This window comes from Pseudomonas sp. W17 (assembly GCF_040268305.1).
GTDB classification, from domain to species: domain Bacteria; phylum Pseudomonadota; class Gammaproteobacteria; order Pseudomonadales; family Pseudomonadaceae; genus Aquipseudomonas; species Aquipseudomonas protegens.
The window spans coordinates 867,027-1,318,105 of record NZ_CP158490.1; the positions used below are offsets into that span (position 1 = coordinate 867,027).

Below are 451,079 nucleotides of genomic sequence, written 5' to 3' on the forward strand. Positions count from 1 at the left end.
TTGCGCCGGGCCAAGAGCGTGGTCAAGGTGTTGACCCAGGTTGGCATGCGTGAAGAAAACATCCAGCTGCGCGGCCTGGGCAGCAGCGAGCCGGTGGCCTCCAACAGCACCGTGGCCGGGCGTACCGAGAACCGTCGGGTGTCGATCGTGGTGATCGCCGACTGATCGGCATTGCCCGGCTGGCGGCTACCCCCGGCAGCCGCTAGCGCCCTTTGGCCGGCTGGTCGCCGATGCAATCCGGCGCGTTGGGGCCGATGTCGATCATGGCCGCGGACACCCGCGGGTCTCCTTTCATGCCCCACTGCAAGGGGCCCCCGTCGACGACCAGGTCATAGATCTGGCTGTCGCCAAGCCATTGGTCATTGCGCTGGTCATACAAACGGAAAAACGCCGGCAGCTCCCAGTGCGGGTTCTCGTTGGGAGCCTGCTCCGGGTCCGGGTGGTACTGGGTGTGGAATCTGCCGGGCAGGACCCAGAACGGCCTGAATACCTGAACCCTGTAGCACCCGTTGGGGCTGATGCGGGGGGCGCCGCGGGCCGTCGCCAGGCCCTTTTCCCACCATTGCGAAGCGGGCCACAGCGAGGCGCCGAGAACCACTGCGCCAAGGGTGAGCGAGCCGCGCCGGCTGAGTTTTTTCATCTTCGGGTATCCAGTTCGATCCATGAGCAGGTAAAGCGTCAGGGGGCGGCGAACAGCATGCTGCGGCTGTCCCCCATGAGCAGAGGGCGATTCTGCTCGGTCACCTCGCGGATGTAATCCCATAACAGGGTGATCCGCTTCAACTTCCTGAGATCCTCCCGGCAGTACATCCAGAATTGCCGGGTCAGGTTGATTTCCTTGGGCAGCACTGGCAGCAGGCGCGGGTCCTGGGCCGCCAGGAAGCACGGCAGGATCGCCAGCGAGCGGCCCTGCTGCGCTGCCACGTACTGGGCAATCACGCTGGTGCTGCGCAGGTTGGCGCTGGCACCGGGCACCACATTGGCCAGGTACAGCAGCTCGGAACTGAAGGCCAGGTCATCCACATAGCTGATGAATTGATGCTCGCTCAGGTCGCCGGGGCGGCGGATCGGCGGGTGGCGGTCGAGGTATTCCTGGGTGGCGTACAGCTGCAGGCGGTAGTCGCACAGCTTGCAGCACACATAGGGGCCGTGCTCCGGGCGTTCCAGGGCGATGACGATATCCGCCTCGCGCTTGGACAGGCTGATGAAGTGCGGCAGCGGCAGGATATCCACCGAGATCGCCGGGTAGGCGTCGAGGAAATGGCTGAGTTGCGGGGTGACGAAGAAGCTGCCGAAGCCCTCGGTGCAGCCCATGCGCACATGGCCGGACAACGCCACTCCGGAGCCCGAGACCTGCTCGCACGCCATGTGCAGGGTGCTTTCGATGGACTCCGCATAACCCAGCAGGCGCTGACCCTCGGCGGTGAGGACAAAGCCGTTGGTGCGGGATTTTTCGAACAGCAAGGTGCCCAGTGCGGTTTCCAGGGACCCGATGCGCCGCGATACCGTGGTGTAGTCCACCGCCAGGCGCTTGGCCGCGCTGCTGGCCTTGCGAGTGCGCGCCACTTCGAGGAAAAACTTCAGGTCGTCCCAGTTCAGGGTGCTTAGCGAGGTGATGTTTTTTTGCATGATGGACCGGATTTTATGTGCGTTCTTATTAGAAGTTTGCACATCTATACTCCAAAAACCGTCCGATACCAACTCGCGACAGCCCCTCTTTCAAGGCGCTTGCCCGCCTTGGTTTCCCTGCATAAGAACTCAAGAAGTCAGGAGACCCCATGAACGCATCCCTCAAGCCCGACGGCACCACCCTGCAACAGGTCAAACTGCTGATCGACGGTGAATGGGTCCAGTCCCAGAGCCAGGAATGGCATGACATCGTCAACCCGGCGACCCAGGAAGTACTGGCCAAGGTGCCCTTTGCCACTGCCGCTGAAGTCGACGCCGCGATCGCCGCTGCCCAGCGCGCCTTCCAGACCTGGAAACTGACCCCGATCGGCGCGCGGATGCGCATCATGCTCAAGCTCCAGGCCCTGATCCGCGAGCACTCCAAACGCATTGCCCTGGTCCTCAGCGCTGAGCAGGGCAAGACCATCGCCGACGCCGAGGGCGACATCTTCCGCGGCCTGGAAGTGGTGGAGCATGCCTGCTCCATCGGCACCCTGCAGATGGGCGAATTCGCCGAAAACGTTGCCGGCGGCGTGGACACTTACACCCTGCGCCAGCCGATCGGCGTGTGCGCCGGGATCACCCCCTTCAACTTCCCGGCAATGATTCCGCTGTGGATGTTCCCGATGGCCATCGCCTGCGGCAACACCTTCGTCCTCAAGCCTTCCGAGCAGGACCCGCTGTCCACCATGCTGCTGGTGGAGCTGGCGGTGGAAGCCGGGGTGCCGGCCGGTGTGCTCAACGTGGTGCACGGCGGCAAGGACGTGGTGGATGCGCTATGCACCCACAAGGACATCAAGGCGGTGTCCTTCGTCGGTTCGACTGCGGTCGGCACCCACGTCTATGACCTGGCGGGCAAGCACGGCAAGCGCGTGCAATCGATGATGGGCGCAAAAAACCACGCCGTGGTGCTGCCCGACGCCAACCGCGAACAGACCCTCAATGCCCTGGTGGGCGCCGGCTTCGGCGCTGCCGGCCAGCGGTGCATGGCCACCTCGGTGGTGGTGCTGGTGGGCGCTTCGAAACAATGGCTGCCAGACCTCAAGGCCCTGGCGCAGAAGCTCAAGGTCAACGCCGGCAGCGAGCCGGGCACCGATGTGGGCCCGGTCGTGTCCAAGCGCGCCAAGGCGCGGATTCTGGAGCTGATCGAAAGCGGCGTGAAAGAAGGCGCCAAGCTGGAGCTCGATGGCCGCGACATCAAGGTTCCGGGCTACGAGCAGGGCAACTTCATCGGCCCGACCCTGTTCTCCGGGGTAACCACCGATATGCAGATCTACACCCAGGAAATCTTCGGCCCGGTGCTGGTGGTGCTGGAGGTCGACACCCTGGATCAGGCCATTGCCCTGGTCAATGCCAACCCCTTCGGCAACGGCACCGGCCTGTTCACCCAGAGCGGGGCGGCGGCGCGCAAGTTCCAGAGCGAAATCGACGTCGGCCAGGTGGGCATCAACATCCCGATTCCGGTGCCGGTGCCGTTCTTCAGCTTCACCGGTTCCCGTGGTTCCAAGCTCGGCGACCTGGGCCCCTACGGCAAGCAAGTGGTGCAGTTCTACACTCAGACCAAGACCGTCACCAGCCGCTGGTTCGACGATGACAGCGTCAATGACGGTGTGAACACCACCATCAGCCTGCGTTGAGGAGCCTGACATGAACATTGCATTTATCGGTCTGGGCAACATGGGCGCGCCCATGGCCCGCAACCTGATCAAGGCCGGCCATCAGTTGAACCTGTTCGATCTCAACCAGAGCGTGCTGGCAGAGCTGGCGCAACTGGGCGGGCGCGTCGCTGCTTCGCCCAAGGCCGCTGCCGAAGGCGCCGAACTGGTGATCACCATGCTCCCCGCGGCGGCCCATGTGCGCAGCGTCTGGCTGGGCGAGGATGGGGTGCTGGCGGGTATTGGCCGCGGCATTCCGGCGGTGGATTGCAGCACCATCGACCCACAGACCGCCCGTGAAGTGGCCGCAGCCGCCGCCAAGCAGGGCGTGGCCATGGCCGATGCACCGGTATCCGGTGGCACCGGCGGCGCCCAGGCCGGGACCCTGACCTTCATGGTCGGCGCCAGCGCCGAACTGTTCGCCACCCTGCAACCGGTGCTGGCGCAGATGGGCCGCAACATCGTGCACTGCGGTGAAGTGGGCACCGGGCAGATCGCCAAGATCTGCAACAACTTGCTGCTGGGGATTTCGATGATCGGCGTCAGCGAGGCCATGGCCCTGGGGGATGCCCTGGGCATCGACACCCAAGTGCTGGCGGGGATCATCAACAGCTCCACCGGTCGGTGCTGGAGTTCCGACACCTACAACCCGTGGCCGGGCGTGATTGAAACCGCCCCGGCGTCCCGCGGCTACACCGGCGGCTTTGGTGCCGAGCTGATGCTCAAGGACCTGGGGCTGGCCACCGAAGCTGCGCGCCAGGCCCACCAGCCGGTAGTGCTCGGTGCCGTGGCCCAGCAGCTGTACCAGGCCATGAGCCAGCGTGGGGAAGGTGGCAAGGATTTCTCGGCCATCGTCAACAGCTACCGCAAGCCGCAGTAAGGCGTCGCTTGTAGGGAGGGGGCACTGGCGGGTTTGCGCGTCATTGAATGCAGCCCCTTCAGCCGGGGCATTTGCGGGAACCTGCGTCGGGCAGGTTCCCGCTTTTTTTTGCCCGGCTCAGTTCGGCCGGCTGGCAACGGTGCCGGAGGGAGGGTTGAGGCGGGTGTCGAGGCCGAAGCGTTCCTGGATCACCACCTGGTACAGCCCCTTGGCCAGCAGCGGATTGATCAGGATATTCCAGCTGTGCCGGGAAACCGACGAGGGCACCAGCACGAAAGGGTGGTCCGCCAGCAACTGATCGGCGAACTTCTGCTGGCCGGCGCTGGGAATCCCCGGCACCAGCCAGTTGGGGTTGGGAATATGGTTTTCATCGACTCGGTAGATGGCGGTCGGGTCCTGGATCAGGGCGCCGGTGAGTACATGGGGCACGCTGTCCAGGGCGGCAAAACCCTTGTGCACCGCCACTTCCAGAATCGCCGTGGCCGGGTCGGCGCTGGCGTACACCGCCTTCACGCCCTTGGAGTTCCAGCGGCCGCCACACAGCTCGGCACCAATGCCGCTGTCCCAGCTGTCGGCGTGCCGGGCGGCGTCCAGCCGCCAGAAGTGAAGGGTGCTGCTGCCCGGCACACTGATCACTGATAGACCCCGTATTCCAGGCGGGTGAGGAACTCGTCCACCAGTTCGAAACCGATGGGGTTGGTCAGCAGGTCCACCGGTTTGTGGCCGTCCAGGCCCATCACCGGCTTGGCCATCCACTCCTGGGCCTCTTCACTGCTGCCGAAGATGTCCTCGGCCTTGGCCAGCACCTGGGCGAAGCGCACTGCACGGGCGCTCTGTTCCGGGTTCAGCGGCTCGTCCGGGGTTTTCAGGCGCCGGTGCAGGGTGCGTTCGGAAAGGCCGATGATCTTGGCCAGGACCTGTTCGTCCTTGAGCATGGGCACCGAGGAGACGAACTTGATGATCGCCGCCAGCGGGATGCCCTCCTCGGTCAGGCGATAGATCGAGATACGATCGTCAAAGCGTGCCCGGCCACCCAGAAGGATGTCCGAGGACTGCTCTTTCAATACCAGTTTGCCTCGCCGCTTGGGAACGAGGCCGGTGCCTGTCAGCGCGACCATGAGTGCTGCTCCTGCCTTTTGCCATTTGGCAGTGATTATATAGACATTTGGCAAAAGACGCTGGCTTGAATCGCAACACGGCCAGGGGAGCCCGGCTGGCGCGGGCTCCCGGTATCGAGGGAGGGCTCAGGCGAAGACGAAGTACTTGCGCACGGTTTCCACCACTTCCCAGGTGCCTTTCATCCCGGGCTCCACCACGAAGATATCGCCGGCGCGCAGGTGGATGGGGTCGCGGCCGTCCGGGGTGATCACGCAGTAGCCTTCCTGGAAATGGCAGTACTCCCACTTTTCATAGGCCACCCGCCATTTGCCCGGGGTGCAGATCCAGGTGCCCATGATCTTGCTGCCATCCTCGCTGGTGTAGGCGTTGAGGTTGACGGTGTGCGGATCGCCCTGGAGTTTTTCCCACTTGCAGGCGTCGAGCACCGGCAGCGGATGAGTGTCGCGAAGAACGGTGATGGGTTGGGACATGCTGTGCTCCTAGCAGGCAGAGAACTGAAGCCGCACCCTATAGCGCCTGGCGGGCAGGGGGTTGTCTGTACTCGACCTCGGGGTATCCAGAAGCGCAGCGCCTGCCCCGAGTCGAGGTGGCTGGGCGCAGGGCCGGGAAGAGGCGTGGCGGTTGCAAGATTCATTCGGCAAACAGGGCTTTGTTAGCAGTAATTGCGAAATATCCGCGGCTGCCCGAGTTATTTCGCAAGAATCTTTACCGGTTTCGCTCGTATCATTCAGCTCGGAGTGACCTAAGAGCCGCACGAATGGAAAATACACCACGCTGGTGGGATATCAGCCCGCCGTTGAGTACCGCAACCCCGACCTGGCCGGGAGATACGCCGTTCCAGGAGGAGCGCGTCTGGCAGTTCGGCCCCGAGTGCCCGGTGAATGTCGGGCGGGTGATCCTGTCGCCCCACACCGGTGCCCATGTCGATGCGCCCCTGCATTACCGGCCGGACGGCCTGCCCATCGGTGAAGTGCCGCTGGATGTCTACATGGGCCCGTGCCGGGTCCTGCACTGCCTGGACAGCGGTGCTCTGGTGCAGCCCGAGGCGTTGCTCGGGCGCCTCGAAAACTTGCCTGCGCGAGTGTTGCTGCGTACTTACCCACAGGCTCCGCTGAGTGCCTGGGACCCGGACTTTACTGCCGTTGCTCCAGCCACTGTCGAGCTGCTGGCCAGCCTCGGCGTGCGCCTGATCGGCATCGACACCCCGTCCCTCGACCCCCAGCAGTCCAAGACCATGGACGCCCACAACACCGTGGCCCGCCATGGCATGGCGATCCTCGAAGGCGTGGTTCTCGATGAGGTTGCCGAAGGCGACTACGAACTGATTGCCCTGCCACTGCGCTTCGCTCACCTGGACGCCAGTCCGGTGCGGGCGATCCTGCGCCCCCTGGCCGATTCATTCCTACAATAAATACACAGCTGGCCCTTCGCGCCGTTGTGCATCCCGATCCGGGCTGCGCAGCCAGCGATGGGCAACCGCTGCCTGAGGCGAGGAGCCCACGCGATGAGCCAATGTCCCTTTTCAAGCAATCCGCCGGCTGAGTGGCATAACGCCGAGCTGAATTTTTCCGACTCCATGAGCTACGGCGACTACCTGGACCTGGGGCGCATCCTCAGCGCCCAGCATCCCCTGTCGCCGGACCACAACGAGATGCTCTTCATCATCCAGCACCAGACCTCGGAGCTATGGATGAAGCTGATGCTGCACGAGCTCAAGGCGGCCCGCGAGCATGTGCGCCAGGGCCAGTTGCCGCCGGCGTTCAAGATGCTGGCGCGGGTTTCGCGGATTTTCGATCAACTGGTGCACGCCTGGGCGGTGCTGGCCACCATGACGCCGTCCGAGTACAAGTCGATCCGGCCTTACCTGGGCCAGTCCTCGGGCTTCCAGTCGTTCCAGTATCGGGAGATCGAATTCATCCTCGGCAACAAGAGCGCGGCCCTGCTGCGGCCCCATGCCCATCGTCCCGAACTGTTGCAATCGCTGGAAGCGTCGATTGCCACCCCGTCCATGTATGACGAGGCGATTGCCCTGATGGCCCGCAGCGGCTTGAGCATCGACCCTGCGCGCCTGGCACTGGATAGCACCACCACGACTCAGCATGACCCGTCGGTGGAAGCGGCCTGGCGCGAGGTCTACGCCAACCCTTCGGCCTATTGGGACCTGTACCAGTTGGCGGAGAAGTTCATCGACCTGGAAGACTCCTTCCGCCAGTGGCGCTTTCGCCATGTGACCACGGTGGAGCGCATCATCGGCTTCCAGCCCGGCACCGGCGGCACCGAAGGCGTGGGCTACCTGCGCAAGATGCTCGACACCGTGCTGTTTCCCGAACTGTGGCGAGTGCGCTCCTCGCTCTGACCCGAAAACGCCCCGCCTGCCGGGGCGTTTTCATGTGCCTGCCGGCGTCTGACTCCCTGAGACCCTGGTGCGGCCGCTGCCGCAGACTGCGATCGGCAGCGCAGCAGACGCGCTCTTGAGGTCTGGAAGGTCCTCCGGACCTTATCGCAGCCTGCGGCAGCGGCTACAGAGGTCGTTAGAGAGCCGCGGGCGCTGGCGGCAGTTGCGCTCTGGGGATAAGGTGGCCGCCTTCGGTGCACCATTTTTACTCTCTAAGGCAGACCACATGTCCCGGACCTTCGAGCTTGAAACCCTCAAGATGCGGCTCAGCGATCCTGAGTTCCTCCCTCTGGACCTGCACCAGCGCATCCAGCGCGCCTTGCGCGGGCTGATCCTCGACGGCGCCCTGGGCCCTGGCATGAAGCTGCCGGCGACCCGAGCCCTGGCCAAGTCGCTGGCGGTATCGCGCGACACCGTGGAAAACGCCTATGTGCAGTTGCAGCGCGACGGTTTTGTCCTGCGGCGCAAAGGCTCGGGGAGCTATGTCTGCGAAACCATCGGTGCCCAATTGCGTGGCCCGTCCCGCCGGCGCCAGCTCCAGCAAGGGTTGCCGGCCAACAGCCCGGAACCGGGAGCGGGCCTGAGCCGGCGCGGCGCGGCACTGTTGGCGCGGGGTGGGGTCAGCGATCAGCAGGCGGTCACGGCCTTCGCTACCGGTTTGCCGGAAACCCGCAGCTTCCCGCTGGAGGTCTGGGAGCGCCTGCAACGCCAGGCATTGAAGGATTACCGTGCCAGCGTGCTGCTGCATGGCGATCCCCAGGGCGCGCTGCCCCTGCGCAAGGCGATTGCCGCCTACCTCAACCTGGAACGCGGGGCCAAGGTGCAGCCCGAGCAGATCCTGGTGCTGAGCAGCACTCGCCAGGCGCTGTTCCTGTGCGCGCAACTGCTGGTGGACGCCGGCAAGCCGATCCTGATGGAGAACCCGGGCTACTTCGGCGCGCGCAAGGCCTTCGAGGCGGCCGAGGCGCGGATCGTGCCCATTGATGTGGATGGCCAGGGCATCCGCACCGACCTGTTGCGAGCCGACCGCAGCGGCGCCCGCTGTGTCTATGTGACGCCCTCGCACCAGTACCCCACGGGTGCCACCCTGTCCCTGGAGCGCCGCCTGGAGCTGACCCGCTGGGCCGCCGAGCAGGACCGATGGATCATCGAGGACGACTACGACAGCGAGTTTCACTACGAGGGCCTGCCCACCGCCTGCGTCCAGGGCCTGGACCCGTTTCGGCGCACCCTGTACATCGGCACCTTCAGCAAGACTCTCTATCCGGGCCTGCGCATGGGCTACATGATCCTGCCTGCCGAACTGGTGGGGTCCTTCAGCAGTGCCCGCAGCATCATGGACGGGCACACGCCGCAGATCCTCCAGCTGACCCTGGCGCGGTTCATGGAGGAGGGGCACTACAACGCCCATGTACGGGCCATGCGCAAGCTCTACGCCGGGCGCCGGCAGGCCATGCTCGAGGCCATAGGCCGGCACTTGCCGGGCATTGCCAGGGCCTTGCCGCCACCCGGCGGATTGCAGGTCCCGTGTCTTCTGGAACCCGGCTGGAGCGAGGAGCTGACCCAGCAACGTGCGGCCAGGGCTGGCATCCAGTTGCCGGGGCTCAGCCGGCTTTATGCGGGCGAGCAGAAGCAGCAGGGCTGGCTATTGGGCTATGCGTCCCTGAGCGCCCATGAGATCGAGGCGGCGATGGCGCGTCTGGCCCAGGCCCTGGGAAAGCCCTAGCCAGCGGCCTTTTTCCAGCGCCGGCGGTCAGGGTTTGGCGCGTTCCAGTGCCAGGGCGCTGCGCGGGCCCAGGATCAACAGGTGCACGGTCAGCCCGGCAACCAGCCCCCAGAAGGCACCCCCGATCCCCAGCAGAGTGACGTTGGCGGCAGTGGCAAGGAAGGTGATCAGCGCGGTTTCCCGGGTGGCCGTATCGGCCATGGCGTTGGCCAGGCTGCCGCCGATTGCCCCCAGCAATGCCAGGCCGGCCAGGGTGGTGATAAAGGCCTTGGGCAAGACCATGAACAGGGTCGCCAGGGTGACCCCGAAGGTTCCCACCAGGATGTAGAAAACGCCGCAGGCGATACCGGCGATATAGCGTTTGCCCGGGTCCGGGTGGGCATCCTCGCCGGTACAGATCGCCGCGGTGATCGCCGCCACGTTGAATGCGTGAGCGCCGAACGGCGCCATGATCAGCGAGCCCAAACCGGTGACCGTGAGCAGCGGGTTGGCGCTGGTCTGGAAGCCGTCATTGCGCAGCACCAGCATGCCCGGCATGTACTGGCCGGTCAGGGTGATGACGAACAGTGGCAGGGCCACGCCGAGCAAGGCCGACACGGAGAACTGTGGTGCAGTGAACAGGGGAGCGGCGAAGCTCAGGTGCACGGTGGCGAAGTCGACCCGCTCCTGGACGATCAGCAACGCCAGGCCGATGAACAGGATGCCCACCACGGCAAAGCGTGAAGTGAAGCGCCGCAGCACCGCATAGGACAGTACCAGCACGATCACCAGCAGTGGATCGGCACTCGCGCCGCCAAAGGCGTTGATCCCGAACTGCAGCAGGATGCCTGCCAGCAGGCCAGCCGCGATGCCCTTGGGAATCAGGCGCACCAGCTTGTCGAAAGCCCCGGACCCGCCCAGGACGATGAACCCCAGGGCGCAAACCAGGTAGGCGCCGATCACCTCGGCATAGGGCGTGAAGGGCATCACCGTGGCCAAGAAGGCCGCCCCGGGGGTGGACCAGGCGGTGATGATCGGCGCCTTGTAGCGCAGGCTCAGCCACATGCCGGAGAGGCCCACGCCCAGGGACACGGCCCAGACCCAGGAGGTGGTCTGGGCGGGTGTCAGCCGGGCCAGTTCAGCGGCCTGGAACACCAGGATGAAAGTCCCGCCATAGTTCACCAGCACTGAGATCAGTGCCGCCACGGTGGGAGAGAAGATATCGGCCGGTCTAAGGCCTGTCGCGGTTCTGTTCATAAGCCACTCTCCGTCGAGGAACAGGCTCCCTGGCCCAAGCGCCGGGAGAGGCCCGATTCTAGGTAACGGATGGACTATCGTTTCGAGCCACATTCTTGTTTGCTGGCAGACCACTTTGGCGGCGCCGACAAAAAAGCCCGGCCTTGGATAAGGCCGGGCTCGGGTGTGTGGCGTGAACCTGTGGGCTTAGCGCAGGGCGGGTTGCGAAGCTTTCTTCGCCCGGCTCAGCAGGTAGAAGCCCCAGATCACCAGGACCCACACCGGGATCGCGTACACCGAGGCACGGATGCTGGGGATCATCCACATCACGCCGACGATCATCACCATAAAGGCCAGGCACAGGTAGTTGCTCAGCGGTGACCAGAAGGCCTTGAACGAAGGCACCACGCCCTGCTCGGCCATGGCCTTGCGAAAGCGCAGGTGGGTCAGGCTGATCAGCGCCCAGTTGATCATCAATGCGGCCACCACCAGGGCGAACAGCAACTCCAGCGCTTCATGGGGCGCCAGGTAGTTGACCAGCACGCAGAGCAGGGTGATCAGCGCGGAGATGCCCAGGGCCAGGATCGGCACGCCCTGCTTGTTGAGCTTCATCAGCGCCTTGGGTGCATCGCCCTGTTCGGCCAGGCCGTAGAGCATGCGGCTGTTGCAGTACACGCCGCTGTTGTACACCGACAGCGCCGCGGTCAGGACCACGAAGTTGAGGATCTGCGCTGCGGCATCACTGCCGATCAGCGAGAAGATCTTCACGAACGGGCTGCTGCTGTAGGCGTCGCCGCCAGCGTTGAGGCTCACCAGCAGTTCGTCCCACGGGTACAGCGACAGCAGCACGGCCAGGGCGCCGACGTAGAAGATCAGCACCCGGTAGACCACCTGGTTGATGGCCTTGGGAATGACCTTGCGCGGTTCGGCGGCTTCGGCGGCAGTGATGCCTACCAGTTCCAGGCCGCCGAAGGAGAACATGATGAAGGCCATGGCCATCAGCAGGCCGGTTCCGCCGTTGGGGAAGAAACCGCCGTGGGACCACAGGTTGCTCACCGACGCCTGGCTACCGCCGCTGCCGCTGAACAGCATGTAGCAGCCCAGGACGATCATGCCGACGATGGCCACCACCTTGATGATGGCGAACCAGAACTCGGCTTCACCGAAGAACTTCACGTTCATCATGTTGATCAGGTTGACCAGCACGAAGAACACCGCGGCGCTGACCCAGGTGGGGATTTCCGGCCACCAGAACTGCACGTACTTGCCCACTGCGGTGAGCTCGGCCATGCCCACCAGGACATACAGCACCCAGTAGTTCCAGCCGGCGAGAAAGCCGAAGTAGCCGCCCCAGTACTTGTGCGCGAAGTGGCTGAAGGAACCGGCCACCGGCTCCTCGACGATCATTTCCCCCAACTGGCGCATGATCAGGAAGGCAATGAACCCGGCAATCGCATAGCCGAGGATCATCGAAGGTCCGGCGGACTTGAGCACCCCGGCCGAGCCGAGGAAGAGTCCGGTGCCGATCGCCCCGCCCAGGGCGATCAACTGAATATGGCGGTTCTTCAAGCCACGCTTGAGTTCACCTTGCTTCAAGGTCTGATCCACTAAATTGCGCTCTCTTCTAGTTGTTATCAGGACCGATCCCAGGCTGAACAGGACCGATCGCGGCTGAATGCTGACGGAATCAGATATTACTCTCGGTAAACCGCTCGTAATACAGCTGAACGCGGTTAAGTTGCTGTTCTTGCAGCCAGATTCGGATCGAATCGACCATTGGCGGCGGCCCGCAGACATACATGTCGGTGTCCTGGTCGCGCAGTTCGCTGCTGTCGAAGTGTTCGCTGATGTAGCCGCGCTTGCCCGACCAATCCGGGTCGGTGTCGCTGATTACCGGGGTGAAGCGAAACGCTGGCAAGCGCTCGCCCAGTGCCTGGATACGCTCCAGTTCGCACAGATCGGCACTGTGGCGCACGCCGTAGTACAGATGCAGTGGTTGCTGGCAGCCCTGCTCGACGATCTGTTCGAGCATTGCCAATAGCGCCGACAGTCCGGTGCCGCCGGCCACCAGGATCAGCGGACGGCTGATCTGACGCAGGTAGAAGGCCCCCAGCGGCGCCTCCAGCTGGAGGGTGTCGCCCACCAGGCAGCGCTCGCGGATGTAGTTGCTCATCACCCCGTCGGGCAGCAGGCGGATCAGGAACTGCAACTGGTTGTCCGCCGCCGGCCGGTTGGCGAAGGAGTAGGCCCGGCTAGTGCCGGTACCGGGGATGCTCAGGCGCGCGTACTGGCCCGGGAGGAAATCCAGTGGCGCTTGATGGCCGCCCAGGTCCAGGTGGAGGATGGCGGTGCTTTCGGACACCTGGCGCACGTCGATCACCGAGCCCTGCAACTGCACCGGGTCGGCGCTGTGGCACAGGCTGGAGTCGAAATCGAAATAGAACGCTGCGTCGGACTGCACCCGGGTCTGGCAACTGAGCATCTTGCGCTGTTCCAGGTCCTGGGCGCTGAGGGCTTCTTCGTCCACATAGTCCTGGCTGTACTGGCCGGACTCACAACGGCCCTGGCAGGTGCCGCACACCCCTTCGCGGCAGTCCAGGGGGATCTTGATGCCGTTGCGCAGGGCGGCGTCGAGCAGGATTTCATTGGCCTTGACCGGGAAGAACAGGGTCTTGCCGTCGGCAAAGCTGAACGCGACCTTGTGCGTCATGGGAGAACTTCCGTGGGTCAGAGGTGATAGAAATCGAGCACCGAGTTGATCGTGTCGTTGAGCAGCAGCACGTGCTTGCGCTGGATCAGCCAACTGTCGCCCTGGGGCTTGAGGTCGTAGGTGGCATGGCCGTAGAACTCCTCGGCGGTGGCCAGGCGATAGAACAGCGTGTGCCAGTTCAGGCGTACCCGCAACAGGCCGTTGTCGCCCTCGGCAATGCGCAGGTTGCTGACCATGTGCAGGGTGCGCGGCATGGGGATGGTCGAGGCCGCCTTGCCGGTGCGCAGGCGAAACACCCGGTCCTCCAGGCCCGAACGGTTGGCGTAGTAGATCAGCGACATCTCGCGTTTCGGGTCCTGGGTGTAGACGTGTTCCGAGTCCCACTGGGGCAGGTGGAACTCGCTGTCCACGGCAAACAGTTGCAGGTAGGCGTCCCAGTCCTGGGCATCGCAAAGCTCGGACTTGCGGTAGAAGAATTGCTCGATCTGGTACTGCAATTGCGCATTCATGATCACACCTCACGCAGTTTCAGGGGCCGGCGCTGCAGGCCGTCGAGGAGGAATTTCTGCCAGTTGCGGTGCTGGTTGACGTACAGCCCCTCATGGGTGATCTCGGTGCCGGTCATGGCCGGCTGGATGCCCAGGTTCTCGCTGTTGGCGGTGGGCCCGCTGACCCAATGCTGGCGCCCGCGGGAGATGTCGCTCCAGCGCTCCAGGCGCCCCTGGAAGCCGCGCTGGGCCTCGCGGAACTCCACCAGGTCGTCCGGCGTGCCCATGCCCGAGACGTTGAAGAAATCCTCGAATTGGCGGATGCGGTTTTCCCGGTCGGCGTCGCTCTCGCCCTTGACCCCGATGCACTGGCTGATGATCTCGGTCTTGTTCCAGGCAATGGGGCGGATGATCCGCAACTGGGAACTGATCTGGTCGAGGAAGAACAGGCTGGGGTAGATGTTCAGGTTGCGCAGGCGGTGCATCATCCACTCGGCCTTGGCCTGGCCGTGCTCGGCCACCAGGCGCGGCATGATGCTGGCGTAGCCGGAGCGCACCGCCGGGTTGGGCATTTCGCTGAACAGCACGCTGTGGCCGTTCTCGAAGGCGAACCAGCCATCGTCGGTGCTGGCGTCGCCGGCGCCGAGCTTGCTGTAGTCCAGGGTGGCGCTGCTGCCGGCGCCGCTGTCGGCGTTGACCTGCTGGCGGTGCTGCACCGTGGCCACGTAGTTGTAGTGCACGGTGCTGACGTGATAACCGTCCAGGCCGTTCTCGTTCTGCAGCTTCCAGTTGCCGTCGTAGGTGTAGGCGGACTTGCCCGGCAGCACCTCCAGCTCACCGTCGGGGGACTGGGCGACCATCATGTCGAAGAAGATCCTGGCGTCGCCGAGGAAGTCTTCCAGGGAATTGTCGGCGGCCACGTCCAGGCTGATGAAGACGAAGCCCTTGTAGCTCTCGATGCGGGCCTTCTTCAGGCCGCGGGTGGCCTTGTCGAAGCCCTCGTCGTATTCCCCTGGCGCCTTGACCTTCACCAGGCGCCCGTCGCTCTTGTAGCACCAGGCATGGAAGGGGCAGGTGAAGGTGGACTGGTTGCCCTTGCCAACCCGGGTCAGGGTGGTGCCGCGGTGCTGGCAGGCGTTGACCAGGGCATTGAGTCTGCCCTCGCCGTCGCGGGTGATGATCATCGGCTGGCGCCCGGCGCGCATCGTGATGAAGTCGTGGTTGTTGGGCAGCTCGCTTTCGTGACAGGCGTAGATCCAGTTCTTCTCGAAGATCAGCTCCATCTCCAGGTCGAACAGCTCGGGTTCGGTGAACATGTCCCGGGCGATACGGAACACCCCGTCCGCGGGACGAAAATCCAGGCAGCTGTGGATGAAGTCTTGCCACTGCTCGACGTTTCTTGCACCACTCATGAGTCGGTACCTTTTTTATTCAGGCCAATCGGGTGCCGTCATTAGAGAGAGGGGAGGGGGCCTGCGGCTATCCGCTTAGTCGGCCAAGGTCATCCACAAAATTGCCCGTTCCCGGCAAGGCATGGAGCAGCAGGCCCCTGGGTAGCATCTACCCAGCATCGTGCAGGCAAGCGATGGATGGCTGCCTGTTGGTGCGCTGATCGGCTACTGTGAGCGCAGCCAATGAGAGTGATGGGGCCCGGTTATCCACTTAGTCGACGATTGCTATCCACTGGGTTGGCAGCGCCGTCGGCTGGCGCAAAACTTGCCCTGTCATACAAGACGCGCCGTCAGAGCGCGCTGAATAAAAATTGCCGTGGGTGCGCCGTGATGAATAGCAAGGCTGATGGGCAGTTTCGCGAGATTCGTATCGATCGCTTTGACCTTGAAGGGGCCAGGAACTGGATGGCGGGAATCTGTGGGCCTCACCGCCTGGAAACCGCCAACCCCGAACGCATTCGTTTCCACCACAATGCCAACGTGCTCAGGTCCCGTTCCACGACCCTGGGCATCATCGAATACGGCACCGATGTGGTGGTGGATATCCAGGACACCGAGCGCTTCAGCAGCTACAGCCTGAGCCTGCCGTTGTGCGGCGAGCAGGAACTGAGCAAGGACGGGCGCCTCTTGCGCTCGGACCGCGGCCAGGGGGTGATCATCGCCCCCAACGAAAGCCAGGTGCTGGCCATCTCCGGAGACTGTCGCAAGCTGCAGGTGGTGATTTCCCGGCCGGCCATGAGCGAGGCCCTGGAGGGCCTGTTGCAGCGCCCGGTGCTGGAGCCGCTGCGTTTCGAGCCCGGCATGGATGCGCTGCACGGTGCCGCCGCGGCATGGTGGCGCATGGCGCAGCATTTCATCGGCGAACTGGCCCAGGGCAACGAGCTCTATGAACAGCTGGCCTTCACCCGGGAAATCGAAAGCTCATTGATCAAGGGCCTGATCCTGGCCCAGCCCAACAACTACTCCAGCGAGTTGCGGGCGATGCTCGGGGTCAAGCTGCCCCACTATCTGGTACGGGCCCGCCAGCACTTGCATGAACATGCCCGCGAGACCGTGCACCTGGAAGACCTGGAGGCCGCCGCCGGTGTCTCGCGCTTCAAGCTGTTCGAGGCCTTTCGCAAGTACTTCGCCCTGTCGCCCATGGCCTACCTCAAGCGCCACCGGCTCAATGGCGTGCGCCAGGAAATTCTCGAGCACGGCTCGGCGCGCAACATCTCGGAGATTGCCCTGGGCTGGGGCTTCACCCACCTGGGGCGGTTCTCCGCCGAGTACCGCAAGCTGTTCGACGAAACCCCGAGCGTCACTGCCCAGCGTCACCCCGCGCGGCGCCCGGCCGGGTTCTAGGACGCCTTACTTGCGCTGCACCAGGTCCAGCAGGCTGTTCTGTTCCTTGATCTTCTGCAGGACGATTTCCGAGCGGATATCGGTCACGCCCGAGGCGCGGTTCAGATGGTTGACGATGAAATCCGAGAAGTGCTTGAGGTTGCGCGCCTGGATGCGCAGCACGTAGTTGCTGGCGCCGGTGATCACGTAGGCGGCCACCACTTCCGGCCACTGCTGGACCTTGCCGATAAAGGTCTCGTGCCAGCCTTCCACGTCCTGGCGCAGGGATACGTGGACGATCGCCTCCAGCTCGATGCCCAGGCGCTCGGCATTGAGCTGGGCGCGATAGCCGCTGATGATCCCCTCCGTTTCCAGCAGGCGCAGGCGGCGCAGGCAGGCCGAGGGCGAGAGGGCGACTTTCTCCGCCAGTTCCTGATTGCTGATACGCCCGTCCTGTTGCAGGAAGTAGAGGATGCGCAGGTCCGTGGAGTCGAGGGTCATGGTTGGCATAAATCCGCGTTTTTTATTGGAGGATTAGAATTTTATTCGAGATTAGTACGACAGCGCGCTGCACTTTGCACGAAAATTCTCCCGGTCTTCGTCCATTATTTCTCAAGTTTTCGGGTTTCCAGGACCCCGTGCCCGGCCCCTTCCGGTGGGCATGACATTGACCAAGACAGGACTGCCAATGATCGATAAAAACCACTGCCTGCGTCTCGATGAACAGGACCCCCTGGCGCCGCTGCGCCAACAGTTCAGCCTGCCCGAAGGGGTGATCTACCTCGATGGCAACTCCCTTGGTGCCCGCCCCGTGGCGGCTGCCGAGCGGGCCCGGCAGGTGATCGAGCAAGAGTGGGGCGAGGGCCTGATCCGCAGCTGGAACACGGCCGGCTGGCGTGACCTGTCCCAGCGCCTGGGGGATCGGCTGGCGCCGCTGATCGGTGCGGGTGCTGGTGAGGTGGTCATCACCGATACCACTTCCATCAACCTGTTCAAGGTCCTCAGTGCCGCCCTGCAGGTCCAGGCCGGACGTGCGCCCCAGCGGCGGGTGATCGTCTCCGAAAGCAGCAACTTTCCTACCGACCTGTACATAGTCGAAGGCCTGACGCAGCTGCTGCAGCAGGGGTACTCCCTGCGCCTGGTGGACAGCCCGGAACAACTGCCGGCGGCCATCGACCAGGACACCGCGGTGGTGCTGCTGACCCACGTCAACTACAAGACCGGCTACATGCACGACATGCAGGCGACCACCGGGCTGATCCACGAGGCGGGCGCCCTGAGCATCTGGGACCTGGCCCACTCGGCCGGCGCGGTGCCGGTGGACCTGGGCCGCAGCGGCGCCGACTACGCCATCGGCTGCACCTACAAGTACCTCAATGGCGGCCCCGGCTCCCAGGCCTTCGCCTGGGTCGCTCCGGCGCTCTGCGACCTGGTTACCCAGCCGCTGTCCGGCTGGTTCGGCCATGCCCGGCAGTTCGACATGGCTACCCGCTACGAGCCTTCCAGCGGCATTGCCCGCTACCTGTGCGGCACCCAGCCGATTACCTCTCTGGCCATGGTCGAATGCGGCCTGGAAGTCTTCGAACGGACCGACATGCAGAGCCTGCGGCGCAAGTCCCTGGCGCTGACCGACCTGTTCATCGAACTGGTGGAGCAGCGCTGCGTCGGTCACGAGCTGAAGCTGGTGACCCCGCGTGAGCATGCCAAGCGTGGCAGCCACGTGAGCTTCGAGCACCCCGAAGGCTACGCGGTGATCCAGGCCCTGATCGCCCGGGGCGTGATCGGCGATTACCGCGAGCCGCGGATCATGCGTTTCGGCTTCACTCCGCTGTACACCCGCTTCAGCGAGGTATGGGACGCGGTGCAGATCCTCGGTGAAATCCTCGACCAGAAAACCTGGGCCCAGGCGCAATTCCAGGTACGCCACAGCGTGACCTGAGACGTGTTTCACCCCCTGGTTGCCGCCCTGTGCGGCGACCAGGCCAGCGGCACAAGGACGGGCCGTCACAACGATTTATATGTGCACACAACAATAAAGAGGCACTCAAAGTGACCACCTCCAACAAGGGTTTCGAAGCGATATCCAATCGCGAGCACGGCCTCAGGCGGCAGTTGACCGCCGGCCAGATGAGCATGATCGCCATCGGCGGGGCCATTGGCACCGGGCTCTTCATGGGCAGCGCCTACGCCATCGGTTATGCCGGCCCCAGCGTGCTGCTGAGCTACGCCATCGGCGCGTTGATCACCCTGATCCTGATGGGCTGCCTGGCGGAAATGACCGTGGCCCATTCCACCTCCGGCTCCTTCGGTGCCTACGCCGAGTTCTACGTCAGCCCGCTGGCCGGCTTCCTGGTGCGCTATGCCTACTGGGCGGCCATCGTGCTGGCGGTGGGGGCCGAAGTCACGGCCATCGCCATGTACATGAAGTACTGGTTCGCCAACGTTCCGGAGTGGGTGTGGATCATCTCCTTCTCCAGCGTGCTGATCGTGCTCAACGGCATCAGCGTGAAGACCTTCGGCAACTTCGAATACTGGTTTTCCACCATCAAGATCGCCGCCATCGTCGGCTTCATCATCCTGGCGGTGTACGTGGTGTTCGGCTCTGGCAACCCCGACTACGGGCTGCACAACTACAGCGCTCACGGCGGCTTCTTTCCCAACGGTTTCGAAGGCATGTGGATTGCCGTGATCGTGTCGATCTTCAGCTACCTGAGCGTGGAGATGATCGCGGTGGCGGCGGGCGAGGCCAAGGACCCGCAACGCGCGGTGAAACAGGCCTTTCGCGCCACTATCGTGCGCCTGGTGGTGTTCTATCTGCTGACCCTGGCGCTGATGCTGGCCATCGTGCCCTGGGCCCAGGCCGGCAAGGCCCAGAGCCCGTTCGTCACGGTGATGCAGACCATCGGTATTCCCGGGGCCACCGGGGTGATGAATTTCGTGATCCTGATCGCCGCGCTATCGGCGATGAACAGCCAGCTCTACATCACCACGCGGATGATGTTCAGCCTGTCCCGCGCCGGCTATGCGCCCAAGTCCATGGGGGCCCTGAGCAAGAACGGGATTCCGCTCAATGCCCTGCTGCTGTCCAGCTCCGGCATCGCCCTGGCGACCCTGGTCAACGTGCTGTACCCCGAGAGTTCGTTCACCCTGATGATGGCGATCTCGATGTTCGGCGCGATCTTCACCTGGTTCATGATCTTCCTCACCCATTACTGCTTCCGCCGCTATCACCAGCGCCACGGCGAGCAGCAGTTGTCGTTCCGCATGCGCCTGTTTCCCTACAGCACCCTGCTGGGGCTGGTGCTGATGGGGGCGGTGATGATCACCACCTTCTTCACCGAGGCGTTCAAGATGACCCTGGTGTTCGGGGTGCCGTTCCTGCTGTTGCTGACCCTGGTCTATTACCTGTGCTTTCGTAAGCCGCGGGTGGTCGCCGGCTTGTCGGAGGTCTGAAGCAAGGCCGCCCGGGCGGTCCTAGCGGCTGCCCAGGGGGCATTCCTCTCGCGCCTGTTGCAGGCTGGTCTCGAACAGCTCGAGCCGGCCCTGCAACTGCTGCAAATCCTCGATCTGCTGTTGCAGCTCGCGCTTTTTCTGCGCCAGGGCCGCCTGGGCCCGGTCCCAGGGGAAGGCCTGCCCCTGGTGGGTGGCGAATACCTGCTGCAGTTCCTTGAGCTTGAAGCCCAACTGCTGGGCGCACTTGATGAATATCAGTTGCTCGACGCTCTGCGCGTCATACAGGCGGTAGCGGCCCTGGCGCGCCGGCTCGGGCAAGAGGCCGATGGCTTCGTAATGGCGGATGCTCTTGATCGTGGTTCCGGACAGTTGCGCGGCTTGGCCGATGTACATGCAGGTTCCTTTTCACTTCCGGATTCCAGGGCCAGCCAATGGGCGCTGGTGTCGCGCATTATCGGGCAGATTCACTGCCTGGCAAGGTGCTCCACTTGCAGCAGCCAGTCGGCCCGGCGTTCCTGGCTGGCGTCCAGCACCGGGCCGAAGGTCAGGGTGCGCAAGGGCTTGATGCCGCAGAAGGCCAGGGTGGTGCGGCGCATCTGCTGCAAGCCGGGCATGCGGTAGAACCAGCGGAAGTACCAGGGCGGTGTATCCATGGTCACCAGCAGGTGGGCGCTGCGGCCCTTTAGCAGCTGCTCCGGAAAGGCTTTGCCGGGGCGGTACTTGAAGGCGAAGCCCGGCAGCAGCACGCGATCGAGAAAGCCCTTCATCAGCGCCGGAATGCCGCCCCACCAGATGGGGAAGACCCAGGTCAGGTGCTCGGCCCAGAGGATGTCGGCCTGGGCCTGCTGCAGGTCTTCTTCCAAGGGCTGGATCTGGCGATAACCTTCGCGCAGCACGGGGTCGAAATGCAGGTCGCCGAGCCTGAGCTGGCGCACTTCATGGCCGGCTTCCTGCGCCGCTTTCACGTAGCGCTCGCTCAATGCCGCGCACAGGCTGTGGCGCGAAGGGTGGCCGAGAATCACCAGGATGCGTTTGCTCATTGCCGTGGTCCTTGAGGAATAAACCCCAAGGCTAAAGTCTGCCCCTAAGGGGAGAGTCAAGGCTCTAGCAGCGCACGGCACAAGCCCTGGGCATACAGGGGCAGGGCGTCGAAGTCGCGGGCGCACAGCAGCAAGCGGCGGCGTGCCCAGGCCTCGTTCAAGGGGCGGCTTTGCAGAGCCAGGTGCAGGTTGCGTTGCAGGGCCGCCAGGGGCACCAGGGCCAGTCCGGCGCCGCGGGCCACCATGCGCAGCACGGCGTCGAAGCCTTCGGCGCGGATGCGCAACTGCATGCGCCGGCCCAGGTGCAGGGCCTGTTCCTCCAGGTACACCGCCAGGGCGCTGTGGCTGGCCAGGCCGACATAGTCGTGGGCCAGGCTGTCGCTGAAGCTGGGGGCCGCCAGGGCACCCAAGGGGTGGTGCGGGGGCATCACCAGCACCAGTGGGTCGTCGCGAAAGGCCCGGGTCATCAGGCCCTGAGTGTCCACCGCATCGGAGACGATCCCCAGGTCCGCCGCGCCCTGGCGCAGGGCGTGGGTGATGCGCTGGCTGGGCAGCTCCTGCAGCTCGATATCGACATGGGGCTGGCTGTGCAGGAAGTCTGCCAGCAGCTCTGGCAGGTACTCGCTGAGTGCGGTGGTGTTGCACAACAGGCGCACCTGGCCCTTGACCCCCCTGGCGTATTCGCCAAGGTCCTGTTGCAGGTGCTCGGCGTACAGCAGCAGCGTTCGCGCATGCTGGGCCAGGGCCTTGCCGGCGGCTGTCGGGCGGATGCCACGACGCCCGCGTTCGAGAAACTCGATGCCCAGCGAGGCCTCCATGGCGCGGATTCGAGCGCTGGCGGCGGCCAGCGACAAGTGGCTGCGAGCGGCACCGGCGGTGATGTTGCCAGCCTCCAGAATGTTCAGGTACAGGCGCAGGTCGATCAGGTCGAAGTGCATGAATGATTCCCCAACCAGCAATTTCTTATGTAGGAGCCGGCTTGCCGGCGAAGAGGCCTTCGGATTTTGCATCGGGCTTGAGTGCGCCTTCGCTGGCAAGCCAGCTCCTACGGAGGTACGGGCCATAGGTTTTTGTATGTGCCTATTGCCGGGCAAGAGGCTGGCTCAGTATATGGCAGATTTTCAGCAGGGCGAGCAGGGCGCAGGATAGGCCCATGAACAGCTCGCTCGCGTTTTATCAGAATCTCGGAGTGGCCCTTTCCCTGTTGGTGATCGGCACTTTTGTGCTGGCCGGCATGGTCAAGGGGGTGATCGGTCTTGGCCTGCCCACCGTGGCCATGGGCCTCTTGGGGTTGGCTATGGCGCCGGCGCAGGCTGCGGCCCTGCTGATCATTCCGGCGACCCTGACCAATCTCTGGCAACTGGCCTTTGGCGGGCATCTGCCGGCCTTGCTCAAGCGCCTGTGGCCGATGCTGCTGGCGATCTTTGCCGGCACCGCCGCCGGCTCCCTGTGGCTGGGAATCGACGCCGGGCATTGGGTGGTGCGGGGCTTGGGGGCGGCGCTACTGCTATATGCCCTGAGCGGCTTGCTGTTGCCGACCCTGCGAGTGTCGGCGGCCCAGGAACGCTGGCTGGGGCCGCTGTGCGGGCTGGTCACCGGGGTCATCACCTCGGCCACCGGGGTGTTCGTGATTCCGGCGGTGCCCTACCTGCAAGCCCTGGGGCTGAACAAGGATCAGCTGGTGCAGGCCCTGGGCCTGTCGTTCACCGTCTCGACCCTGGCCCTGGCCGGCGGCCTGCTGTGGCGCGGCGCCCTGGGCGGCGCCGAGCTGGGGGCCTCGCTGCTGACCCTGGCCCCGGCGCTGCTGGGCATGTGGCTGGGGCAGTGGTTGCGCCAGCGCATCAGCGCCCAGTTGTTCAAGCGGGTGTTCTTTGTCGGCATGGGCCTCTTGGGCGGGCACTTGCTGATCAGCGGCTAGACCTTTTGCTCAGCGGCCAGCCGCGGCCGGGCTGAGCATGTCGATGGCGCGGATCTCGAAGTCCTGCTCCAGGTAGTCCATGCGCGCGTCGAGGAACTGCTGCATGTGCGGCAGGCTGGAGTGGCTATCCAGCGCCTCCTGGGAAGCCCAGACCTCGTAGAAAATGAACAGGCTCGGGTCCTGTCGGTCCCGCAGCATGTGGTATTCGATGCAGCCGGCTTCAGCGCGGCTGGCGGCTACATGGCCGAGAAAGAACGCCTCGAAGGCATCAGCCCGTTCCGGGCGGGTCTTGGCGTGAAGGATGAAGGCCTGGGGTGTGGGCATAAGGAGCACTCTTGCTGATGGGGAGGTCGGCAAAAATTCTAAGGCAACAATCCACCGCTGATTCGTGCGTTTGAGTCAAATGTATTTTGAACAACCCGGGCTTATTCTCCGGCCCTGGCCTGATTAACCTGCCGCCATCGTTTTCAATCTTTACAGCCCGCCGCCATCGATGCGCAACGGGTTGTTCCCGATGAGGCTGGATCATGAAAAAAGTACTGCTGCTCAATGGCGCCAAGCAATTCGCCCACTCCGATGGGCGCTACAACGCCACCCTGCACGACACCGCCCTGGCGGTACTGGATCGTGGCGGCCTGGAGGTCAAGGTCACCCACATCGACGAGGGCTACGACATCCAGGAAGAAGTGGCGAAGTTTCTCTGGGCCGACGTGATCGTCTACCAGATGCCCGGCTGGTGGATGGGCGCGCCGTGGATCGTCAAGAAATACATCGACGAAGTCTTCACCGAAGGCCACGGCAGCCTCTACGCCAGCGACGGCCGGACCCGCTCCGATGCTTCGCAGAAGTACGGTAGCGGCGGCCTGATCCAGGGCAAGCAGTACATGCTTTCGCTGACCTGGAACGCCCCGCAGCAAGCCTTCGACGATCCCACCGACTTCTTCGAGGCCAAGGGCGTGGACGCGGTCTACTTCCCGTTCCACAAGGCCAACCAGTTCCTGGGCATGAGCGCCCTGCCAACCTTCCTCTGCGTGGACGTGATGAAACGCCCGAACATCGAAGGCGATGTGCAGCGTTACGAGGAACACCTCAAGGCAGTGTTCAATCTGCCGGGCTGAATCCGGCTACTATTGAGTGCCTTGAAATTCAGGGGCGATGTTGCCCCGCTGCCGCCAGAGGACTCATGTGAAAGCCCGATCCGACGAGTTGCAAGTCTTCGTCTGTGTCATCGAGTGCGGCTCGATTTCCGCCGCCGCCGAGCAGTTGGCCCAGACCCCTTCGGCGGTCAGCCGCAGCTTGTCGCGGCTGGAGGCCAAGCTCGACACCACGCTGATCAACCGCACCACGCGACGCATGGACCTGACCGAGGAAGGGCGCTACTTCTTCGAACAGGCCAAGCTGATCCTCGATCAGATGGACGAGCTCGAAGAGCGCCTGTCCTCGCGCCAGCGCAACCCGTCCGGGCGCTTGCGGATCAACGCCGCATCGCCCTTCATGCTGCATGCCATCGTTCCCTACGTGGCCGAGTTCCGCAGCCTGTACCCGGATATCCAGCTGGAGCTCAACAGCAACGACCTGATCATCGACCTGCTGGAGCAGAGCACCGACATCGCCATCCGCATCGGCGTGCTGGCGGATTCCACCCTGCATGCCCGCTCCCTGGGCTGCAGCCCGCTGCACATCCTCGCCAGCCCTGACTACCTGGCCCGCCACGGTACGCCGCAGAGCGTGGCCGAACTGGCCGGGCACACCCTGCTGGGCTTCACCCAGACCGAGACCCTCAACCACTGGCCGCTGCGCCATGTGCATGGCGACCGCTGGCAGATCCAGCCGGGCATCAGCGCCTCCAGTGGCGAGACCCTGCGCCACCTGGCGCTGGAAGGGCAGGGCATTGCCTGCCTGTCGCACTTCATGACCATCGACGACATCCGCGCCGGGCGCCTGCAACCGGTGCTGGCCTCGTTCAACAGCGGCTATCGCCAGCCGATCAACGCCGTGTACTACCGCAACTCGCAACTGGCCCTGCGCATCCAGTGCTTCCTGGATTTCATCCAGGGCAAGCTGGCCGATTACGCCAACCCCGAGTTCCAGGGCTGAAGGCTCCCCCCATTCCCCGCCTATCCCCCGTAGGAGCCGGCTTGCCGGCGAAGGGGCCCCCGGGTTTTGCGCAACTCTTGAAGTTGCATTCGCTGGCAAGCCAGCTCCTACGGTTATCCATGGCTGAGGCTTGGGACGTTCGTGCCACGATTGGCGATTGCTCAACCCCCCGTCTCGGGCCTAAGGTTCTTGCCGTTCAATAACAAGAAAAGGAAGGACCTATGCGCATTCTGTTGTTCAAGACCCTGGCCCTGACGGCCGCCATCGCCGCCAGCAGCTCGGCCTTCGCCGTGACCCTGGAAGGCGGCGCGGTGGCCGCGCCCAACCAGTACGGCGCCGATGTCGCGGCGCAGATCCTCAAGAAGGGCGGCAACGCGGTGGATGCCGCGGTGGCCACGGCCTTCGCCCTGGCCGTGACCTACCCCGAGGCCGGCAACATCGGGGGCGGCGGGTTCATGACGATGTACATCGACGGCAAGCCGTACTTCCTCGACTACCGGGAAACCGCGCCCAAGGCCGCGACCCGGAACATGTACCTGAATGAAAAGGGCGAGGTGATCGAGAACCTGAGCCTGGTGGGCGCCCGCGCCGCCGGGGTGCCGGGCACGGTGATGGGCCTGTGGGAAGCTCACCAGAAGTTCGGCAAGTTGCCGTGGAGCGAGCTGATCACTCCGGCCGTGGGTTATGCGAAGAACGGCTTCAAGGTGGCGGACAAGCAGTACCAGTACCGCGAGGATGCGTTGAAGCTGTTCAACGGCACCACCAACTTCGGCGACTACTTCGGCAGCATGAAACCGGGCGAGACCTTCCGTCAGCCGGAACTGGCCGCGACCCTGGAGCGCATCGCCGACCAGGGCGCCAAGGAGTTCTACAGCGGCAAGACCGCCGACTTGCTGGTGGCGCAGATGCAGGCCGACAAGGGCCTGATCACCAAGCAGGACCTGCAGGACTACAAGGTCCAGTGGCGCCAGCCGCTGCAGGTGACCTTCCGTGGCAACACCCTGTACACCGCGCCGCCGCCCAGCTCTGGCGGGGTGGCCCTGGCGCAGCTGATCAGCATCAAGGAAGAGCGCGCGGCGGACTTCAAGGGTGTGGAGCTCAATTCAGCCAAGTACATTCACCTGCTGGCGGAAATCGAAAAGCGGGTGTTCGCCGACCGCGCCGACTACCTGGGCGACCCGGCGTTTTCCGATGTTCCGGTCAAGCAACTGACCGACCCGGCGTATCTGAAAAAACGCGCCGCCGAGGTCAACCCCAACGCCATCTCGGCCACCGAGAAAGTGCGCCCCGGGCTTGAGCCGCACCAGACCACCCACTTCTCCATCGTCGATGCCCAGGGCAACGCGGTGAGCAACACCTACACCCTGAACTGGGACTATGGCAGCGGCGTGGTGGTCAAGGGCGCGGGCTTTTTGCTCAACGACGAAATGGACGACTTCAGCGCCAAGCCGGGCGTGGCCAACGCCTTCGGCGTAGTGGGCGGCGACGCCAACGCCATCGCCCCGGGCAAGCGCATGCTGTCCTCCATGAGCCCGAGCCTGGTGACCCGCGATGGCAAGGTCACCCTGGTGCTGGGCACCCCCGGTGGTTCGCGGATCTTCACCTCGATCTTCCAGGTGCTGAACAACCTCTACGACTACCACCTGCCCCTGGAAAAGGCCGTGGCCGCGCAGCGCGTGCATCACCAGCTGCTGCCCAAGGACACGATCTACTACGACGCCTATGCGCCGCTCACCGGCAAGGTGGCCGACGAGCTCAAGGCCATGGGCTACACCCTGGAAGACCAGGGTTGGGAGATGGGCGATATCCAGGCGATCCGGGTCAATGGCACTGCGCTTGAAACCGCTTCCGACCCACGTGGCCGCGGTGTCGGCAAGGTCGTCAAATAACCGCTGAACCCCTGTAGGAGCTGGCCGGGCGGCGTTCCGCTTGCCGGCGAAAGGGCACGCAAGCCTGGCGCCAGGTCGAGCGGCCTCTTCGCTGGCAAGCCAGCTCCTACCTTCGTTGTGCAGGCGCCGACGGCCGGCTGGTCGGAGGCGGCTCAATTCCGTAACATTCCCCGCCTTCTTTCCGCACTTCCCAGGGCCGCGCCTGCCGGTCCGTCTATCAGGTCAATCATGAAAGCAAAACGTCTGCGTGCCGATGTCCTGGCCGGACTCACCACCTCCTTTGCCTTGCTGCCCGAGTGCATCGCCTTCGCCCTGGTGGCCCACCTCAACCCGTTGATGGGTCTGTATGGCGCCTTCTTCATCTGCACCCTGACGGCGCTGTTCGGCGGGCGGCCGGGCATGGTCTCCGGCGCGGCCGGCTCCATGGCGGTGGTGATCGTCGCCCTGGTAGTGCAGCACGGTGTGCAGTACCTGTTGGCCACGGTGCTGCTGGGCGGGCTGGTGATGGTCGCCTTCGGCCTGCTGCGCCTGGGCAAGCTGGTGCGCATGGTGCCGCACCCGGTGATGCTGGGCTTCGTCAACGGCTTGGCGATCGTCATCGCCCTGGCCCAGCTGGAACATTTCAAGAGCGGCGAACACTGGCTCAGCGGCCAGCCGCTGTACCTGATGGCCGGGCTGGTGGCATTGACCATGGCCATCGTCTACCTGCTGCCGCGCCTGACCCGGGCGGTGCCACCGGCCCTGGTGGCGATCCTCGGGGTCGGCGCGTTGGTGTACCTGCTGGGCCTGCCGACCCGCACCCTGGGAGACATGGCCCACATCGCCGGCGGCCTGCCGAGCCTGGCGCTGCCCCAGGTGCCGTGGAACCTGGAGACCCTGGGCATCATCGCCCCCTATGCGTTCCTGATGGCCATGGTTGGCCTGCTGGAAACCCTGCTGACCCTCAACCTCACCGACGAAATCACCGAGAGCCGCGGCTACCCGGACCGTGAATGCGTGGCCCTGGGCGCGGCCAATGTGGTCTCGGGAATGTTCGGCGGCATGGGTGGCTGCGCGATGATCGGCCAGACCGTGATCAACCTCAGTTCCGGTGGCCGCGGGCGTTTGTCGGGCGTGGTGGCGGGCGCTCTGATCCTGCTGTTCGTGCTGTTTCTCTCACCGCTGATCGAGCGCATCCCCCTGGCGGCGCTGGTGGGGGTGATGTTCGTGGTGTCGCAGCAGACCTTCGCCTGGGCGTCCCTGCGGGTGATCAACAAGGTGCCGCTCAACGATGTGCTGGTGATCCTCGCGGTGACCGTGATCACCGTGTTCACCGACCTGGCCATGGCGGTGTTCTGCGGCATCGTCATTGCCGCCCTCAACTTCGCCTGGCAGCAGGCCCGCGAGCTGTACGCCGACAGCCACCTGGAAGCCGACGGCAGCAAGCACTACCAACTGCACGGCACCCTGTTCTTCGCCTCCACCACGGCGTTTCTCAACCAGTTCGATCCGGCGGGCGATCCTCGGCACGTGACTGTCGACTGTCGCCACCTGAGTTTTGTCGACTACTCGGCCATCGCCGCACTGAAAACCCTGCGCGAGCGTTATGCCAAGGCCGGCAAGCAGTTGCGGGTGCTGCACCTGTCCGAGCGCTGCAAGAAGCTGCTCAAGCGTGCCCGAGAGCATCACGACTGAGATCGGCCACCGCGGCAGTGGATGAAAATACCCACTGCCGATTTTCATAAGCCGGCCTTTCACTTAGCTGTTCGCGACAAAGCCTGCCTCTTTACGAAAATAAGTTTCACTCGGTTTGAAGTTCACCTTTCTAAGTGATTAATGAATTTCACAACCATTCGAAAGTGACGCTGTTTTCAAGGAGGACGCCATGGCTCCCGCTACGGGTTCTTGGCTGCTGGGCTACGCCGCAGTCGCCATCATTGCGCTGATCGTGTTGATCGCCCGCTACCGACTCAACCCCTTTATCGTCATCACCCTGGTGTCGGTGGGCCTGGCGCTGATGGCCGGCATGCCGCCTTCCGGAGTGGTGAGCGCCTACGAGGCCGGGGTTGGCAAGACCCTGGGGCATATCGCCCTGGTGGTGGCACTGGGCACCATGCTCGGCAAGCTGATGGCCGAATCCGGTGGTGCCGAGCAGGTGGCGCGCACCCTGATCGACCGCTTCGGCGAACGCAACGCCCACTGGGCCATGGTCTGCATCGCCTTCCTGGTGGGGCTGCCGCTGTTCTTCGAAGTGGGTTTCGTACTGCTGGTGCCAATTGCCTTCACCGTGGCGCGGCGGGTCGGGGTGTCGCTGCTGATGGTGGGCTTGCCCATGGTCGCCGGGCTCTCGGTGGTGCACGCCCTGGTGCCGCCGCACCCGGGAGCGATGCTGGCGGTGCAGGCCTATCAGGCGTCGGTGGGGCAGACCCTGGTGTATGCGCTGCTGATCGGTGTGCCCACGGCGATCATCGCCGGGCCGCTGTACGCGCGGTTCATCGTGCCGCACATCCACCTGCCGGCGCAGAACCCCCTGGAGCGCCAGTTCATCGCCCGCGAGCCGCGCCTGCGCCTGCCGAGTTTCCGCCTGACCTTGGCCACCATCCTGCTGCCGGTGGTGCTGATGCTTCTCGGCGGCTGGGCCAACCTGCTGGCCGAGCCCGGCACCGGCCTCAACCAGTTCCTGCTGTTTATCGGTAACTCGGTGATCGCCCTGCTGGTGGCCACCCTGGTGAGTTTCTGGACCCTGGGGCTGGCCCAGGGCATGAACCGCGAATCGATCCTCAAGTTCACCAACGAATGCCTGGCGCCCACCGCCAGCATCACCCTGTTGGTGGGGGCCGGCGGCGGCCTCAACCGCATTCTCATCGACTCCGGGGTGACCGAGCAGATCGTCGGCCTGGCCCATGAGTTCCAGCTCTCGCCGCTGTGGATGGGCTGGCTGTTCGCGGTGCTGATGCGGGTCGCCACCGGTTCGGCCACCGTGGCCCTGACCACCGCTTCCGGGGTGGTGGCGCCGGTGGCCGTCGGCCTGGGCTACCCGCACCCGGAGCTGCTGGTGATCGCCACCGGCGCCGGCTCGGTGATTCTTTCCCACGTCAACGACGGCGGCTTCTGGCTGGTGAAGGAATACTTCAATATGACCGTCATCCAGACCTTCAAGACCTGGACCGTGCTGGAGACCCTGATCTCGGTGATCGCCTTCGGCCTGACCCTGGTCCTCGCGGAGTTTTTGTAGATGGACATCCTTTACCAGATCCGCTCGCGCCTGGATTTTCTCAGCGCCGGGGAAGGGCGGATCGCCCGGCTGATGCTCGACGATGTGGGCTTTGCCGCCTCTGCCAGCCTCGACGAACTGGCCCGCCGCGCTGAAGTCAGCGCCGCCACCCTGTCGCGCTTTGCCCGCAGCGTCGGCTGCCGCGACTTGCGCCAGTTGCGCCTGCAGTTGGCCCAGGCCAGTGGGGTGGGCAGCCGCTTCCTGGACCCTGCTGGCACCCCGGAACAGTCCGGGTTCTACCGGCAGATCGTTGGCGATATCGAAGCTGCGCTGCACCAGCATCTGGCCGGTTTCGAGGAGGCCCAATTCGCCGATGCGGTGCGCCTGCTGGGGCGCGCGCGGATGATCCACGCCTTCGGCATGGGCGGCTGCTCGACCCTGTGCAGCAGCGAGTTGCAAGTGCGCCTGGTACGCCTGGGCTACCCCATTGCCGCCTGCCACGACCCGGTGATGATGCGCGTCACCGCCGCCGCCCTGGGGCCGCAGCACGCGGTGATCGCCTGTTCGCTGACCGGCATCACCCCCGAGCTGCTGGAGGCGGTGGCCCTGGCCCGTACCTACGGCGCCGGGATCCTGGCCATTACCTTGCCCGACTCGCCCCTGGCGCAATTGGCGGATGTGCTGCTGCCGCTGCACAGCGCCGAGACCTCGTTCATCTACAAACCCACCGCGGCCCGCTACGGCATGCTGTTGGCCATTGATGTGCTGGCCACCGAGCTGGCCCTGGCCCTGCCCGACGACAACCAGGAACGCCTGCGACGGATCAAGCTGGCCCTGGACCATTACCGTGGCGGCGACGATTGCCTGCCCCTGGGAGACTGACATGCGCTACCACACGCTGATCCGCAACGCCCTGATCATCGACGGCAGCGACCGTCCCGGTTACCCCGCCGACCTGGCCATCCTCGACGGGCGCATCGCACGCATCGGCGATCTGTCCGCGGCCAGCGCCGAGCAAGAGATCGACGCCGCCGGGCGGGTGCTGGCCCCGGGTTTCATCGATGTGCACACCCATGACGACACGGTGGTGATCCGCCAGCCGCAGATGCTGCCCAAGCTCAGCCAGGGGGTGACCACGGTGATCGTCGGCAACTGCGGGATCAGCGCCGCGCCGGTGACCCTCAAGGGCGACCCGCCGGACCCGATGAACCTGCTGGGCGAGCGCTCGATGTTCGTCTACCCGCGTTTTCGTGACTACCGCGCAGCGGTGGATGCCGCGCGCCCGGCGATCAACGTGGCGGCGCTGGTGGGGCATACCGCGCTGCGCAGCAACCACCTGCCGGACCTGTTTCGCACGGCCACGGCCGATGAAATCAGCGCCATGCGCGGGCAACTGCGCGAAAGCCTGGAGAGCGGCGCCCTGGGCCTGTCCAGCGGGCTGGCCTACGCCAGCGCGTTTTGCGCCGAGACCGATGAAGTGCTGCAACTGGCCCAGGAATTGACGGCGTTCGGCGCGGTGTACACCACCCATTTGCGCAGCGAGTTCGAGCCGGTGCTGGAGGCCATGGACGAAGCTTTTCTGATTGGTCGCGCGGCCCGGGCACCGGTAATCGTCTCGCACCTCAAGTGCGCCGGCGCCGGCAACTGGGGGCGCAGCCCGCAACTGCTGGCAGCCCTGGAAAACGCCGCCCGGGAACACCCGGTGGGCTGCGACTGCTATCCCTACGCCGCCAGTTCCTCGACCCTGGACCTCAAGCAGGTCACCGATGCCTACCGCATCACCATCACCTGGTCCACACCGCACCCTGAGCAGGGCGGTCGCGACTTGAGCGAGATCGCCGCCGACTGGGGCGTCAGCCTGCTGGCCGCCGCCGAGCGCCTGCAACCGGCGGGGGCGGTGTACTACGGCATGGATGAAAACGATGTGCGGCGCATCCTCGCCCATCCGCTGTCGATGATCGGCTCCGATGGCCTGCCGGAAGATCCTTTCCCCCATCCAAGATTGTGGGGCGCCTTCCCCCGGGTACTGGGGTACTTCAGCCGCGACCTGGGCCTGTTCCCGCTGCACACTGCGGTGCACAAGATGACCGGGCTGTCCGCGGCGCGCTTCGGCCTGCACCAGCGTGGCGAGATCCGCGAAGGGCACTGGGCCGATCTGGTGCTGTTCGACCCGGCGCGGGTGCGCGACGTGGCGGATTTCAAGGAGCCGCAGCGCGCCGCGCAAGGCATCGATGGGGTCTGGGTCAATGGCGTGCGCAGTTTTGCCCAGGGCCGGGCCAACGGCGAACGCCACGGGCGCTTCCTGCCCCGGGAAGGTGACCTGCGCCCGGGATTTGCATTCGCTGGCTGATTTGTTGACCTCCGTCACAATGATGGCGCTGTGCTATTAAAGAATCCCCGAGCGGCGCCGAACTGCTGATAATCGCCGTCTGTATAGTCGGCTCATTTCAGTCAGGGAGTCGCGCAATGAGCTTTGGCAAAACCACCCCCATCCTGCGGATCTTCGATGAAGCCAAGGCCCGGGAGTTTTACCTCGATTTCCTGGGTTTCTCCCTGGATTGGGAACACCGCTTCGAAGCCGATTTTCCGCTGTACATGCAGGTCTCGCGGGGCGAGTGCGTGCTGCACCTTACCGAGCACCATGGCGACTGCTCGCCGGGTGCGGCCCTGCGGATCGAGACCGATGAACTGGAAACCTTCCAGCAGCAGTTGCTGGCCAAGCAGTACCGCTTCTCCCATCCGCAGATCCAGGCCATGCCCTGGGGCAGCCAGGACATGACCATCAGCGACCCGTTCGGCAATCGCCTGGTGTTCACCAACGCCATCAGCGTGTAACGGGTTTCAGGCCTTGCCGGAGCTCTGCGCGCTCAGGCGGAACTGCCCTGGGGTCAGCCCGGTGCGGGTCTTGAAACTGCGGTGGAACGAGCGCGGTTCGGTGAACCCCAGACAATCGGAGATGCCCTGGATCGACAGCTCGCTGTGGCGCAGATAGTGCTCGGCCAGCTCCTGGCGCAGGTCGTCGAGAATCTGCTGGTATGAAGTGCCAGCCTGTTGCAGTTGGCGCTGCAGGGTGCGTACCGACAGGTGCAGGTGCTGCGCCACCTGCTCCTTGCGCGGCAGGCCGTCCTTGAGCAACTGGCGCAGCACGTTGTGCACCTGCAAGGCCAGGGGCGCATCGCCCAGGGAAGCCATCATCGCCTGGGCATGTTCTTCCAGGGTCTTGAGCAGGCGCGCGTCGGCCTGGCGCAGGGGCATCTGCAGGTACTCCAGCGGCGCCACCAGCGCCGAGCAGGGTTGCTGGAACAGCACCGGGCAGCCGAACAACGCCTCGTACTGCGCCGCCTCGGCGGGTTCCGGCAGGGCGTGTTCGAACCACACCGCGCTGGGCGACAACTGCGAATCGGCGATCCAGCGCGCATACAACAGCCAGGACGCCAGGACGTTTTCCACCAGGTGGCGGCGGATGTCCGGGCGCTGATGGCGGCAACTCCAGATCAGCCGTACCTGGTTGCCAGCGACTTCGGCGCGGCTGGTGCCCATGTCTCCCACCAGTTTTTCGAACGGCATGATGCGGCCCATGGCTTCGCCGAGGGTCGCGCAGTTCATGGTGATGTAGCCCAGCACATTCCACGAGCTGGGTTTGACGAAGCGCGCCGAATTGAGCCCGAACAGCGGATCGCCCGAGTGCTGGCAGAAATAGTCCAGCAGCCGCTCATGCACCTCCATGGGCAGGCGCAGGCTGGTGTCGTTCAACTGCGCGGCGCTAAGCCCGGCTGCCGCTAGAGCCGGCTCGGTGGCAATACCCAATTGCTCCGCATAGAGCAGGTATTTCAGCAGGGGCGGGACCGAAGTAAAACCGAGGCTGGGCATGAACGGGTTCCTGGTGACTAATCCCTAGGACAGCAGGACGAAGACCGGGAAAGGTAAGGGCAAACCCTGATGGGTGTAAATGCTCGGGTCCGGGGATTGGCGCCTTTCGCTGGCAAGCCAGCTCCTACGGAGGGTGTAGGAGCCGGCTTTCCGGCGAAGGGGCCGCGGCGAATCAGACGCGGAAGTGGCTGACCATCATCTGCAACTGGCCGCCCAGGCGCGCCAGTTCAACACTTGCGGCTGCGGTTTCATCGCTGGCGGCGGCGGTCTGTTCGGAGACGTCGCGCACGTTGATGATGCTGCGGCTGATCTCTTCAGCCACGGCGCTCTGTTGCTCGGCAGCGGCGGCGATCTGCTGGTTCATCGACTGGATGTTGGAAACGGTGCGGGTGATGCTTTCCAGCGAGGCGCCGGCCTTGCGGGTCAGTTCGACGCTGCTGTCGGTCAGGCTGCGGCTGTTGTTCATCACCGTGGCCACTTGCTGGGTGCCGTTCTGCAGGCCGGCCACCAGTTCCTCGATCTCTTCGGTGGACTTCTGGGTGCGCTGGGCCAGGGCCCGCACTTCGTCGGCGACCACGGCGAAACCACGCCCGGCTTCACCGGCACGAGCGGCTTCAATGGCGGCGTTCAGTGCCAGCAGGTTGGTCTGTTCGGCCACGGCCTTGATCACGTCCATGACGCTGCCGATCTTGTCGCTTTCCTGCTGCAGCACGGTCATGGCGTCGGTGGAGCGCACCACTTCACTGGCCAGGCGCTCGATCTGCTCGATGGCCTGGGCCACCACCTTGTCGCCCTGGCGGGCTTCGCCGTCGGCGGCGGCCGCGGCCTGGGAGGCTTCTTCGGCATTGCGCGCGACTTCCTGCACGGTGGCGGTCATCTCGTGCATGGCGGTGGCCACCTGGTCGGTCTCGACTTTCTGGCTGTTGACCCCAGCGCTGGTTTCTTCGGTCACCGCGGACAGTTCTTCCGCGGCGCTGGCGATCTGGGTCACGCCGTCGCGGATGCCGCTGATCAGCTCGCGCAGGGTCACGCCCATGCGCACGATGCCTTGTTGCAGCACGCCCAGTTCGTCGCGGCGGGTGACCCGCAGGTTCTCGGTCAGGTCGCCGGAGGCGATGCGCTCGACCACGGCCAGGGTTTCCTGCAGTGGGCGGGTGATCTGCCGGGTGATGATCACGGCGGCCAGTACACCGACCAGCAGCGCCAGCAGGGTGCTGATCAGCTGCAGGCTGCGGGCCTGGGCGCTCTCGATGTCGCGGCGGTCCAGCTGGATCTGGTACAGGGCGTCACTGCGGCTGACGATGTCGGCGCCCTGGTCGGTCATTTCCTTGCGCGCCTCTACGGCGTTGGTGAAGGCGACCTTGAAGGCCTGCAGCGAGCTGCGGTAGCCACTCAGGGCGGTTTCGAGCTGTTGCAGGGCATCGCGCTGGGTGCTGCTGAAATGGGACTTGAGCTGATCCATTTCGGCAATCGCAGCGTTGAGCTGGGTGACGGCTTTCTGTTCGGTGTCCGGGTTGTTGGTGGTGACGTAGCCGCGCACTTCATAGCGCGCCAGCTGGAAGGCTTCCTTGGCCTGGGTGATGGCCTGGAACTGCTCGAAGCGCTCATCGCTCAGGGGCAACTGCTTGACCCAGGAGTTGATCCCGTTGATCAGGTCATTGGCGCGTTCGGCGTTCTGGTTCATCGCCAGGCGCGCAGCGTCGCCGCTGCGGTAGGCATTGCGCATCTTGTTCAGCGAGTCCTGATAGGCACTGATGGTCGCGCCCAGGCCTTGCAGGAGCTTGATGTTTTCCGGGCTCTGGAACGAGGCCAGGAGTTTTTTCTGCTGGGCGCTGAAATCGTCCAGGGTGTTCTGCACGCCTTGGGCGGCGGTTTCGTCGCCGTTGGCCAGCATGTACTGCAGGCGGGTGACCCGCAGCTTGGTCAGGCCGCTGTTGAGCTGAGTGATGTCGCTCATCCAGTTGCTGCGGTCGATCAGGCTGCCCAGGCTGGTCCAGCCGGTCAGTGCAAGGACGGTGGTCAGGGCCAGGACCAGGCCGAAACCCAGGCCCAGCTTAAGGTTGACGCTGATGTTGGCAAACCAACTACTCATTGAATTCCTCCAGGAACGTAGCTCTTCTTGATCTTGAGTTGGCTGGAAGATTGTTGTTGTTGGTGACCAGCAAGGTGTTTTGTAGGGGGTGTATCGGCGGGATGTGCCATAGCTGAAACGATTTCGTCGGCATTGTCCCAAGACAATGTTTTAGGCGATGGACGGCTATTTTGCGGGATGTGCCGCCGGTCCGTTGAGCTTTTTTTCACATTGATTTCACTCGGGCCCCACGCCCGGCGCTCTAGAGTCTGGGCGGTCGATGCCACGGGCATCGGCCAGCGTTCAATTGTCATCAGGCTTTCGTAGCCTTGCTGTGCGCTGCTCAACACATCGGAACATTCTCGTAAGGGCGGCTGGGAATTGACTACAAGACTGGTGTTGCCGGCGAGCAAGCGGCCCTTCCTGGGGCGCTTCCTGGTCCGTTACAAGAACCTGCTGGCGCTGCTGCTGGGCGCTTGCCTGGTGATTCCCCTGGGGCTGCTCCTGCTCCGGCCGGCCTCGGTGCCCGACCTGAGCCACGGCAACGGGGCCGGGCTCCAGGCCCTGACGGCCGCCTGGGACAAGGGCGAAATGATTGTGCTGGTGCGGCACATGGAGCGCTGCGACCGCTCCAATGCCGCGTGCCTGGGCCCGGCCGATGGCATTACCGACCGGGCCCGCGAGGTGGCGGTGGGGCTCGGCGCGCAGTTCGAGCACCTGGGCCTGGAGCGTACCGATATCTACAACAGCCCGTTGACGCGCACCGCGCAGACCGCGAGCTACATGTTCAGCAAGGTCAGCAGTGGCGATGGCTGGCTGTTCAACTGCAAGAACACCATGTTGCGTGATGTCATGGCGCACAAGGTCGCCGGGCGCAACCTGGTGCTGGTGACCCACAGCGAATGCATGGCGCAGATGGAGCAGGACCTGAAACGGGCGACCCCGACCCTGGGGTACGGCGCTTCCCTGTTCGTCTCCACCGATACCCTCAATGGCGCGCCGAAGATGCTCGGCCTGATCGAGGCCAGTGACTGGCGCTCGGTGAACCTCAAGCCCTGACCGCAGGCGGCCGCTCCGTGTAGCTGGCCTTCAGGGGCATAGGAAGCGGCTCAAGGTGGCAGCAGGTCCGGCTCGGCCGGTGGCGTGCCAGCCGCTGGCGGGGTGGCTGCCGGGCCGTCGTTGATGCGCTGCGGGCTGATCAGGTTGGTGAACTCCTCGATCAGGCGCTGGATCGCTTCCGGCGGCTGGCAGTCGCGAAACTCCATGCTGATCTGTACCTCGTCCGGGTCGCGTTCCTGGCCGTCACGCTTGCCGCTGCCGAAGGTGACGAAAAACTTCTCGCTCTGCAGCTCGCCGTTCTCCAGATCGTGGCTGGCCTTCTGCAGCTCGGTGGCCTGCATGCGCACCGACAGGTCGACAGTCATCTTGTGCAGGGCCAGGCCCTTGGGCGAAACCAGCGCAATCAGCGGCACATTGATGATGTGGTCTTCGTTGAGCGCCACCTCGACCATCTTGGCCTTCATCGGCGTGCCCAGGTCGTCGACGTTGTAGTCGAAGAACTGGTCGAACAACTTGATGTACTGCTGGGCGATCAGGTTGTGGGTGGCGGCTGCAGCCTGATGCATGCCGCGGGTGATATGGCTCAGGTCGCTGGCGGACATGGGCTCCTTGCTGCGAGAAAAAAACGCCATGGATCACGCTCCTTGTTCGGTGGCTGAAGTGCCCCGCCATGAAGGCGGGGCGGGTTACTGGGGCGAAGGCGCGGTGTGGATCAACCGCCGGTACCGGTTTTCTTCTCGTCCGCGGCATCGGGCATTTTCAGCGCGTTGGCGGTCGGGAGCTTGTCGGTGTCGGTCGGTTGAGTGCTAGGCAGCCGCACAGGCTTGGTGGCTGCGTCGGTGAGGAAGTCGATGACCCGCATCAGGGCTTCCGGTGGGTCCTGGCGGACGATCTTGGTGCTGATGGCGTAGCGGGCGCGGGTGTCGGTCTTGCGGGTCTGGGTCGATTTGTGGCTCGCCGCGCCCTTGACCGAAACGCTGAACGGGCCCCAGCCCATCTTCGCCTCGAAACTGCCGGAGGCTTCGGTGCTGCTGGTGTCCTCGGCCATCTGGCTGATGGTCAGCTCGAACTCGATGGAGCCTTCCTCGATGGTGATGTTGGGGTGACTGATGGCCGCCAGCAACGGGATGCGCATCGACTTCTTCACGGTGCCCTTGTACACCCCCTGCTCATCCACCAGGGTTTCGTCGTAGTCGAACTGCACCGAAACCGCCTGGCCGTTCTGAATGCACACGCCCATCAGGAAGTCCGCATAGGCTTTGCTCGCGGCGACCTGCGCCTGAATCATCGCCATCAGTGGACCGGTGATCATCTTGTCCAGGGGCAGGGCGGCGATCACGCCGCCAATCAGGCCCTTATCGATATCTGCCATGGTCTAGCTCCTTGTTCTTTGTTGCGCGAAATGCGCCCTTGCAGGTTAAGAAAGCCGTGAAGGCCGATTCAGCAGGAATCGATTACCGGTGAGTGTTGGCATCCAGGCGGCGGATGTTGCCGATCTGCCGCAGGCTCAGGCCGTACTTGTCCGCCAGCACACTGCGGGAAATACCGCCCAGGCTTTCCAGTTGAATGTGCTGGTTGCGGATCTGCCGGCAGAAGTGGTCGGCCTTGGGGATCTCCAGGGCCAGGCCGGCGAAACGCTCGATCAGCGCGTTGAGGGCGTCGGGCGGCAGGATCAAAGCCAGGGAGGTACGTTCGGCATGCTTGGGGATGTACTTGGGGCGGCCGCCGTATTCACGGGTCAGGCGGTAGGCATTTTCCAGTCCGATGCAGTCGATGAGGGCCTGGAGCGAGTGAGGGAGCTGGCGAACATCGATGAGTACGAGGTCTTTCACGTCCATTTGGTACCTCCTTGGAATTATGGATAAGGCTGGTTTGATCCTAAGGAGGTGTCTCGTCCTCTGTTCAGTGGGAAATTTCCCCCCTATTAAGGGGAACTATTACATTCTGATGTTGTATCGGTCGCTGGTGGTGCACTGGATTTTCCTAAACTGGATGAGGAAAAATCCATGTCACGCTACGCGATTGATTTCAGTTTTATCGCCGCTCTGGAGGGAGCTGCCATTACCCGCGGTTATGTGCCCGATCCGGACAAGAGCAAGAGTGGCGTCACGGTGGGCACAGGCTTCGATCTGGGGCAACGGAACGTAGAGGACCTGCAGGCGCTCAATCTGCCGGCGGACCTGATCCGGCGACTGACCCCCTACCTGGGGCTGAAGGGGCTCAAGGCCAAGGCGTTTCTCGACGGCCAGCCCTTGAACATCAGCAGTGACGAGGCGCTTTTGGTGGACGAGGCATTCAAGGCGCCCTTCGTCGATCTTCTGGCAGCGAACTACACCAAGGCCAGCGGAGTGGACTTCGCTCAACTGCCGGCACCGATGCAGACCGTTATCGCCTCGGTGGCCTTTCAGTACGGCAACCTGGCCAGTCGCACACCGAACTTCTGGGCCCAGGTGGTGGCCCGCGACTGGAAGAGTGCCCTGGCCAACCTGCGCAACTTTGGCGACAGCTACGGCACTCGCCGGCGCAAGGAGGCTGATCTGCTGGGCTCGCAGCTAACCTCGTAAGTGCTCGCCGCCCAGGCTCAAGGCCTGGGCGGCTTGCCGGTTTCAAGGGCAGGGGTAGGTTTGCAGCAGGCTGGCGTTGCCCATGTGGCTGGTGTCGTCGGGTTGTGTGCCGCTGGGCAGCGAGCGCCAGTCCACCAACAGGCACATGGCCTTGAGGGAAATGCCCTTGGCCTGGCCGATGGGGTTGGAAAACTCATAGCGGTACAGCGCCTGGGTGGTGTTCTGCGGGGTTACGCTGCTGGCATTGATCAAGGTGCTGCGAGCCATGTCCGGCAGTTTGTCCTGGCTGACGGTAAAGCGCGGTTGCTCGCCCTGGTGGACGAACACGCCCTGGTCACGAGAGCGTTTCCACAGTTGCTGCCACTGGCTGCTGCCGGCGACGGTGCTCAGGGTGGCGGCGTAGGCCTTGAGGGTGGCGGGCGGCACCTGGGCGGTTTCCAGGGCGTGGGCAGCGCTGGCCAAGAGGCTCAGGCCGATGATCAGTGAACGCAGAATCAACATGGGAATAACTCCTTTTCCAGGCCGCAACGGCCCGACACGAACACGGGGGAAGTCTCCGCGGCGACAGGCTGTCGCCGGGGAGCAAGGCTTAGCGGGCGTCGAGGTAATCCCAGCGCAGGCCTTCCTTGTTGTTTTTAGCAGTCAATTCCTTGGCCACGGTGTTCTCGATGGCGTTGACGTTGATGTTTTCCACTTCGAGGATGTTTTTGTTCGCCAGTTGCTGGCGGAACTCGGCCTTGTTGGTGAGGAACTGGCAGGCGTGTCCCAGCTCGTGCATCAGCACCAGGGCGGGGGACAGGCGCTCGACCCGGTCGCTGCTGAATAGCGCGAGGAATTTCTGGAAATTGCTCAGGTCCGGCTGCTTGTATTTTTTCTCGATGGCGTACACCTGGGACTTGAGGTTCCACACCACGCGCCCGGCGGAAGTGGTGGAGGTGGCAGCCGGAGGAATCCAGCGGTCGGTCTTGTCCGCTGCCGACGAGTTGGTGACTTCCACGATCAGCTCTTCCTTGACGGCGATCAGTTCGTCGATCAGGAAGCTGGCCAGGTCGGATTGGCGCAGATAGTGGCAGGCATCGTCGAAACGCTTCTGGGCGACGGCCTGGTCCAGGGTCGTGGTTGTAACGGTGATGGTCATGACTGACTCCTTTGAGGAAATGCCCGTCAATGGGCAGGAGTCATGGTTTCAAGGGCGGTGAGCGGGTATCAGCGGGAAAGGATTCAAGGGGTGGCGTTCAAGGGGGCGGGGGCAAGGGGCGGGGCCACGGGGATGGGCATTTCAATGTCGCGCGAGTAAAGTGCCGCGCCCGGGAAATGAATCCCGGACGCTTTTTCCATGGAGTTGCGTCGTGAAGCACATCAGCAAAGTCGTTGCCTCTGCCTGCCTCGGTCTGGTTCTTGCGGGCTGCACCGGCACCCCGATGAAAACCCAGCAGTTGGACAGCAGCCAGTACACCGTGATCGGTCACAGTGAAGCGACCGCCACCGGCATCATGTTGTTCGGGGTGATCCCGATCCAGCAGAACAGCCGTTTCGTCCGCGCGCAGACTGCGGCGATCAAGGCCAAGGGCGGCGACGCCCTGATCAACACCCAGGTCCAGGAAAACTGGTTCTGGGCCTGGGTCCTGAGCGGCTACACCACCAAGGTCTCCGGTGATGTGGTCAAGCTGAAGAACCCTCAGTAAGCCTCGCCCGGATAGACAAACGGCACCTGATTCAGGTGCCGTTTTCGTTGCTGGGTCAGTGGCCCGGCGCGAGGCTGACGAAGTGGTAGGCCTGGCGGCTGACCATGAGGGTCTTGAGGATCTGCAATGGCGGCTTGGGCGTCTGGTCGCCGCCGATGACGGCGACATGCTGCGGCGACTCGGCGAGAAAGGCCTGCAACTGCGCTTCGGTCTGCAGGTCCTTGAGCAGGCTCTGGGTGTAGAACACGCTGGCGCCGGCGATGCGTTCGTTGGCCTGGTACAGCGCCAGCTGGTGCCCGCTACCCTGCAACGCCATGATCCGGTCGGTCACTGGAACGAACGACAGTTCGCGGTCGGCCCTGGGCGCGGCCCATTGGGCGTTGGCCAGATAGCCGCCGATCACCAGGGCCATGAGCGTTATCAGCAAGCCCTTGCGCTGGCGCCCCACGGCACTCCAGAAACCCGTGCCCGGGGCCCGCTTGGCCAGGCGCTGGTAGAGCACTGCGCCATATTCCGCCGCCAGCACCGCCGCGGCCGGGGTCAGGGACATCAGGTACACCGTGCGCTTGCTCGAAGCCAGGCACAGCAAGGCGAACTGCGCCAGCAGCCAGAGGCTGAAAAACAGCAGGTAGCGGTTCTGCACCAGGGTTTTACGGAAATGCCACAGGCCCAGGTAAACCAGGATGTTCCACGGCAGGAAGGCCTGGGGCAGCTTGGCCAGGTAGTAGTAGAAGGGCTCGTAGTGTCCGGCCTCCTCGAAGGAGCCGTCGAAGCGCCCGACGCTGTTGGTCCACAGCACTTCCCCCAGGGCCTGCAGGCCGCCGCGCTGGTAGAGCATGTACAGCCAGATCATCAGCGGCACCAGCCCCAGCAGGGTCAGCAGGCCCGGGCGCAGCCAGTGGCTGAAGGTGAAGCGCTTGTCGATCAGGCTGTCGGCCAGCAAGTAGGCGAAGATCACCACCCCGGGCATGGCCAGGCCGAGCACGCCCTTGCTCAGGGTGGCGATGGCGATCCCGCCGGCGAACGCCAGCCAGGAGAGCCGCGCCGGCTGCTGCGCGGCCTGGCGTCGATGGGCCTGGAAAAACGCCAGCAGGGCCAGGGTTACCCCGAGGCTGAGCAGGGCATCCTCGCCCACGCCGCGCACGTTGCTCCAGTAACTGGCCATGGTCGCCAGCATCAGCCCGGCCATGGCCGCCAGGGCTGCCGGCCGGCCAAAGCGGCGCAGCATGGCGTACAGCAGCATCACGCTGAACAGCCCGGCGAAGGCCGAGGCCAGGCGCACCGCCAGGGGCGTGCCGCCGAAGGCGCGGATGGCCCCGGCATCGAGCCACAGGCTCAGCGGCGGTTTTTCCAGGAATGGCGTGCCGAACAGGCGCGGTGTGACCCAGTCATCGTCCAGGTGCATCTCCATGGCGATCCCGGCCACCCGGGCTTCGGTGGAACCTTGCAACTGGTGGTTGCCCAGGGCGAAGAAGAACAGCAGGCAGGCCAGCAGAAACAGTAGCGGAGCGGGTCGTGACATGAGTTGTGCGCCGGCAGGTCGAGGGGCGCAGCCGGAAGGCCGCGGGCAAGCCCGAAAGTATACGTAGGCAAGTCTTAACGAATTGTGAACAAGTAGGGGTAAAACGTGCGGATGTTCGCCGGCTGTGCGCGGGTTAGCCCATGGCCTGCTGGTAGGCGGCCACGGCTCGCGGGAACAGCTGTTCGTAGAGGGGGTAGGCGATGCCCAGCACGGTGATCTCGATGGCATCGGCGCCACATTCGGCGGAGTAGTCCTGAATGCTCACGCCCAGGGCAGGCACGGGTTGGTCGAGGTGGTGTACTACCAGGTGCAGCCCGCTCTGGCTCGCTCCTGCCAGTGCACGAACCTGCTGCTGGAGGCCGGCATAGGCCGGGGCGGCGATGAATTGGCCGAAGGCCACACCCATGGGCGGGTCGGCCGACTCCAGGGCCGACCAGCCGAGCAGGGTCGAGCCCTGGTAGACCTTGAACCTTGCTGGAGTATCCGGGTGGGCGGGCATGGGGGGCTCTGGTGAGGGATCAGGTGAGGGCGCTTTCCTGCTGTTGCCGGCTGATGCGCCCGCGGCCCCAGGCCGACAGCGCCTCGACCACCGGCTGCAGCGATTGCCCCTCTTCGGTCAGGCGGTATTCCACCCGCGGCGGCACCTCGGCGTACACCGTGCGCGCCACCAGGCCGGCGGCTTCCAGGTCCCGCAACTGCTTGGTCAAAAGACGTTGGGAGATCCCCGGCAGGCGCCGTTGCAGTTCATTGAAACGCAGGAACTCGTTGGCCAGCAATTGATGCAGGACCACACCTTTCCAGCGGCCGTCGATCAGGTCCAGGGTGACCTCCACCGGGCAGCCTGGAATGTCCTGGTAGTGTTTGTTTTTCATCGCCTGACGGTCCTTTTGCGTAGCAGGTACGCAAAAGTACCCTACTTGTGCGGGCAGGGCATGAGGGATTTAAGTGTGCGCTTTCAACCGCCAAGGAAGCTCTGCAATGAAGGCCATCGCCTACCTCAAAGGCTCGCACCTGTCTGACCCCCACGCGTTCTGCGAGGTGCAACTGGCCCCGCCGCCACTGGAACCTCATGACCTGCTGGTGGCGGTCGAGGCGGTATCGGTCAACCCTTTGGACACTAAGGTCCGCGCCGGCCAGGTGGCGGTGCCCGACGAGGTGCGCACCCTGGGCTGGGACGCCAGTGGCGTGGTCCGCGCGGTGGGTAGCGCGGTGACCCTGTTCGCCCCTGGAGATGCGGTGTTCTATGCCGGCACCTTCACCCGCGAGGGGGCCAATGCCGAGCTGCACCGGGTCGATGAACGCCTGGTGGGGCACAAGCCCAAGCGCCTGTCCTTTGCCCAGGCGGCGGCCATGCCGTTGACCGCGCTGACCGCCTGGCAATTGCTCTTCGAACGCCTGGGCCGGGTGCCCGGCGACCTGTCCCGGCAGGGCACGCTGCTGATTGTCGGTGGCGCCGGTGGCGTGGGTTCGGTGCTGATCCAGCTGGTGCGCCAGCTGACCGGGATGACGGTGATCGCCACCGCCTCGCGGCCGGACAGCCGCCAGTGGTGCCTGGACCGGGGGGCCCATCAGGTGTTGGATCATTCCCGCTCGCTGGTGCCGCAAGTGGCCGCCCTCGACCTGCCGCCACCGAGCCATATCGCCGCCCTGACCCACACCGCCCGGCACTATGCCGAGCTGAGCGAAATCATCGCGCCCCACGGCCATCTCGCGCTGATCGACGATCACGACTTCTTCGATGCGCTGCCGCTCAAGGCCAAGAGCGTGTCCTTGCACTGGGAGATGGTTTTCACCCGGGCGCTGTTTCAGACCCCGGACATGATCGAGCAGCACCACATCCTCAACCGGCTGGGGCAACTGCTGGACCAGGGCGTGATACGCAGCACCTTGAATGAAGTCATTCACCCCTTCAGCGCCGACAGCCTGCGCCGGGCCCATGCCCGGGTGGAGCAGGGCGGCCTGCTGGGCAAAGTGGTAGTGGCCCGCGAGGCCGAGCCCGGCGCCTCGTTGTAGAGGCTGTCGCGGTCAGCGCAGGTGGCGCCCGCTGCGCCACCAGAAGACGCCGCCGAGGAAGGCCCCCGCACAACCGAACAGCGGCGCCAGTGGCAGGTAGCGCGGCAAGCCCTCGGGTAGCGGTTCCTCTTCGGCCGGGTCGGAATAGAAGGTGGAAGGGGCCAGGCTCGCGACCACGGGGATGGTCGGCATGGCGGCCACCGCGCCGCTGAACAGGTAGATCAGCACGTTGCGCCAGGCAAAGCGCTGGGCCAGCCAGAAGAACAGCGCGCAAGGCAACGCCGTGAGAATGCCGGTCAGCACGCCACTGACGACCAGGGTCAGCAGGCCCACGAACAGCGTCTGCAGAATGATGTTGCCGTTCAACGAACCGGCGCTGGCCAGCATCGTCAGCATCAGCAGCAAGGCCAGCACCGTGGCCAGGGCCGTGACGCCGATGAAGTAAGCGGCGAACCAGTCTTCCGGCTGCACGCTGCGTCGGGGTGGAGTTGTTGTGGACATGGAAAGGATCGCTATAGGGGTGGCTGTTTTGGCCCTGCTCCAGGGGTGGGTTGCCTGGCGTCGGGCCGGTGGTGAAAAAAGGCTCGGTTCAGCGCAAGTGACGCCCGCTGCGCCACCAGAACAGCCCCCCCATGAACACCCCACAGCCGCCGAACATCGATACCAGCTGTAAATAGTGCAGCGCAGCGCTGACGCCGTGCGGGAGGTTGAAGAGTTCGGGGAGCAGTTGGGTCATCACGGGAATGGCGAACTGCGCCGCCAGGGCTCCGCTCACTAGGTAGATCCACAGGCGACGCCAGTTAAAGCGCTGGGCCAGCCAGAAGAACAGGATGCACGGCAAGGCGGCGATCAGGGTAATCAGCACCAGGCTCACCATCAGCACCGCCACGCTGAACGACAGGGAGTCCAGCAGCGCCTTCCACGGGGTCTCGCTGGAAGTCAGCAGTATCAGGTTGAGCACCAGCATCAGGGCCAGGGACAGCCCGGCGACGCCGATGAAGTAGGTGGCGATCCAGTGACCGCGGTTCAGGGTGCGAACGGATTGGGGCGCTTGGGACATGGTGGGCACGGGCCTCAGGCTGAGAATGACCGGAGCAAGGCTATCGGCAGCGAGCCTGTCTGTTTGTGGAGTTTGCGTGTTTTTTTCGCGGTCGACGCGCTCTGGTGGATGACTCCGGGGCAGAAAATCCCTTATACAGGCAGTGGCCCGTCGGTCGTGCATGGGCCCGGTTTGCACCCCCCCACCCAGAAGGAGATGGACATGTTCAAGTTCCTGGATATTACCGAGTTGCCCCGTACCCCTGCGCATCGTGATTCAGGCTCCGTCAGCGGAGCGATCAATGCCTGGGAGCTGAAAAATCGGGCTCTCAATACGAAGGGGTTTGTTACATGTCCAAAGAATTACTCGGAGTTTCTGCTGTAGGGCTGATGGTGCTGGGCGAGTTCTGCGCCATCTACAGTGAAGTGGTGGTGGCGCGGCTGGCCCATTCCGGCAACACCTCCGGTGCCGAACTGGCGTTGCCAGTGCTGATCATGTGCCTGGGCGGTATCTGCCTGCTGGCGGCCTACTGGCTGGGTTACGTGGCGGTGGGCGACATCTGGATCATCACCGTGGTCTCGGTAACGTCGCTGCTGCTCCTGGAGCCGCTGGTGATCTGGGCCCTGTTCCAGCAGGCGCCCGGGCGCGGTGCCTTGATCGGCTTCTGCCTCGGCGCGCTGGGGATGTTGTCCGCCGTGTTCCTCTAGCACGGCCTCGCTCCGGCTCGGGTCCTTCAGGCCCGGGCCCGGGCAAAATAGCGGCTGGGCGTCTCGCCCAATACCTTGCGAAACACACCGCTGAACGCACTCGGGCTGCTGTAGCCCAGGTCGCTGGCGACCCGGGTCACGGCCTCGCCCTGGCCCAGGCGCACCACGGCAGCCAGCAGGCAGGCCTGCTGGCGCCACTCGACGAAGCTGATGCCGGTGTGCTGGCGGAACAGCCGGGTGAAGGTGCGGCGGCTCATGCCGGCGCGCTCGGCCATTTCATCGATCCCCAACTCCAGCGAAGGTTGCTCCAGCGCCTCGCGGCAGGCCCTGGCCAGCCGTGGCTCGCGGGGAAGCGGAGCATTGAGGGCAAGGGCCGGCATGGCCGCGACTTCATGCAGCAGCAGGTTCATCACCTGGCCCTGCACGCTGCCCACGGCGTAGCGCGGGGGAATGGCCGTGGCCCGCAGCAGCAACTGGCGCAGCAGCTCGGACACCTCCCGCACCTGGCATTGTTCCGGCAGGCCCAGGCGCTTGGCTGCCCGGGGCCGTACATAGGTGTTGAGCATGGTCACCGGCCCGCTCATGTGCATGGCGTGGGGCACGCCGGCCGGCACCCAGATGGCCCGCTGCGGCGGCACCACCCAGTTGCCCTGGTCGCTGAAGACGCTGATCACCCCCGTGGCCGCATAGGCGAACTGCCCGCGCCGATGCTGGTGCTCGGCGAAGTACAGGCCGTCGGGGTAGTCGATGGCGGTGACCACCACATCCCGCGGGGTATTTTCGTAAGGATCGATATCGATGGGTTGCATGGCCCGAATCTACTGATAATTGACCTAATACTGCAAGCGGGCCATGGCGCGCCGGGGCGATAGTTCGGCCCCGGCCGGGGAATGACCCGCGGCCGCCTGTCCTGGACCGCGCGACATGCAGAAAAAACACCTGTTCCTGGCCCTGTTGGTGACGGCCTTGTGGGGCCTGAACTTTCCCATCACCAAACTGGGCCTGGCCAGTATCGATCCGTTGCTGCTCACCGCCCTGCGTTTCACCCTGGCGGCGCTGCCCTGGGTGTTCCTGGTGCCGCGCCCGCCGGTGGCATTCGCCTGGCTGGCGGCCTACGGGCTGATTTTCGGCGTCGCCATGTGGGCGCTGATCAACCTGGGGATCGATCACGGCGTGGCGCCGGGCACGGCTGCACTGTTGATCCAGTTCAGTGCCTTTTTCTCCCTGGGCTGGGGCGTGCTGCTGTTCGGCGAGCGCCTGCGCCTGCAACAGGTGCTGGCCACGGCCATTGCCCTGTGGGGGCTGCTGCGGATCATTGGCGACAGCCCCGGGCATGCCACCAGCCTGGGTTATGCCCTGCTGCTGGTGAGTGCATTCAGCTGGAGCGTGGGCAACGTCATCATCAAGCGCTGCGGGGTGCGTGAGGTGTTCGCTTTCGTGGTCTGGGCGAGCCTGTTTGCGCCATTGCCGCTGCTGGCATTGACCTGGGTAAGCCACGGGAGTGCGCCGTTTCTGCAACTGGCCGGGCAGGTGTCCGTCAGTGCGCTGCTGTCGCTGATGTTTCAGGTCTATGCGGCGACGCACTTCTGTTACTGGGGCTGGAACCTGTTGCTGCGGGAGTATCCGGTCTCTCGGGTGGCGCCCTTGTCGTTGCTGATCCCGGTGTTCGGCATGGCCGGGTCGGTGTTGATCCTGGGGCAGCGGGTCGGGGTCGATGAGGCTGTATCCATGGGCCTGATCCTGCTGGCGCTGGCAGTGGGGCAGTTCGACTGGCGCCGGCTTATCACCCTGGGTCGCCGTTCCCTGTAGCCGCTGCCGCAGGCTGCGAACGCTCTGGGGGCACTGTCGCAGGAAGCGCAGGGACCCTGAGGCCGCCAGAGGTTTGCCTGAAGATCGCCAGGCAAGGCCCTGCGGGCCTTTTCGCAGCCTCGCGGGCTCGGCAGCGGCTACAGTCGGCTGTGCGGAGCGGGTTTTTTATCCTTGTTCAGGCACCGTTCAGGGGCTGCGCGAGCAACATGTCCAGCCTTATGCCTCGCTTTGGGTGCGGCGCTTTCTGGTGGGGCGAAGATGGTTCGAGAAACGCGTTTGAGTATTGAGGTCTGGGGTATTTACCTGGTGGCCCTGCTGCTGTTCACCTTTGGCATCTGGGACCAGCAGCCCCAGGGTTTCGACGGCCGTTGGGCGCTGTTCCTGCAGGAAATGTTCCGCCACGGCGCCAGCCTGTTCCCCACTACCTACGGCCAGCCATACCCGGACTACCCGGGCACCGCGACCTTCTTCAGCTACCTGTTCGCCCAGGCTTTCGGCGCCCCCAACCACCTGGCCAATATCCTGCCCACCGCGCTGGCCTCGGCCGGGGTGCTGGCGCTGCTGTATCGCTTGCTGGCGCCTTCGGGGCGCACCTGGGCACTGCTCGCGGTGCTGCTCACGGCGCTGACCAGCCAGCTGTTGGACAAGTCCCGCTCGGTGTGCCTGGACCAGATGGTTTCCCTGCTGTGCCTGGGCACCTTCTACCTGCTGCACAGCGGCGAGCAACTGGGCTCCCGGCTGCGGTTGTGGGCGGTGCTGCCGCTGCTGGTGCTGGCCTTTGCCATTCGCGGGCCCCTGGGGCTGGTGGAAGTCTGCGGGGTGGCCTGCACCTACTGGCTGCTGGGGGACAGCCGCACCCGCGAGGCGCGGCTGACGCTGATCAAACGGGTGCTCGCCTATGGCGTCAGTGGCCTCCTGTTGCTGGCCGGCTGCTGGTGGCTGCTGATGCAACTGGCCTATCTCGCTGGTGGCGAAGATTTCGTCCGTCAGGTCTACAACATGCAGGTGGTCGGGCGCCTGGATGAAAGCGGCGAGCCGTTCTACTTCTACTTCCAGCTGGCGCTGTACCGCTACTTCCCGGTGGTGCCCCTGGCCCTGGCGACGCTCTGGGTATTGCGCCGGCAATGGTCGCAGCGCCATGTGAACCCGCAGCTGCGCCTGGTACTTCGGCTGGGGGCCTGTGGCCTGATGATCCTGCTGGGCCTGTCGGTGCCGCACTTCAAGCGCGCCTATTACATCCTGCCCATGGTGCCGATGTTCGCTGCGGTGGCGGCCTACGGCCTGCTCACGGCCCGGGGCTGGCTGGGCAAGGTGCGCAGCGGCTACCTGTGGCTGGTGGGTTTGTTGCCGGGGTTGTGCATCCTGGTGCTGTTCGTCCTGCGCCACAGCTGGCACAAGCACGGTTACTGGCCGCCGGTGTCCATGCCGTTGCTGATCGCGATCTTCGTCGTGTTGCAGCTGCTGGCGCTGTATGGCTGGCGCAAGACCCTGGGCAGTTTCGGGCGGCGTCTGGTGCTGCTCAGCGGCTTGGCCCTGGCGGCGCAATGGACGCTGCTGGTGGCGGTGGTGGACCCGGCCAAGGATCTGCAGTTCGACACTAAGGCCTTCGTTTCCCAGGTGGAGCAGTTGCGCCAGGTCAGCCCCGGGCCGCTGGTGTTCTTCAACCTGGGCCAGGACACCTGGGCGGTGCGCTACATGATGAACCTGGACCACGACGAACAGCCGCTGTTCGTCAGCGGCGACGACCCCGGGCACTTGGACTCGCTGCCCCATGACTCCTGGGTGATGATCGCGCGCAAGGACCGGGGGCTGCTGGATAACACCTCCCTGGAGAATCAGTTGCCGGTGTTCGAGGGGCGGCTCAACGACAACCCCTGCCTGGTGTTCCAGTTGCAATAAGTGCTTGGCAGGGCCTGGGGCGGGCCGTATTTTGGCCACTGTCATCCGCGGGATAACCAGGGAGTGGTCATGCAATATCAGGTTCGTCCGGCCGTACCGGCCGATGCTCCACAGGTCAGCCAGGTGATCCTGGCGGCCTTGCTCGCCAGCAATGCCCAGGACTACCCCGCCAGTGTGATCGAGCGGGTCCAGGCCAGCTTCACCCCCGATGCAGTGCGCCAACTGATGCAGCGCCGGCAGATGTTTGTCGCCCTGGTGCACGGGGAATTGCGGGGCACCGCCAGCCTCGACGGGCGTGCGGTGCGTTCGGTGTTTGTCGACCCGGCCTACCACGGCCAGGGCCTGGGGCGGCAACTGATGGCCGCGGTCGAGCAGGCGGCGCTGGATTCGGGCCAGACCTCGCTGGTGGTGCCCTCGTCGGTCACCGCTGAAGGCTTTTATGCCCGCCTGGGCTTTGTCCGGGTACGCGAGCATTACGAGGGCGAGGAGCTGACGCTGATCATGGAGCGGGCCCTGGTGGCCACTGAGACCGGGCCAGGGCTGGGCTGATTCAGGCCGGTTGCGCAGCAATCACCAACACTTCGATGCGGTAGTGCGGCTTGGCCATGGGCGCCTGCACGCAAGCCCGCACCGGTGCCTGGACACCTTCGAGCCAGGCATCCCAGAGCAGGTTCATGGCCGGGTAGTCAGCCATGTCCTTGAGCCAGATCTGCGCGCTGAGCAGGTGGCCCTTGTCGGTGCCGGCCCTGGCCAGCAGGGCGTCGATCTGTTGCAGCACATCCTGCGTCTGGGCGCGGATGTCCCCTTCGGTCAATTGCGAAACCTGGCCTGCCAGGTAGACGGTCCGGTTGTGGATCACGGCCTGGCTGAAGCGCGCGGTGGTGCCGATTCGCTGGAGGGATGAGGTCATGTCGAGGTCCATTGGTTCGTCCATTGGTTCAAGGGTGGAAAGGTCAGTTGTTGTCGCTCAGGCCGGCCCCGGCGCCCAGCAGGCGCGAGGCTTCGGAGGCCGGCACGTAGGTGCGGGCGGCCAGGTGATCGAGGTCGTGCTGGGGGCTGTCGCCCAGGTCCGGAATGCTGCCCGCCAGAGGCTTGCCGAGGGTGCCGGCAGGATCGGTGCAAGCGCAGCGCACCTGGGCGGCTGTGGCGGCGCCGAGGTTCTGCGCACGTACCAGCCAGGCTTCGCCCGAGGGGGAAAACTTCAGGCAGCAGCCGTTCCAGGACAGCTCCAGCCACAGGCCGAGCTGGCGCGCGGTGGCGCTGGCAAAGGGCAGCAGCAGTTGCGGGTGCGCCACCTGCCGGAGCTCGATGCGGCCGTTGCTGCGCAGCAGGTAGGCGTGGTCGCTCAGGGTCGCCCCGGCAATCAGCGGGCACAGGGCATGCCCTGGCACCTGCCAGGGCTCGGCGCTGACATCCGGGGCCAGTTGCTGGTAGGCACAGCCGTCATTCTGTCGCAGCTGCGTGGCCAGCACGCCGGGCCCGTCGAGGCCGTGGGCCGAGAGCCAGCGCGCGGCCTTGCCGGCTTCCTCCGCCAGGCCCCAGGACAGCCCGGCACCGCGGGCGGCTTTCTTGCACAGGCTTTCGATTTCATTCAACGAGGCATGCACGGCGCTGCTCCTGGCTGTCGAGGTTGGGGTAGGACCAGTCGTCCGCGGCCATCTGCCCCAGCTCATGGGGGAAGGGCGCGTTCTGGTAGAGGGTGATGCGTACCCAGCGATCCGAGCGCGGGTCGAAGTGGGTGGCGCCGAAGAACGACAGCTTGCAGCGCAGCAGGTCGATGGGCAGCAGCGCCTGGTCGATCAGGTTGTCCTGGATGTCGGCGTAGGGGAACGCTGGCGCCAGTTGCACCCGGCGCAGGCTGTGGCGATGTTCCGGGTGCCGCAGCAGGAAGCTGGCGACGCTTTGCGCGTCGCTCCAGCCGGGCAGGGCGGCTTGCAACTGGGCGATGTCCCGGGCCACTGCCAGGGGCTGCTCCAGGTCTTGCCCGGGCTCGGCAAAGCGCTGGCCGATCCGCGGTTCGAGTTTTTCCTCGGAGACGTACCAGAACAGCGCGCGGCTGGCTTGGCTGGAAAAGTCGATGGCCGCGACCCAGGAATAATGCTCGTCGAGTATCTGCCGCAGGCGGCCGATGCTCATGCTGCCGTCGACGCTGAAGCTGGCCTGCTCATCGGCCTGCATACCGGCGCCCAGCTCATCCACCAGGTGGCCGTAGGGCTCCAGCAGCAGCGACACCAGGCATTCCTGGGCTTCCAGCGACAGCGCGCCTTCGGCCCAGCGATAGAGTTCGTCCCAGGGGGAATCCTGCTCCAGGATGCCGCTGGCGAGATGGTGCTCCAGGCGCTGCAGGTCACCTTGCAGTTGCAGGATGCGGCCGTGTTGCAGTTCGTGCTCGGAGTGCCAGTGGCCGATGCCGGCCTGGGCCCGGGTGAGGAATTCGACGAACCGCTGGCGCTCCGCAGCCGATGGCTGGCGCACGGCGCGTACCCGTTGCAGGGCGGTTTCACGGGCCTGTACCCAGTTGTTCAAGAGCACCGGATGGTTCAGCAGGAACGGCGCCATGCCCAGCCCCGTGGAGTTGCCGATGCCCAGACGCCGGCGCAGTTGCGGCTCCAGGGTCACCGCCTGCCGGGGCGCCCGGGCCTGGGCCAGGTGTTCCACCAGGTCCAGGGTGAAGGCGCGGATCAGGAACACGGTGAGCATTTCCGCCTGGAAGGGTGCCGCCAGCTCCGGCCGCTGGGCGATGCTTTCACGGTCGGCCGCGCCGAACTTGCCGCTGCCGTAGACCGCGGTGGTGCGCATCAGGTAGCCGACTTCATCGATGAACTCGCGCTGCGGCTGGCGGCCGGCAGCCAGGGCCTCGATCACATGGTCGAACAGCCGCACCGAACGGTTGGCCCGGGCCATGCACAGCTCGCGGGAGGAAATGCGCCCGGCTTCCTGCTTCGGCACATTGGCCTCCAGGCGGTCCAGGTCGGCGGCATCGGGGATGCCGTCGAACAGGGCGAAGGTGGCATCCCAGGCGGTGGCGATGACCCGGTCCGAGCGCAGTGCCGGGTCCAGGTCATGGGCGAAGGCCACCAGGCTGTAGCTGCGCTGCGGGCCGGTGGCGGTGTACACCGCACGGCCCACGCCCTGGCTGTCGAGGGTCCACAGCGGGCGCTGGAACTGCCAGTTTTCAGCCTTGAGGCGGCGCAGCAACTGGCGCATGAACGACAGCCGGGATTGGTGGAAGGCCCCCAGGCGCGCCGCCTTCATGACGCTGGCGGGTGGTCGCAGGTTCATTCAGAGCACCCCCTGTTCACAGGCCATTTGCCGGGCAATGCGGATCGCGTCCCAGACCGCCGGGAGGATCAGCAGCGACACCGGCACCGCAGTGATCACGATGAACGACTGCAAGGCACTGATGCCGCCCTCACCGAGGGTGATCAGGGTAGCCCCCACCAGGCCCATGCCGGCGCCCCAGAACACCCGCAGCCAGGCCGGGGATTCGGCGTGGTTGCTGCTGATGGCCATGGCCACGGTATAGGACATGGAGCCGGCGCTGGTGACCACCGAGAAGAAACTGAGGAACAGGAACAGCGCCGAAATCAGGTTGGGCAGCGGCATCGACTGGGCCACCCCGAGCAGCAGCGCCTCAGGTTGCACGCCGTGGCTGATCACGCGGCCCGGCGACTGCAGTTCGATACCGATCCCGGTGCCACCCACCAGGGTGAACCAGAGCATGGTGATCAGCGGGGCGGCCACCGACATCAGGGTGATCACCTCACGAATGCTGCGCCCGCGGGAGACCTTGGCCACGTAGATACCCATCATCGGCGCGTAGCCGATGAACCAGCCCCAGTAGAACAGGGTCCAGCTGTTGAGCCAGGCGTTGTCATCGCGGTACAGGGCGGTCTGGAAGAAGCTGGTGACGTGCACCGCCAGGCTCTGGGCCAGGGTTTCGCTGAGGAACAGGGTGGGGCCGAAGATGAACAGGAACGCCGCCAGGCCCAGCATCAGCCACACGTGGACCTTGCTCACCAGCCGCAGGCCGCCCAGGCCCACCACACAGGACAGGGTGTAGATCACCGTCACCGAGAGAATCACCATGGCCTGGACCATGATGGTGTTCGGCACGCCCCACACCGAGTGCAGGACAAAGGCGATCTGCAGGCCGAGAAAGCCCACCGGGCCAATGGTGCCGGCCACCACCGCGATGATTGCCGAGGCATCGGCGAACACGGCGATCGGGCCCTTCAGGGCACGCTCGCCCAGCAGTGGATAGAGCAGGGTGCGCGGCATCAGCGGCAGGTTCTTTTCGTGGTGCAGGTACATGTAGACCACGGTCAGCAGGCTGCCGAGCACCGCCCAGGCCATGAAACCCCAGTGCAGGAACGACTGGGAGAGCGCGGCCACGCCGGCGGCGTCGCTCTTGGCCACGGCGCCGAAGTACGGCGGTGGGGCGATGAAATGCATCATGGGTTCGGCAGCGGCCCAGAAGGCGCCGCCGCCGGCCAGCAGGGCGCACATGATCATCGATACCCAGTTGAAGGTGCTGATGCTGGGCTTGTGCCCGACGCCGCCCAGGCGCACCCGGCCCAGGCGGGTGAAGCCGATGTACAGGCTGGCGCCGAAGGTCGCCAGCATCAGCACCTGCCAGTACAGGCCGAAGTAGTGGGTGCTCCAGGTGAAGGCGTGGCCGATCAGGCTGGAAAGGGTGTTCAGGTCTATCAGGGCAATGACCAGGAACAGCAGGAAGAAACCTCCGCTGATCCAGAAAATCGACCAGTCGAGGGTTCCAGCGGCGCGGCTGTGCAGCGAGCGGGTGTCGATCCCCGCTTTGATTTCGCCTGGAATTTCCATGGTGCCTCCGTGTTGCGTTGTCGATCGCTAATAATTGTTATGGGCGCATTTGTTGTTGTTAGTGCTTGGCGATGACCCTGTTCAGGCCGGACGTCAGGACAATCGGGAAACAGTCGGGGGCCTCAGACCGCGATCTCGTGAGGGTGGACGGCGGCACCTGCCTGGGCCTTGGCCGGAACAAAATTGTTCTCGAAGAAGCGCAGCCAGTTGCCGCCCATGATCGCGGCGACCTCCTGGGCGCTGAAACCCACGCCTTGCAGGCCCGCTTCGATGTTGTGGAAGTCGCGGTTGTCGCGGAACCAGGCCGGCTGGTCGGGGAAGCCCGGTTGCGCCTTGGAGCCTTCGCCGTAGTCGACATCCAGGGTCCAGCGGCCGACGCGCATCCAGTCCACCACGCTGTTGGGCTGGTCCTGGCACAGGTCGGAACCCAGGCCCAGGTGCTCGACGTCCATCAGCTCGGCGGTGCGCGCGATCATTTCGCAGAAGCTCTGCACGCTGCAGGCGCTCTTGTCCTTGAGGTGGTGCGGGTACAGCGAGAAACCGAACATGCCACCGCTCTGGCCCAGGGCCTTGAGCACGGTGTCGGACTTGTTGCGCAGCGCCGCGTGCCAGAACGCCGGGTTGGCGTGGGTGATGGCGATCGGGCGCTCGGAGTGCTCGATGGCTTGCAGGGTCGAGCGTTCGGCGGAGTGGGACATGTCCACCACCAGGCCGACCCGGTTCATCTCCCGTACCACCTGCTTGCCCATGCGGGTCAGCCCCGGGTCTTCCTGTTCATAGCAACCGGTGGCCAGCAGCGACTGGTTGTTGTAGGTCAGCTGCATGAAGCGTGCGCCGAGGCTGTGCACCACTTCCACCAGGCCGATGTCGTCCTCGATGGGCGAGGGGTTCTGGAAACCGAAGAAGATCGCCGTGCGCCCGGTCTGCCGTGCCAGGGCAATGTCGCTGGCCCACTTGCCGTGCAGGATCAGGTGCGAGTAGCGCTGGAACCTGCGGTTCCAGGCTTCGATATTGGCCACCATTTCGCGGAAGGTCTCGTGGTAGGCGATGGTCACGTGGACCGCATCGACGCCGCCTTCGCGCATCTGCTGGAAGATCTTTTCCGACCAGTTGTCGTACTGCATGGCATCGATGCGCGGGCCGCGGCTGGCGAAGGTCTGGGGCAGGCTCATAGTGGCGCCCCCGCGGCGATGTAGCCGGTCTTCACGTGGGTGTAGAATTCCACCGCCGAGCGCCCCTGCTCGCGCGGGCCGTAGCTGGACTCGCCACGGCCGCCGAAAGGCACGTGGTAGTCGGTGCCGGCGGTGGGCAGGTTGACCATCACGCAGCCGACCCGGGCATTGCGGCGAAAGTGGCTGGCGCGGGCCAGGGAGCGGGTCATGATGCCGGCGGTGAGGCCGAAGCGGGTGTCGTTGACCAGGCTCAGGGCCTCTTCGTAGCTGCCGGCCTTGATCACGCAGGCGATGGGCGCGAACAGCTCTTCGCGGTTGATGCGCATGGCATTGCTGCCGCCAATGAACAGCGCCGGTGCCTGGTAGTAACCGGGGCTTTCCAGCTCCAGGCGCTGGCCGCCGGTGAGCAGTTCGGCGCCTTCCTGCTGGCCCAGTTGCAGGTTCGCCAGGTTGGCCTCCAGCTGTGCGGCGCTGGCCACCGGGCCGATCTGGGTGCCGGCTTCCAGGGCGTGGCCGACCTTGAGCGCCTGGGTTGCCGCTAGCAGTTTTTCCACGAAGGCATCGTGGATGCCTTCATGCACGATCAACCGCGAGGAGGCGGTGCACTTCTGCCCGGTACCGCCAAAGGCGCCATTCATCGCGCAGCTCACCGCCAGGTCGAGGTCGGCGTCGTCCATCACTGCCAGGGCGTTTTTCGAGCCCATTTCCAGTTGCACCTTGGTCAGGTTGGCGGCGGCCGAGGCGGCGATGCCCTTGCCCACGTCCACCGAGCCGGTGAAGGAAATGGCGTTGATGCCCCGGTGCTCGATCAGCGCCTGGCCGATCTCGGAACCGGCGCCCATCACCAGGTTGAACAGGCCCGCGGGCAAGTCCTGGCGGGCGATGATCTCGCTGAGAATCACCGCGCTGGCCGGGGTCAGGTTGGCCGGCTTCCACACCACGGCGTTGCCGAAGGCCAGGGCCGGGGCGATCTTCCAGCAGGCGGTGGCCATGGGGAAATTCCATGGCGAAATGATCGCCACCACGCCGATGGGTTCACGGCGGATATCGATCTCGATGCCGTCGCGCACCGAGTCGGCGGTCTGGCCCAACTGGCGCAGGGTTTCCGCAGCGTAGTAGGTGAAGAACTGCCCGGCGCGGTACACCTCTCCAGCACCTTCGGCCATGGGCTTGCCTTCTTCCCGGGACAGGGTCCTGCCGATTTCCGCAGAACGCTGCATCAGCTCCTGACCGATGGCCATCAGCACCTTGTAGCGTTGCTCGAGGCCGCTGCGGGCCCAGATTCGCTGGGCCTCGCTGGCGGCGGCAATGGCACTGTCCAACTGCGCCCGGGAGGCCTGGGCGTAGAGGCCGATCAGGTCGCGGGTGTCGGACGGGTTGCGGTTCTCGATCTCGCTGGCGCCCTTGAGCCATTGGCCGGCGATGTAGTTGTGATGGTTGTCGCTCATGAAATCCTCCAGGGCGGCACGCCAGGCGGGGCGTTGCCTTTGTGCGGTTCTGGGAGGATTATGAGTCGGCCTTGTATTAAGTAAATCTAATAAATTTTAAGGTTGTTTAAGTAAAATTTAAGCTATGCCTTTGCCAGCAGGACGCGCCGCCATGAGCATCAAGATCTCCAATTTGCAGTTTTTCGTCGCGGTGGCCACCAGCCAGAGCCTGACCCAGGCTGCCCAGCGCCTGCACCGCACACCGGCAGCGGTGTCGCTCTCGCTCAAGCAACTGGAAGAGGAACTGGGCGGCGCCTTGTTCGAAGGCGAGCGCAAGAACCAGCTCAGCCCCCTGGGGCGTTTCGTGCTGCTGGAAGCCCAGCGCGAACTGGCGCATTTCGACCGCACCATCAGCACCATCAAGACCTACGCCAAGGCCGAGACCGGCCTGGTGCGGGTGGCGGCGGTGCCGTCCTTCGCCATCACCCTGCTGCCGCCGCTGCTCAAGCAATTCCATGAACAGCACCCGCAGTTCCACCTGGATATCCGCGACATGGATTCCGAGCGAGTGGTGCAAGCGGTGCTCAGCGGCGACGTGGATATCGGCATCGGCACCGTACCGGCGAGCATCCCCAACATCGACCAGGACTTCCTGCTCTCCGACGCCTTCTGCGTGGTCTGCGCCAGCGACAACCCCCTCAACCGCCTGGCGCGCCCGCTGCGCTGGAGCGACCTGGACGGGCAGAACTTCATCAACAGTGGCTTAGGCGCCGAGATCAACGCCGCCGAGTTCCGGCACATCCGCGAGCACTCGACCCTCAGCGTGAGAAACACCACCTCACTGCTGGCCCTGGTGGCCCAAGGCATGGGCGTGACCTTGCTACCGGAACTGCTCAGCCGCTCGGCAGCGGGGGACCAGCTGAATTTCCTGCGCCTGGAAGACCAGCGCATCGTACGCTCGGTGAGCGTGATCACCGCCCCGCGAGAGACGTTGAACCATGCGTCCTATACCTTCTTGAAGGCGCTCAGGGCGGGGCGGTTTGTTTGAAGAGACAGCGCAGCAGATCATGCTGCTGCGCTGTGTTCTTACGATTGATACTTCCGCTAGGTTGTGAGGGTGGTGGTCGCTCTCGAATGCGCTACTGACTAGACCAGGCCATGCAACGATGCTGCTTTTTCACGCGATAATTTCATTGGAAGCTTTCTCCGTACTTCTCAACAGCTAAGGGCGGCAAGTCAGAATTCTTTAGGCGCTATGGTTTTTCTACATCAAAACAAAAAAGCTATTGGCTATGTGAACGCAGTCGGCATACTCGTCGGTCTGAAATGCTTACTTAGACCGAGAGGCCAGGAGGGCCTATGTTTCCTGATGACACCAACTTTACTGGTTATCTCAAATTCAGGGTGCTGACCGGAGATATCAATTTTTCGGCTCTAGTGGATGCGCTGAGCAAGAAAGGCTACATCACCGAAGTTAATTTCCCCGAAGGTGCTGGGCTGTGCTCCAGTCATATGGAGGCGCTCAAGCAAGAGGAGTTTGATGCACTTTTTGCGTTCTTTTATCCCGGTACGTTGAACACCATCAGCCTCAGTTGCATCGCCACGAACAAGGGGGGAGCGTGTCCTACTGGGGCTCATGCCTATGCGTTGATCAATACTAATGTGCTCTCGCTGCAGGAGGGGCACGATGTTTTGGAACGCGAGAACTATGTGAGCGAGTTTTCTGATTTTGACCTGATGAAGGCCAAGGAAAGGCTCCTCGAATACCTCGAGAAGTCGATAGGGCGGTTGGCTGAGAAAGGTGTTCAGGATGAGTTGAAACAACTCCAAGACGACGTGCAGCTAATAGAGGGACGATTGAAGTCTCTTGGCTTGCTGCCTCTAACGGAAGATGAAAAGGTTTGGCAGACGCTGGATGAAAAATTTCCCAGCGCCCGCAGCCGGGATGAGGTTGAACTGGACGGCGTGCGTTATATCAGAGTCTTCCACCCAGCTGAAAAGAACAGTGAAGGGAAGGTGATTAAGTGGGACAAGAGCTGGCGAAAGCTTGTTGAGCAAAGCAACATCTGATACGCCTACGACTCTGTCGAAAAGCCTGGCATTGAGCCAGGCTTTTTCGCCAGTTTGAGTCAGGATCGTTTCGCTTCTGCTTGCGCCATGATGAGGTTCTGCTGCTTTGTCGCCTCGCTCAGAACTTCGGTATAGACGCGCTTCTTCTGCTCGGACTTTGCGTTGCGAATGAAGTCGGCAAAAGGGCTTTTCGCACCTTTGGACCTACCTGGCTTGATCAAAGTCATGGATGCGCTCCTGATGGCATTCCGAGCTTGGCCTCCAGATCGGCCCGTGTGTATCGCTCGGGAATATGGTAGTCAATTCTATCGACCCCCGCTTTGTACAGCCGCCCCGAGTTGTCGATGTGCTTGAGCAGCAGATCCACGTGGACGTCGCTGGCGAACTCTAGCTTAAGCCGGTTTACAACGTCACGCGCTGCGAAGTAGTGATCGATGAAATGCTCTTTGCGAATCCGGCGGCCTTCGGCCTCTTCCCGTGCTTTGACAAACTCCCAGGCCAGGAAAGGGTTTTGGTAGACATACAGGATTTGAACAAAGCGTTTCTTGTTCAAGGAGCGTTGCACATTTCTTCTGGCGACCTCGATATTTGAAAAGGTGCCATCCAAGATAAAGGACTGCCTTTGCGAGATTGCCAGATCGAGTATTTTTTCTACCAGAATCGAGACAGCTCCTTGAAACAGCCATGAGTTGGCTCCGGTGTAGGCTGAGAACTCATGGCGAAGATCATCAGGGTCGATTCTAAGGATCGCGGTATCGGCAAAGAGGTTCACAAGAGCGATGGACGCCTCGGTTTTTCCCGCGCCAGGCGAGCCGGCCATAAAAACTGAAACCGGTGACTCTTCAGTAAGATACTGGTCCCTACTGGCAAGGCGTTTTGCGATTCTTTTCTTATGCGCGCGAGCAAAGTGCAACGCCTCATCAGCGGTTGCCTGCTCCGCCGGCGTCATCGCATGCTTTTCAAGAGCTAAGTCGTTGGTCACGAAAAATACCTTTCTGAGGGCAGCCTTCCAACGCTAGCCCAGCCTTTGCGCAGTACGAGGCCAAAGCTGTAGCAAAAGCTTTCGTAGGGGCGATCGAATTTATCGCTCTCGCTGAATACAAAAAGGCACCCGCGCTAAATGCAGGGTGCCTGATTGATGGGGGGCGAGGGTTCTGAGCGCCTTGCTGAGCTACGCCACCACCACCCGCCGTGGTCGCAGCCAGCCGATCACCACCGCGGCAATCAGCAGGAACCCCAGGTAGCCGAAGAACGGATACACCTGCCCCACCAGGCTGATAAAGCCCACCAGGCTGCCGACAAACGCCAGGGCGCCGGCGGTTATCGAACCGAGGCGGAACTGTCGGGTGCCGGCCGGCAACAGCCGCGCGGAGAAGGAGTACAGGGTGCCCACGGCGGTGTTGAGGATCATGCAGAAGATGATCAGCGCCATCAGCAGCCCCAGGGCCGGAGAGACTTCGCTGGCAATCGACAGCATGGGCATCGGCAGGTCCGCCACGCTGTCCAGGCGCGATAGCAGGCCGAGGCTCATCACCAGCATCAGCACGCCCAGCAGCGCGCCGCCGAGGATGCCGCCCCACATCGCCTGTTTCTCGCCCTTGGCCGCGCCGCCCATGATCGCCAGGATCGGCACCCCGGCAACGATGTTGTAGGACACGTAGAGCAAGGCGCCCAGCAACCAGTGGCTGGCGCCGGCTTCTTGCTTGGCCGCCAGTTGATTGAGTTCACCGAAGCTCAGGTCACGGGTCGCGGCGCCATACAGTGCGACGCCGACCGCGGTGATGATCAGGAAGGGCGTCACCGCGCCGATCATGCCGATGACCTTGTGCACGTCCAGGCACACGATGGCGACCACGATCAGGGTCACCAGCACGCTGCCGGCGATGGCGGGAATGCCGAATTGCTGTTCCAGCAGGGCACCGCCGCCGGCCAGCATCACCACGGTCACGGCGAACATGAAGAAGGTGATCATCAGGTCCACCAGGGCCCCCAGGTGCTTGCCGCACAGGGCCTGCACCACGTCCTTGTGCGACGCCGCTCGCAGGCGGCTGCCCATGCTGGCCAGGGCCATGCCGAGGAAGGTGAACAGCGCGGCGCTGACCACCGCACCTGCCAGCCCCCAGACGCCGAAGTCGACGAACATCAACAGCAGTTCACGACCGGAGGCGAACCCCGCGCCGACAATCACACCGACGAAGGCGCCGGCGATCTTCAGACTTTCTTTCATGACGATTAGCCTCGATTTGTTGTTGTTATGTGGGGTGGACGGCCGCGTCATCTATTGGCGTGGCGGTCCTGGGCATCGCACTTGAGGGCTGCGGCGGGTGACTCAGTTTTCGCCGACCCAGGCCTGGACTTCGATCTCGACATCGACCCCCAGCGCCAGTTGGGCGCTGACGGTGGAACGCACCGGGAAACCGTTCTTGAAGTGGCGCTGGTAGACCTCGTTGAAACCGGCGAAGTGCTGCATGTCGGTGAGCCAAACGGTGCTTTTCACCACCTGATCGAAGCTGGCGCCGCATTCGGCCAGGGTCTCGCCGATGCGCGCCAGGGCGGCTTCGGTCTGCACGCGGATGTCGCCGTGCACCACTTCGCCTTCGGCGCTCATGGGCACCTGGCCGGAGAGGAACAGAAAGCCGCCGACCCGGATCGCCCGGGAAAAGGGGTAGGGCAGGTGGCTGGGATAACGCTGGATGTCATTGGACATGGCAAGGGCCTCGTGGGCAGGGTGGGTTAACGCAAGCGAGCGGGGGCCAGGGCCTGGGCATCGACGCCCTGGCTCAGCAGTTCTTCGGGGACCAGTTGCCCCAGCAGCAGGGCGCAGGCCAGTTGCGAGACGCCGGCCGCCGACTGGATGCCGTAGCCGCCTTGGGCGGCGAGCCAGAAAAAGCCTTCGCAACTGTCATCCCAGCCCACCACCAGATCGCCGTCGGCGACGAAGGAGCGCAGGCCGGCCCAGCTGTGGCGCGGGCGGCGGATGCTCAGGGAGGTGACGTTCTCGATGTGGTAGATGCCGGTGGCGATGTCCAGCTCTTCGGGCATCACGTCCTGGGGCGGCACCGGGTCGGCATTGGCCGGGGAGCCGAGCAACTGGCCGGCGTCGGGCTTGAAGTAGAAGCTTTCGTCGATGCCGATCACCGCCGGCCAGCGGCTGAAGTCTTCATCCGACGGGCCGTCGAAGGTGAAGGCGCTGCGCCGGCAGGGTTGCAGGCCGATGGGGGCCACGCCGCACAGCTGGGCCACTTCATCGACCCAGGCACCGGCAGCGTTCACCAGATTGCGCGCCTGCAGTGCGCGGCCATCACTGAGTGTGAGGTTCCAGTGGCGGTCTTCGCGGCTGGCTTCGACAATGTGCGTGTCGCACTCCAGCAGCCCACCGGCCCGGCGCATGGCCCGCAGGAAGCCCTGGTGCAGGGCGTGCACGTCCAGGTCCTGGGCGGCGGTTTCCAGCATCGCCCCGGCGACGGCGTCGGGGCGCAGGCAGGGCACCAGGGCCCGGGCCTGCTCGGCCGTGATCAGGCGCACATTGGCGGAGCGGGCGCGGGTTTCATCGTAGGTTTGCTGCAATTGGTCCAGCTGTTCCTCGCTGGCGACGTACAGACAGCCACGGGGTTCCATCAGCGGGTGTTCGCAGAAACCTTGCGGCGGCCGCTGGTAGAAAGCCCGGCTGGCGCGGGTCAGGGCCTGGATCTGCGGGGTGCCGTAAGCCTCCATAAACATCGCCGCCGAGCGCCCGGTGGCGTGATAGCCCGGCTGCGATTCACGTTCCAGCACCAGCACGCTGGCCTGCCCGGCCAGGCGATAGGCCAGGGAAGCACCGGCAATACCGGCGCCGATGATGACGAAGTCGAAGCATTGGGTGTCGTGCATGCCGGGGTTCCTGGATCGCTGGGAAATAACAGGGGTCAAAATTCTCACATACGAGAAATGTAAGATATGAGAATTTTCCAGTCAACCCGGGGTCATGGGTTAATATTTCGCCACGTGCCCCGGCCAGCGTCGCGGTTGCCCTTATTTGCCTGACAGAGAGCCCCAATGAGTTCCGACCGAGCCCAGCCCGCCTCGAGCTCCCACGCCCATCCACTGATCGACCGAACCCAGGTCGGCGCACGCCTGCGGACCATCCGCAAAAACCAGAAGCTGACCCTCAAACAGCTCTCGGAACGCTCCGGCGTCGCGCTGTCGACCCTGTCGAAAATGGAGCTGGCCCAGGTTTCGGTCAGCTACGAGAAACTCGCCGCGGCGGCCCGCGCCCTGGGCGTCGACATCGCCCAGCTCTTCACCCCCGCGCCGAACCTGACCCAGACCCGCAGCGCCCAGGTGCAACCGACCGTGGTCAGCACCACCATCGCCGACGCCCCCGGCTACAGCACCGGCAATTACGACTACCACCCCATGGCCGGAGATTTTCCCGGGCGTAGCATGACCCCCATGTACGCGCGAATCTTTGCCCGCGAGCTGCAGCAGTTCGAGGATTACATCCGCCACCCCGGGCAGGAATTCGCCCTGGTGCTCTCCGGCCGCGTGCGGATTCAGTTCGAGACCGGGGAAGCCGTGAGCATCGGCCCGCAGGAGACCGCCTACTTCAACAGCAGCATTGGCCATATCTACCTGGCGGAAGGGGATGAGGATGCGGAGGTGATGGTGGTGATGTCGGAGCGTTGAGGCCCCTCACCATCGAGCAAGGCGTTCACAACTCCCGGTACAAGTGGTTAAGTTCAACCAGGCCGTTTCGCACAATAGAAACAGACTCTGCGCCCACCTGAGCCATAAGCGGTTGGAGTTGAAGGTCATCAGAACTGTTGTGCAAAGCTCGGATTGTATTTGGCGTAGTTCAAATCCTGATCCTCGCCAGCATATCTTCGCCGTCTGCATCCATACCAACCTCGACAAACCCGAAACTGGAGTAAAACCCTTTAGCTACGATGTTGTTGGGGTTGTAGCAAATTTCAATTTCTTTCAAATCTGCGATCTGTTTTATTTCATGTAGGGCCAGGCCCAGCGCTACTCTACCGATGGATTTCTGCTGATGTTGTTTGTCCACCATAAAGCGCCAGATAGAAACTTTGCCTTTTGACTCTTGTACCCACATAAAGAAGCCTACAGGCTCTCCATCCGCGATGATGGCGCGTGTGAAGTAACCTGGGTTGTACGCAGCCTCAACGAGCGACCAGGTATTACTTGCCACGTAGTCTTCCTGCTCTTCAGTGACCTCCAGTTCACAAATCGCTTCATAGTTTTTTTGCGTTACTTGGGTAAGTGAGATTTTCATAAAGTCTCCTGAACTGGGGTGTTGATAAGGCTCAATTAACTTTCACGGGCATTCAGTTCCTCCTGCGCCTTCGCCAGCAGCGTGGCGAAAAGTGCGGCGCTGTCCTGCGGCAGGCTTCGCACTCTAGCTGTTGCAGTTCACGGCAGTGCTGGGGCGGCGGGGGATTCCGGTTAGCTCTCCGTGCAGTTCCAAGTAAGGTTTGCACTCCTCTGCGGCGTTCGTGCGGTATACGTCGTCACCAGACTGCGTCCGTCGGTCGTTGCCGCCGTACACCGGTACCTTTGGTTTGTGTCCTTACTCTTTCGTATGGTCCAGCCATTCTTGGTAGGTGATACGGCTAATGTGTTCTGTCCGATAGTCTTGGAGGAACTGGTTGTATTTGTTTTCTTCCGTGTGATGAAAGCGAAAGCCACACTTGGATTGAGCAGCATAGGACTGGATGTTGTTGGCGAAGTAACCACACCAAAGTGCTTTGAGATTCAGGTTTTCAAAGGCGTGTCGCATCACTTCACGCACGGCTTCCGGAGTCAGGCCTTTGCCCCAGTACGGCACACCGATCCAGTAGGCGATTTCACCTTCCTGCTCACTGATTTCAAAATTGCTGTTGCTGCCTATGAGAATGCCCACACAACCAACAGCACGGCGATTTTCCTTCAATTCGACCGCGTACACCTCGGGGTGATTGAAGACCGTACGGATGATGTCGGCACTGTTCTCCACACTGGTGTGTGGGGGCCAGCCAGCGATAGGGCCGACTCGGGCGTCTTTGGCATATTCGTATAGATCGGCGGCGTCTGTGGCCTGCCAGGGGCGAAGCAAGAGTCGTTCTGTTTCAAGTGTCATGTCCTGTACCCGAATGGATTGGTTCGTTCGGGACAGAGTATTGGGAGACAGATCATCGGTACACGTCAGTACCTCGGCGTTTTCGGTACTTTTAGAAACAGCTGCGTCAAGCGGTGATAGGATTTTGGCTCTTGTTTGTTGTAGCGCTGGGGCACTATGCATCACATTCCGAAACTTTCCGCTCCTGACGACTCGATGCGGATGGGAGAAACCACGCTAGCGGAAGGGCTCGGTTTACCGCTCTCCTTCGGTCACGCTTACTTGACGCTGCTGGTATGCCTCTGCGGTAGTGCCCACTTCACTCTTAACTTCAAAGAGCATGCGGTTAGGCGCGGTGCTGTGATGCTGCTGGCTGAGGACACTATTGCCTTGCTCAAACGTCGCTCGCGCCGTTTCAAGGTATTTTTCTGCCTTATGCCGAAAAGTTTTGCCGCGGAGGTTGCCTACCCGCTACCCAATACCTTGTTCGTATTTCTGCATGACCATCCTCATTGCGTTCCATCCAAGGACGACATGCCGCTGATAGAGGGCTGGGTGACACAGATGCGGAACATTGCGCAGACCTGTCCCACCTACCAACGCATCATGTTGCGCAATCAGCTGCAGAACCTCTTTTTGAAAATAGCCGAGCAACTTCCAGCCAACCAGATAGAAAACAGGGGATTCAGCCGGAAGGAAATGCTCAGTTGGCGTTTCTGGGAATTGATAGGCAAACATTGTGTGCGGCACAGAGATGTGAAGTTCTACGCCGACGCACTGAATATCACGCCGTTCTACCTGTCGCAGTTGACCAAAGCGTTTTTCAATGACACACCCAAGGGCTTGATTGATCGGCAGGTAACCTTGGAGATCAAGGCGCTTCTTTCATACAGTGACTTGGCTATTGGCCGTGTGGCCGACGAACTGAACTTCGTCGACGCGTCTTACTTGTGTCGCTACTTCAAGCGCCAAACGGGAATTTCGCTCTCCCGTTATCGTAAGCACAAGAGAGAGGAGGGGGAGCAGGACTGACTTGCGGTCGAAATGGAGGAGGGAAGGCGCACTATGGAAAAGGTTTCCCTCCTGGATATAACACTGATTCCAGCGCGCGATCGGTTGTCCACAGGACGAGCTGACCCTAAAACAGCTCTCGGAACGCTCCGGCGTCGCACTGTCGACCCTGTCGAAAATGGAGCTGGCCCAGGTCTCGGTCAGCTACGAAAAACTCCCCGCTGCGGCCCGCGCCCTGGGCGTCGACATCGCCCAACTGTTCACCCCGGCGCCGAACCTGATCCAGACCCGCAGCGCCCAGGTGTAACCGACCGTGGTCAGCACCACCATCGCCGGCGCCCCCGGCTACAGCACCGGCAATTACGACTACCACCCCATGGCCGGCGATTTTCCCGGGCGCAGCATGACCCCTATGTACACGCGAATCTTTGCCCGCGAGTTGCAGCAGTTCGAGGATTACATCCGCCCCCCCGGGCAGGAATTTGCCCTGGTGCTGTCGGGGCGTGTGCGAATCCAGTTCGAGACCGGGAAGCGGTGAGCATTGGCCGGCAGGAGATCGCCTACTTCAACAGCAGCATCGGCCATCTCCACCGAGTGCACCAGGGACCAGATCAGACCGCGCTCGATGCCGCTGCCGCGTTCGGTGATTTCATCGGAAACTTCTTCGGCGCTTTTCAGCAATAGAGAGAGGTGGAGCAGGGCTTTTTCAGCGTTGATGCCCTCTCGGATGGAAAACAATGAGTCGCGGCTAACCGGGAGGCCTGAGGTGTGTTTGATGGACTTAGCCAGAGGCGCACCGGACGGTCGGATTGCCAGTTTCTGAAGGATCTGTTTGTTGGCCTGGTCTAGTTCAGGGTTTCTGCCGTTGCGCTGGGGGGCTTTGGGCTGATCGGGAACGAGCTTTTGCATGGCGTAACTCCGTGCGCCTAGTCAACATCGAGCTGCTAAACCCGGCCATCGAATGTTTGGTGACAGGTCGAGGCTAGTTAGCAGGAACTCCCGATTCAAGTGGTTCGGCGCAACTAGGACGTTTCGCACAAAAGAAAGAGACTCTGTACCTCTTCAAGTCACAAGCGGTGGGGCATGGGCTTTAGTGTTGTCGCCAGTGACATCGGCGATTGACGTGTCGCTGCCCAACCGCTTGCGTACTCTGCACCGACCACCGTTTAGACACCGGCGTAGTGATACACCGACGCACTCCAATAGCGGCTGCCACTACGCTGTTGGCGAGTCCACCCGCTTGCCAGCAGTTGCTTGGCAATCATCCGATTCATGACGCCATGACCGAGCAGTAGCACCGGCTCTTCGCCAGCGAGGGCCTGCAGCCGCTGAGCGGCGGCACTGGCACGCTGCTTCGCCGCACCGAAGGATTCGACGCCGCTCGAATAGCCGCACAGCCACAGGACGCGAAAGATGAAGGCCCCGGTAAACGGCGATAACCGGGGAAATCGCCAGCCACCATGGGGCAGTTGGGCTTCGCAGAACGTCGCGTCGACGACGGCAGGTTTCAGCCCGAGCACCTCGACGGAGGTCAGGGCCCGAGGCGCGCTGCTTGAAACAATGGTGGCGGCGGTGGCGGCGAGTTGCAGGCTGGCCTGCGGCGCGGGATCGCGGATGATTTCGGATCGGTTGTATTGCGCGATCCAGTCCTTCATCTCGAGCATTGAGATCTTGTCGGTTGTGGCCATCCTTGGCTGGCCGTGACGCATCAGGATGATTGTCTTGCTCACCGTTGGTTGTCGTCCTTGGTTTTCGTGAACCCGCCATTTTGCCGATACCACGCCACCGTGTCAGAAATAGTCTGCTCCAGTTTTCGAAAATTCACGCCAAGCTCTTGTTCACTCTTGCGGTGGTTAAAGCTGGTCCGGTTTTCCTCGCGTACCAGCAGGCGCACCGTTGCCATGCTCAGCAAAATGGGCTTGCCGGTCAGGCGCGCGTAGACCTCCTGCACCGCCGCCAACAGGTACAGCGCGGGCAGTGGCAGTTGCCGAACAGGGGTTTTGACGCCCGCGATGCGCCCTAGGAGCGGCACCAACTGGCGCATGGTCAAGCTCTGGCCGGCCGCGAGGTAGCGCTCCCCACGCCGGCCGTTTTTGGCGGCAGAGATCTGCGCCCAGGCCACATCTCGGGCATCGACCACGGAGAAGGTGCCGGGGATCAGCCCGGGCAGCTTGCCGTTGATCACATCCTTGACCAATTGTCCCGAGGAGGTCGGCCCCCTGTCGCCCGGGCCCCACATCCAGCCGGGCAGCACCATGCAGGCATGCATCTGCGGGTGGGTGTCGAGGAAGCTCAAGACCTCGCGGTCGGCGAGGATCTTGCTGCGGTAGTAGTCATCCGCATCGGCTTCGGCGCGCAGGCAGCTCTCATCGATGGAGGTGCCAGGGGCGCCGTCGAGCAGGGCAATCGAAGAGGTGTGGACAAACCGGCGTATGCCCGCGTGGTAGGCGTGGTGCAGCAGCTCTCGCGTACCGGTGACATTGATCTTTTCCAGGGCTGCCCAGTGGCTGCCGCCCTTGTAGTTATCGCGAAAGAACGCCGCGGTATGAAACACCGTATCGCAGCCTTGCAGCGAAGGTGCGAAGGCATCGATGTCGGCCATGTCGCCTACGACCAGTTCCACACTTGGCAGATCGTTGAACTGCTCTTCACCTTTGGCTCTTGAGCGCACCAGGGCTTTGACGCCGTAGCCACGGGCGACCAGCTCGCGTACTAGGTTGTTTCCCAGCAAGCCGGTGGCGCCTGTCACGAATACTGTGCCCATGGCTTAACCCTTCTGCTGTTCGACGGGGAGCATCAACGCCGAGCTGTCGAAGAACACTTCTTCGCGGCAGGCCAAGCCGTTTCTGAAGGTGAAGTGCGCGCTGTAGTGCACGGCAATCGGGCGTCCATGAGCCGGGATCACCTTGCCCGGCAGCACCAGAGGGGCGGTGAAGGTGCCGGTGAGTAGGGCGGTCAGCGCCAACCGGTCGTCAGCGACGATAAAGGGCGTGAAGGCCATGTGGGCATCAGGGAACGCCTCGAACAGGGCGGTCTCCCGTTTGCGCATGGATTCACGGCCGCTTTGCATGCCCATGCCATCGAGGTAGATGAAGTCTTCGCACACCAACGCGAGCAGCGACTCCAGGTCACGGTGGTTGAAGGCACGAGCGGCGCGTTCTGCGTAGTCGTGGGGGCCCGTCGTCATACAGTGCATTCCAGTGGTTTCGAAGGCCTGTAGATATACCGGCGAGACCGTGCTTGAAAAACAGCGACTGCTGCATAATGGCTTTGCATTTATGCAAACCAGGGAGGATGGGGGTATGGCGTTGCAGGCAAATTGGGACGATCTTCGGCTGCTGCTGGCCGTTTCGCGGCGTGGCAGTTTTCTTCAGGCGGGCCAGTTGCTGGGTATCGCGGCGTCTACCGTGTCCCGCCGCCTGACCCAACTGGAAGTGGCCCTGGGTGAGCCGCTCGTTGAACGAGGTGTTGAAGGTTGTTGGCTGACCGCGCGGGGCCAGTCCCTGGTGGAAGTGGCCTTGGCGGCGGAAACCGGCTTGCGGCGCCAAACGGCGACGGGTCTGTCCGGGGTGCAGACGGAGCTGTGTGGCAGTGTCCTGGTGAGTGCCGGAGAGGGGTTTTCTCCTTGTGTACTGGAGGCCGCGAGTCGTTTTACGGCCCTGCATCCGCGTTGCTCCGTGGAGTTGCTGGTCACCGCCGACTTTCACAAGATCGTCCGCGGCGTAGCCGATATTGCAGTGCGCACCGCGCACCTGGGCGAGCCCTCGCTGATCTATCGACCCCTAGGCAAGCTCGCCTACGGCGTCTTCGCCCAGGCAGGCTACCTGAAGCGGTTCCCGGAGGTGACCCTGGCGACGGCGGCCAACATCGCCTTGCTTCCGCCGCTGGATATGTTGCCGCAAATGCGTGCCGCCAAGGCGGCGGGCCTGGACCGTGGGCAAATCAGCGTGGACTCGTTCGCCGTGCAACTGGAGTCGGTGCGGCGAGGCCTGGGCGTGGCGGTACTGCCGCGCATTCTGGCCAAGGACCTGACCGAGGTGTTTCCGGATCTTGAACTTCCAGCGATGGAGGTCTATCTGGTTACCCGGCCTCTGGCATTGAAGCAGGCGCACATCCGAGGTTTCTTTGAGATCTTGGAGCAGGTCATGCTCGACGCTCTGGAGGTTGAAAGCGGCAACGATTGAATCCTAGGCGCATTTTTCAACGGAATTGGCCAATTGCAGCCTGGCGCGAAGGCCGCACTGGCCCTGAATGACCAGTCATCAACGTCATTTCAAGGGCGAAAGGTGCTTGCTCTGCAAGCGCGGGAAGTTCCTCCTGAGCGACAGGGGCGCAACTCACTGACTTTCCCGATGGCAGGCGCTAATGACCCGTGCCAAGGGGAGTATTACTTTGCCACAGCCGACATCAGCAACTTGCGAATTTCCCCGGTAATTGCACTTTTGGTGCCTTGTTCCAGGATTCCCACCCGGCGTACCGCCAGGTCCCCCGGCAACGGCAGCACCCGCAGGCTTGGGTCTTTGTGCCAGTCGAAATTTTTCAGCAGCGGCACAATCGCCACCCCGACTTGTTGGCGTACCAGGTCAGCGATGCCGATGATCGAGTTCAGTTCCAAGATCTCCAGCGGTTCGACCGATTCACTCTTGATGATCGACTGCACCTTGCGGCCCACCGCTGTGGACCTGTCGTAGCGAATAAACGGCTGGGTTCTCAGCAACTCCACAGCGTCGTTGATGCCGGCGGTCTGTGTGGCATTGGCGAGCATGACGATCGGTTCGTTATAGAGCAGGGTCCAACTCAAGCCATTGAAGTTTTGCCGCGCCGTCTCGATCAGTAGCGCGGCGTCGAGTTTGGCGGCCTGCACTAGGTTGACCACTTCGTCGGAACGGGCGGTCATCAGGTTGACCGATATCCTGGGGTGCAGCTTTTTCAGTTGTACCAGGCAATTGGCGAGCAGGCCCATGCCAGAGGTAATGCCGCCGATCGAGACTTCGCCCTCCATGGCCTCGCCGTCGGGGGCTTCAGCGATCATTTGTTCGTAGTCCGCCAGCAGCCGCTTGGCCTTGGGCAGCAATAACACACCATCGCGGCTCAGCTTGATCTGCCGCTGACTGCGGTCGAACAGCGGGCGGCGCATTTCCTCTTCGAGTGCGCGCATTTGTTGGCCGACGGCGGCGTTGGTCAGTGCCACGCGGTCGGCAGCAGCAGCAAAGCTGCCGTACTCGGCGACGGCGATAAACGTCTTGAAAAAGCGAATGTTGCTCATGAATCAACTCGCGGCCATGGGTAGGGCTTGATCATAAAGGTTTTGTTTTCCCTGGCTAAAGTTTAATTAGTTTTTCTTTTTATAGCGCCCGACCAATACTCAAGCCCGAACTGACTCGGCGAACTTTCCATGAGCAATCCAGATACCCATCCAGACACCAACCCCATCGACGCAGCCTTGCGTGCCGCCAAAAACGTGTATCACCTCGGCGTTACCACGGTGTACTCGCATCACCAGGACAGCCGTTTTGCCTACACCCTCTATGTGCCTGAAACCATCGAAGACAGCTCCCGGCCAGTGGACCTGGTGGTGTCGCTGCACGGCTCGACCCGTGCGATGGAGATTTATCGCAATGGCTTCGCGGAGTTTGGCCGCTGGAACGACTGTGTGATCTTGTCGCCACTATTTCCGGTCGGCGTGCTGGGTGACAGCAATGGCGATGGCTACAAGCAACTGGTCGAGGGCGATATCCGTTACGACCAGGTGTTGCTCGACATGATTGCCAGCGTCGGCAAGCGCTACGGGCGCCGCTTCGATACCTTTGCGCTGTTCGGCTATTCCGGCGGCGGGCAATTCACCCACCGGTTCTGCTACCTGCACCCCGAGAAACTCTGGGCGGCGTCCATCGGTGCGCCGGGCTCGGTGACCCTGCTGGACGCCGAGCAGGACTGGTGGGTCGGCGTGCGGGACTTCGCGACGCGCTTTGGCAAACCGTTGAACCTGCAAGCCTTGCAGCAACTGCCGGTGCACATGGTGGTCGGCGATTCGGACCTCGAAACCTGGGAAATCACCCACCGCGAAGGGGGCAAACACTACATGGCCGGTGCCAACGCTGCCGGGCGCACGCGCCCGGAGCGCCTGGCCAGCTTGAAGGCGAGTTTCGAAGCCGCCGGCGTGCAGGTGCATTTCGACCTGTTGCCCAACGTTGCGCACCAGGGGGTCAAGGCTATGCCGGCTGCCCAGGACTTCTTCGCCAAGGTGTTGCGCCGCAAGCGCAGCCTTGGCTGATACACCGCTGGTAGATGCACTCAGAACAGGCCGTATAACAATAACCAAGGATTCACTCATTCTGATGCCGGTCCTGCCCTGGCCCTCGCCACTGACCGGAAAATTACTTCAAGGAGTCTTTCTCCCGTGAATAGCTACGTAAAGACGGCACTGGCCGTCGCGATGTCGGCGTGCACCTTTTCCATGGCCGTCGCGCAAGACAAGGTCATCAGCGTGGGTCTCAATGGTGACATCCGCAGCACCGATCCGGGCGTCAACCGCGACGACAATACCGATGCGGTGATGATGCATATCGTCGAGGGTCTGGTGGCGTATCGCGAAGACACCAGCATTGCGCCGATGCTGGCCAGCGCCGTCGCTGTCTCGCCAGATGGCCTGCGCTACACCTTCAGCCTGCGAGACGGTGTGCACTTCCAGAATGGCCAGCTGTTGACGGCCAAGGATGTGCAATGGACCTGGCAGCGCTACCTGGACCCCAGGACCCAATGGCGTTGCCTGGCGGAGTTCGACGGGCGTGGCGCAGCCAGGATTGTCGATGTTGCCACTCCTGATCCGAAAACCGTGGTGTTCACGCTGGACCAGGCCAACGGCTTGTTCCTCGCCGCGATGGCTCGCCCGGATTGTGCCGGCAGCGGCATCCTGCACCCGGACTCTCTGGCCGCCGATGGCAGTTGGCGTGCACCGATTGGCACCGGGCCGTTCACCCTGGGCAAATGGCAGAAGGGCCAGTACGTCGAACTGGATCGCTTCAAGGAATACACACCGCGTGCCGAGGCCGAGGCGGACGGGTATACCGGCAACAAGCAGGCGTTTGTCGACAAGGTGCGTTTCGAGGTGATCCCCGATTCTGCCTCGGCCAAGGCCGCCCTGCTCTCGGGTGGTGTCGACCTGCTGCCGGATGTGACGGCGATGGACGCTGCACAACTCAAGCAGGTCAAGAATCTGCAGATCCAGGTCAGCCCCATCATGACCATCAGCGGCCTGCTGTTCCAGATCCGTGATCCGTTGCTCAAGGACGTGCGCATTCGTCGCGCGGTGGCGCTGTCCCTGGATTACGCACAGATGGTGGCGGCCTTGTCCGATGGCTTATCGGTGGTCAACAACTCAGTCATCCCCACCGCCAGCCCCTACTACGACGACACCGCGCACCAGGGCTACACCTACAACCTCGACGAGGCCCGGCGCCTGTTGAAAGAGGCCGGTTACGGCGGCGAAAAAATCCGCATGCTGGTCAACAAGCGCTACCCGCAGATGTTCGACATGGGTTTGCTCAGCCAGGCCATGACTCAGGCGGCGGGGCTGAACATCGAGATGGAAACCCTGGAGTGGGGGACGCAGCTGGAGCGCTACCAGACCGGCAGCTACCAGATGATGTCGTTCTCCTACTCGGGGCGTTTCGATGCGGCGCAGAGCTATGAATCAGTGATTGGCGACAAGCAGAAGGAGCCGCGCAAGGTCTGGGACAACCCCGAAGCCTTGGCGATATTGCGCGAGGCCCAGCGTGAGGTTGACCCCGCCAAGCGCCAGCCACTGTTCGACAAGCTGCACACCTTGATGCTCAAGGATGTACCGATGGTGGTCATCTACAACGGCACCGCCATCGGCGCCATGGGCAAGCGCGTTGAAGGTTATCGCTCCTGGCCTGTTGCCAAACCGCGCCTCTGGGGCGTGAAGCTGGCCGACACTTCCAAGTAAGGCGTACCGCTATGTTTCGATTCATATTGCACAGGCTCGGCATGGCGGTGCCGACCCTGCTGTTGATCTCGGTGATTGTATTTGCCTTGATTCGCCTGATCCCCGGCGATCCGGCGCTGCTGATGCTGGGCGACATGGCCGATCCGCAAAGTCTCGCCGACATGCGCAGCAGCCTGGGGTTGGACCACTCGGTGGTGACCCAGTACCTGATCTGGATCAAGTCAGTGCTCAGTGGCGATCTCGGGATGTCCATCAGCAGCCGCCAGCCGGTATTGGCGCTGCTGATCGAGCGATTCAGCGTCAGCGCCTCAGTGGTGCTTGTCGCGGTGTCACTGGCGACCCTGCTCGCGGTGCCAGTGGGCTTGCTCGCGGCCTGGAAGCAAAACAGTGCGCTGGACTTGGGGCTGGTGGCTACGGCGACGTTGCTGCTGTCGGTGCCGAGTTTCTGGTTGGGCTTGCTGTTGCTTTATGTGTTTGGCATTCAGCTTGGCTGGTTGCCGGTGATCGGTTACGTCGGTTTTGCCAGCGACCCGATAAAAGCCGTGACTTATGTGGTGCTGCCGATCATCACCCTGACCCTGGTGGAGTTCGGCGCGATTGCGCGGATGGCGCGGGCCAGCACCATCGAAGTGCTGCGCCTGGAGTACATCGCCCATGCGCGGGCCAAGGGGTTGTCGGAGGGGGCGGTGCTGTGGAAACACGCTCTGCGCAATGCCTTTGCGCCCACCTGGACCTTGATTGGCCTGATTCTCGGCAATTTGCTCGGCGGCATTGCGGTACTGGAAACCGTATTCACCTTGCCCGGTATTGGTCGCTTGATGGTCGATTCGATCTTCTCTCGTGACTACCCGGTGCTGCAGGGTTGCCTGCTGCTGGTCACCTGCATCTACGTGTTGGTCAACCTGTTGGTGGATCTGTTGTATCCGCTGTTCGATCCAAGGGTGAAGCTATGAACCTCAAGACTCCCGCCTTGCCGACAGGGCTGGATGCCCAGCCTCGACGGGCCTGGCGTTACCCGCCGTTGAATGCGTTGATCGGCGGCGGCCTGCTCGTGGCACTGGTGTTGCTGGCGTTGCTCGGCGTGGTGTGGACGCCTTATGACCCGCTCAAGCTAGACCTGTTGTCGCGCCTGCACGCGCCCGATGCTGCGCACTGGCTGGGCACCGATGAATTCGGCCGTGACGTGTTCAGTCGCTTGATCATTGGTGCGCGTACGAGCCTGTGGATCAGCCTACTCTCGGTGAGCGTGGCGGTTATCTGCGGCACGGTAATCGGTATGCTTGCCGGCTACCTGCGCGGCTGGACCGATCGGGTGCTGATGATGCTCAACGATGCACTGCTGGCGTTCCCGGGCATTCTCATGGCCCTGGGCATCATGGCAATCGTTGGTGCCAGCCAGTACGGCATCGTGCTCGCCCTGGGCATTGCCTATACCCCGTCAGTGGTGCGTGTGGTGCGAGGCAGTGTGTTGTCGTTGCGTGAATTGGAGTTCATCGAGGCGTCTCGGGTGATCGGCAACTCCGAGCTGTACACCATGTTCCGCCATATCACCCCCAACTGCCTGGCGCCGCTGTGTGTGCTGGGCACCAGCATGTTCGGATGGGCGTTGCTCTCGGAGAGTGCGCTGAGCTTCCTTGGCCTGGGTGTTCCGCCGCCGGCCGCGACCTGGGGCAGCATGCTCTCGGCGAGCCGCACCTACATCTCGACAGCACCGTGGCTGGGGATCTTCCCGGGCATTTTTATCAGCCTGACGTTGCTGGCTATCAATCTGTTCGGCGACGCCTTGCGTGATCGTCTCGACCCGCGCATGAGGAAATGAGCATGAGCGCTCCAGTGCCATTACTGGCCGTTGAAAATCTACAGATTCGCGTCGGTGCGGACGGCCCCCTGGCCGTCGATGATTTCAGCTTCACCATGGCTCCTGGCGAGATCGTCGCGCTGGTAGGCGAATCGGGAAGCGGCAAGACCATGGCCGCGCGCGCTGCCATTGGCTTGCTGCCGGCACCGATGCAGGTGTGTGGTGGGCGCATTATGTTCCAGGGCGAACCGCTGGACAGCGGCAATGCCAAGGCGATGCGTGAAGTGCGCGGTGCGCGGATCGGCATGGTGTTCCAGGAACCAATGGTCTCGCTCAACCCCGCGCTGACGATTGGCCGGCAGATGAGCGAGGCGCTCAAACTGCATACCACGCTGGATGCGGCGACGATCCGCGAACGCTGCAGCGCCATGCTGCAACGCATCGGTATCAAGGATGCCGAGAAATGCCTGGGGTCCTACCCGCACCAGTTCTCCGGCGGTATGCGCCAACGCATCATGCTGGCCTCGGTGATGTTGCTGCGTCCGGCGCTGCTGATCGCTGACGAGCCAACCACAGCGCTCGATTGCCTGGCTCAACTGGACGTGATCGAGTTGATGCTGGAGCTGACGCGCGAACAAGGCACTGCGATTTTGTTCATCAGCCACGACCTGTCCCTGGTGGCGCGTTATGCCCACAAGGTGGTGGTGATGCGTGCGGGCAAGGCGGTGGAGCAGGGCCGTATCGAAGACATCCTGTTCGCGCCGAAGGCCGACTACACCCGGCAGCTACTTGAAGCGCTGCCACGGCGAGGCGAGCTGGTGCCGTTGCCGGCGGCCGATCATGCGCTGTTGCAGGTCCGGGATGTATGCATCGAACACCCGGGGCCGCGCAGTTTCTGGGGGCGCAGCGTGCCCAAGCGCGTGGTGCATTCGGTCAATCTGAGCATCGCACCGGGTGAGACCTTGGCCTTGGTCGGTGGCAGCGGCTCGGGCAAAACCACCCTTGGGCGGGCCGTGGTCGGGTTGGTCACGCCATGCGCCGGGGCCATCCTGTTCCAGGGCGTGGATATCCTCAAGGCCGCCAACCGCGCACACCGCCTGCAATGCCAGATGATTTTCCAGGACCCGTACTCTTCCCTCGACCCACGCATGACCGTCGGCCAGATCATTGCCGAGCCGCTGCGCCATGAGCCGGGGCTGACGGCCACGCAAAAACGCCAACGGGTCACCGAGACCCTGATTGACGTCGGCTTGCCCGAGCAGTTCCGTGAGCGCTTTGCCCATCAACTCTCCGGTGGCCAGCGCCAGCGCGTGGCGATTGGCCGGGCGCTGGTGAGGCGGCCCAAGCTGGTGATTGCCGACGAGCCGATTTCGGCGTTGGACATGACCATTCAAAAGCAGATTCTTGAGTTGTTCGAGCGCTTGCAACGCCAATACGGGTTCGCCTGCCTGTTCATCTCCCACGACCTGTCGGCAGTGGAACGCATCGCTCATCGCGTGGCGGTGATGAACCAGGGGGAAGTGGTCGAAATGGGGCCGCGCGACACCCTTTTCGACACCCCGCAACATCCCTATACCCGCCGGCTGCTCGCAGCGGCCAGCCCCTTGGAGAAACGTGCGGATGGCAGTTACCGCCTCCGCGCCGGTGTGATTTAGGTACTGCTGCACCCCAGGCCACGTGTTGAGACCAAACCTTTGTCAATCGGTGATTGGCGAAGCGGGCGAAGCCATGGCCGAAGAAAACAAAAACAACCCTACTCAACCTGTCTGCCAGGAACCTACGCATGAATAACCGCATCAACAAAGTTGTCACCAGTGCCAGCGCCATGGGCGTCGGTTTCATGCCCTTGTTTGCCCAGGCCGACTTTGTCGCCGACAGCAAGGCCTCGCTTGAATTGAAGAACTATTACTTCAACCGCGACTACCGCGAGTCCAGCGGGCAGAACAAGCGCGCCGAATGGGCGCAGGGGTTTATTCTCGATCTCAAATCGGGCTTTACCGACGGCACGCTGGGTTTTGGCCTGGACGCGGTCGGCATGCTGGGCGTGAAGCTCGATTCGAGCCCGGATAACTCCGGCACCGGGCTGCTGGCGCGCTCAAGTTCGGCCGAGCCTGGCTCTCCCAGCTATGCACGCCGTGCCCATGACAATTACTCCAAACTCGGCATCACCGGTAAGGCGCGCATGGCCAAAAGCGAGTTGCGAGTGGGCTACATGGTGCCGGACCTGCCCACCCTGCAACCCAACCTCAGCCGGCTGTTTCCGCAGAGTTTCAGTGGCACAGCATTCACCTCCAAGGACATCGACAATCTGACCCTGAGCGTGGGCCAGCTGGACCAGGTCAAGCAACGCGACTCGACCCACTACGAGGACATGGGCCTTACCAGCCAATACGGCGCCTACAAAAGCAGCGCCAAAAGTGATGAGTTTCGCTACGCCGGCGGCGAGTACAAGCTCACGCCAACCACGGTCGTGACCTATCAGTACGCGCAACTGGAAAGCCTCTACCAACAGCACTACCTGGGTTTGAAAAATAGCTTCAAGTGGGGCCCCGGTACGATCAAGACCGACATTCGTTACTTCAATGCCAGTGAAGACGCCGCGGCCCTGGCCGGCAAGGTGGATAACCGTGCGTTGAGTACGCGCATCGGCTACAGCCTCTATGGCCACAACTTCAGCGGCGGTTACCAGGAACAGTACGGCTCGACGCCGTTCACCTACGTGGACGGCACGAACACCTACCTGTTCACCGAGTACCAACTGGCTAACTTCTCCCAGACCGGCGAGCGCGTGTGGCATGCCCGCTATGACTATGACTTCGCCTCGCTGGGCCTGCCGGGCCTGCTGTTCTCGACGCGTTATGCCAAGGGCGACAACGCCAAGGTCATCGGCTTCAAGGGCGAAGGGCGTGAGTGGGAGCGCGATTTCACCCTTGGCTACGTGGTGCAAAGCGGCATGTTCAAGGATGTGTCGCTGCGTTGGCAGAACGCCAGCGCCACCAGCAACTTCACCCGTGACACCAACGAAAACCGAGTGATCCTGGGTTACACCGTAGCGCTCTGGTAGCAGTAACGGCTTGCAACAGAGTCAGCCTGTTGCACGCCAAGGCAGTTGAAATGAGGGGATAGATCAGATGACAAGTTTGCCGTTGCGACGGGCACTGCCCAGCCAACAACGCGTATCGGCGCGTGGCGTGAGTGATTTCATTGGTGCGGTGAACGCTGCAGGCCTGGAGTTGCACAGTTTCATGCTGTACCGCGACGGTGCGGTGGTGGCCGAAGCGTTTTGGGCGCCTTATCGCGCCGAGCGCTTGCATGTTCAACATTCGGTCACCAAAAGCTGGGTATCCATGGCCATCGGGCTGTTGGTGGATGACGGCGTGCTGTCGCTGGACGCCAAGGTGGTGGACTTTTTTGCTGCAGATTGCCCGTCACCCATCAGCGCCAATCTGGCAGCCATGACCGTGGGCGATTTGCTGACCATGCGCACCGGCCATCGCCAGGGCATTTCCGGCGGCGCCTGGCGTGGGCGCAGTGAAAGCTGGGTCAAGCTGTTTCTCGATGAACCGGTTGAAGACCCACCAGGGCAGCAGTTTATCTACAGCAGCGCCTCGAGTTTCATGCTCTCGGCGATTGTCAGCGTGGTCAGCGGCCAGACGGCCTTTGAGTTGTGCAACGCACGTATTTTCCAACCCATGGCAATGGGTACCATCGAATGGGACCTTGCACCTGGCGGCTTCAACACTGGCGGCAATGGCCTGAGTTGCAGCACCGAGGACTTGCTCAAGTTCGGTGTGCTGCACTTGCAACAAGGCAACTGGGAAGGACAGCAGTTGCTGTCCCGGGAGTGGGTGGCCGAAGCCACCCGCGGGCATGTCGATGATGTATGGATGGGGGCCTTCGACGGCAAGCGCTACCAGGGTCGCGACTCGAGTGAGGCAGGTGCCACGCGCCGCGAAGGCTATGGCTACCAGTGGTGGATGACCCTGCACGGTGGCTACTACGCCTCCGGGGTATTTGGCCAGCAATGCATCGTCTTGCCACGCCATAACGCGGTGATTGCGTTTACCGCCGGGCTGCCCCTGGGCGAGCGGCGCTTGCACAGCCTGCTCTGGGAGCATCTTTTGCCGGCGCTGGGCGTGCCCGCCGACGGCGCGGCGGATGCCGAATTGGCGGCGCTGTTGGCAAGCCAGCGGCTACCGCTCCTCTCAGGGGCGTCGACATCGCCGCGCCACGCTGAGTTCAACGGCACGTTTGTGATGGAGGCCAACGACGATCAAGTCAGCGAAATACGCTTGGTGCTTGGCGCTGACCATTGCGACTTCTACCTCACCGACCCCCGTGGCACCCACTGCATTCGCGCCGGGCTGGCCGACGGCATTGAAAGCCGGACCAGCATGACCGGCCATTATCTGCACCACCAATACCAGCCGGAACTCACTCCGGTGGTGGCACAGGCGCGCTGGACCGACGACGGGGCATTAAGCATGACCTGGCAGTTTGTCGAGATGGCGTTTTGTGACCGTGTCAGCTGCCGCATTGAACGCGGCATGTTGTACCTGGACCGCAGCGTCAACGTTAACGCAGGCCCGTTGCAGCGCCCGACGCTGACCGGCCATCGAAGAACAGTTTTGCAGGAGTCGCTATGAACGATAGTTCCCACCCTACAGGTTCCGAGTGCGGCGCGTTCTGGGCGCCGTTTACCCCTATGCGCCAGTTTCAGCAGCAACCGATGATGTTCGCCAGTGCTGACGGCATGTACTACACCACCACCGATGGGCGTCGTGTACTCGATGCAATGGCGGGCCTCTGGTGTGTCAATGCCGGGCATGGCCAGCCGAAAATCGTCGAGGCCATTCGCGAGGCGGCAGGACGCCTGGACTTTGTCTCGTCATTCAAGATGAGCCACCCCCATGCTCTGGAGATGGCCGAGCGCCTGATCGACATCAGCCCGGCCGGTATGGAGCAGGTGTTCTTTACCAACTCAGGTTCCGAGGCCGTCGACACCGCATTGAAGATTGCCCGGGCGTATCACCAGGCCCGCGGCGACAGCCGCCGTACCAAGTTTATCGGGCGTGCCAAGGGCTATCACGGCATGGGTTTCGGTGGGCTGTCGGTGTCGGGTATCGGCCGGCAGAAGCGTGACTTCGGTCCGCTGTTGGGCGAGGTGTCTCACCTGCCGCTGCCTTACGACGCGGGTATGCGTTTCAGTGCTGGGCAACCGCAGCAGGGTGAACGGTACGCCGAAGCGCTGACACAACTGCTGGACATTCAGGATCCGAGCACCGTGGCGGCAGTGATCGTGGAGCCGGTGACAGGCTCCGGAGGGGTTTACCCGCCGCCCCGGGGATATCTGCAACGCTTGCGCGAACTCTGCACCCGACACGGCGTGCTGCTGATTTTCGACGAAGTGATCACAGGATTTGGCCGTGTTGGCGAAAGCTTCGCCGCCCAGGCGTTTGGCGTAACGCCAGACCTGATCACCACCGCTAAAGGTCTGACCAACGGCGCCGTGCCCATGGGCGGCGTACTGGTTAGCGGTGCGGTATACGAAGCGTTCATGGCCGGGCCGGCGAACGTTATCGAGCTGATGCACGGCTATACCTATTCGGCGCATCCGCTGGCGTGTGCAGCCGGGCTGGCGACCATCGAGGTGCATCGTGAACTGGGCATCAATCAACACGTCAACGCGGTCAGTGGGCCCTGGCAGTCGGCCGCGCTGGCGCTGCGGGGTGTGGGGCCGGTGCTGGACGTACGCACCATCGGTTTGCTTGGCGCCGTCGAACTCGAGCCGCGCCCTGGCGCCGCCGGCGCGCGTGGCAGTGAGGTGGCGCAGTGGTGCTTTGAGCACGGGGTACTGGTGCGCGGTTCGGGCGACACCATCGTGATTTCACCGCCGTTGGTGATCAGCCAGCAGGAGATCGCCCAGGTGTTCGACACCTTGGCGCGAGCCTTGAGTCAGGTGACCTGAAGGGAGTCGAGGGTATGTCCGATTTGTTTGAGTTCTACATTGACGGCGGCTGGGTCAAACCCCACGGCGAAACCGTCGAGACAGTGGTCAATCCGTCCACCGAGCAGGGGATCGCGCGCATCATTCTGGGCGACACTCATGATGTAGACCGTGCGCTCGACGCGGCCCGACGGGCCTTTCCGGCGTTCGCTGCGAGTTCGCTCGAGGCACGTATCGACTTGCTGCAGCGCATCATCGAAGCCTACAAACGCCATAGCGAGGCGTTGATCGAGGCGGTTCATCTGGAGATGGGGGCGCCACTGTCCCTGGCCCGGAGCGCTCATGTCCCGGCAGGCCTGGGCCATCTGGCGCAGGCGCTGGAAGTGCTGCGCGAGTACCGCTTCGAACGGCGCCTGGGCCAGTCGCTGGTGGTGCGTGAGCCTATCGGCGTGTGCGCGCTGATCACCCCCTGGAACTGGCCACTCAATCAACTCATCTGCAAGCTCGCACCCGCCCTGGCGGTGGGCTGCACCGTCGTACTCAAGCCCAGTGAGTGTGCGCCGTTGTCGGCGCATATCGTCGCGCAGATCCTGCATGAGGCCCGGGTGCCGAAGGGGGTGTTCAACCTGGTCAACGGTAATGGGCCCGTTGTTGGGGCTGCGCTGGCCAGCCATGTCGAGGTGGATATGGTGTCGTTTACCGGCTCGACCCGCGCCGGCATCGCAGTGGCCAAGGCGGCAGCCGATACAGTGAAGCGTGTGTCCCAGGAACTGGGCGGCAAATCCGCGAATATCCTGCTCGACGATGCCTGCCTGCCTAGCGCGGTGCGCCACGGGGTGCAGGCCTGTATTCGCAATAGCGGCCAGTCGTGCAATGCGCCGACACGCCTGCTAGTACCGCGCGAGCAGCAACTGGCGGTGATTGATATCGTTCGGGAAGTCCTGGCGCAGGTGTGCTTCGACGACAGTAACCCCACCTCTGCCATCGGTCCCGTGGCCAATGCCCTGCAATTCGAACGGGTACAGACCATGATCGCCCAGGCCATCGCCGAGGGTTCGCGCTTGATCGCCGGAGGGCTGGGACGACCACAAGGGATTGAGCGCGGCTACTACGTGCAACCTACGGTATTTGCCGACGTCACCCCGGACATGCTCGTGGCGCGGGAAGAGATCTTCGGTCCGGTCCTGGCGATCATGCCGTACGACAGCGAAGCCGAAGCGATAGCTATTGCCAACGATAGCCCTTATGGCTTGTCAGGTTACGTCACCTCGGCCAGCCTCGAACGCAGCCGCGGGGTTGCGCGGCAATTGCGTACCGGCATGGTCCATCTCAATGGCGCGCGGGCCGACCAGGCCGCGCCGTTTGGCGGCTATAAACAGTCGGGTAATGGGCGTGAGTGGGGGGAGTTGGGGTTTGAGGAGTACCTGGAGAGCAAGTCGCTGTTTGGGTACTAACGGCTTCAGAGGTGCGCCATGGGGCGACAGATAAATCAATGGCCGCTTTGCCGCGCTGGTTGGTGTCCACAGGTGAACAAAGTCGGCCGCGCCGGCGGCAAAGCCGAAGGTTTTGTTCTCGGTCTGGAATCCGCCAATTGGTTATGGCGTCTTTCTTCAGCACGAACCAGGCCGTGGCCACCTTCTCGAAAGTGTGTTCAGTCTCAGCCAGTCTGGCTTGCCTTATCTCATCTCGCCAGGTTTTGGGATCAGTGCCCAAAGCGAGCAACTCACGCGCCTCTGCGGCTTTCTTCCGGGCGTTGGCCCGCGAGAGGTCGAGGTATGGACCAAGCGCCATGTTGATACGGCTTCTGATCAACGGCTCGCGGTAATTGAAATTCCACATCATCGAGCCGCTGGCGCGTACTCGAACCTGCAAGCCATTGCCGTCGCTGAGGACGAAGTCTTTACCCGTTGCCTTGAGCTGGCGATCGCAGAGGCGGGTTGCGCCAGCAGGCATGTGGGCTGCTTTGAGCAGCATTTTGGGATCCTGGAAATGGCATTTGATATTCCGGGATACCGCCCGGGATATCCAAGCGCCTGGAAGTCAGAAATCCTCAAAAGCCCCAAGAAACGCTGAGACTTCGGTATTCACTGGATTTCAGGCACAAAAAAAGACGTCCGTGGACGTCTTTTCTTGTTGAGTTGGTGGAGCCGGGGGGATTTGAACCCCCGTCCGCCAGTACTCCGCTGTCGGTACTACATGCTTAGCCGTGTCTATTGAGTTAACCCTCAGCGACCCGACGGGCAGGGTGCTTTGGGCGAGTTGTGTAAGTTTTAGCCGCTTCGTCCACAACGTACTGCACGGCGATTCTGTTCTATATGACAATCATTTTGGGTTTACAGACATCCCCTGATGATTGCTGGACCCGAAGGTACCAGGGGGGAAGGGCTAAGGCTGCTTACGCAGCGAGAGCGTAATCCCCGTAGGTTTCGTCATTGGCAACTATAGGAAGTTGCAACAGTGGATTTACGAGTTCTGTTACCAACTCGGCATGCACCTAAAGTTTCGCAACCGGCGTCGAATCCTAAACGGCCCCGAACCTGTTGTGCATTACCAACAGGTGGGCGGAGTTTACGCTAACCGAGGCCAGAAGGCCAACCCGAAGGTTGGCCCAATGCATTGGCCTACTGATCGCCCTTGGTGTTGTTCTGCAATTGCTGGATCGCCTGGGTGGTCAGGGAGATGCAGTTCTTGGTGCCTTCCTCGGTGCCTTTGGCGTGTTCGGCGGTGGCTTGCTGGACCTTGGCGTCGATGTCGCTGCTCAGGTCCGAGCTCATGACTTCGGTGCTGACTTTGGCATCCTTGATCTTTTGCAGGTTGATCTGGCACAGGTCCTCTTGCCCGGCGGCAAAAACCGGGGAGGCCAGCATCGCGGCGGTGATGAACAGTCCAGCCAGTGCAGAACGCTTCATGGTTATCTCCTTGATCGCAGGGGCTCGGTGCCTCCGGTCAACGGGGCAGGCTGCCGAGTGGGGCTAAGCCCTTTGTTGCGGGCCTAGAAAATGGACTCTAGCCGCGCGCCGGGGTTCTGTTTTTTTTTGCGATGAAATGGAAAAGCCATGGGCGCCTTGCGCCAGGCACAAAAAAAGGGGCGAAAACGCCCCTTGATTGCCCGGTTCGATGGCTCAGACCGCCTTGGCCCGGGTGACTCGATCCACCAGGTAAACCAGCCCGTGATAGTCGATCCCGCCATGCTGGCTGAGGCCGATTTCACAGGTGCGGCTGGTGGAGATGCCTTCGCTGCAATACTGCACCGCGTCCTTCAGGCTGCGCAGGGAGTGGGCATTGAGTTCCGGGGTGGTGAAACCCTTGTCGCCGGCGAAACCACAGCAATGGATGCCTTCGGGGATCACCACGTTGTTGCTGCAACGCCGGGCCAGTTCGATCAGCGCCTGGCTCTCGCCCAGGTGCTGGGTGCTGCAGGTGACGTGCACCGCGATCGGCGCTTCCTGCGGCGTGAACTCCAGGCGCTCCAGCAGGTGGGTGCGGATGAAGCGCACCGGGTCGTAGAGGTCCAGGCGTACATCCCCCAGGTCCTGTACCAGGCGCAGGGTGCAGGGGCTGGTGTCGCAGTAGATCGGGTCGAGGCCGCCCCGGCTGGCGTGGAGCAGGGCGCCGATCAGTTCCTGGCGCTTGTCCTCGGCCTGGGTGGCGTAGCCCTTGGAGGCAAATGGCTGGCCGCAGCAGAGGTTGTCCAGGTTGTCCGGCAGCACTACTTGATAACCGGCCTTCTCCAGCAGGCCGCGGGTTTTCTCGTAGAGCGAGCTTTGCTCCTTGTCGCCCGCCGCTGGCCCCATGACCCGGGACACACAGGCCGCCAGGTACACCACCCGCGGGCGCGAATCGCTCACAGCCGGGCTGAAGCGGATGGCCTTTTCCGGCTGGGGCATGGCGCTGCTCCACTGCGGCACCTGGCCTTTGGACAGGCGCGTCAGGCTCGCCGACAGCTTGCTCAGGCGCGGAGCGCCCAGGAGCATGCGCGCGCCGTTGGCCACGTGCAGGGTGAAGCGGGCGCCCTGCAAGGTGGTGGCGAAGTGCGAGCCGAGCCAGTCGGCGGTGCCGTTATGGGTGGCGTGTTCACTGCGCAGTTTCTTCACCAGCTCGCCGGTGTTGATGCCCACCGGGCAGCGCTGGGCGCACAGGCCGGTGGCGGCGCAGGTGTCGATGCCCTGGTACTGATAGGCCGCTTCCAGTTCTGTGGTGTCGATGCCGGCCCGTTTGCGTGCCTGGATATCACGCCAGATGACGATGCGCTGGCGCGGGCTCAGGGTCAGCCCCTTGGACGGGCACACCGGCTCGCAGAAGCCGCACTCGATGCACTTATCCACAATCTCGTCGGCCGCCGGCAGTGGCTTGAGGTGCTTGAGGTGGATCTGCGGGTCTTCGCTGAGCACCACGTCCGGGTTGAGGATGTTGCTGGGGTCCAGCAGGCGCTTGAGCTGCCACATCAGCTGGTAGGCATCGCTGCCCCATTCCAGCTCGACGAAGGGTGCCATGTTGCGCCCAGTGCCGTGCTCGGCCTTCAGCGAACCGCCGAATTCCACCGCCACCAGTTGCGCCACGTCGTCCATGAACGCCTGGTAGCGGTTCACTTCCTCGCTGCTGTTGAAGCCCTGGGTGAAGACGAAGTGCAGGTTGCCCTCCAGGGCGTGGCCGAACAGGATCGCTTCGTCGTAGTGGTGCTTGTCGAACAGCTCGATCAGGCGGTTGACGCCGATGGCCAGCTGTTCCACGGGGAAGGTCACGTCTTCGATGATCACCGTGGTGCCGGTCTTGCGCACCGCGCCTACCGCCGGGAAGGTGTCCTTGCGGATCGCCCAGAGCTTGGCGTTTTCCTGCGGGTCTTCAGTGAAGTCGACCTGCTTTTCCACCGGGAAGGCGGCCAGGGAACTCATGATCTGCGCCAGTTGCTCTTGCAGCAGTGATGAGGACGCGGCGCGGGACTCGATCAGCAGCGCGCAGGCATTGGCCGAGAGCTGCTGGACGAACGCTGGCATGCCGGGCTTGTCCTGCACCGAGCGCAGGCTGCGGCGATCCAGCAGTTCCACCGCCGACACCGGCTGGCTCTTGAGCACGGTCACCGCGTTGCAGCAGGTGTCCACATCGGGAAAGACGATCAGCGCCGACGCCTTGTTCGGGTGGTCGATCACCGTGTCGTAGGTCACCGCGCTGATAAAGCCCAGGGTGCCCTCGGAGCCCACCAGCAGGTGGCTGAGGATATCCAGCGGCTCGTCGAAGTCCACCAGGGCATTGAGGGACAGGCCGGTGGTGTTTTTCAGCCGATATTTGTGGCGGATCTTCGCCGCCAGTTCGCTGTTGGCGCGGGTGCTGCGGCCCAGCTCGGCCAGGCGCTCCAGCAACGGACCATGGCTGGCGCGGAAGGCCGCGACGCTGGCCTCATCCTCGGTATCCAGACGTGTGCCATCGGCCAGTACCAGGCGGATGCCGGCCAGGGTGTGGTAGGTGTTCTGCGCGGTACCGCAGCACATGCCGCTGGCATTGTTGGCGACGATGCCACCGATCTTGCAGGCGTTGATCGAGGCCGGATCGGGGCCGATCTTGCGCCCGAAAGGTGCCAGCCAGGCATTGGCCTGGGCGCCGATCACACCAGGCTGCAGGCGGATCTGCGAACCCTGGTGGCGAATCTCCTTGCCGTTCCAGTTATCCCCCAGAACGATCAGCACCGAGTCACTGATGGCCTGCCCGGAAAGGCTGGTGCCCGCCGCACGGAAGGTCACCGGCACCCGGTCGCGCTGGGCCAGCTGGAGCAGGGCGACCACTTCGTCTTCGGACTCGACGCGGATTACCAGCTTGGGGATCAGCCGGTAGAAGCTGGCGTCGGTGCCGAAGGCCAGGGTCGAGAGCGGGTCGTCGAAGCGCCGCTCCTGGGGGATCAGTTGCTGGGCATCACGCAGAAAAGCGGCCGGTAGGCTCATTGGTCCTCCAGGATCAGCACCACTAGGTCTTTCGGGCCGTGGGCGCCGTAAGCCAGGACTTGCTCGATATCAGCGGTCTTCGATGGGCCGGACACCAGCAGCGCGTTGGTCGGCATGCCGGCGGCCCAGTTCATCTGTTGCTGCACCTGATAGAAGTTGTCGCGGATCTCGCTGGCCTTGAGCAGGGCGAAATGCACCGGCGGCACCAGGCTCATCAGCCGCGGCTCTTCCCGGGTCGGCCAGAGGATCAGGCTGCCGGTGGCGGCGATGGCGCCCAGGGTGGTCGTGAGGCTGGCCGGGGTGTCGTTGAACAGCTCGGCTTTCCATTCTTCCACCGGGCGGTCGTAGGCCTTGAGCGCCGGCAGTTGCGGATGCTCGGCCCAGTACTGGGTGACCCGCTGGCCGTGGGGCGTGTTCGGGGCGATCAGCAGGCTGGGCAACTGGCGTTCCTGCAGCAGGCGGGCCAGCAGTTCAGGCCAACCGGCGCCGGTGCTCAGGTGGATTTCGGTGTGCACCGCTTCCATCTGTTTGCGCAGTTGCGGGATGCGTTGTTCCGCGCTGTAGCTGTAAGGTTCGGTGACCAGCGCCTCGTCGAAGTTATCCACAATCGGCGTGGTGCCGCGCAGGCTGTTGCGCAGCTTGGCGAGGATGTTGTGTTTCGCGCTCATCAGCGGTCTCCCTGCTTGTCCAGGTGCTCACGGGCCAGATCATGCAGCGACCGGGCGGCGGGTTTTGGCGCACTGTGGTTCTGCGTCCAGGGGCCGACCTTGCTCGGGGTGAGGGCGCGCAGCCGGGTGGCGGCCAGGGTGAACAGGCGATACAGGCGCGGTGAGCTGTTGAGTCGGGCCCAGGCGTTCCAGATGAACCGCTCCTTGCGCGAATACTTGCTGCCCTGGCCACGCATCACTTGATGTGGGCTGTCCGGGGCCTTGACGTTCTCTTCCCGCAGGCGCCGCAGCAGCGCCGGGATCGGGATCTTCACCGGGCAGACTTCGCCACAGGCACCGCACAGCGACGAGGCGCTGGGGTGATCCGGCACCTTGGCCAGGCCCACCATGTGCGGGGTGATGATCTTGCCGATGGGGCCCGGGTAGACCTCACCGTAGGTGTGGCCGCCGACCCGGGTGTAGACCGGGCAGTGGTTCATGCAGGCGCCGCAGCGGATGCAGTTCAGGGTCTGGCGCAGTTCGCTGTCGGCAAACGCCTGGCTGCGGCCGTTGTCCAGCAGCACCAAGTGCACTTCCTGGGGGCCGTCCAGCTCATGCTCTTTGCGCGGGCCGGAGATCATGTTGACGTAGGTGGTGATGGGCTGGCCCAGGGCCGAACGGGTCAGTAGCGAGAGCAGCGGCACCACGTCCCGCAGGTTCTCGACGACTTTCTCGATCCCGGTGACGGCGATGTGCACTGGCGGCACGGTGGTGGACATGCGCCCGTTGCCTTCGTTTTCCACCAGCAGCAGGGTGCCGGTCTCGGCCACGGCGAAATTGACGCCGGAGACGCCGATATCGGCTTCGAAGAATTTCTGCCGCAAGACCTTGCGACCGATCTGAATGAGTTGGTCAACGTCCTTGGTGTACTCCACGCCGAGTTTGTCGTGGAACAAGGACGCGACCTGACCGGCATTCTTGTGGATCGCCGGCATAATGATGTGTGAAGGCTTCTCGTGGTCGAGCTGGACGATGAACTCGCCCATGTCCGACTCAAGGCATTCAATGCCTTGTTCAGCGAGGACATGGTTCATTTCCATCTCTTCGCTGACCATCGATTTGCCCTTGATCACTTGCCGCGCCTCGTGAGCGCGGATGATCGAGAGGACGATGCCATTGGCTTCGTCCACCGTTTCCGCCCAGTGCACTGTCACACCGTTGCGGGTCAGGTTCTGTTCCAGGCGCTCGAGCAGGTCGGGCAGCTTGGATAACGCCCGGGCTCGAATCGCGTTGCCCAGGGCGCGCAGGTGTTCTCTTTCGTGGGCATCGCTGAACGAAGCCGCACGCTTGGCCATGAGTGAATCCATGGCACTGCGAAAGTTGTTTCGCAGTTGTTGGTCACCCAGGGCCTGGTGGGCCCGGGTGCGAAAATCGTCCGCCAGCGTCGTGGTCGGAATCAGCTCTGGGGTGCTCATTGTGCACCTCCAGTACGTTGCCAGAGGAAGCTCGCCAGGTGCTGGCCGCGCAATGCCTCTTGCTGTTTCTCCAGCGCGCCGTTGATGTTCATCAAGCAGCCGCAGTCGGCACTCAGCACCTGATGTGCGCCGGATTCCTTCAGCGCCCGGGTCTTGTCCGCGACCATGGCGCCGGAGATGTCCGGCATTCGGACGCTGAAAGTCCCGCCAAAGCCACAGCATTCGCTTTCGTGGCTGTGTTCTACCCGTTCCACATTGCTCAGCTGTGACAGCAACTCACGGCCGTGCAGGTGGGTGTTCATTTCCCGGCGTGCCGAGCACGAGGTGTGCAAGGCCACCTTGACCGGAGCGCCACTGTCCTTGAGCTGCACCTTGCACACGTGCAGGAGGAACTCGGCCAGTTCATAGGTGCGGGCGGCCAGGGCCTGCACTTGTTGCAACGTCTCGGGCTCGTCCTTGAACAAGTCCGCGTAATGCTCGCGCAGCATGCCCGCGCAGGAACCCGACGGCACCACCACCGGATAGTCGCCGGCAAACAGCGCCAGTTGCGAGCGGGCCACGGTGCGCGCCTGCTCGGTGTAACCCGAGGTGTAGGCCGGTTGTCCGCAGCAGCTTTGCCCTTGCGGGTACTCCACGCGAATGCCTTCGCGCTCCAGCAGGTGAATCGCGTCCATCCCGGCTTCGGGATAGAACAGGTCGACCACACAAGTGCCGAACAGGTAGACCCGCGACGGTTTCGCGCTGGGGTACTGCCGGGGTTCGGCCAGCGGCGGTGCGACACGGGTCGCATTGGGCACGGCGTTGTAGAAAAGCTCGCTCATCAGGCGTGTCTCCGGGTGGTCCCGGTTATTCGTCCGTCGAGGCGGCTGAAAGATAAACCAGCAAGCTTTCAGCAGCCTTGCAGACCGGGTGGTGAATGACTGACGCCGCGGGTGAGGGCGGCGTCGGTTCCATCGGTGTCGCAGGTGTTGCTTAGTGCACCAGCATGCCGGTGAACCAGTAGGCCTGGGCCAGGGTGATCAGACCGACAATAGTGGCAAAGAACAGACTGTGCTTGAGGGTGAAGCGGAACAGGTCCGATTCCTTGCCCACCAGGCCGGTGGCGGCGCAGGCCACGGCGATCGATTGCGGCGAGATCATTTTGCCGGTCACGCCGCCGCTGGTGTTGGCCGCGACCAGCAGGGTGTCATTGACCCCGATCTGGTGCGCGGTGGTGGCTTGCAGCGAGCTGAACAGAGCGTTGGACGAGGTATCGGAACCGGTGAGGAACACCCCGAGCCAGCCCAGGAACGGCGAGAAGAACGGGAATGCTGCCCCCGTCGCCGCCAGGACCAGGGCCATGGTCGAAGACATGCCCGAGTAGTTGGTGACGAAGGCGAACGCCAGCACCATGCCGATGGATAGGATCGGCCAGCGCAGCTCGTAGAAGGTCTCTTTCAAAGTGGTCAGACCAGTTTTGAAGTTGATCTTCAGCACCAGCATGGAGATCAGCGCGGAGAAGAAAATCGCCGTGCCAGTGGCGGAGATCGGGTCGAGCTTGAACACCGCCGGGATGGCCGTTGGCGTGGTCACGATCGGCGCCATCTTGATCACCAGCTGATCCAGATGCGGGATGGCGAAGTTGAACACCCAGCCGTACATCGAGCCGCCGGCGGCGAACATCGCCTTGAAGGGCTTGAGGGTCCAGATGGTCACCAGCACGGTGAGGATCAGGAACGGCGACCAGGCCTTGAAGATCTGGCCCAGGCTGTAGGGCGAGGCCTGGGTTTGGCGTGGCTGGCCGAAGCCACCGGCACTGGCGGTGATGGCCGCGCTGGAGGTGGCACCGGCGATCTGTGCACCGGCGGTGCGCTTGGGTTGCCAGATTTTCAGGAACAGGGTCAGGGAGATCAGGCTGGCCAGGGCCGAGGTGATGTCCGGCAGTTCCGGGCCGATGAAGTTCGAGGTGAAGTACTGGGTAATGGCAAAGCTCAGGCCAGCCACCAGGGCGGCGGGCCAGGTCTCTTTGACGCCGCGCATACCGTCCATCATGAACACCAGCCAGAACGGCACGAACAGCGACAGCAGCGGCAGTTGGCGGCCGGTCATGGCGCCGATCTTGAAGGCGTCGATGCCCGTCACCTGGCCGGCGACGATGATCGGAATCCCCAGGGCGCCGAAGGCCACGGGCGCGGTGTTGGCGATCAGGCACAGGCCGGCGGCGTACAGCGGGTTGAAGCCCAGGCCCACCAGCAGGGCGGCGGTGATCGCCACTGGCGCGCCAAAGCCGGCAGCCCCTTCAAGGAAGGCGCCGAAGCAGAAACCGATCAGCAGCACCTGCAGGCGCTGGTCGTCGGTGATCGACAGCACCGAGCTGCGGATGATTTCGAACTGGCCGCTCTTCACGGTCAGCTTGTAGAGGAAAACGGCGGCGACAATGATCCAGGCGATGGGCCACAGACCGTAGGCAAATCCATAGCCAGCGGCAGCGAGGGCCATGTCGGCGGGCATCTGGAAGGCGAAGATCGCCACCAGGATCGACAAGGCCAGGGTGATACTCCCGGCGACGTGTCCTTTGAGACGGAACACGGCCAGAGCCAGGAAGAAAAACACGATCGGGATGACGGCGGCGAGGGCGGACAGGCCGAGGCTGCCAAGCGGGCTATAGAGCTGTTGCCAGGTTTGCATAATGGGGTGGCCCCTAATTGTTGTTGGTCAGGCACTGCTAGCGTCTTGGTTAATTGGTAAGACCAATTTACAATCGCTGTTGGCTAGGGTAAAAGCCTTGTGCTCGGTGTGTCAATTTGCCGCCCTAAAACTTTTGTCGAATGCGCTATGGCGCGGGCATCTGATCGGTGCAAATGGCCGTGTTCTGACAGGTGTTGGCGCGCCATGAATAGGCCAGAATAGAGCCCCCCGGCGAAGGGTCGGGAGGGTGGAGAGTGAGTTATGGGGTTTGATCAGATACGCCAGCGCCGTTTGTCCGACGATATCGTCGAGCGTCTGGAAGGGATGATTCTTGAAGGCACCTTGACGGCCGGCGAGCGGCTGCCGGCCGAGCGGGCACTGGCCGAGCAGTTCGGTGTCTCTCGGCCCTCACTGCGCGAGGCGATCCAGAAACTCACGGCCAAGGGGTTGCTGATCAGTCGTCAGGGCGGTGGCAACTATGTGGTGGAATCCCTGGGCTCGACCTTCAGCGATCCACTGCTGCACCTGCTGGAAAACAACACCGATGCCCAGCGCGACCTGCTGGAGTTCCGGCATACGCTGGAAGCGTCCTGCGCCTATTACGCGGCGCTGCGGGCGACGGCAGTGGATCGTGAGCGACTGACTCAAGCCTTCGAGGAGTTGCAGGATTGTTATTCCCGTTCCGACGATGTCAGTCGTATCGAGGAAGGTGCGGCGGATGCCAAGTTCCACTTGGCGATTGCCGAGGCCAGCCACAACGCCGTGCTGCTGCACACCATCCGCGGGCTGTTCGACCTGCTCAAACGCAACGTGGTGACCAACATCGGTGGCATGTACAAGCAGCGCACGGAAACCCGCGACATGCTGATCAGCCAGCACCGCGACCTGTACCAGGCAATTATCGAAGGGCGGGCCGAAGAGGCGCGGGAAATCTCCAGCCGTCACATTCTCTATGTGCAGGAAGTGCTCGAAGAAGTGCGTCAGGAAGTGCAGCGAGTGGCCCGGGCCGAACGGCGCAAGGGCATGTAATGCAAATCGCCGGCAAGCCGGCTCCTACCTGGGTGTTGTAGGAGCCGGCTTACCGGCGAAAGCGACCTCAAGGCAGGAAGATCAGTCTTCCTTGCCCTTGGTCCGCACCGCGCGCTGCAGCTCGCGATCGGAATCGCGCTCGCGTTCGGTATGTCGCTTGTCGTATTCCTTCTTGCCCTTGCCCAGTGCGATTTCACACTTGATCAGGTGCTTGCTCCAGTAGAGCGAAAGGCACACGCAGGCGTAACCCTTCTGCTGCACGGCGGCAAACAGCTTTTCCAGCTCGCGCTGGTTGAGCAGCAGCTTGCGCGAGCGCGTCGGGTCGGCGATGACGTGGGTGCTGGCGGTGGTCAATGGTGTGAAGTGGCTGCCGAGCAACCAGGCTTCACCATCCTTGAGCAGCACATAACTGTCCACCAGCTGTGCCTTGCCTGCACGCAGACTCTTTACTTCCCAGCCGGCCAGGACCATGCCAGCCTCGAACCGATGTTCGATGAAGTAATCGTGACGCGCCTTTTTATTTTGCGCGATGGTCCCTGTTGGGTGTTTCTTCTGTTTAGCCATAGGGGCGGCATTATAGGGAGTTGCGCGCGCGTCGGCTACGGTGACGCAGCGTGCTTGAGCAGGTTGATTGAATCCCGGACAATGCGGCCTCTTTTTTTTCGGTTGGGCGCGTTAACGATGTCGACAGACAGGGTCTCTGTCCACGGCGGCTGGGCAAGCCGCTGGGTCTTTATACTCGCTGCAACTGGTTCGGCCGTGGGCCTGGGGAGCATCTGGAAATTCCCCTACATGGTCGGCGTCTATGGTGGTGGTGCCTTTGTTCTGGTGTTTCTGGCGTGTATTGCGCTGATCGGGTTGCCGGTGATGCTGGCGGAAACCCTGATTGGCCGTCGTGCGCGACAAAGCCCGGCGAATGCCCTGAAGGTGCTGGCCCTGGAGGCCGGGCATTCGGCCAACTGGTCCTGGGGCGCCTTTGCCGGAATGATCACGGCGTTGCTGATTCTCTCCTTCTACAGCGTGGTGGGTGGTTGGTCCCTGGACTACATCATCGATATGGGGCGTGGCGATTTTCAGGGTGTCACGGCGGATCAGGTCGGCGCCTATTTTTCCGCGGTGACGGCTGACCCCTGGCGCCTGACCCTGTGGCACACGCTGTTCATGCTGCTGTCGGCGCTGGTGATTGCCAAGGGTGTGGTGGCCGGGCTTGAGCGCAGCCTGCGGGTCATGATGCCGCTGCTGTTCGTGATGTTGCTGGTGCTGCTGGGCTACAGCATGACCACCGGGCATTTCATGCAGGGCCTGCATTTCATGTTCGACTTCAGTCTGGACCGGCTATTGGATGGGCTGTTGCCGGCCATGGGGCATGCGTTCTTTTCCCTCAGCGTGGGGGTCGGCTCGATCATGATCTATGGCGCCTACATGCCCAAGCATTCGTCCCTGTCCGGCACTGTGGTCGGGGTGGCGCTGCTGGATACCTTCGTTTCCCTGGTGGCGGGCATGGCGTTGTTCCCCATCGTGTTCGCTGCGGGGCTGAACCCCAGTGAAGGGCCGGGGCTGATGTTCATCAGCCTGCCGTTCGCCTTCGGCAATGTGGCGTTCGGCCAGCTTATGGGCGTAGTGTTCTTTATCCTGGTGGCGATTGCGGCCTGGAGTTCGGCCATTTCCTTGTTGGAGCCGATGGTGGCTTATCTCGTCGAGAGGACTAAAATCCGCCGCGGCTGGGTGACATTCTGGCTGGCGTTCAGTTGCTGGTTTGTGGGATTGGGAACGGTGTTCTCTTTCAACATCTGGCAACAGGCCAAATTTTTCGTGAACGAAGGCGGCGTTTTTCATCTCTACCAGTGGGGCGCGGCCGGCGGTCTGGACTTCTTTGGTGTGATCGACTTTTTCACCTCGCGGATCATGTTGCCTCTTGGCGGTTTGTGCTTCGTGGTATTTGCAGGTTGGGTGATGGGCCGTGAGGCAGTTCGTGATGAGCTGTCGTTACGTAGCCCGCTGTTGTTCGCTCTGGCCTTGTTTTTGATGCGCTATGTGGCGCCCGTCGGCATTCTTGTGGTGTTTGCCGCCCAGTTGTGGAAATGAAGCTCACATGACGACCCATATTCAACGTTCGGCCCTTCTGCCCTATCCGGCGCAGTTCCTTTACGATCTGGTCAATGACGTGGCCCGGTACCCGGAGTTTCTGCCCTGGTGCTCGTCGGCCGAGGTGCTGGAAAGCAGCGAAGAGCGGATGCGCGCGAGCCTGGCGGTGGCCAAGGGCGGCATGAGTCAGCGCTTCGTGACCTGCAACAATCTGGTGCCGGGGCAGTCGATCGAGATGAATCTGGAGGAGGGGCCATTCAATCAGTTGCATGGCGTGTGGGTGTTCAAGCCGCTGGGCGAGAAGGCCTGCAAGATCAGCCTTGATCTGTCTTTCGATTATGCGGGGCCCTTGGTTCGAGCGACCTTGGGGCCGCTGTTCAACCAGGCGGCGAATACTCTGGTGGACGCTTTCTGCCAGCGGGCTAAGCAGTTGCATGGCTGAGTCGATGATTTCGATTGAGGTGGCCTACGCGGCTGTCGATCGCCAGGCGTTGATCAGTGTGCAGGTGCCCCAGGGGTCGACGCTGCGTGCAGCCTTGCAGGCTTCAGCCATCGGGCAGCAGTTTCCCGAACTGGATCTGGCGGCTTGTCCGGTGGGGATCTTCGGCAAGCAGGTCAGTGACCCTGAACATCATGTGATTCAGGCGGGGGATCGGATCGAGGTCTATCGCCCATTGCTGGCCGATCCGAAAGAGGTTCGGCGTCTGCGGGCGGCGAAAGCGGCCGAGGCACGCAAGCGCGAATCGTGATTGATGGTGACAGGCAATAAAAAGCCCGGGCATGCCCGGGCTATTTTATTTCGCCAAAAATTATTCCGGCGAAGTATCCAGTGGTTCAGGCGTAGGAACTGGCACGGTTTTCACGCCATCCACGTCCTTCTGGATCTGGTCGAGCAGCGAGCCAGGCTTGGCTGGTTTCTCGGCTTTTGGTTTCTCGACGTTCTCGGCAGGCGCTGTCACGGTGTTGGCGCTGTCCTTGCCCAGCAGGGCTTCGTCGCGGCTTACACCCGGCATGAAGTCACCGGCCAAGCTGACCAACTGGTCGTTGCCGTTGAAGATCAGGCTCACGCGTTCCTGTTGGCGTTCACCACCACCAGGCTGCAGGCTGTAGAGATAATCCCAGCGATCGGCATGGAACGTGTCGGTCAACAGAGGGTTGCCCATGATAAACCGTACTTGCCGTCGGGTCATTCCGGGGCGCAACTGGTCTATCATGTCCTGCGTGACGACATTGCCCTGCTGGATGTCGATTTTGTAAACCCCGGGGAATGAACAACCGGCGAGTGCGAGCAGTCCCACGAAGGTGAAACTGGTTAGCAAGAGCTTGGTGTTTTGCATCGGTGGGCGACTTCCACTATCTTGGCTGGGACAACGTAAACCCCGATCATACCCGCATTAAGAGAAGCTGCGAAGCAGCATCGGCGAGAAAGCTGACCATGGTTGAAAATAGCGAACTACGTAAAGCCGGCCTCAAAGTGACTCTGCCACGAGTCAAAATTCTACAAATGCTCGATTCCACCGAGCAGCGGCACATGAGCGCTGAGGATGTCTACAAGGCGCTGATGGAAGCTGGTGAGGATGTGGGTCTGGCCACGGTTTACCGTGTACTGACTCAATTCGAAGCAGCCGGACTGGTGGTACGCCATAATTTTGATGGCGGTCACGCTGTATTCGAGCTGGCGGATGGCGGTCACCACGACCATATGGTCAACGTGGAGTCTGGTGAAGTGATCGAATTCTTCGACGAAGAAATCGAAAAGCTTCAGAAGGCGATTGTCGAAAAGCACGGTTTCGAGTTGGTGGATCACAATCTTGTGCTGTACGTGCGCAAGAAGAAGTAAGCCCCTCACGCGGCGTTTATCGTCGTGAAACGATCGAAGGCGACCCTAGGGTCGCCTTCGTGTTTTGTGCCTATATAAAAGAAGCGCTGAAGGTTCAGGCCTTGGCGGTCACCACCATTTTCTTGGCGTGGGCCAGAGACTCCTTGGTCAGGTCGATGCCGCCGAGCATCCGCGCCACCTCCTCGACCCTCTCATTCTTGCCCAGCTTGGATACTGCGGTATGAGTGGCATCGCTGCCGCGCACCTTGTGCACGAACAGATGCTGATGCCCCTGGGCGGCGACTTGCGGCAGGTGTGTAACGGTCAATACCTGGCCGCGTTCGCCGAGGCGGCGCAGCAGCTGGCCGACGATCTCGGCTGTCGGGCCACCAATCCCCACATCGACTTCGTCGAATACCAATGTGGGAACCCGCGAGGTCTGCGCGGTGATGACCTGGATCGCCAGGCTGATACGTGACAGCTCACCGCCGGACGCGACTTTCGCCAGGGCCTTGAGGGGTTGCCCGGGGTTGGCACTGACCAGCAGTTCCACCTGCTCCAGGCCGTTGGGCAGCAGTTCATCGCTGCTGTTGGCGCGCAGTTCGATGGTGAAGCGCCCTCCGGGCATACCCAGGCGCTGGATCTCCTGCTCCACTGCGCTGGCCAGGCTGGTCGCGGCCTGCTGGCGCAACTGGCTCAGTTCCAGGGCTTTCTCCTGATAATGACGAGCGAAGGATTGCAGCTCTTCGCCCAGCCGTTCGATGGATTCGTCATTGGCGTCCAGAGTCTCTATTTCATCTAGCAGGGTTTGCTGCATGGCAGCGAGTTCGAAGGGCTGGATGCGATGCTTGCGCGCCAGGGTATAGATGGCGTCGAGGCGTTCTTCGAGTTGTTGCAGGCGTGCCGGATCAGCGTCGAAGTGGTCAAGGAAACGATTCAACTCGCCCACGGCTTCTTCGACCTGGATCTGCGCGCTGGCCAGCAGGTTGGTGGCCTCGCCCAGGGAACCCGAGGAGTTGCCGATGCTCGACAGGCGGTTGAGGCTGACAGTCAGGGCGTTCAGGACATTGCCTGAATCACTTTCGCTGCATTGCTCCACCACCTGGCGGCAGATGCCCAGCAGGGTTTCGGCATTGGTCAGGTTCTTGTGCTCCTGCTCCAGTTGTTCGAGTTCATTTTCCCCGAGCCCCAGGTTTTCCAGTTCTTCGAGCTGGTAACTGAGCAGTTGATGGCGAGCGCGCTGCTCGTCGCCGGAGTTGGACAGGCGCTCCAGCTCCAGGCGGGTCTGGCGCCAGCGCTGCGCAGCCAGTTGCACCTGGCGCGCCAGGTCGGTTGCGCCGGCGTACTCATCCAGTAGGCGCCTATGGGTATCGGTCTTGAGCAGCGACTGGTGTTCATGCTGGCTGTGGATATCGATCAGCAGTTCGCCCAGGGCTTTCAAGTCTCCGAGCGGGCAGGGCGTACCGTTGATATAGCCGCGGGAACGTCCTTCTGCCGTGATGACCCGACGCAGGATGCACGGGCCGTCGGTGTCCAGGTCACGCTCGGCCAGCCAGGCGTGGGCCTCGGGGATATCCGCCAGATCGAAGGTGGCGAGGATATCGGCCTTGTCGGCTCCGGGGCGTACCACGCCGCTGTCGGCACGATCACCCAGGGTCAGGCCGAGCGCGTCGAGCATGATCGACTTGCCGGCACCGGTCTCGCCGGTAATGACGCTCATCCCGCGATCGAGTTCCAGATCCAGGTGTTCGACGATGGCGTAATTGTGTACGGACAGGTGCACCAGCATTAAGGCCGCTCCCAAACTAGATGTCTGGTTATTTATACAGTGTTTTGTTTCGAGCTGACAATGCTTTCCCTTAGCTCGATTTGCTTGGTCGTTCTGGCTTTTTAGTGCGCTCGGTAATGTCCACATACAGGATTTATCGGGTCGGAACGACTTTTGCTGTGGCTGCGGACTTGAACCTTGAAAATGCGACCCCATATAGCTGGGCAGAAGAGTGAGCCCGGCTCACAGACGATATTGAAAGGAGAATTTCATGGCTGACGAACAGACGCTGGATACGCAAAATCTAGACGCCAATCAGGCTCCCGAGGCATCGGGTGATGACCTGGCGGCTCGTGTACAAGTGCTCGAAGAGCAACTGGCTGGCGCGCAGGATCAGGCTTTGCGTGTTGCTGCCGATCTGCAGAACGTCCGCCGCCGCGCCGAGCAGGACGTGGAGAAAGCTCACAAATTCGCGCTGGAGAAGTTTGCCGGCGACCTGCTGCCGGTGATCGACAGCCTGGAGCGTGGCCTGGAGCTGTCCAACCCGGACGACGAAAGCATCCGCCCGATGCGTGAAGGCATCGAGCTGACCTTGAAGATGTTCCACGACACCCTCAAGCGTTATCAGCTGGAAGCCATCGATCCACACGGCGAACCCTTCAACGCTGAACAGCATCAGGCCATGGCCATGCAGGAAAGCGCGGATGTCGAGCCGAACAGTGTTCTGAAAGTGTTCCAGAAGGGCTACCAGCTCAACGGTCGCCTGCTGCGCCCGGCCATGGTCGTGGTCAGCAAGGCTCCTGCACCGGTTTCGCCTTCGATTGACGAAAAGGCTTGAAAACGGCTGTAGAGCCCCCATTTATCAGTCAAGCGTTTAAGTGCTACCGCAGTTTGCCACCACAGCTGCGGCATCCAAATCCAAAGTTTCGGGAGAGTTAACATGGGCAAGATTATCGGTATTGACTTGGGGACCACCAACTCGTGCGTCTCCATTCTTGAAAACGGCAACGTAAAAGTTATCGAAAACGCTGAAGGCGCGCGTACCACGCCGTCGATCATCGCGTACGCCAACGATGGCGAAATCCTGGTAGGTCAGTCGGCCAAGCGTCAGGCTGTCACCAACCCGCACAACACCCTGTACGCAGTAAAGCGTCTGATCGGTCGTCGCTTCGACGAAGAAGTTGTGCAGAAAGACATCCAGATGGTCCCTTACAAGATCGTCAAGGCTGACAACAACGACGCCTGGGTTGAAGTGAACGGCCAGAAAATGGCTCCGCCACAAATCTCGGCTGAAATCCTCAAGAAAATGAAGAAGACCGCCGAAGACTACCTCGGCGAAGCCGTGACCGAAGCGGTCATCACTGTTCCGGCCTACTTCAACGACAGTCAGCGCCAGGCGACCAAAGACGCCGGCCGCATCGCAGGCCTGGACGTCAAACGTATCATCAACGAACCAACCGCAGCCGCTCTGGCCTACGGTATGGACAAGGCCAAGGGCGATCACACCGTGATCGTTTACGACCTGGGCGGTGGTACTTTCGACGTTTCGGTGATCGAAATCGCTGAAGTCGATGGCGAGCACCAGTTCGAAGTGCTGGCCACCAACGGTGACACCTTCCTCGGTGGTGAAGACTTCGACATCCGCTTGATCGACTACCTGGTTGATGAGTTCAAGAAAGAAAGCGGCATGAACCTCAAAGGTGACCCGCTGGCCATGCAGCGCCTGAAAGAAGCTGCCGAGAAAGCCAAGATCGAGCTGTCCTCGAGCCAGCAGACCGACGTCAACCTGCCGTACATCACTGCAGATGCCACCGGTCCTAAGCACCTGAACGTGAAGATTTCCCGCGCCAAGCTGGAGTCGCTGGTTGAAGACCTGGTTCAGCGCACCATCGAGCCTTGCCGTATCGCGCTCAAAGACGCCGGTATCGACGTGGGTTCGATCAACGACGTGATCCTGGTCGGCGGCCAGACCCGTATGCCGCTGGTACAGAAGACCGTAACCGACTTCTTCGGTAAGGAAGCTCGCAAGGACGTCAACCCGGACGAAGCTGTTGCCATGGGTGCTGCCATCCAGGGTGCGGTACTGGCCGGCGACGTGAAAGACGTACTGCTGCTGGACGTCAGCCCGCTGACCCTGGGTATCGAAACCATGGGTGGCGTGATGACCGCGCTGATCGAGAAAAACACCACGATTCCTACCAAGAAATCCCAAGTGTTCTCGACTGCCGACGACAACCAGGGTGCAGTGACCATTCACGTACTGCAGGGCGAGCGCAAGCAAGCCGCGCAGAACAAGTCCCTGGGCAAGTTCGACCTGGCCGACATTCCACCAGCTCCACGTGGCGTGCCGCAGATTGAAGTGACCTTCGACATCGACGCCAACGGCATCCTGCACGTAGGTGCGAAGGACAAGGCTACCGGCAAGACTCAGTCGATCGTGATCAAGGCCAACTCGGGTCTGTCGGATGAAGAGATCCAGCAGATGATCCGTGACGCTGAAGCCAACTCGGAAGAGGATCGCAAGTTCGAAGAACTGGCCACCGCCCGTAACCAGGGTGATGCGCTGGTGCACTCGACTCGCAAGATGGTGGCTGACGCCGGTGACAAAGTGACCGCGGAAGAGAAAACCGCAATCGAAGCCGCCGTGGTTGCACTGGAAGCTGCCGTCAAGGGCGACGACAAGGCTGCCATCGACGCCAAGGTCGAAGAGCTGTCGAAAGTCTCGGCCCCGGTTGCCCAGAAGATGTACGCCGAACAGGCCCAGCCTGCAGAAGGCGCGGCACCGCACGCCGAGTCCGCTGAAAAAGCCGACGATGTCGTCGACGCCGAGTTCGAAGAAGTAAAAGACCACAAGTAATGGCTTGTTGGTCGGCCGGTTGACTGCCTTTGGGCGGTGACTGGTAGGATGTCGCCGCGCGGGAGCTTGCTCCCGCGTTGGCGTGTCTGGAGTCAGCGAAATTTTGACGGCGTACAAGCTCCGTTTGTGCGCTGGCGGTCGGGTCGGAGAAGCTCCTGCTTTCCGGCTGTGATGACCGCAATGGTCGGCCCGCAACCGGGTTGGCTTTCCAAGACCAGGATCGTTGAATTGACGTGAGTTGGGTCCGGGCCTGTATTGGGGCTCAGCGAGTTTGGCAGAGCTCAGGAGGGTTTGCCGGACGTCCTTAAGAGTGCAAAGACTTATGGCAAAGCGTGACTATTACGAAGTGTTGGGTGTGGAGCGTGGTTCCAGCGATGCGGAGCTGAAAAAGGCTTACCGTCGCTTGGCGATGAAGCATCACCCGGACCGTAATCCCGGCGACAAAGCGTCGGAAGACATGTTCAAGGAGGCCAACGAGGCCTACGAAGTACTGTCCGATTCCAGCAAGCGTGCCGCGTATGACCAGTACGGCCACGCTGGTGTCGACCCGAGCATGGGTGGCGGGGGGGCCGGCTTCGGCGGGCAGAACTTCTCCGATATCTTCGGTGACGTGTTCAGTGATTTCTTCGGTGGCGGTCGCGGCGGTTCCCGTGGCGGTGCGCAACGCGGCAGCGACCTGCGTTACACCCTGGAGTTGAACCTGGAAGAGGCGGTGCGTGGCACCACGGTGAATATCCGTGTGCCGACACTGGTCAACTGCAAGCCATGCGATGGTTCGGGCGCCAAGAAGGGGTCTTCCCCTGTCACTTGTCCGACCTGTGGCGGTATTGGTCAGGTGCGCATGCAGCAGGGTTTCTTCTCGGTGCAGCAGACCTGCCCGCGCTGCCATGGCCAGGGCAAGATCATTTCCGATCCGTGCGATTCGTGCCACGGCGAAGGTCGGGTCGAAGAGTACAAGACGCTGTCGGTGAAAGTGCCGGCAGGTGTCGATACCGGCGACCGTATTCGCCTGTCCGGCGAAGGCGAGGCGGGGACCCAGGGTGGCCCGACTGGCGACCTGTATGTGGTGATCAATGTGCGTGAGCACGCGATCTTCCAGCGCGACGGCAAGCACCTGTTCTGTGAAGTGCCCATCAGCTTCGTAGATGCGGCGTTGGGTGGCGAGCTGGAGATTCCGACCCTGGACGGTCGGGTCAAGCTGAAGATCCCAGAGGGAACACAGACCGGCAAGCAGTTCCGGATTCGTGGCAAGGGCGTTGCTCCCGTGCGTGGCGGCGGTGCCGGCGACCTGATGTGCCGGGTTGCGGTGGAGACGCCAGTGAACCTGAGTCGTCGTCAGCGCGAGCTGCTGGAAGAGTTGCGTGGTTCGCTGGACGACGACAATTCTCACTCGCCGAAAACTACCGGCTGGTTCGAGGGCGTCAAGCGCTTCTTCGGCGACCTGTAAGGAGTAACGCATGCGACGTATAGCAGTGATGGGCGCCGCCGGGCGCATGGGCAAGACCCTGGTCGAGGCTGTGCAGCTGCGCTCGCCGCTCTCCGGGCTGACGGCAGCCATCGTTCGGCCTGGCAGTTCGCTGGTGGGCGCGGATGCAGGTGAGCTGGCATCCCTGGGGCGTCTTGGCGTGTCGATGTCCGATAGCCTGGAGAAGGTTGTCGATGAGTTTGATGTGCTGATCGATTTCACCTTGCCGGAAGTGATGCTCAAGAACCTGGCCTTCTGCCGTAAGGCGGGCAAGGCCATGGTGATTGGTACTACGGGTTTGGGTGCCAAGGAAAAGCAATTGCTGGCCGAGGCGGGCAAGGAGATTCCGATCGTCTTCGCTGCCAACTTCAGTGTTGGGGTCAACCTGTCGCTGAAGCTGCTGGATATGGCGGCTCGGGTGCTGGGTGATGATGCGGATATCGAGATCATCGAGGCGCATCACCGACACAAGATCGATGCGCCATCGGGCACCGCCCTGCGCATGGGTGAGGTGATCGCCAGCGCTCTGGGGCGCGATCTGCAGCAGGTCGCGGTGTATGGTCGTGAAGGCCATACCGGCGCCCGTGAGCGTGAAACCATCGGCTTCGCCACGGTTCGTGGTGGCGATGTGGTGGGGGATCACACCGTGCTGTTTGCCACTGAGGGCGAGCGCCTGGAGATTACCCACAAGGCCTCCAGTCGCATGACCTTCGCCAAGGGCGCGGTGCGTGCCGCGCTGTGGCTGGACGGGCGCGAGGCCGGCCTATACGACATGCAGGATGTGCTGGATCTGCGTTGAGATGCATCTGAAGTGGGGTTGAGGCTGTCCTTCAACCCCACTTCGTACCGCTAGGCGATGTTCTGTCGCATTCCTCTGCCTTTAGGGCTCATTAGCGGTGGACCGAAAAAGCCTTTTTCTGTAAGCTACAGCTTTAGTGTGTCCACTAAAAGCGCGCAGATAATTCGACGAAGAAGCGGGGTGACGTGTCTATACGTCATTCCGCTTTTTTGCAACCTGCGATCGCCCTTTCAGGCTCTATTTACGGGAGGTCTTCTTGACTAAGCCAGCCATACTCGCCCTTGCTGATGGCAGCATTTTTCGTGGCGAAGCCATTGGAGCCGACGGTCAAACCGTTGGTGAGGTGGTGTTCAACACCGCAATGACCGGCTATCAGGAAATCCTTACCGATCCTTCCTACGCCCAACAGATCGTTACCCTGACTTACCCTCACATCGGCAACACCGGCACCACGCCGGAAGATGCCGAGTCCGACCGCGTCTGGTCGGCCGGCCTGGTCATCCGTGACCTGCCGCTGGTAGCCAGCAACTGGCGTAACACTCTGTCCCTGTCCGATTACCTGAAAGCCAACAACGTGGTGGCGATCGCTGGTATCGACACCCGTCGCCTGACCCGCATCCTGCGTGAGAAAGGTGCACAGAACGGCTGCATCATGGCCGGTGACAACATTTCCGAAGAAGCGGCGATCGCTGCAGCGCGCGGCTTCCCGGGCCTGAAAGGCATGGACCTGGCGAAAGTCGTCAGCACCAAGGAAAGCTACGAGTGGCGTTCGACTGTCTGGGATCTGAAGACCGACAGCCACGCCACCATCGAGGCTTCCGAGCTGCCGTATCACGTGGTTGCCTACGACTACGGGGTCAAGCTGAATATCCTGCGCATGCTGGTGGAGCGCGGTTGCCGCGTCACCGTGGTGCCTGCCCAGACCCCAGCGAGCGATGTGCTGGCTCTCAAGCCTGACGGTGTGTTCCTGTCCAACGGCCCAGGTGACCCCGAGCCTTGCGACTACGCCATCAAGGCGATCAAGGAAATCCTCGAAACCGAGATTCCGGTGTTCGGCATCTGCCTGGGTCACCAACTGCTGGCCCTGGCCTCTGGTGCCAAGACCCTGAAAATGGGCCACGGCCACCACGGTGCCAACCACCCGGTGCAGGATCTGGACAGCGGCGTGGTCATGATCACCAGCCAGAACCACGGTTTTGCGGTGGATGAAGCCACGCTGCCGGGCAACGTCCGGGCGATCCACAAGTCGCTGTTCGACGGCACCCTGCAGGGTATCGAGCGTACCGACAAGAGCGCGTTCAGCTTCCAGGGCCACCCGGAAGCCAGCCCGGGCCCGAACGATGTGGCGCCGCTGTTCGACCGCTTCATCAACGAGATGGCCAAGCGACGCTAAGCGCTCGCCTTGAAAGTGTAGCGAGCAGCGCTTGAGGGCGGCCCCGGCAAATCCGGCGGAACCCCTCGGGCGCCTCAGAGAATGTTCAAGACGGCTTGCCGACTGACCTGCGGATTTGAGTGACAACCCATGCCAAAACGTACAGACATTAAAAGCATCCTGATTCTTGGCGCTGGCCCGATCGTGATCGGCCAGGCCTGCGAATTCGACTACTCCGGCGCCCAGGCTTGCAAGGCCCTGCGCGAAGAGGGTTACCGGGTCATCCTGGTGAACTCCAACCCGGCCACCATCATGACCGACCCGGCCATGGCCGACGCCACCTACATCGAGCCGATCAAGTGGCAGACCGTTGCCAAGATCATCGAGAAAGAGCGTCCGGACGCGCTGCTGCCGACCATGGGCGGCCAGACTGCGCTGAACTGCGCCCTGGACCTGGAGCGTGAAGGCGTCCTGGAGAAGTTCGGCGTAGAGATGATCGGCGCCAACGCCGACACCATCGACAAGGCTGAAGACCGTTCGCGCTTCGACGCTGCCATGAAGTCCATCGGCCTGGCGTGCCCGCGTTCCGGTATTGCCCACAGCATGGAAGAGGCCAATGCGGTCCTCGACAAGCTGGGCTTCCCTTGCATCATCCGTCCATCCTTCACCATGGGGGGCACCGGTGGTGGCATCGCCTACAACCGCGAAGAGTTCGAAGAAATCTGCGCCCGCGGTCTGGACCTGTCGCCGACCAAGGAACTGCTGATCGACGAATCCCTGATCGGCTGGAAAGAGTACGAGATGGAGGTGGTCCGCGATAAGAAGGACAACTGCATCATCGTCTGCTCCATCGAGAACTTCGACCCGATGGGCGTGCACACCGGTGACTCCATCACCGTGGCTCCGGCACAGACCCTGACCGACAAGGAATACCAGATCCTGCGTAACGCCTCTCTGGCGGTGCTGCGCGAGATCGGTGTGGAAACTGGCGGTTCCAACGTGCAGTTCGGTATCTGCCCGAACACAGGCCGCATGGTCGTGATCGAGATGAACCCGCGGGTATCCCGTTCCTCGGCGCTGGCTTCGAAAGCCACCGGTTTCCCGATCGCCAAGGTCGCGGCCAAGCTGGCTGTCGGCTACACCCTGGACGAGCTGTCCAACGATATTACCGGCGGCAAGACCCCGGCGTCCTTCGAGCCGTCCATCGACTACGTCGTGACCAAGCTGCCACGCTTCGCCTTCGAGAAGTTCTCCAAGGCCGACGCGCGCCTGACCACCCAGATGAAGTCGGTGGGTGAGGTCATGGCCATCGGTCGGACCTTCCAGGAATCCCTGCAGAAAGCCCTGCGCGGTCTGGAAGTGGGCGTTTGCGGCCTGGATCCCAAGCTCGACCTGAGCAATCCGGAAAGCATGAACGTGCTCAAGCGCGAGCTGACCGTGCCCGGCGCCGAGCGTATCTGGTACGTGGCTGATGCCTTCCGTGCCGGCATGACCGTCGAGCAGATCTTCGGCATGAACATGATCGATCCTTGGTTCCTGGTGCAGATCGAAGACCTGATCAAGGAAGAAGAGAAGGTCAAGACCCTGGGCCTGTCGGCCATCGACCGCGACCTGATGTTCCGCCTCAAGCGCAAAGGCTTCTCCGACCAGCGTCTGGCCAAGCTGCTGGGCGTGACCGAGAAGAACCTGCGCACACATCGTCAGAAGCTGGAAGTGTTCCCGGTCTACAAGCGCGTCGACACCTGCGCCGCCGAGTTCGCCACCGACACCGCGTACCTGTACTCGACTTATGAAGAAGAGTGCGAAGCCGCACCTTCGACCCGTGACAAGATCATGATCCTGGGTGGTGGTCCAAACCGTATCGGCCAGGGCATCGAGTTCGACTACTGCTGCGTACACGCCGCCCTGGCGCTGCGCGACGATGGTTACGAAACCATCATGGTCAACTGCAACCCGGAAACCGTTTCCACCGACTACGACACTTCGGATCGCCTGTACTTCGAGCCAGTGACGCTGGAAGACGTGCTGGAAATCGTCCGTGTCGAGAAGCCAAAAGGCGTGATCGTGCAGTACGGCGGCCAGACTCCGCTGAAACTGGCTCGTGCCCTGGAAGCCGCCGGCGTGCCGATCATCGGCACCAGCCCAGACGCTATCGACCGTGCCGAAGACCGTGAGCGCTTCCAGCAGATGGTCGAACGCCTGAACCTGCGTCAGCCACCAAACGCTACCGTGCGCAGCGAAGACGAAGCGATTCGTGCCGCCGCCAAGATCGGTTACCCTCTGGTGGTGCGTCCGTCCTACGTGCTGGGCGGCCGGGCGATGGAAATCGTCTACGAGGAAGATGAACTCAAGCGCTACCTGCGGGAAGCGGTGCAAGTGTCCAACGACAGCCCGGTGCTGCTGGACCACTTCCTCAACTGCGCCATTGAAATGGACGTGGATGCGGTCTGCGACGGCACCGACGTAGTGATCGGCGCCATCATGCAGCACATCGAGCAGGCTGGCGTTCACTCCGGTGACTCTGCGTGCTCGCTGCCGCCGTACTCGCTGCCGGCGCACATCCAGGACGAGATGCGCGAGCAGGTCAAGAAAATGGCCCTGGAACTGGGTGTGGTTGGCCTGATGAACGTGCAGCTGGCCCTGCAAGGCGATCAGATCTACGTCATCGAAGTGAACCCGCGCGCTTCCCGGACCGTGCCGTTCGTTTCCAAGTGCATCGGTGTCTCCCTGGCGATGATCGCTGCTCGTGTGATGGCCGGTAAGACCCTGAAAGAGCTGGGCTTCACCAAGGAAATCATTCCGAACTTCTACAGCGTCAAGGAAGCGGTATTCCCGTTTGCCAAGTTCCCGGGTGTCGACCCGATCCTCGGCCCAGAGATGAAGTCCACCGGTGAAGTGATGGGCGTGGGCGACACCTTCGGCGAAGCCTTTGCCAAGGCCCAGATGGGTGCCAGCGAAGTGCTGCCGACCGGCGGTACTGCGTTCATCAGCGTGCGCGACGATGACAAACCTCTGGTTGCAGGCGTGGCCCGTGATCTGATCAACTTGGGCTTCGAAGTGGTCGCTACTGCGGGCACCGCCAAGCTGATCGAGGCGGCCGGTCTGAAAGTGCGTCGTGTGAACAAGGTGACTGAAGGTCGTCCGCATGTGGTCGATATGATCAAGAACGACGAAGTCACTCTAATCATCAACACCACTGAAGGCCGTCAGTCGATTGCTGACTCTTATTCCATTCGTCGTAACGCCTTGCAGCACAAGATCTACTGCACCACCACCATTGCTGCTGGCGAAGCTATCTGTGAAGCGTTGAAGTTCGGTCCGGAAAAGACCGTGCGTCGCTTGCAGGATCTACACGCAGGATTGAAGGCATGAATAAATACCCAATGACCGTCCAGGGCGCGCGCGCCCTGGAAGAAGAGCATGCTCACCTGACCAAGGTCGTGCGTCCGAAGCTCAGCCAGGACATCGGTACGGCCCGCGAGTTGGGTGACCTGAAGGAAAACGCCGAATACCATGCCGCTCGCGAACAGCAGGGCATGGTAGAAGCGCGGATCCGCGATATTGAAGGCCGCCTGCAGAACTCGGTGGTCATCGATGTCACGACCATTCCCCATACCGGCAAGGTGATCTTTGGCACCACGGTCGAAATCGCCAACGTCGAAACTGACGAAAGCGTCACCTACCAGATAGTGGGTGAGGACGAGGCTGACATCAAACTCGGTAAAATTTCCGTCGGCTCGCCGATCGCTCGCGCCTTGATTGCCAAGGAAGAGGGTGATGTGGTGGCGGTCAAAACGCCTGGTGGCGTTATCGAGTACGAGATTGTCGAAGTCCGTCACATTTGAAAGAAGGCGCCCGCTGCACGCGGGCGCCATGCTTTGGCAGCTGGCCCAGATGTTATGGGTCGGCGGCTTGTGGTTGTTGCATCTCGGCTTGCTGCCCGCCCTGGGGCAGATTGGCCTTGCCCCCTTGCTGATCGAAGAAATCTCGTCGCTGCTCAGTGCGTTGCTGGTAGGTTTTTCGGCGGCGTGCCTGGTCCTGCAGATACTGGTATTGATCCAGTCCGAAGGGCTGAGGAGCTTGTGGCGGGATATTCGGGGGCAACTGCTATTGATGGCGATGTATGCGTGTGCGATGTATTTCGTCGTACGCATCTTGTTGCCGGAAGCTCAGCGCTGGCAGTTGTTCAGCTATCTGGTCCTGGGTTTTTCCGGGCTGGTACTGGTGTTGCAGCCAGTGCCGGGATGGGGTGGCAGGGTGCGCCAGGCACACCCTTGACCCGAGTCGACGTCAGTGGAAACGATGGACGTTCGACAATTGCTTGTTTACCTTGGCGTTCTTGCGGTAGATCAGCGCCATCTTGCCGATGACCTGCACCAGATCCGCTTTGCCGGCCTTGCACAATTCGGCAATGGCTTCCAGGCGCGACTCGCGCTCGAGGATGTTGAGCTTGATCTTGATCAGCTCGTGATCGCTCAAGGCGCGTTCAAGTTCGGCTAATACACCTTCGGTCAAACCGTTGTCAGCCACAGTCAATACTGGTTTCAGATGGTGGCCAATGGATTTGTACTGTTTCTTCTGCTCTTGAGTGAGCGGCATAATCTGACCCCTGCGTCTGATCTTGTAAAAAGCGGCGGCCAGTTTACCCGAGCGAGTCCGGGACCGCCCAGTTAATCACGACCCGTTTTATTTTGAGGTGGCCCGTGGCCCGTTCCAAAACTAGCCATAACTGGCTGAAAGAGCACTTCAACGACCCATTCGTCAAAATGGCGCAAAAAGATGGGTACCGTTCCCGTGCCAGCTACAAACTGCTGGAGATCCAGGAAAAGGACCGCCTTATCCGTCCTGGCATGAGTGTTATCGACCTGGGGGCCGCCCCTGGTGGCTGGTCGCAGGTGACCAGTCGTCTGATTGGTGGCCAGGGGCGCCTGATTGCCTCGGACATCCTGGAAATGGACAGCATTCCCGATGTGACCTTTATTCAAGGGGACTTCACTGAGGATGCAGTACTGGCGCAGATCCTCGAGGCGGTTGGAAATTCTGAAGTTGACCTTGTGATTTCCGATATGGCCCCCAATATGAGTGGGTTAGCAGCCGTGGATATGCCGCGAGCGATGTTCCTGTGCGAGTTGGCGCTGGATCTTGCTGGTCGGGTCTTGCGTCCAGGTGGTGATTTTCTGATCAAGATCTTCCAGGGTGAAGGCTTCGATGAGTACCACAAGAGCGTGCGGCAGATGTTCGAGAAAGTGCAGATGCGCAAACCGTCATCATCTCGTGACCGTTCTCGGGAGCAATACTTGCTGGGGCGCGGCTTCCGTGGTCGTAGTGAGTAAGTAAGAGTTTTGACTGGGGTGATAGGATTTTCGTATTTCGCCCCGTCAGATTAAGCGCATATTGTGTAGTCTAAGTTTCACATAGGGTTACAGACAGCGCCTGCCAGAGCTGTAGGTAATGTAGTAAGTTAGGCCGGTGAATATCATGCGAAGCGCGCGCCAGTAGCGGAGCTTGCTTCAGAGGGTAGTTAATTGAACGACATGGCAAAGAATCTGATCCTGTGGTTGATCATCGCCGCCGTCTTGGTGACGGTGATGAACAACTTCTCCAGCCCTAACGAGCCGCAGACCCTCAACTATTCCGACTTCATCCAGCAAGTTAAGGATGGCAAGGTCGAGCGCGTAGCGGTTGATGGCTACGTGATTACCGGCAAGCGCAACGATGGCGACAGCTTCAAGACCATTCGTCCTGCCATTCAGGACAATGGCCTGATCGGCGACCTGGTGGACAACCACGTGGTGGTCGAAGGCAAGCAGCCTGAACAGCAAAGCATCTGGACCCAACTGCTGGTGGCCAGCTTCCCGATCCTGGTGATCATCGCGGTGTTCATGTTCTTCATGCGCCAGATGCAGGGTGGCGCCGGAGGCAAGGGCGGGCCGATGAGTTTTGGCAAGAGCAAGGCGCGCTTGCTGTCTGAAGATCAGGTGAAAACCACCTTGGCTGACGTTGCCGGTTGCGACGAGGCCAAGGAAGAAGTAGGTGAGTTGGTTGAATTCCTCCGTGACCCAGGCAAGTTCCAGCGTCTGGGCGGTCGTATTCCTCGCGGCGTGTTGATGGTGGGCCCACCAGGTACCGGTAAGACGTTGCTGGCCAAAGCCATCGCTGGTGAAGCCAAAGTGCCTTTCTTCACCATTTCCGGTTCCGACTTCGTCGAGATGTTCGTCGGTGTGGGTGCCAGCCGCGTCCGTGACATGTTCGAGCAAGCCAAGAAGCATGCTCCTTGCATCATCTTCATCGACGAGATCGACGCCGTCGGTCGTCACCGTGGCGCCGGCATGGGCGGCGGTCATGATGAGCGTGAGCAGACCCTCAACCAGTTGCTGGTTGAGATGGATGGTTTCGAAATGAACGACGGCATCATCGTGATCGCCGCGACCAACCGTCCTGACGTACTGGACCCGGCCTTGCTGCGTCCTGGCCGTTTCGACCGTCAGGTCGTGGTTGGCCTGCCGGACATTCGTGGTCGCGAACAGATTCTCAAGGTGCACATGCGTAAAGTGCCAATGGGCGACGACGTCGCACCTGCGGTAATCGCCCGCGGTACCCCGGGTTTCTCCGGTGCCGACCTGGCGAATCTGGTCAACGAGGCCTCGCTGTTTGCGGCGCGTACCGGCAAGCGCATCGTTGAAATGAAGGAATTCGAACTGGCCAAGGACAAGATCATGATGGGCGCGGAGCGCAAATCCATGGTCATGTCCGAAAAAGAGAAGCAGAACACGGCTTATCACGAAGCAGGCCACGCCATTGTTGGTCGTGTCGTGCCGGAGCACGACCCGGTCTACAAGGTGTCGATCATTCCTCGCGGCCGTGCCTTGGGTGTCACCATGTTCCTGCCGGAAGAAGATCGCTACAGTCTCTCCAAGCGTGCCTTGATCAGCCAGATCTGCTCGCTCTACGGCGGTCGTATCGCCGAAGAAATGACCCTTGGCTTCGACGGCGTGACCACCGGCGCCTCCAACGACATCATGCGTGCCAGCCAGATCGCGCGGAACATGGTGACCAAATGGGGTCTTTCCGAGAAGCTTGGTCCGCTGATGTATGCCGAAGAAGAGGGTGAGGTGTTCCTGGGGCGCAGCGCGGGTAGCCAGCATGCGAGCCTGTCTGCGGAAACGGCGAAACTGATCGACTCCGAGGTGCGCAGCATCATCGATCAGTGCTACGGCACCGCCAAGCAGATCCTGACGGACAACCGCGACAAGCTGGATGCCATGGCAGACGCCCTGATGAAGTACGAAACCATCGACGCCGATCAGATCGACGACATCATGGCAGGGCGTACTCCACGCGAACCTCGTGATTGGGAGGGCGGCTCGGGTACTCCTCCTCCAGTAGTGCAGAATGAGCGTCCGGAAACACCCATTGGCGGCCCAGCAGCCGACCACTAAGGTTTTAAATGACTTCTGTTCCTTCCTCCACCCGGTTGCCTTGCGGCAACCGGGTTCTTGATTTGGCCCGTGCGCATGTCATGGGCATCTTGAATGTAACTCCCGACTCCTTCTCTGATGGTGGCCGCTTCAGCCAGCTTGATCTGGCTTTGCAGCATGCCGAGGCCATGGTTGCGGCCGGTGCTACGCTGATTGATGTCGGTGGCGAATCCACTCGCCCGGGTGCCCGTGCGGTATCGCCGCTGGAGGAGTTGGAGCGAGTCGCGCCTGTGGTCGAGCGCATCCACCGTGAGTTGGATGTGATCATTTCTGTTGATACCTCGACACCGGCGGTGATGCGTGAAACCGCTCGCCTCGGCGCAGGGCTGATCAATGACGTTCGTTCATTGCGCCGGGAGGGTGCCCTGGATGCGGCGGCGGCCACTGGCTTGCCGGTGTGTCTGATGCACATGCTGGGTGAGCCCGGTGATATGCAGGACAACCCGCATTATCAGGACGTGACCCGAGAGGTTGCCGAGTTCCTGGTTGAGCGCATGGCCCAGTGTGCGTCAGTGGGCATCGGTCCAGAGCGGATTGTGCTCGATCCGGGCTTTGGCTTTGCCAAGACCCTGCAACACAACCTGAGCCTGTTCAAGCATATGGATGCCTTGCATGCCCTTGGGCGCCCGTTGTTGGTTGGGGTGTCGCGCAAGAGCATGATTGGCCAGGCCTTGAATCGCCCCGTAGGTGAGCGATTGCACGGCAGTCTGGCGCTAGCGGCCCTGGCAGTGTCCAAGGGCGCGAAAATTATCCGTGTCCATGATGTCGCCGAGACCGTGGATGTGGTGCGAATGATTGCGGCAGTGGAATCCGCCGAATAAGAATGATGGAGTACTTATGACTAAAAAATACTTTGGCACCGACGGCATCCGTGGCCGTGTAGGCCAATTCCCTATCACTCCTGATTTCATGCTCAAGCTCGGCTGGGCCGCCGGCATGGCATTTCGCAGCATGGGCGCCTGCCGCGTGCTGGTGGGCAAGGATACGCGTATCTCCGGGTACATGTTCGAGTCTGCACTGGAGGCCGGGTTGTCTGCAGCTGGTGCTGATGTGATGCTCCTGGGGCCGATGCCGACTCCGGCCATTGCTTACCTGACGCGTACTTTCCATGCGGAGGCGGGCATCGTTATCAGTGCCTCGCACAATCCTCATGATGACAACGGCATCAAGTTTTTCTCGGGCGAAGGCACCAAACTGCCTGACGAGGTCGAGCTGATGATCGAGGAGTTGCTGGATGCGCCGATGACCGTGGTGGAGTCGAGCAAGCTCGGCAAGGTTTCGCGGATCAACGACGCTTCAGGGCGTTATATCGAATTCTGCAAAAGCAGCGTGCCTTCCAGCACCAGCTTCGCTGGTTTGAAAGTTGTTCTCGACTGCGCTCATGGCGCGACCTACAAGGTGGCGCCAAGCGTGTTCCGCGAGTTGGGGGCGCAGGTCACTGTGCTGTCCGCGCAACCCAATGGCTTGAACATCAACGAAAACTGCGGCTCGACCCACATGGGCCAATTGCAGGCGGCTGTCCTGGCCGAGCATGCGGACCTGGGGATCGCCTTTGATGGCGATGGTGACCGGGTGCTGATGGTCGATCAGACTGGTGCGATCGTGGATGGTGATGAGCTGCTGTTCATCATCGCTCGCGACCTGCATGAGCGTGACAAGCTGCAAGGCGGTGTGGTCGGAACGCTCATGAGCAACCTGGGGCTGGAACTGGCCCTGGCGGACTTGGGCATCCCCTTTGTGCGGGCCAACGTCGGTGACCGTTATGTGATCGCCGAGCTGCTGGAGCGCAATTGGCTGGTAGGTGGCGAAAACTCCGGGCACATCGTGTGCTTCCGTCATGCTACTACCGGGGATGCGATCATCGCCGCGCTGCAGGTGCTGATGGCGCTCAAGGCTCGTGGTGAAAGCCTGGCCCAGTCCCGTCAGGGGCTGCGCAAGTGTCCTCAGGTGCTGGTCAATGTGCGCTTTGGCGGCGGTGAGAACCCGGTCGAGCATCCTGCGGTGAAAGAGGCTTGCGAGCGTGTCACGGCCGCTATGGCTGGGCGTGGTCGGGTTCTGTTGCGCAAGTCGGGTACTGAGCCTCTGGTGCGCGTGATGGTTGAAGGCGACGACGAAGCTCAGGTTCGCGCTTACGCCGAAGAGCTGGCGAAACTGGTTGCTGAAGTTTCTGCCTGATTTCGGCTTGCCAGTGTTGTTTTGGTTGGGTAACATCTGCGCCCACTTTGACCGACGAGGTACAGCATGCGTCGCCCTATGGTAGCTGGTAACTGGAAGATGCACGGTACCCGCGCCAGCGTCGCTGAGCTGATCAACGGCCTTCGTCATCTGGCCTTGCCAAGCGGTGTTGATGTCGCGGTATTCCCGCCTTGCTTGCATATCAATCAAGTGATTGATGGCTTGAAGGGTAAGTCGATTCAGGTCGGCGCGCAGAACTCTGCGGTGGAATCCATGCAAGGTGCATTGACGGGCGAGATCGCCCCGAGTCAGTTGGTGGATGCAGGTTGTTCCCTGGTGCTGGTTGGGCACTCCGAGCGCCGCCTGATCATGGGTGAGCGTGACGCGACTCTCAATCGCAAGTTCGCAGCGGCGCAGGCCTGTGGCTTGAAGCCGGTTCTGTGTGTAGGGGAGACCCTCGAGCAGCGCGAAGCCGGGAAGACTCTAGAGGTTGTCGGGCGTCAGCTGGGCAGCATCATCGAAGAGTTGGGTGTTGGTGCGTTCGCCAATGCTGTTATCGCTTACGAGCCGGTCTGGGCCATTGGTACCGGGCTGACTGCGACACCGCAGCAGGCGCAGGATGTGCACGCAGCTATCCGCGCGCAGTTGGCGGCAGAAAATTCTGAAGTGGCACGAGGTGTGCGGCTTCTATACGGCGGCAGCGTGAAGGCGGCCAATGCGGTCGAACTGTTCGGCATGCCGGATATCGATGGGGGGCTCATTGGTGGAGCTTCCCTGAATGCAGATGAGTTCGGTGCGATCTGTCGCGCCGCGGGAAACTGAAAAAATGCTGGAAACAGTCGTAGTCGTTTTTCATCTGCTGGGTGCCCTGGGCGTAGTTGCTCTGGTTTTGCTGCAGCAGGGTAAAGGTGCGGATGCTGGCGCGTCTTTCGGTGCAGGTGCTTCAAATACTGTGTTCGGAAGCCAAGGTTCCTCTACCTTTCTTAGTAAGTTTACTGCTATACTTGCCGCCGGTTTCTTCATAACCAGCTTGGGGTTAGGTTACTTTGCTAAAGAGAAAGCTCACCAGCTGACTCAAGTAGGTTTGCCAGATCCAGCAGTGCTTGAAGTACCGAAGCAAAAACCGGCTTCTGATGATGTCCCGGTGCTCCAAGAGCAAAAGTCGGCCAACAGCGCGACTGACGTACCTCCAGCTCCAGAGCAGAAGTAAGAAGAGTTTCACGCAGTAACGTAGTCTATGCCGAGGTGGTGGAATTGGTAGACACGCAACCTTGAGGTGGTTGTGCCCATAGGGTGTAGGGGTTCGAGTCCCCTTCTCGGTACCAATTATCAGGAGAGCCCGCTGTTGCGGGCTTTCTTGTAGGTGGAAGGTTACATTGACCCAAAAAGGGATCAGTCGTATACTTCCGCCCCAGCTTTGTCGCGGGGTGGAGCAGTCTGGTAGCTCGTCGGGCTCATAACCCGAAGGTCGTCGGTTCAAATCCGGCCCCCGCAACCAGTTTTAGCGGAGCCCCTTTTCAGGGGCTTTTTGTTAGCTGGACACTTTACAACGCCGCTATTCAACGGCGTTTCCGGGATGGGCGCTTCGCCCATTTTTTATTTGCACAAGCATGCACGAGGGGGTTCAGGTGTCGAGCAAGCTAGAACAGTTGCAGGCCTTGTTGGCCCCGGTGGTCGTGGCCCTTGGCTATGAATGCTGGGGTATTGAGTTTTCGGCTCAGGGTCGCCACTCATTGTTGCGCGTTTATATCGATAAAGAAGGCGGCGTGCTGGTGGACGATTGCGCCATCGTCAGCCGTCAGATCAGTGGTGTTCTCGACGTAGAAGATCCGATCTCCGTTGAATACACCCTTGAAGTTTCCTCTCCTGGCATGGAACGCCCACTGTTCACTCTTGAACAGTTTGCCAAGTATGTCGGTGAGCAAGTGAAGATCAAACTGCGCTCGCCCTTCGAAGGTCGGCGTAATTTTCAGGGCCTTCTCCGCGGGGTGGAGGAACAGGATGTCGTGGTGCAAGTGGATGACCATGAGTTCCTGTTGCCGATCGATATGATCGACAAGGCCAACATAATTCCCAGTTTTGACTGAGACGCGGATCCCGCGGATCCAATGGCTTGCGAAAGGCGAGGCGTACGATGAGCAAAGAAGTACTGCTGGTTGTTGAGTCGGTATCCAATGAAAAGGGTGTACCGGCAAGCGTAATTTTTGAAGCGCTGGAGCTGGCTCTGGCCACTGCTACCAAGAAGCGTTTTGAGGACGAAGTAGACCTGCGTGTGGAAATCAATCGCCACACCGGTTCCTACGAAACTTTCCGTCGCTGGACGGTGGTCGAAGAAGCCGACCTGGATGATCCAGCGGTCGAGACCTGGTTGAGCAAGGCTCGCGAAACCCATCCCGACGCCAAAGTCGGTGATGTGATCGAAGAAAAGATCGAATCCATCGAGTTCGGCCGCATCGCTGCCCAGACCGCCAAGCAGGTCATCGTGCAGAAGGTTCGCGAAGCCGAGCGCGCACAGGTAGTTGATGCCTATCGCGAGCGCCTGGGGGAAATCATCTCCGGCACCGTGAAAAAAGTGACACGTGACAACGTGATCGTCGACCTGGGTAACAACGCCGAGGCGTTGCTGGCCCGTGAAGACATCATCTCCCGTGAGACTTTCCGGGTTGGCGTGCGCCTGCGCGCGCTGCTCAAGGAAATCCGCACCGAGAACCGCGGCCCGCAGCTGATCCTGTCGCGTACCGCGCCGGAAATGCTGATCGAGCTGTTCCGTATCGAAGTGCCGGAAATTGCCGAAGGCCTGATCGAAGTAATGGCCGCCTCCCGTGATCCGGGTTCGCGGGCCAAGATCGCAGTTCGCTCCAAGGACAAGCGCATCGACCCGCAGGGCGCGTGCATTGGTATGCGCGGTTCGCGCGTCCAGGCCGTTTCCGGTGAGTTGGGTGGCGAGCGTGTGGATATCGTCCTGTGGGATGAGAACCCGGCGCAGTTCGTGATCAACGCCATGTCGCCGGCCGAAGTCGCGGCAATTATCGTCGACGAAGATGCCCATGCCATGGACATCGCCGTTGGCGCAGACAATCTGGCTCAAGCCATCGGTCGTGGTGGTCAGAACGTGCGTCTGGCCAGCCAACTGACTGGCTGGACCCTGAACGTGATGACCGAATCGGACATCCAGGCCAAGCAGCAAGCAGAAACCGGCGACATCCTGCGCAATTTCATCGACGAGCTGGAAGTCGATGAAGAACTGGCACAGGTTCTGGTTGATGAAGGCTTCACCAGCCTGGAAGAGATTGCCTACGTACCGCTGGAAGAAATGCTCAACATCGACGGCTTTGACGAAGATATCGTCAACGAGCTTCGCGCTCGGGCCAAGGATCGCTTGTTGACTAAAGCCATCGCTACTGAGGAAAAGCTGGCAGACGCCCATCCGGCCGAAGACCTGCTCTCGCTTGAGGGTATGGACAAGGATTTGGCGATGGAACTGGCGGTGCGCGGCGTAATTACCCGCGAAGACCTGGCCGAGCAGTCTATTGACGACCTGCTCGACATCGACGGCATTGACGATGATCGTGCCGGCAAGTTGATCATGGCCGCCCGAGCCCACTGGTTCGAGTAATTAGGCGCGGCCTGAGGAGAGAAGTGCATGACGCAAGTCACGGTGAAACAACTGGCCGATGAGGTCAAAACACCGGTAGAGCGCCTGCTGCAGCAGATGCGTGAGGCAGGTCTGCCGCACACCGCCGCCGAGGAACATGTGAGCGACAGTGAGAAGCAGTCGTTGCTGACTCACCTGAAAAGCAGCCACAAGGCGAAAGTGGAAGAACCACGCAAAATTACTTTGCAGCGCAAGACCACCAGCACCCTGCGGGTTGCTGGCAGCAAGAGCATCAGCGTTGAAGTGCGCAAGAAGAAAGTCTTCGTACAGCGCAGCCCGGAAGAAATCGAAGCCGAGCGTCAACGCGAACTGGAAGAACGTCGTGCAGTAGAAAATGCTGCTCGTCAGAAGGCTGAAGAAGAAACCAAGCGTCGCGCCGAAGAAGAAGCGCGTCGCCAGCCTGCTCCGGTTGCCGAGCCGGTTGCTGCGCAATCAGCAGCTCCTGCTCCAGCGCCTGTAGTCGAGCCTGTGCAGGAAGCTCCGGTGGCCGCTGCGGCTCCAGCAGCTGACGCGCGCAAGAAAGACGAACAGCGCCGTCCGGACAAGACCCGCAACGACGACAACCGTCGTGGCGGCGATGGCGAGCGCAAAAATGCTCCGCATCGTGCTTCGGTCAAGGAAAAGGCCCCAGCTCCGCGCGTTGCCCCACGTACCACCGACGAAGAAAGCGATGGCTTCCGTCGTGGTGGTCGCGGCAAGGCCAAGCTGAAGAAGCGCAATGCTCACGGTTTCCAGAGCCCAACCGGGCCAGTGGTACGTGACGTGCAGATCGGCGAGACCATCACTGTGGGCGAACTGGCCCAGCAGATGTCGGTCAAGGCTGCCGAAGTCATCAAGTTCATGTTCAAGCTGGGTACTCCAGCCACCATCAACCAGGTTCTGGACCAGGAAACTGCCCAGCTGGTTGCTGAAGAACTGGGCCACAAAGTGACCCTGGTCAGCGACACCGCCCTGGAAGATTCCCTGGCCGAGTCCCTGAAGTTCGAAGGTGAAGCAGTTGCCCGTGCGCCGGTCGTGACCGTAATGGGCCACGTTGACCACGGTAAGACTTCGTTGCTGGACTACATCCGTCGCGCCAAAGTGGCCGCGGGCGAGGCCGGCGGCATCACCCAGCACATCGGTGCCTACCACGTAGAAACCGAGCGCGGCATGGTCACTTTCCTCGACACCCCTGGTCACGCCGCGTTTACCGCCATGCGTGCCCGTGGTGCCAAGGCCACCGACATTGTGATCCTGGTGGTTGCAGCGGACGACGGCGTGATGCCGCAGACCGTTGAAGCCGTTCAGCACGCACAAGCTGCCGGCGTTCCGCTGGTGGTTGCGGTGAACAAGATCGACAAGCCGGGCGCCGACCTGGACCGTATCCGCAGTGAGCTTTCGGTTCACGGCGTGACGTCGGAAGACTGGGGTGGTGATACTCCATTCGTACCGGTCTCCGCGAAAATGGGTACCGGTGTCGACGACCTGCTGGAAGCTGTTCTGCTGCAGGCCGAAGTTCTGGAACTCAAGGCGACTCCTTCGGCCCCGGGCCGCGGTGTCGTGGTCGAGTCCCGCCTCGACAAGGGCCGCGGCCCGGTAGCTACCGTGCTGGTTCAGGACGGTACGCTGCGTCAAGGCGACATGGTGCTGGTCGGTTCGAACTATGGCCGCGTGCGCGCCATGCTCGATGAGAACGGCAAGCCAATCAAGGAAGCCGGTCCTTCCATTCCGGTCGAGATCCTCGGCCTGGACGGTACTCCGGACGCTGGCGACGAGATGAGCGTGGTTGCCGACGAGAAGAAAGCCCGTGAAGTGGCTTTGTTCCGTCAAGGCAAGTTTCGCGAGGTCAAGCTGGCCCGTGCTCACGCCGGCAAGCTGGAAAACATCTTCGAAAGCATGGGCCAGGAAGAGAAGAAGACGCTCAACATCGTCCTCAAATCCGACGTCCGTGGTTCGCTGGAAGCTCTGCAAGGCGCTCTGAACGGCCTGGGCAACGACGAAGTGCAAGTGCGCGTAGTGGGCGGCGGCGTCGGTGGTATCACCGAAAGCGACGCCAACCTGGCACTGGCCTCCAACGCTGTACTGTTCGGCTTCAACGTGCGCGCCGATGCCGGCGCACGGAAGATCGTCGAGCAGGAAGGTCTGGATATGCGTTACTACAACGTGATCTACGACATCATCGAAGACGTCAAGAAAGCCCTGACCGGTATGCTGGGCAGCGACGTTCGGGAGAACATCCTGGGTGTTGCCGAAGTTCGCGACGTGTTCCGCTCGCCGAAGTTTGGTGCGATCGCCGGTTGCATGGTCATCGAAGGTGTCGTGCACCGTAACCGTCCAATCCGCGTACTGCGTGAAGACATCGTTATCTTCGAAGGCGAGCTTGAATCCCTGCGCCGCTTCAAGGATGACGCCTCTGAAGTACGTGCCGGCATGGAATGCGGTATCGGCGTGAAGAGCTACAACGACGTCAAAGTCGGCGACAAGATCGAAGTCTTCGAGAAGGTCCAGGTTGCTCGCAGCCTCTAACTCGCGCACTTCAAGAGCCCTGATGGCCGCTCGCATGCAAATGCACGGCGCCCTCGGCGGCCTCTAAACGCAACGCCCGGTCTGGCTTCTGCCAGGCCGGGCGTTTGCCGCTTTCAGACCACACGGGTTTCACCGTGAGGCAGTAACAGGTAACAAGACATGGCAAAAGAATACAGCCGTACCCAACGTATCGGTGATCAGATGCAGCGCGAACTGGCGCAACTGATCCGTCGTGAAGTCAAGGATCCACGCGTCGGCCTGGTGACCATCACCGCCGTGGAAGTCAGCCGCGACGTCGGCCACGCGAAGATCTTCATCACCGTGATGGGCCAGGAAAACGCCGAACAAATCGCCCAGAGCATCAAGGTGCTGAACTCGGCGGCAGGTTTCCTGCGCATGCAATTGGCCAAGGAAATGAAGCTGCGCAGCGTGCCGCAACTGCACTTCCATTACGACGAGAGCGTGGCCCGCGGGGCGCACCTGTCGGCCCTGATCGAGCGTGCCGTGGCTGAAGACAGCCAGCATGGCGACGCGCCTGCCCCTGAAGACGCCAAGGAGTAAGCGGTGGCTCAGGTCAAGCGTATCCGTCGTAACGTCAGCGGCATCATCCTCCTGGACAAGCCGCTGGGCTTCACCTCCAACGCGGCGCTGCAGAAGGTCCGTTGGCTGCTCAATGCCGAGAAGGCCGGCCACACCGGTAGCCTCGACCCCCTGGCCACCGGCGTTTTGCCGCTGTGCTTTGGCGAGGCCACCAAGTTCTCGCAATACCTGCTCGATTCCGACAAGGGTTACGAAACCCTGGCTCAGTTGGGCAAGACCACCACCACCGCGGACGCTGAAGGCGAAGTTTTGCAGACCCGCGAAGTGACCGTTGGTCGTGCCGATATCGAGGCGGTATTGCCGGAATTTCGTGGCGAAATCAAGCAGATACCGCCGATGTACTCGGCCCTCAAACGCGATGGCCAGCCACTCTACAAACTGGCTCGTGCAGGGGAAGTGGTGGAGCGCGAACCGCGTTCTGTTACTATTGCGCGCTTGGAATTGCTCGCCTTCGAAGGTGACACTGCTCGCCTGGCGGTGGACTGCAGCAAAGGCACCTATATCCGCACCCTGGTGGAAGATATCGGTGAAAAGCTCGGCTGTGGTGCCTACGTTGCAGAACTGCGACGGACCCAGGCCGGACCTTTCAGCCTGGCCCAGACGGTCACCCTGGAAGAGCTTGAAGCGGTGCACGCCGAAGGCGGCAACGAAGCGGTAGACCGCTTCCTGATGCCATCGGACAGCGGTCTGCTGGATTGGCCGCTGCTGCAGTTCTCGGAGCACAGCGCGTTCTACTGGCTCAACGGCCAGCCGGTACGTGCCCCGGATGCACCGAAGTTCGGCATGGTGCGGGTACAGGATCACAACGGTCGCTTCATCGGTATCGGTGAAGTGAGCGAAGACGGGCGCATCGCGCCGCGTCGACTGATTCGGTCAGAATGACCGGACGAGGGTGGCTGTTAACAGGCACGGTCACTACTCATTTATAGATACAGGGATTTGTCCCTGGCCTGTTGAAACTGTTCTTGAACAGTTTCCTGATATAAGGATTGCCCACATGGCACTCAGCGTTGAAGAAAAAGCTCAGATCGTAACCGACTACCAGCAAGCTGTTGGTGACACTGGTTCGCCAGAAGTGCAAGTTGCACTGCTGACCGCCAACATCAACAAACTGCAAGGTCACTTCAAAGCCAACGGTAAAGACCACCACTCCCGTCGTGGCCTGATCCGCATGGTAAACCAGCGTCGTAAGCTGCTGGACTACCTGAAAGGCAAGGACCTGAGCCGTTACAGCACCCTGATCGGTCGTCTGGGTCTGCGTCGCTAATCAGCGATTGCGCTATGAGGTTGGTTGTTTGCCATGCGTCAGCGGTTTTTCCGCCGGCGTATGGCAGGCTTCCAGCCTCAAGTTTTATCTGCTGCACTGTTTTACCTGGACAATAAAGGCTGGGCCGATTCCCCGCATTGCCCAAGAATTTCGCAAGAAGCAAGTTTCCCCAAGAGCCACAAAGAAGGTAGGACACCGTGAACCCGGTAATCAAAAAATTCCAGTTCGGTCAGTCGACCGTAACCCTCGAGACTGGCCGTATCGCCCGTCAGGCCTCCGGCGCAGTATTGGTCACCGTTGACGACGACGTCAGCGTATTGGTGACCGTGGTTGGCGCCAAGCAAGCCGATCCAGGCAAGGGCTTCTTCCCTCTGTCTGTTCACTACCAGGAAAAGACTTACGCTGCCGGTAAGATCCCTGGCGGTTTCTTCAAGCGCGAAGGCCGTCCTTCCGAGAAAGAAACCCTGACCTCGCGTCTGATCGACCGTCCGATCCGCCCTCTGTTCCCAGAAGGCTTCATGAACGAAGTGCAGGTAGTCTGCACCGTGGTTTCCACCAGCAAGAAGACCGATCCGGACATCGCTGCGATGATCGGTACCTCGGCTGCCCTGGCCATTTCCGGCATTCCTTTCGACGGCCCGATCGGCGCCGCTCGCGTGGCATTCCACGAAAGCACCGGCTACCTGCTGAACCCGACCTACGAGCAACTGGCTGCTTCGAGCCTGGACATGGTCGTGGCCGGTACCGAAGAAGCCGTACTGATGGTTGAATCGGAAGCCAAAGAGCTGACCGAAGACCAGATGCTGGGCGCTGTACTGTTCGCCCACGACGAATTCCAGTCGGTGATCAAGGCTGTCAAAGAGCTGGCCGCCGAAGCTGCCAAACCTACCTGGGATTGGGCTGCTGCCCCAGAAGCCACCGAACTGCTGGGCGCTATCCGTGCCGAGTTCGGCGAAGCCATCTCCCAGGCTTACACCATCACCGTCAAGGCCGACCGTTACGCTCGCCTGGGCGAGCTGAAAGACCAGGTGGTCGCCAAGCTCTCCGGTGAAGAAGGCCAGCCTTCGGCTGCCGACGTCAAAGCCGCTTTCGGCGAGATCGAATACCGCACCGTTCGCGAAAACATCGTCAACGGCAAGCCACGTATCGACGGCCGCGACACTCGCACTGTACGTCCGCTGAACATCGAAGTCGGCGTACTGCCCAAGACTCACGGTTCGGCCCTGTTCACCCGTGGCGAAACCCAGGCCCTGGTGGTTGCGACCCTGGGTACTGCCCGTGACGCACAGCTGCTGGACACCCTGGAAGGCGAGAAGAAAGACCCCTTCATGCTGCACTACAACTTCCCTCCGTTCTCGGTGGGCGAGTGTGGTCGCATGGGCGGCGCTGGTCGTCGTGAAATCGGTCACGGCCGTCTGGCCCGTCGCTCGGTCCAGGCCATGCTGCCAGCCGCCGACGTGTTCCCTTACACCATCCGCGTAGTATCGGAAATCACCGAGTCCAACGGTTCCAGCTCCATGGCTTCCGTGTGCGGTGCTTCCCTGGCGCTGATGGACGCTGGCGTGCCGATGAAGGCGCCGGTTGCCGGTATCGCCATGGGCCTGGTCAAGGAAGGCGAGAAGTTCGCCGTTCTGACCGACATCCTGGGTGACGAAGACCACCTGGGCGACATGGACTTCAAGGTAGCCGGTACCGCCAAAGGCGTCACCGCGCTGCAGATGGACATCAAGATCAAAGGCATCACCGAAGAAATCATGGAGATCGCCCTGGGCCAGGCCCTGGAAGCTCGCCTGAACATCCTCGGTCAGATGAACCAGATCATCGGTCAGTCCCGTACCGAGCTGTCGGCCAACGCTCCGACCATGATCGCGATGAAGATCGACACCGACAAGATCCGTGACGTCATCGGTAAAGGCGGCGCCACCATCCGCGCGATCTGTGAAGAAACCAAGGCTTCGATCGACATCGAAGACGACGGCTCGATCAAGATCTTCGGCGAAACCAAGGAAGCTGCAGAGGCCGCGCGTCAGCGCGTTCTGGGCATCACCGCGGAAGCCGAGATCGGCAAGATCTACGTCGGCAAGGTTGAGCGCATCGTCGACTTCGGTGCCTTCGTCAACATCCTGCCGGGCAAGGATGGTCTGGTGCACATCTCCATGCTGAGCGACGCTCGCGTTGAGAAAGTCACCGACATCCTGAAAGAAGGTCAGGAAGTGGAAGTGCTGGTACTGGACGTGGACAACCGCGGCCGTATCAAGCTGTCCATCAAAGACGTGGCAGCAGCCAAGGCTTCGGGCGTTTAATCACCCTTTAGCCTTACGCTGAACAAGCAGACGCCCCGACTGGTTCGGGGCGTTTTGCTATCTGCGATAAAAGCCGCTCGGTTGCCGGCCCGGGACGCTGGTGCTAGGTTTTAGCCCACGCCGGTGTAGCTCAGTCGGTAGAGCAGCGCACTCGTAACGCGAAGGTCGCAGGTTCGATTCCTGTCACCGGCACCAGATATCGAGAGTGGGGCAGTTTCTGAATCTACCCCCTCCAGCAAACTCCGTCTGACGCTGAATGAGCTCCCTCAAAAGACACTCTCTACGAACTTCCGCCAGGCAGGTTTAACCCGTGTTGAAGGTATCGGTTGTATCCATAACACATGGTTGACAGGTGCCATGGTTCGCTCTGGAAGTTTCATGGGGTGTTGCTCTATTCAACTGCGCACTTTTATCGTTACTTTTGCGTGATGTTTTATAGGCGTTCATGTATTTGAAGTAATAGTGGTAACTAAGGCTTTGCTTCTCTGTGCCCGTCATGGATGGGCCCATGCTTAGTTGCTCATGCGAGTACTTGATGCTGGTCATGAATCAGGTGGTGCCAGCGAACAGCATTCCCCATAATGGCGCCTGGGAATCATGGAGCGTCCAGTTGTGAAGAAGTGGAAGTTGGCGTTAATCGGTGCAGTGTCGCTGGCCCTTGCAGCCTGTGAGAAACCCCCTTCGTATGAGTTCGAGGGGCGGTATTTTGCAACGGAGGGCGAAGAGTGCACGACTCCCGCGAATGTGAAAGATCGTGAGCAATATTATTTGGAGATAACCCAAGAGGTACGCGGCGCAAGCGTGTTGTACTCGGCTAATTTTCCAACTGCTTCGAAGGCTGGACTGCCTGTTGTCAGTGCGCAAAGTGTCTCGCCCAATGATAATAACGAACTGACGTTTAATTTTTATGAGCCTAAGGCATCCGGGAAAGCTCCTGAGGCTACAAAATTTAATATCGTGCTCTCCGTTATTCCTAATCAAAGAAAGGAAGGGCACTTGTGGGTGACCAAAGCTGAAATGAATATTGCCAGTGATGGGGCAGTTAAGAAGTACGACATCCTTGAAAATCTCAGAAGATTTTTCGAACTTGGCAAGGCAGGAGTCTGCTTGAGAAAAGGAACCGCAACGGGCTGAGCAGCCTTGTTTCCTGAGGTTTCTGGTGAGGCGGTGTCTGGTGATGGCCCGCAAATCCGCCGATTTCTCTCTCAGGGGTGCATCAGGTCATATAAATCGTCGCCCAAAGGTCCTATATTCGGTCCCTGTCTGAGTACCAGCATGCTGTTTTCAGATGATCCAGAATGGTTCTGAAGGCCAGATAAATCGAAGTTCACAACGGTTTTTTGCGGCAGAGAGATCCCAACGATCCAGATCCATCTTCCATTCCCACGATCAGAGAGAACGAGATGATTCCTAAAGAGGCAAGAATCGACGTAGCGCTTGAAAGGTACCTGGCTGCCACGCCTTCCTTGCAAGAGGAAATCAGCGCCCTGAGCCCGGAAGAGCAGAAGCAGCAGGCGCAATGGGCGTTCGAGGACGAGGCGGAATCCCGCGGCATAGAGCCATGGGAACTGGTGCTCGATCTGGTGGCAGAAACACCGGAGGAACTGAAGGCCATGCGCCTGGAGGTGCATCAGGAAGTTGCTGAAGCGCTGGGCATGGACCTGGAGGACTATCTGCAGCTCAACGAGATCGACGGTTGAGCACGACGCCAGCCTGAACCAGGCTGGCGTTTTTCATGGCTCAGAGGCTCAAGCGCATGGACAGGTCCAGCGCTTTCACGTCCTTGGTCATGGCACCGATGGAAATGTAATCCACCCCGGTCTCGGCGATCGGGCGCAAGGTGCTTTCGTTGATCCCGCCACTGGCTTCCAGCTTGGCCTTGCCGGCGTTCAGGCGCACGGCCTCGCGCATGTCGTCCAGGCTCAGTTCGTCGAGCATGATGATGTCGGCCCCGGCGGCCAGGGCCTCCTTCAGTTCCTCCAGGCTTTCCACTTCCACTTCCACCGGCTTGCCCGGGGCGATCCTGTGGGCGGTGCTGATGGCCTGGGCGATACCGCCGCAGGCAGCGATATGGTTTTCCTTGATCAGGAAGGCGTCATACAGGCCGATGCGGTGGTTGTGGCAACCGCCGCAGGTGACCGCGTACTTCTGTGCCAGGCGCAGCCCCGGCAGGGTCTTGCGGGTATCCAGCAGCTTGACCTGGGTATCGGCGACAAAGTCCGCCAGGTACCGCGCGCGGGTGGCCACGCCGGACAGCAGTTGCAGAAAGTTCAGGGCACTGCGCTCGCCGGTGAGCAGCGAGCGGGCTGGGCCTTCGAGGTGGAAAAGCACCTGGTTGGGCACCACCCGCTCACCGTCGGCCACTTGCCAGTGCACAGCGACCCGCGGGTCCAGCTGGCGAAAGACCGCATCGACCCAGGCGGTGCCGGCGACTACTGCGGCTTCGCGGGTAATGATGGTGGCCTTGGCCAGACGTTCGGCCGGGATCAGTTGCGCGGTGATGTCGCCGCTGCCGATGTCTTCCAGCAACGCACGGCGCACGTTGGCTTCGATTTCGGCGGTCAGGTCGGCGAGGCGTAGATTCGGCATAACGGGCTCCACAAACAAAGTGCGCCGATTATAGGGCCAGGGGATCAGCGAACCCAAGGTGGCAAATGCCTGCAAGGCATTGGCGAACCTGTCCTGGATGGCTTTGTCTGATGAATAGGAGTGACTTTTCTTGAGTCGCTAGGGGTTATTTCGGAGGAGGCCACAGAGTCTGCTGGCGCAAGAGGGGACTTTTACAAGATAATATGACTTGTAATTGACGTCATAGCTTTGACGTGTCTTTGGCTTCCCCCTAAATGAAGTGCAGTGGAGTGCATGCGCCTCCGCTGAGAGCCGGCTGTGAGCGTCGTCGGCTTGACTGAATCTTGATCTCGAACCGAAGAAACACCTTTCCAGGAGGCTTGGATGCACAACGACGGGAATGTAGTGCCTTTGCACAAGGCCGCTACAGATCAGGCGACCGCTTCGCCGCTTGCCCGCCTGCCTGTGATTCTGCTTCAGGTCCGAGACAAGGCCGCCCAGCAATTGCGCCACGGCTTGCAGGAACTGTTCGATAACGCTGATGACACCCTGTTCGAAATGGCCGATCGGGCCCGCAACAACGTCGAGCAAAACACCCTCTTCGAAGCCATGCGCGACCTGCGGCTGAAGCGCAAGAGCATCGAGCGCGGTTTCCTGGAGGCGTTCTTCCAGGCTTTTGCCTGCCTGGTGCAGTATGACCCGGCCCTGGCCATTCCCCATGCCGTGGTCTACGACCCATCACTGGATCCGTCCCACGATGACCTGGAAAAGACCGTCGCGGTGGATGCCATGGTAGCCAAGGTGCTCAACCGTGATGGCTTCGCCCTGGGGCAGTTGACGGAGCGCCTGAGTGTGCTGCTGGGACGGCGCCTGGTGGATGGGGACAACCCCCTGGGGCCGGCGCTGCTCTGCGAGTATTTCCTCCAGGCCGGGCGCAGCCTGGGGGTGGAAATCAAGGTCAAGCTGATCATCCTCAAGTTGTTCGAGCGTTATGTGCTCAGCGATGCCGAACAACTCTATGCCGAAGCCAACCAGCTGCTGATCGCCACCGGGATCCTGCCGGAACTGATGCCTGCTCCGGCCCGCCGGGCGGCCGATCGAGCCCAGGCCGAGGCCCGTGCGTCAGCGACCGAGGGGGGCACGGCGAAATCCAGCCAGTCGCAGCTCGACGAGAGCGTGCAGGAAGTTTTCGCCGCCCTGCAGACCCTGCTGTTTCATGTGCGTGGCAGCGTGGCGCCGACCCTGGAAGCCAGCGCCGAAACCCAGCCGATTTCCACCCGCGACCTCATGCGCCTGCTGTCGCATCTGCAGCAATACGTGCCGGCGCCCAGCGCCCAGGACGATTTCGACCTGCGCAACCAGTTGGAACAATTGCTGACCCGGGTCAGCGTCAAGAGCGGCAAATCCCGGGTGGTGGATGTGGCCGATGAAGACGTGATCAACCTGATCGCCATGCTCTTCGAATGCATTCTCGATGACCGCAACCTGCCGGACTCGCTCAAGGCGCTGATTGGCCGCCTGCAGATTCCCATGCTCAAGGTGGCGGTGCTGGACAAGAGTTTCTTCAGCCGCGGTAATCACCCGGCCCGGCGCCTGCTCAATGAGATCGCCGCTGCCGCCATGGGCTGGGGCGGTTGCGATGACCACCAGCGCGACAGTCTGTACCTGCGGATCGAGCAAGTGGTGCAACGCCTGCTCAGCGAGTTCAGCGATGACCCGGCGATCTTCTCCGAGCTGCTGGCGGACTTCCTGGCCTTCACTGCCGATGAACGGCGTCGCGCCGAGTTGCTGGAGCAGCGTACCCGTGACGCCGAGGAAGGGCGGGCCAGGGCCGAGCTGGCCCGGCGCCGGGTAGAGCAGGCCCTGAATGACGCCCTGCTGGGCAAGGTGTTGCCGCAGAAGGTGGTGGATTTTGTCCGCGAAGCCTGGAGCCAGGTGATGCTGCTCAGTTGCCTCAAGCACGGCGACGACTCGCCAGAGTGGCAAACTGCGGAGCAGACCCTGCTGGAGCTGATCTGGAGCGTGCAGCGCCATGAACAGCCGGATACTGCCATGCGTCTGCTGGCGCTGGTGCCGGGGTTGCTCAAGGGCCTGCGCGAGGGTTTGAGCGCGGCGGCTTTCGATCCTTTCGCTACCAGTGAGTTCTTCAGCCAGCTGGAGCTCCTGCACTTGCAGGCATTCGAGCGCGAGGCTCAGGCCCCGCAACTGCAGGGTGCCGTACTGGAAGCAGACCCTGCACACATGATCGTGGTGGCCGAAGAGATTGTCCTGCCCAGTGCTGAAGAGGGCCCGCTGGAAGTCGCGCCGCTGGCGTTGCCGGCCAGCGACCCCAGCGTGCAATGGGTGGACCAACTGCGGCTTGGGGCCTGGGTCGAATTCCAGGAGGACGAGGACAACACCCTGCGCTGCAAACTGGCGGCGATTGTTCCCCATCCGGTGGCCAAATACGTGTTCGTCAACCGCACCGGCATGAAGGTGCTGGAGCGTACGCGCATGGGCCTGGCCCTGGAGTTCCAGCGTGGCGCAGTGCGCGCCCTGGATGACACCCTGCTGTTCGACCGCGCCCTGGAATCGGTGATCGGCAACCTGCAGCGACTCAATCACGGCAAGTGATCGCAACCCGAGGGGATAACGCGGCATACTGGGCCACCCAAGGCTTTAGTTGAAGGAATCGGTATGCGGCTGGACCCTGCCACGGGGTGGTGTCATGGCGTACGGCATTGCCCGTCACCCAATTTCAATGAACGTCCCGCGGGCGAGATTTCCCTGCTGGTGATTCACAACATCAGCCTGCCGCCGGGGCAGTTCGGCACCGGCAAGGTGCAGGAATTCTTCCAGAATCGCCTTGATGTCACAGAGCATCCCTATTTTGCCGGGATCGCCGATCTGCGTGTTTCTGCGCATTTTCTGATCGAGCGTGACGGCGCCGTCACCCAATTCGTTTCCTGCCTGGATCGGGCCTGGCATGCCGGTGTCTCGAGTTTCCAGGGGCGTGAGACGTGCAACGACTTTTCCCTGGGCATCGAACTGGAAGGCACCGATGATCAGCCTTTCAGCGATGCTCAATATCACTCGTTGATCAGCCTGAGCAGGCAACTGCGGCGGGCCTTCAGCGACATCACGCCACAACGGATCTGCGGGCATAGCGACATCGCGCCCGGGCGCAAGACCGACCCGGGCCCGGGATTCGACTGGGCACGCTTTCGTGCCGCCTTGGAGAAGGGGGAAGAACAATGAGTTTTCTGGTGTTGCTGTTGGCGGTGTGGATCGAGAAGTTCTCGGCCCTGCGCCAGCGGGTGCAGCGTGATGGCTGGTGGCTGGGGGAACTGGCGCGGCTGGAGTCGAGCCCGCGTATGGCCGGGCATCCGTGGTGGCTGCTGATCGTCATGGTGTTGCTGCCGGTGGCGCTGCTCGGGCTGTTGCTGCTGGTGCTGGAGCCCATCGCCTATGGCTTGCTGGCGCTGCCGGTGCACCTGCTGGTGGTGATCTACGCCCTGGGGCGCGGCGACTTGCTGGGTGAACTGGGCCCTTTCCGTGACGCCTGGCGGCGTGAGGATCTGCAAGCGGCAGCCCATGTCGCAGAACGTGACCTGGGCATCTGCGCCGAAAATGGCGAACAACTGCTGGAGCGAGTGCAGGGCCACCTGCTGTGGCAGGCCTTCCAGAGTTTCTTCGCGGTGATCTTCTGGTACTTTCTGCTGGGGCCGGTAGCGGCCCTGAGCTATCGCCTGTTGGCTCTCGCCGCCGAACATGGCAGGAACCCCGCCCTGGTCGAACGCGCGGGGCAGTTGCGACATGCCTTCGACTGGTTGCCGGTGCGCCTGCTGGCGGCGAGTTTTGCTCTGGTGGGTAACTTTGTCGCAGTCGGCCGGGTGATGCTCCACGAGTTGCTCAACTGGCATATCGGTGCCGCGCAGTTGGTGGAAAAGGTCGGCCTGGTGGCCGCGGAAATCCCGCCGCCGGAAGTCGGGCCCGAAGGTATCAGCAGCCTGGATCGTATCTGGGAGCTGTTGTTGCGGGCGGCGGTGCTCTGGTACGCCGGCTTTGCCCTGTGGACCGTCCTGGCCTGAGGTGACCAAGGGCTGGCCCCAACCGCCCACCGAGGGTTTTCTGGCGCAGCGCATCGCAGAGAGTGCGACGGCTGCGCCGTCGATCGGCAGCAAGCTCCCTCGCCACAGCCCGCGAGCGTCCCCTGGATGTCGGGCTGGCGGTTAACTTTAAGTTACAAAACCTCCCACGAAATTGAGCTATACAGACGGAGCGCCGAATAGTGGCTATCTGCTGCCTTCGCCTGCCTGCCAATAACAATAAAAGAAAAGGGAGACTTCTTTGTGAAGAGCTTGCTCTATCCCGCTGTCGCGCTGATGAACCGCCTGAGCTTCGGCATGAAGTTCAGCCTGATCAGCGTGCTGTTCTTTCTACCCATGCTGGTGACCAACTTCTATCTGGTGCGCGACTCCTACCGCGAGTTCCAGGGCACCCGGGTCGAACTGCAAAGCCTCGACCTGCTGGGCAGCAGCCTGGCCCTGCGCCGAGACCTGGAAACCCTCAATAACCTGGTGCAGATCAACGCCAGCCTCGGTCAGTCCGGCAAGGCAGGGGACCTGGAAGGCAAGATCGCGGCCCTGGAGAAATCCGTGCTGGAGCGCCTGCAGGCCTTGCAGGCGGTGACCACGGACCCACAGCAGGTGGAGGTCTTCAACGCCAAGCGCGATGAACTGATTGCCGCTTTCAAGACCCAGCAAGTGGAAAGCTCGCTGCTGAACAAAAGCGGCCTGATCGGCAAATTGCTGGGCAGCGCGCAGTTGTTCAGCCAGATCATCGCCAGCCAGTCGGGCCTGAGCCGCGATGGCCAGGGTGACATTCGCCAGCTCAGCGAGCTGATCACCAGCGTCACCCCGCAGGTTACCCAGCTCCTCGGTGAAGGCCGGGCCATGGGCGCCTACTCCTTGGGCCAGGGGTTCCTCAATTCCTCGTCCAGCACGCGTTTCGACGAATTGCTGGTGCAGATCGAAAAGCTCCAGGCCGAATACGGGCTCAAGTTGCAGGATGCCCTGGGTTCCAGCCGCGCTGCCCACGATGCTCTCGACACGCTGGCCACGACCAGCAAGGGCAGCCTCAAGCAGGCCAGCGAGCTGTTCGAGGAGCAGGTGGTGATGGCCGATACCCTGGATGCGCCCTGGCAGGCCTTCTACGACCAGGTCAGCGGGCTGATGGCGCAGACCTACCAGCTCAATGAAGGCACCTTGAAATTCCTGGATGTCGAGTTGCAAAAGCGCCTGGAGCAGAACCGTCGCCACATGGTACTGCTGGTGGCGGCCCTGGCCCTGGTGTTTCTCTCCATCGTCTACCTGTACGGCGGTTTCTACGCTTCCACCCGCACCACTCTGCGGCGCCTGGGGGCGATGATGGACAAGGTAGCGGCGGGGGACATGACCGTCAGCTTCACCGCCCACAGCCGCGACGAACTGGGGGAACTGGGCAGTGTGTTCAACGGCACCGTGCTGAAAATCCACGACCTGATCGAGCGGGTTGGCCACACCGTCAGTGAGGTGGAGCGCCAGGCCGGGCAAGTGCAGAGTGTATCGGCCCAGAGCAATCAGGCCGTGGCCGGCCAGCGCACCCAGATCGAGCAAGTGGCCACGGCGATGAACCAGATGTCCGCCACCTCCCAGGAAGTGGCTCGCAGCGCCGCGGCGGCGGTCAGCAGCGCCCACAGCGTGAATGACGAAACCATCAGTGGCCGCGGGCTGGTGGAATCCCAGCAGGGCAGCATCGCCCGGCTGGCCAGCGAGATCGACCAGTCGGTGCTGGTGATCAACCAGCTGGCCAGCGACAGCCAGTCCATCAGCCGGGTCCTGGAGGTGATCAAGAGCATCGCCGAGCAGACCAACCTGCTGGCCCTCAACGCGGCCATCGAGGCGGCGCGCGCCGGTGAGCAGGGCCGGGGCTTTGCGGTGGTGGCCGATGAAGTGCGGACCCTGGCCAAACGCACCCAGCAGTCCACCGAGGAGATTGAGGACATGATCGGCAAGCTCCACGGTGGCGTCAGCGCGGCGGTCAAGGCCATGGGCAGCAGCCACGCCATGGCCAACGGTACGGTGGACCAGTCGGAAAAGGTCCAGCAGGCACTGGAAAATATCCTTGGTGCAGTAGGCATGATCGTCGACCAGAACCAGCAAATCGCCGCGGCCGTGGAGCAGCAGACCGCGGTGGCCCACGACATCGACCAGAACATCGTCGAGATCAATCGTGCCGGTGAGCGCACTGCCGAGGGGGCGCACCAGACCGAGGATGCCAGCCGGCAGTTGTCGGCCCAGGTGGTGCAACTGAAGCAATTGATCGGCGCTTTCCGCGTCTGAGCAACGTGCACCGGCTCTCGGCGAGGCCCCGGAAACCAGGGGCTTCGCTGCTTTGCATACAATCGGTAGTAAATGAATGCTTTGTTTGTCGCGTGTTTCCTGTTTTCCTGCGCGTCTGATTTTTCAGCCCCGGTGATCCCGCAGGCTGTTCGACCAGTTGGCCATGTGCCTTGCATGGCCCTGAGGAAATACGTTGATGACTGCCACTTCTGGAATCCAGGGCCGTTGCGCCCATTGCCAGACCCTCCTTGAACTCGAACCCTGGCAACTCAATGCCATGGCGTTGCAGGAAGCCTTCAACTGCAACCATTGCCACAAACCGCTGAAGCTCAGTTGCCCCGAACAGATCAAGCGCCTCAGGTCCCTGGGCTCGCTGGCCACCCTGCGCGCGACCATGATCGTGCTGTGTGCCACGGTGATATTGGTGACACTGGTGCTGGAGTGGGTCGGGCTGGTAAGCCTGGCTCAGCAACTGAGCGTTTCGGCATTGATGCTGGTGAGTTACCTGTTGGTGATGATGGCTGCCCGTCGGCGTCAGCGCCGACCGTTGCAGCTACAGGCCGGCTGAAGGCCAGCCGAACAGCTCGCAGGCGTTGCGGGTGCTGGCGCTGGCCAGTTGCTCGGGCGTGATGCCGATGATCTGCGCCAGGGCGGCGCAGATGGCCGGCAGGTGCTGCGGGCTGTTGCGCTGGCCGGGAAACATGGCAGGCGCCATGTCCGGCGAGTCGGTTTCCAGCACCAGGGCGTGCAGCGGCAGCTCGGCGATCACCTTGCGCAGGCGCAGGGCCTGGGGCCAGGTCGCGGCGCCCCCCAGACCCAGCTTGAACCCCAGCTTGAGGTATTCCCGGGCTTCCTCGCGGCTGCCGGCGAAGGCGTGGATAATGCCGCCACGCTTGAGCTTGAAGCGCTTCAGGCTGGCGATCACCGCCGCGTGGCTGCGCCGGACATGAAGCAGGGCGGGCAACTGGAAATCTGCCGCCAGCTGCAATTGCGCTTCGAAGAGTGCCTGTTGGCGCTCGCGATCCAGGTGCGCAAGAAAGTAGTCCAGGCCGATCTCGCCCACCGCGCACACTTGCGGGTGCCCTGCCAGCCGGGTCAGCCAGTCACCCAGTTGCTGGAGATGTTCCGGGCGGTGATCGTCCAGGTACACCGGGTGCAGGCCAAAGGCCGCGTACAGCTGCGAGTCGCTTTGCACCAGATCCCAGAGCCGCTGCCAATTGGCCTGATAGACCCCCAGCACCACCATTCGCGAGACGCCCAGGGCGCGGCTGTCTGCCAGCAGCGCCCCGCGATCGGCATCGAAATCCGCGAAATCCAGGTGGGTGTGGCTGTCGATCAGCTCCACGGTTCAGCCCTGTTGGATGCGCTGTTTGAAGGTCCGCGCGATGGCCTGCACGCCGGGCTGGTAATGCGCCTCTTCAATGGCGGCCAGGGCCAGTTGCAGGGCTTTTTCGGCGATCAGTTGATGCTGCTGGGCCATGGCATTGACCGGCAGCGGCAGGAAATCCAGCAACTGGGTATCACCAAAGGTGCCCAGGCGCAGCGGCCGGGATTTCAGCGGGAAGTCGTGCAAGGCATCGAATACCCCTTGCAGCAGTACATAGGAGGTGGTCACCAGGGCGTCTGGCAGATGACCCAGGCGCTGCAGCAGTTCTTCCATCAGCTGGCGGCCGCAATCACGACTGAAGGCTTCGCCGTGCTCGATCAGCACTTCGCCACCGAAGCCTTGCAGGGCCTGGCGGAATCCGGCGGCCCGTTCCTGGCTGATGCTCAGTTCCGGGCGCGCGCCGATCAGCACGATCTGCTTGGGCTCAGGCTCAAGCAGGCTCTGGGTCAGGTGCAGGCTGGCTTGCAGGTCGTCGCTGATCACCGAGCAGAACAGCTCGGGCGGCATCACCCGGTCGATGGCGATGATCGGCAGGCCCTGGGCCTGCAGCTGCTGGTAGCTGTCGTCTTCCGGCGGCAGGCAGCTGGCGACGAACAGCGCGTCGCAACGCCGGGCGCGGAACAGCTGGAGCAATTGCCGCTCGCTGTCCGGAGCGTCGTCGGAACTGGCGATCAGCAGCTGATACCCTCGGGCCCGGGCGCCTTGCTCCAGCAGCTTGGCGATGCGTGCGTAGCTGGGGTTCTCCAGGTCCGGGAGAATGAAACCCAAGGTACGGGTGTGCCGACTGCGCAAGCCGGCCGCCTGGGGGTTGGGAGTAAAGCCGTGTTCTTCCACCACCGCTCGCACCCGTTCCACGGTGGCGTTGCTGATGCGTTGTTGTTCGGCCTTGCCGTTGATGACGTAACTGGCGGTGGTCACAGACACACCGGCCAGGCGAGCGATATCACTGAGTTTCAACCCGGGATTTCCTTGTTTTTGGTGCTTGCCCCGATATTTTCGCCAATCCTACCTGATCTGGGCAGGCGACCAACGTCGGAACCGGCAATCGACCAGAAGGACTTCAAGCGCTCGAGATTATGGAGTAACGTACCAAACTTGCTAGATTAAACGTTTCAGCAAGCGTATTTTCTAGGCCCAAGCCCGAACGGAAAACGCCCCTGCCAGGCACCGAGTCCCGTTTGTGGCAGTAAAGACGCCTACGCTGCTTACTTAAAACAATACCTAGCGCCGCCCCCTGCCGCGCTAAATAGGAGAAGCCATGCTCGAGCTCACTGTAGAGCAGATATCCATGGGCCAGTCGGCTGTGGATAAGTCCGCGGCGCTGCACTTGCTGGCCGACAAACTGGTGGCGGACGGCCTGGTGGCCGAGGGTTACCTGGCTGGCCTCCAGGCCCGCGAAACCCAGGGCTCGACCTTTCTTGGCCAAGGCATCGCCATTCCCCACGGCACCCCGGAAACCCGCGATCAGGTCTTTGCCACCGGCGTGCGCCTGCTGCAGTTTCCCGACGGCGTGGATTGGGGCGATGGGCAGATCGTTTACCTGGCCATCGGCATCGCGGCCAAATCCGACGAGCATTTGCGACTCCTGCAACTCCTGACCCGCGCCCTGGGTGAAACCGACCTGGGCCAGGCCCTGCGTCGCGCCAGTTCCCCGGAGGCCCTGCTCAAGCTATTGCAGGGTGCGCCCCAGGAACTGGCGCTGGATGCGCAGATGATCGGCCTCGGGGTGGCGGCGGAAGACTTCGAAGAACTGGTCTGGCGTGGCGCCCGTCTGCTGCGCCAGGCCGAGTGCGTGAGCAACGGCTTTGCCGCGGTGCTGCAACAGGTCGATGCGTTGCCCCTGGGCGACGGCCTGTGGTGGTTGCACAGCGAGCAGACCGTGCTGCGCCCGGGGCTGGCCTTTGTCACCCCGGACAAACCCATCCGCTACCTGGGCCAGCCCCTGAGCGGCCTGTTCTGCCTGGCCAGCCTGGGGGAGGCCCACCAAGCGTTGTTGGAACGCCTGTGTGCGCTGCTGATCGAAGGCCGAGGCCAGGAACTGGGCCGTGCCACCAGCCGCCGTGCGGTGCTGGAAGTGCTCGGCGGCGAGTTGCCGGCGGACTGGCCCAGCGCCCGTATCGCCCTGGCCAATGCCCACGGCCTGCATGCCCGCCCGGCCAAGGTGCTGGCGCAATTGGCGAAAAATTTCGAGGGCGAGATCCGCATCCGCATCGCCGACGGCAAGGATTCGGCCGTCTCGGTAAAAAGCCTGAGCAAGCTGCTGAGTCTCGGTGCCCGACGCGGCCAGGTGCTGGAACTGATCGCTGAACCGAGCATTGCCGCCGACGCTTTGCCTGCTTTGTTGGCGGCCATCGAAGAGGGGCTGGGCGAAGAGGTTGAGCCACTGCCGGCCGTCAGCGCCCCTCGGGAAGAACAGCAGGAAGTCGTGGTCCCGCTCAGCGCGCCGGCCTCCGGCAGCCTGATCCAGGCCATCGCCGCCGCTCCCGGCATCGCCATCGGCCCGGCCCATATCCAGGTTCAGCAAGCCATCGACTACCCGCTGCGGGGCGAGTCCACCGCCATCGAGCGTCAGCGCCTGCAGCAGGCCCTGGCCGAAGTGCGCCAGGACATCGACGGCTTGATCCAGCGCAGCCAGGCCAAGGCCATTCGCGAAATCTTCATCACCCACCAGGAAATGCTCGACGACCCCGAGTTGACCGACGAAGTGGACACCCGCCTCAAGCAGGGCGAAAGCGCTGAAGCGGCGTGGATGACCGTGATCGAAATCGCCGCCAAGCAGCAGGAAGCCCTGCAGGATGCCTTGCTCGCCGAGCGTGCCGCCGACCTGCGGGACATTGGCCGCCGGGTGCTGGCGCAATTGTGCGGCATCGAAACCCCGGCCGAGCCGGACCAGCCCTACATCCTGGTGATGGACGAAGTCGGTCCCTCGGACGTCGCGCGCCTCGATCCGACCCGGGTCGCCGGCATTCTCACCGCCCGCGGCGGCGCTACCGCACACAGCGCCATCGTCGCCCGGGCCCTGGGGATTCCGGCCCTGGTGGGCGCGGGGGCCAGCGTGTTGCTGATCAAGTCCGGTACGCCCTTGTTGCTGGACGGCCAACGCGGGCGCCTGCATGTCGACGCTGATAGCACGACCTTGCAACGGGCCGCCGAAGAGCGCGACAACCGCGAGCAACGGCTCAAGGCGGCCGCCGAGCAACGTCATCAGGCGGCCCATACCACCGATGGTCACGCGGTCGAGGTGTTCGCCAATATCGGTGAAAGCGCCGGTGTCGCCGCCGCCGTGGAAAACGGCGCCGAGGGCATCGGCCTGCTGCGCACCGAACTGATCTTCATGGCCCATCCCCAGGCCCCGGACGAAGCCACCCAGGAAGCCGAATACCGCCGCGTACTCGACGGCCTTGCCGGGCGTCCGCTGGTGGTGCGCACCCTGGATGTGGGCGGCGACAAACCGCTTCCTTACTGGCCGATCGCCAAGGAAGAAAACCCCTTCCTCGGCGTGCGCGGCATCCGCCTGACCCTGCAGCGGCCACTGATCATGGAAGCGCAATTGCGCGCTCTGCTGCGCTCGGCGGACAACCGTCCACTGCGGATCATGTTCCCCATGGTCGGCAGCGTCGAAGAGTGGCGCCAGGCCCGGGACATGACCGAGCGCCTGCGCCGGGAAATCCCCGTGGCCGACCTGCAACTGGGGATCATGATCGAAGTGCCGTCCGCCGCCCTGCTGGCGCCGGTGCTGGCCAAGGAAGTGGACTTCTTCAGCATCGGCACCAACGACCTGACCCAGTACACCCTGGCCATCGATCGTGGCCACCCGACCCTTTCCGCCCAGGCCGATGGCCTGCACCCGGCAGTGTTGCAACTGATCGACATCACCGTGCGTGCCGCCCATGCCCACGGCAAGTGGGTCGGGGTCTGCGGCGAGCTGGCGGCCGACCCGCTGGCGGTGCCGGTGCTGGTGGGCCTGGGGGTGGATGAACTCAGTGTTTCCGGACGCAGCATCGCCGAGGTCAAGGCGCGGATCCGCGAACTGCGCCTGACCCAGGCACAAACCCTTGCTCAACAGGCCCTGGCCGTCGGCAGCGCCAACGAAGTGCGCGCCCTAGTGGAGGCCATGTAATGGCGAAGATTCTTACCCTGACCCTCAACCCGGCGCTGGACCTGACGGTGCAGCTGGCGCGCCTGGACGCAGGGCAGGTCAACCGCAGCGACGCCATGTACACCCACGCCGCCGGCAAGGGCGTGAACGTGGCCCAGGTGCTGGCCGACCTCGGCCATCAACTGACCGTCAGCGGTTTTCTCGGGGAAAACAATCCACAGGCGTTTGACGCGTTGTTTGCCCAGCGCGGGTTTGTCGACGCCTTTATCCGTGTGCCCGGGGACACTCGCAGCAACATCAAGCTGGCCGAAAGTGACGGGCGCATTACCGACATCAACGGCCCTGGGCCCGAGGTTAGCGAAGCTGCGCAACAGGCCCTGCTTGAACGCCTGGAACAGATCGCTCCCGGGCATGACGCGGTGGTGGTGGCCGGCAGCCTGCCGCGTGGGGTCAGCCCCGAATGGTTCCAGGCCCTGCTGCTGCGTTTGAAAAACCTCGGTCTTAAAGTCGCCCTCGACACCAGCGGCGCTGCCTTGCGCGCCGGCCTGGCGGCAGGCCCCTGGCTGGTCAAGCCCAACACCGAAGAGCTGGCGGACGCCTTGGGCAGCCCGGTGGTTTCAGTGGCCGGGCAGGCCGAGGCTGCGCGCCAGTTGCGCGCCCAGGGCGTCGAGCATGTGGTGGTGTCCCACGGCGCCGAGGGGGTCAACTGGTTCAGTGCTGCACCGTCCTTGCAGGCCCTGCCGCCCAAGGTCAGCGTGGTCAGCACCGTGGGCGCCGGCGACTCGCTGCTGGCGGGCATGCTCCACGGCCTGCTTGGCGCCCAGCCGTTCGAACAGACCCTGCGCACCGCCACGGCGATTGCCGCCATGGCCGTGACCCAGATCGGTTTCGGCATCAGCGACAGGGCGCAACTGGCCCGGCTGGAGCAGGGGGTGCGCGTGCATCCCCTCATAGAACAATAAGAGGGTTGCGTATGAAGTTAGCCATTATTACCGCCTGCCCCAACGGCATGGTCACCAGCGTACTCTGCGCCCGCCTGCTGGACGCCGCGGCCCAGCGCCAGGGCTGGAGCACCAGCGTCGAAGTGCACGATGAAGCGCACCCCGAACGTCAACTGTCGGCCACGACCATCGAGGCTGCCGAGTGGGTACTGGTGGTCAGCACCGGGCCTGTGGACCTGTCGCGTTTTGTCGGCAAGCGGGTGTACCGCAGCAGCCCGTCCCAGGCCCTGCAGGATGTCGATGCAGTGCTGCGTCGCGGCGCCGAAGAGGCCCAGGTCCATGTGGCCACCGAGGTCAGTGCCGAGCCAGTGGTCGAAACAGGCAAGCGCGCCCCGCGGCTGGTGGCGATCACTGCTTGCCCGACTGGCGTGGCGCACACCTTCATGGCCGCCGAGGCCCTGCAGCAGACCGCCAAGCGCCTGGGCTACGACCTGCAAGTGGAAACCCAGGGCTCGGTGGGCGCGCGCAATCCGCTGAGCGCCCAAGCCATTGCCGAGGCCGACGTGGTGCTGCTGGCGGCGGACATCGAAGTGGCCACCGAGCGTTTTGCCGGCAAGCGCATTTATCGCTGCGGCACCGGCGTGGCCCTGAAACAGTCCGAAGCGATCCTGAACAAGGCCCTGGCCGAGGGCCAGCTGGAGTCCTCCGCGTCAGGCGCCCAGGCACCGGCCAAACAGGAAAAGACCGGGGTCTACAAACACCTGCTGACCGGGGTGTCGTTCATGCTGCCGATGGTGGTGGCGGGCGGCTTGATGATTGCCCTGTCCTTCGTCTTCGGCATCACCGCCTTCAAGGAGGAGGGCACCCTGGCCGCGGCCTTGATGCAGATCGGCGGCGAGACCGCCTTCAAGTTGATGGTGCCGCTGCTGGCGGGTTACATCGCCTACTCCATCGCCGACCGCCCAGGCCTGGCGCCGGGAATGATCGGCGGCATGCTCGCCAGCACCCTGGGCGCGGGTTTTATCGGCGGCATCGTCGCCGGCTTCCTCGCCGGTTATGCGGCCAAGGCGATCAATAAATATGCGCGTTTGCCGCAAAGCCTGGAGGCGTTGAAACCGATCCTGATCATCCCGCTGCTGGCCAGCCTGTTCACCGGGCTGGTGATGATCTACGTGGTGGGTAAACCCGTGGCGGGCATGCTCGAAGCCCTGACCCACTTCCTCGACAGCATGGGCACCACCAACGCCATTCTGCTCGGGGTACTGCTGGGCGGCATGATGTGCGTCGACCTGGGTGGGCCGATCAACAAGGCGGCCTATGCGTTCTCGGTAGGGCTGCTGGCCTCCCAGAGCTATGCACCGATGGCCGCGACCATGGCGGCGGGCATGGTACCGCCGATTGGCTTAGGGATTGCCACCTTCATTGCCCGACGCAAATTTGCCCAGACCGAACGCGAAGCCGGCAAAGCCGCCCTGGTATTGGGCCTGTGCTTTATCTCCGAAGGGGCGATTCCGTTTGCCGCCAAAGACCCGTTGCGAGTGATCCCGGCGAGCATTGCCGGCGGCGCCCTGACCGGGGCCTTGTCGATGTACTTCGGCTGCAAACTGATGGCGCCCCACGGCGGCCTGTTCGTCATGCTGATCCCGAATGCCATCAACCACGCCCTGCTGTACCTGCTGGCGATTGTCGCGGGCAGCCTGCTGACGGCGGTTGTCTATGCGCTGGTGAAACGGCCGGAAACCGTGGAACTGGCCCTGCAACCGGCCTCCTCGTAGGAGCCGGCTTGCCGGCGAAGCGGCCCCTGAACCTTGCGCTGTTCGGGCCGATGCCTTCGCTGGCAAGCCAGCTCCTACGGTGGCAGGGGGCACAGCAGCCTCGCTGTCACACCCCCTTCATCCCCACTGACTAAGGTTGGCTTTTGACCATTGTCAGGGAGTCACCATGAGCGAGTTCAACCTCGGCCGTCGTCGGATCATGCAAATCGCTGGGGCGGGGCTGTTGCTGCCGAGCCTGGCGCCGGCGGTGATTGCTTCGGTCAAGGATCGGCCGCAGCTCACCGATGGGGTGCAGTCCGGGGACCTGCTGGGGGATCGGGCGATGATCTGGAGCCGCAGCGACCGCCCGGCGCGGATGGTGGTGGAGTGGGATACGCGCAGCATGTTCAGCAACCCCCGGCGTTTCATCTCGCCCCTGGCCGATGCGCGGACCGACTTCACGGCGCGGGTGGAGTTGACCGGGTTGCCGGCCGATCAGGCGATCTTCTATCGGGTGACCTTCGAGGACGCCCAGAGCGGTGTGGCCAGTGAGCCGTGGTTCGGCCATTTGCGCAGTGCGCCGACGCAACGCCGGGACATCCGTTTTGTCTGGAGCGGTGACACGGTGGGCCAGGGCTTTGGCATCAACCCGGACATCGGTGGCATGCGTATCTATGAGGCCATGCGCCTGCGCTTGCCGGACTTCTTTATCCACAGCGGCGATACCATCTACGCCGACGGCCCGGTGCCGGCGCAGTTGACCGTGGAAGACGGGCGGATCTGGCGCAATATCACCACCGAGGCCAAGAGCAAAGTGGCCGAGACCCTCGACGAATACCGGGGCAACTACCGCTACAACCTGATGGACGAAAACCTGCGCCGCTTCAACGCCGAGGTGCCGCAGATCTGGCAGTGGGACGACCACGAGGTGGTCAATAACTGGTCGCCGAGCAAGCAGCTGGACGAACGTTACGTGGTCAAGGACATCCAGACCCTGGTGGGCCGCGCGCGCCAGGCCTGGCTGGAGTATTCGCCCATGCGCCGGCAGAGCGCCGATGGCGGCGGGCGCATCTACCGCAAGCTCAGCTATGGGCCGTTGCTGGATGTGTTCGTGCTGGACATGCGCAGCTATCGCGGCCCCAACGATGACAACCTCGGCGGCGAGAAACCTTTCCTCGGCCGCGAGCAACTCGATTGGCTGAAGCGTGAGCTCAAGGACTCCTCGGCTCAGTGGAAAGTGGTGGCGGCGGACATGCCCATTGGCCTGGGCGTGCCCGATGGCGAAGTCAGCCCCGGGGTGGCGCGCTGGGAGGCGATCGCCAACGGCGACCCGGGCCCGGCCCAGGGCCGCGAGCTGGAGATTGCCGAGCTGCTGGCGTATTTGCGCAAGCATCAGGTACGCAACCATGTGTGGCTGACGGCCGATGTGCATTACTGCGCGGCCCACCATTACCACCCGGATCGCGCGGCGTTCCAGGATTTCGAGCCGTTCTGGGAGTTTGTTGCCGGCCCCCTGAATGCCGGGAGTTTCGGGCCCAATGCGCTGGACAAGACCTTCGGCCCGGAAGTGGTGTTCCAGAAGGCGCCGCCAGCGCAGAACACTTCGCCCTTTGCCGGCTTCCAGTTCTTTGGCGAAGTGCAGATCGATGGGCAAACGGCGGAGCTGAAAGTGATCCTGCGGGACCTGGACGGCGTGGCGGTGTACGAACACAACCTGCAACCGGCGTAACCATCCCCACCAGCGCCCCGTCCCGTAGGAGCCGGCTTGCCGGCGAATAGGGCCCGTGAGCCTTGCGCTGTTCAGACGGGCGCCTTCGCTGGCAAGCCAGCTCCTACGGAGGGGGCTGCAGGATTGGTGCAGGAGCCGGCTTGCCGGCGAAGCGTCTGAGGCCTCAGTAAACGTCGCGGCGGTAGCGGCCCTCTTCGATCAGGCGCTCCACGTGCTCTGCTCCCAGCAGTTCGTTAAGTACCTGATCCACTCCCGACGCCATGCCCTGCAAGCTGCCGCAGATGTAGAGCGCGGCGCCATCGTCCAGCCATTTTTTCAGCTCGTCCGCCGCCTGGAGCAGGCGGTCCTGGACGTAGACCTTCTCGGCCTGGTCCCGGGAGAACGCCAGATCCAGGCGGCTCAGGTCGCCCCGGGTGCGCCATTCCTGCAGTTCATCCTTGAAGTAGAAATCATGCTCGGCATTGCGCTCGCCAAAGATCAGCCAGTTGCGTTGCTGGCCCTCGGCGATCCGCGCCTTGAGCAGGCTGCGCAAGCCCGCCAGCCCGGTGCCGTTGCCCAGCAGAATCAGTGGGCAAGGTTCGGTCGGCAGGTGGAAGCCGCTGTTGCGCCGTACCCGCAGGCTGATGCTCGAACCCACCGCAGCATGCTCGGTGAGCCAGCCGGAACCGATCCCCAAGCTGCCATCGGGGTGGCGTTCCTGGCGCACCAGCAGCTCCAGGCAACCGTCGGCGGCAATCGAGGCGATGGAGTATTCGCGCATGCTCAGGGGTACCAGGGCATCCACCAGGGCCTGGGCGTGCAGGCCCACCAGGTGGGTGCGGTTTTCCGGTAGCTGGCGGCTGCCCAGAGCCTGTTCCAGGCTCTCTTCCAGGCCGTCGAGCTGGACCCTGGCCTCGCCGGAAAGCCCCAGGCCGTCGAGGAAGTATTCCACCATCCACGGGCTGTTGCGCGGCATGACTTCCACCAGGTCGCCAGCCAGCCAGCTGCTGGCGCTGGGGGCCAGCAGTTGCAGCAGGTAGACCCCGGAGCCGCTGCTGTCGGGGTTGAGCAGGGTGCGGCTCTTCAGGGTCCAGTTGTCGAAGGCCGGGGCCTGCCACAGGTCTACCGGGGCATGGCCGGTGAGCTGGCCCAGTTGCTGCTGCCAGTGGCGCAGGGCGTAGCTGTCGCCGCTGTCCACTTCGATGGGGGCGAACAGGGTGCTGCCGCCCTGGTTCGACAGCCAGTCGTGCAGGCGTCGGGCAAAGCCGCAGAAGTGCTGGTACTGGCGGTCGCCCAGGCCGAGCACGGCGTATTGCAGGCCTTGCAGCGACAGCTCGCGGCCCAGTAGCTTGCGCTCGAAGCCGCGGGCGCTGTCCGGTGCTTCGCCGTCGCCAAAGGTGCTGACCACGAACAGCGCGCGCTGGGCGTCACGCAGATCCTGTTCGCTGAGACTGCTCAGCGGCTGGACCTTGGTCGCCACCCCGGCAGCCTGCAATTGCCCGGCGGTCTGCCAGGCCAGTTGCTCGGCGAAACCGCTCTGGCTGGCGAAACCGATCAGCCACGCCGAGCCGTCGGGGGCGGTACTTTCCAGGCCTTGGCGGGCCTGCTTGATCTGGCGCTTCTTGCGTCGGCGATCCAGGTACAGCAGCCAGCCGGTGACGAAGAACAGCGGCATGGTCAAGGAGGCCAGGGTCAGCAGGATGCGCCCCACCAGGCCGAAGTAGCTGCCCACGTGCAGCGCGTAGACGCTAGTGAGCAACTGCGACTTGAGGCTCTTGTCGGCGTAGCGGTCATGACGGCTGATCACCCCGGTGGCCGGGTCGAGGGTCAGTTGGTTCAGCGCCCGTTCGTGGGGGGAGGTCTTGAGCAGGTAGAACACAGTCGCCGGCTGCCCGGCCACGGCAGGCATACGGATGTTGTAGGCATTGAGGTCCTTGCCGGCGGCGCTGTAGACGCTGCTCCACATGGCGTTGTAGTCCGCCACCGGGGCCGGGCCCTTGGGCGGTGGGCCACCGCGGCCGCCACGCTGGCGTTCGCTGTGTGGCGCATCGGAGAGCAGCTTGGTCAGGCCCTCCCGGTACCAATCGTAGGACCAGTACAGGCCGGTGAGGGCGAACAGCAGGTAGAACAGCAGGCACCAGGTGCCGAACACCGCGTGCAGGTCCCAGTTGAAGCCGCGGCCTTTCTTGGCCCAGTCCAGGGTCAGCCACACCCGCCAGTTGCCGACCTGGCGCGGCCAGCGCAGGTACAGCCCGGACAGGCAGAAGAAGATCAGGATCAGGGTGCAGGCGCCGGTGATCTGCCGGCCGGTGTCGCCGACGGCCAGGAAGCGGTGCAGTTGCAGCATGAAGCCGAAGAAGTCCTGGCCGACGGCGTCGCCCATGAACTCGCCGGTATAGGGGTCGAAGTAGCGCATCTGGCCACGGCGTTCCCCTGGCGGCGGGGTGAAGAACACCCGCGCGGCGTTGCCGCTGTCGGTTTCGACCCAGAGCATGGACACCGTCTTGCCTTTGGCGGCCTGGATCTTGTCCACCAGTTCGGCGGGCGGCAGCACCCCGGCGGGGAGCTTGTCGACTTGCAGCACCGATGGATTGAGGGCGCGCAGGATTTCGTCCTGGAACGACACGGTCGCCCCGGTGATGCCCATCAGGGCCAGGACCAGCCCCGCGCTGATGCCGAAGAACCAGTGCAGCTGGAACAGGGTTTTCTTCAACACGTCACTCGCCTTGTTCGTCCAGAGAGAGGAAACACGGCGCGCATTATGCCGTGTGTTGTCGAGAAGCATTCGTTTTTACATGCAAAAGCCCCAGGCATTGAAATGCGTGGGGCTTGGGCGCCTGTGGCCGTGGCCACAGGAAGGTCTTGCGCTGGATCAGAAGTGGAAGTTGGCACTCATCAGCGCGGTACGACCGGCCGCCTGGTTGGCGAAGTGCGCCGCGTAGGCCTTGTCGTAGTAGGTCTTGTCGGTCAGGTTCTGCACGTTCAACTGCAGGTCGACGTTCTTGGTCAGCTTGTAGCTGGCCATGGCGTCGTAGCGGGTGTAGGACGGTACGTACAGGCTGTTGTTGTTATCGCCCCAGACCTTGTCGACGTAGAAGGCGCCACCGCCGATGGTCAGCTTCTGGGTCAGGTTATAGGTGGTCCACAGGCTGAAGCTGTTTTTCGGCGTATTTGGCAATTCATTGCCCTTGGCCGGGTTGGTCAGGCTGGTGACTTTGCCACTGCGATCACCGCTGGCGCCCGGATCGACGATGGTGCTGTCCAAGTAGCTGTAGCCGGCGAACACTTGCCACTTGTCGGTCAGCTTGCCGCTTGCGGTCAGCTCAAGGCCGTCAACTCGGGTCTTGCCGGCATTTTCGTAGGTGTAGTTGCTGCTCAGGACCCGGGTGTTTTCCTTTTCGGTACGGAAGATCGCACCCGTCAGTGCCAGACGGTCGTTGAACAGGTCCCACTTGGTGCCGATCTCGTAGTTGACGGTTTCCTCGGGTTTCATGTCGCTGACGATGCTGGTCGGCGTGCCGGAAGTGGTGGCAAACGGGTTGGTCTCGGCGCCGTTGTCCAGGGTGCTGCCGACCGGTGTAGCCGAGGTGGCATAGGAGATATAGACGCTGCCGTTGTCCTGCGGCTTCCATACCAGGCCCAGTTGGCCAGTCACGAATTCGCTGGTGTCCTCGGCCTTGAAGGTGGTGGTGCGCGCGGTGTTCTTGGTCTTGGCCTGGGTTTCGAAGTGGTCGTAGCGCAGGCCCATGTTGACCAGCCACTGCGGGGTCAGCTCCAGAGTGTCGGCAAAGTAGATGGCCCGGGTGGTGCCTTCGGTGTCGGTGCCCGCGTAGTTGCGGCTGATGGTGCCGGCATAGGCGTCATCCGGAGTCGGGTTCGACAGCGAGGTACAAACGCCAGCAGGCTGCGGCACGTTGCACTTGATATTGGCGTTGTTGGAAACGGTGTAGCCACTTTTGCTCGAGGACTCGTCGGACAGTTCGATGCCGGCGGAGAAGTTGTTCTTGAAGCCGCCCAGCACGAACTCACCGTACAGATCGGTCTGGTTGGTGGTGGTGTCGGTGTTCGACACCCGGGTGTTGGCCCGACGCCAGACGGTGCCACTGCGTACGTTGCCCTGGCTGTCGTCCGGCTGGGTCAGGATGTAGTCCTGCATGCTGGTGCCGTGACGGAAGGTGTTCTTCAGGGTCAACGAGTCGTTCAGGTCGTGCTCGATGGCGAAGGTCGCGGTGTCCACGCGGGACTTGCGGAAGTCGCGGTCGGTCAGGCCATAGAAGTTGCTGCTGTCGCCGCCGTTGACCGGTTTGTCCGGATGGGCCGCGGTGTGGGCGGTGCCCATGGAATAGCCGTAGGGAATGCCCGAGTCCGGCAGGTCATCGCTTTCCAGGTGGTAGTAATCGAGGAATACCCGGGTGTCGGTGCCTAGGCCGAAGGCCAGGGACGGGGCGATGCCCCAGCGGTCGTAGTTGACCTTGTCTCGTCCGGCGACGTTGCTTTCATGGCTCATCAGGTTCAGACGGCCAGCGGCGGTATCGCTGAACTGGTAGTTGCCATCCAGGGTGTAGCGCTGGGTCTGATCGGAGCCCCAGGTGAAGCCACCGTCCAGGGAGTTACCCAGGTGCGCCTTCTTGCTCACCAGGTTGATGCTGCCGCCAGCGGCGCCACGGCCGCCCATGGCCGAGTTAGGGCCTTTGCTGACTTCGATGTTTTCAACTGCGAAGACTTCGCGGCTTTGGGCACCTGTGTCGCGGACGCCGTCCAGGTAGGTGTCACTTTGGGCGTCGAACCCCCGGATGAACGGACGGTCGCCTTGGGGGTTGCCGCCCTCACCGGCACCGAAGGTGATACCGGGCACGGTACGCAGGGCGTCCTGCAGCGAGGTGGCCGCGGTGTCCTTGAGTACTTGCTGTGGCACCACGGTCACCGAGCGTGGGGTGTTCACCAGCGGCGCGGTGTACTTTTTCGAGGAGGAGTTTTCGACCTTGTAGGACGTTTGGTCCTGGGCCTCACCGGTAATGCTGGTGGCTTCCAGGGCAATGGCTTTGCCCGAAGTCTTCTGCTGAGTCTCTTCAGCCGCCTGGACCATATGGCCTGCGGAGCCGGCGGTGATCGCCACGCCAATTGCAGACGCCAGCAGGCGTGGTGAACTGACAGCGGATGGTGGTTGTTGGCGTGACATGTTTTTCCCCTCCCCAAGGATTTGAGGCGGCGGAATATAGGGGAAAGAAACATTTGTTATCAATTGCGAAATATTGCTATTCGCACTTAATTTACATTCTTTACAATTTGCCTTTACGGTTTTTACGTTCTCATGCGTCCCGGGGTTTTACACAGTCAATAAGAATCAATATCATTGACGGCCTTTCGCTCTGCAGGTACCTGGCCATGTTGCTGCACATCCCTGGCGTGTTCACCCGTGACGAGGTCGGGCGCATCCGTGAAGCCCTGGAACAGGCGGACTGGGCGGACGGCAAGATCACCGCCGGTTACCAGTCGGCCAAGGCCAAGCACAACCTGCAACTGCCGGAAGGCCACCCGCTGGCCCAGGAGATCGGCGCGGCGATGCTCGATCGCCTGTGGCAGAACCCGCTGTTCATGTCCGCCGCCTTGCCGCACAAGGTGTTTCCGCCGCTGATCAACTGCTACACCGCCGGCGGCAGTTTCGATTTTCATATCGACAACGCGGTGCGCCAGCCCAAGGGCAGCCCGGAGCGGGTGCGTACGGATCTGTCGTCGACCCTGTTCTTCAGCGACCCCGAGGATTACGACGGCGGCGAGCTGGAGATCCAGGACACCTTCGGCCTGCAGCGGGTCAAGCTGCCGGCGGGGGACATGGTGCTGTATCCAGGCACCAGCCTGCACAAGGTCAACCCGGTGACCCGGGGCGCTCGCTACGCCTCATTCTTCTGGACCCAGAGCCTGGTGCGCGAAGACAGCCAGCGCGCCTTGCTGTTCGAGATGGACGGCGCGATCCAGGAGCTGACCCGGGACGCGCCCGACCATCCTTCCCTGATCCGCCTGACCGGCACCTACCACAACCTTCTGCGTCGCTGGGTCGAGGTGTAAGTCGTGACTTTTCAACTTCGTCGCGAGGAGCTCCTCGACGGCGCGCAACTGAGCGCCATGCTTGAGGAGAGCCCGGCCCGCGCCGCCCAGGCGGTGCTGGCCGCTGCTTCCGAGGGCCTGCTGGATGCCCAGGCGCTGCTGGGGCAGATCCTCCTCGACGGTCGCGGCATCCAGCAGGATCAACCCCTGGCGGTGCGCTGGTTCGAGATCGCCGCACAACGCGGGCACCTGATGGCGCGCAACATGCTCGGCCGCTGCCATGAGCACGGCTGGGGTTGCCCGGCGGATGCCGCCAGCGCGGCCGGGCACTATCGCCTGGCGGCCGAAGCGGGGCTGGACTGGGGGCTGTACAACTACGCCAACCTGTTGGCCACCGGTCGCGGCGTGGTGCAGAACCATGCCTTGGCCCTGGCCTGCTACCGTCGAGCGGCGGACCTTGGCCATGCCAAGTCGATGAACCTGCTGGGGCGTTACCTGGAAGAAGGGCTGGTGTGCCAGGCCGACCTCGAAGCAGCTCGGGACTGGTACCGGCGCTCGGCCGAAGGCGGGGATTTTCGCGGGCAGTTCAGCCATGCGGCAGTGCTGGCCGATGCCGGGCGTATCGACGAAGCCGTGGAGTGGCTGAAGCGCGCCCTGGCCGGCGGCAATCTGAACTTCCTCCGGGTGGCATGCGCCGCGCTGCTCAATGCCACGCATCCCGAGATTCGCGAGCTGGCCCAGGCCTATCAGCGGCGGGCGGTGGAACTGGGCGACGCACCGCAATGACCTGTAGGAGCTGGCTTGCCAGCGAAGGGGCTAGACCCGGGCAATGAGTCGTCTGCGTTTCGCGAGCAAGCTCGCTCCTACAAGGAAGGATGTGTGATTCAGGTACAAAAAAGCCCATGACAGGTCATGGGCTTTTTCTTGCAGCTAAGCGCAGTCTTTAAACGTAGAAGGCCTTCAGCGGCGGGAAACCGTTGAATTCCACCGCGCTGTAGCTGGTGGTGTAGGCGCCGGTGGACAGCCAGTACAGGCGGTCGCCGATGGCCAGGTTCAGTGGTAGGCCGTACTTGTAGTTCTCGTACATGATGTCGGCGCTGTCGCAGGTCGGGCCGGCGATCACCACTTCTTCCACTTCACCTTTCTTCTCGGTCCAGATCGGGAACTTGATGGACTCGTCCATGGTTTCGATCAGGCCGGAGAACTTGCCCACGTCGGTGTACACCCAGCGCTCGACGGCGGTGCGGGATTTGCGCGCCACCAGCACTACTTCGCTGACCAGGATGCCGGCGTTGGCGATCAGCGAACGGCCTGGTTCGAGGATGATTTCCGGCAGGTCGTCGCCGAAGTCTTCCTTGAGGAAGCGGATGATTTCCTCGGCATAGGTTTCCAGGCTGTTGGTGCGGGTGATGTAGTTGGCCGGGAAGCCGCCACCCATGTTGATCAGCTTCAGCTCGATGCCGTCTTCTTCCTTGAGGCGCTCGAAGATCACCTTGACCTTGGCAATGGCGGCGTCCCATACGCTGATGTCGCGCTGTTGCGAACCCACGTGGAACGACACGCCGTAAGGCACCAGGCCCAGGTCGCGAGCGAGGATCAGCAGGTCCATGGCCATGTCGGTCTGGCAGCCGAACTTGCGCGACAGCGGCCAGTCGGCGGTGGTGGAGCCTTCGGTGAGAATGCGCACGTAGACTTTCGAGCCCGGTGCGGCCTTGGCGATGTTGCGCAGGTCGGCCTCGGAGTCGGTGGCGTACAGGCGCACGCCCTTGTCATAGAAGTAGCGGATGTCCTTGGACTTCTTGATGGTGTTGCCGTAGCTGATGTTGGCCGGGTTGACGCCGCGGCCCAGCACCTTGTCCAGCTCGTAGATCGAAGCGATGTCGAAGCTGGAGCCTTTTTCGTGCAGCAGGTCGATGATCTCGACGGCCGGGTTGGCCTTGACCGCGTAGTAGACCTTGGCGAATTCGAAACCGGCGCGCAGGTCGTCGTAGGCCTGGGAGATCATCTGGGTGTCGATGACCACGAACGGGGTTTCTTGCTGGTCGGCGAACGCCTTCATTTTTTGAAAGGTTTCGCGCGCAAAATAGTCTTCGACGTTAATCGACATGCGTTGGGAGCTCCTACTGGCAAACGTTAGAAATCAATGGGTGCAAATGAACGTCCTCCGTATCCCCACTTTGGTTCGCCTACTTCCCAAGGCATGTCGCCGAAAGCAAAAAGGCCATGGGCAATCTGCCCTTGGCCTTGCTGTCTCGTCGTCAGTACTTGAGCCGGATGGATCGTTTCCAGCATGGACGTTCGGCGCGAACTTTAGGCGGTGAAGGGGTTGAGATCAACAAAAAATGTCGCGTTTTTGCACTTGTCTGACGTGCGTTATCGACACCTCTCTTTGTAGCCGACACAGATGACGGACAGATGTTCCCGAAGAATTCTCGAGTGTTAAAAATACCTGCACGTTCGACGCTTTTGTGTGCCAAGTAGCTGGGAAGTATGAAAGCGCCAACATCGGCGACGTTAGCGGCGAGAGGGCGGTGTGAGGAGGATTTTGGTTATTTCGGAGGGGGGCGCCGGACAGCTCTGACTGGGGCGGCTGTTGATATTTTTTTCCGGCGTGTGGGTGGGCCAAAAACACATGCTGGCGAGGGCGCTTGCTCGCGCCGGATGCGCAGCAGCCCCATTCTTTTTGCAAAGAGGGGCCGCTTCACAGTCCCGAGGGAGCAAGCTCCCTCGCCACAGGTTGGTTATTGGCTATTTATTGATCAGCCAACCACCGCTTCAGCCGGCGAGACGATATTGGTCTTCATCCCCCGCGAACGCCCGGAGCTCAGGTAGGCGGCGATGGATTCCTGAGTCACCTCGCCCAAGAACACTCGCTCGGCATCCATCACCGGCAGCCACGAGCGGTTGAACTCGTACATGCGCGACAGAAGAATCCGCAGGTGTTCGTCGTAGGCGGCTGTAGCGTTGAACTCTCGCAGGAACTGGGCGCAGGTGCCGGTCTGGCGGTGCAGGTCGCGACGACGTACATAACCCAGAGCCTTGTTCTCGGCACAGGTCACCACCACGTAGCGCCGGTCGTGTTCGTCCATCAGTTCCAGGGCGTCGGCTACCGGGGTTTCCGGGCTGACCGACGGGGCGTTGTCCGCGGCGTCTTCGGCCTTGACCAGCAACAGGCGTTTCAAGGTGCTGTCCTGGCCGACGAAGTTGCTGACGAAGTCGTCCGCCGGGTGCGCCAGCAGGGTGTCGGGGTGATCGATCTGCAGCAGCTTGCCGGCACGGAAGATGGCGATCTTGTCCCCCAGCTTGATGGCTTCGTCGATGTCATGGCTGACCATGATCACGGTCTTGTTCAGCGCCCGCTGCATCTCGAAGAATTCGTTCTGGATCATCTCGCGGTTGATCGGGTCCACCGCGCCGAAGGGCTCGTCCATCAGCAGCAGCGGAGCGTCCGCCGCCAGGGCGCGGATCACCCCGATGCGCTGTTGCTGGCCACCGGACAGTTCCCGTGGGTAGCGATGCAGGTACTGCTTGGGTTCGAGCTTGATCATGTTCATCAGCTCGCGGGCCCGGTCGTGGCATTTCTGCTTGTCCCAGCCCAGCAGGCGTGGCACCACCACGATGTTTTCCTCGATGGTCATGTTGGGGAACAGGCCGATCTGCTGGATCACGTAGCCGATGTTGCGGCGCAGGGTCACTTCGTCGAGATCGGTGGTGTCTTCGCCATTGATCAGCACCTTGCCCGAGGTGGGCATGATCAGGCGGTTGATCATTTTTAGCGTGGTGCTCTTGCCGCAGCCGGAGGGCCCGAGGAACACGCAGATCTCGCCTTCATTGACGGTCAGGCTTACCGAGTCGACGGCTTTGACATCCTTGCCGTTGCTGCGAAAGGTCTTGGTCAGGTTTTGAAGTTCGATCATTTCAGGAGTCCTTTTGGAGTCAGCGAGCGTTGCAGCCATTGCAGAAGCAGGTCGGCGAAGATGGCCAGGAGGCTGACCAGCACGGCGCCGACGATCAGCATCGACATGTCGCTGCGGCTGATGGAAGCAAGAATGAGTACGCCCAGGCCGCCGGCGCCGATGGTGGCGGCGATGGTCATGACGCCGATGTTCATCACCACGGCGGTGCGTACCCCGGCGAGGATCACCGGCACCGCGATCGGCAACTCGACCATGCGCAGGCGCTGGCCGAAGGTCATGCCGATGCCGCGGGCGGCTTCACGAATGCCCGGTTCGACGCCGGTCAGCGCCAGGTAGGTGTTGCGCATGATCGGCAGCAGGGAATAGAGGAACACCGCGGTGATAGCCGGTAGCGGGCCCAGGCCCTGGCCGAACTTGGAGTAGAACGGCAGCAGCAGGCCGAACAGGGCGATGGACGGAATGGTCAGCAGCACGGTGGCGCTGGCCTGCAGTGGGCCGGCAAGGGTCGGGAAGCGGGTCATCAGCACGCCCAGGGGCACGCCGAAGACGATGGCCAGGGTCACGGCGATGCCCACCAGGGTGATGTGCTGCCAGGTCAGGTGCAGGACCTGGGCCCAATCGAGATGGGAAAAGGCGTTCAGGAATTCCATGTCTTCTCCTCTTTAGTTGATCGGGTGCTGGCGCAGGAAATCTGCGGCCACGGCGGATGGGCTTTCATGGTCGACGTCGACCCGCGCGTTTAGCTGGCGCATGGTTTCGTCGTCGAACAGCGCCGCCAGCGGCTTGAGCTCGGCGGCCAGTTGCGGGTGCGCGTCGAGGTAGGCCTGGCGTACCACCGGCGCGGCGGTGTAGTCCGGGAAGTAGTGCTTGTCGTCTTCCAGCAGTTTGAGCTTGAAGGCATTGAGGCGCCCGTCGGTGGTGTACACCAGGCCGGCGAACACCTGGCCGTTGCGCAGGGCTGTGTAGACCAGGCCGGCGTCCATCTGCCGGCTGTTCTTGCGGGTCAGGGCCATGTCATAGAGCTTGACCATCCCGGCCATGCCGTCGGAGCGGTTGGCGAACTCGGTGTCCAGGGCCACCAGGCGGTTTTCCTTGGTGTTTTCGGCCAGGGCCTGGGTCAGGTCGCTGATGCTATTGATCTGCGGATGTTCCTTGGCCACGTTCTCTGGCAGCGCCAGGGCGTAGGTATTGCTGAACTTGGACGGTGACAGCCAGACCAGGCCTTTTTTCGCGTCGAGTTCTTTCACCCGGGCGTAGGACTGTTCGCTGTCGAGTTTCTCGTCGATGTGGTTGTAGGCCACCAGCGAGACTCCGGTGTATTCCCAGATCAGGTCCAACTGCCCACTTTCCTGGGCACTGCGGGCCAGGTTGCTGCCCAGGCCCCCGGTGACGCGGGTGTCGTAGCCCTTGCTGCGCAAGTACTGGGAGGTGATCTCCGCCAGCAGAGTCTGTTCGGTGAAGACCCGGGCGCCGATGCGGATCAGCGGTTTTTCCGCGGCGTGGGCCAGTGTGCTGAAAAGCAGGACGCAGCCGAGTATCAGGCTTAATTTCTTCATGTCGGTTCCTTGGCTCTGACGGGCTTAAGACGGGCGCAGACCACGTTCCAGCCAAAGTCGGCTGGCCAGGGTCACCAGGCCATCGAGGAGCAAGGCCAGCAGCGCGGTACAGGCCGCGCCGAGCAGTAATTGCGGCTGATTGTTCAGGGCGATGCCGGGGAAAATCAGGCTGCCCAGGCTGTTGGCGCCGATCAGGAAGGCCAGGGGCGCGGTGCCGACGTTGATCGCCAGGGCCACCCGCACACCGCCGATGATGATTGGCACGGCATTGGGCAATTCGACTTTCCACAGCACCTGGCGTGGCGTCATGCCGATGCCGACCGCGGCTTCCTTGAGAGAGCCCTGGACGTTCTTCAGGCCTTCGTAGGTGTTGCGCACGATGGGCAGCAGGGAGGCGAGGAACAGCGCGAAAATGGCCGGGCCACTGCCGATGCCGAGGATCCCCAGAGCGATGGCCAGGACGGCCAGGGGAGGGACGGTGTTACCGATGTTGAACACTTGCATGAAGCGTTCGGCGCGTCCGACCATGCTCGGGCGGCTGAGGACGATGCCGGCGGGGATCCCCACCACCAGCGCGGCTAGCATTGAAGCCAGGACCAGGAACAGATGAGCTTGCAGGTAGAACAACAGATCGTCGCGGTAGTGTTCGATCGTAGTGATGCCGATCCAGTGGACCAGCAGGGCCAGGAGGGCGATTACCGCAGCGCCTCCTATCAGCCCTTTGCCATAGCGAATAGCCACAGGCGGACTCCTTTTTGTCGGTCGGCGGGCACTTTCCCGTGTGGCAGGGCCATTCCTGGCTGCCGGGAAAGTACGCGCGAAAAGCAGCTCGTCGAGCGCCGGCAGAGCGGCGGGTGAACGGGCCATGAGCGCAGCTTCGTCAAGCTAACTTGCTGATATTTCAGCCCCTGACGACAGTGCGTGACAGGGGAGTGGACGTCTCCACGTTTTAAAAGGTTCCATAATTGGCAGCATTTAGCCACCGTTAATCTGCCGTCCGGTCGCCCGGGCGACGGGGGGAGCTGTGGCCCGCAAGGCTATGTCTGGGCTATAATCTGCGCCCTTTTTTGATCACCGCCAGGCGATTTCCCATGACCCAACAGGCCGCCGAAGTCGCGAAACGCCGCACTTTCGCCATTATTTCCCACCCGGATGCGGGTAAGACCACCATCACCGAGAAGCTGTTGCTGATGGGCAAGGCCATTGCGGTGGCGGGTACCGTCAAATCGCGTAAGTCCGACCGCCACGCCACTTCCGACTGGATGGAGATGGAGAAGCAGCGGGGTATTTCCATTACCACGTCGGTCATGCAGTTCCCCTATCGCGAACACATGATCAACCTGCTGGACACCCCCGGCCACGAAGACTTCTCGGAAGACACCTACCGCACCCTGACCGCGGTGGACTCGGCGCTGATGGTGCTCGACGGCGGTAAGGGCGTCGAGCCACGGACCATCGCCCTGATGGACGTCTGCCGCCTGCGCGACACGCCCATCGTCAGTTTCATCAACAAACTCGACCGGGACATTCGCGACCCGATCGAACTGCTGGACGAAATCGAAGCGGTCCTGAAGATCAAGGCTGCCCCCATCACCTGGCCGATCGGTTGCTACCGCGACTTCAAGGGCGTGTACCACCTGGCCGGCGACTACATCATCGTCTACACCCCAGGCCATGGCCACGAGCGCACCGAAACCAAAATCATCGAAAAGCTCGACTCCGCCGAAGCCCGGGCCCACCTGGGTGACGAGTACGAGCGCTTCATCGAGCAGCTGGAACTGGTGCAGGGCGCCTGCCACGAGTTCAACCAGCAGGAGTTCCTCGACGGCCAGCTGACGCCGGTGTTCTTCGGGACCGCGCTGGGCAACTTCGGTGTCGACCACGTGCTCGACGCCGTGGTGGACTGGGCGCCGCTGCCGCTGGCCCGCGTTGCCAACGAGCGCAGCGTGGCCCCCCAGGAAGAGAAGTTCTCGGGCTTCATCTTCAAGATCCAGGCGAACATGGACCCCAAGCACCGCGACCGCATCGCCTTCATGCGCATCTGCTCGGGCAAGTACGAGAAAGGCATGAAGATGCGCCACGTGCGCACTGGCAAGGACGTGCGCATCGGCGATGCCCTGACCTTCTTCTCCTCCGAGCGTGAGCAACTGGAAGAGGCCTATGCCGGCGACATCATCGGCCTGCACAACCACGGCACCATCCAGATCGGCGACACCTTCACCGAAGGCGAGGCGCTGGGCTTCACCGGTATTCCGCACTTCGCCCCGGAGCTGTTCCGCCGTGTGCGTCTGAAGGACCCGCTCAAGTCCAAGCAACTGCGCCAGGGCCTGCAACAGCTGGCCGAAGAAGGCGCGACCCAGGTGTTCTTCCCCGAGCGCAGCAACGACATCATCCTCGGCGCCGTGGGTGTGCTGCAGTTCGACGTGGTGGCCAGCCGCCTGAAGGAGGAATACAAGGTGGAGTGCTCCTACGAGCCGATCACCGTGTGGTCCGCCCGCTGGATCGAATGCAGCGACAAGAAGAAGCTCGAAGAGTTTTCCAACAAGGCGGTGGAAAACCTGGCCCTGGATGGCGGCGGCCACCTGACCTACCTGGCGCCGACCCGGGTCAACCTGGCGCTGATGGAAGAGCGCTGGCCGGACGTGAAATTCCGCGCCACCCGCGAACACCACTAAGTTCGTCGGTCACCCCCGAGCCCCGCTGTGCAGACAGCGGGGCTTTTTTTGCGCGCTGGATTGGCCTGCCGCCGCCCCGTAGGCGCTGGCTTGCCAGCTAAGGCGGCGGACGCTGTTGTGCCTGGCTTGCGGGTTTCTTCGCCGGCAAGCCGGCTCCTGCGGGTTGTGGTGTTCTTAAGGGAGTGCCGTTAATCGGAAGGGCTTTGGCGGCTCGGGAATCGATAGGGAGCTATCTGGAAAAGCCGGGATATCACGACTAGGTTTCAGACAGTGCTGTGGCCGCCGTAAGGCTGGCGCGCAGCCTTCGATGATTCACCTATGAAAGGATGGAATCGGCTATGAGAATTTTCCAACGCGTTGTGCTGTTGATCAAAGTGCTGGTGATGCTGTCGCTCGGAACCTCGGCGGCCTGGGCCCACAACCTGATGCAGGTGAGCGAGCCGGGTTACTCCTCGAGCCAGAGCGCACCGGTGCAGATGCTTGCCAAGTCCGAATCGGAGCCGGGCGATGAAGGTCAGGGTGGCAGTTCCGGCGATGACGACCAGACCACCGACGAGGATGACGGCGACAGCCAGGGCTAAAAGAAACCCCCGACGACGGACTGATGCGCAATCCGTCGCCGGGGGCGGGTCGAACAAGGTTCAGGCGCTCCCGGAGCCTTCCGGGAGCGCCTTTTTCATGGCCGCTACAGCACGAATTGCTCGGCGTAGTGGCAGGCCACCTGGCGGCTGTCGAGCTGGCGCAGGGCCGGCTCTTCAGTGCTGCAACGCTTGGTGGCATAAGGGCAGCGCTTGTGGAAGGCGCAGCCCGGTGGTGGGTTCAGCGGGTTGGGCAGCTCGCCGACGATCTTGATCTTCGGCTTGTCCGGGTCCGGGTGGATGGTTGGAGTCGCCGACAGCAGGGCCTGGGTGTAGGGGTGCAGGGGGCGGGTGTAGATGTCCTCCTTGGGGCCCATTTCCACCGGCCGGCCGAGGTACATCACCAGCACCTGGTCGGCCACGTGGCGCACCACTGCCAGGTTGTGGGAAATGAACACATAGGCGGTGTTGAATTCCTGCTGCAGGTCCATGAACAGGTTCAATACCTGGGCCTGGATCGATACGTCCAGGGCCGAGGTCGGTTCGTCCGCCACCAGCACCTTGGGCTGCAGCATCATTGCCCGGGCCAGGGCGATACGCTGGCGCTGCCCCCCGGAGAACATGTGCGGGTAGCGCTGGTAATGTTCGGGGCGCAGGCCTACCTGCTTCATCATCGCCTGGACTTTTTCCCGGCGTTCGGCGGCCGACAGCTTGGTGTTGATCAGCAGCGGCTCGGCCAGCTGGTCACCGATCTTCTGCCGCGGGTTGAGCGAGGCATAAGGGCTCTGGAACACCATCTGCACGTCTTTGCGCAGTTGCTTGCGCTGGGCCTTGTCGGCGCCGGCGACTTCCTGGCCGGCGATCTTCAGCGAGCCGGAAGACGGTTCCTCGATCAGGGTCAGGGCCCGCGCCAGGGTGGATTTGCCACAGCCGGATTCACCCACCACAGCCAGGGTCTTGCCGGCTTCCAGCTCGAAGGACACGCCGTTGAGTGCGCGCACGGTGGCGTGGCCCTTGAACAGGCCACGGGACACTTCGTAGTGACGGGTGAGGTCGCGGGCGGTAAGAACGACGGCCATTACGCCACCTCCTGATTCAGCGGGTAGAAGCAGCGCACCAGGCTGGCGGCTTTCGGGTCGAGGCTGGGGCGCTGGGCGCGGCAGTTGTCTTGCACGTAGGGGCAGCGTGGCGATAGCAGGCAGCCTTGAGGCCGGTCGTAGCGCCCGGGGACGATGCCCGGCAGGGTCGACAAGCGAGTGGCGCCGAGGCTGTGCTCGGGAATCGCCGCCAGCAGCGCTTCGCTGTAGGGGTGCGCGGGGATATCGAACAGCTCCGGTACCTGGCCCACCTCAACCGCCTGGCCGGCGTACATCACGCACACCCGCTGGGCGGTTTCGGCGACCACGGCGAGGTCGTGGGTGATCAGCACCAGGCCCATGTTCTGTTCTTTCTGCAGGTTGAGCAGCAGGTCCATGATTTGCGCCTGGATGGTCACGTCGAGGGCGGTGGTGGGTTCGTCGGCGATCAGTAGCTTGGGCTCGCCGGCGATCGCCATGGCGATTGCCACCCGCTGGCTCATGCCGCCGGACAGTTGGTGCGGGTAGGCGTCCATGCGGCTGGCGGCGCCGGGGATCTCGACCTTTTCCAGCAGTTCGATGGCGCGCTTGCGTGCGGCCTTGCTGGACATCTTCAGGTGCAGGCGCAGCACTTCCTCGATCTGGAAGCCCACGGTATAGCTGGGGTTCAACGCGGTCATCGGGTCCTGGAAGACCATGGCCAGGTCCTTGCCGACGATCTGCCGGCGCTGGCGCGGGCTGAGCTTGAGCATGTCGCGGCCGTCGAAGCTTAGGGCATCGGCGGTGACGATGCCGGGGGGCTCGATCAGGCCCATCAAGGCCATCATGGTCACCGATTTGCCGGAGCCGGACTCGCCGACGATGGCCAGCACTTCGCCCTTGTCGACCTTGAGGTCGAGGCCGTCGACCACCGGCACCGCAGTGGCGTCGCCGAAGCGGACATTGAGATTCTTGATTTCTAGCAGTGACATGGGAATCTCCTCAGGCGGCGTTCTTGAGTTTCGGATCCAGCGCATCGCGCAGGCCGTCGCCCATCAGGTTGATTGCCAGCACGCTGAGCAAAATGGTCAGGCCCGGCAGGCTCACGACCCACCAGGCGCGTTCGATGTAGTCCCGGGCCGAGGCCAGCATGGTGCCCCACTCCGGAGTCGGCGGTTGCACGCCCAGGCCGAGGAAGCCCAGGGCGGCGGCGTCGAGGATCGCCGAGGAGAAGCTCAGGGTGGCCTGGACGATCAGCGGTGCCATGCAGTTGGGCAGCACGGTGATGAACATCAGGCGTGGCAGGCCGGCACCGGCCAGGCGCGCGGCGGTCACGTAGTCGCGGTTGAGTTCGCCCATCACTGCGGCGCGGGTCAGGCGTACATAGGACGGCAGGGACACCACGGCAATGGCGATCACGGTATTGATCAGGCCTGGGCCGAGGATGGCGACGATGGCCACGGCCAGCAGCAGCGAGGGCAGGGCCAGCATGATGTCCATCAGGCGCATGATGGTCGGGCCCAGCAAACGCGGAAAGAAGCCGGCGAACAGCCCGAGGAGGATCCCCGGGATCAGCGACATCACCACCGACGACAGGCCGATCAGCAGCGACAGGCGCGAACCCTGGATCAGGCGCGAGAGCAGGTCGCGGCCCAGTTCATCGGTGCCCAGCAGGAACTGCATCTGGCCACCTTCGAGCCAGGCCGGAGGGGTCAGCAGGAAGTCGCGGTACTGCTCGCTGGGGTTGTGCGGCGCCACCCAGGGCGCGAACAGTGCGCAGAACACGATCAGCAGCATGAACAGCAGGCCGGCCACCGCGCCCTTGTTGCGGGAGAAGTGCTGCCAGAATTCTTTGTAGACGGACGGATAGAGCAGGCTTTGATCGACTGCTACTGAGGAAGTTGGAGTGCTCATTAGTCTTGATCTCAGCGCTGATGACGGATGCGTGGGTTGGCAAAGCCGTAGAGGATGTCCACCACGAAGTTGACCATGATCACCAGGCAGGCGATCAGCAGGATGCCGTTCTGCACCACGGGATAGTCCCGGGCGCCGATGGCTTCGATCAGCCACTTGCCGATGCCCGGCCAGGAAAAGATGGTTTCGGTCAGGACCGCACCGGCCAGCAGGGTGCCGACTTGCAGGCCGACCACGGTCAGCACCGGAATCAACGCGTTGCGCAGGCCGTGGACGAACACCACCCGAGCCGGCGACAGGCCCTTGGCCTTGGCGGTACGGATGTAGTCCTCACGCAGTACTTCGAGCATCGAGGAGCGGGTCATCCGCGCGATCACCGCCAGCGGAATGGTGCCCAGCACGATGGCGGGCAGGATCAGGTGTTGCAGCGCGTCGAAGAAGGCGTCGGTGTCTTTGGCCAGCAGGGTGTCGATGAGCATGAAGCCGGTTTTCGGCTCGATGTCGTAGAGCAGGTCGATACGCCCGGAAACCGGGGTCCAGCCCAGGCTTACCGAGAAGAACATGATCAGGATCAGGCCCCACCAGAAGATCGGCATCGAATACCCCGCCAGCGAGATCCCCATTACCCCATGGTCGAACAGCGACCCTCGCTTCAAGGCGGCGATCACCCCGGCCAGCAGGCCGAGCACACCGGCGAACAGCAGGGCGGCCATGGACAGTTCCAGGGTCGCGGGGAACAGCGAGGTGAATTCGCTCCAGACGCTGGTGCGGGTGCGCAGGGACTCGCCCAGGTCGCCGTGGGCCAGCTTGCCGATGTAGTCTAGGTACTGGGCGTACAGCGGCTTGTTCAATCCAAGGCGTTCCATTGCCTGGGCATGCATCTCAGGGTCGACCCGACGCTCGCCCATCATGACTTCCACGGGGTCGCCGGGAATCATGCGTATCAAGGCGAAGGTCAGCAAGGTGATGCCGAAGAATGTGGGTATCAGCAACCCCACACGGCGGGCAATAAAACTAAACATCTTCTGAAGTACCTCAATCAGCCGGTTAGGCGTTCCCGCCATCCTTGGGGTCAAGGACGGCGGGCGTTTCTTATTACTTCACTTGGGTGGTAGCGAAGTTGTTAGTGGTCAGGGGGCTAATGTGATAACCCTCGACGTTCTTGCGCATGGCGGTGAACATTTTCGGATAGGCCATGGGGATCCACGGTTGATCCTGTTCGAAAACCAGCATGGCCTTTTCATAGAGCTCGGCGCGTTTGGCGGGTTCAGCGTCGGAGCGTGCTTCGTCGATCAGATCCTGGAACGTCTTGTTGCACCAGCGGGCGTAGTTTTCGCCGTTTTTCGCCGCGTCACAACTCAGGTTCGGGGTCAGGAAGTTGTCCGGATCGCCGTTGTCCCCGGCCCAGCCCGCCGACACCATATCGTGTTCGCCGTTTTTCGCACGTTTGAGCATCTCGCCCCACTCCATCACGCGGATGTCGAGCTTGAGGCCCACCTTGGCCAGGTCGGCCTGCATCATCTGTGCGCCGAGCATCGGGTTGGGGTTGGTCGGGCCGCCGCCGTTGCGGGTGAACAGGGTGATAACCGTACCCTCCGGTACACCGGCTTCCTTGAGCAGCGCGCGGGCCTTGTCCAGATCCCGGGGCGGGTTCTTCAGGCTGTTGTTGAAGCCCAGCAGGGTCGGTGGATACGGGCCGGTGGCCACCAGGGCGTTGCCCTTGCCGTACAGGCTGTTGACGTAGGCTTCCTTGTCGAAGGCGATGTCGATGGCCTTGCGCACTCGCACGTCGCTCATGTACTTGCGCGTGGTGTTCATGGCGATGTAGCCGGTGGTCATGGCGGCCAGCTCGTCGACCTTGAGGTTGGCGTCGGCCTTGATGCTGGGAATGTCATCGGGCTTGGGGTACAGGGCGATCTGGCACTCGTTGGCCTTGAGCTTCTGCAGGCGCACGTTGTTATCGGTGGTGATCGCCAGCACCAGCGGGTCGGCCGGCGGCTTGCCGCGGAAGTACTCCGGGTTGGCCTTGAAGCGTACCTGGGCGTCCTTGGCATAGCGGGTGAAGATGAACGGGCCGGTGCCTATGGGCTTGCTGTTGAGCTCAGAGGTCTTGCCTTCCTTGAGCAGCTTGTCGGCGTATTCGGCCGGGAAGATCGACGAGAAGGCCATGGCCACGTCGGCGAGGAAAGGGGCTTCGCGGCGGGTCAGGGTGAAGACCACGGTGTGGTCGTCGATCTTCTCGACGCTTTTCAGCAGTTCCTTGAAGCCCATGCTTTCGAAATAGGGGAAGCCCACGCTGGACTTGTCATGCCAGGGGTGCTTCGGGTCCAACTGGCGCTGGAAGCTCCAGAGCACGTCGTCGGCGTTCATCTCGCGCGTGGGGGTGAAGTAGTCGGTGCTGTGGAATTTGACGCCCTTGCGCAGATGGAAGGTGTATTGCAGGCCGTCGGGGCTGATGTCCCAGGATTCGGCCAGGGCCGGCTCGATGTCAGTGGTGCCGGGCTTGAAGTCCACCAGGCGGTTGAAGATGGTTTCTGCCACTGCGTCGGCCGTGACTGCAGTCGTGTACTGGACCATATCGAAGCCTTCCGGGCTGGCTTCGGTACAGACCACCAAGGGTTTGGCTGTGGCGCCCAGGGCGACGCTCAGCAGGGCGGCGCCAACGGCCGCTTTCAGGGGAAGCATTTTCATCAGGAACCCTCTGCAATCGATTGAACCAGATTAGCTTGAATGGCGGATTCGTCATGAATCCGCCCTTCAACTGGTGGGTTAGAGAATATTGAACGGGATGGTGGTAACCAGTCGGAATTCATTGATGTTGCCGTCGGCCTGGTTCTCGCTGGCGCGGTGCGTGGTGTAGGTGGCACGGATCGCGGTGGCTTTCAGCGGGCCGCTCTGTACGGCGTAGGAAGCACCGATGCCGTATTCGTAGTGGTGCTCGCCGTCCATGGTGCGTACGCCATAGACCGTACCGTCTGCCTTGACGCCGCTGTAGGCGGTGCCGTTGTAGTGGGTACCGTCGATGCCCCAGCCACGGGCCTGGTAGATGTTGAACTTGAGGCCGGGCACGCCGTACTCGGCCATGTTCAGGCCGTAGGCGATCTGGAAGGACTTCTCGTTCGGGCCGTTGAAGTCCGAGAGCAGGGAGTTGGCCAGGTAGATGCCGTTGGTTTCGTGCAGGTAGTCGAAGTACTCGTTACCGTTAATTTCCTGGTACGAGAAGGTCAGGCTGTGGGCCTGGTGGGTCAGGCCGAGCGACAGCGAGTAGGTGTCGTTGTCGATCTCGCCCATCTTCTTCTTGCCGGTATCGACGGTCTTGTAATAGTTCAGGCCGGTGGTCAGGCTCAGCACCGAGCTGTCGCCCAGCTCGTGGGTGGCGCCGAAGTAGTACTGGTTCCAGAAGTCTTCCACCTTGGAGGCGTAGAGGCTGGTCTTCAGGCTTTTCAGCGGCTGGTAGTTGGCGCCGACCAGGCTTACGCGATCGGTCTCGGCACCGTTGCTGTTGTACTCGGAGCTGAACTTGGACAGGCTCTGTTCGGTCCGTGGCGATACCCGGTCGAAGCTGCCGGCGTCGAACGACAGGTTGTTGAACTCTTCGCTGTGGATGCTCACCCCTTCAAAGCTCGAAGGCAGCGGACGGTTGCCGATGACGTCGACGATCGGCGTGCTGAAGTTCTGCCGGCCGGCGGTCAGGGTGGTGTTGGACACGCGGAACTTGACGTTGGCCAGGCCCAGCTTGCTCCACTGGCCCACGGCGTCGCCGTCGGAGTGGGTCAGGGTGCGGTTGTTCTTGCCGGCGATGTCCTTGCGGTCACGATCCAGAGCAATAGCGTTGTAGGCGGCGACTTCAGTGCTGACGCCAACGGTGCCTTCAGTGAAACCCGAGGTGTAGTTGAGGATGGTGCCCTGGACCCAGTTGATACGGCGCGGGGTCGAGGTCTCTACACCATTGTGGTTGTACGAAAAACGGTCGTTACGACGTTTCAGCTCGTTGGCGTACCAGTTGCGCGTGGTACCCGACAGGCTCTGCCCTTCGATAAAACCCTTGGTCTCAGCCTGGGCACTGGTGGCGTTCAGTTCAGTCGGGACGAAGTCCTGGCTGACGTTCTCCGCATAGGCCGAGGCGGTGATGCTACTGATAGCCAAGGCTAACAATGCGCTGCTGCTCAGTTTCATGGGTGAAGCTCCTTTGTTTTCTTTTTTAAATGCCGGTTTTTTTGGGCCGGCTGGTTTTTGGAACTCATTCAAGGCATCGCAAACGTTTGCATAAGGCTTGATCGCCGAATTCAGGCAAAGCGTCTGCGTGAGGGCGAAAATCGCCCCCAGGGTTTTGGCTCATCGGTTATGGGGCTAGGCTGACACCCGAAAAGGCGTTGCGGCCGAAAGGACTGACCTTGAAACCTTCGACTTTCGCGCTCAGCGGCTGGTTGATCGTCGAGTGGGCCACGGGTGTGATTGGGACCTGTTGCTTGAGCAGTTGCTGAGCCTGTTTGTACAGCAGGCTGCGCTGTTCACGGTCGGTGACGACCTTGGCCTGCTTGATCAGCTTGTCGTACTGCGGGTTGCACCACATGGAGTAGTTGTTGCCGCCAATGGCGTCGCAGCTGTACAGCGTGCCCAGCCAGTTGTCCGGGTCACCGTTGTCGCCGGTCCAGCCGATCAGGCTGATGTCGTGTTCGCCGTTCTTGGTGCGCTTGATGTACTCGCCCCACTCGTAGCTGACGATCTTCACTTTCAGGCCGATCTTCGCCCAGTCGGACTGCAGCATCTCGGCCATCAGCTTGGCGTTGGGGTTGTAGGGGCGTTGTACCGGCATGGCCCAGAGGGTGATTTGCGTGCCTTCCTTGACCCCGGCGGCCTTGAGCAGCTCCCGGGCTTTTTCCGGGTTGTAGGCGGCGTCCTTGATGGTTTCGTCGTAGGACCACTGGGTCGGTGGCATGGCGTTAACTGCCAGTTGCCCGGCACCCTGGTACACGGCGTTGAGGATGCTTGGCTTGTTCACCGCCATGTCCAGCGCCTGGCGCACTTCGAGCTGGTCGAAGGGTTTGTGCTGCACGTTGTAGGCGATGTAGCCCAGATTGAACCCGGGCTTTTCGATGACTTGCAGTTTCGGGTCGTTTTTCAGCGTGTCGATATCGGCGGGGCGCGGGTGCAGGGTCACCTGGCATTCGCCGGCCCGCAGCTTTTGTACCCGTACCGAGGCGTCGGTGTTGATGGCGAAGATCAGCCGGTCGAGCTTGACCCGGCTTGGGTCCCAGTAGTGCGGGTTGGCGCTGTAGCGGATCTGCGAGTCTTTCTGATAACGCTGGAACACGAAGGGCCCGGTGCCGATGGGTTTCTGGTTGATCTGGCTCGGGGTGCCGGCCTGGAGCAGTTGCTCGGCGTATTCGGCGGAAAGGATCGCGGCGAAGCTCATGGCCAGGTTCTGGATGAAGGCCGCGTCCACGGTATTGAGGGTCATGACTACGGTCAGCGGGTCGGTCTTTTCGACCCGGGCGATGTTCTTGTTCAGGCTCATGCCGTTGAAGTAGGGAAACTCCGTCGGGTAAGCCTTGCGGAACGGATGTTCGGCGTCGAGCATGCGGTTGAAGGTGAACAGTACGTCGTCGGCGTTGAGGTCTCGGCTCGGCTTGAAATAGGGCGTGCTATGGAACTTCACCCCTTCGCGCAGGTGAAAGCTGTAGGTGAGACCGTCCTCGGAAATGTCCCAGCTCTTGGCCAGCGCTGGCAGCACGTTGGTGGCACCTCTTTCGAACTCCACCAGGCGGTTGTACAGCGGCTCGGCGGCATCGTTGTCGGTAGCAGTGGTGTATTGGGCGGTGTCAAAGCCCGCCGGGCTGCCTTCGGAACAGAACACCAGGCTGCGTTCGGCGGCGGTGCCGAACGAACTGGTGGCCAACAGGCCGCTGCCCAGCAGGGCCGGGAAAATCCAGGAATGACGCATGACCGTACTTCTCCATTTTTGTTGTGATGAACAATGGGCCATGACTCCTTCCTGGAGCCTGTACAGGCCATTGATGCCAAACCACTACGTGCGGCAGGTGCCCGTTGGCAGACGCGGCTTCGCCTTGCACCGACCTTGAGGGTCGAGGGCCGGGCGGTAACTGCGTCGAACCTGAAATGCCTGTAGGAATCGGCTCTGAATTCGCAAGACAGTGCGCCAGTGGCGGGTCGTTGCGCAGTAGAGACCGAGCTCCAGCGGGCCGGGCTGGTAAAGCAACGGCGACGTCATGGACGTCGCCGTTGCAGAACCTTATTTGCCGATGCTGACGCCGTAGAAGGAGTTCAAGCCAAAGGGGCTGATTTTGAAATCCTGCACGTTGGCGCGCATGGGTTGGAACACCGTCGAGTGAGCGATAGGTGTCATCGGTACTGCATCTTTGAGGATGTGTTGCGCCTGCTTGTACAGCTCGGTGCGCTTGGCTACATCAGAGGTAGCCTTGGCTTGCTTGATCAGGGCGTCGTAAGGCTTGTCGCACCATTTCGAGAAGTTGTTGCCGTTCATTGCATCGCAACCGAACAGGGTGCCGAGCCAGTTGTCGGGGTCACCATTGTCGCCGCTCCAGCCGATGATCATCGCCTGGTTCTCGCCGCCCTTGGAGCGCTTGATGTACTCGCCCCACTCGTAGCTGACGATGTTCACTTTCAGGCCGATCTTCGCCCAGTCCGACTGCAGCATTTCGGCCATCAGCTTGGCGTTGGGGTTGTAGGGACGCTGTACCGGCATGGCCCACAGGGTGATCTGGGTGCCTTCCTTGATGCCGGCTTCCTTGAGCAGCTCCTTGGCTTTCTCGGGGTCGTACTTGGCGTCCTTGATGGTGGTGTCATAGGACCACTGGGTTGGAGGCATGGCGTTGACCGCCAGCTGGCCGGCGCCCTGGTACACCGAATCGATGATCTGCGGCTTGTTCACCGCCATGTCCAGCGCCTGGCGCACCTTGAGGTCGGCCAGCGGGTTGGCATCGGTACGGCCCTTGAGGACCGGCATCACGTTGTAGGCGATGTAGCCGAGGTTGAAGCCTGCCTGTTCAGGCATCTTCAGGGTCTTGTCTTCCTTGAGGGCCTTGAGGTCGGCCGGACGCGGGAAGAGGGTGACCTGGCATTCGTTCTTCTTCAGCTTCTGGATACGCACCGAGGGGTCGGTGGTGATGGCGAAGATCAGGTTGTCGATCTTCACGTCTTCAGGCTTCCAGTAGTCCTTGTTGCCGGTGTAGCGGATGTTCGAGTCTTTCTGGTAGCTCTTGAACACGAAGGGGCCAGTGCCGATCGGCTTCTGGTTGATGTCGCTGGCCTTGCCTTCCTTGAGCAGCTTGTCGGCGTATTCGGCGGACTGGATCGAGGCGAAGCTCATGGCCAGGTTCTGGATGAAGGCTGCGTCCACGGTCTTGAGGGTGAACTTGACGGTCTTGTCGTCGACTTTCTCGACCTTGGTGATGTTGGTGTCCATCCCCATGTCGGTGAAATACGGGAATTCGGTGGGGTAGGCCTTACGGAACGGCATGTCCTTGTCGATCATGCGGTTGAAGGTGAACAGCACGTCGTCGGCGTTGAAAGTACGGGTCGGGGTGAAGTACGGCGTGGTGTGGAACTTGACGCCTTCGCGCAGGTGGAAGGTGTAGGTCAGACCGTCGTCCGAGATGTCCCAACTGGTGGCCAGGCCCGGAATGACCGCGGTGCCGCCGCGTTCGAACTGGCTGAGGCGGTTGTAGAGGGTTTCGGCTGAGGCGTCGAAGTCGGTTCCGGTGGTGTACTGGCCAGGGTCGAAACCGGCCGGGCTCCCTTCAGAGCAGAACACCAGGTTAGTCGCCGCTTGGGCGAAGGGTGCGCTGGCGAGCAAGCCGGCGCTGACTAATAACGGAAGGACTGCTTTCTTGAACATGGTGGCCTCATGATTTGTTGTCATTTTTGGTGTAGAGGGCGACCTTGTGAGTCGACCCGCCGATACTTATGCAGCCCTCATACCCAATGCAAGATGCAGGGCTGCCACAAGTCTCAAAGAGTGGAACGAACGTACAGGAATGACGCATTTGTATAAATCTTGACGCATTTGATCGTTTGCGCCGGTGTTTTGTGGTGCATGCGCTGCCTTTTCACGGGGCAATCGAAGCCCATCGCGCCCACTCTTGGTGCGGTGCTGGCTGGTGTGCCGGGTGATGCTTGGCCCAGGCGCCCGGCCTTGCCTGACTGGATGGAGGTGGGCGGCTGGGTGAGGGAGGCCGTGGAGAACGGATGCCCGCAATTTTGCTGGCGATGGCGCGTGCTTGGCACATCGTCGCAGGTGCTGAATTCGGGGCTCGCAGTGAGGTTGTCACTGTGGAGGTCGCTGCGGGTTTGTGACGGCGTAGTGCCGCGGATCAGACCCGTTGTCTGCCAAACCTGGAGCGGAAAGGTCTTATCCATGCAAACCTCATTTTTTCTTTTTCTAGGGCATATCTGAGGATTGGCCTTGTGGGCCATGGAAACTCGCCTTCTTATGGGGAGTGGATGCAGCCCCATGGACCCTGTGCGGCGACGGCGATCGCTTTGTTGTGTTGTTGATAGTCGATTCGCCGATGCCGAAATTAAGTCATGCTGAAATCGTGGTCAACGAAAATTAAGCGTGACTAACATTTCTCCCTGTGCACAGGTTTGTCCCAGGGGTTCGACTGACGGCCGTGCGCTGGGCTCAGGCCGCGGAATGGTCGTCGAACAGGCCCATGGTGGTGACGGTCAGGACTTCTGCCGGGCCATTGCCGACGTTGGCCAGGCAATGAGTCTTGGTGGCGTCGAAGTGCACCGAGTCACCGGCACTCAGGGGATATTGACTGCCCTCGATGGTGTAGACGATCTGTCCTGAAAGCACGTAGGAGAACTCCGAGCCGTCATGGGAAATCAGCTCGGACTGGTAGCCCACCGGTATGTTCATCTTGACCGCGTTGATCAGGTTTCCGGGAAAGGAGCTGGACAGGCGCTCGTAGGCCAGTGGCTGGCCTTCGATGGTGTAGCGCACCCGCTTGCCGTCGTGGGAGTCGGGTTGCGCCTGGATCGGCTGGTCGAACAGGGCGTTCAGCGGAACGTTCAGAGACTTGGCGATATTGACTAGGGAAGAGATCGATACACCCGTGAGATTACGCTCTGCCTGGGAGAGGAAGCTGGCGGTCAGACCGGATTCGCTGGCGATCTGGCGCAGGGTTTTCTTGGCGGCGCGGCGATAGCGACGCAGGCGTTCGCCGATGCGATCTGCGGTCATTGAAGAGACTCTTATAGGAAAGAAGCAGTATACCCGGCGGACGTCAGCGACATCTGAGCCGCTGCGCACCGAGGGGCCTAACTCTAACACCACAAAGCCGGGTTCCCCCGGGTCCGGGTTGAAATAGCCGGTAACGAAAAACGGCGATAACCTTGATGCCGAAGGTTATCGCCGTTGGAAGACGCAGGGAAAAGGTCAGGGCATCAGCACTTCGATGGCGCCGTCGGCGGTCATGCTGACCTGGCTGGTGCCGGCCTCGACTTCTGGTGTCACTGGGGCCGAATCCATGCTGGCGGCCTTCATCATCATCGGCGCGCGCATGTAAGGCTGTGGATAGCCATTGCTGTTGAGGTTCAGGTTGACGATCTTGTAGCCCTTGCCGCCCAGGGCCTCGGTGGCCAGTTGCGCACGGGCCTTGAAGGCGTTGACCGCATCCTTGAGCAACGCGTCTTCGCTGGCTTTGCGGGTCGGGGCGGCGATGGCGAAGTCCATGCCACCCATCTTCAGGTCGCCCAGCAGTTCACCGGTGAGCTTGGACAGCGCGGCGAAGTCGGAGCTTTCCAGGCGCAGTTCGGCGCGCTCACGCCAGCCTGTGATCTTCTGGCCCTTGCCGTCGTAGATCGGGTAGCTGTTGCGGCTGCCCTGGCGCAGGGTCACGTCCTTGACCTGGCGCGCCTGGTCCAGGGCCTTGTTCATGGTGGTGGTGATTTCTGCGGCGAGCTTGGCCGGGTCGGTATTCTGCGATTCGCTGTAGAGGGTCACGATCATCAGATCCCGAGCCACTTCCTGGCTGACTTCGGCGCGCAGGGAAATCTGGTTGTAGTGCAGTTCATCGGCGGCCAGGGCGGGCAGGCTGGTGAGGGTGCCGGCGCTGAGTGCGAGAAGGGCGACGCTGCGACTGAAATGCTGCATGAAAACTCCTTGAGTGCGGTCCGCAGGATAAGGTCAGAGCCTGGGTGAAACCTTCAGACTGTGGTTTTTATTCCTCGTTGCAGCCAATTACAACTTTGATACACATGATCGCCGTGGATCGTCCGCGGCCGCTCAAGGCAGTGTGGCGCTTTGCCGCAGTTTTGCCTGTGCCGGGGGCTGCTTGGTTATACTCCCGGCGATTGCCCTGGAGCGCTCATCAGGAGAGCTCATGCTCGCCCCCGTAAAATTGCTGTCCGCAACCCGTCAGAACCTCTGGCGCCTGACCTTTATCCGTACCCTGGTGCTGGCCGCTCAGGCCGGTTCGGTGGGGCTCGCCTACTGGCTGGACCTGCTGCCGCTGCCCTGGTTGCAACTGGGCGTGACCCTGATGTTTTCCATGGTGTTGTGCGCTTTCACCGCGATCCGCCTGCGCACCTCGTGGCCGGTGACGGAGCTGGAATACGCCCTGCAACTGGCCTGTGACCTGTTTATCCACAGTGTCCTGCTGTACTTCTCCGGTGGTTCCACCAACCCCTTCGTCTCCTATTACCTGGTGCCCCTGACCATCGCCGCGGTGACCTTGCCGTGGCGCTACTCGGTGGTCCTGTCAGGTATCGCCCTGACGCTCTATACCCTGTTGCTGGCGCGTTTCTACCCGTTGCAGACTTTCCCCATTGCCCGGGAGAACTTGCAGGTCTACGGCATGTGGCTGAGCTTTGCCCTGGCTGCGGCGGTGATCACCTTCTTCGCTGCACGCATGGCGGAAGAGCTGCGCCGCCAGGAAGAACTGCGGGCGATCCGGCGCGAAGAGGGGCTGCGCGACCAGCAATTGCTGGCAGTGGCGACCCAGGCCGCCGGTGCCGCCCACGAATTGGGCACGCCCCTGGCGACCATGAGCGTGCTGCTCAAGGAAATGCGCCAGGACCATTCCGACCCGCTGCTTCAGGATGACCTCGGCGTGCTCCAGGACCAGGTCAAGCTGTGCAAGGAAACCCTGCAGCAACTGGTGCGCGCGGCCGAGGCCAATCGCCGCCTGGCGGTGGACATGCAGGAAGTCACCCAGTGGCTGGACGAAGCCTTGAACCGTTGGCACCTGATGCGCCCGGAAGCCAGCTACCGTTTCCATCTGTTGGGCGAGGGGCCGGTGCCGCGCCTGGCGCCGCCGCCGGACCTGACCCAGGCCCTGCTCAACCTGCTGAACAATGCCGCCGATGCCTGCCCCGAAGGCCTGGAAGTACGCCTGGACTGGGACGCGGAAAACCTCACCATCAGTATTCGTGACCACGGTGCCGGAGTACCCTTGGCCATCGCCGAACAGATCGGCAAACCGTTTTTTACCACCAAGGGCAAAGGCTTCGGCCTGGGCCTGTTTTTGAGCAAGGCCAGCGTGACCCGCGCTGGAGGCTCAGTGAAACTCTACAGTCATGAGGAAGGCGGAACGCTCACTGAGCTGCGCCTGCCCCGTGCCGCCCGAGGAGACGACCATGAGTGAAGAGATCCAAGTCGAAGGCGAGGAACTGCCGCACCTGTTGCTGGTGGATGATGACGCCACCTTTACCCGCGTGATGGCCCGCGCCATGAGCCGCCGCGGTTTCCGCGTGAGCACCGCCGGTTCCGCCGAGGAGGGCCTGGTCATTGCCCAGCAGGACCTGCCGGACTACGCCGCGCTGGACTTGAAGATGGATGGCGACTCCGGGCTGGTGCTGTTGCCCAAGCTGCTGGAGCTGGACCCGGAGATGCGGGTGCTGATTCTCACCGGCTATTCGAGCATCGCCACCGCGGTGGAAGCGATCAAGCGTGGCGCCTGCAACTACCTGTGCAAGCCGGCGGATGCCGACGATGTACTGGCCGCGCTGCTCTCCGAACACGCCGATCTCGACACCCTGGTGCCGGAAAACCCGATGTCGGTGGACCGCCTGCAGTGGGAACACATTCAGCGTGTGTTGACCGAACACGAAGGCAACATCTCCGCCACTGCCCGGGCCCTGGGCATGCACCGCCGTACCTTGCAGCGCAAATTGCAGAAGCGTCCCGTGCGTCGCTGAACCGCGACTGAACGAATGTCCGCTGGGCGTCGTGAAAAAGCGAGCCGATCTACTATGATCGGCTCAACGCTTGCCCTTCTTCCTATCGAGCCTCAACGATGAATCAGAACGCTGAATACTCCGCGGTCAACGATGCCGTGCGCGGGCAATTCTTTCGCCGGGTCTGGGCCATGATCACGCCGTACTGGTGCAGTGAGGAAAAGGGCAAGGCCTGGCTGTTGCTGGTTGCGGTGATCGGCCTGTCGCTGTTCAGCGTGGCCATCTCGGTGTGGATCAACAGCTGGTACAAGGACTTCTACAACGCCTTGCAGAAAAAGGACGAAGCGGCATTCTGGCACTTGATCCTGTATTTCTGCGGGATTGCCGCGGTGGCGATCCTGGGGGCGGTGTACCGTCTGTACCTGACCCAGATGCTGACCATCCGCTGGCGGGCCTGGCTCACCGAGAAGCACTTTGCCCGCTGGCTGGGCCACAAGAACTACTACCAGCTGGAGCAGGGCGGCTACACCGACAACCCGGACCAGCGGATTTCCGAAGACCTCAACAGCTTTACCAGCAATACGCTGTCCCTGGGCCTGGGGCTGATCCGCAACATTGTCAGCCTGGTGTCCTTCTCGATCATCCTGTGGGGGGTGTCCGGCAGTATCGAGGTGTTCGACTACACCATTCCCGGCTACATGTTCTGGTGCGCGCTGGTCTATGCCGCTGTCGGCAGCTGGCTGACCCACTTGATCGGGCGCCGCCTGATCGGCCTCAACAACCAGCAACAGCGCTTCGAAGCCGACCTGCGTTTTTCAATGGTGCGGGTACGGGAGAATGCCGAGAGCATTGCCCTGTATGACGGCGAGAAGAACGAGAACCAGCGTCTGAGCAGCCGTTTCGGCAAGGTCTGGCACAACTTCTGGAACATCATGAAGGTCTCCAAGCGCCTGACCTTCTTCACCGCCGGGTATGGCCAGATTGCGATCATCTTCCCCTTTATCGTGGCAGCCCCGCGGTACTTTTCCGGCAAGATCGAGCTGGGTGAGCTGATGCAGATCAACTCGGCGTTCGGGAACGTTCAGGAGAACTTCAGCTGGTTCATCAGTGCGTATTCGGACCTGGCGGCCTGGCGCGCCACCTGTGATCGTCTGCTGAGTTTCCGCCAGGCCATGAGTGATAACGAAGAACGGACCCCGGCTATCGACGTGCAGCATCAGGGCGAACAATTGTGCGTACGTGACTTGGGCCTGGACCTGGCCGATGGTCGGCATCTGCTGGCCGGCGCCGAAATGACCGTGAACCCAGGTGAGCGGCTCATGCTCAGCGGCCGTTCCGGCAGTGGCAAGAGTACCTTGCTGCGGGCCATGGGCCGGCTGTGGCCGGCCGGGCACGGGAGCATCCTGCTGCCGAACCGGCGTTACCTGTTCCTGCCGCAGAAGCCCTACCTGCCCATTGGCAGCCTGCGGGAAGCCTTGAGTTATCCACAGTCGGGCGACAGCTACCCCCAGGAGCGTTATGCACAGGTCCTGGAAACTTGCCGCCTGCCCCATCTGGTGGCGCGTCTGGACGAGAGCAATCACTGGCAGCGCATGTTGTCGCCGGGGGAGCAGCAGCGCCTGGCCTTTGCCCGGGCCCTGCTCTATGCACCGCAGTGGCTGTACATGGATGAGGCCACCTCGGCCATGGACGAAGAGGACGAAGCCACCTTGTATCAGGCGCTGATCGATCAGTTGCCGGGCCTGAGCATTGTCAGCGTCGGCCATCGCAGCAGCCTCAAGCGCTTCCATCCACGGCTCGTTCGTATCGAGCAGGGGCATCTGCAAGAGCAGACCCTCACGGCCTGACGGAGGGCCGTTTCGCGAGCGAGCCGTTCCTACAGGCCGCGATTAGGCCTGGTGCAGGATCGAACGGTCCACACGTACGGCCAACTGGCCGCTGCCCGGCTTCGCGTTGAAGGCCACGTTGCCGTGTTCATCCACGCTGGCTCGGGCGATCGGGGCGCCGTTGAGCAGCAGCTCCAGTGGAGCATCCTTGAGAGACTGGCCGGAAGCCAGTTGCAGTTTCAGGTTGATAGCCATGGTGATCTCCTTATCAGGCGTTGCTGTCGATGAAGTGGCTGGCGTTCTTGTCGATGGAGCCGACCAGCTCCGGTGAACCACCACGGAACTGGCGGAACACATTGCGCCCGGTGGCGCTGCTGTTGCTGGTGCCGGCCGGAATGCTCAGGGTTGGCTGGAAGCTGTCGCTCAGTTCCACATAGGCCGACCAGGGGCCGATGTAGGACTCGTTCAACCCGTTGGTTTCGCTGAGGGCGTAGCGCACCGCGTGGCCTGGCAGCCAGTTGGGTTCGCTGGGGCTGTGGCTCTGCCAGCCATCGGCGAGGATCACCGGAACCGCGCTGGGGGTTTCCAGGTAGCCGGCCGGCTTGTTCGGGCTGTAGTTCTGCAGCAGCAGGTAGGTGCTCCAGCCCCACCAGTTGTCGATGGTCTTGCTGTCATTGAGGTTGTTGACGTCGCTGCGGCGCAGGACCTTGTCGCCACTCATCACGAACAGTGGCGAGAAGTTGCCGGTTTTCGCGGCATTCAGGTCCGGCAGGGTTTTAAGGGCTGCGTAGCTGGCGGGAGCGGGGAGGTTGCCGCTGAGGTAGCTGGCGAAGATTTCGTCTGCCGAACTCTGCACTGCCATCTTCACTTGCTGGCGATTGCGATGGTCGACGCTGTCGAAGTAGCGCTTGTCGCCATAGGCGTGCCAGCGATCGCCCTGGGCGTTGCTGACATTCAGGCCGAACTTGCTGTCCTCGTCATGCATGAAGCGGGTAATCAGCGAACCCAGGTCGCTGGGGGTGACGACCGCCGCCACCTGTTTGCGCGGCACCCGTACGTGGCCGGAGGAAAACAGATCGGTGAGGAAATGGTCGGCGAAGGCGTTCATTGCGTAAGCCAGTTCCAGTTGCTTGTCGTCCGCGCTCTTGCCCGCCAGTACCGCTTGCTGCAGCGCAGCGGTATGCCCTGCGGTGTAGGCAGCCAGGGCCCACTCGCCGAAGTGATCGGCGTTGTTGGCCGCCAGCTTCAGGTAGCGCCCCAGGGGGAACAGGGCGGATACCAAGCTGCCGCCCCCGGTTATCTTGTTCCACTCCTCGGACAGGGTGTCGCCCAGGGCGTCATAGGCTTCATGGGGCTGCTTGCCGTCGCGGATCGCCTGGTTGGCGGCGACGATTTCCTTTTGCATCACTGCAAGGATCTGCCGGGCTTCGTCTTTCGCCGCCGGCAGTACCGCAAGGGAGTTGAACGCCGCGATAAAGCGCTGCACTCGATCACTGGGGGTTGCGCCTTCGCAGATCGGCTGCTCGGGAATGCCATAGAAGTCGCCTCCCAGGGCCACCACCTGGCCGTAGGTTAGCGCCAGGCCGTTAGGCAGGTGCAGTTCGACCTGCCACGCCGGGATGGCCGGTGCATCCTTGACGAAGCGCAGCAGGGTGCTGTCGCCGATGGCTGTGTGTTCGCCGCCCTCGAAACGCAGCTGTGGCTGGCCCTTGGTGGTTTTTTGTGCAGAACGAGGCAGGTCTTCCGGGCGGTGGTACTTAATGGTGTGGTGGCCATCGGCGACCAGTACCAGGGTGTCGCCATCGCCGGAAATGGCGATGCCTTGTTCACTGAACAGGCGGTCCAGGTCGGCGACGATCTTGCCCGCGTGTTGTGGCTGTTGCTGCTTCTGTGCAGAGAGTCCTGACATTTCTAGCTCCTTGATATGTCATGGGGGTATTTCCTTATTTAACTGTATGTATATACAGTTGAATCGAGCATAGAGGAAAACGTTTTCCCGTCAAGAAGCGAATGCACCGCTGCAGCATTTTTTCTTCCGCCCCGCAATGGAGCCGTAGGCTGGGTACTGCGTGGGGCAGGCAGATCCGATGGAAGCGAGGCTCCAGACGCCAGCGTGCGGATTGAATTATTATTAGCGCCCTAACGACAGGCTCAAGGTCCACCCGCCCATGCTGGCTATTTTTCTCGAAACCCTGACGATCACGGCGCCGGTCTTTGCCATGTTGCTGCTCGGCCTGTTGCTCAAACGGGTGGAATGGATCGACGACAACTTCATTCATACGGCCTCGGCCCTGGTGTTCAACGTCACCATGCCGGCGCTGCTGTTTCTCGGCATTGTCCATGCCGACCTGCATTCATCGTTGAAACCCGGGGTGCTGATCTATTTCTCCTTGGCCACCCTGGCGTGCTTTGGGCTGGCCTGGGGCTGGGCGATCTGGCGTTGCCCCAAGGCCGACCGCGGGATCTATACCCAGGGCGCGTTTCGCGGCAATAACGCGATCATCGGCCTGGCCCTGGCTGCCAGCCTGTACGGCGATTACGGAATTTCCCTGGGGGCAGTGCTCGCAGCCCTGGTGATCCTGTTCTACAACACCCTCTCGACCATCGTCCTGGCGGTCTACAGCCCGGTGATCAAGTCCGATCCCTGGAGCATCTTCAAGAGCGTTGTCAGCAACCCGCTGATTGTCAGTGTGCTGGTGGCCGCACCGTTCGCCTACTGGCAGATCGGCATTCCCAACTGGCTGGAAACTTCGGGGCGCTACCTGGCGCAGATGAGCCTGCCCCTGGCGCTGATCTGCATTGGCGGCACCTTGTCCCTGGCAGCCTTGCGCAACAGCGGCGAGCTGGCGATGAGTTCCAGTTTGCTGAAGATGGTCAGCCTGCCTGCCCTGGCGACCCTGGGGGCCTGGCTGTGCGGGTTTCGCGGAGCGGAGTTGGGGATCCTGTTCCTGTACTTTGGCAGCCCCACCGCAGCGGCCAGTTTTGTCATGGCCCGGGCGGCCAATGGCAACCACGAACTGGCGGCGGCGATCATCGTCATCACCACGGTGATGGCGGCGGTGACCACCAATATCGGGATTTTCCTGTTGCAGTGGGGTGGGTGGATCTAGGCTTTGCCGCGAGCCGGCTCCTGCACGGCTATCGCGTAGGAGCCGGCAGCAGGTTCACTGCGGTTGCTGATAGGTGTCTATCACTTCCTGGGCCGCGCGAAACGCATCGATGGCCGCCGGCACTCCGGCATACACCGCGCAATGCAGCAGCGCTTCACGAATCTCTTCGACACTGCAGCCGTTGTTCAGTGCGCCGCGCACGTGGCCCTTGAGTTCCTGTGGGCACTTGAGTGCGGTCAGGGTCGCCAGGGTGATCAGGCTGCGGGTCTTGAGCGGCAGGCCCTCACGGTTCCACACACCGCCCCAGGCATGCTCGTTGACGAAGTCCTGCAAGGGCTGGGTGAATTCGGTGGCGTTGCCCAGGGCGCGATCGACGAACGCATCGCCCATGACCTGGCGACGCATCTGCAACCCGCTTTTCTTGTTCTCGCTCATGGTGCTTCCTTCTTGTGTTGGCGGCGCCAGGCTCGCAGCGAACTGAACAGCAGGAACGCCACCAGCGCTGGCAGGACGAAAAACAGCATCAGGTGTTCCAGCTTGCCGGCCAGAGGCATGCCGGTGGTGAAGGACACCACATGCAGCCCGTAAGCCAGGTACAAGCCCAGAAACAGCAGGCCTTCGGCCCGGGTCACGCGGTATCCGGAATAGAACACCGGCAGGCACAGCACGGCCACGCCGAGCATGACCGGCAGGTCGAAGTCCAGGGCATTGGGCGAGACCGAAAGAGGTGTCGGTGCCACCAGGGCGGTGAAGCCCAGCACTCCCAGCAGGTTGAACAGGTTGCTGCCGATGATGTTGCCCACGGCAATCTCGCGCTGGCCGCGCAGGGCCGCCAGCAGCGAAGTGGCGAGTTGGGGCAGGGAGGTGCTGACGGCGATCACGGTCAGGCCCATGACCCGCTCGGAAAGCCCCAGGTCGTCGGCCACGGAGACGGCGGCGCCCAGCAGCAAGTGCCCGGCGAAGACCAGCAGGCCGAGGCCGAGCAGGACCATCAGCAGGCTGCTGATGCGCGGTGCCCAACTGCGCTGGCCGGCCGGTGCGGGTGAGTGGGGGCGGTGCGAATGGCGGGACTGGCGCAACAGCAGGCCCAGGTACAGCACCAGGGCTGCCAGCAGGATCAGGCCGTCGCTGGGGCTGAGTTGTTCGTTGTAGGCCAGCACGAACACCAGCAGGCTGGCGCCGATCATCAGCGGGATGTCCAGGCGCACCAGTTGCCGCGAGACCCGCAGCGGGATGATCAGCGCGGACAGGCCCAGGGTCACCAGGATGTTGAAAATGCTGCTGCCGATCACGCTGCCCACGGCAATGTCGGTGTTGTCGGCCAGGGTCGCCTGCAGGCTGATGGCCATTTGTGGCGCGCTGCTGCTGAAGGCGACGATGCTCAGGCCAATGATCAGTGGACGCATGTGCAGGCGTGCAGCCAGGCGGATGGCCGCGCGCACCAGCAGTTCGGCGCCGGCGATCAGCATCACCAGGCCGCTGATGAGCTGGATCAGGCTGAGCAGGGGCAGTTCGGCAAAAGCGGTAATGGCGTGGGCTCCCGGGGTCAGTCGCTGAGGGCTTGGACGCGGACTTTGGCAGTTCCGCTGCGCAGCATGTCCAGTTGTTGGGCGGCGGCGCGGGACAGGTCGATCAGGCGGCCTCGGGTGTGCGGGCCTCGGTCGTTGATACGTACCACGACGCTCTTGTCGTTGCCCAGGTTGGTGACCTGTACCCGGGTGCCGAATGGCAGTTCGCGGTGGGCGGCGGTCAGGCCGTTCTGGTCGAAGGGCTCGCCACTGGCAGTGCGATTGCCGTGGTGCCGAGCGCCGTAATAGGAGGCGGTGCCGGTTGCGTCATAACCCCGGGGGTCGATGACGTGGCTGGTGGCGCAGCCAGTGAGCAGAGCGAGCAGGGCGCTAGTGGCAACCAGACGCTTCATTCGGGAGCTCCGATGGTTGATGTGGCGAGGGAGCGTACTCCCGCTGGTCTGTCTGGCAGACCGCAAGCCGACGGCGATGTTCCTTGCTGGAGCGGCGCCGGCCGGTTTGCAGTCGCTGTCGGACCGAGCGGGAGCACGCTCCCTCGTCACGCGCAAGCGGCCGGGGCCGCTTGCGGTTAAACCGCGATCAGCCCTCGAGCTTGCTCTTGAGCAGCTCGTTGACCTGTTGCGGGTTGGCCTTGCCTTTGGATGCTTTCATCGCCTGGCCGACGAAGAAGCCGAACATCTTGCCGCGCTTGGCCTCATCGGCGGCACGGTACTGTTCGACCTGTTCGGCGTTGGCTGCGAGCATCTCATCGAGCACCGCAGAGATCGCGCCGCTGTCGGTGACTTGCTTGAGGCCACGCTTGTCGATGATCTCGTCGGCATTGCCTTCGCCATTGGCCATGGCTTCGAACACGGTCTTGGCGATCTTGCCGGAGATGGTGTTGTCCTTGATCCGCAACAGCATGCCGCCCAGTTGTTCAGCCGAGACCGGGGCTTCGTCGATTTCCAGGCCCTGCTTGTTCAGCAGGCTGCCCAACTCGACCATGACCCAGTTGGCGGCGAGCTTGGCGTCACCGGCGATGCTGGCGACCTTCTCGAAGTAGTCCGCCTGCTCACGGCTGGTGGCCAGTACGCTGGCGTCGTAGACCGACAGGCCGAACTGCTCCTGGAAGCGTTCGCGTTTCTGTGGTGGCAGTTCCGGCAGGGTGGCACGTACCTGATCGAGGAAGGAATCCTCGATGACCACGGGCAGCAGGTCCGGATCGGGGAAGTAACGGTAGTCGTTGGCTTCTTCCTTGCTGCGCATCGGACGGGTCTCGTCCTTGTTCGGGTCGTACAGGCGGGTCTGCTGGATCACTTTACCGCCGTCTTCGATCAGCTCGATCTGGCGACGGATCTCGCTGTTGATCGCCTTCTCGATGAAGCGGAACGAGTTGACGTTCTTGATCTCGCAGCGGGTGCCGAACTCGACCTGGCCCTTGGGGCGGACCGAGACGTTGCAGTCGCAACGCAGGGAGCCTTCGGCCATGTTGCCATCGCAGATACCCAGGTAGCGCACCAGGGCGTGGATCGACTTGACGTAGGCCACGGCTTCCTTGGCGCTGCGCATGTCAGGCTCGGAAACGATTTCCAGCAGCGGCGTGCCAGCACGGTTCAGGTCGATACCGGTGGCGCCGTTGAATTCTTCGTGCAGGCTCTTGCCGGCGTCTTCTTCCAGGTGCGCGCGGGTGATCCCGACGCGTTTCATGGTGCCGTCTTCCAGAGGGATGTCCAGGTGGCCCTTGCCGACAATAGGCAGTTCCATCTGGCTGATCTGGTAGCCCTTGGGCAGGTCGGGGTAGAAGTAGTTCTTGCGGGCGAACACGTTGTGCTGGCCGATCTCGGCGTCTACCGCCAGACCGAACATCACCGCCATGCGCACCGCTTCCTGGTTCAGCACTGGCAGCACGCCGGGCATGCCCAGGTCGATCAGGCTGGCCTGGGTGTTGGGCTCGGCACCGAAGGCGGTGGAGCTACCGGAGAAAATCTTCGATTGAGTGGTGAGCTGGGTATGAATCTCCAGCCCGATCACGACTTCCCATTGCATGTGTGTCTCCTCAGAAGCCGGTTGGGGTGCGGGTGTGCCAGTCAGTGTTCAACTGATACTGGTGCGCAACGTTGAGCAAGCGGCCTTCCTGGAAATACGGGGCGAGCAGTTGCACGCCGACCGGCAAGCCGTCGACGAAGCCGGCCGGCATCGACAGGCCCGGCAGGCCCGCGAGGTTGGCGGTGATGGTGTAGACGTCTTCCAGGTATGCAGCGACCGGGTCGCTGCTTTTGGCGCCGAGCTTCCAGGCCGGGTTGGGCGTGGTCGGGCCGAGGATGATGTCGACTTCGTTGAACGCGCTCATGAAGTCGTTCTTCACCAGGCGGCGGATTTTCTGCGCCTTGAGGTAGTAGGCATCGTAGTAGCCGGCGGACAGTGCGTAGGCACCGACCATGATCCGGCGCTGCACTTCGCTGCCGAAGCCTTCGCCGCGGGAGCGCTTGTACAGGTCTTCCAGGTTTTCCGGGTTCTCGCAACGGTAGCCGAAACGCACGCCGTCGAACCGCGACAGGTTGGAAGAGGCTTCCGCCGGGGCGATCACGTAGTACGCGGGGATGGCGTGCTGCATGTTCGGCAGGCTGATTTCCTTGATCACCGCACCGAGCTTTTCCAGCTCCTTGATGCTGTTGTGGATCAGCTCGGCGATGCGTGGGTCCAGGCCGGCGCTGAAGTATTCCTTCGGCACGCCGATGCGCAGGCCCTGCAGCGAGCCGCTGAGGCCGGCGCTGTAGTCCGGTACCGGTTCATCGATGCTGGTGGAGTCGTTCGGGTCGAAGCCGGCCATGCCTTGCAGCAGGATCGCGCAGTCTTCGGCGGTGCGTGCCAGCGGGCCACCCTGATCGAGGCTGGAAGCGTAGGCGATCATGCCCCAACGGGAAACGCGACCGTAGGTCGGCTTCAGGCCGGTGAGGTTGGTGAAGGCGGCGGGCTGGCGGATCGAGCCGCCGGTGTCGGTGGCTGTAGCGGCTGGCAGCAGGCGCGCAGCGACCGCCGCAGCGGAACCGCCGGACGAGCCGCCGGGTACGTGTTCCAGGTTCCACGGGTTTTTCACCGCGCCGTACCAGCTCGACTCGTTGGCCGAGCCCATGGCGAATTCGTCCATGTTGGTCTTGCCCAGGGTCACGGCCCCGGCAGCGGCCAGCTTGGCGACCACGGTGGCGTCGTAGGGCGCCTTGAAGTTGTCAAGCATCTTCGAGCCGCAGCTGGTGCGGATGCCCTGGGTGCAGAACAGATCCTTGTGGGCGATCGGCGCGCCCAGCAGAGCACCGCTCTCACCATTGGCGCGACGCTCGTCGGCGGCCTTGGCCTGGGACAGTGCCAGGTCCTGTGTGAGGCTGATGAAGCTGTTGATCTGCGGATCCAGCTGGGCGATGCGCGCCAGCAGGGTCTGGGTCAGTTCTACAGAGGAGAATTTCTTGTCGGCGAGGCCGCGGGCGATCTCGGCCAGAGTCATGTGATGCATTGCAGGCTCTTTCCCTTTAGTCGATGACTTTCGGAACCAGGTACAGGCCGCTTTCGACCGCTGGTGCGATGGACTGATAGGCCTCGCGATGATTGGACTCGGTCACAACGTCTGCGCGCAGGCGCTGGCTGGCTTCCAGGGGGTGGGCCAGGGGCTCGATACCGTCGGTATCGACTGCCTGCATTTCATCCACCAGCCCGAGAATGCTGTTCAGGGCCAAGGTGATGTGTGGAAGATCGCCTTCATTGAGCTTGATGCTGGCCAAATGAGCGATTTTTTCCACGTCGGAGCGTTCAAGCGCCATGGGATTCTCCAGTGGAAAACAAAAACGGATTTCGTCCGCGTGTTAGATTGTCGGAACACTACCGCATTTCTACGGTCTTATGGCCGCGATTGTGGGGGTTGGTGCACAGAAAAGCGGCCAATTTAACATATTGGCGCCTTGCCCAAAATCCCTGTCGTTGTTAGAGTTTGCCGCACTTTTTTACCCACGCGTTGCCTAGGGTCCCTTTCCCATGTTCAAGAAACTGCGTGGCATGTTTTCCAGCGATCTTTCCATTGACCTGGGCACTGCCAACACCCTTATTTACGTGCGCGAGCGCGGTATTGTCCTGAATGAACCATCGGTTGTGGCCATTCGGACCCACGGTAATCAGAAAAGTGTTGTCGCGGTTGGTACTGAGGCCAAGCGCATGCTCGGTCGTACCCCGGGCAACATCGCAGCCATTCGTCCGATGAAAGACGGCGTGATCGCCGACTTCAGCGTTTGCGAAAAGATGCTGCAGTACTTCATCAACAAGGTTCACGAAAACAGCTTTCTGCAGCCCAGCCCACGTGTGCTGATCTGCGTTCCATGCAAGTCCACCCAGGTTGAGCGTCGCGCCATCCGTGAATCGGCCCTTGGCGCCGGTGCCCGTGAAGTGTTCCTGATCGAAGAGCCGATGGCCGCTGCGATCGGTGCCGGCCTGCCGGTTGAAGAGGCCCGCGGTTCGATGGTCGTGGACATCGGTGGTGGTACCACTGAAATCGCCCTGATCTCCCTGAACGGTGTGGTCTACGCCGAATCCGTACGGGTTGGCGGCGACCGTTTCGACGAAGCGATTATCACCTACGTGCGTCGCAACTACGGCAGCCTGATCGGTGAATCCACCGCCGAGCGCATCAAGCAGGAAATCGGTACCGCCTACCCGGGCGGTGAAGTGCGTGAAGTCGACGTCCGCGGCCGTAACCTGGCCGAAGGCGTGCCACGTGCCTTCACCTTGAACTCCAATGAAGTGCTGGAGGCTCTGCAAGAGTCTCTGGCAACCATCGTTCAGGCGGTGAAAAGCGCCCTGGAGCAATCGCCTCCGGAACTGGCCTCGGACATCGCCGAGCGCGGCCTGGTGCTGACCGGTGGTGGCGCGCTGCTGCGTGATCTGGACAAGCTGCTGGCCCAGGAAACCGGCCTGCCGGTGATCGTTGCCGAAGACCCGCTGACCTGTGTCGCTCGCGGCGGTGGCCGTGCATTGGAAATGATGGACAAACACACCATGGACCTGCTCTCCAGCGAGTAACTTCGCCGGTTGCATCTATGCTGTTGCGCTCACAGGCAGCACTTTGCAGTGCTGCCTGTGGCGTTTATCTTCTGTCAATCTGCATCCAGGCCGGTTTGATGCCGTATGAATAAACACAACATTTGCCTGGGAGGAGCGGCCTATTAAACCGCTTTTCGCCAAAGGCCCCTCATTAGGCGTGCGCCTCCTGGTGCTGGTCGTTCTCTCGGTCGCACTGATGGTGGTCGATGCCCGCTTCACACTGCTCAAGCCAGTGCGTAGCCAAATGTCGCTGGTGTTGATGCAGTCCTACTGGATCACCGACCTGCCGCAGCGGCTATGGCAAGGCGTGGCCAGTCAGTTCGGCAGCCGTACCGAACTGGTCGCTGAAAACGAAAAACTCAAGACCGAAAACCTGCTGCTGCAGGGGCGCATGCAAAAGCTCGCGGCCCTGACCGAGCAGAACGTGCGCCTGCGCGAGTTGCTTAATTCCTCGGCACTGGTCAACGAGAAGGTTGAAGTGGCCGAGTTGATCGGCATGGACCCGAACCCCTTTACCCACCGCATCATCATCAACAAGGGTGAGCGCGATGGCGTGTTCCTCGGCCAGCCGGTGCTCGATGCCCGTGGCCTGATGGGCCAGGTGGTGGAGTTGATGCCCTACACCTCCCGCGTACTGCTGCTCACTGACACCACCCACAGCATTCCGGTGCAGGTCAACCGCAACGGCCTGCGCGCCATCGCCAGCGGCACCGGCAATCCGGAGCGCCTGGAGTTGCGCCATGTGGCCGACACCGCGGATATAAAGGAAGGCGATCTGCTGGTCAGCTCCGGTCTGGGCCAGCGTTTCCCCGCCGGCTACCCGGTGGCCACGGTCAAGGAAGTGATCCACGACTCCGGCCAGCCGTTCGCCATTGTGCGGGCGGTACCCACCGCTGCGCTGAACCGCAGCCGCTACCTGCTGCTGGTATTCAGCGATCCGCGTACCGCCGAAGAGCGTGCCAACGATGCCGCCCAGGCCCAGGAAGCCCAGGACCAGCAGGGCGCCGGCGCCGCGCCAGTGGTCCCGGCCACCGTGCCCAAGCCGGCCGCGGCGGCAAACGCCGGGGCTGCGCCCGCCACTGCGACTCCTGCTGCGCCGGCGACCCCGGCCAAACCCGCGGCTCACGCTCCGGCCAAGCCGGTCCATAAACCTGTGGTGAAACCGGCCGCTGCCAAACCACCGGCAGCAGCACCGGCTACCACCGGAGGAAGAGAATAATGGCGGGTAGCACCTATTCGCGAAATGGCTGGATCGTCTGGTTGACCTTTCTTATCGGGCTGCTGCTGAGCGTCTCGCCCTTGCCGCAGTTCATGGAGATCCTGCGTCCGCTGTGGCTGGCGCTGTTGCTGGCGTTCTGGGCCCTGGCCCTGCCGCACAAGGTCGGCATGGTCACTGCCTGGTGCCTGGGGCTGGCAGAGGATGTGCTCTACGGCACCCTGCTGGGGCAGAATGCCCTGATCCTGACGCTGATCACCTTCCTTGTACTGTCTCTGCAACAGCGCCTGCGGATGTTTCCGATGTGGCAGCAGAGCCTGGTGATCCTGGTGATCTTCGGCCTGGCGCAGTTGGTTCAACTCTGGCTCAGCGCACTGACCGGCAACCGCCAGCCGACCCTGGCCCTGGTGCTGCCGGCCCTGGTCAGTGCCTTGTTGTGGCCCTGGGTCAGCTTCGGCCTGCGCGGCTTGCGTCGACGTTTCAAAATCAATTAATTCGGTCAGGCATTGGCCCGCACCTCGACAGGGAGATGTCTTGATGAATCCGCTTTACCTCGCTTCCGGTTCGCCTCGTCGGCGTGAGTTGCTGACGCAGATCGGCGTGCCGTTCACCGCCATCAGTGCGGACATCGATGAAACCCCGCTGGCCGATGAGTCACCTGCCGCCTACGTCGAGCGCCTGGCCCGAGGCAAGGCTGCGGCGGGGCGCGGGCTGATCACCAGCAGTGAATCCCAGGCCCCGGCCTGTGTGCTGGGGGCCGACACCGCGGTGGTGCTCGATGGGCGGATTCTCGGCAAACCACTGGATCAGGCTGATGCGTTGCAGATGCTCATGGCGCTTTCGGGGCGTGAGCATGAAGTGTTCACCGCCATTGCCCTGCTTGACGGTGAACGCTGCGAGTCGCGAGTGGTGCGCAGCCTGGTACGTTTTCGCCCGATCTCACCTGCAGAGGCCGCGCTCTACTGGGCCAGCGGCGAGCCCTGCGACAAAGCCGGTGGCTATGCTATCCAGGGACTGGCAGCGGTGTTTGTCGCCGGCCTCAATGGCAGTTATTCCGCGGTGGTTGGGTTGCCGGTGTGCGAAACCGCAGAACTGCTCGGGCATTTCGGCATACCCTGTTGGCAAAACCTTCCAGTGCGCTAAAGCGCCGTACCCGATTGCTGCTGCCCTCTATGAACACGCCTGAACGAGACACTGCCATGAGTGAAGAGATTCTGATCAACATCACGCCGATGGAATCACGCGTGGCGGTGGTCGAAAACGGAGTGCTGCAAGAAGTTCACGTCGAGCGCACCCAGCGCCGGGGGATCGTCGGCAACATCTACAAGGGCAAGGTGGTGCGGGTCTTGCCGGGCATGCAGGCGGCCTTCGTCGACATCGGCCTGGACCGGGCGGCGTTTATCCACGCCTCGGAAATTTCCACCCGCGAAGGCACTGCGGTAGAGAGCATCAGTGCTCTGGTGCACGAAGGGCAGAGCCTGGTGGTGCAAGTCACCAAGGACCCCATCGGTTCCAAGGGCGCGCGCCTGACCACTCAGTTGTCGATCCCTTCCCGCTATCTGGTGTACATGCCGCGTACCGCCCATGTCGGTATCTCGCTGAAGATCGAGGACGAAGCCGAGCGTGAGCGCCTGAAGCAGGTCGTCAGTGATTGCGTGGCCCAGGAAGGCATCAAGGAGGCCGGTGGTTTTATCCTGCGCACCGCCGCCGAAGGCGCCGGGGCCGATGAGATTATGATGGACATCCGTTACCTGCGCCGGCTCTGGGACCAGATCGGCGCGCAGATCAAGACCATCGGCGCGCCCAATGTGATCTACGAGGATCTGGGCCTGGCGCTGCGCACCCTGCGCGACCTGGTGAGCCCGAAGATCGAGAAGATCCGCATCGACTCCCGGGAAACCTTCCAGAAGACCACGGTGTTCGTGGCCGAGCTGATGCCGGAAATCGCCGATCGCCTGGAGCACTACCCCGGCGAGAGGCCGATCTTCGATCTGTACGGCGTCGAGGACGAAATCCAGAAAGCCCTGGAGCGCAAGGTGCCGCTCAAGTCCGGAGGCTACCTGGTGGTAGACCCGGCGGAAGCCATGACCACCATCGACGTCAACACCGGGGCCTTCGTCGGTCATCGCAACCTTGAGGAAACCATCTTCAAGACCAACCTCGAGGCGGCCACCGCCATTGCCCGGCAACTGCGCCTGCGCAACCTGGGCGGGATCATCATCATCGACTTCATCGACATGGAAGATGAAGAGCACCAGCGCCAGGTATTGCGCACCCTGGAAAAGCAGCTGGAGCGTGACCACGCCAAGACCAACATCATCGGCATCACCGAGCTGGGCCTGGTGCAGATGACTCGCAAGCGCACCCGCGAAAGCCTGGAGCAAGTGCTGTGCGAGCCTTGCAGCAGTTGCCAGGGTCGGGGCAAGTTGAAAACCCCGGAAACCGTCTGTTACGAAATATTCCGAGAAATCCTCCGCGAGGCCCGGGCTTATCAGGCAGAAGGGTATCGGGTGCTGGCCAATCAGAAGGTGGTCGACCGGCTGCTGGACGAAGAGTCGGGCAACGTGGCGGAGCTGGAGGGTTTTATCGGCCGGACCATCAGGTTCCAGGTCGAAACCATGTATTCCCAGGAACAATACGACGTGGTGCTGCTCTGATTCCGCGTGTTCTACATCCGTGGAAATGGCTGGCTTCAGCTTTTTGCATGACTTTTACCCTGGGAGCCAACTGAAATGGAGCGGCTGATGCGCCTGTTCACCACGCTGATTCGCTGGGGGCTTGGCTTCTGTGCGCTGGCGCTGGTGGCGACTGCCTTGTATGTCAGTCTGGGCCGGGAACTGACCCCGCTGGTGGCCGAATACCAGCCCGAGGTCGAGGCCAAGGTGCAGCAGGCCGTGGGCTTGCCGGTGCATATCGGTAGCCTGGAGGGGCGCTGGAGCGGCTTGTCGCCGATCCTGCTGGCCCACGACGTGCAGGTGGGCGAGGGCGCCAATGCGCTGCGCCTGGATCAGGTGAGCGTGGCGCCGGATATGCTCGGCAGCCTGCTGGCCCGTGACCTGCGGATCGGCCGCCTGGAGCTCAGCGGCCTGAGCCTGAGCCTGAAAGAGGGCACGGACGGCCAGTGGCAGCTTGAAGGCCTGCCGGTGCAACAGGACCAGCCGATGGACCCCCAGCAGTTGCTGGGCCGCCTGCAACAAGTTGCCGAGCTGTCGCTGCTGGACAGCCAGGTCACCTTGCAGCCTCTGGACCACCAGCCCGTGGCCCTGACCTACGTCGGGCTCAATCTGCGTAGCGGTACCAGCCGCCAGCGCCTGGAGCTGCGCCTGACGCTGCCGGACGGCCAGCCCCTGGCAATGAACCTGCGGACCAGGATGCGGGCCGAGGCCTGGCGCGATGCCCAGGCCGACTTGTACCTGAGCTTGCCGCAAAGCGACTGGTCGCGTTGGGTGCCGGCTCGGCTGACCCGGGAGTGGAAACTCTCCGAGCTCAAAGCGGGGGGCGAGCTGTGGCTGAAGTGGGCCAAGGGTGGGGTGCAAAACGCCACGCTGCGCTTGAATGCCCCGCAATTTACCGGGGCCTATGCCGAGCGCACGCCGGTGTCCCTAAGCAACCTGGCATTGAATGCCTACTTCCAGCGTGACGAGCAGGGCCTGCAGGTGCAGCTTGACTCCCTGGCGCTGAACCTCGGCGAGACCCGCTGGGAATCCCGTGTGCAGGTGCAGCAGCGCAACGCGACCGAGCAGCAGGAAGAACTCTGGCATGTGCAGGCCGACCGCCTGGACCTGAAGCCGATCACCCCGATCCTCGATGCCCTGGCCCCCTTGCCGGAAGGCCTGGCCACGGCCATCGACCGACTGAAAGTCACTGGCGGCCTGCGCAACGTGCTGCTCGACTATCGTCCCCAGAACACTGGCGACCAGCGCCTGAGCTTCGCCGCGAACCTCGACCGGGTTGGCTTCGATGCCTATCACGGTGCTCCGGCAGCACGAAATGTCAGCGGCAGCATCAGCGGCGACCTGGGCAAGGGCGAGCTGCGCATGGACAGCAAGGATTTCTCCCTGCACCTGTACCCGATCTTCGCCAAGCCCTGGCAGTACATCCAGGCCAACGCCACCCTGACCTGGAAGCTCGACAAGGAAGGTTTCACCCTGATTGCCCCCTACCTGAAGGTGCTGGGCGAAGAGGGCAAGATCGCCGGCGACTTCCTGATCCGCCTGCATTTCGACCACAGCCAGGAAGACTACATGGACCTGCGAGTCGGCCTGGTGGACGGCGATGGGCGCTACACCGCCAAGTACCTGCCCCAGGTGCTCAACGCCGGTGTGGATGAATGGCTGCGCACGGCGATCCTCAAGGGCGCGGTGGACCAGGGCTTCTTCCAGTACCAGGGTTCGCTGAACCATGACGCCGTCGAGGCCGCCCGCAGCATCAGCCTGTTCTTCAAGGTGCATGATACCGAGCTGGCATTCCAGCCGGGCTGGCCGCACCTGACCAAGGTCAGCGGCGATGTGTTCATCGAAGACAGCGGCGTGCGCATCGTCGCCAGCAAAGGCCAGTTGCTGGACACCAAGGTGCGGGATGTCTTCGTCAACATTCCCCATGCTGCCAGCGGACAGGACAGCCACATGTACATCGATGGCGCCTTTGCCGGTGGCCTGGGCGATGGCGTGAAAATTCTCCAGGAAGCGCCGATCGGCACCGGCTCGACCTTTGCCGGCTGGCATGGCGAGGGCGAGCTGCAAGGCAAGCTGGATCTGGATATTCCCCTGGTCAAGGGCCAGGAGCCGAAGATCGTGGTGGCGTTCAAGACCGACAAGGCGCGCCTCAAGCTCAGTGAGCCTGAACTGGAACTGACCCAGCTCAAGGGCGATTTCCGCTTCGATAGTGCCAAGGGCTTGAGTGGCGAGGGCATCAGTGCCCAGGCGTTCGAGCGGCCGGTCACGGCGCAGATCTTCGCCGATGGCAAGCCGGGCAAACCCAACACTCGAGTGGTTGCCAAGGGCCAGGTTGCGGTCAAGAAGCTTACCGAGTGGTTGCAAGTCGGCCAGCCGTTGCCGGTGTCCGGCGAGGTGCCCTACCAGTTGCAACTGAACCTGGACGGAGCCGACAGCCAGTTGATGGTCAGTTCCAGTCTCAAGGGCGTAGCGGTGGACCTGCCGGCGCCGTTCGGCATGGCGGCCAGCACCGGGCGCAACAGTGTATTTCGCATGACTCTGCAAGGGGCCGAGAGGCGCTACTGGTTCAACTACGGCGAACTGGCCGACTTCACCTTTGCGGCGCCCAGCGGCAAGCTCGCCGAGGGTCGGGGCGAGCTGTTCCTCGGCGATGGCGCGGCCTTGCTGCCGCCGGGTAAAGGGCTGCGGATACGAGGGATTCTCTCCGAGCTGGATGTGGAACCCTGGAAAGCCCTGGTGGATCGCTACGCCGGGCAGGACCCGGGAGGCAGCGCCAAACAGTTGCTCAGCAGTGCGGACTTCAAGGTTGGCAAGCTCAGTGCCTTCGGCACCACCCTGGACCAGGTCAACCTGTTGCTGGCGCGCAAGCCCGCTGCCTGGGAGTTGCAGATCGACAGCCAGCAGGCCAAAGGCAAGGTCGGGATTCCCGATGCCAAGGCGGCGCCGATGGCCATCGACATGGCGTACGTGCGCCTGCCGGCTGCCGATCCGGCAGCGCAGGCCGATGAAAATGCGCCCGACCCCCTGGCCTCGGTGGATCCGAAGAGCGTTCCGCCCCTGGATATTTCCATTGCCCAGCTGTTCCAGGGCCAGGACCTGATCGGCCGCTGGGCGCTCAAGGTACGGCCGACGTCCAGGGGCATGGTCTTCAATGGCCTGGACCTGGGCCTCAAGGGCATGCAGTTGCAGGGCGAGGGCGGCTGGGAAGGCCAGGCCGGTGCCAGCAACAGTTGGTACCGGGGCCGCATTGGCGGCAAGAACCTGGCGGACGTGCTCAAGGGCTGGGGCTTCGCCCCGACCGTGACCAGTGAAGATTTTCACCTGGACGTCGATGGCCGTTGGCCGGGCTCGCCGGCCTGGGTGGGCTTGAAGCGCTTCTCCGGCAGCCTGGACGCTACCCTGCGCAAGGGCCAGTTCGTCGAAGTCGAGGGCGGGGCCCAGGCCTTGCGGGTATTCGGCCTGCTCAACTTCAACTCCATCGGTCGCCGCCTGCGCCTGGACTTCTCCGACCTGTTCGGCAAGGGCCTGAGCTATGACCGGGTCCGGGGCGTGCTGGCGGCGAGCAATGGCGTTTACGTCACTCGCGAGCCGATCACCCTGACCGGGCCGTCGAGCAACCTGGAGCTCAATGGCACCCTGGACATGGTGGCCGACCAGGTCGACGCCAAGCTGCTGGTGACCCTGCCGGTGACCAACAACCTGCCGATTGCCGCGCTGATTGTCGGTGCGCCGGCGGTGGGCGGGGCGTTGTTCCTGATCGACAAGCTGATCGGTGACCGCGTGGCGCGCTTCGCCAGCGTCAAATACAACGTCAAAGGCCCATGGAAAGAGCCGAAAATCACCTTCGACAAACCGTTTTGAGAATCCTCGATTCGCGCCTATGGAGTAGCATGGCCGCCTACCCTACAAGGAGTTCGCCATGTCTCTTGCGGTGATTCAAATGGTCAGCCAGAGCGATGTCCTGGCCAATCTGCAGCAGGCTCGGAGCCTGCTCGAACAGGCTGCTGCCGGCGGTGCAAAGCTGGCCGTCCTGCCGGAAAACTTCGCCGCCATGGGGCGCCGCGACATGGCCGCCATCGGTCGCGCCGAAGCGCTGGGCGAAGGTCCGATCCTGCCATGGTTGAAACAGGCCGCCCGCGACCTCAGGTTATGGATAGTGGCCGGCACCTTGCCGTTGCCCCCCGTCGATCAGCCCGAGGCCAAGTCCAATGCCTGTTCGTTGCTGGTGGATGACCAGGGGCAGTTCGTGGCGCGCTACGACAAGCTGCACCTGTTCGATGTCGATGTGGCGGACAATCGCGGGCGCTACCGTGAATCCGATGACTATGCTCATGGAAACCGGGTGGTGGTGGCGGATACGCCGGTGGGAAGGGTCGGCCTTACAGTCTGTTATGACCTGCGCTTTCCCGAGCTGTACAGCGAGTTGCGCGCCGCTGGCGCCGAGTTAATCACCGCGCCTTCGGCGTTTACCGCGGTCACCGGTGCGGCCCATTGGGAGGTGCTGATTCGCGCCCGTGCCATCGAGACCCAGTGCTATGTGCTGGCGGCGGCCCAGGGCGGCGTGCATCCCGGCCCGCGGGAAACCTACGGCCATGCGGCGATCGTCGACCCCTGGGGGCGGATAGTGGCGCAACAGGATCAAGGTCAAGGCGTGCTGCTGGCCGAGCGCGACAGCAGCGAACAGGCGTCCATCCGGGCGCGGATGCCGGTGTTCAGTCACCGGCGCATTTTCTCGCAAGGCGTGCAACGGCTTGCATAAGTACGACGAATTTAAGGCCAAAACATATGAGCGGGTTGTTGTCCTCTGTCAGTGAACATCTACTAGCCCCGGGCGGCGTGACCATCGAAAGCTTGCAAGGCGTGCTGGGCGATCTGGCCGGCCCGGGCATCGATGCCGCCGATCTGTATTTCCAGGGGCAGATTTCCGAGTCCTGGTCCCTGGAAGACGGAATCGTCAAGGAAGGCAGTTTCAACCTCGACCAGGGGGTTGGGGTGCGTGCGCAATCTGGTGAGAAGACCGGCTTCGCCTACAGCAATGCCATCACCCTGGAGGCCCTGGGCCTCGCCGCCCGGGCGGCGCGCTCGATTTCCCGGGCTGGGCAAAACGGCACCGTGCAGGCGTTCTCGACCCAGGACGTGGCGCAGCTGTATGCGCCGGACAACCCCCTGGAAGTCATCAGCCGGGCCGAGAAGGTCGAGCTGCTCAAGCGCGTTGACGCCGCAACCCGCGCCCTGGATCCGCGCATCCAGCAGGTCAGCGTGAGCATGGCCGGGGTCTGGGAGCGGATCCTGGTGGCCTCTACCGATGGCGGCCTGGCGGCGGACGTGCGGCCGCTGGTGCGTTTCAACGTCAGCGTCATCGTCGAGCAGAACGGTCGCCGCGAGCGCGGTGGCCATGGCGGCGGCGGGCGTACCGACTACCGCTATTTCCTCAGCGAAGATCGGGCCATGGGCTATGCCCGTGAAGCCCTGCGCCAGGCGCTGGTCAATCTGGAAGCCATTCCGGCGCCGGCCGGAACCCTGCCGGTGGTGCTGGGCTCCGGCTGGTCCGGAGTGCTGCTGCACGAAGCTGTGGGCCACGGCCTGGAGGGTGACTTCAACCGCAAGGGCAGTTCGGCCTACAGCGGTCGCATGGGCGAAATGGTGGCTTCCAAGCTCTGCACCATCGTCGACGACGGCACCCTGGCCGGGCGCCGTGGTTCCCTGAGCGTGGACGACGAAGGCACCCCCACCGAATGCACCACGCTGATCGAGAACGGCGTGCTCAAGGGCTACATGCAGGACAAGCTCAATGCCCGGCTGATGGGCGTGGCCCGCACCGGCAACGGTCGCCGCGAGTCTTATGCGCACCTGCCGATGCCGCGCATGACCAACACCTACCTGCTGGGTGGCGAAAGCGATCCGGCGGAAATCATCGCTTCGGTGAAGAAGGGCATCTATTGCGCCAACCTCGGCGGCGGCCAGGTGGATATCACCAGCGGCAAGTTCGTGTTCTCCACCAGTGAGGCCTACCTGATCGAGGACGGCAAGATCACCGCCCCGGTCAAGGGCGCGACCTTGATCGGCAACGGTCCGGAAGCCATGAGCCGGGTATCGATGGTGGGTAATGACCTGTCCCTGGACAGTGGCGTCGGCACCTGCGGCAAGGATGGGCAATCGGTGCCAGTGGGCGTTGGCCAGCCGACCCTGAAGATCGATGCAATCACCGTGGGTGGCACTGGGGCATAAGGAGGGAGGGCGTCGGGTGAGCTGCAGGGCAGCTCACCCGTGGCAAGGCTCAGCGCAGGCCGCGTTGAGTCTCGTCCAGCTCGCGGATGTACTTGAAGATTTTACGGCTTGAGGCCGGTGCCTTGTTATGCGCCAGCTCATGCTGGGCCTGACGGATCAGGGAGCGCAGTTGCTGGCGATCGGCGTCCGGGTATTCGCCGACGAACTTTTCCAGCACGTCATCGCCGCCGCCGATCAGGCGGTCGCGCCAACGCTCCAGGTTATGGAAGCGTTCGTTGTACTGCCGGGTGGAGGCATCGAGTTGGTCAAGCAGTTGCAGAATCGCGTCGGTGTCCTGGTCCCGCATCAGCTTGCCGATGAACTGCAGGTGGCGCTTTCGGGCGATATGGGCGACGTGCTTGGGTGCATCCGCCAGGGCCCGGCGCAAGGCGTCGGTCAGGGGCAGTTTGTTCAGCAAGTCGGGCTTGAGAGTGGTAAGGCGCTCGCCGAGATCAACCAGAGCATGCAGCTCGCGTTTGACCTGGGATTTGCTTTTCTCCCCATCGAGGGAGTCGTCGTAAGAATCAACCATGGTGGCAGTCCGCAAAGAAACGCCGCCATGATAACCAGTCGAGGGCCGCTTGTCCGGCCCGGTCGCTCGCCGGCCTTAATCGAAAGCAGAATTTGAGTGGAGAACAGCATGAGTGCAGCACAAAGCGTCGGCCCACAGGCTTTGCCGGCCCTGCAGGAGCAAGTCGAGCAGATCATCGCCGAGGCCAAGCGCCAGGGGGCCAGCGCCTGTGAAGTGGCGGTGTCCCTGGAGCAGGGGCTGTCGACTTCGGTGCGCCAGCGGGAAGTGGAAACCGTCGAATTCAACCGCGACCAGGGCTTTGGTATCACCCTCTACCTGGGCCAGCGCAAGGGTTCGGCCAGTACGTCTGCCAGCGGCCCCGAGGCCATTCGCGAAACCGTGGCGGCGGCCCTGGCGATTGCCAAGCACACCTCCGAAGACGAAGCCTCGGGCCTTGCCGACGCGGCCTTGATGGCCAAGGACCTGCAGGACTTCGACCTGTTCCACGCCTGGGACATCACCCCCGAACAAGCCATCGAGCAGGCCCTGACCTGTGAGGCAGCGGCCTTTGCTGCCGACAGCCGGATCAAGAATGCCGACGGTACCACCCTCAGCACCCACCAGGGCTGTCGGGTGTATGGCAACAGCCACGGCTTCATTGGTGGTTATGCGTCCACCCGCCACAGCCTGAGCTGCGTGATGATTGCCGAGGCGGATGGCCAGATGCAGCGCGACTACTGGTACGACGTCAATCGCCAGGGCCAGTTGCTGGCCGACCCGGCGAGCATTGGCCAGCGTGCCGCCCAGCGCGCCGCCAGCCGGCTAGGTGCCCGTCCAGTGCCGACCTGTGAGGTGCCGGTGCTGTTTTCCGCAGAACTGGCCGGTGGCCTGTTCGGCAGTTTTCTCGGGGCGATTTCCGGTGGCAACCTGTACCGCAAGTCGTCCTTCCTCGAAGGCGCCCTGGGTCAACAACTGTTTCCGCAGTGGATGACCATCGATGAGCGCCCGCACCTGATGCGCGCCATGGGCAGTTCGGCTTTCGACGGCGATGGCCTGGCCACCTACGCCAAGCCGTTCATCCAGGACGGTGAGCTGGTGTCCTATGTACTGGGCACCTATTCCGGGCGCAAGCTGGGCATGCCGAGCACCGCCAACGCCGGTGGCGTGCACAACCTGTTCGTCACCCATGGCGACGAAGACCAGGCCGCGCTGCTGCGGCGCATGGGCCGTGGCCTGCTGGTGACCGAGCTGATGGGCCATGGCCTGAACATGGTCACCGGGGACTACTCCCGCGGTGCGGCGGGTTTCTGGGTCGAGAACGGCGAGATTCAGTTCGCGGTGCAGGAAGTGACCATTGCCGGCAACCTGCGGGACATGTTCAAGCAGATCCTCGCAGTGGGTAACGACCTGGAGCTGCGTAGCAACATCCGCACCGGCTCGGTGCTGATCGAACGCATGACCGTCGCCGGCAGCTGACCGCGCCCAGCTTCAGCCCCAACGCGCCACCTCCCCGAGGTGGCGCGTTTTTTATGGCCGCCATTTTTGTAGGAGCTGGCTTGCCAGCGAAAGCGTCCTGACATCCGGCACCAGGCTCAAGGGCTCATTCGCCGGCAAGGCGGGCCCTATAAGAGTTGGACAAAAATCATACAAGCCAGATTGATTTGATTCTCAATATCATTTAATAATGAAAATCATTATTCAATGAGCCCAGGTCATGAGTTCTGCCTTGCACGAGCAGCCTTACCTCGAAAGCTGGCGCTGGATGAGCCGCCAGATCCGTTGCGCACTGGAACCGGACGAACCCCGTCTGATCGAGCATTACCTCGCCGAAGGCCGTTACCTGGCCTGCTGTACCGCGATGTCGGCCTGGACCGTCGCTGAAACTTCCTTCCGTTTATTGATCGATACCGCAACCGATACAGCGCTGCCCTGGCATTGGCGCAGCCTGTGCCTGGACCAGGCCTGGCGGCCGTTGCGCGACATGGAGCGGTTGTCTTTGTGCAATTGCCGGCTCAAGCGCTGGCAGAGCCACGCCTGGCAGTTGGCGACCTGCTCGCTGCTGCCTTCCATTCCCCTGATAGAACTGGTGCAAGGATTTCCCGATGAGTAATACCCGTATCGAACGCGACAGCATGGGCGAATTGCAGGTACCGGAACTGGCCCTGTACGGCGCCCAGACCCAGCGTGCGGTGGACAACTTCCCCATCAGCGGCCAACGCATGCCGGCGGCCTTCATCCGTGCGCTGATCCTGGCCAAGGCGGCTGCGGCCAAGGCCAACGTCGAACTGGGGCAGATCAGCGAAGCCCAGGGCAAGGCCATCGTCGATGCCGCCCAGGGTCTGCTGGAAGGTGATTTCATGCCGCACTTCCCGGTGGACATTTTCCAGACCGGCTCTGGCACCAGTTCCAACATGAACGCCAATGAAGTACTGGCAACCCTGGCCAGCCGCCTGCTGGGTGAACCGGTCAACCCCAATGACCATGTCAACTGCGGCCAGAGCAGCAACGACATCATCCCTACCACCATTCATGTCAGCGCCGCGCTGACCCTGCATGAGCAACTGCTGCCGGCCCTGGTGCATCTGGTGGAGGTCATCGAGCGCAAGGCGGTACAGGTGCACCCCTTCATCAAGACCGGCCGCACTCACCTGATGGACGCGATGCCGGTGCGCATGAGCCAGGTGCTGGAGGGCTGGGCGCAGCAACTCAAGGCCAATATCAGCCACCTGCAGGATCTGCTGCCGAGCCTGCAATCCCTGGCTCAGGGCGGTACCGCTGTGGGTACCGGAATCAATGCGCATCCCGAGTTCGCTGCGCGTTTCAGCCAGCAGTTGAGCAAGCTGACCCAGGTGCAATTCACCCCGGGCAAGAACCTCTTCGCCCTGATCGGCTCCCAGGACACTGCGGTGACGGTATCCGGCCAGCTCAAGGCTACCGCGGTGTCGTTGATGAAGATCGCCAACGACTTGCGCTGGATGAACTCCGGCCCGCTGGCCGGGCTCGGCGAGATCGAGCTGGAAGGTTTGCAGCCCGGTTCGTCGATCATGCCCGGCAAGGTCAACCCGGTGATTCCTGAAGCCACCGCGATGGTCGCCGCCCAGGTCATCGGCAACGACAGCACCATCACTGTGGCCGGGCAATCGGGCAACTTCGAGCTCAACGTGATGCTGCCGATCATTGCCCAGAACCTGCTGAGCAGCATCGAGTTGCTGGCCAACTCCAGCCGCCTGCTGGCAGACAAGGCCATCGCCAGCTTCAAGGTCAACGAGCCCAAGCTCAAGGAAGCGCTGTCGCGCAACCCGATCCTGGTCACGGCGCTGAACCCGATCATCGGCTATCAGAAGGCTGCGGAGATCGCCAAGACCGCCTACAAGCAGGGGCGCCCGGTGATCGACGTGGCCCTTGAACATACCGATCTGCCACGCAGCCAGCTGGAGGTCCTGCTGGACCCGGAAAAGCTCACTGCCGGCGGCGTGTAACCCACCGACACCGCTTTGGAGGCTCACCATGGAGCACTGGAAACGCACGATCGAAAGGGCCAATCGCCTCTTTATGCAGGGCGAGCTGGTGGATGCTCGCGAGTTCTACCTGCAGGCGCTGGCCCTGGCCCAGGTGCTGTTCGAGCGCTGGTCGGATGCCGACGAAGCGGTAGCGGCCTGTGTGATTTCCCATCACAACCTGGCAGACCTGCACCTGCGCCTCAATCAGCCGGAGGAGAGCGCGGAATACCTCTGCGCCATCCATCAGCGGTTGCTGCAGACCATGCAGGACAGCCGCTTGCCCACAGCCCTGCGGGAAGCGGCCTTGCGCCAAAGCAGCAAGACCTACGTCGAACTGCTGAATTTCATCGGTGATCACGGCGAATACCCGCGCACTCACCGTTTGCTGGACAGCAACGTCGCGGGCCTGTCAGCCGACAGCCCGCAACCAGACAGCCCCTCTTACGGAGCCCATTGATATGTCCTTTACCTTGCCTGCACTGCCTTACGCCTACGACGCCCTGGAACCGCACATCGATGCGCAAACCATGGAAATCCACTACACCAAGCATCACCAGACCTACATCAACAACCTCAACGCCGCCGTCGAGGGGACCGAATGGGCAGGGTGGGAGGTGGAAAAGCTGGTAGCCAGCGTTCAGCAACTGCCGGAAAAACTGCGTGCTGCGGTGATCAACCAGGGTGGCGGGCATGCCAACCATTCGCTGTTCTGGGCGGTGATGACGCCCGCCGGTGGCGGTCATCCCCAAGGCGCCCTGGGGCAAGCCATCGAGCAGCAACTGGGTGGTTTCGAGAGCTTCAAGGAAGCCTTCACCAAGGCCGCACTCACCCGTTTCGGCAGTGGCTGGGCCTGGCTCAGCGTGACACCGGAGAAGAAACTGGTGGTGGAAAGCAGCGGTAACCAGGACAGCCCGCTGATGAACGGCAATACGCCGATCCTCGGTCTGGATGTGTGGGAGCACGCCTACTACCTGCGCTACCAGAACCGCCGCCCGGAATACATCAACGCCTTCTACAACGTCATCAACTGGCCGGAAGTCGCTCAGCGCTACCAGGCCGCGATGGCTTGATACCTTTCCATCAAAACAAGATCTAAGGCCGACTATGGGCACTGAAACACTGGCAATCAGCAGCGGGCGAATGTTTCGTTATGCCTTCGGTTCGCTGTTGCTGTTGGCGGGCACGGCGTTGCTGGTGGCTCAAGGGTTGAGCTGGCTGAACCTGGAGCCGCGTTTGCTGCGCGCCTTGCAGGGCGGTTCGATCTGCGCACTGGGCACGGCGCTGGGGGCGGTCCCGGTGCTGGTGATCCGGCGGATGCCGGTGGCGGTGAGCGACACCCTGCTGGGCTTTGGTGCCGGAGTGATGCTGGCGGCCACGGCATTTTCGCTGATCGTCCCCGGCATCGCTGCGGCCCAGGACCTGGGCTTGTCTGCCTGGGGCTCCAGCGGCCTGATCTGCGCCGGCATCATGCTCGGGGCCTTTGGCCTGTTCCTGGTGGATCTCAAGGTCTCGGGGGGCAGCCCGGAGGTGCTGGTGGGCACGCCAGAGCATCCGGTGATTGCCCCGCGTATCTGGCTGTTCGTCTTCGCCATCATTGCTCACAACGTTCCTGAAGGGATGGCGGTGGGGGTGTCGGCCGGAGGCGGCATGCCGGATGCGGACAGCCTGGCCATGGGCATTGCCCTGCAGGATGTACCGGAAGGCCTGGTGATTGCCCTGGTATTGGCGGGGGCGGGGATGTCGCGGGTCAAGGCATTCCTGATTGGTGCGGCTTCAGGTCTGGTGGAGCCGGTCTTTGCCTTGCTCTGCGCCTGGCTGGTGAGCCTGGCGCAGGTATTGCTGCCCTTGGGCCTGGCCCTGGCGGCGGGGGCGATGCTGCTGGTGGTCACTCATGAAGTGATTCCGGAGTCGCGTCGCAATGGCCATGACAAGCTTGCCAGCCTTGGCCTGTGTATCGGTTTCTGCCTGATGATGGTCATGGATACGGCACTCGCCTGAGGGCCGTATGGTGAGGGGCCCGCCCGGGCCTACTCGCCTTCGTCGAAGAAGTTGTTGATCAGTGCCACCAGCGCATCCATCGCTTCCTGTTCCTGCTCGCCTTCGGTCTTCAGGTGGATCCTGGTGCCCTTGCCGGCGGCCAGCATCATCATGGCCATGATGCTTTTGCCGTCGACCATGGAGTCCGGGGTCCTGCCGGCGCGGATCTGGCAGGGAAACTGCCCGGCCACGCCGACGAACTTGGCCGAGGCACGGGCATGCAGGCCCAGTTTATTGATGATCTCGATTTCCAGAGCTGGCATCGCGGGGTAGATCCTTTCAGCTAAGGTCGCGGTGGCGAACCTGGACGTTCTTCAGGGATTTTTGCAGGACCTGGCCCAGGCGCTCGGTCAGGTACACGGAGCGGTGGTGCCCGCCGGTGCAGCCGATGGCGATGGTCACATAGGCGCGGTTGCTGGCGGCAAAGCGTGGCAGCCATTTGAGCAGGTAGCTGGAGATGTCCTGGAACATTTCCTCGACATCGGGTTGCGCCGCCAGATACTCGGCCACGGGCGCATCCAGGCCTGATTGGGCGCGCAACTCGGGCTTCCAATACGGGTTGGGCAGGCAGCGCACGTCGAACACCAGGTCTGCATCCACCGGCATGCCGCGCTTGAAGCCGAAGGACTCCACCAGGAATGCGGTACCGGGTTCCGGCTGGTTCAACAGTCGCAGCTTGATGGTGTCGCGCAGTTGGTAAAGGTTCAGGTTGGTGGTGTTGACCTTGAGATCGGCCAGGTCGACGATCGGCCCCAGCAGTTGGGTTTCATCGTGGATGGCTTCGGCCAGGGAGCGGTTGGCGCTGCTCAGCGGGTGGCGCCGACGGGTCTCGGAGAAGCGCTTGAGCAGGGTCTCTTCGTCGGCATCCAGGTACAGCACGTCGCACTGGATATGCCGGCTGCGTACTTCTTCCAGCAATTCGGGGAAGCGCGACAGATGACTGGGCAGGTTGCGGGCATCGATGGACACCGCCACCAAAGGTTGCGCCAGTTCGGTGTGGATCAACGCACGTTCAGCCAGTTCCGGCAGCAAGCCGGCTGGCAGGTTGTCGATGCAGTAGTAGCCGTGGTCCTCGAGAACATCGAGGGCGGTGCTTTTACCTGAGCCGGAGCGGCCGCTGACGATGATCAAACGCATGATTACTGACCGTTTTGCTCGTCCAGAACGACCTGATACAAGGCTTCGTTGCTGGTGGCGCTGCGCAGTCGGTCACGGACTTCCTTGCGATCGAGCATGCTGGCGATCTGCCGGAGCAGTTCCAGGTGTGCATCGGTCGCGGCTTCCGGAACCAGCAGGACGAACAGCAGGTCGACCGGTGCGCCATCGATGGCGTCGAAATCGATCGGAGCGTCCAGGTGCATCAGCGCACTGATGGGCGACTCGCAGCCTTTGAGGCGGCAGTGGGGAATGGCGATGCCGTTGCCAAAACCGGTGGAACCGAGTTTTTCACGGGCAATCAGGCTCTCGAAGACATCCTGCATCTCCAGATCAGGCACTTCACGGCTGATCAGGTTGGCAATTTGTTCGAGGGCGCGTTTTTTACTGCCGCCCGGCACGTTCACCAGGGAACGGCCGGGGGTCAGGATGCTTTCAAGTCGGATCATGGGAGGGGAGTGTTAGCGACCCGTGCCTTGGAGAAGGTGGAGTTGCTTTTCCTTATGCTTTTTCAGTTGGCGGTCAAGCTTGTCCGTGAGCAGGTCGATGGCGGCATACATATCGTCATGTTCTGCGTTGGCAACGACCTCCCCACCGTGGATGTGCAGGGTGGCTTCGATTTTCTGCTTCAGCTTCTCGACAGCCATGGTGACCTGTACATTGGTAATCTTGTCGAAGTGCCTCTCCAGCCGGTCGAGTTTTTCGCCGATGTAGACGCGCAGGGGTTCAGTCACTTCGAGTTGGTGTCCACTGATGTTGACTTGCATACAGCTTCTCCTTCGTTGCCAGTGCATAACGCGGCAGGCTGGGTTGCCTGCCACCTAGACTAGGTTTGAAAACGGCACCGGGCCCTTTTCAAACACACTCTGAAACGCTGTGGCCAGCCCTGCGGCTACATCAACCGCTTACGTTCGCTGGAAGGCGCGATCCCAAGGGATTCGCGGTACTTGGCGACGGTACGACGGGCTACCTGAATGCCTTGTGCCTCCAGTAAACCAGCGATCTTGCTGTCACTCAACGGCTTTTTCTGATTTTCCGCGGCCACCAATTTTTTGATGATCGCGCGGATCGCCGTGGACGAGCATTCACCGCCTTCCGAAGTGCTGACGTGGCTGGAGAAAAAGTATTTCAGTTCATATATGCCCCGTGGGGTATGCATGAATTTTTGCGTGGTCACCCGGGAAATCGTCGATTCGTGCATGCCCACCGCCTCGGCGATATCGTGCAGAACCAGCGGCTTCATCGCTTCATCGCCATATTCGAGAAAGCCGCGCTGATGCTCGACGATCTGGGTGGCGACCTTCATCAGGGTTTCATTGCGGCTTTGCAGGCTCTTGATGAACCAGCGGGCTTCCTGCAACTGGTTGCGCATGAAGGTGTTGTCGGCGCTGGTGTCGGCGCGGCGTACAAAACCGGCGTACTGGGCGTTGACCCGCAGGCGCGGCACGGACTCCTGATTCAGTTCCACCAGCCAGCGGTCGTTGTCCTTGCGCACTATGACGTCCGGGACCACGTATTCGGCTTCGCTGGATTCGATCTGCGATCCGGGGCGGGGGTTGAGGCTCTGCACCAGCTCGATGACCTGGCGCAGCTCATCTTCCTTGAGCTTCATGCGTCGCATCAGCTGGCTGTAGTCGCGGCTGCCCAGGAGGTCGATGTAGTCACTGACCAGGCGCTGGGCCTCGCCCAGCCAGGGCGTTTTCGCCGGCAACTGGCGCAGTTGCAGCAACAGGCACTCGCCCAGGTTGCGGGCGCCGATACCTGCGGGTTCGAATTGCTGGATGCGGTGCAGGACGGCTTCTATCTCGTCCAGTTCGATATCCAGTTCCGGATCGAAGGCTTCGAGGATCTCCTCGAGGGTTTCGTCCAGGTAGCCCTGATTGTTGATGCAGTCGATCAGGGTCACGGCAATCAGGCGGTCGGTGTCCGACATCGGCGCCAGGTTCAGTTGCCAGAGCAGGTGGCTCTGCAGGCTCTCGCCCGCGGAAGTGCGGGTGGTGAAGTCCCACTCGTCGTCATCGCTGCTGGGCAGGCTGCTGGCGCTGGTCTGGTAGACGTCTTCCCAGGCGGTGTCGACCGGCAGTTCGTTGGGGATGCGCTCGTTCCACTCACCGTCCTCGAGGTTGTCCACCGTGGGGGCGGTTTCCTGGTAGGAGGGCTCCTGGATCTCGGTATTGGGTTTGGACTCGGTGTTGTCGGCCAGGGGGTCGCTGTTGTCGAAGTCGTCGCCTTCTTCCTGGCGCTCGAGCATCGGGTTGGACTCCAGGGCTTCCTGGATTTCCTGTTGCAGGTCCAGGGTCGACAATTGGAGCAGGCGGATGGCCTGTTGCAGCTGCGGTGTCATCGTCAGCTGCTGGCCCATTCTAAGGACTAGCGATGGTTTCATGGCAGGGGCTTAACACCTTATTTGCCGGCGCACATGCGCCATCCACTACAGGGCGCCGGAGCGCCAAACATAAGCAAATTATATGCCTGAAACTGAAGTGTTTGCCTAGAGCGCTGTAACAATAAAGTTTGTAGGGTTTTATTGTTCCCGGCGCCCTGGCGTCCAGCCCAACACATCAGCCCTTACAGGCGGAACTCATGGCCCAGATAGACTTCCTTGACCAGTTCGTTGGCCAGGATGGTCTCGGAGTCGCCTTCGGCGATCAGTTGCCCGTCGTTGACGATGTAGGCGGTCTCACAGATGTCCAGGGTTTCGCGGACGTTGTGGTCGGTGATCAGCACCCCGATGCCCTTGGCCTTGAGGTGGTGGATGATCTGCTTGATATCGCCCACCGAGATCGGGTCGACACCGGCGAAGGGTTCGTCCAGCAGGATGAACTTGGGCGCAGTGGCCAGGGCCCGGGCGATCTCCACGCGGCGCCGCTCACCACCGGACAGGCTCATGCCGAGGTTGTCGCGGATGTGGTTGATGTGGAATTCCTGCAGCAGGCTTTCCAGTTCCTGGCGACGGCCGGCCTTGTCGAGCTCCTTGCGGGTCTCGAGGATGGCCATGATGTTGTCGGCCACCGACAGCTTGCGAAAGATCGAGGCTTCCTGGGGCAGGTAGCCGATACCGGCGCGTGCTCGGCCGTGCATCGGTTGGTGGCTGACATCCAGGTCGTCGATCAGGACGCGGCCCTGATCGGCCTGGACCAGGCCGACGATCATGTAGAAGCAGGTGGTCTTGCCGGCGCCGTTGGGGCCGAGCAGGCCGACGATCTGACCGCTGTCGATGGACAGGCTGACATCACGCACGACCTGGCGGCTCTTGTAGCTCTTGGCCAGGTGCTGAGCTTTCAGAGTTGCCATTACTGGGCCTTTTGCTCGTCGGTTTTCTTTTTCGGCTGGATGACCATGTCGATCCGCGGACGCGGCGCGGTAACCGAGCTGCCATTGGCGCGACCGGCGTTGGCAACCTGCTTGACGGTGTCGTAGACGATCTTCTCGCCTTCGGTGGTATTACCGTCGTTGATGACCTTGGCCTTGTCGATCAGCACGATGCGGTTCTGCTGGGCATGGTACTGGATGGTCACGGCGTAGGCCTGGACCGGTTTCGGGTCGGTCTGCTTCTGCAGTTGCTCGAAGTAGGCGAGGTTGCCCACCGAGGTCACCACGTCGATTTCACCGGTCTTGGACCGGGTGATGGTCACGGTGTTACCGGTGATCTTCATCGAGCCCTGGGTGATGATGACATCGCCCTTGTAGGTGGCCACGCCGTTCTTGTCGTCCAGCTGGGCGTCGTCGGCCTGGATGCGGATCGGCTGTTGGCTATCGTTCGGCAGAGCCCAGGCGCTCACGCTTCCCAGTGCTGCGCCCAGACTGAGCAAAATAGGGAGGGTTTTAACGAGCCTCATACTGTCCTCTTACGTTCGATAGCAGGTTCATCCTGCCGTCTTTCAAATACGCTTTCATTCCCTTGGCCGTAGTCACGCCGCCGGCGCCGTCGATTCTAACGGCTTGCTCGGTCTGCGCATATTGCTTCTGCGGGAATACTGTCATGCGGGTTGTGGTGATCAGCAGGTTGCGGTTGTGCTCGTCGGTGCGGGAAACCCGTACCGAATCGATCAGCTCGACCTCGGTGCCGTCCGGGTTGACCTCGCCGCGTTCGCTCTGGACATGCCAGGGGAGCGTGGTGCCACGGTACATCTGCAGGTCCGGCTTGGTCAGCAGGGTCACTTCGCTGGCCTTGACGTGCTCGACCTTGTCCGAGGTCATTTCGTACTGCAGTTTGCCGTCGGGCAGGTACTGCACGCTGCGGGCGTTGATCACGTAGTAGTCAATGGCGCTTTCGTCGACCTGGGCCACCGGCTTGTCGAGGAAGCGTTCCGGGCTGATGTTCCAGTAACCGACCGCTGCGAACAGCAGGGCGATGGTCCCGAAGATCAGGATGTTGCGAATCTTTTTGCTCAGCATGGGAAGGCTCTATAAGTAAGCGGCATTGGCTGCTTCAAGGCGGTCCTGGGCACGCAGGATCAGTTCGCAGAACTCGCGGGCGGCACCTTCGCCGCCGCGGGCCACCGTGACGCCGTGGGCGTGTTCGCGGACAAACGCTGCGGCATTGGCCACCGCCATGCCCAGCCCCACGCGGCGGATCACCGGCAGGTCGGGCAAATCGTCGCCCAGATAGGCGACCTGTTCATAGCTTAGGCCCAGTTGGCCAAGAAGCTCGTCCAGTACCACCAGCTTGTCTTCGCGGCCCTGGTACAGGTGGGGAATCCCCAGGTTCTTGGCCCGGCGCTCTACCACCGGGGTCTTGCGCCCGCTGATGATCGCCGTCTGCACGCCGGCCGCCATGAGCATCTTGATGCCCTGGCCGTCCAGGGTGTTGAAGGTCTTGAACTCGCTGCCGTCTTCGAGGAAGTAGAGGCGCCCGTCAGTCAGCACGCCGTCGACATCGAATACCGCCAGCTTGATGTTTTTACCGCGTTGCAGCAGGTCGGCACTCATCACATCACTCCCGCGCGCAGCAGGTCGTGCATGTTCAAGGCGCCGATCGGCCGGTCTTCCTTGTCCACCACCACCAGGGCGCTGATCTTATGGTCTTCCATGATTTTCAGGGCTTCGGCGGCCAGCATGTCGGCACGTGCGGTCTTGCCATGAGGGGTCATCACCGAATCGATGGTGGCATGGTGTATATCGATGGCCCGATCCAGGGTGCGACGCAGGTCGCCGTCGGTGAAGATCCCGGCCAGGCGGCCGTCGGCCTCCAGGATCACGGTCATGCCCAGGCCCTTGCGGGTCATTTCCATGAGCGCATCCTTGAGCAGGGTGCCGCGTTGCACCTGGGGCAGATCGCTGCCTTCGTGCATGACGTTCTCCACCTTGAGCAGCAGGCGACGGCCCAGGGCACCACCCGGGTGGGAGAAGGCAAAGTCCTCGGCAGTGAAGCCGCGGGCTTCCAGCAGCGCCACGGCCAGGGCGTCGCCCATGACCAGGGCGGCGGTAGTCGAGGAGGTCGGTGCCAGGTTCAGCGGGCAGGCTTCGTGCTCGACGTGGACGTTGAGGTTGACGTCAGCCGCCTTGGCCAGCGGCGACTCGGGGTTGCCGGTGAGGCTGATCAACTGGATGCCCAGACGCTTGATTAGGGGCAGCAGGGTGACGATTTCGTTGGTGGAGCCGGAGTTGGAGAGGGCCAGGATCACGTCATCGCGGGTAATCATGCCCATGTCGCCATGGCTGGCTTCGGCAGGATGGACGAAGAAAGCCGTGGTCCCGGTGCTGGCCAGGGTAGCGGCAATCTTGTTGCCGACGTGCCCGGACTTGCCCATGCCGACCACTACTACGCGGCCTTTGCTGGCCAGAATCATCTCGCAAGCGCGTACGAAATCTGCGTCGATATGGGGCAGCAGGCCTTCTACTGCCTGTAGTTCGAGGCGGATGGTGCGTTGTGCTGATTGAATCAGGTCGCTGGATTGGCTCATGTCTGAAATCGTATAGCCCGATGAAAAGGCGGCGATTATAGCGGTAATGAACAAATCCCTCACGCAAGTTCGTCAGGCTTTGTCTACCGGGCGCGAGGAAAGTCTGGTTTTTGCCTGTCGTCGACCTGAACGGGGGTGGCGTCGGCCTTGGGGGCTCCGTATCAGCAGTGATATAGTTCGCCGCCAGTTCGGCCTGCCCAGGGGCATGTACTCCCGGCAGGGAGCCAAGCGTCCGAGTGATAGGCTGCATCGCAAGGAGTTTAGATGAGTGCCGATAACGCCTACGCGGTCGAGCTGAAGGGACTGTCCTTCAAGCGCGGTACGCGCAGCATTTTCAATAACGTGGATATCCGTATTCCGCGGGGCAAGGTCACCGGCATCATGGGGCCTTCCGGCTGTGGGAAGACCACCCTGTTGCGCTTGATGGGCATGCAGTTGCGGCCCAGCAGCGGCGAAGTGTGGGTCAATGGCCAGAATCTGCCGAGCCTATCGCGCAGCGATCTGTTCGACGCGCGCAAGCAGATGGGCGTGCTGTTCCAGAGCGGCGCACTGTTCACCGACCTGGACGTGTTCGAGAACGTGGCCTTTCCGCTGCGGGTGCACACCCAACTGCCGGACGAAATGATTCGTGACATCGTCCTGCTCAAGTTACAGGCGGTGGGCTTGCGCGGCGCGGTCGATCTGATGCCAGACGAGCTGTCCGGCGGCATGAAGCGCCGGGTCGCCCTGGCCCGGGCGATTGCGCTGGATCCGCAGATCCTCATGTACGACGAGCCTTTCGTGGGCCAGGACCCCATTGCCATGGGCGTTTTGGTGCGCCTGATCCGGCTGCTCAACGATGCCCTGGGCATCACCAGCATCCTGGTTTCCCACGACCTGGCGGAAACCGCGAGCATTGCCGACTACCTATATGTAGTGGGCGATGGCCAGGTGTTGGGCCAGGGAACTCCCGAAGAGCTGATGGACTCCGATAATCCGCGTATCCGTCAGTTCATGAAGGGCGATCCCGACGGCCCGGTGCCGTTCCACTTTCCAGCGACGGACTACCGCGCAGATCTTCTGGGGAAGCGCTGATGCGCAAAATATCGCTAATCGAGAGGGTTCGCCTCTTCGGTCGCTCAGGCATCGATGTCCTGGCGGTACTGGGGCGTTCCACGCTGTTCCTGTTCCATGCGTTGCTGGGCCGCGGTGGCATAGGCGGCAGCTTTGGCCTGCTGGTCAAGCAACTGCACTCAGTGGGCGTGATGTCCCTGGTGATCATTGTCGTGTCCGGGATCTTCATCGGCATGGTGCTGGCGCTGCAGGGCTTCAATATCCTTTCCAGCTACGGTTCGGAGCAGGCGGTGGGGCAGATGGTGGCCCTGACCCTGTTGCGGGAGCTGGGGCCGGTAGTGACTGCGCTGCTGTTCGCCGGGCGTGCCGGTTCGGCGCTGACCGCGGAAATCGGCAACATGAAGTCCACCGAGCAGCTCTCCAGCCTGGAGATGATCGGTGTCGACCCGCTCAAGTACATCATTGCGCCGCGCCTGTGGGCCGGCTTCATTTCCCTGCCGTTGCTGGCGATGATTTTCAGCGTGGTGGGCATCTGGGGCGGTTCGTGGGTCGCTGTCGACTGGCTGGGAGTCTACGACGGCTCCTACTGGGCGAACATGCAGAACAGCGTGACCTTCAGTGGTGACGTGCTCAACGGTGTGATCAAAAGTATTGTTTTTGCGTTTGTAGTGACCTGGATCGCCGTTTTCCAAGGCTATGACTGTGAGCCCACTTCAGAGGGGATCAGCCGTGCCACTACCAAGACCGTGGTGTATGCCTCGTTGGCCGTACTCGGCTTGGACTTTATTCTGACCGCCTTGATGTTTGGAGATTTCTGATGCAAAACCGCACCCTGGAAATCGGTGTCGGCCTTTTCCTGCTGGCCGGCATCCTGGCTTTGCTGTTGCTTGCCCTGCGAGTCAGTGGCTTGTCTCCAACCGCGAGCACCGATACTTATAAACTTTACGCCTACTTCGACAATATCGCCGGTTTGACGGTCAGAGCCAAAGTGACCATGGCCGGCGTGACCATTGGCAAGGTCACGGCGATCGATCTGGACCGTGACAGCTTCACTGGCCGGGTAACGATGCAATTGGAAAAGCGCGTGGATAATCTGCCGACTGACTCCACTGCATCTATTCTGACTGCTGGCCTGTTGGGTGAGAAATACATCGGTATCAGCGTGGGCGGGGAAGAAGCCTTGCTCAAGGATGGTGGAACCATCCACGACACCCAGTCGTCGCTGGTACTGGAGGACCTGATCGGTAAATTCCTGCTCAATACCGTTAGCAAAGACGCCAAATGAGGAGTTTTTCGATGATTTCTATCTTGCGACGTGGCCTGTTGGTGCTGCTCGCTGCCCTGCCGTTGCTGGCAAATGCGGCGAGCCCCACGTCCGCCCATGACCTGGTGCAGGACACTACCAATCGGTTGTTGGCCGATCTGGCAGCCAATAAAGAGAAGTACAAGCAAAGCCCATCCGACTTCTATAACGCCCTGAACGGCATTGTCGGCCCGGCGGTGGATGCCGACGGGATTTCCCGCAGCATCATGACAGTGAAGTATTCGCGCAAGGCCACCCCGGAGCAGATGTCGCGCTTCCAGGAGAACTTCAAGCGCAGCCTGATCCAGTTCTATGGCAATGCGTTGCTGGAGTACAACAACCAGGGCATCACCATTTCTCCTCCCAAGGATGAAAGCGGCACCCGTACCAGCGTCGACATGCAGGTGAAAGGCAATAACGGGGCGATCTACCCGGTGTCCTACACCTTGGAGAAGATCAACGACGAATGGAAGATTCGTAACGTGATCATCAATGGCATCAATATCGGCAAGCTGTTCCGCGATCAGTTCGCCGATGCGATGCAGCGCAACGGCAACAACCTGGACAAGACCATCGACGGCTGGGCCGGTGAGGTGGCCAAGGCCAAGGAAGTGACCGAAGACGCTGCACAAAAGGCTGCGCAATGAGTGAATCGGCCGTGCGCCTCGGTGACGCCGGGGAACTGTTGATCAGTGGCGTGCTGGATTACCGCAGCGGCCCGGGCCTGCGCAAGCAGGGCCAGGCACTGATCAAGTCGAGCCAGGCACCGGCGCTGGTGCTCGATTGCTCGGCGGTGGAGAAGTCCTCCAGCGTCGGCCTCGCGCTGCTACTGGCCTTTATGCGTGATGGCCAGGCACTGGGCAAGGCGGTGAGCGTTCGTGCGCTGCCCGAGGACATGCGCGAGATCGCCGAGGTCTCCGGAGTCACCGAAATCTTCGCCCATCCCCAATAACCCACATCTCTATATAGAAGCCCCCCGTCAGAGTCCTGCTATGCGGGGTTCGCAGGCGCGGGGCTTTTTTGTATGATGTCCGACCCGCGCGCACAGGGCGCCGATTGAGGTTGAGCATGCAGGCCAACGAAGTGAAGAGCTTTCTTGAGGGAAAGCTGCCCGGAGCTCAGGTAGAAGTTGAGGGCGAAGGCTGCAACTTTCAGCTGAACGTGATTAGCGACGAACTGTCGGCCTTGAGCCCGGTGAAGCGTCAGCAGAGCATCTATGCCCATTTGAATCCATGGATTGCCGATGGCAGCATCCACGCGATCACCATGAAATTTTTCAGCCGCGCGGCCTGGGCCGAGCGCACCTGAGCCCAAGGGCGTCGAGACTGTTATGGATAAATTGATTATTACCGGCGGCGTTCGCCTTGATGGCGAGATCCGCATTTCCGGGGCCAAGAACTCCGCGCTGCCGATTCTGGCGGCAACCCTGCTGTGCGATGGCCCGGTCACCGTGGCCAACCTGCCGCACCTGCACGACATCACCACCATGATCGAGCTGTTCGGTCGCATGGGCATCGAGCCGGTGATCGACGAGAAGCTCAGCGTCGAAATCGACCCGCGTACCATCAAGACCCTGGTGGCACCCTACGAGCTGGTGAAAACCATGCGCGCCTCGATCCTGGTACTGGGCCCGATGGTTGCCCGTTTCGGCGAAGCCGAAGTGGCCCTGCCTGGCGGTTGCGCCATCGGCTCGCGTCCGGTAGACCTGCACATCCGCGGCCTGGAAGCCATGGGCGCGGTGATCGACGTCGAAGGCGGCTACATCAAGGCCAAGGCGCCTGAGGGTGGCCTGCGCGGCGCGAATTTCTTCTTCGATACCGTGAGCGTGACCGGTACCGAGAACATCATGATGGCTGCAGCCCTGGCCCGTGGCCGCAGCGTGCTGCAGAACGCCGCTCGCGAACCAGAAGTCGTGGACCTGGCGAACTTCCTGATCGCCATGGGCGCGAAGATTTCCGGCGCTGGCACCGACACCATCACCATCGATGGCGTCGAGCGTCTGCATTCGGCGATCTACAAAGTGATGCCTGACCGTATCGAAACCGGCACCTACCTGGTGGCTGCAGCCGTCACCGGCGGCCGCGTCAAGGTCAAGGACACCGATCCGACCATCCTTGAAGCCGTTCTGGAAAAGCTCAAGGAAGCCGGCGCTGAAGTCACCACCGGCAGCGACTGGATCGAACTCAACATGCACGGCAAGCGCCCCAAGGCGGTCAACGTGCGTACCGCTCCGTACCCGGCGTTCCCCACCGACATGCAGGCGCAGTTCATTTCCCTGAACGCGATTGCCGAAGGTACTGGCGCGGTGATCGAGACCATCTTCGAAAACCGCTTCATGCACGTCTATGAGCTGCACCGCATGGGCGCCAAGATCCAGGTCGAAGGCAACACCGCCATCGTTACCGGTACCGAAATCCTCAAGGGCGCGCCTGTCATGGCTACCGACCTGCGGGCTTCGGCCAGCCTGGTGATCTCGGCCCTGATGGCCGAAGGCGACACCCTGATCGATCGCATCTACCACATCGACCGTGGTTACGAGTGCATCGAAGAGAAGCTGCAGATGCTCGGCGCCAAGATCCGCCGCGTACCGGGCTAGTTGCATGACGGGCACAGGGAGGTGCCCACAGTCGAATCTGTTTCACGTCGAGCCTGTCTTCAGGCTCGACGCATGTCTGGCGCCGTTTGCGTCCGGGCATCAGTCGCCGCATAAGGACTTACGTTACTCATGTTGACCATCGCACTGTCCAAGGGCCGTATCCTCGACGACACGCTGCCGCTTCTGGCTGAAGCGGGCATCGTGCCAACCGAGAATCCGGACAAGAGCCGCAAACTGATCATCCCCACGACCCAGGACGATGTCCGCCTGCTGATCGTGCGTGCCACTGACGTGCCGACTTATGTCGAGCATGGCGCTGCCGACCTCGGGGTGGCCGGCAAGGACGTCCTGATGGAGTACACCGGCCAGGGCCTGTATGAGCCACTGGACCTGCAGATTGCCCAGTGCAAGCTGATGACTGCCGGTGCCATTGGCGCCGCAGAACCCAAGGGCCGCCTGCGCGTGGCCACCAAGTTCGTCAACGTAGCCAAGCGCTACTACGCCGAGCAGGGTCGTCAGGTGGACATCATCAAGCTCTACGGTTCCATGGAGCTGGCGCCGCTGATCGGCCTGGCCGACAAGATCATCGACGTGGTCGACACTGGCAATACCCTGCGGGCCAACGGCCTGGAACCCCAGGAACTGATTGCTACCATCAGCTCCCGCCTGGTGGTCAACAAGGCATCGATGAAGATGCAGCACGCCCGTATCCAGGCGTTGATCGATACCCTGCGCAAGGCAGTGGAATCGCGACACCGCGGCTGATTCACATGCGTGGCCTTGAGCCGCGCCCATCTATCCGCGTCATAGCCAGAATGCTCAGGTGCCCACGCGGATGGCTTGGTAGTCTTGCGGCGCCTGAGCTTTGCAAATCCAAGCTTGCCCTTTTGTGCATTCGCCAATCATTGAGGCCTTCGCTATGACCGCTCCGACTGCAATTCGCCGACTCAACGCTGCCGACCCGGATTTCGCCCGTCATCTGGATCATCTGCTGAGCTGGGAAAGTGTCTCTGACGATTCGGTCAATCAGCGGGTGCTGGACATCATCAAGGCCGTGCGCGAGCGCGGCGATGCGGCGCTGGTGGAGTTCACCCAGCGTTTTGACGGCTTGCAAGTGGCCTCCATGGCAGACCTGATCCTGCCGCGCGAGCGCCTGGAGCTGGCCCTGACCCGGATCACCGTGGCCCAGCGCGAAGCCCTGGAAAAGGCCGCGGCGCGGGTGCGCAGCTACCACGAGAAGCAGAAACAGGACTCCTGGACCTACACCGAGGCCGACGGCACGGTGCTGGGCCAGAAGGTCACGCCGCTGGACCGCGCCGGCCTGTACGTACCGGGGGGCAAGGCGTCCTACCCGTCGTCGGTGTTGATGAACGCGATTCCGGCCAAGGTGGCGGGCGTTACCGAGGTGGTGATGGTGGTGCCGACCCCGCGTGGCGAGGTCAACGAACTGGTACTGGCTGCCGCCTGCATCGCCGGGGTCGATCGGGTGTTCACCATCGGCGGCGCCCAGGCCGTGGCCGCGCTGGCCTACGGCACCGAAAGCGTGCCCCAGGTGGACAAGGTTGTTGGCCCGGGCAACATCTATGTGGCCACCGCCAAGCGCCATGTGTTCGGCCAGGTCGGCATCGACATGATCGCCGGCCCGTCGGAAATCCTGGTGGTCTGCGACGGCCAGACCGACCCGGACTGGATCGCCATGGACCTGTTCTCCCAGGCCGAGCACGACGAAGACGCCCAGGCGATCCTGGTCAGCCCGGATGCCGAGTTCCTGGATAAAGTCGCGGCAAGCATCGCCAAGCTGCTGCCAACCATGGAGCGCGCACAAATCATCAACACCTCGATCAACGGCCGTGGAGCCCTGATCAAGGTCCGCGACATGCAGCAAGCCATTGAAGTGGCCAACCGCATTGCCCCCGAGCACCTGGAGCTGTCCGTGGCCGACCCGCAAGCCTGGCTGCCGCAGATCCGCCACGCCGGGGCGATCTTTATGGGCCGCCACACCAGCGAAGCGCTGGGGGATTACTGCGCCGGGCCGAACCACGTGCTGCCGACTTCCGGCACCGCGCGTTTCTCGTCGCCGCTGGGGGTGTATGACTTCCAGAAACGTTCGTCGATCATCTTCTGCTCCGAGCAGGGCGCCTCTGAACTGGGCCGCACCGCCTCGGTGCTGGCCCGTGGCGAGTCGCTGACCGCCCACGCCCGCAGCGCCGAATACCGCATCGTCGACGACCAAGATCAGGGGCAATGAACATGAGCAAATTCTGGAGTCCGTTCGTCAAGAACCTGGTGCCCTACGTGCCGGGCGAACAACCCAAGCTGACCAAGCTGGTCAAGCTCAACACCAATGAAAACCCCTATGGCCCGTCGCCCAGGGCCCTGGCGGCGATGCAGGCCGAACTCAACGACAACCTGCGTCTGTACCCGGACCCCAACAGTGACCTGCTCAAGCAGGCGGTAGCCAGTTACTACGGGGTGCAGGGTAACCAGGTGTTCCTCGGCAACGGTTCCGACGAAGTCCTGGCGCACATTTTTCACGGCCTGCTGCAGCAGGAAAAACCGCTGCTGTTCCCGGACATCAGCTACAGCTTCTACCCGGTGTATTGCGGCCTGTACGGCATCGAGCACGAAGCGGTGCCGCTGGACGAGCAGTTCCAGATCCGCGTGGCCGACTACGCCAGGCCCAACGGCGGGATCATCTTCCCCAACCCGAATGCGCCCACCGGCTGCCTGTTGGCCCTGGATGCGGTGGAGCAGATCCTCAAGGCCAGCCCGGATTCCGTGGTGGTGGTGGATGAGGCCTACATCGACTTCGGCGGCCAGACCGCCATCAGCCTGGTGGATCGCTACCCGAACCTGCTGGTGACCCAGACCCTGTCCAAGTCGCGCTCCCTGGCCGGCTTGCGAGTGGGCCTGGCGGTAGGGCACCCGGATCTGATCGAGGCCCTGGAGCGGGTCAAGAACAGCTTCAACTCCTACCCGCTGGATCGCCTGGCGATCGTCGGAGCGGCGGCGGCTTTCGAGGACCGCGAGTACTTCGCCAAGACCTGCCAGCAAGTGATCGACAGTCGCGAATGGGTGGTGGCGCAGTTGCAGGCCAAAGGCTTCGAAGTGCTGCCGTCGGCGGCCAACTTCATCTTTGCCCGCCACCCGCGGCACGACGCAGCCGGCCTGGCGGCCAAGCTGCGCGAGCAAGGGGTGATAGTGCGCCACTTCAAGCAGCAGCGGATCGCTCAGTTCCTGCGGATCAGCATCGGCACACAGGAACAGAACCAGGCGCTGATCGACGGCCTGGGCGAGCTGTAGTCCAGGCGCCTGGCTTCCGAGGTGGCCGTACCTTTATTCGTGGTGCGGCTCGCCGAGGAAGGTCAGGGAGCTGAACAGGCCGCGTGAGGCCACATCCGGGTTGTCCTTGAGCGCTACCTCCAGCTCTGCGGCAATCACGTTCAAGCCTTCGTTCCTCACCAGCACTTGGGCGCGTCCCTGGGCATCGGTCTCGGTGCTCAGGGTGCTCGGTGCATTGCGGTAATCGCCAATCAACTTCACCCCGGCCACCGGCTGCCCATCCAGCAGCACCCGCACCGGCAGGTTTTTGCCCGGGCCGACGGTCAGCGGGTCGACTTCCGGCAGGATCACCAGCTTGAGCTGTTCCAGCTTGGGCAGCTTCGCTCCCGGTTGATAGATCGCCAGGCTGTACTTGTAGGTGTGAGTCGAGGCGATGGCCCCCGGGACCTTGCTGCGACCCTGGTTGACCCAGCGCTTGTCCGCGGTTTGCGACCAGGGGCCGTTGTCCAGTGCCACGGCCAGTACCGCCGGCGGTTTGAGCGGTTGCAGGCGTGCGTGGTCCGCCAGGCGTTGCACGGTCACCGGAATCATTCTGGCCGCGCCGTCATAGGCCCAGGCACCGCTGATTTTCTTGGCCTTGAAGGCGTCGTCTTCGGCGCCGTGGCCGTAGATCACTTCGACATTGCCGCGTCGTTGTTCGGTCCACAGGCCGTGGGCCGAGGCCTGGGTGGCGCCCAGTGTGGCGAGCAGGCCCAGCAGGGCGATGGATTTGAGGCTGTGCATGGCGGCTCTCTTCTACAGGTTGAGTGTGAGGCTGAGGGTGAAATTGCGCGGTTCGCCGGGATTGACCCAGTAGTTGCTGTAGGAGCGTTCGTAGTACTTCTCGTCGAACAGGTTGTTCAGGTTCAGGCCCAGGGTCAGGTTGTCGCTGGCCTTGTAGTGGGCCAGCAGGTCCAGGGTGCGGTAGGCGGGCAGCTCGAAGCGGCCTCCGGCCTCGCCCGAGCGGTCGCCGACATAGGTCATGGCTGCGCCGATGTCCGAGCCCTTGAGCCGGCCGTCCTGGAATTCATAGACCCCCAGCAGGCTGGCGCTGTGCCTGGCCACGCCGAGAATGCGGCTGCCGGCGGGGATTGCCGGGTCGCCCTTGGTGACTTGCGCATCAATCAGCGCATAGGCGCCTATCACGCGCACCGCGTCGGTCAACTGGCCGCTGAACTGCAGGTCGAAGCCCTGGCTGCGGGCCTTGCCCATGGCGCGGCTGGAGTCGGTGCCGGGGTCCAGGGCCAGGACGTTTTCCTTGTCGATATGGAAGGCGGCGAGGGTGGCGCTCAAGCGCTCGTCGAACAGCTCGCTCTTGATCCCCACTTCATAGCCGACGCCTTCCTCGGGCTTGAAGGTCTTGCCGCCCGCATCCAGCCCATTGTTGGGCTTGAACGAGGTGGAGGCGTTGGCGAACAGCCCCACCTGCGGGGTCAGTTGGTAGAGCAGGCCGGCGCGCTGGGTCAGGGCATCGTGGTTCTGGCGGCTGCGCTTGCCGGTGGTGTGGTCGTCGATCTTTTGCTCGAAGTGTTCAAAGCGGGCGCCGACCATGCCTCGCAGGCGGTCAGTGAAGATGATCTGGTCCTGCAGGTTGAGGGCCTGGCTTTCGACATGCTCGAAAAAGTCCGTGCCAGAGCGTTTGCCGTTGGGCTTGGCCTGACCGTAGATCGGGTCGTAGATATCGATGGCATAGGCGCCGCCGGCAATGCTGGTGACCCGCTCGTTCTTGCGGTAGTTCTCGTATTCGCTGCCGATCAGCAGTTCATGCTGCCAACTGCCGAGGTCGAACAGGCCGCGCAGTTCCAGCTGGGTGATGCTGTCATGCCAGTTGTTGTCCCGCTCGCGGTAGCGCCGGTTGACCGTGTGCCGGTCGGCGTTCAGCGGTCGGGTTTCGGAGGCGAAGCCCCAGAGCTTGCCCTCCTTGTAGTGGCTGGCCAGAAGCAGTTTCCAGCTGTCATTGAGGTGGTGTTCCAGGGTGGCCTGGAGCATGTTGTTATGGTTGTCGATGTTGCCGTCATCGGGTTCGCCGAGGAAGGTCGAGCGGGAGACGCCGCTCCAGCGATTGTTCGGGGCCACGATGCCGCGGTCGAAGGTCGAGCTGTGGCGCACCCATTCGCTTTCCAGCAGCAGGCTGGTGTCCGGGTTCAACTGCCAGCTGAAGGAGGGCGCGACGAACACCCGGCGGCTGTCCACGTGGTCGCGAAAGCTGTGGTTGTCCTCCACGGCCAGGTTGACCCGGGACAGCAGGTTGCCCTGGGCATCCAGCGGGGTGTTGAGGTCCAGGGCGGTGCGGTAGCGGTCCCAGCTGCCAGCGCTGGTCTGCAAGGTCGCGAAGGTTTCGGGCTGGGGTTTCTTGGTGACGATATTCACCGTGCCGCCGGGATCGCCACGGCCATAGAGGCTGGCGGCCGGCCCCTTGAGCACTTCGATGCGCTCGACAGTGGCGGCGTCCGGGGTGCTGGGGTAGCCGCGGTTGGCGCTGAAGCCGTCCTTGTAGAACTCCGAGGTGGTGAAGCCGCGCACGCTGTATTCATACAGGGTCAGCCCGCCGAAGTTGTTCTGCTTGGAAACCCCGCCGGCAAACTCCAGGGCGCGTTCGACGTTGTTGCTGCCCAGGTCCTTGAGCACGCTGGCGGGGATCACGCTGATGGATTGGGGAATGTCGCGGATCGCCGTATCGGTCTTCGTCGCGCTGGCCGAGCGTGTGGCCCGGTAGCCCTTGACCGGGCCCGTGGCGGATTCGTATTCAGTGCTGATACGGGTGGTTTCAAGTTCCAGCGGCTCAGGTTCTTTGGCCAGCAGCGGATCTGCCAGCAGGCCCAGGGTCAGGCCTGCCAAGGGGAGGATTCTTCGGGACGTCATGGGGCTGTTCCAATAGCGATATTGAAACAATATAACATGACTAATGAGAATGTATGCTGTTAGCCCGGCATGGCCGGGCCCAGCTTCACTCTTCTTCTTTGACGGGCGCGGGCGGTGGTCGCAGGCCGATTTCTGCCGTCAGCTTGAGTTCCTTGCCGTTGCGCATGACCAGGATCGAGACTTTGTCCGTCGGTTTGATCCGCGCCACCTGGTTCATCGAACGCCGGCCGTCGCCGGCAGGTTCGCCATCGATACTGAGGATCACGTCACCCAGTTGCATCCCGGCTTTCTGCGCCGGGCCGTCGCGGAAGATCCCCGCCACCACGATTCCCGGGCGCCCGGCCAGGCCGAAGGACTCTGCCAGCTCCTGGGTCAAGGGTTGCACTTCGATCCCCAGCCAGCCGCGGATGACCTGGCCGTGCTCGATGATCGACTTCATCACTTCCATGGCCAGCTTGATCGGGATCGCAAAACCGATGCCCTGGGAGCCACCGGACTTGGAGAAGATCGCGGTGTTGATCCCGGTCAGGTTGCCGTTGGCGTCCACCAGGGCGCCACCGGAGTTGCCCGGGTTGATGGCGGCGTCGGTCTGGATGAAGTCTTCGTAGTTGTTCAGGCCCAGCTGGTTGCGCCCGGTGGCACTGATGATGCCCATGGTCACGGTCTGGCCGACCCCGAACGGGTTGCCGATGGCCAGCGCGACGTCGCCGACGCGGACGTTTTCCGAACGGCCGACGGTGATCGAAGGCAGGTTCTTCAAGTCGATCTTGAGCACCGCCAGGTCGGTTTCCGGATCGCTGCCGATCACCCGGGCCAGGGTCTCGCGGCCGTCCTTGAGGGCCACCACTATTTGCTCGGCACCGGAGGTCACATGGTTGTTGGTCAGCAGGTAGCCCTCGGGGCTCATGATCACCCCCGAGCCCAGGCTCGATTCCATGCGCTGCTGCTTGGGCAGGTTGTCGCCGAAGAAGCGCCGGAACTGCGGGTCTTCAAAGAGCGGGTGAGCCGGCTTGTTGATGACCTTGGTGGTGTACAGGTTGACCACCGCGGGCGCGGCGATCACCACGGCGTCGGCGTAGGACACCGGCCCCTGTTGCGTGCTGGTGGTTTGCGGGGCTTGCTGCAGATTGACGTCGAGGCTGGGCAGGCCCACCCATTGCGGGTAGCGCTGGATAATCAACAACGCGATAAGCACGCCGGCCAGTAGCGGCCAGCCAAAAAAACGCAGAGCCTTGAGCATTGAGCAAGTCCTGGGTGGTTACGAAGGGCTGCGCACGGCCCATAATGTCGCGCATTATACGAGGCCGCGCGTGCCTCTGAACGGGATATTTAGGAGTCTTTTATGGCCGTTGCCCTGAGCACACTGGTGGAAGAAGCGGACCGTTACCTGGGCAGTTCACGTATTGCCGATTACTGCCCCAATGGCCTGCAGGTCGAAGGGCGCCCGCAGGTGATGCGCATCGTCAGTGGCGTGACCGCTAGCCAGGCGTTGCTGGACGCTGCGGTGGAGGCCAAGGCCGACCTGGTGCTGGTGCATCACGGCTACTTCTGGAAGGGCGAGAACCCCTGCATCACCGGCATGAAGCAGCGTAGGCTGAAAACCCTGCTCAAGCACGACATCAGCCTGCTGGCCTATCACCTGCCCCTGGACCTGCACCCGGAAGTGGGCAACAACGTGCAACTGGCCCGTCAGCTAGACATCACCGTGGAAGGCCCGCTGGACCCGGAAAACCCCAAGGTCGTCGGCCTGGTGGGTTCCCTCGGCGAGCCGATGACCGCGCGGGACTTTGCCCGCCGGGTGCAAGAGGCAATGGGGCGAGAGCCGCTGCTGATCGAAGGCAGCGAGATGATCCGTCGGGTCGGCTGGTGCACCGGTGGCGGCCAGGGCTACATCGACCAGGCGGTGCAGGCCGGCGTCGACCTGTACCTCAGTGGCGAAGCCTCGGAGCAGACCTTCCACAGTGCCCGGGAAAACGACATCAGCTTCATTGCCGCCGGCCATCACGCCACCGAGCGTTATGGCGTCCAGGCCCTGGGTGACTACCTGGCCCGGCGCTTTGCCCTCGAACACCTGTTCATCGATTGCCCCAACCCCATCTGACCCCCGGCAGGAGCCGGCTTGCCGGTCAGCCCGAAGGTGCGCCCGAAAGCGCCTGTGCTGGCAAGCCAGCTCCCGCAGAGTGGCGCTTGGGGCCTAACGGAGCGGTATATTCATATACCGTTTCGTTCTAGTTGGCTCCCTGATTAGAAGCAGGTCGCTGTGCTAGCATGCCCCGCTCGAACACGGCCCGATGGCCGTCCATAAGAAAGCTTTCGTGAGTAGCCATGGTCGACAAACTGACGCATCTGAAACAGCTGGAGGCGGAAAGCATCCACATCATCCGCGAGGTGGCCGCCGAGTTCGACAACCCGGTGATGCTGTACTCCATCGGTAAAGACTCCGCCGTGATGTTGCATCTGGCTCGCAAGGCGTTCTTCCCCGGCAAGCTGCCGTTCCCGGTGATGCACGTCGATACCCAGTGGAAATTCCAGGAAATGTACAAGTTCCGCGACCGCATGGTCGAAGAGCTGGGCCTGGACCTGATCACCCACGTCAACCCGGATGGCGTGGCCCAGGGCATCAACCCTTTCACCCACGGCAGTGCCAAGCACACCGACATCATGAAGACCGAGGGCCTCAAGCAGGCTCTGGACAAACATGGTTTCGACGCCGCGTTCGGCGGTGCCCGCCGCGATGAAGAGAAGTCCCGCGCCAAGGAGCGCGTCTACTCGTTCCGCGACAGCAAGCACCGCTGGGACCCGAAGAACCAGCGCCCCGAGCTGTGGAACGTCTACAACGGCAAGGTCAACAAGGGCGAGTCGATCCGTGTGTTCCCGCTGTCCAACTGGACCGAGCTGGACATCTGGCAGTACATCTACCTCGAAGGCATCCCGATCGTGCCGCTGTACTTCGCCGCCGAGCGTGAAGTGATCGAGAAGAACGGCACCCTGATCATGATCGATGACGAGCGCATCCTCGAGCATCTGTCCGATGAAGAGAAAGCCCGCATCGTCAAAAAGAAAGTACGTTTCCGTACCCTTGGCTGCTACCCGTTGACGGGCGCGGTGGAGTCCGAGGCCGAGAGCCTGACGGACATCATCCAGGAAATGCTCCTGACGCGAACTTCCGAGCGCCAGGGCCGGGTCATCGACCACGATGGCGCCGGCTCAATGGAAGACAAGAAACGTCAAGGTTATTTCTAAGGGGCTGTCATGTCGCATCAATCTGATTTGATCAGCGAGGACATCCTCGCGTACCTGGGCCAGCACGAACGCAAGGAGCTGCTGCGCTTTTTGACCTGCGGTAACGTCGACGACGGCAAGAGCACCCTGATCGGGCGCCTGCTGCACGACTCGAAGATGATCTACGAAGACCATCTGGAAGCCATCACCCGGGACTCGAAGAAGGTCGGCACCACCGGTGACGACATCGACCTGGCGTTGCTGGTCGACGGCCTGCAGGCCGAGCGGGAGCAGGGCATCACCATCGATGTCGCCTACCGCTATTTCTCCACCGCCAAGCGCAAGTTCATCATCGCCGACACCCCCGGCCATGAGCAGTACACCCGCAACATGGCCACCGGTGCATCCACCTGTGACCTGGCGATCATCCTGGTGGACGCCCGCTACGGCGTGCAGACCCAGACCCGTCGCCACAGCTTCATCGCCTCCCTGCTGGGCATCAAGCACATCGTCGTGGCCATCAACAAGATGGACCTCAAGGACTTCGATGAAGGCGTGTTCGAATCGATCAAGGCCGACTACCTGAAGTTCGCCAAGGGCCTGAAGCTGCAGCCCACCAGCCTGCACTTCGTGCCGATGTCGGCGCTCAAGGGCGACAACGTGGTGAACAAGAGCGAGCGCTCGCCCTGGTACACCGGCCAGTCGCTGATGGAAATCCTCGAGACCGTGGAAGTGGCCGGCGACCGCAACTTCACCGACCTGCGTTTCCCGGTGCAGTACGTCAACCGTCCGAACCTGAACTTCCGTGGTTTTGCCGGCACCCTGGCCAGCGGCATCGTGCACAAGGGCGACGAGATCGTCGTATTGCCGTCGGGCAAGAGCAGCCGGGTCAAGTCCATCGTCACCTTCGAAGGTGAACTGGAGCAGGCCGGCCCGGGCCAGGCCGTGACCCTGACCATGGAAGATGAAATCGATATCTCCCGCGGCGACCTGCTGGTGCATGCCGACAACGTGCCGCCGGTCACCGACAGCTTCGAAGCCATGCTGGTATGGATGGCCGAAGAGCCGATGCTGCCGGGCAAGAAGTACGACATCAAGCGCGCCACCAGCTATGTGCCGGGCTCGATTGCCAGCATCCATCACAAGGTCGATGTGAACACCCTGGAAGAGGGCGCGGCCAGCGCACTGCAACTGAACGAGATCGGCAAGGTCAAGATCAGCCTCGACGCGCCGATTGCCCTGGATGGTTACGAAAGCAACCGCACCACCGGCGCTTTCATCGTCATCGACCGCTTGACCAACGGCACCGTCGGCGCCGGCATGATCATCGCCCAGCCGGTGGCCCATGGCAGCGCCACCCAACACGGCAAGCTGGCTCATGTAGCCACCGAAGAGCGTGCCCAGCGTTTCGGCCAGCAACCGGCTACCGTGCTGTTCAGCGGCCTGTCGGGTGCGGGCAAGAGCACCCTGGCCTACGCGGTCGAGCGCAAGCTGTTCGACATGGGGCGCGCGGTGTATGTGCTCGATGGCCAGAACCTGCGGCATGACCTGAACAAGGGCCTGCCCCAGGACCGTGCCGGGCGTACCGAGAACTGGCGCCGTGCGGCCCACGTCGCCCGTCAGTTCAACGAAGCCGGCCTGCTGACCCTGGCCGCGTTCGTGGCACCGAGTGCCGAAGGGCGCGAGCAGGCCAAGGACCTGATCGGCAAGGAGCGTCTGCTGACGGTCTACGTCCAGGCATCGCCTGCGGTGTGCGCCGAGCGTGATCCGCAGGGCCTGTACGCGGCCGGCGGGGATAACATCCCGGGCGAGTCCTTCCCCTATGACGTGCCGCTCAATGCCGATCTGGTGATCGACACCCAGTCGCTGTCGCTGGAAGAAAGCGTCAAGCAGGTGCTGGACCTGTTGCGCAGCCGCGGCGCGATCTAAGCCGTAGCAAAAAGCCCGCAGCCGAGTGATCGGCTGCGGGCTTTTTTGTGCGCTTCAGATAGCGTTCGCCGGTAAGTAGGGTGCAGGACCGCAGGAGCTGGCTTGCCAGCGAAAAGGCCCTCAGGGTTTGGCCGGATACTCGCGATGCAGCACTTCCAGCAGCGCATCCTTGTCCAGCCACTGCTGGTTGATCCAGCCCTGGAATTCCTGGCGATAGGCCGTGTCCTGCTCGTAGTTCTTGCCAAGGAACTGCGCCGGGATCTGCACCTCTTCGAAACGCACCACCACATCCTTGACCCTGCCGCACAGCAGGTCCCAGAAACCGGGGCGGCCCGCTGGGTAGTGGATGGTCACATCGATGATCGACTGCAGTTGCTCGCCCATGGCATCCAGGACAAAGGCGATGCCGCCGGCCTTGGGCTTGAGCAGGTAGCGGAACGGCGATTGTTGCTGGGCGTGCTTGGCGTCGGTAAAGCGCGTGCCCTCGACGAAGTTGAAGATGCCCACCGGGTTGTTGCGAAACTTCGCACAGGTCTTGCGCGTGGTTTCCAGGTCCTTGCCTTTCTTTTCCGGGTGCTTCTCCAGGTACGCCTTGGAGTAGCGCTTCATGAACGGAAAGCCCAGGGCCCACCAAGCCAGGCCAATCACTGGCACCCAGATCAGCTCCTGCTTGAGGAAGAACTTCAGGGGGCGGATACGCCGGTTGAGCACGTACTGCAGGACCATGATGTCGACCCAGCTCTGGTGGTTGCTGGTGACCAGGTAGGAGTGCTGGTAATCCAGGCCTTCCAGGCCCTGCACGTGCCAACGGGTACGGCATACCAACTGCATCCAGGCCTTGTTGTTGCTGATCCAGGCTTCGTGGGTGTGGTTCATCAGCCACAGGCTCAAGCGCTGGGTGAGGGCGAAGGGCAGGGCCTTGACCAACGCCACGCAGAACAGGAACGAGCACAGCAGGATGGTGTTCAGCGCCAACAGGAGCGAGGCGATGACTCCGCGCACCACGGCAGGTAGGAATTCCAGCATTTAGACATCCATAGGTCGGTTGGCGGCTTGAATCGCGGTCAGGGCGATGGTGTAGACGATGTCGTCCACCTGGGCGCCCCGGGGCAGGTCGTTCACCGGTTTGCGCAGGCCTTGCAGCATCGGCCCCAGGCTCACGCAATCGGCGCTGCGTTGCACCGCCTTGTGGGTGGTGTTGCCGGTGTTGAGGTCAGGGAACACGAAGACCGTGGCCTTGCCCGCGACCTGGCTGTTGGGGGCCAGTTGCCGGGCGACGTTTTCGTTGGCCGCGGCGTCGTATTGCAACGGCCCGTCGATCAGCAGCGAACGCTGGGCTTCGTGAGCCAGCAGAGTGGCTTCGCGAACTTTCTCCACTTCCTCGCCGCTGGCCGAGTCGCCGCTGGAGTAGCTGATCATCGCCACGCGCGGGGTGATACCGAAGGCGGCTGCCGAGTCGGCGCTCTGCAGGGCGATTTCCGCCAGCTCGCTGGCGCTGGGGTGCGGGTTCATCACGCAGTCGCCATACACCAGCACTTCCTCGGGGAACAGCATGAAGAACACCGAGGACACCAGGCTGCAGCCCGGCGCGGTCTTGATCAACTGCAGGGCTGGGCGGATGGTGTTGGCAGTGGAGTGGATGACCCCGGAAACCAGGCCATCGACTTCATCCAGGGCCAGCATCACCGTGCCGATCACCACCGGATCTTCCAGCTGCTGCTCGGCCATGGGAGCGTTGAGGCTCTTGCTCTTGCGCAGGGCCACCATGGGTTCCACATAGCGTTGGCGAATCAGGTCCGGATCGAGAATCTCCAGGCCTTCGGGCAGTTCGATGCCCTGGGCCCGGGCCACCGCGTGCACGTCCTCGGGCTTGGCCAGCAGCACGCAACGGGCGATGCCCCGGGCCTGGCAGATGGCGGCGGCCTGCACGGTCAGTGGCTCGCTGCCTTCGGGCAGGACGATACGCTTGTTGGCCTGCTGGGCGCGCTGGATCAACTGGTAGCGGAACACCGCAGGTGACAGGCGCATTTCCCGTGGGGTGCCGCAGCGCTGGTGCAGCCAGTTAGCGTCCAGGTGACTGGCGACGAAGTCGGTGATGATTTCCGCGCGCTCGCGGTCATCGATGGGAATTTCCTTGTTCAGGCCATTGAGCTGGTTGGCGGTGTCGTAGGACCCGGTGCTCACCGAAAGCACTGGCAGGCCGGCGTTCAGGGCGCCCCGGCAGAGCTCCATGATCCGCGGGTCGGGCAGGGTGTCGCTGGTCAGCAGCAGGCCGGCCAGGGGCACGCCGTTGATGGCCGCCAGGCTCACGGCGAGGATGATGTCGTCACGGTCGCCCGGGGTCACCACCAGCACGCCGGGCTTGAGCAGTTCCACGGTGTTGCGCATGGTGCGGGCGCAAATGATGATCTTGGTCATGCGCCGGCTTTCGTAGTCGCCGGCGTTGAGCACCTGGGCGCCCATCAGGTCGGCCACGTCCCGGGTACGCGGGGCATTGAGCTCCGGCTGGAAGGGGATGCACCCCAGCAGGCGGAAGTCGCCGCTGCGCAGCAAGGGCGAATGTTCCTTCAAGCGCGCGGAAAACGCCTCCATGCTTTCGTCGGTGCGCACCTTGTTGAGGATCACCCCCAGTACTTTCGGGTCCCGCGGGCCGCCGAACAGCTGGGCCTGCAACTCGACCCGGCCGGACAGCTCGGTGAGTACTTCGTTTTCCGGGGCGGATACCAGGATCACCTCGGCATCCAGGCTTTTTGCCAGGTGCAGGTTGACCCGGGCGGCGTAGCTGGCACTGCGGGTCGGCACCATGCCTTCGACGATCAATACATCCTTGCCGATGGCCGCCTGCTGGTAGAGGGTGATGATTTCTTCCAGCAACTCATCCAGCTGGCCGTCGCCGAGCATCCGCTCCACATGGGCCAGGCCCAGGGGTTGTGGCGGTTTCAGGCCATGGGTGCGCGCCACCAGTTCGGTGGAACGCTCGGGGCCGGTGTCACCGGGGTGAGGTTGGGCTATGGGTTTGAAGAAGCCGACCTTGAGGCCAGCCCGTTCCAGCGTACGCACCAGCCCGAGGCTGATGGAGGTCAGACCCACTCCAAAATCGGTGGGCGCGATGAAAAAAGTTTGCATGCGAATTCTCAGAAGGTGCATGGCAAAGGCGACGGTCTTTGGCCGTCTGCCTGAAGTCAGGCGCTAAGGTTATCGTTATCCGGGGCTTGAGCGCACCAGCCGCAGGCAAAGCACTGGCCTATTTTTTCCGCCCGCAACTGCGGCTCCAGGACCCAGGCCCGGGACTGCCAGGGCGGTTGGTGGCGCAGGTGCTGGGTATGCCCGCAGGACAGTTCAGCCACCCAATGGCCCTCTTCATCCTGATGAAAACCGCAGATTGTCGAGTGATTTTTCACGTTCCGTTGGTCCGGGTTCCGTTCGCTTTCGAGCGATTGCTTCGCTAAACTTGGACGTTCTTCATTCTTATGCAAAAGGTCCCGCCCCATGCTGATCGCCGCCAATAAGGCTGTCTCCATCGACTATACCCTCACCAACGACGCTGGTGAGGTCATCGACAGCTCTGCCGGCGGCGCCCCGCTGGTTTACCTGCAAGGCGCAGGTAACATCATTCCTGGTCTGGAAAAGGCCCTGGAAGGCAAGCAAGTTGGTGACGAACTGAAAGTCTCCGTAGAACCTGAAGATGCCTACGGCGAATACGCTGCCGAACTGGTCAGCACCCTGAGCCGCAGCATGTTCGAAGGCGTCGACGAACTGGAAGTGGGCATGCAGTTCCACGCTTCCGCTCCGGACGGCCAGATGCAGATCGTGACCATCCGTGACCTGGACGGCGACGACGTTACCGTCGACGGCAACCACCCGCTGGCCGGTCAGCGCCTGAACTTCCAGGTTAAGATCGTTGCCATCCGTGACGCCAGCCAGGAAGAAATCGCTCATGGTCACGTCCATGGCGAAGGTGGCCATCACCACTGATTTTCTGCGCTAAGCTCAAGCTTACTGGAGAGGCGCCCGAGGGCGCCTTTTTAGTCCGCGGCTTTTGGCTGTACTGTCGAGAGGCTGTTTTCTGTAAGAACACAGGAATTTGGAGTTCGTCATGAGTGCTTTTCACGACCTTAAATTGAAAGCCCTGGATGGTCAGGAGCTGCCGCTCGCGCCCTTCAAGGGGCACGTCGTGCTGGTGGTCAACGTCGCCTCCAAATGTGGTCTGACACCACAATATGCGGCGCTGGAGAATCTCTACCAGCAATACAAGGCCCAGGGATTCAGCGTGCTGGGGTTGCCTTGCAACCAGTTCGCCGGGCAGGAACCGGGCACTGAGCAGGAGATCCAGGAGTTTTGCAGCCTCAACTACGGGGTGACCTTTCCCTTGAGCAGCAAACTGGACGTGAACGGTCCCGAGCGCCATCAGCTGTACCGCCTGCTGGCGGGCGAAGGCGCCGAGTTTCCCGGGGACATCACCTGGAACTTCGAGAAATTCCTATTGGGCAAGGACGGCCGGGTACTGGCGCGTTTCTCGCCGCGTACCGCTCCCGATGATCCGACAGTGATCCAGGCCATCGAAAAGGCCCTGAGCTAACCACTGACGGGCACCTCTTTCACGCCGCTGCAATGCGGCGTTTTTGCATCTAAATCACTCAAATCAATAATGCTGGGCAGCGCATTGAGGGGGGAATATTATCCTCATCATAAGTGCGCCGGGGCCGGTACCCGGCGCAGTCTTGTGCGTCGAATATCGACTCAAGCCTTTTTCTCGGAGCGCAGCATGCCTGTTCAAGCCTTGTTCAAACCCTTTCAACTCGGCGCGCTGGAACTGCCGACCCGCGTGGTGATGGCACCAATGACCCGGTCGTTTTCCCCCGGTGGCGTGCCCAACTCCAAGGTCATTGAGTATTACCGCCGCCGCGCTGCTGCGGGTGTCGGCCTGATCATTACCGAGGGCACCACGGTGGGTCACCAGGCTGCCAATGGTTACCCCAATGTGCCGCAGTTCCATGGCGAGGCGGCCCTGGCCGGCTGGAAGAAGGTGGTGGATGCGGTCCACGCCGAAGGCGGCAAGATCGTCCCGCAACTCTGGCATGTGGGCAATGTGCGGCGCCTGGGCACCGAGCCGGACGCCAGCGTGCCCGGCTACGGCCCGACCGAGAAGCTCAAGGACGGCAAGGTGCTGGTGCACGGCATGACCCACCAGGACATCCAGGAGGTGATCGCTGCCTTTGCCCAGGCCGCCAAGGATGCCCAGAGCATCGGCATGGACGGCGTGGAGATCCATGGCGCCCATGGTTACCTGGTGGACCAGTTCTTCTGGGAAGGCACCAACCAGCGTACCGATGAATACGGTGGCGACCTGGCCCAGCGCTCGCGCTTCGCCATTGAGCTGATCCAGGCCGTGCGGGCTGCCGTCGGTCCGGATTTCCCGATCATCCTGCGTTTTTCCCAGTGGAAGCAGCAGGACTACAGCGCGCGCCTGGTGCAGACCCCGGAAGCTCTGGAGGCCTTCCTCAAGCCGCTGGCGGATGCCGGTGTGGATATCTTCCACTGCTCGACCCGCCGCTTCTGGGAGCCGGAGTTCGAAGGTTCCGACCTCAACCTGGCGGGCTGGACTCGCAAACTCACCGGCAAGCCCACCATCACCGTGGGCAGCGTCGGCCTGGACGGCGAGTTCCTGCAGTTCATGGTCAACACCGACAAGGTGGCGCAGCCGGCCAGCCTGGAAAACCTGCTGCAGCGTCTGAACAACGACGAGTTCGATCTGGTGGCCGTGGGCCGTGCACTGCTGGTGGATCCGGATTGGGCGCAGAAAGTCCGTGAAGGTCGCGAGCAGGACATCCTGCCATTCAGCCGTGACGCGCTGATGACCCTGGTTTAACTGCCTGCTCCGGGCGGCGAGGGGGGCAGCCCCCTTGCCGTGCCGAGTGTCTCCACGGCGCTGCGGGGTTTGACCGTCGCTTCGATAAGCCCTTCGTAATCCTCGGCCGGCCCGTGCTCGCAGGCACTGCGCAGGCGATCTTCAAACTGCTCGATAACCGCGGCCCAGCCCTGGCGGCTGGCATGCTGGCGGGCGTTGAGGCGTACCCGGCGCAAGGTTTCCGGTTCTTCCAGCAGCCAGCTGGCAGCGTCGCAGAAGGCGCTTTCGTCGCCGGGCATGGCCAGCACACCGTTGTAGCCATGGCGGATATGCTGTGCTGCGGCAGCCTGATCGTAGGCCACCACCGCGAGCCCCGAGGCCAGAGCCTCCAGCACCACGTTGCCGAAGGTTTCGGTGAGGCTGGGAAACAGGAACAGATCCCCGCAGGCGTAGTGGGCGGCCAGGGCTTCGCCCCGCTGGCTGCCACAGAACAGGGCCTCGGGCAGGCTTTTTTCCAGAGCCCCACGTTGCGGGCCGTCACCCACCACGATCAGCTTCATCCTGCGCTGTGGATAAGTCGCCTGCAGGCGTTCGAAGCAGCGCTTGAGCAAGCCCAGGTTCTTCTCCTGCGCCAGGCGCCCAACGTGGATCACCGCCAGGTCATCGGCGCCCAGGCCCCAGTCGGCCCGCAGCGTATCGAGCCGCTTGGCCGGGTGGAACAGCTGGCTGTCGACGCCCCGGGACAGCAGGGCCAGGCGTTCGAAATGCCGGCGCTCCAGCTCCAGGTGCTGGCTGGCGCTGGGTACCAGGGTCAGTTGCGAGCGGTTGTGGAACCAGCGCAGATAGTGGGTCAGCAAGCGGGTCAGCAAACCCAGGCCATATTGGCTGGAGTACTGCTGGAAGTTGGTGTGAAAGCCGCTGACCACGGAGATTCCCAGGCGCTTGGCGGCCCGCAGCGCAGACAGCCCCAGCGGCCCCTCGGTGGCGATATAGAGCACGTCCGGGCGCTGGCGTTTCCAGCGTCGCAGCAGCTTGTGCATCGACGACTGGCCCCATTGCAGCCCCGGGTAGCCCGGCAGCGGCCAGCCCCGGCACAGCAGCAGGGCTTCGTCGCTGGCCCGGCTCTGGTCGCAACCCTGGCGCGGGCGCACCAGCTCAACCTGATGCCCACGGGCACGCAGGCCCTCGCAGAGGCGGCCAAGGGTATTGGCCACGCCATTGATTTCCGGTGGGAAGGTTTCAGTGATGAGGGTGATATGCAGAGCTGTCGTCATGGCCTCAGTGTCGGCTGAGGCCATGTCGCCATTGTGACCTTGCGATGATGGATTTATGACCCCCCGGCCTTATTTGGCCGGCAGGTTCTCCACCCCGCGTTCACGCACCCAGAACAGCGTGGCACCGGCCACGGCGGCCGGCATCATCAGGATATTGACCAGCGGGATCAGCAGCGCCAGGTAGACGATGCCGCCAAAGCCCAGGCTCTGCCAGCGCTTCTGGCGCAGCCAGGCGAGCATGTCCTGCCAGCTCATCTTGTGGTTGTCCGCCGGGTAGTCGATGTACTGGATAGCCATCATCCAGATACCGAACAGCAGCCACAGCGGCGCGGCAATCAGGTTGACCACCGGAATCAGCGAGAGGATGAACAGGCCGATGGCCCGGGGCAGGAAGTAGCCGAGCTTGCGCATTTCCCGCGCCAGGGTGCGGGGGATCATGGCAATCAGCTCACCCCAGCTGAAGGGCGGGAAATCATCGGTGCCGCGCACCACGGTTTCGACTTTTTCCGAGAGGAAACCGTTGAAGGGGGCGGCGATGATGTTGGCCAGCATGGTGAAGCTGAAAAACACCATGAAGGCCACCAGCACCACGAACAGCGGCCAGATGACATAGCTGAGGAAACTCAGCCAACTGGGCAGGGACGGCATCAGCGCATCGACCCAGAGGCTGAATTGATGGCCGGCGAAATAGATCAATCCGACGAACAGCACCAGGTTGATTGCCAGGGGCAGGAGCACGAACAGGCGCAGGCCGGGGCTGAGGACCAGCTTCAGGCCTTCACGCAGGTATTGCGGGCCGGACAGGACAGGGGCGGGCATAGAGCGCTCCGAGCAGAATGAAAACGCGCCGACCTTACCGGCTTTGTCCTGGGGGCGAAAGCACGGCGAAGCGGTCGACATCAACGGTAACAAAGACCCTTTCAAATAGGCCTCCTGAGGATAGAGACCGCCTATGAGCTGGATTGTTAAACCGTATTTCCTTAATCTTCGCCCCCTCTATACGCTTCACCCATTATTTTTTGGACGGACGAGTTCAAGCCTTCCCCAAGGTTTCGCCGTCCTTTTTTATTCCAGCCGGCAATCCGGCGTTCCGCGCCAGGCTAGCCGGGCCGGTCGATAGGAGTGAGTCATGTCTGAAGTACGCCATTCGCGTGTGATTATTCTCGGTTCCGGCCCTGCCGGTTACAGCGCCGCCGTCTATGCCGCCCGTGCCAACCTGAAGCCGCTGCTGATCACCGGCATGCAGGCCGGTGGCCAGCTGACCACCACTACCGAAGTCGACAACTGGCCCGGTGACGTGCATGGCCTGACCGGCCCGGCCCTGATGGAGCGGATGCGCGAGCACGCCGAGCGTTTCGAGACTGAAATCGTCTTCGATCACATCAATGCCGTGGACTTCGCAGCCAAGCCCTACACCCTGACCGGTGACAGCGCGACCTACACCTGCGACGCCCTGATCATCGCCACCGGTGCCAGCGCTCGCTACCTGGGCCTGCCTTCGGAAGAAGCGTTCATGGGCAAGGGTGTTTCCGCCTGTGCCACCTGCGACGGCTTCTTCTATCGCAACAAGCCGGTGGCAGTGGTCGGTGGCGGTAACACCGCTGTTGAAGAAGCGCTGTACCTGGCCAACATCGCCAGCACCGTGACCCTGATCCACCGTCGCGAAACCTTCCGCGCCGAGAAGATCCTGATCGACAAGCTCAACGCCCGGGTGGCCGAAGGCAAGATCATCCTCAAGCTCAATGCCAACCTGGACGAAGTCCTGGGTGACAACATGGGCGTGACCGGTGCCCGCCTGAAGAACAACGACGGCAGCTTCGACGAGTTGAAGGTCGACGGCGTGTTCATCGCCATCGGCCACACCCCGAACACCTCGCTGTTCGAAGGCCAGCTGACCCTCAAGGACGGTTACCTGGTCGTGCAGGGCGGCCGTGACGGCAATGCCACCGCCACCAGCGTCGAGGGCATCTTTGCTGCCGGCGACGTGGCCGACCACGTTTACCGCCAGGCCATCACCTCGGCCGGCGCCGGTTGCATGGCGGCACTGGATACCGAGCGTTACCTGGACGGCCTGCAGAACGCTTCGTTCTGATTTGCCACCCATAAAAAAAACCGGCGCAAGCCGGTTTTTTTATGGGGGTTGCACGGTAGCAGCCGGCTTGCCGGCGAACAGGCCCTTGAGCCTTGCGCCGCTGTGCTGACGCCTTCGCTGGCGAGCCAGCTCCTACAGAATGCGGATCAGCGGCGGGTCAGCGGCGGGTCAGCGGCTGGGCGGAGAACTTGACCCCGGCCAGGCCGTGAACGATCAGGGCGCGGATATTGCCGTGGTCAGTGCCTTCGGGGGTGGCCAGTACCGAGCGGTAGTGTTCGCCGAAAGCCAGCAGGGCCTCTTCGTCGCTCAGGCCTTCCAGCAGGGCCAGGCCCAAGGTCTTGCACGAACCTTCGTTCTGCCCGGCGGCGTTTTCCACGCCGCCGTTGTTGAAGGCCTGGGGCTGGTAGTCATAGCCGGCGGCGACAAAGGCCAGGGTGTCGGCAAAAGCGTGTTCACCGCTGTTCAGGCTGGCGCGCAGGGTGTTCAGGTCAGTCATTGGGGTTTTCCTTTGGCGAACGCCGCTTGCTGCTCGGCGCTGGCTTCTTTCTGGTAGAGATTTTTCCATTCGGCGTAGGGCATGCCATACACCACTTCACGAGCGTCATCGAGGCTGACCTCGATCTGGCGTTCGTCGGCCTCGGCCTTGTACCACTTGGACAGGCAGTTGCGGCAGAACCCGGCGAGGTTCATCAGGTCGATGTTCTGCACGTCCTTGCGGCTGTCCAGGTGGGCCACCAGGCGGCGAAAGGCCGCGGCTTCCAGTTCCAGGCGTTGTTGTTCAGTCATGGGGTTTCTCCGGGACAGGGGCAAGCGCCCAGGCGGGCACTTGCCACTTGTGGCAGTTTTCTAGGCGCTGGCGCGGCTGGCCGCGAGGGTGATCGACACCGACTCGGCAAAACGCAGGGCGTGGGGTTTGTCGACTTCGACTTCGGCGTACTGCACCGAGGCGTTGCTCATCACCAGGTCCAGCAGCTCCTGGGTCAGGCGCTCCAGCAGGGCAAAGCGGTTGCCCTCGACATGGGCAATGATCGCCTTGGTGATGGTGCGGTAGTTCAGTGCGTGGTCGATGTCGTTGTCCCGCACCGCGTCCTGGGCCGCGTAGAGGATGGTCAGGTTGATCAGCACATCCTGCTTGTTGAGGATCTCTTCCTCGTTGATTCCGATGTAGGTCCGCAGGAGCAGGTCCTTGACTCGGATACGAGCCATTCCTGGCTGAAGTTGTGGCATTGCTACTTGCTCCGTCCAATCAATTGCAGGAATTCCTGGCGAGTGGTGCTCGAATCGCGGAAGGCGCCGAGCATCACCGAGGTGTGCATGGTGGAATTCTGTTTCTCGACGCCGCGCATCATCATGCACATGTGCTTGGCCTCGATCACCACCGCGACGCCGGCGGCCTGAGTCACGCTCTGTACCGCGTCGGCGATTTCCCGAGTGAGATTTTCCTGGATCTGCAGGCGCCTGGCGAACATGTCGACGATCCGCGCGATCTTCGACAGCCCCAGGACCTTGCCGGTAGGAATATAAGCCACATGGGCCTTGCCGATGAAGGGCAGCAGGTGATGTTCGCACAGGGAATACAGCTCGATGTCGGCGACTATCACCATTTCATCGCTTTCGGAAGCAAACAGTGCGCCGTTGACGATTTCCTCCAGCGACTGGCCGTAGCCGTGACACAGGTATTGCATGGCCTTGGCCGCGCGCTTGGGGGTATCGAGCAGGCCTTCGCGCTCGGGGTCTTCGCCCAGGTCCTTGAGGATCTCGCGATAGTGCTGGGGCAGGGAAAGGGTCATGCAAGGTCCTCACAGGGGCCGGCTTACTTGAGGTGCCGCCCGCCGTTGACGGTCAGGGTGGTGCCGGTGACATAGGGGTTGTCCAGCAGATAGCGCAGGCTCTGGTAAATCACTTCGCTGCCGGGTTCGATGCCCAGCGCAGATTTGGCCAGGGTCTTGGCGCGGTACGCCGCGTCGTCGTCGGGATTGAACAATAGCAGGGCCGGGGCAATGCCGTTGACCTTGATTGTCGGGGCGTATTTCGCTGCGAAGGACAGGGTCAGGCTGTCCAGTCCGGCTTTGCTGGCGCAGTAGGCGATGTGCTTGCTGCTGCCCTTGCGAGTCACGTCGTCGCTGATGTGGATGATGTCTGCCGGGCTCGAGCGCTGCAGCAACTCGGCGCAATGCAGGTTGATCAGGTAGGGCGCCAGCATGTGCACGCCGAACATCCGGGCAAAGGCCGCTGCTTCGTCGCCAGGGCTCTCCTGCAGCCATTCCGAGGCGTTGTGGACGATGGCCCGCAGGCTCTGGGTACGGTTTTTCAGCTCGGTGATCAGGGCCAGGATTCCGGCTTCGCTGGAGAGATCGGCGAACAGTAGGGTCGCGCCCTTTTCCCGCAGGGCCTCAAGGCCCGGGCGCTGGCTGCGGTAGGTGACGATCACCGGCTGCCCGTCTTGGAGCAGGCGCAGGGCGCAATGCAGGCCGACTCGCTGGCTGGCGCCGGTGATCAGGATCGGGGCAGGAGAGGTGTTCATGAAGGGCTCGCGTCGCGGGTAGTGGGAAAACTATACCAGCGAGGGAAGGCCCTGTGCCTGCAGGCAACGGGCTTGCCGGCGAATGCGATCTTGCGGGTTTTTTTCGCTGGCAAGCCAGCTCCTACGGTAGGCGCGAATGTCGCGCGAGGTGTGGTAGGAGCCGGCTTGCCGGCGAATCACGGATTCTGCGTCGAGGGGGTGGCCGGTAGCGGTCGGGCCGGTGTGCTGTTGAGCCAGTTGGCCAGCAGCCGGGTGGACAGCGGAATGAAGAAATAGACCATCAGCGGGGTCAGGGCCAGGGTGCTGACAAATACCCGAGGCAGCAGGCTCAGGTCGCCGAGCAACGGGCCCAGGACAAAGTTGAACAGCAGCGACACCGGGAAGAATGCCAGCCAGATGGCCACGGCCTGCTTCCAGCGCGGCGGGCGATGGCCGGTGGCGCCGAACCAGCCGTCGATACCGCTGACCCGGTGCTCCGAAGGGTGGGCGAACAGGTCGCTGCCCCGGGCCAGCCAGGCCGTACGCGAGGCGGAGTGTTCCCAGGTATGCAGGGTGGATTCGTCGGCGAAGCGGAAGATGATCTGGAATTCGTCATCGTTGGGTGGCGGCGCAAGAACGCCGGAACCCAGGTAACCGGGAAAGTCGGTGGCCAGTTGTTCGCCTTCGCGCAGCCAGGCGATCAGGTCCTGGTAACGGCCGTCGGCAACGCGCCGGGCAACCATCAGGGTGACGGGTGAGGTAGACATTATGTATCTCCGTAAAACCAATGCGCTGCCTGGGTAAGGCAGTCGCTTGACGAGGCACCGGGGTGGCGGGCCGCGCCTGAAGCAAGCAAGGATTATTCCTGATTGCTGCTCAGGCACCAATGACGGCGGTCGGTTTTTCTCGTGCTTGAAGCATCGCCACCTGAGGGGAGTAGAATGATCGCCACTTTGTTTCCCGGTGTTTTCTTCCCAGATGCCCGTCATGACTGAACTTGCCCCCGCCCCTCACGCCCCCGAAGCCGTTCGTCAGGACGAGTTGTTTCCGATCCGTGAGGTGGCGCGCCTGACCGGAATCAACCCGGTGACCCTGAGGGCCTGGGAACGACGCTACGGTCTGATTCAGCCGACACGCACCGAAAGTGGGCATCGTCTGTACTCCATGCACGATGTTGAGGCTGTGCGCGAGATTCTCGGCTGGATCGAACGCGGTGTGGCGGTGAGCAAAGTGGGCAAGATCCTGGCCAAGGGCCGGGCTGCCCAGGCCCAGCTCAAGGCTCCGGTGGATGGCGGCTTGCAGGGCGAATACGGCCAGTGGCGCGATCAATTGAAGCTGGCGGTCAGCGCGTTCGATGAGGAGCAGCTTGAGCGCCTCTACGGGCAGATCTTCTCCAGCTATGCCTTGCCGGTGGTGTTCCAGGACATCTTCCTGCCGTTCTGGAAGCAGTTACTGCTGGCGCGCGAGGCTTTTGGCCAGACCAGCGAATGGCTGTTCCTGGATGGCTTCCTGCGGGCGCGGATTACCCAGCGCCTGCTGTTGCAACGCGCCACCCAGAGCCGCTATCTGCTGCTGACGGCGCTCAATGAGCAATGCCGCGAACTGGAGCTACTGGTGGCGGCGCTGATGCTCGGGCAAGACCCGATCGGTGTGCGCCTGCTGGGCCCGGGTGTGCCGCTGGAGGAACTGACCCTGGTCTGCGAAAAGGTCGCGCCGGTAGCCCTGGTGGTGTTTTCCAATCACGCACCCTCGGCCGAGTTGCCCAAGCGCCTCAAGCGCCTGGCACTGACCCTGGATTGCCCATTGCTGCTGGCCGGGGACGCGGCGGACCTGGTCCAGGACAGCCTGGTCGGTTCGCCGGTGGCTTGCCTGGGTAACGAGGGGCGCTTGATGCAGCAGCGCCTGCGCGGGTTTCTTTGAGGCGCTAGCCTTCAGGCGTGCAGTGCCGGATGGCTGTGGCGGTGCTGCTGGAGGATGAACTGGCGCAGGCGCTCGGTTTCTTCCAGGTCGCTCTGATCCAGGCGGTAGGCGTAGAAACCGGCTTCGGTCTGGCGCTCGAAGCGCCCGTGCAGGGCAATCCGTTCATAGCCCGAGGGGCTGAACCACTGGGCGAACTGCCGCGGTGGCCGGGTACCGTTGCGGATCTCCACCAATATTCCCTTGAACGAGACCTCCCGAACCCACAGGCGGCCAGGCTGGCCCCTGGCATTTTCCAGGGCCACCGGCTGCTCCAGGGCCAGGCGCCAGGGGCGCACCATGGGCCCATCCTCGAAGATGCTCGGCACCCCCAGCCGCAGGTGCAGGGCATGGAATTCGTCTTCCACCAGCTGCAGCGGGAAGGTCATCTGCTGATTGTCGAAACGGGCCTGGATGGTGACCTTTTCATTGGCCGCCAGGCGCGTCAGCAGGTCACGGATCTGCGCGCCGCCATTGACCATCAGGCTCGAGGTGGTATCACGCACATTGAGCTGCGGGTTGTGCTGCATGGTCTGGATGAAGTCCAGTTCATCCTGGGTGAGGAGGGCGTCACGCTGCATGATGTTGCTCGGAGGGTGGAGGACAGATCGGCGGGGAATATCCCTACGACCACGAATTCCGCGATTTATTAGTGGCCGCTGGTCGCCTTGAGGGCGGCCAGTTCAGCTTGCACTTCGGCCAGTTGCTGCTCCAGCTGGAGCAAGCGTTGCTGGGCCTTGACCTGGACGCTGACGTCTTTCTGCACGCCGATGAAATAGGTCAGCTGATCACTGTCATTGAATACCGGGGTGATCGACAGCTCATTCCAGAAGTGACTGCCGTCCTTGCGGTAGTTGCGCAGCACCTCGCGGCACGGCCGGCCTTGTCGCAGGGCCTGGCGGATCACTTCCAGGCCTGGCTGGTCACGGTCCCCGGATTGCAGGAAGCGGCAATCCTGGTACAGCACTTCGTCGGCGCTGTAGCCGGTCAGCCGCTCGAAGGCCGGGTTCACGTAAATCACGATGTTGTCTTCGCCTTCCTGTTCCGCGACCACAATCCCGTCGTTGGAGGCGTTGATCATCTTTTGCAGCAGATGAGCGTTGATCATCCCGAAGTTCCGCTTTCGATCAGCAAGTGCTGGAGTCTAAGAGAGGGTGGCCCGCTGTCCACCAGCGCTTTTCAGCAGAGGTGGCGGCACAGGCGGGATTTTACTCCGTAGCTGTTAATATCCCAGCCTTTTAGTCAGCTTCAGGATCAGATTGATGAAAGTCGCCATCCTTTCCGGCTCGGTGTACGGCACGGCTGAAGAAGTCGCCCGGCATGCCGCCAAACTCCTCAACGCCGCAGGTTTCGAGGCCTGGCACAACCCGCGCGCCACTCTGGCCGAGCTTCAGGCCTTCGCCCCGCAGGCGTTTCTGGCCGTGACCTCCACCACCGGCATGGGCGAGTTGCCGGACAACCTGCTCCCGCTGTATTCGAGTATTCGCGATCAGTTGCCTGCCGCCTGGCGCGGGTTGCCCGGAGCGGTCATCGGCCTGGGGGATTCCAGCTACGGCGATACCTTCTGTGGCGGTGGCGAGCAGATGCGCGAGCTGTTCGCCGAGCTGGGCGTGCAGGAAGTGCTGCCCATGCTGCGCCTGGACGCCAGCGAGAGCGTGACCCCGGAAACCGACGCCGAGCCCTGGCTGGCCGAGCTGATCAGCGCCCTGCGGGGCTGACCGGCTGTTCCCGCAGCAGCGCCAGCCAGGCTTGCGCTGCCTTGGACAGATAAGCGCCCTGGCGCCAGATGAAGGCGATATCCCATCGCAGGTAGTCCGGCGCCTTCAAGGTCAGGCGCACTACCCCAGGCCGCACCAGGCCACGGGCTACCACACTGGGCAACAGCACCACGCCCTGGCCGGCCGCCACCAGCGCCGCCAGGAAATCCGCCTGGCCGCTGCGCCCGCCTTCCCTGGGGGTGAAACCTACCTGCTGGCAGGCCTGCAACAGCCGGTCGTTGAGCACGAAACTGCGCTGGTACAGGAGGAACGGCGTGTCCGCCAGTTCTTCCAGGCGTACCTGGGCGTTCATCGCCAAGGGGTGATCGGCGGGCAGCAAGGCATCCAGCGGTTCATCGCAGAAGGGCTGGTAGGCGAACGCCGGGTCCTTGGGGGTCAGGCTGCCCCCCAGTTCCAGTTCGCCGTTGCGCACCGCCTGTTCGACATTCAGGCTGCCGCCTTCGAGCAACTGCACCTGGATATTCGGATAGCGCCGGCGGTATTCGGCAAAACGGCTGGCGAACAGCGCGTCACTGCCTAGCAGCGGCAGCCCCAGGCGCAGTTCACCCCGTGCCAGCTGGCTCAGGTCGTCCAGTTCGCTGAGCAGTTCGTGGCGCAGGCGCAACATGCCTTCGGCCCGTTGCAGCACCACGTTGCCGGCGGCGGTGAGGTGGATGTGCGAACCCTGGCGCTCCAGCAAGGGCGTGCCGAGGCTCTGTTCCAGCTGGGCGATCTGCTTGCTGACCGCCGACTGGCTGATGTGCAGGGTCCTGGCCGCCTGGGTGAAGCCGCCCTGGCGGATCACCTCGACAAAGCTGCGCAGTTGTTTGAAATCCATGACGTTGATTCCAGATTGGAATGGCTTCCAGTCTAACAATTCGCTTCGGTAATGATGGGGCTTTTCATAAAATAAGCCCCTGAGAGGACCGAACCACCATGAACATTTCCAACTGCAAACGCCTGGGCCGCCTGATTCTTGAACTGGCGGTGCTGCTGGCCATCTATTTTCTCGGCTGCCAACTGGCCAGCTGGCTGCCCTGGCCGATTCCTGGCGGGGTCATGGGCCTTGCGCTGTTGCTGCTGGCCTTCGCCCTGGGCTGGGTCAAGCCGGCGGCCCTGCAGCTGGGGGCCGGCCTGTTGATGGCCGAGATGCTGCTGTTCTTCATTCCCGCACTGATGAGCCTGCTGGACTACGGCGGCCTGCTGCGCCAGGACGGCTGGCGGATTCTGCTGGTAATAGGCGTCAGCACCCTGCTGGTGATGCTGGTGACAGCCTTGACCGTGGAACTGGTGTGCCGCTGGAGGATGCGCCATGAAGCTTGAAGCCATGCCGGTGTTCTGGCTGGCCCTGACCCTGGGCGCCTACCTGTTCAGCCGCTGGATCTATCGGCGCACCGGGCGCTACCTGCTGTCGCCGCTGATTCTGGTGCCGGCCCTGCTGCTGGCGGTCGCCGTGCCGCTGCACACCGCCTACGCCGAATATGCCGCCAACACCCACTGGCTGATGCTCGTACTAGGGCCGGTGACCGTGGCCTTCGCCATTCCCATCTGGCAGCAGCGGCAACTGCTGATGCGCCACTGGTCGGCATTGCTGCTGGGCATGCTGGCGGGCAGCGCGGCTTCCATTGGCAGCTCGTTCGGCCTGGCCAAGGCCCTGGCCCTGGACAGCTCGGTGACCCTGTCCCTGGTGCCGCGCTCCATCACCACGCCGTTCGCCATGCCCCTGGCCCATGACCTGGGCGGCGTACCCGAGCTGACCGCGGTATTCGTGATGTTCACCGGGGTATTCGGGGCCATGCTCGGCGGTGTGCTGCTGCGCTGGCTGCCGCTGCGCAGCGCCCTGGCCCGCGGCGCCCTGTTTGGCGTCGGGGCCCATGGTGCAGGGGTCAGCCGGGCCCATGAAGTGGGGGGCGAAGAAGGTTCGGTGGCAGGGCTGGTGATGGTCCTGACCGGGCTTCTGAACCTGTTCGCCGCCCCTTTGCTGGCGTCGTTGCTTTGACGCGCAAGCCCCGGGCCAGGGCCTGATTCCCGGCTGACCCGCACGGCCATCAAGCTGGCTGCCAATGCAACTCCGCCAGCGGCGTGGGCTGTCTAGACTCTGGAGGTCTTCTTCCTATAAGAACCACCACCGAGGTCCTTGCCTTGAGCCTAGCCCCCGTTCAATCGACACCGAGTGTAAAAAACCAGGTCAGCGCCATCGAGTGGCAAACCCGCGTGGACCTGGCCGCCTGCTATCGCCTGGTGGCGATGCATGGCTGGGACGACCTGATTTTCACCCACATCTCCGCCAAGGTACCGGGCACCGAAGATTTCCTGATCAACCCGTTTGGCCTGATGTTCCACGAGATCACCGCGTCGAGCCTGGTGAAGGTCGACCAGGCCGGCAACAAGCTGATGGACAGCCCCTACGAGATCAACCCGGCGGGCTACACCATTCACAGCGCGGTGCATGCGGTGCGTCACGATGTGGTTTGCGTGCTGCACACCCATACCGCGGCCGGGGTTGCGGTGTCGGCGCAGAAGCAGGGCGTGTTGCCCATCAGCCAGCAGTCGCTGTTCGTGTTGTCGAGCCTGGGTTACCACCCCTATGAAGGTGTGGCCCTGAACCCCGAGGAGAAGGTCCGGCTGCAGGCCGACCTGGGGGACAACAGTTTCCTGATGCTGCACAACCATGGCCTGCTCACCTGCGGCGCGACCATCGCCGACACCTTCCTGATGATGTTCACCTTCCAGCGCGCCTGCGAGATCCAGGTGCTGGCGCAGAACGGCGGCGCCGAGCTGATTGCCATCCCTGCGCCGATCCTGGCCGGGGCCAGGGCGATGATCGCTGGTGTCACCCGCAGCGCTCAGGGCATGGGCGGCGCTCTGGCCTGGCCGGCCCTGCTGCGCAAACTCGATCAACTCGACCCGGGTTACACACTCTGATGCCTATTGCCGAGATCCCGCTGTGCGTGTGGCGTACACGCGGACATGACCTGCTCTTTCGCGGCCAGCGCATCCGTTACTGGGTAGCCGGGCAGGGCGAGCCGCTGCTGCTGATCCATGGCTTTCCCACCGCCAGTTGGGACTGGCACTACCTGTGGCAGCCCCTGGCCCGGCATCATCAGGTGATCGCCTGCGACATGCTGGGCTTCGGCGATTCGGCCAAGCCCCTGGAGCATGACTACAGCCTGCTGGAGCAGGCTGACCTGCAGCAGGCGCTGCTGGCCCATCTGGGTATCGCCGAGCCGGTGCATCTGCTGGCCCACGACTACGGCGACAGCGTTGCCCAGGAGTTGCTGGCCCGGCACTACGAAGAGCGGATCGATATCGCCAGTTGCGTGTTTCTCAACGGCGGCCTGTTTCCGGAAACCCATCGCCCGGTGCTGACCCAGAAGCTGCTGCTCAGCCCGCTGGGCTGGATGCTCGGGCGCACGTTCAGCCGCCAGGGCCTGGCCAAGAGTTTTCGGCAGATATTCGGCCCCCAGAACCGCCCCAGCGAGTCGGTGCTGGATGATTTCTGGAGCCTGGTGCAGAGCAACGATGGCCCGCGAATCCTGCACAAGCTGATCGGCTACATCCCTGAACGCCGGGCCCGGCGTGAACGTTGGGTCAGTGCCATGCAGCGCGGCGAGGTGCCCCTGCGGGTGATCGATGGTGCCCTGGACCCGATTTCCGGGGCACACATGGTGGAGCGCTATCGGCAATTGATCCCACGGGCCGACACGGTGCTGCTGCCGAACATCGGGCATTACCCGCAGATCGAAGCGCCCCTGGCGGTGCTCAAGCATTACCTGGAGTTTCGCGACAATCTGCTGTCGCCATCATCACGGTTGGCGTGTTCCTGAACCCCGCGGCCTTGAGCGGGCAAGGCGATTATCCCGCTGCCTTATTGCGCACCATTCAGGTCAAAACGTTTTTATTGTGACCAAAGGCTGGCTGCCTGACACTCGAAGCATTGTCCATTGGCCCTGCTGGAGTTCGGTATGAGTGAGTCTGTGCGCTTGGAAGATAAAGTGGTGATCGTCACCGGGGCCGGCGGTGGCCTGGGCCGGGCCCATGCACTGCTGTTCGCCCGGCACGGCGCCAAGGTGCTGGTCAACGACCTCGGCGGCTCGGCCCAGGGCGAAGGCGCCAGCGCTTCGGCCGCCGACCGCGTGGTGGCGCAGATCCGCGAGGCCGGCGGTATCGCCGAAGCCAGCCATGACTCGGTCACCGACGGTGAAAAGATCGTGCAGAACGCCCTGGATGTGTTTGGTCGGGTCGATGTGGTGGTCAACAACGCGGGGATCCTGCGGGACAAGACCTTCCACAAGATGGAGGACGCCGATTGGGACCTGGTGTATCGGGTGCATGTTGAGGGGGCCTACAAGGTCACCCGCGCCGCCTGGCCACACCTGCGCGACCAGGGGTATGGGCGGGTGATCTTCACCGCTTCCACCTCGGGCATCTATGGCAACTTCGGCCAGTCCAACTACGGCATGGCCAAGCTCGGCCTGTACGGCCTGACCCGGACCCTGGCCATCGAAGGGCGCAAGAACAACATCCTGGTCAACGCCATCGCGCCCACCGGCGGCACGCGGATGACCGAGGGGCTGATTCCGCCCCAGGTGTTCGAGCAGCTCAAGCCCGAACTGGTCAGCCCGCTGGTGGTGTACCTGGGCAGCGAGCAGTGCCAGGAAACCTCCGGCCTGTTCGAAGTGGGCGGGGGCTGGATCGGCAAGGTGCGCTGGGAGCGCAGCCTGGGCGCCGGCTTCGATCCTCGCCAGGGATTTTCCCCGGAAGACGTGGCGGCCCACTGGCAGCAGATCTGCGACTTCGAGGGCGCGGCTCACCCCAAGGACAATATCGAGGCGTTGAAGGAGATGATGCAGAATCTGCAAAAGTACGCCCTCTGAAGCGCCCCTTTGTCCATCCCCTATCGCCTGTGCCTGGGTGATAGGGGCCGGCTTCTGGCGCTAAGTGCGCCGGGTTTTCAGCACTGGATGCATCACCCCGCCGGGCCCTGGCCCCGGCGGTTTTACTCCTGCAGCGTTCGTCACTATGCTCGACGGTCCGCGAACGAACAGGGAGTGCTGCATATGTATGAGTCAAAGGATCAGCCGGTATTGTCGCGGCTGCTGTTCATCCGCCGTTTATGCATGCATGGGCTGGTGGTGCTGGCGCTGATCATCTTCTCGGTGCTGCTGGGTATCAGCGGCCTGCTGTACTTCGAACAAGACATTTCCTTCCATGACGCCTTGTATGACGCGGCCATGATCCTCGGCGGCATCGGCCCCATCAACATGCCGCAAACCCCTGGTGGCAAACTGTTTTTTGCCAGCTACGGGCTTTATACCAACCTGGTCTTCGCTGCCACCCTGGGCTTGATCCTGTCCCCAGTGGCGCACCGTCTGCTGCACAAGTTTCATTACGACGAGAGCGAGGATGACGCGGCGTAGTTGCCACTTTCCTCTGGTGTTCCAGGCATAAAAAAGGCCGCTGCAAGAGCAGCGGCCGAAGCAAGACGTTAGATCAAGGAGCTACAAAATCAACGTCGGTGAACCAGGGGCAGCAGCTTGAATCACACGCCTTCAAGCGGCTGGAAATCATTCCCGGGAACAGTTCGTGCCCGGTACTTGCAAGGTCAGTGGCAAGCGGTTGTTTGCCGTGACTGCGAGTGAAGAATAAGCCCTGGCCGGGTACGGAAAAATAGCGATTCAGGACAAGGACTGTTACAGCCTGAGCAACAGTCTAAGCGTTTTTTCGCCCCGGTCATCCCCCTGCATCGACGCCCCTGATAAGCCTGCATCCAGCCGCTGGATAACCCCTTGAACGGCCCTGATGGCAAGGGCACTAATCCCTTCGAGTGACAGCGCGAATACCTCCTTGGTGCGCTTATCGACCGTGCTACCCCGGCAGTAGGGTGAGGCCTCCTGTCACTCACCGGGGAAGACGCATGACAAGAATAACAATGCGCGCCATCTTCAAACCGCAGGCGCTGGCCGTCGCGGTGGCGCTGGGCTGCTGCGCCCAGGCGCAGGCGGTGTCGTTCAACATCGGGGAAATCGAAGGGCAGTTCGACTCGTCGCTATCGGTTGGTGCCAGCTGGGGCATGCGCAATGCCGACCGCGCCTTCGTCGGAACGGTCAATGGCGGTACCGCCCAGTCGTCCACCGGCGACGATGGCCGCCTGAACTTCAAGAAGGGCGAAACCTTCTCGAAGATCTTCAAGGGCCTGCATGACCTGGAGCTCAAGTACGGCGACACCGGGGTCTTCGTTCGCGGCAAGTACTGGTACGACTTCGAGCTCAAGGACGAAGACCGCGAGTTCAAGCCCATCAGCGACCACAACCGCAAGGAGGGCGCCAAGTCATCGGGGGCGCAGATCCTCGATGCCTTCGTCTACCACAACTATTCCATTGCCGACCTGCCGGGTACCGTGCGTGCCGGCAAGCAGGTGGTCAGCTGGGGCGAGAGCACCTTCATAGGCAACTCCATCAACAGCATCAACCCTGTGGATGTCTCGGCCTTTCGCCGCCCCGGCGCCGAAATCAAGGAAGGCCTGGTGCCGGTGAACATGCTGTTCGCGTCCCAGGGCCTGACCAATCAGCTGACCGTGGAAGGCTTCTATCAGCTGGAGTGGGACCAGACCGTGGTGGACAACTGCGGCACCTTCTTCGGCAACGACGTGGTGGCCGATGGCTGCACCACCGGCTACACCGTCGGCAGCCCGGCCATCGCGCCGTTGCAGCCGGTGGCGGCGGCCTTCGGCCAGGGCTTCCAGGTGACCCGCGAAGGGGTGATCCTGCCCCGCGGCGGTGATCGTGATGCCCGCGACTCCGGGCAGTGGGGCGCCGCCCTGCGCTGGCTCGGCGATGACACCGAGTACGGCCTGTACTTCATGAACTACCACTCCCGCAGCCCGGTGGTGAGTACCACCACGGCCAATGTCAGCGCGGCGACCCTGGGCGCCATTGCCGGCGTCGCCAACGGCATCGTTCCGGGTTCTGGCAGTGGCCTGGTGCAAAGCGTGATGCTTGGCCGTGGCCAGTACTACCTCGAATACCCGGAAGACATCCGCCTGTATGGCGCCAGTTTCTCCACCACCCTGCCCACCGGCACCGCCTGGACCGGCGAGATCAGCTATCGGCCCAACGCGCCGGTGCAGGTCAACACCAACGACCTGACCCTGGCCCTGCTCAACCCTATTTCCGGGGGCGCGGCGTCGCCGATCAAGACCGCCATGGGGGCTGACAACACCGGCTACCGGCGCAAGGAAATCACTCAGATCCAGAGTTCCATGACCCAGTTCTTCGATCAGGTGCTGGGGGCCGACCGCCTGACCCTGGTGGGCGAGGCGGCAGTGGTCCACGTCGGAGGCCTGGAAGACAAGAGCAAGCTGCGCTACGGCCGGGACTCGGTGTACGGCCAATACGGCTATGGGGGCGACACCGACGGTTTCGTCACGGCCACCTCCTGGGGCTATCGCGCCCGGGCCATCCTCGACTACAGCAACGTGATCGCCGGCATCAACTTCAAGCCCAACCTTTCCTGGTCCCATGACGTCAACGGCTACGGGCCCAACGGCCTGTTCAACCAGGGCGCCAAGGCCCTGAGCGTTGGCGTGGATGCCGACTACCGCAACACCTACACCGCCAGCCTCAGCTACACCGACTTTTTTGGCGGGCGCTACAACACCCTGACCGACCGGGACTTCCTCGCGTTGAGCTTTGGCGTGAACTTCTGAACCGGCACAAGAAGGAGCATTTGAATGCGCAAGATGATTCTGCAATGCAGCGCCCTGGCACTGGGGTTGTGGGCGGCCAACCTGTTGGCCGCCGTGAGCCCGGAAGAAGCCGCCAAGCTGGGAACCAGCCTGACCCCGGTAGGTGCGGAAAAAGCCGGTAATGCCGACGGCTCGATCCCGGCCTGGACCGGAGGCATTCCCAAGAATGCCGGGGCGGTGGACAGCAAGGGCTTTCTCGCCGACCCGTTCGCCAATGAAAAACCGCTGTTCATCATCACCGCGGCGACGGTGGACAAATACAAGGACAAGCTTTCGGACGGCCAGGTGGCGATGTTCAAGCGCTACCCGGACAGCTACCGGATCCCGGTCTACCCCACTCACCGCAGCGTCGGCCTGCCACCCGAGATCTACGAGTCGGCCAAGCGCAGCGCCTTGAGCGTGACCACTACCAACGACGGCAACGGCCTGGCCAACTTTACCGGCAACCGTTACTACGCCTTCCCGATTCCGAAGAACGGCATCGAGGTGCTGTGGAACCACCTGACCCGTTATCACGGCGGCAACCAGAAGCGCATCGTCACCCAGGTCACCCCGCAGACCAACGGCAGCTACACCTCGATCCGTTTCGAGGAAGAGGTGGCGGCGCCGCAACTGATCCCGGACCTGGACCCGGCCAAGGCGGCCAACGTGCAGAACTTCTTCAAGCAGTCGGTGACCGCCCCGGCGCGGCTGGCGGGCAACGTGCTGCTGGTCCACGAGACCCTGGACCAGGTCAAGGAACCGCGTTCGGCATGGATCTACAACGCGGGCCAGCGTCGCGTGCGCCGCGCCCCGCAAGTGGCCTACGACGGCCCGGGCACCGCCGCCGACGGCCTGCGCACCTCGGACAACTTCGACATGTTCTCCGGTGCTCCCGACCGTTACGACTGGAAGCTGGTGGGCAAGAAGGAGATGTACATCCCCTACAACAGCTACAAGCTGGATTCCCCGAGCCTCAAGTACGACGACATCGTCAAGGCCGGGCACATCAACCAGGACCTGACCCGCTATGAACTGCACCGGGTGTGGGAAGTGGTGGGCACGGTCAAGCCCAACCAGCGGCACATCTACGCCACTCGGCACATGTACATCGACGAGGACAGCTGGCAGGTGGCCCTGGTGGACCACTATGACGGGCGTGGCCAACTGTGGCGGGTAGCCGAAGGTCATGCGCAGTACTACTACGACCACCAGGTACCGGCCTACACCCTGGAGGCCCTGTATGACCTGAACGCCGGCCGTTATCTGGCCCTGGGCATGAAGAACGAAGAGAAGCACAGCCTGGAGTTCGGCTTTGCCGCCAAGGCGGCCGACTATACCCCGGCGGCCCTGCGCGCCAGCGGAGTGCGCTAGGCGCCTCTTGGGTTGCAGTGGAGCAATGGTCGAGCCGCACGCTCTTGGGGCGTGCGGCTTTTTATGGTGGCCAGTCCTGGCAAGCGAGCTTGCTCGCCACAGTCGCGGCAATACTGCCTTCCTCTTGACTGGCAGTTATCCGACTGCCTGGTCGGTTTTTTATGGGGGCTGATCAGCCTGCTGAATACTTCTTCAACTGGCCAGGAGGTCGGGGCTAGGGTGGGGCTACGCTGGCTAAAACTATAAAAAGGCACGCCGCAATGACCGCCATGACTCGTTGTCCAGAGCGTCCCGGGTTCATGCCCCGTTTGTCCTCCCATCATTTTTCCCGCAGCCGCCTGAGCGCGCCGTTGCTGGCCTCCGGTGCGCGGGTCAAACTGCTTTGCGCGCCTGCCGGCAGCGGCAAGACGGCGCTGCTGGCTGAGTGCCTGCAACAGGCACCGCAGACCTGCCGGGTGAGCTGGTTACCGTTGTCCGGCGGGCGGCATAGCCCGCAGGGGCTGTGCGCTGCCCTGGCCCAGGCCCTGGGGCTGGAGCGCGATGACGAAGCCACGGTGCTGCAGCACCTGGCGCACCTGCAGGCGCCGGCCTGGATCTTCATCGATGACTATTGCCGGGTCGCGGCTGCGGACCTGGACCTGCTGCTCGATCGCCTGCTGAGCCTGGACAACCCGCAGTTGACCTGGTGGCTGGGTTGCCGTCGCCGGCCCCTGTGCAACTGGCCACGCCTGCTGCTGGACGATCAGTTGTTCGAGCTGGACGGCCCGGCACTGGCATTCAGCCAGATCGAGATCGAGCAACTGCTGCAACGGCTGCCGCAACCCCTGTGCGCGCAGACCGCCAGTCGCATTCTGCAACGCAGTGGCGGCTGGTGCGCCGGGGTGCGCATCGCCTTGCTGGAAGGCAGCGAGCTGACGATTCAGCCCTGCAAGCCGGGGCGCCCCAATACCTTGCTGGAGTACCTGGAGCACGAGCTGTTCAGCGTGCTGCCGGCGGAGCTGGCGCAAGTCTGGCAAGTACTGGCGCACCTGCCACGTTTCAACGCCGAGCTGTGCGAGCATCTGTTCGGCGTCGGGGAGGGTGCCCAGTACCTGCGGACCCTGCAGGACATGGCCTGCTTCATTGAACCCTGGGACGGTGGCGGCGACTGGCTCCAGGTGTTTCCGCCGCTGGCCCGGCTAATGCGCGACGAGGCCTGGCCGGGCGGGCGCTCCTGGCATCGCCGGGCCTGCCAGTGGTTCATTGCCCAGGAGGATTGGCAGTCGGCCTTTGAGCAGGCGCTGCGGGCCGAAGAGTATGAAGTCGCGGTCAGCCTGCTGGAGCATTTCAGTTTCGAGTTCCTGTTCCAGCAGGACAATGCGCTGCTGTTGCTGCAACTGCATGAGCGCCACGGTGGCGAACTCTTGCTGGTGTCGCCGCACCTGGTGGGGCTGCTGGTTGCGGCCATGCTGTTTGCCGGGCGCTTCGAGCAGGCCGGGCAGTGCATGGCGCAGATGGCCCGGTTCGCCCCCCAGCCCTCGGCAGCGCAGCAGCGTCAGTTGCTGGCCCGCTGGCAGGCACAGCAGGGCTGGCTGCTGCACCTGAGCGGGCGGATGGTGGCGGCGCGGCAGCATTTTATCGAGGCCCTGGATGAGCTGGCGGACAGCGCCTGGACCACCCGCCTGCTGTGCCTGTCGGGGCTGACCCAGCAGGCCCTGCTGGGTGCGGAGCTGGATGTGGCCCAGGCCCTCAATCGTGAAGCCCTGTGCCTGGCCCGGGCCCAGGATGCCCAGCTGTTCGAAGGCCTGCTGGAACTGGACCATGCCCAGTTGCTGGAGCAAAGGGGCGCGCCGCATCGGGCCCAGAGCCTGCTGGAGCAGGTCTGTGAGCGCTTGTCGATGCAGGCGCTGCGGGCGACCCCGCTGCTCGGTCGCATCGCCCTGCGACTCGGTCGCCTGGCCTTGCGCCAGGGGCATGCAGAGCAGGCGGCCGGCTACTTTCGCAGCGGCCTCGAGGATTGCCTGCTGAGCCACGACAAGCGTGCCTTGTATGGTTTTCTCGGCCAGGCCCAACTGGCGGCCAACCAGGGTGATTATGCCCAGGCCTTCGTGCGCCTGCGGGATGCGGAGCGGCTGATGCAGCAGCGGCAGATTCCCGACACGGTGTACCGGGGCGTGCTGTTGCAGGTCAGCAGCCAGCTCTGGCTGCAACAGGGGCGACCGGAGCTGGCTCAGGAGGCCTTGAGCCGCTTGCTCCGGCACTTTCGCGGCCCGCAGGCGCTACAGGCGCCACCGGCCACCCTGGAGTTGATTCCGGGGATCGAATACCTGCTGGTGCTGGCCGAGGTTCACCTGGGGCGGGCCCAGGCGCCGATCGCTACCTTGCAGGGGCTGCTGGCCCGGGCCCAACGCCACGGCATGCAGGGGTTGGAGGCTGAGGTGCAACTGGCCCTGGCCGAGGTCGCCCACCTGCAAGGCAACCAGGCGCTGGCGCAGGAGGCATTGCAGGCCGGGCAGGCACTGGTGCAGCGATGCAACCTGCCGCAGGCACTGCACGAACTGCGCCTGCGGCAACCACTCTTGCTGCCTGCGGGGGAAACGCTGCAGACGCCGTCATCGGCAGGCCCCCTGGAAAATCGCGAAAGCCTGCTCAGCCTGCGGGAACTGCAAGTGCTGCAACTGATCGCCCAGGGCTGTTCAAACCAGCAGATCGCCGAGAAATTGTTCATTTCCCTGCATACCGTGAAGACCCACGGGCGCCGGATTCACAGCAAACTGGGGGTGGAGCGGCGTACCCAGGCGGTAGCCAAGGCCCAGGCCCTGGGGCTGATGAGTTGAGCGCTAGCGGTTATTGCGGCTGATAACCCATGCGCCAGCTCACTGCAGAGCTGGCCGCCAGCAGACGTTGGGCTGCGGGCCCATGTTCATCGGCGTGGAACAGCGATGTCGGCCCTACCACGGTCAGCACCGCGGCGATCTTGCCGGTGGCATCGAACACCGGCGCCGACAGGGCATCGACACCGGGCATCAGCAAACCGTGGACATGGTGCAGCCCGCGCTGGCGAATCTGCTCGGCCAGGGCATCGTGCACCTGCTCGTCGGCCAGGGCGTGGGGGCTGCCGGTTGTCAGTTCCTGCTGGCGCAGGTCGAGGGTTTCGCGCTGTGGCAGGTAGGCGTTGAACACCAGCCCGGTGGATGAACTGAGCAGTGGCAGCACCGAGCCCAGTTGAGTGACCACGGTCACCGCCCGCACCGCCGGTTCGATATGCACCACTGTCGCGCCCTGGTTGCCCCACACCGCGAGGAAGCAGGTTTCGTTCAATTCGTCCCGTAGTTCCGCCAGGGGCAGGGTCGCGACTTTCAGTACGTCCATGCTGCCCAGGGCAGCCAGGCCTACCCGCAGTGCTTCGCGGCCCAGGCCGTAGTGATTGGTGGCGCTGTTCTGTTCGGCAAAGCCGCTGGCAATCAAGGCCTGCAGGTAGCGATGCACCTTGCTTGCCGGCATCTGCACATGTTCGGCCAGGCGCGAAAGGGAAGTGGCTGGCGACAGTTCGGCCAGGGCCTTGAGGATGTCGGTACCGACCTCGGCCGAGCGGACTTTCTGTTTACCGGTGCTGTCGCTGATGCTGCGCGGCTTTTCCATGGAGGCATTGGGGTCCCGTGACAAGTGGCGGTCTTTATAGCTTGACGCTCCTGGGCAATCAAATTACGTTATGCGTAATTGGATTACGATAAAAATAACCCAGGCGTGCCGATAGCTCTTGTAAGGGAGTGGTGGCCCCTGCCTATTCCAACTTCCAGGAGGCTCCATGAACCTCGATTCTTCGGCGTCGGCCCTCAGCTACCAATCGGGCTTTGGCAACGAATTTGCCAGCGAGGCCCTGCCAGGGGCGCTTCCCGTCGGCCAGAACTCCCCGCAAAAAGCCCCTTACGGCCTGTACGCCGAACTGTTTTCCGGCACCGCCTTCACCATGACCCGCAGCGAAGCCCGGCGTACCTGGATGTACCGCATCCAGCCCTCGGCCAAGCACCCGGCTTTCGCCAAGCTTGCGCGCCAGCTGGCAGGCGGCCCCCTGGGTGAGGTCACCCCCAACCGCCTGCGCTGGAGCCCCCTGCAGATTCCTGGTGAAGCCACCGATTTCATCGACGGCCTGGTGGCCATGGTGGCCAACTCGGCGGCGCAGAAGCCGGCGGGTATCAGCGTCTATCACTACCGTGCCAACCGCTCGATGGAGCGGGTGTTCTTCAATGCCGATGGCGAGCTGCTGCTGGTGCCGGAGCTGGGCCGCCTGCGCATCGTCACCGAACTGGGCATGCTGGACCTGGAGCCATTGGAAATCGCCGTGCTGCCTCGCGGGCTGAAATTCCGCATCGAACTGCTGGACCCGCAAGCCCGCGGCTACGTCGCCGAGAACCACGGCGCGCCGCTGCGCCTGCCGGACCTTGGGCCGATTGGCAGCAACGGCCTGGCCAACCCCCGGGATTTCCTGGCCCCGGTGGCTCATTACGAAGACCTGCGCCAGCCCACCACGCTCGTCCAGAAGTACCTCGGCGAGCTCTGGGGCTGCGAGCTCGACCATTCGCCACTGAACGTGGTGGCCTGGCACGGCAACAACGTGCCGTACAAATACGACCTGCGTCGTTTCAACACCATTGGCACCGTCAGCTTCGACCACCCGGACCCGTCGATCTTCACCGTATTGACCTCGCCCACCAGCGTGCCGGGCCTGGCCAACCTGGACTTCGTGATCTTTCCGCCACGCTGGATGGTGGCCGAGAACACCTTCCGTCCACCGTGGTTCCACCGCAACCTGATGAACGAGTTCATGGGCCTGATCCAGGGTGCCTACGATGCCAAGGCCGAAGGCTTCCTGCCCGGCGGCGCGTCGCTGCACAGTTGCATGAGCGCCCACGGCCCGGACGGCGAAACCTGCACCAAGGCGATCAACGCCCAGTTGCAGCCGGCCAAGATCGACAACACCATGGCCTTCATGTTCGAGACCAGCCAGGTGCTGCGCCCGAGCCAGTTCGCCCTGGAGTGCCCAGAGCTGCAGAACGACTACGATGCTTGCTGGGCCTCGCTGCCCGTCACCTTCAACCCGAATCGGAGATAACCCATGACCTTGCCCACCATCACCCGTAGCTGGGTCGAGTCCGCCAACGGTCACCCCGACTTCCCGTTGCAGAACCTGCCCCTAGGCGTCTTCAGCACCCAGGGTTCGGCGCCCCGCAGCGGGGTCGCCATTGGCGAACAGATTTTCGACCTGGAAGCGGCGCTGGATGCCGGGCTGTTCGAAGGCCAGGCCCAGGCTGCGGTGCAGGCGGCCCGTGGCGGCCAGCTGAATGCGTTCTTCGAACTCGGCCGCCCGGCCCGGGTCGCCTTGCGCGAACGCCTGCTGGAACTGCTCGGCGAAGGCAGCAGCCTGCGCGGCAAGATCGAGGCCCAGGGGGCGAAACTGCTGCCCCTGGCCGCGGACTGCCAGATGCACCTGCCGGCCAAGATCAACGATTACACCGACTTCTATGTGGGCATCGAACACGCGCAGAACGTCGGCAAGCTGTTCCGCCCCGACAACCCGCTGCTGCCCAACTACAAGTACGTGCCGATCGGTTACCACGGTCGCGCCTCCACTATCCGTACTTCCGGTGCCGACGTGCGCCGGCCCAAGGGCCAGACCCTGCCGGCCGGGCAGTCCGAACCGACCTTCGGCCCCTGCGCGCGCCTGGACTACGAACTGGAGCTGGGCATCTGGATCGGCCAGGGCAACGAGATGGGCGAGCCCATCGCCATTGGCGACGCCGCCGAACACATTGCCGGGTTCTGCCTGCTCAACGATTGGTCGGCGCGGGATATCCAGGCCTGGGAATACCAGCCGCTGGGCCCATTCCTGTCGAAAAGCTTCATCACCAGCATTTCGCCCTGGGTGGTGACCGCCGAGGCCCTGGAGCCGTTCCGCCAGGCTCAGGCCCCGCGCCCTGAAGGCGACCCGCAACCGCTGCCGTACCTGCTGGACAAGCGCGACCAGGCCGGCGGTGGCTTCGACATCGAACTGGAAGTGCTGCTGACCACTCGCACCATGCGCGAGCAGGGCCTGCCGGCACACCGCCTGACCCTGAGCAACACTCGGTACATGTACTGGACCGTGGCGCAGATGGTTGCGCACCACAGCGTCAACGGCTGCCAGTTGCAGGCTGGCGACCTGTTCGGTTCGGGCACCTTGTCCGGCCCGCAGAACGGCCAGTTCGGCAGCCTGCTGGAGATCACCGAAGGCGGCAAGAAACCCATCGAACTGGCGTCCGGCGAGGTGCGCAAGTTCCTCGAGGACGGCGATGAAATCATCCTGCGCGGGCGTTGCAGCCGTGAGGGTTTCGCCTCCATCGGCTTCGGCGAATGCCGTGGCACGGTCCAGCCGGCACGTTAAGGGAGAGCCCCCATGCAGCTCTATACCTACTACCGCTCCACTGCGTCCTACCGGGTGCGCATCGCGCTGGCCCTCAAGGGCCTGGAGTTCCAGGCCATACCGGTCAATCTGCTGGTGCCCAAGGGCGGTGCGAATCGCCAGCCGGAGTACCTGGAGATCAACCCTCAGGGCCGGGTGCCGGCCCTGCGGACCGATGAAGGCGACCTGCTGATCCAGTCGCTGGCAATCATCGAGTACCTGGAGGAGCGTTATCCACAGGTGCCGCTGCTGTCCACGGACCTGGTCAGCCGCGCCCGGGAACGGGCGGTTGCCGCGATCATCGGCTGCGACATTCATCCGCTGCACAACTCCAGCACCCAAAACCTGCTACGGGAATGGGGCCATGAGGAAGCGCAACTGCTGGTGTGGATCGACCACTGGATCAGCCAGGGGCTGGCGGCCCTGGAGCAACTGATCGGCGACCAGGGCTTCTGTTTTGGCGATGAGCCGGGGCTGGCCGATGTGTTCCTGATTCCCCAGCTGTATGCGGCCGAGCGTTTCAAGGTGTCCCTGGACGCCTATCCGCGGATCCTCCGGGTCGCGGCCCTGGCCGCCGAGCACCCGGCGTTCCAGGCTGCGCACCCGGCCAACCAGCCGGATACGCCAGCCTGAACCTGCACGCTGCCCGGTATCCGGGGCAGCGTGGCATCCGCATCATCCAGGCCCCGCAACGGGGCCTGAGCGGTCACCGCCTGTGACCTGCGCAACACTGCTGCCCATAACCATAAAAAACCGAACAGGTACTTTGCGATGCAAAATCAGATTGCCAGCTTTCGTGCTGCGCTCGACGCCCGCCCGGTGTCCCGCTACCAGTGGTTGCTCTTGTTGCTTCTCGCCTTGCTGCTGGTCACCGATGGCTACGACGCCCAGGTCCTGGGCTATGTGGTGCCGGCCCTGGCCCAGGACTGGGGGCTGGAGAAGGCCGCCTTCGGCCCGGTGTTCAGCGCCAACCTGCTGGGCCTGACCCTGGGGTCCCTGGCGGTGACGCCCCTGGCGGACCGTTTTGGCATGCGCCGGATCCTGCTCTGTTGCGTGCTGATCTACGCCAGCCTGACGGTGCTGATGGTGTTCGCCAATTCCCTTGAAAGCCTGATGGCCGCCCGTTTTATCTGTGGCATCGGCATGGGCGGGGCGATGCCCAGCGCGATGGCGCTGATGTCCGAATATTCGCCGCCGCGCCTGCGCACCCTGATGGTGACCCTGGCCGCCTGCGGTTTCTCCTTTGGCGGCGCGGCGGGTGGTTTCGTTGCCGCCGGGTTCATCGATCGCTTTGGCTGGGAAGCGGTGTTCCTCGCCGGTGGCATCACGCCACTGCTGCTGTTTCCTTTCCTGCTCTGGCGCCTGCCCGAATCGCTGCCGCGCCTGCTGCGGGACGCGCCGCCCTATGCGCGGCTGCGCAAGGTCACCGCACAGATGCTCCCGGACTGGCAACCGCCGGCCGCAGTGCTCAACAGCGGTGAGCAGGTGGACAGCAAGCTCACGGTGCTGGAGCTGTTCCGCCATGGCTATGCACGGCCGACCTTGCTGATCTGGTCGACCTTTTTCGTCAGCCTGATCCTGCTGTATTTCATGATCAGCTGGTTGCCGACGCTGCTGCTGGAGAGTGGCCTGGCCCTGAGGCAGGCCAACCTGGTGACTTCGATGTTCCTCTTCGCCGGCACCCTCGGCGCGATCTGCATGGCCTGGTTCGCCGACCGCCTGAAACGCAAGGTGCGCCTGCTGGCCGCGGTGCTCAGCGCCGCCGCACTGTGCACCGTGCTACTGGGGTTGAACCACGACAACCCGCGCTACCTGGTGGTGTTCGTGTTTGCCGCGGGCTTCTGCATCATCGGTGGCCAGTTGACCCTGAATGCCTTCGCCAGCAACTTCTACCCGGCCCAGGTGCGCGCCACCGGCACCGGCTGGGCTTTGGGCGTGGGGCGTTTCGGTTCGATCCTCGGTCCGCTATTCGGCAGCATGCTGCTGGCGATGCATATTCCGGTGCAGCAGATTTTCTTCTTCTGCGCGATTCCGGCCCTGCTTGCGGCGTTGTTGATCATCCAGGTGCGTTCGCCCCTGGCGTCGGCCTCAAGTGAGGCGGGGCCGGCCGCGCAACGGCAGGCCCCGCTCAAGTCCTGAGGGGCAGGGTGCTTCAGCGTGCCAGGTGCTTGATCATCGGCACGCAGGCCAGGGTCAGGCCCCGGGGCGACTGGTACTGAGCGATGCGCTCACCGACAAAGCCGCAACGGCGATAAAAGTCGGCGGCATTGAGGGTCGAATCCAGGATCAGGTGGGGCAACTCGGCCTCCAGCGCCCGTTCTTCGAGGTACTCCATCATCTTGCGGCCGATACCACGTCCCATGTAGGCCGGGTCGACGAACACCGCGTCGACCTGCCCGGTCTCCAGGTCGAGCATGCCGCTGGCGGTCACCTGATTGTCGATGACCGCGACATGGCCGGTGTTTTCCACCACTTCGATGAAGTAGTCGCTCAGTTCGCCAGCCGTCCAGATCTGGAGGTCCGCTTCGGGGTAGTGGCCGGCGCACTGCTGGTTGATGGCCTGGTTGCGAATGTCGAAGACTCGTTGTGCGTCGGCGCCGTGGGCTTTTCTGATGAGCATGCTGTGTCCGTTCCCTGGGGTTAGCCGCCCATCCTGCCAGAGCCCGAGCGCTGCTGTCATGCGGCCCTGGCCTGTATCAGCAACAGCCCCCAGCCGGTGGGCAGGGTGCCGTCGGCGCTTTGCAAGTGCCGGGTGGCGTCGTGCAGTTCCTGCTTCATCCTGGCGCGGTTGGCAGGGCTCAGGCGATCCAGGTCGTAGGTGTCGCCGAGGGCAACCCAGAGTTCCTCGAAGGTTGGCGTCCAGGGCAGGTCCAGGTCTTCGAAGTGCAGCGCGGTGAAGTGCCGGCCCAGCAGTTGCCGCCAGCCATCCTCCGACTGCGCCCGTGGGTCCACCAGGGGCAGGTGCGCCAGGTGGTCGCGTCGGGCGGCGGCGCGGAACACCTGCAGGTAGTGCTGGCCCAGTTCCCCGAGGAGAAATTCCCGGCCGACCATCGCTGACAGTTGGCCGCCCGGGACCAGCACTCGATGAGCCTCCTGCAGCACCTGCTCGATATCGCTCATGAGCATCAGCGCCAGGTGGGAAAGCACCGCGTCGACGCTGGCGCTGGCGAGGGAAAGGGCTTGCGCCCGCTCCTCCAGCAGCAGGCCCCGGCCCGCCAGGCGCACATGGGCCGCCTGTAATTCGGTGGCGCTCATGTCGACCCCGAAAAACCGTGCCGTGGGGTGGTGCCTGGCCAGCAGGTCGAGCAGGAAACCGTCGCCGCAACCCAGGTCCAGCACCCGCGCCTCGGGTGGTAGGGCCTTGAGGGTGGTTGCCAGTATGTCGTAGGAGGAACCACGCCCCGCCAGGCTCAGCCCGGCGAAGGCCGGTGGCGTGGTGCCGGGGTGGCGCTGGTGGAAATCCTGGAGGAAGCGTTCGGCGCTGTTCATGCTTTTTCATCCTTGCAGCAGGCGGGTGAGCGGCGGGCATTGTTGCACGGCAGGCGCGGAACCGCGGGGATTCAGTGCACGATGGTGTTGGGCGGCAGGTGCCCGAGGCGTTCGGTCAGGCGCAGGCGCTGGATCGGGTCGTCGCTGAGCAGCAGGGCGTGCTCCAGATCGAAGCGTTCGGCATTCGGGCATTCCAGGCGCTGGTAGAGGCTGGCCCGGGCCAGGTAGTCGGCGGCGCTGCCGTTGCCGATTTCCAGGACCCGTTCGGCATTGATCAGGGCCCCCAGATGGTCGTCGTAGGACAGGTGCAACTGGCGCAGGTTGCGTGACAGGCGCTGGAACATCTGCAGCGGTTCGGCGCTGGCCAGATGCTCGGCGCTGAGTTTGATATGGGCGCCGTACTGGCGCTGCAGCAGTTCCCGGCAATCGTTGGGGTACAGCCGCCGCCCGCCGCACGGGTCCAGCAGGTGGTCGGCACCGGGCACCCGCAGCAGGAAGTGCCCGGGAAAGTTCACCCCCGCCAGCGGCACCTGCAGCCGCTGCGCCAGCTCCAGAGCGATCAGGGCCAGGGCCAGGGGCTGGCCGCGCCGACGCTCCAGGACCTTGTCCATCAGCGCAGCCTGGGGCCGCAGGGGCAGGTGTTCGTCCTGCTGGAAACCCAGGTCGTTGAGCCGGCGCAACAGCGGTTGGCCGAGCTCATTCGCCGGCAGCGTCGGCAGGCTGCTGCCCACTTGCTGCTGCAGTTGCTTGAACTCCTCCAGCAACAGGCCGGGCACCACCTGGGGATCATGCTCGGCAGCAATCCACAGGGCAGCTTCCAGCAGGGCGGGTGGCGAGCGGTGCAGACAGGCGAAAAAAGCTTGGCGCGGGTTCATCTCGATCTCCGACGGATGCCTCGTTTTAGCCTCGTGACGAAGCTTCGTCCAGTGTTGAAATGCGTGGTAGCAGGTTATTTCCCAAAGCCTGCAAAACCCCGGGGCTTATTCCTGCGCGGCGCAGCAAATTCCAGGCGCAAGCCTATACTGGCGTCTACAAGAAGTGATTCGGGAGCCCGTCGATGTTCGCTCTCATGCACAGCACCCGCCTTGAATCGCTGCACCTCAGCGTCGACCCCTGTACCGGGTTGAAGGCAGTGATCGCCATCCACGACAGCCGCCTGGGGCCCGCCCTGGGCGGCTGTCGTTACCTCGCCTACCCCGACGACAGCAGTGCCGTGACGGATGCTGCGCGCCTGGCCCAGGGCATGAGCTACAAGGCCGCCCTGGCCGGCCTGCCCCAGGGCGGCGGTACCGCCGTGATCATCCGCCCCGCCCATGTGGAAAGCCGCGCCGCCCTGTTCGAAGCCTTTGGCCGATGCGTCGAGCAACTGGACGGGCGCTACATCACCGCCATCGACAGCGGCACCTCGGTGGCCGACATGGACTGCATCGCCCAGCAGACCCGTTACGTCACCAGCACCAGTGCCGCGGGCGACCCGGCCCCCCATGCCGCCATGGGAGTGTTCGCCGGCATACGCAGCACCGCCATGGCGCGCCTGGGCAGCGACAACCTGGAAGGCCTGCGGGTGGCGATCCAGGGGCTGGGCAATGTCGGCTATGCCCTGGCCGAACAGTTGCACGCTGCCGGGGCGGAGTTGCTGGTCAGCGATATCGATGCCGGCAAGGTGCAACTGGCCATGGAGCAACTGGGCGCCCATCCCATCGCCAACGATTCTCTGCTCAGCACCCCTTGCGACATCCTCGCACCCTGCGGCCTGGGGGCGGTGCTCAACAGCCTCAGCGTGGCGCAACTGCGCTGCTCGGCGGTGGCGGGTTCGGCCAACAATCAACTGACCAACCTGCAGGTGGCCGATCAATTGGAGCGCCGCGGGATTCTCTATGCGCCGGACTACGTGATCAATTCCGGGGGGCTGATCTATGTGTCCCTCAAGCACCGCAACACGGAACTGCCGGTCATCACCGCCCACCTGTCGAAGATCAGCCAGCGGCTGACGGAAATCTTCGCCCACGCCCAGGCCGAAAAGCGCTCCCCGGCGCGAGTGGCCGATGAACTGGCGGAACGGGTGCTGTACCGCTAGGCATTCTTGCCTTAACCCTTGGCCAGGCTCTGTGTACCATCCGGCTGCGAAGTGCCCACTGACAAGGAATGTATCGACGATGCGTGAAGCGCTGGAGACCGGGCTGGATGAGCAGTTGTCCTGCCTGTTGCGGGTGGGGGCGGACATTCAGGCGGTTCGTGATGTTCTTGTGGCATACCGGGACAAGGGCTTTTGCGCAGAGGCCGTATACAAGCATCTGGCATCACTCCGGCCTGGCGCATCAGAAGAGCTGGAGGACCGAATTCTGGAAGCCATGGATATCGCATCAGGTTTTTGTTCCGCAGGCTCCAGGGTCTGGGACGTCGCGCAATGACAGCGCCAGATATGGCCCCACCATTGACTGGCTGCTCCATCAGGCAACTGCAGTTGTACGCAGCGGCATGCCTGGCGGTTTACTGCGAACGAAAAGGCATTGCTCACCCGTCCATCGATGAGTTGATAAAGCACCTTGAGGGCTACCCGCCAAAGGGCGATCTACTGGCGTGGGAGAGAGCCGGGGCGCTGCTGGCACTCAATGGTCGCGGAGATGATTGGCCCCAGGAGCTTGTCGCCTTGATAGCGCCTGAAGAGGTCGAGGCGTTCTCCTGCATCGTTGACAGCGCAGTTGAGGTGGGAATGGTTGACCTGTATGGGGACTCGACTGAGATGCCCCTGGCCTTCCTGGGCAAGATCACTTCCCTGCTGCATCGCAACGCTATCGAATTGCCTGATTCGCCAGGGGCGACAGCGCTTCAACCGGCCATCGCACAAGTGCCACTCTTGCCTTCCCAGGCATGAAAAAAGCCCTGTGCCTGGGGCACAGGGCTTATTCAATTCGCGTAAAGCCTATTTCGCGGCCTTGGCCGCTTTCGCCGGTTTGGCTGGCGCCTCGGCTTCAACAGGTTGCGGCTCTGCCACAGCCTCCACTACGGGAGCGGGGGCACTGAGCAACTCGGACAACGCGTCCGGCTGGCTCTTGAACGCCTTGGCGAACACATCGCGGTTCTTCGCCATGTAGATCCCGGCTTCTTCCACCTGCTGTTCGCTCAGCGACGGCACGGCTTTGTGCAACACTTCAGCGAGCAATTCAGCCAGTTCGAGCATTTTGTCATGACGGTCAGCTTCGGCTTTATCCATGAACAAGCGCTCCATATCTCGGCTGCTGCGGTATACCACTTCGACGGCCATTCACCACCTCACATGCCTTCACGATAATGGGTCTGTATAAATACTGTATCTATATACAGGTCGAGAGAATAGGCGAAACCTTTTCCCTTGGATAGTGGCTTTTTAATGTAGACGCAATTTTTTTCCCGGGCCGATTGTTACCAGGCCGTGCCTCGTTGCCGGCGGCCACCATCTCATTGAAGGCTCCTGGCCTTTTTTCTGCATGCAGAACAACCGTCACGTCCAATCCGCATCATCCGGTCGAAACGACCTAAGGAAAAACCATCGTGAAAATCAATTGGGCCGAGAACCTGCGGCAGAACGTCCACCAGCTGGCCGAATCCCTGGGCAACCTGTTCGTCGAGTCGTTCCACTACCTGGCGCTGTTCGCCATCGGTGCGGTGACCGCCTGGGCGGCGGTGATGGAATTTTTGCAGATGATCGAGGTGGGCCACATCAAGATCGATGACATCCTGCTGCTGTTCATCTACCTGGAGTTGGGGGCGATGGTCGGCATCTACTTCAAGACCAACCACATGCCGGTGCGTTTCCTGATCTACGTGGCGATCACCGCGCTGACCCGGTTGCTGATCTCCAACGTCTCGCACCACAACCCGCCGGACCTGGGCATCATCTACCTGTGCGGCGGCATCCTGTTGCTGGCCTTCGCCATCCTGGTGGTGCGCTACGCCTCGTCGCAGTTCCCTTCGGTGAAGATCGAGCATCCGCAGCGCAAGATCGGCGCGGGCTCCGGCGAACACCCGGAAGTGGAGAAGGGCGAGCTCTAGAACCTCAGGGCCGGCGGCGCGAGCTTCCGGCCGGTGGGCGGCGGCAGGCCCAGGCTGTCGCCGTTGGTCATGGCTTCGAGAATGGCCACGGCACTGTGGCCCTGCTCGATGGCGATACCAAACTGAATGCTTTGCACCAGGCGCTTGATGCGCTGCGGGTCATTGCGCTGGGCCGCGCTGATCATGCGCTTGGCCACCACGCGGCCACCTTCGGACAAGGTCAGCATGATGCTGCCGTCCAGGCCCTGGATGCTCAGGTTGACCTGGTATTGCGGGGTGAAGGTGTCGGTAATCAGTTGAAAAGGGTTGTCCATGATGCGTCACCGCCTGATTGGATCGTGCAGTCATTGACCGGCAGGGCGCGGAATTAGTTCGCGATTCCGGACCACTGGCCAGTCGTTCGCCGAGGGGGGCCAACGTCCGTATTCCTCCCCCGGGACAAAGCAAGGGACATGCCGGGAAACGCGCCGGGCAATGAATACGGGGACAAAAAAGCGGACCACGAGGTCCGCTTTTTTTATCCCGGCCCGATTCAGGGCACGACTGAATAAATGATCGCAGACAGTGCGACCAGCCCGATCAGCACCACGAACAGGTTCGACAACTGGCCCGAATACTGGCGCAGTGAAGGCACCCGCCGGATCGCATACATCGGCATCAGGAACAGCAGGCAGGCGATTACCGGTCCGCCCATGGTCTCGATGATGTGCAGGATGCTCGGGTTGAAGGTGGCCACGGCCCAGCACGTGAGGATCATGAACAGCGCGGTGATCTTTTCCAGGCTGCTGGAGGACAGCGAGCGACCCCGCAGGTTTTTCACGATCAGGCCCTGGAAGCCTTCGCTGGCGCCGATGTAGTGGCCCAGGAACGACTTGGTAATGGCCACCAGGGCGATCAGCGGGGCGGCATAGGCAATCACCGGGGTCTGAAAGTGGTTGGCCAGGTAGGACAGGATCGAGATGTTCTGTTCCTTGGCCGCTACCAGGTCCGCCGGCGACAGGGCCAGCACGCAACTGAAGCAGAAGAACATCACGGTCAGCACCATCATGCCGTGGGCCGTGGCCAGGATACCGCTGCTCTTGGCTTCGGCCTGCGGGCCGTAATGGCGCTTCTGATCCAGGGCGAAGGCCGAGATGATCGGCGAATGGTTGAAGGAAAACACCATCACCGGGATCGCCAGCCACAGGGTCTTGAAGAACAGCGGCAGGGGCATGCCTTCGCCGGCCGAGGCGAAGAACGCGCCGTTCCAGTTGGGGATCAGGCTCAGGGCCAGTAGCAGCAACGCGGCGACGAACGGGTAGACCAGCAGGCTCATGGCCCGCACGATCACGCCCTGGCCGCAGCGCACGATGGCCATCAGGCCGAGGATCAGCAGCAGCGATAGCAACGCCCGCGGCGGTGGAGTCATGTGCAGCTGGTGTTCCATGAAACTGCTCAGGGTGTTGGTCAGCGCGACGCTATACACCAGCAGGATCGGGAAGATGGCAAAGAAGTAGAGCAGGGTGATCAGCTTGCCGGCGCCGACCCCGAAATGCTCCTCGACCACTTCGGTGATGTCTCCGGAGCGTCCGGAAAGAACGAAGCGGGTCAGGCCGCGGTGGGCGAAGAAGGTCATGGGGAAGGCCAGCAGCGCCAGCACGATCAGCGGCCAGAAGCCGCCGACCCCGGCGTTGATCGGCAGGAACAGGGTGCCAGCGCCGATGGCAGTGCCATACAGACCGAGCATCCAGGTGGTGTCGTGCTTGCTCCAGCCTTGGCGGGCGCTGGTGGTGTCGCGGGGTGTGGCTACAGCAGGGTTTTGGGCAGCAGGTGTCGGTACATCGGTCATCGTTATCGCCTCGTTATTATTTTTGCTCGGGCTCACGTAGTGCGGACGGTCAGGGAAGGCTCCTCAGCATTCCACCCAGCTCACCGCCAGGCCGCCCCGTGAAGTCTCTTTGTATTTGTCATGCATGTCGGCGCCGGTATCGCGCATGGTGCGGATCACCCGGTCCAGGGAGATGAAGTGCTTGCCGTCGCCGCGCAGGGCCATCTGGGTGGCGTTGATCGCCTTCACCGCGGCAATCGCGTTGCGTTCGATGCAGGGCACCTGCACCAGCCCGCCTACGGGGTCGCAGGTCAGGCCGAGGTTATGCTCCAGGCCGATTTCCGCGGCATTGCACAGTTGCTCCGGGGTCGCCCCGAGGATTTCCGCCAGCCCGGCGGCGGCCATGGCGCAGGCCGAGCCCACTTCGCCCTGGCAGCCGACTTCGGCGCCGGAGATGGAGGCGTTCTTCTTGCACAGGATGCCCACGGCGGCGGCACCGAGGAAAAAGTTGAGGATGTCGTCGTCACAGGCCTGCGGGTTGAACTTCATGTAGTAGTGCAGCACCGCCGGGATGATCCCCGCCGCGCCGTTGGTGGGCGCGGTGACCATGCGCCCGCCGGCGGCGTTTTCCTCGTTCACGGCCAGGGCATAGAGGTTGACCCACTCCATGGCCGAGAGGGTCGAGGTGATGACATTCGGCTTGCCGATTTCCAGCAGGCTGCGGTGCAGCTTGGCGGCGCGGCGGGGTACCTCGAGGCCGCCGGGCAGGATGCCTTCGTGGCGCAGGCCCTGTTCCACGCATTCGCGCATCACCGACCAGATGTGCAGCAGGCCGCTGCGGATCTCGGCGTCGCTGCGCCAGGCCCGTTCATTGGCCAGCATCAGTTCGCCGACCCGCAGCTTATGGGTCTTGCACAGGGCCAGCAGTTCAGCGGCACTGTTGAAGTCGTAGGGCAGTTGGACGCCGGTGGTGGTTTCGGCACCGGCCTCGACCTGGGCCGCTTCGATGATGAAGCCGCCACCCACCGAGTAGTAGGTCTGCTCCAGCAGCTTGCCCTGCTCGCCAAAGGCGGTCAGGGACATGGCGTTGGGGTGGTAGGGCAGGCTTTCGTCCAGCAGGAGCAGGTCCTGCTGCCAGTCAAAGGCAATGGGGCTGTGCCCACCCAGCAGCAGTTGGCCGCTGTCGCGCAACTGCTGGATGCGCGGGTTGATGCTGGTGGGGTCGATGCTGTCTGGCCATTCCCCCATCAGCCCCATGACACTGGCGCGGTCTGTGGCATGGCCGACGCCGGTGGCGGACAGCGAACCATAGAGACGGATCTGTACCCGCTGCACCTGGTCTTGCAGGCCCTGCTCGAACAGCGCCTGGGCGAAGGTCGCGGCGGCGCGCATCGGGCCCACGGTGTGGGAGCTGGAGGGGCCGATACCGACTTTGAAGAGATCGAAAACACTGATAGCCATGCTAAAGCCTTACAAGCAATGGAAGGTGGATCGCTGCCATTTTTTGTAGGCCAAGCGCAATGTCGGCGATACTGCCCGCCTCGGTCAGCACTGACCAACGAAACTTCCTAAGAGATCCTTTAGCAGGGCTAAACGATGAGCCGACAATTTCATGCCCAGACCTATGTCTGGCTGCATGTGTTTTCCTGTGCCGCGCGGCACCTGTCTTTTACCCGTTGTGCAGAAGAGCTGCACATCACCCCGGGGGCGGTCAGCCAGCAGATCCGCCAGTTGGAGGAACGCCTGGGTTTTCGCCTGTTTCACCGGCGGCCCCGGGGGGTGGAGCTGAGTGCCGAAGGCCAGCGGCTGGCGCTGACGGTGAGCGAGGCCTACGGCAGCATCGACGCGGAACTGCGGCGCCTGGATGCGGGGATGATCGGGGGGACCTTGCGCTTGCGCTCGATCCCGTCGTTTCTCGGCAAGTGGCTGACTCCGCGCCTGCCGCGCCTGCAGCAGCGTTATCCGGAGATCCAGCTGCGGCTGGTGGCCGAAGACAGCAGCGTGGCCCTGCACGAGGGCGACTTCGACCTGGCCATCGACCTGAACGACGGCAGCTACCCCGGCTTGCAGTCCACCGCGTTGCTGGATGAGCAGGTTTTCCCGGTGTGCGCCCCGAGCCTGCTGCGTGGGCGCCCGCCGCTGCACGGTCCGGCGGACCTGGCGCACTTTGCGCTGTTGCACGACATCACCGCCTGGCGCGGCAGCTATGAATACGCCGAGTGGGAGTTCTACCTCAATGCCATCGGCTTCGAGGGCGCGGACGTGCGTCGTGGCCATACCTTCAATCGCAACCACCTGACCATCGAGGCGGCGATTGCCGGCATGGGCGTGGCGATTGCCCGGCGCACCCTGCTCAATGACGAACTGGAGCGTGGCACCCTGATCGTGCCTTTCGGCCTGGCGGTGCCCAACCACAAACGCTACGTGCTGCTCTATGCGCCGGGCGCACTGAGCCATCCGGGCGTACGCGCGGTGCATGACTGGCTGGTGGAGGAAGCGGAGATCTTTCGCGGCTTGCACCCTCTGGGCGAGGAGCAGCTGTGAGCAGTTTTGACTGACGCATGGGGCGGGCTAACTCCCGACCTTAACAGCGCCTTTGCGGTTTGTCCGGCTTTATTTGCGTATGAATATTTATCTTTTTTAAGGGGTTGAAATGTTCGTCGCCGTGCCTAATTGTGTAATCAAGAGGTCATGAAATGCAGGTTCATACGCATTGCCTTGACCCTCTTACGAGCAAGCTGAAATAAGGGAAGAACTATGCAAATCCAAGTCCATAGCGATAACCATATTCAAAGCAGCCTTCGGATGGAGGAGTGGGTGCGCAGCACCGTTGAAAGCACGCTCGAACGCTACGAAGAAGACCTGACCCGGGTAGTGGTCCACCTGCGGGACGAGAACGGCGGCAAGTCGGGTCCGGACGATATGCGCTGCCAGCTGGAAGCCCGTCCGAAAGGTCACCAACCGGTTTCCGTGACCCACAAAGCCGACACCCTGGAGCAGGCCCTCGACGGCGCCACCGTCAAGTTGGAAAGTGCCCTGGAGCACATGTTCGGCAAATTGCGCGGCAAACGTGCGGCAGCGGTGCCCACAGCCGATGGCAGCGAGGCAGATGCCCTGCTCGAAGAAGAATTCCTGGAGAACCAACAGGCCGCGCTCAATAGCTGACGGCCGAGTTTCACCCCCCAACCGGACGGGCCTGCATTGCAGGCCTGTTTTGCTTTGTGGGGAAAATTAATCAGAACGCCACGGAGGTCTGCACATAGAGCGTGCGTGGCTCGCCTACGTACTTGCCCTTGTTGTTGTCGTCGAAGGAACGGGTGAAGTACTGGTGGTTGAAGATGTTCTTCACCCCCACCGCCACGTTCAGGTCCGACAGTTGCGGGCCGAAGTCATACCCGGCGCGGGTGCTGAACAGCATGTAGCCGGGGATGCGCCCGGTGCTGCCATCGGCGCTTTCGGCACGGGTGTTGGCATTGTCGGCAAACTGGCTGCTCTGGTAGCTGCTGTCGAGGTTGAGCTTCCATGGGCCTTCGGTATAGCTCACCCCCAGGGTGCCCTTGTGCTTGGAAGAGAAGGGCACGCGGTTGCCCTTATTCGGGCCGTCTTCACGAATGGTGGCATCGACATAGGCGTAGGTGGCGTAGACATCGAAGCCCGCCAGCGCCGGGGCCAGGTCATCCAGGGCGTAGCTGACGCTGCTCTCGATACCCTGGTGGCGAGTCTCGCCCCGGGCGATCACCGTGTCGTTGGTCTGGTTGCTGTCGTACTGGTTGTCGAAGTTGATCAGGAAAGCGCCGATCTCCGCCCGCAGGGTGCCGTCGTCATAGCGGGTGCCCAGTTCCCAGGTGCGGGCTTTCTCCGGCTTGACCTCGCCACTGGCCACGCGGTTGGGCATCTGGCTGTACTGCACGCTGCCGAAGGAGCCTTCGGTGTTGGCGTAGAGGTTCCAGCTCTCGTTGAGGTGGTACATCACATTCAGCGCCGGCAGCGCGGTGTTGTAGTCACCCTTGTATTTGACGTGGGTGAGGTTGTTGCTCTGCTGCGACTCGATCATCTCGTAGCGGATGCCCGGGGTCAGGGTCCACTTGCCGATATCGATCCGGTCATCGACGAAGAACGCATGGGCCTCGGTGCCGCCACGGGTGTCGCGGTCATTGCGGCTGTTGCTGGTGGGCAGTTGCTGGTTGGCGGTCAGCGGCGTGCGATAGCGCAGTTCATGACCGGCTTCGTTGATGTAGCGGTAGCCGACGCCCACTTCGTGGCTGCTGTCTCCCAGGTCGAAGCCTTGGGCGAAACGGGTTTCCAGGCCGCGTACCCAGTATTCGCGAGGCGACAGGGAGAGGAAGCTGCCCTGGTCCAGGTAACCGCTGCGCAGGGTCTTGGTGAAGAAGCTGTTGACGGTGAATTCGCGGCGATCTTCCTGGTAGCGGTAGCCGACGTTGAACATCGTGCGCCGGCCCCAGAACTTGTCGTAGGGGCGGGTCGACTGGTAAGGGTCGGCCTTGTAGTCCGCCACGTTCAGGCCGCCGGGCATGTCCGCCTCACCTTCGTAGTACTGGGCCATGGCATTGAAACTGTTGGCTTCATCGAGCTGGTACTTGCCCTTGAGGATCAGGTCGTCGATCTGCGTGTCGCTGTGTTCGCGCCAGTCGCCGCCGCGGGTGCCGGAGTACAGCAGGGCGCCGCCCAGGCCGTTGTCGGCGGTGCCACCGGCCAGCAGGTTGCCGGTGGTCTTGAAGCCGTCATGGCTGGAGGAGGGGCTGGTTTCGGTCTGGAAGCCGCCCTTGACCGTCGGCGCGTCGGGAATTGCCCGGGTCACGAAGTTGACGATGCCGCCGACGTTCTGCGGGCCATAGCGCACCGCGCCACCACCGCGCACCACGTCCACGGCATCCATGTTGCCCATGCTGATGGGGGCAAACGAAAGTTGCGGCTGACCATAGGGGGCGAAGGGTACCGGGATGCCGTCCATCAGCACCGTGGAGCGCGAGGCCAGGCGCGGATTGAGGCCGCGGATGCCGAAGTTCAGCGCCATGTCGTGGCTGCCGGTGCCGTTGTTGTCCGGTGCGTTGACCCCGGGAATCCGATTGAGCACGTCCCGCGCCTGGGTGGCGCCCTGGCGTTCGAACTCCTCGCGACGGATCACGTCCCGGGCCCCTGGGTGCTCGAACACATCGCTTTGCTGGGCATCGCCGAGCCAGTCGCCGACCACGCTGGAGGCGCCCAGGTGCAGCGGCTGCGCAGCGGCCTCGGGGCTGGCCGGTTGCAGGCTGAAGGCATTGCTGCCCTCGGCCCGGGCTTGCAGGCCGGTGCCTTGCAGCAGAACGTTCAGGCCTTCCTGCGGGCTGTACTGGCCTTGCAGGCCACGGCTTTGCACGCCATTGGTGACGTGTGAACCGAAAGAGATCAGCACCCCGGCTTGCCGGCCAAACTGGTTCAGGGCGTTTTCCAGCGAGGTCGGGGCGATGTGATAACTCTGGGCCTGGGCCTCGGCGGCCTGGACCAGGGGCAGGCTGGCCAGGCTCAGGCTGGCCCCCAGCAGCAAGTGGCGCAGGGTACGGGCCAGAGGCGTGAGGCAGGTGGGTTGCTCGGTCATGAAGGTGGGTCCTGAGAAGGGGGAATCAAGGTGGCTTTCCTTCTCTGTCACTTGATCCTGGGGAAACGGCTCATGGGCGGTGGTTTTTTTTCGGTGCCGGGGCGGGCGGCGATTGGTTTGCGGGGGCTTGGGTGAGGCCCGGGTCAAGGGCGCGTCCCCTGCGGAGCCGGTTGCAGCCCGCGGCAGCGGCGACAGAGTGCCGTCAGGTGCGGGCCTGGACGGTGACCCAATAGCGGGTGAAGCGACGTACCTTGACCGGCAGGCTGATCTCCAGCAGGTCGAGAATCCGCTCGCTGTCATCCAGGGGGTAGCTGCCGGAAATCAGCAGGTCCGCCACCTGTGCATCACAGTTGAGCTGACCGCGGCGGTAGCGCCCCAGTTCGTCGAGAAAGTCCGCCAGGCGCATGTGCGCTGCCACCAGCATGCCTTCGCTCCAGGCGCCGCTGCCGGCATCCAGGGCCCGGGGAGCTTGCCAGCTGTTGCCGGTGAAATTCAGTTGCTGCCCGGCCGCCACCTGGGGCGGGGTTGTGGCGTAGTCCAGGGGCGTCACGCCGACGGTTCCGGAGAACACCGCCAGTTGGGTGTAATGCTTGAATTGGCGCAGGTTCAGCCGCGCGCCTTGCGGGCTAACCTGCCCTTGTGCGGTCTGCACCCGCAGCGGCCGGGCATCCTTGGCACTGGTGAGCATGATCTCGCCCTCCAGCAGGCGGATCAGCCGTTGCTGGCCATCAAAGCGCACATCCACCGCGCTGCTGGTATTGAGCTGCAACTGGCTGCCGTCGCTCAGTTGCAGTTTGCGCCGCTGCCCCAGGGGGCTGCGGTAATCCGCCAGCAGTGGCGGCAGCGGGTTGTGTTCGCGCAGGCCCCAGGCGGCGGCCGAGCCGGCGCCGAGAATCAGCAACAGCTTCAGTGCCTGGCGCCGGCTGGCGGATTTCGGCGCGTTCAGGGCGGCGTGGGCCAGGGGTGAAGACAGGCCACGCAGGCGCTGGTTGACGCGCTGGATATGCTCCCAGGCCCGCTGATGTTCGCTGTGGGCATCGTGCCATTGCTGCCAGGCCTGTTGCTGGCGCGGGCTCAAGGGCCCGCCCTGCATTTCGATCAGCCAGTGCACGGCCTGTTCGGCCACCTGGTTGCTGAAATCGGGCTGGCCATTGAGGTGTGGGTTCATCGAGGCACTCACAGGGCGAAGTAGCAGCGCATCGCCGCTTTGTTCAGGTGGCGTTTGACCGTGGCGATGGAGATGTTCAGCTCCCGGGCGATTTCGCCGTAGGTCAGGCCGTCCAGCTGGCACAGCAGAAAGGCTCGCTTGACCGGTCGCGGCAGGCCGTCGAGCAGGCTGTCCAGATCCATCAGGGTTTGCAGGATGATGGCCCGCTCTTCCTCGGAGGGCGCCACCTGTTCAGGCATCTGCGCCAGGGTTTCCTGATAGGCACGCTCCAGGTCCTGGCGCCGGTAGTGGTTGAACAGCACGCGCTTGGCGATGGTGGTGAGAAACGCCCGGGGTTCGATCAGGGCCGGTGTTTCCCGGGCGCTGAGTACCCGGATGAAGGTGTCCTGGGCCAGGTCTGCGGCGCTGTGGGGGCAGCCGAGCCGGCGCCGCAACCAGGTGTTCAACCAGCTGTGATGGGCCTGGTAGAGGCCTTCGACGGTAGCGGTGTGGGACAAGCCGGACGCTCCTGCACCGAGCTGGCGCATAAGAGAACAAGAATTGTTCGCATTGTAGTGGGGCGATATGGCATTCGGCAATCCGCCCGCATCGCCGGCAGCCAGTGGCTGTGCCTGGGCTTTTTTGCATATGAGAATATTTATCATTATTATCGTGCGCCTGTTGGCTCCGGGTGCTTGCGTGGCATCCCGGGCTTCTCCCTTCGTATCCAGGTCCAAACATGAAAAGCAAGGCCGGCGGGCTCCCCGCTTCCTATCGTCTGGCGGTTGCCTCGCGGGTCTGCGCCGCAGTCCTGGGGGGCTACCTGCTGGCGGCGCTGTCCAGTGTCTGCCTGACCCTGTTGCTGCCTGGCCCCAGGGTCGATGCCGTGCTCAGCGGGATGCTCCTGTCCTTCGTGTTCTACCTGCTGGCGGTGCTCTGGTGCTTCGCCTGTCGCAGTGCCTGGCAGGCCTGGGCCGGGGTATTGCTGCCGAGCCTGGTGCTGGCGCTGGTGAGCGGCAGTCTCTACTGGGCGGCCTGGTCATGAAGGAGGGGTTGCGGCAATCCATGGCCTGGCTGCACACCTGGAGCGGGCTGCTGCTGGGCTGGTTGCTGTTCGCGATTTTCTTCACCGGCACCCTGTCCTACTTCAAGGCGGAAATCACCCACTGGATGCAGCCCGAGGCGCCGGCCCGCGCCCTGAACGCCGACGTCAGTCTGGAGCTGGCCCAGCGCTACCTGGAACAGCACGGCCAGGGCGCCCAGCGCTGGTTCATCGACCTGCCGGACCCGCGCCAGCCGCTGCTGGCGGTGGCCTGGCAGGCGCCGAGCGCCCCCGGCGAGCGCGGGGTGTTCACGGAAAAGCTCCTGGACCCCGGTACCGGCAGCGAAGTGCATGTGCGCGATACCCGTGGCGGCGAGTTCTTCTACCGCTTCCACTTCCAGTTGCAGATGCCCTATCCCTGGGGTCGCTGGCTCTCGACCCTGGCGGCCATGGTGATGTTCGTGGCGCTGATCAGCGGCATCATCACCCACAAGAAAATCTTCAAGGACTTCTTCACCTTCCGCCCGCGCAAGGGCCAGCGCACCTGGCTCGACGGGCACAACGCGCTGGGCGTGCTGGTGCTGCCGTTCCACTTGATGATCACCTACAGCAGCCTGGTGATCTTCATGTCCATGGTCATGCCGGCGAGCATCCAGGTGGCCTACAAGGGTGACAGCAACGCCTACTTCAAGGACCTGCGGCCGGCCAGCAACAACACCCCGGCGGCCGGTCGGGCAGCGCCCCTGACCGCCCTCGACCCGCTGCTCGAACAGGCCCTGGACCATTGGCCGGGGGGCCGGGTGCAGCGGCTGGTGATCAATCACCCGGGGGATGCCAACGCTTCGGTGCACGTCATGCGCCACAGCGCCGACCGGGTGGTGCGCGATGGGGGCAGCACCCTGTCGTTCAACGGGGTCAGTGGCCAGCTGTTGCAGGCCAGTCCGGAACAATCCCTGCCCAAGGTCATCAGCGGCAGTTTCTATGGTTTGCACATGGGGCTGTTCGCCGGTCCGCTGTTGCGCTGGCTGTACTTCGCCTGTGGCCTGGCAAGCACCGCGATGATCGGCACCGGCCTGGTGCTCTGGCTCGGCAAGCGCCAGCTCAAGCACGCCAGGAGCCCGGCGCTGCCCTTCGAGCTGCGTCTGGTGCAGGTGCTGAACCTGGCCAGCATGGCCGGGCTGGTGCTGGCTGTGGCCGGATTCTTCTGGGCCAACCGGCTGTTGCCGGTGACCCTGGCCGAACGTGCCGATTGGGAGGTCAACGGCTTCTTCATGCTGTGGGGCCTGAGCTTGCTGCATGCCGTGCTGCGGCCGGAGCGTCGTGCCTGGGTCGAGCAACTGAGCCTGGCGGCCTTGCTGTTCGCCGGCATTCCTTTGCTGGACGTCCTGACCAGCCCGAGCCGGGCCGACGGCCTCATGGTCCGCGGCGACTGGATGCTGGCGGGCTTCGACCTGACCTGCCTGGGCAGCGGCCTGTTCCTGGCCTGGGCGGCGCGCAAGATGCATCGCGGCCAGCCGGCGGCGGCCCGTGCCGCACGACATCGGCCACCGGCCCCTGACACCGAGGTGAACTGAATGCTGCTGGCGCTGCTGCTGTGCTTTGCCGGATTCACCGGCCTGTGCCTGTCCCTGGACCGGCATCACGGTGAGCTGCTCGGGCACAAGCCTTCGGCCCTGCGCCGCCACGGCCTGCGCCTGGGCGGCTGGCTGTTGCTGGGCCTGTCGCTGGCAGCAGCAGTGCAGGGCACCGGCTGGAGCCTGGGGCTGGTGCAGTGGTGCGCGGTGCTGATGTTCAGCGCCTTGCTGCTGGTGCTGCTGTTGCCCTATCGGCCGCGCCTGGTGCTGACGATGGCGGGGGCCAGCCTGCTGGCCAGCCCGGTCGCGGCCCTGGCCCACTTCTGAGCGGACCGACGATGATGAGCACCCTGCCACCGGAGCCTGCCGAGGGGGATCACCCTGATCCGCAGGGCAGCCGTGCGCATTTTCTCCAGGTGTTCCTGTCCCAGCGTTCGCAGATGGAGGCCCTGGTCAGCCGCCGGGTCGGTTGCCGGGCCACCGCCGCCGACCTGGTGCAGGACCTGTTCCTGCGCTTCTGGCGCCGGCCCCTGGTGCAGGTCGAGGAACTCAGCACCTACCTGCTGCGTTGCGCCGGCAATATCGCCATCGACCACCTGCGCAGCGAGGGCGCGCGAGTGCGGGTCAATGAAGGCTGGCTGCCAGAGCAGCAGGACAACCAGGGCAGCGAGCCCCAGGCGGCGCTGGAAGCCGGCAACGACCTGCGGCATGTCGAAGCGGCCCTGCGCAGCCTGCCGCAGCGCACCCGGCAGATCTTCCTGCTCAACCGCATCCACGGGCGCAAGTACGCCGAGATCGCCAAGGCCTTGGGCTTGTCCCAAAGCGCCGTGGAAAAACATATGATGCGCGCCCTCGAAGCCTGCAAGGCCAGCCTGCGGGAAGCCCCGGGCACGCGCACGCCAAGGAATGCACCGTGAACCACCGCACGAGTATCTGCCCGACGCCCGCTCAGGAGCAGGCCGCGCTGGCCTGGCTGAGCCTGCTCCACGATCAGCCCAGCAGTGGCGACCAGGCCACCTTCAGCCAGTGGTTGCAGGCCGACCCCGCGCATATCGAGGCCTATGCCCAGGCCCAGGTGGTGTGGGAGCTGAGCGAGCAGCCGGCGCGCACCCTGGCCGATGAAGACGCCTTTGCCCTGCACGGCCTGCTGCGTTCCATGGATGCTGCCAGGGGCCGGGCCCGACGGCGCTGGTCGGCGGGGCTGGCGCTGGCCGCCAGTGTATTGCTGGCGGTGGCCCTGGGCGCCGGCTGGCAGCCCGGGCGCTGGGTCGATGACCTGGGGGCCGACTACGTTTCCGCGCCGGGCCAGGTGCGCACCCTGATCCTGGCCGACCAGAGCCAGGTGACCCTGGATGCCGACAGCGCCATTGCCGTGGATTTCAGCCGCGGCGAGCGCCATGTGCAGCTGCGTCGCGGCGCCGGTTTCTTCAGCGTCAGCCACACCGGCGAGCCCTTTGTGGTGGACGCGCAAGAGGGGGAGGCGCGGGTGCTGGGCACCCAGTTCGAAGTGCGCCTGCAGCCGGGCGGGGCCCAGGTCACGGTGCTGTCCGGCCGGGTGGGGGTCACGCCGGCCAAGGGCGCGGCGCAGCAGGTGCTCGGCGCCGCGCAGCAAGTGGCCTACGGACATGGCGTTGCGGCCCCGCTGCACGCTGTCGACAGTGAGGCGCAACTGGCCTGGCGCCAGGGCTGGCTGAACTATTACCACGCGCCTCTGGCCGAGGTGGTGGACGACCTGCGGCGCTATTTCCCCGGGCGTATCCTGCTGCTCAACGATGAACTGGCGGCGCGGCGCATCAGTGGCAGTTTCTCCAGCAAGGACCCGCAGGCGGTCCTCGATTCACTGCAGGCGGTGCTCGGCTTCCAGCAGCATCGGGTTCTCGGGAGGTTCATCGTCCTGCGCTGAGAACCGCGTCCCAGAGCCCCCGAACATTCATCGTTATCACTCCGTTCTGTCACCAAACCGTTACATCAGACGGGGATGATCTGCGCATTCCTGAGCACATGGTCAGGATCGGCGAGGGTTGTGATTCAGCTCTCACAAGGGAGGGATAGCTGAAGCGGGAGCAAGACGATGCGCAGCTGGGATGTAGCTAAAAAGAAAAAAGCTCATATCGAGATCATTCCGATGATCGATGTGATGATGTTTCTGCTGGTGTTCTTCGTACTCATCAGCCTCAACGTGATCCCGGCCGTAGGGATCAAGACGCAGTTGCCGGTCGCCAGTACCGCGCAACAGTTGAAGCCGCAAAACAAGGCAGTGATCACCCTGGGTCTGCAAGAGCGCCTGCAACTCGATGGCCAGGACCTGGATGAAAGTGCATTGCTGGCGCAACTCAAAGTGTTGAACGACAGCAGTGAAAAGTTGGTGATCATTATCAACAGCGATCAGGGCGTGGAAGTTAAACGCCTGGTTTCGGTGATGGACTTGCTCAAGGGCAATGGCTTCTCTTCCGTCTCCATCGCTACACGCAAGTCCTGACGCCATGTTCAGTCTCTATAGAACTCGCAAGTTGCTTGCGTGCCTGCTGCCGGCTGGCCTGTTGCTGCTGGTGATCTATACCAGCCAGTTGCAGCAGTTGCAGATCAAGCCGGTGTATGACGAAAGCACCGTGGAAATCGCCCTGGTCGATGCCGCCGAACTGCTAGCGGCGGCCGAGCCACCACCGCCACCGCCTGAGCCGTTGCCCATCGAGCCCGAGCCGCCGCAGGTGGTGCCGGAGGAAGAACCGCTGGTGATCGAGCCGCCGAAACCCAAGCCGGTGGTCAAGCCCAAGCCGCCGGTGCCCAAGCCCATGGTGGCCAAGCCTGCGCCACCCAAGCCGGCCCCGGCCCCGGCCGTGGCCCAGAACGCCCCCACCGCGCCGCAGCCCGCAGTGGCCGCCGCGCCGAAACCGGTGGCCGCACCGGCTCCCGTACCTGCTCCGGCCACCGCGCCCGCGGCGCCCAGTAGTGCAATCAAGGAAAGTCTGTACACCGCCGCTTTGCGCAAGGAACTGGAAAAGCACAAGCAATACCCCAGCGGCCGCGAGGCCTCGCTGCAACGTCCCCAGGGCGATGTGGTGATCTGGCTGGAAGTCGATCGGGCCGGCAACGTGCTCGACAGTGGCATCGAAAACAAGGCGCCGAACATGTTGCTCAATCGCGCGGCGCAAACCAGTTTGCGCCGCGTGGAGAAAGTTTCGCCGTTTCCCTCGGACGCGTTCTCCGGCAAGAACAAGCAACGTTTTACCGCGACCTTTAGTTACAACGTGGAATAAACCCATCACCTATTAACGAAAGTTGTAAGCAAGGGATTGACCCGTGAAGATCAATAAACTTTATGCCCTGCTTCTGGCATCGGGCCTGGGCAGTTTTGCGCCACTGGTTTTGGCCGACGATACCGTGGACGTAGGTTCGGTGAACGTTGCTGGTAAACAGACCCTGGGCAACGGCCACATGATCAAGGAAGAAAGCGCCAAGGGCCGCTCCACCGTGACCAAGGAGGCCATGGATCAGATGGCCCCCACCGCCAACGCCGTGGACAAGCTCAAGTACACCCCGGGGATCAACGTTTCCAGCACCGACGCCTCGGGCCTGAGCGGCACCAACTTCACCATGCGCGGGATGAACTCCGACCAGGTCGGGCTCTCCGCCGACGGTTTCCCGATCAACGACTCGGGGGACTACAGCATCTACCCGAACCTGATGGGCGACCCGGAAAACTTCAGTGAAGTCTTCGTCACCCAGGGTTCGTCCGAAGCCGACGGCCCGCACATCGGTTCCAGCGGTGGCAACATCGGCCTGGTGACCGTGCGCCCGACCAAGGATTTCGGGGTGTTCGTCAAGCAGTCTGTGGGTTCCAACAACCTGCGCAAATCCTTTGCCCGCCTCAACACCGGCGAGCTGGGGGGCTTCAAGACCTGGGTCTCGGCGTCCCATACCGAAGGTGACAAGTGGAAGGGCAAGGGCACCCTGCGGGCCGACAAGATCGAGTGGAACACCCTGTTCGAAGACGGCAACGGCAACTCCACCAACGCCATCGTCAAGTACAACCTGCAGGAAAACTACAACTACAACAGCGTCAGCAAGTCCCAGTTCCAGACCCAGGGCCGGCGCCTGGACTACTCGGAAAGCACCGCGTTCAAGAACGGCAGCGTGTCCCAGTCCTACAAGCTCAACCGCAATCCCTTCGAAAGCGTGACCGCCTCGGTGACCCAGCGCTTCCAGCTGCGCGACGACCTGAGCCTGACCTTCAACCCGTACTACGTCTGGTCCAACGGCGGCAGTTTCAGCGGCCAGACCGCCACCACCTTGTCCAGCACCTCCAGCCGGGCCGGCAACTATGACCTGAGCGGGCTGCCCAGCGGCACCTACTACCGGCCTTCGTGGACCGAGACCTGGCGCCCCGGCATGACCACCAAGCTCAAGTGGGACCTCAACGAAGAGCACAGCCTGGACGTGGGCTACTGGTACGAGCGCGCCCGCCAGCGCCAGACCCAGCCCTTCATCGGCATCAAGGGCAACGGCGCTCCGGAAAACGTCTGGGGCGACTACAACGGCTCCGATCAACTGGTGGACCGCAACGGCGTGACGGTCCAGGGCCGCCACCAGTACACCGTGACCCCGGCGCAGAAACTCTGGGTGCAGGACACCTGGCAGGCGACCCCGGACCTGACCCTCACCGGGGCCCTGGCCTACCAGTACGTGGAGCGTGATGGCAACAACCTGGGCAGCCTCACCGACAAGCCGGAAAAACGCGACGCCAAGTACCACGAGTTCCTGCCCAGCTTCAACGCCAAGTACCAGGTGGACCCTAACAACCAGGCGTTCTACAACGTCACCCGCAACATGCGCACGCCGCCCAACTACGTGCTGTACAACAAGGGTGATTCCATCAGCCTGAAACCCGAGCTGAGCTGGAATCAGGAACTGGGCTGGCGCTACAGCGAGGAGAACATGGCCCTGAGCGCGACCCTGTTCTACATCACCTTCAAGGACCGGCAGATCTCCACCACCGACCTCAATGGCGACTACGTCGTGGCCAACGTCGGCGAAGTGAAGAACCGTGGCCTGGAGCTGGAGTGGAGCGGCCGCTTGCCGCACAACTTCAACTACTACGCCTCGTACACCTACACCAAGTCCGAGCAGATGGATGACCTGACCAACAAGAACGTGCTGCTGCCGACGTCCGGCAAACAGCTGACCAACGTTCCGGAAAACATGTTCAACCTGAGCCTGGGCTACGACGATTCGCTCTACTACGGCAACGTGGTGGGCAAGTACGTCGGCGCCTTCTACGGCGACCTGACCAACGACGAGAAGATCTCCGGACGCACCGTGTTCGACCTCAATGCCGGTATCCACCTGCCGGTGGACAAGAAGGTGCTGAAGTCCGCGACCCTGCGCTTCTCGATGCTCAACGTGTTCGACAAGGAATACCTGGCGTCGGTACGCACCGTGTCTTTCAACTCGGTAAGGACCAATGGCCTGGCGCCAAGCACCGCCTATTACAACGTGGGTGAAGAACGCACCGCGATGGTCTCCCTGGAAGCTGCGTTCTGATTCGATTCAGGCACAAGAGGAAATGACGATGGACATGAATCTGCTGCACGACATCACCTTCTACACCATGTACGGCGCTGCCGCGATTGCCGCCTTCATCGCGGTGGAGCGGGGCATCTACTTCAGCTTCAGCCTGCGTCAGGCGAAGAAACTGGAGACCGTGCTCAACCCGAAGATGCACAGCGTCGACGATCTGCCCGCCCCGCTGCGCGAGCGCAACAGCCTGCCCCTGGAAATGGTCGCCGAGCTGTTTGCCCACAAGCAGGGGCTGGCCAGCCACAAGGACCTGGAAGATCTCAGCGAGTCGATCTACATCGCCACCCGCAGCAAGCTGATGCATGGCCTGTGGCTGCTGGAAACCGTGGTTACCGCTGCGCCCTTGCTGGGCCTCTTGGGCACCATCCTGGGGATCATCGACACCTTCAAGGCCCTGGCCGAGACCGGCGTCAGCGACCCGGGCGAAGTGTCCAAGGGTATCGGCACCGCGCTGTATGCCACGGCCCTGGGGATCGCCATTGCCCTGGGCAGCATGATCTTCCACAACCACTTCCAGGACCGGGTCGAGCGCATCACCGACCACCTGAAGATCTTGCTGCTGCGCGCCGGCATGGGCACCGCGCTGAAGGCCCCGCCCGCACCCCAGGTGGTCCACGGCAGCCTGCAACCTGCCTGATGACCTGACCTGTAGCCGCTGCCGCGGGCACGGGCTGCGATCGACGGCGAAGCCGGCGCTGTTCCCAGCGCTGTTCTCTGCCTGATCGGCCTGCGCCAGCGGCTTTTTTTCGCTGATCTACCAAGGATTTCTTTCATGTCCCGTCTTCGTCCCATGCCCCGGATGCTGGGGGCACTGACTCTGGCCCTGGTCACCCTGGCCGGTTGCAGCTCGCTGTCTGAACCGCCGCAACCGGTGGCGGTGAACATCGTCGCCATCAACGATCTGCACGGCTACCTGCAAGCCAACCCCTTCAGCTACAAGGACCCCCAGGCCCCGGGCGGCGTGCGCAAGCTTGCGGCCGGCGGCATCGCTACCCTGGGCGGCATGCTTGCCCAACTGCGCCAGCAGGACCCGCAACTGCTGTTCATCGGCGCCGGTGACCTGGTGGGTGGCAGCCCGCCGCTGTCGGCCATGTGGGCCGACGAGCCGACCCTGGACGCCCTGCGCCAGATGGGCATGAAACTCAGCGCCATCGGCAATCACGAACTGGACAACGGCAAGGCCGAGTTCCTGCGCCAGCTCAATGGAGGCTGCCAGTCGTCGCGGCCGGACAAGGCCTGCCAGTTCCGCCCGAACTACCCCGGCAGCGGCTTCCCCTACCTGGCGGCCAACCTGCTGGACAGCGACACTGGCAAGCCGTTGCTGCCGGCCTACCGCATCGAAGAGGTGCGCGGGGTCAAGGTGGCCTTTGTCGGTGCGGTGCTGCGGGACGTGGCCTCGGTGGTCAGCGCCAAGGGCATGCGCGGTTTGCAGGTGGTCGATGAAGCCGAATCCATCAACAAGCTGATCCCCGAACTCAATGCCCAGGGTGTCAACGCCATCGTCGCCGTGGTGCACCAGGGCGGCTCGACCCCGGAGCCGTTCGACAAGCAGGACTGCTCGCAGCTCGGCGGCGATATCGTCGACGTGGCCAAGCGCCTGGACCCGGCGGTGGACGTGCTGATCAGCGCCCACTCGCACCAGGGCTACCTGTGCAAGGTCGGGCCGCTGCTGGTGACCCAAGGCAATTCCTACGGCCACCTGCTGACCCACCTGACCCTGCAAGTGACCCCGGGCCAGCACCGGGTGGCGAGCATCCAGGCCCTCAACCTGCTGGCCGATCCGGCCCGTTATCCACAGGACCCGGCCCTGGCGCAGTTGCAACAGGAGGTCGAGGCCCGTAGCAACCAGGTGCTGCTCAAGCCGGTGGGGGCGATTGCCGCCTCGCCGATTGCCCGGCGTGCCGACGCGGCCGGGGAAATGCCCATCGGTGACCTGATTGCCGACGCGCATCTGGCCGGCGGCCGGGCCAACGGCGCACAGATCGCCTTCATGAACACCGGCGGCATTCGCAGCGACCTGGCCCTGGAGCCCGGGCAGACCCGGGTCAACTACGGGCAACTGGCGACGTTGCAGCCGTTCAACAACAACCTGATCGCTTTCGACCTCACGGGCCGGCAGATCGAACAGGTGCTCAACCAGCAATGGAAGGGCGCGGACGATGCCAACATCCTGCAAGTGTCCCAGGGCTTCACCTATCGCTGGGACCCCAAGCGCCCGCCGGACAGCCGTGTCGTCCCCGGCAGCGTGCGCCTCAACGGCAAGCCGCTGCAGGCCGGCGCGAACTACCGGCTGGTGATGAACGGCTTCCTGGCCGATGGCGGCGACCGCTTCAGCCTGTTCAAGAGCGGCCTGAACCGCAGCGACCTGGGGGTCAGCGACCTGGAGGCGATGCTGCACTACCTCAAGGACATGGACCAGCAGGGCAAGCCCGTGGGCTCCAGCACCAGTGCCGGGCGCATCCAGCGATCCCTGTAACGAGCGCTGTAGCCGCTGCCGAGCCTGCGAGGCTGCGAAAAGGTCCGCAGGACCTTGCTTGACGGTCTCCCGTCAAACCTCCTGCGGCCTCACGAGCGCCTCGATCGCTTCGTCAGAGTGCCGCCCAGCCCGATCGCAGCCTGCGGCACTGGCTACAGGGGATGCATCGGGCGGGGGCGTTTTCGCCGCCCTGAAAATATTTTCAAAAAAATGCTGAGGTCTTTGCCTGCGAGATACGTGTAGTGCTTGAAAGTGCGACTAATTCGCATTCGCGGTGCTTTTACACACGAGTCTCCAGCATGAAGTCCAGGGCAAATTCGGCGGTAAACGGTTCGGTCAAACGGTGGTTCGGCGCTTCGGCGCTGGTGGTTTCGGGGTTGGCCCTGCTGCCCCTGAGCGTGGCATTGGCGGCCCAGGCCGGCAGCGAGCAGCACAGTGCGCTGTTCAACTTCGCCATCGCGGCCAAGCCGCTACCCCAGGCCCTGAGCGATTTCACCCGGGTCACCGGGATCAGCGTGGTCTACACCGACGAGGCGCCCTACAACCTCAAGGCCCCGGCCGTCACCGGCCAGCTCAGTGCCGAGCAGGCCTTGCAGCGTCTCTTGGGCAATTCCGGTTTCACCTATCGCCGCAGCGACGCCCATACCCTGGTTCTCGAACCCCTGCCCCAAGGTGCCGGGCTGAACCTGGGGACTTCCAGCATCACCACCCAGGGCGTCGACGAAAGCACCAGCTACCAGCCGCCGGCCACCACCTCGGTGGCCCGCTCCCAGGCGCTGAACCAGGAAATCCCGCAGATCATCAACGTGATCCCGGCCCAGGTGCTGCGCGACCAGACCCCGCGCAACCTGGATGACGCCCTGAAGAACGTCAGTGGCATCACCCAGACCAACACCCTGGGCGGCACTCAGGACGCGGTGCTCCTGCGCGGTTTCGGCGACAACCGCAACGGCTCGATCATGCGCGACAGCATGCCGGTGGTGCAGGGGCGCTCCCTCAACGCCACGGCCGAGCGCGTGGAAGTGATCAAGGGCCCGTCCTCCCTGCTGTACGGCATCCAGGACCCGGGCGGGGTGATCAACATCGTCAGCAAGAAACCCGAGTTGCAGCAGTCCACGGCCCTGACCGTGCGCGGCTCGACCTACGGTTCGGGCAAGAACGGCAGCGGTGGCAGCCTGGACACCACCGGGCCGCTGGGGGATTCCGGGCTGGCCTACCGGCTGATCGTCGACCACGAAGACGAAGACTACTGGCGCAACTTCGGCACCCACCGCGAATCCCTGGTGGCGCCGTCCCTGGCCTGGTACGGCGAGCGCACCAAGGTGCTGCTGGCCTATGAGCATCGCGAATTCCTGACCCCGTTCGACCGCGGCACGGCCATCGACCCCAAGACCAACCACCCGCTGGACATCCCGGCCACCCGGCGCCTGGACGAGCCGTTCAACAACATGGAAGGGCGTTCGGACCTGTATCGTTTCGAGGTCGATCACGAGCTCAGCGACGACTGGAAGGCCCACTTCGGCTACAGCTGGAACCGTGAAACCTACGACGCCAGCCAGGTGCGCCTGACCGCGGTGAACGCCAACGGCACCCTGACCCGGACCATGGACGGCACCAAGAATGCCCTGACCACCGACCGCTATGCCACCGTCAGCCTGGAAGGCAAGGTGCAACTGGGCGGCATGCAGCACGACCTGGTGTTCGGCCTGGACGACGAGTACCGCAAGATCTACCGCGCCGACCTGATCCGCGGCAAGAACACCAGTTTCAACTACCTCAACCCGGTGTACGGCCAGCAAGTGGCGGGGACCAACGTCAGCGCCCCGGACAGCGACCAGACCGACCTGCTGCGCAGTGACTCGCTGTTCTTCCAGGATGCCATCCACCTCACCGACCAATGGATCCTGGTGGGCGGCGGGCGTTTCCAGGAATACGACCAGTACGCGGGCAAGGGCCGGCCGTTCCACGCCAATACCGACAGCAACGGGCAGAAGTTCGTGCCCCGCGCCGGCCTGGTGTACCGCTACACCGACCAGCTGTCGTTCTACGGCAGCTACACCGAGTCGTTCAAACCCAACTCCAGCATTGCCCAGCTGGCCGGTGGCAGCGTGGTGCTGGACGGCTCCATCGCACCGGAAGAAGCCAAGTCCTGGGAACTGGGGGCCAAGCTCGACATTCCAGGGCGCATCACCGCCAGTGCGGCGTTGTTCGACATCACCAAGCGCAACGTGCTGGTGACCACCGCCACGGCCTCCGAGACTGTCACCAGCGTGGCCGGTGAAGTGCATTCCCAGGGCCTGGAGCTGGACCTGACCGGGCAGCTCACCGACCAGTGGAGCCTGATTGGCAGCTACGCCTACACCGACGCCGAAGTGACCAAGGACACCCAGTACAAGGGCAAGCAACTGCAGAACGTGGCCAAGAACACCGGTTCGCTGTCGGCGGTCTACGACTTCGGCAGCCTGATCGGCGGCGACCGCCTGCGGGTCGGCGCCGGTGCCCGTTATGTCGGTGAGCGCGCCGGGGATGCGCCCAACAGCTTCGACCTGCCGGGCTACACCGTGGCCGATGCCTTCGCCACCTACGACACCAAGGTCGAAGGGCAGAAGGTCAAGTTCCAGCTCAACGTGAAGAACCTGTTCGACAAGACCTACTACACCTCCTCGGTGAGCAAGTACTTCGTGTCCCTGGGGGACGCTCGCCAAGTGTCGCTGTCCAGCACCCTGGAGTTCTGATGAAAGCCCTGGCCCTGAGTGTGCTCCTGGCGTTCTGTGGCGTGGCCCAGGCGGCTGCGCCGGCGGATGAGCGCCTGTACCACCGCGAACAGCAAGTGCAGCTGCCGGGCTCCGGCAGCAGTTGGGGCTTCATCGCCCTGGACCCGACCCGGCCCTACCTGTTCCTGGCCCGTCGGGAAAACGGCCTGAGCGTGTTCGATGTGGACAAGCAGCGCCCGGTGCGCACCCTCGAACAGTCCCGGGGCGCCAATGGTGTGGTGTTGGTACCGGAGCTGGACCGCCTGCTGGTGCTGAACACCGACGGCAGCCTGGGGGTGGTGGAGTTATCCACATTCAAGCCGCTCAAGCGCATCACCGTCACCCAGAGCAACCTCAACAGCGCGGTGTACGAGCCGCGCACCGGGCAGGTGATCATTGTCAGCGGGCGCCGGGCCGATCGTTCCACCCTGTTCGTCTTCGATCCCAAAGAAGAGCGCATCACCGCCGCCCATGAGCTGGCGGTGAAGAAGATCGACCCGTTGCTGCTCAAGGGCGATGGCAGTTTCTTCCTGCCGATGCGCGATGAGGGCATCGTCGCGCGGTTGTCCTCCAGCAGTTTCAAGGTCCTGGACCGCTGGCAGTATCCCGACTGCCCGCGGCCCAGTGCCCTGGCCCAGGATGAACAACGGGGGCGGTTGTTCGTCGCTTGCCGTGGTGAACGGCCAGTGCTGCTGGTGCTCGACCGCGACAACGGTGCGCTCAAGGCCAGCCTGCCGATCACCCGGGACGTCAACGCCCTGGCCTACGACCCGCAGGCCCAGCGCTTGCTGATCGCCAGCGGGGTGGACGCCAACCTCAGCGTCGTCGCCCAGCTCGATGCCGACCGCTACCAGCTCCTGGGTAGCGTCAGCACCCAGCCCATGGCCTACAACATGGCGTTCGACCCGCGTACCCGGCGGGTCTACCTGGCAGCAATGGACTTCACCCAACCGGCCGCGAGCCCGGCCGAACCCAAGCCGGACCCGCTATTTCATGCCAATACCTTCAAGGTCCTCACCCTGGCACCCTAGTCGGCGCCAAGTGCCAGGGCTTGCGCTTGCGCCGCACAGTCGCCGCTGGCGCTCAGGCCCTTGGCGCGAATGGCCAGCAGCTCTTGCCGGGCCAGGGCGAAATCGGCCTGGAAGGTCGGGTCGGCGTGCAAGCGTGCCACGGTGGTCGCGCCGATCTCACGGCCTTCATGGATATCGCTGTACCAATGCACGTTGCACACCATGCGGCTTTCCGAATAGGCCCGGCCACGGGCCCACAGTGCGTTGCCGTACTCGGGGGCCAGTTCGCTCAACAGCAGCGCCCAGGCCCAGCCGATTGCACTGTGGCCCGACGGGTAGGAACCATCTGCGGCCAGCTTGGCCTCATCTTCCGGGGTGCAACTGGGCTGCTGGTTGTAGACGAAGGGCCGGGTGCGCTGGTAGCGCTTCTTTGCGCTTGAAGTGGCCAGCCCGGCATCGGCCAGGGTGCGCCGCAAGACTCTGTACAGCGCGGGTGTTTGCTGTTCGCTGATCGGCGCATTCAGCGCACAGGAAAACGTCTCTGCGGCGGCGGGGAACTTCAGGTTGGCATCAATGATGGCCAACTCCCAGCGCTTGCTGCCACGCAAGGCCTGGCTTTTTTCAGCCAGGCTCTGGTCCAGGGCGAAGGCGGGAGTCCCCACCGCAGGAGGTGGGGGTAACAGCGCAAGACTATCGGGCAGGTCCTGCTGTTCCAGATAACCGATCAAGTACCCCGGTCGGAACTCCGGGATGCTTTGCGGCTGAGCGGTTTGTTTGGCTTCGACTGGGCTGATCAGGCTTAAAAACAATAGGCTGGCCAAACTTTTCGATAGTAGACGTTGCATGTGGATATCACCTCTAAGTGTTTTATTTTTTATGATGCTTCCAGTTGCCCGGTTACTTGATGTTCCAGGTGTAGTTGAACATCAGTCGTGTATCATCAGTGTCGCGAATGAAGTTCTTGGCGGAGTTGGAGCGATAGAGCGCACTGCGCAGGCGTACACTTAAGTTCTTCAGCGGGCCTTGTTGCACGACATAACGCAATTCATTATCCAGCTCCCATGACTTGCCAATGCTTTGGCTGCCGGTTATCTCGGCATGGCTGCCGGATATATAGCGGCTATTGATAGTCAGGCCCGGCAAGCCCAGGTTGGCAAAGTCATAGCCATAGCGAAGTGCCCAGGAGCGCTCCTTGGCATTGGCGAAGTCACCCAGTACGGACAAGTTGATCAAGTTGGCATCGGTACCCAGGATGTTGGCATACCCGGTATCCCCCAACATTCGCTGATAAGTCAGGCCAAGGCTGTGGCCTTTATAGGCATAGCCGAGCAACCCCTGCAGGGCGCGGTTGTCGATCTTGCCGGCTTTGGCATTGCCGTAGTCGTTCATCAGGCTCAAGCGCAGATCGCTGCTGAACGTCCCCGCTCCCCAGGGGCTCTTGTTGACCAGGGCGAAGACCTGCTGGCGGTAGATATCCTGCAACTGGGCGACATGCACGCGAGCCAGCCATTGCTTGCGGAACCGATAGTCGAGGCCCGCCATGTCGAAGTGTTCCGCGGTGGCCCCCAGCTTCTCGAAGCGCCGGTTCAAGGGGTTCAGGGTCAGCGGTGTGTACTGCGTGGCGTTGCGCTGCAGGACCCGGCTCAGACGCCCGGCGGTAAACTCCAGGTTGTCGATTTCATTGGAGGTCAGCAGCCCGCCTTCGAACATCTGTGCAAACAGGCGGCCGTCATTGGGTCTCAGAGTCGGCAGTACCGGCGGTACCAGGGTTCCGAACTTGAACAGGGTCTTGCTGGTCTTGAGCTTGCCGGCCAGGGCCAGTTTCGAATAGTCATCCTCTGCCCGGCCATTGCGTGCCACCTTCAACAGCCCGGTGCCGGTCCGGCCAGGAGCGGAATCCAGCTTGATCCCGAGCATGCCGATGGCTTCGGCACCGACGCCGAGGCTGCCTTCGGTGAACCCCGAATCCAGGCGCAAGAGGAAACCTTGCGCCCATTCTTCACGGGTAGGGGCAGTGCCTTCGCGGTAGTCCCGATTGAAGTAGTAGTTGCGCAGTTCCAGGCGTGCGCTGCTGTCCTCGAGCAGTTCGGCTTTTACCGGAATGGCCAGTATCGAGGCACACAGCAGGGGCGAGTGTCTGACCCATTGCCGTGGCAAACTTTGTGAAAGCATTTCATCGTCCTCTGTTTTTGTTGTTTTGGAGTAAGGCGATTAACGGCTGAGTTGTTGCTGGTTTGTTCAAGGATCCAATGGTTGAAGGTTGGATTGCCTCAGGGGGGGGAAGTTGTGTGTCAATTGTTGTGGGCAAGAGTCTGTCGGGTATTTCAGGTAATTGGCTCCTGTAAGGGGGGGATATTTATGGAATGCCTGGCACTCAAGGTCCGAAGACTAAGTTGAAACTGGGCTTAAACAATAATCATCAGCTCCATGAATGAAGTGATAAATAAAATATAAAAATAATTACCTGATTGTGTTCTTTGGTGTCATATAAGAACTTGCCGGGCGTGATATTTCTGAGAGGGATATGTAGGGGGTTTTTAATTGGCTTGTAAGAATTGTCTTATTTAAGTAAGGAACTTTAACCGCTTACTGACTCAGGCGTGTCAGCGTGGGCTTTGGCATAAGGAAGGAGCAAGCAGAGGCGGGTTTTAGGTAACCCTGGCCTCAGCGCAGGAACGCCAGGCGGTAGTCTCCCGGCGTGCCCCCCAGGGCGTGGCGGAAGCGATTGCTGAAGTGGCTGGCACTGGCAAAACCACAGGCCAGTGCAATCTCGCCCAGGGGCTGGGCGGTGGTGCGCAGCAGGTGCCGGGCCCGGCTCAGGCGTCGGGCTAGCAGGTATTGGTGGGGCGGCAGGCCGAAGCTTGCACGGAACATGCGGGCGAAGTGGTATTCGGAGAGGGCGCACAACCCCGCCAGTTGGCCCAGGCTCAGGGGCGCGTCCAGCTGGCTGTCGATGTAGTCCACCAGCAGCCGTCGCTGGTGTGCGGCCAGCCCGCCCTTGAGCCGGGCCCCCTGGCGCTGGCCCACTTGATTGAGCAGGGCATGGCTGAGCATTTCGTGGGCCAGGCTGCTGGTCAGCAGGCGCTCGCCGGGTTCGTCCCAGTTCAGGCGGACCAACTGCGCAAAGCGCTGGGTCTGCTCGGGGTCGTCGAGAAAGGTGCTTTCGCGCAGTTGCAGTTCCCGGGGCTCGCGATCCAGCAGGGTGACGCAGCCCAGGGCGAACTGCTCCGGGCTGAAGTACAGATGGGCCAGGCGAATATCACCGTTGATCACCCAGGCCGACTGGTGCTCGGCGGGCAGGATGCACAACTTGCCCGGGCCGCCCTTGCTGCCCGGCTGGTCGCGGCGGAAGGTGCCGGTGCCGCCGGCCAGGTAGCAGGACAGGGTGTGATGGCTGGGGGCCTCGTACTCCTGGGCGTCGTGATGGTTGCTCCACAAGGCTGCGGACAAGCCGTCACCGAGCTCGGCGCTGTGCTCCAGGCGAGCATTGGGCGAGCGGTTCAGGGCTTGGAAGACTTGCAGGGTATCCAGTGCGTGCATGGTGGGGCGTCAACATGGGTGCGGCTGCCGGTGTGCTGCATGCTACTCCGTAGCCCGTGCGCTGCCAGCCCCGGGCGGATAAAAAGCGCAAGTTTGTGCAAGCGCGCAAGGCCGGCGGGGCGTGACACTGCACCCCTGACAAAGGAGTCGCGCCATGAACCTATCGCTGTACCTGTTGACCGTGCTGATCTGGGGCACCACCTGGATCGCCCTGAAACTGCAACTGGGGGTGGTGGCGATTCCGGTGTCCATCGTCTATCGCTTCGCCCTGGCGGCCCTGGTGCTGTTCGTCCTGTTGCTGCTCAGCCGCAAGCTGCAGCCGATGAACCGTCGTGGTCACCTGATCTGCCTGGCCCAGGGGTTGTGCCTGTTCTGCATCAACTTCATGTGCTTTTTGCACGCCAGCCAGTGGATTCCCAGTGGCCTGGTAGCGGTGGTGTTTTCCACTGCGACCCTGTGGAACGCCCTGAATGCGCGAGTGTTCTTCGGCCAGAAGATCGCTCGCAACGTGCTGCTGGGCGGCGGCCTGGGGCTGCTGGGGCTGGGGCTGCTGTTCTGGCCGGAGCTGGTGGGCCACAGTGCCAGCCCGCAAACCCTGCTGGGCCTGGGCTTGGCCCTGCTGGGCACCTTGTGCTTCTCGGCGGGCAACATGCTGTCCAGCCTGCAGCAAAAAGCCGGGCTCAAGCCATTGACCACCAATGCCTGGGGCATGGCCTACGGCGCGACGATGCTGGCGGTGTATTGCCTGTTCCAGGGCATCGCCTTCGATGTGGAATGGAGCACCCGCTACATCGGCTCACTGCTGTACCTGGTGATTCCGGGCTCGGTCATCGGTTTTACCGCCTACCTGACCCTGGTGGGGCGCATGGGCCCGGAGCGCGCGGCTTACTGCACCGTGCTGTTCCCGGTAGTGGCGTTGAACGTCTCGGCCTTTGTCGAAGGCTACCAATGGACCGCCCCGGCCCTGGCCGGGCTGGTGCTGGTGATGCTGGGCAACGTACTGGTGTTCCGTAAACCCAAGCCGTTGGTGGCAGCCAAAGCAGCTACCGCCTGACCAGGCGCCGGCTTGTATAGAAGCTGGCTTGCCAGCGAAGTCGGTTTCCAGGTTTGCGCAGAACTCGCGGGCCCCTTCGCCGGCAAGCCGGCTCCTACGGGGCGGTGGTGGCGGTGGCACTGGTTGTAGGAGCTGGCTTGCCAGCGAAAGCGGTTTCAAGGTTTGCGCAGAACTCGCGGGCCCCATCGCCGGCAAGCCGGCTCCTACGGGGGAGGTGTTGCCAGTGAAGAGGCCGTCAAGGTGAGTCGATCAGCCCTTCCACACCTGCGGGTTGACCAGGTCCTGCGGCCGCTCCCCCAGCAGGGCACTGCGCAGGTTGCTCATGGCGCGCGCGGCCATGGCGTCGCGGGTTTCATGGGTGGCCGAGCCAATGTGCGGCAAGGTCACTGCGTTGTTCAGCTGGAACAGCGGCGACTCCGCCAGCGGTTCCTTCTCGTACACATCCAGGCCGGCGCCACGGATCTGGCCCTTCTGCAAGGCTTCGATCAGCGCCGGTTCATCCACCACCGGCCCGCGGGAAATGTTCACCAGGATTGCACTGGGCTTCATCAATGCCAGTTCGCGGTGGCTGATCAGGTGCTTGGTCTTTTCGCTCAACGGCACCACCAGGCAGACGAAATCCGCCTCCGCCAGCAGTTGCTCCAGGCTGCGAAACTGCGCCCCCAGTTCCTGCTCCAGGGCCGCCTTGCGGCTGTTGCCGCTGTAGAGGATCGGCATGCCGAAGCCCAGGCGCCCACGGCGGGCGATGGCCGCGCCAATGTTGCCCATGCCGACGATGCCCAGGGTCTTGCCGTGCACATCGCAGCCGAACAGCGCCGGGCCGACGCTGGCCTGCCATTGCCCGGCCTTGGTCCAGGCATCCAGCTCGGCCACTCGGCGGGCGCTGCTCATGAGCAGGGCGAAGGCCAGGTCGGCGGTGCTTTCGGTGAGCACATCCGGGGTGTTGGTGAGCATCAGCCCGCGCTCGTTGAAGTAGGCCAGGTCATAGTTGTCGTAGCCCACCGAGATGCTCGATACCACTTCCAGGCGCGCGGCGTTTTCCAGCTGCGCACGGCCCAGCTTGCGGCCGACACCGATCAGGCCGTGGGCCTGGGGCAGGGCTTCATTGAATTGCGCGGCGACGTCCCCGTGCTTGGGGTTGGGCACTATGACCTCGAAATCCTGTTGCAGGCGTTCGGTCATCTCGGGGGTGATGCGGCTGAAGGCAAGTACAGTCTTTTTCATCGCGCGAAGGCTCGTCAGGCGGGGAGAATGCCAAGCAAGCTAACATTTTTGCCGCCGCCACCAAAGCACCCCGCCACGAGCCTGCGTGTGTAGGAGCTGGCTTGCCAGCGAAGGCGGCATCCAGGTTTGCACAGGACGTGCGGGCTTCTTCGCCGGCAAGCCGGCTCCTACGGGGGATGGGCCGGCGTTTGGGGGAGGGGCGTACATCGTGTAGGAGCTGGCTTGCCAGCGAAGGCGGCATCCAGGCTTGCGCAGGATGTGCGAGCTTCTTCGCCGGCAAGCCGGCTCCTACAGGTGGCTCGGTGGTCTGGGCGGGGAGCCCCGTGGTCAGGTGGCCAGGCGTGCGCCGGTCAGGCTGCCGCTCAGTTCATAGGCCGCCAGTTCAGTCTGGTGCGCGGTGAGGATCTCCGGCAGAGAGCCGCGCAGGTATTCGACCCAGGTCTTGATCTTGGCGTCCAGGTACTGGCGCGACGGGTAGATGGCGTACAGGTTCAGCTCCTGGGAGCGGTACTTGGGCATCACCCGCACCAGGGTGCCGGTGCGCAAACCCTCTATAGCTGCGTATACCGGCAACACCCCGACCCCCATGCCGCTGATGATCGCAGTCTTCATGGCATCGGCGGAGTTCACCAGGAACGGCGAGCTGTTGATGGTGACCATTTCCTGGCCTTCCGGGCCGTCGAAGGTCCACTTCTCCAGGGGAATCACCGGGCTCACCAGGCGCAGGCAGGCATGGTTCAGCAGATCGCTGGGCTTTTGCGGGCAGCCGTTGGCTTTCACATAGGCCGGCGAGGCGCAGACGATGCTGTAGGTCATCCCCAGGCGCTGGGAGACGAACCCCGAATCCGGCAGCTCCCGGGCCAGGACGATGGACACGTCGTAGCCCTCGTCCAGGAGGTCCGGCACACGGTTGGCCATGGTCAGGTCGAAGGTCACGTCCGGGTGGGTCTTGCGGTAGCGGGCAATGGCGTCGATCACGAAGTGCTGGCCGATGCCGGTCATGGTGTGCACTTTCAACTGCCCGGCGGGGCGGGCGTGGGCGTCGCTGGCCTCGGCCTCGGCTTCTTCGACATAGGCCAGGATCTGCTCGCAGCGCAGCAGGTAGCGCTTGCCGGCCTCGGTCAGGGCGATGCGGCGAGTCGTGCGGTTGAGCAGGCGGGTTTGCAGGTGCGCCTCAAGATTGGAGACGGCGCGCGAGACGTTGGCGGTGGTGGTGTCCAGCTGCACCGCGGCGGCCGTGAAACTACCGGCTTCGGCCACGCAACTGAAGGCGCGCATGTTTTGCAAGGTGTCCATGGGGTGCTCTCAGGGGAGATGGCAAATTGTGACACGAAGTTTCTGTTTTTACAGGCGTACAGGGATACGACCAAGGGATTATCGCGTTTACGGTAACAAAGATTCACAGGAATCCCAGCTTATCGCCGCAACGGCCGCCCCCTAGAATTGCGCCGATCCCTAGGAGCCGGCAGGTCGTCGATCCGCGCAACGCGGTGTAGCAGGCGTATCGCTGCGCCGGCAAGCCAGCTCCTACGAGAGAAATACTCCCCCCCGATCTTCAGGAATTCGCAGCAGTGCCGCGTCGCATCAGCAGAGGGTTCAAGACCCTCAGTGTTTGGGCTTTATCGTTAGCAATCAGCGGCTGCATCGGAACCGGAGGCATTGCCCCACAGGGCAAGACACTTCCCGCTAATACATTGGCCACGGATGAGGCGATAAAGAGCGCCGCGCAGGACGCCCACTGGCCCAGCGCCCAGTGGTGGCAGGCCTATGGCGACCCGCAACTGGACCGCTGGATCAGCCTTGCGGTGCAAGGCAGCCCGAGCCTGGCCATGGCCGCCGCCCGGGTCCGCCAGGCCAAGGCCCTGGCCGGCATCGCCGAGTCGGCCGAGTCGCTGCAGATCAAGGGTGACGCCACCCTCAAGCGCCACAACTGGCCCACCGATCAGTTCTACGGCCCCGGCGCCCTGTCCAACAGCACCACCTGGGACAATAACGCCGCCCTGGGCTTGAGTTATGCCCTGGACCTCTGGGGCCGGGAAAGCAACAGCACCGAGCGTGCCGTGGACCTGGCCCACATGAGCGTGGCCGAAGCCCGTCAGGCCCAGCTGGAACTGGTGAACAATGTGGTGCGCAGCTATATCCAGCTGTCCCTGCACTTCGCCCAGCGCGATATCGCCCTGGCCACCCTCAAGCAGCAGCAACAGATCCTCGAACTGGCGCAACGGCGCCTGGACGGCGGCCTCGGCACCCATTTCGAAGTCAGCCAGGCCGAGGCGCCGCTGCCGGAAACCCATCGCCAGCTGGACGCCCTGGACGAAGAAATCGCCCTGACCCGCAACCAATTGGCGGCCCTGGCCGGCAAGGGCCCGGGGGAGGGCGCGCAGTTGCAGCGGCCAAGCCTGTCCCTGGGCGCTGCGCTGAAACTGCCCTCTGCCCTGCCCGCCGAACTGCTGGGGCAGCGCCCGGACGTGGTCGCCAGCCGCTGGCAAGTGGCGGCCCAGGCTCGCGGTATCGATGTGGCTCACGCCGGCTTCTACCCCAACGTCGACCTGGTGGGCAGCATCGGCTTCATGGCCACCGGCGGTGGGGCCCTGGAGTTCCTCACCGGCAAGAAGCTCAACTACAACGTCGGCCCGGCCATCAGCCTGCCGATCTTCGACGGCGGGCGCCTGCGCTCGGAACTGGGTGAAGCCGCGGCCGGCTACGACCTGGCCGTGGCCAGGTACAACCAGGCCCTGGTGGATGCACTGAAAAGCATCTCCGACCAGTTGATCCGCCGCGAGTCCATGGACAAGCAGCAAGCCTTCGCCGCCGAGTCGGTGGCCGCCGCGCAGAAGACCTACGACATCGCCACCGTGGCCTTCCAGCGCGGCCTGACCGACTACCTGAATGTGCTCAACGCCCAGAGCCTGCTGTTCCATCAGCAACAGGTGCAGCAGCAGGTGCAGGCCGCACGCCTGACGGTCCAGGCGGACCTGGTCACGGCCCTGGGCGGCGGGCTTGAAGCCGGCCGCGACGTTCCCGCGCAAGACCGCCTTGAGGCACCCAAGACCCCCGCGGCCCTGGCCGTGTTCGACCATTGAAGCAGGCACCCATGACTTCCTTGCCCGCACCTTTGCGCTGGCTGTACTCCCTTGAATGGCGCCGGGGTTTCTTCGACTGGGCGCGCAGCGACGGCGTGACCTGGGTCTATATCTTCAAGGTCCTGGCCGCCGCGTTCCTCACCCTGTGGCTGGCCATGCGCCTGGAGTTGCCGCAACCGCGCACGGCGATGATCACCGTATTCATCGTCATGCAGCCGCAGAGCGGCCAGGTGTTCGCCAAGAGCTTCTACCGCTTTCTCGGTACCCTGGCGGGCTCGGCGGTGATGGTGGCGCTGATCGCCCTGTTCGCCCAGAACACCGAGCTGTTCCTCGGCTCGCTGGCGATCTGGGTCGGCATCTGCTCGGCCGGCGCGGCGCGCTACCGCAACTTTCGCGCCTATGGTTTCGTCCTCGCCGGCTACACCGCGGCCATGGTCGGCCTGCCGGCCCTGGCCCATCCGGAAGGGGCCTTCATGGCGGCGGTGTGGCGGGTACTGGAGATCTCCCTGGGGATTCTCTGCTCGACCCTGGTCAGCGCCGCGATCCTGCCACAGACCGCCAGCGCTGCCATGCGCAACGCCCTGTACCAGCGCTTCGGGGTGTTCGCCCTGTTCGTTACCGACGGCCTGCGCGGGCGCAGCCAGCGCGACAGCTTCGAAAGTAGCAACGTGCGCTTCATCGCCGAGGCCGTGGGCCTGGAAGGGCTGCGCAGCGTCACCGTGTTCGAAGACCCGCACATGCGTCGGCGCAATGGCCGCCTGAGCCGCCTGAACAGCGAGTTCATGGGCATCACCACGCGCTTCAACGCCCTGCACCAGTTGCTCGAACGCCTGCGCAGCAGCGGCGCCGATCACGTGGTGGCGGCGATCAAGCCCGGCCTGCAGGACCTGGCGGAACTGCTGGACGGCTTCTCCGGCCGTGCCCTGACCAGTCCCGATGCGGCGCGCCTGGCCACGGCCCTGGCGGCCTACAAGGCCGAGCTGCCGGCGCGGGTGCGCAGCCTGCGCACGGCCTTCCAGGAGAGCGGCCCGAGCGACGCCGAGCAGCTGGATTTCCACACCGCCTACGAGCTGCTCTACCGCTTTGTCGACGAGATGCACAGCTACGCCCAGACCCACGCGTCCCTGGCCGACCACAGCCACGAGCGCGAGCGCTGGGACGAGCCCTACACCCCGCAGACCAACTGGCTGGCCTGCGCCGCCTCGGGCATCCGCGCGGCCTTCGTGCTGGTGGTGCTGGGCAGCTACTGGGTGGCCACGGCCTGGCCCAGCGGCGCCACCATGACCCTGATCGCCGCCGCCACCATCGGCCTCTCGGCGGCCACGCCGAACCCCAAACGCATGGCGTTCCAGATGGCCTGCGGGACTTTTATCGGCGCGCTGGTGGGCTTCGTCGAAATGTTCTTCGTGTTCCCCTGGATCGATGGCTTCCCGTTGCTGTGCCTGATGCTGGCGCCGGTGATCGTGCTCGGTTCGTTCCTCGCGTCCAGGCCCAAGTACGCCGGGGTCGGCCTGGGCTTGCTGATCTTCTTCAGCACCGGTTCGGTGCCGGACAACCTGACCATCTACAACCCCTACACCTTCATCAACGACTACATCGCCATGGTCATGGGCATGCTGGTCTGCGCCGCGGCCGGGGCGATCATCCTGCCGCCCAACAGCCGCTGGCTGTGGCGGCGCCTGGAGCAGGACCTGCGCGGCCAGGTGGTGTACGCCATCAGCGGCAAGCTCAAGGGCCTGGCGTCGAGCTTCGAGAGCCGTACCCGCGACCTGCTGCACCAGGCCTATGGCCTGGCGGTGGGCCAGCCCAAGGTGCAGAGCGAGCTGCTGCGCTGGATGTTCGTGGTGCTGGAAGTCGGCCACGCCATCATCGAGCTGCGCAAGGAGCAGGCGATCCTCCCGGTGCACCCGGCCTATGCCGAATCCCAGCCCTGGCGCCAGGCGATCCGGGTCATGGGCCGCTCCCTGGTGCGGCTGTTCCTGCAGCCCAGCCAGAGCAACCTGGAGCGCGGCCTGATCGCCGTGGACCACGCCATCAGCCGGGTCCAGGCCACCGACGAGCCCTTTGCCCCGCACTTCGACACCTCGGCCCTGCGCCGGGTCAAGAGCTACCTGCACTTCATCCGTACTTCATTGCTCGACCCGCAATCGCCGCTGGCGGCCTATGCCGTGGCCAAGCCAACGGCGCCTGCACCCCAAGGACTTGACCATGCCTCGTGAAATCGCCTTCCACGGCGTTTACATGCCCACCATGACCCTGATGTTCTTCATCGCCGCGGCCCTGGCCTGGGCCCTGGACCGGTTCATTTCCGGCTATGACCTGTATCGCTTCTTCTGGCACCCGGCGCTGCTGCGCCTGAGCCTGTTCTGCTGTCTGTTCGGCGCCATGGCGCTCACTGTCTACCGTTGAGACCCCCGCAATGAAAAAGTTTTTCAGCCTGCTCGCCACCCTGCTCGTGCTGGCCCTGGCCCTGTGGATCGGCCGCACCCTGTGGGAACACTACATGTACACCCCCTGGACCCGTGACGGCCGGGTGCGGGCGGATATCATCAACGTCGCCGCCGATGTCACCGGCGAAGTGGTGGACGTGCCGGTCAAGGACAACCAGCTGGTGCGCAAGGGCGATCTGCTGATGCAGATCGACCCCGAGCACTACCAGATCGCGGTCAAGCAGGCGCAAGCGCTGGTGGCGTCGAAGAAGGCCACCTGGGAGATGCGCAAGGTCAACGCCAAGCGCCGCGCCGACATGGACAACCTGGTGATCTCCAAGGAAAACCGCGACGACGCCGGCAACATCGCCGACTCGGCCCTGGCCGACTACCAGCACGCCCAGGCCCAGCTGGAAGCGGCGGAGCTGAACCTCAAACGTACCCAGGTACGGGCGGCGGTGGATGGCTACGTCACCAACCTCAACGTGCACCGTGGCGACTACGCACGCATCGGCGAGGCGAAGATGGCAGTGGTCGACATGAACTCGTTCTGGGTCTACGGCTTCTTCGAGGAAACCAAGCTGCCCCACGTGCGCGTCGGGGATAAGGCCGACATGCAACTGATGAGCGGCGAAGTGCTCAAGGGCCATGTGGAAAGCATTTCCCGGGGCATCTACGACCGCGACAACCCGGAAAGCCGCGAACTGATTGCCGACGTCAACCCGACCTTCAACTGGGTGCGCCTGGCCCAGCGCGTGCCGGTGCGCATCCACATCGATGAAGTGCCCGAAGGCGTCCTGCTGGCGGCCGGCATCACCTGCACCGTCATCGTCAACCCCGAGCCTTTGTAGGAGCTGGCTTGCCAGCGAAGGCGCCGGCAAGGGCGATGCAAGGCTCGCGGGCCTCTTCGCCGGCAAGCCGGCTCCTACGGAGCGCTGCACGGTCTATCTGACTGTTGTAGGAGCTGGCTTGCCAGCGAAGGCGTTGGCCCAGGCGATGCAAGACTCAAGGGCCTCTTCGCCGGCAAGCCGGCTTCTACGGGAGGCACGCGGTACACCCGAGCTGGCTTGCATGCGTGGGGGTTAGAGCTTGGCGCTCAGGCCAAAACGCTTCATCAGTCCCTTCTCCAGCAGACCCTTGGGCAGCAGATTGGCCAGCAGCGGCAAGGCGCGGCTGCCATTGCCCAGGCGCACCAGGCGCGGCGGCTTATCCTGCTGCACGGCCTTGAGCAGGCCGGCGGCAAATTCGCTGGCCGGTGTGGGCTTGTCCTGGGAGGCCTTGGCCCGGGAGCGGATGCCCTCGCGCAGTGGCCACCAGGGCGATTGTTCGTTGAGCAGCTGTTCGGCTTCATGCCCGGCGTTCTTGGCGAAGCTCGAAGCAATGGCCCCGGGCTGCACTTCCATGACGCGGATGCCGAACGGCGCCAACTCCATGCGCAGTGCATCGCTCAAGGCGTGCACCGCGGCTTTCGAGGCGCAGTAGGCACCGGCAAACGGCGTCACCAGCACCCCGGAGACGCTGCCGATGTTCACCACCAGGCCGCGGCTGCGGCGCAGCACCGGGAACATCGCCCGAGTCACCCCGACCACCGAGAACACATTGGTTTCGAACTGGCGTTGCATCGCTTCCACGCCGCCATCGAGCAACGGGCCCATGGCGCCGTAGCCGGCGTTGTTGATCAGCACATCGAGGCCGCCGTACTGCTGGTTGATCTCCTCGCCCAGGGCGCCCAGGGCCGGGCCGTCATTGACGTCCAGTTGCACGGCCTTGAAGCCGGCCGCTTGCAGGGCAGAGACGTCCTCGGCCTTGCGGGCGGTGGCGAGCACGGTGAAACCGGCGCCCTTGAAGGTGTCCGCCAGGGCGCGGCCGATGCCGCTGGAACAACCGGTGATCAACGCTACGGGCATGGCGCGGTCCTTGTGCTGGAGTGAGGGGCGGGGCGAATCAGTCGGAGAAACTACCCTGTAAACCCTCGGCGCGAAACTCCAGGGTTTGCGGGCGATAGCCGGGGCGCAGCGGCGGCAGGGGCAGGCAGTCCTGCCAGTTGGCGCCGGCCTGCAACTCGCCGGGGCCACGGTAGCGCGGGGCGCTGTACTGGTTGTCGGCGAGGTTGACCGTATCCCCCGGCGCGTAGGCCGCGACCCGCCAGCGCAACTCCACCAGGGGCACCTTGTTGCCGTTGTTGAGCTTGACCTGCAATGGACGGTCGGCGGGGCAGTGTTCGGGGGCGTAGGTCAGGCGCAGCTCCAGGCGCGCCAGTTGCTGGGCTTCGCGGTTGTCCAGCCAGACCACCCAGCAGGCCACCAGGGCCAGGCCGAACGCGGCGGCCAGGGACACGGGAAGGGCTTTGGCGGGGTAGCGCAGAAGCAGGATCAGCCAGGTGATGACCAGCAGAACGCCGATGAACATGACGCGAGCCTCGGGGAAAAGGAGGGGACATCCTACCTAAGCGTAGGTGGGGTTGGCGATGGAGGGTGTCCAGGGTGTGTTTTACCTCAACGTTCTGGGCGTAAAATTATTATGGGTAATATAAGGTCTGTTATTGGAATTTTTTAACTATAATGGATCCTATGTTGTCCATAGTTTGACGAGGTAATCAACAGGCCGGAGGCAGACGCAGCGTCATGTCCCTTACTCGTTTCATGTACACCCCTTCCGAGATCACGGCGCAGATCGGAAAAAACGCACAGGCCCTCAGGTTGTCAAAAAACCTGTCGCGCAAAACCCTGGCCGAAAAATCCGGGGTGCCCGCCTCGACCATCAAGCGTTTCGAGCTGCAGGGGGCCATCTCCCTTGAGTCGATGGTGCTGATTGCGGCGGCTTTGGATGAGCTCGATCCGCTGCTCAGGTTGTTCAAGCCACCTGCGCCAAACACGCTGTTTGAGCTGCAAAACTCAAAACGCCAGAGGGGCACCCGATGACTGGACGAGGCACCAGGAAATACCAGCCGATCGAGGAATTGGGCGTCTTCATGCATGGGCGGCAGGTGGGGGTACTGAGCTGGAATCGCCAGGGCTGCTACTTCACCTACGCCAGGGACTGGTTGAGCCGGGGCTTCAATCTGTCGCCGCAACTGACCTTCGACGAGAAGCCGCAGCAACCCGATAGCCAAGTGTTCCTGGGCATTCATGGAGCCTTTGCCGATTCCCTTCCCGATGGTTGGGGCTTGCTGCTGATGAAGCGTTTTTTCACGGCGGAGTATGGGGCGCGGGTCGCCAATGGCCTGACTCAACTCGATCGGCTTGCCTACATTGGCAACCGTGGGATGGGCGCCTTGGAGTACTACCCCATGGCGGAAAAAATGCAGCGCGAACCCATCAGCCTTTCACTGCTGTACCAGGCTTCGGTCCAGGTCCAGGTGGGGGAAACGGTTGAAGTCCTGAAGGCACTGCGGATTGCCGGTGGCTCGCCAGGTGGCGCCAGGCCCAAGGCAGCCGTTGCCCTTTCGCCGGACCTGTCCCATGTGGTTTCGGCCTTTGAACCCTTGCCAGAGGGCTACGCGCACTGGATCGTGAAATTCAGGGCCCTGCAGGAACCCTGGTCCATGGGGGCGATTGAATATGCCTACGCCCGCATGGCCCGCGCCGCCGGGGTCGATATGGCCCAATGCGAGCTGATCACCGTGCCCTCGGAGCAGGGGTGGAACGAACGCTTCTTTGCCTCCCGGCGCTTTGATCGCCAGCACAACGAGAAAGTCCACATGATGACCGCTGCCGGGATTCTGCATGCGGACTTCAGAGTTCCAGGCTTGGACTACAAGGACTTGCTGCGCCTGACCTTTGCGCTGACCAAGAGCGCCAAGGAAGTGGAGAAAATGGCCCGGCTCATGGTGTTCAACGGCCTGGCGCACAACTACGACGATCACGCGAAGAACTTCGCTTTTCTCTACGAAGAGGGGCAGGGCGGCCTGGAGGGACAATGGGTTCTCGCGCCCGCGTATGACCTGACGTTCTCCACCGGCATGGGCGAGCACACCACCGCGTTCGACGGCCAGGGGCGTCCGTCCCGCAAGGCAATCAGACGCTTGTGCGCGGACTACAAGTTTCTCAAACCGGATGACTACATCGACCAGACGCTGGAGGCGCTGGGCAATTGGAAAACGCTGTTTGCCGAACTGGGTATTCTGCAGGCCGATGGGCAGGAGATCTTTGAAACGCTTGAAGATGTTCATGCCAATCTTTAGCGCCGCGACCAGGGCTGAAATGGGTGTAGCAACGATGCACCGGTCTGCTCCTTGTAGCCGCTGCCGCAGGCTGCGAACGACCGCGCAGCGGGCGCAGGGGGCTTAAGACCGCTGAAGGTCCTTCGGCCCTTTTCGCAGCCTGCGGCAGCGGCTACAAAAAAAATCCCCCTGTCCAACCGCCTGCGGATAGGGGACGCAGGCGCCTGGAAGGGGGTTGAAAGGACTCGCTGATAACGGCGCTCTGCCTTTGCTCGCAGCTTGCCGCTTGAAGCCTGTCGCTGTTACTGGGCGATGGTCTTCACTGAGACGCCACGTTCCACCGGGGTGGAGCGGCCGTAGATATCTTCAAACCGCTCGATATCGTCTTCGCCCAGGTAGCTACCCGATTGCACTTCGATGATCTCCAGCGGGATCTTGCCCGGGTTGCGCAGGCGGTGCACCGAGGCAATCGGGATGTAGGTGGACTGGTTCTCGGTGAGCAGGAACACGTTCTCGTCACAGGTGACTTCGGCGGTGCCGCTGACCACGATCCAGTGTTCGGCGCGGTGGTGGTGCATCTGTAGCGACAGGCAGGCCCCCGGCTTGACCGAGATGTGCTTGACCTGGAAACGCCCGCCCATGTCCACCGAGTCGTAGGAGCCCCACGGACGGTAGACCTCGCAGTGGTTCTGGGTCTCGCTGCGGCCCTGTTCGTTGAGGGTGTTGACCATCTGTTTCACCCCTTGGACCTTGTCCTTGTGGGCGATCATCATGGCGTCCTTGGTTTCCACCACGACGATGTTTTCAAGGCCGATCACCGACACCAGCTTGCCGTTGCCGTGGATCATGCAGTTCTTGCTGTCCTGGATCACCACATCGCCTTTGCTGACGTTGCCGTTGGCGTCTTTTTCATGCACGTCCCACAGCGACGACCAGCAGCCGACATCGCTCCAGCCGGCACTCAGGGGGACCACGCAGGCGCGCTGGGTCTTCTCCATCACCGCGTAGTCGAGGGAGTTGTCCGGGCAGCAGGCGAAGGTGGCTTCGTCGATGGTCACGGTGTCCGGGTCCTGCTGGCTGCGCTCCAGGGTCAAGAGGCAGGTGTCGTAGATGTCCGGGTCGTGTTTCTTCAGCTCTTCGAGGAAGCGGCTGGCGCGGAACAGGAACATGCCGCTGTTCCAGAAATAGCCGCCGGCCTGGACAAACTCGGTGGCGCGTTTTTCGTCGGGCTTTTCGACGAAGTGCGAGACCCGGCTGACCCCCTCCGGGAGCAGCGCATCGTTGGTGGACTTGATGTAGCCGTAGCCGGTTTCCGGCTTGGTTGCCGGGACCCCGAACAGCACCATTTCGCCACGCTCGGCGGCCACGGTGGCCAGGGCCAGGGCCCGTTGCAGGGCTTTCTGGTCGTCCAGGACGTGGTCGGCGGGCAGTACCAGCATCAGCTCGTCGCGGCCTTCGTTGACCAGCATCATCGCGGTCAGGGCCACGGCCGGGGCGGTGTTGCGGCCGAAGGGCTCCATGAGGATGCGCTGGGATTCGAGCTTACGGGCCGCCAGTTGCTCGTTGACGATAAAGCGGTGGTCCTTGTTGCAGACCACGATGGGGGTGTCCATGCCTTCGAACACCAGGCGCTCCAGGGTCTGCTGGAACAAAGTGTGTTCGCCGGTCAGGGCGAGGAACTGCTTGGGGAATTGCTTGCGCGAAAGCGGCCAAAGACGTGAGCCGCTACCACCTGACAAGATCACCGGAATCATGTTGTTACTCCTTCAAACATCGTATGGGTTAGAGCTACTGCGTTCTGTCGTTTCACTCTTGTTTTTGTTGCGTGACCGGATGCGCTGCCCACCTTCTGTAGGAGCCGGCTTGCCGGCGAAGGGGCCCGTGAGGACGCCTTCGCTGGCAAGCCAGCTCCTACACAGGGGGACGGGCAAGGCATCCGGAAATTCATTAGCGGGTGGAAACCGGGCGCTTGACCCAGACCGGCGACAGGCTGCTGCCGTTGCCGGTGACGTAGAGCACCGCTGCTTCGCCGCGCTCCAGGGCCACGGGCTTGAGGTCGCTGACCTTTTTCTCGCCGTCATACAGGGCGAAGCTGACCTTCACCGGGTTGATTTCGCGCTCGCCGCGGCCCTTGGCGGCCACGGCCTTGACCACATCGGTCTTGCCGTCGGCGGTCTTCAGGGTCAGGGCCTGGTCGCTGAGGTTCTGCACCCGCACCAGGGATTTCTGCTTGTTCTTGAACGGCGGTTCTTCGATCAGCTGCGGCTGGCCGCTGGCGTTGTTGACCAGGGTGTAATAGTGATCGGCGGCCAGTTTCACCGGCACGCTCTGGCTGCCCACCTTGGCGGTGTAGTCGCCGCCGGGCATGAAGCTGAAGTCGCTGCTGGCCAGGGGCGCGACGTCGTTGACGTTGGTGCTGCCCACCGTGGCGCTGACTTCGCTGTTGCTGGCGTTGTACAGGCGCACGAAGGTCGAGCCCTTGGGCGCGGTGGGGCCGTACAGTGCGGCATCGCCACCGGCGAACGCAGACAGGGACAGGACGCTCATGCCGGCAGCCAGGGTGATTGCTTGGGCGAGACGACGAGGAGTAGTAGTGAAAGTCATGAGTGTTACCTCTTTTTCAGTTTTGCGCCCGGTCGGGCGTCTCGGATTTGGCGTTAACAGCTAGGTTCTGTTGGCGTGCACCGGCTTGCTTGAGTTCTGCGACCCACTGAGGGTCGGCGTCGCCGATTTCGTTGTTCACAGGCAGATAGCGTTCAGGGAATTCCCAGATCAGCAGCTGGGGCGGGTTGTTCTTGAAGTCGTCGCTTTTCAGGTAGCTGAGCATCGGCAGGATCGGGCCGTGGCCGTCTTCGGCGTAGCTCAGCACGTCGCTGTGCAGGGCCTGTTTCAGGGCGCCGACGAAGTTCCAGCTGGGGTTGGCGCTGTAGCTGGTGCCCACCAGGGTCACTGGCACTTCGCGGTCGGCGAATAGCGCGTCGTCGGCGGCCGGCTGTTCCTCGCTGGCCCGGGTCACGCGCTTTTGCAGCGGCTCTTCGGCCGGCATCAGGTTTTCGAACAGCGGGTCCAGGGGCAGGAAGCGGCGCAGGTCGCCCTTGTGTTCCACGGTCTCTTGGGTCTCGGTAACGAAGCGTTGTGGCTGACCGCTGAGCGGGGTCTTGGCGGCGATGGTCAGGGCCAGTTGCCGGGCGACGATCTCGGCGCCGGCGGGGGTCCAGTGGGTGTCGGTGCGCAGGAACACTTGCTGGCCCTGTCGCTTGGCCTGTTGCAGGGGGCCAAGCAGGTCGGGTGCAAGGATCTTGTCGGCGGCGACCCGGGCGTGGAAGTCCTGGTAGAGGTTGGCGTGGATGCGCGCCGGGCGCACTTCGTCCATGTGTTCCGGGTACAGGCGCACCTTGGCCGGAACGATCGCCATCACCAGTTTTACCCCGTGCTCCTTGAGGGTCTGGCGCACGCCTTCCACCAGGGCGTAGTTGCCCTGCAGGTTGAGCTCCTCGTTGACCACGGGGTTGAACTCTTCATCGCTGTACAGCCACTGGTCACGGCCCAGCACCACCCCCGGGCGCCCTTCGTTGAACAGCTTGAAGTCCAGGGCGGCCCAGAGGTTGGTGCCCAGGCGCTTGATCGGGAACTGGTCGTCGTAGTGGGTTTCCACCGCCTTGGCCCAGCGCCCGTTGAGCACGGTGGCATCGTTGTTGGTACTGAAACCGAAGAAGCTGCGCGCCGACCACAACCCCAGCACCAGCAGGGTCAGCAGGAACAGGGCGATGTAGAACACACGTAATGAGCGGGTCATGGGCAGATCCCTCAGAACTGGAAGTAAAGGAACGGCGAGAAGCTTTGCGCCGAGAGTTTGAGAATCGAGGCAATGAACAGCAGCAGCACCAGGGCGCGCATGGCGTAGCGCGACCAGTCGGCAGTCCAGTAGGCCGGCTGCACCTGGGCCTCGGTGCCGACGATGTAGCCCGGCTGGTGAATGCTGCCGGGGTTGTCCCCGGGCACCGCCTTGATCAGGCCGGGCTGGGCGCTGGCCGGGCCGTCGGCGGCGCTAGTGACCTCGGGCTTGGCCTTGACCGGCGCCGGGTTGCGGTACAGGTCACGCAGGCCGAAGAACGCCAGGGTGGCGTAGGCCAGGATCAGGGTCGCCACTTGCAGGCCGGTGAGGCTGGCGCGGTTGAGTTCCGACAGCGACCAGTCGCCAAAGCTGAACATCGCGCCGTACATACGCCCGGCCACGTGCAGGTTTTCGGCACGGAAGATCACCCAGCCCATCACCACCAGGAGGAAGGTCAGGGCCCAGCGCACCGGGTTCAGGCTACGCGGCGTGGTGTTGATGCCCAGGGCCTTTTCGATGGCCAGCCACATGCCGTGCCAGGCGCCCCAGACGATGTAGGTGAAGTTGGCGCCGTGCCACAGGCCGCCCAGGAGCATGGTCAAAAACAGGTTGCGGTAGGTGATCAGGGTGCCTTTGCGGTTGCCGCCCAGGGTGATGTACAGGTAGTCGCGCAGCCAGGTAGAGAGGCTGATGTGCCAGCGCCGCCAGAACTCGGTGATCGACTGGCTGATGTAGGGCTGCTTGAAGTTTTCCATGAAGCGAAAACCCATCATCAAGCCCAGGCCGATGGCCATGTCGCTGTAGCCGGAGAAGTCGAAGTACAGCTGCGCGGTGTAGGCCAGGGCGCCGAGCCAGGCATCGCCCGTGGTGGGGTTGTGCAGGGCGAAGCAATGGTCGGCGACCACCGCCAGGGTGTCGGCGATGAACACTTTCTTGATGAAGCCCTGCATGAAGCGGGTGCAGCCTTCGGAGAACTTGTCCAGGGTGTGGGTGCGGTTGTTGAACTGGTCCGCCAGGTCACGAAAGCGCAGCACGGGGCCGGCGATCAGGTGCGGGAAGATCGCCACGAACGCCGCGAAGTCGATCAGGTTGCGAGTGGCCGGGGTGTCGCCGCGGTAGACGTCGATGATGTAGCTGATGGACTCGAAGATGTAGAACGAGATGCCGATCGGCAGCAGCACGTGGGTCAGGATGAACGGCTCAAGCCCCATGGAGGTCATGATGGCGTTGATGCTGTCGACGCCGAAGTTGGCGTACTTGAAGTAGCCGAGGATGCACAGGTCCACCGCCACCCCCAGCAGCAGCCAGCGCTGGGCGGGTTTGGTCCTGACACCGGCGGCGCCGACTTTCAGGCCGATCCAGTAGTTCCACAGGGTGACCCCGGCGAACAGCGCCAGGAAGTCCACGCGCCACCAGGCATAGAACACATAGCTGGCGATCAGCAGCAGCAAGTTGCGATAGCGTTGCCCGCTCAAGTAGTACAAGCCGAGAAAGATCGGCAGGAACAGGAACAGGAACACATTGGATGAGAAAACCATCCCGATCTCTCCATGTTTAACCAATAGTCAGAGGCCGGAGCCCCCCCAAACCCCCCCGTGAAAAACCGGGGAAGCGGTACTGCGTGCAGCGCGCCCCCTGTAGGAGCCGGCTTGCCGGCGAAGGCGCTCTTGAGGGCCTCTTCGCTGGCAAGCCAGCTCCTACAGGGGGACGTTCCAACGATTCGAATCAGGAGCCCTTTGCATGGGCCGGGTCGTAGACCTTGGTCAGGTCGCCACCCAGGCGGAAAGTCTTGAATGGCTGCATCTTGTGCTTGCGTTCCAAGACATCCGGGGCGCAGGTGTAGAGGCTGCAGTAGGGTTCCAGCCAGGCGAATTTCGAGTCGACCTTGAGGTCGGTCATGTCCTGTTCCTTGCCGTTCTTCTTCTCGAAGGTGTCCGGGTCCTTGACCCCGGCCAGCACCCGCTCCCCCAGGCGCTTGAGTGCTTCGTGGTTTTCCTGGCGCAGGTCCACGCCGTTGACCTGGGCGAAGCTGGCGATCATTGCCAGCGGCGGTAGGGCGTAGTTGTGGTAGGCCAGGGCCCGCTGCTGGCGCTTGAGTTCGTTGGGCAAGAAGCCGTCGGCATCGACCTGGTTGGCGCCGACCTTGTATTCCTTGACTGCCCAGTCGAACAGGTCGCGGCGGTTGGTGGCCACGGCGGTGGCCATCACCGACCAGGCGGCCCAGTAGGAGTGGTTGTTGGTCTTGTCCAGGGGCAGGTTGTCCCAGTCGCTGACCACCTGGTCGGCCATCTTGCTGAACCAGGCTTCGATCTTCTGTGCCTGTTCCTGATGGGTGGCCAGGGGGTGGGAATCGGAGAACTTCAGCCGCAGGTAGGCCGAGGCCATGCTGCCCAGGGCCCATTTGCGCATGGACTTGCCGGTGTGGTTGAAGTCCTTGGACATCAGCGCGTCGGCCTGGGCCCAGGCGCTGAGCCAGGCGAGGGTGCAGTCCAGCTGTTCAGGACGGCCGTCGCGCATGAACTGCATGACCCGCTTGCTGGTGCCGCGCTCGATCTTGGTGATGTCCGCGGTGGTGTCACGAAAGGCCTGTTCGGACTGCACGTTGAGGGTCGCCCGGGCCTTGTCCGAGCCTTCGTACTTGCTGCGAAACTGCAGGGCGCCGGTGTAGGGCGCCGGCATGGCGTCGCAGCCCTCGCTGTTGTCGCCGCTCTTGAACTTGTCCACCGGGGCGTAATAGCCCTGGGGCGGACGCAGCGGAGCGGCGGCCTGGGCGCTGCCGGTGACGATGGCCAGCCCCAGCAGGCTGGGTATCAACAAGCGTTTCAAGTCTTTGCTTTGCATAGGTAACCTCATTGCCCGATCTGCGCGGTGCGTTGCTCGGCGCTCGGGAATACGTTGCGTTTGCAAATTTTCGCTTCGACCTTCTGCCCCGCAGTGCCCGCTTCCGGGCCCTGGATCTCGACCGCCAGCAGGTTCTGCGAGGCCCAGTCTTCGTCGGTGCGCAGTTCGAAGGCGAAGCGCCCGTCGGTGTCGGACGTTTCCGGTTTTTCGATCTTGATGTCCTCGTGGCGCCCGTTCATGTACCAGAGGGTGGCTTGCAGGGTTTTCACCGAGGTGTCGGCGAAGCGGATGTCGACCTGATGACCGCTGTTGCGCAGGTCCATGTTCTTGCTGTTGACCAGCAATTCGTTCTTGCCGGGCTTGAGGGTGGTGCTGCCGGTCATCTGCGCGTCCTTGCCCTCGCAGCCGTTGTCCAGCAGGGCCATCATCTGCCGGTAGATGGTTTCCTGGTCCAGGCGGTACAGCGGCGAGAATTCCCAGATGAGGATCTTCGGCGGGCTCTTCTGGAATTCGTCGCTGCCCAGGTACTGCAGCATCGAGCCTTCCAGGCCGCCGCCGGGGAAGGCGACGTTGAGGATGTCGGCACCGATGGCCTCTTCCAGGAAGCCGGCGAAGTTGTAGTTCTTGCCACTGTGGCTGGTACCCACGAGGGTGATCTGCGGGTTGCCGGAGTCGCCGAACAGGTCGCCGTCGCCAGCCTCGCCCTTGGGCTCGGTGGTGAACTGGTCCATGTACTGGATGGCGTAGCTGGTGCCGCACAACTGGCCGGCCATGTTGTGCAGGGTGCCGGTCTTGCCCATGCGCCCGGACTTATGGGTTTCGAATTCACGCCGTGGAATGTCGGCAAAGGCCGGCAACTGCTTGACCTTGTCGGCGACGATCTTCGCCGTGCGCTGGGCGCCATAAGGGGTCCAGTGCTGGTCGCCGCGGAAGTAGAAGTCGTGGGCCGGCAGGGTATCGGGCAGTTGTTCGTTGGTTAGCGGCGAGAGGTCCGGCACCACGTAGCCCATCTGCGCGAAGCGCCCGAGCATGGCCTTGTAGTTGCTCAGCGCCTTGTCATAGTCGAAACGGGCTTTCTCCGCCGGGTTGAGCTTGTTGCGGTTCACCAGGCCGCGGGTCGGCTGATAGACCACCACCAGTTCCACGCCCTTGCTCTTGAAGGCTTCGTGCAACTGCTTGAGGCGGCGGTAGCCTTCGGGAGTGGTGTTGAACTCGGTGCGCAAATCTTCCTGGGTACGGAACAGCCAGTCGCCCTGGGCTTGCACCAGGGTGGTGAAGTTCTGCTGGTAGCGGGTCACGTAGTTCTTTGCGTCGTGGGCGGCCGGGCACAGGTTGCAGCACGGCTCGGCCTTGAAGTTCGGCGCGGCGCTTGTGGCGCTGGTTTCGTCGGCACGGGCGCCGGCGCTGGCGGCGAGAATCCCCGCGGTCAGGGCCGACAGGCCCAGGAGTTTGATCCAGTGTGGGTGCATGAAAGTCATCCTCAATCCCGCAATTCGGTCTGGCGTTCGACGGGGTCGATCAACACGGCTTTCTGCTGGCGCACCAGCAGGTCGAGAATTTCATCCTGGCGCTCGCCCAGGACCCCGGAGAAGCTGATGCCGCTGCTTTTGGTCGGCGCCAGCATGGAGACCCGGTACAGCTCCACGCTCAAGGGGGAGTCGATGGACATCGGCCCGCTGCCGTTGGCGGCCAGCTCGCCGCCGACCACGATCAGCGAGACCTGGGCGTCGAACGGGTCGAGCTTGATGTCGCGGTCGGTGTCGGAAAGGTCCTTGATGTGGCCGTAGACCCCGGTCAGGCCGTTGGCCATGGCGATGTTTTCGTACAGACGGATGTTCACGCTGTTGCGAATGCGGATGCCGTGGCGGCGGTTGCTGATCACCTTGTTGCCGTAGATCAGGTTGTCGGCACTCTCGTAGAGGGTGATGCCGTCGGTGTGGTTGCGGTAGATCTCGTTGTAGGCGATCAGGTTGTTGATGCTGTTACGGTCGATCACCAGCCCGGAGAGGTGGTTGTCGTAGCTGCGGTTGTTGAAGATGAAGCTGTCGTTCACTTCCCGGGAAATGATGATGCCGTGCTTCTTCTTGGTGCCGTGGACGGTGTTGTCGGCAATGATCAGGCCATGGGAACGGTCGTGGGGGTCGATGCCGTAGACGATGTTGTCCTTGTAGGTGTTGCCCTTGAGCACGAAGTCCCGGGTCTCGTAGCAGTAGAAGCCGTACCACATGTCCGAGAACGTCGAGCCGACGATCCAGCCGGTGGGTTCATCGCGCTTGAGCACCTTGGCCATGTTCGGCGTGTACTGGGAAATACTCACCCCGTAGGACTTGGAGTTGGCGTAGCCGAAGCTGGCCATCTGGCTGTTGACGATGTACGTCTCGGTGCCGCCCCAGGCCAGCAGGAACGGGCGGAATTCCTTGGGTGAGCGGAAGGTCGCCGGGCCGTTGTCCTTCTCGCGCCAGCCCGTGACCTTGGTGTCGCGCACAAACAGCTGGCCATCGTTGACCAGGAACGAGCCGCCTTCCTGGGACAGGCGCAGCTCCTGGGTCTGTTTGTCGATTTCCAGGATGCCGTGGCGGCCGACGACGATGGGCAGGCGGGCCAGGTAGACCCCGGGCGCGGTTTCGCTGATGTACTGCTTGGGCAGCTTGCCCACCAGTTCCTTGAGGTTGACGTAGCCGTCGTCGATGAAGATCGCCTGGGGTATGCCGTGCTGGCGCACCACCCATTCGGCCATCTTGTTGTCACCGCCGATAAAGTCCTTCAGGGCGTCTTCCTGCATCATCCGGCGCACGCTGATCTTGCCCGGCTTGCTGCGCACGATCTTCGCCGCGGCCGCCTCGGCGGTGTAGCCGGAGAGGTCGGGCAGGGTCGGCTTGGCCAGGGCCAGGGGCTCGGTGGGAGCACTGCTGACGGTGTAGGTCTTGGCCTGTTGCAGCTCCTTGGCGATGATCGGTGCCTTGGCCGTCTCGGCAGTGGCGAAGGCGCTGCTGCTGGCCAGCAGCAGGGCGCCGGCCAGGAGGCTCAGGGAGCCTCTGGACAACGGGCTCTGGAGAGTTTGAGTAGGCATGTCGGGCACTCCTTTAGCGGCTTGCATCAGAAGCGCCAGATCACGTCGATAAAGGCGCGGTGCATGTAGGAGTCGACCTCTTTGCCGTAGGCGTCGCCGGGCTTGAACACGCCACCGCGCAAACGCACCAGGGCCGAAGGTTCATCGATCGACTGGCTCAGGGCCGCGGGCAACAGGCCTTGCTTGAAGTACTTGGTGACCACCAGGTCCATCTCCTGGCCGAGGTCCTTCTTGCCATCCATGAGCGGCAGCGAGGTGCTGCTGAGCAGGGCGCCGGTGGTGTCGTCGTAGTTGTTGTCCACTGCGTTGATGCCGTTGCTGCCCACCGGTTTGTTGCCGTCCACACGCCAGAACTTGTGGTAGACCAGGCTGGCGTCGTAGTCCTCGCGCAGTTGCCAGGAACCGAACAGGGTGGCGCTCTGGGTGTTGTTCATTTCGCCCCGGAAGGCTTCGCCGAAGCGGTGCACCCGGGAGCGAGTACCGGTGTAGTTGGAGCGGTTGCTTTGCAGGCCGTTCTGTTCGTACTCGGCGCTGGCCCGGGCATAGGCCGCGCCCACTTGCCAGTTCGGGTCAAGGCGCAGGCGCACGCCCAGGTCGGTGGCCCAGCCGTTGAGGTTGTCCCCGCGCTTGGCTTGGGTCGGGCGGCTGCCATCGGCGTTCAGCGGGTTGACCGTATCGCGGTCGCCGCGCATGCCGGTGAGGCTGGCCCAGTAGTTGACGGTATTGGTGTTGCGCCAGTTAAAGGCGTCGCTGTTGGCTTCCAGGCCGAGCCAGGTCAGGTCGCCGTTTTCCTTCTTGTCCAGCGGGTCGCTGGCCACGCCGGGCTGGGCATAGTCGAGCTTGCCGTCGTCGTGGGTATGGTGGGCGCGGATGCCCACCCACTGGCCGGGCGTCCACTGGTAGGCGGCGTCGGCGTACAGGTGCAGGCGGTCCTTGTCCTTGGGCGCCAGCTCCTTGAGGTCGGTGCGGTATTCACTGAAGCGCTCGGCGGCCCCCAGGTTGGCCCGCAGCAGGGTGGTGTCGAAGGTCCAGTTCAGCGCCTCGATGTTGGTGTCGCGCCATTGCCCGTCATCGTTGCGCAGGCGCTGGCGGCCGAACTTCAACTGCTCGCCGGGGTAGGCGGTGAAGCCGCTGTAGCCGACCCAGAACTCGCGCATGGCCAGGTAGTTCTTCTTGGTCTTGCGGTCATCGTTGCTGGACTGCTGGCTGGCGTCGTCGCCGGACTGTTGCAGGGTGTCGGTTTCGATCACGTCGCTTGCGGTCACTGCCTGGCCCATGGCGTAGGCGCTCCAGTTGCCGCTTTCGCCATAGACCCAGGGCCGCAGGTCGAGGCCGATGCCGTTGACGTCGCCACCGCCCTGGGTGCCCAGGTCGCGATCGTCCTCGGACTGGCCGGTGATCTTCACTTCCAGGCCGAAGTTCTTGGTGTCGGTGATGGCCGCCAGGGTCGGGTTGGACCAGATCATGGCAAAACCCAGGGCCATGCCCAGTTTCGACAGGCACAAGCGCTTGCCTGTGGTTGTGGCGGCGGGGTGTGCCCGGTCGCGCAGCGGCCGCGATTCGCGAGGGCAGGCGTGGCGAGCGCTTCGCGCGTGGTCGCAGCCTGCGGCAGCGGCTACAGGGGTGGTGTTGAATGGGATGGACTTCATAGGGATTCCTCGCCGTCTTCTTCCTGCAGCGCGTGCAGTTGCAGCGTGTTCTGGGTCAGGGCACCGCGCGCCGCCTGCTCCTGTTGCAGCAGGCGCTGGGCTTCGGCGCGCTGGCCGGGGGGCAGTTGTTGATCCAGCTGCTGGGCCAGTTCGTTGGCCTGTGGGGTGTCCTGGGCCTTGGCCAACTGGCTGAAGACGTAGGCGTTGACCGGGTTGGGCGCGGTGCCGCGGCCCTGGGAAAACAGCTGGGCAATGGCGAAGTCGGCGCTGTTCTGGCCGTTGCGGGCAGCCGTCAGCAGGTGGTCCAGGGCTTTTTGCGGGTACACCTGGCCCAGATAGCCACGGCGGTAGATCTGCCCCAGGTAGTAGTCGGCGGCGACTTCGCGGCCCACGGCTTTCTGGAAGTGCGCCTCGGCCACCTTGGCGTCCGCCGGCACCCACTTGCCTTCGTAGTAGAGCTTGCCCAGCAGCAGTTCGGCCCGGGGCTGGTCGGCGGCGCGGCCGTTCTCCAGGTATTCCATCATCTTGTCGACGTCACCCAGCTCGGGGAAGTCGTAGAGCAGTTGCGCCAGGCTGACCCAGGAGGCCGGGTAGCCGGGGGCGACCTGTTCCAGCAGGGCCTGGGCGGTCTTTTCATCCGGCTTGCCAAGACTGGCATCGCCCAGTACCCGGGCCACGCTGTCGACTCGCTGGGCACTGACGCTGCCACGGCTGTAGCCGGCCTGCAGTCGCTTGATCAGCTCGGCCTGCTGTTCTGGCTGGCCGCGTTTCTGGTAGACGGTGGCCAGCTCGACGTAGCAGATGTCGGTGCTGTCGAGGGCGGCCTTGCAGATGCTTTCCACCTGGTCCAGGTGCTGGTCGTAGGTGCCCTGGGTGCGGTACAGCAGGACCTGGGCCAGACCGGCTTCCGGATAGCCGGCGGCGCGCCATTGGCTGATCTGCTGCTGGGCGTCGACGTTGGGGAAGCTGTGGGGGTATTGCAGGTACAGCATCGCCAGGGGGATCAGGGTGTTGCCTTCGCCATTGGCAAAGGCTTTCTTCAGCAGGCCTTCGGCTTCGTGCTGCTCGGCCTCGCTGGAGCCGGGCTTGGCCACCAGCAGGCGCCCCAGGCGCGCCTGGGCACGGGGCGAGGTGTCGGCTGCGGCGCGGTAGGTGGCCTCGGCCTGCTTGATCTGCGCCGGGTCGCGGCTTTCCACCTGAATGTCGGCCAGGCCCACTTGCGCTTCGCTGTAGCCCAGGTCTGCCAGTTGGCGGTAGTTCTGCTGGGCCAGGGCGGTGTCGCCGCGCTTCAGGGCCTCGTTGGCCAGGCGCTGGTCCGGCAGGCCGGCGCAACCGGCCAGGCTCACGGCCAGGGCCAGGGAGCACAGGGCCAGGGCGCGGCGCCCTTGAGGCTTATCGAGTGCGCAGCACTCGTCAATGAAAGGGCTAGTCACAGGCATGTCCTCCGCTCAGAGACCGGCAGCCATGGCTTTGTCGATCAGCCAGTTCATCGACGGGCCGCGGTCGCTGCTGACTTCCACCGGGCGGCCGGCGAAGACGCTGCTCAGGGGCGCGTCGGGCTTGATCTGCACGCGGATGTCGGAGGACAGGTCGTTGCTGTTGAGGCTGGCGCTGCTGACGATGGTGCCGGTGCGCACTTCATCCTCGCCGGCGATCTGGAAGTTGACCTTGGTGCCCGGGCGCACGTCGCCGAACTGGCGGTAGGAGAACCGCGCCTCGACATTGGCCAGGCTATTGCGCGGCACCAGCTGGAAGATCACGTCGCCCTTGCTGGCGTACTGCCCGTCGGCCACCAGCTGCTGGGCCACGGTGCAGTCGCAGGGGGAGGTCAGGGTGCCGGTCATCTGCTTGCCGAACAGTTCCTCGACCTTGGCCGGTTGCAGCTGGTTTTCGTCCAGGTGGCCCTTGAGCACGTCCAGCATGCTGGTGCTGAAGCTGGCCAGGGGCGCGCCTTTGGCGACGCTGCCATCGGTCTGCACCAGGCTCTGCACGGTGCCGTCGCGCGGCATGGTGACGTTCATCCCCGGAACGTTGACCAGGCCGGCCTCGGCGTGGCTGACGAAGTACATGCCGTACACCGACTTGAGGATGAAACCGAAGGCGGCAAGGCCGACGATGAAGATCCCGGCGCTGAAGGTCACCGCCCGCAGGCGCCCCAGCGGAGTCATGCCGCTGCCGCTGTCCTTGTTCTTGCGCGCCTTGGTGAAGTTGTCGCGCTGCAGGGTGGCGAGCACGTCGCCCATGCTGACGATGTCGCCGGCCAGGTGCGAGGTGATCAGGTGGCGCAGGGTGGAGATGTCCTGGGGTTCGAGGTTCTGGAACTGGCAACCGACCCGGCCGCTCTGGCGATCGAAGGAGCGGACCTGCAGCTCGACGTCCATGGCCAGGCCGAGGTTGTCGATGACAAATTGCAGGCGGCCCTTGTGCACTTCGCCCACGGTCAGCATCTGCTGCCCGGCGTTGAAGCTCAGGCCGCCGGCGGAGAGGTCGTGGACCCGCACTTCAAGAGGCTTGGCCTCGGTTCCGAAGAAGCGCAGCTTGGCCGGGATCTTGACCCGGGCGTGCTGGCGTTGGGCTTCGGATTCATGCACTACGTTGACGTTCACGGCGGTGTTCATAGAGTCGATTTCCTAGTTAATTCAGGCAAGGCGGTTCAGACCATCAGCAGCAGGACAGCGACGAACACGCTGCCGGCCGAGAAGGTCATGGTCCGAGACGACCAGGTGTTGAACCAACGTTGAAAACTGGCCAGGTCGCGGGTCAGCTTGGTGTCCTGGCGGGTCCAGGATTGCTGGTCGAGGCGGAAGAACACGTAGATCTTCACCAGCGCGCCGACGATCTGGTTGTAATAGAGAATCAAGGGGTAGGCCGGGCCGATGCGGTGCCCCGAGCAGGACAGCAGCAGGGTCAGGATCAGGCGGGTAATGCCGATCCACAGCAGGTAGGCCAGGATGAAGGCGGTGCCGTACTTGAAGCTGGCGATGATCGCCACGGTCAGGCCCAGCAGCGAGGTCCACATCGACACGCGCTGGTCGAACAGCACCACGCTGGTGAACAGCCCCAGGCGTTTCATGCCCAGGCCGAGGGCCCGGGAGTTCTGCCGCAGGTTGTTGCCGTACCAGCGGAACATCAGCTTGCGGCTGGCCTTGATGAAGCTCTTCTCCGGCGGGTGCTCCACGGTGTTGATTGCCGCGTCAGGCACGTAGAAGGTGTCGTAGCCCAGGCGCATCAGGCTGAACCAGCTGGACTTGTCGTCGCCGGTAAGGAACTTGAAGCGGCCCAGGCGCCAGTGCTGCAGGGAGTCGCTTTCTACGTCGGCGATGAAGTCCGGGTCGGTGACCACGGTGGCGCGGAACACCGACATGCGCCCGGTCATGGTCAGCACGCGCTTGGACAGGGCCATGGAGCACATGTTGATGTGGCGCTGGGCGAAGCGCAGCTTGTGCCACTCGCTCATGATGTAGCCGCCGCGCACTTCGCAGAATTCGTTGGTGGTCAGGCCGCCGACATTGCCGAACAGCTGGAACCAGGGCACGGTCTTGCGTACCACGCCTTCGCCGAGCACGGTGTCACCGTCGATCACCGCTACCACGGCGCGGCTGTCCGGCAGGTGGCGGGAGATGGCACGAAAGCCGAAGGCCAGGCCATCACGCTTGCCGGTGCCGGGAATGCGTACGAAGTCCAGCTTGACCCGCTCCGGCGGGTTCATCCGCGTCCACAGGCTTTTCACCAGCAGCTCGTCGGACATTTCCACGATCGAGCAGACCACGGTGGTGGGGAAGCCGCAGTCGATGGCTTCACGGATGACCGAACCGTAGACCTGGGCGGTGGTCAGCGCGTCGATCCGGAAGCTGGTGACCATCAGGTACACATGGGACGGGTCCGCCGCGCTGCCGAGCTTGCGCACCTTGCGCCGCAGGTGCGGGTAGACCACGTAGAGAAACAGCATACCGCGCACGAAGTGCGTGGCACCCATCGAGTAGCGCCAGATGCCCACGGCGCCAATCAGGAAAATGAAGTCCTTGGACTGTGAGTCGAAGGTCGAGGCGGGCAGCAACAAGGCCATGCCCATCAGCAAACTCAAGTAGAACAGCCAACCGGCGGCCTGAAGCAGGCCGTGCTTTAGCCTGTGCATAATCTGCGTCCATCAAGGTCTCGGGCGAGCCTGTGGGGTGGCCCGAGGGGGGTTAAGGCAGGCATGGAGATCTGGGAGGGCCAGATCGCTGGCCAGCCAGCTCCTACGGGGATGGGGTAGGAGCCGGCTGGCTGGCGAACCCTTACCAGCAGATCCCTTCGGTACGGCCTTTGCTGCAGGTAGCCTTGGACATGAAGCCCACCAGGTCGATGACCTGCTTGCCGTGGGGCACGTCTTCGGCCAGGGCGCGGAACTTCTCGTCGCGGTTGCCGAGAATGATCACGTCGGAGTTGCCGATTACCGCGTCGAAGTCCGAGTTGAGCAGGGACGAAACGTGGGGGATCTTCGACTCGATGTAGTCCTTGTTGGCGCCGTGAACCCGGGCGTACTCGACGTTGCTGTCGTAGATGCTCAGGTCGAAGCCTTTGCCGATGAGCATTTCCGCCAGTTCCACCAGCGGGCTCTCGCGCAGGTCGTCGGTGCCGGCCTTGAAGCTCAGGCCCAGCAGGGCGACCTTGCGCTTGTCATGGCTGGAAACGATGTCGAAGGCGTTCTGCACCTGGGATTCATTGCTGCGCATCAGCGAGTTGAGCAGGGGCGCCTCAATGTCCAGGGAGCCGGCGCGGTAGGTCAGGGCGCGCACGTCCTTGGGCAGGCACGAGCCGCCGAAGGCGAAGCCCGGGCGCATGTAGTACTGGGACAGGTTGAGGGTCTTGTCCTGGCAGACCACGTCCATCACTTCACGGCCGTCCACGCCCACCGCCTTGGCGATGTTGCCGATTTCGTTGGCGAAGGTGACCTTGGTGGCGTGCCAGACGTTGCAGGTGTACTTGATCATCTCGGCGACTTCGATGTCCTTGCGGATGATCGGCGCGTCGAGTTCTTCGTACAGCGCTTGCAGCACGTCACCGGAGGCCTGGTCGAACTGGCCGATCACGGTCATGGGCGGGAAGTCGTAGTCCTTGATCGCGGTGCTTTCGCGCAGGAACTCGGGGTTCACCGCCACGCCGAAATCCACCCCGGCCTTCTTGCCCGAGCAGTCTTCGAGAATCGGGATCACCACGTTCTTCACTGTGCCCGGCAGCACGGTGCTGCGTACCACGATGGTGTGGCGGGTGGCCTTGTCGCGCAGGACGAAACCGATCTCGCGGCACACCGATTCGATGTAGTCCAGTTCCAGGTCGCCGTTCTTCTTGCTCGGGGTACCGACGCAGATCATCGACAGGTCGGTATCGCGAATGGCCTCGGCGAAGTTGGTGGTGCCACGCAGACGAGCGGTCTGGATTCCTTGCGCCAGAAGTTCGCCCAGGCCCGGTTCGACGATCGGCGACTTGCCGGCGTTGATCAGGTCGATCTTGTCTTTGGAGATATCTACGCCAACCACTTCATGGCCCCGTGCGGACAGGCAACCGGCACATACTGCACCGACGTAACCCAAACCAAATATGCTGATGCGCATCGCATTTACCTCTGTGTTATTCACGCCATTAGATGGCCGGAGTTAATGTTTGCCAGCTGTTGTTGCGCACTCGGAAGTACAGCGAAGTACGCTGTAGTGCCGTGTGCAGGCAGACTAAGTTCCGAGTGACTAAATAAATGCACTCAAGTTGTGCGCAACCGATCCATGTTGTTTTGACTTGCCCTTGAATGTTGCCGGCGGCTCCTGCTGCAGGTCCCTCGAGAAAAACCATCCGCGTTCCTGTGGATGGCTGGATGCCACGTAGTACGGGCTCTCCAGTTGTTTTCGGGGGGCTTGAAGGCCAGCTGTTCCTTGGCTCGTTAGGGGATAGTTGAGGTGCCTTATCTCCGTTTGTTTACCCTTTAGTTCAAGTTTGTGACTCGTTGGTCAAATCAATGTTGCAACTTGATTAGTTCCTCGTGAGTCCGTGTAAGTCATCTCCTACAACCTCGTTGAGAATCGTTACCGGTGGTATGAGCGGTGTCTGAAGGCATAGTTCCTGCCCGCTCATCCTGTTTTTCGAAATTTCTTGAAATATTGAGAAAGATGGCACTGCTCTCAAACTGATAGCACTAACGGTTTGAGCCTTTAGTTATGGGGAGTTGAAGCGAGGGGATATTTTTGTGCCACTACCGAATAAAAAAAGTGGTGCCACTACTGAAAAAATCAGCGCTGTCGAGTGAAATAAAAGTTAGGCAAAACGCTGAAAGTTCTATGGCGCCAGAAAATTGGCTTATTAAAGGCGGGGAATGTGCTGATGATCACATTCTGGCGCGCTCGCCGGTTGGAAACGAGCGCGGCAGGGGAACGCTTTATTCCGGTGCGTGGTCGCGCAGGAACACCAGGTTGTCGGCTTTGGACTGCTCCGCGCTGAAGCGGTAGCCCTGGACGTCGAATTGCTTGAGCTGAGCGGGGTCGTTGATGCGCTCCTGGATGACGAAGCGGCTCATCAGGCCACGGGCTTTCTTGGCATAGAAACTGATGATCTTGTACTGGCCGTTCTTCAGGTCCTTGAACTCGGTATTGATGATCCGCGCGTTCAGGGCCGTACGCTTTACCGCCGAGAAGTACTCGTTGGAAGCCAGGTTCAGCAGCAGGTCGTCACCTTGCTCGGCCAGGGCCTCGTTCAGCCATTCGCTGATACGGGTGCCCCAGAAGGCATACAGGTCCTTGCCCCGGGCGTTGGCCAGCTTGGTGCCCATTTCCAGGCGATAGGGCTGCATCAGGTCCAGAGGGCGCAACAGGCCGTACAGGCCGGAAAGCATGCGCAGGTGTTGCTGGGCGTAGTCGAAATCCGCCTCGCTGAGGTTTTCGGCGTTGAGCCCGGTATAGACGTCGCCCTTGAACGCCAGCAGCGCCTGCTTGGCATTGTCTGGAGTGAAGGCCGGGGTCCAGCTACCGAAGCGCGCGGCGTTGAGCCCGCCGATCTTGTCGGATACGTGCATCAGCTCGCTGATCTGCGCCGGGGTCAGTTCCCGCAGTTGCTGGATCAGTTCCTGGGAGTGGTCGAGGTATTGCGGCTGGGTGAAGCGCTGGGTAACCGGCGGTGTTTCGTAATCGAGGGTCTTGGCGGGTGAAATCACCATCAGCATGGGGTCGTCTCCTTTTGGCGTCGGGGGATTCTAGGGGCTCGGGCGCCCGGACTCCACCTATGATGGCGATAGTCATGACCGCTGATCGCGGTTCGCCGGCAAGCCGGCTCCTGCACGAGCCTGTAGGAGCCGGCTTGCCGGCGAAGGGGCCCTGATTCCTGGCACAGATCGGCTATAGTGCGGCGCGGGTTTTGTTCTGGAGGCATCCCTTTTGCGTATCGCGTTTCTCTTCTCGGCCTGGCTTCTGAGTTTCAGCGTGCTGGCAGCGCCCAATGATGTGGCGACCCTGGACCGCAGCACCTGGCCGGAAAAGCTCGACAATCCGACCCTGTTCGACGTCGCCTCGCGGGCCGAGATCCTCACCTTCGCTCGCGCCTTGCTGATCAGCGAAGCCTGGGACGAGGCCTCGATGAAGCAGCGCCTGGGCCTGCGGATGATCAACATGGAGGCGATCTCTGAGCTGCGCGAACATCTGTGGCAGCGTCTGCTGGATAACTACAACTTCGCCCAGCAAAGCTGCGACCAGGACGCGTCCTTCTGTTACCTGGTGGAAAACATGCAGCAGTTGCGCAAGCAGGCCGGCAAGTTCCATCTGGCGCAGGACTCCTACTACGCGCGCTGGGGCGAGCCGAGCCGGACCTTCCACGAGCAGTACCTGGACGAATTGCTGCGCAAGGCCGCGCTGTCACCGCAGACCAGCAGCGAAGTGCTGCGCTTTGGCGACTACGAGCGCAATGGTGACGAGCTCAATGACCGGCTGTTTCTGCTGACCTTCGACAGCGCCGCCAACCTGGCGCCGGACAACACGCCCTGGCTCACCAACTACCTGCGCAAGGCCAACCTCAGCGGCACCTTCTTCGTTCTTGGCAACGATATCCAGAACCGCCTCGACAAGGCTTCGGTGGCCAGCCTGCAATCCCTGTATTCCCGGCAGTGCGTTGGGGTCCAGGGGTGGGAATTCCGTTCCCACAGCCATTGGCAGGACTGGCAGTACTCGATCCAGCGCAGCGCCGACCTGGTGAAAAGCAAGCTGCCGGAAAACTACGTGCCGCTGTTCCGCCCGCCCTATGGCCAGCGTCGCGCCGACGCCCAGGGCTTCTTCAATTCCCAGGGCATGCAGGTGGCGCTATGGGACATCGACGCCCAGGACGGCGCCGGCAAGCTCAAGGCCGAGGACAGCGGGCAAAGAGTGTTGACTTTGATGCTGCTGTGGCGACGTGGGGTGATCGCCTTCAATGCCAAGCAGGATGGGGTCAAGAGCAGCTTGCCCTGGTTGCTGGCCCAGACCGCGCAGAGCGGCATCGGTTGGGAAGACTGCCAGGATGCATTTCGCTGAAACGAAACAGCCTGCGCAAACAGGGAGAAATGGTGGCTGAAGCGGGGAAAAACAGCGGGATTTCGAGGCAGGCGGACTTCCGACTTTAACGGTGCCCGGGCCACTCGCCAAGGGCTATTCGTCACTCTGCAAAATAAACATCAAAAAAGCGTCAAAGTGCTTTTTCCTGTCACGGTTTTTGGAGTATTACGAACTCAGACCGCCGAAACCTGCGACACAGGTGGCGTCTCCCAAGACTCCTTGTGTGTGCAGGTCACCTGAACCCCCGCGGGTGAATTCGGTGGCCCTTCGAGGCGCGATACCCCATGGTATTGCGTCGACTGGCTCCCACATAAGGTGACCGAGTATGGATGACCACGGACGTAGCTCTTCTTCCAACCAGCCAATCCTTTATGTACTCGATACCAATGTATTGATTCACGATCCAAACGCCTTACTGAATTTCGAAGAACACCACGTCGCCATCCCCATGACCGTCCTCGAAGAGCTGGACAAGCTCAAGAGCGGGCATCACAGCGTGGCCGCCGAATGCCGCCAGGCCATCCGCCTGATCGACAAGACCCTGGGTGAAGCCTCACCCGAGGACGTCGAACTGGGCGTACCGATCCAGCGTGGCAAGAGCGGGCCCAAGGGCTTGCTGTCGATCCTCATGAGCAAGCGCAACGAGCCCACCAGCCTGTTGCCGGACAACCTCAACGACAACATCATCATCAACCAGCTGATCGACCTGCACGCGCGCAACAAGGACCTGCCCGTGGTGCTGGTGACCAAAGACATCAACATGCGCCTCAAGGCGCGGGCCTGCGGGATCGCCGCCGAGGACTACAGCACCGACCAGCTGGTGGACGATGTTTCCCTGCTGCCCAATGGTTTCCACAACATGAGCGGCTCGTTCTGGGACCGCGTAAGCAAGGTGGAAACCCGTCAGGACCATGGCCGTACCTGGCACCAGGTGCAGTTGATCGACAACCTGCCGGCGGTGCACATCAATGAATTCATCATCGACGAACAGGGCTTTGTCGGCTGGATCAAGGAAATCCGCGCCGATGTGCTGCTGATCCTCGACCTGCATCAGGAACCCCTGTTGCACCAGGAAGCCTGGGGGCTGAAACCGCGGGACATCTACCAGGGCCTGGCGCTGTACGCGCTGCTCGATCCGGATATCCACCTGGTCAACCTGTCCGGCGCCGCGGGCTCGGGCAAGACCATCCTGGCTCTGGCCGCCGCTATCGAGCAGACCATGGTCAGCAAGCGCTACCGGCGCATCATCGCCACCCGCAGCGTGCAGGGGCTGGACCAGGAGATCGGCTTCCTGCCCGGCACCGAGGCTGAGAAGATGGAACCCTGGCTGGGCGCCATCACCGACAACCTCGAAGCCCTGCACATGGATGACGAGAACACCCACGGCAGTGTCGACTACATCCTCAGCAAGGTGCCGTTGCAGTTCAAATCCCTGAACTACATCCGCGGCCGCAGCTTCCAGCAGAGCCTGATCCTGATCGACGAATGCCAGAACCTCACCCCGCACCAGATGAAGACCATCATCACCCGTGCCGGCGCCGGTTCCAAAGTGGTGTGCCTGGGCAACCTGGCACAGATCGATACCCCCTACCTGTCGGCCACCAGTTCTGGCCTGACCTACCTCACCGAACGTTTCAAGGACTTCCCTAACGGCGTGCACATCACCCTGCAAGGGGTGCCGCGTTCGATCCTGGCGGAATACGCCGAAAGCCACTTGTAACCTCACCCTGGAACACAACGGGCGGCCCTTGGGCCGCCCGTTGCACTTCTGGCGCAGGCTCAGGCCAGTTGCTGCAGTTCCTCCAGCTCGCTGGAGCGACTGTGGGCGCGTGCCATCAGGCTGTAGATCGACGGCAGCACGAACAGGGTGAACAGGGTGCCCACCAGCATGCCGATGACGATCACCAGCCCCAGGCCGAAACGGCTGCTGGCGCCGGCGCCGGAAGAAAACAGCAGCGGTACCAGCCCCACCACCATGGCGGCGGTGGTCATGAGGATCGGCCGCAGGCGGATCCGTGCCGCGCGGATAATCGCCTGGGCCGCAGTGCAGCCCAGGGCCGCGCGCAGTTCATTGGCGAACTCCACCATCAGGATGCCGTGCTTGCTGATGAGGCCGATCAGGGTCACCAGGCCGATCTGCGTGTAGATATTGATGGTCGCCAGCCCCAGCGCCAGGGGAATCAGCGCGCCACAGATCGACAGCGGCACGGTGATCAGGATGATCAGCGGGTCGCTCAGGCTTTCGTACTGCGCGGCCAGCACCATGTAGATCACGATGAGGGCGAACAGGAAAGTCAGCAGCAGGGCATTGCCTTCGTGGATGAACTGCCGCGAATCGGCCTGCCAGTCATGGCTGAAACTGGCGGGCAGGGCCTGGCTTTGCTGCTGCAGGAAGGCCACCGCCTGGCCCAGGCTGACCCCCGGGGCGGGGATGCCCTGGAAGGTCGCGGCATTCTGCTGGTTGAACTGCTTGAGCTTGTTGGGCTGGATGCTGTCATGCAGGCTGACCACGGTGGACAACGGCACCTGGGTGCCGCTGTCGGTCTCCACGTAGAAGCCGTTGAGGGCCTGGGGTGTCAGGCGCTGGGCCGCGGCGCTCTGGGGAATCACGTCGTAGGAGCGGCCCTGCAGGGCGAAGCGGTTGGTGTAGTTCTCGCCGATCAGCACCGCCAGGGTGGTGCCGATGTCCTGCATGCGGATGCCCAGGCTGTTGGCCTTGCTGCGATCGATGCGCACCTCGGTCACCGGGTTGTTGAACTCCAGGTCGCTGTCCACCACCGTGAACAGGCCGCTGGCCCGGGCCTGCTGCTTGATCTCCTCCATGGCCTGGAACAGCGAGCGGTAGTCCTCGGTGCTGCGGATCACCAGTTGCACCGGCAGGCCGCCGGTGGAGGCCGGCAGCGGCGGCAACTGGAAGACGAAGATCGAGTTGCCCTCGACTGCATCGACCTTCTGCTGCAACTGCTGCTGGATGCTGGCCGCGCTGCGCTGGCGTTGCGACCACTCGCTGAAGTTGACCCCGGCGAAACTGGCGGCCACGCCGTCGCTGCCATTGATGATCCAGGTGCTGACGGTTTCCGGCAGGCCCTGGAGGATCGCGTCCAGCTGGTAGGCATAGCGCTCGACATAGTCCAGGTTGGCGTGCTGCGGCGACTTGATCGCCAGCAGCAGGTTGCCCTGGTCTTCGTTGGGCGCCAGCTCCTTGCTGGCGTGGCCGTAGAGCCACGGCAGGCTGAGCAGCACCAGGGCGGCAAACGCCAGGACCGCGCCGCGCCAGCGCAGGGAACGCACCAGGCCGTGCTGGTATAGACGTGCCAGCCAGTGGAAGAACTGCTCGGCCCAGCGGCTCATGCGACCTTCCTGCAGCCCCGCCGGCAGCAGCTTGGCGCACATCACCGGGGTCAGGGTCAGGGCCACTACCCCGGAGATCAGCACCGCGCCGGCCAGGGTCAGGGCGAACTCCTTGAACAGCGCGCCGGTCAGCCCGCTCATCAGGCCTATGGGCATGTACACCGCAGCCAGGGTGATGGTCATGGCGATCACCGGCGAGGCGATTTCCCTGGCCCCGACAAAGGCCGCCTGCAACGGCGTGCGACCCTCCTTGAGGTGGCGGTGGATGTTCTCCATGACCACGATGGCATCGTCCACCACCAGGCCGATGGCCAGGACCATGGCCAGCAGAGTCAGGAGGTTGATGCTGAAGCCGAACAGGTGCATCAGCGCCAGTGCGCCGACCATCGACAGCGGAATGCTGACCACCGGGATCAGCACGCTGCGGGCCGAGCCCAGGCACAGGTAGATGATCGCCACCACGATCAGGATGGCTTCGATCAGGGTTTCGATGACCTCGATGATCGAGGCCTGGATGAAGTGGGCGGTCTCGAACGCCAGGGCCACCTCCACTCCCGGCGGCAGGGTCTTCTGGATCTCCGGCAGCAGGCGCTTGATGTCGGCGACGATCAGCAGCGGGTTGCCCTTGGGCGTGGCATACAGACCCAGGTGCACCGCCGGCTTGCCGTCCATCAGCGCACTGGTTTCATAGGACGCCGAGCCCAGCTCGACCCGGGCGATGTCCCGCAGGCGCAGGAGGTGGTCGCCACGGTTGCTGATGACCATGTCGCGAAACTCGTCGAGGTTGCTCAGGTCGGTGTTGACCTGGATCGACGAGATCACGTACTGGCCCTTGATCTGCCCGGGGGCGGCCTGGAAGTTGTTGGCGCGGATCGCCTGTTCCACCTGGGCCGCGCTGACGCCGTGGCCGGCCATGCGCTGCGGGTCCAGCCACAGGCGCATGGCCAGGCGCTGGCCGCCGAAGGTCTCGACCTTGGCCACGCCCTCGATGCTGGAAAACAGCGGCTGTACCACTCGGCTGAGGTAGTCGCTCAGCGCCGAGGCGGACAGCGAGCGGCTGGCGAAACCGACATAGGCCACGGCGGTGGCGTCCCCGGCGGAACGCTCGATCACCGGGTCGTAGGCCTGCTCGGGCAGGCGGTACTTGACCTGGTTGACCTTGGCGATCACCTCGCTCAGGGTCTTCGACGAATCCTGGTTGAGGGCCATGCGCAGGGTGATCAGGCTGCGCCCCTGGACCGAGGACGAGCTGACGTAGTCCACCCCCTCCACGGAGGCCAGGGACTGGTTGATCGGCTGGGTGACAAAGCCCTGCATCAGCTCAGCCGGCGCCCCGGGGTAGTCGGTGGTGACGCTGATCACCGAGCTTTCCAGCAACGGGTACTGGCGCACCGGCAGGTTGCTATAGGCCTTGAGCCCCGCCAGCAGGATCAGCAGGCTGACCACCAGCGCGAGCACCGGGCGGCGGACAAACAGATCGGTGAACTTCACGGCTCTTCTCCCGCGGCCAGGGTCGTCGCACTGCCGCCGGCATCGCTGAGCACGCTGTGCTGCTGCGGTTCGATCGGGGCACCGTCACTGAGCTTGATCTGCCCGGACGTCACCACTTGCGCGCCCGGCGCCAGGCCGCTGTCGATCACCACCCGGCCGGCATGCCGCGCACCGGTTTTCACCGATACCCGCTGCACCGTCGGCGCGCCCTGGGCATCCTTGGCCGGCTGGACCACGAACAACTCTTCGCCGTAGGCGTTATAGGTCACCGCGGTTTCCGGCACGCTCAAGGTGCCGCTGGGTAGCGGCTGGGCCAGCCGCACACGGGCGAACATATGGGGCAGGGCGCTGGCTGGCGGGTCTTGCAGGCGTGCCTGGATGCTCAGGGTACGGGTGCGATCGAGAAACGGATCGACAGCGCTCACTTTGGCGCTGAGCACCTGCCCGGGCAGGGCGTCGAGAAGCACTTCCAGGGTCGCCCCCGGCGTGACCTGGGCCAGCGCCTGCTCGGGCACGCTGAAGTTGACGTACAGGCCCTTGTCGCCAATTAGGTTGATCAGCACGTCCCCGGGGTTCACGTATTGCCCCAGGTGCACCTTGCGAATGCCCAGGGTGCCGGCAAAGGGCGCGCGAATGGTGCGCTGCTCGATTTCCGCGGTCAGCGCCTGCAAGGCGCCCTTGGCGGTGGACAGCTCGGTCTGGGCATTGTCGAAGGCTTCCCTGGAGGTGGCGTTGACCGACACCAGGCGCCGCGAGCGTTCGAGGCGGATCCGGGCGTTTTCCATTTCCCCTTGCAGGCGCACCAGGTTGCCGCGCTGGGGCGCGTCGTTGAGCTGGACCAGGACCTGGCCGCGTTCGACCCGCTGCCCTGACTGGATCGGCAGGTTGACGATGCGCCCGCCGATTTCCGCCGGCACGCTGACTTGCTGGATCGCCTCCAGTTCGCCGATGGCTTCCAGGTAGTTCGGGAAGGGCAGGGTACTGGCCGTGGCCACGGCGACCTTGACCGGTGCCTGTGCATAGGCCTGGGGGCCGGGCCGGGCCCCGTGCCACAGCCACCCGGCCAGCAGGCCGACGGTCAGCAGCGCCGCGATCAGCGCCAGCCATGCGCGCAGGGAGGGGGGCTTGGTTACACCGACGGACACCATGACATTCACTCCTTGACGTCAGTTGCAGTTTCAGTAGATCGGCCAGCAACCGGGGGTGAGCAGCTCGACGAGGTTTTCATCCGGGTCGCGGAAATAGATGCTGGAGCCGCCCTTGGGCCATTCGGTACGACCTTCCAAGGGAATGCCGGAGCGGGCCAGGCGTTCCTTCCAGCCGGGCAGGTCCTGTTTGTCGATGGCAAAGCACACATGGATCTGCCCGCTGGCGTCGTGGGGCGGGATCTCGCCGCCGCTGAGGTATTTGGTGTGCAGCGAGGCGCCCCGCTTGAAGAGCAACAGGGTATTCTGGCCGCCGATGTTCAGCGCCACGAGGACATCACTCTCGACCATGACTTCCAGCTGGAAGGTTTTTGCGTAGAATTCTTTCGCGATGTCGAGATCGTTCACATAAAGGGCTGTTTCAATAATTCGTTTGAGTTGCAGCATGTGTTGCTCCTTTTGGGACCTTGCTCCCTGAGTTGGAAATGACAGGATGGTCACGGTCTTACTGCGCAATATCGATTTGAACCTGCTGGTGGTGCTTGATGCCCTGCTGACAGAAAAACATGTCACCCGTACGGCCTTGCGCCTGCACTTGAGTCAGCCGGCCATCAGCCACTCGTTGAGCAAGTTGCGCGGGTTGCTGGATGACCCGATCCTGATTCGCCGGGGCAGTGAACTGGTGCTCAGCTCCCTGGCCCAGAACATCCAGCAACCGCTGCGGGAAATCCTTGGCCAGATCGAAACCCTGTTCGGCAAGTCCATCGACTTCGATCCCGCCAGTTCCCAGCGCATCTTCACCCTGGCGATGTCCGACTACGGCGCCGCGCTGGTGCTGCCCAACCTGATGGTGCGCTTGCGCCGCGATGCGCCGAACACCACCTTGGTGGTGACCCAGGACACCCGGCACGGAATGTTCGAGCAGGTTTCCCAGGGCAAGATCGACCTGGCCCTGGGGGTGTTTCCCAACCTGTCCGGCGACATTTCCACCGAGGTACTGTTCGAGGAAACCTTCTCCTGCCTCCTCGACCGACGCACGTTGCCGGCCGACGGCACGCTGGACCTGGACAGCTACCTGGCCCGGCCACACATCCTGGTGTCGATGGATGGCAGCGCCAACGGCGAGGTGGACAGCCTGCTGCGCGACGAAGGGCTGCAGCGGCGGATAGCCGTGAGCGTGCCCCATTGGCGTACTGCCCCCAGCATGATTCACAACACCGACCTGATTCTCACGGTGGCCACTCGCACCCTGGACGAAGCGCTGCTTAACCAGGACCTGATCCAGCTGCGACCGCCGTTGCCGATTCCGCCGTTTCCCTTCGTGCAGATCTGGCATCAGCGTTTCGACAATGAACCGGCCCATGTCTGGTTGCGCGAACAGGTCAAGCAGGTGGTCGCTCATAGCGCGCTCGGCGGCTGAGCCGGCCGCAGGCGCAGACGCAGGTCCGGCCCCAGCTGGCTGACGTCATACAGGGCAAAGTCCAGGGCCTCCTCCAGGCGGTCGAAGCACGGCAGGTGCACCAGCGGCCGGGCCAGATCCCCCAGCAGGCGCGGAGCCACGTACAACAGCAACTCATCCACCAGATGCGCCTTGAGCAGGTTGCCGGCCAGTGTCGGGCCGGCTTCCACCAACAGGTCGTGCAGGCCGCGCTGGCTGAGGTTGTGCAGCAACTGCTCAAGGTGCAGGCCCTGGTCGTCCCCGGGCAGCGCCATGACCTGCTCGCTGTCGCTGCTGGCCAGCGGGCACTCCCGGTGCACCACGTGCAGGCTCGGCGCCTGGTCGTTGAACACCCGCGCCGTGGCGGGCACCCGGTCCTGGCTGTCGAGCACCACACGTACTGGCGCCAGGGCCTCCGGGGAGGACAGCTGGCGTACCGTGAGCAGTGGGTCGTCCGCCAGGACGGTACCGCTGCCGGTGAGGATCGCCGAGCTGCGGGCCCGCCAATACTGCACGTCGGCCCGGGCCCGGGTGCTGGTGATCCACTTCGAGCGCCCATTGTCCAGGGCCGTGCGCCCGTCCAGGCTCATGCCCATTTTCAGTTGCACCCAGGGCCGCTGGCGCCGCACCGTGGACAGAAAGCCGCGGTTCAACTCCTGGGCCGCCGATTCCAGCAGGCCGACCCGCACCTCGATTCCGGCGTTGCGCAGTTGGGCGATGCCCTGGCCGTTGACCTGTTCGAACGGGTCCTGATGGGCCACCACCACGCTGTGCACGCCGCTGTCGATCAGGGCTTGATGGCAGGCACCGGTGCGTCCGACATGGCTGCAGGGTTCCATGGTCACGTAGGCGGTGGCCCCCCGCGCCAGGCCACCGGCCTGGCGCAGGGCGAACACCTCGGCGTGGGGCCCGCCGGCCCGCCGATGCCAGCCTTCGCCGACCACTTGCGAGCCATGGGCGATCACGCAACCCACCCGCGGATTGGGCCAGGTGGAGTGGCTGCCCCGTTCTGCCAGGGACAGGGCGTGCTGCATGTGCTGGAAGTCGACTTCGCTGAAGTAGGTCATGGGCGCGCCGACTGGACAGCGGCCGGGGGCGTGATTGGGTAGATCCGGCCGTCGTAGGCGCTGGCCAGGAAACCTTCGCCGCTGGCGTCATGGATCAGGCAGGAAATGCCGCTGGCGGTGGGTTTCTCCACGCTGGCCCAGACGCGCTTTTTCAGATCGAAGACGGCCACGGTGCCGCCGTAGCTGCCGGTGGCGATCATCGAGCGGTCCCGGGAGATGGCGATGCACTTGATCGAGTGGCTGTGGGGCGTGTCGAACACCTCGCTGGCGCCATCGCGCCACAGGCGCAGTTTCAGGTCGCGACCGATGCTGGCGAAGCCGCCCTGGATCTGCGTGCAGCCGTTGGAGATCCGCTCGTGGGCTTTTTCCAGGTAGGTTTCCAGGCCGAAGTCGGCAATCCGGAAGAAGGCCGCGGCTGCGGTGGCGCACACGCTGAAAATGTAGGTTTCATCGGCGGCGATGCCTTTGATGGCGTTCTCATGCATGCGCACCTGGGTGACGAAGCGCGGCTGTTGCTGGTCCAGGCAGAAGATCAGCGCTTCGCCGGTGTAGGTGCCGATGGCTGCGTGCAAGGCTCCGTCCTTGATGAAGGTGGTGCCGCAGTTCAGGGGCGAGCGGTGCTGGTACAGGGTGGCGCCGGTGCGGGCGTCGAACACCGTGCCCATCTGGCCGCCGGTCAACACACTGTCGCCAAAGGGCAGGAGGAAGTTGCACAGGCTGCCGGCCTTGATGCTGGGTTGGCCGTTGATATGCAGGATGCCGGCGTCGCCGATGCTGTAGACGTCTTCGCCGACCACCGCCACGGCGTTGAGGCTGACCGCCGGTTCGATGCCGCTGAGGTCCCAGGTCTGGGTGGCGAAATCCCAGGTGGCATAGCGTGAGCCGAAGGTGACGAAGGCGATGCGATGGCTGCCCAGCAGCGCGCAACTGCGTGGCCAGATGATGCTCGGCAGGGAGGTTTCCGCCGTCTTGACCAGGGTGCCGTCCTGCTTGAGGTGCCAGAGCATGACCGAGCGGTCGTAGCTGAGGCTGATCAGCAGGCGCTGGCTGTCGTCCCAGATGATCCGCTTGATCCCGGCGCTGTGGGCGGGCTGCAGCAGGGTGCCGCGGGGGCTGATGATGGAGATCTTGCCTTCGTCGTCGCCGGCGAAAATGATGCCCTCGCGGGACAGGGCCACGGTGTCGGTTTCTACGCCGCCCAGGTCGATGGTTTCCAGCTGTTGCCCGGTATTGGCATCCCAGCGCCGGATCGAACCGTCATCGCTGCTCGATACCAGGGTCTGGCCGTCGGCCGACCAGCACACCGAGATCACGTCGGCGGTGTGGCCGTGGAGGATCCGCAGGGTCTGGCCGCTGAGATTGAACAGGCGGATGCTGTGGTCCCGGGAGCAGGTGGCGATGGTCTGGCCGTCCGGGGAGAAGGCGGCCATCTCGATGTCGTCGTCATGGCCGATGAGCACGGTCTTCAGGCGCAGGGACGGCACTTCCCAGACCCGCGCGGTGTAGTCGCTGCTGGCGCTTACCAGCAGCGTGCCGGCGGCGTTGAATGCGCACTGGTTGGCCAGGTGATCGTGAAGGACCCGCTGGATCGGGGTCCGGGTCCTGGCATCCCAGAGGATCACCTGGTTGTCGTAGCCGGCGGTGGCGACGTAGGTGTCCTTGAACGTGGCGATGCCGCTGATGGGCCCGAAATGTCTCATGATTATTGTCCTTAATAATGCGTTGGCGGATGACGGGCAGCCGTCCCCCGGCCCGCGGGCTCCGGGGGAGGCAGGCTCTTCTATTTGATGAGATCGATGAGGTGGTGCTTCTTGTCTTTCTTGGCTTGCAGGTAGTGGCTGTTGTGCCGGGTGAGGAAGACCCCGGTGGGGATGGTGCTGTCCACGATGATGCCGTTGTCCTTCAGGGCCTGGACCTTGTCCGGGTTGTTGGTGATCAGGCGGCAGTGCTGCACGCCCAGGGCCTTGAGCATCCTGGCGGCCATGGAGAAGTCCCGGCCGTCCTCGGGGAAGTTCAAGTGGCTGTTGGCTTCGAAGGTGTCCATGCCGCCGTCTTGCAGGCGGTAGGCATCCAGCTTGGCGTACAGGCCGATGCCCCGGCCTTCCTGGCGCAGGTAGATGAGGTAGCCGCCTTCTTCCTGCATGCGCGAGATGGACTCGCTCAGTTGCGGGCCGCAATCGCAGCGCTGGGAGTTGAAGACATCGCCGGTCAGGCATTCGGAATGAATGCGCACCAGGGGGCTGTGTTCGCTGGCGGGGCCCAGCTTGATCAGGATGTGTTCATGGGCCGCTTCCAGGCCGCTGAAACTGTAGAAAGTGCCGGGGGTGGGCGAGTCGTTCAGGGGGATGTCGACCTGGTTTCTGATGCTGAGTGTGTTCATGGAAATCCCTTCCGTTCTTTGACGTTGAACGTGTAATTGTTTGGTTGCAAAAGTAGAAATGCCGGGTCAGAGGCTCTCGGCGAGCCTGAAGCCCATCACGTAGATCTCCCTGGGGTATTTGCCGTGTCGACGGCAGTTGCGGGTCAAGTCGCGAAAGCGTGTGAAGCTGCCGCCGCGGGCAATCCGGTGGGTGCCGACCACGGTCACCAGGTCGTCGATGACGGCATTGCCGCCGGGGTAGGGGGCGTAGTCATCGGCCACGTATTCTTCGACGTTTCCGGCCATGTCCATGCAGCCGAAGGGCGATGCGCCCTCGGGCAGGGCACCTACCGGGGTGGTGGCGAACAGGCCCATTTCCGCGGTGTTGGCGTGCAGGGGCAGAAACTGGTCGCCCCAGGGGTATTCGAGGTTTTCATGGCCGGCGGCGGCAAACTCCCATTCCGCTTCGCTGGGCAGGCGGAACGAGCGACCGGTACGGGCCGCCAGCCACTGGCAGTAGACGTCGGCATCGCCGGCGCTCAGGCCATAGACCGGATGGTTGGCGCGTTCGCTGGGGAACTGGCCGAAAAGCCAGTTGCCGGGGATGGCGGGGTACTGCGAATCCTCCAGGAATGCCCGGTATTCCAGGTTGGTTACCGGGTACTTGCCAATGGCGTAGGGCTTGAGCTCGACCCGGTGGCGCGGGGCCTCCTTCTCGATCCAGCTGCGGTCCAGCCCCAGGCCCTGCATGCGCTGCAGCACCTGGTCGATGGCCGACGCCTCCAGGCCGATCTCGACCTGGCCGCCTTCGATGGTGATCATCGGCGGGTTGAGTACATCCAGGCGTGGGTCCATGGTCTGTGCCAGCAGCCGTGCCGAGGCCAGACGCCATGACAGGGGAGCGTCAGGGTTTTCCACCCCCAGGGCCAACTGCTCCGCCGATTTGTCGGACAACTGCCGCCAGACTGCCAGGGGCAGCGAAAGCTCGATGCCTGGCTGAAAGTGTTCCGCGAGGCCCATCAATTGCCTGTCGGTCATTTCGGCTGTCAGGGGGCCGTCGAACACTGGCCAGTGAGCAAAACCCTTGGAATTCATAGTACTTCTTGTCCTGCATCTGGTTGAGGGGAGAGGGGCGGTCACAGGGTGCAGATCAGCCCGGTTTGCAGGCAGTTGCGCTCGAAATCGTCCCAGTAGCCGACGGGATGCTTGGCACGATTGGCGACGGAGATGATTGGCTTCTGCCACTGCAGCTTGGAGAAGCCGGCCTTGAGGATGGCGTGCTCGTAGGTGTCGCGGCTCCAGCGGTGGAAGGTGAAGGCGCTGGGCGGTTGGGTAACGAACTCGGCGTGATGGCGGAAGCCACCGGCATGGGGTTCTTCGCTGAGTACGTGGACGCCGTACTTGGTGAAGTTGCCGCGTTGCAACTCGAAGCCCGGGTCCACGGTGTAGGCGATGAGTTTGCCGCCGGGGACCATGTTCCTGGCCACGACCTTGAACATCTTTTCCAGCTCTTGTGGTGATTGCGCGTAATTGAACAGCCAGGCCGCAGTGACGCGGTCGAAGTGCCCCAGTACGCCCATGTCGCAGACGTTGGCGACGTGATACTCGATGGCCTCCTGGTTGCGCGCCGATTCCTTGCGTGCCAGTTCGATCATCGATGAGGAAATATCCACCCCGACCACTTTGCTGGCGCCCTGGTGGTAAAGCTCACGGCCGAAGTAGCCGAAGCCGCAGGCCAGGTCCAGGACGGATTTGCCTTGGATGGCTCCCACCATATGGAAGAAGGTTTCCGTTTCTACCGAGCGTTGCGAGGCGGTGTCGGTAAAGTCTTCAAAGCGTTCACCGATGGAGTCATAAGTTGCAGCTTGACTGGTCATTGTTCACCTATCTGGTCGGCTGAGTGTTATTAACTTTCCGATGAGGAAATAGTTGGGCAGGTTGTTTCTGGTTGTTATCGGTTGTTGCGTTGTTCTTATGGCTAGCCGCGAGTAGTAATGATGAATCCACCAATGACTACTAGTACGCCAATGAGTTTTTGCATGCTTATTGTTTGGCGTGGAAGACCGACCAAACCGAAATAGTCGATGAGCAAGGAAATGATCAGTTGTCCGACAATCACTGTCATGATGAAGTTGAGGGCCCCTAGGCGTGGCGCCATCAGCAGGGCGACGGTGATGTAGAACACACCGGCAATCCCGCCCATCCAGATCCACCAGGGGCCTTCCTGAGCGGCTGCGAAGTTGGGGCGAGGAACTTTAATAAAGATTATTACAGCAATAAGTGCCAGTAGGCTGACAAGTAGTGATACCCCGGTGGCCCATAATGGATGGCCTAATAGGTGTCCAAGTCTTGAATTGGTTCCTGCTTGTAGTGGTACTGCGAAACCGGCCAGGAGGCTTAGGAGGATTGATATTAGAAATGCCATGTTTTTTCGTTTCCTTTTTCCGGGAAGTTGTACTTTTATTAATATAATGGCGCCAATTCTTTGTTCTTATGCTGGGTATTCGCCACGCTGATCGTCCTCTGGGACCCTGGGCCAGACAGGCCGGCTGACCATCTCGAGCAGGAATGTTTCCCCCCGGGGGCGGGGCTGCAGGGTGCGGAAAACTGACCCGCGGGTTTACAATCGCCGCCACCAGATCAGGAGTAACGCCGTGCTGACTCATCTCGATTCCCAGGGGCGCGCCAATATGGTCGACGTCACCGACAAGGCCGTGACCTTTCGCGAGGCGGTGGCCGAAGCGCGGGTACGCATGCTCCCGCAAACCCTGCAGATGATCGTCAGCGGCGGTCACCCCAAGGGCGATGTATTCGCCGTGGCGCGCATCGCCGGGATCCAGGCGGCAAAGAAAACCAGTGACCTGATTCCCCTGTGCCATCCGTTGATGCTTACCAGTGTCAAGGTCGAGCTCTGTGCCGAAGGCGAGGACTGCGTGCACATCGTTGCGCGTTGCAAGCTATCGGGGCAGACCGGGGTGGAAATGGAGGCGCTGACCGCCGCCAGCGTCGCCGCGCTGACCATCTATGACATGTGCAAGGCGGTGGACCGGGGCATGACCATCGACAGCGTTCGGGTGCTGGAGAAGCTCGGCGGCAAGAGCGGCCATTACCAGGCGGATCAGGCATGAAGATCTCGGTGAAGTTTTTCGCTCGTTACCGCGAGGCCCTGGGCATTGACGGGCTGGAGATCGAAGGCGTGTTCCAGCAGGTCGAGGATGTGCGCCAGGCGTTGCTGTCCCGGGACGGGGCCGAGGTATTGGCCGAGCAGAACCTGATGTGCGCCCGCAATGAAGAGCTGTGCCAGCTGGACGAACCCCTGGAAGACGGCGACGAAGTAGCGTTTTTTCCCACGGTGACCGGAGGTTGAGATGGCGATTCGAGTGCAGTCAGCAGCGTTCGATCCCGGGGCTGAAGTCAACGCCATGCACGCCGCGGATACCGGGGTGGGTGCGGTGGTCAGCTTTGTCGGCTACGTGCGCGATTTCAATGATGGGCAGGATGTCCACGGCATGTTTCTTGAGCATTACCCGGGCATGACCGAAAAGGCCCTGGGCAAGATCGCCGCCGAAGCCGAGCAGCGCTGGCCGCTGTTGCAACTGGAAGTGCTGCACCGCATCGGCGCCCTGGAGCCGGGCGAGCCCATTGTGTTTGTCGGTGCGGCCAGTGCCCATCGCCAGGCTGCGTTCGATGCCTGTGCCTTTGTCATGGACTACCTCAAGACCCGGGCGCCGTTCTGGAAAAAGGAAAACACCGCCGACGGCCCGCGCTGGGTGGAAGGCCGCGACAGTGATCACGCGGCGGCCGCGCGCTGGAAAGACTGATCCCATGATACTTGCCGGCGGCGCCTGAGCCCGCCGCAATCCAACCTGCAATCGAATGCGACTGTTCCCGCCGACCGCTGGGTATAAGTCGCTGCGCGCGCCGTTGACGATATGTACGTAAAAGTCCAGTATGGAATTACAAGTACAAATACAGTGTTCCCCGTTTCACCTCTTCTTTCTGTCTTGCCAAACCAACAACAACCCGCGAGAGAACGAACATGAAAAAACTCCCCCTGATCAGTGGCCTGGCCTTGAGCCTGTTGGCGTGCAGCAGCCTGTTCGCGGCCGAAAAGACCCTGCGCTTGGGCATCGAGGCGGCGTACCCGCCATTTGCCTTCAAGACCGCCGAGGGCAAGATCGGTGGTTTCGACTACGACATCGGCAATGCCCTGTGCGCGCAGATGCAGGTCAAGTGCGAGTGGATCGAGGGCGAGTTCGACGGCCTGATTCCTTCGCTGAAGGTGAAGAAGATCGACGCTGCGCTGTCCTCCATGACCATTACCGCCGAGCGCCGTAAATCCGTGGATTTCACCCACAAGTACTACTTCACGTCGTCGCGCCTGGTGATGAAGAAGGGCGCCGAGGTGGACGACCAGTACGCCAGCCTCAAGGGCAAGACCGTGGGCGTGCAGCGCTCCACCACCACCGACCGCTATGCCACGGAGGTGTTCGAGCCCAAGGGCATCAAGGTGGTGCGCTACAGCAACAACGAAGAGATCTACATGGACCTGGCGGCCGGGCGCCTGGACGCGATCTTTGCCGACAGCATTCCGCTGGCCGACTTTCTGTCGATGCCCCGGGGGGCCGACTACGCCTTTGTCGGGCCTGAGCTCAAAGATCCGAAGTACGTCGGCGAGGGCGCCGGGATTGCCGTGCGCAAGGGCAACAGTGAACTGGTGGGCGAGTTGAACAAGGCCATCGATGATATTCGGGCCAATGGTGAATATCAGAAGATCCAGGCCAAGTACTTCAAGTCGGATATCTATGGGGATTGAGACATTATGGCGTTCTTGAGGACGCCTTCGCGAGCGAGCTCGCTCCTACAGGTGTTGTGCAATTGCGCGTAGGAGCGAGCTTGCTCGTGAACCTTTATTGTCCCTTCAATTCCTTCAGGTGCTTGTACACCGTCGCCCGGCCCATGTTCAGCACGTTGGCCACGTAGTTGGAGGCGCTCTTGCCCTTGAAGGCGCCCTCGGCGTGCAGCGCCAGCACCAGTTCGCGCTTGTGATCGCGGGTCAGCAGGTTCAGCCCCAGCTGGCGCTCGCGCAGCCAGTTGTGCAGGAAGGTGTTGATCCGCTCCTGCCAGTCATCGCGAAACAGCGAGTCGGGCTGGGGAATCAGTTTGCTCGGCGACAGAAACAGGTCCAGCGCCGCCTTGGCGTTTTCGAACAGCGAGATGTTCAGGTTGATGCACAGCACCGCCTGGGGCTGGCCCTGGCTGTCGCGCAGCACGCTGCTGAGGCTGCGGATCTTCTGTCCGTCCCAGTTGAGCTTTTCATAGGGGCCGATGTTGCGTTCGTCGCGGTCGCCGCTGAGCAGGTCTTCCAGGGCTGCGTCGTCGCCCACTTCGCGTTTGGACAGGTTGTTGGCGATGTAGTCGATCTTCTGTGTACGCAGGTCGTGGAGCACCACCTCGGCATGGGGGAAGAACAGGGTGGCAATGGCATCGGCAATCGCCCGGAAATTGTCCAGGGCAGGGTCCTTTGCAGGTGAGGTCATGGTCGTACTCCAGGCAGCTTCAGCGCCCGCCGGCAGCGGGCGCTGGGAGTGTGCCGCAATCGTTGGGGGCGCCTCAACCGGTGGTTCGGTCGAGGCGGGCCGGGGAGAGCATGGCAGGCGTGAGGCCGAAGCGGGTCAGGTGTTCCGGCAAGGGGGCACCTCGCACCAGGGCGGCGCTGGCCTGGCCCATGGCCGGGGAGGTCTGGATACCGTAGCCGCCCTGGCCTGCAACCCAGAACAGCCCCGGAACCTGCAGGTCGAAACCGGCCAGCAGATCGCCGTCGCTGACAAAGCTGCGCAGCCCGGCCCAGGTCCGGGTTGGACGACGGATGCTCAGGGTGGTGGCTTCTTCGATCTGGTGGATACCCAGGGCGATGTCCAGTTCTTCGGGTTGCACATCGTGGGGTTCAACCGGATCGGCATTGGCCGGTGAGCCGAGGAACATGCCGGCGTCGGGCTTCATGTAGAAGGATTCATCCAGGCTCACCAGCATTGGCCAGTGGTGAAAGTCCAGGCCTTCGGCGGCGGCGAAGATGAAAGCCGCGCGGCGCTTGGGCTGCAGGCCCAGGGCGCGGGCTCCGGCCATTGTGCCGATGTGGTCGGCCCAGGCCCCGGCGGCATTGATCAACACCGGCGCACTGAACGCCTGAGCGGCCGTTCGCACCTGCCACTGCCCTTGGCTGTCGCGCTCGATCCCCAGCACCTCATGGTCGGTGCAGACCTGGCCCTGGTTGCGGCGGATGCCCCGCAGGTAGCCCTGGTGCAGGGCGTCGGTGTCGATATCGCTGGCGCTGGGGTCGTAGAGCGCGCCATGGACCTTTTCCCGGCGCAGGATCGGCAGGCGCGCGCAGGCTTCGTCGGCGCTCAGCAGTTGCATCTCCGGCACCGTGGCCCTGGCGCTCAGGTACTGGTTGTTCAGCTCGGCCGGATCACCGTTGAAGTCCACGGTCATTTCACCCCGCGGGGTCAGCAGCGGGTGCTCGCAGAAACCCTGCGGCGGGTGGTCGAAGAAGGCCCGGCTGGCCAGGGTCAGGGCGCGCACCTGGGCGGTGCCGTAGGCGGCGGTATAGAGCGCCGCGGAGCGGCCGGTGGAGTGATAGGCGGGATGGGATTCACGCTCCAGCACAACCACCCGGCCATGGAGCGACAGCCAGTAGCCGGTGGACGCTCCGGCGATACCGCCGCCAATGATGATGAAATCTGCCTGGATCATTCGAAGCTCCGCAATAGGGGCGAGCAGCAGTGGTTACTGCGGGCGCCGCAGGTGGTACAGGGCATTGGCCAGGGCGATGTCTTCCAGGCCCAGGCCGATGGAACGGAAGAACACCGGGCGTTCGGCATCCGGGAGCGGGGCCTGTTCGCTGAGCAACTCCGGCAGGTCGCCGAGAATCGCCGCACTGTCCCAGCCGTGCTGTTCGCCGGCGATCAGCATTTCACCGGCGCAGCCCGGTGTGGTGCGCCGGTAGTCGCAGTAGACCTGCATCTGTGCCAGGGCCGCGGGTGGCACTTCGTGGGCCCGTGGCGCATTGGTGCTGATGGAGGTGATCAGCGCCGGCTTGCCGAGGCTGCTCGGATCCAGCACGGGTCCGGCGGACGAGGTGCAGAGCATGATCACGTCGGCGCCCTCGGTGGCGTCCTCAAGCCGGGCCACCAGTTGCAAGCGCGGGTCGAGGGCTTGCAGGCGGGCAAGCTCTGCGGCGGGCTTGTTCGCCAGGCTCGGGGAGTAGAGGCGGATGCTCTGCCAGGGGCGCAGGTCCTGCACATAGCGCAAGTGCGCCTGGGCCACCGCGCCGCTACCGATGATTGCCAGGTGCCGGGTTGTGGGGGGCGCCAGGGCGTCGACCGCGACCGCTGTGGTGGCCGCGGTACGGGCGGTGGTCAGTTCGGCGGCGTCGCACAGCAGCAACGGCTGGCCGCTGTCCGTGGACATCAGCAACGTCCAGGCGGTGACCAGCGCGCCTTGGGTACGGACGATGTAGGGCGAGGTCTTGACCCCGTACACCCGGTCTTCGGCCAGCACCCCCAGGTAATTGATGAAGTCGCCGGCCCCCTGGGGAAACTCCACCAGTTGCTGCGCCGGTTGCACGGCGAGCCCGGCAGCCAGGTCGCGGAACAGTTTGCGCAGGATCTGCGGCACGTCGATGCGTTCGAGCAATTGACGGGCCTCGGGGCGGGCAATCACGTAAGGCGTGCTGGACATGCAAGGGCTCTCAGGATTTAAACTAATTTGTCTATTATGGACTTTTGGTTTTGGCGGGCAATATCCAGGCGAAAAAAAACGCAGCCTGTGGTCGGGCTGCGTTTCTTCAGGTTGCCGGGGCGCTGCGGGAGCGCCGGCCGTCAGGCTTGCGGGCGCTTGCGCTCCACCGGGCGCAGCAGTTCGGCGGGCGGCATCTCGCAGCTGATCTTGCGGCCCAGCAGGGCTTCGATCGATGGCAGCTGGTAGGAGTCGTCTTCGCCGGCGAAGCTGATGGATACGCCGTCGGCACCGGCGCGACCGGTCCGGCCGATGCGGTGCACGTAGTCGTCCGGCACTTCCGGCAGGGTGAAGTTGATCACGTGGCTGATGCCGTCGATGTGGATGCCGCGGCCGGCCACGTCGGTGGCCACCAGGACCCGGATCTTGCCTTCGCGGAAGCCTTCCAGGGTCTTGATCCGCTTGTGCTGCGGCACGTCGCCGGACAGCTGGGCGGCGTTCACCCCATCGCGTACCAGGCGTTCCTCGATGCGTCGCACTTCATCCTTGCGGTTGGCGAAGACCATCACCCGTTCCCAGCCGTTGTCGGTGACCAGGTTGTACAGCAGCTTGTACTTGTCGGCGCCGGCCACGGCATAGATGTGCTGTTCGACGTTGGCGTTGGCGACGTTCTCGGCTTCGATCTCGACGATGGCCGGGTCGGTGGTCCATTGCTTGGCCAGGTTCATCACGTCTTCGGTGAAGGTGGCGGAGAACAGCAGGGTCTGGCGCTCGCTCTTGGGGGGCGTCTGGCGAATGATCTGCCGTACCTGCGGGATGAAGCCCATGTCGAGCATGCGGTCGGCTTCGTCCAGCACCATCACTTCGACCATGTCCAGGTGCACGTCGCCGCGCTGATTGAAGTCCAGCAGGCGGCCCGGGGTGGCGACCAGGATGTCGCAGTGGCGCGCTTCCAGGTGCTTGAGCTGCTTGTCGAAATCCATGCCGCCAACGAAGGTCATGACGTTGAGGCCGGTGTACTTGGTCAGCGCCGCGGCGTCCTTGGCGATCTGTACCACCAGCTCCCGGGTCGGAGCGATGATCAGCGCCCGTGGTTCGCCCATGTAGCGCTCCTTGGGCGGCGGGGTCTGCAGCAGCTGGGTGATGATCGACACCAGGAATGCGGCGGTCTTGCCGGTACCGGTCTGGGCCCGGCCGATGGCGTCCTTGCCCGCCAGGGTATAGCCCAGCACCTGGGCCTGGATTGGCGTGCAATAGGGAAAGCCCAGGTCCTGGATGGCGTGCATCAGTTCCGGAGCGAGCTTGAAGTCGTGGAAGCGGGTCTTGCCTTCCTGGGGTTCGACCACGAAGTCTTCGAGTTTCCAGGTGCTGACCGGCGGTTTCGGCGCGCGCGGGCGACGCGGCTGCTCAGCTTTGGGTTGCTCGGCCTTGGGCTTCTCTTGGCGTGGGGCTTTGGGAGCGGAAGGGGTGGCCGGTGTGTTCACCGGTTCTTTTTTAGCTGCGGTAGCGGGTGCGCTCCGTTCCGGCTGACGGCCGTCATGACGGCTGCTGGAACTGGGGGAGGGGGCACTGGGGCTTGGCGCGAGCGGCTCAGCCTCGCTTTTACCGAAGATTTTCTTGAGTGCTTTGAGCACGGTCATCTCATCAATTGGTTAAGGAATGTACGCCGGCCAGTGTAATGCAAGAAGCGGGCGCGGCGTAGTCTGTTGCTCGCCGGGGGCACGGCGCGCGGATTTTCTAGCGCAAGCGCTCGCTCAGCCAGGTGCCGATGTCGCGGATTTCCTCTGGTAACACCTCGTGTTCCATTGGGTATTCCTGCCATGTCACGGTGACACCATGCTGCTTCAGGTACTCATAAGCGGTACGGCCCATGGCGTTCTGCACCACTTCGTCGTACTGGCCGTGCAGGCAAAGCACCGGAATCCGCTGTTGGCTGGCCGATAGTTGCAGTTCATCGCTGAAGGTCGGGGCATAGGTGGACAGGGCAAGTACGCCACCCAATGGACCCTGCCATTTGAGGAAGGCGGTGTGCAGTACAACGGCGCCACCCTGGGAGAAACCGGCGAGGAAAATTCGCGATGCGTCTATTCCGCTGGTGCGTTGTTCTTCGATCAGTCTGATGACCTCGTCAGACGATTCCTCGAGCTGTTCACGGCTGATGGCGCGGGCCGGGTTCATGGCCAGAATGTCGTACCAGCTGGGCATGGCATATCCGCCATTGATGGTCACTGCCCGGGTCGGCGCCTGGGGCAATACGAAGCGCGTGCTCAGCAGGGTTTCCTGCAGCATCTCGGCTACCGGCAGGAAGTCGTAACGGTCCGCTCCCAGGCCGTGAAGCCAGATCACACAGGCATCTGCGGGCTTGCTGGGCTGAAGAATCAAGGGCTCGGTCATGGCTGCTCCATTTGTGTGCGTGCGCGCTGATTGAGTGCGTGAGTGAAGGGCGCGCCCGGTTGATCGGTGAAGAAGATGTCGCACGGTTGAACGTTTTACTGTTGACCACTGGCTGAAACGCTTTAGCCGGGACTGTGGTACGGGCTTTGCTATGGCTCAGAAAGAGGAGTCCAGGTGAAAGCCCTGTCCGCCGGCGGTAACACTAACAGGCTACCGCAGGCGATGGGATAGCCAGCCTCCTCTGATGAAGGTTCGCCACTGGCCGCTACGGGCTTTGCGAACTGCGAAGGGCTACAGCCCGTTCGGCCGATTGGTGAGATGTAGGCCCCCTATTACGTGGATTTCTCCTACTAGACTCATAGCTAAGGTCTTACGCCGCTTGACCCCATAAAAAAGCCGACACGGGTCAACAGCGCCTCATGAGGGTGCGGCAGGACTCAAGCTCCGACACAACAAGAGCAAAATTGGAGGTTTGAATGAAGATGTTGAAATCCACCCTGGCTGCCGTCACGGCAGCAACGGTGCTGGGTATGAGCGGTTTCGCACAGGCGGGTGCGACCCTCGATGCAGTACAGAAGAAAGGATTCGTGCAATGCGGCGTCAGTGACGGTTTGCCGGGCTTCTCGGTACCGGATGCCACCGGCAAGATCCTCGGCATCGATGCCGACGTTTGCCGCGCGGTGGCGGCTGCGGTGTTCGGCGATGCGACCAAGGTCAAGTTCAGCCAGTTGAACGCCAAGGAGCGCTTCACTGCGCTGCAGTCCGGCGAGATCGACGTGCTGTCGCGCAACACCACCTGGACCAGTTCCCGCGATGCGGGCATGGGCCTGGTGTTCGCCGGCGTCACCTATTACGACGGCATCGGTTTCCTGGTGAACAAAAAGCTGGGCGTAAAAAGCGCCAAAGAGCTGGACGGTGCGACCATCTGTATTCAAGCCGGTACTACCACTGAGCTGAACGTGTCGGACTACTTCCGCGGCAATGGTCTGAAATACACCCCGATCACCTTCGACACCTCCGATGAGAGTGCCAAGTCCCTGGAGTCCGGTCGTTGCGACGTACTGACCTCCGACAAGTCCCAGCTTTACGCACAGCGCAGCAAGCTGGCGACTCCGACCGATTATGTCGTACTGCCGGAAACCATCTCCAAGGAGCCTTTGGGCCCGGTGGTGCGTAAAGGCGACGAAGAGTGGTTCAGCATCGTCAAGTGGACCCTGTTCGCCATGCTTAACGCCGAAGAGGCGGGCGTCACTTCGAAAAACGTCGAAGCTGAAGCCAAGTCCACCAAGAACCCTGATGTAGCACGTCTGCTGGGCGCGGACGGTGAATACGGCAAAGACCTGAAACTGCCGAAGGACTGGGTAGTACAGATCGTCAAGCAAGTAGGTAACTACGGTGAAGTGTTCGAGAAAAACCTCGGCAAGAGCACGCCACTGGCCATCGACCGCGGCCTGAACGCGCTGTGGAACAACGGCGGCATCCAATACGCACCACCTGTGCGCTGATGGTTCTATCACCCGGCGGGCCAACCGCCGGGTGATGTTCTGTTCCATTATTCCTGGGGCACTTCATGCAAAATACAATCGGCGCACCCAAGCAGAGGCTTAGCCTCAGCGACCCGCGTGTGCGCGCCTGGTTATTCCAGATCATCACCATAGTGGCGGTGGTTTCGCTGGGCTGGTTTCTGTTCGACAACACGCAAACCAACCTCCAGCACCGGGGTATTACCTCGGGTTTCGACTTTCTTGAGCGCAGCGCCGGGTTCGGCATCGCGCAACACCTGATTGCCTACACCGAAGCGGACAGTTATGCCCGGGTGTTCGTCATCGGCCTGCTCAACACCCTGCTGGTGACCTTTATCGGGGTGATCCTTGCGACCCTGCTGGGGTTCATCATCGGTGTGGCGCGGCTGTCGCCGAACTGGATCATCAGCAAGCTGGCGACGGTGTATGTGGAAGTGTTCCGCAACATTCCTCCGCTGCTGCAGATCCTGTTCTGGTACTTCGCGGTATTCCTGACCATGCCGGGGCCGCGCAACAGCCACAACTTCGGCGATATGTTCTTCGTCAGTAGCCGCGGCCTGAACATGCCGGCGGCGCAGATGGCCCCCGGTTTCTGGGCGTTTGTCGCAAGCCTGGTCCTGGCCATCGGCGCCATCGCGCTGATGTGCCGCTGGGCCAACCGGCGCTTTGAGGCCACCGGCGTGCCTTTTCACAAGTTCTGGAGCGGCCTGGGCCTGCTGTTGGTGATTCCCGCGTTGTGCACGCTGATCTTCGGCTCGCCGGTGCACTGGGAGATGCCGAAGCTGGCGGGGTTCAATTTCGTCGGCGGCTGGGTACTGATTCCCGAGCTGCTGGCCCTGACCCTGGCCCTGACTGTCTACACCGCGGCGTTCATCGCCGAGATCGTGCGGTCCGGGATCAAGTCGGTGAGCCACGGCCAGACCGAGGCGGCCCGCTCCCTGGGGCTGCGCAACGGCCCGACCCTGCGCAAGGTGATCATTCCCCAGGCCCTGCGGGTGATCATTCCGCCGCTGACCAGCCAATACCTGAACCTGGCGAAGAACTCTTCTCTGGCCGCGGGTATCGGCTACCCGGAAATGGTTTCGCTGTTCGCCGGCACGGTGCTCAACCAGACCGGCCAGGCCATTGAAGTCATTGCCATCACCATGAGCGTGTACCTGGCGATCAGCATCAGCATTTCCCTGCTGATGAACTGGTACAACAAGCGCATTGCGCTGATCGAGCGGTGAGGAAGCGCCCATGACGACTCATACCTTCAAGCCCGATATGCCGCCGCCCAGCCGCAGTATCGGCGTGCTGGCGTGGATGCGCGCCAACATGTTCTCCAACTGGCTCAATACCCTGTTGACCCTGTTTGCCTTCTACCTGATCTACCTGGTGGTGCCGCCGCTGATGCATTGGGCGATTCTCGACGCCAACTGGGTCGGTACCTCTCGCGCCGACTGCACCAGGGGTGGCGCCTGCTGGGTGTTCATCCAGCAGCGCTTCGGCCAGTTCATGTACGGCTACTACCCGGTGGAACTGCGCTGGCGAGTGGACCTGAGCGTGTGGCTGGCGGTGATCGGTGCCGCACCGTTGTTCATCTCGCGCTTCCCGCGCAAGGCGATATACGGGCTGTGCTTCCTGGTGGGTTACCCGATCATTGCCTACAGCCTGTTGCACGGCGGTTACCTGGGCCTGAGCACGGTGGCCACCAGCCAGTGGGGTGGCCTGATGCTGACCCTGGTGATTGCCACCGTGGGCATCGCCGGGGCACTGCCGCTGGGAATCCTGCTGGCATTGGGAAGGCGCTCCAACCTGCCGGCGATCCGCGTGGTCTGCGTGACCTTCATCGAGTTCTGGCGCGGCGTGCCGCTGATCACCGTGCTGTTCATGTCCTCGGTGATGCTGCCGCTGTTCCTGCCCGAAGGCATGAATTTCGACAAGCTGTTGCGTGCGCTGATCGGGGTGATCCTGTTCCAGTCGGCCTATGTGGCCGAGGTGGTGCGCGGTGGCTTGCAAGCCATTCCCAAGGGCCAGTACGAAGCCGCTGCGGCCATGGGCCTGGGTTATTGGCGGGCCATGGGCCTGGTGATTCTGCCCCAGGCCCTGAAGCTGGTGATTCCCGGCATCGTCAACACCTTCATCGCCCTGTTCAAGGACACCAGCCTGGTGATCATCATCGGCCTGTTCGACCTGCTCAACAGCGTCAAGCAAGCCGCCGCCGATCCCAAATGGCTGGGCATGGCCACCGAAGGCTATGTCTTCGCGGCCCTGGTGTTCTGGATTTTCTGTTTCGGTATGTCCCGCTACTCCATGCATCTGGAGCGTAAGTTGGACACAGGCCACAAGCGTTAGGAGTATCTCCATGAGTCAAGCGAGCAAAAAGCCTGTGGGCCCTGAAGGCATTATTCAGATGCAGGGTGTGAACAAGTGGTACGGCCAGTTCCACGTGTTGAAGGACATCAACCTCAACGTCAGGCAGGGTGAGCGCATCGTGCTGTGCGGGCCTTCGGGCTCGGGCAAGTCCACCACCATCCGCTGCCTCAACCGCCTGGAAGAGCACCAGCAGGGACGCATCGTGGTGGATGGTGTCGAGCTGACCAACGACCTCAAGCAGATCGAGGCCATTCGCCGGGAAGTGGGCATGGTGTTCCAGCACTTCAACCTGTTCCCGCACCTGACCATCCTGCAAAACTGCACCCTGGCGCCGATGTGGGTGCGCAAGATGCCCAAGCGCAAGGCCGAGGAAATCGCCATGCACTATCTGGAGCGGGTGCGCATTCCGGAGCAGGCCAACAAGTACCCGGGCCAGCTGTCCGGTGGCCAGCAGCAACGGGTGGCGATTGCCCGGGCGCTGTGCATGAAGCCCAAGATCATGCTGTTCGACGAACCCACCTCGGCCCTGGACCCGGAAATGGTCAAGGAGGTGCTGGACACCATGATCGGCCTGGCGGAAGACGGCATGACCATGCTCTGCGTGACCCATGAAATGGGCTTTGCCCGCACCGTGGCCAACCGGGTGATCTTCATGGACAAGGGCGAAATCGTCGAGCAGGCGGCGCCCAACGACTTCTTCGACAACCCGCAGAACGACCGCACCAAGCTGTTCCTGAGCCAGATCCTGCATTGATCCTGATGCACGGCTGGCGCTGACGATAAGCCCGGACTGGCTCCGGGTTTATTTTTGCCCGGCATTCAGCTGCCGGCTGCGCCGAGCTGTGGTTCGGGGTGGTCGCCCAAGGCTGAGGGCGCCAGCCGTGGTTCGCCAAGCTCCAGTACGTCCTTCATCAACCGTGGGTGGCGATCCAGCAGGCGCATCAGCACGTACAGCGGTTGGGGCACGCCGACTTCGCCGCGCTCGTAACGGGAAAAGGCGTTGTGCCCGCCGCCGGACAGCAGTTTGACCGCTTCTTTCTGCGAGAGGTGCAGCTTGCGGCGGATGCGCTTCAGGTCGGCGGCGACGCTCTGCCGGTACTCCTCCAGCAAGTGGTCGCCCGCGGCGGCATAGCGCTCTGCACTCTGGGCATCGAATTCGATTTCACCGCACTCCTGGCATTCCCAGCCCGCCAGGCCATGGAGCTGACGCTGCAGGTGCCGGTAGTCGATGAGCTCGCTGCGCTGCTCGAAGGCCAGCATGCCGGTGGGAGCGCCGCAGCTGTAGCATTGTTGTCGTTTCATGTCTCTGCCTCCTTGAAGGAGATCACCGGAGGCCCTGCACCGGGGCGGTAGGTGACCTTGATGTAGAGCGTCCGGTTATCGATGCGGGTGTAATACACGTCCTGCCACAGCCGGTGATCGCCATAGGTGGTCATCGATTTGTAGAACATGCTGCCCTGGAGTCCGGCTATCACTCGTTGCATGGCCGCCAAGGACAATCCGAGTTCCTTGCCGCAGAGCAACGCGCTTCGAGTGAAGGCTTGTGCCCCTTGCCGAACGACCTGTGCCTTGATCAGCGACAGGTCGTAATGAGGTGTTTTCTTTTCCATGAGACACCCTTGAGGCTTGATTGAAATTACCCTTATAGGGTTTTTTGTCAAGGCCTGGCTGAAATGGCGAAAGTGCCTGCTCCAGCCTAAAACGTTGAACTCTGGGAAAGGTCTGAATACCATGCCAGGCAATTCGTCCGATGATTGGATGAAAGAGTGAGTTCAATGAGCGAAATATCCCCCCTGATCAAACGTTCCCTGGTCGACCAGGCCCTGGAGCAACTGCGCCTGCGCATCACCAATGGCGCCTGGGTCGTGGGCCAGCGCCTGCCCACCGAACCGGAACTGGCCAGTGAGCTGGGCATCAGCCGCAACACTGTGCGCGAGGCCCTGCGGGTACTGGCGTTTTCCGGGCTGATCGAGATCCGCCAGGGTGACGGCAGTTACCTGCGGGCGGTGGCCGATCCCTTGGACATGATCCAGGCCCTGTCCCAGTGCTCCCTGGAGCAGGCCCGGGAAACCCGCCACATTCTGGAAGTGGAGGCCGTCGGCCTGGCCGCCCTGCGCCGCACCGACAAGGACCTGCACGCCCTGAGCGATGCGCTGGCCGTCAGCGGCCGGCACTTTCATGGCGACCTGGAAAGCTACATCGCCTGCGACCTGGTGTTTCACCAGCGCCTGGTGGACGCCGCCCACAACCCGACCCTCAGCCAGCTGTATCGCTATTTCTCCAGCGTGGTCGGCGCCCAGTTGCGCCAGACCCTGACCGTGACCCCCAGGCGTCAGGAAGTCTTCGATCGGCACCAACACCTGCTGGATGCCATCGAGCAACGCGACCCCGAACGAGCCAAGAACATTTCCCGCCAGCTGATCAACGAATCCTGAGTCCGAGACCTCCATGTCCAATCAAACGGTACCTGCGAAAACCCCGTCCTCGCCTCGGCGTTCCGCCGAGCTCGAAGAGCTGCTGATCGACGCCGAGGCTGATGATGAAGAGGTGCAGCAGGCTCCACCGCCTCTGCAGCGCCCCTGGCTGTTGCTGCTGGGGCTGATCCTGGTGGCGCTGAACCTGCGTCCGGCGCTATCGAGCATGGCGCCACTGCTCAGTGATGTGTCGCAGCACCTGGGGCTATCGGCCGCCAAGGCCGGGCTGCTGACTACCTTGCCGGTGCTGTGCCTGGGGCTGTTCGCGCCTTTGGCGCCGCTGCTGGCCCGGCGCTTCGGAGCCGAGCGGGTGGTGCTGGGCATCCTCATGACCCTGGCCCTGGGCATTGTGCTGCGCAGTTCCTTCGGTGAGGTCGGAGTGTTTGCCGGGAGCATCCTGGCCGGCGCCAGCATCGGCGTGATCGGGGTGCTGCTGCCGGGTATCGTCAAGCGCGACTTCGCCCGGCACGCGGGCACCATGACCGGGGTCTACACCATGGCCCTGTGCCTGGGCGCGGCGATGGCGGCGGGGGCCACGGTGCCTCTGAGCCAGCATTTCGGGGGCAGTTGGGCCATGGGGTTGGGCTTCTGGGTGGTACCGGCGCTGGTGGCGGCCCTGTTCTGGTTGCCTCAGGTGGGGCACAAGCACGGTGCTCACCATGTGGCCTTTCGCGTGCGCGGTCTGCTGCGGGACCGCCTGGCCTGGCAGGTAACCCTGTACATGGGCCTGCAATCCTCCCTGGCGTACATCGTGTTTGGCTGGTTGCCGTCGATCCTGATCGGCCGTGGGCTGACCCCGACCCAGGCCGGGCTGGTGCTGTCCGGTTCGGTGATCGTGCAATTGGCCAGTTCTCTGGCGGCGCCCTGGCTGGCGACCCGGGGCAAGGACCAGCGCCTGGCCATCGTGATTGTCATGCTGATGACCCTGGGCGGGCTGTTCGGTTGCCTGTACGCGCCCATCGAGGGCCTGTGGGGCTGGGCGATCCTGCTGGGCCTGGGGCAGGGTGGCACCTTCAGCCTGGCCCTGACCCTGATCGTCTTGCGTTCGCGGGATCCTCATGTGGCCGCCAATCTGTCGAGCATGGCCCAGGGCATTGGCTACACCCTGGCGTCCATGGGGCCGTTTGCCGTGGGGCTGGTGCATGACTGGACCGGCGGCTGGAACGCCGTGGGCTGGATTTTCGCGGTGCTGGGCTGCGGTGCGATCATTGCCGGGCTGGGCGCCGGTCGTTCGCTGCATGTGCAGGTGCAGAGCGAGAGAATCTGACGGGCCTTGCTTGCGCTATTTACCCGGTAAATGCCGATAGTGTTCGCCGGGGTTGCGGATTATTGTGCTGCATCCCCCTTGCCCTTTCGGAGTCCGTTCATGAGTGATGCCCATCGCGCCCTGATCACCGAGTTCTATCAGGCTTTCCAGCGCCTGGATGCCGAGGCCATGAGCGCCTGCTACACCGAGGATGTGCTGTTCAGTGACCCGGCGTTCGGCGAGTTGCGCGGGCGTGATGCCGGCGATATGTGGCGCATGCTCACCTCCCGTGCCAAGGACTTTTCCCTGACTTTCGATCAGGTGCGTGCCGACTCGAACTCCGGCGGCGCGCACTGGGTTGCCACCTACCTGTTCAGCCAGACCGGCAATACGGTGATCAACGATATCCAGGCCCGGTTCGTGTTTCGCGACGGCAAGATCTGCGAGCATCATGATCAGTTCGACATGTGGCGTTGGGCGCGCCAGGCCCTGGGCACCAAGGGCCTGCTGCTGGGCTGGACGCCGCTGCTCAAGAATGCTGTTCGCGCCCAGGCGCGCAAGGGGCTCAAGGCCTTCCAGAGCGGTCGCTGAAAGCCATCCTCTGCTAAGATCGCGGCTTGTTATTCACAGGCCTCGATACCTTTTGTGACCAGCCCTCTTTCATCCTCCAGTGCCGAAACGGCGCAGCCTGCCACTGACGCCAAGCCCTGGTTCGTGTATCTGGTGCGGGCGGCCAACGGTGCCCTGTACTGCGGTATCAGCGACGACCCGGTGAAGCGCTTCGCCAAGCACCAGAGCGGTAAGGGCGCGCGTTTCTTTCTCTCCAGCCCGGCGGTGGCGCTGGTCTATACCGAGGCTTGCCGGGACAAGGGCGAAGCCTTGCGCCAGGAGCGGCTGATCAAGAAGCTCAGGAAGAGTGCCAAGGAATGCCTGGTGGCTTCGGCCACCGCCGCGGCATCAATCTGACTGATAGGTTCTCATCAGCCGGATCTGTAGGCCGTCCACGGATTGCGCGCTAAGCTCAGCGCTCTCCCTCTTCCGGCGGACCCCAGCATGTCAGAGTTGATCCTGCACCATTACCCGACTTCTCCATTTGCGGAAAAAGCCCGCCTGCTCCTGGGCTTCAAGGGCCTGTCCTGGCGCTCCGTGAAGATTTCCCCGGTGATGCCCAAGCCTGATCTGACTGCCCTGACCGGTGGCTATCGCAAGACGCCGGTACTGCAGGTCGGTGCTGATATCTATTGCGACACGGCTTTGATCGCCCGGCGTCTGGAGCAGGAAAAGGCCTCGCCGGCGCTGTTCCCTGAAGGCCAGGAAATGATCAGCGCGACCTTCGCCGCCTGGGTCGACTCGGTGGTGTTCCAGCATGCAGTGACTCTGGTGTTCCAGCCCGAATCGGCAGCTGCACGCTTTGGCAAGTTGCCGCCGGAAGCAGTCAAGGCGTTCATGGCCGACCGCGCCGCGTTGTTCAGTGGCGGCAGCGCCAGCCGTCTGCCCCTGGAAGTGGCCAAGCATCAATGGCCAACCATCATGACGCGTCTGGAGCAGCAACTGCAGCGCGAGCCGGGGGACTTCCTGTTTGGCGAACCCTCGATTGCCGATATCGCCCTGGCTCACCCGCTGTGGTTTCTCAAGGGCACGCCGGTGACGGCGCCGCTGGTGGACGCGTATCCGGCGGTGGCCGCCTGGTTGGCGCGGGTGCTGGGCTTTGGTCACGGCTCTTTCACCGAAATGAGCGCCGAAGAGGCGCTTGAGGTGTCGCGCAGCGCTACCCCGGCAGCCCTGCCTGATGAGCCGTTTGTCGATCCCAACGGCTTCGCGGCGGGGCAGCAGGTGGTGATTGCCGCCACCGATTATGGTGTTGATCCTGTAGCGGGAGAGTTGCTGTTCGCCGGCACTGAAGAGTTGATCCTGCGTCGCGAAGACTCCCGTGCCGGTGTGGTGCATGTGCACTTCCCGCGGTTGGGTTTCCGTATCCAGGCGCAGTGATCGAGGAGAAGCAGGCTGGTGTAGGAGCTGGCTTGCCAGCGAAGGCGCCCTCAAGATCGGTGCACGATCTGCTGGCCGCGCCGCCCAGCTCCTACTGACGTTGCAGCGCAGCCATGATGGCCTCGGGGTCGTAGGTGCGCAGCAGGGTTCCATTCACATCCAGGATCGGAATCCCTGCACCGCCCAGTTCGGTATAGGCCTTGCGCGCCTCGGCATCTTTCTCGATGTCGAACTCCTGATAGGGAATGCCCTTCTGATCGAGAAAGCGCCGGGTGGCCTTGCAGTAGCCGCACCAGTCGGTGGCGTAGAGCACGACCCGGGCCTGGCTACGGATCTCTTCGCTGACCACCGCCGAAGGGTTGAACAGTCGTTCGATCTTGCCCCAGTTCTGATAGACCACCACCACCAGCAGGATCAGCAGGAGCTTCTTCAATACCCCCTGGAGCATCAGTTACGGCGCTTGAGCTGGTCGGTCAGTTGGGTTGGCAGGCCCTTGATGATCAGGGTCCCGGCTTCTTCGTCGTACTCGATCTTCGAACCCAGCAGATGGGCCTCGAAACTGATGGACAGGCCCTCGGCGCGACCGGTGAAGCGGCGGAACTGGTTCAGGGTGCGCTTGTCCGCGGGGATCTCCGGCGACAGCCCGTAGTCCTTGTTGCGGATGTGATCGTAGAACGCCTTGGGGCGGTCTTCGTCGATCAGTTCCGAGAGTTCTTCCAGGCCCATGGGTTCGCCGAGCTTGGCCTGGCTGCTGGCGTAGTCCACCAGGGTCTTGGTCTTTTCCCGGGCCGAATCTTCCGGCAGGTCTTCGCTTTCGACGAAGTCGCTGAAGGCCTTGAGCAGGGTACGGGTCTCGCCCGGGCCGTCGACGCCTTCCTGGCAACCGATGAAGTCGCGGAAGTACTCCGAGACCTTCTTGCCGTTCTTGCCCTTGATAAAGGAGATGTACTGCTTGGACTGCTTGTTGTTCTGCCATTCGGAGATGTTGATCCGCGCCGCCAGATGCAGCTGGCCCAGGTCCAGGTGGCGCGACGGCGTCACGTCCAGCTGGTCGGTCACCGCCACGCCCTCGCTGTGGTGCAGCAGGGCGATCGCCAGGTAGTCGGTCATGCCTTGCTGGTAGTGGGCGAACAGTACGTGGCCGCCCACCGACAGGTTGGACTCTTCCATCAGCTTCTGCAGATGCTCCACCGCGACCCGGCTGAACGCGGTGAAGTCCTGGCCGCCGTCCAGGTACTCCTTCAGCCAGCCGCTGAAGGGGAACGCACCGGACTCGGGGTGGAACAGGCCCCAGGCTTTGCCCTGTTTGGCGTTATAGCTTTCATTGAGGTCGGCGAGCATGTTCTCGATGGCCGCGGACTCTGCCAGTTCGGAATCGCGGGCGTGCAGGACTGCTGGGCTGCCGTCGGGTTTTTTGTCGATCAGGTGGACGATGCAATGACGGATCGGCATGGGCTTCTCGGCTGATTGAAGGGGGAGGGCGGGCTCCCCGAAAAAGTGCCCAGTGTACCGCACCCGCTGGTTTTGGCGCGGTTTGCCGGGTGATGAACGGCTCGTCGGTAAGGCTTATGCATTTTTTTACCGATTTAGAGCAATAAAGCTGACCAAATGGCTAGGTAGAGGCGGATATTTCCCCGTCTGTGTGCTAGTTTTGCCCCGTCTTACGCGATGTCTCAGCGTTAAGCGTGCATTCAGCATTTGTCGGGTCGAACCAAACCCTGATTTCGGTATCTATAACCCCGATCTGTCGTGGTTGTAACCGGGGTGCCAGATTCACAAGATCTGGCTCGATGGCTGACACTGCACTCTGCAATCCAAATGAATTTGATAGGGAAGGAACACCACAATGGCTATTACTAAAGACCAACTGATCGCTGATATCGCTGAAGCTATCGACGCGCCGAAAACCACCGCGCGTAACGCCCTGGACCAACTGGCTCAGATCGTTGCTGATCAATTGGAAAATGGCGGCGAAATCACTCTGCCAGGTATCGGCAAACTGAAAGTGACCGAGCGTCCTGCCCGTACTGGCCGTAACCCATCGACTGGCGCTGCCATCGAAATCGCTGCCAAGAAAGTTATCAAGCTGGTTGTGGCTAAAGGCCTGACCGACGCTGTTAACAAGTAATACTTGCAGTGAAACCGTGCTCAGAAGTTTTCCGGGCACGGTTTGTGTAACACCGATTCACGCAAGGTGAATCGTCCTTGAATCCCCCGCCTCTTTAGTTCTTCCTCATCCAGCGTTCCTGGCTCCAGGCCTGTTGCTGTGCCTTGTCCTTGAAGGTCCAGGCGACGAAGCGGCTCTGTTTCTGTCCCTGGGACATTTCCACCACTTGGCTTTCCAGTACTCCGGCTTTTTTCAGTGCGCTTTCAATGGCTGGCAGGTTTGAAGCCTTTGACACCAGGGTGCTGAACCACAGCACTTGCTGGCCGACGCCTGCGCTCTCGCTGATCAACTGACTGACGAAACGGATCTCACCGCCCTCGCACCAGAGTTCCCGTGCCTGGCCGCCGAAGTTCAGCACTGGCAGCTTGCGCTTGGGGTCGGCCTTGCCCAGGGCTCGCCACTTGCGCTGGCTGCCGCGTGTCGCTTCGTCCAGGGAGGCATGGAAGGGTGGGTTGCACATCGTCAGGTCGAAGCGCTCGGTACTTTCCAGCAGGCCGGTGAGGATCTGCCTGGGATTGCCTTGCTGGCGCAGGCTGATGGCCTTGTTCAAGCCGTTGGCCTGGACGATGGCCTTGGCCGCAGCCAGGGCGGTGCTGTCGATGTCCGAACCGAGGAATTGCCAGCGGTAGTCGCTGTAGCCGATCAGGGGGTAGATGCAGTTGGCGCCGACGCCGACATCCAGCACCCGCACGGCCGCGCCACGAGGGATTTCACCCTGGTTGTGGCTGGCCAGCAGATCGGCGAGGAAATGCACATAATCGGCGCGGCCGGGCACTGGGGGGCAGAGAAAGTCCGCCGGAATGTCCCAGTGGGCAATGCCGTAGAAGGCCTTGAGCAGGGCCCGGTTGAACACCCGCACGGCTGCCGGGTCGGCGAAGTCGATGCTTTCCTTGCCATAGGGGTTGAGGATCACGAATTGCCCCAGCTCCGGGGTGCTCTTGATCAGTTGTGGGAAGTCGTAGCGCCCCTGGTGGCGATTGCGCGGGTGCAGGCTGGCTTTTTCCCGGGGGGCGGCGGCTTTGGCTGGGGAGGCAGGCTTGGGTTTTTTGCGCGCAGGCTTGGGAGTGTTGGGGGCGGTCATGGGGGGATCGATTCGGGGCTGATTCAAAGTGGCGGGCATTGTCCCATATCTTGCGGTGTTGGGGCGGGAGGCTTCGCCGCCGGCAAGCCGGCCCCTGCCAAAGCACCGTCTACTGGTAGAAGCTGGCTTGCCAGCGAAAGCGATCTGCCGCCAATAAAAAAGGGAGGCCTTTGCGGGCCTCCCTCTTTCACGCTGCGCGAATCGCCGTTACAGGCTGGAGATCCGTGCGTGCTGCTCTGCCAGCTTGCCCAGGGCCTGTTCGGCTTCGGCCAGTTTGGCGCGTTCCTTCTCGATCACTTCGGCCGGAGCCTTGTCGACGAAGGAGGCGTTGGACAGCTTGCCGCCCACTCGCTGCACTTCGCCTTGCAGGCGCTGGATTTCCTTGTCCAGGCGCGCCAGTTCGGCGCCCTTGTCGATCAGGCCGGCCATGGGCACCAGCACTTCCATCTCGCCTACCAGAGCGGTGGCGGACAGCGGCGCTTCGTCGCCGGCACCCAGCACCGTGATGGATTCGAGTCGGGCCAGCTTCTTCAGCAAGGCTTCGTTCTCGGTCAGACGACGCTGGTCTTCAGCGCTGACGTTCTTCAGGAACAGGGCCAGGGGCTTGCCCGGGCCGATGTTCATTTCCGCGCGAATGTTGCGAGTGCCGAGCATCAGGCCTTTGAGCCATTCGATGTCGTCTTCGGCGGCCTGGTCGATGCGGGCTTCATTGGCCACCGGCCAAGGCTGCAGCATGATGGTCTTGCCCGTGCTGCCTGCCAGCGGCGCCAGGCGCTGCCAGATTTCCTCGGTGATGAACGGCATGAACGGATGCGCCAGGCGCAGCGCCACTTCCAGTACCCGTACCAGGGTGCGACGGGTGCCGCGCTGGCGCTCAACCGGCGAGTTCTCGTCCCACAGCACCGGCTTGGACAGCTCCAGGTACCAGTCGCAGTACTGGTTCCAGATGAACTCGTACAGGGCCTGGGCGGCCAGGTCGAAACGGAACTGGTCGAGTTGGCGGGTGACTTCGGCTTCAGTGCGCTGCAGCTGCGAGATGATCCAGCGGTCCGCCAGGGACAGCTCGTAGGCCTCGCCGTTCTGGCCGCAGTCCTCGCCCTTGTCCAGCACGTAGCGCGCGGCGTTCCAGATCTTGTTGCAGAAGTTGCGGTAACCCTCAACGCGGCCCATGTCGAACTTGATGTCGCGACCAGTGGTGGCCAGGGAGCAGAAGGTGAAGCGCAGGGCGTCGGTGCCGTAGCTGGCGATGCCGTCGGCGAATTCGGCGCGGGTCTGCTTCTCGATGGCTTTCTGCAGTTTGGGCTGCATCAGGCCGGTGGTGCGCTTCTGCACCAGGGTTTCGAGGTCGATACCATCGATGATGTCCAGCGGGTCGAGGACGTTGCCCTTGGACTTGGACATCTTCTGGCCCTGGCCATCGCGGACCAGGCCGTGCACGTACACGGTCTTGAACGGAACCTGCGGTGTGCCGTCTTCGTTCTTCACCAGGTGCATGGTGAGCATGATCATCCGGGCGACCCAGAAGAAAATGATGTCGAAGCCGGTGACCAGCACGTCGGTGGGGTGGAAGGTCTTGAGGAAGTCGGTCTGCTCCGGCCAGCCCAGGGTGGAGAAGGTCCACAGGCCCGAACTGAACCAGGTGTCGAGCACGTCGTTGTCCTGTTGCAGGGCAACGTCCGGACCGAGGTTGTGCTTGGCCCGTACTTCCGCTTCATCGCGGCCGACATAGACCTTGCCCGACTCGTCGTACCAGGCCGGAATGCGGTGGCCCCACCACAGCTGGCGGCTGATGCACCAGTCCTGGATGTCACGCATCCAGGAGAAATACATGTTCTCGTACTGCTTGGGCACGAAGGCGATGCGGCCGTCTTCCACAGCGGCGATGGCAGGTTCTGCCAGCGGCTTGGTGGAGACATACCACTGGTCGGTCAGCCACGGCTCGATGACGGTGCCGGAACGGTCGCCCTTCGGCACTTTCAGCGCGTGGTCGTCGACGCTCACCAGCAGGCCGGCGGCGTCGAACGCGGCAACGATCTGCTTGCGTGCTTCGAAGCGGTCCAGGCCCACGTACTCGGCCGGGATCTTGCCGTCGACGCTGTCGTTCAGGCTGCCGTCCAGGTTGAACACCTGGCAGGCCGGCAGTACGGCGGCGTTCTTGTCGAAGATGTTGAGCAGCGGCAGGTTGTGGCGCTTGCCGACTTCATAGTCGTTGAAGTCGTGGGCCGGGGTGATCTTCACGCAGCCGGTGCCGAATTCGGGGTCGCAGTAATCGTCGGCGATGATCGGGATGCGACGGCCCACCAGGGGCAGTTCGACGAACTTGCCGATCAGGGCCTTGTAGCGCTCGTCTTCAGGGTTCACCGCGACGGCGGAGTCGCCGAGCATGGTTTCCGGACGGGTGGTGGCGACGATCAGGTAGTCGTTGCCTTCAGCGGTCTTGGCGCCGTCGGCCAGCGGGTAGCGCAGGTTCCACAGGAAGCCTTTCTCGTCGTGGTTTTCCACTTCGAGGTCGGAAATCGCCGTGTGTAGCTTGGTATCCCAGTTCACCAGGCGCTTGCCGCGGTAGATCAGGCCGTCTTCGTGCAGGCGCACGAAGGCTTCCTTCACCGCTTCCGAGAGGCCGTCGTCCATGGTGAAGCGCTCGCGGCTCCAGTCCACGGAGGAGCCCAGGCGGCGGATCTGGCGGCTGATGTTGCCCCCGGATTGATCCTTCCATTCCCAGACTTTTTCGAGGAATTTTTCCCGGCCCAGGTCATGGCGATTCTGGCCCTGGGCTTCGATCTGGCGCTCCACTAGCATTTGCGTGGCGATGCCGGCGTGGTCGGTGCCCGGCTGCCACAGGGTGTTGCGACCCTGCATGCGGCGGAAACGGATCAGGGCGTCCATGATCGCGTTGTTGAAGCCGTGGCCCATGTGCAGGCTGCCGGTGACGTTCGGCGGCGGGATCATGATGGTGTAGGAGTCGCCCGCGCCTTGCGGGGCGAAGTAGTTCTCGGACTCCCAGGTCTGGTACCAGGAAGTTTCAATGGCGTGCGGCTGGTAGGTCTTATCCATGCGCGGCGGGACCCTATTGGCATTTATTCAGGAAAAGCCGGGAAGTATAGCGGAGGGGGGCGGCAGCAAGCCACCAGCGGCAAGCGACAAGATGGCCCGGCCCGGCTTTTGCGTGTGGCTTATGGTTTGCCGCTGGTGGCCGCTGCGAGCAGGCGTTCCAGGCGGGCGTCGAGGCGACGCTTGATCTCGGTTTCGATATGCGGCGCGAAGTCGTCGATCACGTCCTGCATGATCAGTTGTGCGGCGGCGCGCAGTTCGCTGTCCAGGTGCAGCAAGGCATCGGCGTTGTTGCTGGCGGGGGCAGGCTTGGCGACGGGGGCCGCCGCAGCAGGTACTGGAGCGGGTGTCGCCGCTTGAGCCGGTGCGGGTGCGGCGGCTGGCGCGGGTTGCGCCTTGGCAGGTGCAGCAGGGGCGGCTTGGGCAGCGGCCGGCTGCTGGTTGCCCACCATGTCGAACAGCAGGGGAATCTGTACTTCGCTGCTGACGGTCTCGGTCAGCAGTGGCGGTTGCAGGTTTTCATCGCCGAGCAGTTTACGGATCGACTCGAGGTCATCCAGCAGGTGCGCGGGCTTTTGCAGCGGATTGGGAGTGTCCATCGGGTGCTCAGAGTCGCTGTAAACGGTGATCTTGCAGAGGATAGCCCTGTTCGCGATAGAAACGGAAACTCTCGCGGGCCGCCTGACGAATAGCGGGGTCTTCTACCACCACCTCGGCAATCCGGGCAAAACGCGGGGCGAAGGCCGGCACTTTCAGGTCCAGGTTCACCAGCAGGTCATTGTGGGGGCCGGGGTCCTGGCCGAGGCCGAGGACGATCAGGCTTTCGGGTTCGCTTTCCGCCGGGCCGTGGGGGACGAAGGTTTCGCCCTTGAAGCGCCACAGGCGGGCATCGAGCTCGTCCCGTTGCTCTGCATCGCTGCAATGCAGGTAGATGCGGTGGCCCATGCGCCAGGCCTTGTCGGTGAGCTTGCAGGCAAAATCCAGGCGCGCCGCAGGGTCCGCGCTGGGAAGAATATAGAAGTCGACTTTGGTCATTGGGTTTCCTGAGCCGAGGAGGGCGCCGCCTTCATGCGGCGCCCCCTGCGGTCATGGTTTTCAGGCTTTGGCGCGGTCCAGCAGGTATTGGGTCAGCAGGGGGACCGGACGGCCAGTGGCGCCCTTGTCCTTGCCACCGCTGGTCCAGGCAGTGCCGGCGATGTCCAGGTGCGCCCAGTTGAGGTTCTTGGTGAAGCGCGAGAGGAAGCAGGCGGCGGTGATGGTGCCTGCCTTCGGCCCGCCGATGTTGGCGATGTCGGCGAACGGGCTGTCCAGTTGCTCCTGGTACTCGTCGAACAACGGCAGTTGCCAGGCGCGGTCGTCGGCTTGCTGGCCGGCGCTGAGCAGTTGGCCGATCAGTTCGTCGTTGTTGCCCAGCAGGCCCGAAGTATGGGCGCCCAGGGCGACCACGCAGGCACCGGTGAGGGTGGCAATATCGATCACGGCCTGTGGCTTGAAGCGCTCGGAGTAGGTCAGGGCATCGCACAGCACCAGGCGGCCTTCGGCGTCGGTGTTGAGGATCTCCACGGTCTGCCCGCTCATGGTGGTGACGATGTCGCCAGGGCGCGCGGCGCCACCGCTGGGCATGTTCTCGGCGCAGGCCAGGATGCACACCAGGTTGATCGGCAGCTTCAGCTCCAGCACGGCGCGCAGGGTGCCGAACACACTGGCGGCGCCGCCCATGTCGTACTTCATTTCATCCATGCCGGCGCCCGGCTTGAGGCTGATACCGCCGGTGTCGAAAGTGATGCCCTTGCCCACCAGGGCGAACGGCTTCTCGGACTTCTTGCCGCCGTTGTACTGCATGACGATCAGGCGTGGCGGCTGGTCGCTGCCCTGGCCCACGGCATAGAACGAGCCCATGCCCAGTTCCTTGATCTTCTTCTCGTCGAGGACCTCGACCTTCAGGCCCTTGAACTCCTTGCCCAGGGCCTTGGCCTGTTCGCCGAGGAAGGTCGGGTGGCAGACGTTCGGCGGCAGGTTGCCCAGGTCGCGGGTAAAGGCCATGCCGTTGGCGATGGCCTGGGCATGGGTTACGCCGCGCTGGACTTCGGCTTCGGCGGCCTTGATGGTCAGCAGGGTGATTTTCTTCAGGGCGCGGGGCTCTGCCTTCTGGCTCTTGTAGCGGTCGAAGACATAACCACCGTCCACCAGGGTTTCCGCCAGCAGGCGGGTCTTGCCGTAGCTGTCGCGGCCCTTGACCACGACTTCATCCAGCGCCAGCACGGCGTCGCTGCCGCCCAGGCCCTTGAGGGTGGTGAGCACGCCGCTGATGATCTTGCGGAACGGGCGGTCGCCCAGTTCGCCGTCCTTGCCGGTGCCTACCAGCAGCACTCGCTCGGCCTTGAGCTTGGCCACGCCGTGCAGCAGCAGGCTCTGGCCGACCTTGCCGGCCAGGTCGCCGCGCTTGAGTACGGCGCTGATGGCGCCGCCGCTGAGTTCGTCGAGTTGCTTGGCAACGTTGCCGAGTTTGCGGCCTTCGCCGACGGCGACCACCAGGGTGGCGGTCTTCAACGTTTCCGGGCTAACGCTTTTTACAACCAGTTCCATGTCTGGGTCCCTGAATGAATGGTCAAAGAGCGCAGGAGGCTGTCCTGCGCCGAGCTTATCTATATAGAAGAAGACGCCGCATGCTGCCGACGACAAAGCCGCCAGTTTGAACCTCGCCGGTCGCGGCTGACAACCCTCGCATGGGCCAGTTTCGGCGCATTAGAGCGCTGGGTGAGCATCCTCCGTGACAGGCGCGCGCAATCACAGGATAATGCGCCATCTTTTTTCGGCGGCCCTGCGTCTGGGGCCGGCTCGATACGTTTGCTTGTTCGGCCGCCTTAGCCTGACAACCCTGGAGTGTCTGGTTTGATCGTCTTTCGTTATCTGTCCCGCGAAATCCTGCTGACCCTGAGTGCCGTGAGCGCGGTATTGCTGGTCATCATCATGAGCGGGCGCTTCGTCAAGTTCCTCGCGCAAGCCGCCTCGGGGGCCCTGGATCCGGGCTCGCTGTTCCTGATCATGGGTTTTCGCCTGCCGGGCTTCTTGCAACTGATCCTGCCCCTGGGACTGTTCCTCGGCATTCTCCTGGCTTACGGCCGGCTCTATCTCGAAAGCGAGATGACCGTGCTGTCGGCCACCGGCATGAGCCAGCAACGCCTGTTGGGCATAACCATGATCCCGGCGGCCCTGGTGGCCCTGCTGGTGGCCTGGCTGAGCCTGAGCCTGGCGCCCCAGGGTGCCAACCAGTTCCAGCTGTTGCTGAACAAGCAGGATGCCCTGACCGAGTTCGACACGCTGGTGGCGGGGCGCTTCCAGGCGCTCAACGACGGTACCCGGGTCACCTACACCGAGCAGTTGTCCGAAGACCGAACCAATCTGGGCGGCGTGTTCATTTCCGAGAAGCGCCTGGGCCAGCAGAAAAAGGACGAGGGCATTTCGGTGCTGGTGGCCGAGAAGGGCCATCAGGACATTCGCCCCGACGGCAATCGTTACCTGATCCTGGAAAACGGCTATCGCTATGACGGCAACCCGGGCGAGGCCAACTACCGGGTGATCAAGTACGACACCTACGGTGTTTTGCTGGAGCGTCCGGACGTCAGCGACGAAGTCACCGATCGCGACGCCATGCCCACCGCTGACCTGATCGGCAAGGATGACCTGCGAGCCCGTGCCGAGCTGCAATGGCGCCTGTCCCTGCCATTGCTGGTGTTCATCGTGACACTGATGGCGGTGCCGTTGTCCCGGGTCAACCCGCGCCAGGGCCGCTTCCTCAAGCTGATCCCGGCGATCCTGCTGTACATGGCTTACCTGACCATCCTGATCGCCGTGCGCGGTGCACTGGAGAAGGGCAAGATTTCCCCGGCCCTGGGGCTGTGGTGGGTGCACCTACTGTTTCTGTTGATCGGCCTCGGCCTGATGTATTGGGAGCCGATGCGCTTGAAAATGGCGAGTCGTCGCAGCGTGAAGGAGATGGCTCGTGGTTAAGCTCGATCGCTACATCGGTAGCAGTGTGTTCATGGCTATCCTGGCGGTCCTGGGGATCATCCTCGGGCTGGCCTCGCTGTTTGCCTTCATCGATGAGATGGGGGCCGTCAACGAAACGTATACCGTGGTGGATGTAATGAGCTACGTGGCCCTCACTGCGCCGCGTCGGGTCTATGAAATGCTGCCGATGGCAGGCCTGATCGGTTGCCTTATCGGCCTTGGCAGCCTGGCCAGTAACAGCGAGTTGACCATCATGCGTGCGGCCGGTGTATCGGTGGGCCGTATTGTCTGGGCGGTCATGAAACCCATGCTGGTGCTGATGCTGGTGGGCGTGCTGGTGGGCGAATACATAGCGCCGGCCACCGAGACCCAGGCCCAGGCCAGTCGGGCCCTGGCCCAGGGCTCCGGCGATGCCCAGAGTTCCAAGCACGGTCTGTGGCACCGCCAGGGCGATGAATTCATCCATATCAACGCAGTGCAGCCCAATGGCCTGCTCTATGGCGTGACCCGCTACCACTTCGATGACCAGCGCCACATGCTGTCGTCGAGCTTTGCCCGCCAGGCCCGTTTCCACGAGGACTACTGGCAGCTGACGGATGTCACCACCACCTACTTCCGCGACGGTCATACCGAAGTCATCAGCGTGCCCGGCGAACGTTGGGATGTGGCCTTGAGCCCGCAACTGCTGAGCACTGTGGTGATGGCGCCGGAATCCCTGTCCATCAGCGGCTTGTGGGGCTACATCCACTACCTGGCCGACCAGGGCCTGAACAATGGTCGCTACTGGCTGGCGTTCTGGGTCAAGGTCCTGCAGCCGCTGGTGACGGCGGCGCTGGTATTGATGGCCATTTCCTTCATTTTCGGTCCTCTGCGTTCGGTGACCCTGGGTCAGCGGGTATTCACCGGCGTACTGGTGGGTTTCACCTTCCGCATCGCCCAGGACCTGCTGGGCCCTTCGAGCCTGGTATTTGGCTTTTCGCCGTTGTTCGCGGTGCTGGTGCCTGCGGGTATCTGCGCGGTGGCGGGCGTCTGGCTGTTGCGCCGGGCCGGCTGATTCCGCGGCTTTGCCAGGGTCTTGATGTAACGCCCCGGTCCTTGGATCGGGGCGTTTTTGCATTTGACAAACGCTGACAGGCGAGCGTGACGCTTGTGCCGAGTATCAGGTACAATTCCCGGCTATTTTTCGGCGGGCCATGCCTGCAGCCTTTTTGAGTGTTCATCCGTGAGTGATTTGAGTCATATCCGCAATTTCTCCATCATCGCCCACATTGACCATGGCAAGTCGACTCTGGCCGATCGCTTCATCCAGATGTGCGGCGGCCTGGCCGAGCGCGAAATGGAAGCCCAGGTTCTGGACTCCATGGACCTTGAGCGTGAGCGCGGGATCACCATCAAGGCCCACAGCGTCACCCTCTATTACAAAGCCAAAGATGGCATTACCTACCAGCTGAACTTCATTGACACCCCGGGCCACGTGGACTTCACCTACGAAGTCAGCCGTTCCCTGGCGGCCTGTGAAGGTGCATTGCTGGTGGTGGACGCCGGCCAGGGCGTCGAAGCCCAGTCGGTTGCCAACTGCTACACCGCCATCGAGCAAGGCCTGGAAGTGATGCCGGTGCTGAACAAGATCGACCTGCCACAGGCCGATCCGGAGCGGGTCAAGGAAGAGATCGAGAAGATCATCGGTATCGATGCCACCGACGCCGTGACCTGCAGCGCCAAGACCGGCCTGGGCGTGGACGAGGTGCTCGAGCGCCTGGTGACCACCATTCCGGCACCGACCGGCAACATCGAAGACCCGCTGCAAGCCCTGATCATCGACTCCTGGTTCGACAACTACCTGGGCGTCGTGTCCCTGGTACGTGTACGCCATGGCCGGGTGAAGAAGGGCGACAAGATCCTGGTCAAGTCCACCGGCAAGATCCACCTGGTGGACAGCGTTGGTGTATTCAACCCGAAACACACCGCCACCACTGACCTCAAGGCCGGTGAAGTGGGCTTCATCATCGCGGGCATCAAGGACATTCACGGCGCGCCCGTGGGTGACACCCTGACCCTGAGCTCGACCCCGGACGTTGAAGTGCTGCCGGGTTTCAAGCGCATCCAGCCCCAGGTCTACGCCGGCCTGTTCCCGGTCAGCTCCGACGACTTCGAGGATTTCCGCGAAGCCCTGCAGAAGCTCACCCTGAACGACTCTTCCTTGCAGTACACCCCGGAAAGCTCCGACGCCCTGGGCTTCGGCTTCCGCTGCGGGTTCCTCGGCATGCTGCACATGGAGATCATCCAGGAGCGCCTGGAGCGCGAGTACGATCTGGACCTGATCACCACCGCACCGACGGTAATCTTCGAGCTGCAACTGAAGAACGGTGAAACGATCTACGTCGACAACCCGTCCAAGCTTCCGGATCTGTCGGCGATCGAAGACATGCGCGAGCCGATCGTGCGGGCCAATATTCTTGTGCCGCAAGAGCACCTGGGCAACGTCATAACCCTGTGCATCGAGAAGCGCGGCGTGCAGCACGACATGCTGTTCCTCGGCAGCCAGGTCCAGGTGACCTACGACCTGCCGATGAACGAAGTGGTCCTGGACTTCTTCGACCGCCTGAAATCCACCAGCCGCGGCTATGCTTCGCTGGATTATCATTTCGATCGTTACCAGTCGGCTAATCTGGTGAAACTGGATGTGCTGATCAACGGTGAGAAGGTCGACGCCCTGGCGTTGATCGTGCACCGTGACAACGCCCACTACAAAGGGCGTGCGCTGACCGAAAAGATGAAAGAACTGATTCCTCGGCAGATGTTTGACGTGGCAATCCAGGCCGCCATTGGCGGGCAGATTGTGGCGCGGACAACGGTCAAGGCACTCAGAAAGAACGTACTGGCCAAATGCTACGGCGGCGACGTTAGCCGTAAGCGCAAGCTGTTGGAAAAGCAGAAGGCCGGTAAGAAACGCATGAAGCAAGTGGGCAACGTGGAAATTCCACAAGAAGCCTTCCTTGCCGTGCTCAGGTTGGATAGTTAGGTCCTATGTCACTAAATTTCCCGCTGTTGCTGGTCATCGCTGTCTTCGTTTGCGGTCTCTTGGCGTTGCTCGACCTGGTGTTCCTGGCACCGCGCCGGCGTGCCGCCATTGCCAACTATCAGGGCAGCGTCAGCCAGCCGGACGGGGTGGTGGTCGAGAAGCTGAGCAAAGAGCCGCTGCTGGTTGAATACGGCAAGTCGTTCTTTCCGGTGCTGTTCATCGTCCTGGTGCTGCGTTCGTTCCTGGTGGAGCCGTTCCAGATTCCATCGGGCTCGATGAAGCCGACCCTGGATGTGGGCGACTTCATCCTGGTGAACAAGTTTTCCTACGGGATCCGCTTGCCGGTGATCGACAAGAAGGTCATCGAAGTCGGTGATCCGCAGCGCGGTGATGTGATGGTGTTCCGCTACCCAAGCGATCCGAACGTCAACTACATCAAGCGTGTGGTCGGCCTGCCGGGTGATGAAGTGCGCTACACCAGTGACAAGCACCTGTTCGTCAACGGTCAGCCGGTGGCGGAGCAACTGGTGGGGGCTGAACCCGGCACCTTGGGCAGCGCCGAGCTGTACAAGGAAAAACTGGGCGCCGCCGAGCACTTGATCCGCAAGGAAATGAGCCGTTACCGGGCAACCCCGGACGGTCGCTGGGTGGTGCCGGCCGGGCACTACTTCATGATGGGCGACAACCGCGACAACTCTAACGACAGTCGCTACTGGGACGATCCAAGTATTCCCAAGGACCTGCTGGGCATGGTTCCCGACAAGAATATCGTCGGCAAGGCCTTCGCAGTCTGGATGAGCTGGCCCGAACCGAAACTCAGCCACCTGCCGAATTTCTCGCGGGTTGGCCTGATCAAGTAATCACACGCGGCGCTGTTGAACACAGCGCCGAATGCTTTTCTGGCTCTTGTATAAAACGGCCTTGCCCTTGGGCGACCCGTAACAGCCTTATCGCCAGAAGCATGCAGTCAACGATATTCAGGATGTAAATTTGAACACAGCGTTAATTGCCACCCGCACCTCGTGCGCGGCCCCTGGGATGGCGAGTTTCGGCAACGAAACCAGCGTGGGTAAACCGTGAGCGTTTCTTTGAGCCGTCTCGAGCGTCAGCTCGGTTATTCCTTCAAGGACCAGGAGCTCATGCTGCTGGCCCTCACTCACCGCAGCTTTGCCGGGCGCAACAACGAACGCCTGGAGTTTCTCGGTGACGCCATTCTCAACTTCGTTGCCGGCGAGGCGCTGTTCGAGCGCTTTCCCCAGGCCCGCGAAGGCCAGCTCTCGCGTTTGCGCGCGCGTCTGGTGAAAGGTGAAACACTGGCGGTGCTGGCCCGTGGTTTTGACCTGGGCGAGTACCTGCGCCTGGGCTCCGGCGAATTGAAGAGCGGCGGTTTCCGTCGTGAGTCGATCCTTGCCGATGCCCTGGAGGCCCTGATTGGTGCGATCTACCTGGACGCCGGCATGGAGACTGCCCGTGACCGCGTGCTGTCCTGGCTGGCCTCAGAGTTCGAGAGCCTGACCCTGGTGGACACCAACAAGGACCCCAAGACCCGGCTGCAGGAATTCCTCCAGTCCCGCGCCTGCGAACTGCCACGCTACGAAGTGGTGGATATCCAGGGCGAACCGCATTGCCGGACATTCTTCGTTGAATGTGAAGTCACCTTATTGAATGAAAAAAGCCGAGGTCAGGGTGTGAGCCGCCGTATTGCCGAACAGGTAGCGGCCGCCGCAGCACTGATTGCCCTGGGCGTGGAGAATGGCCATGACTGATTCAACTGCAACACGCTGTGGCTATGTCGCCATCGTCGGCCGCCCCAACGTGGGCAAGTCGACGCTGCTCAACCACATCCTCGGCCAGAAGCTGGCGATCACCTCGCGCAAGCCCCAGACCACTCGTCACAACATGCTCGGGATCAAGACCGAAGGCGCCATCCAGGCGATCTACGTCGATACCCCCGGTATGCACAAGAGCAACGAGAAGGCGCTGAACCGCTACATGAACAAGACCGCTTCGGCGGCGTTGAAAGACGTCGACGTGGTGATCTTCGTGGTCGATCGCACCAAGTGGACCGACGAAGACCAACTGGTGCTGGAGCGTGTGCAGTACGTGCAGGGCCCGGTAATCCTGGCGATCAACAAGACCGATCGCATCGAGGACAAGGCCGAGCTGATGCCGCACCTGACCTGGCTGCAGGAGCAACTGCCGAACGCCGAGATCGTGCCGGTCTCCGCCCAGCAGGGGCACAACCTCGAAGCCCTGGAAGGCCTGATCGCCAAGCACCTGCCGGAGAACGACCACTTCTTCCCGGAAGACCAGATCACCGACCGCAGCAGCCGCTTCCTCGCCGCTGAACTGGTACGGGAAAAGATCATGCGCCAGCTCGGTGCCGAGCTGCCCTACCAGATCACCGTGGAAATCGAAGAGTTCAAGCAGCAGGGCAAGACCCTGCATATCCATGCCTTGATCCTCGTCGAGCGCGACGGCCAGAAGAAAATCATCATTGGCGACAAGGGTGAGCGGATCAAGCGCATCGGCATGGAGGCGCGCAAGGACATGGAGCTGCTGTTCGATTCCAAGGTCATGCTCAACCTCTGGGTCAAGGTCAAGGGCGGCTGGTCCGACGACGAACGCGCCCTGCGCTCGCTGGGCTACGGCGACCTCTGATGCACTTCGCCGGCAAGCCGGCTCCTGCACCTTCCTGTAGGAGCCGGCTTGCCGGCGAGCAGCTGCAACCCCTTCTCCGGACCCGGTTCCCTCTCTTCCCCTGAGATCCCCCGCAACCATGTCCAGCAACGCCCCAGTCGGCCAACTCGCCTACGTCCTGCACAGCCGCGCCTACCGCGAAAGCAGTGCCCTGGTGGATTTTCTTACCCCCCAAGGTCGCCTGCGAGCGGTGCTGCGCAATGCCCGGGGCAAGGCCGGGACCCTGGCGCGGCCCTTCGTGCCCCTGGAGGTCGAGTTTCGCGGCCGTGGCGAACTGAAGAACGTCGCGCGCATGGAAAGTGCCGGCATTGCTGCCTGGCTCAATGGCGAGGCGTTGTTCAGCGGCCTCTATCTGAACGAGCTGTTGATTCGCCTGCTGCCGGCGGAAGATCCCCATCCCGCGGTATTCGACCACTACGCTGCCACGCTGCAGGCTCTGGCCGAAGGCCGTCCCCTGGAGCCTCTGCTGCGGGCCTTTGAGTGGCGCCTGCTGGATGACCTGGGCTACGGCTTTGCCCTGGACAGCGACATCCATGGCGCCCCCATCGCTGCCGACGGCCTGTACCGCTTACAGGTGGATGCCGGGCTGGAGCAGGTGTTCCTGCTGCAGCCGGGGCTGTTCAACGGCACCGAGTTGCTGGCCATGGCCGATGCCGACTGGAGCGCACCCGGCGCGCTGTCGGCGGCCAAGCGCCTGATGCGCCAGGCCCTGGCGGTGCACCTGGGCGGCCGGCCCCTGGTCAGTCGCGAGTTGTTTCGCAAGCCTTAGTCTCCCCGTATGCTGTGCGCCGAATCTTCATCTATTCAGGAGCGCTTCCGTGACCACCAGCAATCGCATTCTTCTTGGCGTGAACATCGACCACGTTGCCACCCTGCGCCAGGCACGGGGCACCCGTTACCCGGACCCGGTCAAGGCAGCGCTGGACGCGGAAGAGGCGGGCGCCGACGGCATCACCGTGCACCTGCGCGAAGATCGCCGGCATATCCAGGAGCGCGACGTGCTGCTGCTCAAGGATGTGCTGCAGACCCGCATGAACTTCGAAATGGGCGTCACCGAAGAGATGATGGCTTTTGCCGAGCGTATCCGTCCGGCACATATCTGCCTGGTGCCGGAAACCCGCCAGGAGCTGACCACCGAAGGCGGCCTGGATGTGGCGGGGCAGGAGGCGCGGATCAAGGCGGCGGTAGAGCGGCTGTCGAAAATCGGTTCCGAAGTGTCCCTTTTCATCGACGCCGACGAGCGCCAGATCGAGGCCTCCAAGCGGGTCGGCGCGCCGGCCATCGAGTTGCACACCGGGCGTTATGCCGATGCCCAGACGCCCAGTGAAGTGGCCGAGGAGCTGCAGCGTATCGTCGACGGCGTTGCTGTTGGTCTGGCCCAGGGGCTGATCGTCAACGCCGGCCATGGCCTGCATTACCACAACGTCGAGGCGGTGGCGGCGATCAAGGGCATCAACGAGCTGAACATCGGCCATGCCCTGGTGGCACACGCTCTGTTTGTCGGTTTCAAGGGGGCGGTGGCTGAGATGAAGGCCTTGATCCTGGCGGCTGCAGCCAAGGCCTGAATCGCCTTCGCCGGCCAGTTGGCTTCTGCACAACCTGCGTAGGAGCCGGCTGGCCGGCGAATGTTTTTAAAGCGGAGGATTCTCTTCCGGCGGCTTGGTCTTGTTGACCCCGGGTACGTGCAGGTTGCCTTCGGCGACCTGGTCGCCTTCCAGCTGCGGCTGGGTCACCCAGGTGAGAATGTCGTAGTAGCGACGGATGTTGGCGACGAAATGCACGGGCTCGCCGCCCCGGGCATAGCCGTAGCGGGTCTTGCTGTACCACTGCTTCTGCGACAGGCGCGGTAGCATCTTCTTCACATCCAGCCACTTGTTCGGGTTCAGGCCTTCTTTCTCGGCCAGCTTGCGCGCATCGTCCAGGTGGCCGGTGCCGACGTTATAGGCGGCCAGGGCGAACCAGGTGCGGTCCGGTTCCTCGATCTTGTCGTCCAGCTGTTCCTTGATATAGGCCAGGTACTTGGCCCCGCCGCTGATGCTCTGCTTGGGGTCCAGGCGGTTGGAAACGCCCATGGCCTGGGCCGTGTTCTGGGTCAGCATCATCAGCCCGCGCACCCCGGTCTTGGAGGTGACCTCGGCCTGCCACATCGATTCCTGATAGCCCACCGCCGCCAGCAGGCGCCAGTCGAGCTTTTCCTGCTTGGCCGATGCCTTGAAGTGCTTCTCGTACTTGGGCAGGCGTTGCTGCAGGTGCTGGGCAAAGGTGTAGGCGCCGACATAGCCGAGCACGTCCACATGGCCGTAGTAGCGGTCCTTCAGGCGTTGCAGGGTGCCGTTCTTCTCGACCTTGTCGAGGAAACTGTTGATCTCGTTGAGCAGGCTGTTGTCGTCGCCTGCGGCCACGGCCCAGCTCTGGCTGCGGGCGTCGCCCAGGTCAAAGGCCACTCGCACATTGGGGAAGTAGACCTGGTTCATCGCCAGTTCGTTGGAGTCCACCAGGGTCAGGTCGATCTGCCCTTCGTCCACCATGCGCAGCAGGTCCACCACTTCCACGGCGTCCGACTCTTCGTATTCGATGCCGGGGTACTTGAGCTTGAGTTCCGCCAGTTGTTCGGCGTGGGTGCTGCCCTTGAGCACCATGATGTGCTTGCCCACCAGGTCTTGCGCGGTGGTGGGGCGGGAACGGCCATTGCGATAGATGACCTGGGGCGTGACTTCCAGATAGGGGTGGGAGAACCGCACCTGCTGCTTGCGCTGCTCGCTGCTCACCAGGCCGGCGGCGGCCAGGACGGGGCCCTTGGGCTGGCCCAGCTGGTCGAATAGGTCGTCGAGGTTGTCGGCGGTCTCGATCTTGAGCTCCACCCCCAGATCGTCGGCAAAGCGTTTCACCAGCTCGTATTCGAAGCCGGTTTCACCGTTGCGATCCTGAAAGTAGGTGGCAGGGCTGTTACGGGTGACCACCCGCAGCACACCATCCTCCTTTACGCGCTCGAGCGTGCTGGGTTTCTCAACACAGGCGCCGAGCATCAGGAAGAGTCCGGTAACGATGAGCCACTTGGCGCAGCGCGGACGTAAAGCCATAGGGGAAAACATTGGCGCAGTATACGCAAAGGATAACGGCCGCCATATCTCGACAGCGAAGGGCTTGTCTGCTAGCGATGGTCGAGCCGGGCTGAAGGCCTCAGGAATGGGGCCTGGGCGCTGAATGTGACGTTTAAAATAACCACCGGCAATGACCCTGATGAGGCTTTGTTATAGGGGGCAGGCCCCGGGCCGACGTCCGGAGGCGCTCGGGGGTTGCGTTTCGAGTGCCGATGCCAGCGGTTTACGTTAGAATGCACGGCCTCAAAGCACACCCCCTTCCCGAGGCTGTCCCGAAGATGTTGATCCTGCGCGGCGCTCCTGCCCTTTCTGCCTTTCGCCACAGCAAACTCCTTGAGCAACTGAGCCAGAAAGTACCGGCTGTCAGTGGCTTGTATGCTGAATTCGCTCACTTCGCCGAAGTCACCGGCGTCCTGACCGGCGACGAACAGCAGGTGCTTGCGCGCCTTCTGAAGTACGGCCCCAGCGTTCCGGTACAAGAGCCGACCGGCCGTCTGTTCCTGGTCCTGCCACGTTTCGGCACCATTTCGCCGTGGTCGAGCAAGGCCAGCGACATCGCCCGCAACTGTGGCCTGGCGAAGATCCAGCGCCTGGAGCGCGGCATCGCCTTCTATGTGGCAGGTGAGTTCAGCGAGGCCGAGGCCCAGCTGATCGCCGACGCCCTGCACGACCGCATGACCCAGATCGTGGTGGCCAACCTGGAACAGGCCGCCGGCCTGTTCAGCCACGCCGAACCCAAGCCGCTGACCGCCATCGACATCCTCGGCGGTGGCCGTGCTGCGCTGGAGCAGGCCAACAGCGAGCTGGGCCTGGCCCTGGCCGAAGACGAAATCGATTACCTGATGAACGCCTTCCAGGGCCTCAAGCGTAATCCCCACGACATCGAACTGATGATGTTCGCCCAGGCCAACTCCGAGCACTGCCGCCACAAGATCTTCAACGCCAGTTGGGATATCGACGGCCAGAGCCAGGAAAAAAGCCTGTTCGGCATGATCAAGAACACCTATCAGATGCACAACGAAGGTGTGCTCTCCGCCTATAAGGACAACGCCGCGGTCATCGTCGGTTCGGTTGCCGGGCGTTTCTATCCGAACCCTGAGACCCGCCAGTACGGTGCGGTACAGGAGCCGGTGCATATCCTGATGAAGGTCGAGACCCACAACCACCCGACCGCCATCGCGCCGTTCCCGGGGGCCTCCACCGGTTCCGGCGGCGAAATCCGCGACGAAGGCGCCACCGGGCGCGGCGCCAAGCCCAAGGCCGGCCTCACCGGTTTCACCGTTTCCAACCTGCAGATCCCGGGCTTCGAACAGCCGTGGGAAGTGCCGTACGGCAAGCCAGAGCGCATCGTCACCGCCCTCGACATCATGATCGAAGGCCCACTGGGTGGCGCGGCGTTCAACAACGAATTCGGCCGTCCGGCCCTGACCGGTTATTTCCGCACCTTCGAGCAATCCATTACCACGCCTCGTGGCGATGAAGTTCGCGGTTACCACAAGCCGATCATGCTGGCAGGCGGCATGGGCAACATCCGTGACGAGCACGTGCAGAAAGGCGAGATCACCGTCGGCTCCAAGCTGATCGTGCTCGGCGGCCCGGCGATGCTCATCGGCCTGGGCGGCGGCGCCGCTTCCTCCATGGCCACCGGCACCAGCTCGGCGGACCTGGATTTCGCTTCGGTACAGCGTGAAAACCCTGAGATGGAACGCCGTTGCCAGGAAGTCATCGACCGTTGCTGGCAACTGGGGGATAACAACCCCATCAGCTTCATCCACGACGTCGGCGCCGGTGGCCTGTCCAACGCCTTCCCGGAACTGGTCAACGATGGCGGCCGTGGCGGTCGCTTCGAACTGCGCAACATCCCCAACGACGAGCCGGGCATGGCCCCGCACGAAATCTGGTCCAACGAATCCCAGGAGCGTTATGTCCTGGCGGTGGGCGCTGCGGATTTCGAACGTTTCAAGGCCATCTGCGAGCGTGAGCGCTGCCCGTTCGCGGTGGTCGGCGAAGCCACTGCCGAACCACAGTTGACCGTGACCGACAGCCACTTCAGCAACAGCCCGGTGGACATGCCGCTCGAAGTGCTGCTGGGCAAGGCCCCGCGCATGCACCGTTCGGCTGTGCGGGAAAACGAACTGGGTGACGATTTCGATCCAAGCACCCTGGATATCGCCGAGAGCATCGAGCGCGTCCTGCACCACCCGGCCGTGGCCAGCAAGAGCTTCCTGATCACCATTGGCGACCGTACCATCACCGGCCTCGTGGCCCGCGACCAGATGGTCGGCCCATGGCAGGTGCCGGTGGCCGACGTGGCCGTGACCGCCACCAGCTTCGACGTCTACACCGGTGAGGCCATGGCCATGGGCGAGCGCACGCCGCTGGCCCTGCTGGACGCCCCGGCGTCCGGCCGCATGGCGATCGGCGAGACCCTGACCAACATCGCGGCCTCGCGCATCAACAAGATCAGCGACATCAAGCTCTCCGCCAACTGGATGTCCGCAGCCGGCCACCCGGGCGAAGACGCGCGCCTGTACGACACCGTCAAGGCAGTGGGCATGGAGCTGTGCCCAGAGCTGGGCATCACCATCCCGGTGGGCAAGGACTCCATGTCCATGGCCACCCGCTGGAACGAAGAGGGCGTGGACAAGAGCGTCACCTCGCCGCTGTCGCTGATCGTCACTGGCTTCGCACCCGTAGCGGACATTCGCCAGACCCTGACCCCGCAACTGCGCATGGACAAGGGCACCACCGACCTGATCCTGATCGACCTCGGTCGCGGGCAGAACCGCATGGGCGCCTCGATCCTCGCCCAGACCCACGGCAAGCTCGGCAGCCAGGCACCGGACGTGGATGATGCGGAAGACCTCAAGGCCTTCTTCGCGGTGATCCAGGGCCTCAACGCCGACGGTCACCTGCTGGCCTACCACGACCGTTCCGATGGCGGCCTGCTGGTCAGCGCCGTGGAAATGGCCTTCGCCGGCCATTGCGGCTTGAACCTGAGCCTCGACGCCGTGGCGGAAAACACCGCCGAAATCGCCGCCATCCTGTTCAACGAAGAGCTGGGTGCGGTAATCCAGGTGCGCCAGGACGCTACTCCGGACGTGCTGGCCCAGTTCAGCGCCGCCGGCCTGGGCGATTGCGTGGCCGTGATCGGCCAGCCGATCAACAACGGTGAAGTGAGCATCTCCTACAACGGCGAAAGCGTGTTCACCGGCCAGCGTCGCCTGCTGCAGCGTCAGTGGGCTGAGACCAGCTACCAGATCCAGCGCCTGCGGGACAACGCCGACTGCGCCGAGCAGGAATTCGACGTGGTACTGGAAGAAGACAACCCGGGCCTGAGCGTCAAGCTGGGCTTCGACGTCAACCAGGACATCGCCGCGCCTTACATCAAGAAAGGCGTGCGTCCACAGGTGGCGGTACTGCGTGAGCAGGGCGTCAACGGCCAGGTGGAAATGGCAGCGGCCTTTGACCGCGCCGGCTTCAACGCCATCGACGTGCACATGAGCGATATCCTCGCCGGTCGTGTCGACCTCAACGACTTCAAGGGCATGGTTGCCTGCGGTGGCTTCTCCTACGGCGACGTACTGGGCGCTGGTGAAGGCTGGGCCAAGTCGGCGCTGTTCAACAGCCGTGCGCGGGATGCCTTCCAGGGCTTCTTCGAACGTACCGACAGCTTCACCCTGGGTGTGTGCAACGGTTGCCAGATGATGTCCAACCTGCACGAGCTGATCCCGGGCAGCGAGTTCTGGCCGCACTTCGTGCGCAACCGCTCCGAGCAGTTCGAAGCGCGGGTGGCCATGGTCCAGGTGCAGGAGTCGAACTCGATCTTCCTGCAGGGCATGGCCGGTTCGCGGATGCCGATCGCCATCGCCCACGGTGAAGGCCATGCGGAGTTCGAAAGCGAAGAGGCATTGCTGGAAGCCGACCTGTCCGGTTGCGTGGCCCTGCGTTTCGTCGACAACCACGGCAAGGTTACCGAGCGTTACCCGGCCAACCCCAACGGTTCGCCGCGCGGGATCACCGGTCTCACCAGCCGCGACGGTCGCGTCACCATCATGATGCCGCACCCTGAGCGGGTGTTCCGTGCCGTGCAGAACTCCTGGCGCCCGGATGAGTGGAACGAAGATGGGGCGTGGATGCGCATGTTCCGTAACGCTCGGGTCTGGGTGAACTGAGGCTGATGTACAAGCTCAGCTTCTTCGTGCCCCCCAGCCATGTGGAGTCGGTCAAGAGCGCTGTGTTCGCCGCGGGCGGCGGACGCATCGGCGCCTATGACCAGTGCGCCTGGCAGGTGCTTGGCCAGGGCCAGTTTCGCCCGTTGGACGGCAGCCAGCCGTTTCTCGGGCAGACCGGCCAGGTGGAGCGGGTGGAGGAGTGGAAGGTCGAGCTGGTGGTGGCCGACGAACTGATTCGCGACGTGGTACTGGCCCTCAAGCAGAGCCATCCCTACGAAACGCCGGCTTATGAAGTCTGGCGCCTCGAAGCGTTCTGAGGTTATCCACAGACACAAAGCCCGCTGAACCGGCAACGGTCAGCGGGCTTTTTTGTGGGCCTTCGCCGGCCAGCCGGCTCCTACAGGAGCCTTGTAGGAGCCGGCTTGCCGGCGAAAGTGCCTTCAAGCACCTGCGCCGACCTCTTGGTGCAGCAAGCCCGTCAGCGCCACCTGCAAGCCCCCGGCCTTTTCGCCAATCAGCACGTGCCAGACGTCCCCCTCCATGCGCCGCATGCCCTGGCAGCCCAGCCCCTTGAGCGCCGGCTCCGACAGGCTGCGGCTATTGTTCACTCGCACTCGCAACCGGGTCAGGGCCACACAGTCCATCTGCACCAGATTGTCCCGACCGCCGAGGGCGTTGAGCCACTGCTGGGCTTCGTGGATGGAAATGTCGACCTGCGGGGTTTCTTCAACAGGCGCCTGTGCCACCGCAGCCCTGGCCGAAACGGGTGACGCCAGGCGGATCTCGTCGGCGATGCTGTCTGCCAGCGGCCCCACCACCACCTGCAAGCTGCCGCCCTTGCCGGGGCGCACCACGGCCATGGCGCCCAGAGCCTTGAGCTCGCTGTCCGAAGCCAGGTTGCGGTCTGCCAGTTCCAGGCGCAGGCGCGTAGTGCAGGCACCGACGGTAAGCAGGTTGCCGGCGCCACCCAGGGCCTTGATGTAGGCCGCGGCGCGCTGATCGACGCTCAGTTCAGTCTTTTCGCTGGAGGGGCTGTCTTCACGGCCCGGGGTCTTGAGGTTGAAGCGACGGATGCAGAAATCGAATACCAGGTAGTACACCACCGCGTACAGCAGGCCCACCGGAAACACCTTCCAGCCGTTGGTGGAGCGGCCCCAGCCCAGGGCCATGTCGATGGCGCCGCCGGAAAAGGTAAAACCCAGGTGGATGTTCAGCAGGTTGGTCAGGGCCATGGCCAGCCCGGTGAGCAGGGCATGCACCAGGTACAGCAGGGGGGCAAGGAACATGAAGGCGAATTCGATCGGTTCGGTGACCCCGGTCAGGAAGGATGTCAGGGCCATGGACAGGAAGATCCCGCCCATTACCTTGCGCCGTTCCGGCGGTGTGTTGCGGTACATCGCCAGGCAGGCGGCGGGCAGGCCGAACAGCATCATTGGGAACATCCCGGTCATGAACTGGCCGCCCTTGGGGTCGCCGGCAAAGTAGCGGGTCAGGTCGCCGGTGACCACGGCGCCGGTGCTCGGGTCGGTGAAGCTGCCGAAGATGAACCAGGCCATGTTGTTGAGGATGTGGTGCAGGCCGGTGACGATCAGCAGCCGGTTGAACACGCCGAAGACAAAGGCGCCGAAGCTGCCGCTCTCCAGCAGCAACTGGCCGAAGCTGTTGATGCCGTGCTGGATCGGCGGCCAGATCAGGCCGAACACCACCCCCAGGCCCACGGCGGTGAAACCGGTGGCGATGGGCACGAAGCGCCGGCCGCCGAAGAACGCCAGGTACTCCGGCAGCTTGATGTCCTTGAAGCGGTTGTACAGCGCGCCGGCCATCAGCCCGCTGATGATCCCGGCGAGCATGCCCATGTTGATGCTGGCGTCCAGCACCTTGAGGGTCGAGATCATTACCAGGTAGCCAATGGCCCCGGCCAGCCCGGCGGTGCCATTGTTGTCCTTGGCAAAGCCGACGGCGATACCGATGGCGAAGATCAGCGCCAGGTTGCCGAAGATCGACTGCCCGGCATCGTGGATGATCGCGATGTTCAGCAGGTCGGTGTCGCCCAGGCGCAGCAGCAGACCGGCGATGGGCAAGATAGCGATGGGCAGCATCAGCGCCCGGCCGAGGCGTTGCAGGCCCTCGATGAAATACTGGTACATGGCGTCTCTCCTGGAATTCTTGTTATGAGTGCAGAGGCCAAAGCCGTTCGCAGGCCTGACGGACTGTGGCGGCACCGGGCAGGTTGAGCAGCGGTTGGCTGAACTGGCGGCACTGGCTGGCGTCCAGCTGGCGCACCCGGTCCTTGATCTCGCCCACCTGTGGGGGGCTGACCGACAGCTCGCTGACGCCCAGGCCAATGAGTACTGGTGTGGCCAGGGGATCGGAGGCCAGGGCGCCACAGACCCCGACCCAGCGACCATGGCGCTGGGCGCCGGCGCAGGTCTGGGCGATCAGCCGCAGCAGGGCGGGGTGCAGGGCGTCGACCCGTGCCGCCAGCCCGGCGTGGTCACGGTCCATGGCCAGGGTGTACTGGGAGAGGTCGTTGGTGCCGATGGACAGGAAGTCGGCGTGTTCGGCCAGTTGCTCGGCCATCAGGGCGGCGGCGGGGACTTCGATCATGACCCCCAGTTCCGGGCGCTGGCTCAGGCCCAGTTCGGCAGCGAACAGGTCCAGGCGCTGGCGAATGTGCAGCAGCTCGGCGACTTCGGTGACCATCGGCAGCATCACCCGGCAGCGTTGCACGGGGCTGACCTGGAGCAGCGCCCGCAGTTGTTGGTCCAGCAGTTCAGGGCGCGCCTGGGCCAGGCGGATGCCGCGCAGCCCAAGTACCGGGTTGGCTTCCACCGGCAGGGGCAGGTAATCCAGCTGTTTGTCGCCGCCGACGTCGATGGTGCGAATGATCACCGGCTTGTCGCCCATGGCGTTGAGCACTGCCTGATAGGCCTGGCGCTGTTCTTCTTGATCCGGGGCGGTCTGGCGGTCAACGAAGAGAAACTCGGTGCGCAGCAGGCCGACGCCGTCGGCGCCACCCTGGTGGGCGTCTCGGGCTTCATCGCTGGACGCCACATTGGCCGCCACCTCGATCTGCTGGCCGTCCTGGGTCAGGGCGGGCTCATGGGCTTTTTGCTGTTGCAGCGCATGGCGCTGGCGCTGGGTTTCACCGGCCCGTTGCACCTGTGCGATGCGCTGCGGGTCGGGCTCCAGTTCCAGGCGCCCGCCGTTGGCATCCAGCACCACCTGGCGGCCACTGTCGATGCGCAGCACTTGCGGGCCCAGGGCCACCAGGCAAGGCAGGCCTTTGCCCCGGGCGAGGATCGCCACGTGGGAAGTGGCACCGCCGGCGGCCATGCACAACCCGGCCACGCCCTGGGCGCTGAGTTGCAGAAGGTCGGAAGGGGTCAACTCCTCGGCGGCAACGATCGCCCCGGCTGGCAGATCGTAGTGCCAGGCCTCCCCCAGCAGGGCGCGCAGAACGCGCTGCTGCAGGTCCCGCAGGTCGTTGGCGCGTTCAGCCAGCAGCGTACTGCCCAGTTGCTGCAGGATCTGGCATTGCTCGGTAATCGCCGCGCTCCAGGCATGGGTGGCGGCGCGGCCCTGGGCAATGGAGGCTTCGGCGGCGTCCAGCAGGGTCGGGTCTTCGAGCAGCGCCAGGTGGGCGCTGAAGATGTCCTGTTCCTGCTGGTCGCGGCGTTGCCGGGCCTGCTCCAGGGTGTGGCGGATTTCCCCGCGCACCTGGTTCAGTGCGGTGCTCAATGCTTGCCGTTGAGGCTCGGGTGCATGCTGGCCATGATCCTCCGCCAAGACCATGGCGTTAAGCCGCACCAGGGGTCCGCACACCAGGCCCGGCGCGGCGCAGACGCCCGGCAGCACGCCGTCTTCCACGGGGCCTTGGGCGGCCGGGGCCGGTACCGGGGTTTCGCCATGGGCATCCGCGGCCATCGCGGTGCCGAGGGTCTGCAGCACCGCCTGCAGGGCATCCTGGCAATCGTCGCCCTGGCAACTGACCAGCACTTCTTCCTGTTCACCGATGCCCAGGCTCATCAGGGCAATCAGGCTGGTGCAGGGGGCGCTCTTGTCCTTGAAGGTCAACTGCGAATGGCTGTTGAAGCTCAGGGCGGTCTGGCGCACCAGGGCGGCGGGGCGGGCATGCAGGCCGCCGCGATGGGCGACCTTGATCCGGGCGCTGGCCTGCTGCCCGGATTGCTCTTGCGCCAGCGGCTGCGGGCCAGCGTTGGCGCGCCGGCTGATGTGCAGTAATGGCTCGCCCACCTGGACTGTCGACAGGGTCAGCGGGCGCAGGTCGAAACCCTCGCCATTGGTCAGGATCAGCAGGCTGATCAGGCTTCGGCAATGCTGTGCCACGTGGTCCAGATCAACCCGCAGCAAGGGCTGGCCGGCACGCACCTGCTGGCCTTCCTTCACCAGCAGCGCAAACCCCTCGCCCTGCAGTTCGACAGTGTCCAGGCCCAGGTGCAGCAGCAGTTCGGCCCCATTGGCGGCGCGCAGGGTGATTGCGTGCCCGGTACGTGCGACCTGGATCACCTGGCCGGCGCAGGGCGCATGCAGGGTGTCGTTGAGGGGATCGATGGCGATGCCGTCGCCCATGGCACCGCTGGCGAACACCGGGTCGGGCACGCTGCGTAGTGCTAGCACTGGCCCGCTTAACGGGGCACCGAGCGTCAGTTCGTTATTGTTGTTGTGCATGGCGCAGTACTCGTTGGCGATGGGGCTTAGTGAGTGCGGGTCACTTTGCTCAGGTGGCGCGGTTGGTCGGGGTCCATGCTGCGGGCTTGGGCGAGGCCGGCGGCCATGACGTAGAAACTCTGGATCGCCAGGATCGGGTCGAGTGCCGGGTGTTCGGCACGACTCAGGGTCAGGTCCCGTTCACCGATGTCGTCCGGAGCGGCCAGCAGCACCTTGGCGCCGCGCTGGCGCATGTCGGCGGCCAGGCTCAGCAGGCCACCCTGCTCGGCGCCGCGGGGGGCGAACACCAGCAGCGGATAGTCGTGGTCGATCAGCGCCATGGGGCCGTGGCGGACTTCGGCACTGCTGAAGGCTTCGGCCTGGATAGCCGAGGTTTCCTTGAGCTTGAGCGCGGCTTCCTGGGCAATGGCGAATCCCGCCCCGCGGCCGATCACCATCAGGCGCTGGCAATCGCGCAGCGCATTGACGGCCAGGCTCCAATCCTGGGTCGCGGCCTGGCGCAAGCCTTCAGGCAGGGCCAGGCCGGCTTCGAGCAAGCGTCCGTCATCATTCCAGTGGCCGATCAGTCGCGCGCTGGCACTGAGGGTGGCAATAAAGCTCTTGGTGGCGGCCACGCTCTGCTCGGCGCCGGCGTGCAACGGCAGGAAGAATTCGCTGGCCGCTTCCAGCGGGCTGTTTTGCGCGTTGACCATGGCCACGCTGAGCGCCCCGCGCTTGCGCAGCAGGCGCACGCTGTTTACCAGGTCCGGGCTTTGCCCCGATTGCGAAAAGGCGAACACCGCCTGGCCGCTGACCCGCAGGGGCGCCTGCTGCATGGTCACCACCGACATCGGCAGCGAGGCCACGGGAATACCCACTTGCTGCATGGTCAGGTAGGCGAAGTAGCTGGCGGCGTGGTCGGAGCTGCCCCGGGCCACGGTCATCGCCACTTGTGGCGGCTGGCGGCGCAGGCGGCCGGCGACCTCGAGCAGCGCCGGGTCCAGGTGCTGCAACTGGTTGCTCGCGGCCAGGTGCGAGGACAGCGCCTCTTCAAGCATTTTTGAAGTCAATGTCTTCTCCTTCGACCATGACGGCGGTCAGTGTGAGTGCCCGGTCCAGGCGCACGCTGTCGGCCCAGCTGCCAGGTTGCAGGCGGCCGCGTTCAGGGATGCCGAGGTAGTCGGCGGGAAATTGCGACAGGCGCTGCGAGGCTTCGGCCAGGGGCAGGCCGATCTTCACCAGATTGCGCAGGGCCTGGTCCATGGTCAGGGTGCTGCCAGCCAGCGTGCCGTCGGCCAGGCGCACACCACCCAGGCACTTGGTCACGGTGTGGCTGCCCAGCTTGTATTCACCGTCGGGCATGCCGGCAGCTGCGGTGGAGTCGGTAACGCAGTACAGGCATGGGATCGAGCGCAGGGCCACGCGCATGGCACCGGGGTGCACGTGCAGCAGGTCCGGGATCAGCTCGGCGTACTGGGCGTGGGCCAGGGCCGCGCCGACGATCCCCGGCTCGCGGTGATGCAGCGGGCTCATGGCGTTGTACAGGTGGGTGAAACTGGTGGCGCCAGCGGCGAGGGCCGCCACGCCTTCCTCGTAGCTGCCCAGGGTGTGGCCGATCTGCATGCGCACGCCGCGGGTGCTGAGTTCGCGGATCAGGCCGTCGTGGCCGGCGACTTCCGGGGCGATGGTGATCACGCGGATCGGCGCCAGCGCCAGGTACTGCTCCACTTCCGCCAGCAGTGCGGTGTGGGCGAAGTTGGGCTGGGCGCCAAGTTTGCCGGGGTTGATGTAGGGGCCTTCCAAGTGCACGCCGAGCACTCGGGCGCAGCCCTGGGGGCGCTGTTCGGCATAGCTGCCCAGTTGCTCCAGGACCTGGCGGATTTCCTCGCTGGGGGCCGTCATGGTGGTGGCCAGCAACGAGGTGGTGCCGAAGCGCACATGGGTGCGGGTGATGGTCTGGAAGGCATCGCGGCCTTGCATGATGTCCTTGCCGCCGCCGCCGTGCACATGCAGGTCGATAAAGCCGGGCAGCAGGTAGGGCAGGTCGTTGTCCGCCGGATTGCAGGGGCTGCCTTCGATGGCGATCACCTTGCCGTCCTGATGCAGCAGGCGGCCGCGGACCCAGCCTTGGGGCGTGAGGATATTGTCTTCGGACATGGCGTTTCTCTGGCTCCGGAAGCGGGTTCAGCGTCGCAGTTCAGCGACGAAGTCGTAGTAGTCGTTGCGGCAGTAGGTGTCGGTGACCTCGATCGGCGTGTTGTCTTCCAGGTAGCCGACCCGGGTCATCAGCAACATGGCGGTGCCGGGGGCGATGCCCACCAGGGCGGCGAATTCGTCCGAGGCATTGATCGCCTGGATGTGCTGCAGCGCCCGCACCACGGGCTTGCCGATGCCATCAAGGTATTCATAGAGCGAATCCCCGACCGCTTCCGGCTGGGCGATGATGCTGGCCGGCAGGGTGCTCATCTCGATGGCCATCACTGTGTCATCGGCTTTGCGCAGGCGCTTTAGCCGCGCCACCTTGTCGTTGGGCGACAGGCCGAGGCGGATCAGTTCTTCATGGGTGGGCGGGGTGAGGGTGCGTTCCAGCCATTGGGAGCCGGGCACGAAACCCTTCAGGCGGAGCATTTCGCTGAAGCCGGAGAGCCGCGACAGCGGTTGCTCCAGGCGCGGGGTGATGAAGGTCCCCGAGCCCTGGCTGCGGCGGATCAAGCCCTGTTCGAAGAGCACTTCCAAGGCCTTGCGCGCGGTGACCCGGGAGATCCCCAGCAATTCGCTGAGGTTGCGTTCCGACGGCAGTGCCTGCTCGGCTTTCCACTGGCCGGCATGGATTGCCGCTTCCAGGTTGCGAGCCAGTTGCAGGTACAGCGGAGTGGGTTGAGAGTCGTCGGGGCGCAGGGCCAGGAGGTGATTCATCTGTAGGTTTTCCGATGCGGTTATTAAGTTGTTGTCGCCCGGTAGTGCCGAAAAACTAATACCACTTAGATACCATGTCAACGCCACTGGTCTGCTGAAGGTGGCGTAAATCCAGCGTTTACGGGGTGCTTTGAAGGGTAAATGATTAAAGTGGTATTAGGCAGGTCTGACTGCCATCGCCATGGCGTCGAGTGGCGACCCCTTGCGGGTCGCCAAGTGGTATGGGCGCAATGGAGGAGCTGGCGGGAGTAAAAATATTTTTTGCGGAAGGGAAATTAAGGGCGGATCTCGATCATGGTGCCGTCCTTGACCAGGCCCCAGACCTCGCGCATGTCGACGTTGCGCATGGCGATGCACCCGTCTGTCCAGTCCAGGGTGTGGAAATACTGCTCCGGGAATTCTTCGGTGTCCGGGGTGCCGTGGATCATGATCATGCCGCCCGGGTCCACCCCTTCGCGCCGAGAGCGGGCGGCATCGGTGATGTTCGGATAGGAGATGTGCATGGCCAGGTTGTAGCGGTCGCTGGTCTTGCGCCAGTCGAGCCAGTAGAGGCCTTCAGGGGTGCGCTTGTCGCCCTCCATGAGCTTGGGACCCTTGGGTTTCTTGCCCAGGGAGATGCGGTAGGTCTTCAGTGGCTTGCCACCGTTGATCAGTTGCAGTTGATGGGCGGACTTGAGCACTAGGACCTTTTCGATGACCTTGCCGTCCAGGGTTTCCACGGTGGAGGCCTGGCACACAGCAACGACGGAACAGCACAGCAGGGCAAGCAACCAGCGCATTGACACGATATCCCCAGGCGCACACAGATCCCGTGCACGTTTTATTGTTTAACTGATGGCAGGCTGAGAGAGCGGCGGAATGGATTCGGAGCGCACTTCAAAGGCCGCGGCCCGCCGGTCAGCGAAGAAGCATTCTAAGGTACGGCCGACGGTGCGGAAAGCCAGCTCGGACCAAGGGATATCGGCTTCGTCGAACAACTGCACTTCCAGGCTCTCGGGGCCGGCGGCAAAGTCCAGGTCGGCGAGCTCCGCGCGAAAGAACACATGCACCTGGCTGATGTGCGGCACGTCGATCAGGGTGTAGATGCTCAGGCCGCGCACCCGGGCGCAGGCCTCCTCGTAGGTTTCGCGGATGGCCGCCTGTTCGATGGTCTCGCCGTTTTCCATGAAGCCTGCGGGCAGGGTCCAGTAGCCCAGGCGCGGCTCGATGGCGCGACGGCACAGCAGCACCTTGCCCTCCCAGGTGGCAAGGCAGCCGGCGACGATATTGGGGTTCTGGTAATGGATGGTCTGGCAGTGGTCGCAGACATAGCGCAGGCGCGAATCGCCTTCGGGAATGCGCTGGGTCACCGGGTTGCCGCACTGGCTGCAAAATTTCATGTGGGGTATCCGAAAAGGCTGGGGCTATCTTGGCGCGCCAGCCCCGTTGTCGGCAAGTTGTCGTTAAGCGACATGCCCGGGGGCGGGGGTTGGGCCGAAGATTGGATTGGTGCATGATGCACGGTAGCCAACAGATCGAGATGCCTCATGCTGGACGAGCTACTTCATCGGGTAAGCCACTACACGCCGCGTACGCTGGAGACCGACCGACGTTTTCCCGAGGCCGCGGTGCTGGTGCCCATCACCCGCAGCGAAGAACCGGAACTGGTATTGACCTTGCGTGCCAGCGGGCTGTCGACCCATGGCGGCGAGGTGGCTTTCCCTGGTGGCCGGCGCGATCCGGAAGACCCGGACCTGATCTTCACCGCGCTGCGCGAGGCCAAGGAGGAAATCGGCCTGCCGCCGGGGCTGGTGGAGGTCATCGGGCCTTTGAGCCCGCTGATTTCCCTGCACGGAATCAAGGTCACGCCTTACGTCGGGGTGATTCCCGACTATGTCGAATACCAGGCCAATGACGCTGAGATCGCCGCCGTTTTCAGCGTGCCCCTGGAGTTCTTTCGCCAGGACCCCCGTGAACATACCCATCGCATCGATTACCAGGGGCGCAGCTGGTACGTCCCCAGCTATCGCTTTGGCGAGTACAAGATCTGGGGCCTGACCGCGATCATGATCGTCGAGCTGGTCAACCTGTTGTACGACGCCGGAATCAGCCTGCATCGCCCGCCGAAAAACTATATCGATACCTGAAGCCATCACTTCGCATGGCATAAACCCGCGGCTGCCTGAGCCATGAGGACAATAAGATGAAATACCGCCTGGGCGACGCCCGAGTCGAGACCCATCCACAGAGCTGGGTCGCCCCGAATGCCACGCTGGTGGGCAAGGTCAAATTGGAGGAGGGAGCCAGCGTCTGGTTCAACGCCGTGCTGCGCGGGGACAACGAACTGATCCTGATCGGCAAGCACAGCAACGTCCAGGATGGCACGGTGATGCACACCGACATGGGCTTTCCACTGACCATCGGCACCGGCGTGACCATCGGCCACAATGCCATGCTGCACGGCTGCACCGTGGGCGACTACAGCCTGATCGGCATCAACGCGGTGATCCTCAATGGCGCGAAGATCGGCAAGAACTGCATCATCGGCGCCAACTCGCTGATCGGCGAGGGCAAGGAAATCCCCGACGGTTCGCTGGTCATGGGCTCGCCAGGCAAGGTGGTACGGGAGTTGACCGAGCCGCAGAAGAAAATGCTCGAAGCCAGCGCTGCGCACTACGTTCATAATGCCCAGCGTTATGCCCGAGACCTGGTTGAGCAAGAACAATGACAGCCCCTGAAAGACCCGTCGCTTCGCCCTGCGTGAGCATCTGTGCCCTGGACGAGCAGGATATCTGCACCGGTTGCCAGCGCACGGTGGACGAGATCACCCGCTGGAGCCGCATGGACAACGCCGAGCGGCGTGCGGTCCTGGCCCTGTGCCATGAGCGGGCCAAGTCCAGTGGCTTGCTGTGGATGATCGGCTCCAGCTCGGCAAGTTGATCCGCTCGTTTCGTCAGCAAGCCGGCTCCTGCAATCTTGTGCAGGTGCCAGCGTGCTGGCGAAAGGGCTTCTTGGCCCAGCCCCGGGCCTGCAGTAACCTGTGCACCTTCCTGACAGGTACCCTTCGCCCCCATGTTCTTCCTGATCGCCTATATCAGCAGTGTCGTGCTGATCAATTACGCCTTTTCGTCTGCCCCGCATCTGGACATCATCTGGTCGGCCTGGGGCGGGTTGGTGTTTGTCCTGCGGGACATGGTGCAGACTCGTTTCGGCCACGGCGCCATCGTCGCGATGCTGGCGGCCCTGGTGCTGTCCTATGTGACCTCCGATCCGACCATCGCCCTGGCCAGCGCCACGGCATTCGCCGTCTCGGAATGCATCGACTGGCTGGTGTTCAGTATCACCAAGCGGCCCCTGCATGATCGTCTATGGATCAGCTCGGCCCTGAGCATTCCCCTGGATACTTTCATCTTCTTCGGCATGATCGATGCCTTGACCCCGGGGGTGATCCTGACCGCCCTGGGTTCGAAGTTCGCCGGTGTCACCGTGGTCTGGCTGGCCATGGCCTGGCGTTTGCGCAAAGCGGCGTGCGCCGGCTGAGCCAAAGCCCGCGCTTCATGTAAAATGCCGCTCCCCATGGGTCGCCCGCCTGGCGCTCGGCCCTCGATGATCCGCTCCTTTGAGGACCTTCAGATGACTCGTATCGGAACTCCACTGTCGCCAACCGCGACCCGCGTCTTGCTTTGTGGCTGTGGTGAGTTGGGCAAGGAGGTGGTGATCGAGCTGCAACGCCTGGGTGTCGAGGTGATTGCCGTGGACCGCTACGCCAACGCTCCGGCGATGCAGGTGGCTCATCGCAGCCACGTGATCAACATGCTTGATGGCGCGGCGCTGCGGGCCGTGATCGAAGCCGAGAAGCCGCACTTCATCGTGCCGGAGATCGAAGCCATCGCCACCGCGACCCTGGTGGAACTGGAAGCCGAGGGCTTCACCGTGATCCCCACCGCCCGGGCCACCTCCTTGACCATGAACCGCGAAGGCATCCGGCGCCTGGCCGCTGAAGAGCTGGACCTGCCGACCTCGCCGTACCATTTCGCCGACACCTTCGAAGACTATTCCAGGGCCGTGCAAGACCTGGGCTTCCCGTGCGTGGTCAAGCCGGTGATGAGTTCCTCGGGCAAGGGTCAGAGCCTGCTGCGCAGCGTCGACGACGTGCAGAAAGCCTGGGACTACGCCCAGGAAGGCGGCCGTGCCGGCAAGGGCCGGGTGATCATCGAAGGCTTTATCGACTTCGACTACGAAATCACCCTGTTGACCGTGCGTCATGTGGGCGGTACCACCTTCTGTGCGCCGGTCGGCCATCGTCAGGAAAAGGGCGACTATCAGGAATCCTGGCAGCCCCAGGCCATGAGTCCCAAAGCCCTGGCCGAATCCGAGCGGGTGGCCAAGGCAGTCACCGAGGCCCTGGGGGGCCGCGGCCTGTTTGGCGTGGAACTGTTCATCAAGGGCGACCAGGTGTGGTTCAGCGAAGTGTCGCCGCGCCCACACGACACTGGCCTGGTGACCCTGATTTCCCAGGACCTGTCCCAGTTCGCCCTGCATGCGCGGGCCATTCTCGGCTTGCCGATTCCGCTGATCCGCCAGTTCGGCCCTTCGGCTTCGGCGGTGATCCTGGTAGAAGGCACGTCCACCCAGACCGCCTTCGCCAACCTCGGTGCCGCCCTGAGCGAGCCGGACACTGCGCTGCGCCTGTTCGGCAAGCCGGAAGTCAATGGCCAGCGCCGCATGGGCGTAGCCCTGGCGCGTGACGAGTCGATCGAAGCCGCCCGGGCCAAGGCGACCCGTGCTGCGCAAGCGGTGGTGGTCGAGCTGTAAAAAGCATTGCGAGCAAGCTCGCTCCTACAGCGTTCGGACTGAACCTGTAGGAGCGAGCTTGCTCGTGAAGCGGTCGCTCAAGCGACCCGATTCAAATCGTTATTGCGCGTTTCCTTCAGGCACAGCACCGCGATGAGACTGAGGATCGCCGCCCCTGAAACATACCCCCCAACCCAGCTCAAACCGCCCATCGCCACCAGTTTCTGGGCGAAGAACGGCGCGGCCGAAGCTCCGACGATGCCCCCCAGGTTGTACGCCGCCGAAGCGCCGGTATAACGCACGTGGGTCGGGAACAGTTCCGGCAGCAGGGCGCCCATCGGGGCGAAGGTGACCCCCATCAGGAACAGTTCGATGCACAGGAACAGCGCCACGCCGGCGGTGGAACCCTGGGTCAGCAGGGGTTCCATGGTGAAGCCGGAGAGAATGGCCAGCACGCCGCCGACAATCAGCACCGGCTTGCGCCCGAAGCGGTCGCTGGCCCAGGCCGATAGAGGCGTGGCCGCGGCCATGAACAGTACGGCGAAGCACAGCAGGCCGAGGAAGGTTTCCCGGCTGTAGCCCAGGGTAGCGACGCCGTAGCTCAGGGAAAACACCGTGGAGATGTAGAACAGGGCGTAGCACACCACCATCGACGCGGCGCCGAGCAGTACCGGTAGCCAGTACTGGCTGAAGAGTTCCACCAGCGGCATCTTCACCCGTTCCTGGCGTGCCACGGCGTTGGCAAAGACCGGGGTTTCGTGCAGCTTCAGGCGCACGTACAGGCCCACCATCACCAGGGCGGCGCTGAGCAGGAAGGGAATACGCCAGCCCCAGGAGCGGAACTGCTCGTCATCCAGGCCCATGGCCAGGGCCAGGAACAGGCCGTTGGCAGCGAGAAAACCGATGGAGGGGCCCAACTGCGGGAACATGCCGAACCAGGCGCGCTTGCCTTCCGGTGCGTTCTCCGTGGCCAGCAGCGCGGCGCCGCCCCATTCGCCACCCAACCCCAGGCCCTGGCCGAAGCGCAGCACGCAAAGCAGGATGGGCGCCCAGGCGCCGATGCTGGCGTAGCCTGGCAGTACGCCGATCAGGGTGGTGCACACGCCCATCAGCAGCAGCGAGGCAACCAGGGTCGACTTGCGTCCGATACGGTCGCCGAAGTGGCCGAACAGTGCCGAGCCCAAGGGGCGGGCAAGGAAGGCGATGCCGAAGGTCAGGAACGCCGAGAGCATCTGGGCGGTGCCGGAGGTCTGGGGAAAGAATACCGGGCCTATCACCAGTGCGGCGGCGGTGGCGTAGACGTAAAAGTCGTAGAACTCGATGGCGGTGCCGATAAAGCTGGCAGTGGCCACCCGCGAGGCGGAATTGCTCGGTTGGGCAGGCGTGGTGGCGCTGTAGGCGGTGCTGGTCGTCATGCGGTTATCCCTGACAGTCTGTGCTCCGGTGGAGCGAATTATTATGGTCGAGCACCCAGGGATGTGGGTTTGGCGCGGTCGTCCCTCGGGATGGGAGTGACGTCGAACAGAAGGGCTGGTTATCGGCAGATTTGCGCTGGGTGCGGGTAGCACGCGGGTCTGCACAGGGCTTGGGTAAGCGGATCGATTATAGAAAGGCGGCTAACGATTCAACAAGGGGCTTGGCGGCTGCCGGGCTGGCGAGACGGTTTTCGACCTTCAGGGGCGCCATTGGCTGCGGCGGCAGGCGATCAGATGCGGGCGGGGACGCTGCTGGTGTGCCAGATCAGTACGCGGCTGACGCGGTTTTCCTCGGTTTGGAGGATTTCCAGGCGGTAGCGGCCGATTTTCAGGCACACCGCGCTGTCGGGGATGGTTTCCAGGGCTTCGGTGACCAGGCCGTTGAGGGTCTTGGGACCGTCGCTGGGCAGGTGCCAACCCAGGCTCTTGTTCAGCTCGCGGATCGATGCCGCACCTTCCACCACATAGCGGCCATCGGCCTGGGGGTGGATGTGCGGGTTGTCCAGGCTGTGCTCGCTTTCGAACTCGCCGACGATTTCTTCGAGGATATCTTCCAGGGTGACGATGCCCAGCACTTCGCCGTATTCGTCCACCACCATGCCCAGGCGCCGTTGCTGTTTGTGGAAGTTGAGCAGTTGCAACTGCAACGGGGTGCTTTCCGGGACGAAGTAGGGCTCGTGGCAGGCCGCCAGCAGGGCCTCCTTGGTCAGGCTGGCGTCCGGCAGCAGGTGACGGATCTGTCGGGTGTTGAGCACCGCTTCGACCTGGTTGATATCGCTGTGGAACACCGGCAGCCGTGTGCGTCGGTTCAGGCGCAGTTGGGCGATGATGTCCTCGATCGGGTCGTCCAGGTTGATGCCGTCCACTTCGCTGCGGGGCACCAGGATGTCATTGACGGTGATGTTGTCCAGGGCGTGGATGCCGGACAGGGCATGTGGCTCCTGTGGCGTGGGCTCGTCGTCCAGCAGCGCCGGGTCGTCGTCACTGTGCTTGACCGCGCTGGCCTTGCGGGCAAACGGGCGCAGCAGCAACTGGCTGAGGGTGTCGAGCAGCCAGGCCAGGGGATAGACGATTTTCATCGGGATGAACAGCAGGCTGTTGCCAAAGCCCAAGGTACCTTCCGGGTAGCGCATGGCCAGAGCCCGCGGCAGGTATTCGGCCAGCACCAGCAGGGCGCAGGTGCTGATCAGGCAGGCCAGCCAGGGGCCATTTTCCGCCCAGTAGAACAGCGCTAGCAGGGTGCTGATGATTACGGCCAGGACCCGGCACAGGGTATTGCACAGGATCAGGCTTTCCTTGGGGAAGGCCAGGCGTGCCTGGGACTTGTCGCCATTGCGCGAGTTGCTGCGCAGGGTCAGCAGGTGCTGCTGGGCGGCATCGATAGCGGTGAACAGGCCCGACCAGACGATGAGCAGGGCGATTACCGCGAGCATGGGCCCGGTGGGCAGGGAGTCGGTCATGGCCGGTCGTCAGATGTGCAGGATGTATTCACGAACCAGCTTGCTGCCAAAGTAGGCCAGCATCAGCAGGCAGAAACCTGCCAGGGTCCAGCGAATTGCCTTGTGCCCGCGCCAGCCGAGGCGATTGCGGCCCCATAGCAGCACGCTGAACACTACCCAGGCCAGGCAGGCCAGCAGTGTCTTGTGCACCAGGTGCTGGGCGAACAGGTTCTCGACGAACAGCCAGCCGGAGATCAGCGACAGCGACAGCAGGGTCCAGCCGGCCCAGAGAAAACCGAACAGCAGGCTTTCCATGGTTTGCAGCGGCGGGAAGTTCCTGATCAGCCCGGACGGGTGCTTGTTCTTCAGCTGATGGTCCTGCACCAGCAGCAACAAGGCCTGGAACACCGCGATGGTGAACATGCCGTAGGCCAGGATCGACAACAGGATGTGGGCGAGGATCCCGGGCTCCTCATCGATCACCGGCACTGTGCCTGTGGGGACGAATTGCGCCAGTAGCGCGGTCAGGGCGCCGAGCGGGAATAGCAGTACCAGCAGGTTTTCCACCGGGATGCGCCAGCAGGCCAGCAGGGTCAGGGCGATGACTGCTGCGGCAATCAGGCTGGCGGCGCTGAAGAAGTCCAGGCCCAGGCCGACCGGAGTCAGCAAGTGGGTCAGCAGGCTGGCGGCATGGGCCAGCAAGGCCAGGATGCCGAGCGTAACCAGCAGGCGCTTGTTCGCCTTGGCGCCTGTGGCCAGGCGGGAGCCTTGGTAGAAGGTCGCAGCGGCATAAAGGACGGCGGCGGCGAGGGTGGGTAGCAAACTGGGTGACAAGGGGAGCATAAATCCTGTTAGGCAGGCCCGAAAGTCGCTGAGTTTGGCATAGAACCCAGAGCCCTGAAAGACCAGGCAAGCAGACGGCGAGGTGTCCGCCACGCACAGTCTTCGCTATAATCCGCGACCTGCCCACGCCGCAGGCTCATCGAGCACCTATTTATTACGCTCTGGGCCGCCATTACCCCCGGTCTACCTTGGGCCTGAAAGGATCGAGCATGTTTGAAAACCTAACCGACCGTCTCTCGCAGACGCTGCGCCATGTCACCGGCAAGGCCAAGCTGACCGAGGACAACATCAAAGACACCCTGCGCGAAGTGCGCATGGCGCTGCTCGAAGCCGACGTTGCGTTGCCGGTGGTCAAGGACTTCGTCAACTCCGTGAAGGAGCGTGCGGTCGGCACCGAAGTGTCTCGCAGCCTGACGCCGGGCCAGGCTTTTGTGAAGATCGTCCAGGCCGAGCTGGAAAGCCTGATGGGCGCGGCCAACGAAGATTTGAACCTCAGCGCAGTGCCACCGGCCGTGGTGCTGATGGCCGGTCTGCAGGGGGCGGGTAAGACCACCACCGCCGGCAAGCTTGCGCGCTTCCTTAAAGAGCGCAAGAAAAAGAGCGTGATGGTGGTCTCCGCGGACGTCTACCGTCCGGCGGCTATCAAACAGCTGGAAACCCTGGCCAATGATATTGGCGTGACCTTCTTCCCATCGGACCTGAGCCAGAAGCCGGTAGCTATCGCCGAAGCGGCTATTAAGGAAGCGAAGCTCAAGTTCATCGATGTCGTGATTGTCGACACCGCCGGTCGCCTGCACATCGACAGCGAGATGATGGACGAGATCCAGGCGCTGCACGCGGCCATCAAGCCGGTGGAAACCCTGTTCGTGGTCGACGCCATGACCGGTCAGGACGCCGCCAACACCGCCAAGGCCTTTGGCGACGCGCTGCCGCTGACCGGTGTGATCCTGACCAAGGTCGACGGCGATGCCCGTGGTGGTGCCGCGCTGTCGGTGCGGGCCATTACCGGCAAGCCGATCAAGTTCATCGGTATGGGCGAGAAGAGCGAAGCCCTGGAGCCGTTCCACCCTGAGCGCATCGCTTCGCGCATCCTCGGCATGGGCGACGTGCTCAGCCTGATCGAACAGGCTGAAGCGACCCTCGACAAGGACAAGGCCGACAAGCTTGCTAAAAAACTGAAGAAGGGCAAGGGCTTCGACCTCGAAGACTTCCGCGATCAGTTGCAGCAGATGAAGAACATGGGCGGTCTCGGCGGCCTGATGGACAAGCTGCCGAACATCGGTGGCGTGAACCTGGCGCAGATGGGCAATGCCCAGGGCGCGGCAGAGAAGCAGTTCAAGCAGATGGAAGCCATCATCAACTCCATGACCCCGGCAGAGCGCCGCGACCCCGAGCTGATCAGCGGTTCGCGCAAGCGCCGGATCGCCCTGGGTTCCGGCACCCAGGTGCAGGACATCGGTCGCTTGATCAAGCAGCACAAGCAGATGCAGAAGATGATGAAGAAGTTCTCCGCCAAGGGCGGTATGGCCAAGATGATGCGCGGCATGGGCGGTATGTTGCCCGGCGGCGGCATGCCGAAGATCTGAAGAATCCGCGCCGGCCGTCATGCCGGCGCTTTTTTCCACGGGGACGTGGAATCCCGGGCAAACCCTCGATTGGGGTGCGCTCACTCGCTGTCGCTTGCGGCAGCTCCATGGCAAATCTGAATGGCAGCCGACGGGCGCCGGAAAAAGTCATTTGCAAAAGTCCGGATATTCCTTAGAATATGCGGCCTTTCGGGCACCCATGCCCGCTGTGCATTTAGATTTGCAGCACCGACTACAGGAACGATGTTCACATGCTAACAATCCGTCTTGCCCTTGGCGGCTCCAAAAAGCGCCCGTTTTACCACTTGACCGTGACCGACAGCCGCAACCCACGCGACGGTTCGCACAAAGAACAAGTTGGCTTCTTCAACCCGATCGCTCGTGGTCAAGAAGTCCGCCTGTCCGTGAACCAAGAGCGCGTAGCCTACTGGCTGAGCGTTGGTGCACAGCCTTCTGAGCGTGTTGCTCAGTTGCTGAAGGAATCGGCTAAGGCTGCAGCCTGAACCCTATGAACGCGACGCCAGCTCCTGCTGATGATTTGATCGTTATCGGCAAAATCTACTCTGTTCATGGCGTTCGCGGCGAAGTGAAGGTCTTTTCCTTTACTGATCCGATTAAAAACCTGTTGGACTACAAAACCTGGACGCTCAAGCGCGAAGGTAGCGTGAAGCAGGTTGAGCTGGTCAGCGGACGCGGGAACGACAAGTTCCTGGTCGCAAAGCTCAAGGGTCTTGATGATCGCGAGGAAGCTCGTCTTCTGGCCGGTTACGAGATCTGCGTGCCGCGCAGCCTGTTCCCTGAACTGACCGACGGCGAGTACTACTGGTACCAGCTGCAAGGTCTCAAGGTTATCGACGGCCTCGGGCAACTGCTCGGGAAGATCGATCACCTGCTGGAGACCGGCTCGAACGATGTAATGGTGGTCAAGCCTTGCGCTGGCAGCCTGGATGATCGCGAACGCCTGTTGCCCTATACCGAGCAATGTGTGTTGGCCGTCGACCTGGCCGCGGGCGAGATGAAGGTGGAATGGGATGCGGACTTCTAAGCGTGGCTAACTTGCGCGTAGAAGTGATCAGTTTGTTTCCCGAGATGTTCTCCGCCATCAGCGAGTACGGCATAACCAGCCGCGCGGTGAAACAGGGGCTGTTGCAGCTGACCTGTTGGAATCCGCGAGACTACACCACGGATCGACATCACACTGTGGACGATCGCCCGTTTGGCGGTGGTCCGGGCATGGTGATGAAGATCAAGCCCCTGGAAGATGCACTGGTTCAGGCCAGAAACGCAGCCGGGGAGGGCGCGAAGGTGATCTACCTGTCGCCCCAAGGCCGCCAACTGAATCAGTCGGCGGTGCGCGAGTTGGCGAATGAGGATGCATTGATCCTGATTGCTGGTCGTTATGAAGGCATTGACGAGCGTTTTATTGATGCTCATGTCGATGAAGAGTGGTCGATTGGCGACTATGTACTCTCCGGTGGCGAGCTGCCGGCGATGGTCCTGATTGATGCGGTTACGCGACTGCTGCCCGGAGCTTTAGGGCATGTGGATTCCGCGGAGGAAGATTCCTTCACGGACGGTCTGCTGGATTGCCCGCACTACACCCGACCGGAGGTGTATGCGGATCAGCGTGTTCCCGACGTGTTGCTAAGTGGCAACCACGCACACATCCGGCGTTGGCGTTTACAGCAGTCCCTTGGTCGGACCTATGAACGACGCGCCGATCTTCTGGAAAGCCGCTCGCTTTCTGGAGAAGAGAAGAAGCTGCTCGAGGAATATCTCCGCGAGCGGGACGATAGTTAACAACGTATCGATGGTAGATCCGACGATTTACCTTAGGAGCACAGCATGACCAACAAAATCATCCTTGCACTCGAAGCAGAGCAGATGACCAAAGAGATCCCAGCCTTTGCCCCGGGCGACACCATTGTCGTTCAGGTGAAAGTGAAGGAAGGTGATCGTTCCCGTCTGCAGGCGTTCGAAGGCGTAGTTATCGCCAAGCGCAACCGCGGTGTGAACAGCGCGTTCACCGTACGTAAAATCTCCAACGGCGTTGGCGTAGAGCGTACTTTCCAGACCTACAGCCCGCAGATCGACAGCATGGCTGTCAAGCGTCGCGGTGACGTGCGTAAAGCCAAGCTGTACTACCTGCGCGACCTGTCGGGTAAAGCAGCTCGCATCAAGGAAAAACTGGCTTAAGTCCAGCTTCCGATGCAGAAAAAAGCAGCCTACGGGCTGCTTTTTTGTTGCCTGTCATTTAATGCCCGGAGCGGTTCAGCAGGGCGCAGACCGTGTTGGCGATCCGTTCCAGCAGTACCTCGTCATAAGGCAGCCAGGGCAGGGCGGTCAATTTGCCGCTTTGCGCCGCCAGGGCCATCTCCACGGGTTCGCCATCGCGTGTCACGCGCCCGGTGGCCAGATGCACCGCATGGTCGCCGATGCGGACATGGCGCCCCTCCATCGACAACACCCCCTGCTCGATAAGTGGGGCGAAAGCCCTGCCCAGCACGTGCTGGCGCATCAGAGCCATCTGGGTGAGGTTGTGCCCGGCCAGCAGGTTCAGGCGTTGCTCGCGCCTGGCTGCCGGCATTTGCGGCAGGGGCTGGCCGGTGGCGCTCTGTGCCAGCTCTTCGATGGCGAAACTGCTGACGCTCACCAGCAGGTCGATGGCCCGGCAGGCTTCTGAAAACACCTGCGGCGGCACATCCTGCAGCAGCATCGGCTGCCAGTGTTTATCGGTGCGCCGAGCGAAGCTTACGCTGCCGGACAGGCAGTGCCCCTGCAGCCCCGGATAGAGTGCCGCGTCCACCGCAAAGCTCACCCGGATATCCCCCAGGTTCCGGCTCAGGCCGCTGTCCCGGTCGATCTTCCAGCCTTCGCGGCGGGCCAGGCCGATCAGGGGGCGGATGGACAGGCTGTATCCGGCGAATGCCTGGCAGGTGTGGCTTTCCAGCTCTTGCTGAGAGGGCAGGTAGTACTCGCGAAACACTTGGCGCAGCGGTTGTTTGATCCGGCGTTCGCTGATCAGGGCCTGCCAGGCGTGGCGCTCTGCGGCGTTGGCTGACAGCGGGTGCCATAGCGAAATCCTGCACCCGGCATCCAGGCTCAGCGGTTGGCCCCGGGAGTCTAGCGCTTGCGCATCCGCGTCCAACAGGAAGCTGCGGCGTTGGCCATCTGTGCAATGGGCAACCCAAACCAGTGAGCGGGCAAAGGGCGAGCCCACGGCGGAGTCCGCCAGTTGCGCTCGCCAGTCGCGCAAAGACAACTCAAAGGCTTGCCACAGCCCGGATTCCAGGCAACTGGCCAGAAGCCCGTGCTGGGCCTTGCCGGGCGTGCTGGTGGGGGCCAGGCGCAGGGCGATCTCGGGGCGTTGGGCCAGGCCGCGTTCGGCAGGTTTGAGGTTGCGGGCGAGTTTTTTCTGGATGCTGGCATGGCGCACCAGGCCCAGGGCGCTGCGCAGTGCCTGCACGCTTTCCGGAGTCGGCACCTGCTCGATGCAATGCCCCAGGGCGATGGCCAGGGACTGCGACGGCGCAGTCTTGGCCTGGGTCGGGGCGACGCAGGCCTTGGGCAGCAAAATGTCCATTAGTGGTGGCAGCCAGGAGGCATCGCGCAGCAGGGCGACCCGCGCGGCGCGGGCGATCACCGGAGTGTCATCGGTGGTAAAGGCGCCATCGGCCACATAGGGCGTGGCGCCGCTGTGGATGGCGTCCAGGCGCTGGGCTGCGGTACTGAGGATCTGCTGTGAGAATTCGACGTACGCCGCGTCATCCATCAGCACTCTGGCCGGATCTGCGCTCAGGTGATGATGGCCGGTCCAGTACTCGCTGCCGGCCAGGGCCTGCCGTGAGCGAGGCTCCAGTTGCCCAAGCAGTTCGAACTCCTGCCGGGCGTAGGGCGCATCGGCGTGGTGTTGTTCCACGCAACGCCGCAGCGCCGTGCGGGTTTCTTCATCCACCCATTGCGCCAGCACGTACGCCTGGTGGTAGTACAGCGCCCACTGTGGGCCCGGTTCCGCAAGGATCCTGCGCAGTTCTTCGGCCAGGGCGGAGCTCGGTGTTCCGCTGAAACAGGCCAGTTGTTCCAATGCCTCCTGCCAGTTCACGCAACTGCGCAGCGCCTCCAGCAGGGTGGTTTGATCGAGGGCCGGGCTCAGCTCCAGTTGCGTGGCCTGCTGCACGATCGCGGTCGCCAGTTGCTGCGCCGCGGGGTTGGCATGATCGCGCAGGGCTCGGCGGATGGCCGGCCACAGGCTGCCCAATTGAGCGGGCGTCAATGGGCTGATGTCGGGCGGCGGGCCGATGAAGTTCGGATGATCCACTCGGTCGGTGTTCAGGCGTTGTTGCAGGTGCGCGACGAGCGAAGGCGCGAGCGGGGCATCCATGGCGGCGGGTCTCCTTTTTCAGTGCGCGGATAATCGCATTTTTTATCGCCGGTTGTGGCCTTTGGCCCCTGGCGGGTTCTTTCAGCCCCTGCCGGGCGGCGATATACTCGCCGGCCCAATAAAGTGTGATCGCCCGATCCGTGCAGCCTGCACGGACGCCCAGGGTGCGTCGCATCCTCCCGGCAATCCTGGCCTGGTTCTATCCACAGGCAGGCCGCCCCCGATTATTCCCATCAAGCCTTGGGTCGCTGCCCTGCAGCGCTCATGGGCGTTCCATGCCCGCAGCGTGCCCGTGCGCGGATCCATCCATTCAGGCAGTAGTCCGATGACCCTTCGTGAGCAAGAAATCCAGCGCCGTACCGAACTCTCGGTGACCCGCGTGACCAAGGCGGTATTCCCGTCCACCACCAATCATCACAACACCCTGTTCGGCGGCACCGCCCTGGCCTGGATGGACGAGGTTTCGTTTATCGCCGCGACCCGTTTCTGCCGGCTGCCGTTGGTGACGGTGTCCACCGACCGCATTGATTTCAACCATCCGATTGCCGCAGGTTCGATCGTCGAATTGGTGGGGCGAGTGGTGAAGGTGGGTAACACCAGCCTCAAGGTCGAAGTCGAGGTGTTTGTAGAGAGCATGAGCTGTGATGGTCGGGAAAAGGCCATCCATGGCTTGTTCAGCTTTGTCGCCATCGACGATGACAAGCGCCCGGTGCCGGTGCTTCCAGGGTTTGCGACGTAGGAGCCGGCGTGCCGGCGAATAAGCCATCGGGCCTCTTCGCTGGCAAACCAGTTCCTGCAAGGGGGAGCGTTACAGGGACTCGGGCTGGATCAGGGCCAGCAGCGTCCAGCCTGCCGCCGGCTTGAGGCTGCTGTCTGGGGTGACGACATGCACCCAGCCGCTACTGTCGCGGGCAAACAGCAGAGTGGCGCGTTCGCCGTGCAGGGCCTGGTAATCGTTCCAGCCAAAGGCTTCGGTCAGGTTGGTGCTGTACAGCTCCGCGCCCTGGCCCAGCAGGCTGGCCAGCTTGGTGTAGGTCAAGGCCTCGCTGCCCAGCAACTGGCCGCGGTGTTCGTGGCTGGCCCGGTGCTTGTCGGTGCGCCGGCTTTCCTGGCTGTTGGCCAGGGCAAACAGGCGCTGGTGGCCGAAGTCGTGGCGAAAGCGCATGGCGGCCAGGGTGTTCAGCTCTCCTGAGGGCGAGAGTGCAAGCAAGTGGCCCAGGCCCACCAGGTCCAGATGGGCATCGGCGTGCTGCGAGGCCGGGTTTCCGAAATAGGTGGGCAGCCCTTCCATGCGCGCCGCGCGAATGTTTTCCCAGCTGGAGTCGGTCAACAGCACCCGGCTGCCCAGTTGCTGCAAGGCTTTGCCAAGGGTCCGTGCCGGGCCGTTGGCGCCGACGATGAGAAAGCCGCTGGGCGCCGGCTCGGCGACTTTCAACAGGCGCGCCAGGGGGCGAGCCGTGGCGCTTTGCAGGACCACGGTGCCGATGATCACGGCAAAGGTCAGTGGCACCAGCAGCAATGCTCCCTCATGACCGGCTTCATCCAGGCGGATGGCGAAGATCGCTGACACTGCTGCCGCAACAATCCCCCGTGGGGCAATCCACGCCAGCAAGGCGCGTTCACGCCAGTTGAGGCTGGAACCGGCCGTGGACAGCAGCACGTTCAGTGGCCGGGCGATGAACTGGATCACCAGCAGCAGGATCAGCACCAGCGGGCCCAGGGCAATCAGCGCCTTGAGGTCCAGGCGTGCCGCCAGGAGGATGAACAGCCCGGAAATCAGCAGCACGCTGAGGTTTTCCTTGAAGTGCAGGATGTGCCGCACATCCACGCCCTTCATGTTGGCCATCCACATGCCCATCAGGGTCACCGCCAGCAGTCCGGATTCGTGCATCACCTGGTTGGACGCGATGAAGATTCCCAGCACTGCCGCCAGGGTTGCCAGGTTGTGCAGGTATTCCGGCAGCCACTGGCGGCGCATGATGCTGCCCAGCACCCAGCCGCCGGCGATGCCGAACAGGCTGCCGCACAGAATCACCCCGCCAAAGGTCAGCAGGCTCTGGCTCAGACCGGCGCCCTCGGCGCTGGCGATGATGAAGCTGTAGACCACCACCGCCAGCAGGGCGCCGATAGGGTCGATGACGATGCCTTCCCAGCGCAGGATATTGGCGATCGAGGCCTTGGGCCGCACTACCCGCAGCATGGGCACGATCACCGTCGGTCCGGTGACCAGGGTTAGGGTGCCGAACAGCAGGGCCAGCATCCAGTCGAAGCCCAGCAGCCAGTGGGTGGCCAGGGTGATCACGGCCCAGGTGGACAGCGCGCCGATGGTCACCAGGCGGTGCACCACACTGCCGATCTCGCGCCACTCGGAGAGGTGCAGGGTCAGGCTGCCTTCGAACAGGATCAGCGCCACCGCCAGCGAAACCAGGGGCATCAGCAGCGGGCCGAACATCTCCTGCGGGTCGAGCCAGCCCAGTATCGGCCCGGCCAGAATGCCGCTGAGCAACAGAAAGAGAATGGCCGGCAGTTTCAGCCTCCAGGCCAGCCACTGGCAGCCCAGCGCGGCCACGCCGATGCCGCCGAAGGCCAGCAGAATCTGTTGTTCACTCATCAATGCACCCTGTTCCTGAAAATGGCTGGCTATGAAAGACTAGCGACCCTGCGCGCAGTTCACTATTTTTTTACGCCTGGCCTCTGGGCCGCGCCTTTCGAGTCTTTATGCCTGCCATCGACCACCCCCTGATCGACCGTTTTCTCGACGCCCTGTGGTTGGAGAAAGGCCTGTCCGACAACACGCGCGACGCCTATCGCAGTGACCTGGCGTTGTTCAACGGCTGGTTGCAGGAGCAGGGGCTGGAGTTGCCGCGGGCCGGGCGCGAGCTGATCCTCGATCACCTGGCCTGGCGCGTGGAGCAAGCCTACAAGCCCCGCTCGACAGCGCGATTCCTCTCGGGCGTGCGTGGTTTCTATCGCTATCTGCTGCGGGAAAAGCTGATTGAAATCGATCCCACCTTGCAGATCGACATGCCGCAACTGGGGCGTCCGTTGCCCAAGTCGCTGTCGGAGGCGGATGTGGAAGCGCTACTGGCCGCGCCGGACCTGAGCGAGGCCATCGGCCAGCGCGACCGGGCCATGCTCGAAGTGCTCTATGCCTGCGGCCTGCGGGTTACCGAGCTGATCAGCCTGACCCTGGAGCAGGTCAACCTGCGCCAGGGCGTGCTGCGGGTCATGGGCAAGGGCAGCAAGGAGCGCCTGGTGCCCATGGGCGAGGAGGCGATTGTCTGGGTCGAGCGCTACATGCGTGATGCCCGTGCCGAGCTGCTGGGCGGGCGTCCCAGCGACGTGCTGTTCCCCAGCCTGCGTGGCGAGCAGATGACCCGCCAGACCTTCTGGCATCGGATCAAGCACCAGGCCAAGGTCGCCGGGATCGGCAAGGCGCTGTCGCCCCACACCTTGCGCCATGCCTTCGCTACCCATCTGCTCAATCACGGCGCCGACCTGCGAGTGGTGCAGATGCTGTTGGGCCATAGCGACCTGTCCACCACCCAGATCTATACCCATGTGGCCCGCGCCCGGCTGCAGGATCTGCACGCCAAGCACCATCCGCGCGGTTGATTTGCCTTCCGGGCCGCGCTTTGCGTCGCCCGTAGTCGGTGCCGGCAAACAGATGTGATAGGCTTTGCCGGTTTGCAAAACGGCTGTTTGCGAGCGGTTGCCATGGTGATCGCTGCGAGTGGCCCATTTGCCCGCCTTCAGGAGTTCCCATGCGCTTGACCCAGATTTTTGCCGCCGCCTCCCTGGCGCTGCTCAGCACTTTTGCCATGGCCGATGACAGTGCCGAGAAAGCCATCCGCAAGAGCCTCGAGACCCTGCAGCTCGAAACGCCTGTGGAAAGCATTACCGCCAGCCCCATGGGTGGCCTGTACGAAGTCAAGCTCAAGGGCAGTCGTGTGCTGTACGCCAGCGCCGACGGCCAGTTCGTGGTCCAGGGCTACCTGTTCCAGCTCAAGGATGGCAAGCCGGTCAACCTCACCGAAAAAACCGAGCGCCTGGGCATTTCCAAGTTGATCAACGGCATTCCGGTCGCGGAAACTGTGGTCTATCCAGCCATTGGCGAGACCAAGACCCACATCACCGTGTTCACCGACACCACCTGCCCGTACTGCCACAAGCTGCACGCCGAAGTGCCCGAGCTGAACAAGCTGGGTGTGGAAGTGCGCTACGTGGCGTTCCCGCGCCAGGGCCTGGGCTCGCCGGGTGACGAACAGTTACAGGCGGTCTGGTGCTCGGCGGACAAGAAAGCCGCGATGGACAAGATGGTCGACGGCAAGGAAATCAAGGCCGCCAAGTGCGCCAACCCGGTGTCCAAGCAATTCGCCCTGGGCCAGTCGATCGGTGTCAACGGCACCCCGGCCATCGTTCTGGCCGATGGCCAGGTGATTCCCGGCTACCAGCCGGCACCGCAGATCGCCAAACTGGCCCTGGGTGCGAAATAATCCTGCATCGTCACGCTAGCCTTTGACGATCATGGCCCGTCGGCCAAGCCGGCGGGCCATTAATAGAGAGCCGCGCAGTTTGCGGCTGTATTCCACGGCCGGCCTAGAGTCGGCCGTTTTATGGGGAGTTCAGAGTGAATCCGGTCAAAGTAGGCATCTGTGGGCTGGGTACTGTCGGTGGCGGTACCCTAAACGTACTTCAGCGCAACGCCGAGGAGATTGCCCGCCGTGCCGGGCGTGGAATCGAAGTAGCGCAGATTGCTACCCGTACGCCAAAGCCGCAGTTCCAAACGACCGGTATTGCGATTACCAACGATGTCTTCTCCGTGGCCACCAACCCTGAAATCGATATCGTCATCGAGCTGGTGGGCGGCTACACCGTGGCCCGTGACCTGGTGCTCAAGGCCATCGAGAACGGCAAGCACGTGGTCACTGCGAACAAGGCGCTGATCGCCGTGCACGGCAACGAAATCTTCGCCAAGGCCCAGGAGAAGGGCGTGATCGTCGCTTTCGAAGCCGCCGTTGCCGGTGGCATCCCGGTGATCAAGGCGATCCGCGAAGGCCTGTCGGCCAACCGTATCAACTGGCTGGCGGGGATCATCAACGGCACCGGCAACTTCATCCTCTCGGAAATGCGCGAGAAGGGCCGCACCTTTGAAGACGTGCTGGCCGAAGCGCAGGCCCTGGGCTACGCCGAAGCCGATCCGACCTTCGACGTCGAAGGCATCGATGCCGCGCACAAGCTGACCATCCTGGCCTCCATCGCCTTTGGTATCCCGCTGCAGTTCGACAAGGCCTACACCGAAGGCATCACCAAGCTCACCACCGCCGACGTGAACTACGCCGAAGCCCTGGGCTACCGCATCAAGCACCTGGGGGTGGCGCGCCGCACCGAGGCCGGTATCGAGTTGCGGGTGCACCCGACCCTGATTCCGGCCGATCGCCTGATCGCCAACGTCAACGGTGTGATGAACGCGGTCATGGTCAATGGCGATGCCGCCGGTTCGACCCTGTTCTACGGCGCCGGCGCGGGCATGGAGCCGACCGCTTCCTCGGTGGTGGCCGACCTGGTGGACGTGGTTCGCGCCATGACCAGCGACCCGGAAAACCGCGTGCCGCACCTGGCGTTCCAGCCTGACTCGCTGTCGGATCATCCGATCCTGCCGATCGAGTCCTGCGAGAGCGCCTACTACCTGCGCATCCAGGCCAAGGATCATCCCGGCGTCCTGGCCCAGGTGGCGAGCATCCTCTCGGAACGCGGCATCAACATCGAATCGATCATGCAGAAGGAAGTGGAAGAGCAGGACGGCCTGGTGCCGATGATCCTGCTGACCCACCGTGTTCTGGAGCAGCACATCAACGATGCGATCACCGCCCTGGAGGCCCTGCAGGGCGTCGTTGGCCCGGTGGTGCGTATCCGCGTCGAACATTTGAATTAATGAAGCAGCCGCAAGTGGCAAGCGGCAAGCGCCAAGTCAGAAGCTGATCGGCTTTGACTTGAGGCTTGAAGCTTGCGGCTTGAGGCTCAAACCGAAGGTTTGTCCCCATGCGCTATATCAGTACTCGTGGCCAGGCACCGGCCCTGAATTTCGAAGATGTGCTGCTGGCAGGTCTGGCCAGCGACGGCGGTCTCTATGTGCCAGAGAACCTGCCGCGTTTCACTCAGGAAGAAATCGCTTCCTGGGCTGGCCTGCCGTATCACGAGCTGGCGTTCCGGGTCATGCGCCCGTTTGTCACCGGCAGCATTCCGGACGCCGATTTCAAGAAGATCCTTGAAGAAACCTACGGAGCCTTCTCTCACAACGCCATTGCGCCGCTGCGTCAGCTCAATGGCAACGAGTGGGTGCTGGAGCTGTTCCATGGCCCGACCCTGGCATTCAAGGACTTCGCCCTGCAACTGCTGGGTCGCCTGCTGGACTACGTGCTGGAGAAGCGCGGCGAGCGCGTGGTGATCATCGGTGCCACCTCCGGTGACACCGGCTCGGCGGCCATCGAAGGCTGCAAGCGGTGCGACAACGTCGACATCTTCATCCTGCATCCGCACAACCGTGTATCGGAAGTGCAGCGCCGGCAGATGACGACGATCCTCGGCGAGAACATCCACAACATCGCCATCGAAGGCAACTTCGACGACTGCCAGGAAATGGTCAAGGCCAGCTTCGCCGACCAGGGCTTCCTCAAGGGCACCCGCCTGGTGGCGGTGAACTCGATCAACTGGGCGCGGATCATGGCCCAGATCGTCTACTACTTCCACGCGGCCCTGCAGTTGGGCGGCCCGGCACGTTCCATCGCGTTCTCGGTGCCCACCGGCAACTTCGGCGACATCTTCGCCGGCTACCTGGCGCGCAACATGGGCCTGCCGATCAGCCAGCTGATCGTCGCCACCAACCGCAACGACATCCTGCACCGCTTCATGAGCGGCAATCAGTACGTCAAGGAAACCCTGCACGCGACCCTGTCGCCGTCCATGGACATCATGGTCTCGTCGAACTTCGAGCGTCTGCTGTTCGACCTGCACGGTCGCAACGGCGCGGCCCTGGCGGCTTTGATGGACAGCTTCAAGCAGGGCGGCGGTTTCAGCGTCGAACAGGATCGCTGGACCGAAGCGCGCAAGCTGTTCGACTCCCTGGCGGTGAACGACGAGCAGACCTGCGAAACCATCGCCGAAGTCTTCGCCCAGACCGGCGAAGTGCTGGACCCGCACACCGCGATCGGGGTCAAGGCCGCCCGCGAATGCCGGCGCAGCCTGGATACACCCATGGTGGTCCTGGGCACCGCGCACCCGGTCAAGTTCCCGGATGCGGTGGAAAAGGCCGGTGTCGGCAAGGCTCTGGAGCTGCCGGCGCACCTGTCCGACCTGTTCCAGCGTGAAGAGCGCTGCACGGTCCTGGCCAACGACCTGAAAGCGGTGCAGGCTTTTGTCAGCCAGCACGGCAATCGTGGCAAGCCGCTCTGATTCATTGGTCTTGTCGTCCACGAAGCCCGTCTCCTGACGGGCTTTGTTTTTTCATCTACAAGCTTGGCCCGTCAGGGGTAGGGAGGCCCGGATGATGCTTCGTCTAACTTACAGCGTACGGCGTGTCCTGGGCCTGCTCGTGGCGGGCCTGCTGAGCTGGGCCGTACTCTGGGGTGTCGCGCTGGCCGGCACGGCGAAGAACCTGCCTTTCAAACTGGTGCCGGCGTTCGTCGAGCTGGAACCCCTGACCCTGGCACCCAACGAGCGCCAATGGCTGGCGACGCATCCACGCCTGAGGGTGGGGATTGCCATCGATGACTACCAGCCCATCGACATCACCCGGGACCGCAATCGCTATCAGGGCATCAGCGCCGATTACCTCAGCCTGGTGGGCGAGCGATTGGACGTGACAATGGAAGTCCTGGGGTTTTCCGAGCGTGAGCAGGCGGTTGAAGCGCTACGCAACGGCACCATCGATGTGCTGACCAGTGCCAATGGCTATGAGCGCGGCCTCTCGGGGCTGCGCTTCACCAGCGACTACATGCCCGACAGGGCCGTGGTGGTGGTGCGCCGCGACGGGTCGAGTCCCAGTGATGATCTGGCCGGCAAGAAACTGGTGCTATTGGACGGCTATGCCAACGCCGAACAGGTTCATGCGGCGTATCCGAACAGTCAGATCATGCTCTCGCCTAACCTCTACAGTGGCCTGGAAGCATTGAACCAGGGGGACGCCGACGCCTTCATCGGCAATGAGATCATCGTCCGAGCCTACAAGGCCTTGCGCCCTTATCTGGCGGTGCATATCCAGGATGAAAGCCGCTTGCCGCCAACCGGCTTCGCCTTTGCCACCCGTGACGACAACGCCCTGTTGGCAGGCATGCTGGAGCAGGCGCTGCAGAGCATCGACGAATCCTTGCAGCGGGAAATACAGGCCCGCTGGACCACCGGCCTGGGGGCGAACATCTCCGGCGAGCGTATCGAACTCAGCGCCGAGGAGCAGGCCTGGATTCTCCAGCATCCCCATGTGATGGTGGCGTCCCAGCAGTACCCGCCCCATGTGTTCAAGGACAAGGAGGGGCGCTGGGCCGGCCTGAACATCGATCTGCTCAACCGCATTTCGCGCATGACCGGCCTGCATTTTGTGCACAAGGAGAGCCTGTCCACAGCGCAGACCCTGGAGTGGCTGGAGAGTGGACAGGCGCAGATGAACTCTACCCTCACGGCCAGTGAGGACCGGCGGTTGTTCCTGAATTTCTCCCATGCCTTTGGTGGTGCTGCCTGGGTCTTTGTCGTGCGCCCCGAGGATCGCCGCCTCAGCAGCCTGGAGCAGATGGCCGGTGAGGTACTGGCGTTGCCGGCGCGGCACACCCTTGAGAGCTACATCCGGCGCTACTATCCCGATATTCGGCTGCGCAGCGTTGCCAGCTATGAGGAAGCTCGGGCTCTGGTCAGCAGAGGTGAAGCCATGGCCACCATTCAGAACGAGGTCCAGGTCCAGGCGCTGGGGTTGGGGCCCGCTGACGATGGGTTGCGGGTGGGGCGCAGCGTTGAAGGTACCTGGTCCGCCGACGAGTTTTCCGTGCGCAAGGATCAGCCCGAGCTGCTGAGTATCCTCAACAAGTCGCTGGAGGCGCTGCCGGTGGCGGAGCTCAGTGCTATCCGTCTCAAATGGCTGGGGGCCACGCCGGTGCCGATGCCGGTCTGGCAGCGGGTGCCGACCTGGGTGTACTGGGCCATTTCCACCGCATTGCTGTTCGGTCTGATTTCCCTGGCCTGGAGCAGTCGGCTCAAGCTGCAGATTCAGCAGCGATTGCAAGCCGAGCAGCGGCTCAACGATCAGTTGGTGTTCATGCGGGCCCTGCTTGATGGCATTCCCAACCCGATCTTTGTCCGTGATCTGCAGGGGCGCCTGATCACTTGCAACAAGAGTTATGAACAGCAGTTGGGGACGAGCCTGGAGCAGATTCAGGGGCGCCAACTGACGGAGCTGGATCTGTTGCCCGCGGCCACCGCTCGCCAGCTGCATGGCGAGATCATGCAGTTGCTGGCGTCCGAGGAGTCGGTGTTTGCCGACCGTCAGGTGGAGACGCGCAACGGATCGATTCATGCCTATCAATGGACGGTCCCGTTCTACAGCGCCGAAGGCCGTCTGCAGGGCTTGCTGGGTGGCTGGATCGATATCACCGAGCGCAAGCGCCTGGAGAACCAGTTGGTGGAGGCGCGTCAGTCCGCCGACCAGGCCAATGCCGCGAAAAGCGCTTTTCTCTCCACCATGAGTCATGAGATCCGTACGCCGATGACCGCCATCATTGGCTTGCTGGAGCTGGAGAAAGAGCAGGCCAGGGTGCGTGGCGCGCCATTCTCCGAGGCCCTGCGGGTGGCCTATCAGTCTGCCCAGGAGTTGATCAGCCTGATGGGTGACAGCCTTGATCTGGCCAAGATCGAGGCCGGCCATATGCAGTTGGTGCCGCAGGTCACCGCCCTCAAGCCCTTTTTCGACAGTGTCCGGCAGCTCTTCGAGGTGACCGCGCGCAACCAGGGAGTGCACCTGCAACTGGTCTTCAACGAGGAAGCCCGGGGGCGTTACCTCTTTGATCCGTTGCGCCTGCGCCAGGTCCTGCACAACCTGTTGAGCAACGCCTTGAAGTTCACCGCTGAAGGTGAAGTGCGGGTGACGGTGGAGCGCCAGCCCGATGAGTCCGGTGTCCCGTGTCTGCGTATCAGCGTCGCGGATACCGGCCCGGGGATCAGCGCCGAGCAGCAGGCGAAGATATTCACGCCCTTTGTCCAGGCGGATGCCATGACCTCTTCGACCTATGGCGGCACCGGGCTGGGGCTGAGCATCTGCCGGCAGTTGATCGAGTTGATGGGCGGGCGCATTCACCTGCTGAGTGAGCCTGGTGCCGGGACCGTTGTTGTCATCGAGCTGTATCTGGAGCGGGTCAGCGAGGATCTCGATCCTCAAGTTTCGCCGCCTGCCGAGCGTCCGCCGAGCCGCAGCATCGAAGTGCTGGTGGTGGATGACTTGAGCGCCAATCGCATGGTCCTGAGCCAGCAACTGATGTTTCTCGGGCATCGGGTCGTGGCCTGTGGCGATGCCCGTGAGGCGCTGCAGCGGTGGCGCTCCGGGACCTTTGATGTGCTGATGACCGACTGCAACATGCCGGGCATGAATGGCTACGCCCTGACCGAGGCCATCCGCCAGATCGAGGCGCAGGAAGGGCGCTCGCCCTGTCCGGTGATCGGCTGCACGGCCAATGCGTTCGAAGACGAGCGAGAGCGTTGCGAGCGTGCGGGGATGGATCAGTTGCTGGTCAAGCCGGTGACCCTGGATCAGTTGGCCCAATCCCTGGCCCGATTCCTGCCGTCGCCGTCATTCAACATCCAGACCTTGCGCGGCATGACCCAGGCCGACGAGCACGTGTTGCAGCGCATGTTGCAGGAGTTGTTGCGCAACCTTGGCGAAGAGCAGCAGGCGTTGGAAGAGGCCTTGGCGGTGCAGGATTGGGGGCGCCTGGGAGGCACCCTGCACCGGCTCAAGGGTGTGTGTTGCCTGATCGACGCCTTGCCCCTGGCCAAGGCTTGTATCGAGCTGGAGGTACTGGTCAAGGAGCGGCGAGAGCAGGCACTGGGCAGCCAATGGCCGCTGCTGCTTGAGGTCATTGGTATTCTGCGCAGCGATATTCAGACGGCTCTGGACGAATAAGACTTGTCCTATGTGTGATTGGGACTTGTCTGATTACCGTGTCGGCCCGTAGTGGACTGTTCCCACCTGCGCCGTATCGGAGGTTGCCCCCCATGCATTCGCTTAAAGTGCTGATTCTCGAAGACAACTCGTTCCAGTTGATGGCCTTGCACCAGATGCTCAACGCCAATGGCGTTTTCAACGTGCTGACTGCCGAGAACCAGGAGTCCGCACGGCGTTCGCTGGACAGCAAGGGGCCGGTGGATATCGCCATCTGCGATCTGTACCTGGAGCAGACCGATGGCCTGGAGCTGATCCGCGAACTGGCCCTGCAGCAGCAGGCCAAGGCCTTGATCATTCTCAGCGACGCAGAGCCGGATGTGCTCGAAGGCACGGCCGGCATGGCCCGTGAGCTGGGGTTGAAAGTGCTCGCGTGCCTGCCCAAGCCGGCTTCGGCGGCGGTGATCGGCGACTTGCTCTGTGCCTATCAGCAGCACTCCAGGTCAGACGGCCTCGAATTGAACCAGACATTGCTCCGTGACTTGCTGGGCCTTGAGCCGTTTGTCTTCGAGGCTGTGACTCAGGACGAGGGGCTGGCAGCGGTGCTGGGTTGTGGTGTTGCACATTTTCAGCCGGTCATTCACCAGCACGGCGGTCTTCAAGGCGTCGAGGCGCTGGCTCGCTGGCAGCACCCCGAGCGGGGCTTGCTGATGCCTGGCGAATTTCTTCCGCTGATCGAGTTCGCCGGCCTGCAAGAGGTTTTCACCTGGCACATGCTGGAGCAGGCACTCGAGCTGGTGGCCGGAGTGAAACTGGTGCTGGGCTATTGGCTGCCGATTGCCGTGAACATTCCCATCGGCATCCTCGAGCGGCCGTTGTTCCCTCGTCAGTTGGAGGCATTGCTGAGGCGCTTCGAAGTGCCGGCGCGGATGCTGACCCTGGAAGTCATCGATACCACGCAACTGCAGACCGATACCGCCCATGTTGAGGCGCTGCTGCGCCTGCGGATGATCGGCTGCAAGTTGTCCATCGGCGATTTCGGTACCGGTGGAACCAGCCTGCAGCGCTTGCTGGAGCTGCCTTTCACCGAGCTGAAGATCCCTCCGGTGTTTGTCGCAGGCATGGCCGCTGATGAGCGCAAGCGGGCGTTGGTCGGCGGTGCGATGAGCATGGCGCGACGTATGTCCCTGGGGGTGGTGGTGACCGGTATCGAGACCGAGTCCGACTGTGCGGCGGCCAGGGGCTTGGGGGCGGCTCATCTGCAGGGGTGTTTTATCGCCCCGCCGATGGGCGCCGCCGAGATGCGCCAATGGCTGGCCGAGACCCCGGGGCTGGGCTGCAACGGCCTTGATGAGCAGACCACCGGTTTGTGTGCCTAGGACAGTCCGTGTTCCTGGACGTAGATATACAGCGCGGCTTCGCTGGCCAGGCCCAGTTTGCGCATGGCGCTGACTTTCTGTGCGCTGACAGTCTGTTTGCTGCGGTTTAGTTGCGCGGCAATTTCCCCGACCGCATGGCCGGCGGCCAACAGGCGGATCACTTCCAGCTCCCGGGGCGACAACTGATCCTTGGAAACCAGGCGGTCCGGCCCCACTTCGCCGGCCAGGCTCAGGGCCTGCTTGATGGCCTGGGCGATGTAGGGCTTGTGTTGCCGCGCCCGGGCGATGGCGGTCGGCAGCTCGTCCGCCAGGCTGGCCTTGCTCAGCAACCCCGTCACTCCCAGATCGAGGATCGAGCGGAACAGCCCGGGGTGGTTGAGCATGGTCACCACCACGATGGGCAGGTCGGGGTGGCGGCGGCGCAGCTGTTCGATCAGGCGCAGGCCGTCGTTCTGCTGTTCGGCTGGCATCATGAAATCCGTCACCAGCACATCGCATTCGATCTCCTGCAGCAGCTGGCTCAGGGCGGAAGGCGAACTGGCCTCGCCGACAATGGCCAGGCTGTCGTCCTGTTCCAGGACGGCGCGTAGGCCAATGAGGAAGATCGGGTGGTCGTCGGCAAGGATGATGCGCAATTTGTTGTTCGTCGTTGCTTTCAAAGCTTAGCTCCAATGCAAAGGCGGCGTTGTTTGCGCCTGGTCGGCCGTTTTTCAGCTGTCATATTACCCGTGCATGCTCGGTTGACTCAGGTCGGCAGCAGTAGGTGTGGCGAACTTTCTTCTCTGAGCGATGGTCACTTGAATGTCAGAAAGCTACCGGCATTTTTGTTTTCGAACCTTTAATTCGAGCTATTGAGTGGTGATCTAGATGGAAAGTATCAGTCTTTTATTGAGTGAGGCCCTGAGCCCTTACCAGGTTGCTCTGACGCCTTGCGGGGCTCGGGGCGAATGCCTGGTGACCTTGAAGAATGCTGCCGGCGCCATCGTGGTGGAGCGTGAGGTCAATCGGGCCCAGCTCACTGATAAGCGCCTGCTCACTGATGTGGTGGACGGCCTGCACCGTGATGTGCTGATCGCCGAAGGCCGGCTCGAACCCTGCGTGATCGCCGCCCTGCGCCATGCCGCCGAAGACAAGGCATTCGCCCGGCGCAATTGATCTGAAATTTTACGGAACCTTCCGCCAGGCCCGTCAGTCAGACTCGGTATCAGCAGGATCAGGCATTGTGCTCCGGTGCTTGTGGCCTGCTGGTACGGGTCTGCAAAGACCACGTTTAACCCCGAGTCGTCTCCCCACTTCTCGGGGTTTCTTTTTGCCCGGCGTTTGTCAGTGGTCCTTCAAGTCCTGGAAGTAGGCCCGGGCATCGGCGCGGTATTCATCGCGCATTCCGGGGTCCAGCCAGGCGGCATACAACTCCACCAGTCGCTCCTCGCGCAGCTTGAGCAGGGCCTGGTTGATCCGGGTGATGGCTTTGCGGCCCTGCGGAGTATCGGAGCAGCCGACGTGGATTTCCTGATACTTGCTGGTGCCTTCGACCGGGTAGAACTCCAGATCCTGCGGGTCCATGCCCTGCTGCACGGCCTGGTAGCGGATTTCCGGCCAGTAGCCCAACAGCAGTTGCAGGCGCCCCAGGCGCTGCATCTGCAGCAGGCTGCCCAGGGCGTCGTTGCCGTAGTGGGCGCGGATCTGCTGCGGAGCAACCTGCTGCAGCAGGTTGTCGAGCTGTTGCCCGTAGCTGCGCTCGGCCACCACCCCGATCAGTTCCTTGCCGCTGTCGAGCAGGCCATGCAGGTCGACCTTGCCGTCATGGATGAAGTGCGCGATCTGTTCACGGTCGGCACGGCGGATCGCCAGGCCGTTGCTCAGCACTCGAAAGCTGGTGATGGAAAAGGCCACCCATTGCGCACGCTCCTTGTTCCAGATCAGCGCAGGATCACAGGTGAAGCTGGGGTCGCGCAACATCTGCATGCCGCGGGCGCGATTGACCCGTACCAGTTCGTGCTGGTACTCCGGCAGGCTGGCAATCAATTGCGGCATGAGCAGGTCGACCACTCCTCGACCTTTTTGCTGGCCTTCGAAAATATTCAGCGGCGGCAGGTCACGCAGCAGCCAGGTGAGCATTTCGCCGGCGTGGCCGGGGGCGCAGGGCAGCCACAGCAGGCAGGTCGCGAGCGCCATCGTCAACCGGCCAAGGCCTGGCCTCGGGCGTCGCTGGGCCCGTTGCGGGGGAGCAGTGTGAGACGGCTGTTTCAGCTTAGATTGCCCCAGAGTTGCGCAGGTCCTGGATCTGCTCGCTGCTGTAGCCCAGGCCGGCCAGAACTTCGCTGGAATGTTCGCCGAGTTCGGGGCCGACCCAGTCGGCCGAGCCCGGAGTTTGCGAGAGCTTTGGCACGATGCCGGGCATCTTGAAGGCCTTGCCGTCCGGCAGCCTGGCCTGGAGGAACATTTCCCGGGCGAGGAATTGCGGGTCGTGGAACATGTCCTCGGCGCTGAAGATCCGGCTCGCCGGGACTTCGGCCTGGTTCAACTGCTCCAGCACCTGCTCCAGGGGCAGGGACGCCACCCAGCGGTCGATCACCCCATAGAGTTCGTCGCGGCGGGTGTCGCGCCCGTCGTTGCTGGCCAGGGCCGGGTCATTGGCCAGGTCCTCACGGCCGATCAGGAGCATGAAGCGCTTGAAGATCGCATCGCCGTTGGCGCCGATCTGCACGTGCTTGCCGTCGGCACTGGTGTGGATCGACGAAGGGGTGATGCCGGGCATGATGTTGCCACTGCGTTCGCGGATGAAACCGAATACATCGAACTCCGGAACCATGCTTTCCATCATGGCGAAGATCGCCTCGTACAGCGCCACGTCCACCACCTGCCCCTGGCCGCCGTTGACCTCGCGGTGACGCAGCGCCATCAGCGCGCCGATCACCCCCCACAGGGCAGCGATGGAGTCGCCGATGGAGATTCCGGTGCGCACCGGTGGGCGGTCCTCGAAACCGGTGATGTAGCGCAGGCCGCCCATGGATTCGCCCACCGCGCCGAAGCCCGGTTGGTCCTTCATCGGCCCGGTCTGGCCGAATCCGGACAGGCGCACCATCACCAGTTTCGGGTTGAGGGCGTGCAACACGTCCCAGCCCAGGCCGAGCTTTTCCAGCACGCCGGGGCGGAAGTTTTCGATCAGGATGTCCGCTTCGCCCAGCAGTTGCTTGAGCACCGCCAGGCCTTCCGGGTGCTTGAGGTTCAGGGTCAGGGACTTCTTGTTGCGTGCCTGGACGAACCACCACAGCGAGGTGCCTTCATACAGCTTGCGCCACTTGCGCAGCGGATCGCCGCCATCGGGTGACTCGACCTTGATCACCTCGGCACCGAACTCGGCGCAGATGCGCGAGGCGAAAGGGCCGGCGATCAGGGTGCCAAGTTCTATCACTTTCAATCCGGCGAGGGGCTTGCTGAGGCTGGTCATGGGGCATCCGCTGGGCAGGAAAATCCGCCTAGCCTAGACCATTGGTCGCCATTAAGGCAGCGCCTGACGCCTGCCTTTGCCGATTATTTCCCGCTCGGGCCAAGGATTATTGTGCTTCTCATTCTATTGGACGGCAGGGTTTAATGACGCCGCTTGAAAAAAGAGCGGTTGCGAAAGCTGTAAAAGGGTCTATGCAGCGATGGACGCCTTGCGGCTGTTTGCCGAGCGATCTTCCTGATATTTCTTGTTACAAATGTCGCCTGTAAATTTTACATGTGATTAATTGAAAACCTTACATGTGATGTTTTAGTCTCTGCGCCATGGAAAACAAATCCTCAGCCCATTACCAACGTTTATTCCGCCAGCGCCTGCGTGATCAGGGCTTGGTGAAAAAGGAAGTCTGGATACTGCCGGAGAACGCCCAGGCGTTGCTGGTGGTTGAACGCAAACTGCGTCAGCCCTCAGAAGGGCTGGCTCCTGTGGAAAAGGATGGAGAAATGAGCATGCCGCAGATCTGGAATGCCCGATCGCTGTGCCAGGCCCTGGTAGCCACCGAGTTGTTCAGCAGCGGCGAAGCCAGCGTTGAACTGCTGGAGGGTGCCGAGCCGAGCTTGCACGTGACCATGCGTGAATACGGTGACCTGCCGTTGTTCGTGGCCCTGTCCGGCGAGCAGATCCTGGTGGAGGCGCTGCTGTGGCCGCAAAGTGAAGTGACCGATGTGGCCGCGTTCAACGAGGAAGTGTTGCTCAGCCGCCAGTTGTTCCCGCTGTCGAGCATCGGCCTGGAAACCCGTTTTGGCGGTGAGCGCCACTACATGATGTACGGCGCCCTGAGCGCAACCTCGATTCTCTCCAACGTGCTCTACGAGATCGAAACCCTGGCCAGCAACGTGATCAGGGCAACCGAGGCCTACGAAGGCTACCTGAAGGCTCAGGCCTGACCTGGAGGAATGCACATGAACGTATGGAGCAAGCTGCTCACCGCGCTGCGCGGTGGTGCCAATGAGGCGGGTGAGGCCCTGGTGGACAGCCAGGCACTGAGGATTCTTGATCAGGAGATCCGCGACGCCGATCAGGAACTGCGCAAATCCAAGGAAGCCCTGGCCGAGATCATGGCCCGGCAGAAACTCGCCGCCGAGCGCGCCAACGGCAGCGCGGCCAAGATCGCTGAGTATGAAAGCTACGCCCTCAAGGCCCTGGAAGCGGGCAACGAAGCCCTTGCCCAGGAAGTGGCGCAAAAGATCGCCAACCTGGAAAATGACCTGGCTGTGGAGCGTGAGCAGGCCGATGGTTTTGCCGCCAGCGTCGCGCAGTTGCGCAAGGCCGTGACCCAGGCCGAGGGCAACATCAAGCATTTGAAACAACAGGTGGATACCGTCAAGGCCACCGAAAGCGTGCAGAAGGCCCAGCAGGCCGTGGCCCAGCGCTACGGCGGCTCCCAGAGCAAGCTGCACACCGCCGTGGAGTCCCTGGAGCGGATCAAGCAGAAGCAGGCCGAGCGCGCGGCAAAGATGGGCGCCGCAGCCGAGCTGGCCAATACCAGCAGCCCGGACGATGCCCTGGATGCCAAGTTGCGTGAAGCCGGGATTGTTGCCGGCAGCACCAGCGCCGACAGCGTGCTGGCGCGCCTGAAGGACCGTAGCAAGTCCTGATTCACCGTTGTGTTGTAGGGGCGGGGCCGCCTGGCCTTGCCCGGCTTTTTCAGGGATAGGAAAGCAATGGAAATCTTCCTGCAGACAGTGTTGTCGTTCCCCACAGTGCTGTTCAGCTTCATGCTCTGCCTGGCCGTGATCTACTGGGCCGTGGTGGCCATGGGCATGCTTGAAGTCGACCTGCTGGACTTCGAGGCCGACTCGCTGCTCGACAGTGCCCACACCGGCGAAGGCCTGGCCGGGCTGCTGATCAAGTTCAAACTCAACGGGGTGCCGGTCACCCTGGTGCTGACCCTGCTGATGTTCTTCAGCTGGTTCCTGACCTATTTCGCCGAACTCTACGTGCTCAGCCACCTGCCCCTGGGTTGGCTGCGCTATCCCCTGGGCCTGTTGCTGGCGGTGCTCGCACTGTTCCTGGCAGCGCCCATCAGCGCGACGATCTGTCGTCCGCTGCGCCCGCTGTTTCTCAAGATGGAGGCCACCAGCAGCAAGTCGGTGCTGGGGCAGACGGCTGTGGTACGCAGCGGCAGAGTCACCCTGGAACATGGCGAAGCCGTGCTCGAGGACGGCGGCGCGGGCCTGATCCTGCGTGTGCGTGCCGATGAGGCACGAGCTTTCAAACGCGGCGATCGCGTCGTGTTACTGGAGTATCTGGAGGCGCAACACGCCTATCGGGTCATTACAGAGGACGAGTTTCGCGGCCTCTGAGCCCGGCTCCCTCAAGAATCAAAGGAGATTGATTGCATGAATTTACCGTCGCTGCTGCCCATCCTGCTCGGGATCGGCCTCGTCGTCCTGGTGGTCTTCGGCCTGTTGGCCCTGTTCAAGGCCTTCTATATCAAGGTTCCCCAAGGCACGGCGTTGATTGTCAACGACATGTCCTCGACCCCCAAGGTGCATTTCACCGGTGCCCTGGTGTACCCGGTGATCCACCTCAAGGAGTTCATGCGCATCTCGCTGATCACCCTGGAAGTCGACCGTCGGGCCAAGGACGGGCTGATCTGCCGCGACAACATGCGCGCCGACATCACCGTGGCCTTCTACCTGCGGGTCAATGAAACCCAGGAAGACGTGCTCAAGGTGGCCAAGGCCATCGGTGTCGACCGTGCCTCCGACCGCGCCGCGGTCAACGAACTGTTCAACGCCAAGTTCTCCGAAGCGCTGAAAACCGTGGGCAAGCAGTTCGATTTCGTCCAACTGTTCGAGAACCGCCAGGACTTCCGCGACCGCATCATCGAGATCATCGGCAACGACCTCAACGGCTATGTGCTGGAAGACGTGGCCATCGACTACCTGGAGCAGACCGCCAAGCACTCCCTGGACCCGAGCAACATTCTCGACGCCGAGGGTATCCGCAAGATCACCGAGCTGACCGCGGCGCAGAACGTCATCACCAACGAACTGGAGCGTAACCAGGAACTGGCGATCCAGAAGAAGAACGTCGAGACCCGCGAAGCCTCGCTGTCCCTCGAACGCCAGCAGGCCGATGCCGAAGCCCGGCAGAAGCGCGAGATCGAAACCATCCGTGCCCGCGAGGAAGCCGAGACCGCCAAGGTCAAGGAAGAAGAGCGCCTGAAGGCCGAACAGGCACGCATTCAGTCCCAGCAGGAAATCGACGTGCGCACCGAGAACCATCAGCGCGAAGTCGAAGTGGCCCAGCAGAACCGCCAGCGTGCGGTGGTCATCGAAGTCGAGAAAGTCACCCGCGCCAAGGACCTGGAAGTGGTGGCCCGCGAGCGTGAAGTGGAACTGCAACGTATCGAGAAAGAAAAGGCTCTGGAAGAGCAGCGCAAGAACATCGCCACAGTGATCCGTGAGCGGGTAGCGGTGGAGAAGACCGTGGCCCAGGAGGAAGAGCGGATCAAGGAAGTGCGCGAAGTCTCCGAAGCCGAGCGCGCCAAGCAAGTGGTGGTGATCCAGGCCCAGGCCGAAGCCGAGCAGGACCTGGTGCGCCAGGTGAAGCAGGCCGAAGCCGACGAGACCCGTTCCAAGCACAAGGCCGTGGAAATCAACAACCTGGCCCAGGCCGAACTGGAAGCCGCGGCCAAGCAGGCCGAAGCCAAGAAACGCCTGGCCGAAGGCCTGGAAGCCGAGCGCGCCGCGCCTGGCCTGGCCGATGCCCGCGTGCTGGAAATCACCGCAGCGGCCCAGGAAAAAGAAGGCCTGGCCCAGGCTCGCGTACGCACCGAGCAGCTGATTGCCGAAGCCCGTGGCGAGCAGGAAAAAGGCCTGGCCGACGCCCGCATCATGGAAGCCCAGGCGGCTGCCAAAGAGAAGGACGGCCTCGCTGAAGCCAAGGTCATGGAAGAGAAGCTCGGTGCCCAGGCCCGTGGCGAAGAACAGTTGGGCGCGGCCAAGGCCAAGGCCACCAAGGACCTGGGTTCGGCCGAAGCCGAAGTGCTGCTGCAGCGCCTGAACGCCGAGGCCGAAGGCCTGGGCAAGAAGTTCGGTGCCCTGGACTCCCTCAGCGACAGCGCACGTCAGCACGAAGAGTTCCGCATGCAATTGGAGAAGAACTTCGAGGAAGCGATGGCCGCCATCGCCGCCAACAAGGAAATCGCCAAGGACCAGGCCGAAGTGCTGTCGGCTGCCCTCAGCAAGGCCAAGATCGAGATCGTCGGCGGCGAAGGCGACTTCTTCAATTCCTTCGCCAAGTCGCTGTCGGTGGGCAAGGCCATCGAGGGCGTGGTGGGCAAGAGCCCTGTGGTCCAGGACGTGCTGGCACGCCTGCTCAATGGCAAGGGCGCTCCGGCCGTAGCCGCTGAGCTGGCCGCCGCTGCCGTTACGCGCAAGGCCGACGCTCCGTCTGCCGAAGCCTGAAATACCTGACCACAGCTGATTCGCCAGCCCTCGCCTGATCCTGCAGCCGTCGTTTTTATCCACGGCTGCAGGGCAGGTGTCAGGCGGCGGGTTTCAGCTGGCTGGTTTCAGGTGCTGGGCTCCAGGTTTGAGGAGCCCGCTTTTTTGCATACCGCCGTAGATCCAGGAAGGCCACGATGTCGGACGCTCAAGTCGCAACTCCCCCACAGGACGTATTGGATAAGGCCGTCGCCGAAGGCGGCGCCTATGAGGTGCTGCACAAGCGCCTGCTGGACCAGGGCCAACGCCTGCGGGCCACCACTGACGACCTCAACCAGCGGCGTCTCGACGAGTTCGGCAACAGCCGCATGGAAGTGGTTGGGCGGGTGCGCATCCGTACCGAGAACAACTGCATCGCCCGGGACATCGTCCAGGTCGGCGACTGCCTGCTGTTCGGCTACAACGTGTTTATCGGCCTGAAGAAGGAAACCAGCGTCGCTGACGTGTTTTCCCTCTACCGGCTGGTGGAAGAGGGCGAAGGCTACGAAGCCGAGCCCGTGCCCCTGGAAGGCAGTTTTTTGGCGGCCCAGGGCTTCCTCAACGATTTCAACGAGCTCTATACCTATTACAAGAACACCCGCCTGCTGCAGCTGGCGATCCGTGACGGCAAGCTGCTGGCAAGTTTCCAGATTGGCGAGCGGGTCACCGATGTGCGGGTGTTCCGCTGGTCGATCTCGGTGGACGGACGGGACGTCCGTTACATCGACAACCGGGGCGAGCGGGATATCGCCCTGCCGGCGCCCTTCGACTTCGAATGGAAGAAGGCCACCCGCGAGATGGTGGTCGAAGGCCGCTTCCCGCACCTGAACATCCTCGACACGGTGTTCGTCGAAACCATCGGCGGCGACCTGACCATCAAGGTCGAGAACAACACCGAGTCGGGTCTGGGCATCTACCGTGAAGAGGTGCTGGACAAGACCCAGTCCCTGGACGACTCGCAGATCGAATTCGCCCGCCTGGGCAGCCTGATCCTGCTCAAGGTTCTGCCGTACCGCGAAGAGCAGTGGCGCTATCTGGTGTTCAACAGCCTGACTCGCCAGGTGGAGCGCATCGACGCCATCGGCCTGGCCTGCGTGCAGTTGCCGGAGGACCACGGGATCATCTTCCCCGGCGGCTACTACCTGCAAAGCGGCGAGTACAAGACCTTCGAACAGTCCATGGAAGGCATGCGCTTCAAGCGCTCGGTGCGCTCGCCCAACGGTGAAGATGTGCAGTACATCTTCTACCACCCGGAGCAGGGCCGCTCGGTGCTGCTGACCTACAACATGATCAACCGCCAGTTGCAGAACCCGCTGTTCGGCCACGGCTACGCGCGCCTGGAAGATGGGCGCATGGTGATCTTCGCTGCCGAAGGCGACGAGCCGACCCGGGTCCATCCGATGCAGGTCTGGCAGACACCGTTCTTCACCGAGGAGTACGCCGCGCGGCAGCCGACCCGCAGCGGTTTCCTCGGGCGCATCGGCAACGCCGAACTGGTGCGCAGCGTTTCCGACCTCTACGACCTGTGCCGCGAGATCGACACCCCGGCGGTGTCGGTGCAGCGCTACTCGCTGCTGTGCCAGAACACCCGTCGGCTGTTCGATGTGTACCACTGGCTGGGCAGCGACGAGCTGGACGGCCTGGCCCCGCTGCTGCGGGAAGTGGCGTCCACGTCGGAGCTGGTGCTGGACGAATACGAGAAGGTCGAAAGCATCCGCCGCCAGTCGGACCAGGCCATGGTGGCCGCTGAGGCCAAGCAGAAAACCCTGCTGGACAGCCTGCTGGTGGACAGCTGGGACCAGGTGCAGAGCTTCGTCGATGCGCTGAACGGCATCACCACCCAGCGCGGCCTGCTGCTGACCATTCGCGACTACCGCTACATCGACGTGGCGCGCATCGACGCCATGGAATCCGAGCTGCTCAAGGCCCAGGAGCGCACTGCCGCCGGCACCGCGACCTTCCTCGCCAGCGAGCAGGCCCTGCTGCCCTTCGTCACCCAGTTGGAAACCCTCGACGCCCAGGCGCAGAAAGCCGAAACCGTGGCCCAGCTCAGCGAGCCCCTGGGCGCCCTGCAAGCCATGGCCGGGGACCTGGACATGCTGTCGAGCCTGATGGCCTCGTTGCAGATCGACGACGCCACCCAGCGCACCCGCATCATCGAATCCATCTCGCAGATCTACGCCCGCCTGAACCAGGCCAAGGCCCGCGCCGAACAACGGCGCAAGGCCCTGGGCTCGACCGAGACCGTGGCGCAGTTCGGCGCCCAGTTCAAACTCTTCAGCCAGGGCATCACCAACGCCCTGGCGCAGGCCCAGGACCCCGAGCGTTGCGATGAGCAACTGTCGCGCTTGCTGGTGCAGCTTGAGGAGCTGGAGAGTCGCTTTGGCGATCATGAACAGTTCCTCGGCGATATCCTCGGCAAACGCGAGGAGTTGCTGGAAACCTTCGAGGCCCATAAGCAATCCCTGCTCGACGAGCGCCAGCGCAAGGCCCAAGGCCTGCTGGATGCCGCGCGGCGGATTCTCGACAGCCTTGGCCGGCGCACCGCCAAGTTCACCCAGGCCGAAGAGCTCAATGCGTTCTTCGCCGCCGACCCGCTGATCCTCAAGCTGCGGGAGCTGGCCGAGCGCCTGCGCGAGCTCAAGGACAGCGTCAAGGCCGACGATGTCGAGTCGCGCCTAAAGGGTGCCCGGGACCAGGCCGTGCGTGCCCTGCGCGACAAGACCGAGCTGTTCGAAGAGGGCGGCAACGTCATCAAGCTGGGGCCGCGCCACCGCTTCAGCGTCAACACCCAGGAGCTGGACCTGACCCTGATGCCCAGGGGCGATGAGCTGCACCTGCACCTCACTGGCACGGATTTCCTCGAACCCCTGCGCGACCCCGAGCTGGAGGCCCTGCGCGACTTCTGGCAGGTAGCCCTGGAGTCGGAATCGGCTCAGCTGTACCGCGCCGAATACCTGGCCGGGCAGGTGCTGGACGCTGCCGATCGGGGTGAGGAAGGCCTGAGCCTGGAAAGCCTGAAACCCTTGCTGGCGCACCCCGAAGAACTGGCGCGGGTGATCCGCGACTTTGCCGCGCCGCGCTACAAGGAAGGCTACGAAAAGGGCATTCACGACCACGACGCCGCCGCGATCCTGCTGCAGTTGCTGCCCCTGCGCGACAGCGCCGGCCTGCTGCGTTTCGGCGCGGCTGCCCGTGCCTTTGCCTGCCTCTACTGGGATCGCCAGCAGGAACAGCCGCAACCTCGGCAATGGGTGGAACGTGCCCGTACCAGCCGGCATATCCAGCAACTGTTCGGGCGTCGTGAAGGCTTGCTGCAATTGCAGGAGGAAATCCTCGTGGCGCTGGGTGACTGGCATCAGCAGCACGCCTTCACCTTGGCCGCGGAGCTGTTGCCGGAGGCTGCCGAGTACCTGGTTCAGGAACTGGCCGCAGAACGCATCGAATTCACCTTCAGCAAATACGCCAAGCAGCTGCAGGAAGCCCTGACCCTGCGTCTGCAGGGCGCGCGGATGTGGGATGACTACCAGCAGGCCTTGGCGCGGCTGGTGGAACGGCCTGCTGCACAGTGGGCATTGACCGAGAACTGGCTCTCGGCCCTGTGCGCCGAGGGCGAGTTCGCCGAGTGGGCCGACTACGTGCCCGAGGCGGTGGCCCTGTCGCTGCTGCGGGAAGACTTTGCCAAGCGCATCACCGAAGTCGACCTGCGTTTCAGTGTCGGCAACCTGATGGGCGAACACCCGCGCATTCAGGAGCGCAGCCTGTCCCTCACCGTGGACGGTTTCTTTGCCCGCCTGCGGGCCCACCGCGAACAATTCCTGCCTGGCCTGCAGCGTTACCAGAGCTTGCGCCAGGGCATCATCGGCCGTGAACGCTCGGCCCTGCGCCTGAGCGAATTCAAGCCGCGGCCGCTGAGCTCCTTCGTGCGCAACAAGCTGATCAACGATGTGTACCTGGGCTTTATCGGCGACAACCTGGCCAAGCAGATGGGCACTGTGGGCGAGAACAAGCGCACCGACCTGATGGGCCTGTTGATGCTGATTTCGCCACCGGGCTACGGCAAGACCACCTTGATGGAATACGTGGCGCACCGCCTGGGGCTGATCTTCATGAAGATCAATGGCCCGGCCCTGGGGCACCAGGTCCGTTCCCTGGACCCGGCCCAGGCACCGGACGCCACTTCGCGCCAGGAGCTGGAGAAGCTCAATCTGGCCCTGGAGATGGGCAACAACGTGATGCTCTATGTCGACGACATCCAGCACACCCACCCGGAATTCCTGCAGAAGTTCATCTCGCTGTGCGACGGCACCCGGCGCATCGAAGGCGTGTGGAAAGGCCGCACCAAGACCTACGACATGCGCGGCAAGAAGTTCTGCGTGGTGATGTCGGGCAACCCGTACACCGAGTCCGGCGAAGTGTTCAAGATCCCCGACATGCTGGCCAACCGGGCCGACATCTATAACCTCGGCGACACCCTGGGGGGCATGCAGGACGCCTTCGCCCTGAGCTACATCGAGAACGGCCTGACCTCCAACCCGGTGCTGGCGCCACTGGCCACCCGCGACATGGCGGACGTCTACCGCTTTGTCGCCAAGGCCGAGGGCAAGGCCTTCTCCAGCAACGAGCTGAGCCACAGCTACAGCGGTGCCGAGATCAACGAGATCACCACCACCCTGCAACGCCTGATGCAGGTGCGCGACGTGGTGCTGCGGGTCAACCAGCAGTACATCGCCAGCGCCGCCCAGGCCGACCAGTACCGCAGCGAGCCGCCGTTCAAGCTGCAGGGCAGCTACCGCAACATGAACAAGATGGCCGAGAAGATCTCGGCGGTCATGAACGATGCCGAGCTCCTGCAACTCTTGGCCGACCACTACCAGGGCGAATCCCAGCTACTGACCACCGGCGCCGAAGAGAACCTGCTCAAGCTCGCCGAACTGCGGGGCAACCAGACCCCGGAGCAGAGCGAGCGCTGGACCCAGATCAAGCGCGACTTCGTGCGCAACCGTTCCATGGGCGGCAGCGACAGCGATGTCGGCACCCGCGTCGTGGCCCAGCTCAACGATCTGGTGGAAGGCGTGCGCGGCCTGGCCCGGCCCGCGCCGCAGCAAGGCATGCGTGAAGTGCTGGAGAACCTCTCCGAGCACCTGGAGCAGAGTTTCCTGCCGCTGCTCAAGGTCATGCACAAGAAGATCGATGTCGACCTGCACAGCCACCAGCGCATTGGCGACATTGCCACGCGCCTCGACGAACTGAGCCAGATGCTCAGTAACGGCGAGGTTCCGACCCTCAAGGACTCCCAACCGTAGGAGCCGGCTTGCCGGCGAACAGCCAAGGATCACGACATGGATTTTGCCCACCTGGACCAGCAACTGCGCGACAGCGTGCTGGACCTGAAACTGAGCAACGAAGAGCGGGACGAGCTGCGCCAGCTGGGCAGCGAGCTGGGCCAGGACCAGGTGCGCTACATGCGTAACCGTGCCTTTGACCTGGTGCGCGAGCTGGCGCTGGCGGACAGCGTCAATGTGCTGCCGGCATTGAAGTGGCTGGAACAAGTGATCAAGACCCTGGACGCCAACAGCGCCCCGGTGCGGGACATGGCCAGCGCCCACTTCAGCCCCGGCGAAGACTGCCGGCGCAAGATCCGCGACCTGTGCCGCCAGGCCCGGATCTCGGTGGATATCTGCGTGTTCACCATTTCCGACGATCAACTGAGCGACGAAATTCGCGCCTGCCACCAGCGCGGCGTGGCCGTACGGGTGATCAGCGACAGTGAAAAACAGTTCGATGTCGGCAGCGATATCGCCGCGCTGCGCGAGGCCGGGGTGCCGGTGCGGATCGACGACACGCCGTTCCACATGCACCACAAGTTCGCCGTGTTCGATGGCCGGACCTTGCTCAACGGCAGCTTCAACTGGACCCGCAGCGCCACCACCGGCAATGAGGAAAACCTGCTGGTGATCGACCACCCGCAACTGGTGGCCAGTTACCTCAAGGAGTTCAACGAACTCTGGAGCCGCTACGCGCCGCGTTAAGGCGTACAGCGGCTGGCCTCAATACGGCCTCAGGCGGCGTTCGGGTAACCCCAGGCGCTCTCGGCCGCGAGGCTGTCGATCAGCTTCTGGCGCAGCCCCTGGGCTTTTTCCGGGGCGCTCTGGCTCAGGGTTTCCAGGGCAAGGTGCAACTGCTGCACCGGGTTTTCGCCGATGAACAGGTTGCGCAGTTCCAGGCCGGCAATCGCCTCCTCGAAGCGTTGCTGGCGGATATGGTTCAGCACCATGGCCTGGCTCAACTGGCTGGCATAGGCCGCCTGCTGCTCCAGGCGGTTCTTCAGCTCGGCGGCTTTTGCCTGGTCGTCGATGTAGACGTAGCTCAGCGCCAGCTGTTCCAGGAAGAAGGTTTTTTCCGCCGGGTCCAGCGTCGCACTTTGATGGTCGTCGTCGAGGGCTTGCACGGCCTGGTCCAGCAGTTCGCCGGCTTGCCGGGTCTGCTCCAGGTCGTGCAGCAGCTTGGCCTGCAAGGCCAGTTTCATCGGTCGATCGGCGTATTCGAGCTGGCTGTTGAGGCGTGCCATTTCTTCCAGATTGTTGCGGATCAGCCAGCTGTCTCGACGCAGGCGCGGCAGGTCGGCCTGCACCCGCAGTTGGGTTTCCAGGATCAGCAGGCGCAACCACGGCCATTGCTCATCGTCACGCAGGGTTTCCAGGGTCAGCAAGGCTTGTTCCAGCAGATGGGCGCACCATTGCGAGTGTTCCTCGACGTAGGTGCCCCACAGGCAGACCAGGCACCAGATACGCTGCGAGGGCGAAACGGCGCAGGCCTGCAGGGCCGCCTCGGCCTTGGCCATTTCGTTGCGCCCGACATGCCAGTTCAACAGGCTCAGCAGTAGATCGCTGGCGTAGCTTTCCGGTATCTGGGCGATCAGCCGTGGAGCCAGATCCGGGCGGTTGGCGTCCAGTATCAGCTTGAGCAGCGGCGGGTAGCCGAAGTAGTCCTCGGGCTCGGGGGCCTGCGCCAGCAGTTCGAACCCGGCCTCGAATTCCCCGGTTTCCATGAGCAGGGTCACGACGATGATCCGTGCCGATCCGGGCAATTGCGCGGCCATGGCCGGGAACTGCGCATCCTGCCCCTGGGCACGGTACTCGCGCAGGGTCTGCTCTATCTCGTGTGGGTCCAGTTCGTTGACCGGCTGCTTGAGCAGCAGTTGCCAGGCCAGGCCGATGCTGATGGCAGCCTCGTCGGCCAGGCCCAAGCTGCGTTGCAGGGCAGCCAACTGCCGGTGCTCGCCGGGGGAGTCCGGGTTCAGCTGGTTGACGCCGAAGGTCACCAGCAAGGCGCGGGCCTGCTCGTGTTCACCCTTGGCCAGCAGCAGCGGGATGCGCAGCAAGGGCGCTGACGGCAGGGGTTGATGCAGGCGCTCCAGCAAGCCCAGCACAGCCTGCGGGCCGTCGTTGTCGAGCAGGGTTTCGAGCAACTGGTTCAGTGCCATGGGCTGGTAGGTTTCATCCAGCTCGGCCAGTACTTCCAGGGCCTGTTCCTGGTCGCCTTGTCGGTACAGCGCCGCTGGCAGCTGCATCAGCCCCAGTTGCCGGGCCTTGCCCGTCAGGCGCTGGGCCAGTTGCAAGGCCACTTGTGGTTCGATGGCGCTCAGGTGCGCGGCGCGATTGATCTGCGCCGCCTCGTCCAGGGTGATGCCCAGGTCATTGCCGGCGCTGCGCTTGTTGGCATAGACCACCAGCAGCGTGATCACGCCGGTAATCAGCAGCAGGATGACAAGTACTTCCATGATCAATCTTCCTCGGGTGCGGCTGTTGGCCGGTGACGCGCCCCGCCAAGGGCGCGCAACCGGGGGGCGTCAGTTGGTCTGGGAACTGAGCCAGATCTGGCCGTTGGCAATGCGCGCCATCAGCTGCTGTTTCAGCTCGCCGGCACGTTCGGGGGCACGCTGCTGCAGGTCTTCCAGGGCCTGGTACAGCAGCGACAGGGGCTTCTTGTCACTGAGCAGGATGCCCAGGTTCAGGCCCTCGATGGCCTGGGCGTAACGCTGATGCTGGATATGGTTGAGCAGCAGTTCCTCTTCCAGGATGCGACTGCCCGAATCCTCGGCGTTGAGCCGGTCCTGCAGGGCCTGGGCCTGTTGCGCCTCGTCGATGCTCAGGTAGGCGCTGGCGATGTCTTCCAGGTAGAAGCGCGCGTCCATCTCATCCACATCCGGCAGCGGCTCGCCATCCAGCAGTTGCACCGCCTGTTCCAGCAGGGTCCTGGCTTGGGCGGTCTGGTCCAGGGCGTGCAGCAGCTTGGCCTGGTCGCACAGGTGCAGCAATTGCTCGTCACCGGGCATCTGCTGGCGCAGGCGGTGCATTTCCTCGATGCTGCTGCGCACCAGCCAGCTGTCCCGGCGATGAGCTGGCAGGTGGCTTTGCATCAGTAGCTGGGTTTGCAGGGCCTGCATGCGCAAGCCGTTGTAGAACTCATGGTCATGCTTGTGGCCGTCGATCAGTTGTAGGGCCTGGGCCAGCAAGGCCGTGGTCCATTGCGGCTGCGCCTGGTACAACTCATTGCAGAGTTCGAGCATCAGCCCCGGACGCTGCGACTCGTGGCTGGCTCGCTGCAGCAGCAGGGCCTCGGCTTCGGCGGTCTGGCCCTGGGCCGCCAGATGGTTGAGCAGTTGCAGCAGCAGGCTGTGCTGGTGCATCTCGGGGCTCAGGTCCAGCAGGCGCAGGGCGGTTTCGATGGGCTGGCGTTTCAGGGCCGAGTCCATCAGGTCGCTGTAGGTCGAGGAGTAGAGGGTGCCGTTGTCGGCCAGCAAGCTGAAGGCCGGCTCCAGATTGCCGGCATCGAACAGGGCGATCAGCGCCTGCACCTGTTCCTCGGCCGGCAGTTCGGCCGAGTGGGCCAGAATCCGCTCGGCATGCCCCTGGGTGGCGAACGCGTCGAACAGGCTGCGCAGCACAGTGTGATAGCGCTCCTGCCCGGGTTGCTGGAAGCTCGCCCAGGCCTGTTCGAGGCTGATCAGCGCGGCGTCTTGCATGCCCGCCTGAAATTGCAGGCGCGACAGCATCAGCAAATTGCCGATGCTCTGGCGTTCATGGGCCGCAGGGTTTTTCGGGTCGCCGAGCTCGCCGATCAGCGCCAGGGCGCGCGCCTGTTCACCGCGGGCCTGGAGGATTGGCACCTGCAGCAGCGGCCAACTGGGCAGGGATTCGCCCCAGTGCTCCAGGAGCTCCAGGCAGGCCTGGGTATCCTGGCTGTCGAGCAGCGTTTCAATCAGGGTATTGAGCACGTATTCCCGAGCGTGAGGCGGCAGTTGCTGGTAGATCGCCGTGGCCTGGGCCTTGTGCCCAGCTACATAGAGCTCGCTGGCCACCAGTTGCAGGGCCAACTGCTGCGCTTCGCCCTCCGGCAGTTGCAGCGCTAGTTCTAGGGCCAGCTGCGGCTCGGCCTTGCTCATCAGCAGGGTCTGATTGATCTGGGCGGTGAGGTTGCCGGTCTGTTCCAGGTACTGCTGCTGGTCGGCGGATTTCTGGCGCAAGTACAGGATCAGTGCGATGAACAGCAGCACGATGACGAGCAGGGTGACAAAGAGGGTCATGGACGTCCTTTTCTATTGCACAGCGGCTCTGGCGCGGTGCGCGCCAGCCGGTTTGCGCGGGGTTATAAAGCCATGGTTACGGGCTGGCAACCGACTTTACCCAGGCAATGCATTTCAGCGGATGTCGTCCAGGGTCCGAGTGGCTGGTCAGCGGTCGGGCAGGGCGGCGGGTTTCGGGTTAGACTTGCCGCCTTTTCGCACATTCAAGAAGCCCGCACATGGCCCAGCCGTCCACCACCTACAAATTCGAACTGAACCTGACCGACCTCGACCGCGGGGTCTACGAAAGCGTCAAGCAGACCATCGCCCGTCACCCTTCGGAAACCGAAGAGCGCATGACCGTGCGGCTGCTGGCCTACGCCTTCTGGTACAACGAGCACCTGTCGTTCGGTCGGGGTCTGTCGGACGTGGATGAACCCGCCCTGTGGGAAAAGAGCCTGGATGACCGCGTCCTGCACTGGATCGAAGTCGGCCAGCCGGACGCCGATCGCCTGACCTGGTGCTCGCGCCGCACCGAGCGCACCAGCCTGCTGGCCTACGGCAGCCTGCGGGTCTGGCAGACCCGGGTGCTGGACGCGGTGAAGAACCTGAAGAACCTCAACATCGCCGGCGTGCCCCAGGACGTCCTCGAGACCCTGGCCAAGGACATGCCGCGGGTCATCAAGTGGGACGTGATGATCAGCGAAGGCACGATCTTCGTCACCGATGATCGCGGCCAGCACGAAGTGCAGCTGGAATGGCTGCTGGGCGAGCGCGGCTGAACGCCCGCTCCGCACCTGAACGATCCACCGTCCCCCCAGAGAAGTTGCTGTTAGCCCATGCGTATCGAACCCCGTGAGTTGCCCGCCGTCCTGCCCTTTCTCGGCGATCTGCCGCCACTGCTGACCCGCCTTTATGCCGCCCGTGGCGTGCAGTCGGTGGAGGAGCTGGACAAGAGCCTGGCGCGGCTGATCCCGTATCAGCAGCTCAAGGGCATCGACGCCGCGGTGGACCTGCTGGTGACCGCCCTGGACCAGCGCCAGCGCATCCTCATCGTCGGCGACTTCGACGCCGACGGCGCCACCGCCAGCACCGTGGGCTTGCTGGGCCTGCGCCTGCTGGGCGCGGCCCATGTCGATTATCTGGTGCCCAACCGTTTCGAATACGGCTACGGCCTGACCCCGGAAATCGTTGCCGTGGCCCTGCAGCGCGAGCCGCAGCTTTTGATTACCGTGGACAACGGCATCTCCAGCGTCGAAGGCGTGGCGGCGGCCAAGGCAGCAGGCTTGCAGGTATTGGTCACCGACCACCACTTGCCCGGCCATGAACTACCGGCGGCGGACGCCATCGTCAACCCCAACCAGCCGGGCTGCGAGTTTCCCAGCAAGGCCCTGGCCGGGGTCGGGGTGATCTTCTATGTGCTGATGGCCCTGCGCGCACGCCTGCGCAGCCTGGGTCGCTATGAAACCCGGCCGCAGCCGAACATTGGCGAGCTGCTGGATCTGGTGGCCCTGGGCAGCGTGGCGGACGTGGTGCCCCTGGACGCCAACAATCGCATCCTGGTGCACCAGGGCCTGGAGCGGATTCGTGCCGGTCGCGCGCGGCCGGGGCTCAAGGCGATTCTCGAAGTGGCCAAGCGCGATCACTCGCGTATTACCTCCACCGACCTGGGTTTTATCCTTGGCCCGCGGCTCAACGCCGCCGGGCGCCTGGACGACATGAGCCTGGGTATCGAGTGCCTGCTCAGTGACGACGTTTCCGCCGCTCGGGCCATGGCCGCCCAGCTGGACGAACTGAACCAGGACCGCAAATCCATCGAGCAGGGCATGCAGCGCGAAGCCTTGGCCCAGCTCAAGGAATTGCCGGTGGAGTCGATGCCGTTCGGCCTGTGCCTGTTCGACGCCGACTGGCACCAGGGGGTGATCGGGATTCTCGCCTCGCGCCTGAAAGAGCGTTACCACCGGCCGACCATCGCCTTTGCCGATGCCGGTGACGGCATGCTCAAGGGCTCGGCGCGTTCGGTGCCGGGCTTTCATATCCGTGACGCCCTGGACGCCGTGGCCGCGCGCCATCCGCAACTGATCAGCAAGTTCGGCGGCCACGCCATGGCCGCCGGCCTGTCGTTGCCGGAGCAGAACTTCCCGGCCTTTGCCGAGGCCTTCGACGAAGAAGTGCGACGCCAGCTGCGCGAAGAAGACCTCACCGGGCGCCTGCTGTCGGACGGCACCCTGGCCGTGGAAGAGTTCCACCTGGAACTGGCCCGCGCCCTGCGCCACGCCGGCCCCTGGGGCCAGCATTTCCCCGAGCCGATGTTCCATGGCGTATTCGAACTGGTGGAGCAACGCATCGTTGGCGAACGCCACCTGAAAGTGGTGCTGCGCAGCGAATGCGGCTCGCTGAAACTGGACGGCATTGCCTTCGGCATCGACCGCGAAGTCTGGCCCAACCCGACCATCCGCTGGGTGGAGCTGGCCTACAAACTCGACCTCAACGAGTTCCGCGGGCAGGAAACCGTGCAGTTGATGATTGCCCATATCGAACCGCGCTGACCTGCGAAAGGGCGCCGGGCCTTGTCTTGTGCGTCTCCACCACCTTCCCCCGCCTCTGCTGGCAACCCCTGTAGCCGCTGCAGAGCCTGTGGCGAGGCAGCGAAAAGGCCCGCAGGGCCTTGCCGGCAATCTTGCGCCGACCTCTGAGGGCCTTTGAAGCCCCACGTCTGCTACGCAGCCGATCGCAGCCTGCGGCAGCGGCTACAAGGGGAGCAGCGCCTTTTTTGCCTGGGCACGCATCAGGAACCCTGCCGGCGACAGTGTTGTCGACTAGTCTCTAAGCACTGTCTGATTGGCCTTGTGACCTTTTGTCATTCTTCTACCCGCGGGGGCGGGCGCTTCACTTCGCAGTCACTCGTCGACCGTTCAAACAGAACCCTGGAGCCTGACCATTGATCGAGAGGTGCCCCATGAGTCTGCTGCTTGAACCCTATACCTTGCGTCAACTGACCCTGCTCAACCGCATCGCGGTGTCGCCCATGTGCCAGTACTCGTCGGTGGACGGGCTGGCCAACGACTGGCATCTGGTGCACCTGGGCAGCCGCGCCGTCGGCGGCGCCGGTTTGATCTTCACTGAAGCCACGGCGGTCACCGCCGAGGGCCGGATCACCGCCCAGGACCTGGGCCTGTGGAACGACGCGCAGATCGAACCCTTGCAGCGCATCACCCGTTTCATCACCGCCCAAGGCGCCGTGGCCGGCATCCAACTGGCCCATGCCGGGCGCAAGGCCAGTACTCATCGGCCCTGGCTCGGCAAGTCCGGCAGCGTCAAACCCGAGGATGGCGGCTGGGTGCCGGTGGGGCCCTCGCGGATTGCCTTCGACCCACAGCACACGCCGCCCACCCAACTGGACGAAGGGCAGATCGGCGAGATCATCCAGGCCTTCGTCGCGGCCGCCAAGCGGGCCCTGGTGGCCGGCTTCAAGGTGGTGGAAGTGCATGCCGCCCATGGCTATTTGCTGCACCAGTTCCTCTCGCCCCTGAGCAATCAGCGCCAGGACCAATACGGCGGTTCGTTCGAAAACCGCATTCGCCTGGTGTTGCAGGTGACCGAGGCGGTACGCGCGGTGTGGCCCGAGGAGCTGCCGCTGTTCGTGCGGGTGTCGGCCACCGATTGGGTGGAAGACGGCTGGAACCCGGACGAGACCGTGGAGCTGGCGCGGCGCCTCAAAGACCTGGGAGTGGATTTGATCGATGTGTCGTCCGGCGGCACCGCGGCCAATGCCGAGATTCCCACCGGGCCGGGTTATCAGACGCGCTTTGCCGAGCGAGTGCGCAAGGAGTCGGGGATTGCCACCGGGACCGTGGGGATGATCACCGAACCGGCCCAGGCCGAGCATATTTTGCGTACCTGTCAGGCAGACATCATCTTTCTCGCCCGTGAGCTGTTGCGTGATCCTTACTGGCCGCTGCATGCCGATGACGACCTGGGTGGGCGCAAGGCGATCTGGCCGGCGCAGTACCAGCGGGCAACCCACCGGGACCAGCCGATTCATGAGTCGGACTTGCGCGATTAAGGTCCTGCCGATGTAAAAAAACGGCCCGTGTGGGCCGTTTTTTTGTGCCTGGCTTCAGGCTGCCTTCGCTGGCAAGCCAGCTCCTACGGAGGCGGTGCGGTCTGTAGGAGCCGGCTTGCCGGCGAAGAGGCCCGTAGGGCGGGCCGGGGCTTTCAGCGGGTCACGGGTATTTGCGTTTGTCCGGCGCCGGCGGGAAGTACTGGTACAGCCAGGTCTCGCTCAGGGTTCGGTCGTTGGTGCGGATGAACAGCCGCAGCTCCACCGGTTCGACACTGTCGTTGGTGGGGAACCAGTCGAAGGTGATGCGGTAGCCCTTGATCTCGTCCAGCACCAGTACGTTGAAGTCCTTGACCTCGCCGTTAGACGCGGTGACCACCGGCTCGATGCCGGTGCCCGCTGGCAGGCGGTCGAGGCCGCCGCCGGTGAAGTCCACGGCAAAGCGCCGCGCCCAGACTTCCGGGTAATGCTCGCCCGGGGCCCAGCCTTCGACGAAACCGCCCATGCCGGAGCGGGTGGCGTGTACTCGCGCCAGGGGCGTGCCCACGGGCGGCAGGGCGCTCCAGTAGAGTTTGTAGCCGTAGTTCAGCGAGTCCCCGGCGGCCACCGGTTTTTTCGGGGTCCAGAAGGCCACGATGTTGTCCAGGGTTTCGCCGGTGGTTGGGATTTCCAGCAGGTCGATGCTGCCTTCGCCCCAGGCGGTGGTGGGCTCGACCCACAGGCTCGGGCGGCGGCTGTACCAGTCTACGGTGTCCTGGTAGCTGGCGAACTCGTGGTCGGTCTGCACCAGACCGAAGCCTTTCGGGTCCTTGTCGGCGAAAGCGTTGAATTGCAGGTTCGCCGGGTTGTTCAGCGGGCGGCAGATCCACTCGCCGTTGCCGCGCCACATGGCCAGGCGGTCGGAGTCGTGGATCTGCGGGTGGATGGTGTCGCACATGCGCCGCTCATGGGTGCCGCAGCTGAACATGCTGGTCATCGGTGCAATGCCCAGTTGCTCGATGGCGGTGCGGGCATTGATGTGGGCGTCGACGTCCATCACCACGCGTTCGGCCTGGCAGTCGATGTCGAAACGGTAGGCACCGGTAGCGCTCGGCGAGTCCAGCAGGGCGTAGACCACGAAGCGGGTGCTGTCCTTGTCCGGGGTCTCGAACCAGAACTGGGTGAAGTCGGGGAACTCCTCGCGGCGCTTGGCGTAGGTGTCGATGGCCAGGCCACGGGCCGAGAGGCCGTACTGGCCGGTGGCGTCCACTGCGCGGAAGTAACTGGCACCAAGGAAGGACACCACGTCGTGCTTGTCCAGTTCCGGGGCCTTGAACAGCTTGAACCCGGCAAAGCCCAGGTCGCCCTTGAGCTGGGCGGTGTCGACGCTGGTGTTCTGGTAGTTGAACAGTGGCGGGCGGAAGTGCACCTCCCGCGCCTGGCGGGTCTTGGGGTCGACACTGTGCATGCGCACCGGCTGCTTGAAGCCCATGCCGACGTGGAAGAACTGCACGTCCAACTGCCCGTTCAACTCGTTCCACAGCGAGTGCTTGCTGTCGTACTGGATGGCGTTGAAGTTCTGCGGGGTCATTTTCGCCAGGGTGGGCGGCAACACCTGCTTGGTATCCACGTACTGGCTGGCGGCAAGTTGCTTGGCCTGGGCCTTGAGCTGCTCGAAATCGAACGCCTGGGCCTGGCCATCAGCGGCGCCGGCCCAGGCTCGGGCGGCCAGCAGGCCGCTGGCCGAGAGGCCGGTATAGGCCGCCAGGGCCATGGAGGCTTTGAGGAGATTCCTGCGGTGCATGGTTGAACCTTGATCAGAGAAAGATCCCAAGCCGTTCCTGGCTGCGTGGGGGGATCGCGAGGGGTGGTTCGGTCATGCCATCGGCCAAACGCAACGGACTATAAACAGACGCCGGATAGAATAAACGGTTCGCCAGGGGCAGAAAAATGATTAGCTTGTGTCCATTGGTAACCGCCCGATCCCCTTCAGGAACTGCTCCCATGCTGCACCCGCGCTTGCTCGGCGAAGACGATATCCCCTTGCTCAAATGGATCGACCGCGCCGAGGTCATCGATGAGTTCTACCGCCTGTGCAACGGGCAATTGAGCTGCTACGCCCAGCATGAAGTGGTGCAGGGCTGGCCGGAGGGCGAGGCCGAGCATGATGCGCTGATCTTGCAGCAGTGTTACCGGCGTGGCGGTTGGCTGTACGGGGTGTTCGACGGCCCGGCGCTGGTGGCCGCGGTGGTGGTGGATTGCCTGCCGATCGCCTGTGCCGGGCTGGATCTGCGGCAGTTGAAATTCCTCCATGTGAGCCTGGCCTATCGCGGCCTTGGCCTGGGCCGGCAGTTGTTTGCGCTGGCCCGGGAGCAGGCCCTGGTCCTGGGGGGGCAGGGCTTGTATGTGTCGGCCACGCCGTCGCGGCATACAGTGGATTTCTACATGCGCCTGGGCTGCGAACTGCTGGCCACGCCCGACCCGGAACTGCTGCGCATCGAGCCCGAGGACATCCACCTGTACCTGCGCCTGGCCTAGGCCGCCAGGCGCTTGCGCCAGCTTGGCCAGGCCGCGATGGTCACGGCCCGCAGCAGCCACTCGCAGGGGCCGTACTGGTGGCTGCGCAACCACAGGGCGCTGAGCTGCATCTGCAGCAGGTAGATGGCAACCACCAGCAGCACAATCCACAGCGGCGGCAAGTGGTTGACCAGCCCCAGCCCGTAGCCGGTGAACAGCAGCCCCAGAATCAGCGATTGCAGCAGGTAGTTGCTCAGGGACATGCGCCCCAGCGGCGCCAGCCGTCGGCACAGGCGTTGGCCCGGGGCCGAGCCGAAGGCCTTGAGCAGCAGCATGGCGTAGCTGGCCGAGAGCAGTGGTGCGCTCAGTTGGCTGATGCCGTAGCCGAGCACTTCCAGGCCGCCGCCGGGCGCATAGGCCGCCCAGTAGCCGTAGAGCAGGGCGCCACCCAGGCCCAGCGGCAGGCTGATCCTCAGCAGCCGTGCCAGGTGCGGTTCGAAGGCGTAGGGCGCCACCAGCAGCTTGTTGCGCCCCGCCACATAGCCCAGCAGGAACATTGCCAGGGTGCAGGGGCCCTGCAGCAGCCACAGCGCGGAGGCGGTTTCCAGCAGGTGCGAGGCGTTGTAGGCCAGGGTTTGCAGGGCGCTGCCGCTCAGGGCCAGGTCCTTGAGTACCGGCCCGCCATCGGCGGCGCCGGTGTAGAGGTCGGCCTCCAGCAAGGTGATGCCGAACAGTAGGAACAGCGCCGCCGTGCCGCTGATCAACAGTGCGGCCAGGGCCGCCGCCCAGCGGACCGACAAGCCGCGCAACATCAGCAGGGCCAGCCCCAGCACGGCGTACAGCGAGAGGATTTCGCCATAGAACAGCAGGGCGCCGTGGATCAGGCCGATCACCAGCAAGGCCAGTTGCCGGCGCAACATGCGCGGCACGAAGCGCTCCCCTGAGCGTTCGGCGGAGGTCATCTGCAAGGTGAAGCTATAGCCGAACAGGAACGAGAACAGCAGGTAGAACTTGGTCTCGAAGAACACCGACACCAGCCAGCGAACCAGGTGGTCAAGGCTACTGGCGTAGCCCGGGTTGCTCACCGACGAGGCGTAGTAGGGATCGGCGAAGGACCAGATATTCACCGCCAGGATGCCCAGCAGGGCGAAACCGCGCAGGGCGTCCACCTGCTCCAGGCGCGCTGTTTGCGTCGCTCCGGAGGCCGTCATCTGCGGGGTACCGGCAACAGCGGTGATGAAAGCGGGGTACAGCGCATGGAACGGACCTCCGGGGTTGATCGAGCCAGAGGCTCAATTAACCCGATCAGGCCGGGGCGCAGCTATAGGGATTTTGTTAAAAAGCGTCAAGATGCGGGCTCAGCTTCCCGCCTGGGCGGGCGCTGAAGGTTCCAGGCACTGGGCGCCGCTGGCCGGCATCTCATTCTTTTTGCTCCACCAGGTCAGCGGCCAGAGGCTATGCAGGTCACCGCGCTTGAGTGCTTCCTGGTGACAGGCCAGGGCCCTGGGTCTGTCGGTGACGCCCCACTGGCCATCGGCATAGCCACTGCCCAGGTAGTAGAAGGCGCTGCCTGAATCCAGTTCCCTGGCGGTGCGCAGCACCAGCTCTTCGGACTTGCGCGGCTGCTGGCATTGGGTGATCGAGCCATCGCCGACTGGGTCGCAGTAGTACATGGACAGCATCAGCGCCGCCTCGGCATCGGTCTTGGCGTAGGGCAGCAGCAGTTCTTCCGGCTCCCCCGGCTTGAGCGCCGGGGCCATGCCCGAGTAGCCGAGGCTGACCGCCTGCACCGCGGCCTTGGGTGAGCCGTGGCGGGCGGCATCGAGCAGGATGCGTTGCCCGAGCTCGAAGAAGTACGCGGTCAGCGGGTACTGCTCGCGTCCGCCGTAGCCCAGGAACAGGTCAGCCTTGCGCATCTGTCGCTGCAGGGCGCTTTCGCCTGCGGGGGCGTTGTGTGTGAGCAATTCGTCCATGGACCATTGCTCGACGCGCACCAGTTGCCAGCAGGCACCCTGTTCAAAGACGAAGGCTTGCACCACATCGCCCAGGGGATCGTTGACCACCAGGGTATTGCCCTCCCAGAAGCTCTGCAGGCCAGCTTCGGCCTGGGCCTTGGGGGCGAGCCGGGTCAGCAGGTGGTGGGTGTCGCCCGTGAGCTTGTAGCGCGCGGTGACTTCCCGGCCGCGCTCGTCAGTGATCGGCCGTTGCTCGACCAGTGGCACGGCAGTGAATGCCTGCTGCAGTTCCGGGCTGCTGGCAAAGGCCTGGGCAAAGACCTTCAGGTCGCTGGACGGGCAGGCAGGTGCGGCGGCGGCCTGGGCGGCGGCACCGAGCAGCAGGCTCAGGGCGATCAGGTGCAAACAGCGACGGGGGGTGGGCATCGGCAGGGTCATCCGGGGGCGATACAGAACAGGCATGTGGGCAAGCAGGCTCATTGGCTTTGCGGGTCGCAATACAGCACCGAGCTGCCGGGAGTATGGCGGTCTTCGGTGAGCAGCGGGCGTTCCCGGCCATCACCGAAGAAGGCGGTTCCCAGGCGCTGGCGCACGCTGTCGACACTGTCCTTGAGATACAGGGCGTGGACCGAGAACGGCCCGCGATAGGGAATCATCACCGCGCTGACTGCCAGGCCGTGGTACTGGTCGTCGACGCAATAGCGGGCGGCTTCGTCCAGCTCGCAGGGCTGCAGTTGGCGTTCGCTGAAGTACGCGCCCCGGGGCTGGTGGTCGCTGGCGTCCAGGTAGACGTTTTCCATGGAGCAGTCGGCAAGCCCGGTGAACTGCTGCTCCAGGCTCATGGCCAGGCAGGGGCGGCCCATGATCAGCAGCACAAGCGCCAGCCAGAAGCGCGCAATTGGGGTGTTTCTACTGGGCATGCAAGTGCTCCCCGGGCAGGCACAGCCGGCACAGACCCTGCGCCAGCCAGATCGCCAGCAATGGCGGCACGGTCATCAGGAAGCAATAGACGTAGCCGCGTATCGGATGGTTGGGAAACATTGCCCAGGCGGTGAACAGCGCCAGGGTGCCGATCAGGACCAGCTTGACCTTGAGCTGGGGCACCAGGACCAGCAGGAAACTGACGACGATCAGCAGTTGCAGCAGCAGTTCCACCATCATCCCCAGACCGAAGCCCTTGGCGAGAGCGCCGAAGTGGCTGCGGTACACCGGTATGCCCCAGACATGGGCGTAGTAGAACAGCAGCGGTGGCAGGCAATGGGGCACCAGGCCGGTGAGGATTCGCGTCACCTGATAACGGCTGGCAGCGTCCAGGCTCATGGGCGGCACTCGCAGGCGGTGGCGGGGTTGTCACGGGGCATGGGAGCATCCTTGCTGCCGGAAGGTATGGGGTGAGCCCGGGCAGTGGCGCCGGTGCTTTTCAGGAGGCGGATAGTGCCGTAACTCGGGGCGCCAATCCAGTGGGGCGACGCCGGTGTTCCAGGCCGGGCAAAGCAACATTCAGAAGCACTATCGCCGCATCGACCCGGGCACTTCTCTCTAGGCTTACAGCCTTATGTGTCGACATGACACCTATTTTCCGGAGGCAGCAGATGAACACCCGTGGATTGCTCGATCAATTACTCAGGTCCGGCCAGGAAATGCTGCAGAACAAGGCAGGCGCAGCGCCGGCGGAGCACGGCAAGGGCTCGCAGGGCGGCCTCGGCGGCTTGCTCGGTGGCCAGTCCGGCGGCCTCGGTGGGCTGCTTTCCGGCGCCGGTGGCGGTGCCTTGGCAGCCGGGGCCATGGGCCTGCTGCTGGGCAACAAGAAGGCCCGCAAGTACGGCGGCAAGGCCCTGACCTACGGCGGTCTCGCGGCCCTCGGCGTGCTGGCCTACAAAGCCTACGGCAACTGGCAGGCGCAGCAGGGCGCCGCGCCGCGCAACGAACCCCAGACCCTGGACCGCCTGCCGGCGCAGCAGGTGGAGTTGCACAGCCAGGCGATCCTCAAGGCGCTGGTGGCGGCGGCCAAGGCCGATGGCCATGTGGACGAGCGCGAGCGGGCGCTGATCGAGGGCGAGTTCCGCAAGCTGGACAACGACCCGCAATTGCAGCAGTGGCTGCACAGTGAACTGAACAAGCCCCTGGACCCGGCGGATGTCGCCCGGGCCGCGAGCACGCTGGAAATGGCCGCGGAAATGTACCTGGCCAGCGTGATGCTGGTGGATGAAGAGCACTTCATGGAAAAAGCCTACCTGGACGAGCTGGCGCGCCAGTTGCAACTGGCGCCGGGGCTCAAGGCCGAACTGGAGAACCAGGTGCGCCAGAACAATCTCTGAAGCGGCGCTGGGAGTGCCGTTCGCCACGGATGGCGGTTCTGCCGGATGGATTTGCCGAATTGCCTTGGCTGGGGTGATAAAACCGCCGCTGAGCCGCCATCCAGAGCGGGTGCACAAATTTATCGAAAGTGCCAACCGTGGTGCTAAACCACCCATAAAACCTGCATCGTCCTCGGCTATACTCCCCACATTTTTGAATGGCCTCGAGGACTGACTGTGAAGAACTGGACGTTGCGCCAACGCATTTTGGCGAGCTTTGCGGTGATTATCGCCATCATGCTGTTGATGGTCGTCGTCTCGTACTCGCGGCTGTTGAAGATCGAATCCGGTGAAGAGCGCATGCGCAATGACGCGGTGCCCGGGGTCTATTTCAGCTCGATGATCCGCAGCGCCTGGGTCGACACCTACCTGCAGACCCAGGAAATCATCGGCCTCAAGCAGAATCAGGACATCAGCGCCGAGGACAAGGCGGACTTCAAGGCCTTCGAAGAACGCCTGCAGACCCAGATGACCAATTACAAGCAGACCATCAACAGCCGCGAGGACCAGAGCGAGTTCGATGCCTTCGAGAAGGACCACCAGGAGTTCAACCGCATCCAGGCCGCCGTGCTCGATCTGCACCAGCGTCGCCAGGAAGCCGAGGCAATCCGCCTGTTCAATGAGCAACTGACCCCGGCCTGGACCGCCGGGCGGATGAAACTCAACGACATCATCAGCGAAAACAAGGCCGTGGCCGACTCCGCCACCGCCGCCATCGACGATGCAGTGGCCGCGGCCAAGGTCAGCATGGGCGTGTCGTTGCTGCTGGCGGTGCTGGCTGCCGGGCTCTGCGGCCTGCTGCTGATGCGCGCAATCATGGCGCCGATGAACCGCATCGTGAGCATTCTGGAAATCATGCGCACCGGTGACCTGAGCGGCCGCCTGAACCTGGACCGCAAGGACGAGTTCGGCGCCGTGGAAACCGGCTTCAACGACATGATGACCGAGCTCACCGCCCTGGTGTCCCAGGCCCAGCGCTCCTCGGTGCAGGTCACCACCTCGGTGACCGAGATCGCCGCCACCTCCAAGCAGCAACAGGCCACCGCCACCGAGACGGCCGCCACCACCACGGAAATCGGCGCCACCTCGCGGGAGATCGCCGCGACCTCCCGGGACCTGGTGCGCACCATGACCGAAGTGTCCAGCGCCGCCGACCAGGCCTCGGTGCTTGCCGGCTCCGGCCAGCAGGGCCTGGCGCGCATGGAAGACACCATGCACTCGGTGATGGGCGCGGCAGACCTGGTGAACGCCAAGCTGGCGATCCTCAACGAGAAGGCCGGCAACATCAACCAGGTAGTGGTGACCATCGTCAAGGTCGCCGACCAGACCAACCTGCTGTCGCTCAACGCCGCCATCGAGGCCGAGAAGGCCGGCGAGTACGGCCGTGGTTTTGCCGTGGTCGCCACTGAAGTGCGGCGCCTGGCGGATCAGACCGCAGTGGCCACCTATGACATCGAGCAGATGGTCCGTGAGATCCAGTCGGCGGTGTCGGCGGGGGTCATGGGCATGGACAAGTTTTCCGAGGAGGTGCGCCGCGGCATGGCCGAGGTGCAGCAGGTGGGTGAACAGCTGTCGCAGATCATCCATCAGGTCCAGGCCTTGGCTCCGCGGGTGTTGATGGTCAATGAGGGCATGCAGGCCCAGGCCACGGGTGCCGAGCAGATCAACCATGCCCTGGTGCAACTGGGGGATGCCAGCAGCCAGACCGTCGAGTCCCTGCGCCAGGCCAGCTTTGCCATTGACGAGCTGAGCCAGGTGGCGGTGGGGCTGCGCAGCGGCGTTTCGCGTTTCAAAGTCTGATGGATGAGCTCGCGCACAAGCGCAACGGCGCAACTGGTGCCAAGAATGCTCTGTTCCTGGTGTTCCGCATCGGCCAGGAGCGCTATGCGCTGCAGGCCGTGGATGTGGTGGAGGTGTTGCCGCGCCTGCAGCTCAAGCCCATTGCCCAGGCGCCGTCCTGGGTGGCCGGGGTGTTTGCCTATCGCGGCGTGGTGGTGCCAGTCATCGACCTGTGCGAGCTGACCTTCGGCCGCCCGGCGCAGTTGCGCACCAGTACCCGGCTGGTGCTGGTGCACTACCGTGGCGATGCCGGGCAGCCGGCGCGGATTCTCGGGCTGTTGCTGGAGCAGGCCAACGACACCCTGCGCTGCGACCCGGCGCAGTTCCAGCCCTATGGCCTGGACAACCGCCAGGCGCCATACCTGGGGCCGGTGCGCGAAGACGCCCAGGGCCTGCTGCAATGGGTGCGGGTCGACGACCTGCTGCCCCTCAAGGTGCGTGAGCTGCTGTTTCCCGCCGTGCCCCTGGATCCGGCATCGCTTGAGGAGCCTCGATGAGCGAGGAGCAACGATTTTTCGATTTCCTCAAGGAACGTATCGGCCTGGATGTCGCCTCCGTGGGGCCGGCGATCATCGAGCGCGCGGTACGACAGCGCTGCAATGCCCTGTATGCCCGCAGCAGCGATGAGTACTGGCAGAAACTGCAAGGCTCGCGGGATGAGCAGCAGGCCCTGATCGAAGCGGTGATCGTTCCGGAAACCTGGTTTTTCCGCTATCCGGAATCCTTCGCTACCCTGGTCAAGCTGGCCAAGGCGCGGCTGGCGCAGATCAAGGGCATGCGGGCCCTGCGCCTGTTGAGCCTGCCGTGCTCCACCGGCGAGGAGCCCTATTCCATCGCCATGGCCCTGCTCGATGGCGGCCTGGCGCCGCATCAGTTCAAGGTCGACGGCCTGGACGTCAGCCCGTTGTCGGTGGAGCGGGCCAAGGCTGCGCTGTACGGCAAGAATTCCTTTCGTGGCCAGCCCATCGAGTTTCGCGAGCGGCATTTCAACCCTGAAGAAGGCGAGCGTTATCGCCTGAGCGAGCGGGTTCGTGAGCAGGTGCGGTTGCAGGTGGGCAATGTCCTGGATCCGGGCTTGCTGGCCAGTGAACCGGCCTTCGATTTCGTGTTCTGCCGCAACCTGCTGATCTATTTTGACCAGCCGACCCAGCGCCAGGTGTTCGAGGTGCTCAAGCGCCTGACCCATGAAGAGGGCGTGCTGTTCATCGGCCCCGCCGAAGGCAGCCTCCTGGGCCGCCTGGGCATGCGCTCCATCGGCATCCCGCAGTCCTTCGCCTTCAGCCGCCACCATGAGCCCGAGCCGGCTCCGGTGGTGCTGCCGCAACCCTTGCCGCTGCCGGTTCCCGTGCGCAGCGTGGTGCCCCCGGCGCCGCGCCCACGGCCGTTCGCCAGGCGCCCGGTAGCGGCGCCGTTGAGCGACGGCGCGCTGATGGAAAGCGATGCCGCCAGCCTGCTGGCCACCATTGCCGCCCTGGCCAACGAGGGCAAGAGCGCCGAGGCCCGTGCCGCCTGCGAGCGTTATTTGCAGCAGCACGAGCCGGTGGCCCAGGTGTTCTACTGGCTGGGCCTGCTCAGTGATGTGGCCGGCAACGCCATGGAAGCCCAGGGTTACTACCGCAAGGCCCTGTACCTGGCGCCCCAGCACCCCGAAGCCCTGGCGCACTTGGGCGCGCTGCTGGCTTCCCAGGGTGATGTGGCCGGGGCCCAACGATTGCAGGAGCGCGCGGCCCGCAGCGTTCGCTCTGCCGACAGTGAGTTGAAACGATGAGCCACCCCTATTCATTGGACGTCACCCGTGAAGATGCGCAGGCCATCGATGATTGCTGGAACCGCATCGGTATCCATGGCGACAAGTCCTGCCCGTTGCTGGCCGAGCACATTCATTGCCGCAACTGCTCGGTGTATTCGGCCGCCGCCACCCGCCTGCTGGACCGCTATTCGTTGCGCCAGGAGGACCGCGAGCATTCGGTGGTGCTGGAGGCCGACAGCGATGTGGTCACTCGCTCGCTGCTGATGTTCCGCCTCGGCGAAGAGTGGCTGGGCCTGCCGACCCGCTGCCTGCTGGAAGTGGCACCGCAGCAGGCGATTCATTCCTTGCCGCACCAGCGCTCGCGCGCCCTGCTGGGGGTGGCCAATGTCCGCGGGGCGCTGGTGGCCTGCCTGTCGCTGACCGAGCTTCTGGGGCTGGATCCTTCCCCGGCCGCGCCGGCAGGAGGACGGGTGATGCCGCGCATGCTGATCATCGGCGCCGCCGGAGGCCCGGTGGTGGTGCCGGTGGACGAAGTGCACGGCATCCACGCCATCGACGAGCGCATCCTCAACGGCGCCTCGGCCTCCGGCGAGCAGGCCAATGCCAAGTACACCCGTGGCGTGTTGCAATGGCAGGGGCGCAGCCTGCGCCTGCTGGACGAAGAGCAATTGCTCGCGGCCGTGACCCGGAGCCTGACATGACCCCCGATCAGATGCGCGACGCCTCGCTGCTGGAGCTGTTCAGCCTGGAAGCCGAAGCCCAGACCCAGGTGCTCAGCACCGGGCTGCTGGCCCTGGAGCGCAACCCGACCCAGGCCGACCAGTTGGAAGCCTGCATGCGCGCAGCCCATTCCCTCAAGGGCGCGGCGCGGATTGTCGGGGTCGATGCCGGGGTCAGCGTTGCCCACGTGATGGAAGACTGCCTGGTGAGCGCCCAGGAAGGGCGGCTGTACCTGCAGCCCGAGCATATCGACGCCCTGCTGCAGGGCACCGACCTGCTGATGCGCATCGCCACCCCGGGCGGTGCGGAGCTGGTCGCCGCGGACATCCCGTTGTATGTGGCCCTGATGGAGCGCCTGTTGACCCCAGGGGCCGCGATGCCGGCGGCGCAAATGCCGGAACCGCCCGTACCGGAGCTGCCAATCGCACAACCGCAAGCCCCGGTGCAAGCCCTTGGAGCGTTCCTGGGCGAGCCCGAGGCCGAGCCCGTGCTGCTGGCTGCCAGCGAACCCGCCCATGAGCCCGCTCGCCCGGGCAAGCGCATGACCGAAGGCGGCGAGCGGGTGCTGCGGGTCACGGCCGAACGTCTCAACAGCCTGCTGGACCTGTCGAGCAAATCCCTGGTGGAAACCCAGCGGCTCAAGCCCTACCTGGCCACCTTGCAGCGCCTGCGGCGGATCCAGAGCAACAGCCTGACCGCCCTGGAAAACCTCAACCTGCACCTCAAGGAACATGCCTTGAGCCTGGAGGCTCAGGAGGCCCTGGCGGATGCGCGGCGCCTGCTGGCCGAATCCCAGCAGTTGCTGGCGGAGAAAACCGCCGAGCTCGACGAATTCGGCTGGCAGGCCAGCCAGCGCGCCCAGGTGCTCTACGACACCGCGCTGGCCTGCCGCATGCGGCCCTTTGCCGACGTACTCACCGGCCAGGTGCGCATGGTTCGCGACCTGGGTCGCAGCCTGGGCAAGCAGGTACGCCTGGAGATCGAGGGGGAGAAGACCCAGGTCGACCGCGATGTGCTGGAAAAACTCGAAGCGCCGCTGACCCATTTGCTGCGCAACGCCGTCGATCACGGCATCGAACTGCCGGAGCAGCGCCTGCTGGCGGGTAAGCCGGCGGAAGGGGTGATTCGCCTGCGGGCATCCCACCAGGCTGGTCTGCTGGTGCTGGAACTCAGTGACGACGGCAATGGGGTCGATCTGGAGCGTTTGCGCCAGAGCATTGTCGAGCGCCAGTTGTCGCCGGCGCAGACCGCGGCCCAGCTCAGTGAGGAAGAGTTGCTGACCTTCCTGTTCCTGCCGGGCTTCAGCCTGCGGGACAAGGTCACCGAGGTCTCCGGTCGCGGCGTCGGCCTGGATGCGGTGCAGCACATGGTGCGTCAGCTGCGCGGGGCGGTGGTGCTGGAACAGGACACTGGCCAGGGCAGCCGTTTCCACCTGGAGGTGCCGCTGACCCTGTCGGTGGTACGCAGCCTGGTGGTGGAGGTCGGCGACGAGGCCTACGCCTTCCCGCTGGCCCATATCGAACGCATGTGCGACCTGGAGCCCGAGGCCATCGTCCAGGTGGAAGGGCGCCAGCATTTCTGGCACGAAGGCCGGCATGTCGGCCTGGTCGCCGCCAGCCAGTTGCTGCAGCGGCCGGCAACCCAGGAAAGCGCGCCAACTCTGAAAGTGGTGGTGATCCGCGAGCGCGATGCGGTGTACGGGATCGCGGTGGAGCGTTTCATCGGCGAGCGCACCCTGGTAGTGCTGCCGCTGGACGACCGCCTGGGCAAGATTCAGGACATCTCCGCCGGAGCCCTGCTCGATGACGGCCGGGTGGCGCTGATCGTGGATGTCGAGGACATGCTGCGCTCGGTGGACAAACTGCTCAATACCGGGCGTCTGGAGCGCATTGCGCGCAACCATCAGCAGCACGCACAGGCCGCGCGCAAGCGTATTCTGGTGGTGGACGATTCGCTGACGGTGCGTGAATTGCAACGCAAGCTGCTGATCAACCGCGGTTACGACGTGGCGGTGGCAGTGGATGGCATGGATGGCTGGAATGCCTTGCGTTCGGAAAGCTTCGACCTGTTGATCACCGACATCGACATGCCGCGAATGGATGGAATTGAATTGGTCACACTCTTGCGTCGTGACAATCGCCTGCAGTCCCTGCCGGTGATGGTGGTGTCCTACAAGGACCGTGAGGAAGACCGGCGCCGTGGACTGGATGCCGGTGCCGACTATTATCTAGCCAAAGCCAGTTTCCATGACGACGCCCTGCTGGATGCAGTGGTGGAACTGATTGGAGGAGCGCGGGCATGAAGATAGCGATAGTCAATGACATGCCCATGGCCGTGGAGGCCCTGCGCCGTGCCCTGGCCTTCGACCCCAGCCACGAGGTGGTGTGGGTCGCCACCAATGGTGCGGAAGCGGTGAAGTACTGTGCCGAACTGACCCCGGACCTGATTCTCATGGATCTGATCATGCCGGTGATGGATGGCGTCGAGGCCACGCGGCGGATCATGGCCGAGTCGCCGTGCGCCATCGTGATCGTCACCGTCGATCGCCAGCAGAATGTGCACCGGGTGTTCGAAGCCATGGGCCACGGCGCGCTGGATGTGGTGGACACCCCGGCCCTGGGCGCGGGCAATGCCCAGGAAGCGGCGGCGCCACTGTTGCGCAAGATCCTCAATATCGGTTGGCTGATCGGCCAGCGCGGCAGCCGGGTTCGTTCCGCGCCCCAGCCACTGCGCAGCGGTGCGCCACGCCAGAGCCTGGTGGCCATTGGCTCCTCCGCGGGTGGGCCGGCGGCTCTGGAAGTGTTGCTCAAGGGCTTGCCAAAGGACTTTGCCGCCGCCATCGTGCTGGTCCAGCACGTTGATCAGGTGTTTGCCGCAGGCATGGCCGAATGGCTCAGCAGTGCCTCCGGCCTGGAGGTGCGCCTGGCCCGGGAAGGCGAGCCGCCGCAAAGCGGCAAGGTCCTGCTGGCGGGCACCAACCATCATATCCGTCTGTTGAAGAACGGCACCCTGGCCTATACCGCCGAGCCGGTGAACGAGATCTACCGGCCCTCCATCGATGTGTTTTTCGAGAGCGTTGCCAGTTTCTGGAATGGCGATGCGGTGGGGGTGCTGCTGACCGGCATGGGCCGTGACGGCGCCCAGGGCTTGAAGCTGATGCGTGATCAGGGTTATCTGACCATCGCCCAGGACCAGAACAGCAGTGCGGTGTATGGCATGCCCAAGGCGGCCGCTGCCATCGGCGCCGCCTCAGAGATTCGCCCGCTGGACAAGATCGCTCCACGTTTGCTGGAGATATTTGCCAAATGACTGATAAACGCAGCTGTCCTGGCCAGGTAGCAATTCAGGTGACAACCCATGAATGATTTACAGCTCGACGAATTCAAGACCGACGAAAATGCCGCCATGGTGTTGCTGGTGGACGACCAGGCCATGATCGGCGAAGCGGTGCGGCGTGGGTTGGCGAACGAGGAAAACATCGATTTCCACTTCTGCGCCGATCCGCACCAGGCCATTGCCCAGGCGATCCGCATCAAGCCCACGGTGATTCTCCAGGACCTGGTGATGCCGGGCCTGGACGGTCTGACCCTGGTGCGCGAGTACCGCAACCACCCGGCGACCCAGAACATCCCGATCATCGTTCTCTCCACCAAGGAAGACCCGCTGATCAAGAGCGCGGCCTTTGCCGCCGGGGCCAACGACTACCTGGTCAAGCTGCCGGACAACATCGAGCTGGTGGCGCGCATTCGCTATCACTCCCGCTCCTACATGACCCTGTTGCAGCGTGACGCGGCCTACCGCGCCCTGCGGGTCAGCCAGCAGCAACTGCTGGACACCAACCTGGTGCTGCAACGGCTGATGAACTCCGACGGCCTGACCGGGCTGTCCAACCGCCGGCATTTCGATGAGTACCTGGAGCTGGAGTGGCGGCGGGCGATGCGCGAACAGAGCCAGCTGTCGCTGTTGATGATCGACGTCGACTACTTCAAGACCTACAACGACACCTTCGGCCACCTGGAGGGCGACGAAGCCCTGCGCAAGGTGGCCACGGCGATTCGCGAGGCCAGCAGCCGGCCTTCCGACCTGCCGGCCCGCTACGGCGGCGAAGAGTTCGTGCTGGTGCTGCCCAATACCTCGCCGGGCGGGGCGCGACTGGTGGCCGAGAAGCTGCGCCAGACCGTGGAAGCCTTGAAAATCCCCCATATCGCGCCGGTGGAGGGCGCGAGCCTGACCATCAGCATCGGTCTTTCCACCGTAACGCCGCAGCCCAACAGCCATTGCCGGCAGTTGATTTCGGCGGCGGACAAGGGGCTGTACCTGGCCAAGAACAACGGCCGCAACCAGGTCGGGATCGAGTAACCGCCTCAGCTTCCAGGCTGCTCGTCGGTCGCCGGGTCCCGAGGGACGGGCACCAGGGTGTCGCCGAACAGGTAGTAGCTGTGGCTTGCGGTTTGCGAGCAGGTGAGAAGGGCGGCTTCGACCCTGTATCGGGTGTGCAGGTCGAGCCTTTTCTCGTTGAAGAGGTTGTTCAGCCGGCAGCAGGCGGCGATGGGGTAATCACCGAAGCTGTAGCTGAAGTGGCCATTTCTGTGGCTGGAGACCCAGGTGGCGCTGAATTGGCCTTGCAGCCACTGGGTCCGGGCTGCCACCTCGCTTTGCTGGCCTTTCAGGCGATGCAAGACCCACCACCACAGGAATATTGCCCACGGCACCAGCAGGGCGCAGGCCAGCTGTGGGGAGATCAACAGCCAGACCCCTTGCAGCAGGATCAGCACGAACAGGCTCAGGAACAGGCATATGAATGCCTGTGCTCCCCTGAGATTGCGACGCTCGCGGGCCTTGATGTAGCGGATTTGCGAGTCGCTGAGGGTTCTCTCCATGGCGGGCTGTTTCCTGGTTCTGCTGGCAATCGAGTGCGAGAAGTGGCATTCACGCTCGGATTGTATAGGTCCTGGCGCTTAAATTAGCGGGTCTAATTGCGCTTAAAGCCGCTAAGCGGGCTGCCGTGAATCAGTGATTCCGTTATAATCTCCGGCTTTCAAAAGTTCGCCAACGAGTGCCGCCCCCCATGGAAATCAACCCGATCCTGAACACCATCAAGGACCTGTCCGAGCGCTCCGAAACTATTCGGGGGTATCTTTGACTACGATCAAAAGCATGAGCGTCTGACCGAGGTCAATCGCGAGCTTGAAGATCCGAGTGTCTGGAACAAACCCGAATACGCCCAGGAACTGGGCCGCGAGCGCGCAGCGCTGGCACAGATCGTCGAGACCCTGGACGAACTGAACGGTGGCCTGGCCGATTGCCGCGATCTGCTGGACATGGCGGTCGAGGAAGAGGACGAAGGCGCGGTGGGCGACGTTGTCGCCGAGCTGGCCCGTCTCGAGGAAAACCTCGCCAAGCTCGAATTCCGCCGCATGTTCAGCCACGAAATGGACCCGAACAACGCCTACCTGGACATCCAGGCCGGCTCCGGCGGCACCGAGGCCCAGGACTGGGCCAACATCCTGCTGCGCATGTACCTGCGCTGGGCCGACAAGCGCGGTTTCGACGCGACCATCATGGAACTGTCGGCCGGTGAAGTCGCCGGTATCAAAGGTGCGACTGTGCACATCAAGGGTGAATACGCCTTTGGCTGGCTGCGCACCGAGATCGGCGTGCACCGTCTGGTGCGCAAGAGCCCGTTCGACTCCGGCAACCGTCGCCACACCTCGTTTTCCGCCGTTTTCGTCTCGCCCGAGATCGACGACAAGGTGGAAATCGAAATCAACCCGGCAGACCTGCGGATCGACACCTATCGTTCCTCCGGTGCCGGTGGTCAACACGTAAACACCACCGACTCGGCCGTACGTATCACCCACGTACCGACCAACACCGTGGTCAGCTGCCAGAACGAACGTTCCCAGCACGCCAACAAGGACACCGCCATGAAAATGCTGCGGGCCAAGTTGTACGAGCAGGAAATGCAGAAGCGCAACGCCGCGTCGCAAGCGCTGGAAGACACCAAGTCGGACATCGGCTGGGGTCACCAGATCCGCTCCTACGTGCTCGATGCGTCGCGGATCAAGGATCTGCGCACCAACATCGAACGCAGCGACTGCGACAAGGTACTCGACGGCGACATCGACGAATACCTGGAAGCCAGCCTGAAATCGGGCTTGTAATACTGCAATACGGGATCGGCTGACACGGTGCGATCCCGTAGGAGCCGGCTTGCCGGCGATCTCCAGGCCGAAGGCCTGGGGGCAATGAACCTGTGATGGAATTTCAAAAGACATGAGCGACCAACAACTCGACCCGCAAGCCCTGCAACAGGAAGAAAACTCCCTGATCGCCCTGCGCAAGGAAAAGCTTGCTGCCGAGCGCGCCAAGGGCAATGCCTTCCCGAACGACTTCCGCCGCGAAAACTACTGCGAAGATCTGCAGAAGAAATACGCGGACAAGACCAAGGAAGAGCTCGCAGAGGCTGCAATCCCGGTCAAGGTTGCCGGTCGCATCATGCTCAACCGTGGCTCGTTCATGGTGATCCAGGACATGAC

413 protein-coding genes, 3 tRNA genes, 1 other RNA gene and 4 pseudogenes (2 of these 421 cut by a window edge) are annotated in these 451,079 nt (G+C 63.0%); 227 read left to right on the plus strand and 194 right to left on the minus strand.

Features of this window, described 5'->3' with window-relative positions; genetic code table 11:
- On the plus strand, positions 1-165 hold the final stretch of the coding sequence (locus ABCR88_RS03810) for an OmpA family protein (RefSeq protein ID WP_041120533.1). Its footprint begins 330 nt before the window's first position; 165 of the gene's 495 nt are visible here — the last part of the coding sequence; its start codon lies beyond the left edge, outside the window; the stop codon is at positions 163-165.
- Positions 166-202: 37 nt separating this feature from the next.
- Here ABCR88_RS03810 and ABCR88_RS03815 read toward each other — a convergent pair whose 3' ends face one another.
- Entirely contained in the window at positions 203-640 is a 438-nt protein-coding gene (locus ABCR88_RS03815; RefSeq protein WP_325985494.1) for a hypothetical protein, read from the minus strand.
- Between the two features lie 38 nt (positions 641-678).
- Positions 679-1,629 (minus strand): LysR family transcriptional regulator, encoded by a 951-nt coding sequence (locus ABCR88_RS03820; RefSeq protein WP_041115804.1) that lies wholly within the window; start codon positions 1,627-1,629, stop codon positions 679-681.
- Between the two features lie 149 nt (positions 1,630-1,778).
- On the opposite strand from ABCR88_RS03820, the gene ABCR88_RS03825 reads away from it, so the two are divergent.
- A complete protein-coding gene (locus tag ABCR88_RS03825) occupies positions 1,779-3,305 on the plus strand; it encodes a CoA-acylating methylmalonate-semialdehyde dehydrogenase (protein ID WP_015634045.1) in 1,527 nt (508 codons plus the stop codon).
- A gap of 10 nt (positions 3,306-3,315) precedes the next feature.
- Positions 3,316-4,203 carry a 3-hydroxyisobutyrate dehydrogenase gene (gene mmsB, locus ABCR88_RS03830; RefSeq protein ID WP_015634046.1) on the plus strand — a complete coding sequence of 296 codons (888 nt, stop codon included), beginning with the start codon at positions 3,316-3,318 and terminating at the stop codon, positions 4,201-4,203.
- A gap of 117 nt (positions 4,204-4,320) precedes the next feature.
- Here mmsB and ABCR88_RS03835 read toward each other — a convergent pair whose 3' ends face one another.
- From ABCR88_RS03835 to ABCR88_RS03845, 3 genes are all read right to left on the minus strand, one after another.
- Entirely contained in the window at positions 4,321-4,839 is a 519-nt protein-coding gene (locus ABCR88_RS03835; RefSeq protein ID WP_337154235.1) for an RES domain-containing protein, read from the minus strand.
- Positions 4,836-5,321 carry an antitoxin Xre/MbcA/ParS toxin-binding domain-containing protein gene (locus ABCR88_RS03840; protein ID WP_041115808.1) on the minus strand — a complete coding sequence of 162 codons (486 nt, stop codon included), beginning with the start codon at positions 5,319-5,321 and terminating at the stop codon, positions 4,836-4,838. Before ABCR88_RS03840 ends, ABCR88_RS03835 begins: the two co-directional genes overlap by 4 nt.
- A 126-nt stretch (positions 5,322-5,447) precedes the next feature.
- Complete coding sequence (locus ABCR88_RS03845; RefSeq protein WP_011059115.1) at positions 5,448-5,792, minus strand: cupin domain-containing protein; 345 nt, start codon at positions 5,790-5,792, stop codon at positions 5,448-5,450.
- Positions 5,793-6,079: 287 nt separating this feature from the next.
- Here ABCR88_RS03845 and kynB point away from each other — a divergent pair, with 287 nt between their 5' ends.
- From kynB to ABCR88_RS03860, 3 genes are all read left to right on the plus strand, one after another.
- Positions 6,080-6,733: an arylformamidase gene (kynB, locus tag ABCR88_RS03850; RefSeq protein ID WP_350404141.1), complete on the plus strand. Its 654-nt coding sequence runs from the start codon at positions 6,080-6,082 to the stop codon at positions 6,731-6,733.
- 93 nt (positions 6,734-6,826) lie between these two features.
- Positions 6,827-7,678, plus strand: a complete 852-nt coding sequence (gene kynA, locus ABCR88_RS03855; RefSeq protein ID WP_011059117.1) for a tryptophan 2,3-dioxygenase — start codon at positions 6,827-6,829, stop codon at positions 7,676-7,678.
- A gap of 265 nt (positions 7,679-7,943) precedes the next feature.
- On the plus strand, positions 7,944-9,443 hold the full coding sequence (locus ABCR88_RS03860; RefSeq protein ID WP_350404142.1) for a PLP-dependent aminotransferase family protein: 1,500 nt from the start codon (positions 7,944-7,946) through the stop codon (positions 9,441-9,443).
- Between the two features lie 27 nt (positions 9,444-9,470).
- Here ABCR88_RS03860 and ABCR88_RS03865 read toward each other — a convergent pair whose 3' ends face one another.
- The 5 genes from ABCR88_RS03865 to antA form a co-directional block, all read right to left on the minus strand.
- Positions 9,471-10,679, minus strand: coding sequence for a benzoate/H(+) symporter BenE family transporter (locus ABCR88_RS03865; protein WP_232643088.1), 1,209 nt, complete (start codon positions 10,677-10,679; stop codon positions 9,471-9,473).
- Positions 10,680-10,865: 186 nt separating this feature from the next.
- The gene (locus tag ABCR88_RS03870) at positions 10,866-12,266 is read right to left on the minus strand and encodes an amino acid permease (protein WP_350404143.1); all 1,401 of its coding nucleotides are present in this window, start codon (positions 12,264-12,266) and stop codon (positions 10,866-10,868) included.
- Positions 12,267-12,345: 79 nt separating this feature from the next.
- Positions 12,346-13,368, minus strand: coding sequence for an anthranilate 1,2-dioxygenase electron transfer component AntC (antC, locus tag ABCR88_RS03875; RefSeq protein WP_041115815.1), 1,023 nt, complete (start codon positions 13,366-13,368; stop codon positions 12,346-12,348).
- 17 nt (positions 13,369-13,385) lie between these two features.
- Positions 13,386-13,877, minus strand: coding sequence for an anthranilate 1,2-dioxygenase small subunit (gene antB, locus ABCR88_RS03880; RefSeq protein ID WP_041115817.1), 492 nt, complete (start codon positions 13,875-13,877; stop codon positions 13,386-13,388).
- 2 nt (positions 13,878-13,879) lie between these two features.
- Positions 13,880-15,268, minus strand: coding sequence for an anthranilate 1,2-dioxygenase large subunit (gene antA / locus ABCR88_RS03885; RefSeq protein ID WP_041115819.1), 1,389 nt, complete (start codon positions 15,266-15,268; stop codon positions 13,880-13,882).
- A gap of 369 nt (positions 15,269-15,637) precedes the next feature.
- On the opposite strand from antA, the gene ABCR88_RS03890 reads away from it, so the two are divergent.
- Positions 15,638-16,651 carry a helix-turn-helix domain-containing protein gene (locus ABCR88_RS03890; protein ID WP_123430038.1) on the plus strand — a complete coding sequence of 338 codons (1,014 nt, stop codon included), beginning with the start codon at positions 15,638-15,640 and terminating at the stop codon, positions 16,649-16,651.
- Positions 16,652-16,657: 6 nt separating this feature from the next.
- Here the strand turns inward: ABCR88_RS03890 and ABCR88_RS03895 are convergent, their stop codons facing one another.
- Positions 16,658-17,131, minus strand: a complete 474-nt coding sequence (locus ABCR88_RS03895; RefSeq protein WP_011059125.1) for an Lrp/AsnC family transcriptional regulator — start codon at positions 17,129-17,131, stop codon at positions 16,658-16,660.
- 187 nt (positions 17,132-17,318) lie between these two features.
- Between ABCR88_RS03895 and kynU the strand changes: the two genes are divergently transcribed.
- Positions 17,319-18,569, plus strand: a complete 1,251-nt coding sequence (kynU, locus tag ABCR88_RS03900) for a kynureninase (RefSeq protein WP_236203631.1) — start codon at positions 17,319-17,321, stop codon at positions 18,567-18,569.
- Between the two features lie 110 nt (positions 18,570-18,679).
- Positions 18,680-20,083: an amino acid permease gene (locus ABCR88_RS03905; RefSeq protein WP_011059127.1), complete on the plus strand. Its 1,404-nt coding sequence runs from the start codon at positions 18,680-18,682 to the stop codon at positions 20,081-20,083.
- A 21-nt stretch (positions 20,084-20,104) separates the two neighbouring features.
- Here ABCR88_RS03905 and ABCR88_RS03910 read toward each other — a convergent pair whose 3' ends face one another.
- From ABCR88_RS03910 to ABCR88_RS03920, 3 genes are all read right to left on the minus strand, one after another.
- On the minus strand, positions 20,105-20,476 hold the full coding sequence (locus tag ABCR88_RS03910; protein ID WP_220223660.1) for a MerR family transcriptional regulator: 372 nt from the start codon (positions 20,474-20,476) through the stop codon (positions 20,105-20,107).
- Positions 20,477-20,547: 71 nt separating this feature from the next.
- Positions 20,548-21,123: an NAD(P)H-dependent oxidoreductase gene (locus tag ABCR88_RS03915; protein ID WP_015634061.1), complete on the minus strand. Its 576-nt coding sequence runs from the start codon at positions 21,121-21,123 to the stop codon at positions 20,548-20,550.
- A gap of 56 nt (positions 21,124-21,179) precedes the next feature.
- Entirely contained in the window at positions 21,180-22,061 is an 882-nt protein-coding gene (locus tag ABCR88_RS03920) for a LysR substrate-binding domain-containing protein (RefSeq protein WP_123430041.1), read from the minus strand.
- Between the two features lie 215 nt (positions 22,062-22,276).
- On the opposite strand from ABCR88_RS03920, the gene ABCR88_RS03925 reads away from it, so the two are divergent.
- Positions 22,277-23,041 carry a sulfite exporter TauE/SafE family protein gene (locus ABCR88_RS03925; protein WP_123430042.1) on the plus strand — a complete coding sequence of 255 codons (765 nt, stop codon included), beginning with the start codon at positions 22,277-22,279 and terminating at the stop codon, positions 23,039-23,041.
- A 9-nt stretch (positions 23,042-23,050) separates the two neighbouring features.
- Here the strand turns inward: ABCR88_RS03925 and ABCR88_RS03930 are convergent, their stop codons facing one another.
- The gene (locus tag ABCR88_RS03930; protein ID WP_123430043.1) at positions 23,051-23,365 is read right to left on the minus strand and encodes a putative quinol monooxygenase; all 315 of its coding nucleotides are present in this window, start codon (positions 23,363-23,365) and stop codon (positions 23,051-23,053) included.
- Between the two features lie 203 nt (positions 23,366-23,568).
- On the opposite strand from ABCR88_RS03930, the gene ABCR88_RS03935 reads away from it, so the two are divergent.
- The 8 genes from ABCR88_RS03935 to ABCR88_RS03970 all read left to right on the plus strand — a co-directional run bounded on the left by ABCR88_RS03935 (position 23,569) and on the right by ABCR88_RS03970 (position 33,055).
- On the plus strand, positions 23,569-24,159 hold the full coding sequence (locus ABCR88_RS03935) for an NAD(P)H-dependent oxidoreductase (RefSeq protein WP_015634065.1): 591 nt from the start codon (positions 23,569-23,571) through the stop codon (positions 24,157-24,159).
- 67 nt (positions 24,160-24,226) lie between these two features.
- A complete protein-coding gene (locus ABCR88_RS03940) occupies positions 24,227-25,138 on the plus strand; it encodes a LysR family transcriptional regulator (protein ID WP_011059134.1) in 912 nt (303 codons plus the stop codon).
- 221 nt (positions 25,139-25,359) lie between these two features.
- Positions 25,360-27,027, plus strand: coding sequence for a gamma-glutamyltransferase (ggt, locus tag ABCR88_RS03945; RefSeq protein WP_011059135.1), 1,668 nt, complete (start codon positions 25,360-25,362; stop codon positions 27,025-27,027).
- A 228-nt stretch (positions 27,028-27,255) separates the two neighbouring features.
- Positions 27,256-28,701 carry a SulP family inorganic anion transporter gene (locus tag ABCR88_RS03950; protein WP_041115833.1) on the plus strand — a complete coding sequence of 482 codons (1,446 nt, stop codon included), beginning with the start codon at positions 27,256-27,258 and terminating at the stop codon, positions 28,699-28,701.
- Between the two features lie 190 nt (positions 28,702-28,891).
- Positions 28,892-30,241, plus strand: coding sequence for a gluconate:H+ symporter (locus ABCR88_RS03955; protein WP_011059137.1), 1,350 nt, complete (start codon positions 28,892-28,894; stop codon positions 30,239-30,241).
- Positions 30,242-31,102 carry a MurR/RpiR family transcriptional regulator gene (locus ABCR88_RS03960; RefSeq protein WP_011059138.1) on the plus strand — a complete coding sequence of 287 codons (861 nt, stop codon included), beginning with the start codon at positions 30,242-30,244 and terminating at the stop codon, positions 31,100-31,102. It begins immediately after the preceding gene.
- 1 nt (position 31,103) lies between these two features.
- Positions 31,104-32,570, plus strand: a complete 1,467-nt coding sequence (locus ABCR88_RS03965) for a D-aminoacylase (protein WP_041115838.1) — start codon at positions 31,104-31,106, stop codon at positions 32,568-32,570.
- A gap of 116 nt (positions 32,571-32,686) precedes the next feature.
- On the plus strand, positions 32,687-33,055 hold the full coding sequence (locus ABCR88_RS03970) for a glyoxalase superfamily protein (protein ID WP_011059140.1): 369 nt from the start codon (positions 32,687-32,689) through the stop codon (positions 33,053-33,055).
- 6 nt (positions 33,056-33,061) lie between these two features.
- On the opposite strand, the gene ABCR88_RS03975 is transcribed toward ABCR88_RS03970, so the two are convergent.
- The 3 genes from ABCR88_RS03975 to ABCR88_RS03985 all read right to left on the minus strand — a co-directional run bounded on the left by ABCR88_RS03975 (position 33,062) and on the right by ABCR88_RS03985 (position 36,475).
- A complete protein-coding gene (locus ABCR88_RS03975) occupies positions 33,062-34,090 on the minus strand; it encodes an AraC family transcriptional regulator (protein WP_011059141.1) in 1,029 nt (342 codons plus the stop codon).
- 172 nt (positions 34,091-34,262) lie between these two features.
- Positions 34,263-36,182: a methyl-accepting chemotaxis protein gene (locus tag ABCR88_RS03980; RefSeq protein WP_041115840.1), complete on the minus strand. Its 1,920-nt coding sequence runs from the start codon at positions 36,180-36,182 to the stop codon at positions 34,263-34,265.
- Complete coding sequence (locus tag ABCR88_RS03985) at positions 36,179-36,475, minus strand: hypothetical protein (protein ID WP_144404844.1); 297 nt, start codon at positions 36,473-36,475, stop codon at positions 36,179-36,181. Before ABCR88_RS03985 ends, ABCR88_RS03980 begins: the two co-directional genes overlap by 4 nt.
- Before the next feature lie 67 nt (positions 36,476-36,542).
- On the opposite strand from ABCR88_RS03985, the gene ABCR88_RS03990 reads away from it, so the two are divergent.
- Positions 36,543-37,220, plus strand: coding sequence for a histidine phosphatase family protein (locus ABCR88_RS03990; protein WP_041115842.1), 678 nt, complete (start codon positions 36,543-36,545; stop codon positions 37,218-37,220).
- 50 nt (positions 37,221-37,270) lie between these two features.
- Here the strand turns inward: ABCR88_RS03990 and ABCR88_RS03995 are convergent, their stop codons facing one another.
- The 3 genes from ABCR88_RS03995 to ABCR88_RS04005 all read right to left on the minus strand — a co-directional run bounded on the left by ABCR88_RS03995 (position 37,271) and on the right by ABCR88_RS04005 (position 39,058).
- Positions 37,271-37,852, minus strand: a complete 582-nt coding sequence (locus ABCR88_RS03995) for a DUF2589 domain-containing protein (RefSeq protein WP_041115844.1) — start codon at positions 37,850-37,852, stop codon at positions 37,271-37,273.
- 80 nt (positions 37,853-37,932) lie between these two features.
- A complete protein-coding gene (locus ABCR88_RS04000) occupies positions 37,933-38,592 on the minus strand; it encodes a DUF2589 domain-containing protein (RefSeq protein WP_011059145.1) in 660 nt (219 codons plus the stop codon).
- Between the two features lie 82 nt (positions 38,593-38,674).
- Complete coding sequence (locus ABCR88_RS04005; RefSeq protein WP_011059146.1) at positions 38,675-39,058, minus strand: hypothetical protein; 384 nt, start codon at positions 39,056-39,058, stop codon at positions 38,675-38,677.
- 168 nt (positions 39,059-39,226) lie between these two features.
- Here ABCR88_RS04005 and ABCR88_RS04010 point away from each other — a divergent pair, with 168 nt between their 5' ends.
- Positions 39,227-39,784, plus strand: a complete 558-nt coding sequence (locus tag ABCR88_RS04010; RefSeq protein ID WP_015634071.1) for a pesticin C-terminus-like muramidase — start codon at positions 39,227-39,229, stop codon at positions 39,782-39,784.
- Between the two features lie 42 nt (positions 39,785-39,826).
- On the opposite strand, the gene ABCR88_RS04015 is transcribed toward ABCR88_RS04010, so the two are convergent.
- On the minus strand, positions 39,827-40,285 hold the full coding sequence (locus ABCR88_RS04015) for a hypothetical protein (RefSeq protein ID WP_041115846.1): 459 nt from the start codon (positions 40,283-40,285) through the stop codon (positions 39,827-39,829).
- A gap of 88 nt (positions 40,286-40,373) precedes the next feature.
- Complete coding sequence (locus tag ABCR88_RS04020; RefSeq protein ID WP_232512081.1) at positions 40,374-40,922, minus strand: hypothetical protein; 549 nt, start codon at positions 40,920-40,922, stop codon at positions 40,374-40,376.
- A 211-nt stretch (positions 40,923-41,133) separates the two neighbouring features.
- Here ABCR88_RS04020 and ABCR88_RS04025 point away from each other — a divergent pair, with 211 nt between their 5' ends.
- Positions 41,134-41,469 (plus strand): lipoprotein, encoded by a 336-nt coding sequence (locus ABCR88_RS04025; RefSeq protein ID WP_041115848.1) that lies wholly within the window; start codon positions 41,134-41,136, stop codon positions 41,467-41,469.
- A gap of 55 nt (positions 41,470-41,524) precedes the next feature.
- Here the strand turns inward: ABCR88_RS04025 and ABCR88_RS04030 are convergent, their stop codons facing one another.
- From ABCR88_RS04030 to ABCR88_RS04040, 3 genes are all read right to left on the minus strand, one after another.
- A complete protein-coding gene (locus tag ABCR88_RS04030; protein WP_350404146.1) occupies positions 41,525-42,991 on the minus strand; it encodes a phospholipid carrier-dependent glycosyltransferase in 1,467 nt (488 codons plus the stop codon).
- A gap of 133 nt (positions 42,992-43,124) precedes the next feature.
- On the minus strand, positions 43,125-43,490 hold the full coding sequence (locus ABCR88_RS04035) for a hypothetical protein (RefSeq protein WP_350404147.1): 366 nt from the start codon (positions 43,488-43,490) through the stop codon (positions 43,125-43,127).
- A gap of 19 nt (positions 43,491-43,509) precedes the next feature.
- Positions 43,510-43,863 carry a helix-turn-helix domain-containing protein gene (locus ABCR88_RS04040; protein ID WP_041115852.1) on the minus strand — a complete coding sequence of 118 codons (354 nt, stop codon included), beginning with the start codon at positions 43,861-43,863 and terminating at the stop codon, positions 43,510-43,512.
- Between the two features lie 106 nt (positions 43,864-43,969).
- Here ABCR88_RS04040 and ABCR88_RS04045 point away from each other — a divergent pair, with 106 nt between their 5' ends.
- Positions 43,970-45,004 carry a zinc-binding alcohol dehydrogenase family protein gene (locus tag ABCR88_RS04045; RefSeq protein WP_350404148.1) on the plus strand — a complete coding sequence of 345 codons (1,035 nt, stop codon included), beginning with the start codon at positions 43,970-43,972 and terminating at the stop codon, positions 45,002-45,004.
- 12 nt (positions 45,005-45,016) lie between these two features.
- On the opposite strand, the gene ABCR88_RS04050 is transcribed toward ABCR88_RS04045, so the two are convergent.
- Both ABCR88_RS04050 and ABCR88_RS04055 read right to left on the minus strand, forming a co-directional pair.
- Positions 45,017-45,505: a hypothetical protein gene (locus ABCR88_RS04050; protein WP_041115856.1), complete on the minus strand. Its 489-nt coding sequence runs from the start codon at positions 45,503-45,505 to the stop codon at positions 45,017-45,019.
- A gap of 88 nt (positions 45,506-45,593) precedes the next feature.
- The gene (locus tag ABCR88_RS04055) at positions 45,594-46,064 is read right to left on the minus strand and encodes a hypothetical protein (RefSeq protein WP_232512082.1); all 471 of its coding nucleotides are present in this window, start codon (positions 46,062-46,064) and stop codon (positions 45,594-45,596) included.
- Positions 46,065-46,265: 201 nt separating this feature from the next.
- Here ABCR88_RS04055 and ABCR88_RS04060 point away from each other — a divergent pair, with 201 nt between their 5' ends.
- Together ABCR88_RS04060 and ABCR88_RS04065 are read left to right on the plus strand one after the other, a co-directional pair.
- Positions 46,266-46,427: a hypothetical protein gene (locus tag ABCR88_RS04060; RefSeq protein WP_178116190.1), complete on the plus strand. Its 162-nt coding sequence runs from the start codon at positions 46,266-46,268 to the stop codon at positions 46,425-46,427.
- A 5-nt stretch (positions 46,428-46,432) separates the two neighbouring features.
- Positions 46,433-46,750, plus strand: coding sequence for a hypothetical protein (locus ABCR88_RS04065; protein WP_011059155.1), 318 nt, complete (start codon positions 46,433-46,435; stop codon positions 46,748-46,750).
- A gap of 26 nt (positions 46,751-46,776) precedes the next feature.
- Here the strand turns inward: ABCR88_RS04065 and ABCR88_RS04070 are convergent, their stop codons facing one another.
- Positions 46,777-47,559: a helix-turn-helix transcriptional regulator gene (locus tag ABCR88_RS04070; protein ID WP_019092815.1), complete on the minus strand. Its 783-nt coding sequence runs from the start codon at positions 47,557-47,559 to the stop codon at positions 46,777-46,779.
- A gap of 115 nt (positions 47,560-47,674) precedes the next feature.
- Here ABCR88_RS04070 and ABCR88_RS04075 point away from each other — a divergent pair, with 115 nt between their 5' ends.
- The 3 genes from ABCR88_RS04075 to ABCR88_RS04085 all read left to right on the plus strand — a co-directional run bounded on the left by ABCR88_RS04075 (position 47,675) and on the right by ABCR88_RS04085 (position 51,007).
- Positions 47,675-48,559 (plus strand): EamA family transporter, encoded by an 885-nt coding sequence (locus ABCR88_RS04075; protein ID WP_041115862.1) that lies wholly within the window; start codon positions 47,675-47,677, stop codon positions 48,557-48,559.
- Positions 48,560-48,817: 258 nt separating this feature from the next.
- A complete protein-coding gene (locus ABCR88_RS04080; RefSeq protein ID WP_350404149.1) occupies positions 48,818-50,458 on the plus strand; it encodes a hypothetical protein in 1,641 nt (546 codons plus the stop codon).
- A 69-nt stretch (positions 50,459-50,527) separates the two neighbouring features.
- Positions 50,528-51,007, plus strand: coding sequence for a GNAT family N-acetyltransferase (locus ABCR88_RS04085; RefSeq protein WP_053148985.1), 480 nt, complete (start codon positions 50,528-50,530; stop codon positions 51,005-51,007).
- Position 51,008: 1 nt separating this feature from the next.
- Here the strand turns inward: ABCR88_RS04085 and ABCR88_RS04090 are convergent, their stop codons facing one another.
- From ABCR88_RS04090 to ABCR88_RS04115, 6 genes are all read right to left on the minus strand, one after another.
- Positions 51,009-51,368, minus strand: coding sequence for a RidA family protein (locus tag ABCR88_RS04090; protein WP_175456899.1), 360 nt, complete (start codon positions 51,366-51,368; stop codon positions 51,009-51,011).
- Between the two features lie 43 nt (positions 51,369-51,411).
- Positions 51,412-52,065 carry a DUF3726 domain-containing protein gene (locus ABCR88_RS04095; protein ID WP_011059161.1) on the minus strand — a complete coding sequence of 218 codons (654 nt, stop codon included), beginning with the start codon at positions 52,063-52,065 and terminating at the stop codon, positions 51,412-51,414.
- Positions 52,046-53,740: a hypothetical protein gene (locus ABCR88_RS04100; RefSeq protein WP_015634085.1), complete on the minus strand. Its 1,695-nt coding sequence runs from the start codon at positions 53,738-53,740 to the stop codon at positions 52,046-52,048. The genes ABCR88_RS04095 and ABCR88_RS04100 overlap by 20 nt, the downstream gene beginning before the upstream one ends.
- Complete coding sequence (locus ABCR88_RS04105; protein ID WP_350404150.1) at positions 53,741-55,300, minus strand: BCCT family transporter; 1,560 nt, start codon at positions 55,298-55,300, stop codon at positions 53,741-53,743.
- A gap of 122 nt (positions 55,301-55,422) precedes the next feature.
- Positions 55,423-56,472 carry a membrane dipeptidase gene (locus ABCR88_RS04110; protein WP_350404151.1) on the minus strand — a complete coding sequence of 350 codons (1,050 nt, stop codon included), beginning with the start codon at positions 56,470-56,472 and terminating at the stop codon, positions 55,423-55,425.
- Positions 56,469-57,920, minus strand: coding sequence for an aldehyde dehydrogenase family protein (locus ABCR88_RS04115; RefSeq protein ID WP_350404152.1), 1,452 nt, complete (start codon positions 57,918-57,920; stop codon positions 56,469-56,471). The genes ABCR88_RS04110 and ABCR88_RS04115 overlap by 4 nt, the downstream gene beginning before the upstream one ends.
- Positions 57,921-58,071: 151 nt before the next feature.
- Here ABCR88_RS04115 and ABCR88_RS04120 point away from each other — a divergent pair, with 151 nt between their 5' ends.
- Both ABCR88_RS04120 and ABCR88_RS04125 read left to right on the plus strand, forming a co-directional pair.
- Positions 58,072-58,947, plus strand: coding sequence for a LysR substrate-binding domain-containing protein (locus tag ABCR88_RS04120; protein ID WP_350404153.1), 876 nt, complete (start codon positions 58,072-58,074; stop codon positions 58,945-58,947).
- Positions 58,948-59,258: 311 nt separating this feature from the next.
- Complete coding sequence (locus tag ABCR88_RS04125) at positions 59,259-59,969, plus strand: hypothetical protein (protein WP_052470385.1); 711 nt, start codon at positions 59,259-59,261, stop codon at positions 59,967-59,969.
- Between the two features lie 59 nt (positions 59,970-60,028).
- Here the strand turns inward: ABCR88_RS04125 and ABCR88_RS04130 are convergent, their stop codons facing one another.
- From ABCR88_RS04130 to ABCR88_RS04150, 5 genes are all read right to left on the minus strand, one after another.
- Entirely contained in the window at positions 60,029-60,196 is a 168-nt protein-coding gene (locus tag ABCR88_RS04130) for a hypothetical protein (protein WP_171820687.1), read from the minus strand.
- Positions 60,193-60,918, minus strand: coding sequence for a zeta toxin family protein (locus ABCR88_RS04135; RefSeq protein WP_350024116.1), 726 nt, complete (start codon positions 60,916-60,918; stop codon positions 60,193-60,195). The genes ABCR88_RS04130 and ABCR88_RS04135 overlap by 4 nt, the downstream gene beginning before the upstream one ends.
- Positions 60,919-61,140: 222 nt before the next feature.
- Positions 61,141-62,196 (minus strand): membrane protein, encoded by a 1,056-nt coding sequence (locus ABCR88_RS04140; RefSeq protein WP_041115884.1) that lies wholly within the window; start codon positions 62,194-62,196, stop codon positions 61,141-61,143.
- 102 nt (positions 62,197-62,298) lie between these two features.
- Positions 62,299-62,676 carry a RidA family protein gene (locus tag ABCR88_RS04145; protein ID WP_015634090.1) on the minus strand — a complete coding sequence of 126 codons (378 nt, stop codon included), beginning with the start codon at positions 62,674-62,676 and terminating at the stop codon, positions 62,299-62,301.
- A 26-nt stretch (positions 62,677-62,702) separates the two neighbouring features.
- Positions 62,703-63,839, minus strand: a complete 1,137-nt coding sequence (locus tag ABCR88_RS04150; RefSeq protein WP_325985507.1) for an FAD-dependent oxidoreductase — start codon at positions 63,837-63,839, stop codon at positions 62,703-62,705.
- Positions 63,840-64,004: 165 nt separating this feature from the next.
- Between ABCR88_RS04150 and ABCR88_RS04155 the strand changes: the two genes are divergently transcribed.
- A complete protein-coding gene (locus ABCR88_RS04155; RefSeq protein ID WP_123473942.1) occupies positions 64,005-64,634 on the plus strand; it encodes an XRE family transcriptional regulator in 630 nt (209 codons plus the stop codon).
- 169 nt (positions 64,635-64,803) lie between these two features.
- Here the strand turns inward: ABCR88_RS04155 and ABCR88_RS04160 are convergent, their stop codons facing one another.
- Both ABCR88_RS04160 and ABCR88_RS04165 read right to left on the minus strand, forming a co-directional pair.
- On the minus strand, positions 64,804-65,241 hold the full coding sequence (locus ABCR88_RS04160; protein WP_221809598.1) for a GNAT family N-acetyltransferase: 438 nt from the start codon (positions 65,239-65,241) through the stop codon (positions 64,804-64,806).
- Positions 65,242-65,535: 294 nt separating this feature from the next.
- On the minus strand, positions 65,536-66,084 hold the full coding sequence (locus ABCR88_RS04165; protein ID WP_015634094.1) for a GNAT family N-acetyltransferase: 549 nt from the start codon (positions 66,082-66,084) through the stop codon (positions 65,536-65,538).
- Positions 66,085-66,240: 156 nt separating this feature from the next.
- Here ABCR88_RS04165 and ABCR88_RS04170 point away from each other — a divergent pair, with 156 nt between their 5' ends.
- Positions 66,241-67,095 (plus strand): AraC family transcriptional regulator, encoded by an 855-nt coding sequence (locus ABCR88_RS04170; protein WP_041115890.1) that lies wholly within the window; start codon positions 66,241-66,243, stop codon positions 67,093-67,095.
- 79 nt (positions 67,096-67,174) lie between these two features.
- A pseudogene (locus tag ABCR88_RS04175) lies at positions 67,175-67,758 on the plus strand (XRE family transcriptional regulator).
- On the opposite strand, the pseudogene ABCR88_RS04180 reads toward ABCR88_RS04175, so the two are convergent.
- The 4 genes and pseudogenes from ABCR88_RS04180 to ABCR88_RS04195 all read right to left on the minus strand — a co-directional run.
- Positions 67,639-67,983 (minus strand): annotated as a pseudogene (locus ABCR88_RS04180) (hypothetical protein); the annotation flags it as partial. The pseudogenes ABCR88_RS04175 and ABCR88_RS04180 sit on opposite strands and share 120 nt — an antisense overlap.
- Positions 67,984-68,240: 257 nt before the next feature.
- Complete coding sequence (locus tag ABCR88_RS04185; protein WP_350404888.1) at positions 68,241-68,783, minus strand: histidine phosphatase family protein; 543 nt, start codon at positions 68,781-68,783, stop codon at positions 68,241-68,243.
- Between the two features lie 17 nt (positions 68,784-68,800).
- Positions 68,801-69,838 (minus strand): SDR family oxidoreductase, encoded by a 1,038-nt coding sequence (locus tag ABCR88_RS04190; protein ID WP_041115892.1) that lies wholly within the window; start codon positions 69,836-69,838, stop codon positions 68,801-68,803.
- Positions 69,839-69,841: 3 nt separating this feature from the next.
- Positions 69,842-70,261 (minus strand): nuclear transport factor 2 family protein, encoded by a 420-nt coding sequence (locus ABCR88_RS04195; RefSeq protein WP_041115893.1) that lies wholly within the window; start codon positions 70,259-70,261, stop codon positions 69,842-69,844.
- A gap of 115 nt (positions 70,262-70,376) precedes the next feature.
- On the opposite strand from ABCR88_RS04195, the gene ABCR88_RS04200 reads away from it, so the two are divergent.
- The gene (locus ABCR88_RS04200) at positions 70,377-71,258 is read left to right on the plus strand and encodes a LysR family transcriptional regulator (protein ID WP_041115895.1); all 882 of its coding nucleotides are present in this window, start codon (positions 70,377-70,379) and stop codon (positions 71,256-71,258) included.
- 203 nt (positions 71,259-71,461) lie between these two features.
- On the opposite strand, the gene ABCR88_RS04205 is transcribed toward ABCR88_RS04200, so the two are convergent.
- Entirely contained in the window at positions 71,462-72,340 is an 879-nt protein-coding gene (locus tag ABCR88_RS04205) for a LysR family transcriptional regulator (RefSeq protein ID WP_041115897.1), read from the minus strand.
- Between the two features lie 129 nt (positions 72,341-72,469).
- Here ABCR88_RS04205 and ABCR88_RS04210 point away from each other — a divergent pair, with 129 nt between their 5' ends.
- From ABCR88_RS04210 to ABCR88_RS04250, 9 genes are all read left to right on the plus strand, one after another.
- Entirely contained in the window at positions 72,470-73,348 is an 879-nt protein-coding gene (locus ABCR88_RS04210) for a hydrolase (RefSeq protein WP_041115899.1), read from the plus strand.
- Positions 73,349-73,474: 126 nt separating this feature from the next.
- Positions 73,475-75,043, plus strand: a complete 1,569-nt coding sequence (locus ABCR88_RS04215; protein ID WP_041115901.1) for an ABC transporter substrate-binding protein — start codon at positions 73,475-73,477, stop codon at positions 75,041-75,043.
- Positions 75,044-75,054: 11 nt separating this feature from the next.
- Positions 75,055-75,996 (plus strand): ABC transporter permease, encoded by a 942-nt coding sequence (locus tag ABCR88_RS04220; RefSeq protein ID WP_041115902.1) that lies wholly within the window; start codon positions 75,055-75,057, stop codon positions 75,994-75,996.
- Entirely contained in the window at positions 75,993-76,862 is an 870-nt protein-coding gene (locus ABCR88_RS04225; protein ID WP_041115904.1) for an ABC transporter permease, read from the plus strand. The genes ABCR88_RS04220 and ABCR88_RS04225 overlap by 4 nt, the downstream gene beginning before the upstream one ends.
- A gap of 2 nt (positions 76,863-76,864) precedes the next feature.
- Entirely contained in the window at positions 76,865-78,496 is a 1,632-nt protein-coding gene (locus ABCR88_RS04230; protein WP_041115906.1) for an ABC transporter ATP-binding protein, read from the plus strand.
- Positions 78,497-78,624: 128 nt separating this feature from the next.
- Complete coding sequence (locus ABCR88_RS04235; protein ID WP_041115908.1) at positions 78,625-79,905, plus strand: OprD family porin; 1,281 nt, start codon at positions 78,625-78,627, stop codon at positions 79,903-79,905.
- Positions 79,906-79,972: 67 nt separating this feature from the next.
- Positions 79,973-81,487: a serine hydrolase domain-containing protein gene (locus ABCR88_RS04240; protein ID WP_041115910.1), complete on the plus strand. Its 1,515-nt coding sequence runs from the start codon at positions 79,973-79,975 to the stop codon at positions 81,485-81,487.
- Positions 81,484-82,809, plus strand: coding sequence for an aminotransferase class III-fold pyridoxal phosphate-dependent enzyme (locus ABCR88_RS04245; protein WP_041115912.1), 1,326 nt, complete (start codon positions 81,484-81,486; stop codon positions 82,807-82,809). The genes ABCR88_RS04240 and ABCR88_RS04245 overlap by 4 nt, the downstream gene beginning before the upstream one ends.
- 14 nt (positions 82,810-82,823) lie before the next feature.
- Positions 82,824-84,242, plus strand: coding sequence for an aldehyde dehydrogenase family protein (locus ABCR88_RS04250; RefSeq protein ID WP_041115914.1), 1,419 nt, complete (start codon positions 82,824-82,826; stop codon positions 84,240-84,242).
- 139 nt (positions 84,243-84,381) lie between these two features.
- Here the strand turns inward: ABCR88_RS04250 and ABCR88_RS04255 are convergent.
- The 8 genes and pseudogenes from ABCR88_RS04255 to ABCR88_RS04290 form a co-directional block, all read right to left on the minus strand.
- Positions 84,382-84,741, minus strand: a pseudogene (locus ABCR88_RS04255) (integrase arm-type DNA-binding domain-containing protein); the annotation flags it as partial.
- Between the two features lie 186 nt (positions 84,742-84,927).
- Positions 84,928-85,321: a transfer-messenger RNA gene (gene ssrA / locus ABCR88_RS04260) on the minus strand.
- Positions 85,322-85,409: 88 nt separating this feature from the next.
- Positions 85,410-85,697, minus strand: a complete 288-nt coding sequence (locus ABCR88_RS04265; RefSeq protein WP_041115918.1) for a hypothetical protein — start codon at positions 85,695-85,697, stop codon at positions 85,410-85,412.
- A 213-nt stretch (positions 85,698-85,910) separates the two neighbouring features.
- Positions 85,911-88,721: an FAD-binding and (Fe-S)-binding domain-containing protein gene (locus tag ABCR88_RS04270; RefSeq protein ID WP_041115920.1), complete on the minus strand. Its 2,811-nt coding sequence runs from the start codon at positions 88,719-88,721 to the stop codon at positions 85,911-85,913.
- Positions 88,718-89,389 (minus strand): lactate utilization protein C, encoded by a 672-nt coding sequence (locus ABCR88_RS04275; RefSeq protein WP_041115922.1) that lies wholly within the window; start codon positions 89,387-89,389, stop codon positions 88,718-88,720. The genes ABCR88_RS04270 and ABCR88_RS04275 overlap by 4 nt, the downstream gene beginning before the upstream one ends.
- Positions 89,389-90,843: a LutB/LldF family L-lactate oxidation iron-sulfur protein gene (locus tag ABCR88_RS04280; RefSeq protein ID WP_041115924.1), complete on the minus strand. Its 1,455-nt coding sequence runs from the start codon at positions 90,841-90,843 to the stop codon at positions 89,389-89,391. The genes ABCR88_RS04275 and ABCR88_RS04280 overlap by 1 nt, the downstream gene beginning before the upstream one ends.
- Positions 90,840-91,664: a (Fe-S)-binding protein gene (locus tag ABCR88_RS04285; protein ID WP_015634106.1), complete on the minus strand. Its 825-nt coding sequence runs from the start codon at positions 91,662-91,664 to the stop codon at positions 90,840-90,842. The genes ABCR88_RS04280 and ABCR88_RS04285 overlap by 4 nt, the downstream gene beginning before the upstream one ends.
- 151 nt (positions 91,665-91,815) lie before the next feature.
- Complete coding sequence (locus ABCR88_RS04290; protein ID WP_015634107.1) at positions 91,816-93,510, minus strand: lactate permease LctP family transporter; 1,695 nt, start codon at positions 93,508-93,510, stop codon at positions 91,816-91,818.
- A gap of 261 nt (positions 93,511-93,771) precedes the next feature.
- On the opposite strand from ABCR88_RS04290, the gene ABCR88_RS04295 reads away from it, so the two are divergent.
- Positions 93,772-94,539 carry an FCD domain-containing protein gene (locus ABCR88_RS04295; RefSeq protein ID WP_015634108.1) on the plus strand — a complete coding sequence of 256 codons (768 nt, stop codon included), beginning with the start codon at positions 93,772-93,774 and terminating at the stop codon, positions 94,537-94,539.
- Positions 94,540-94,620: 81 nt separating this feature from the next.
- On the opposite strand, the gene smpB is transcribed toward ABCR88_RS04295, so the two are convergent.
- Complete coding sequence (smpB, locus tag ABCR88_RS04300) at positions 94,621-95,103, minus strand: SsrA-binding protein SmpB (protein ID WP_025131431.1); 483 nt, start codon at positions 95,101-95,103, stop codon at positions 94,621-94,623.
- Positions 95,104-95,220: 117 nt separating this feature from the next.
- Here smpB and ABCR88_RS04305 point away from each other — a divergent pair, with 117 nt between their 5' ends.
- The 3 genes from ABCR88_RS04305 to ABCR88_RS04315 are packed head-to-tail and all read left to right on the plus strand — an operon-like array spanning position 95,221 to position 97,373.
- Complete coding sequence (locus tag ABCR88_RS04305; protein ID WP_041115927.1) at positions 95,221-96,624, plus strand: sodium-dependent transporter; 1,404 nt, start codon at positions 95,221-95,223, stop codon at positions 96,622-96,624.
- Positions 96,625-96,631: 7 nt separating this feature from the next.
- Positions 96,632-97,066 (plus strand): type II toxin-antitoxin system RatA family toxin, encoded by a 435-nt coding sequence (locus ABCR88_RS04310; protein ID WP_011059182.1) that lies wholly within the window; start codon positions 96,632-96,634, stop codon positions 97,064-97,066.
- A complete protein-coding gene (locus ABCR88_RS04315; RefSeq protein ID WP_041115929.1) occupies positions 97,059-97,373 on the plus strand; it encodes an RnfH family protein in 315 nt (104 codons plus the stop codon). The genes ABCR88_RS04310 and ABCR88_RS04315 overlap by 8 nt, the downstream gene beginning before the upstream one ends.
- A gap of 60 nt (positions 97,374-97,433) precedes the next feature.
- Here ABCR88_RS04315 and ABCR88_RS04320 read toward each other — a convergent pair whose 3' ends face one another.
- Positions 97,434-97,961, minus strand: coding sequence for an outer membrane protein assembly factor BamE (locus ABCR88_RS04320; protein ID WP_011059184.1), 528 nt, complete (start codon positions 97,959-97,961; stop codon positions 97,434-97,436).
- 98 nt (positions 97,962-98,059) lie between these two features.
- Between ABCR88_RS04320 and fur the strand changes: the two genes are divergently transcribed.
- The gene (gene fur / locus ABCR88_RS04325) at positions 98,060-98,464 is read left to right on the plus strand and encodes a ferric iron uptake transcriptional regulator (protein ID WP_011059185.1); all 405 of its coding nucleotides are present in this window, start codon (positions 98,060-98,062) and stop codon (positions 98,462-98,464) included.
- Between the two features lie 94 nt (positions 98,465-98,558).
- Here the strand turns inward: fur and recN are convergent, their stop codons facing one another.
- Positions 98,559-100,232 carry a DNA repair protein RecN gene (gene recN, locus ABCR88_RS04330; RefSeq protein ID WP_041115931.1) on the minus strand — a complete coding sequence of 558 codons (1,674 nt, stop codon included), beginning with the start codon at positions 100,230-100,232 and terminating at the stop codon, positions 98,559-98,561.
- 250 nt (positions 100,233-100,482) lie between these two features.
- Here recN and grpE point away from each other — a divergent pair, with 250 nt between their 5' ends.
- The 8 genes from grpE (at position 100,483) to ABCR88_RS04370 (ending at position 110,982) form a co-directional block, all read left to right on the plus strand.
- Positions 100,483-101,049, plus strand: coding sequence for a nucleotide exchange factor GrpE (grpE, locus tag ABCR88_RS04335; protein ID WP_011059187.1), 567 nt, complete (start codon positions 100,483-100,485; stop codon positions 101,047-101,049).
- A 102-nt stretch (positions 101,050-101,151) separates the two neighbouring features.
- The gene (gene dnaK / locus ABCR88_RS04340) at positions 101,152-103,068 is read left to right on the plus strand and encodes a molecular chaperone DnaK (protein ID WP_011059188.1); all 1,917 of its coding nucleotides are present in this window, start codon (positions 101,152-101,154) and stop codon (positions 103,066-103,068) included.
- 322 nt (positions 103,069-103,390) lie between these two features.
- Positions 103,391-104,515 (plus strand): molecular chaperone DnaJ, encoded by a 1,125-nt coding sequence (dnaJ, locus tag ABCR88_RS04345; RefSeq protein WP_015634112.1) that lies wholly within the window; start codon positions 103,391-103,393, stop codon positions 104,513-104,515.
- Positions 104,516-104,525: 10 nt separating this feature from the next.
- The gene (gene dapB / locus ABCR88_RS04350) at positions 104,526-105,332 is read left to right on the plus strand and encodes a 4-hydroxy-tetrahydrodipicolinate reductase (RefSeq protein ID WP_015634113.1); all 807 of its coding nucleotides are present in this window, start codon (positions 104,526-104,528) and stop codon (positions 105,330-105,332) included.
- Positions 105,333-105,588: 256 nt separating this feature from the next.
- Positions 105,589-106,725 (plus strand): glutamine-hydrolyzing carbamoyl-phosphate synthase small subunit, encoded by a 1,137-nt coding sequence (gene carA, locus ABCR88_RS04355; protein WP_011059191.1) that lies wholly within the window; start codon positions 105,589-105,591, stop codon positions 106,723-106,725.
- A gap of 129 nt (positions 106,726-106,854) precedes the next feature.
- Entirely contained in the window at positions 106,855-110,076 is a 3,222-nt protein-coding gene (gene carB, locus ABCR88_RS04360; RefSeq protein ID WP_011059192.1) for a carbamoyl-phosphate synthase large subunit, read from the plus strand.
- Positions 110,073-110,549, plus strand: a complete 477-nt coding sequence (gene greA / locus ABCR88_RS04365; protein WP_011059193.1) for a transcription elongation factor GreA — start codon at positions 110,073-110,075, stop codon at positions 110,547-110,549. The genes carB and greA overlap by 4 nt, the downstream gene beginning before the upstream one ends.
- A gap of 28 nt (positions 110,550-110,577) precedes the next feature.
- Positions 110,578-110,982 (plus strand): hypothetical protein, encoded by a 405-nt coding sequence (locus tag ABCR88_RS04370; protein ID WP_011059194.1) that lies wholly within the window; start codon positions 110,578-110,580, stop codon positions 110,980-110,982.
- A gap of 12 nt (positions 110,983-110,994) precedes the next feature.
- Here ABCR88_RS04370 and ABCR88_RS04375 read toward each other — a convergent pair whose 3' ends face one another.
- Entirely contained in the window at positions 110,995-111,303 is a 309-nt protein-coding gene (locus ABCR88_RS04375; RefSeq protein ID WP_007920867.1) for a YhbY family RNA-binding protein, read from the minus strand.
- Between the two features lie 104 nt (positions 111,304-111,407).
- Here ABCR88_RS04375 and rlmE point away from each other — a divergent pair, with 104 nt between their 5' ends.
- The 18 genes from rlmE (at position 111,408) to ABCR88_RS04465 (ending at position 128,387) form a co-directional block, all read left to right on the plus strand.
- Positions 111,408-112,037 (plus strand): 23S rRNA (uridine(2552)-2'-O)-methyltransferase RlmE, encoded by a 630-nt coding sequence (rlmE, locus tag ABCR88_RS04380; protein WP_011059196.1) that lies wholly within the window; start codon positions 111,408-111,410, stop codon positions 112,035-112,037.
- 201 nt (positions 112,038-112,238) lie between these two features.
- Positions 112,239-114,143, plus strand: a complete 1,905-nt coding sequence (gene ftsH, locus ABCR88_RS04385; RefSeq protein ID WP_011059197.1) for an ATP-dependent zinc metalloprotease FtsH — start codon at positions 112,239-112,241, stop codon at positions 114,141-114,143.
- 8 nt (positions 114,144-114,151) lie between these two features.
- Positions 114,152-115,003: a dihydropteroate synthase gene (gene folP, locus ABCR88_RS04390; RefSeq protein ID WP_041115939.1), complete on the plus strand. Its 852-nt coding sequence runs from the start codon at positions 114,152-114,154 to the stop codon at positions 115,001-115,003.
- A 16-nt stretch (positions 115,004-115,019) separates the two neighbouring features.
- On the plus strand, positions 115,020-116,357 hold the full coding sequence (gene glmM, locus ABCR88_RS04395; protein ID WP_041115940.1) for a phosphoglucosamine mutase: 1,338 nt from the start codon (positions 115,020-115,022) through the stop codon (positions 116,355-116,357).
- 66 nt (positions 116,358-116,423) lie between these two features.
- Positions 116,424-117,179 (plus strand): triose-phosphate isomerase, encoded by a 756-nt coding sequence (gene tpiA / locus ABCR88_RS04400; protein WP_015634119.1) that lies wholly within the window; start codon positions 116,424-116,426, stop codon positions 117,177-117,179.
- A 4-nt stretch (positions 117,180-117,183) separates the two neighbouring features.
- Positions 117,184-117,567, plus strand: coding sequence for a preprotein translocase subunit SecG (gene secG, locus ABCR88_RS04405; RefSeq protein ID WP_015634120.1), 384 nt, complete (start codon positions 117,184-117,186; stop codon positions 117,565-117,567).
- A 29-nt stretch (positions 117,568-117,596) separates the two neighbouring features.
- Positions 117,597-117,682, plus strand: a tRNA-Leu gene (locus tag ABCR88_RS04410).
- 96 nt (positions 117,683-117,778) lie between these two features.
- Positions 117,779-117,855: transfer RNA gene (locus ABCR88_RS04415), tRNA-Met, on the plus strand.
- Between the two features lie 130 nt (positions 117,856-117,985).
- Complete coding sequence (gene rimP, locus ABCR88_RS04420; RefSeq protein ID WP_041120545.1) at positions 117,986-118,444, plus strand: ribosome maturation factor RimP; 459 nt, start codon at positions 117,986-117,988, stop codon at positions 118,442-118,444.
- Positions 118,445-118,491: 47 nt separating this feature from the next.
- On the plus strand, positions 118,492-119,973 hold the full coding sequence (gene nusA, locus ABCR88_RS04425) for a transcription termination factor NusA (protein WP_011059201.1): 1,482 nt from the start codon (positions 118,492-118,494) through the stop codon (positions 119,971-119,973).
- A gap of 27 nt (positions 119,974-120,000) precedes the next feature.
- Positions 120,001-122,517: a translation initiation factor IF-2 gene (gene infB, locus ABCR88_RS04430; protein ID WP_350023589.1), complete on the plus strand. Its 2,517-nt coding sequence runs from the start codon at positions 120,001-120,003 to the stop codon at positions 122,515-122,517.
- 159 nt (positions 122,518-122,676) lie between these two features.
- Positions 122,677-123,078 (plus strand): 30S ribosome-binding factor RbfA, encoded by a 402-nt coding sequence (gene rbfA, locus ABCR88_RS04435; protein ID WP_011059203.1) that lies wholly within the window; start codon positions 122,677-122,679, stop codon positions 123,076-123,078.
- Between the two features lie 3 nt (positions 123,079-123,081).
- Entirely contained in the window at positions 123,082-123,999 is a 918-nt protein-coding gene (truB, locus tag ABCR88_RS04440; protein ID WP_011059204.1) for a tRNA pseudouridine(55) synthase TruB, read from the plus strand.
- A 115-nt stretch (positions 124,000-124,114) separates the two neighbouring features.
- Positions 124,115-124,384 carry a 30S ribosomal protein S15 gene (gene rpsO / locus ABCR88_RS04445; protein WP_011059205.1) on the plus strand — a complete coding sequence of 90 codons (270 nt, stop codon included), beginning with the start codon at positions 124,115-124,117 and terminating at the stop codon, positions 124,382-124,384.
- A gap of 197 nt (positions 124,385-124,581) precedes the next feature.
- Positions 124,582-126,687 carry a polyribonucleotide nucleotidyltransferase gene (gene pnp, locus ABCR88_RS04450; RefSeq protein ID WP_041115943.1) on the plus strand — a complete coding sequence of 702 codons (2,106 nt, stop codon included), beginning with the start codon at positions 124,582-124,584 and terminating at the stop codon, positions 126,685-126,687.
- Between the two features lie 119 nt (positions 126,688-126,806).
- A tRNA-Thr gene (locus ABCR88_RS04455) sits at positions 126,807-126,882 on the plus strand.
- Between the two features lie 417 nt (positions 126,883-127,299).
- On the plus strand, positions 127,300-127,821 hold the full coding sequence (locus ABCR88_RS04460) for a hypothetical protein (protein WP_041115944.1): 522 nt from the start codon (positions 127,300-127,302) through the stop codon (positions 127,819-127,821).
- A gap of 269 nt (positions 127,822-128,090) precedes the next feature.
- On the plus strand, positions 128,091-128,387 hold the full coding sequence (locus ABCR88_RS04465; protein ID WP_015634123.1) for a DUF6388 family protein: 297 nt from the start codon (positions 128,091-128,093) through the stop codon (positions 128,385-128,387).
- Between the two features lie 40 nt (positions 128,388-128,427).
- Here ABCR88_RS04465 and nadC read toward each other — a convergent pair whose 3' ends face one another.
- Positions 128,428-129,276 (minus strand): carboxylating nicotinate-nucleotide diphosphorylase, encoded by an 849-nt coding sequence (nadC, locus tag ABCR88_RS04470; protein WP_350023590.1) that lies wholly within the window; start codon positions 129,274-129,276, stop codon positions 128,428-128,430.
- Positions 129,277-129,639: 363 nt separating this feature from the next.
- On the opposite strand from nadC, the gene ABCR88_RS04475 reads away from it, so the two are divergent.
- The 5 genes from ABCR88_RS04475 to ABCR88_RS04495 all read left to right on the plus strand — a co-directional run bounded on the left by ABCR88_RS04475 (position 129,640) and on the right by ABCR88_RS04495 (position 136,185).
- Positions 129,640-131,868 carry a DUF1631 domain-containing protein gene (locus ABCR88_RS04475; protein WP_350023591.1) on the plus strand — a complete coding sequence of 743 codons (2,229 nt, stop codon included), beginning with the start codon at positions 129,640-129,642 and terminating at the stop codon, positions 131,866-131,868.
- 63 nt (positions 131,869-131,931) lie between these two features.
- On the plus strand, positions 131,932-132,492 hold the full coding sequence (ampD, locus tag ABCR88_RS04480) for a 1,6-anhydro-N-acetylmuramyl-L-alanine amidase AmpD (protein ID WP_232643036.1): 561 nt from the start codon (positions 131,932-131,934) through the stop codon (positions 132,490-132,492).
- A complete protein-coding gene (gene ampE / locus ABCR88_RS04485) occupies positions 132,489-133,325 on the plus strand; it encodes a regulatory signaling modulator protein AmpE (RefSeq protein ID WP_350404159.1) in 837 nt (278 codons plus the stop codon). The genes ampD and ampE overlap by 4 nt, the downstream gene beginning before the upstream one ends.
- A gap of 261 nt (positions 133,326-133,586) precedes the next feature.
- Entirely contained in the window at positions 133,587-135,617 is a 2,031-nt protein-coding gene (locus tag ABCR88_RS04490) for a methyl-accepting chemotaxis protein (protein ID WP_232643034.1), read from the plus strand.
- Between the two features lie 196 nt (positions 135,618-135,813).
- Positions 135,814-136,185 carry a hypothetical protein gene (locus tag ABCR88_RS04495; protein ID WP_019095647.1) on the plus strand — a complete coding sequence of 124 codons (372 nt, stop codon included), beginning with the start codon at positions 135,814-135,816 and terminating at the stop codon, positions 136,183-136,185.
- Here the strand turns inward: ABCR88_RS04495 and ABCR88_RS04500 are convergent.
- Together ABCR88_RS04500 and cra are read right to left on the minus strand one after the other, a co-directional pair.
- On the minus strand, positions 136,171-136,962 hold the full coding sequence (locus ABCR88_RS04500) for a TatD family hydrolase (protein WP_011059213.1): 792 nt from the start codon (positions 136,960-136,962) through the stop codon (positions 136,171-136,173). The two genes, ABCR88_RS04495 and ABCR88_RS04500, sit on opposite strands and share 15 nt — an antisense overlap.
- A 3-nt stretch (positions 136,963-136,965) precedes the next feature.
- Positions 136,966-137,961 carry a catabolite repressor/activator gene (gene cra / locus ABCR88_RS04505; RefSeq protein ID WP_041115948.1) on the minus strand — a complete coding sequence of 332 codons (996 nt, stop codon included), beginning with the start codon at positions 137,959-137,961 and terminating at the stop codon, positions 136,966-136,968.
- Between the two features lie 301 nt (positions 137,962-138,262).
- On the opposite strand from cra, the gene ptsP (ABCR88_RS04510) reads away from it, so the two are divergent.
- The 4 genes from ptsP (ABCR88_RS04510) to ABCR88_RS04525 all read left to right on the plus strand — a co-directional run bounded on the left by ptsP (ABCR88_RS04510) (position 138,263) and on the right by ABCR88_RS04525 (position 145,527).
- Entirely contained in the window at positions 138,263-141,124 is a 2,862-nt protein-coding gene (ptsP, locus tag ABCR88_RS04510) for a phosphoenolpyruvate--protein phosphotransferase (protein WP_350404160.1), read from the plus strand.
- Positions 141,124-142,065 (plus strand): 1-phosphofructokinase, encoded by a 942-nt coding sequence (pfkB, locus tag ABCR88_RS04515; RefSeq protein WP_350404162.1) that lies wholly within the window; start codon positions 141,124-141,126, stop codon positions 142,063-142,065. The genes ptsP (ABCR88_RS04510) and pfkB overlap by 1 nt, the downstream gene beginning before the upstream one ends.
- 11 nt (positions 142,066-142,076) lie before the next feature.
- Positions 142,077-143,819: a PTS fructose-like transporter subunit IIB gene (locus ABCR88_RS04520; protein ID WP_350404164.1), complete on the plus strand. Its 1,743-nt coding sequence runs from the start codon at positions 142,077-142,079 to the stop codon at positions 143,817-143,819.
- Positions 143,820-143,985: 166 nt separating this feature from the next.
- Positions 143,986-145,527, plus strand: coding sequence for an alkaline phosphatase D family protein (locus ABCR88_RS04525; RefSeq protein ID WP_350404166.1), 1,542 nt, complete (start codon positions 143,986-143,988; stop codon positions 145,525-145,527).
- Between the two features lie 163 nt (positions 145,528-145,690).
- Here ABCR88_RS04525 and ABCR88_RS04530 read toward each other — a convergent pair whose 3' ends face one another.
- Together ABCR88_RS04530 and ABCR88_RS04535 are read right to left on the minus strand one after the other, a co-directional pair.
- Positions 145,691-148,222, minus strand: a complete 2,532-nt coding sequence (locus ABCR88_RS04530) for a sulfite reductase flavoprotein subunit alpha (RefSeq protein WP_350404168.1) — start codon at positions 148,220-148,222, stop codon at positions 145,691-145,693.
- 156 nt (positions 148,223-148,378) lie between these two features.
- Positions 148,379-150,685, minus strand: coding sequence for a TonB-dependent siderophore receptor (locus ABCR88_RS04535; RefSeq protein WP_236183821.1), 2,307 nt, complete (start codon positions 150,683-150,685; stop codon positions 148,379-148,381).
- Between the two features lie 206 nt (positions 150,686-150,891).
- Here ABCR88_RS04535 and ABCR88_RS04540 point away from each other — a divergent pair, with 206 nt between their 5' ends.
- Entirely contained in the window at positions 150,892-151,572 is a 681-nt protein-coding gene (locus tag ABCR88_RS04540) for a Fe2+-dependent dioxygenase (RefSeq protein WP_325985515.1), read from the plus strand.
- Between the two features lie 3 nt (positions 151,573-151,575).
- On the plus strand, positions 151,576-152,337 hold the full coding sequence (locus ABCR88_RS04545) for a tetratricopeptide repeat protein (protein ID WP_041115956.1): 762 nt from the start codon (positions 151,576-151,578) through the stop codon (positions 152,335-152,337).
- 157 nt (positions 152,338-152,494) lie between these two features.
- Here ABCR88_RS04545 and ABCR88_RS04550 read toward each other — a convergent pair whose 3' ends face one another.
- The 5 genes from ABCR88_RS04550 to ABCR88_RS04570 form a co-directional block, all read right to left on the minus strand.
- Entirely contained in the window at positions 152,495-153,658 is a 1,164-nt protein-coding gene (locus tag ABCR88_RS04550; protein WP_041115957.1) for a type III PLP-dependent enzyme, read from the minus strand.
- A 652-nt stretch (positions 153,659-154,310) separates the two neighbouring features.
- A complete protein-coding gene (locus ABCR88_RS04555; protein WP_236183818.1) occupies positions 154,311-155,468 on the minus strand; it encodes an ABC transporter ATP-binding protein in 1,158 nt (385 codons plus the stop codon).
- Positions 155,465-156,118 (minus strand): ABC transporter permease, encoded by a 654-nt coding sequence (locus ABCR88_RS04560; protein WP_011059225.1) that lies wholly within the window; start codon positions 156,116-156,118, stop codon positions 155,465-155,467. The genes ABCR88_RS04555 and ABCR88_RS04560 overlap by 4 nt, the downstream gene beginning before the upstream one ends.
- Positions 156,119-156,130: 12 nt before the next feature.
- Positions 156,131-157,024 carry a glycine betaine ABC transporter substrate-binding protein gene (locus ABCR88_RS04565; protein ID WP_041115959.1) on the minus strand — a complete coding sequence of 298 codons (894 nt, stop codon included), beginning with the start codon at positions 157,022-157,024 and terminating at the stop codon, positions 156,131-156,133.
- Between the two features lie 24 nt (positions 157,025-157,048).
- Complete coding sequence (locus ABCR88_RS04570) at positions 157,049-157,765, minus strand: ABC transporter permease (protein WP_011059227.1); 717 nt, start codon at positions 157,763-157,765, stop codon at positions 157,049-157,051.
- Between the two features lie 350 nt (positions 157,766-158,115).
- Between ABCR88_RS04570 and ABCR88_RS04575 the strand changes: the two genes are divergently transcribed.
- Positions 158,116-159,699 carry a peptide chain release factor 3 gene (locus ABCR88_RS04575; RefSeq protein ID WP_011059228.1) on the plus strand — a complete coding sequence of 528 codons (1,584 nt, stop codon included), beginning with the start codon at positions 158,116-158,118 and terminating at the stop codon, positions 159,697-159,699.
- 338 nt (positions 159,700-160,037) lie between these two features.
- Positions 160,038-160,280, plus strand: coding sequence for a hypothetical protein (locus ABCR88_RS04580; RefSeq protein WP_015634142.1), 243 nt, complete (start codon positions 160,038-160,040; stop codon positions 160,278-160,280).
- Positions 160,281-160,384: 104 nt separating this feature from the next.
- Here ABCR88_RS04580 and ABCR88_RS04585 read toward each other — a convergent pair whose 3' ends face one another.
- The 11 genes from ABCR88_RS04585 to ABCR88_RS04635 all read right to left on the minus strand — a co-directional run bounded on the left by ABCR88_RS04585 (position 160,385) and on the right by ABCR88_RS04635 (position 173,387).
- A complete protein-coding gene (locus ABCR88_RS04585) occupies positions 160,385-161,356 on the minus strand; it encodes a peptide ABC transporter ATP-binding protein (RefSeq protein ID WP_350404172.1) in 972 nt (323 codons plus the stop codon).
- On the minus strand, positions 161,356-162,324 hold the full coding sequence (locus tag ABCR88_RS04590) for an ABC transporter ATP-binding protein (RefSeq protein ID WP_337154180.1): 969 nt from the start codon (positions 162,322-162,324) through the stop codon (positions 161,356-161,358). The genes ABCR88_RS04585 and ABCR88_RS04590 overlap by 1 nt, the downstream gene beginning before the upstream one ends.
- A gap of 10 nt (positions 162,325-162,334) precedes the next feature.
- Positions 162,335-163,246, minus strand: coding sequence for an ABC transporter permease subunit (locus tag ABCR88_RS04595; RefSeq protein ID WP_011059232.1), 912 nt, complete (start codon positions 163,244-163,246; stop codon positions 162,335-162,337).
- A gap of 11 nt (positions 163,247-163,257) precedes the next feature.
- Positions 163,258-164,268 (minus strand): ABC transporter permease subunit, encoded by a 1,011-nt coding sequence (locus tag ABCR88_RS04600; RefSeq protein ID WP_011059233.1) that lies wholly within the window; start codon positions 164,266-164,268, stop codon positions 163,258-163,260.
- A gap of 73 nt (positions 164,269-164,341) precedes the next feature.
- Positions 164,342-165,937 (minus strand): ABC transporter substrate-binding protein, encoded by a 1,596-nt coding sequence (locus tag ABCR88_RS04605; RefSeq protein ID WP_041115960.1) that lies wholly within the window; start codon positions 165,935-165,937, stop codon positions 164,342-164,344.
- Positions 165,938-166,015: 78 nt separating this feature from the next.
- Positions 166,016-167,422 (minus strand): OprD family porin, encoded by a 1,407-nt coding sequence (locus ABCR88_RS04610; RefSeq protein WP_011059235.1) that lies wholly within the window; start codon positions 167,420-167,422, stop codon positions 166,016-166,018.
- A gap of 166 nt (positions 167,423-167,588) precedes the next feature.
- Positions 167,589-169,190 (minus strand): ABC transporter substrate-binding protein, encoded by a 1,602-nt coding sequence (locus ABCR88_RS04615; protein ID WP_041115961.1) that lies wholly within the window; start codon positions 169,188-169,190, stop codon positions 167,589-167,591.
- A gap of 309 nt (positions 169,191-169,499) precedes the next feature.
- Positions 169,500-171,125, minus strand: a complete 1,626-nt coding sequence (locus ABCR88_RS04620) for an ABC transporter substrate-binding protein (RefSeq protein ID WP_011059237.1) — start codon at positions 171,123-171,125, stop codon at positions 169,500-169,502.
- A gap of 113 nt (positions 171,126-171,238) precedes the next feature.
- A complete protein-coding gene (locus ABCR88_RS04625) occupies positions 171,239-171,646 on the minus strand; it encodes a hypothetical protein (protein WP_041115963.1) in 408 nt (135 codons plus the stop codon).
- A gap of 265 nt (positions 171,647-171,911) precedes the next feature.
- Positions 171,912-172,475, minus strand: coding sequence for a cupin domain-containing protein (locus ABCR88_RS04630; protein WP_015634148.1), 564 nt, complete (start codon positions 172,473-172,475; stop codon positions 171,912-171,914).
- Positions 172,476-172,670: 195 nt separating this feature from the next.
- Positions 172,671-173,387, minus strand: a complete 717-nt coding sequence (locus tag ABCR88_RS04635; RefSeq protein WP_041115964.1) for an SIMPL domain-containing protein — start codon at positions 173,385-173,387, stop codon at positions 172,671-172,673.
- A gap of 229 nt (positions 173,388-173,616) precedes the next feature.
- Here ABCR88_RS04635 and ABCR88_RS04640 point away from each other — a divergent pair, with 229 nt between their 5' ends.
- The 3 genes from ABCR88_RS04640 (at position 173,617) to ABCR88_RS04650 (ending at position 177,258) form a co-directional block, all read left to right on the plus strand.
- The gene (locus tag ABCR88_RS04640; RefSeq protein ID WP_015634149.1) at positions 173,617-174,879 is read left to right on the plus strand and encodes an ATP-binding protein; all 1,263 of its coding nucleotides are present in this window, start codon (positions 173,617-173,619) and stop codon (positions 174,877-174,879) included.
- Positions 174,872-175,432 carry a response regulator transcription factor gene (locus tag ABCR88_RS04645; protein ID WP_011059240.1) on the plus strand — a complete coding sequence of 187 codons (561 nt, stop codon included), beginning with the start codon at positions 174,872-174,874 and terminating at the stop codon, positions 175,430-175,432. Before ABCR88_RS04640 ends, ABCR88_RS04645 begins: the two co-directional genes overlap by 8 nt.
- Before the next feature lie 98 nt (positions 175,433-175,530).
- Complete coding sequence (locus ABCR88_RS04650) at positions 175,531-177,258, plus strand: ABC transporter ATP-binding protein/permease (RefSeq protein ID WP_350404174.1); 1,728 nt, start codon at positions 175,531-175,533, stop codon at positions 177,256-177,258.
- A gap of 42 nt (positions 177,259-177,300) precedes the next feature.
- Here the strand turns inward: ABCR88_RS04650 and ABCR88_RS04655 are convergent, their stop codons facing one another.
- Complete coding sequence (locus ABCR88_RS04655; protein WP_011059242.1) at positions 177,301-177,492, minus strand: hypothetical protein; 192 nt, start codon at positions 177,490-177,492, stop codon at positions 177,301-177,303.
- A 13-nt stretch (positions 177,493-177,505) separates the two neighbouring features.
- Positions 177,506-179,146, minus strand: a complete 1,641-nt coding sequence (locus ABCR88_RS04660; RefSeq protein WP_350023606.1) for a phospholipase — start codon at positions 179,144-179,146, stop codon at positions 177,506-177,508.
- A gap of 259 nt (positions 179,147-179,405) precedes the next feature.
- On the opposite strand from ABCR88_RS04660, the gene ABCR88_RS04665 reads away from it, so the two are divergent.
- On the plus strand, positions 179,406-180,347 hold the full coding sequence (locus ABCR88_RS04665) for an AEC family transporter (RefSeq protein ID WP_232643018.1): 942 nt from the start codon (positions 179,406-179,408) through the stop codon (positions 180,345-180,347).
- Between the two features lie 54 nt (positions 180,348-180,401).
- Here ABCR88_RS04665 and ABCR88_RS04670 read toward each other — a convergent pair whose 3' ends face one another.
- The 6 genes from ABCR88_RS04670 to gatC form a co-directional block, all read right to left on the minus strand.
- Entirely contained in the window at positions 180,402-180,782 is a 381-nt protein-coding gene (locus ABCR88_RS04670) for a carboxymuconolactone decarboxylase family protein (protein ID WP_011059245.1), read from the minus strand.
- Positions 180,779-181,843 carry a calcium/sodium antiporter gene (locus ABCR88_RS04675; protein ID WP_026020272.1) on the minus strand — a complete coding sequence of 355 codons (1,065 nt, stop codon included), beginning with the start codon at positions 181,841-181,843 and terminating at the stop codon, positions 180,779-180,781. Before ABCR88_RS04675 ends, ABCR88_RS04670 begins: the two co-directional genes overlap by 4 nt.
- 50 nt (positions 181,844-181,893) lie before the next feature.
- Positions 181,894-182,268 (minus strand): septal ring lytic transglycosylase RlpA family protein, encoded by a 375-nt coding sequence (locus tag ABCR88_RS04680; RefSeq protein ID WP_011059247.1) that lies wholly within the window; start codon positions 182,266-182,268, stop codon positions 181,894-181,896.
- A 187-nt stretch (positions 182,269-182,455) separates the two neighbouring features.
- Positions 182,456-183,901 (minus strand): Asp-tRNA(Asn)/Glu-tRNA(Gln) amidotransferase subunit GatB, encoded by a 1,446-nt coding sequence (gene gatB, locus ABCR88_RS04685; RefSeq protein WP_041115968.1) that lies wholly within the window; start codon positions 183,899-183,901, stop codon positions 182,456-182,458.
- Positions 183,902-183,911: 10 nt separating this feature from the next.
- On the minus strand, positions 183,912-185,363 hold the full coding sequence (gatA, locus tag ABCR88_RS04690; RefSeq protein WP_041115969.1) for an Asp-tRNA(Asn)/Glu-tRNA(Gln) amidotransferase subunit GatA: 1,452 nt from the start codon (positions 185,361-185,363) through the stop codon (positions 183,912-183,914).
- A gap of 16 nt (positions 185,364-185,379) precedes the next feature.
- Positions 185,380-185,667, minus strand: a complete 288-nt coding sequence (gene gatC, locus ABCR88_RS04695; RefSeq protein ID WP_041115970.1) for an Asp-tRNA(Asn)/Glu-tRNA(Gln) amidotransferase subunit GatC — start codon at positions 185,665-185,667, stop codon at positions 185,380-185,382.
- A 211-nt stretch (positions 185,668-185,878) separates the two neighbouring features.
- Between gatC and mreB the strand changes: the two genes are divergently transcribed.
- The 8 genes from mreB (at position 185,879) to tldD (ending at position 197,056) form a co-directional block, all read left to right on the plus strand.
- Positions 185,879-186,916 (plus strand): rod shape-determining protein MreB, encoded by a 1,038-nt coding sequence (gene mreB / locus ABCR88_RS04700; RefSeq protein WP_002555108.1) that lies wholly within the window; start codon positions 185,879-185,881, stop codon positions 186,914-186,916.
- A gap of 142 nt (positions 186,917-187,058) precedes the next feature.
- Positions 187,059-188,156 (plus strand): rod shape-determining protein MreC, encoded by a 1,098-nt coding sequence (gene mreC / locus ABCR88_RS04705; protein ID WP_072443017.1) that lies wholly within the window; start codon positions 187,059-187,061, stop codon positions 188,154-188,156.
- Positions 188,156-188,647, plus strand: a complete 492-nt coding sequence (gene mreD / locus ABCR88_RS04710; RefSeq protein ID WP_011059252.1) for a rod shape-determining protein MreD — start codon at positions 188,156-188,158, stop codon at positions 188,645-188,647. Before mreC ends, mreD begins: the two co-directional genes overlap by 1 nt.
- 43 nt (positions 188,648-188,690) lie before the next feature.
- Entirely contained in the window at positions 188,691-189,296 is a 606-nt protein-coding gene (locus ABCR88_RS04715; protein WP_011059253.1) for a nucleoside triphosphate pyrophosphatase, read from the plus strand.
- A 56-nt stretch (positions 189,297-189,352) separates the two neighbouring features.
- A complete protein-coding gene (gene rng, locus ABCR88_RS04720; protein ID WP_011059254.1) occupies positions 189,353-190,810 on the plus strand; it encodes a ribonuclease G in 1,458 nt (485 codons plus the stop codon).
- 75 nt (positions 190,811-190,885) lie between these two features.
- Positions 190,886-194,689, plus strand: coding sequence for a YhdP family protein (locus ABCR88_RS04725; RefSeq protein WP_350404179.1), 3,804 nt, complete (start codon positions 190,886-190,888; stop codon positions 194,687-194,689).
- Positions 194,690-194,747: 58 nt separating this feature from the next.
- Complete coding sequence (locus ABCR88_RS04730) at positions 194,748-195,587, plus strand: carbon-nitrogen hydrolase family protein (protein WP_041115973.1); 840 nt, start codon at positions 194,748-194,750, stop codon at positions 195,585-195,587.
- 26 nt (positions 195,588-195,613) lie between these two features.
- A complete protein-coding gene (tldD, locus tag ABCR88_RS04735; RefSeq protein ID WP_350404180.1) occupies positions 195,614-197,056 on the plus strand; it encodes a metalloprotease TldD in 1,443 nt (480 codons plus the stop codon).
- Positions 197,057-197,105: 49 nt separating this feature from the next.
- Here tldD and yjgA read toward each other — a convergent pair whose 3' ends face one another.
- Entirely contained in the window at positions 197,106-197,627 is a 522-nt protein-coding gene (yjgA, locus tag ABCR88_RS04740) for a ribosome biogenesis factor YjgA (protein ID WP_011059258.1), read from the minus strand.
- 108 nt (positions 197,628-197,735) lie between these two features.
- Here yjgA and pmbA point away from each other — a divergent pair, with 108 nt between their 5' ends.
- From pmbA to ABCR88_RS04770, 6 genes are all read left to right on the plus strand, one after another.
- Positions 197,736-199,082: a metalloprotease PmbA gene (pmbA, locus tag ABCR88_RS04745; RefSeq protein ID WP_210457590.1), complete on the plus strand. Its 1,347-nt coding sequence runs from the start codon at positions 197,736-197,738 to the stop codon at positions 199,080-199,082.
- Between the two features lie 238 nt (positions 199,083-199,320).
- Complete coding sequence (locus tag ABCR88_RS04750; protein ID WP_232643012.1) at positions 199,321-199,716, plus strand: FagA protein; 396 nt, start codon at positions 199,321-199,323, stop codon at positions 199,714-199,716.
- Positions 199,709-201,085, plus strand: a complete 1,377-nt coding sequence (locus tag ABCR88_RS04755; protein ID WP_041115976.1) for a class II fumarate hydratase — start codon at positions 199,709-199,711, stop codon at positions 201,083-201,085. Before ABCR88_RS04750 ends, ABCR88_RS04755 begins: the two co-directional genes overlap by 8 nt.
- Before the next feature lie 28 nt (positions 201,086-201,113).
- The gene (locus ABCR88_RS04760; protein ID WP_011059262.1) at positions 201,114-201,563 is read left to right on the plus strand and encodes a hypothetical protein; all 450 of its coding nucleotides are present in this window, start codon (positions 201,114-201,116) and stop codon (positions 201,561-201,563) included.
- A 1-nt stretch (position 201,564) separates the two neighbouring features.
- Positions 201,565-202,176 (plus strand): superoxide dismutase, encoded by a 612-nt coding sequence (locus ABCR88_RS04765; RefSeq protein ID WP_011059263.1) that lies wholly within the window; start codon positions 201,565-201,567, stop codon positions 202,174-202,176.
- A gap of 34 nt (positions 202,177-202,210) precedes the next feature.
- On the plus strand, positions 202,211-203,104 hold the full coding sequence (locus tag ABCR88_RS04770) for a ZIP family metal transporter (protein ID WP_232643008.1): 894 nt from the start codon (positions 202,211-202,213) through the stop codon (positions 203,102-203,104).
- 29 nt (positions 203,105-203,133) lie between these two features.
- Here ABCR88_RS04770 and ABCR88_RS04775 read toward each other — a convergent pair whose 3' ends face one another.
- The 10 genes from ABCR88_RS04775 to ABCR88_RS04820 form a co-directional block, all read right to left on the minus strand.
- A complete protein-coding gene (locus ABCR88_RS04775) occupies positions 203,134-203,406 on the minus strand; it encodes an HPr family phosphocarrier protein (RefSeq protein ID WP_011059265.1) in 273 nt (90 codons plus the stop codon).
- Between the two features lie 16 nt (positions 203,407-203,422).
- Positions 203,423-204,280 (minus strand): RNase adapter RapZ, encoded by an 858-nt coding sequence (gene rapZ / locus ABCR88_RS04780; protein WP_011059266.1) that lies wholly within the window; start codon positions 204,278-204,280, stop codon positions 203,423-203,425.
- A gap of 2 nt (positions 204,281-204,282) precedes the next feature.
- Positions 204,283-204,747, minus strand: a complete 465-nt coding sequence (gene ptsN, locus ABCR88_RS04785) for a PTS IIA-like nitrogen regulatory protein PtsN (protein ID WP_011059267.1) — start codon at positions 204,745-204,747, stop codon at positions 204,283-204,285.
- Positions 204,748-204,759: 12 nt separating this feature from the next.
- Entirely contained in the window at positions 204,760-205,065 is a 306-nt protein-coding gene (raiA, locus tag ABCR88_RS04790) for a ribosome-associated translation inhibitor RaiA (protein ID WP_011059268.1), read from the minus strand.
- A gap of 125 nt (positions 205,066-205,190) precedes the next feature.
- The gene (locus ABCR88_RS04795) at positions 205,191-206,684 is read right to left on the minus strand and encodes an RNA polymerase factor sigma-54 (RefSeq protein ID WP_350023609.1); all 1,494 of its coding nucleotides are present in this window, start codon (positions 206,682-206,684) and stop codon (positions 205,191-205,193) included.
- Between the two features lie 182 nt (positions 206,685-206,866).
- Positions 206,867-207,592: an LPS export ABC transporter ATP-binding protein gene (lptB, locus tag ABCR88_RS04800; protein ID WP_011059270.1), complete on the minus strand. Its 726-nt coding sequence runs from the start codon at positions 207,590-207,592 to the stop codon at positions 206,867-206,869.
- Complete coding sequence (gene lptA / locus ABCR88_RS04805; RefSeq protein WP_011059271.1) at positions 207,592-208,137, minus strand: lipopolysaccharide transport periplasmic protein LptA; 546 nt, start codon at positions 208,135-208,137, stop codon at positions 207,592-207,594. Before lptA ends, lptB begins: the two co-directional genes overlap by 1 nt.
- A complete protein-coding gene (gene lptC / locus ABCR88_RS04810; RefSeq protein WP_350404181.1) occupies positions 208,124-208,696 on the minus strand; it encodes an LPS export ABC transporter periplasmic protein LptC in 573 nt (190 codons plus the stop codon). The genes lptA and lptC overlap by 14 nt, the downstream gene beginning before the upstream one ends.
- A 9-nt stretch (positions 208,697-208,705) precedes the next feature.
- Complete coding sequence (locus ABCR88_RS04815; protein ID WP_011059273.1) at positions 208,706-209,230, minus strand: HAD family hydrolase; 525 nt, start codon at positions 209,228-209,230, stop codon at positions 208,706-208,708.
- On the minus strand, positions 209,230-210,204 hold the full coding sequence (locus tag ABCR88_RS04820) for a KpsF/GutQ family sugar-phosphate isomerase (RefSeq protein ID WP_011059274.1): 975 nt from the start codon (positions 210,202-210,204) through the stop codon (positions 209,230-209,232). The genes ABCR88_RS04815 and ABCR88_RS04820 overlap by 1 nt, the downstream gene beginning before the upstream one ends.
- A gap of 264 nt (positions 210,205-210,468) precedes the next feature.
- On the opposite strand from ABCR88_RS04820, the gene ABCR88_RS04825 reads away from it, so the two are divergent.
- From ABCR88_RS04825 to hisC, 10 genes are all read left to right on the plus strand, one after another.
- The gene (locus ABCR88_RS04825; RefSeq protein ID WP_011059275.1) at positions 210,469-211,278 is read left to right on the plus strand and encodes an ATP-binding cassette domain-containing protein; all 810 of its coding nucleotides are present in this window, start codon (positions 210,469-210,471) and stop codon (positions 211,276-211,278) included.
- Positions 211,278-212,075, plus strand: a complete 798-nt coding sequence (gene mlaE, locus ABCR88_RS04830; protein ID WP_011059276.1) for a lipid asymmetry maintenance ABC transporter permease subunit MlaE — start codon at positions 211,278-211,280, stop codon at positions 212,073-212,075. Before ABCR88_RS04825 ends, mlaE begins: the two co-directional genes overlap by 1 nt.
- Positions 212,075-212,542, plus strand: a complete 468-nt coding sequence (gene mlaD, locus ABCR88_RS04835) for an outer membrane lipid asymmetry maintenance protein MlaD (protein WP_011059277.1) — start codon at positions 212,075-212,077, stop codon at positions 212,540-212,542. Before mlaE ends, mlaD begins: the two co-directional genes overlap by 1 nt.
- Positions 212,543-212,553: 11 nt before the next feature.
- A complete protein-coding gene (locus ABCR88_RS04840; protein ID WP_350404184.1) occupies positions 212,554-213,207 on the plus strand; it encodes an ABC transporter substrate-binding protein in 654 nt (217 codons plus the stop codon).
- Positions 213,204-213,512, plus strand: coding sequence for an STAS domain-containing protein (locus ABCR88_RS04845; protein ID WP_011059279.1), 309 nt, complete (start codon positions 213,204-213,206; stop codon positions 213,510-213,512). The genes ABCR88_RS04840 and ABCR88_RS04845 overlap by 4 nt, the downstream gene beginning before the upstream one ends.
- Positions 213,513-213,628: 116 nt before the next feature.
- On the plus strand, positions 213,629-213,868 hold the full coding sequence (locus ABCR88_RS04850; protein WP_011059280.1) for a BolA family protein: 240 nt from the start codon (positions 213,629-213,631) through the stop codon (positions 213,866-213,868).
- A gap of 22 nt (positions 213,869-213,890) precedes the next feature.
- Positions 213,891-215,156 carry a UDP-N-acetylglucosamine 1-carboxyvinyltransferase gene (gene murA / locus ABCR88_RS04855; protein WP_011059281.1) on the plus strand — a complete coding sequence of 422 codons (1,266 nt, stop codon included), beginning with the start codon at positions 213,891-213,893 and terminating at the stop codon, positions 215,154-215,156.
- 129 nt (positions 215,157-215,285) lie between these two features.
- Positions 215,286-215,921 (plus strand): ATP phosphoribosyltransferase, encoded by a 636-nt coding sequence (gene hisG / locus ABCR88_RS04860; RefSeq protein ID WP_011059282.1) that lies wholly within the window; start codon positions 215,286-215,288, stop codon positions 215,919-215,921.
- A gap of 154 nt (positions 215,922-216,075) precedes the next feature.
- Positions 216,076-217,404, plus strand: a complete 1,329-nt coding sequence (gene hisD / locus ABCR88_RS04865; RefSeq protein WP_015634167.1) for a histidinol dehydrogenase — start codon at positions 216,076-216,078, stop codon at positions 217,402-217,404.
- Between the two features lie 2 nt (positions 217,405-217,406).
- Positions 217,407-218,459 carry a histidinol-phosphate transaminase gene (gene hisC / locus ABCR88_RS04870; RefSeq protein WP_011059284.1) on the plus strand — a complete coding sequence of 351 codons (1,053 nt, stop codon included), beginning with the start codon at positions 217,407-217,409 and terminating at the stop codon, positions 218,457-218,459.
- Positions 218,460-218,492: 33 nt separating this feature from the next.
- On the opposite strand, the gene ABCR88_RS04875 is transcribed toward hisC, so the two are convergent.
- The 3 genes from ABCR88_RS04875 to algW all read right to left on the minus strand — a co-directional run bounded on the left by ABCR88_RS04875 (position 218,493) and on the right by algW (position 222,579).
- Positions 218,493-219,221 carry a DUF4198 domain-containing protein gene (locus tag ABCR88_RS04875; protein WP_041115982.1) on the minus strand — a complete coding sequence of 243 codons (729 nt, stop codon included), beginning with the start codon at positions 219,219-219,221 and terminating at the stop codon, positions 218,493-218,495.
- A gap of 12 nt (positions 219,222-219,233) precedes the next feature.
- The gene (locus ABCR88_RS04880) at positions 219,234-221,339 is read right to left on the minus strand and encodes a TonB-dependent siderophore receptor (RefSeq protein WP_350404187.1); all 2,106 of its coding nucleotides are present in this window, start codon (positions 221,337-221,339) and stop codon (positions 219,234-219,236) included.
- 85 nt (positions 221,340-221,424) lie between these two features.
- Positions 221,425-222,579 carry a Do family serine endopeptidase AlgW gene (gene algW / locus ABCR88_RS04885; RefSeq protein WP_011059287.1) on the minus strand — a complete coding sequence of 385 codons (1,155 nt, stop codon included), beginning with the start codon at positions 222,577-222,579 and terminating at the stop codon, positions 221,425-221,427.
- Positions 222,580-222,681: 102 nt separating this feature from the next.
- Here algW and ABCR88_RS04890 point away from each other — a divergent pair, with 102 nt between their 5' ends.
- From ABCR88_RS04890 to cysN, 3 genes are all read left to right on the plus strand, one after another.
- A complete protein-coding gene (locus tag ABCR88_RS04890) occupies positions 222,682-223,440 on the plus strand; it encodes a Nif3-like dinuclear metal center hexameric protein (protein ID WP_019093347.1) in 759 nt (252 codons plus the stop codon).
- A 224-nt stretch (positions 223,441-223,664) separates the two neighbouring features.
- The gene (gene cysD / locus ABCR88_RS04895) at positions 223,665-224,582 is read left to right on the plus strand and encodes a sulfate adenylyltransferase subunit CysD (protein ID WP_011059289.1); all 918 of its coding nucleotides are present in this window, start codon (positions 223,665-223,667) and stop codon (positions 224,580-224,582) included.
- Positions 224,583-224,591: 9 nt separating this feature from the next.
- Positions 224,592-226,490 (plus strand): sulfate adenylyltransferase subunit CysN, encoded by a 1,899-nt coding sequence (gene cysN / locus ABCR88_RS04900; protein WP_041115984.1) that lies wholly within the window; start codon positions 224,592-224,594, stop codon positions 226,488-226,490.
- Between the two features lie 120 nt (positions 226,491-226,610).
- On the opposite strand, the gene ABCR88_RS04905 is transcribed toward cysN, so the two are convergent.
- From ABCR88_RS04905 to ABCR88_RS04915, 3 genes are read right to left on the minus strand one after another with little or no spacing between them, the layout of a single operon-like run.
- Positions 226,611-227,516 (minus strand): acyltransferase, encoded by a 906-nt coding sequence (locus tag ABCR88_RS04905; protein WP_232643000.1) that lies wholly within the window; start codon positions 227,514-227,516, stop codon positions 226,611-226,613.
- Positions 227,517-229,616 (minus strand): phosphate acetyltransferase, encoded by a 2,100-nt coding sequence (pta, locus tag ABCR88_RS04910; protein WP_019096051.1) that lies wholly within the window; start codon positions 229,614-229,616, stop codon positions 227,517-227,519.
- A gap of 56 nt (positions 229,617-229,672) precedes the next feature.
- A complete protein-coding gene (locus tag ABCR88_RS04915; protein WP_015634174.1) occupies positions 229,673-230,011 on the minus strand; it encodes a DUF3565 domain-containing protein in 339 nt (112 codons plus the stop codon).
- Here ABCR88_RS04915 and ABCR88_RS04920 point away from each other — a divergent pair.
- From ABCR88_RS04920 to ABCR88_RS04930, 3 genes are all read left to right on the plus strand, one after another.
- Positions 229,980-230,465, plus strand: coding sequence for a peptidylprolyl isomerase (locus ABCR88_RS04920; RefSeq protein WP_011059294.1), 486 nt, complete (start codon positions 229,980-229,982; stop codon positions 230,463-230,465). The genes ABCR88_RS04915 and ABCR88_RS04920 overlap by 32 nt on opposite strands.
- 121 nt (positions 230,466-230,586) lie before the next feature.
- Positions 230,587-231,069 (plus strand): redoxin domain-containing protein, encoded by a 483-nt coding sequence (locus tag ABCR88_RS04925; protein ID WP_015634175.1) that lies wholly within the window; start codon positions 230,587-230,589, stop codon positions 231,067-231,069.
- 186 nt (positions 231,070-231,255) lie between these two features.
- Complete coding sequence (locus ABCR88_RS04930; RefSeq protein ID WP_041115990.1) at positions 231,256-232,359, plus strand: NADH:flavin oxidoreductase; 1,104 nt, start codon at positions 231,256-231,258, stop codon at positions 232,357-232,359.
- Here the strand turns inward: ABCR88_RS04930 and ABCR88_RS04935 are convergent.
- Together ABCR88_RS04935 and cysZ are read right to left on the minus strand one after the other, a co-directional pair.
- Positions 232,356-233,636, minus strand: a complete 1,281-nt coding sequence (locus ABCR88_RS04935) for a glycosyltransferase family 1 protein (protein WP_019093349.1) — start codon at positions 233,634-233,636, stop codon at positions 232,356-232,358. The genes ABCR88_RS04930 and ABCR88_RS04935 overlap by 4 nt on opposite strands.
- 45 nt (positions 233,637-233,681) lie before the next feature.
- Complete coding sequence (gene cysZ / locus ABCR88_RS04940) at positions 233,682-234,431, minus strand: sulfate transporter CysZ (RefSeq protein ID WP_011059298.1); 750 nt, start codon at positions 234,429-234,431, stop codon at positions 233,682-233,684.
- Positions 234,432-234,741: 310 nt separating this feature from the next.
- Between cysZ and trxB the strand changes: the two genes are divergently transcribed.
- The gene (gene trxB, locus ABCR88_RS04945; RefSeq protein ID WP_011059299.1) at positions 234,742-235,704 is read left to right on the plus strand and encodes a thioredoxin-disulfide reductase; all 963 of its coding nucleotides are present in this window, start codon (positions 234,742-234,744) and stop codon (positions 235,702-235,704) included.
- A 157-nt stretch (positions 235,705-235,861) separates the two neighbouring features.
- Here the strand turns inward: trxB and ABCR88_RS04950 are convergent, their stop codons facing one another.
- From ABCR88_RS04950 to ABCR88_RS04975, 6 genes are all read right to left on the minus strand, one after another.
- Positions 235,862-236,200, minus strand: a complete 339-nt coding sequence (locus ABCR88_RS04950) for a HopJ type III effector protein (RefSeq protein WP_019093350.1) — start codon at positions 236,198-236,200, stop codon at positions 235,862-235,864.
- Positions 236,197-236,508, minus strand: coding sequence for a DUF1244 domain-containing protein (locus ABCR88_RS04955; RefSeq protein ID WP_169892840.1), 312 nt, complete (start codon positions 236,506-236,508; stop codon positions 236,197-236,199). Before ABCR88_RS04955 ends, ABCR88_RS04950 begins: the two co-directional genes overlap by 4 nt.
- Before the next feature lie 42 nt (positions 236,509-236,550).
- Positions 236,551-236,931, minus strand: coding sequence for a dihydroneopterin triphosphate 2'-epimerase (gene folX / locus ABCR88_RS04960; protein WP_011059302.1), 381 nt, complete (start codon positions 236,929-236,931; stop codon positions 236,551-236,553).
- 2 nt (positions 236,932-236,933) lie between these two features.
- A complete protein-coding gene (gene folE / locus ABCR88_RS04965; RefSeq protein WP_053149038.1) occupies positions 236,934-237,494 on the minus strand; it encodes a GTP cyclohydrolase I FolE in 561 nt (186 codons plus the stop codon).
- A gap of 23 nt (positions 237,495-237,517) precedes the next feature.
- Positions 237,518-238,228: a dihydromonapterin reductase gene (gene folM / locus ABCR88_RS04970; protein WP_015634181.1), complete on the minus strand. Its 711-nt coding sequence runs from the start codon at positions 238,226-238,228 to the stop codon at positions 237,518-237,520.
- Between the two features lie 176 nt (positions 238,229-238,404).
- Entirely contained in the window at positions 238,405-238,974 is a 570-nt protein-coding gene (locus ABCR88_RS04975) for a hypothetical protein (protein ID WP_015634183.1), read from the minus strand.
- A 211-nt stretch (positions 238,975-239,185) separates the two neighbouring features.
- Between ABCR88_RS04975 and ABCR88_RS04980 the strand changes: the two genes are divergently transcribed.
- Entirely contained in the window at positions 239,186-240,127 is a 942-nt protein-coding gene (locus ABCR88_RS04980; protein WP_232642986.1) for a MerR family transcriptional regulator, read from the plus strand.
- Between the two features lie 11 nt (positions 240,128-240,138).
- On the opposite strand, the gene ABCR88_RS04985 is transcribed toward ABCR88_RS04980, so the two are convergent.
- Together ABCR88_RS04985 and ABCR88_RS04990 are read right to left on the minus strand one after the other, a co-directional pair.
- Positions 240,139-240,744: a hypothetical protein gene (locus tag ABCR88_RS04985; protein WP_011059307.1), complete on the minus strand. Its 606-nt coding sequence runs from the start codon at positions 240,742-240,744 to the stop codon at positions 240,139-240,141.
- Between the two features lie 68 nt (positions 240,745-240,812).
- On the minus strand, positions 240,813-241,271 hold the full coding sequence (locus ABCR88_RS04990) for a PAS domain-containing protein (protein ID WP_041115999.1): 459 nt from the start codon (positions 241,269-241,271) through the stop codon (positions 240,813-240,815).
- A gap of 154 nt (positions 241,272-241,425) precedes the next feature.
- On the opposite strand from ABCR88_RS04990, the gene ABCR88_RS04995 reads away from it, so the two are divergent.
- Positions 241,426-241,881: a flavodoxin gene (locus tag ABCR88_RS04995; protein WP_015634186.1), complete on the plus strand. Its 456-nt coding sequence runs from the start codon at positions 241,426-241,428 to the stop codon at positions 241,879-241,881.
- Here ABCR88_RS04995 and ABCR88_RS05000 read toward each other — a convergent pair.
- A complete protein-coding gene (locus ABCR88_RS05000) occupies positions 241,862-242,758 on the minus strand; it encodes a LysR family transcriptional regulator (RefSeq protein ID WP_011059310.1) in 897 nt (298 codons plus the stop codon). The genes ABCR88_RS04995 and ABCR88_RS05000 overlap by 20 nt on opposite strands.
- 98 nt (positions 242,759-242,856) lie before the next feature.
- Here ABCR88_RS05000 and ABCR88_RS05005 point away from each other — a divergent pair, with 98 nt between their 5' ends.
- The 9 genes from ABCR88_RS05005 (at position 242,857) to ABCR88_RS05045 (ending at position 253,836) form a co-directional block, all read left to right on the plus strand.
- On the plus strand, positions 242,857-243,243 hold the full coding sequence (locus ABCR88_RS05005) for a CidA/LrgA family protein (RefSeq protein ID WP_210671423.1): 387 nt from the start codon (positions 242,857-242,859) through the stop codon (positions 243,241-243,243).
- Positions 243,233-243,919, plus strand: coding sequence for an LrgB family protein (locus tag ABCR88_RS05010; protein WP_011059312.1), 687 nt, complete (start codon positions 243,233-243,235; stop codon positions 243,917-243,919). Before ABCR88_RS05005 ends, ABCR88_RS05010 begins: the two co-directional genes overlap by 11 nt.
- A gap of 143 nt (positions 243,920-244,062) precedes the next feature.
- Positions 244,063-244,845 (plus strand): class II aldolase/adducin family protein, encoded by a 783-nt coding sequence (locus tag ABCR88_RS05015; protein WP_011059313.1) that lies wholly within the window; start codon positions 244,063-244,065, stop codon positions 244,843-244,845.
- Entirely contained in the window at positions 244,845-245,747 is a 903-nt protein-coding gene (locus tag ABCR88_RS05020) for an alpha/beta hydrolase (protein ID WP_015634188.1), read from the plus strand. Before ABCR88_RS05015 ends, ABCR88_RS05020 begins: the two co-directional genes overlap by 1 nt.
- Positions 245,748-245,885: 138 nt before the next feature.
- Positions 245,886-246,797, plus strand: a complete 912-nt coding sequence (locus ABCR88_RS05025; RefSeq protein WP_011059315.1) for an SDR family oxidoreductase — start codon at positions 245,886-245,888, stop codon at positions 246,795-246,797.
- 183 nt (positions 246,798-246,980) lie between these two features.
- Positions 246,981-247,340 (plus strand): hypothetical protein, encoded by a 360-nt coding sequence (locus tag ABCR88_RS05030; protein ID WP_019093356.1) that lies wholly within the window; start codon positions 246,981-246,983, stop codon positions 247,338-247,340.
- A 497-nt stretch (positions 247,341-247,837) separates the two neighbouring features.
- Positions 247,838-249,628: a DUF1302 domain-containing protein gene (locus ABCR88_RS05035; protein WP_015634190.1), complete on the plus strand. Its 1,791-nt coding sequence runs from the start codon at positions 247,838-247,840 to the stop codon at positions 249,626-249,628.
- A gap of 24 nt (positions 249,629-249,652) precedes the next feature.
- Complete coding sequence (locus ABCR88_RS05040) at positions 249,653-251,020, plus strand: DUF1329 domain-containing protein (RefSeq protein WP_053149042.1); 1,368 nt, start codon at positions 249,653-249,655, stop codon at positions 251,018-251,020.
- Positions 251,021-251,280: 260 nt separating this feature from the next.
- Complete coding sequence (locus ABCR88_RS05045; protein WP_350404189.1) at positions 251,281-253,836, plus strand: LuxR C-terminal-related transcriptional regulator; 2,556 nt, start codon at positions 251,281-251,283, stop codon at positions 253,834-253,836.
- A gap of 10 nt (positions 253,837-253,846) precedes the next feature.
- On the opposite strand, the gene ABCR88_RS05050 is transcribed toward ABCR88_RS05045, so the two are convergent.
- Complete coding sequence (locus ABCR88_RS05050; protein ID WP_041116006.1) at positions 253,847-254,641, minus strand: IclR family transcriptional regulator; 795 nt, start codon at positions 254,639-254,641, stop codon at positions 253,847-253,849.
- 166 nt (positions 254,642-254,807) lie between these two features.
- On the opposite strand from ABCR88_RS05050, the gene hmgA reads away from it, so the two are divergent.
- From hmgA to ABCR88_RS05070, 4 genes are all read left to right on the plus strand, one after another.
- The gene (hmgA, locus tag ABCR88_RS05055) at positions 254,808-256,112 is read left to right on the plus strand and encodes a homogentisate 1,2-dioxygenase (protein WP_015634194.1); all 1,305 of its coding nucleotides are present in this window, start codon (positions 254,808-254,810) and stop codon (positions 256,110-256,112) included.
- A gap of 3 nt (positions 256,113-256,115) precedes the next feature.
- The gene (gene fahA, locus ABCR88_RS05060) at positions 256,116-257,420 is read left to right on the plus strand and encodes a fumarylacetoacetase (RefSeq protein WP_194237193.1); all 1,305 of its coding nucleotides are present in this window, start codon (positions 256,116-256,118) and stop codon (positions 257,418-257,420) included.
- A gap of 12 nt (positions 257,421-257,432) precedes the next feature.
- Complete coding sequence (gene maiA / locus ABCR88_RS05065) at positions 257,433-258,071, plus strand: maleylacetoacetate isomerase (protein ID WP_015634196.1); 639 nt, start codon at positions 257,433-257,435, stop codon at positions 258,069-258,071.
- Between the two features lie 138 nt (positions 258,072-258,209).
- The gene (locus ABCR88_RS05070; protein ID WP_350023613.1) at positions 258,210-259,577 is read left to right on the plus strand and encodes an aromatic acid/H+ symport family MFS transporter; all 1,368 of its coding nucleotides are present in this window, start codon (positions 258,210-258,212) and stop codon (positions 259,575-259,577) included.
- Positions 259,578-259,590: 13 nt separating this feature from the next.
- Here the strand turns inward: ABCR88_RS05070 and ABCR88_RS05075 are convergent, their stop codons facing one another.
- The 3 genes from ABCR88_RS05075 to ABCR88_RS05085 all read right to left on the minus strand — a co-directional run bounded on the left by ABCR88_RS05075 (position 259,591) and on the right by ABCR88_RS05085 (position 261,802).
- Positions 259,591-260,058: a GNAT family N-acetyltransferase gene (locus tag ABCR88_RS05075; RefSeq protein ID WP_041116012.1), complete on the minus strand. Its 468-nt coding sequence runs from the start codon at positions 260,056-260,058 to the stop codon at positions 259,591-259,593.
- A 56-nt stretch (positions 260,059-260,114) separates the two neighbouring features.
- Positions 260,115-260,927 (minus strand): class I SAM-dependent methyltransferase, encoded by an 813-nt coding sequence (locus tag ABCR88_RS05080; protein ID WP_350023614.1) that lies wholly within the window; start codon positions 260,925-260,927, stop codon positions 260,115-260,117.
- Positions 260,928-260,998: 71 nt separating this feature from the next.
- A complete protein-coding gene (locus tag ABCR88_RS05085) occupies positions 260,999-261,802 on the minus strand; it encodes a transglutaminase family protein (protein WP_011059326.1) in 804 nt (267 codons plus the stop codon).
- 182 nt (positions 261,803-261,984) lie between these two features.
- Between ABCR88_RS05085 and ABCR88_RS05090 the strand changes: the two genes are divergently transcribed.
- The 3 genes from ABCR88_RS05090 to ABCR88_RS05100 all read left to right on the plus strand — a co-directional run bounded on the left by ABCR88_RS05090 (position 261,985) and on the right by ABCR88_RS05100 (position 263,802).
- Positions 261,985-263,004 (plus strand): Glu/Leu/Phe/Val dehydrogenase dimerization domain-containing protein, encoded by a 1,020-nt coding sequence (locus ABCR88_RS05090; protein ID WP_011059327.1) that lies wholly within the window; start codon positions 261,985-261,987, stop codon positions 263,002-263,004.
- Between the two features lie 79 nt (positions 263,005-263,083).
- The gene (locus tag ABCR88_RS05095; RefSeq protein ID WP_053149052.1) at positions 263,084-263,338 is read left to right on the plus strand and encodes a hypothetical protein; all 255 of its coding nucleotides are present in this window, start codon (positions 263,084-263,086) and stop codon (positions 263,336-263,338) included.
- 11 nt (positions 263,339-263,349) lie between these two features.
- The gene (locus tag ABCR88_RS05100) at positions 263,350-263,802 is read left to right on the plus strand and encodes a hypothetical protein (RefSeq protein WP_350023615.1); all 453 of its coding nucleotides are present in this window, start codon (positions 263,350-263,352) and stop codon (positions 263,800-263,802) included.
- Positions 263,803-263,952: 150 nt separating this feature from the next.
- Here ABCR88_RS05100 and ABCR88_RS05105 read toward each other — a convergent pair.
- A pseudogene (locus ABCR88_RS05105) lies at positions 263,953-264,192 on the minus strand (YebG family protein); the annotation flags it as partial.
- Between the two features lie 266 nt (positions 264,193-264,458).
- On the opposite strand from ABCR88_RS05105, the gene ABCR88_RS05110 reads away from it, so the two are divergent.
- Complete coding sequence (locus ABCR88_RS05110; RefSeq protein WP_011059330.1) at positions 264,459-264,959, plus strand: phosphate-starvation-inducible PsiE family protein; 501 nt, start codon at positions 264,459-264,461, stop codon at positions 264,957-264,959.
- Here the strand turns inward: ABCR88_RS05110 and ABCR88_RS05115 are convergent.
- The 3 genes from ABCR88_RS05115 to ABCR88_RS05125 all read right to left on the minus strand — a co-directional run bounded on the left by ABCR88_RS05115 (position 264,956) and on the right by ABCR88_RS05125 (position 268,227).
- Complete coding sequence (locus ABCR88_RS05115; protein WP_015634203.1) at positions 264,956-265,273, minus strand: DUF3509 domain-containing protein; 318 nt, start codon at positions 265,271-265,273, stop codon at positions 264,956-264,958. The two genes, ABCR88_RS05110 and ABCR88_RS05115, sit on opposite strands and share 4 nt — an antisense overlap.
- 218 nt (positions 265,274-265,491) lie before the next feature.
- Positions 265,492-266,787 (minus strand): serine/threonine transporter, encoded by a 1,296-nt coding sequence (locus tag ABCR88_RS05120; RefSeq protein ID WP_041116018.1) that lies wholly within the window; start codon positions 266,785-266,787, stop codon positions 265,492-265,494.
- Between the two features lie 63 nt (positions 266,788-266,850).
- Positions 266,851-268,227: an L-serine ammonia-lyase gene (locus ABCR88_RS05125; RefSeq protein WP_169892778.1), complete on the minus strand. Its 1,377-nt coding sequence runs from the start codon at positions 268,225-268,227 to the stop codon at positions 266,851-266,853.
- Between the two features lie 135 nt (positions 268,228-268,362).
- On the opposite strand from ABCR88_RS05125, the gene ABCR88_RS05130 reads away from it, so the two are divergent.
- Together ABCR88_RS05130 and ABCR88_RS05135 are read left to right on the plus strand one after the other, a co-directional pair.
- Positions 268,363-269,310, plus strand: coding sequence for a LysR substrate-binding domain-containing protein (locus tag ABCR88_RS05130; RefSeq protein WP_350404193.1), 948 nt, complete (start codon positions 268,363-268,365; stop codon positions 269,308-269,310).
- Between the two features lie 213 nt (positions 269,311-269,523).
- Positions 269,524-269,931, plus strand: coding sequence for an HPF/RaiA family ribosome-associated protein (locus tag ABCR88_RS05135; RefSeq protein WP_011059335.1), 408 nt, complete (start codon positions 269,524-269,526; stop codon positions 269,929-269,931).
- Positions 269,932-270,001: 70 nt separating this feature from the next.
- Here ABCR88_RS05135 and fecA read toward each other — a convergent pair whose 3' ends face one another.
- From fecA to ABCR88_RS05150, 3 genes are all read right to left on the minus strand, one after another.
- The gene (gene fecA / locus ABCR88_RS05140; protein ID WP_041116022.1) at positions 270,002-272,362 is read right to left on the minus strand and encodes a TonB-dependent Fe(3+) dicitrate receptor FecA; all 2,361 of its coding nucleotides are present in this window, start codon (positions 272,360-272,362) and stop codon (positions 270,002-270,004) included.
- A gap of 202 nt (positions 272,363-272,564) precedes the next feature.
- Entirely contained in the window at positions 272,565-273,530 is a 966-nt protein-coding gene (locus ABCR88_RS05145) for a FecR family protein (RefSeq protein WP_350404194.1), read from the minus strand.
- An 8-nt stretch (positions 273,531-273,538) separates the two neighbouring features.
- On the minus strand, positions 273,539-274,027 hold the full coding sequence (locus tag ABCR88_RS05150; protein WP_019093370.1) for a sigma-70 family RNA polymerase sigma factor: 489 nt from the start codon (positions 274,025-274,027) through the stop codon (positions 273,539-273,541).
- Positions 274,028-274,248: 221 nt separating this feature from the next.
- Here ABCR88_RS05150 and ABCR88_RS05155 point away from each other — a divergent pair, with 221 nt between their 5' ends.
- The 12 genes from ABCR88_RS05155 to ABCR88_RS05210 all read left to right on the plus strand — a co-directional run bounded on the left by ABCR88_RS05155 (position 274,249) and on the right by ABCR88_RS05210 (position 287,962).
- Positions 274,249-274,554, plus strand: a complete 306-nt coding sequence (locus ABCR88_RS05155; protein WP_041116026.1) for a DUF3649 domain-containing protein — start codon at positions 274,249-274,251, stop codon at positions 274,552-274,554.
- On the plus strand, positions 274,551-276,125 hold the full coding sequence (locus ABCR88_RS05160; protein ID WP_350404195.1) for a PepSY-associated TM helix domain-containing protein: 1,575 nt from the start codon (positions 274,551-274,553) through the stop codon (positions 276,123-276,125). The genes ABCR88_RS05155 and ABCR88_RS05160 overlap by 4 nt, the downstream gene beginning before the upstream one ends.
- Complete coding sequence (locus ABCR88_RS05165; RefSeq protein ID WP_015634213.1) at positions 276,126-276,452, plus strand: DUF3325 domain-containing protein; 327 nt, start codon at positions 276,126-276,128, stop codon at positions 276,450-276,452.
- A gap of 11 nt (positions 276,453-276,463) precedes the next feature.
- Positions 276,464-277,042 (plus strand): RNA polymerase sigma factor, encoded by a 579-nt coding sequence (locus ABCR88_RS05170; protein ID WP_041116030.1) that lies wholly within the window; start codon positions 276,464-276,466, stop codon positions 277,040-277,042.
- Entirely contained in the window at positions 277,039-278,028 is a 990-nt protein-coding gene (locus tag ABCR88_RS05175; RefSeq protein WP_236183792.1) for a FecR family protein, read from the plus strand. Before ABCR88_RS05170 ends, ABCR88_RS05175 begins: the two co-directional genes overlap by 4 nt.
- 168 nt (positions 278,029-278,196) lie before the next feature.
- Entirely contained in the window at positions 278,197-278,604 is a 408-nt protein-coding gene (locus tag ABCR88_RS05180) for a biopolymer transporter ExbD (RefSeq protein WP_011059344.1), read from the plus strand.
- A gap of 4 nt (positions 278,605-278,608) precedes the next feature.
- A complete protein-coding gene (locus tag ABCR88_RS05185) occupies positions 278,609-279,382 on the plus strand; it encodes an energy transducer TonB (protein ID WP_325985527.1) in 774 nt (257 codons plus the stop codon).
- Positions 279,383-279,425: 43 nt separating this feature from the next.
- Positions 279,426-281,666 (plus strand): TonB-dependent receptor, encoded by a 2,241-nt coding sequence (locus ABCR88_RS05190; protein WP_350404196.1) that lies wholly within the window; start codon positions 279,426-279,428, stop codon positions 281,664-281,666.
- A 28-nt stretch (positions 281,667-281,694) separates the two neighbouring features.
- The gene (locus tag ABCR88_RS05195) at positions 281,695-282,339 is read left to right on the plus strand and encodes a MotA/TolQ/ExbB proton channel family protein (RefSeq protein WP_011059347.1); all 645 of its coding nucleotides are present in this window, start codon (positions 281,695-281,697) and stop codon (positions 282,337-282,339) included.
- Positions 282,340-282,474: 135 nt separating this feature from the next.
- Positions 282,475-284,178, plus strand: coding sequence for a bifunctional metallophosphatase/5'-nucleotidase (locus tag ABCR88_RS05200; protein WP_350404197.1), 1,704 nt, complete (start codon positions 282,475-282,477; stop codon positions 284,176-284,178).
- 299 nt (positions 284,179-284,477) lie between these two features.
- Positions 284,478-286,913, plus strand: a complete 2,436-nt coding sequence (locus ABCR88_RS05205; protein WP_053156431.1) for a TonB-dependent receptor — start codon at positions 284,478-284,480, stop codon at positions 286,911-286,913.
- Positions 286,913-287,962 (plus strand): hypothetical protein, encoded by a 1,050-nt coding sequence (locus tag ABCR88_RS05210; RefSeq protein ID WP_053156434.1) that lies wholly within the window; start codon positions 286,913-286,915, stop codon positions 287,960-287,962. Before ABCR88_RS05205 ends, ABCR88_RS05210 begins: the two co-directional genes overlap by 1 nt.
- Here ABCR88_RS05210 and ABCR88_RS05215 read toward each other — a convergent pair.
- From ABCR88_RS05215 to ABCR88_RS05225, 3 genes are all read right to left on the minus strand, one after another.
- Entirely contained in the window at positions 287,959-288,786 is an 828-nt protein-coding gene (locus tag ABCR88_RS05215; RefSeq protein WP_350404199.1) for a phosphatase PAP2 family protein, read from the minus strand. The genes ABCR88_RS05210 and ABCR88_RS05215 overlap by 4 nt on opposite strands.
- A gap of 52 nt (positions 288,787-288,838) precedes the next feature.
- Positions 288,839-290,113 carry an OprD family porin gene (locus tag ABCR88_RS05220; RefSeq protein WP_350404200.1) on the minus strand — a complete coding sequence of 425 codons (1,275 nt, stop codon included), beginning with the start codon at positions 290,111-290,113 and terminating at the stop codon, positions 288,839-288,841.
- A 492-nt stretch (positions 290,114-290,605) separates the two neighbouring features.
- Positions 290,606-291,481, minus strand: a complete 876-nt coding sequence (locus tag ABCR88_RS05225; protein WP_011059353.1) for an AraC family transcriptional regulator — start codon at positions 291,479-291,481, stop codon at positions 290,606-290,608.
- 154 nt (positions 291,482-291,635) lie between these two features.
- Between ABCR88_RS05225 and ABCR88_RS05230 the strand changes: the two genes are divergently transcribed.
- Positions 291,636-292,535, plus strand: a complete 900-nt coding sequence (locus ABCR88_RS05230) for a DMT family transporter (protein WP_041116045.1) — start codon at positions 291,636-291,638, stop codon at positions 292,533-292,535.
- Between the two features lie 249 nt (positions 292,536-292,784).
- Here ABCR88_RS05230 and ABCR88_RS05235 read toward each other — a convergent pair whose 3' ends face one another.
- Together ABCR88_RS05235 and ABCR88_RS05240 are read right to left on the minus strand one after the other, a co-directional pair.
- Positions 292,785-293,759, minus strand: coding sequence for a D-glycerate dehydrogenase (locus ABCR88_RS05235; protein ID WP_232642957.1), 975 nt, complete (start codon positions 293,757-293,759; stop codon positions 292,785-292,787).
- Positions 293,760-294,086: 327 nt separating this feature from the next.
- Positions 294,087-295,055: a LysR family transcriptional regulator gene (locus tag ABCR88_RS05240; protein WP_011059356.1), complete on the minus strand. Its 969-nt coding sequence runs from the start codon at positions 295,053-295,055 to the stop codon at positions 294,087-294,089.
- 275 nt (positions 295,056-295,330) lie between these two features.
- Between ABCR88_RS05240 and ABCR88_RS05245 the strand changes: the two genes are divergently transcribed.
- Genes ABCR88_RS05245 through ABCR88_RS05260 form a run of 4 tightly spaced genes read left to right on the plus strand, consistent with a single transcriptional unit; the run spans position 295,331 to position 300,122 of the window.
- Positions 295,331-296,842, plus strand: a complete 1,512-nt coding sequence (locus ABCR88_RS05245; RefSeq protein WP_350404201.1) for an efflux transporter outer membrane subunit — start codon at positions 295,331-295,333, stop codon at positions 296,840-296,842.
- Between the two features lie 11 nt (positions 296,843-296,853).
- Positions 296,854-299,061 (plus strand): FUSC family protein, encoded by a 2,208-nt coding sequence (locus tag ABCR88_RS05250; protein ID WP_019094736.1) that lies wholly within the window; start codon positions 296,854-296,856, stop codon positions 299,059-299,061.
- Positions 299,051-299,251, plus strand: coding sequence for a DUF1656 domain-containing protein (locus tag ABCR88_RS05255; protein WP_007930063.1), 201 nt, complete (start codon positions 299,051-299,053; stop codon positions 299,249-299,251). The genes ABCR88_RS05250 and ABCR88_RS05255 overlap by 11 nt, the downstream gene beginning before the upstream one ends.
- A 10-nt stretch (positions 299,252-299,261) precedes the next feature.
- Entirely contained in the window at positions 299,262-300,122 is an 861-nt protein-coding gene (locus ABCR88_RS05260) for an HlyD family secretion protein (RefSeq protein ID WP_350404202.1), read from the plus strand.
- 231 nt (positions 300,123-300,353) lie between these two features.
- Here the strand turns inward: ABCR88_RS05260 and ABCR88_RS05265 are convergent, their stop codons facing one another.
- A complete protein-coding gene (locus tag ABCR88_RS05265; RefSeq protein WP_232642954.1) occupies positions 300,354-301,178 on the minus strand; it encodes an SDR family oxidoreductase in 825 nt (274 codons plus the stop codon).
- 37 nt (positions 301,179-301,215) lie between these two features.
- The gene (locus tag ABCR88_RS05270) at positions 301,216-301,680 is read right to left on the minus strand and encodes a multidrug transporter (protein WP_350404204.1); all 465 of its coding nucleotides are present in this window, start codon (positions 301,678-301,680) and stop codon (positions 301,216-301,218) included.
- Positions 301,681-301,895: 215 nt separating this feature from the next.
- On the opposite strand from ABCR88_RS05270, the gene ABCR88_RS05275 reads away from it, so the two are divergent.
- On the plus strand, positions 301,896-302,192 hold the full coding sequence (locus tag ABCR88_RS05275; RefSeq protein ID WP_041116056.1) for a helix-turn-helix transcriptional regulator: 297 nt from the start codon (positions 301,896-301,898) through the stop codon (positions 302,190-302,192).
- Positions 302,189-303,454, plus strand: coding sequence for a type II toxin-antitoxin system HipA family toxin (locus tag ABCR88_RS05280; RefSeq protein WP_350404206.1), 1,266 nt, complete (start codon positions 302,189-302,191; stop codon positions 303,452-303,454). The genes ABCR88_RS05275 and ABCR88_RS05280 overlap by 4 nt, the downstream gene beginning before the upstream one ends.
- A gap of 281 nt (positions 303,455-303,735) precedes the next feature.
- On the opposite strand, the gene ABCR88_RS05285 is transcribed toward ABCR88_RS05280, so the two are convergent.
- The 13 genes from ABCR88_RS05285 to yaaA form a co-directional block, all read right to left on the minus strand.
- Complete coding sequence (locus tag ABCR88_RS05285; RefSeq protein ID WP_011059366.1) at positions 303,736-305,187, minus strand: mannose-1-phosphate guanylyltransferase/mannose-6-phosphate isomerase; 1,452 nt, start codon at positions 305,185-305,187, stop codon at positions 303,736-303,738.
- Between the two features lie 193 nt (positions 305,188-305,380).
- Positions 305,381-306,037, minus strand: coding sequence for an alginate O-acetyltransferase AlgF (locus ABCR88_RS05290; protein ID WP_041116061.1), 657 nt, complete (start codon positions 306,035-306,037; stop codon positions 305,381-305,383).
- Between the two features lie 16 nt (positions 306,038-306,053).
- The gene (locus tag ABCR88_RS05295; RefSeq protein ID WP_350404207.1) at positions 306,054-307,229 is read right to left on the minus strand and encodes an alginate O-acetyltransferase; all 1,176 of its coding nucleotides are present in this window, start codon (positions 307,227-307,229) and stop codon (positions 306,054-306,056) included.
- Between the two features lie 11 nt (positions 307,230-307,240).
- Positions 307,241-308,806 carry an MBOAT family protein gene (locus ABCR88_RS05300; protein ID WP_232642949.1) on the minus strand — a complete coding sequence of 522 codons (1,566 nt, stop codon included), beginning with the start codon at positions 308,804-308,806 and terminating at the stop codon, positions 307,241-307,243.
- A 187-nt stretch (positions 308,807-308,993) separates the two neighbouring features.
- The gene (locus ABCR88_RS05305; RefSeq protein WP_041116066.1) at positions 308,994-310,109 is read right to left on the minus strand and encodes a mannuronate-specific alginate lyase; all 1,116 of its coding nucleotides are present in this window, start codon (positions 310,107-310,109) and stop codon (positions 308,994-308,996) included.
- A gap of 8 nt (positions 310,110-310,117) precedes the next feature.
- The gene (locus ABCR88_RS05310; RefSeq protein WP_011059371.1) at positions 310,118-311,578 is read right to left on the minus strand and encodes an alginate O-acetyltransferase; all 1,461 of its coding nucleotides are present in this window, start codon (positions 311,576-311,578) and stop codon (positions 310,118-310,120) included.
- A gap of 11 nt (positions 311,579-311,589) precedes the next feature.
- A complete protein-coding gene (algG, locus tag ABCR88_RS05315) occupies positions 311,590-313,179 on the minus strand; it encodes a mannuronan 5-epimerase AlgG (RefSeq protein ID WP_350404208.1) in 1,590 nt (529 codons plus the stop codon).
- 26 nt (positions 313,180-313,205) lie between these two features.
- Complete coding sequence (locus tag ABCR88_RS05320; RefSeq protein ID WP_036996876.1) at positions 313,206-314,663, minus strand: alginate export family protein; 1,458 nt, start codon at positions 314,661-314,663, stop codon at positions 313,206-313,208.
- Between the two features lie 161 nt (positions 314,664-314,824).
- Positions 314,825-316,267, minus strand: a complete 1,443-nt coding sequence (gene algK, locus ABCR88_RS05325; protein WP_350404209.1) for an alginate biosynthesis TPR repeat lipoprotein AlgK — start codon at positions 316,265-316,267, stop codon at positions 314,825-314,827.
- 9 nt (positions 316,268-316,276) lie between these two features.
- Positions 316,277-317,446: an alginate biosynthesis protein Alg44 gene (locus tag ABCR88_RS05330; protein WP_350404210.1), complete on the minus strand. Its 1,170-nt coding sequence runs from the start codon at positions 317,444-317,446 to the stop codon at positions 316,277-316,279.
- 35 nt (positions 317,447-317,481) lie between these two features.
- Positions 317,482-318,966 (minus strand): mannuronan synthase, encoded by a 1,485-nt coding sequence (gene alg8 / locus ABCR88_RS05335; protein ID WP_325986005.1) that lies wholly within the window; start codon positions 318,964-318,966, stop codon positions 317,482-317,484.
- 139 nt (positions 318,967-319,105) lie between these two features.
- Positions 319,106-320,422: a nucleotide sugar dehydrogenase gene (locus tag ABCR88_RS05340; protein WP_011059377.1), complete on the minus strand. Its 1,317-nt coding sequence runs from the start codon at positions 320,420-320,422 to the stop codon at positions 319,106-319,108.
- A gap of 812 nt (positions 320,423-321,234) precedes the next feature.
- Entirely contained in the window at positions 321,235-322,014 is a 780-nt protein-coding gene (gene yaaA / locus ABCR88_RS05345) for a peroxide stress protein YaaA (protein ID WP_325985538.1), read from the minus strand.
- A gap of 211 nt (positions 322,015-322,225) precedes the next feature.
- Here yaaA and ABCR88_RS05350 point away from each other — a divergent pair, with 211 nt between their 5' ends.
- Positions 322,226-323,350: a polysaccharide deacetylase family protein gene (locus ABCR88_RS05350; protein WP_123473895.1), complete on the plus strand. Its 1,125-nt coding sequence runs from the start codon at positions 322,226-322,228 to the stop codon at positions 323,348-323,350.
- Positions 323,351-323,696: 346 nt separating this feature from the next.
- Positions 323,697-325,091, plus strand: a complete 1,395-nt coding sequence (locus ABCR88_RS05355) for a PhoH family protein (protein ID WP_011059380.1) — start codon at positions 323,697-323,699, stop codon at positions 325,089-325,091.
- A gap of 59 nt (positions 325,092-325,150) precedes the next feature.
- Here ABCR88_RS05355 and ABCR88_RS05360 read toward each other — a convergent pair whose 3' ends face one another.
- Genes ABCR88_RS05360 through ABCR88_RS05370 form a run of 3 tightly spaced genes read right to left on the minus strand, consistent with a single transcriptional unit; the run spans position 325,151 to position 329,805 of the window.
- Positions 325,151-328,213, minus strand: coding sequence for a MexW/MexI family multidrug efflux RND transporter permease subunit (locus ABCR88_RS05360; protein WP_350404212.1), 3,063 nt, complete (start codon positions 328,211-328,213; stop codon positions 325,151-325,153).
- Entirely contained in the window at positions 328,210-329,361 is a 1,152-nt protein-coding gene (locus ABCR88_RS05365) for an efflux RND transporter periplasmic adaptor subunit (protein WP_015634242.1), read from the minus strand. Before ABCR88_RS05365 ends, ABCR88_RS05360 begins: the two co-directional genes overlap by 4 nt.
- Before the next feature lie 30 nt (positions 329,362-329,391).
- Positions 329,392-329,805 carry a VOC family protein gene (locus ABCR88_RS05370; protein WP_350404213.1) on the minus strand — a complete coding sequence of 138 codons (414 nt, stop codon included), beginning with the start codon at positions 329,803-329,805 and terminating at the stop codon, positions 329,392-329,394.
- A 46-nt stretch (positions 329,806-329,851) separates the two neighbouring features.
- On the opposite strand from ABCR88_RS05370, the gene ABCR88_RS05375 reads away from it, so the two are divergent.
- A complete protein-coding gene (locus ABCR88_RS05375) occupies positions 329,852-330,778 on the plus strand; it encodes a LysR family transcriptional regulator (RefSeq protein ID WP_011059384.1) in 927 nt (308 codons plus the stop codon).
- Here the strand turns inward: ABCR88_RS05375 and ribD are convergent.
- The 6 genes from ribD to ABCR88_RS05405 form a co-directional block, all read right to left on the minus strand.
- Positions 330,757-331,863, minus strand: a complete 1,107-nt coding sequence (gene ribD, locus ABCR88_RS05380; RefSeq protein ID WP_350404215.1) for a bifunctional diaminohydroxyphosphoribosylaminopyrimidine deaminase/5-amino-6-(5-phosphoribosylamino)uracil reductase RibD — start codon at positions 331,861-331,863, stop codon at positions 330,757-330,759. The two genes, ABCR88_RS05375 and ribD, sit on opposite strands and share 22 nt — an antisense overlap.
- On the minus strand, positions 331,860-333,563 hold the full coding sequence (locus ABCR88_RS05385; RefSeq protein WP_041116077.1) for a WD40 repeat domain-containing protein: 1,704 nt from the start codon (positions 333,561-333,563) through the stop codon (positions 331,860-331,862). Before ABCR88_RS05385 ends, ribD begins: the two co-directional genes overlap by 4 nt.
- A gap of 80 nt (positions 333,564-333,643) precedes the next feature.
- Complete coding sequence (ribA, locus tag ABCR88_RS05390) at positions 333,644-334,243, minus strand: GTP cyclohydrolase II (RefSeq protein WP_011059387.1); 600 nt, start codon at positions 334,241-334,243, stop codon at positions 333,644-333,646.
- Between the two features lie 66 nt (positions 334,244-334,309).
- Positions 334,310-335,317 (minus strand): SUMF1/EgtB/PvdO family nonheme iron enzyme, encoded by a 1,008-nt coding sequence (locus ABCR88_RS05395; protein ID WP_350404217.1) that lies wholly within the window; start codon positions 335,315-335,317, stop codon positions 334,310-334,312.
- 41 nt (positions 335,318-335,358) lie between these two features.
- A complete protein-coding gene (locus tag ABCR88_RS05400) occupies positions 335,359-336,099 on the minus strand; it encodes a class I SAM-dependent methyltransferase (protein WP_011059389.1) in 741 nt (246 codons plus the stop codon).
- A 101-nt stretch (positions 336,100-336,200) separates the two neighbouring features.
- Complete coding sequence (locus ABCR88_RS05405) at positions 336,201-336,647, minus strand: DMT family transporter (protein WP_011059390.1); 447 nt, start codon at positions 336,645-336,647, stop codon at positions 336,201-336,203.
- Positions 336,648-336,876: 229 nt separating this feature from the next.
- Here ABCR88_RS05405 and moaC point away from each other — a divergent pair, with 229 nt between their 5' ends.
- From moaC to ABCR88_RS05425, 4 genes are all read left to right on the plus strand, one after another.
- The gene (gene moaC, locus ABCR88_RS05410) at positions 336,877-337,350 is read left to right on the plus strand and encodes a cyclic pyranopterin monophosphate synthase MoaC (RefSeq protein WP_041116082.1); all 474 of its coding nucleotides are present in this window, start codon (positions 336,877-336,879) and stop codon (positions 337,348-337,350) included.
- Entirely contained in the window at positions 337,347-337,589 is a 243-nt protein-coding gene (locus ABCR88_RS05415; RefSeq protein ID WP_011059392.1) for a MoaD/ThiS family protein, read from the plus strand. Before moaC ends, ABCR88_RS05415 begins: the two co-directional genes overlap by 4 nt.
- A 1-nt stretch (position 337,590) precedes the next feature.
- Positions 337,591-338,043, plus strand: coding sequence for a molybdopterin synthase catalytic subunit MoaE (moaE, locus tag ABCR88_RS05420; RefSeq protein WP_015634248.1), 453 nt, complete (start codon positions 337,591-337,593; stop codon positions 338,041-338,043).
- A 218-nt stretch (positions 338,044-338,261) separates the two neighbouring features.
- Entirely contained in the window at positions 338,262-339,038 is a 777-nt protein-coding gene (locus ABCR88_RS05425; RefSeq protein ID WP_019094752.1) for an ABC transporter substrate-binding protein, read from the plus strand.
- 94 nt (positions 339,039-339,132) lie between these two features.
- On the opposite strand, the gene ABCR88_RS05430 is transcribed toward ABCR88_RS05425, so the two are convergent.
- From ABCR88_RS05430 to ABCR88_RS05450, 5 genes are all read right to left on the minus strand, one after another.
- Entirely contained in the window at positions 339,133-339,762 is a 630-nt protein-coding gene (locus tag ABCR88_RS05430; protein WP_011059395.1) for a transcriptional regulator, read from the minus strand.
- A gap of 73 nt (positions 339,763-339,835) precedes the next feature.
- Positions 339,836-340,975, minus strand: a complete 1,140-nt coding sequence (locus tag ABCR88_RS05435) for an FAD-binding oxidoreductase (protein WP_041116085.1) — start codon at positions 340,973-340,975, stop codon at positions 339,836-339,838.
- A 33-nt stretch (positions 340,976-341,008) separates the two neighbouring features.
- On the minus strand, positions 341,009-341,962 hold the full coding sequence (locus ABCR88_RS05440; RefSeq protein ID WP_350404219.1) for an ornithine cyclodeaminase family protein: 954 nt from the start codon (positions 341,960-341,962) through the stop codon (positions 341,009-341,011).
- Between the two features lie 140 nt (positions 341,963-342,102).
- The gene (gene rhlB, locus ABCR88_RS05445; RefSeq protein WP_015634252.1) at positions 342,103-343,599 is read right to left on the minus strand and encodes an ATP-dependent RNA helicase RhlB; all 1,497 of its coding nucleotides are present in this window, start codon (positions 343,597-343,599) and stop codon (positions 342,103-342,105) included.
- Positions 343,600-343,696: 97 nt separating this feature from the next.
- Positions 343,697-344,353, minus strand: a complete 657-nt coding sequence (locus ABCR88_RS05450; protein WP_011059398.1) for an alpha/beta hydrolase — start codon at positions 344,351-344,353, stop codon at positions 343,697-343,699.
- Between the two features lie 476 nt (positions 344,354-344,829).
- Here ABCR88_RS05450 and ABCR88_RS05455 point away from each other — a divergent pair, with 476 nt between their 5' ends.
- The 4 genes from ABCR88_RS05455 to ABCR88_RS05470 all read left to right on the plus strand — a co-directional run bounded on the left by ABCR88_RS05455 (position 344,830) and on the right by ABCR88_RS05470 (position 348,988).
- On the plus strand, positions 344,830-345,858 hold the full coding sequence (locus tag ABCR88_RS05455; protein WP_011059399.1) for an amino acid ABC transporter substrate-binding protein: 1,029 nt from the start codon (positions 344,830-344,832) through the stop codon (positions 345,856-345,858).
- Positions 345,859-345,923: 65 nt separating this feature from the next.
- Entirely contained in the window at positions 345,924-347,105 is a 1,182-nt protein-coding gene (locus ABCR88_RS05460) for an amino acid ABC transporter permease (RefSeq protein WP_041116091.1), read from the plus strand.
- A gap of 10 nt (positions 347,106-347,115) precedes the next feature.
- Positions 347,116-348,213 (plus strand): amino acid ABC transporter permease, encoded by a 1,098-nt coding sequence (locus tag ABCR88_RS05465; RefSeq protein ID WP_350404220.1) that lies wholly within the window; start codon positions 347,116-347,118, stop codon positions 348,211-348,213.
- Between the two features lie 10 nt (positions 348,214-348,223).
- Positions 348,224-348,988 (plus strand): amino acid ABC transporter ATP-binding protein, encoded by a 765-nt coding sequence (locus tag ABCR88_RS05470; protein WP_011059402.1) that lies wholly within the window; start codon positions 348,224-348,226, stop codon positions 348,986-348,988.
- Between the two features lie 65 nt (positions 348,989-349,053).
- On the opposite strand, the gene ABCR88_RS05475 is transcribed toward ABCR88_RS05470, so the two are convergent.
- Positions 349,054-349,536 carry a type II toxin-antitoxin system MqsA family antitoxin gene (locus ABCR88_RS05475; RefSeq protein ID WP_041116095.1) on the minus strand — a complete coding sequence of 161 codons (483 nt, stop codon included), beginning with the start codon at positions 349,534-349,536 and terminating at the stop codon, positions 349,054-349,056.
- The gene (locus tag ABCR88_RS05480) at positions 349,533-349,844 is read right to left on the minus strand and encodes a type II toxin-antitoxin system MqsR family toxin (RefSeq protein WP_041120555.1); all 312 of its coding nucleotides are present in this window, start codon (positions 349,842-349,844) and stop codon (positions 349,533-349,535) included. The genes ABCR88_RS05475 and ABCR88_RS05480 overlap by 4 nt, the downstream gene beginning before the upstream one ends.
- A 16-nt stretch (positions 349,845-349,860) precedes the next feature.
- On the opposite strand from ABCR88_RS05480, the gene ABCR88_RS05485 reads away from it, so the two are divergent.
- From ABCR88_RS05485 to ABCR88_RS05510, 6 genes are all read left to right on the plus strand, one after another.
- Complete coding sequence (locus ABCR88_RS05485) at positions 349,861-350,004, plus strand: hypothetical protein (RefSeq protein WP_350404221.1); 144 nt, start codon at positions 349,861-349,863, stop codon at positions 350,002-350,004.
- A gap of 5 nt (positions 350,005-350,009) precedes the next feature.
- Positions 350,010-350,669, plus strand: a complete 660-nt coding sequence (locus ABCR88_RS05490) for a FadR/GntR family transcriptional regulator (RefSeq protein WP_041116097.1) — start codon at positions 350,010-350,012, stop codon at positions 350,667-350,669.
- Between the two features lie 13 nt (positions 350,670-350,682).
- A complete protein-coding gene (locus ABCR88_RS05495) occupies positions 350,683-351,975 on the plus strand; it encodes a CynX/NimT family MFS transporter (protein WP_041116099.1) in 1,293 nt (430 codons plus the stop codon).
- A gap of 99 nt (positions 351,976-352,074) precedes the next feature.
- Positions 352,075-352,545, plus strand: a complete 471-nt coding sequence (locus ABCR88_RS05500) for a nuclear transport factor 2 family protein (protein ID WP_011059407.1) — start codon at positions 352,075-352,077, stop codon at positions 352,543-352,545.
- Positions 352,546-352,599: 54 nt separating this feature from the next.
- A complete protein-coding gene (locus ABCR88_RS05505) occupies positions 352,600-352,920 on the plus strand; it encodes a GIY-YIG nuclease family protein (protein ID WP_011059408.1) in 321 nt (106 codons plus the stop codon).
- Between the two features lie 87 nt (positions 352,921-353,007).
- On the plus strand, positions 353,008-353,943 hold the full coding sequence (locus ABCR88_RS05510) for a glutathione S-transferase family protein (RefSeq protein ID WP_350023633.1): 936 nt from the start codon (positions 353,008-353,010) through the stop codon (positions 353,941-353,943).
- Positions 353,944-354,034: 91 nt separating this feature from the next.
- On the opposite strand, the gene ABCR88_RS05515 is transcribed toward ABCR88_RS05510, so the two are convergent.
- Both ABCR88_RS05515 and yejK read right to left on the minus strand, forming a co-directional pair.
- Positions 354,035-354,391 carry a glutaredoxin family protein gene (locus ABCR88_RS05515; protein WP_350404222.1) on the minus strand — a complete coding sequence of 119 codons (357 nt, stop codon included), beginning with the start codon at positions 354,389-354,391 and terminating at the stop codon, positions 354,035-354,037.
- Positions 354,391-355,395 (minus strand): nucleoid-associated protein YejK, encoded by a 1,005-nt coding sequence (gene yejK / locus ABCR88_RS05520; RefSeq protein WP_011059411.1) that lies wholly within the window; start codon positions 355,393-355,395, stop codon positions 354,391-354,393. The genes ABCR88_RS05515 and yejK overlap by 1 nt, the downstream gene beginning before the upstream one ends.
- 394 nt (positions 355,396-355,789) lie before the next feature.
- Between yejK and ABCR88_RS05525 the strand changes: the two genes are divergently transcribed.
- Positions 355,790-356,071 (plus strand): HU family DNA-binding protein, encoded by a 282-nt coding sequence (locus ABCR88_RS05525; RefSeq protein WP_003440137.1) that lies wholly within the window; start codon positions 355,790-355,792, stop codon positions 356,069-356,071.
- Between the two features lie 94 nt (positions 356,072-356,165).
- On the opposite strand, the gene rlmF is transcribed toward ABCR88_RS05525, so the two are convergent.
- The 5 genes from rlmF to ABCR88_RS05550 form a co-directional block, all read right to left on the minus strand.
- A complete protein-coding gene (rlmF, locus tag ABCR88_RS05530) occupies positions 356,166-357,191 on the minus strand; it encodes a 23S rRNA (adenine(1618)-N(6))-methyltransferase RlmF (RefSeq protein ID WP_041116105.1) in 1,026 nt (341 codons plus the stop codon).
- A gap of 207 nt (positions 357,192-357,398) precedes the next feature.
- Positions 357,399-360,245, minus strand: coding sequence for a valine--tRNA ligase (locus ABCR88_RS05535; protein ID WP_236183767.1), 2,847 nt, complete (start codon positions 360,243-360,245; stop codon positions 357,399-357,401).
- Between the two features lie 119 nt (positions 360,246-360,364).
- Positions 360,365-360,841 carry a hypothetical protein gene (locus ABCR88_RS05540; RefSeq protein ID WP_041116109.1) on the minus strand — a complete coding sequence of 159 codons (477 nt, stop codon included), beginning with the start codon at positions 360,839-360,841 and terminating at the stop codon, positions 360,365-360,367.
- 7 nt (positions 360,842-360,848) lie between these two features.
- Complete coding sequence (locus ABCR88_RS05545) at positions 360,849-361,277, minus strand: DNA polymerase III subunit chi (RefSeq protein WP_015634262.1); 429 nt, start codon at positions 361,275-361,277, stop codon at positions 360,849-360,851.
- Between the two features lie 60 nt (positions 361,278-361,337).
- Positions 361,338-362,828, minus strand: coding sequence for a leucyl aminopeptidase (locus ABCR88_RS05550; protein ID WP_011059416.1), 1,491 nt, complete (start codon positions 362,826-362,828; stop codon positions 361,338-361,340).
- A gap of 306 nt (positions 362,829-363,134) precedes the next feature.
- Here ABCR88_RS05550 and lptF point away from each other — a divergent pair, with 306 nt between their 5' ends.
- The 8 genes from lptF to pdxJ all read left to right on the plus strand — a co-directional run bounded on the left by lptF (position 363,135) and on the right by pdxJ (position 371,540).
- Positions 363,135-364,253: an LPS export ABC transporter permease LptF gene (gene lptF, locus ABCR88_RS05555; protein WP_015634263.1), complete on the plus strand. Its 1,119-nt coding sequence runs from the start codon at positions 363,135-363,137 to the stop codon at positions 364,251-364,253.
- Positions 364,246-365,307 (plus strand): LPS export ABC transporter permease LptG, encoded by a 1,062-nt coding sequence (lptG, locus tag ABCR88_RS05560; RefSeq protein ID WP_041116112.1) that lies wholly within the window; start codon positions 364,246-364,248, stop codon positions 365,305-365,307. Before lptF ends, lptG begins: the two co-directional genes overlap by 8 nt.
- A gap of 168 nt (positions 365,308-365,475) precedes the next feature.
- Positions 365,476-367,275, plus strand: coding sequence for a translation elongation factor 4 (gene lepA, locus ABCR88_RS05565; RefSeq protein WP_041116114.1), 1,800 nt, complete (start codon positions 365,476-365,478; stop codon positions 367,273-367,275).
- Positions 367,276-367,280: 5 nt separating this feature from the next.
- On the plus strand, positions 367,281-368,135 hold the full coding sequence (gene lepB / locus ABCR88_RS05570) for a signal peptidase I (RefSeq protein WP_011059420.1): 855 nt from the start codon (positions 367,281-367,283) through the stop codon (positions 368,133-368,135).
- 216 nt (positions 368,136-368,351) lie between these two features.
- Positions 368,352-369,041: a ribonuclease III gene (rnc, locus tag ABCR88_RS05575; protein WP_011059421.1), complete on the plus strand. Its 690-nt coding sequence runs from the start codon at positions 368,352-368,354 to the stop codon at positions 369,039-369,041.
- Positions 369,034-369,936, plus strand: a complete 903-nt coding sequence (era, locus tag ABCR88_RS05580; protein ID WP_019094760.1) for a GTPase Era — start codon at positions 369,034-369,036, stop codon at positions 369,934-369,936. The genes rnc and era overlap by 8 nt, the downstream gene beginning before the upstream one ends.
- A 118-nt stretch (positions 369,937-370,054) precedes the next feature.
- A complete protein-coding gene (gene recO / locus ABCR88_RS05585) occupies positions 370,055-370,744 on the plus strand; it encodes a DNA repair protein RecO (protein WP_350404223.1) in 690 nt (229 codons plus the stop codon).
- Between the two features lie 49 nt (positions 370,745-370,793).
- Positions 370,794-371,540 carry a pyridoxine 5'-phosphate synthase gene (gene pdxJ, locus ABCR88_RS05590; RefSeq protein WP_011059424.1) on the plus strand — a complete coding sequence of 249 codons (747 nt, stop codon included), beginning with the start codon at positions 370,794-370,796 and terminating at the stop codon, positions 371,538-371,540.
- Positions 371,541-371,606: 66 nt separating this feature from the next.
- Here the strand turns inward: pdxJ and mltF are convergent, their stop codons facing one another.
- Positions 371,607-373,067, minus strand: a complete 1,461-nt coding sequence (mltF, locus tag ABCR88_RS05595; protein WP_011059425.1) for a membrane-bound lytic murein transglycosylase MltF — start codon at positions 373,065-373,067, stop codon at positions 371,607-371,609.
- A gap of 287 nt (positions 373,068-373,354) precedes the next feature.
- Between mltF and purL the strand changes: the two genes are divergently transcribed.
- Together purL and ABCR88_RS05605 are read left to right on the plus strand one after the other, a co-directional pair.
- On the plus strand, positions 373,355-377,251 hold the full coding sequence (gene purL / locus ABCR88_RS05600) for a phosphoribosylformylglycinamidine synthase (RefSeq protein ID WP_350023637.1): 3,897 nt from the start codon (positions 373,355-373,357) through the stop codon (positions 377,249-377,251).
- Positions 377,252-377,256: 5 nt separating this feature from the next.
- Positions 377,257-377,568, plus strand: coding sequence for a YqfO family protein (locus tag ABCR88_RS05605; RefSeq protein ID WP_015634269.1), 312 nt, complete (start codon positions 377,257-377,259; stop codon positions 377,566-377,568).
- 123 nt (positions 377,569-377,691) lie between these two features.
- Here ABCR88_RS05605 and nagE read toward each other — a convergent pair whose 3' ends face one another.
- The 7 genes from nagE to ABCR88_RS05640 form a co-directional block, all read right to left on the minus strand.
- Complete coding sequence (gene nagE, locus ABCR88_RS05610) at positions 377,692-379,398, minus strand: N-acetylglucosamine-specific PTS transporter subunit IIBC (protein WP_123430105.1); 1,707 nt, start codon at positions 379,396-379,398, stop codon at positions 377,692-377,694.
- Positions 379,399-379,420: 22 nt separating this feature from the next.
- The gene (gene ptsP, locus ABCR88_RS05615) at positions 379,421-381,943 is read right to left on the minus strand and encodes a phosphoenolpyruvate--protein phosphotransferase (protein WP_350404226.1); all 2,523 of its coding nucleotides are present in this window, start codon (positions 381,941-381,943) and stop codon (positions 379,421-379,423) included.
- A 26-nt stretch (positions 381,944-381,969) separates the two neighbouring features.
- Positions 381,970-382,992, minus strand: coding sequence for an SIS domain-containing protein (locus ABCR88_RS05620; protein ID WP_121528480.1), 1,023 nt, complete (start codon positions 382,990-382,992; stop codon positions 381,970-381,972).
- Positions 382,973-384,079: an N-acetylglucosamine-6-phosphate deacetylase gene (gene nagA, locus ABCR88_RS05625; RefSeq protein WP_350404227.1), complete on the minus strand. Its 1,107-nt coding sequence runs from the start codon at positions 384,077-384,079 to the stop codon at positions 382,973-382,975. Before nagA ends, ABCR88_RS05620 begins: the two co-directional genes overlap by 20 nt.
- A 27-nt stretch (positions 384,080-384,106) precedes the next feature.
- Positions 384,107-384,838 (minus strand): GntR family transcriptional regulator, encoded by a 732-nt coding sequence (locus tag ABCR88_RS05630; RefSeq protein WP_011059432.1) that lies wholly within the window; start codon positions 384,836-384,838, stop codon positions 384,107-384,109.
- Positions 384,839-385,113: 275 nt separating this feature from the next.
- Complete coding sequence (locus ABCR88_RS05635; protein WP_011059433.1) at positions 385,114-385,617, minus strand: L,D-transpeptidase family protein; 504 nt, start codon at positions 385,615-385,617, stop codon at positions 385,114-385,116.
- A gap of 48 nt (positions 385,618-385,665) precedes the next feature.
- Complete coding sequence (locus ABCR88_RS05640) at positions 385,666-386,217, minus strand: NUDIX hydrolase (protein WP_011059434.1); 552 nt, start codon at positions 386,215-386,217, stop codon at positions 385,666-385,668.
- Positions 386,218-386,364: 147 nt separating this feature from the next.
- Between ABCR88_RS05640 and ABCR88_RS05645 the strand changes: the two genes are divergently transcribed.
- The 5 genes from ABCR88_RS05645 (at position 386,365) to purT (ending at position 389,632) form a co-directional block, all read left to right on the plus strand.
- Positions 386,365-386,964 (plus strand): CoA pyrophosphatase, encoded by a 600-nt coding sequence (locus ABCR88_RS05645; protein ID WP_011059435.1) that lies wholly within the window; start codon positions 386,365-386,367, stop codon positions 386,962-386,964.
- A gap of 56 nt (positions 386,965-387,020) precedes the next feature.
- Positions 387,021-387,545, plus strand: coding sequence for a gamma carbonic anhydrase family protein (locus ABCR88_RS05650; protein WP_011059436.1), 525 nt, complete (start codon positions 387,021-387,023; stop codon positions 387,543-387,545).
- On the plus strand, positions 387,542-387,757 hold the full coding sequence (locus ABCR88_RS05655) for a DUF1289 domain-containing protein (RefSeq protein ID WP_011059437.1): 216 nt from the start codon (positions 387,542-387,544) through the stop codon (positions 387,755-387,757). The genes ABCR88_RS05650 and ABCR88_RS05655 overlap by 4 nt, the downstream gene beginning before the upstream one ends.
- Before the next feature lie 132 nt (positions 387,758-387,889).
- Positions 387,890-388,357, plus strand: a complete 468-nt coding sequence (locus ABCR88_RS05660; protein WP_015634275.1) for a hypothetical protein — start codon at positions 387,890-387,892, stop codon at positions 388,355-388,357.
- A gap of 93 nt (positions 388,358-388,450) precedes the next feature.
- A complete protein-coding gene (gene purT / locus ABCR88_RS05665) occupies positions 388,451-389,632 on the plus strand; it encodes a formate-dependent phosphoribosylglycinamide formyltransferase (protein WP_011059439.1) in 1,182 nt (393 codons plus the stop codon).
- 77 nt (positions 389,633-389,709) lie between these two features.
- Here purT and ABCR88_RS05670 read toward each other — a convergent pair whose 3' ends face one another.
- The 3 genes from ABCR88_RS05670 to ccsA all read right to left on the minus strand — a co-directional run bounded on the left by ABCR88_RS05670 (position 389,710) and on the right by ccsA (position 393,359).
- On the minus strand, positions 389,710-391,026 hold the full coding sequence (locus ABCR88_RS05670) for an MFS transporter (protein WP_015634277.1): 1,317 nt from the start codon (positions 391,024-391,026) through the stop codon (positions 389,710-389,712).
- A gap of 290 nt (positions 391,027-391,316) precedes the next feature.
- Positions 391,317-392,546, minus strand: a complete 1,230-nt coding sequence (locus tag ABCR88_RS05675; RefSeq protein ID WP_350404228.1) for a transporter associated domain-containing protein — start codon at positions 392,544-392,546, stop codon at positions 391,317-391,319.
- A gap of 9 nt (positions 392,547-392,555) precedes the next feature.
- The gene (gene ccsA / locus ABCR88_RS05680) at positions 392,556-393,359 is read right to left on the minus strand and encodes a cytochrome c biogenesis protein CcsA (RefSeq protein WP_169892741.1); all 804 of its coding nucleotides are present in this window, start codon (positions 393,357-393,359) and stop codon (positions 392,556-392,558) included.
- Positions 393,360-393,577: 218 nt separating this feature from the next.
- Here ccsA and ffh point away from each other — a divergent pair, with 218 nt between their 5' ends.
- The 5 genes from ffh (at position 393,578) to rplS (ending at position 397,150) form a co-directional block, all read left to right on the plus strand.
- Positions 393,578-394,954, plus strand: a complete 1,377-nt coding sequence (gene ffh / locus ABCR88_RS05685; RefSeq protein WP_011059443.1) for a signal recognition particle protein — start codon at positions 393,578-393,580, stop codon at positions 394,952-394,954.
- A 251-nt stretch (positions 394,955-395,205) separates the two neighbouring features.
- Entirely contained in the window at positions 395,206-395,457 is a 252-nt protein-coding gene (gene rpsP / locus ABCR88_RS05690; RefSeq protein ID WP_007927680.1) for a 30S ribosomal protein S16, read from the plus strand.
- A gap of 5 nt (positions 395,458-395,462) precedes the next feature.
- Positions 395,463-395,999, plus strand: coding sequence for a ribosome maturation factor RimM (gene rimM, locus ABCR88_RS05695; RefSeq protein WP_011059444.1), 537 nt, complete (start codon positions 395,463-395,465; stop codon positions 395,997-395,999).
- Complete coding sequence (trmD, locus tag ABCR88_RS05700) at positions 395,981-396,754, plus strand: tRNA (guanosine(37)-N1)-methyltransferase TrmD (protein WP_019094770.1); 774 nt, start codon at positions 395,981-395,983, stop codon at positions 396,752-396,754. The genes rimM and trmD overlap by 19 nt, the downstream gene beginning before the upstream one ends.
- Positions 396,755-396,799: 45 nt before the next feature.
- A complete protein-coding gene (gene rplS / locus ABCR88_RS05705; protein WP_009047143.1) occupies positions 396,800-397,150 on the plus strand; it encodes a 50S ribosomal protein L19 in 351 nt (116 codons plus the stop codon).
- A 58-nt stretch (positions 397,151-397,208) separates the two neighbouring features.
- On the opposite strand, the gene ABCR88_RS05710 is transcribed toward rplS, so the two are convergent.
- Positions 397,209-399,335, minus strand: coding sequence for a DUF4132 domain-containing protein (locus ABCR88_RS05710; RefSeq protein WP_350023640.1), 2,127 nt, complete (start codon positions 399,333-399,335; stop codon positions 397,209-397,211).
- A 325-nt stretch (positions 399,336-399,660) separates the two neighbouring features.
- Here ABCR88_RS05710 and ABCR88_RS05715 point away from each other — a divergent pair, with 325 nt between their 5' ends.
- Entirely contained in the window at positions 399,661-400,074 is a 414-nt protein-coding gene (locus tag ABCR88_RS05715; protein WP_019094772.1) for an acyl-CoA thioesterase, read from the plus strand.
- Positions 400,075-400,143: 69 nt separating this feature from the next.
- Here the strand turns inward: ABCR88_RS05715 and ABCR88_RS05720 are convergent, their stop codons facing one another.
- Entirely contained in the window at positions 400,144-401,946 is a 1,803-nt protein-coding gene (locus tag ABCR88_RS05720; protein WP_041116135.1) for a sodium:proton antiporter, read from the minus strand.
- 107 nt (positions 401,947-402,053) lie between these two features.
- On the opposite strand from ABCR88_RS05720, the gene xerD reads away from it, so the two are divergent.
- The 6 genes from xerD (at position 402,054) to ABCR88_RS05750 (ending at position 411,851) form a co-directional block, all read left to right on the plus strand.
- Entirely contained in the window at positions 402,054-402,950 is an 897-nt protein-coding gene (xerD, locus tag ABCR88_RS05725) for a site-specific tyrosine recombinase XerD (protein ID WP_011059449.1), read from the plus strand.
- Positions 402,951-403,099: 149 nt separating this feature from the next.
- Positions 403,100-403,831, plus strand: coding sequence for a thioredoxin fold domain-containing protein (locus tag ABCR88_RS05730; RefSeq protein WP_011059450.1), 732 nt, complete (start codon positions 403,100-403,102; stop codon positions 403,829-403,831).
- Positions 403,832-403,965: 134 nt separating this feature from the next.
- Entirely contained in the window at positions 403,966-405,270 is a 1,305-nt protein-coding gene (locus ABCR88_RS05735; protein ID WP_123473885.1) for a homoserine dehydrogenase, read from the plus strand.
- 107 nt (positions 405,271-405,377) lie between these two features.
- The gene (thrC, locus tag ABCR88_RS05740) at positions 405,378-406,787 is read left to right on the plus strand and encodes a threonine synthase (RefSeq protein WP_011059452.1); all 1,410 of its coding nucleotides are present in this window, start codon (positions 405,378-405,380) and stop codon (positions 406,785-406,787) included.
- A 94-nt stretch (positions 406,788-406,881) separates the two neighbouring features.
- On the plus strand, positions 406,882-410,493 hold the full coding sequence (locus ABCR88_RS05745; protein ID WP_228102378.1) for a transporter substrate-binding domain-containing protein: 3,612 nt from the start codon (positions 406,882-406,884) through the stop codon (positions 410,491-410,493).
- A 92-nt stretch (positions 410,494-410,585) separates the two neighbouring features.
- Positions 410,586-411,851 (plus strand): EAL domain-containing response regulator, encoded by a 1,266-nt coding sequence (locus tag ABCR88_RS05750; RefSeq protein ID WP_052470387.1) that lies wholly within the window; start codon positions 410,586-410,588, stop codon positions 411,849-411,851.
- Here the strand turns inward: ABCR88_RS05750 and ABCR88_RS05755 are convergent.
- On the minus strand, positions 411,848-412,510 hold the full coding sequence (locus ABCR88_RS05755; RefSeq protein ID WP_041116139.1) for a response regulator transcription factor: 663 nt from the start codon (positions 412,508-412,510) through the stop codon (positions 411,848-411,850). The genes ABCR88_RS05750 and ABCR88_RS05755 overlap by 4 nt on opposite strands.
- A 208-nt stretch (positions 412,511-412,718) precedes the next feature.
- Between ABCR88_RS05755 and ABCR88_RS05760 the strand changes: the two genes are divergently transcribed.
- Entirely contained in the window at positions 412,719-413,006 is a 288-nt protein-coding gene (locus tag ABCR88_RS05760) for a DUF3509 domain-containing protein (RefSeq protein WP_011059456.1), read from the plus strand.
- A 168-nt stretch (positions 413,007-413,174) separates the two neighbouring features.
- Here ABCR88_RS05760 and ABCR88_RS05765 read toward each other — a convergent pair whose 3' ends face one another.
- On the minus strand, positions 413,175-414,026 hold the full coding sequence (locus ABCR88_RS05765; protein ID WP_015634285.1) for a TIGR02285 family protein: 852 nt from the start codon (positions 414,024-414,026) through the stop codon (positions 413,175-413,177).
- A gap of 76 nt (positions 414,027-414,102) precedes the next feature.
- On the minus strand, positions 414,103-415,302 hold the full coding sequence (locus tag ABCR88_RS05770; RefSeq protein WP_011059458.1) for a CaiB/BaiF CoA-transferase family protein: 1,200 nt from the start codon (positions 415,300-415,302) through the stop codon (positions 414,103-414,105).
- A 320-nt stretch (positions 415,303-415,622) separates the two neighbouring features.
- Here ABCR88_RS05770 and ABCR88_RS05775 point away from each other — a divergent pair, with 320 nt between their 5' ends.
- The 6 genes from ABCR88_RS05775 (at position 415,623) to ABCR88_RS05800 (ending at position 425,824) form a co-directional block, all read left to right on the plus strand.
- Positions 415,623-416,243: a YjfI family protein gene (locus ABCR88_RS05775; protein ID WP_210482579.1), complete on the plus strand. Its 621-nt coding sequence runs from the start codon at positions 415,623-415,625 to the stop codon at positions 416,241-416,243.
- Between the two features lie 15 nt (positions 416,244-416,258).
- Positions 416,259-416,954, plus strand: coding sequence for a PspA/IM30 family protein (locus tag ABCR88_RS05780; protein WP_350404230.1), 696 nt, complete (start codon positions 416,259-416,261; stop codon positions 416,952-416,954).
- Between the two features lie 66 nt (positions 416,955-417,020).
- Entirely contained in the window at positions 417,021-417,662 is a 642-nt protein-coding gene (locus tag ABCR88_RS05785; protein WP_053149200.1) for an OB-fold-containig protein, read from the plus strand.
- 36 nt (positions 417,663-417,698) lie between these two features.
- A complete protein-coding gene (locus ABCR88_RS05790; protein WP_015634288.1) occupies positions 417,699-419,774 on the plus strand; it encodes a flotillin family protein in 2,076 nt (691 codons plus the stop codon).
- A gap of 176 nt (positions 419,775-419,950) precedes the next feature.
- Positions 419,951-425,098, plus strand: coding sequence for a DNA repair ATPase (locus tag ABCR88_RS05795; protein WP_350404231.1), 5,148 nt, complete (start codon positions 419,951-419,953; stop codon positions 425,096-425,098).
- Positions 425,099-425,134: 36 nt separating this feature from the next.
- A complete protein-coding gene (locus ABCR88_RS05800) occupies positions 425,135-425,824 on the plus strand; it encodes a phospholipase D-like domain-containing protein (RefSeq protein ID WP_011059464.1) in 690 nt (229 codons plus the stop codon).
- A 29-nt stretch (positions 425,825-425,853) separates the two neighbouring features.
- Here ABCR88_RS05800 and ABCR88_RS05805 read toward each other — a convergent pair whose 3' ends face one another.
- On the minus strand, positions 425,854-427,575 hold the full coding sequence (locus tag ABCR88_RS05805) for a hypothetical protein (RefSeq protein WP_041116149.1): 1,722 nt from the start codon (positions 427,573-427,575) through the stop codon (positions 425,854-425,856).
- A gap of 69 nt (positions 427,576-427,644) precedes the next feature.
- Positions 427,645-429,381 (minus strand): hypothetical protein, encoded by a 1,737-nt coding sequence (locus ABCR88_RS05810; RefSeq protein WP_350023642.1) that lies wholly within the window; start codon positions 429,379-429,381, stop codon positions 427,645-427,647.
- Between the two features lie 218 nt (positions 429,382-429,599).
- On the opposite strand from ABCR88_RS05810, the gene ABCR88_RS05815 reads away from it, so the two are divergent.
- The 3 genes from ABCR88_RS05815 (at position 429,600) to ABCR88_RS05825 (ending at position 433,426) form a co-directional block, all read left to right on the plus strand.
- Positions 429,600-430,142: a YaeQ family protein gene (locus tag ABCR88_RS05815; RefSeq protein ID WP_041116152.1), complete on the plus strand. Its 543-nt coding sequence runs from the start codon at positions 429,600-429,602 to the stop codon at positions 430,140-430,142.
- Positions 430,143-430,199: 57 nt separating this feature from the next.
- Positions 430,200-431,909, plus strand: a complete 1,710-nt coding sequence (gene recJ / locus ABCR88_RS05820; protein WP_072451195.1) for a single-stranded-DNA-specific exonuclease RecJ — start codon at positions 430,200-430,202, stop codon at positions 431,907-431,909.
- Positions 431,910-432,319: 410 nt separating this feature from the next.
- Positions 432,320-433,426, plus strand: coding sequence for an NADH:flavin oxidoreductase/NADH oxidase (locus ABCR88_RS05825; protein ID WP_041116156.1), 1,107 nt, complete (start codon positions 432,320-432,322; stop codon positions 433,424-433,426).
- 160 nt (positions 433,427-433,586) lie between these two features.
- Here the strand turns inward: ABCR88_RS05825 and ABCR88_RS05830 are convergent, their stop codons facing one another.
- Positions 433,587-435,206 (minus strand): glucan biosynthesis protein D, encoded by a 1,620-nt coding sequence (locus ABCR88_RS05830; RefSeq protein ID WP_011059470.1) that lies wholly within the window; start codon positions 435,204-435,206, stop codon positions 433,587-433,589.
- 200 nt (positions 435,207-435,406) lie between these two features.
- On the opposite strand from ABCR88_RS05830, the gene ABCR88_RS05835 reads away from it, so the two are divergent.
- Entirely contained in the window at positions 435,407-435,940 is a 534-nt protein-coding gene (locus tag ABCR88_RS05835) for a GNAT family N-acetyltransferase (protein WP_350404232.1), read from the plus strand.
- On the opposite strand, the gene ABCR88_RS05840 is transcribed toward ABCR88_RS05835, so the two are convergent.
- The 4 genes from ABCR88_RS05840 to ABCR88_RS05855 all read right to left on the minus strand — a co-directional run bounded on the left by ABCR88_RS05840 (position 435,937) and on the right by ABCR88_RS05855 (position 439,194).
- Complete coding sequence (locus ABCR88_RS05840; RefSeq protein WP_337154123.1) at positions 435,937-437,130, minus strand: DUF418 domain-containing protein; 1,194 nt, start codon at positions 437,128-437,130, stop codon at positions 435,937-435,939. The genes ABCR88_RS05835 and ABCR88_RS05840 overlap by 4 nt on opposite strands.
- A gap of 147 nt (positions 437,131-437,277) precedes the next feature.
- Positions 437,278-438,300 carry a hypothetical protein gene (locus ABCR88_RS05845; protein WP_337154122.1) on the minus strand — a complete coding sequence of 341 codons (1,023 nt, stop codon included), beginning with the start codon at positions 438,298-438,300 and terminating at the stop codon, positions 437,278-437,280.
- 50 nt (positions 438,301-438,350) lie between these two features.
- On the minus strand, positions 438,351-438,794 hold the full coding sequence (locus ABCR88_RS05850) for a hypothetical protein (RefSeq protein WP_041116166.1): 444 nt from the start codon (positions 438,792-438,794) through the stop codon (positions 438,351-438,353).
- Entirely contained in the window at positions 438,784-439,194 is a 411-nt protein-coding gene (locus tag ABCR88_RS05855; protein ID WP_350404233.1) for a hypothetical protein, read from the minus strand. The genes ABCR88_RS05850 and ABCR88_RS05855 overlap by 11 nt, the downstream gene beginning before the upstream one ends.
- Positions 439,195-439,466: 272 nt before the next feature.
- Between ABCR88_RS05855 and ABCR88_RS05860 the strand changes: the two genes are divergently transcribed.
- From ABCR88_RS05860 to ABCR88_RS05895, 8 genes are all read left to right on the plus strand, one after another.
- Complete coding sequence (locus ABCR88_RS05860; RefSeq protein ID WP_350404234.1) at positions 439,467-440,192, plus strand: tellurite resistance TerB family protein; 726 nt, start codon at positions 439,467-439,469, stop codon at positions 440,190-440,192.
- Between the two features lie 216 nt (positions 440,193-440,408).
- The gene (locus tag ABCR88_RS05865; protein ID WP_065364560.1) at positions 440,409-442,031 is read left to right on the plus strand and encodes a methyl-accepting chemotaxis protein; all 1,623 of its coding nucleotides are present in this window, start codon (positions 440,409-440,411) and stop codon (positions 442,029-442,031) included.
- Entirely contained in the window at positions 442,031-442,567 is a 537-nt protein-coding gene (locus ABCR88_RS05870) for a chemotaxis protein CheW (protein WP_015634303.1), read from the plus strand. The genes ABCR88_RS05865 and ABCR88_RS05870 overlap by 1 nt, the downstream gene beginning before the upstream one ends.
- Positions 442,564-443,838, plus strand: coding sequence for a protein-glutamate O-methyltransferase CheR (locus ABCR88_RS05875; protein WP_041116174.1), 1,275 nt, complete (start codon positions 442,564-442,566; stop codon positions 443,836-443,838). Before ABCR88_RS05870 ends, ABCR88_RS05875 begins: the two co-directional genes overlap by 4 nt.
- Complete coding sequence (locus ABCR88_RS05880; RefSeq protein ID WP_015634305.1) at positions 443,835-444,521, plus strand: chemotaxis protein CheW; 687 nt, start codon at positions 443,835-443,837, stop codon at positions 444,519-444,521. Before ABCR88_RS05875 ends, ABCR88_RS05880 begins: the two co-directional genes overlap by 4 nt.
- Positions 444,518-446,842, plus strand: a complete 2,325-nt coding sequence (locus ABCR88_RS05885) for a hybrid sensor histidine kinase/response regulator (protein WP_350404236.1) — start codon at positions 444,518-444,520, stop codon at positions 446,840-446,842. Before ABCR88_RS05880 ends, ABCR88_RS05885 begins: the two co-directional genes overlap by 4 nt.
- Complete coding sequence (locus ABCR88_RS05890; RefSeq protein ID WP_011059482.1) at positions 446,839-447,849, plus strand: chemotaxis response regulator protein-glutamate methylesterase; 1,011 nt, start codon at positions 446,839-446,841, stop codon at positions 447,847-447,849. The genes ABCR88_RS05885 and ABCR88_RS05890 overlap by 4 nt, the downstream gene beginning before the upstream one ends.
- Before the next feature lie 48 nt (positions 447,850-447,897).
- On the plus strand, positions 447,898-448,899 hold the full coding sequence (locus tag ABCR88_RS05895) for a PleD family two-component system response regulator (RefSeq protein WP_011059483.1): 1,002 nt from the start codon (positions 447,898-447,900) through the stop codon (positions 448,897-448,899).
- Between the two features lie 5 nt (positions 448,900-448,904).
- Here the strand turns inward: ABCR88_RS05895 and ABCR88_RS05900 are convergent, their stop codons facing one another.
- Positions 448,905-449,420 (minus strand): hypothetical protein, encoded by a 516-nt coding sequence (locus tag ABCR88_RS05900; RefSeq protein WP_053149237.1) that lies wholly within the window; start codon positions 449,418-449,420, stop codon positions 448,905-448,907.
- 188 nt (positions 449,421-449,608) lie between these two features.
- On the opposite strand from ABCR88_RS05900, the gene prfB reads away from it, so the two are divergent.
- Positions 449,609-450,704, plus strand: a protein-coding gene (prfB, locus tag ABCR88_RS05905; protein ID WP_100255254.1) for a peptide chain release factor 2 whose coding sequence is annotated in 2 segments (ribosomal slippage) — positions 449,609-449,680 and positions 449,682-450,704 — 1,095 coding nt in all. Because the reading frame shifts where the segments join, the coding sequence is not laid out codon by codon here.
- 112 nt (positions 450,705-450,816) lie between these two features.
- Positions 450,817-451,079, plus strand: the 5' portion of a protein-coding gene (gene lysS, locus ABCR88_RS05910) for a lysine--tRNA ligase (protein ID WP_011059486.1). 1,240 nt of this gene lie beyond the right edge of the window; 263 of the gene's 1,503 nt are visible here — the first part of the coding sequence; its start codon is at positions 450,817-450,819; its stop codon lies off the right edge, out of view.

Coding starts and splice junctions, on each gene's coding strand:
- ampE (WP_350404159.1), top strand. CDS start 132,489: ATGAGTTTTCTGGTGTTGCTGTTGGCGGTGTGGATCGAGAAGTTCTCG.
- ABCR88_RS04995 (WP_015634186.1), top strand. CDS start 241,426: ATGAAAGTCGCCATCCTTTCCGGCTCGGTGTACGGCACGGCTGAAGAA.
- ABCR88_RS05890 (WP_011059482.1), top strand. CDS start 446,839: ATGAAGATAGCGATAGTCAATGACATGCCCATGGCCGTGGAGGCCCTG.
- ABCR88_RS04580 (WP_015634142.1), top strand. CDS start 160,038: ATGAGAATTTTCCAACGCGTTGTGCTGTTGATCAAAGTGCTGGTGATG.
- ABCR88_RS05090 (WP_011059327.1), top strand. CDS start 261,985: ATGTTCGCTCTCATGCACAGCACCCGCCTTGAATCGCTGCACCTCAGC.
- ABCR88_RS05235 (WP_232642957.1), bottom strand. CDS start 293,759: ATGAAAAAGACTGTACTTGCCTTCAGCCGCATCACCCCCGAGATGACC.
- ABCR88_RS04065 (WP_011059155.1), top strand. CDS start 46,433: ATGGTGCTGGGCGAGTTCTGCGCCATCTACAGTGAAGTGGTGGTGGCG.
- ABCR88_RS05870 (WP_015634303.1), top strand. CDS start 442,031: ATGGATGAGCTCGCGCACAAGCGCAACGGCGCAACTGGTGCCAAGAAT.
- ABCR88_RS05030 (WP_019093356.1), top strand. CDS start 246,981: ATGTATGAGTCAAAGGATCAGCCGGTATTGTCGCGGCTGCTGTTCATC.
- ABCR88_RS05240 (WP_011059356.1), bottom strand. CDS start 295,055: ATGGACACCTTGCAAAACATGCGCGCCTTCAGTTGCGTGGCCGAAGCC.
- ABCR88_RS05035 (WP_015634190.1), top strand. CDS start 247,838: ATGACAAGAATAACAATGCGCGCCATCTTCAAACCGCAGGCGCTGGCC.
- ABCR88_RS04990 (WP_041115999.1), bottom strand. CDS start 241,271: ATGATCAACGCTCATCTGCTGCAAAAGATGATCAACGCCTCCAACGAC.
- ABCR88_RS04760 (WP_011059262.1), top strand. CDS start 201,114: ATGGAGCACTGGAAACGCACGATCGAAAGGGCCAATCGCCTCTTTATG.
- ABCR88_RS05165 (WP_015634213.1), top strand. CDS start 276,126: ATGCTGCTGGCGCTGCTGCTGTGCTTTGCCGGATTCACCGGCCTGTGC.
- ABCR88_RS04085 (WP_053148985.1), top strand. CDS start 50,528: ATGCAATATCAGGTTCGTCCGGCCGTACCGGCCGATGCTCCACAGGTC.
- gatB (WP_041115968.1), bottom strand. CDS start 183,901: ATGCAATGGGAAGTCGTGATCGGGCTGGAGATTCATACCCAGCTCACC.
- ABCR88_RS04050 (WP_041115856.1), bottom strand. CDS start 45,505: ATGTCCACAACAACTCCACCCCGACGCAGCGTGCAGCCGGAAGACTGG.
- ABCR88_RS05750 (WP_052470387.1), top strand. CDS start 410,586: ATGCATTCGCTTAAAGTGCTGATTCTCGAAGACAACTCGTTCCAGTTG.
- recJ (WP_072451195.1), top strand. CDS start 430,200: ATGCGTATCGAACCCCGTGAGTTGCCCGCCGTCCTGCCCTTTCTCGGC.
- algK (WP_350404209.1), bottom strand. CDS start 316,267: ATGCCTGTGACTAGCCCTTTCATTGACGAGTGCTGCGCACTCGATAAG.
- rimM (WP_011059444.1), top strand. CDS start 395,463: ATGAACGCGACGCCAGCTCCTGCTGATGATTTGATCGTTATCGGCAAA.
- ABCR88_RS03915 (WP_015634061.1), bottom strand. CDS start 21,123: ATGAGCAAACGCATCCTGGTGATTCTCGGCCACCCTTCGCGCCACAGC.
- ABCR88_RS04290 (WP_015634107.1), bottom strand. CDS start 93,510: ATGCAAACCTGGCAACAGCTCTATAGCCCGCTTGGCAGCCTCGGCCTG.
- ABCR88_RS05490 (WP_041116097.1), top strand. CDS start 350,010: ATGAGCGAAATATCCCCCCTGATCAAACGTTCCCTGGTCGACCAGGCC.
- ABCR88_RS03960 (WP_011059138.1), top strand. CDS start 30,242: ATGGACATCCTTTACCAGATCCGCTCGCGCCTGGATTTTCTCAGCGCC.
- ABCR88_RS05295 (WP_350404207.1), bottom strand. CDS start 307,229: ATGACCCGCTCATTACGTGTGTTCTACATCGCCCTGTTCCTGCTGACC.
- folX (WP_011059302.1), bottom strand. CDS start 236,931: ATGCCACAACTTCAGCCAGGAATGGCTCGTATCCGAGTCAAGGACCTG.
- ABCR88_RS04655 (WP_011059242.1), bottom strand. CDS start 177,492: ATGGCTATCAACCTGAAACTGCAACTGGCTTCCGGCCAGTCTCTCAAG.
- ABCR88_RS04205 (WP_041115897.1), bottom strand. CDS start 72,340: ATGAGCAACATTCGCTTTTTCAAGACGTTTATCGCCGTCGCCGAGTAC.
- ABCR88_RS05770 (WP_011059458.1), bottom strand. CDS start 415,302: ATGACCAGCCTCAGCAAGCCCCTCGCCGGATTGAAAGTGATAGAACTT.
- ABCR88_RS04140 (WP_041115884.1), bottom strand. CDS start 62,196: ATGAAAGAAAGTCTGAAGATCGCCGGCGCCTTCGTCGGTGTGATTGTC.
- ABCR88_RS04165 (WP_015634094.1), bottom strand. CDS start 66,084: ATGACACTTGAAACAGAACGACTCTTGCTTCGCCCCTGGCAGGCCACA.
- ABCR88_RS04750 (WP_232643012.1), top strand. CDS start 199,321: ATGAGTTCTGCCTTGCACGAGCAGCCTTACCTCGAAAGCTGGCGCTGG.
- ptsP (WP_350404226.1), bottom strand. CDS start 381,943: ATGCACAACAACAATAACGAACTGACGCTCGGTGCCCCGTTAAGCGGG.
- ABCR88_RS05800 (WP_011059464.1), top strand. CDS start 425,135: ATGGATTTTGCCCACCTGGACCAGCAACTGCGCGACAGCGTGCTGGAC.
- ABCR88_RS04670 (WP_011059245.1), bottom strand. CDS start 180,782: ATGAGCGAGAACAAGAAAAGCGGGTTGCAGATGCGTCGCCAGGTCATG.
- ABCR88_RS05045 (WP_350404189.1), top strand. CDS start 251,281: ATGACCGCCATGACTCGTTGTCCAGAGCGTCCCGGGTTCATGCCCCGT.
- ABCR88_RS04000 (WP_011059145.1), bottom strand. CDS start 38,592: ATGGCAGATATCGATAAGGGCCTGATTGGCGGCGTGATCGCCGCCCTG.
- ABCR88_RS05675 (WP_350404228.1), bottom strand. CDS start 392,546: ATGACCGACTCCCTGCCCACCGGGCCCATGCTCGCGGTAATCGCCCTG.
- ABCR88_RS05780 (WP_350404230.1), top strand. CDS start 416,259: ATGAACGTATGGAGCAAGCTGCTCACCGCGCTGCGCGGTGGTGCCAAT.
- ABCR88_RS05830 (WP_011059470.1), bottom strand. CDS start 435,206: ATGCACCGCAGGAATCTCCTCAAAGCCTCCATGGCCCTGGCGGCCTAT.
- ABCR88_RS05260 (WP_350404202.1), top strand. CDS start 299,262: ATGAAAAAGTTTTTCAGCCTGCTCGCCACCCTGCTCGTGCTGGCCCTG.
- ABCR88_RS04080 (WP_350404149.1), top strand. CDS start 48,818: ATGGTTCGAGAAACGCGTTTGAGTATTGAGGTCTGGGGTATTTACCTG.
- raiA (WP_011059268.1), bottom strand. CDS start 205,065: ATGCAAGTCAACATCAGTGGACACCAACTCGAAGTGACTGAACCCCTG.
- gatC (WP_041115970.1), bottom strand. CDS start 185,667: ATGGCGCTTGAACGCTCCGACGTGGAAAAAATCGCTCATTTGGCCAGC.
- ABCR88_RS04920 (WP_011059294.1), top strand. CDS start 229,980: ATGCTGATCGCCGCCAATAAGGCTGTCTCCATCGACTATACCCTCACC.
- ABCR88_RS05085 (WP_011059326.1), bottom strand. CDS start 261,802: ATGAACCCGCGCCAAGCTTTTTTCGCCTGTCTGCACCGCTCGCCACCC.
- ABCR88_RS04375 (WP_007920867.1), bottom strand. CDS start 111,303: ATGCCGCTCACTCAAGAGCAGAAGAAACAGTACAAATCCATTGGCCAC.
- ABCR88_RS05160 (WP_350404195.1), top strand. CDS start 274,551: ATGAAGGAGGGGTTGCGGCAATCCATGGCCTGGCTGCACACCTGGAGC.
- ABCR88_RS04820 (WP_011059274.1), bottom strand. CDS start 210,204: ATGAGCCAATCCAGCGACCTGATTCAATCAGCACAACGCACCATCCGC.
- ABCR88_RS04070 (WP_019092815.1), bottom strand. CDS start 47,559: ATGCAACCCATCGATATCGATCCTTACGAAAATACCCCGCGGGATGTG.
- fur (WP_011059185.1), top strand. CDS start 98,060: ATGGTTGAAAATAGCGAACTACGTAAAGCCGGCCTCAAAGTGACTCTG.
- ABCR88_RS04495 (WP_019095647.1), top strand. CDS start 135,814: ATGACTGCCACTTCTGGAATCCAGGGCCGTTGCGCCCATTGCCAGACC.
- ABCR88_RS04135 (WP_350024116.1), bottom strand. CDS start 60,918: ATGACGCCGGCGGAGCAGGCAACCGCTGATGAGGCGTTGCACTTTGCT.
- yjgA (WP_011059258.1), bottom strand. CDS start 197,627: ATGGTTGATTCTTACGACGACTCCCTCGATGGGGAGAAAAGCAAATCC.
- ABCR88_RS05025 (WP_011059315.1), top strand. CDS start 245,886: ATGAGTGAGTCTGTGCGCTTGGAAGATAAAGTGGTGATCGTCACCGGG.
- hisD (WP_015634167.1), top strand. CDS start 216,076: ATGACCGCTCCGACTGCAATTCGCCGACTCAACGCTGCCGACCCGGAT.
- ABCR88_RS03955 (WP_011059137.1), top strand. CDS start 28,892: ATGGCTCCCGCTACGGGTTCTTGGCTGCTGGGCTACGCCGCAGTCGCC.
- ABCR88_RS05670 (WP_015634277.1), bottom strand. CDS start 391,026: ATGACGACCAGCACCGCCTACAGCGCCACCACGCCTGCCCAACCGAGC.
- pfkB (WP_350404162.1), top strand. CDS start 141,124: ATGGCGAAGATTCTTACCCTGACCCTCAACCCGGCGCTGGACCTGACG.
- tldD (WP_350404180.1), top strand. CDS start 195,614: ATGAGCGGGTTGTTGTCCTCTGTCAGTGAACATCTACTAGCCCCGGGC.
- ABCR88_RS04230 (WP_041115906.1), top strand. CDS start 76,865: ATGAGCGCTCCAGTGCCATTACTGGCCGTTGAAAATCTACAGATTCGC.
- ABCR88_RS05845 (WP_337154122.1), bottom strand. CDS start 438,300: ATGCCCACCCCCCGTCGCTGTTTGCACCTGATCGCCCTGAGCCTGCTG.
- ABCR88_RS04465 (WP_015634123.1), top strand. CDS start 128,091: ATGATTCCTAAAGAGGCAAGAATCGACGTAGCGCTTGAAAGGTACCTG.
- cysN (WP_041115984.1), top strand. CDS start 224,592: ATGTCGCATCAATCTGATTTGATCAGCGAGGACATCCTCGCGTACCTG.
- ABCR88_RS04020 (WP_232512081.1), bottom strand. CDS start 40,922: ATGACCATCACCGTTACAACCACGACCCTGGACCAGGCCGTCGCCCAG.
- ABCR88_RS04535 (WP_236183821.1), bottom strand. CDS start 150,685: ATGTCACGCCAACAACCACCATCCGCTGTCAGTTCACCACGCCTGCTG.
- ABCR88_RS04730 (WP_041115973.1), top strand. CDS start 194,748: ATGTCTCTTGCGGTGATTCAAATGGTCAGCCAGAGCGATGTCCTGGCC.
- ABCR88_RS05000 (WP_011059310.1), bottom strand. CDS start 242,758: ATGGATTTCAAACAACTGCGCAGCTTTGTCGAGGTGATCCGCCAGGGC.
- ABCR88_RS04950 (WP_019093350.1), bottom strand. CDS start 236,200: ATGACTGACCTGAACACCCTGCGCGCCAGCCTGAACAGCGGTGAACAC.
- ABCR88_RS05510 (WP_350023633.1), top strand. CDS start 353,008: ATGTCAGAGTTGATCCTGCACCATTACCCGACTTCTCCATTTGCGGAA.
- ribD (WP_350404215.1), bottom strand. CDS start 331,863: ATGACCTACTTCAGCGAAGTCGACTTCCAGCACATGCAGCACGCCCTG.
- ABCR88_RS04905 (WP_232643000.1), bottom strand. CDS start 227,516: ATGCTGGAATTCCTACCTGCCGTGGTGCGCGGAGTCATCGCCTCGCTC.
- ABCR88_RS05435 (WP_041116085.1), bottom strand. CDS start 340,975: ATGATCCAGGCAGATTTCATCATCATTGGCGGCGGTATCGCCGGAGCG.
- ABCR88_RS04285 (WP_015634106.1), bottom strand. CDS start 91,664: ATGAGCGAGCTTTTCTACAACGCCGTGCCCAATGCGACCCGTGTCGCA.
- ABCR88_RS05835 (WP_350404232.1), top strand. CDS start 435,407: ATGCTGCACCCGCGCTTGCTCGGCGAAGACGATATCCCCTTGCTCAAA.
- ABCR88_RS05525 (WP_003440137.1), top strand. CDS start 355,790: ATGGCTATTACTAAAGACCAACTGATCGCTGATATCGCTGAAGCTATC.
- ABCR88_RS04035 (WP_350404147.1), bottom strand. CDS start 43,490: ATGCCCGCCCACCCGGATACTCCAGCAAGGTTCAAGGTCTACCAGGGC.
- mreB (WP_002555108.1), top strand. CDS start 185,879: ATGTTCAAGAAACTGCGTGGCATGTTTTCCAGCGATCTTTCCATTGAC.
- ABCR88_RS05545 (WP_015634262.1), bottom strand. CDS start 361,277: ATGACCAAAGTCGACTTCTATATTCTTCCCAGCGCGGACCCTGCGGCG.
- ABCR88_RS04280 (WP_041115924.1), bottom strand. CDS start 90,843: ATGAGCACCCCAGAGCTGATTCCGACCACGACGCTGGCGGACGATTTT.
- ABCR88_RS03845 (WP_011059115.1), bottom strand. CDS start 5,792: ATGTCCCAACCCATCACCGTTCTTCGCGACACTCATCCGCTGCCGGTG.
- ABCR88_RS04615 (WP_041115961.1), bottom strand. CDS start 169,190: ATGCGTCATTCCTGGATTTTCCCGGCCCTGCTGGGCAGCGGCCTGTTG.
- ABCR88_RS05470 (WP_011059402.1), top strand. CDS start 348,224: ATGAGTCAAGCGAGCAAAAAGCCTGTGGGCCCTGAAGGCATTATTCAG.
- ABCR88_RS05515 (WP_350404222.1), bottom strand. CDS start 354,391: ATGCTCCAGGGGGTATTGAAGAAGCTCCTGCTGATCCTGCTGGTGGTG.
- ABCR88_RS03825 (WP_015634045.1), top strand. CDS start 1,779: ATGAACGCATCCCTCAAGCCCGACGGCACCACCCTGCAACAGGTCAAA.
- recO (WP_350404223.1), top strand. CDS start 370,055: ATGTCCAGCAACGCCCCAGTCGGCCAACTCGCCTACGTCCTGCACAGC.
- ABCR88_RS05785 (WP_053149200.1), top strand. CDS start 417,021: ATGGAAATCTTCCTGCAGACAGTGTTGTCGTTCCCCACAGTGCTGTTC.
- ABCR88_RS04980 (WP_232642986.1), top strand. CDS start 239,186: ATGCCCGTCATGACTGAACTTGCCCCCGCCCCTCACGCCCCCGAAGCC.
- ABCR88_RS05155 (WP_041116026.1), top strand. CDS start 274,249: ATGAAAAGCAAGGCCGGCGGGCTCCCCGCTTCCTATCGTCTGGCGGTT.
- antA (WP_041115819.1), bottom strand. CDS start 15,268: ATGAGTGGTGCAAGAAACGTCGAGCAGTGGCAAGACTTCATCCACAGC.
- ABCR88_RS05465 (WP_350404220.1), top strand. CDS start 347,116: ATGACGACTCATACCTTCAAGCCCGATATGCCGCCGCCCAGCCGCAGT.
- ABCR88_RS03930 (WP_123430043.1), bottom strand. CDS start 23,365: ATGCCCACACCCCAGGCCTTCATCCTTCACGCCAAGACCCGCCCGGAA.
- ABCR88_RS05005 (WP_210671423.1), top strand. CDS start 242,857: ATGAACATTTCCAACTGCAAACGCCTGGGCCGCCTGATTCTTGAACTG.
- ABCR88_RS04600 (WP_011059233.1), bottom strand. CDS start 164,268: ATGTTTAGTTTTATTGCCCGCCGTGTGGGGTTGCTGATACCCACATTC.
- ABCR88_RS05310 (WP_011059371.1), bottom strand. CDS start 311,578: ATGCACCCACACTGGATCAAACTCCTGGGCCTGTCGGCCCTGACCGCG.
- moaE (WP_015634248.1), top strand. CDS start 337,591: ATGGCGATTCGAGTGCAGTCAGCAGCGTTCGATCCCGGGGCTGAAGTC.
- ABCR88_RS05825 (WP_041116156.1), top strand. CDS start 432,320: ATGAGTCTGCTGCTTGAACCCTATACCTTGCGTCAACTGACCCTGCTC.
- ABCR88_RS03865 (WP_232643088.1), bottom strand. CDS start 10,679: ATGAACAGAACCGCGACAGGCCTTAGACCGGCCGATATCTTCTCTCCC.
- ABCR88_RS05805 (WP_041116149.1), bottom strand. CDS start 427,575: ATGGAAGTACTTGTCATCCTGCTGCTGATTACCGGCGTGATCACGCTG.
- ABCR88_RS05455 (WP_011059399.1), top strand. CDS start 344,830: ATGAAGATGTTGAAATCCACCCTGGCTGCCGTCACGGCAGCAACGGTG.
- ABCR88_RS05080 (WP_350023614.1), bottom strand. CDS start 260,927: ATGAACAGCGCCGAACGCTTCCTCCAGGATTTCCACCAGCGCCACCCC.
- antC (WP_041115815.1), bottom strand. CDS start 13,368: ATGACGCACAAGGTCGCGTTCAGCTTTGCCGACGGCAAGACCCTGTTC.
- ABCR88_RS05370 (WP_350404213.1), bottom strand. CDS start 329,805: ATGCTGCAACTCAAACGAATTATTGAAACAGCCCTTTATGTGAACGAT.
- ABCR88_RS05340 (WP_011059377.1), bottom strand. CDS start 320,422: ATGCGCATCAGCATATTTGGTTTGGGTTACGTCGGTGCAGTATGTGCC.
- ABCR88_RS05885 (WP_350404236.1), top strand. CDS start 444,518: ATGACCCCCGATCAGATGCGCGACGCCTCGCTGCTGGAGCTGTTCAGC.
- ABCR88_RS05135 (WP_011059335.1), top strand. CDS start 269,524: ATGCAAATCCAAGTCCATAGCGATAACCATATTCAAAGCAGCCTTCGG.
- ABCR88_RS04005 (WP_011059146.1), bottom strand. CDS start 39,058: ATGGACGTGAAAGACCTCGTACTCATCGATGTTCGCCAGCTCCCTCAC.
- ABCR88_RS04755 (WP_041115976.1), top strand. CDS start 199,709: ATGAGTAATACCCGTATCGAACGCGACAGCATGGGCGAATTGCAGGTA.
- ABCR88_RS05355 (WP_011059380.1), top strand. CDS start 323,697: ATGGATGACCACGGACGTAGCTCTTCTTCCAACCAGCCAATCCTTTAT.
- rapZ (WP_011059266.1), bottom strand. CDS start 204,280: ATGCGTTTGATCATCGTCAGCGGCCGCTCCGGCTCAGGTAAAAGCACC.
- fecA (WP_041116022.1), bottom strand. CDS start 272,362: ATGACCGAGCAACCCACCTGCCTCACGCCTCTGGCCCGTACCCTGCGC.
- folP (WP_041115939.1), top strand. CDS start 114,152: ATGACTTCTGTTCCTTCCTCCACCCGGTTGCCTTGCGGCAACCGGGTT.
- thrC (WP_011059452.1), top strand. CDS start 405,378: ATGCGCTATATCAGTACTCGTGGCCAGGCACCGGCCCTGAATTTCGAA.
- ABCR88_RS05405 (WP_011059390.1), bottom strand. CDS start 336,647: ATGGCATTTCTAATATCAATCCTCCTAAGCCTCCTGGCCGGTTTCGCA.
- ABCR88_RS04370 (WP_011059194.1), top strand. CDS start 110,578: ATGCTTTGGCAGCTGGCCCAGATGTTATGGGTCGGCGGCTTGTGGTTG.
- ABCR88_RS05850 (WP_041116166.1), bottom strand. CDS start 438,794: ATGCCCAGTAGAAACACCCCAATTGCGCGCTTCTGGCTGGCGCTTGTG.
- ABCR88_RS03920 (WP_123430041.1), bottom strand. CDS start 22,061: ATGCACTTCGACCTGATCGACCTGCGCCTGTACCTGAACATTCTGGAG.
- algG (WP_350404208.1), bottom strand. CDS start 313,179: ATGCCTACTCAAACTCTCCAGAGCCCGTTGTCCAGAGGCTCCCTGAGC.
- ABCR88_RS05250 (WP_019094736.1), top strand. CDS start 296,854: ATGACTTCCTTGCCCGCACCTTTGCGCTGGCTGTACTCCCTTGAATGG.
- ABCR88_RS04235 (WP_041115908.1), top strand. CDS start 78,625: ATGAATAACCGCATCAACAAAGTTGTCACCAGTGCCAGCGCCATGGGC.
- ribA (WP_011059387.1), bottom strand. CDS start 334,243: ATGAACACACTCAGCATCAGAAACCAGGTCGACATCCCCCTGAACGAC.
- ABCR88_RS05320 (WP_036996876.1), bottom strand. CDS start 314,663: ATGGCCCTGGGTTTTGCCATGATCTGGTCCAACCCGACCCTGGCGGCC.
- ABCR88_RS04220 (WP_041115902.1), top strand. CDS start 75,055: ATGTTTCGATTCATATTGCACAGGCTCGGCATGGCGGTGCCGACCCTG.
- ggt (WP_011059135.1), top strand. CDS start 25,360: ATGCGCATTCTGTTGTTCAAGACCCTGGCCCTGACGGCCGCCATCGCC.
- ABCR88_RS04045 (WP_350404148.1), top strand. CDS start 43,970: ATGAAGGCCATCGCCTACCTCAAAGGCTCGCACCTGTCTGACCCCCAC.
- ABCR88_RS05655 (WP_011059437.1), top strand. CDS start 387,542: ATGACAGCCCCTGAAAGACCCGTCGCTTCGCCCTGCGTGAGCATCTGT.
- ABCR88_RS04150 (WP_325985507.1), bottom strand. CDS start 63,839: ATGCACGACACCCAATGCTTCGACTTCGTCATCATCGGCGCCGGTATT.
- ABCR88_RS05710 (WP_350023640.1), bottom strand. CDS start 399,335: ATGGATGCCCCGCTCGCGCCTTCGCTCGTCGCGCACCTGCAACAACGC.
- ABCR88_RS05860 (WP_350404234.1), top strand. CDS start 439,467: ATGAACACCCGTGGATTGCTCGATCAATTACTCAGGTCCGGCCAGGAA.
- ABCR88_RS03840 (WP_041115808.1), bottom strand. CDS start 5,321: ATGGTCGCGCTGACAGGCACCGGCCTCGTTCCCAAGCGGCGAGGCAAA.
- ABCR88_RS05205 (WP_053156431.1), top strand. CDS start 284,478: ATGAAGTCCAGGGCAAATTCGGCGGTAAACGGTTCGGTCAAACGGTGG.
- ABCR88_RS05450 (WP_011059398.1), bottom strand. CDS start 344,353: ATGACCGAGCCCTTGATTCTTCAGCCCAGCAAGCCCGCAGATGCCTGT.
- ABCR88_RS04245 (WP_041115912.1), top strand. CDS start 81,484: ATGAACGATAGTTCCCACCCTACAGGTTCCGAGTGCGGCGCGTTCTGG.
- yaaA (WP_325985538.1), bottom strand. CDS start 322,014: ATGCTGATGGTGATTTCACCCGCCAAGACCCTCGATTACGAAACACCG.
- ptsP (WP_350404160.1), top strand. CDS start 138,263: ATGCTCGAGCTCACTGTAGAGCAGATATCCATGGGCCAGTCGGCTGTG.
- ABCR88_RS04915 (WP_015634174.1), bottom strand. CDS start 230,011: ATGGAGACAGCCTTATTGGCGGCGATCAGCATGGGGCGGGACCTTTTG.
- ABCR88_RS05290 (WP_041116061.1), bottom strand. CDS start 306,037: ATGACTTTCACTACTACTCCTCGTCGTCTCGCCCAAGCAATCACCCTG.
- ABCR88_RS03820 (WP_041115804.1), bottom strand. CDS start 1,629: ATGCAAAAAAACATCACCTCGCTAAGCACCCTGAACTGGGACGACCTG.
- rng (WP_011059254.1), top strand. CDS start 189,353: ATGAGTGAAGAGATTCTGATCAACATCACGCCGATGGAATCACGCGTG.
- lptC (WP_350404181.1), bottom strand. CDS start 208,696: ATGCTGAGCAAAAAGATTCGCAACATCCTGATCTTCGGGACCATCGCC.
- ABCR88_RS04540 (WP_325985515.1), top strand. CDS start 150,892: ATGTTGCTGCACATCCCTGGCGTGTTCACCCGTGACGAGGTCGGGCGC.
- ABCR88_RS05715 (WP_019094772.1), top strand. CDS start 399,661: ATGACCCTTCGTGAGCAAGAAATCCAGCGCCGTACCGAACTCTCGGTG.
- tpiA (WP_015634119.1), top strand. CDS start 116,424: ATGCGTCGCCCTATGGTAGCTGGTAACTGGAAGATGCACGGTACCCGC.
- ABCR88_RS04880 (WP_350404187.1), bottom strand. CDS start 221,339: ATGACGTCCCGAAGAATCCTCCCCTTGGCAGGCCTGACCCTGGGCCTG.
- ABCR88_RS04985 (WP_011059307.1), bottom strand. CDS start 240,744: ATGCAGCGTGACGCCCTCCTCACCCAGGATGAACTGGACTTCATCCAG.
- ABCR88_RS05330 (WP_350404210.1), bottom strand. CDS start 317,446: ATGAACACCGCCGTGAACGTCAACGTAGTGCATGAATCCGAAGCCCAA.
- ABCR88_RS04155 (WP_123473942.1), top strand. CDS start 64,005: ATGAGTTCCGACCGAGCCCAGCCCGCCTCGAGCTCCCACGCCCATCCA.
- ftsH (WP_011059197.1), top strand. CDS start 112,239: ATGGCAAAGAATCTGATCCTGTGGTTGATCATCGCCGCCGTCTTGGTG.
- nusA (WP_011059201.1), top strand. CDS start 118,492: ATGAGCAAAGAAGTACTGCTGGTTGTTGAGTCGGTATCCAATGAAAAG.
- secG (WP_015634120.1), top strand. CDS start 117,184: ATGCTGGAAACAGTCGTAGTCGTTTTTCATCTGCTGGGTGCCCTGGGC.
- ABCR88_RS04295 (WP_015634108.1), top strand. CDS start 93,772: ATGGGGTTTGATCAGATACGCCAGCGCCGTTTGTCCGACGATATCGTC.
- ABCR88_RS04560 (WP_011059225.1), bottom strand. CDS start 156,118: ATGGAATTCCTGAACGCCTTTTCCCATCTCGATTGGGCCCAGGTCCTG.
- ABCR88_RS05795 (WP_350404231.1), top strand. CDS start 419,951: ATGTCGGACGCTCAAGTCGCAACTCCCCCACAGGACGTATTGGATAAG.
- ABCR88_RS04040 (WP_041115852.1), bottom strand. CDS start 43,863: ATGAAAAACAAACACTACCAGGACATTCCAGGCTGCCCGGTGGAGGTC.
- ABCR88_RS04320 (WP_011059184.1), bottom strand. CDS start 97,961: ATGCAAAACACCAAGCTCTTGCTAACCAGTTTCACCTTCGTGGGACTG.
- ABCR88_RS04240 (WP_041115910.1), top strand. CDS start 79,973: ATGACAAGTTTGCCGTTGCGACGGGCACTGCCCAGCCAACAACGCGTA.
- ABCR88_RS05440 (WP_350404219.1), bottom strand. CDS start 341,962: ATGTCCAGCACGCCTTACGTGATTGCCCGCCCCGAGGCCCGTCAATTG.
- ABCR88_RS05255 (WP_007930063.1), top strand. CDS start 299,051: ATGCCTCGTGAAATCGCCTTCCACGGCGTTTACATGCCCACCATGACC.
- kynB (WP_350404141.1), top strand. CDS start 6,080: ATGGAAAATACACCACGCTGGTGGGATATCAGCCCGCCGTTGAGTACC.
- ABCR88_RS03950 (WP_041115833.1), top strand. CDS start 27,256: ATGAAAGCAAAACGTCTGCGTGCCGATGTCCTGGCCGGACTCACCACC.
- ABCR88_RS04185 (WP_350404888.1), bottom strand. CDS start 68,783: ATGCGTCACGGCCAGCCAAGGATGGCCACAACCGACAAGATCTCAATG.
- dnaJ (WP_015634112.1), top strand. CDS start 103,391: ATGGCAAAGCGTGACTATTACGAAGTGTTGGGTGTGGAGCGTGGTTCC.
- ABCR88_RS04100 (WP_015634085.1), bottom strand. CDS start 53,740: ATGAACCTGCGACCACCCGCCAGCGTCATGAAGGCGGCGCGCCTGGGG.
- ABCR88_RS05635 (WP_011059433.1), bottom strand. CDS start 385,617: ATGCGCTGGTTGCTTGCCCTGCTGTGCTGTTCCGTCGTTGCTGTGTGC.
- ABCR88_RS05180 (WP_011059344.1), top strand. CDS start 278,197: ATGCGCAGCTGGGATGTAGCTAAAAAGAAAAAAGCTCATATCGAGATC.
- ABCR88_RS05220 (WP_350404200.1), bottom strand. CDS start 290,113: ATGCTTTCACAAAGTTTGCCACGGCAATGGGTCAGACACTCGCCCCTG.
- lepB (WP_011059420.1), top strand. CDS start 367,281: ATGTCACTAAATTTCCCGCTGTTGCTGGTCATCGCTGTCTTCGTTTGC.
- pta (WP_019096051.1), bottom strand. CDS start 229,616: ATGCAAACTTTTTTCATCGCGCCCACCGATTTTGGAGTGGGTCTGACC.
- ABCR88_RS03980 (WP_041115840.1), bottom strand. CDS start 36,182: ATGAGTAGTTGGTTTGCCAACATCAGCGTCAACCTTAAGCTGGGCCTG.
- ABCR88_RS05375 (WP_011059384.1), top strand. CDS start 329,852: ATGGTCACGGTCTTACTGCGCAATATCGATTTGAACCTGCTGGTGGTG.
- ABCR88_RS05500 (WP_011059407.1), top strand. CDS start 352,075: ATGAGTGATGCCCATCGCGCCCTGATCACCGAGTTCTATCAGGCTTTC.
- ABCR88_RS04060 (WP_178116190.1), top strand. CDS start 46,266: ATGTTCAAGTTCCTGGATATTACCGAGTTGCCCCGTACCCCTGCGCAT.
- rpsP (WP_007927680.1), top strand. CDS start 395,206: ATGCTAACAATCCGTCTTGCCCTTGGCGGCTCCAAAAAGCGCCCGTTT.
- ABCR88_RS05170 (WP_041116030.1), top strand. CDS start 276,464: ATGATGAGCACCCTGCCACCGGAGCCTGCCGAGGGGGATCACCCTGAT.
- ABCR88_RS03965 (WP_041115838.1), top strand. CDS start 31,104: ATGCGCTACCACACGCTGATCCGCAACGCCCTGATCATCGACGGCAGC.
- ABCR88_RS05210 (WP_053156434.1), top strand. CDS start 286,913: ATGAAAGCCCTGGCCCTGAGTGTGCTCCTGGCGTTCTGTGGCGTGGCC.
- ABCR88_RS04680 (WP_011059247.1), bottom strand. CDS start 182,268: ATGAAGCGTCTGGTTGCCACTAGCGCCCTGCTCGCTCTGCTCACTGGC.
- ABCR88_RS05280 (WP_350404206.1), top strand. CDS start 302,189: ATGACTGGACGAGGCACCAGGAAATACCAGCCGATCGAGGAATTGGGC.
- ABCR88_RS05075 (WP_041116012.1), bottom strand. CDS start 260,058: ATGCTCATCAGAAAAGCCCACGGCGCCGACGCACAACGAGTCTTCGAC.
- ABCR88_RS03890 (WP_123430038.1), top strand. CDS start 15,638: ATGAATAGCAAGGCTGATGGGCAGTTTCGCGAGATTCGTATCGATCGC.
- ABCR88_RS04010 (WP_015634071.1), top strand. CDS start 39,227: ATGTCACGCTACGCGATTGATTTCAGTTTTATCGCCGCTCTGGAGGGA.
- ABCR88_RS03815 (WP_325985494.1), bottom strand. CDS start 640: ATGAAAAAACTCAGCCGGCGCGGCTCGCTCACCCTTGGCGCAGTGGTT.
- ABCR88_RS04550 (WP_041115957.1), bottom strand. CDS start 153,658: ATGTCGATTAACGTCGAAGACTATTTTGCGCGCGAAACCTTTCAAAAA.
- ABCR88_RS05270 (WP_350404204.1), bottom strand. CDS start 301,680: ATGTTCATCGGCGTTCTGCTGGTCATCACCTGGCTGATCCTGCTTCTG.
- ABCR88_RS04640 (WP_015634149.1), top strand. CDS start 173,617: ATGCTCGCCCCCGTAAAATTGCTGTCCGCAACCCGTCAGAACCTCTGG.
- purL (WP_350023637.1), top strand. CDS start 373,355: ATGTTGATCCTGCGCGGCGCTCCTGCCCTTTCTGCCTTTCGCCACAGC.
- ABCR88_RS05810 (WP_350023642.1), bottom strand. CDS start 429,381: ATGACCCTCTTTGTCACCCTGCTCGTCATCGTGCTGCTGTTCATCGCA.
- ABCR88_RS04055 (WP_232512082.1), bottom strand. CDS start 46,064: ATGTCCCAAGCGCCCCAATCCGTTCGCACCCTGAACCGCGGTCACTGG.
- folM (WP_015634181.1), bottom strand. CDS start 238,228: ATGAACACCTCTCCTGCCCCGATCCTGATCACCGGCGCCAGCCAGCGA.
- carB (WP_011059192.1), top strand. CDS start 106,855: ATGCCAAAACGTACAGACATTAAAAGCATCCTGATTCTTGGCGCTGGC.
- ABCR88_RS05880 (WP_015634305.1), top strand. CDS start 443,835: ATGAGCCACCCCTATTCATTGGACGTCACCCGTGAAGATGCGCAGGCC.
- ABCR88_RS05815 (WP_041116152.1), top strand. CDS start 429,600: ATGGCCCAGCCGTCCACCACCTACAAATTCGAACTGAACCTGACCGAC.
- ABCR88_RS04125 (WP_052470385.1), top strand. CDS start 59,259: ATGTTTCCTGATGACACCAACTTTACTGGTTATCTCAAATTCAGGGTG.
- trmD (WP_019094770.1), top strand. CDS start 395,981: ATGGGATGCGGACTTCTAAGCGTGGCTAACTTGCGCGTAGAAGTGATC.
- ABCR88_RS05400 (WP_011059389.1), bottom strand. CDS start 336,099: ATGACCAGTCAAGCTGCAACTTATGACTCCATCGGTGAACGCTTTGAA.
- ABCR88_RS05300 (WP_232642949.1), bottom strand. CDS start 308,806: ATGGTTTTCTCATCCAATGTGTTCCTGTTCCTGTTCCTGCCGATCTTT.
- mmsB (WP_015634046.1), top strand. CDS start 3,316: ATGAACATTGCATTTATCGGTCTGGGCAACATGGGCGCGCCCATGGCC.
- ABCR88_RS05640 (WP_011059434.1), bottom strand. CDS start 386,217: ATGAAATTTTGCAGCCAGTGCGGCAACCCGGTGACCCAGCGCATTCCC.
- ABCR88_RS03910 (WP_220223660.1), bottom strand. CDS start 20,476: ATGTACATCGGCCAAGCCGCGCAACTGTCCGGAACCACGATCAAGAGC.
- ABCR88_RS04605 (WP_041115960.1), bottom strand. CDS start 165,937: ATGAAAATGCTTCCCCTGAAAGCGGCCGTTGGCGCCGCCCTGCTGAGC.
- ABCR88_RS05660 (WP_015634275.1), top strand. CDS start 387,890: ATGTTCTTCCTGATCGCCTATATCAGCAGTGTCGTGCTGATCAATTAC.
- mlaD (WP_011059277.1), top strand. CDS start 212,075: ATGCAAAACCGCACCCTGGAAATCGGTGTCGGCCTTTTCCTGCTGGCC.
- ABCR88_RS03925 (WP_123430042.1), top strand. CDS start 22,277: ATGAACAGCTCGCTCGCGTTTTATCAGAATCTCGGAGTGGCCCTTTCC.
- ABCR88_RS04890 (WP_019093347.1), top strand. CDS start 222,682: ATGGCCGTTGCCCTGAGCACACTGGTGGAAGAAGCGGACCGTTACCTG.
- ABCR88_RS04840 (WP_350404184.1), top strand. CDS start 212,554: ATGATTTCTATCTTGCGACGTGGCCTGTTGGTGCTGCTCGCTGCCCTG.
- ABCR88_RS03975 (WP_011059141.1), bottom strand. CDS start 34,090: ATGCCCAGCCTCGGTTTTACTTCGGTCCCGCCCCTGCTGAAATACCTG.
- mlaE (WP_011059276.1), top strand. CDS start 211,278: ATGCGCAAAATATCGCTAATCGAGAGGGTTCGCCTCTTCGGTCGCTCA.
- mltF (WP_011059425.1), bottom strand. CDS start 373,067: ATGTTTTCCCCTATGGCTTTACGTCCGCGCTGCGCCAAGTGGCTCATC.
- ABCR88_RS04225 (WP_041115904.1), top strand. CDS start 75,993: ATGAACCTCAAGACTCCCGCCTTGCCGACAGGGCTGGATGCCCAGCCT.
- ABCR88_RS04105 (WP_350404150.1), bottom strand. CDS start 55,300: ATGGAAATTCCAGGCGAAATCAAAGCGGGGATCGACACCCGCTCGCTG.
- ABCR88_RS05215 (WP_350404199.1), bottom strand. CDS start 288,786: ATGCAACGTCTACTATCGAAAAGTTTGGCCAGCCTATTGTTTTTAAGC.
- ABCR88_RS04845 (WP_011059279.1), top strand. CDS start 213,204: ATGAGTGAATCGGCCGTGCGCCTCGGTGACGCCGGGGAACTGTTGATC.
- dnaK (WP_011059188.1), top strand. CDS start 101,152: ATGGGCAAGATTATCGGTATTGACTTGGGGACCACCAACTCGTGCGTC.
- ABCR88_RS04620 (WP_011059237.1), bottom strand. CDS start 171,125: ATGTTCAAGAAAGCAGTCCTTCCGTTATTAGTCAGCGCCGGCTTGCTC.
- rplS (WP_009047143.1), top strand. CDS start 396,800: ATGACCAACAAAATCATCCTTGCACTCGAAGCAGAGCAGATGACCAAA.
- infB (WP_350023589.1), top strand. CDS start 120,001: ATGACGCAAGTCACGGTGAAACAACTGGCCGATGAGGTCAAAACACCG.
- ABCR88_RS04770 (WP_232643008.1), top strand. CDS start 202,211: ATGGGCACTGAAACACTGGCAATCAGCAGCGGGCGAATGTTTCGTTAT.
- hisC (WP_011059284.1), top strand. CDS start 217,407: ATGAGCAAATTCTGGAGTCCGTTCGTCAAGAACCTGGTGCCCTACGTG.
- glmM (WP_041115940.1), top strand. CDS start 115,020: ATGACTAAAAAATACTTTGGCACCGACGGCATCCGTGGCCGTGTAGGC.
- kynU (WP_236203631.1), top strand. CDS start 17,319: ATGATCGATAAAAACCACTGCCTGCGTCTCGATGAACAGGACCCCCTG.
- ABCR88_RS04575 (WP_011059228.1), top strand. CDS start 158,116: ATGACCCAACAGGCCGCCGAAGTCGCGAAACGCCGCACTTTCGCCATT.
- ABCR88_RS05225 (WP_011059353.1), bottom strand. CDS start 291,481: ATGCACGCACTGGATACCCTGCAAGTCTTCCAAGCCCTGAACCGCTCG.
- fahA (WP_194237193.1), top strand. CDS start 256,116: ATGACCTTGCCCACCATCACCCGTAGCTGGGTCGAGTCCGCCAACGGT.
- hisG (WP_011059282.1), top strand. CDS start 215,286: ATGTTGACCATCGCACTGTCCAAGGGCCGTATCCTCGACGACACGCTG.
- ABCR88_RS04145 (WP_015634090.1), bottom strand. CDS start 62,676: ATGTCCAATGACATCCAGCGTTATCCCAGCCACCTGCCCTACCCCTTT.
- ABCR88_RS05895 (WP_011059483.1), top strand. CDS start 447,898: ATGAATGATTTACAGCTCGACGAATTCAAGACCGACGAAAATGCCGCC.
- ABCR88_RS03970 (WP_011059140.1), top strand. CDS start 32,687: ATGAGCTTTGGCAAAACCACCCCCATCCTGCGGATCTTCGATGAAGCC.
- ABCR88_RS04315 (WP_041115929.1), top strand. CDS start 97,059: ATGGCTGAGTCGATGATTTCGATTGAGGTGGCCTACGCGGCTGTCGAT.
- folE (WP_053149038.1), bottom strand. CDS start 237,494: ATGACCCTTTCCCTGCCCCAGCACTATCGCGAGATCCTCAAGGACCTG.
- grpE (WP_011059187.1), top strand. CDS start 100,483: ATGGCTGACGAACAGACGCTGGATACGCAAAATCTAGACGCCAATCAG.
- ABCR88_RS05200 (WP_350404197.1), top strand. CDS start 282,475: ATGTCCCGTCTTCGTCCCATGCCCCGGATGCTGGGGGCACTGACTCTG.
- nagE (WP_123430105.1), bottom strand. CDS start 379,398: ATGTACCAGTATTTCATCGAGGGCCTGCAACGCCTCGGCCGGGCGCTG.
- ABCR88_RS04825 (WP_011059275.1), top strand. CDS start 210,469: ATGAGTGCCGATAACGCCTACGCGGTCGAGCTGAAGGGACTGTCCTTC.
- ABCR88_RS04120 (WP_350404153.1), top strand. CDS start 58,072: ATGAGCATCAAGATCTCCAATTTGCAGTTTTTCGTCGCGGTGGCCACC.
- ABCR88_RS03995 (WP_041115844.1), bottom strand. CDS start 37,852: ATGGCGTTTTTTTCTCGCAGCAAGGAGCCCATGTCCGCCAGCGACCTG.
- ABCR88_RS05630 (WP_011059432.1), bottom strand. CDS start 384,838: ATGAATCACCTCCTGGCCCTGCGCCCCGACGACTCTCAACCCACTCCG.
- antB (WP_041115817.1), bottom strand. CDS start 13,877: ATGAATGCGCAATTGCAGTACCAGATCGAGCAATTCTTCTACCGCAAG.
- ABCR88_RS04610 (WP_011059235.1), bottom strand. CDS start 167,422: ATGAAACTGAGCAGCAGCGCATTGTTAGCCTTGGCTATCAGTAGCATC.
- ABCR88_RS04645 (WP_011059240.1), top strand. CDS start 174,872: ATGAGTGAAGAGATCCAAGTCGAAGGCGAGGAACTGCCGCACCTGTTG.
- ABCR88_RS05395 (WP_350404217.1), bottom strand. CDS start 335,317: ATGAATTCCAAGGGTTTTGCTCACTGGCCAGTGTTCGACGGCCCCCTG.
- ABCR88_RS05875 (WP_041116174.1), top strand. CDS start 442,564: ATGAGCGAGGAGCAACGATTTTTCGATTTCCTCAAGGAACGTATCGGC.
- ABCR88_RS05100 (WP_350023615.1), top strand. CDS start 263,350: ATGGCCCCACCATTGACTGGCTGCTCCATCAGGCAACTGCAGTTGTAC.
- xerD (WP_011059449.1), top strand. CDS start 402,054: ATGCCTGCCATCGACCACCCCCTGATCGACCGTTTTCTCGACGCCCTG.
- ABCR88_RS05855 (WP_350404233.1), bottom strand. CDS start 439,194: ATGAGCCTGGACGCTGCCAGCCGTTATCAGGTGACGCGAATCCTCACC.
- ABCR88_RS04875 (WP_041115982.1), bottom strand. CDS start 219,221: ATGCACAGCCTCAAATCCATCGCCCTGCTGGGCCTGCTCGCCACACTG.
- rbfA (WP_011059203.1), top strand. CDS start 122,677: ATGGCAAAAGAATACAGCCGTACCCAACGTATCGGTGATCAGATGCAG.
- ABCR88_RS04170 (WP_041115890.1), top strand. CDS start 66,241: ATGCATCACATTCCGAAACTTTCCGCTCCTGACGACTCGATGCGGATG.
- ABCR88_RS05535 (WP_236183767.1), bottom strand. CDS start 360,245: ATGGATAAGACCTACCAGCCGCACGCCATTGAAACTTCCTGGTACCAG.
- ABCR88_RS05365 (WP_015634242.1), bottom strand. CDS start 329,361: ATGGTGTCCGTCGGTGTAACCAAGCCCCCCTCCCTGCGCGCATGGCTG.
- ABCR88_RS05775 (WP_210482579.1), top strand. CDS start 415,623: ATGGAAAACAAATCCTCAGCCCATTACCAACGTTTATTCCGCCAGCGC.
- ABCR88_RS04555 (WP_236183818.1), bottom strand. CDS start 155,468: ATGATCGAACTTCAAAACCTGACCAAGACCTTTCGCAGCAACGGCAAG.
- ABCR88_RS04815 (WP_011059273.1), bottom strand. CDS start 209,230: ATGAGTGCCGACCTGCTGCAACGCGGTAAAAACATCAAGCTGGCGGTA.
- rhlB (WP_015634252.1), bottom strand. CDS start 343,599: ATGACCGTGCTCAAAGCACTCAAGAAAATCTTCGGTAAAAGCGAGGCT.
- ABCR88_RS05550 (WP_011059416.1), bottom strand. CDS start 362,828: ATGGAACTGGTTGTAAAAAGCGTTAGCCCGGAAACGTTGAAGACCGCC.
- era (WP_019094760.1), top strand. CDS start 369,034: ATGACTGATTCAACTGCAACACGCTGTGGCTATGTCGCCATCGTCGGC.
- ABCR88_RS04590 (WP_337154180.1), bottom strand. CDS start 162,324: ATGTCACTGCTAGAAATCAAGAATCTCAATGTCCGCTTCGGCGACGCC.
- maiA (WP_015634196.1), top strand. CDS start 257,433: ATGCAGCTCTATACCTACTACCGCTCCACTGCGTCCTACCGGGTGCGC.
- ABCR88_RS05125 (WP_169892778.1), bottom strand. CDS start 268,227: ATGGCTATCAGTGTTTTCGATCTCTTCAAAGTCGGTATCGGCCCCTCC.
- ABCR88_RS05605 (WP_015634269.1), top strand. CDS start 377,257: ATGTACAAGCTCAGCTTCTTCGTGCCCCCCAGCCATGTGGAGTCGGTC.
- ABCR88_RS05115 (WP_015634203.1), bottom strand. CDS start 265,273: ATGGACAACCCTTTTCAACTGATTACCGACACCTTCACCCCGCAATAC.
- ABCR88_RS04160 (WP_221809598.1), bottom strand. CDS start 65,241: ATGAAAATCTCACTTACCCAAGTAACGCAAAAAAACTATGAAGCGATT.
- ABCR88_RS04585 (WP_350404172.1), bottom strand. CDS start 161,356: ATGGCCGTCGTTCTTACCGCCCGCGACCTCACCCGTCACTACGAAGTG.
- ABCR88_RS04015 (WP_041115846.1), bottom strand. CDS start 40,285: ATGTTGATTCTGCGTTCACTGATCATCGGCCTGAGCCTCTTGGCCAGC.
- mreD (WP_011059252.1), top strand. CDS start 188,156: ATGGCGGGTAGCACCTATTCGCGAAATGGCTGGATCGTCTGGTTGACC.
- ABCR88_RS04200 (WP_041115895.1), top strand. CDS start 70,377: ATGGCGTTGCAGGCAAATTGGGACGATCTTCGGCTGCTGCTGGCCGTT.
- ABCR88_RS04520 (WP_350404164.1), top strand. CDS start 142,077: ATGAAGTTAGCCATTATTACCGCCTGCCCCAACGGCATGGTCACCAGC.
- ABCR88_RS05195 (WP_011059347.1), top strand. CDS start 281,695: ATGGACATGAATCTGCTGCACGACATCACCTTCTACACCATGTACGGC.
- recN (WP_041115931.1), bottom strand. CDS start 100,232: ATGCTGGTGCACCTGTCCGTACACAATTACGCCATCGTCGAACACCTG.
- ABCR88_RS05070 (WP_350023613.1), top strand. CDS start 258,210: ATGCAAAATCAGATTGCCAGCTTTCGTGCTGCGCTCGACGCCCGCCCG.
- nadC (WP_350023590.1), bottom strand. CDS start 129,276: ATGCCGAATCTACGCCTCGCCGACCTGACCGCCGAAATCGAAGCCAAC.
- ABCR88_RS04525 (WP_350404166.1), top strand. CDS start 143,986: ATGAGCGAGTTCAACCTCGGCCGTCGTCGGATCATGCAAATCGCTGGG.
- ABCR88_RS04650 (WP_350404174.1), top strand. CDS start 175,531: ATGAATCAGAACGCTGAATACTCCGCGGTCAACGATGCCGTGCGCGGG.
- ABCR88_RS05415 (WP_011059392.1), top strand. CDS start 337,347: ATGAAGATCTCGGTGAAGTTTTTCGCTCGTTACCGCGAGGCCCTGGGC.
- ABCR88_RS05745 (WP_228102378.1), top strand. CDS start 406,882: ATGCTTCGTCTAACTTACAGCGTACGGCGTGTCCTGGGCCTGCTCGTG.
- ABCR88_RS05275 (WP_041116056.1), top strand. CDS start 301,896: ATGTCCCTTACTCGTTTCATGTACACCCCTTCCGAGATCACGGCGCAG.
- rlmF (WP_041116105.1), bottom strand. CDS start 357,191: ATGACCGCCCCCAACACTCCCAAGCCTGCGCGCAAAAAACCCAAGCCT.
- ABCR88_RS04635 (WP_041115964.1), bottom strand. CDS start 173,387: ATGCAGCATTTCAGTCGCAGCGTCGCCCTTCTCGCACTCAGCGCCGGC.
- ABCR88_RS04030 (WP_350404146.1), bottom strand. CDS start 42,991: ATGTCACGACCCGCTCCGCTACTGTTTCTGCTGGCCTGCCTGCTGTTC.
- hmgA (WP_015634194.1), top strand. CDS start 254,808: ATGAACCTCGATTCTTCGGCGTCGGCCCTCAGCTACCAATCGGGCTTT.
- ABCR88_RS04110 (WP_350404151.1), bottom strand. CDS start 56,472: ATGAGCCTGCCCCAGACCTTCGCCAGCCGCGGCCCGCGCATCGATGCC.
- ABCR88_RS04075 (WP_041115862.1), top strand. CDS start 47,675: ATGCAGAAAAAACACCTGTTCCTGGCCCTGTTGGTGACGGCCTTGTGG.
- ABCR88_RS05790 (WP_015634288.1), top strand. CDS start 417,699: ATGAATTTACCGTCGCTGCTGCCCATCCTGCTCGGGATCGGCCTCGTC.
- ABCR88_RS04715 (WP_011059253.1), top strand. CDS start 188,691: ATGAATCCGCTTTACCTCGCTTCCGGTTCGCCTCGTCGGCGTGAGTTG.
- lptB (WP_011059270.1), bottom strand. CDS start 207,592: ATGGCAACTCTGAAAGCTCAGCACCTGGCCAAGAGCTACAAGAGCCGC.
- ABCR88_RS05900 (WP_053149237.1), bottom strand. CDS start 449,420: ATGGAGAGAACCCTCAGCGACTCGCAAATCCGCTACATCAAGGCCCGC.
- ABCR88_RS04930 (WP_041115990.1), top strand. CDS start 231,256: ATGCCTGTTCAAGCCTTGTTCAAACCCTTTCAACTCGGCGCGCTGGAA.
- ABCR88_RS05430 (WP_011059395.1), bottom strand. CDS start 339,762: ATGACCTCACCTGCAAAGGACCCTGCCCTGGACAATTTCCGGGCGATT.
- cysZ (WP_011059298.1), bottom strand. CDS start 234,431: ATGCCCGCCCCTGTCCTGTCCGGCCCGCAATACCTGCGTGAAGGCCTG.
- ABCR88_RS05540 (WP_041116109.1), bottom strand. CDS start 360,841: ATGGACACTCCCAATCCGCTGCAAAAGCCCGCGCACCTGCTGGATGAC.
- ABCR88_RS04565 (WP_041115959.1), bottom strand. CDS start 157,024: ATGAAGAAATTAAGCCTGATACTCGGCTGCGTCCTGCTTTTCAGCACA.
- rpsO (WP_011059205.1), top strand. CDS start 124,115: ATGGCACTCAGCGTTGAAGAAAAAGCTCAGATCGTAACCGACTACCAG.
- ABCR88_RS05120 (WP_041116018.1), bottom strand. CDS start 266,787: ATGACCGATGTACCGACACCTGCTGCCCAAAACCCTGCTGTAGCCACA.
- ampD (WP_232643036.1), top strand. CDS start 131,932: ATGCGGCTGGACCCTGCCACGGGGTGGTGTCATGGCGTACGGCATTGC.
- ABCR88_RS05385 (WP_041116077.1), bottom strand. CDS start 333,563: ATGAGACATTTCGGGCCCATCAGCGGCATCGCCACGTTCAAGGACACC.
- ABCR88_RS05765 (WP_015634285.1), bottom strand. CDS start 414,026: ATGGCGCTCGCGACCTGCCTGCTGTGGCTGCCCTGCGCCCCCGGCCAC.
- ABCR88_RS04130 (WP_171820687.1), bottom strand. CDS start 60,196: ATGACTTTGATCAAGCCAGGTAGGTCCAAAGGTGCGAAAAGCCCTTTT.
- ABCR88_RS04475 (WP_350023591.1), top strand. CDS start 129,640: ATGCACAACGACGGGAATGTAGTGCCTTTGCACAAGGCCGCTACAGAT.
- ABCR88_RS04275 (WP_041115922.1), bottom strand. CDS start 89,389: ATGAGCGCGAAACACAACATCCTCGCCAAGCTGCGCAACAGCCTGCGC.
- ABCR88_RS05305 (WP_041116066.1), bottom strand. CDS start 310,109: ATGCAAAGCAAAGACTTGAAACGCTTGTTGATACCCAGCCTGCTGGGG.
- ABCR88_RS05040 (WP_053149042.1), top strand. CDS start 249,653: ATGCGCAAGATGATTCTGCAATGCAGCGCCCTGGCACTGGGGTTGTGG.
- pmbA (WP_210457590.1), top strand. CDS start 197,736: ATGAGTGCAGCACAAAGCGTCGGCCCACAGGCTTTGCCGGCCCTGCAG.
- ABCR88_RS04765 (WP_011059263.1), top strand. CDS start 201,565: ATGTCCTTTACCTTGCCTGCACTGCCTTACGCCTACGACGCCCTGGAA.
- ABCR88_RS05050 (WP_041116006.1), bottom strand. CDS start 254,641: ATGGAAAAGCCGCGCAGCATCAGCGACAGCACCGGTAAACAGAAAGTC.
- ABCR88_RS04795 (WP_350023609.1), bottom strand. CDS start 206,684: ATGAAACCATCGCTAGTCCTTAGAATGGGCCAGCAGCTGACGATGACA.
- ABCR88_RS03860 (WP_350404142.1), top strand. CDS start 7,944: ATGTCCCGGACCTTCGAGCTTGAAACCCTCAAGATGCGGCTCAGCGAT.
- ABCR88_RS03985 (WP_144404844.1), bottom strand. CDS start 36,475: ATGACAATTGAACGCTGGCCGATGCCCGTGGCATCGACCGCCCAGACT.
- ABCR88_RS04115 (WP_350404152.1), bottom strand. CDS start 57,920: ATGAGCGACAACCATCACAACTACATCGCCGGCCAATGGCTCAAGGGC.
- ABCR88_RS05480 (WP_041120555.1), bottom strand. CDS start 349,844: ATGGAAAAGAAAACACCTCATTACGACCTGTCGCTGATCAAGGCACAG.
- ABCR88_RS05460 (WP_041116091.1), top strand. CDS start 345,924: ATGCAAAATACAATCGGCGCACCCAAGCAGAGGCTTAGCCTCAGCGAC.
- ABCR88_RS04265 (WP_041115918.1), bottom strand. CDS start 85,697: ATGAAGCGTTCTGCACTGGCTGGACTGTTCATCACCGCCGCGATGCTG.
- ABCR88_RS04935 (WP_019093349.1), bottom strand. CDS start 233,636: ATGGCCTCAGCCGACACTGAGGCCATGACGACAGCTCTGCATATCACC.
- nagA (WP_350404227.1), bottom strand. CDS start 384,079: ATGTCCGAAGACAATATCCTCACGCCCCAAGGCTGGGTCCGCGGCCGC.
- ABCR88_RS04595 (WP_011059232.1), bottom strand. CDS start 163,246: ATGAGCACTCCAACTTCCTCAGTAGCAGTCGATCAAAGCCTGCTCTAT.
- greA (WP_011059193.1), top strand. CDS start 110,073: ATGAATAAATACCCAATGACCGTCCAGGGCGCGCGCGCCCTGGAAGAA.
- ABCR88_RS04270 (WP_041115920.1), bottom strand. CDS start 88,721: ATGAGCCTACCGGCCGCTTTTCTGCGTGATGCCCAGCAACTGATCCCC.
- murA (WP_011059281.1), top strand. CDS start 213,891: ATGGATAAATTGATTATTACCGGCGGCGTTCGCCTTGATGGCGAGATC.
- ABCR88_RS05145 (WP_350404194.1), bottom strand. CDS start 273,530: ATGAACCCACACCTCAATGGCCAGCCCGATTTCAGCAACCAGGTGGCC.
- ABCR88_RS05475 (WP_041116095.1), bottom strand. CDS start 349,536: ATGAAACGACAACAATGCTACAGCTGCGGCGCTCCCACCGGCATGCTG.
- ABCR88_RS05645 (WP_011059435.1), top strand. CDS start 386,365: ATGCTGGACGAGCTACTTCATCGGGTAAGCCACTACACGCCGCGTACG.
- ABCR88_RS04975 (WP_015634183.1), bottom strand. CDS start 238,974: ATGTCTACCTCACCCGTCACCCTGATGGTTGCCCGGCGCGTTGCCGAC.
- ABCR88_RS05010 (WP_011059312.1), top strand. CDS start 243,233: ATGAAGCTTGAAGCCATGCCGGTGTTCTGGCTGGCCCTGACCCTGGGC.
- ABCR88_RS05730 (WP_011059450.1), top strand. CDS start 403,100: ATGCGCTTGACCCAGATTTTTGCCGCCGCCTCCCTGGCGCTGCTCAGC.
- ABCR88_RS05760 (WP_011059456.1), top strand. CDS start 412,719: ATGGAAAGTATCAGTCTTTTATTGAGTGAGGCCCTGAGCCCTTACCAG.
- ABCR88_RS03935 (WP_015634065.1), top strand. CDS start 23,569: ATGAAAAAAGTACTGCTGCTCAATGGCGCCAAGCAATTCGCCCACTCC.
- ABCR88_RS03895 (WP_011059125.1), bottom strand. CDS start 17,131: ATGACCCTCGACTCCACGGACCTGCGCATCCTCTACTTCCTGCAACAG.
- ABCR88_RS04210 (WP_041115899.1), top strand. CDS start 72,470: ATGAGCAATCCAGATACCCATCCAGACACCAACCCCATCGACGCAGCC.
- ABCR88_RS04660 (WP_350023606.1), bottom strand. CDS start 179,146: ATGTCAGGACTCTCTGCACAGAAGCAGCAACAGCCACAACACGCGGGC.
- ffh (WP_011059443.1), top strand. CDS start 393,578: ATGTTTGAAAACCTAACCGACCGTCTCTCGCAGACGCTGCGCCATGTC.
- cysD (WP_011059289.1), top strand. CDS start 223,665: ATGGTCGACAAACTGACGCATCTGAAACAGCTGGAGGCGGAAAGCATC.
- ABCR88_RS05840 (WP_337154123.1), bottom strand. CDS start 437,130: ATGACGGCCTCCGGAGCGACGCAAACAGCGCGCCTGGAGCAGGTGGAC.
- yejK (WP_011059411.1), bottom strand. CDS start 355,395: ATGCCGATCCGTCATTGCATCGTCCACCTGATCGACAAAAAACCCGAC.
- ABCR88_RS04725 (WP_350404179.1), top strand. CDS start 190,886: ATGGAGCGGCTGATGCGCCTGTTCACCACGCTGATTCGCTGGGGGCTT.
- ABCR88_RS04850 (WP_011059280.1), top strand. CDS start 213,629: ATGCAGGCCAACGAAGTGAAGAGCTTTCTTGAGGGAAAGCTGCCCGGA.
- ABCR88_RS04190 (WP_041115892.1), bottom strand. CDS start 69,838: ATGGGCACAGTATTCGTGACAGGCGCCACCGGCTTGCTGGGAAACAAC.
- ptsN (WP_011059267.1), bottom strand. CDS start 204,747: ATGATCCGACTTGAAAGCATCCTGACCCCCGGCCGTTCCCTGGTGAAC.
- ABCR88_RS05185 (WP_325985527.1), top strand. CDS start 278,609: ATGTTCAGTCTCTATAGAACTCGCAAGTTGCTTGCGTGCCTGCTGCCG.
- purT (WP_011059439.1), top strand. CDS start 388,451: ATGACTCGTATCGGAACTCCACTGTCGCCAACCGCGACCCGCGTCTTG.
- ABCR88_RS04925 (WP_015634175.1), top strand. CDS start 230,587: ATGAGTGCTTTTCACGACCTTAAATTGAAAGCCCTGGATGGTCAGGAG.
- ABCR88_RS05265 (WP_232642954.1), bottom strand. CDS start 301,178: ATGCCCGTAGCGTTGATCACCGGTTGTTCCAGCGGCATCGGCCGCGCC.
- ABCR88_RS04775 (WP_011059265.1), bottom strand. CDS start 203,406: ATGCCAGCTCTGGAAATCGAGATCATCAATAAACTGGGCCTGCATGCC.
- ABCR88_RS05285 (WP_011059366.1), bottom strand. CDS start 305,187: ATGATTCCGGTGATCTTGTCAGGTGGTAGCGGCTCACGTCTTTGGCCG.
- ABCR88_RS04195 (WP_041115893.1), bottom strand. CDS start 70,261: ATGACGACGGGCCCCCACGACTACGCAGAACGCGCCGCTCGTGCCTTC.
- trxB (WP_011059299.1), top strand. CDS start 234,742: ATGTCTGAAGTACGCCATTCGCGTGTGATTATTCTCGGTTCCGGCCCT.
- ABCR88_RS05650 (WP_011059436.1), top strand. CDS start 387,021: ATGAAATACCGCCTGGGCGACGCCCGAGTCGAGACCCATCCACAGAGC.
- gatA (WP_041115969.1), bottom strand. CDS start 185,363: ATGCATCACATGACTCTGGCCGAGATCGCCCGCGGCCTCGCCGACAAG.
- ABCR88_RS04630 (WP_015634148.1), bottom strand. CDS start 172,475: ATGACCGCAGATCGCATCGGCGAACGCCTGCGTCGCTATCGCCGCGCC.
- ABCR88_RS05130 (WP_350404193.1), top strand. CDS start 268,363: ATGAGCCGACAATTTCATGCCCAGACCTATGTCTGGCTGCATGTGTTT.
- kynA (WP_011059117.1), top strand. CDS start 6,827: ATGAGCCAATGTCCCTTTTCAAGCAATCCGCCGGCTGAGTGGCATAAC.
- ABCR88_RS04310 (WP_011059182.1), top strand. CDS start 96,632: ATGACGACCCATATTCAACGTTCGGCCCTTCTGCCCTATCCGGCGCAG.
- ABCR88_RS04090 (WP_175456899.1), bottom strand. CDS start 51,368: ATGACCTCATCCCTCCAGCGAATCGGCACCACCGCGCGCTTCAGCCAG.
- ABCR88_RS05020 (WP_015634188.1), top strand. CDS start 244,845: ATGCCTATTGCCGAGATCCCGCTGTGCGTGTGGCGTACACGCGGACAT.
- ABCR88_RS05095 (WP_053149052.1), top strand. CDS start 263,084: ATGCGTGAAGCGCTGGAGACCGGGCTGGATGAGCAGTTGTCCTGCCTG.
- ABCR88_RS05720 (WP_041116135.1), bottom strand. CDS start 401,946: ATGAGTGAACAACAGATTCTGCTGGCCTTCGGCGGCATCGGCGTGGCC.
- dapB (WP_015634113.1), top strand. CDS start 104,526: ATGCGACGTATAGCAGTGATGGGCGCCGCCGGGCGCATGGGCAAGACC.
- ABCR88_RS05425 (WP_019094752.1), top strand. CDS start 338,262: ATGAAAAAACTCCCCCTGATCAGTGGCCTGGCCTTGAGCCTGTTGGCG.
- ABCR88_RS04305 (WP_041115927.1), top strand. CDS start 95,221: ATGTCGACAGACAGGGTCTCTGTCCACGGCGGCTGGGCAAGCCGCTGG.
- lptA (WP_011059271.1), bottom strand. CDS start 208,137: ATGAGGCTCGTTAAAACCCTCCCTATTTTGCTCAGTCTGGGCGCAGCA.
- algW (WP_011059287.1), bottom strand. CDS start 222,579: ATGCTCAAGGCTCTGCGTTTTTTTGGCTGGCCGCTACTGGCCGGCGTG.
- ABCR88_RS04250 (WP_041115914.1), top strand. CDS start 82,824: ATGTCCGATTTGTTTGAGTTCTACATTGACGGCGGCTGGGTCAAACCC.
- smpB (WP_025131431.1), bottom strand. CDS start 95,103: ATGGCTAAACAGAAGAAACACCCAACAGGGACCATCGCGCAAAATAAA.
- ABCR88_RS05495 (WP_041116099.1), top strand. CDS start 350,683: ATGTCCAATCAAACGGTACCTGCGAAAACCCCGTCCTCGCCTCGGCGT.
- ABCR88_RS05230 (WP_041116045.1), top strand. CDS start 291,636: ATGAACCTATCGCTGTACCTGTTGACCGTGCTGATCTGGGGCACCACC.
- ABCR88_RS04625 (WP_041115963.1), bottom strand. CDS start 171,646: ATGGATAAGACCTTTCCGCTCCAGGTTTGGCAGACAACGGGTCTGATC.
- ABCR88_RS04665 (WP_232643018.1), top strand. CDS start 179,406: ATGCTGGCTATTTTTCTCGAAACCCTGACGATCACGGCGCCGGTCTTT.